The 461,373-nt window shown below is 51.3% G+C and carries 339 protein-coding genes, 10 tRNA genes, 2 other RNA genes, 4 pseudogenes, 2 riboswitches and 3 other annotated features (2 of these 360 running past the window's edge); of the genes and pseudogenes, 91 read left to right on the forward strand and 264 right to left on the reverse strand.

The annotated features are described in order from the left end of the window. The 4 genes from thiM to ssrA all read right to left on the reverse strand — a co-directional run. A protein-coding gene (gene thiM / locus ACFWUL_RS07405) for a hydroxyethylthiazole kinase (RefSeq protein ID WP_416176852.1) crosses the window boundary here: on the reverse strand, nucleotides 1-757 show its 5' portion. It extends 47 nt beyond the left edge of the window; the window shows 757 of its 804 coding nt (coding positions 1-757); its start codon is at nucleotides 755-757; the stop codon falls past the left edge of the window. A 243-nt stretch (nucleotides 758-1,000) separates the two neighbouring features. Then, nucleotides 1,001-2,539: a hypothetical protein gene (locus tag ACFWUL_RS07410; RefSeq protein WP_416176853.1), complete on the reverse strand. Its 1,539-nt coding sequence runs from the start codon at nucleotides 2,537-2,539 to the stop codon at nucleotides 1,001-1,003. A 144-nt stretch (nucleotides 2,540-2,683) separates the two neighbouring features. Continuing rightward, a complete protein-coding gene (locus ACFWUL_RS07415) occupies nucleotides 2,684-3,001 on the reverse strand; it encodes a thioredoxin family protein (RefSeq protein ID WP_416176854.1) in 318 nt (105 codons plus the stop codon). A 627-nt stretch (nucleotides 3,002-3,628) separates the two neighbouring features. After that, nucleotides 3,629-3,972, reverse strand: a transfer-messenger RNA (tmRNA) gene (gene ssrA, locus ACFWUL_RS07420). A 108-nt stretch (nucleotides 3,973-4,080) separates the two neighbouring features. On the opposite strand from ssrA, the gene ACFWUL_RS07425 reads away from it, so the two are divergent. After that, the gene (locus tag ACFWUL_RS07425; protein ID WP_416176844.1) at nucleotides 4,081-5,571 is read left to right on the forward strand and encodes an ISNCY family transposase; all 1,491 of its coding nucleotides are present in this window, start codon (nucleotides 4,081-4,083) and stop codon (nucleotides 5,569-5,571) included. Between the two features lie 320 nt (nucleotides 5,572-5,891). Here ACFWUL_RS07425 and ACFWUL_RS07430 read toward each other — a convergent pair whose 3' ends face one another. From ACFWUL_RS07430 to ACFWUL_RS07460, 7 genes are all read right to left on the reverse strand, one after another. Then, on the reverse strand, nucleotides 5,892-6,854 hold the full coding sequence (locus tag ACFWUL_RS07430) for a P1 family peptidase (protein WP_297023850.1): 963 nt from the start codon (nucleotides 6,852-6,854) through the stop codon (nucleotides 5,892-5,894). 290 nt (nucleotides 6,855-7,144) lie between these two features. Further along, nucleotides 7,145-8,068: an RluA family pseudouridine synthase gene (locus ACFWUL_RS07435; RefSeq protein ID WP_297023853.1), complete on the reverse strand. Its 924-nt coding sequence runs from the start codon at nucleotides 8,066-8,068 to the stop codon at nucleotides 7,145-7,147. Further along, nucleotides 8,065-8,499: a signal peptidase II gene (gene lspA / locus ACFWUL_RS07440; protein WP_416176855.1), complete on the reverse strand. Its 435-nt coding sequence runs from the start codon at nucleotides 8,497-8,499 to the stop codon at nucleotides 8,065-8,067. Before lspA ends, ACFWUL_RS07435 begins: the two co-directional genes overlap by 4 nt. Before the next feature lie 334 nt (nucleotides 8,500-8,833). Continuing rightward, nucleotides 8,834-9,808 (reverse strand): 3D domain-containing protein, encoded by a 975-nt coding sequence (locus tag ACFWUL_RS07445; protein ID WP_416176856.1) that lies wholly within the window; start codon nucleotides 9,806-9,808, stop codon nucleotides 8,834-8,836. A 603-nt stretch (nucleotides 9,809-10,411) separates the two neighbouring features. After that, nucleotides 10,412-12,580, reverse strand: a complete 2,169-nt coding sequence (ppk1, locus tag ACFWUL_RS07450; RefSeq protein ID WP_416176857.1) for a polyphosphate kinase 1 — start codon at nucleotides 12,578-12,580, stop codon at nucleotides 10,412-10,414. A gap of 2 nt (nucleotides 12,581-12,582) precedes the next feature. Then, the gene (locus tag ACFWUL_RS07455) at nucleotides 12,583-14,136 is read right to left on the reverse strand and encodes an exopolyphosphatase (protein ID WP_297023870.1); all 1,554 of its coding nucleotides are present in this window, start codon (nucleotides 14,134-14,136) and stop codon (nucleotides 12,583-12,585) included. 389 nt (nucleotides 14,137-14,525) lie between these two features. Then, nucleotides 14,526-16,025 carry a Na+/H+ antiporter NhaC family protein gene (locus tag ACFWUL_RS07460; RefSeq protein WP_297023874.1) on the reverse strand — a complete coding sequence of 500 codons (1,500 nt, stop codon included), beginning with the start codon at nucleotides 16,023-16,025 and terminating at the stop codon, nucleotides 14,526-14,528. A 154-nt stretch (nucleotides 16,026-16,179) separates the two neighbouring features. Here ACFWUL_RS07460 and ACFWUL_RS07465 point away from each other — a divergent pair, with 154 nt between their 5' ends. Further along, entirely contained in the window at nucleotides 16,180-17,670 is a 1,491-nt protein-coding gene (locus ACFWUL_RS07465) for an ISNCY family transposase (RefSeq protein ID WP_416176766.1), read from the forward strand. 465 nt (nucleotides 17,671-18,135) lie between these two features. After that, on the forward strand, nucleotides 18,136-19,323 hold the full coding sequence (locus ACFWUL_RS07470; protein ID WP_416176858.1) for an IS110 family transposase: 1,188 nt from the start codon (nucleotides 18,136-18,138) through the stop codon (nucleotides 19,321-19,323). Nucleotides 19,324-19,982: 659 nt separating this feature from the next. Here ACFWUL_RS07470 and ACFWUL_RS07475 read toward each other — a convergent pair. From ACFWUL_RS07475 to ACFWUL_RS07500, 6 genes are all read right to left on the reverse strand, one after another. Further along, on the reverse strand, nucleotides 19,983-21,170 hold the full coding sequence (locus tag ACFWUL_RS07475) for an IS110 family transposase (RefSeq protein ID WP_416176858.1): 1,188 nt from the start codon (nucleotides 21,168-21,170) through the stop codon (nucleotides 19,983-19,985). Between the two features lie 718 nt (nucleotides 21,171-21,888). Further along, a complete protein-coding gene (gene glyS, locus ACFWUL_RS07480) occupies nucleotides 21,889-23,940 on the reverse strand; it encodes a glycine--tRNA ligase subunit beta (protein ID WP_416176859.1) in 2,052 nt (683 codons plus the stop codon). Further along, complete coding sequence (gene glyQ, locus ACFWUL_RS07485; RefSeq protein WP_297023877.1) at nucleotides 23,937-24,818, reverse strand: glycine--tRNA ligase subunit alpha; 882 nt, start codon at nucleotides 24,816-24,818, stop codon at nucleotides 23,937-23,939. Before glyQ ends, glyS begins: the two co-directional genes overlap by 4 nt. A 738-nt stretch (nucleotides 24,819-25,556) precedes the next feature. Continuing rightward, entirely contained in the window at nucleotides 25,557-26,159 is a 603-nt protein-coding gene (locus tag ACFWUL_RS07490) for an HD domain-containing protein (RefSeq protein ID WP_297023880.1), read from the reverse strand. 309 nt (nucleotides 26,160-26,468) lie between these two features. Beyond that, a complete protein-coding gene (locus ACFWUL_RS07495) occupies nucleotides 26,469-27,164 on the reverse strand; it encodes a TVP38/TMEM64 family protein (RefSeq protein WP_416176860.1) in 696 nt (231 codons plus the stop codon). A 420-nt stretch (nucleotides 27,165-27,584) separates the two neighbouring features. Next, entirely contained in the window at nucleotides 27,585-29,396 is a 1,812-nt protein-coding gene (locus tag ACFWUL_RS07500; RefSeq protein WP_416176861.1) for a WG repeat-containing protein, read from the reverse strand. Between the two features lie 1,060 nt (nucleotides 29,397-30,456). Here ACFWUL_RS07500 and ACFWUL_RS07505 point away from each other — a divergent pair. Further along, nucleotides 30,457-30,846 (forward strand): hypothetical protein, encoded by a 390-nt coding sequence (locus ACFWUL_RS07505; protein WP_297023888.1) that lies wholly within the window; start codon nucleotides 30,457-30,459, stop codon nucleotides 30,844-30,846. A 123-nt stretch (nucleotides 30,847-30,969) separates the two neighbouring features. Here the strand turns inward: ACFWUL_RS07505 and ACFWUL_RS07510 are convergent, their stop codons facing one another. The 9 genes from ACFWUL_RS07510 to ACFWUL_RS07550 all read right to left on the reverse strand — a co-directional run bounded on the left by ACFWUL_RS07510 (nucleotide 30,970) and on the right by ACFWUL_RS07550 (nucleotide 40,978). Next, a complete protein-coding gene (locus tag ACFWUL_RS07510) occupies nucleotides 30,970-31,944 on the reverse strand; it encodes an ABC transporter substrate-binding protein (RefSeq protein WP_416176862.1) in 975 nt (324 codons plus the stop codon). Between the two features lie 682 nt (nucleotides 31,945-32,626). Beyond that, on the reverse strand, nucleotides 32,627-33,076 hold the full coding sequence (gene sufU, locus ACFWUL_RS07515; protein ID WP_297021875.1) for a Fe-S cluster assembly sulfur transfer protein SufU: 450 nt from the start codon (nucleotides 33,074-33,076) through the stop codon (nucleotides 32,627-32,629). Beyond that, nucleotides 33,076-34,308, reverse strand: a complete 1,233-nt coding sequence (locus ACFWUL_RS07520; RefSeq protein WP_416176863.1) for a SufS family cysteine desulfurase — start codon at nucleotides 34,306-34,308, stop codon at nucleotides 33,076-33,078. The genes sufU and ACFWUL_RS07520 overlap by 1 nt, the downstream gene beginning before the upstream one ends. 2 nt (nucleotides 34,309-34,310) lie before the next feature. Beyond that, nucleotides 34,311-35,357 carry a SufB/SufD family protein gene (locus ACFWUL_RS07525; protein WP_416176864.1) on the reverse strand — a complete coding sequence of 349 codons (1,047 nt, stop codon included), beginning with the start codon at nucleotides 35,355-35,357 and terminating at the stop codon, nucleotides 34,311-34,313. 9 nt (nucleotides 35,358-35,366) lie between these two features. Continuing rightward, nucleotides 35,367-36,779: a Fe-S cluster assembly protein SufB gene (gene sufB / locus ACFWUL_RS07530; RefSeq protein WP_416176865.1), complete on the reverse strand. Its 1,413-nt coding sequence runs from the start codon at nucleotides 36,777-36,779 to the stop codon at nucleotides 35,367-35,369. A gap of 2 nt (nucleotides 36,780-36,781) precedes the next feature. Beyond that, complete coding sequence (gene sufC / locus ACFWUL_RS07535; RefSeq protein WP_416176866.1) at nucleotides 36,782-37,525, reverse strand: Fe-S cluster assembly ATPase SufC; 744 nt, start codon at nucleotides 37,523-37,525, stop codon at nucleotides 36,782-36,784. Between the two features lie 583 nt (nucleotides 37,526-38,108). Beyond that, on the reverse strand, nucleotides 38,109-38,360 hold the full coding sequence (locus ACFWUL_RS07540) for a hypothetical protein (RefSeq protein WP_297041580.1): 252 nt from the start codon (nucleotides 38,358-38,360) through the stop codon (nucleotides 38,109-38,111). Between the two features lie 434 nt (nucleotides 38,361-38,794). Further along, the gene (locus ACFWUL_RS07545) at nucleotides 38,795-39,595 is read right to left on the reverse strand and encodes an ABC transporter substrate-binding protein (protein ID WP_297019479.1); all 801 of its coding nucleotides are present in this window, start codon (nucleotides 39,593-39,595) and stop codon (nucleotides 38,795-38,797) included. Between the two features lie 552 nt (nucleotides 39,596-40,147). Then, entirely contained in the window at nucleotides 40,148-40,978 is an 831-nt protein-coding gene (locus tag ACFWUL_RS07550; RefSeq protein ID WP_416176867.1) for a substrate-binding periplasmic protein, read from the reverse strand. 242 nt (nucleotides 40,979-41,220) lie between these two features. Here ACFWUL_RS07550 and ffs point away from each other — a divergent pair. From ffs to ACFWUL_RS07575, 5 genes are all read left to right on the forward strand, one after another. Next, nucleotides 41,221-41,320, forward strand: an RNA gene (gene ffs, locus ACFWUL_RS07555) — signal recognition particle sRNA small type. 187 nt (nucleotides 41,321-41,507) lie between these two features. Then, a complete protein-coding gene (dnaX, locus tag ACFWUL_RS07560; RefSeq protein WP_297041584.1) occupies nucleotides 41,508-43,442 on the forward strand; it encodes a DNA polymerase III subunit gamma/tau in 1,935 nt (644 codons plus the stop codon). Between the two features lie 53 nt (nucleotides 43,443-43,495). After that, on the forward strand, nucleotides 43,496-43,822 hold the full coding sequence (locus tag ACFWUL_RS07565) for a YbaB/EbfC family nucleoid-associated protein (protein WP_297041587.1): 327 nt from the start codon (nucleotides 43,496-43,498) through the stop codon (nucleotides 43,820-43,822). Next, nucleotides 43,822-44,412, forward strand: a complete 591-nt coding sequence (recR, locus tag ACFWUL_RS07570; protein WP_297041589.1) for a recombination mediator RecR — start codon at nucleotides 43,822-43,824, stop codon at nucleotides 44,410-44,412. The genes ACFWUL_RS07565 and recR overlap by 1 nt, the downstream gene beginning before the upstream one ends. 4 nt (nucleotides 44,413-44,416) lie before the next feature. Then, nucleotides 44,417-44,668, forward strand: coding sequence for an ABC transporter permease (locus ACFWUL_RS07575; RefSeq protein ID WP_297041591.1), 252 nt, complete (start codon nucleotides 44,417-44,419; stop codon nucleotides 44,666-44,668). Between the two features lie 93 nt (nucleotides 44,669-44,761). Here the strand turns inward: ACFWUL_RS07575 and ACFWUL_RS07580 are convergent, their stop codons facing one another. The 10 genes from ACFWUL_RS07580 to ACFWUL_RS07625 all read right to left on the reverse strand — a co-directional run bounded on the left by ACFWUL_RS07580 (nucleotide 44,762) and on the right by ACFWUL_RS07625 (nucleotide 56,975). Further along, the gene (locus tag ACFWUL_RS07580; protein WP_416176868.1) at nucleotides 44,762-46,648 is read right to left on the reverse strand and encodes an ABC-F family ATP-binding cassette domain-containing protein; all 1,887 of its coding nucleotides are present in this window, start codon (nucleotides 46,646-46,648) and stop codon (nucleotides 44,762-44,764) included. 127 nt (nucleotides 46,649-46,775) lie between these two features. Beyond that, entirely contained in the window at nucleotides 46,776-48,149 is a 1,374-nt protein-coding gene (locus ACFWUL_RS07585) for a secretin N-terminal domain-containing protein (protein ID WP_297041595.1), read from the reverse strand. A 50-nt stretch (nucleotides 48,150-48,199) separates the two neighbouring features. Then, nucleotides 48,200-48,754: a hypothetical protein gene (locus ACFWUL_RS07590; RefSeq protein WP_416176869.1), complete on the reverse strand. Its 555-nt coding sequence runs from the start codon at nucleotides 48,752-48,754 to the stop codon at nucleotides 48,200-48,202. A gap of 153 nt (nucleotides 48,755-48,907) precedes the next feature. Beyond that, nucleotides 48,908-50,494 carry a hypothetical protein gene (locus ACFWUL_RS07595; protein ID WP_416176870.1) on the reverse strand — a complete coding sequence of 529 codons (1,587 nt, stop codon included), beginning with the start codon at nucleotides 50,492-50,494 and terminating at the stop codon, nucleotides 48,908-48,910. Next, complete coding sequence (locus ACFWUL_RS07600; RefSeq protein WP_297041602.1) at nucleotides 50,495-51,727, reverse strand: hypothetical protein; 1,233 nt, start codon at nucleotides 51,725-51,727, stop codon at nucleotides 50,495-50,497. A gap of 15 nt (nucleotides 51,728-51,742) precedes the next feature. After that, nucleotides 51,743-52,189 carry a hypothetical protein gene (locus ACFWUL_RS07605; RefSeq protein ID WP_297041604.1) on the reverse strand — a complete coding sequence of 149 codons (447 nt, stop codon included), beginning with the start codon at nucleotides 52,187-52,189 and terminating at the stop codon, nucleotides 51,743-51,745. 509 nt (nucleotides 52,190-52,698) lie between these two features. Further along, the gene (gene scfB / locus ACFWUL_RS07610; protein ID WP_416176871.1) at nucleotides 52,699-54,129 is read right to left on the reverse strand and encodes a thioether cross-link-forming SCIFF peptide maturase; all 1,431 of its coding nucleotides are present in this window, start codon (nucleotides 54,127-54,129) and stop codon (nucleotides 52,699-52,701) included. 115 nt (nucleotides 54,130-54,244) lie between these two features. Next, nucleotides 54,245-54,415, reverse strand: coding sequence for a six-cysteine ranthipeptide SCIFF (gene scfA, locus ACFWUL_RS07615; protein WP_296100395.1), 171 nt, complete (start codon nucleotides 54,413-54,415; stop codon nucleotides 54,245-54,247). Between the two features lie 186 nt (nucleotides 54,416-54,601). Continuing rightward, the gene (locus ACFWUL_RS07620; RefSeq protein ID WP_297021339.1) at nucleotides 54,602-55,300 is read right to left on the reverse strand and encodes a hypothetical protein; all 699 of its coding nucleotides are present in this window, start codon (nucleotides 55,298-55,300) and stop codon (nucleotides 54,602-54,604) included. 340 nt (nucleotides 55,301-55,640) lie between these two features. Beyond that, entirely contained in the window at nucleotides 55,641-56,975 is a 1,335-nt protein-coding gene (locus ACFWUL_RS07625) for a hypothetical protein (RefSeq protein ID WP_416176872.1), read from the reverse strand. A 243-nt stretch (nucleotides 56,976-57,218) separates the two neighbouring features. On the opposite strand from ACFWUL_RS07625, the gene ACFWUL_RS07630 reads away from it, so the two are divergent. Next, nucleotides 57,219-58,439, forward strand: a complete 1,221-nt coding sequence (locus tag ACFWUL_RS07630; RefSeq protein ID WP_416176873.1) for an ISAzo13 family transposase — start codon at nucleotides 57,219-57,221, stop codon at nucleotides 58,437-58,439. 147 nt (nucleotides 58,440-58,586) lie between these two features. Here the strand turns inward: ACFWUL_RS07630 and ACFWUL_RS07635 are convergent, their stop codons facing one another. Together ACFWUL_RS07635 and ACFWUL_RS07640 are read right to left on the reverse strand one after the other, a co-directional pair. Next, nucleotides 58,587-59,747 carry an ISNCY family transposase gene (locus tag ACFWUL_RS07635; protein WP_416178122.1) on the reverse strand — a complete coding sequence of 387 codons (1,161 nt, stop codon included), beginning with the start codon at nucleotides 59,745-59,747 and terminating at the stop codon, nucleotides 58,587-58,589. Between the two features lie 103 nt (nucleotides 59,748-59,850). Next, nucleotides 59,851-60,279, reverse strand: a complete 429-nt coding sequence (locus tag ACFWUL_RS07640) for a hypothetical protein (protein WP_416176874.1) — start codon at nucleotides 60,277-60,279, stop codon at nucleotides 59,851-59,853. Between the two features lie 104 nt (nucleotides 60,280-60,383). Here ACFWUL_RS07640 and ACFWUL_RS07645 point away from each other — a divergent pair. The 4 genes from ACFWUL_RS07645 (at nucleotide 60,384) to ACFWUL_RS07660 (ending at nucleotide 61,813) form a co-directional block, all read left to right on the forward strand. Further along, a tRNA-Pro gene (locus tag ACFWUL_RS07645) sits at nucleotides 60,384-60,460 on the forward strand. A gap of 5 nt (nucleotides 60,461-60,465) precedes the next feature. Then, nucleotides 60,466-60,539, forward strand: a tRNA-Gly gene (locus ACFWUL_RS07650). A gap of 83 nt (nucleotides 60,540-60,622) precedes the next feature. After that, a tRNA-Thr gene (locus ACFWUL_RS07655) sits at nucleotides 60,623-60,698 on the forward strand. A 347-nt stretch (nucleotides 60,699-61,045) separates the two neighbouring features. Continuing rightward, a complete protein-coding gene (locus ACFWUL_RS07660; protein WP_416176875.1) occupies nucleotides 61,046-61,813 on the forward strand; it encodes an alpha/beta hydrolase in 768 nt (255 codons plus the stop codon). Nucleotides 61,814-61,868: 55 nt separating this feature from the next. Here ACFWUL_RS07660 and ACFWUL_RS07665 read toward each other — a convergent pair whose 3' ends face one another. From ACFWUL_RS07665 to ACFWUL_RS07730, 14 genes are all read right to left on the reverse strand, one after another. Next, nucleotides 61,869-63,179: an aminopeptidase C gene (locus tag ACFWUL_RS07665; RefSeq protein WP_297020801.1), complete on the reverse strand. Its 1,311-nt coding sequence runs from the start codon at nucleotides 63,177-63,179 to the stop codon at nucleotides 61,869-61,871. A gap of 285 nt (nucleotides 63,180-63,464) precedes the next feature. Further along, complete coding sequence (pepT, locus tag ACFWUL_RS07670) at nucleotides 63,465-64,715, reverse strand: peptidase T (protein WP_416176876.1); 1,251 nt, start codon at nucleotides 64,713-64,715, stop codon at nucleotides 63,465-63,467. 482 nt (nucleotides 64,716-65,197) lie between these two features. Then, nucleotides 65,198-67,093: a glutamine synthetase gene (locus ACFWUL_RS07675; protein ID WP_416176877.1), complete on the reverse strand. Its 1,896-nt coding sequence runs from the start codon at nucleotides 67,091-67,093 to the stop codon at nucleotides 65,198-65,200. A gap of 262 nt (nucleotides 67,094-67,355) precedes the next feature. Next, nucleotides 67,356-69,248, reverse strand: coding sequence for a glutamine synthetase (locus tag ACFWUL_RS07680; RefSeq protein ID WP_416176878.1), 1,893 nt, complete (start codon nucleotides 69,246-69,248; stop codon nucleotides 67,356-67,358). Between the two features lie 174 nt (nucleotides 69,249-69,422). After that, nucleotides 69,423-69,851 carry a GatB/YqeY domain-containing protein gene (locus tag ACFWUL_RS07685; RefSeq protein ID WP_297020790.1) on the reverse strand — a complete coding sequence of 143 codons (429 nt, stop codon included), beginning with the start codon at nucleotides 69,849-69,851 and terminating at the stop codon, nucleotides 69,423-69,425. A gap of 45 nt (nucleotides 69,852-69,896) precedes the next feature. Further along, nucleotides 69,897-70,073: a 30S ribosomal protein S21 gene (rpsU, locus tag ACFWUL_RS07690; protein WP_008858603.1), complete on the reverse strand. Its 177-nt coding sequence runs from the start codon at nucleotides 70,071-70,073 to the stop codon at nucleotides 69,897-69,899. A gap of 230 nt (nucleotides 70,074-70,303) precedes the next feature. Then, nucleotides 70,304-72,289 carry a TRAP transporter permease gene (locus ACFWUL_RS07695; RefSeq protein WP_416176879.1) on the reverse strand — a complete coding sequence of 662 codons (1,986 nt, stop codon included), beginning with the start codon at nucleotides 72,287-72,289 and terminating at the stop codon, nucleotides 70,304-70,306. Nucleotides 72,290-72,294: 5 nt separating this feature from the next. Beyond that, nucleotides 72,295-72,819 carry a DUF1850 domain-containing protein gene (locus tag ACFWUL_RS07700; protein ID WP_297022114.1) on the reverse strand — a complete coding sequence of 175 codons (525 nt, stop codon included), beginning with the start codon at nucleotides 72,817-72,819 and terminating at the stop codon, nucleotides 72,295-72,297. A 74-nt stretch (nucleotides 72,820-72,893) separates the two neighbouring features. After that, on the reverse strand, nucleotides 72,894-73,877 hold the full coding sequence (locus ACFWUL_RS07705; protein ID WP_297022116.1) for a TAXI family TRAP transporter solute-binding subunit: 984 nt from the start codon (nucleotides 73,875-73,877) through the stop codon (nucleotides 72,894-72,896). Between the two features lie 180 nt (nucleotides 73,878-74,057). Continuing rightward, the gene (gene dcd / locus ACFWUL_RS07710) at nucleotides 74,058-74,579 is read right to left on the reverse strand and encodes a dCTP deaminase (protein ID WP_297022121.1); all 522 of its coding nucleotides are present in this window, start codon (nucleotides 74,577-74,579) and stop codon (nucleotides 74,058-74,060) included. Next, complete coding sequence (locus tag ACFWUL_RS07715) at nucleotides 74,576-75,526, reverse strand: type II restriction endonuclease (RefSeq protein ID WP_416176880.1); 951 nt, start codon at nucleotides 75,524-75,526, stop codon at nucleotides 74,576-74,578. The genes dcd and ACFWUL_RS07715 overlap by 4 nt, the downstream gene beginning before the upstream one ends. Nucleotides 75,527-76,049: 523 nt before the next feature. Beyond that, nucleotides 76,050-77,657 carry a peptide chain release factor 3 gene (locus ACFWUL_RS07720; protein ID WP_416176881.1) on the reverse strand — a complete coding sequence of 536 codons (1,608 nt, stop codon included), beginning with the start codon at nucleotides 77,655-77,657 and terminating at the stop codon, nucleotides 76,050-76,052. Nucleotides 77,658-77,808: 151 nt separating this feature from the next. Then, entirely contained in the window at nucleotides 77,809-79,302 is a 1,494-nt protein-coding gene (locus ACFWUL_RS07725; RefSeq protein WP_416176748.1) for an ISLre2 family transposase, read from the reverse strand. A 444-nt stretch (nucleotides 79,303-79,746) separates the two neighbouring features. Beyond that, a complete protein-coding gene (locus ACFWUL_RS07730) occupies nucleotides 79,747-80,700 on the reverse strand; it encodes an L-lactate dehydrogenase (RefSeq protein ID WP_416176882.1) in 954 nt (317 codons plus the stop codon). A 785-nt stretch (nucleotides 80,701-81,485) separates the two neighbouring features. On the opposite strand from ACFWUL_RS07730, the gene serC reads away from it, so the two are divergent. The 3 genes from serC (at nucleotide 81,486) to ACFWUL_RS07745 (ending at nucleotide 85,168) form a co-directional block, all read left to right on the forward strand. Next, nucleotides 81,486-82,559, forward strand: coding sequence for a 3-phosphoserine/phosphohydroxythreonine transaminase (serC, locus tag ACFWUL_RS07735; protein ID WP_307743132.1), 1,074 nt, complete (start codon nucleotides 81,486-81,488; stop codon nucleotides 82,557-82,559). Between the two features lie 371 nt (nucleotides 82,560-82,930). Then, nucleotides 82,931-84,520, forward strand: coding sequence for a phosphoglycerate dehydrogenase (gene serA / locus ACFWUL_RS07740; protein WP_297019058.1), 1,590 nt, complete (start codon nucleotides 82,931-82,933; stop codon nucleotides 84,518-84,520). Between the two features lie 9 nt (nucleotides 84,521-84,529). Further along, nucleotides 84,530-85,168 (forward strand): histidine phosphatase family protein, encoded by a 639-nt coding sequence (locus tag ACFWUL_RS07745; protein ID WP_297019056.1) that lies wholly within the window; start codon nucleotides 84,530-84,532, stop codon nucleotides 85,166-85,168. A gap of 360 nt (nucleotides 85,169-85,528) precedes the next feature. Here the strand turns inward: ACFWUL_RS07745 and ACFWUL_RS07750 are convergent, their stop codons facing one another. Further along, a complete protein-coding gene (locus ACFWUL_RS07750; protein ID WP_416176883.1) occupies nucleotides 85,529-86,152 on the reverse strand; it encodes a hypothetical protein in 624 nt (207 codons plus the stop codon). Between the two features lie 549 nt (nucleotides 86,153-86,701). Between ACFWUL_RS07750 and ACFWUL_RS07755 the strand changes: the two genes are divergently transcribed. Together ACFWUL_RS07755 and ACFWUL_RS07760 are read left to right on the forward strand one after the other, a co-directional pair. Next, on the forward strand, nucleotides 86,702-87,922 hold the full coding sequence (locus tag ACFWUL_RS07755; RefSeq protein WP_416176758.1) for an ISAzo13 family transposase: 1,221 nt from the start codon (nucleotides 86,702-86,704) through the stop codon (nucleotides 87,920-87,922). 43 nt (nucleotides 87,923-87,965) lie between these two features. Continuing rightward, a complete protein-coding gene (locus ACFWUL_RS07760; RefSeq protein ID WP_297019124.1) occupies nucleotides 87,966-88,268 on the forward strand; it encodes a hypothetical protein in 303 nt (100 codons plus the stop codon). Nucleotides 88,269-88,329: 61 nt separating this feature from the next. Here ACFWUL_RS07760 and ACFWUL_RS07765 read toward each other — a convergent pair whose 3' ends face one another. From ACFWUL_RS07765 to ACFWUL_RS07785, 5 genes are all read right to left on the reverse strand, one after another. Then, on the reverse strand, nucleotides 88,330-89,196 hold the full coding sequence (locus ACFWUL_RS07765; RefSeq protein ID WP_297019126.1) for a LysR family transcriptional regulator: 867 nt from the start codon (nucleotides 89,194-89,196) through the stop codon (nucleotides 88,330-88,332). Nucleotides 89,197-89,421: 225 nt separating this feature from the next. Beyond that, nucleotides 89,422-90,117 (reverse strand): M48 family metallopeptidase, encoded by a 696-nt coding sequence (locus ACFWUL_RS07770; protein WP_416176884.1) that lies wholly within the window; start codon nucleotides 90,115-90,117, stop codon nucleotides 89,422-89,424. 384 nt (nucleotides 90,118-90,501) lie between these two features. Next, nucleotides 90,502-91,446: a signal recognition particle-docking protein FtsY gene (ftsY, locus tag ACFWUL_RS07775; protein WP_416176885.1), complete on the reverse strand. Its 945-nt coding sequence runs from the start codon at nucleotides 91,444-91,446 to the stop codon at nucleotides 90,502-90,504. A gap of 336 nt (nucleotides 91,447-91,782) precedes the next feature. Beyond that, entirely contained in the window at nucleotides 91,783-95,319 is a 3,537-nt protein-coding gene (gene smc, locus ACFWUL_RS07780) for a chromosome segregation protein SMC (protein ID WP_416176886.1), read from the reverse strand. Nucleotides 95,320-95,496: 177 nt separating this feature from the next. Next, nucleotides 95,497-97,260, reverse strand: a complete 1,764-nt coding sequence (locus ACFWUL_RS07785; RefSeq protein ID WP_416176887.1) for an autotransporter outer membrane beta-barrel domain-containing protein — start codon at nucleotides 97,258-97,260, stop codon at nucleotides 95,497-95,499. A gap of 27 nt (nucleotides 97,261-97,287) precedes the next feature. On the opposite strand from ACFWUL_RS07785, the gene ACFWUL_RS07790 reads away from it, so the two are divergent. The 4 genes from ACFWUL_RS07790 (at nucleotide 97,288) to ACFWUL_RS07805 (ending at nucleotide 101,432) form a co-directional block, all read left to right on the forward strand. After that, a complete protein-coding gene (locus ACFWUL_RS07790) occupies nucleotides 97,288-98,166 on the forward strand; it encodes a helix-turn-helix domain-containing protein (RefSeq protein ID WP_416176888.1) in 879 nt (292 codons plus the stop codon). 85 nt (nucleotides 98,167-98,251) lie between these two features. Continuing rightward, nucleotides 98,252-99,823 carry an IS21 family transposase gene (gene istA, locus ACFWUL_RS07795; RefSeq protein WP_416176889.1) on the forward strand — a complete coding sequence of 524 codons (1,572 nt, stop codon included), beginning with the start codon at nucleotides 98,252-98,254 and terminating at the stop codon, nucleotides 99,821-99,823. Beyond that, entirely contained in the window at nucleotides 99,813-100,589 is a 777-nt protein-coding gene (locus ACFWUL_RS07800; protein ID WP_322350056.1) for an ATP-binding protein, read from the forward strand. The genes istA and ACFWUL_RS07800 overlap by 11 nt, the downstream gene beginning before the upstream one ends. A gap of 144 nt (nucleotides 100,590-100,733) precedes the next feature. After that, a complete protein-coding gene (locus ACFWUL_RS07805; protein ID WP_416176890.1) occupies nucleotides 100,734-101,432 on the forward strand; it encodes a hypothetical protein in 699 nt (232 codons plus the stop codon). A 48-nt stretch (nucleotides 101,433-101,480) separates the two neighbouring features. Here the strand turns inward: ACFWUL_RS07805 and ACFWUL_RS07810 are convergent, their stop codons facing one another. Beyond that, nucleotides 101,481-102,485, reverse strand: a complete 1,005-nt coding sequence (locus ACFWUL_RS07810) for a hypothetical protein (RefSeq protein ID WP_416176891.1) — start codon at nucleotides 102,483-102,485, stop codon at nucleotides 101,481-101,483. 153 nt (nucleotides 102,486-102,638) lie between these two features. Between ACFWUL_RS07810 and ACFWUL_RS07815 the strand changes: the two genes are divergently transcribed. Continuing rightward, nucleotides 102,639-104,132 (forward strand): ISLre2 family transposase, encoded by a 1,494-nt coding sequence (locus ACFWUL_RS07815; protein ID WP_416176802.1) that lies wholly within the window; start codon nucleotides 102,639-102,641, stop codon nucleotides 104,130-104,132. Here the strand turns inward: ACFWUL_RS07815 and ACFWUL_RS07820 are convergent. The 6 genes from ACFWUL_RS07820 to ACFWUL_RS07845 form a co-directional block, all read right to left on the reverse strand. Beyond that, complete coding sequence (locus tag ACFWUL_RS07820; RefSeq protein WP_416176892.1) at nucleotides 104,126-104,728, reverse strand: hypothetical protein; 603 nt, start codon at nucleotides 104,726-104,728, stop codon at nucleotides 104,126-104,128. The genes ACFWUL_RS07815 and ACFWUL_RS07820 overlap by 7 nt on opposite strands. Before the next feature lie 205 nt (nucleotides 104,729-104,933). Continuing rightward, nucleotides 104,934-106,835, reverse strand: a complete 1,902-nt coding sequence (gene ftsH, locus ACFWUL_RS07825) for an ATP-dependent zinc metalloprotease FtsH (RefSeq protein WP_297015465.1) — start codon at nucleotides 106,833-106,835, stop codon at nucleotides 104,934-104,936. Between the two features lie 190 nt (nucleotides 106,836-107,025). Beyond that, the gene (hpt, locus tag ACFWUL_RS07830) at nucleotides 107,026-107,577 is read right to left on the reverse strand and encodes a hypoxanthine phosphoribosyltransferase (RefSeq protein WP_297022086.1); all 552 of its coding nucleotides are present in this window, start codon (nucleotides 107,575-107,577) and stop codon (nucleotides 107,026-107,028) included. Next, nucleotides 107,574-109,031: a tRNA lysidine(34) synthetase TilS gene (tilS, locus tag ACFWUL_RS07835; protein WP_416176893.1), complete on the reverse strand. Its 1,458-nt coding sequence runs from the start codon at nucleotides 109,029-109,031 to the stop codon at nucleotides 107,574-107,576. Before tilS ends, hpt begins: the two co-directional genes overlap by 4 nt. Next, a complete protein-coding gene (locus tag ACFWUL_RS07840; RefSeq protein ID WP_416176894.1) occupies nucleotides 109,028-109,942 on the reverse strand; it encodes a Ppx/GppA family phosphatase in 915 nt (304 codons plus the stop codon). The genes tilS and ACFWUL_RS07840 overlap by 4 nt, the downstream gene beginning before the upstream one ends. A gap of 280 nt (nucleotides 109,943-110,222) precedes the next feature. Continuing rightward, nucleotides 110,223-110,795, reverse strand: a complete 573-nt coding sequence (locus ACFWUL_RS07845) for a S1 RNA-binding domain-containing protein (RefSeq protein ID WP_416176895.1) — start codon at nucleotides 110,793-110,795, stop codon at nucleotides 110,223-110,225. 395 nt (nucleotides 110,796-111,190) lie between these two features. Here ACFWUL_RS07845 and ACFWUL_RS07850 point away from each other — a divergent pair, with 395 nt between their 5' ends. Next, nucleotides 111,191-112,264, forward strand: a complete 1,074-nt coding sequence (locus tag ACFWUL_RS07850; RefSeq protein WP_416176725.1) for an IS630 family transposase — start codon at nucleotides 111,191-111,193, stop codon at nucleotides 112,262-112,264. A gap of 177 nt (nucleotides 112,265-112,441) precedes the next feature. Here the strand turns inward: ACFWUL_RS07850 and ACFWUL_RS07855 are convergent, their stop codons facing one another. The 4 genes from ACFWUL_RS07855 to ACFWUL_RS07870 all read right to left on the reverse strand — a co-directional run bounded on the left by ACFWUL_RS07855 (nucleotide 112,442) and on the right by ACFWUL_RS07870 (nucleotide 115,651). Then, the gene (locus ACFWUL_RS07855) at nucleotides 112,442-112,957 is read right to left on the reverse strand and encodes a nitroreductase family protein (protein ID WP_416176896.1); all 516 of its coding nucleotides are present in this window, start codon (nucleotides 112,955-112,957) and stop codon (nucleotides 112,442-112,444) included. Between the two features lie 14 nt (nucleotides 112,958-112,971). Beyond that, nucleotides 112,972-113,505, reverse strand: coding sequence for a nitroreductase family protein (locus ACFWUL_RS07860; RefSeq protein WP_416176897.1), 534 nt, complete (start codon nucleotides 113,503-113,505; stop codon nucleotides 112,972-112,974). A gap of 326 nt (nucleotides 113,506-113,831) precedes the next feature. After that, nucleotides 113,832-114,587 carry a hypothetical protein gene (locus tag ACFWUL_RS07865; protein WP_416176898.1) on the reverse strand — a complete coding sequence of 252 codons (756 nt, stop codon included), beginning with the start codon at nucleotides 114,585-114,587 and terminating at the stop codon, nucleotides 113,832-113,834. 32 nt (nucleotides 114,588-114,619) lie between these two features. Continuing rightward, nucleotides 114,620-115,651, reverse strand: coding sequence for a hypothetical protein (locus ACFWUL_RS07870; protein WP_416176899.1), 1,032 nt, complete (start codon nucleotides 115,649-115,651; stop codon nucleotides 114,620-114,622). A gap of 132 nt (nucleotides 115,652-115,783) precedes the next feature. Between ACFWUL_RS07870 and ACFWUL_RS07875 the strand changes: the two genes are divergently transcribed. Beyond that, nucleotides 115,784-117,277, forward strand: coding sequence for an ISLre2 family transposase (locus ACFWUL_RS07875; RefSeq protein WP_416176748.1), 1,494 nt, complete (start codon nucleotides 115,784-115,786; stop codon nucleotides 117,275-117,277). 458 nt (nucleotides 117,278-117,735) lie between these two features. Further along, nucleotides 117,736-118,164: a universal stress protein gene (locus tag ACFWUL_RS07880; protein WP_297020869.1), complete on the forward strand. Its 429-nt coding sequence runs from the start codon at nucleotides 117,736-117,738 to the stop codon at nucleotides 118,162-118,164. Nucleotides 118,165-118,910: 746 nt separating this feature from the next. Here ACFWUL_RS07880 and ACFWUL_RS07885 read toward each other — a convergent pair. From ACFWUL_RS07885 to ACFWUL_RS07990, 22 genes are all read right to left on the reverse strand, one after another. Further along, nucleotides 118,911-120,098 (reverse strand): IS110 family transposase, encoded by a 1,188-nt coding sequence (locus tag ACFWUL_RS07885; RefSeq protein WP_416176858.1) that lies wholly within the window; start codon nucleotides 120,096-120,098, stop codon nucleotides 118,911-118,913. Nucleotides 120,099-120,467: 369 nt separating this feature from the next. Then, nucleotides 120,468-120,635 carry a hypothetical protein gene (locus tag ACFWUL_RS07890; protein WP_416176900.1) on the reverse strand — a complete coding sequence of 56 codons (168 nt, stop codon included), beginning with the start codon at nucleotides 120,633-120,635 and terminating at the stop codon, nucleotides 120,468-120,470. A gap of 472 nt (nucleotides 120,636-121,107) precedes the next feature. Further along, nucleotides 121,108-122,646, reverse strand: coding sequence for a glutamine-hydrolyzing GMP synthase (gene guaA, locus ACFWUL_RS07895; RefSeq protein ID WP_416176901.1), 1,539 nt, complete (start codon nucleotides 122,644-122,646; stop codon nucleotides 121,108-121,110). 362 nt (nucleotides 122,647-123,008) lie between these two features. After that, nucleotides 123,009-123,563, reverse strand: a complete 555-nt coding sequence (locus ACFWUL_RS07900) for a phosphoribosyltransferase family protein (protein WP_416176902.1) — start codon at nucleotides 123,561-123,563, stop codon at nucleotides 123,009-123,011. A 36-nt stretch (nucleotides 123,564-123,599) separates the two neighbouring features. Then, complete coding sequence (locus tag ACFWUL_RS07905; protein WP_297019372.1) at nucleotides 123,600-124,259, reverse strand: hypothetical protein; 660 nt, start codon at nucleotides 124,257-124,259, stop codon at nucleotides 123,600-123,602. Between the two features lie 428 nt (nucleotides 124,260-124,687). After that, nucleotides 124,688-125,506 carry a hypothetical protein gene (locus ACFWUL_RS07910; RefSeq protein WP_297019370.1) on the reverse strand — a complete coding sequence of 273 codons (819 nt, stop codon included), beginning with the start codon at nucleotides 125,504-125,506 and terminating at the stop codon, nucleotides 124,688-124,690. Nucleotides 125,507-125,596: 90 nt separating this feature from the next. Further along, nucleotides 125,597-126,415: a hypothetical protein gene (locus ACFWUL_RS07915; protein WP_416176903.1), complete on the reverse strand. Its 819-nt coding sequence runs from the start codon at nucleotides 126,413-126,415 to the stop codon at nucleotides 125,597-125,599. Nucleotides 126,416-126,902: 487 nt separating this feature from the next. Then, nucleotides 126,903-128,183 carry a DUF445 family protein gene (locus ACFWUL_RS07920; RefSeq protein ID WP_297019366.1) on the reverse strand — a complete coding sequence of 427 codons (1,281 nt, stop codon included), beginning with the start codon at nucleotides 128,181-128,183 and terminating at the stop codon, nucleotides 126,903-126,905. Then, nucleotides 128,180-129,406: a DUF445 domain-containing protein gene (locus ACFWUL_RS07925; protein ID WP_416176904.1), complete on the reverse strand. Its 1,227-nt coding sequence runs from the start codon at nucleotides 129,404-129,406 to the stop codon at nucleotides 128,180-128,182. The genes ACFWUL_RS07920 and ACFWUL_RS07925 overlap by 4 nt, the downstream gene beginning before the upstream one ends. Before the next feature lie 117 nt (nucleotides 129,407-129,523). After that, a tRNA-Ser gene (locus tag ACFWUL_RS07930) sits at nucleotides 129,524-129,613 on the reverse strand. A 342-nt stretch (nucleotides 129,614-129,955) separates the two neighbouring features. Beyond that, nucleotides 129,956-130,942: a diaminopimelate dehydrogenase gene (locus ACFWUL_RS07935; RefSeq protein ID WP_416176905.1), complete on the reverse strand. Its 987-nt coding sequence runs from the start codon at nucleotides 130,940-130,942 to the stop codon at nucleotides 129,956-129,958. 440 nt (nucleotides 130,943-131,382) lie between these two features. Further along, complete coding sequence (gene purD, locus ACFWUL_RS07940; protein ID WP_416176906.1) at nucleotides 131,383-132,660, reverse strand: phosphoribosylamine--glycine ligase; 1,278 nt, start codon at nucleotides 132,658-132,660, stop codon at nucleotides 131,383-131,385. 14 nt (nucleotides 132,661-132,674) lie between these two features. Next, complete coding sequence (purH, locus tag ACFWUL_RS07945; protein ID WP_416176907.1) at nucleotides 132,675-134,219, reverse strand: bifunctional phosphoribosylaminoimidazolecarboxamide formyltransferase/IMP cyclohydrolase; 1,545 nt, start codon at nucleotides 134,217-134,219, stop codon at nucleotides 132,675-132,677. A 40-nt stretch (nucleotides 134,220-134,259) separates the two neighbouring features. Then, nucleotides 134,260-134,880 (reverse strand): phosphoribosylglycinamide formyltransferase, encoded by a 621-nt coding sequence (gene purN / locus ACFWUL_RS07950; RefSeq protein ID WP_416176908.1) that lies wholly within the window; start codon nucleotides 134,878-134,880, stop codon nucleotides 134,260-134,262. Next, nucleotides 134,873-135,931 (reverse strand): phosphoribosylformylglycinamidine cyclo-ligase, encoded by a 1,059-nt coding sequence (gene purM / locus ACFWUL_RS07955; RefSeq protein WP_297019399.1) that lies wholly within the window; start codon nucleotides 135,929-135,931, stop codon nucleotides 134,873-134,875. Before purM ends, purN begins: the two co-directional genes overlap by 8 nt. A gap of 8 nt (nucleotides 135,932-135,939) precedes the next feature. Further along, nucleotides 135,940-137,361 (reverse strand): amidophosphoribosyltransferase, encoded by a 1,422-nt coding sequence (purF, locus tag ACFWUL_RS07960; RefSeq protein WP_297019400.1) that lies wholly within the window; start codon nucleotides 137,359-137,361, stop codon nucleotides 135,940-135,942. A 97-nt stretch (nucleotides 137,362-137,458) separates the two neighbouring features. Next, on the reverse strand, nucleotides 137,459-138,322 hold the full coding sequence (locus ACFWUL_RS07965; protein ID WP_296099407.1) for a phosphoribosylaminoimidazolesuccinocarboxamide synthase: 864 nt from the start codon (nucleotides 138,320-138,322) through the stop codon (nucleotides 137,459-137,461). Between the two features lie 68 nt (nucleotides 138,323-138,390). Continuing rightward, nucleotides 138,391-138,882, reverse strand: coding sequence for a 5-(carboxyamino)imidazole ribonucleotide mutase (gene purE / locus ACFWUL_RS07970; protein ID WP_297019402.1), 492 nt, complete (start codon nucleotides 138,880-138,882; stop codon nucleotides 138,391-138,393). Nucleotides 138,883-138,914: 32 nt separating this feature from the next. Further along, nucleotides 138,915-139,082: a hypothetical protein gene (locus tag ACFWUL_RS07975; protein WP_416176909.1), complete on the reverse strand. Its 168-nt coding sequence runs from the start codon at nucleotides 139,080-139,082 to the stop codon at nucleotides 138,915-138,917. 550 nt (nucleotides 139,083-139,632) lie between these two features. Further along, on the reverse strand, nucleotides 139,633-140,619 hold the full coding sequence (gene dusB / locus ACFWUL_RS07980) for a tRNA dihydrouridine synthase DusB (protein WP_416176910.1): 987 nt from the start codon (nucleotides 140,617-140,619) through the stop codon (nucleotides 139,633-139,635). 322 nt (nucleotides 140,620-140,941) lie between these two features. Beyond that, a complete protein-coding gene (locus ACFWUL_RS07985) occupies nucleotides 140,942-142,282 on the reverse strand; it encodes a M20/M25/M40 family metallo-hydrolase (protein ID WP_416176911.1) in 1,341 nt (446 codons plus the stop codon). Between the two features lie 522 nt (nucleotides 142,283-142,804). Further along, nucleotides 142,805-143,683: a transporter substrate-binding domain-containing protein gene (locus ACFWUL_RS07990; RefSeq protein ID WP_416176912.1), complete on the reverse strand. Its 879-nt coding sequence runs from the start codon at nucleotides 143,681-143,683 to the stop codon at nucleotides 142,805-142,807. A 1,208-nt stretch (nucleotides 143,684-144,891) separates the two neighbouring features. Between ACFWUL_RS07990 and ACFWUL_RS07995 the strand changes: the two genes are divergently transcribed. After that, on the forward strand, nucleotides 144,892-146,079 hold the full coding sequence (locus ACFWUL_RS07995) for an IS110 family transposase (protein ID WP_416176858.1): 1,188 nt from the start codon (nucleotides 144,892-144,894) through the stop codon (nucleotides 146,077-146,079). Nucleotides 146,080-146,669: 590 nt separating this feature from the next. Here the strand turns inward: ACFWUL_RS07995 and ACFWUL_RS08000 are convergent. The 8 genes from ACFWUL_RS08000 to ACFWUL_RS08035 all read right to left on the reverse strand — a co-directional run bounded on the left by ACFWUL_RS08000 (nucleotide 146,670) and on the right by ACFWUL_RS08035 (nucleotide 155,957). Continuing rightward, a complete protein-coding gene (locus ACFWUL_RS08000) occupies nucleotides 146,670-147,677 on the reverse strand; it encodes an alpha/beta hydrolase (protein ID WP_416176913.1) in 1,008 nt (335 codons plus the stop codon). A 383-nt stretch (nucleotides 147,678-148,060) separates the two neighbouring features. Continuing rightward, nucleotides 148,061-148,798: an SDR family NAD(P)-dependent oxidoreductase gene (locus tag ACFWUL_RS08005; RefSeq protein ID WP_416176914.1), complete on the reverse strand. Its 738-nt coding sequence runs from the start codon at nucleotides 148,796-148,798 to the stop codon at nucleotides 148,061-148,063. A gap of 13 nt (nucleotides 148,799-148,811) precedes the next feature. After that, the gene (locus tag ACFWUL_RS08010; protein WP_416176915.1) at nucleotides 148,812-149,627 is read right to left on the reverse strand and encodes an amino acid ABC transporter ATP-binding protein; all 816 of its coding nucleotides are present in this window, start codon (nucleotides 149,625-149,627) and stop codon (nucleotides 148,812-148,814) included. Nucleotides 149,628-149,629: 2 nt separating this feature from the next. Next, on the reverse strand, nucleotides 149,630-150,346 hold the full coding sequence (locus ACFWUL_RS08015) for an amino acid ABC transporter permease (RefSeq protein ID WP_416176916.1): 717 nt from the start codon (nucleotides 150,344-150,346) through the stop codon (nucleotides 149,630-149,632). 12 nt (nucleotides 150,347-150,358) lie between these two features. Next, nucleotides 150,359-151,063 (reverse strand): amino acid ABC transporter permease, encoded by a 705-nt coding sequence (locus ACFWUL_RS08020; protein WP_416176917.1) that lies wholly within the window; start codon nucleotides 151,061-151,063, stop codon nucleotides 150,359-150,361. 27 nt (nucleotides 151,064-151,090) lie between these two features. Beyond that, nucleotides 151,091-151,966 carry a transporter substrate-binding domain-containing protein gene (locus ACFWUL_RS08025; protein ID WP_416176918.1) on the reverse strand — a complete coding sequence of 292 codons (876 nt, stop codon included), beginning with the start codon at nucleotides 151,964-151,966 and terminating at the stop codon, nucleotides 151,091-151,093. 13 nt (nucleotides 151,967-151,979) lie between these two features. Continuing rightward, nucleotides 151,980-152,990, reverse strand: coding sequence for a uroporphyrinogen decarboxylase family protein (locus ACFWUL_RS08030; RefSeq protein ID WP_416176919.1), 1,011 nt, complete (start codon nucleotides 152,988-152,990; stop codon nucleotides 151,980-151,982). Nucleotides 152,991-154,763: 1,773 nt separating this feature from the next. Continuing rightward, on the reverse strand, nucleotides 154,764-155,957 hold the full coding sequence (locus ACFWUL_RS08035) for a hypothetical protein (protein ID WP_416176920.1): 1,194 nt from the start codon (nucleotides 155,955-155,957) through the stop codon (nucleotides 154,764-154,766). A gap of 841 nt (nucleotides 155,958-156,798) precedes the next feature. On the opposite strand from ACFWUL_RS08035, the gene speC (ACFWUL_RS08040) reads away from it, so the two are divergent. Further along, the gene (gene speC, locus ACFWUL_RS08040; RefSeq protein WP_416176921.1) at nucleotides 156,799-158,952 is read left to right on the forward strand and encodes an ornithine decarboxylase; all 2,154 of its coding nucleotides are present in this window, start codon (nucleotides 156,799-156,801) and stop codon (nucleotides 158,950-158,952) included. 464 nt (nucleotides 158,953-159,416) lie between these two features. Here the strand turns inward: speC (ACFWUL_RS08040) and ACFWUL_RS08045 are convergent, their stop codons facing one another. The 3 genes from ACFWUL_RS08045 to ACFWUL_RS08055 form a co-directional block, all read right to left on the reverse strand. Beyond that, nucleotides 159,417-160,007 carry a DNA-3-methyladenine glycosylase gene (locus tag ACFWUL_RS08045; protein WP_416176922.1) on the reverse strand — a complete coding sequence of 197 codons (591 nt, stop codon included), beginning with the start codon at nucleotides 160,005-160,007 and terminating at the stop codon, nucleotides 159,417-159,419. Continuing rightward, on the reverse strand, nucleotides 160,004-161,095 hold the full coding sequence (locus tag ACFWUL_RS08050) for an efflux RND transporter periplasmic adaptor subunit (protein WP_297019834.1): 1,092 nt from the start codon (nucleotides 161,093-161,095) through the stop codon (nucleotides 160,004-160,006). The genes ACFWUL_RS08045 and ACFWUL_RS08050 overlap by 4 nt, the downstream gene beginning before the upstream one ends. A gap of 657 nt (nucleotides 161,096-161,752) precedes the next feature. Further along, complete coding sequence (locus ACFWUL_RS08055) at nucleotides 161,753-162,964, reverse strand: FprA family A-type flavoprotein (protein WP_416176923.1); 1,212 nt, start codon at nucleotides 162,962-162,964, stop codon at nucleotides 161,753-161,755. A gap of 915 nt (nucleotides 162,965-163,879) precedes the next feature. On the opposite strand from ACFWUL_RS08055, the gene ACFWUL_RS08060 reads away from it, so the two are divergent. From ACFWUL_RS08060 to ACFWUL_RS08070, 3 genes are all read left to right on the forward strand, one after another. Further along, complete coding sequence (locus tag ACFWUL_RS08060; RefSeq protein ID WP_416176924.1) at nucleotides 163,880-164,449, forward strand: DUF1700 domain-containing protein; 570 nt, start codon at nucleotides 163,880-163,882, stop codon at nucleotides 164,447-164,449. 2 nt (nucleotides 164,450-164,451) lie between these two features. After that, nucleotides 164,452-164,721, forward strand: a complete 270-nt coding sequence (locus ACFWUL_RS08065; protein WP_416176925.1) for a hypothetical protein — start codon at nucleotides 164,452-164,454, stop codon at nucleotides 164,719-164,721. A 314-nt stretch (nucleotides 164,722-165,035) separates the two neighbouring features. Next, on the forward strand, nucleotides 165,036-165,578 hold the full coding sequence (locus ACFWUL_RS08070) for a phosphatase PAP2 family protein (protein ID WP_416176926.1): 543 nt from the start codon (nucleotides 165,036-165,038) through the stop codon (nucleotides 165,576-165,578). Nucleotides 165,579-166,190: 612 nt separating this feature from the next. Here ACFWUL_RS08070 and ACFWUL_RS08075 read toward each other — a convergent pair. From ACFWUL_RS08075 to ACFWUL_RS08085, 3 genes are all read right to left on the reverse strand, one after another. Beyond that, nucleotides 166,191-167,378: an IS110 family transposase gene (locus tag ACFWUL_RS08075; protein ID WP_416176927.1), complete on the reverse strand. Its 1,188-nt coding sequence runs from the start codon at nucleotides 167,376-167,378 to the stop codon at nucleotides 166,191-166,193. 1,002 nt (nucleotides 167,379-168,380) lie between these two features. Further along, nucleotides 168,381-169,031, reverse strand: a complete 651-nt coding sequence (locus ACFWUL_RS08080; protein ID WP_416176928.1) for an amino acid ABC transporter permease — start codon at nucleotides 169,029-169,031, stop codon at nucleotides 168,381-168,383. A gap of 515 nt (nucleotides 169,032-169,546) precedes the next feature. Beyond that, a complete protein-coding gene (locus ACFWUL_RS08085) occupies nucleotides 169,547-170,353 on the reverse strand; it encodes a basic amino acid ABC transporter substrate-binding protein (protein ID WP_416176929.1) in 807 nt (268 codons plus the stop codon). Between the two features lie 1,188 nt (nucleotides 170,354-171,541). Here ACFWUL_RS08085 and ACFWUL_RS08090 point away from each other — a divergent pair. Beyond that, nucleotides 171,542-172,948 (forward strand): ATP-binding protein, encoded by a 1,407-nt coding sequence (locus ACFWUL_RS08090; protein ID WP_416176930.1) that lies wholly within the window; start codon nucleotides 171,542-171,544, stop codon nucleotides 172,946-172,948. Between the two features lie 1,640 nt (nucleotides 172,949-174,588). On the opposite strand, the gene ACFWUL_RS08095 is transcribed toward ACFWUL_RS08090, so the two are convergent. The 11 genes from ACFWUL_RS08095 to ACFWUL_RS08145 form a co-directional block, all read right to left on the reverse strand. Then, a complete protein-coding gene (locus ACFWUL_RS08095; RefSeq protein WP_297020808.1) occupies nucleotides 174,589-176,166 on the reverse strand; it encodes an IS1182 family transposase in 1,578 nt (525 codons plus the stop codon). A gap of 654 nt (nucleotides 176,167-176,820) precedes the next feature. Continuing rightward, nucleotides 176,821-177,438, reverse strand: a complete 618-nt coding sequence (locus tag ACFWUL_RS08100; protein WP_416176931.1) for a hypothetical protein — start codon at nucleotides 177,436-177,438, stop codon at nucleotides 176,821-176,823. Between the two features lie 660 nt (nucleotides 177,439-178,098). Then, a complete protein-coding gene (locus ACFWUL_RS08105) occupies nucleotides 178,099-178,740 on the reverse strand; it encodes a hypothetical protein (RefSeq protein ID WP_416176932.1) in 642 nt (213 codons plus the stop codon). Nucleotides 178,741-178,798: 58 nt separating this feature from the next. Next, nucleotides 178,799-179,977 (reverse strand): SAP domain-containing protein, encoded by a 1,179-nt coding sequence (locus ACFWUL_RS08110; RefSeq protein WP_416176933.1) that lies wholly within the window; start codon nucleotides 179,975-179,977, stop codon nucleotides 178,799-178,801. Nucleotides 179,978-180,020: 43 nt separating this feature from the next. After that, on the reverse strand, nucleotides 180,021-180,443 hold the full coding sequence (locus tag ACFWUL_RS08115) for a hypothetical protein (protein ID WP_416176934.1): 423 nt from the start codon (nucleotides 180,441-180,443) through the stop codon (nucleotides 180,021-180,023). Between the two features lie 45 nt (nucleotides 180,444-180,488). Then, nucleotides 180,489-183,635 (reverse strand): DEAD/DEAH box helicase family protein, encoded by a 3,147-nt coding sequence (locus ACFWUL_RS08120; RefSeq protein WP_416176935.1) that lies wholly within the window; start codon nucleotides 183,633-183,635, stop codon nucleotides 180,489-180,491. A 268-nt stretch (nucleotides 183,636-183,903) separates the two neighbouring features. After that, entirely contained in the window at nucleotides 183,904-185,823 is a 1,920-nt protein-coding gene (locus ACFWUL_RS08125) for an Eco57I restriction-modification methylase domain-containing protein (RefSeq protein WP_416176936.1), read from the reverse strand. A gap of 76 nt (nucleotides 185,824-185,899) precedes the next feature. Beyond that, a complete protein-coding gene (locus ACFWUL_RS08130; protein WP_416176937.1) occupies nucleotides 185,900-186,121 on the reverse strand; it encodes a hypothetical protein in 222 nt (73 codons plus the stop codon). Nucleotides 186,122-186,588: 467 nt separating this feature from the next. After that, nucleotides 186,589-187,308: a hypothetical protein gene (locus tag ACFWUL_RS08135; RefSeq protein ID WP_416176938.1), complete on the reverse strand. Its 720-nt coding sequence runs from the start codon at nucleotides 187,306-187,308 to the stop codon at nucleotides 186,589-186,591. A 2,126-nt stretch (nucleotides 187,309-189,434) separates the two neighbouring features. Beyond that, nucleotides 189,435-191,069, reverse strand: a complete 1,635-nt coding sequence (locus ACFWUL_RS08140; RefSeq protein WP_416176939.1) for an MATE family efflux transporter — start codon at nucleotides 191,067-191,069, stop codon at nucleotides 189,435-189,437. Between the two features lie 152 nt (nucleotides 191,070-191,221). Then, the gene (locus ACFWUL_RS08145) at nucleotides 191,222-191,488 is read right to left on the reverse strand and encodes a hypothetical protein (protein ID WP_416176940.1); all 267 of its coding nucleotides are present in this window, start codon (nucleotides 191,486-191,488) and stop codon (nucleotides 191,222-191,224) included. An 817-nt stretch (nucleotides 191,489-192,305) separates the two neighbouring features. Between ACFWUL_RS08145 and speC (ACFWUL_RS08150) the strand changes: the two genes are divergently transcribed. Further along, nucleotides 192,306-194,480, forward strand: coding sequence for an ornithine decarboxylase (gene speC, locus ACFWUL_RS08150; protein WP_416176941.1), 2,175 nt, complete (start codon nucleotides 192,306-192,308; stop codon nucleotides 194,478-194,480). A gap of 358 nt (nucleotides 194,481-194,838) precedes the next feature. On the opposite strand, the gene ACFWUL_RS08155 is transcribed toward speC (ACFWUL_RS08150), so the two are convergent. From ACFWUL_RS08155 to ACFWUL_RS08185, 7 genes are all read right to left on the reverse strand, one after another. Beyond that, nucleotides 194,839-195,504, reverse strand: a complete 666-nt coding sequence (locus ACFWUL_RS08155) for a TetR/AcrR family transcriptional regulator (protein ID WP_416176942.1) — start codon at nucleotides 195,502-195,504, stop codon at nucleotides 194,839-194,841. Between the two features lie 539 nt (nucleotides 195,505-196,043). After that, nucleotides 196,044-197,159 (reverse strand): ABC transporter permease, encoded by a 1,116-nt coding sequence (locus ACFWUL_RS08160; RefSeq protein WP_416176943.1) that lies wholly within the window; start codon nucleotides 197,157-197,159, stop codon nucleotides 196,044-196,046. Beyond that, nucleotides 197,160-198,266, reverse strand: a complete 1,107-nt coding sequence (locus tag ACFWUL_RS08165) for an ABC transporter permease (RefSeq protein ID WP_297021189.1) — start codon at nucleotides 198,264-198,266, stop codon at nucleotides 197,160-197,162. Then, the gene (locus ACFWUL_RS08170; RefSeq protein ID WP_416176944.1) at nucleotides 198,266-200,017 is read right to left on the reverse strand and encodes an ATP-binding cassette domain-containing protein; all 1,752 of its coding nucleotides are present in this window, start codon (nucleotides 200,015-200,017) and stop codon (nucleotides 198,266-198,268) included. The genes ACFWUL_RS08165 and ACFWUL_RS08170 overlap by 1 nt, the downstream gene beginning before the upstream one ends. 674 nt (nucleotides 200,018-200,691) lie before the next feature. Next, the gene (locus ACFWUL_RS08175) at nucleotides 200,692-201,879 is read right to left on the reverse strand and encodes an IS110 family transposase (RefSeq protein ID WP_416176858.1); all 1,188 of its coding nucleotides are present in this window, start codon (nucleotides 201,877-201,879) and stop codon (nucleotides 200,692-200,694) included. An 850-nt stretch (nucleotides 201,880-202,729) separates the two neighbouring features. Then, nucleotides 202,730-203,746 carry an HlyD family efflux transporter periplasmic adaptor subunit gene (locus ACFWUL_RS08180; protein WP_416176945.1) on the reverse strand — a complete coding sequence of 339 codons (1,017 nt, stop codon included), beginning with the start codon at nucleotides 203,744-203,746 and terminating at the stop codon, nucleotides 202,730-202,732. A 119-nt stretch (nucleotides 203,747-203,865) separates the two neighbouring features. After that, nucleotides 203,866-205,359, reverse strand: a complete 1,494-nt coding sequence (locus tag ACFWUL_RS08185) for a TolC family protein (protein WP_416176946.1) — start codon at nucleotides 205,357-205,359, stop codon at nucleotides 203,866-203,868. Nucleotides 205,360-205,902: 543 nt separating this feature from the next. Here ACFWUL_RS08185 and sstT point away from each other — a divergent pair. After that, nucleotides 205,903-207,162 (forward strand): serine/threonine transporter SstT, encoded by a 1,260-nt coding sequence (gene sstT, locus ACFWUL_RS08190; RefSeq protein WP_416176947.1) that lies wholly within the window; start codon nucleotides 205,903-205,905, stop codon nucleotides 207,160-207,162. Between the two features lie 250 nt (nucleotides 207,163-207,412). On the opposite strand, the gene ACFWUL_RS08195 is transcribed toward sstT, so the two are convergent. Continuing rightward, nucleotides 207,413-207,928, reverse strand: a complete 516-nt coding sequence (locus ACFWUL_RS08195; protein ID WP_416176948.1) for a flavin reductase family protein — start codon at nucleotides 207,926-207,928, stop codon at nucleotides 207,413-207,415. Between the two features lie 392 nt (nucleotides 207,929-208,320). Here ACFWUL_RS08195 and ACFWUL_RS08200 point away from each other — a divergent pair, with 392 nt between their 5' ends. Beyond that, entirely contained in the window at nucleotides 208,321-209,187 is an 867-nt protein-coding gene (locus tag ACFWUL_RS08200) for a DMT family transporter (protein ID WP_416176949.1), read from the forward strand. A gap of 1,217 nt (nucleotides 209,188-210,404) precedes the next feature. Here the strand turns inward: ACFWUL_RS08200 and ACFWUL_RS08205 are convergent. Then, complete coding sequence (locus ACFWUL_RS08205) at nucleotides 210,405-211,565, reverse strand: alanyl-tRNA editing protein (RefSeq protein WP_416176950.1); 1,161 nt, start codon at nucleotides 211,563-211,565, stop codon at nucleotides 210,405-210,407. Nucleotides 211,566-212,047: 482 nt separating this feature from the next. Continuing rightward, nucleotides 212,048-213,211, reverse strand: coding sequence for an ABC transporter substrate-binding protein (locus ACFWUL_RS08210; protein ID WP_416176951.1), 1,164 nt, complete (start codon nucleotides 213,209-213,211; stop codon nucleotides 212,048-212,050). 192 nt (nucleotides 213,212-213,403) lie between these two features. Next, nucleotides 213,404-213,605: a binding site (T-box leader), on the reverse strand. A gap of 390 nt (nucleotides 213,606-213,995) precedes the next feature. Here ACFWUL_RS08210 and ACFWUL_RS08215 point away from each other — a divergent pair. Beyond that, nucleotides 213,996-214,979, forward strand: a complete 984-nt coding sequence (locus ACFWUL_RS08215) for a diacylglycerol/lipid kinase family protein (RefSeq protein WP_416176952.1) — start codon at nucleotides 213,996-213,998, stop codon at nucleotides 214,977-214,979. A gap of 85 nt (nucleotides 214,980-215,064) precedes the next feature. On the opposite strand, the gene ACFWUL_RS08220 is transcribed toward ACFWUL_RS08215, so the two are convergent. Beyond that, entirely contained in the window at nucleotides 215,065-217,230 is a 2,166-nt protein-coding gene (locus ACFWUL_RS08220) for a TonB-dependent receptor (protein ID WP_416176953.1), read from the reverse strand. A gap of 486 nt (nucleotides 217,231-217,716) precedes the next feature. Then, the gene (gene glmM, locus ACFWUL_RS08225; protein WP_416176954.1) at nucleotides 217,717-219,066 is read right to left on the reverse strand and encodes a phosphoglucosamine mutase; all 1,350 of its coding nucleotides are present in this window, start codon (nucleotides 219,064-219,066) and stop codon (nucleotides 217,717-217,719) included. Nucleotides 219,067-219,471: 405 nt separating this feature from the next. On the opposite strand from glmM, the gene ACFWUL_RS08230 reads away from it, so the two are divergent. After that, nucleotides 219,472-220,659, forward strand: a complete 1,188-nt coding sequence (locus ACFWUL_RS08230; RefSeq protein WP_416176955.1) for an IS110 family transposase — start codon at nucleotides 219,472-219,474, stop codon at nucleotides 220,657-220,659. A gap of 606 nt (nucleotides 220,660-221,265) precedes the next feature. On the opposite strand, the gene ACFWUL_RS08235 is transcribed toward ACFWUL_RS08230, so the two are convergent. Beyond that, nucleotides 221,266-222,186 (reverse strand): YbbR-like domain-containing protein, encoded by a 921-nt coding sequence (locus tag ACFWUL_RS08235; RefSeq protein WP_416176956.1) that lies wholly within the window; start codon nucleotides 222,184-222,186, stop codon nucleotides 221,266-221,268. Beyond that, complete coding sequence (cdaA, locus tag ACFWUL_RS08240; RefSeq protein WP_297019299.1) at nucleotides 222,183-223,007, reverse strand: diadenylate cyclase CdaA; 825 nt, start codon at nucleotides 223,005-223,007, stop codon at nucleotides 222,183-222,185. The genes ACFWUL_RS08235 and cdaA overlap by 4 nt, the downstream gene beginning before the upstream one ends. A 394-nt stretch (nucleotides 223,008-223,401) precedes the next feature. Here cdaA and ACFWUL_RS08245 point away from each other — a divergent pair, with 394 nt between their 5' ends. Both ACFWUL_RS08245 and ACFWUL_RS08250 read left to right on the forward strand, forming a co-directional pair. After that, complete coding sequence (locus tag ACFWUL_RS08245) at nucleotides 223,402-224,127, forward strand: hypothetical protein (RefSeq protein WP_416176957.1); 726 nt, start codon at nucleotides 223,402-223,404, stop codon at nucleotides 224,125-224,127. A gap of 833 nt (nucleotides 224,128-224,960) precedes the next feature. Then, nucleotides 224,961-225,347, forward strand: a complete 387-nt coding sequence (locus ACFWUL_RS08250; RefSeq protein WP_297019309.1) for a rhodanese-like domain-containing protein — start codon at nucleotides 224,961-224,963, stop codon at nucleotides 225,345-225,347. A 360-nt stretch (nucleotides 225,348-225,707) separates the two neighbouring features. Here ACFWUL_RS08250 and ACFWUL_RS08255 read toward each other — a convergent pair whose 3' ends face one another. From ACFWUL_RS08255 to ACFWUL_RS08275, 5 genes are all read right to left on the reverse strand, one after another. After that, nucleotides 225,708-228,743: a heavy metal translocating P-type ATPase gene (locus tag ACFWUL_RS08255; RefSeq protein WP_416176958.1), complete on the reverse strand. Its 3,036-nt coding sequence runs from the start codon at nucleotides 228,741-228,743 to the stop codon at nucleotides 225,708-225,710. Nucleotides 228,744-229,211: 468 nt separating this feature from the next. Continuing rightward, on the reverse strand, nucleotides 229,212-229,514 hold the full coding sequence (locus ACFWUL_RS08260; RefSeq protein ID WP_416176959.1) for a metal-sensing transcriptional repressor: 303 nt from the start codon (nucleotides 229,512-229,514) through the stop codon (nucleotides 229,212-229,214). Nucleotides 229,515-229,945: 431 nt separating this feature from the next. Then, nucleotides 229,946-230,719 carry a 5'/3'-nucleotidase SurE gene (gene surE / locus ACFWUL_RS08265; RefSeq protein WP_297021488.1) on the reverse strand — a complete coding sequence of 258 codons (774 nt, stop codon included), beginning with the start codon at nucleotides 230,717-230,719 and terminating at the stop codon, nucleotides 229,946-229,948. 426 nt (nucleotides 230,720-231,145) lie between these two features. Further along, nucleotides 231,146-234,256 carry an efflux RND transporter permease subunit gene (locus ACFWUL_RS08270; RefSeq protein WP_416176960.1) on the reverse strand — a complete coding sequence of 1,037 codons (3,111 nt, stop codon included), beginning with the start codon at nucleotides 234,254-234,256 and terminating at the stop codon, nucleotides 231,146-231,148. Further along, the gene (locus tag ACFWUL_RS08275) at nucleotides 234,253-235,488 is read right to left on the reverse strand and encodes an efflux RND transporter periplasmic adaptor subunit (protein ID WP_416176961.1); all 1,236 of its coding nucleotides are present in this window, start codon (nucleotides 235,486-235,488) and stop codon (nucleotides 234,253-234,255) included. Before ACFWUL_RS08275 ends, ACFWUL_RS08270 begins: the two co-directional genes overlap by 4 nt. A gap of 397 nt (nucleotides 235,489-235,885) precedes the next feature. Here ACFWUL_RS08275 and ACFWUL_RS08280 point away from each other — a divergent pair, with 397 nt between their 5' ends. Next, nucleotides 235,886-237,208: an IS4 family transposase gene (locus ACFWUL_RS08280; RefSeq protein WP_416176962.1), complete on the forward strand. Its 1,323-nt coding sequence runs from the start codon at nucleotides 235,886-235,888 to the stop codon at nucleotides 237,206-237,208. A 379-nt stretch (nucleotides 237,209-237,587) separates the two neighbouring features. Here the strand turns inward: ACFWUL_RS08280 and ACFWUL_RS08285 are convergent, their stop codons facing one another. The 9 genes from ACFWUL_RS08285 to recG form a co-directional block, all read right to left on the reverse strand. Next, nucleotides 237,588-241,631, reverse strand: a complete 4,044-nt coding sequence (locus tag ACFWUL_RS08285; RefSeq protein ID WP_416176963.1) for an autotransporter outer membrane beta-barrel domain-containing protein — start codon at nucleotides 241,629-241,631, stop codon at nucleotides 237,588-237,590. Between the two features lie 193 nt (nucleotides 241,632-241,824). Then, nucleotides 241,825-243,261 (reverse strand): IS5 family transposase, encoded by a 1,437-nt coding sequence (locus ACFWUL_RS08290; protein ID WP_416176801.1) that lies wholly within the window; start codon nucleotides 243,259-243,261, stop codon nucleotides 241,825-241,827. Between the two features lie 1,964 nt (nucleotides 243,262-245,225). Next, the gene (locus ACFWUL_RS08295; protein ID WP_416176725.1) at nucleotides 245,226-246,299 is read right to left on the reverse strand and encodes an IS630 family transposase; all 1,074 of its coding nucleotides are present in this window, start codon (nucleotides 246,297-246,299) and stop codon (nucleotides 245,226-245,228) included. A gap of 418 nt (nucleotides 246,300-246,717) precedes the next feature. Next, nucleotides 246,718-247,977: a glycosyltransferase family 2 protein gene (locus tag ACFWUL_RS08300; RefSeq protein WP_297019361.1), complete on the reverse strand. Its 1,260-nt coding sequence runs from the start codon at nucleotides 247,975-247,977 to the stop codon at nucleotides 246,718-246,720. Then, nucleotides 247,977-248,699, reverse strand: a complete 723-nt coding sequence (gene pssA / locus ACFWUL_RS08305; RefSeq protein WP_416176964.1) for a CDP-diacylglycerol--serine O-phosphatidyltransferase — start codon at nucleotides 248,697-248,699, stop codon at nucleotides 247,977-247,979. The genes ACFWUL_RS08300 and pssA overlap by 1 nt, the downstream gene beginning before the upstream one ends. After that, entirely contained in the window at nucleotides 248,700-249,347 is a 648-nt protein-coding gene (locus tag ACFWUL_RS08310) for a phosphatidylserine decarboxylase (protein WP_416176965.1), read from the reverse strand. After that, nucleotides 249,347-250,096, reverse strand: coding sequence for a WecB/TagA/CpsF family glycosyltransferase (locus ACFWUL_RS08315; RefSeq protein ID WP_416176966.1), 750 nt, complete (start codon nucleotides 250,094-250,096; stop codon nucleotides 249,347-249,349). Before ACFWUL_RS08315 ends, ACFWUL_RS08310 begins: the two co-directional genes overlap by 1 nt. Before the next feature lies 1 nt (nucleotide 250,097). Then, nucleotides 250,098-251,555, reverse strand: coding sequence for an IMP dehydrogenase (gene guaB, locus ACFWUL_RS08320; protein WP_297019360.1), 1,458 nt, complete (start codon nucleotides 251,553-251,555; stop codon nucleotides 250,098-250,100). 423 nt (nucleotides 251,556-251,978) lie between these two features. Beyond that, a complete protein-coding gene (gene recG, locus ACFWUL_RS08325) occupies nucleotides 251,979-254,018 on the reverse strand; it encodes an ATP-dependent DNA helicase RecG (protein ID WP_416176967.1) in 2,040 nt (679 codons plus the stop codon). Nucleotides 254,019-254,480: 462 nt separating this feature from the next. Here recG and rpmB point away from each other — a divergent pair, with 462 nt between their 5' ends. After that, on the forward strand, nucleotides 254,481-254,672 hold the full coding sequence (gene rpmB, locus ACFWUL_RS08330) for a 50S ribosomal protein L28 (RefSeq protein WP_296098709.1): 192 nt from the start codon (nucleotides 254,481-254,483) through the stop codon (nucleotides 254,670-254,672). A 901-nt stretch (nucleotides 254,673-255,573) separates the two neighbouring features. On the opposite strand, the gene ACFWUL_RS08335 is transcribed toward rpmB, so the two are convergent. The 5 genes from ACFWUL_RS08335 to ACFWUL_RS08355 all read right to left on the reverse strand — a co-directional run bounded on the left by ACFWUL_RS08335 (nucleotide 255,574) and on the right by ACFWUL_RS08355 (nucleotide 261,355). Beyond that, a complete protein-coding gene (locus ACFWUL_RS08335; protein ID WP_416176968.1) occupies nucleotides 255,574-255,774 on the reverse strand; it encodes a hypothetical protein in 201 nt (66 codons plus the stop codon). Further along, nucleotides 255,710-257,164, reverse strand: coding sequence for a hypothetical protein (locus ACFWUL_RS08340; RefSeq protein ID WP_416176969.1), 1,455 nt, complete (start codon nucleotides 257,162-257,164; stop codon nucleotides 255,710-255,712). Before ACFWUL_RS08340 ends, ACFWUL_RS08335 begins: the two co-directional genes overlap by 65 nt. A 110-nt stretch (nucleotides 257,165-257,274) precedes the next feature. Then, a complete protein-coding gene (locus tag ACFWUL_RS08345; protein ID WP_416176970.1) occupies nucleotides 257,275-258,000 on the reverse strand; it encodes an SDR family NAD(P)-dependent oxidoreductase in 726 nt (241 codons plus the stop codon). A 303-nt stretch (nucleotides 258,001-258,303) separates the two neighbouring features. Continuing rightward, a complete protein-coding gene (locus ACFWUL_RS08350; RefSeq protein WP_416176971.1) occupies nucleotides 258,304-259,701 on the reverse strand; it encodes a divergent polysaccharide deacetylase family protein in 1,398 nt (465 codons plus the stop codon). Nucleotides 259,702-259,861: 160 nt separating this feature from the next. After that, nucleotides 259,862-261,355: an ISLre2 family transposase gene (locus ACFWUL_RS08355; RefSeq protein ID WP_416176748.1), complete on the reverse strand. Its 1,494-nt coding sequence runs from the start codon at nucleotides 261,353-261,355 to the stop codon at nucleotides 259,862-259,864. A gap of 196 nt (nucleotides 261,356-261,551) precedes the next feature. On the opposite strand from ACFWUL_RS08355, the gene ACFWUL_RS08360 reads away from it, so the two are divergent. After that, complete coding sequence (locus tag ACFWUL_RS08360; protein ID WP_416176972.1) at nucleotides 261,552-262,496, forward strand: D-2-hydroxyacid dehydrogenase; 945 nt, start codon at nucleotides 261,552-261,554, stop codon at nucleotides 262,494-262,496. 320 nt (nucleotides 262,497-262,816) lie between these two features. Here ACFWUL_RS08360 and ACFWUL_RS08365 read toward each other — a convergent pair whose 3' ends face one another. From ACFWUL_RS08365 to ACFWUL_RS08390, 6 genes are all read right to left on the reverse strand, one after another. After that, the gene (locus tag ACFWUL_RS08365; protein WP_296098717.1) at nucleotides 262,817-263,467 is read right to left on the reverse strand and encodes a coenzyme F420-0:L-glutamate ligase; all 651 of its coding nucleotides are present in this window, start codon (nucleotides 263,465-263,467) and stop codon (nucleotides 262,817-262,819) included. After that, nucleotides 263,467-264,024 carry a hypothetical protein gene (locus tag ACFWUL_RS08370; RefSeq protein ID WP_297021436.1) on the reverse strand — a complete coding sequence of 186 codons (558 nt, stop codon included), beginning with the start codon at nucleotides 264,022-264,024 and terminating at the stop codon, nucleotides 263,467-263,469. Before ACFWUL_RS08370 ends, ACFWUL_RS08365 begins: the two co-directional genes overlap by 1 nt. Before the next feature lie 7 nt (nucleotides 264,025-264,031). Further along, nucleotides 264,032-264,805 carry a glutamate racemase gene (locus ACFWUL_RS08375; RefSeq protein WP_416176973.1) on the reverse strand — a complete coding sequence of 258 codons (774 nt, stop codon included), beginning with the start codon at nucleotides 264,803-264,805 and terminating at the stop codon, nucleotides 264,032-264,034. Further along, nucleotides 264,805-265,221, reverse strand: coding sequence for an acyl-CoA thioesterase (locus ACFWUL_RS08380; RefSeq protein ID WP_297021441.1), 417 nt, complete (start codon nucleotides 265,219-265,221; stop codon nucleotides 264,805-264,807). The genes ACFWUL_RS08375 and ACFWUL_RS08380 overlap by 1 nt, the downstream gene beginning before the upstream one ends. A gap of 403 nt (nucleotides 265,222-265,624) precedes the next feature. Further along, nucleotides 265,625-265,930, reverse strand: a complete 306-nt coding sequence (locus ACFWUL_RS08385; RefSeq protein WP_297021443.1) for a hypothetical protein — start codon at nucleotides 265,928-265,930, stop codon at nucleotides 265,625-265,627. Further along, nucleotides 265,927-266,853: a LysR family transcriptional regulator gene (locus ACFWUL_RS08390; RefSeq protein WP_297021445.1), complete on the reverse strand. Its 927-nt coding sequence runs from the start codon at nucleotides 266,851-266,853 to the stop codon at nucleotides 265,927-265,929. Before ACFWUL_RS08390 ends, ACFWUL_RS08385 begins: the two co-directional genes overlap by 4 nt. 427 nt (nucleotides 266,854-267,280) lie before the next feature. On the opposite strand from ACFWUL_RS08390, the gene nifJ reads away from it, so the two are divergent. Beyond that, entirely contained in the window at nucleotides 267,281-270,802 is a 3,522-nt protein-coding gene (nifJ, locus tag ACFWUL_RS08395) for a pyruvate:ferredoxin (flavodoxin) oxidoreductase (protein ID WP_416178123.1), read from the forward strand. A gap of 399 nt (nucleotides 270,803-271,201) precedes the next feature. Further along, nucleotides 271,202-271,657 carry a hypothetical protein gene (locus ACFWUL_RS08400; protein ID WP_416176974.1) on the forward strand — a complete coding sequence of 152 codons (456 nt, stop codon included), beginning with the start codon at nucleotides 271,202-271,204 and terminating at the stop codon, nucleotides 271,655-271,657. A gap of 204 nt (nucleotides 271,658-271,861) precedes the next feature. Here the strand turns inward: ACFWUL_RS08400 and ACFWUL_RS08405 are convergent, their stop codons facing one another. The 8 genes and pseudogenes from ACFWUL_RS08405 to ACFWUL_RS08440 form a co-directional block, all read right to left on the reverse strand. Further along, nucleotides 271,862-274,048: a YadA C-terminal domain-containing protein gene (locus ACFWUL_RS08405; protein ID WP_416176975.1), complete on the reverse strand. Its 2,187-nt coding sequence runs from the start codon at nucleotides 274,046-274,048 to the stop codon at nucleotides 271,862-271,864. A 1,279-nt stretch (nucleotides 274,049-275,327) separates the two neighbouring features. After that, nucleotides 275,328-276,269 (reverse strand): hypothetical protein, encoded by a 942-nt coding sequence (locus ACFWUL_RS08410; protein ID WP_416176976.1) that lies wholly within the window; start codon nucleotides 276,267-276,269, stop codon nucleotides 275,328-275,330. Between the two features lie 47 nt (nucleotides 276,270-276,316). Continuing rightward, a complete protein-coding gene (locus ACFWUL_RS08415; RefSeq protein ID WP_288781178.1) occupies nucleotides 276,317-276,682 on the reverse strand; it encodes a hypothetical protein in 366 nt (121 codons plus the stop codon). A gap of 137 nt (nucleotides 276,683-276,819) precedes the next feature. After that, a riboswitch (cobalamin riboswitch) is annotated at nucleotides 276,820-276,925 on the reverse strand. Nucleotides 276,926-277,071: 146 nt separating this feature from the next. Continuing rightward, nucleotides 277,072-278,535: pseudogene (locus ACFWUL_RS08420) on the reverse strand (ISLre2 family transposase). Between the two features lie 725 nt (nucleotides 278,536-279,260). Next, entirely contained in the window at nucleotides 279,261-280,526 is a 1,266-nt protein-coding gene (locus tag ACFWUL_RS08425; RefSeq protein ID WP_416176977.1) for a nitrogenase component 1, read from the reverse strand. Further along, a complete protein-coding gene (locus tag ACFWUL_RS08430; RefSeq protein ID WP_416176978.1) occupies nucleotides 280,516-281,814 on the reverse strand; it encodes a nitrogenase component 1 in 1,299 nt (432 codons plus the stop codon). The genes ACFWUL_RS08425 and ACFWUL_RS08430 overlap by 11 nt, the downstream gene beginning before the upstream one ends. After that, the gene (locus ACFWUL_RS08435) at nucleotides 281,808-282,578 is read right to left on the reverse strand and encodes a carbon-nitrogen hydrolase family protein (RefSeq protein ID WP_416176979.1); all 771 of its coding nucleotides are present in this window, start codon (nucleotides 282,576-282,578) and stop codon (nucleotides 281,808-281,810) included. The genes ACFWUL_RS08430 and ACFWUL_RS08435 overlap by 7 nt, the downstream gene beginning before the upstream one ends. Nucleotides 282,579-282,671: 93 nt before the next feature. Continuing rightward, the gene (locus ACFWUL_RS08440) at nucleotides 282,672-284,615 is read right to left on the reverse strand and encodes a TonB-dependent receptor plug domain-containing protein (protein ID WP_416176980.1); all 1,944 of its coding nucleotides are present in this window, start codon (nucleotides 284,613-284,615) and stop codon (nucleotides 282,672-282,674) included. A 444-nt stretch (nucleotides 284,616-285,059) separates the two neighbouring features. Between ACFWUL_RS08440 and ACFWUL_RS08445 the strand changes: the two genes are divergently transcribed. After that, on the forward strand, nucleotides 285,060-286,097 hold the full coding sequence (locus tag ACFWUL_RS08445) for a FecCD family ABC transporter permease (RefSeq protein WP_416176981.1): 1,038 nt from the start codon (nucleotides 285,060-285,062) through the stop codon (nucleotides 286,095-286,097). Beyond that, the gene (locus ACFWUL_RS08450; protein ID WP_416176982.1) at nucleotides 286,097-287,194 is read left to right on the forward strand and encodes an ABC transporter ATP-binding protein; all 1,098 of its coding nucleotides are present in this window, start codon (nucleotides 286,097-286,099) and stop codon (nucleotides 287,192-287,194) included. The genes ACFWUL_RS08445 and ACFWUL_RS08450 overlap by 1 nt, the downstream gene beginning before the upstream one ends. 326 nt (nucleotides 287,195-287,520) lie before the next feature. Here the strand turns inward: ACFWUL_RS08450 and ACFWUL_RS08455 are convergent, their stop codons facing one another. The 4 genes from ACFWUL_RS08455 to ACFWUL_RS08470 all read right to left on the reverse strand — a co-directional run bounded on the left by ACFWUL_RS08455 (nucleotide 287,521) and on the right by ACFWUL_RS08470 (nucleotide 290,779). Further along, complete coding sequence (locus ACFWUL_RS08455) at nucleotides 287,521-288,510, reverse strand: ABC transporter substrate-binding protein (RefSeq protein ID WP_416176983.1); 990 nt, start codon at nucleotides 288,508-288,510, stop codon at nucleotides 287,521-287,523. A gap of 2 nt (nucleotides 288,511-288,512) precedes the next feature. Next, nucleotides 288,513-289,463, reverse strand: coding sequence for an ABC transporter substrate-binding protein (locus tag ACFWUL_RS08460; RefSeq protein ID WP_416176984.1), 951 nt, complete (start codon nucleotides 289,461-289,463; stop codon nucleotides 288,513-288,515). Between the two features lie 251 nt (nucleotides 289,464-289,714). Next, nucleotides 289,715-290,281, reverse strand: a complete 567-nt coding sequence (locus tag ACFWUL_RS08465; protein ID WP_416178124.1) for an IS630 family transposase — start codon at nucleotides 290,279-290,281, stop codon at nucleotides 289,715-289,717. A gap of 6 nt (nucleotides 290,282-290,287) precedes the next feature. Then, nucleotides 290,288-290,779, reverse strand: a complete 492-nt coding sequence (locus ACFWUL_RS08470; protein WP_416176985.1) for a helix-turn-helix domain-containing protein — start codon at nucleotides 290,777-290,779, stop codon at nucleotides 290,288-290,290. A 291-nt stretch (nucleotides 290,780-291,070) separates the two neighbouring features. On the opposite strand from ACFWUL_RS08470, the gene ACFWUL_RS08475 reads away from it, so the two are divergent. Further along, nucleotides 291,071-291,397 carry a hypothetical protein gene (locus ACFWUL_RS08475; RefSeq protein ID WP_297020782.1) on the forward strand — a complete coding sequence of 109 codons (327 nt, stop codon included), beginning with the start codon at nucleotides 291,071-291,073 and terminating at the stop codon, nucleotides 291,395-291,397. A 282-nt stretch (nucleotides 291,398-291,679) separates the two neighbouring features. On the opposite strand, the gene ACFWUL_RS08480 is transcribed toward ACFWUL_RS08475, so the two are convergent. Then, nucleotides 291,680-292,519 carry a MerR family transcriptional regulator gene (locus ACFWUL_RS08480; protein WP_416176986.1) on the reverse strand — a complete coding sequence of 280 codons (840 nt, stop codon included), beginning with the start codon at nucleotides 292,517-292,519 and terminating at the stop codon, nucleotides 291,680-291,682. Between the two features lie 159 nt (nucleotides 292,520-292,678). Here ACFWUL_RS08480 and cobN point away from each other — a divergent pair, with 159 nt between their 5' ends. Together cobN and ACFWUL_RS08490 are read left to right on the forward strand one after the other, a co-directional pair. After that, nucleotides 292,679-296,392 carry a cobaltochelatase subunit CobN gene (gene cobN, locus ACFWUL_RS08485; RefSeq protein ID WP_416176987.1) on the forward strand — a complete coding sequence of 1,238 codons (3,714 nt, stop codon included), beginning with the start codon at nucleotides 292,679-292,681 and terminating at the stop codon, nucleotides 296,390-296,392. A gap of 11 nt (nucleotides 296,393-296,403) precedes the next feature. After that, nucleotides 296,404-297,510: an adenosylcobinamide amidohydrolase gene (locus tag ACFWUL_RS08490; RefSeq protein ID WP_416176988.1), complete on the forward strand. Its 1,107-nt coding sequence runs from the start codon at nucleotides 296,404-296,406 to the stop codon at nucleotides 297,508-297,510. 398 nt (nucleotides 297,511-297,908) lie between these two features. Here the strand turns inward: ACFWUL_RS08490 and ACFWUL_RS08495 are convergent, their stop codons facing one another. From ACFWUL_RS08495 to ACFWUL_RS08540, 10 genes are all read right to left on the reverse strand, one after another. Next, the gene (locus tag ACFWUL_RS08495) at nucleotides 297,909-298,913 is read right to left on the reverse strand and encodes an ABC transporter substrate-binding protein (protein WP_297019162.1); all 1,005 of its coding nucleotides are present in this window, start codon (nucleotides 298,911-298,913) and stop codon (nucleotides 297,909-297,911) included. Nucleotides 298,914-299,001: 88 nt separating this feature from the next. After that, nucleotides 299,002-299,754 carry an ABC transporter ATP-binding protein gene (locus tag ACFWUL_RS08500; RefSeq protein WP_416176989.1) on the reverse strand — a complete coding sequence of 251 codons (753 nt, stop codon included), beginning with the start codon at nucleotides 299,752-299,754 and terminating at the stop codon, nucleotides 299,002-299,004. Continuing rightward, the gene (locus ACFWUL_RS08505; protein ID WP_297019166.1) at nucleotides 299,755-300,783 is read right to left on the reverse strand and encodes a FecCD family ABC transporter permease; all 1,029 of its coding nucleotides are present in this window, start codon (nucleotides 300,781-300,783) and stop codon (nucleotides 299,755-299,757) included. It abuts the gene before it with no gap. Between the two features lie 486 nt (nucleotides 300,784-301,269). Further along, a complete protein-coding gene (locus ACFWUL_RS08510) occupies nucleotides 301,270-301,698 on the reverse strand; it encodes a universal stress protein (protein ID WP_297019168.1) in 429 nt (142 codons plus the stop codon). Nucleotides 301,699-302,217: 519 nt separating this feature from the next. Then, nucleotides 302,218-302,976, reverse strand: a complete 759-nt coding sequence (locus ACFWUL_RS08515) for a sulfite exporter TauE/SafE family protein (RefSeq protein ID WP_297019169.1) — start codon at nucleotides 302,974-302,976, stop codon at nucleotides 302,218-302,220. A 125-nt stretch (nucleotides 302,977-303,101) separates the two neighbouring features. Next, entirely contained in the window at nucleotides 303,102-303,977 is an 876-nt protein-coding gene (locus tag ACFWUL_RS08520) for a DMT family transporter (protein ID WP_416176990.1), read from the reverse strand. A gap of 362 nt (nucleotides 303,978-304,339) precedes the next feature. Next, on the reverse strand, nucleotides 304,340-305,281 hold the full coding sequence (locus tag ACFWUL_RS08525; protein ID WP_416176991.1) for an AEC family transporter: 942 nt from the start codon (nucleotides 305,279-305,281) through the stop codon (nucleotides 304,340-304,342). A gap of 362 nt (nucleotides 305,282-305,643) precedes the next feature. Next, nucleotides 305,644-307,674 (reverse strand): TonB-dependent receptor plug domain-containing protein, encoded by a 2,031-nt coding sequence (locus tag ACFWUL_RS08530; protein ID WP_416176992.1) that lies wholly within the window; start codon nucleotides 307,672-307,674, stop codon nucleotides 305,644-305,646. A gap of 277 nt (nucleotides 307,675-307,951) precedes the next feature. Then, complete coding sequence (gene feoB / locus ACFWUL_RS08535; RefSeq protein WP_416176993.1) at nucleotides 307,952-310,303, reverse strand: ferrous iron transport protein B; 2,352 nt, start codon at nucleotides 310,301-310,303, stop codon at nucleotides 307,952-307,954. Nucleotides 310,304-310,662: 359 nt separating this feature from the next. Next, the gene (locus ACFWUL_RS08540; protein WP_416176994.1) at nucleotides 310,663-311,589 is read right to left on the reverse strand and encodes a ketopantoate reductase family protein; all 927 of its coding nucleotides are present in this window, start codon (nucleotides 311,587-311,589) and stop codon (nucleotides 310,663-310,665) included. A gap of 384 nt (nucleotides 311,590-311,973) precedes the next feature. On the opposite strand from ACFWUL_RS08540, the gene ACFWUL_RS08545 reads away from it, so the two are divergent. After that, nucleotides 311,974-313,749 (forward strand): tetratricopeptide repeat protein, encoded by a 1,776-nt coding sequence (locus ACFWUL_RS08545; RefSeq protein ID WP_416176995.1) that lies wholly within the window; start codon nucleotides 311,974-311,976, stop codon nucleotides 313,747-313,749. A 169-nt stretch (nucleotides 313,750-313,918) separates the two neighbouring features. Here the strand turns inward: ACFWUL_RS08545 and xseB are convergent, their stop codons facing one another. The 26 genes from xseB to ACFWUL_RS08675 all read right to left on the reverse strand — a co-directional run bounded on the left by xseB (nucleotide 313,919) and on the right by ACFWUL_RS08675 (nucleotide 334,033). Then, the gene (gene xseB, locus ACFWUL_RS08550) at nucleotides 313,919-314,149 is read right to left on the reverse strand and encodes an exodeoxyribonuclease VII small subunit (RefSeq protein WP_416176996.1); all 231 of its coding nucleotides are present in this window, start codon (nucleotides 314,147-314,149) and stop codon (nucleotides 313,919-313,921) included. 2 nt (nucleotides 314,150-314,151) lie between these two features. Beyond that, on the reverse strand, nucleotides 314,152-315,294 hold the full coding sequence (gene xseA, locus ACFWUL_RS08555) for an exodeoxyribonuclease VII large subunit (protein WP_416176997.1): 1,143 nt from the start codon (nucleotides 315,292-315,294) through the stop codon (nucleotides 314,152-314,154). Nucleotides 315,295-315,567: 273 nt separating this feature from the next. Further along, nucleotides 315,568-316,449, reverse strand: coding sequence for a Fic family protein (locus ACFWUL_RS08560; RefSeq protein WP_416176998.1), 882 nt, complete (start codon nucleotides 316,447-316,449; stop codon nucleotides 315,568-315,570). A gap of 299 nt (nucleotides 316,450-316,748) precedes the next feature. Further along, complete coding sequence (gene rplL, locus ACFWUL_RS08565) at nucleotides 316,749-317,120, reverse strand: 50S ribosomal protein L7/L12 (RefSeq protein WP_008860358.1); 372 nt, start codon at nucleotides 317,118-317,120, stop codon at nucleotides 316,749-316,751. A 37-nt stretch (nucleotides 317,121-317,157) separates the two neighbouring features. Further along, nucleotides 317,158-317,706 (reverse strand): 50S ribosomal protein L10, encoded by a 549-nt coding sequence (gene rplJ, locus ACFWUL_RS08570; RefSeq protein ID WP_297019920.1) that lies wholly within the window; start codon nucleotides 317,704-317,706, stop codon nucleotides 317,158-317,160. 166 nt (nucleotides 317,707-317,872) lie between these two features. Beyond that, nucleotides 317,873-318,577, reverse strand: a complete 705-nt coding sequence (gene rplA / locus ACFWUL_RS08575) for a 50S ribosomal protein L1 (RefSeq protein WP_297019918.1) — start codon at nucleotides 318,575-318,577, stop codon at nucleotides 317,873-317,875. Between the two features lie 53 nt (nucleotides 318,578-318,630). Then, entirely contained in the window at nucleotides 318,631-319,056 is a 426-nt protein-coding gene (gene rplK, locus ACFWUL_RS08580; RefSeq protein ID WP_296098579.1) for a 50S ribosomal protein L11, read from the reverse strand. Between the two features lie 105 nt (nucleotides 319,057-319,161). Further along, complete coding sequence (gene nusG, locus ACFWUL_RS08585) at nucleotides 319,162-319,785, reverse strand: transcription termination/antitermination protein NusG (RefSeq protein ID WP_416176999.1); 624 nt, start codon at nucleotides 319,783-319,785, stop codon at nucleotides 319,162-319,164. 13 nt (nucleotides 319,786-319,798) lie between these two features. Then, entirely contained in the window at nucleotides 319,799-320,044 is a 246-nt protein-coding gene (gene secE / locus ACFWUL_RS08590; protein WP_296098603.1) for a preprotein translocase subunit SecE, read from the reverse strand. 28 nt (nucleotides 320,045-320,072) lie between these two features. After that, nucleotides 320,073-320,222: a 50S ribosomal protein L33 gene (gene rpmG / locus ACFWUL_RS08595; RefSeq protein ID WP_296098586.1), complete on the reverse strand. Its 150-nt coding sequence runs from the start codon at nucleotides 320,220-320,222 to the stop codon at nucleotides 320,073-320,075. A 241-nt stretch (nucleotides 320,223-320,463) separates the two neighbouring features. Next, complete coding sequence (locus tag ACFWUL_RS08600; RefSeq protein ID WP_416177000.1) at nucleotides 320,464-321,891, reverse strand: radical SAM protein; 1,428 nt, start codon at nucleotides 321,889-321,891, stop codon at nucleotides 320,464-320,466. Between the two features lie 723 nt (nucleotides 321,892-322,614). Then, nucleotides 322,615-322,917 (reverse strand): GNAT family N-acetyltransferase, encoded by a 303-nt coding sequence (locus ACFWUL_RS08605; RefSeq protein WP_416177001.1) that lies wholly within the window; start codon nucleotides 322,915-322,917, stop codon nucleotides 322,615-322,617. Between the two features lie 443 nt (nucleotides 322,918-323,360). Next, nucleotides 323,361-324,377 (reverse strand): hypothetical protein, encoded by a 1,017-nt coding sequence (locus ACFWUL_RS08610; protein WP_297019904.1) that lies wholly within the window; start codon nucleotides 324,375-324,377, stop codon nucleotides 323,361-323,363. 480 nt (nucleotides 324,378-324,857) lie between these two features. Next, nucleotides 324,858-326,045 (reverse strand): elongation factor Tu, encoded by a 1,188-nt coding sequence (tuf, locus tag ACFWUL_RS08615; RefSeq protein ID WP_297041400.1) that lies wholly within the window; start codon nucleotides 326,043-326,045, stop codon nucleotides 324,858-324,860. 229 nt (nucleotides 326,046-326,274) lie between these two features. Next, a tRNA-Met gene (locus tag ACFWUL_RS08620) sits at nucleotides 326,275-326,351 on the reverse strand. A gap of 1 nt (nucleotide 326,352) precedes the next feature. Next, nucleotides 326,353-326,428, reverse strand: a tRNA-Thr gene (locus ACFWUL_RS08625). Between the two features lie 27 nt (nucleotides 326,429-326,455). After that, nucleotides 326,456-326,531, reverse strand: a tRNA-Met gene (locus ACFWUL_RS08630). A gap of 5 nt (nucleotides 326,532-326,536) precedes the next feature. After that, nucleotides 326,537-326,621, reverse strand: a tRNA-Tyr gene (locus ACFWUL_RS08635). A 4-nt stretch (nucleotides 326,622-326,625) separates the two neighbouring features. Next, nucleotides 326,626-326,701, reverse strand: a tRNA-Thr gene (locus ACFWUL_RS08640). A 357-nt stretch (nucleotides 326,702-327,058) separates the two neighbouring features. Then, nucleotides 327,059-327,301: a DUF951 domain-containing protein gene (locus tag ACFWUL_RS08645; protein WP_297022179.1), complete on the reverse strand. Its 243-nt coding sequence runs from the start codon at nucleotides 327,299-327,301 to the stop codon at nucleotides 327,059-327,061. A 102-nt stretch (nucleotides 327,302-327,403) separates the two neighbouring features. Further along, complete coding sequence (locus ACFWUL_RS08650; RefSeq protein WP_416177002.1) at nucleotides 327,404-328,462, reverse strand: hypothetical protein; 1,059 nt, start codon at nucleotides 328,460-328,462, stop codon at nucleotides 327,404-327,406. Between the two features lie 100 nt (nucleotides 328,463-328,562). Continuing rightward, nucleotides 328,563-329,486 (reverse strand): DNA-binding protein WhiA, encoded by a 924-nt coding sequence (gene whiA, locus ACFWUL_RS08655; RefSeq protein WP_297022184.1) that lies wholly within the window; start codon nucleotides 329,484-329,486, stop codon nucleotides 328,563-328,565. Beyond that, a complete protein-coding gene (gene yvcK / locus ACFWUL_RS08660) occupies nucleotides 329,486-330,838 on the reverse strand; it encodes a uridine diphosphate-N-acetylglucosamine-binding protein YvcK (protein ID WP_297022186.1) in 1,353 nt (450 codons plus the stop codon). Before yvcK ends, whiA begins: the two co-directional genes overlap by 1 nt. A gap of 6 nt (nucleotides 330,839-330,844) precedes the next feature. Beyond that, nucleotides 330,845-331,753 (reverse strand): RNase adapter RapZ, encoded by a 909-nt coding sequence (gene rapZ / locus ACFWUL_RS08665; protein ID WP_297022190.1) that lies wholly within the window; start codon nucleotides 331,751-331,753, stop codon nucleotides 330,845-330,847. Nucleotides 331,754-331,756: 3 nt separating this feature from the next. Then, nucleotides 331,757-332,566: a Cof-type HAD-IIB family hydrolase gene (locus ACFWUL_RS08670; protein WP_416177003.1), complete on the reverse strand. Its 810-nt coding sequence runs from the start codon at nucleotides 332,564-332,566 to the stop codon at nucleotides 331,757-331,759. A gap of 441 nt (nucleotides 332,567-333,007) precedes the next feature. After that, nucleotides 333,008-334,033, reverse strand: a complete 1,026-nt coding sequence (locus ACFWUL_RS08675; RefSeq protein ID WP_297041403.1) for a threonine aldolase family protein — start codon at nucleotides 334,031-334,033, stop codon at nucleotides 333,008-333,010. Between the two features lie 144 nt (nucleotides 334,034-334,177). On the opposite strand from ACFWUL_RS08675, the gene ACFWUL_RS08680 reads away from it, so the two are divergent. Further along, on the forward strand, nucleotides 334,178-335,077 hold the full coding sequence (locus ACFWUL_RS08680) for a LysR family transcriptional regulator (protein WP_416177004.1): 900 nt from the start codon (nucleotides 334,178-334,180) through the stop codon (nucleotides 335,075-335,077). A 265-nt stretch (nucleotides 335,078-335,342) separates the two neighbouring features. Here ACFWUL_RS08680 and ACFWUL_RS08685 read toward each other — a convergent pair whose 3' ends face one another. Next, nucleotides 335,343-336,416 (reverse strand): IS630 family transposase, encoded by a 1,074-nt coding sequence (locus ACFWUL_RS08685; RefSeq protein ID WP_416176725.1) that lies wholly within the window; start codon nucleotides 336,414-336,416, stop codon nucleotides 335,343-335,345. Between the two features lie 659 nt (nucleotides 336,417-337,075). After that, entirely contained in the window at nucleotides 337,076-338,023 is a 948-nt protein-coding gene (locus tag ACFWUL_RS08690) for a LysR family transcriptional regulator (protein ID WP_416177005.1), read from the reverse strand. A 69-nt stretch (nucleotides 338,024-338,092) separates the two neighbouring features. Here ACFWUL_RS08690 and ACFWUL_RS08695 point away from each other — a divergent pair, with 69 nt between their 5' ends. Beyond that, a complete protein-coding gene (locus tag ACFWUL_RS08695; protein ID WP_416177006.1) occupies nucleotides 338,093-339,421 on the forward strand; it encodes an MATE family efflux transporter in 1,329 nt (442 codons plus the stop codon). A 344-nt stretch (nucleotides 339,422-339,765) separates the two neighbouring features. Here ACFWUL_RS08695 and ACFWUL_RS08700 read toward each other — a convergent pair whose 3' ends face one another. The 3 genes from ACFWUL_RS08700 to truA all read right to left on the reverse strand — a co-directional run bounded on the left by ACFWUL_RS08700 (nucleotide 339,766) and on the right by truA (nucleotide 342,238). Beyond that, nucleotides 339,766-340,959 (reverse strand): pyridoxal phosphate-dependent aminotransferase, encoded by a 1,194-nt coding sequence (locus ACFWUL_RS08700; RefSeq protein ID WP_416177007.1) that lies wholly within the window; start codon nucleotides 340,957-340,959, stop codon nucleotides 339,766-339,768. Nucleotides 340,960-341,233: 274 nt separating this feature from the next. Next, nucleotides 341,234-341,325 (reverse strand) — tRNA-Ser (locus ACFWUL_RS08705). Nucleotides 341,326-341,500: 175 nt separating this feature from the next. Continuing rightward, nucleotides 341,501-342,238, reverse strand: coding sequence for a tRNA pseudouridine(38-40) synthase TruA (gene truA / locus ACFWUL_RS08710; RefSeq protein ID WP_416177008.1), 738 nt, complete (start codon nucleotides 342,236-342,238; stop codon nucleotides 341,501-341,503). A 293-nt stretch (nucleotides 342,239-342,531) separates the two neighbouring features. Between truA and ACFWUL_RS08715 the strand changes: the two genes are divergently transcribed. The 3 genes from ACFWUL_RS08715 to ACFWUL_RS08725 all read left to right on the forward strand — a co-directional run bounded on the left by ACFWUL_RS08715 (nucleotide 342,532) and on the right by ACFWUL_RS08725 (nucleotide 345,083). After that, nucleotides 342,532-342,915 carry a hypothetical protein gene (locus ACFWUL_RS08715; protein WP_416177009.1) on the forward strand — a complete coding sequence of 128 codons (384 nt, stop codon included), beginning with the start codon at nucleotides 342,532-342,534 and terminating at the stop codon, nucleotides 342,913-342,915. Next, a complete protein-coding gene (locus tag ACFWUL_RS08720) occupies nucleotides 342,915-344,201 on the forward strand; it encodes a M18 family aminopeptidase (protein WP_416177010.1) in 1,287 nt (428 codons plus the stop codon). Before ACFWUL_RS08715 ends, ACFWUL_RS08720 begins: the two co-directional genes overlap by 1 nt. Before the next feature lie 87 nt (nucleotides 344,202-344,288). Then, nucleotides 344,289-345,083: a carbon-nitrogen family hydrolase gene (locus tag ACFWUL_RS08725; protein WP_416177011.1), complete on the forward strand. Its 795-nt coding sequence runs from the start codon at nucleotides 344,289-344,291 to the stop codon at nucleotides 345,081-345,083. Nucleotides 345,084-345,298: 215 nt separating this feature from the next. On the opposite strand, the gene ACFWUL_RS08730 is transcribed toward ACFWUL_RS08725, so the two are convergent. Both ACFWUL_RS08730 and typA read right to left on the reverse strand, forming a co-directional pair. Then, entirely contained in the window at nucleotides 345,299-345,808 is a 510-nt protein-coding gene (locus ACFWUL_RS08730) for a transporter (protein ID WP_416177012.1), read from the reverse strand. 396 nt (nucleotides 345,809-346,204) lie between these two features. Then, nucleotides 346,205-348,025 carry a translational GTPase TypA gene (typA, locus tag ACFWUL_RS08735; RefSeq protein WP_297023286.1) on the reverse strand — a complete coding sequence of 607 codons (1,821 nt, stop codon included), beginning with the start codon at nucleotides 348,023-348,025 and terminating at the stop codon, nucleotides 346,205-346,207. Nucleotides 348,026-348,221: 196 nt separating this feature from the next. On the opposite strand from typA, the gene ACFWUL_RS08740 reads away from it, so the two are divergent. From ACFWUL_RS08740 to ACFWUL_RS08780, 9 genes and pseudogenes are all read left to right on the forward strand, one after another. Next, nucleotides 348,222-349,127 carry a helix-turn-helix domain-containing protein gene (locus ACFWUL_RS08740; RefSeq protein ID WP_416177013.1) on the forward strand — a complete coding sequence of 302 codons (906 nt, stop codon included), beginning with the start codon at nucleotides 348,222-348,224 and terminating at the stop codon, nucleotides 349,125-349,127. A 171-nt stretch (nucleotides 349,128-349,298) separates the two neighbouring features. After that, nucleotides 349,299-349,712: a hypothetical protein gene (locus ACFWUL_RS08745; protein ID WP_416177014.1), complete on the forward strand. Its 414-nt coding sequence runs from the start codon at nucleotides 349,299-349,301 to the stop codon at nucleotides 349,710-349,712. A 350-nt stretch (nucleotides 349,713-350,062) separates the two neighbouring features. Continuing rightward, a complete protein-coding gene (locus ACFWUL_RS08750; RefSeq protein WP_416177015.1) occupies nucleotides 350,063-350,680 on the forward strand; it encodes a GTP pyrophosphokinase in 618 nt (205 codons plus the stop codon). Nucleotides 350,681-350,845: 165 nt separating this feature from the next. Continuing rightward, on the forward strand, nucleotides 350,846-351,520 hold the full coding sequence (locus ACFWUL_RS08755; RefSeq protein ID WP_416177016.1) for a response regulator transcription factor: 675 nt from the start codon (nucleotides 350,846-350,848) through the stop codon (nucleotides 351,518-351,520). 1 nt (nucleotide 351,521) lies between these two features. Beyond that, a complete protein-coding gene (locus tag ACFWUL_RS08760) occupies nucleotides 351,522-352,799 on the forward strand; it encodes a sensor histidine kinase (RefSeq protein ID WP_416177017.1) in 1,278 nt (425 codons plus the stop codon). A gap of 129 nt (nucleotides 352,800-352,928) precedes the next feature. Beyond that, nucleotides 352,929-354,423, forward strand: a pseudogene (locus ACFWUL_RS08765) (ISLre2 family transposase). Nucleotides 354,424-354,981: 558 nt separating this feature from the next. Further along, entirely contained in the window at nucleotides 354,982-355,836 is an 855-nt protein-coding gene (gene panC, locus ACFWUL_RS08770; RefSeq protein ID WP_297023272.1) for a pantoate--beta-alanine ligase, read from the forward strand. After that, on the forward strand, nucleotides 355,836-356,219 hold the full coding sequence (gene panD, locus ACFWUL_RS08775) for an aspartate 1-decarboxylase (protein WP_297023270.1): 384 nt from the start codon (nucleotides 355,836-355,838) through the stop codon (nucleotides 356,217-356,219). Before panC ends, panD begins: the two co-directional genes overlap by 1 nt. Nucleotides 356,220-356,309: 90 nt before the next feature. Continuing rightward, nucleotides 356,310-357,275, forward strand: coding sequence for a bile acid:sodium symporter family protein (locus tag ACFWUL_RS08780; protein WP_416177018.1), 966 nt, complete (start codon nucleotides 356,310-356,312; stop codon nucleotides 357,273-357,275). A gap of 165 nt (nucleotides 357,276-357,440) precedes the next feature. Here ACFWUL_RS08780 and ACFWUL_RS08785 read toward each other — a convergent pair whose 3' ends face one another. Beyond that, entirely contained in the window at nucleotides 357,441-358,301 is an 861-nt protein-coding gene (locus ACFWUL_RS08785) for a YihY/virulence factor BrkB family protein (RefSeq protein ID WP_297022032.1), read from the reverse strand. Nucleotides 358,302-358,761: 460 nt separating this feature from the next. Next, on the reverse strand, nucleotides 358,762-362,505 hold the full coding sequence (locus tag ACFWUL_RS08790) for a phosphoribosylformylglycinamidine synthase (RefSeq protein ID WP_416177019.1): 3,744 nt from the start codon (nucleotides 362,503-362,505) through the stop codon (nucleotides 358,762-358,764). 479 nt (nucleotides 362,506-362,984) lie between these two features. Between ACFWUL_RS08790 and ACFWUL_RS08795 the strand changes: the two genes are divergently transcribed. Then, on the forward strand, nucleotides 362,985-364,172 hold the full coding sequence (locus ACFWUL_RS08795) for an IS110 family transposase (RefSeq protein ID WP_416176858.1): 1,188 nt from the start codon (nucleotides 362,985-362,987) through the stop codon (nucleotides 364,170-364,172). A gap of 599 nt (nucleotides 364,173-364,771) precedes the next feature. Here the strand turns inward: ACFWUL_RS08795 and ACFWUL_RS08800 are convergent. The 11 genes and pseudogenes from ACFWUL_RS08800 to ACFWUL_RS08850 all read right to left on the reverse strand — a co-directional run bounded on the left by ACFWUL_RS08800 (nucleotide 364,772) and on the right by ACFWUL_RS08850 (nucleotide 383,199). Further along, a complete protein-coding gene (locus tag ACFWUL_RS08800) occupies nucleotides 364,772-365,506 on the reverse strand; it encodes a hypothetical protein (RefSeq protein WP_416177020.1) in 735 nt (244 codons plus the stop codon). Further along, entirely contained in the window at nucleotides 365,506-366,291 is a 786-nt protein-coding gene (locus ACFWUL_RS08805) for a hypothetical protein (RefSeq protein WP_416177021.1), read from the reverse strand. Before ACFWUL_RS08805 ends, ACFWUL_RS08800 begins: the two co-directional genes overlap by 1 nt. Nucleotides 366,292-367,567: 1,276 nt before the next feature. After that, on the reverse strand, nucleotides 367,568-371,734 hold the full coding sequence (gene rpoC / locus ACFWUL_RS08810; RefSeq protein WP_416177022.1) for a DNA-directed RNA polymerase subunit beta': 4,167 nt from the start codon (nucleotides 371,732-371,734) through the stop codon (nucleotides 367,568-367,570). Between the two features lie 23 nt (nucleotides 371,735-371,757). Continuing rightward, nucleotides 371,758-375,582, reverse strand: coding sequence for a DNA-directed RNA polymerase subunit beta (rpoB, locus tag ACFWUL_RS08815; protein ID WP_297021768.1), 3,825 nt, complete (start codon nucleotides 375,580-375,582; stop codon nucleotides 371,758-371,760). A gap of 401 nt (nucleotides 375,583-375,983) precedes the next feature. Next, nucleotides 375,984-376,652 (reverse strand): DNA repair protein RecO, encoded by a 669-nt coding sequence (gene recO, locus ACFWUL_RS08820; RefSeq protein ID WP_297021765.1) that lies wholly within the window; start codon nucleotides 376,650-376,652, stop codon nucleotides 375,984-375,986. Continuing rightward, a complete protein-coding gene (locus tag ACFWUL_RS08825; protein WP_416177023.1) occupies nucleotides 376,649-377,908 on the reverse strand; it encodes a hemolysin family protein in 1,260 nt (419 codons plus the stop codon). Before ACFWUL_RS08825 ends, recO begins: the two co-directional genes overlap by 4 nt. Before the next feature lie 1,086 nt (nucleotides 377,909-378,994). After that, nucleotides 378,995-379,900, reverse strand: a complete 906-nt coding sequence (gene era, locus ACFWUL_RS08830; RefSeq protein WP_416177024.1) for a GTPase Era — start codon at nucleotides 379,898-379,900, stop codon at nucleotides 378,995-378,997. A gap of 437 nt (nucleotides 379,901-380,337) precedes the next feature. Next, entirely contained in the window at nucleotides 380,338-380,742 is a 405-nt protein-coding gene (locus ACFWUL_RS08835) for a cytidine deaminase (RefSeq protein WP_416177025.1), read from the reverse strand. Continuing rightward, nucleotides 380,732-381,226, reverse strand: a complete 495-nt coding sequence (gene ybeY, locus ACFWUL_RS08840) for an rRNA maturation RNase YbeY (RefSeq protein WP_297021752.1) — start codon at nucleotides 381,224-381,226, stop codon at nucleotides 380,732-380,734. Before ybeY ends, ACFWUL_RS08835 begins: the two co-directional genes overlap by 11 nt. Beyond that, nucleotides 381,210-382,213 (reverse strand): annotated as a pseudogene (locus ACFWUL_RS08845) (PhoH family protein). The gene ybeY and the pseudogene ACFWUL_RS08845 overlap by 17 nt, the downstream one beginning before the upstream one ends. Before the next feature lie 28 nt (nucleotides 382,214-382,241). Then, nucleotides 382,242-383,199, reverse strand: a pseudogene (locus tag ACFWUL_RS08850) (TIGR01212 family radical SAM protein). Between the two features lie 411 nt (nucleotides 383,200-383,610). Between ACFWUL_RS08850 and nadE the strand changes: the two are divergent. Beyond that, nucleotides 383,611-385,491, forward strand: a complete 1,881-nt coding sequence (nadE, locus tag ACFWUL_RS08855) for an NAD(+) synthase (protein WP_416177026.1) — start codon at nucleotides 383,611-383,613, stop codon at nucleotides 385,489-385,491. Nucleotides 385,492-385,583: 92 nt separating this feature from the next. Here nadE and ACFWUL_RS08860 read toward each other — a convergent pair whose 3' ends face one another. The 4 genes from ACFWUL_RS08860 to ACFWUL_RS08875 form a co-directional block, all read right to left on the reverse strand. Further along, entirely contained in the window at nucleotides 385,584-386,306 is a 723-nt protein-coding gene (locus tag ACFWUL_RS08860; RefSeq protein ID WP_297021746.1) for a class I SAM-dependent methyltransferase, read from the reverse strand. Nucleotides 386,307-386,441: 135 nt separating this feature from the next. After that, the gene (locus ACFWUL_RS08865; RefSeq protein ID WP_297021744.1) at nucleotides 386,442-386,723 is read right to left on the reverse strand and encodes a glutaredoxin family protein; all 282 of its coding nucleotides are present in this window, start codon (nucleotides 386,721-386,723) and stop codon (nucleotides 386,442-386,444) included. A 389-nt stretch (nucleotides 386,724-387,112) separates the two neighbouring features. Beyond that, nucleotides 387,113-388,630 carry a DEAD/DEAH box helicase gene (locus ACFWUL_RS08870; protein ID WP_297021741.1) on the reverse strand — a complete coding sequence of 506 codons (1,518 nt, stop codon included), beginning with the start codon at nucleotides 388,628-388,630 and terminating at the stop codon, nucleotides 387,113-387,115. An 859-nt stretch (nucleotides 388,631-389,489) separates the two neighbouring features. Beyond that, nucleotides 389,490-390,677, reverse strand: a complete 1,188-nt coding sequence (locus ACFWUL_RS08875) for an IS110 family transposase (protein ID WP_416176858.1) — start codon at nucleotides 390,675-390,677, stop codon at nucleotides 389,490-389,492. A gap of 328 nt (nucleotides 390,678-391,005) precedes the next feature. Here ACFWUL_RS08875 and ACFWUL_RS08880 point away from each other — a divergent pair, with 328 nt between their 5' ends. Further along, a complete protein-coding gene (locus ACFWUL_RS08880; protein ID WP_416176725.1) occupies nucleotides 391,006-392,079 on the forward strand; it encodes an IS630 family transposase in 1,074 nt (357 codons plus the stop codon). 79 nt (nucleotides 392,080-392,158) lie between these two features. Here ACFWUL_RS08880 and ACFWUL_RS08885 read toward each other — a convergent pair whose 3' ends face one another. The 5 genes from ACFWUL_RS08885 to ACFWUL_RS08905 form a co-directional block, all read right to left on the reverse strand. Beyond that, a complete protein-coding gene (locus tag ACFWUL_RS08885; protein WP_416177027.1) occupies nucleotides 392,159-392,587 on the reverse strand; it encodes a universal stress protein in 429 nt (142 codons plus the stop codon). Between the two features lie 989 nt (nucleotides 392,588-393,576). Continuing rightward, nucleotides 393,577-393,735 (reverse strand): hypothetical protein, encoded by a 159-nt coding sequence (locus tag ACFWUL_RS08890; protein ID WP_416177028.1) that lies wholly within the window; start codon nucleotides 393,733-393,735, stop codon nucleotides 393,577-393,579. Then, entirely contained in the window at nucleotides 393,713-394,720 is a 1,008-nt protein-coding gene (locus ACFWUL_RS08895; RefSeq protein WP_416177029.1) for an ABC transporter permease, read from the reverse strand. Before ACFWUL_RS08895 ends, ACFWUL_RS08890 begins: the two co-directional genes overlap by 23 nt. Continuing rightward, complete coding sequence (locus ACFWUL_RS08900) at nucleotides 394,701-395,813, reverse strand: HlyD family secretion protein (RefSeq protein WP_297021022.1); 1,113 nt, start codon at nucleotides 395,811-395,813, stop codon at nucleotides 394,701-394,703. Before ACFWUL_RS08900 ends, ACFWUL_RS08895 begins: the two co-directional genes overlap by 20 nt. 287 nt (nucleotides 395,814-396,100) lie before the next feature. Continuing rightward, on the reverse strand, nucleotides 396,101-396,592 hold the full coding sequence (locus ACFWUL_RS08905) for a MarR family winged helix-turn-helix transcriptional regulator (protein ID WP_416177030.1): 492 nt from the start codon (nucleotides 396,590-396,592) through the stop codon (nucleotides 396,101-396,103). Between the two features lie 556 nt (nucleotides 396,593-397,148). Here ACFWUL_RS08905 and ACFWUL_RS08910 point away from each other — a divergent pair. The 8 genes from ACFWUL_RS08910 to ACFWUL_RS08945 all read left to right on the forward strand — a co-directional run bounded on the left by ACFWUL_RS08910 (nucleotide 397,149) and on the right by ACFWUL_RS08945 (nucleotide 407,198). After that, nucleotides 397,149-398,327 (forward strand): M20 metallopeptidase family protein, encoded by a 1,179-nt coding sequence (locus tag ACFWUL_RS08910; RefSeq protein ID WP_416177031.1) that lies wholly within the window; start codon nucleotides 397,149-397,151, stop codon nucleotides 398,325-398,327. 329 nt (nucleotides 398,328-398,656) lie between these two features. Beyond that, nucleotides 398,657-399,670, forward strand: coding sequence for an ornithine carbamoyltransferase (gene argF / locus ACFWUL_RS08915; RefSeq protein ID WP_416178125.1), 1,014 nt, complete (start codon nucleotides 398,657-398,659; stop codon nucleotides 399,668-399,670). A gap of 21 nt (nucleotides 399,671-399,691) precedes the next feature. Next, nucleotides 399,692-400,663: an N-acetyl-gamma-glutamyl-phosphate reductase gene (gene argC / locus ACFWUL_RS08920; protein WP_416177032.1), complete on the forward strand. Its 972-nt coding sequence runs from the start codon at nucleotides 399,692-399,694 to the stop codon at nucleotides 400,661-400,663. Nucleotides 400,664-400,817: 154 nt separating this feature from the next. Continuing rightward, on the forward strand, nucleotides 400,818-401,672 hold the full coding sequence (gene argB / locus ACFWUL_RS08925; RefSeq protein ID WP_416177033.1) for an acetylglutamate kinase: 855 nt from the start codon (nucleotides 400,818-400,820) through the stop codon (nucleotides 401,670-401,672). A 246-nt stretch (nucleotides 401,673-401,918) separates the two neighbouring features. Beyond that, complete coding sequence (locus ACFWUL_RS08930; protein ID WP_297021040.1) at nucleotides 401,919-403,085, forward strand: acetylornithine/succinylornithine family transaminase; 1,167 nt, start codon at nucleotides 401,919-401,921, stop codon at nucleotides 403,083-403,085. A gap of 328 nt (nucleotides 403,086-403,413) precedes the next feature. Then, nucleotides 403,414-403,658, forward strand: a binding site (T-box leader). Between the two features lie 43 nt (nucleotides 403,659-403,701). Beyond that, a complete protein-coding gene (locus ACFWUL_RS08935; RefSeq protein WP_416177034.1) occupies nucleotides 403,702-404,535 on the forward strand; it encodes a MetQ/NlpA family ABC transporter substrate-binding protein in 834 nt (277 codons plus the stop codon). A 220-nt stretch (nucleotides 404,536-404,755) separates the two neighbouring features. Next, nucleotides 404,756-405,316, forward strand: a complete 561-nt coding sequence (locus ACFWUL_RS08940) for a TetR/AcrR family transcriptional regulator (RefSeq protein ID WP_297020152.1) — start codon at nucleotides 404,756-404,758, stop codon at nucleotides 405,314-405,316. A 376-nt stretch (nucleotides 405,317-405,692) separates the two neighbouring features. After that, a complete protein-coding gene (locus tag ACFWUL_RS08945; protein ID WP_416177035.1) occupies nucleotides 405,693-407,198 on the forward strand; it encodes an IMP dehydrogenase in 1,506 nt (501 codons plus the stop codon). A 370-nt stretch (nucleotides 407,199-407,568) separates the two neighbouring features. Here ACFWUL_RS08945 and ACFWUL_RS08950 read toward each other — a convergent pair whose 3' ends face one another. Next, nucleotides 407,569-408,129 (reverse strand): folate family ECF transporter S component, encoded by a 561-nt coding sequence (locus ACFWUL_RS08950; protein WP_416177036.1) that lies wholly within the window; start codon nucleotides 408,127-408,129, stop codon nucleotides 407,569-407,571. Nucleotides 408,130-408,172: 43 nt separating this feature from the next. Next, a riboswitch (THF riboswitch) is annotated at nucleotides 408,173-408,275 on the reverse strand. Nucleotides 408,276-408,411: 136 nt separating this feature from the next. Here ACFWUL_RS08950 and ACFWUL_RS08955 point away from each other — a divergent pair. After that, entirely contained in the window at nucleotides 408,412-409,902 is a 1,491-nt protein-coding gene (locus ACFWUL_RS08955) for an ISNCY family transposase (protein WP_416176766.1), read from the forward strand. Nucleotides 409,903-410,326: 424 nt separating this feature from the next. Here ACFWUL_RS08955 and lysS read toward each other — a convergent pair whose 3' ends face one another. Together lysS and greA are read right to left on the reverse strand one after the other, a co-directional pair. Then, a complete protein-coding gene (gene lysS / locus ACFWUL_RS08960) occupies nucleotides 410,327-412,258 on the reverse strand; it encodes a lysine--tRNA ligase (RefSeq protein WP_307743126.1) in 1,932 nt (643 codons plus the stop codon). A gap of 27 nt (nucleotides 412,259-412,285) precedes the next feature. Beyond that, nucleotides 412,286-412,759, reverse strand: a complete 474-nt coding sequence (gene greA, locus ACFWUL_RS08965; protein ID WP_296095770.1) for a transcription elongation factor GreA — start codon at nucleotides 412,757-412,759, stop codon at nucleotides 412,286-412,288. Between the two features lie 767 nt (nucleotides 412,760-413,526). On the opposite strand from greA, the gene ACFWUL_RS08970 reads away from it, so the two are divergent. The 7 genes from ACFWUL_RS08970 (at nucleotide 413,527) to ACFWUL_RS09000 (ending at nucleotide 422,279) form a co-directional block, all read left to right on the forward strand. Continuing rightward, nucleotides 413,527-414,837 (forward strand): S-layer homology domain-containing protein, encoded by a 1,311-nt coding sequence (locus tag ACFWUL_RS08970; RefSeq protein WP_416177037.1) that lies wholly within the window; start codon nucleotides 413,527-413,529, stop codon nucleotides 414,835-414,837. 92 nt (nucleotides 414,838-414,929) lie between these two features. Then, a complete protein-coding gene (locus ACFWUL_RS08975; RefSeq protein ID WP_416177038.1) occupies nucleotides 414,930-415,886 on the forward strand; it encodes an ABC transporter ATP-binding protein in 957 nt (318 codons plus the stop codon). A gap of 10 nt (nucleotides 415,887-415,896) precedes the next feature. Beyond that, the gene (locus ACFWUL_RS08980) at nucleotides 415,897-416,916 is read left to right on the forward strand and encodes an ABC transporter substrate-binding protein (protein WP_416177039.1); all 1,020 of its coding nucleotides are present in this window, start codon (nucleotides 415,897-415,899) and stop codon (nucleotides 416,914-416,916) included. Between the two features lie 12 nt (nucleotides 416,917-416,928). After that, entirely contained in the window at nucleotides 416,929-417,909 is a 981-nt protein-coding gene (locus ACFWUL_RS08985) for an ABC transporter permease (RefSeq protein ID WP_416177040.1), read from the forward strand. A gap of 29 nt (nucleotides 417,910-417,938) precedes the next feature. Further along, a complete protein-coding gene (locus tag ACFWUL_RS08990; protein ID WP_416177041.1) occupies nucleotides 417,939-418,583 on the forward strand; it encodes an ABC transporter permease in 645 nt (214 codons plus the stop codon). A gap of 1,002 nt (nucleotides 418,584-419,585) precedes the next feature. Further along, nucleotides 419,586-420,929, forward strand: a complete 1,344-nt coding sequence (gene potE, locus ACFWUL_RS08995) for a putrescine-ornithine antiporter (RefSeq protein WP_416177042.1) — start codon at nucleotides 419,586-419,588, stop codon at nucleotides 420,927-420,929. A gap of 486 nt (nucleotides 420,930-421,415) precedes the next feature. Beyond that, nucleotides 421,416-422,279 carry an EamA family transporter gene (locus ACFWUL_RS09000; RefSeq protein ID WP_416177043.1) on the forward strand — a complete coding sequence of 288 codons (864 nt, stop codon included), beginning with the start codon at nucleotides 421,416-421,418 and terminating at the stop codon, nucleotides 422,277-422,279. A gap of 318 nt (nucleotides 422,280-422,597) precedes the next feature. Here ACFWUL_RS09000 and ACFWUL_RS09005 read toward each other — a convergent pair whose 3' ends face one another. The 3 genes from ACFWUL_RS09005 to fsa all read right to left on the reverse strand — a co-directional run bounded on the left by ACFWUL_RS09005 (nucleotide 422,598) and on the right by fsa (nucleotide 426,071). Beyond that, nucleotides 422,598-423,617: a uroporphyrinogen decarboxylase family protein gene (locus ACFWUL_RS09005; RefSeq protein WP_416177044.1), complete on the reverse strand. Its 1,020-nt coding sequence runs from the start codon at nucleotides 423,615-423,617 to the stop codon at nucleotides 422,598-422,600. 278 nt (nucleotides 423,618-423,895) lie between these two features. Continuing rightward, nucleotides 423,896-425,227: an MATE family efflux transporter gene (locus ACFWUL_RS09010; protein ID WP_416177045.1), complete on the reverse strand. Its 1,332-nt coding sequence runs from the start codon at nucleotides 425,225-425,227 to the stop codon at nucleotides 423,896-423,898. 196 nt (nucleotides 425,228-425,423) lie between these two features. Beyond that, nucleotides 425,424-426,071 carry a fructose-6-phosphate aldolase gene (gene fsa / locus ACFWUL_RS09015; RefSeq protein ID WP_296095793.1) on the reverse strand — a complete coding sequence of 216 codons (648 nt, stop codon included), beginning with the start codon at nucleotides 426,069-426,071 and terminating at the stop codon, nucleotides 425,424-425,426. Between the two features lie 417 nt (nucleotides 426,072-426,488). On the opposite strand from fsa, the gene ACFWUL_RS09020 reads away from it, so the two are divergent. Then, nucleotides 426,489-427,403 carry a LysR family transcriptional regulator gene (locus ACFWUL_RS09020; RefSeq protein ID WP_297021457.1) on the forward strand — a complete coding sequence of 305 codons (915 nt, stop codon included), beginning with the start codon at nucleotides 426,489-426,491 and terminating at the stop codon, nucleotides 427,401-427,403. 170 nt (nucleotides 427,404-427,573) lie between these two features. Beyond that, a complete protein-coding gene (locus ACFWUL_RS09025) occupies nucleotides 427,574-428,308 on the forward strand; it encodes a hypothetical protein (protein ID WP_416177046.1) in 735 nt (244 codons plus the stop codon). Between the two features lie 377 nt (nucleotides 428,309-428,685). On the opposite strand, the gene ACFWUL_RS09030 is transcribed toward ACFWUL_RS09025, so the two are convergent. The 4 genes from ACFWUL_RS09030 to madL all read right to left on the reverse strand — a co-directional run bounded on the left by ACFWUL_RS09030 (nucleotide 428,686) and on the right by madL (nucleotide 432,415). Further along, nucleotides 428,686-428,853, reverse strand: a complete 168-nt coding sequence (locus ACFWUL_RS09030; RefSeq protein WP_416177047.1) for a hypothetical protein — start codon at nucleotides 428,851-428,853, stop codon at nucleotides 428,686-428,688. Nucleotides 428,854-429,333: 480 nt separating this feature from the next. After that, on the reverse strand, nucleotides 429,334-431,007 hold the full coding sequence (mdcA, locus tag ACFWUL_RS09035; protein WP_297021462.1) for a malonate decarboxylase subunit alpha: 1,674 nt from the start codon (nucleotides 431,005-431,007) through the stop codon (nucleotides 429,334-429,336). A 232-nt stretch (nucleotides 431,008-431,239) separates the two neighbouring features. Beyond that, nucleotides 431,240-432,004 carry a malonate transporter subunit MadM gene (gene madM / locus ACFWUL_RS09040; protein ID WP_416177048.1) on the reverse strand — a complete coding sequence of 255 codons (765 nt, stop codon included), beginning with the start codon at nucleotides 432,002-432,004 and terminating at the stop codon, nucleotides 431,240-431,242. A 15-nt stretch (nucleotides 432,005-432,019) separates the two neighbouring features. Beyond that, on the reverse strand, nucleotides 432,020-432,415 hold the full coding sequence (madL, locus tag ACFWUL_RS09045) for a malonate transporter subunit MadL (RefSeq protein ID WP_297021469.1): 396 nt from the start codon (nucleotides 432,413-432,415) through the stop codon (nucleotides 432,020-432,022). 377 nt (nucleotides 432,416-432,792) lie between these two features. On the opposite strand from madL, the gene ACFWUL_RS09050 reads away from it, so the two are divergent. Continuing rightward, nucleotides 432,793-434,544, forward strand: a complete 1,752-nt coding sequence (locus tag ACFWUL_RS09050) for a histidine kinase (protein WP_416177049.1) — start codon at nucleotides 432,793-432,795, stop codon at nucleotides 434,542-434,544. A gap of 87 nt (nucleotides 434,545-434,631) precedes the next feature. Then, nucleotides 434,632-435,384, forward strand: coding sequence for a LytR/AlgR family response regulator transcription factor (locus ACFWUL_RS09055; protein WP_297021475.1), 753 nt, complete (start codon nucleotides 434,632-434,634; stop codon nucleotides 435,382-435,384). Between the two features lie 318 nt (nucleotides 435,385-435,702). On the opposite strand, the gene ACFWUL_RS09060 is transcribed toward ACFWUL_RS09055, so the two are convergent. Next, entirely contained in the window at nucleotides 435,703-436,881 is a 1,179-nt protein-coding gene (locus tag ACFWUL_RS09060) for a hypothetical protein (RefSeq protein ID WP_416177050.1), read from the reverse strand. Between the two features lie 53 nt (nucleotides 436,882-436,934). Further along, nucleotides 436,935-437,228: a binding site (T-box leader), on the reverse strand. 191 nt (nucleotides 437,229-437,419) lie between these two features. Between ACFWUL_RS09060 and ACFWUL_RS09065 the strand changes: the two genes are divergently transcribed. Next, entirely contained in the window at nucleotides 437,420-438,493 is a 1,074-nt protein-coding gene (locus ACFWUL_RS09065; RefSeq protein ID WP_416177051.1) for an IS630 family transposase, read from the forward strand. 276 nt (nucleotides 438,494-438,769) lie between these two features. Then, nucleotides 438,770-439,846 carry a hypothetical protein gene (locus ACFWUL_RS09070; protein ID WP_288781659.1) on the forward strand — a complete coding sequence of 359 codons (1,077 nt, stop codon included), beginning with the start codon at nucleotides 438,770-438,772 and terminating at the stop codon, nucleotides 439,844-439,846. A 200-nt stretch (nucleotides 439,847-440,046) separates the two neighbouring features. On the opposite strand, the gene bioA is transcribed toward ACFWUL_RS09070, so the two are convergent. The 3 genes from bioA to ACFWUL_RS09085 form a co-directional block, all read right to left on the reverse strand. Continuing rightward, nucleotides 440,047-441,399, reverse strand: a complete 1,353-nt coding sequence (gene bioA / locus ACFWUL_RS09075) for an adenosylmethionine--8-amino-7-oxononanoate transaminase (RefSeq protein WP_416177052.1) — start codon at nucleotides 441,397-441,399, stop codon at nucleotides 440,047-440,049. A 99-nt stretch (nucleotides 441,400-441,498) separates the two neighbouring features. Continuing rightward, a complete protein-coding gene (gene bioD, locus ACFWUL_RS09080; protein ID WP_297022624.1) occupies nucleotides 441,499-442,173 on the reverse strand; it encodes a dethiobiotin synthase in 675 nt (224 codons plus the stop codon). A gap of 74 nt (nucleotides 442,174-442,247) precedes the next feature. Beyond that, nucleotides 442,248-442,823 (reverse strand): biotin transporter BioY, encoded by a 576-nt coding sequence (locus tag ACFWUL_RS09085; RefSeq protein ID WP_297022622.1) that lies wholly within the window; start codon nucleotides 442,821-442,823, stop codon nucleotides 442,248-442,250. 570 nt (nucleotides 442,824-443,393) lie between these two features. On the opposite strand from ACFWUL_RS09085, the gene ACFWUL_RS09090 reads away from it, so the two are divergent. After that, nucleotides 443,394-444,734 carry an IS110 family transposase gene (locus tag ACFWUL_RS09090; RefSeq protein WP_416177053.1) on the forward strand — a complete coding sequence of 447 codons (1,341 nt, stop codon included), beginning with the start codon at nucleotides 443,394-443,396 and terminating at the stop codon, nucleotides 444,732-444,734. A gap of 295 nt (nucleotides 444,735-445,029) precedes the next feature. On the opposite strand, the gene yfbR is transcribed toward ACFWUL_RS09090, so the two are convergent. The 17 genes from yfbR to ACFWUL_RS09175 form a co-directional block, all read right to left on the reverse strand. Then, on the reverse strand, nucleotides 445,030-445,620 hold the full coding sequence (gene yfbR, locus ACFWUL_RS09095; RefSeq protein WP_416177054.1) for a 5'-deoxynucleotidase: 591 nt from the start codon (nucleotides 445,618-445,620) through the stop codon (nucleotides 445,030-445,032). Then, nucleotides 445,617-446,426, reverse strand: a complete 810-nt coding sequence (gene thiD / locus ACFWUL_RS09100) for a bifunctional hydroxymethylpyrimidine kinase/phosphomethylpyrimidine kinase (RefSeq protein ID WP_416177055.1) — start codon at nucleotides 446,424-446,426, stop codon at nucleotides 445,617-445,619. Before thiD ends, yfbR begins: the two co-directional genes overlap by 4 nt. A 1-nt stretch (nucleotide 446,427) precedes the next feature. Next, complete coding sequence (locus ACFWUL_RS09105) at nucleotides 446,428-446,901, reverse strand: SixA phosphatase family protein (protein ID WP_297022614.1); 474 nt, start codon at nucleotides 446,899-446,901, stop codon at nucleotides 446,428-446,430. Between the two features lie 74 nt (nucleotides 446,902-446,975). Further along, a complete protein-coding gene (locus ACFWUL_RS09110) occupies nucleotides 446,976-447,653 on the reverse strand; it encodes a hypothetical protein (protein WP_416177057.1) in 678 nt (225 codons plus the stop codon). Continuing rightward, entirely contained in the window at nucleotides 447,650-449,059 is a 1,410-nt protein-coding gene (locus tag ACFWUL_RS09115; RefSeq protein WP_416177058.1) for a DUF2157 domain-containing protein, read from the reverse strand. The genes ACFWUL_RS09110 and ACFWUL_RS09115 overlap by 4 nt, the downstream gene beginning before the upstream one ends. A gap of 451 nt (nucleotides 449,060-449,510) precedes the next feature. Continuing rightward, nucleotides 449,511-451,004, reverse strand: coding sequence for an ISLre2 family transposase (locus tag ACFWUL_RS09120; protein ID WP_416176748.1), 1,494 nt, complete (start codon nucleotides 451,002-451,004; stop codon nucleotides 449,511-449,513). Nucleotides 451,005-451,217: 213 nt separating this feature from the next. Next, nucleotides 451,218-452,285, reverse strand: coding sequence for a formamidase (locus ACFWUL_RS09125; protein ID WP_416177059.1), 1,068 nt, complete (start codon nucleotides 452,283-452,285; stop codon nucleotides 451,218-451,220). A gap of 147 nt (nucleotides 452,286-452,432) precedes the next feature. After that, nucleotides 452,433-452,882, reverse strand: coding sequence for a universal stress protein (locus tag ACFWUL_RS09130; RefSeq protein WP_297022607.1), 450 nt, complete (start codon nucleotides 452,880-452,882; stop codon nucleotides 452,433-452,435). Nucleotides 452,883-453,056: 174 nt separating this feature from the next. Next, the gene (locus ACFWUL_RS09135; protein WP_416177060.1) at nucleotides 453,057-454,130 is read right to left on the reverse strand and encodes an MBL fold metallo-hydrolase; all 1,074 of its coding nucleotides are present in this window, start codon (nucleotides 454,128-454,130) and stop codon (nucleotides 453,057-453,059) included. A gap of 171 nt (nucleotides 454,131-454,301) precedes the next feature. Beyond that, on the reverse strand, nucleotides 454,302-454,781 hold the full coding sequence (locus ACFWUL_RS09140; protein WP_416177061.1) for a hypothetical protein: 480 nt from the start codon (nucleotides 454,779-454,781) through the stop codon (nucleotides 454,302-454,304). A 211-nt stretch (nucleotides 454,782-454,992) separates the two neighbouring features. Beyond that, the gene (locus ACFWUL_RS09145; RefSeq protein WP_416176758.1) at nucleotides 454,993-456,213 is read right to left on the reverse strand and encodes an ISAzo13 family transposase; all 1,221 of its coding nucleotides are present in this window, start codon (nucleotides 456,211-456,213) and stop codon (nucleotides 454,993-454,995) included. 248 nt (nucleotides 456,214-456,461) lie between these two features. Then, a complete protein-coding gene (locus tag ACFWUL_RS09150) occupies nucleotides 456,462-457,109 on the reverse strand; it encodes a hypothetical protein (protein WP_416177062.1) in 648 nt (215 codons plus the stop codon). 475 nt (nucleotides 457,110-457,584) lie between these two features. Continuing rightward, the gene (locus ACFWUL_RS09155; RefSeq protein WP_416177063.1) at nucleotides 457,585-458,004 is read right to left on the reverse strand and encodes an Hsp20/alpha crystallin family protein; all 420 of its coding nucleotides are present in this window, start codon (nucleotides 458,002-458,004) and stop codon (nucleotides 457,585-457,587) included. A 356-nt stretch (nucleotides 458,005-458,360) separates the two neighbouring features. After that, nucleotides 458,361-458,987 (reverse strand): hypothetical protein, encoded by a 627-nt coding sequence (locus ACFWUL_RS09160; protein ID WP_416177064.1) that lies wholly within the window; start codon nucleotides 458,985-458,987, stop codon nucleotides 458,361-458,363. Between the two features lie 13 nt (nucleotides 458,988-459,000). Further along, the gene (locus ACFWUL_RS09165; RefSeq protein WP_416177065.1) at nucleotides 459,001-459,702 is read right to left on the reverse strand and encodes a ThiF family adenylyltransferase; all 702 of its coding nucleotides are present in this window, start codon (nucleotides 459,700-459,702) and stop codon (nucleotides 459,001-459,003) included. Beyond that, entirely contained in the window at nucleotides 459,702-460,073 is a 372-nt protein-coding gene (locus ACFWUL_RS09170) for a VOC family protein (protein WP_416177066.1), read from the reverse strand. The genes ACFWUL_RS09165 and ACFWUL_RS09170 overlap by 1 nt, the downstream gene beginning before the upstream one ends. A 157-nt stretch (nucleotides 460,074-460,230) precedes the next feature. Continuing rightward, nucleotides 460,231-461,373: the 3' portion of an ISLre2 family transposase gene (locus tag ACFWUL_RS09175; protein ID WP_416176748.1), read on the reverse strand. It continues 351 nt past the right edge of the window; 1,143 of the gene's 1,494 nt are visible here — the last part of the coding sequence; its start codon lies beyond the right edge, outside the window — the gene reads right to left on this strand; its stop codon occupies nucleotides 460,231-460,233.

The raw sequence follows: 461,373 nt of genomic DNA on the forward strand, positions 1-461,373 counted from the left end.
TTTTTCCCAGTTCGTCAATGAGGGCCATGTGGAAATGGCCGAGTCCCTCTTTGCCCCAGTGGCTCCAGGCCCTTTCTCCTGCCAGCCCCATGGCGGCCATGGCGGCTGCTGCACTTTCCAGGGGGTGATCCGGATTGGCACCGCAAAAGGCACCAATCACCGTGGTGCACATACATCCGGATCCGGTGATCAGTGACATTTCCGGGCAGCCATTATGGATGAGTACAGTTTTCTTTCCATCTGTAATGATATCCACAGGTCCGCTGATAACGACAACGGTATGCCACTTTTCTGCTAATTCTCTCGCCATGGGAACCACTGTAATGTCAGATGATTCTCCTGCGTCCACGCCTTTTGTAAATGCCTTCCTGCCCCCAAGGGATGCGATTTCCGACATATTTCCCCGAACTACGGCCATGGAAACATTATCCATGATTTCTGCGGCCATCCGGTTCCGGAAAGGTGTGGCTCCGCAGCCTACGGGATCAAAAATCACCGGTTTGTGTCCGGCATTGGCACTGCGGCCGGCCATCATCATGGATTCTACTTTACTTACATTCAATGTGCCTATATTCAAAACGAGAGCAGAAGAAATAGAGGCCATGCTCCCTGCTTCATCAATGGCATCAGCCATCACCGGCGAAGCGCCAATGGCAAGGCACGCATTGGCGCAGTCATTAACGGTAACATAATTCGTAATATGATGGACCAGCGGATTCTTCTGTCTTACGTTATTTAAATAGTCTGAAAACTGCATGGTATATACTCCTTTTACTATTAAGCCCGATGAATGGGGACCTGCGACCGGAACAGCAGATGGTATAAAAAATGAGGAATTAGGAATGAGGAATGAGGAATGGTGGTGCGGCGCACAAATTATATAGCGCCGCAATATATATTTCTTACCCTTAGTTCTGGCCAACGGCCCAAATCCATATTCCTCTTCCTTGAGCCCAGGCGGAAGCCTTAGCCCTGGCTTCAGCCACAGTCCTTTCTTTACTTACACCCTCACCTTATTTGCCCATATTTTTGCGAGGCGGGCGCTCTTCTTGGTTCCGTAGCCATCTCGATAATAGTCTGATAGGACCTTGTAGAAATCTGTGTATCCTTCTGCCGCCAGCTGACGGGCCAGGAGGAATGCCTGCTTCGGATTTTCCTGATGCATGATTTCCCCATCCGTTGGACCGGGGCCCGCATAGTAACGCCAAAGGAGCTTCCGGGTGTTCAGGAGCCCTGATGCATAACCATTTTTTGCAGCCCTGATAAAATCTTTATCCTTCACTTCCAGGGCATCGCCGATATACAGGTACATCCGGGCAAGAACTGCCCAGGAATCATCATCACCGGCCCGGGCTGCTTTCTTGTAGTACTCTGCCGCCTTTTTCACTTTGATCTGGGAATCATCAAATATTTTGCCCAGTTTGTCTTTATTGGTATCCAGTTTATCCGGAGCCACTTCTTCCCTTGTTTCCTTTAAAAGGGCCGCTGCCTTCCTGCAATAAAAGTCAATGAGATTTTTGCGGCACAGGTCGCTGCCTGCTTTCATCCCCTGCTTCAGGAGGGTCACAAATTTCTTTTCATTTCCCTCTTCCCTGCTGATTCCGGCCAGGTCATCATAGGCATCTGCATATCCCAAAGATGCTGCCTGGTTCAGGTATTTGAGGGCCCTTTCTTTCTCCTCTTTTCCGGCTCCCGGATAGAGCTGGCCAGCCCGGTAGGAAACGCGGCCCGCTTCATAGCGGCCTCTTTTATCTCCCCGTTCATAGCCCTTCAGATACCAGGCTATGGCAAGATCGATATTTTTATGAACCCCGTCTCCGTTGGCGTACAAATTTCCCAGGGATCGGCAGGCCGACACACTGTCGTCATGAAAGGCCTGGCCATACAGTTCCAGTCCTCTTTTCACATTTACTTCGGTTCCTATACCATGGATGAAGCAGTCCGCTGCAATTTCACGACACAGGTTGTCCCCATGGACAGCACCCCGGAGAAACCAGGACAGGGCGGTTCTATTATTTTTCACCGGGTATCCGGGCTGTTCCTTGGCGCCCCGGTCCAGGTAAAGCTTACCGATTTCCGCATAGCTCTTGTATATACCGCCGGCAATGGCTTCTTTAAACCAGCTGATAGCAATATCCCGCACCTCCTCGGAATGGAGAGCATCTCCCATCATGAGGCGTCCGGCATAATAGGCCCCCTCTGCCAGTCCCTGCTGGTAGGATGCCGCATAATGATCGAAAGCTTCCTGGACATTGGCCCTTTTCCCATAGCCATACTCATACATCCGTCCTAAGTACAGAGTACTTGGACCGTGTCCCATTCCTGACAGGATTTCAAAACAGTCAAAGGCCTGGGCATATTCTTTTACTTTATAGAAATGGCGTCCCAGTTCAAAAAGTTCTTTTGCTCCCCGACTGCTTCCCTGCAGTACAGCCTCCTTGAAATAATCCTTCGCTTTCTCATAATTCCGAATGTGCTTGTACTGCATTCCCAATTCCAGCAGTTCCGACTTTGTCATATGGTCTGCTTCCCGTGTCATATATCTCACTTCCTCCATGAATTATATGGATTTCATTCCTTTTTATTGTATCACGTTACCCCATCTACCGTGGGCTTTGAGAAAAAAAGTTCAAACAAAAACAGGGATACTGCATACGGTATCCCTGCCAAGGCTTATCATATATTACTTATGTTTTCGTTCTACAAATGCCTTCAATTCTTCAAATCCCACACCTGTGGAACCAACGATACGATCCACCGGTTTTCCATCATGGAAGTAAATGAGTGTCGGAGTGGCGGTTACTTCAAACCGATCGGCCACATCCTTATCCTCTTCCACATTCACCCCATAAATAGGTACCGGTAAGGAATCAGCAATCTTTGCCATCATGGGACGCATCTTGCGGCAGTAACCACAGGTAGGCGAAGAAAATCCCAGAATCGCATCACCCTCGGCTATGACCTTATTTACATTGTCCATACCTGAAATCGGACCCATCATAGAAATCACTCCTTTTGATATGCATATATTTAACTTACTCTATATTTATTATATACGTCTCATCGAATACAGTCAATATGCAAAAAAATGAAATTACTAATAGGGCTGTGGATGAGGCTTGGTCTTCGACCAAGGCCAGGGCTAAGTCTGCCGCCTGGGCTCAAGGGGGAGAATTATGGATTTGGGCCTCTGGCCAGAGTCCGGCTTACTGATTGCTCCATACAGCTGAATGGGGCTGAAGGTGGCAGGTGAGCATCGCATCGCTTGCTCACCGAGTTGTGGATGCTTCGCACCGGGGATATGAGATTGACCAGCCTGCGGCGCCCATCAGATTCCTACCGCTAACCTCAGCCCCATTCGCATAGACGGCGAACAGCTATCAGCTTACCGTGAGTCAGCCGCTCTGCGGCATCCATCCTGCGCCTTTGGCGCGGCCCTTCTCCAAGGGCCTGCATTCTTAGAGAATGTCTGACATTTCAATGATCACAATTACGATGCATATTGGCTGCAAAACGGGTAATGCCCTGTCAGCAGCAGCGGATAACAGTCAACTCCCGTTGGGTAGAACTCACCGATATTCTTACAAAGCGGCATAAAAAAAGACCACTTCCGTGGTCCTGTCATAGTTGGTGGAGATGAGGGGAGTCGAACCCCTGTCCAAAAAGCCTGTCCCATAAATTTCTCCGAGTGCAGTTACTGTTTGAGATTTAAGCAAAGTATCGTACAGGAACAAACTGCCTTTGCCGATTTCGGAATTGGTTTCCCTCGGAAGTCCCGAACATCCTTCTCCGGTATCCTATTGATTGATGTCAGCCTGGAGTCATAGGAAAACGCCAGGGGACATTAGCAGATCAGGCTGCTAAAGCAAAATCACGTTTTGCGTTTAAGTTTTTCCACCGTTTTACGGGGTAGATGGAATCCCGACTCGCTGTTTATGAACCAGAATCTCCTGTCGAAACCGGTACATCCCCTTATGGGTGTATTACATTATAAACGATAGATAGAAGAATGTCAAAGCGTATGTATGGAGCTGAGGGTGGTGGGTGAACTACAAGTGATATTGTCTCAAGTAACCACAAATGAAAATGTCCCAGTCATGGTACAATCTCATCACAATCTTAACGCAAGTGATGGGAGGAATTTTTATCAGAAAGGTTGAATTAACGATGGACGAGCAGTTCAAATATGAAACAATCAAATCTCTTGTTGCTCATCCAGATGGCAACAAGCTTGCAGCAGCAGTCCGGCTGGGGTGCACTGTCCGCACCGTGAACCGGTTAATCCTGCGCTATCGTCAGGAAGGTAAAGCAGCATTTGTCCACGGGAACAGGGGTAGACAACCCGTAACAACACTTCCAGCCTCACTCAGAGAAAAAATTGTGGCTCTTTACCAGAATGAGTACTATGGCGCCAATTTTACCCACTTTACCGAACTTCTGGACAGACATGAGAATATCCATGTCTCTGTTTCCTCTGTAGCCTCCATTCTTGAGGCAGCCTTTATTCTCTCTCCTAAGGCTACACGGGCCAAAAGAAAACGGATCAGGAGGAAATTGGAAGCAATGAAAAGCAACACGAAATCCAGAAAAAAGCAGATGGAAATACAAGTCAATCTTGTGGCTGCTGAAGATGCCCACAGCCGGCGTCCACGGCATGCTTACTTTGGGGAACAGCTGCAGGGTGATGCCACTCCATATGAATGGGTCCCCGGGAAGATCTGGCATCTCCACCTCTTCATTGATGATGCTACTGGCATCGTGACTGGCGGCTATTTTGACACCCAGGAGACCCTGAACGGCTATTACCATGTCCTCTGGCAGACTCTCAAAGATTACGGAATCCCTGTGGAAATCTTCACGGATAAACGCACTGTGTTCATTTACAAACAAAAAGGATCCCCGTCCATCGACGAGGATACCTATACGCAGTTCGGTTACGCTTGCAGGCAACTGGGGATACACCTTGAGTCAAGCAGCGTACCACAGGCCAAAGGCCGGGTTGAGCGGCTCAATGAGACGCTGCAGTCGCGCCTGCCGATTGAGCTGAGACAGGCAGGCATCACGACTATTGCAGACGCCAATGAATTCCTCAAGTCCTACCTAAAAGAATTCAATGCGAAGTTTGCACTTCCCCCCAATAGTACCAAATCAGCTTTTGTGACGCAACCGTCAGATGAGAGGATCAACCTGATACTGGCTGTACTTACAGGCCGTACGGTAGACAGAGGCCACTGCATCCGTTTCCAGCGTCAGTACTATCGTATGCTTGATTCAGAAGGCCATCAAGTGCATTATGCCAGCGGAACCAAAGTACTAGTCATACGGGCTTTCAACGGCGAACTCTACTGCAGTGTTAACGATACCAGTATCTACGCGCTGGAAGCCATCCCTTTGCGCCAGAAGAAATCTCCTGAGCTTGATGCTGACTATACCAAGCCAAAGCCTCAGAAACACTGGATTCCACCGATGAGTCACCCATGGAAGCAGGCATCTTTCCGTCATTACGTCCTTACAAGACCGCATCATTCCAGACAAGATCCAGAAGAACTTGCATCGCGTAACATATTTTAGTAACATACTAGCCTAACCACTCAAAATAGCCCCACTATTGCGGGGCTATTAAATGACAATTCTCGGGACATTTTCAAAAATGCTTGACAAGCGTATGTATGGAGCTGAGGGTGGTGGGTGAACATCGCTCCGCTCGTTCACCGGGTTGTGGGCGCTGCCGCGCCGGGGGCATAAGGTAGGATAGCCGCAGAAGGCGGCGATAGAACCTTATGCCCCCGCTTTGGGAAGGCGCCAGCCTGTCCAAAGCTACAACCCGGTTGGCTAGCGCAACGATGCCAACCCACAACCTTTAGCCCCATACATACGCTTGTGCTCAACACTCACTCATCAGTCCCCACAATATCCCTATACACCGGGCGGCCACCCAGGGGCTCTGCGGTGCGGATGGCATCCAGGATAGCGAGGCGGATGGCTTCTTCTGCCAGGTAGCCCACGGTGTCCACCGGTGCTTCCACTTCTCCGGAGGCCATGGTGAAAACGGTGTCTCCATCCATGGTGGTATGGACAGGACGGATGGCCCGGGCGTAGCCATCATGGGCCATGCCGGAAACAGCCCGGCACTCTGCTTTCGTCAGTTTTGCGTTCGTCATGACGCAGCCGATGGAGGTATTGGTTCCCATATTTCGCTTATATCCATGCATCATGAGATCATGGGATGAAATAATAGTCCTGTCATCCTTATCCAATGCCCCGGCCAGAACTTTTTCTCCGTCATAAATTTCTCCGCATGCGTTAACCGCCATATAGGCCCCCACATACAGACCGCCGGGCAGACTGAATTCTGCATAGCCTGCCCCGCTTTTCATGGCATGGGCAAAGCCCGTCAGCTTTCCTACGGTAGCCCCCGTGCCTGCCCCATAGCAGCCCACTGGAAATGTATCAGAAGCCTTCTTTGCGGCTTCATATCCCATTGACAGATCCGGGAAAGCATGGTGGCTTCCGATGGTCAAGTCAAAGAGCACAGCACCGCAGACAATGGGCACAAAAATCCCCGGTCCCGCCGGAAATCCGATTTTCTTTTCCGCAAGGTACCGCATGACTCCGGAATCCGATTCCAGACCGAAGGCAGAACCGCCGGAAAGAACGACGGCATGGATTTGCTGGACCGTTTTTTCCGGACTCAAGAGATCCGTTTCCCGGGTCCCCGGAGCGCAGCCTCGTACATCGACGCCGGCAGAAGCGCCCCCAACCGGTGCCAGGATCACCGTCACCCCGGTGAGTCCTTCCCTGTCTTCTGCCGTGCCTATCGTAAATCCCGGTACATGAATCGTTCTATATTCCAAGATGGCCTCCTATAATACAAAGGTGACTGAAGGGTAAGCCCTGCGGGCAAGTGGCTCAGGGGAAATGGCCTACGGCCAAGGGGAAGGTGCGGCGCACAATTCATAGAGCGCCGCAGGGTATATAGCTTGCGGCTTCGCCGCTAAATACATAATTCGTGCCGCTATATAATTCTGTCGCGGCACACCTTCCCCTCGGGCGAAGCCCGTTACCCTTCAGCCACCTGAGCCACTTTAGCCACCTTATAACAATTATTGAACGCAAAAACTATCGAATTACCTGTATTTAACCTTCATTCCCTTTTACGGGCCATGGCGAGGCAGAGCTTCATGTCCTCCGGCAAAGGAGCTTCGAAGTGCATGGGCTCGCCGGTGACGGGGTGCTTCAGGTCCAGGGTCCAGGAATGGAGGGCCTGTCCTTCAATGGGAAAATGGTCCTTCTTCCATCCATAGAGTGGATCATTCACCACGGGGTGGCCGATATGGGCCATGTGGACTCGAATCTGGTGAGTCCGTCCGGTCTCCAGTTTCAGTTCCAGATAGGAATAGGACGGCATGAATTCCAGCACCCGATAGTGGGTCACCGCCGGCTTTCCGGTCTTTGGTTCCACGTCCCATTTCATCCGGTCCTTTGTACTCCGTCCCAGGGGCAGCCGGATGACTCCTGTATTGCCTTCCATCTGTCCGTGAACCAGGGCCACATAATGGCGCTGGGCCTCATGGGATGCGATTTCTTCTTTCAGTACAGGGAAAGCGCGGGCAGATTTCGCCGCCACCATGACTCCGGAGGTATCCTTGTCCAGCCGATGGACGATGCCCGGACGGATGGGGTCCTCCGATGCCTGGAACAGGCTGTCTCCACAATGGTAAAGGAGGGCATTCACCAGGGTACCGTCAGGATTTCCGAATCCCGGATGTACCACCATGCCCCTTTCCTTATTAATGACAATCATATCATCGTCTTCATAGAGAATATGGAGGGGAAGATTCTGGGGTACCAGTACCAGTTCTCCCTTTTCTTCCCAGGAGAAGGTAATGGTTTCCCCCGATTTCACATGGTAATTGGCCCGTACCATGCGCCCCGGCTCCAGCACCGCCTTTCCTTCCTTAATCCATTTCTGTACTTCAGAACGGGTAAGGCCCGATGCCTCCTTCAGGACCTGGTCCAACCGAAGGCCCTCTTCTTTTTCTGTGATATGGCAGGTAATCCGATTCATGAGCTGTGTCTCCAAAAATAAAAAGCAATGAGCCCTACACCCAGGCAGATAAAAATATCCGCCACATTGAATATGGGCCAGATACGGAAATCAAAGAAATCAATAACTTCGCCAATCCGGACACGGTCGATGGCATTTCCCAGGGCGCCGCCAAGAAGAAGGCTAATGGCCAGGGGAAAATAGGCCGGTTTCTCCGGAATTTTCTTTCGCATAATAAAAAAGGCAGCGTACAGGACCACCACAATGGCCAGAAAGAACCAGTCTTTGTGGGGCAGCAGTCCAAAGGCAGCACCGGGGTTCAAGATGTAGGTCAGGTGAAATACATTCTTAATAATTGGAATGGTCTCGCCCAGTTCCATATGGGTCTGCACGATCCACTTCACCAGCTGGTCCAGCAGGGCCGCTGCTAATGCAATCAGTAATGTTTTCATAAATTCCTCCTGGCTTGTATTATAGCATATGGAAAGTGGGCGGTGGGAAAGGTGGATGAGTTCATTCCCCAACCGAATGAAATGGGGCTAAGGGTGGTAGGTGAACGTCGCTTCGCTTGTTCACCGGGTTGTAGCTGCCTGCCAAGGCTGACGCCTTGGCGCAGCAGGGACATAAGGTGCTATGGCTGCCAAAAGGCAGCGAATCCACCTTATGCCCCCGGCGCGCAGCGCCCACAACCTTTAGCCCCATTCATGGGATTGAGCAATACCTCCACATAGAATAAAAGCGGCGAAGGAATCCATTTTCCTTCACCGCTCTTACAATCATATGAAATCAGTAATTCACAAAGACCTCTACGTTCCGTCTTCCGAAATTGTAGCATTCCTCGAATGTTTCCATGCACAGGTCGATGCGGTCGCCAATGATGGCGCCGCCAGTATCTGCTGCCACCGCTTCACCGTATCCGGGGATGTATACGGAGGATCCCAGAGGAATGACCCTGGGGTCAACGGCTACAGTCCCATGACCGGCCCGGGTGCCAGTGGCCGTAATGCCGAATCCACCGCCATCGGTGGGATGGTAGGCCGTAGCGCTCATATTCCGGACATACCCCTTCGTTCCTTCCATGTCACCGGTCTTGGCAATTCCCGGCGTTCCTTGGCTGAGGATTTTGACATTGCCCGCTTCCGCCCGGATGACTTTTCCGTCGGAAATGTATTCTTCCATTTCCACTTCCCGTTTTCCCTGGGTTCCTTCCTGGACGATTTCCATCTGTCCCGGCGCCAGGGTGCTATCATACCAGCTGTTATACCGGACCGGAATTGATTCTACCCGGTTCACCACCCGGGAGGTATAGGGAACCACATGGATCTGCATACCCTGGGTGACTTTCATCATGCCGTCTTCAATGGGCATCATTTTCTTCCAGTCAAAGCCGGCCTCGTTCACCACGCCCTGCACGGTCTGCTTCGTAGTATATACAGTCTTTGCACGGTTTCCGGATACAATGGTCACGGGCTTTGCCCTTTCCACCACCACCACAGATCCATCCCGTACATCGTCTCCGCTGGTCCAGTATTTGTCATAAGCATTTAAAACCACGTCGGACTCATTCAGTACCTGTTTGAAGTTAGTTGCATTGGTGGTAATGACTTTTTTCTGACTGCCATCATACACGGTTACCGTCTTGTCCTCGCCGTTCATGCCAAACCCGAGGGCCAGAGACAGGTCCGCCTGGGCAGCCATGGAAAAGAGGAGCAGGGAGCAGGTAACCGCTTTCACTGCTTTCTCAAAGGTTCTATGTTTCATATGACTTCACTCCTATGGCAGTCATTCTACCATAGAGAGACTTTTTGTCAAATTTACGTTGGTTTACATTCTATACGTACTTTATATATTCCGTATTTATCGAGTTACTTGTGGATACCTCCTACGAATTATTGAAAAATACAATAGATACTTTCAATCATGAAATACTTATTATTTTCATATTCTATCGGATATAGGCAGATTCATTTATTGTCAATTCTGTCTTGTTCCAATGGACTTTAGAAAAGAATGAGTATATTCGATGATGGAAACAGTACGGTTTTCTCGAAAGTTTCACTTCTTCCCCTGTTTTTGCATCAGTTGATTGTCAACTGCATATTCCATAATATCATACTTGGAGATAGGCTCTTTTTGGCCCATGTTTTTACATTTTAAAACATACGTTTTCTTCAGATTCCGGTATGTGTGGGAGAAAATGATGCAAAACAGGGTCATTTAAATAAGCCAGTCCCAAAAGTGCATTCAATTACCGCTTAAAGTGGATAGCTATGCACTTCCCTCTTCGAGCGGAATTCCGGATTTCCGGAAATAAAAAAAGCTGTGAAGAACGCCCTGTTCTTCACAGCTTTTATAAATTATCAGTTACCGTTTACCAAAGACCGGTACATAGGGTTCCATTTTCTGGGCCAGTGTCATTTCGGCTTCTTTATCCCGTTCTTCCGCCAGCTCCTGGAAACGGGCCTGGGCAGCCACTTTGTGGTCCGGCGCAATGACCTTCTTCCAGGTACCGTCGGACTGCATGATGTGGGCCTTCTGGTTGTCCGCCAGTTCCAGGTTCACCATATCCTTCAGCCTCTGGCAGAGGTCCTTATCTTTCACCGGAATCATCAGTTCCACCCGGTCGTTCAGGTTTCTGGGCATCCAGTCAGCGCTGCCGATATAGAACTCTTCCCGTCCACCGTTCAGGAACCAGAATACCCGGCTGTGTTCCAGGAAACGGCCCACCAGGCTTCTGACTGTGATATTATCGCTGACACCGGGAATACCGGGGATAATGACGCAGATGCCGCGGACGATGAGTTCAATCTTCACGCCTGCCCGGGATGCTTCATAGAGTTTGGCAATAATTTCCTTATCGAGAAGGGAGTTCATCTTGGCCACAATACGGGCCGGTTCCCCCTGAAGAGCAAAATGGATTTCCCGATCAATGAGCTCCATGCACCGCTGCCGGAGATTAATGGGGGCTACGATAAAGGAGTCCCAGATTGGCGGGTCAGAATAGCCGGAAAGGAGGTTAAAGAAGGCGGTAGCATCGGTACCGAAACGGTCGTTGCAGGTAAAGATACCAAGGTCCGTATACAGTTTGGCGGTGGAGGCATTGTAGTTCCCTGTGGCCACATGGACATAGCGGCGGATACCGTCCTTTTCCCTGCGGATGACAAGGGTACACTTGGAATGGGTCTTCAGCCCCACCAGCCCATAAATGACGTGGGCCCCTGCCTTTTCGAGTCTCCGGGCCATGAGGATGTTATTGGCTTCATCAAAACGGGCCTTTACTTCCATGAGCACTGTGACCTGTTTCCCATTCTGGGCTGCCTTCTCCAGGGCCTGGATAATGGGACTCGAAGAGGATACGCGGTACAGGGTCTGCTTGATGGCCAGCACATTGGGATCAGAAGCGGCGGAAGCCACGAAATTCACGACGGAGTCATCGAAGGACTCATAGGGAAGATGGACGAGCAGGTCCTTTTCCCGGATCATATCGAAAATGTTGTGCTTGTTTTCCCGTTCCATCTGGATCATGGACCAGGGCTTATGGGGATGGGCTTCCGGATACCGCAGGTTATCGTACCCCTTGATACCGCAGAAGGGGAAAAATGCCGTCACATCCAAGGGGCCATCTATTTCATACATATCTTCGGGGCCAAGGTTCATTTCGGACGTCATGAAGCGGCGCATGAAACGGCTGGTGCCCCGTTCGAATTCCAGGCGCACCGCTTCCCCGCGCTGTCTCTTTTTCAGCTGTTTTTCCACTTCCACCACCAGGTCCTGGGCATCTTCTTCGTCCAGGTTCAGGTCCGCATCCCTGGTAATACGGAAAGGTCTTGCTTCAAGAAGGTCAAAGCCAATGAACAGGCGGGCCGCAAAATGGCAGAGCACCTCTTCCAGGAACACAAAATCATGGCGTCCCGGACGGTCTTCGCTGTCCGGCAGTCGAATGATCCGGGGGAGCACCGACGGTACCGGTACGATGGCTGTTTTTACATCGATATCATTTTCTTCATCCAGCGTCATGTCCCGTTCATTCCGTTCCAGAAGCATGGCAATATTCAGGCTTTTGGAAGCGAGGAATGGGAATGGATGGGAGGAGTCTACCGCCATCGGTGTGACTACCGGGAAAATTTCCCTTTCAAAATAATCATCCAGCCAACGCTGCTGCCTCGGTGTGGCATTCCCGGGGCGGATGAAATAGAGTCCCTCCGATTCCAGTTCCTTCAGAATCATCTTCAGGTACCGATACTGCCTTGCCACCAGGCGCTGGCAGGTATCGGAAATAGCCGCCAGCTGTTCCTCCGGCGTCATGTTGGCGATATCCCGGCGTTTCACACCATTTTCCTTCTGGTGCTTCAGGCCAGCCACGCGAATCATGAAAAATTCATCCAGGTTCGAGCTGGTGATGGCAAGAAATTTCAACTTTTCCAGGAGTGGATTGTTCGGATCCACCGCTTCCTGGAGAACCCTTCTGTTAAACTGGAGCCAGGACAGTTCCCTGTTCAGGTAAAACCGGTAATTCTTTACGTCCACGTCCATAGTTACCTCCGCTCAAGTCTGGCTTCCATGCCAAAAATATTTTCAAAGAATTCTTTTTCTTTATCAAACATCCACGTTTCCAAAGCCGTATTCTCATTGCTTTCATATTCGATGAGAAGGGCATCCTTCGTGATCCGGGCAGTCACATCTTTCAGCTTCTGCTTCCTTGACATGTCCATGGCCCGGACAAGCCGGAAAATGGCGATCAGCTTCAGCGCCGTCATCTTGGAATCATCCGGAAGAATCCGGAATGGCTCATCATCGTCATTGGGCATGCCTTTATGGTCGTAATAAACGATGCAGGCCACGATATCCTTTTCCTTATCGGAAATACCGAAAATATCGGTGCCCCGCACCATGCTCCAGGCATGGGCGGAAGAACCGAGAAGGTTCACATATTTCCCGATCTGATAAAGGATAATGGCCATGCGCAGCAGGAACTCATCCCGTTCATTGAGGCCATTATACTGGTCAAAGGCCCGAATAATATGGTAGCTGTAGAGCTCCATGGCCTTTGCGTGTTCCGGTTCATAGTAGTAAGACGCCGCAATGGACCGGGTCAGTTCCAGGTTCTGGGCTCTCATGTACAGCAGGGCCGGATCCTTCGTCTTCTGGGCACCATAAAAAATGCTGGCCGCCTCTGCAAAGGTCATACCCATCATGACTGCATTTTTTACAGGTACATTATTGAGGATTTCCTGGTAAATATGGATGGTCGGCGTTACGACGGACGCCAGGGACTCGTTGATGTGGTACTTCTGCATGGTCATGGACGTAGAAAGGGCTCCCGCCTCTTCATAGAACCGGGTAATCTTCTCCGGCTTCACTTCAATGACGCCGGCACCGATTTTAACGTTCATGAGCCGTCCCACAATGCGGGCCTCCCGGCCGGACAGGATGACCGTATCAATTTTATATTTCCGAACCGTCACCCACAGGGGCTCCATGATGGCATGGATATATTCACTCAGGGCTTCCGGGAAATTGATGGAGTCCCGCTGGTTCATCTTAAAGGTTTCCAAAAGGCGGAGTGTACCGATATGCACATTATGCTGGTAGCAGAGGGAGCCCCTTTCCCATACCGTCAGCCCCACGCAGCCTGAAGTGATGTCCACAAAGAGGAAATTATTCCCAAGCCGGCTTGCATTGGCCTTGTTGTACTGCTTGAACTGGTACTGGAGGCCAAAATGCTTGAAGTAGATTTCCTGGGGCATATCCACCACCTGCACGTTGAACCCCGTATTCACACGGATCAGGTCGATAATGGAGCGGCAGTTTTCCGCTTCCCGAAGAACCGCTGTCGCATAGACCGCATACACCTTGACCTGGTAGTCAAGGAGCAGCTGCTTTAATCCTTCCAGCATACCGCAGAGTTTCTTGATGGAAGGGAAAGACAGCTTTTTATGAATAAACACTTCTTCCCCGAATGACGTATCCTTGCGGACCGATTCAATCACCCGGATATCTTTCACATTGTTATACTGCACAATGCGCATGGAAAGATTGGATGATCCGATATGGATAATCCCGTAAATGAGTGGCTTTTGCTCCGACATGGCGAGCCCCCGTTTCTGTAAAAATTGGCCGAAAGCAGCAAATGATTCCGGCAACACTCCATTACTAACCTTACACCTTACAGGTAAAGCCTTTGTAAAGGCAAAACCGGCACGCTGATTAAATCAGCACTATAAATTCTCCAATCATCGTTTATACCTTTACATTATTGTATCATATTCGATATTCAATGGGTAAAAAAATCACCGGGCCGGCAACTATGAATTCGCAGTAGTTTATAGTGGATATCCGTCGTTATCGCTGAATAAATAGACACAGAGTTATGGGTTACATGGGAAACTCCCTGTCAAAGGCTTCTGCCCGGGCGAAGTCCCATACAAAAAAACGCAAGCCGGATTGCTCCGACCTGCAGTCTTTTCTTACGAACGACTCAGTTTTCACTGCTGTAAGATCTGAATTTCAGGAAATACCCCAAAATGATGAGCATGCACACCAGGCCTGCTGCATCGCCGAGAATACCATTTCCTGTGATTCCGTCTACCAGATAACCAACCACACAGCTTACAGCCACTACGATGACATAAGGGATCTGGGTGGAAACATGGTCTATATGATGGCATTGGGCACCCGCCGACGCCAGAATGGTGGTATCGGAAATTGGGGACACATGGTCGCCGCCTACAGAACCGGCGAGAACTGCCGCCACAGTCATAATCATGAGATGGGTATCATTAGATACAATAGCCAGAACGATAGGAATCAGGATCCCGAAGGTGCCCCAGGATGTACCGGTAGCAAAGGCAAGTCCAATAGCCACAAGGAAGAACAGCGCCGGCAGCAGAATGGCAATGGTTGCATTGTTGGAAACCACGCTTCCCACATAGCCGCCGATATTCAGATAATCCTTGCCCACGATGCCGGACAGTGTCCAGGCCAGGGAAAGAATCATGATGGCCGAGGTCATCTGTTTGAATCCCTCCACAAAGCAGCTGCAGAAAGTGCTGAAGTTCAGGACTTTTCTCGGAATATACAGGGCAAATGTAAATACCAGGGCAATGAAGGACCCGATAACAAGGCCCCTTGCGGATTCGCAGTTGGCAAATGCTTCGGCTACCCCCTTGCCTTCCAGAATACCACCGGTATAGAGCATTCCGAAGATACATCCGCCAATCAGGACAACCAGCGGGAGAATGAGGTCAATAATTTTCCCATTTCCTACGGGTACATTATTTTCATCATCCGCATATTCCGCCGGAATGACCAGTGTGCCGCCACTTTCCTTTTCAAACTTAGCCATCCGGGAGAAATCTTTGCCGGACCAGATCAGGATTGCCATGAAAATAATGGTCAGCCATGCGTAAAGATTCAGTGGAATCGTCTCAAGAAACAGGGCAAATCCATCGATGGAACTTCCTTCAGGCAGAGAGGAAGTCACTGCAGCTGCCCAGCTGGATACAGGCGCAATGATGCAGACCGGAGCTGCCGTAGCATCGATAATGTAAGCAAGCTTTGCACGGGTAATCTTGAACCGGTCCGTTACCGGTCTCATGACAGTACCCACGGTGAGGCAGTTAAAATAATCATCGATAAAAATAAGGATACCCAAAAGCATAGTAACAAAAAGGGCACTTCGTTTCCCCTTAATGGTCCTTGCCGCATAATCCCCATAGGCCTGGGAGGCGCCGGACTTCTGGATTGCCGCCACCATAATTCCCAGAAGGACAAGGAAAACAAGGATATATACATTGCTTCCCACCTTGTCCGACATGATTTTAAACATAGTATCAATAGCACCGAGTACACTGAACCCGGCAAACATGAAGGCACCGATAAAGATACCAATAGCCAGGGACATGTACACTTCCTTTGTCGCCAGTGCCAGGATAATGGTGACCACCGGCGGTACAAGGGACCATACCGTTTGAGACATATTACATCCACCCTCTCTACTTTCAGCAGCTTCCCATACTGCCAAAATCATTTTTTGTTTATTATAACCCGTTTGGTCCATCATGTCACTATGCAGATGCAAAATTGAAAACATTACTATGAACCACAAGTGATATTGTCTCAAGTAACCACAAATGAAAATGTCCCAGTCATGGTATAATCTCATCACAATCTTAACGCAAGTGATGGGAGGAATTTTTATCAGAAAGGTTGAATTAACGATGGACGAGCAGTTCAAATATGAAACAATCAAATCTCTTGTTAATCATCCAGATGGCAACAAGCTCGCAGCAGCAGTCCGGCTGGGGTGCACTGTCCGCACCGTAAACCGGTTAATCCTGCGCTATCGTCAGGAAGGTAAAGCAGCATTTGTCCACGGGAACAGGGGTAGACAGCCCGTAACAACACTTCCAGCCTCACTCAGAGAAAAAATTGTGGCCCTTTACCAGAATGAGTACTATGGCGCCAATTTTACCCACTTTACCGAACTTCTGGACAGACATGAGAATATCCATGTCTCCGTTTCCTCTGTAGCCTCCATTCTTGAGGCAGCCTTTATTCTCTCTCCTAAGGCTACACGGGCCAAAAGAAAACGGATCAGGAGGAAATTGGAAGCAATGAAAAGCAACACGAAATCCAAGAAAAAGCAGATGGAAATACAAGTCAATCTTGTGGCTGCTGAAGATGCCCACAGCCGGCGTCCACGGCATGCTTACTTTGGGGAACAGCTGCAGGGTGATGCCACTCCATATGAATGGGTTCCCGGGAAGATCTGGCATCTCCACCTCTTCATTGATGATGCTACTGGCATCGTGACTGGCGGCTATTTTGACACCCAGGAGACCCTGAACGGCTATTACCATGTCCTCTGGCAGACTCTCAAAGATTACGGAATCCCTGTGGAAATCTTCACGGATAAACGCACTGTGTTCATTTACAAACAAAAAGGATCCCCGTCCATCGACGAGGATACCTATACGCAGTTCGGTTACGCTTGCAGGCAACTGGGGATACACCTTGAGTCAAGCAGCGTACCACAGGCCAAAGGCCGGGTTGAGCGGCTCAATGAGACGCTGCAGTCGCGCCTGCCGATTGAGCTGAGACAGGCAGGCATCACGACTATTGCAGACGCCAATGAATTCCTCAAGTCCTACCTAAAAGAATTCAATGCAAAGTTTGCACTTCCCCCCAATAGTACCAAATCAGCTTTTGTGACGCAACCGTCAGATGAGAGGATCAACCTGATACTGGCTGTACTTACAGGCCGTACGGTAGACAGAGGCCACTGCATCCGTTTCCAGCGTCAGTACTATCGTATGCTTGATTCAGAAGGCCATCAGGTGCATTATGCCAGCGGAACCAAAGTACTAGTCATACGGGCTTTCAACGGCGAACTCTACTGCAGTGTTAACGATACCAGTATCTACGCGCTGGAAGCCATCCCTTTGCGCCAGAAGAAATCTCCTGAGCTTGATGCTGACTATACCAAACCAAAGCCTCAGAAACACTGGATTCCACCGATGAGTCACCCATGGAAGCAGGCATCTTTCCGTCATTACGTCCTTACAAGACCGCATCATTCCAGACAAGATCCAGAAGAACTTGCATCGCGTAACATATTTTAGTAACATACTGGCCTAACCACTCAAAATAGCCCCACTATTGCGGGGCTATTAAATGACAATTCTCGGGACATTTTCAAAAATGCTTGACATATGCAGATGCAAAATTGAAAACATTACTGATGGTTACCCCTGCTGTCAGAGTAATCAAAGTGGTCTAAGAAAATGGCTTATTTATCAAATTGCGGTTTATCGAGCTGTTGTATCATGCGCTGATAGGTAGCGTCATTCGCACGGAGCTTCTAGCTTCTAGCGGCTAGCTTCTAGGAAAGCTGGCCAGCCTACGGCACGAATGACTGAAGAAAAGAAAGCGCCGCAGGCGGATCATCCTTCCTAACAGCTAGCCGCTAGAAGATAATATGAAATGACCTCCCCAGTTTGATGTATATGCCCAAATTTCGGTAAAATATAGTTGCAAGGCCAATTTTACGAGAACAGGATCATATTTTCTCAACCAAGGAGGTCATCATGTCTTATTCTAGCACATTTACGTCCCCGATCCCATTCGTTTATGTTGGTATCGACACCCATACCGAAAACTATACGATGGCTGCTGTCGTTAATCAAATGTCTCCTGCCGGTGAAATTATTACGTTAGATCTTATTCCCCCTCGTAAACTTGGCCCTGCAGTAAAGAATGTGCTCCGGTTCATTGGTGATTGCAAAAAAGCCGTTAACAGAGAGTGCCATGTTATCTGTGGTTATGAAGCCGGGTTATTCGGTTATGGCCTTTACCGTAAGCTTATGGCAGCCAATGTAGATTGTATGGTAATAGCTCCTTCTTCTTTGAAGAAAAGCAGCAGAGATAAAAAATTCAAAAATGATTATATTGATTCAAGAGCGCTTGCCAATGCCATGGCGAAAAGTGAGTGTATTTCCATTTATGTCCCCGATGAGGAAGACGAATCCATTTTCCGCTATATCAGGATGCGTGACGACCATCAGGATATGGTTAAAGTCACTAAACAGCGGATAACTGCTTTTGTGCACCAGATGGGATTCCATTATAACCAGGGAGCTACCTGGACCCAAAAACATGTGAATTGGATTATGAGTCTCCCGCTGAGCGAATTGAATAAGGAAACATTGAGTGAGTATATGACAACTCTGCTTACCCTCCAGCAGAAGCTGGAAGATCTGGATGTCAGGATTAAGTCATTTGCAATGCAGAAAAAGTATGCAGCTAATGTCAATAAACTGCGCTGTTTCCTTGGAATAGAATATGGCTTTGCACTTCGTTTAATTGTAACTATTGGCGATTTCAAGCGCTTTCCTACAGCAGGCCATTTTGCGTCCTTTTTGGGACTTACCCCAACTGAACACTCCAGTAATGAAGATGGCAACTATGGCAGCATTTCAAAAGCCGGAAATATTGTTTTGAGGAAGAAGCTGATTGAAGCAGTCTGGTCCGGCTTTTCACGGGGGCGGCCCGGATACAAGAGCAGGGCTTTGAGAAAACGGCAGGAAGGATGCTGTGCATCAGATATTCATTATGCGGACAAAGCAAACAGAAGACTTCGCGTAAGGTTCAGAGACAAGATTATGAAAGGGAAAAACAGTAATGTTGCTGCTACTGCCGTTGCCCGGGAATTCAGTGGCTTTATTTGGGGAATGATGACTGGACACACTGCTGACGTTATTCGTAAAAAAGCTTGACATCGCACGCATAGTTCTCTGAGTTAGACAGCAAGCATAAAAATACAGTCGAAGGGAGATGATTAAAAGGTGAATAGCGGTTTGGACAATATTAAGGGAGAGCTTTGAGTTAAGAGAGGCTGGGTTATCCTAGTGCTAGCTCTTATGAAATGACCTTTGTCAAGACCCCAAGCATGCCAAATATTCTTGCCAATAAGACTAGTTGCAAGATGTAATGGAATTAAATCGGTTTGGGAAAATTTGAACTTTACATGGAGCGGCTCATGTGATAGCCTGCTTCCTCTATGGCCATATTTTTTCGGCCCCTTGGCTTGGAAATCACATGAGCAGGGGCTCCATGTCAAGTTCAAATTGGTATGCGGGTTCCAGGCAATAGCTGCCTGAACAACATGGAGGAAGAGCTTTGCAGATTATTCCGGGGCTTGATCAGTCTCTTATACGTGGATTAACAGGTCAATGATTTCGCCGCGGGTTCCTTCAATCTTTTATTTGGAATCATGCCTATGCATGTCCTGCAAAGCTAGCACTAGGATAACCCAGCCTCTCTTAACTCAAAGCTCTCCCTTAATATTGTCCAAACCGCTATTCACCTTTTAATCATCTCCCTTCGACTGTATTTTTATGCTTGCTGTCTAACTCAGAGAACTATGCGTGCGATGTCAAGCTTTTTTACGAATAACGTCAGCAGTGTGTCCAGTCATCATTCCCCAAATAAAGCCACTGAATTCCCGGGCAACGGCAGTAGCAGCAACATTACTGTTTTTCCCTTTCATAATCTTGTCTCTGAACCTTACGCGAAGTCTTCTGTTTGCTTTGTCCGCATAATGAATATCTGATGCACAGCATCCTTCCTGCCGTTTTCTCAAAGCCCTGCTCTTGTATCCGGGCCGCCCCCGTGAAAAGCCGGACCAGACTGCTTCAATCAGCTTCTTCCTCAAAACAATATTTCCGGCTTTTGAAATGCTGCCATAGTTGCCATCTTCATTACTGGAGTGTTCAGTTGGGGTAAGTCCCAAAAAGGACGCAAAATGGCCTGCTGTAGGAAAGCGCTTGAAATCGCCAATAGTTACAATTAAACGAAGTGCAAAGCCATATTCTATTCCAAGGAAACAGCGCAGTTTATTGACATTAGCTGCATACTTTTTCTGCATTGCAAATGACTTAATCCTGACATCCAGATCTTCCAGCTTCTGCTGGAGGGTAAGCAGAGTTGTCATATACTCACTCAATGTTTCCTTATTCAATTCGCTCAGCGGGAGACTCATAATCCAATTCACATGTTTTTGGGTCCAGGTAGCTCCCTGGTTATAATGGAATCCCATCTGGTGCACAAAAGCAGTTATCCGCTGTTTAGTGACTTTAACCATATCCTGATGGTCGTCACGCATCCTGATATAGCGGAAAATGGATTCGTCTTCCTCATCGGGGACATAAATGGAAATACACTCACTTTTCGCCATGGCATTGGCAAGCGCTCTTGAATCAATATAATCATTTTTGAATTTTTTATCTCTGCTGCTTTTCTTCAAAGAAGAAGGAGCTATTACCATACAATCTACATTGGCTGCCATAAGCTTACGGTAAAGGCCATAACCGAATAACCCGGCTTCATAACCACAGATAACATGGCACTCTCTGTTAACGGCTTTTTTGCAATCACCAATGAACCGGAGCACATTCTTTACTGCAGGGCCAAGTTTACGAGGGGGAATAAGATCTAACGTAATAATTTCACCGGCAGGAGACATTTGATTAACGACAGCAGCCATCGTATAGTTTTCGGTATGGGTGTCGATACCAACATAAACGAATGGGATCGGGGACGTAAATGTGCTAGAATAAGACATGATGACCTCCTTGGTTGAGAAAATATGATCCTGTTCTCGTAAAATTGGCCTTGCAACTATATTTTACCGAAATTTGGGCATATACATCAAACTGGGGAGGTCATTTCATATTATCTTTGCAGGACATGCATAGGCATGATTCCAAATAAAAGATTGAAGGAACCCGCGGCGAAATCATTGACCTGTTAATCCACGTATAAGAGACTGATCAAGCCCCGGAATAATCTGCAAAGCTCTTCCTCCATGTTGTTCAGGCAGCTATTGCCTGGAACCCGCATACCAATTTGAACTTGACATGGAGCCCCTGCTCATGTGATTTCCAAGCCAAGGGGCCGAAAAAATATGGCCATAGAGGAAGCAGGCTATCACATGAGCCGCTCCATGTAAAGTTCAAATTTTCCCAAACCGATTTAATTCCATTACATCTTGCAACTAGTCTTATTGGCAAGAATATTTGGCATGCTTGGGGTCTTGACAAAGGTCATTTCATAAGAGCTAGCTGCCCCGTGTGAGTGACTCTACACGCAAGCATACTAACCGCCAAACCCAACAGCTCGACAAACTGAAATTGGTATTACACACCCTCCCTGCCACCATCCCATTGGAGCCCCACCAGTTATACCACACCAAAAAGCCCTGCCAACGTCAGGTTTTTCTGGCGTTATGCAGGACTTTCACTTATATGGACAGGTCCCCCCTTACGGGACCCTATTAACTATTACACCAATTTGCTGAAGTCACCCCAGCCATCGAAGAAAGCCAGCGTTTTCTTCAACTGGGCGATGCGGTTGTTCTTTACTGCTTCGTCCTTCACCATGACCATGACGTTATCGAGATAGTCATTGATAGGCTGTGTCAGTTCTTTCAGGTATGGCAGGGCATCGGCATAGCGGTACTCTTTGTAGAGCGGTTCCACGGAGGCCATAGCCTTTTCCAGGGCAGCTTCCAGGTTCTTTTCCGCATCTTCTTCGAAGAGTTCCGGATTCACGTCTCCCCCTTCCTTGCCCTTTGTAATATTGGCAAGGCGGGTGACGGCCTGGCGGAGATCCGTTTCTTCCTTCAGATGGCTGTCTGCCATGGCTTTTGCCTTGAGGAAGATGGCGTAAATATCATCCACCGGTCCGGCGAGAACGGCATCAATGATATCGTATTCGATACCATCATCGAGAAGGATGGCACGAATGCGCTGACGGAAGAAATCTTCCACCTGGGAGAGGACTGTTTTCTTCGTATCCTCTTCGCCCGGCAGCAGTTCCAGGGCCTTAGCAATGCCTCTCCGGATATCCCAGTGGATCTTGCCATCTACCAGGATATTCACGGCGCCGATGGTCTGGCGGCGCAGGGCAAAGGGATCCTGGGAACCCGTAGGAATGAGGCCACGGAGGAATGTGGCTGCCAGGTTATCCAGCTTATCTGCCAGGGACAGGGCGCGGCCGATGGATTCTTTCGGAAGAATATCGCCGGCAAAGCGGGGCATGTACTGTTCGAAAATGGCCTGTGCCACATTCGGCTTTTCCCCATCCAGCAGGGCATATTCCTTGCCCATTTCTCCCTGGAGTTCCGTGAATTCGGTGACCATACCGGTGGCCAGGTCGGACTTGGACAGGTAGGCTGCCCGGTCGGCATCCTTCATTTCTTCTTCCGTGAAGTTCCAGTCTTTTCCGATGGAGGCGGTCAGTTTCTGCAGGCGGTCTGCCTTGTCCCGCATATCGCCCATGCCTTCCTGGTAATTGATGCGGGTCAGGTCATCCCTGTGGCCTTCCAGTGTCTTCTTCCGGTCGTTTTCAAAGAAGAACTTCGCATCATCCAGACGGGCCCGGAGTACCTTTTCATTGCCGTGCTGTACGTTTTCCAGCGCTTTTGTCCCGCCGTTCCTGACAGTCAGGAAATAGGGCATCAGCGAGCCATCTTCGTTTCTTACGGGATAGTATCTCTGATGGTCCCGCATGGGGGTAACCACAGCCGGTACCGGGAGCTTCAGGAATTCATCATCAATCCGGCCATAGAGGGGCGTCGGATATTCGACGAGGTAATTGATTTCTTCCAGAAGGTCTGCATTATGCCATACGTGGCCACCCAGTTTTTCTGCGGTTTCCAGAAGGCCTTTTTTTATCATATCCCGCCGTTCATCCTGGTCCACGATGACGAAGGCTTTCCGCATATCTTCTTTATAGTCTTCCGGCCGTTCGATGGTGACCGGTTCCTTGCAGAGGAAGCGATGGCCCCGGCTCACGCGGCCGCTCTTTACATGGGCAAATTCCACCGGAATCACCTGGTCATCGGCCAGTGCCACGATCCAGCGGACAGGACGGATGAAATGGGCTTCTTCATTGGCCCAGCGCATGGAACGGGTGAAGTTCAGACCGGTAATGAGGGACAGGAACAGGTCCGGAAGCACGTCTTCCACCTTTTTGCCCTCATTCACCACATGGGCCCAGGTATAGTCCCCTTCTTTTACAAGCTGGGACGGGTCGATATGCTGGCCCCGGGCAAATCCCTGGGCAGCGCGGGTGGGGTTGCCATCGGCATCAAAGGCTGCCTTGATGGAGGGGCCCCTCTTTTTCACTTCTTCATCGGGCTGGCGGTCTGCCGCATTCTTTACGAGCACTGCCAGTCTTCTCGGTGTAGCATAAACCGTAATTTTCTCGAAGGAAATACGGTTTTCTTTAAATTTTGCATCGGAGAGGGCCCGGAGCTGGTCCACTACGCCGGACATAATATTGGCCGGCATTTCTTCTGTTCCGATTTCCAAAAGAAGATTCTTACTCATTTTCCTTCACTTCCTTTCAGCATGGGGAATCCCAATTCTTTACGTTTCTTCAGCCATCCCTTGGCACACATTCTTGCCAGGTTTCTTACCCGGGAAATATATTCCGTTCTTTCAGAAAGGGAAATCGCCCCTGCCGCGTCGAGGAGGTTAAAGGAATGGGAGCATTTCAGCACATAATCATAAGCCGGAAGAACCATGCCTGCCTTCACCACACGCTTGGCTTCTTTTTCGTACATGTCAAACAGTTTGAACAGCATGTCATGGTCAGAAAGTTCATAGCTGTACACGGACTGTTCATATTCATTTTCATGCCAGATATCGCCGTAGGTAACACCGTCGGTCCATACGAGATCATAGACATTGTCCTTTTCCTGGATATACATGGCAATACGTTCCAGGCCATAGGTAATTTCTACGGCCACCGGATGTTCATCAATGCCGCCGACCTGCTGGAAATAGGTGAACTGGGTGATTTCCATACCATCCAGCCATACTTCCCAGCCAATGCCCCAGGCCCCCAGTGTCGGGGATTCCCAGTTATCTTCTACGAAGCGGATATCATGTTCCTCCGGGTCAATGCCCAGTTCCTTCAAAGATTCCAGGTAAATTTCCTGGATGTTGTTGGGAGACGGTTTCATGATGACCTGGAACTGGTGATGCTGGTACAGGCGGTTCGGGTTATCCCCGTACCGGCCGTCGTCCGGGCGGCGGGATGGTTCTACATAGGCCACATTCCATGGCTCCGGTCCTAAAACCCGAAGGAAAGTGGCAGGATTCATGGTGCCTGCCCCTTTTTCTGTGTCGTAAGCTTCGCCCAGTACGCAGCCCTGCTTCGACCAGAATTTCTGGAGTGCTAAAACAATCTGCTGAAATGTCATATTTCCTCCTAAAACAATATAAAAATCCCTGTAACACAATTGTTACAGGGACGAGTTACAGGGATACCTGACCCGCGGTTCCACCCTCATTGGCCTTGCGGCCCACCTTCATTCATGGCAGCCCTACTCCGTTCGGGCAGCAGCTCAGAAACGCCTTCCGCATCCTGCCGGACTCTCACCATCACCGGCTCGCTGAGTATGCGTACTCCTTTTCTTCATCACCGTAGTTATGGGACCATTTTAGCAAATTGGAAACAGAATGTAAAGGGGAATTATGGGGAGTGTATGAGCCTATGCGTATGAATGGGGCTAAAGGTGGCAGGTGAACGTCGCTTCGCTTGTTCACCGGGTTGTGGCTTCAACATCGCTTCGCTCGTTGAAGCGGGGGCACAAGGTGGATCAGCGGCTTCGCCGCTATTTATATCAGTCAGCCGCCGCAGGCGGCGTTACATAAGGTTCCCTTTCCTTTTAAACGCAGTGCCACCACCCGCTGGACGAGCAAAGCGATGTCCAGCCACAACCCGGTTGGCGAGCTCAGCGAAGCCAACCCACCACCTTTAGCCCCATCCAGCAGCATGGAGCAATCATCAAACCCGGCCCAGGCCCAAGGCCGCTGCCAAAGGCCGCCAGGCCTGAATCTAAATTTCTTCCTCGAGCCCAGGCGGCAGCCTTGCCCTGGCCGTCAGGCCACAGCCTTGCCGCAGGCAGAGCCCCAGCCACAGGCCGCAGCCTTTTCTCTCAGTCCTTCTTCACTTCTTTTCCCACATGGGGTTCCAGAAAATGGGTCCTTGCATATTCCCACAGTACTTCAGAGCCATCGGCGGTATGTTCATTCCGCTTCAGGATCTGGGACAGGTGTACCCCGTGTTCCTTCCATGATTTTCCACCGGTATAGTCGTTAAGCATCATGGGCTGGATATTATCCATGGTATGGGCAAAACGGGCTTCCGGTGTATCCGCCCGTTCGAACTCATCCCACAGGGCCCGGAGTTTCTTCCCCTCTTCTTCCGGAAGTCTTCCAAATAGACGGTCCGCACTTTTCGCTTCTTTATTGTGCTGGTCTTCCTTGCTCACGCCGCCATAAGCATAGGTATCACCGGCATAAATTTCCACCAGGTCATGGATAAGAAGAATGGATACGGTCTTCAGGACGTCGATTTTTTCATTGCTGTATCCCGAGAGGAGGATAGCCATCACCGCCATGTGCCAGGCATGTTCGGCATCGTCTTCCATGCGAATGGCATCGGTAATATAGGTCTGCCGGGTAATCAGTTTCTCCTTGTCGATTTCCCGGAAAAAATCAAAGAGTGCATCCAGTATCTGTTCTGTATGTTGTTCCATAGGTCTGTTATCCTTTCATGACATGTGATTGTATAACCAATGGTGGCAAGCAACCCAAACGAAGTGAATGGTTCATAAGGGTGGTGGGTGAACATCGCTTTGCTCGTTCACCGGGTTGTAGGTGCTTCGCACCGGGGGCGTAAGGCAGCAAAGCCGCCTTCGGCGGCAGATCCACCTTATGCCCCCGCTTTGGTAGGGCGATAGCCTTGCCAAAGCTACAACCCGGCCAGGCTGGCGAAGCGGCCGAGGCCCACAACCTTTAGCCCCATTCACCCGTTTAGACCGTACACCCCACACTCGAAAATCCCATTATTCTGCCGCCTTATGGTTTCTCCTGTCCCAGATGAAGAAAACTACATAGAGCAGGATGGAGATGGCAATGACCGCTCCCAGGCGATGGGGGTTCTGGGAAATGGTCACTGTATCGTGACCGATGAGTGCTTCGATGGCGGTGGCAGGAAACTTACCGATAAAAGAGGCCAGGAGATAATCCCGGAAACTCATTTTTGACAGGGCGCCGAAGGCATTCAGCGCAGCCGACGGGAAATACGGAATCACCCGGGCAACCAGCATCACCCGGAACCCATTGGTCCGGCTCTTTTCATCCCATTCAGAAAGTTTTTTATTTTTACCGATCAGTTCCTCTGCGGAAGACCGGAGAAAGGTTCTGAAGAAGATAAAACTGATGCCAGCTCCCACGGTCTCTGCTACCCAGGCAAGAAGAATTCCCGGGACCACCCCAAAGATTAACGTGCAGGCCGTAGAGAAAATCATGGCCGGCGGAAATCCCACCGCATTCATGACAGCAGTGAGCACAAAAGCAAAAAGTGCCGCTCCCTTGCCAAAGGAACGGATATAATCGGCAATACTGATAATTTCTCCCTGTTTTAAAAGGGCCCATATTTCCTGGAACGCCTTCGGATCTGCCAGATAGCACCCGCCAAACAGGATAATGACAAAAAGCACAAGTGCCAGTTTCACCAGGTCCTGGCTATGTTGTTTCATAGGTAGTACCTCCTGATGGGACCATTATAGAGTGGGGACGCATGTGAGTCAAGGACGTTGGGAAATATGGTATGGCCAAACCGGTACATGGGGCTAAGGGTGGTGGGTCGGAGTTGGACCAGCTCTCACCACACATGTATGAATGGGGCTAAAGGTGGTGGGTTGGCATCGCTGTGCTCGCCAACCGGGTTGTGGGCGCTTCGCGCCGGGGGCATAAGGTGGATTTGCTGCCTTTGGCCGCCATTGTACCTTATGCCCCCGCTTTGGTAAGGCGTAAGCCTTACCAAAGCCACAACCCGGTGAACGAGCGCAGCGATGTTCACCCACAACCCTTAGCCCCATCCAGCGGTATGGGCAATCAGGCAAACCAGGCTCCGTCCGCAGGACAGAGCCCCGGCCGAAGGCCGCTGCCCGCCCTACTTACAATATATCCAAATCGTCATAAACCGGGTTAGCCAGGAATTTTCCGGTGGTATCAATAATGCCCCATTTTCCCTTCATCTTGACCCCGGCACGGCCTTCATGGAACGGAGTCACATCGCTGGCTTCTTCTTTGAAGGTAATGCTCTCTTTTCCGTCAGCAGTTACATATTTCCAGCCATCCTTTGTCTTGACCGGAATCAATCCATCTCCTCCTTTGGAAAGGGCCAGGAAAATGGGCTCCGTTACTTTCTGTCCATCCCGTGCCATAAGTCCCCAGCGGCCTTTTTCTTTATATCCATAAAGTCCTTTTTCGACATAGTACAGTTCGTCATAGGCAAAGGGTACAAGGACAGTGCCATCAGTCATGGAGAGGATGCCCCACTTTTTGTCATCCTTCCGTGCGAGAAGCACAGCATCTTCACTGCCCGGAATGAGGCTTTCATATTCGATGTGGGCAATGAAAGTACCATCCCGGTTCACCCAGCCGTACTTTCCCTGGTTCCGGATGAGCACCCCCTGATCGTCCATCTGGAAAACCCGATCATTGGCGGGACTGGCAATGACCTTGCCCTCGGAATTGATATAGCCTCTTTTCACGCGGACCGTGGGCACGGTATCGTAATCATAGTACCAGGGATCCCACACAGGGAAGCCGATACCCCAGCCCCAGGGATGATGGTAATGGTGATGATGATGGAACCAGTCCCCCCATCCCCATCCGATGCCGATGGAAATGGGGAAGCGGCGAACCGCCGTGGTCTCTACGGTTTCTCCGGTGCGGACCTCGGCCATGCCATTTTCGAAGGGATAAAGCTTGTCATAATTGGCCATGAACGCCACGGTGCCATCGGGTTTGGCATACCCGTTGCCATCGATGGTCTTCACCCCCGCCAGGCCTTCAGAAAATCCGGTGAGCACTGCCTTGAACTGGGGCTTAGCCGTCACATTTCCCTTATTGTCCAAAAATCCCCACAGCTTATTTTCATCCTGCACCGCTGTATAACCTTCCGTAAAGAGGGGAATCACATTTTTATAGATAGGCTTCACCACTTCATTGCCCTTGCCATCAATAAATCCCCAGCGGTTATGATTATCCTCCACCGCCAGAAGGCCATCGGAGAAGGACGGACCCGACTCTTTATACGCCGGCGCAACTACCTGGTTTCCTTCCCTGTCTATCACACCCCAGCGGCCCTTGTCCCGTACCGGTGCCAGACCGCTGGCATCAAAATAACGGGCCTCCTGGTATACCGGCGTAATCTCTTTGCCGGAAAGGGAGAGGTACCCATATTTTCCATTCGACTTCACGATGGCCATGGAATTTTTAAAATCAGAAACCTGGTCGTAGGATTCATTCGAAACCAGGGAACCGTCTTCTTTATAGAAAATGATTTTCTTATCCGGCTTCTCTACTGCCAGGGCCCCTTCCTGCCAGATGGAGCGGTTCTCGTAGGAAGGTGGAATGACTTCCTGTCCCTTTCTCGTATAGAACCCCCGGAGCTTACCCTGCTGCACTTCCACCAGGTTTGCCCGATCCGGTTCACTGTCCATGTCATTATCCTTCACATCGGGGTCCGACAGGCTGAGACCGATCTTGTCAAAAGAAACAGGAATGACCACCTTTCCTGCTCCATCAATGGCTCCCCATTTTCCATTCTGCTTTACAGCAGCCGCAAAGGGAACCGGTTCCGCACCGCTTCCCCCATGGGACTGGGGATCGGCATAATCCGGACCTTCATTGGCATAGGAAGAAAAAGATACGCAAATCATAGTGGCCAGTAAAGCCGCCACCCACTTTTTATGGCTCATTAAAATCACCTCGTACGCGAATCATGACCTTACATCAATATATATATTTTAGCATAGAACTGTACCAGCCTATAGTCCAAAATAATGAAAGGTGGCTGAAGGGTAAGCCCTGTGGGCAAGTGGCTCAGGGGGAATGGCCTGTGGCCAAGGGGAAGGTGTAGCGCACAATTCATATAGCGCCGCCAGGTATATATTCCGATTTTGCATCTCTGCTGCCGGATACTAAAAATGTGCCGCCATATAACCCGTCGCGGCACACCTTCCCCGCGGGCAAAGCCCGTTATCCACCAGCCGCTTCACCGAAGACGCTGCCCCTCAGCCACATTTTATCAATTATAGTATTTATCTTGAATAATATATAAAAAATATTTTTAATATATATTTAAATCTGTTATTCCAATTTCTTATTCTTTCATGTATAATCAAAATGGATGAGGGCAGAAATCTATCCGGGGAGAGGCCTCGAAAAAATACCCGGACATGATGTAAGCCGTAAGCCATCCTGCAAAGATGAATCCATAAGAGCTCCGGAAATAAAAATCCGTTCGATGCATCGGTGAATCTCCTGATTCTAGGGATGGAGATCCGCCAAAACAAGCAGCTGGCATTACAACTGAATACACATGGCAGAAAGCCTGAAGGAGATCCAATTTCTGGAACAGGCTGTGGCTTTAATTGATATGTGTCACAGTCAGTCGACGTAACCCTTTGGGCTTTTTGTCGTGGCATGAGTCAGCCTGACTGCGGCCAAGGATGCCGAAAAGTGGTCAGATCGTGTGCGCCGTAATTTTAACATCACCATAAGCATGCAGGTCCTCTATCTCCAAGGGCCTGAAACGCAAAAGACATTTAGCCTGACTATAAAACCGCCTCCCTGTCAGACCAAACGGGCTACGCAAAACCTCCGGATGGATTAATGGGAAAGACGAGGAATGCCTGTTCCACAGAATTCGCTTTCGCCCCGTGGATTGCTTCTCTGTCCAAAAGATACAGCCCTGCTCCCCCCTTGTTCCTTTTTCCCTCATAGTCCATAATAGAAAGAAAAAGGAAGGGTGAAAAAATGGAACACAATTATCTGTTTGATGGGGTGGCCCTGCTCATCTGTCTCTGGTTCATTAAATCCTATTTTCTGGGAAAGGCTTCAACTGCAGAGGAAAAATTTATTTATAAGGAAGCTCCCCGGTGGCTTCTCTATATTACCAGCGGGCTGGTTTGCCTGACACTTCTCATGATGGTGGCCGTGGACTTTGGGTTGGCACCAGCTACTGCCACCCAGGAAAGCACATTCCGACTTACTGTCGTCTCCCTCTTGCTATGGCTGGCTCTGGTACTTTATACGAAATGGAACTGGGGTGTCCACATTACCGACCGGGATGTGCGTGGAAAGAACAATCGGTCGATGCTGATTATTCTCCTTCTCATGGCCTTTCTGGCCTCCTCTTTGCGGTGACAAAATCCTACTGATTTTCTCCGGTGGTTCCAGAATAATTGAAAAAGAAAAAGACAGCAGGAATCATTTGATTACCTGCTGCCTTTTTTATTGAAGAGCACCTCTCCAGTGCCCTGTATCGTCTTATTGAATCATTTCCGCCTTGTCCGCCAGTTCCTTTGGCACGGTGATGCCAAGGATTTCTGCGCTCTTCTTATTGATGACAAGGTCCATATCCTTCTGGTATTCGATAGGCATGTCTGCCGGCTTTGCCTTGCCGGAAAGGATTTTAGCCGCCATAGCCCCCGCCTGTTCTCCCAGACGGTAATAATTGATGGACACCCCGGCCAGGGCCCCGTTCTTTGCCATGTTGCTGTCGCCACCAATGACCGGGATTTTTGCTTCGTCTGTCACTTTAATGAGTGCCGGAAGGGCAGAGGAAATCACATTATCCGTTGGCACGTAAATGAAATCCACATTTCCCGCAAAAGCTTCCGCCACCTGCTGGAGGTCATTGATGGAGGTCACCGTTTTTTCCATGACTTCGATGTGGTTATCTTTGCAGTACTTCTTCATGCGGTCCGCCTGGATCTGGCTGTTGATCTCAGAGGAGCTGTAAATGAGACCCACCTTTTTCGCATTCGGAACGAGGGAAAGGCCAAGCTTCATCTGGGCTTCTACAGAAGACATATCCGATACGCCGGTCACATTGCGGCCCGGTTTTTCATTGGAGTCCACAAGCTTTGCCTGCTGGTAGTCGGTAATAGCAGTCCCTACGATGGGAATATCATGGATTTCATTGGCCAGGTTCTGTGCGGCAGGCGTGGAAATAGCACAGACCAGGTCCGGCTTCTTTTCCTTCAGCCTCGTCACGATGGAAGCCAGGTTTGACTGGTCCCCCTGGGCATTTTCCTGGATAAAGGAAACCTTACTGTCATCGAAACCATTTTCTTTGAGTCCATCCCTGAATCCCTGGTTTGCTTCGTCCAGTGCTTTATGTTCCATGAGCTGCACAAGGGCCACCTGTTTCTTTGCGCCCTCGCCATTGCCGCAGCCCGCTCCTGCCATGGCTGCCAATACCATGGCGCCGATTGCCGCGGTCTTTATCCACTGTTTCATAGCATCCTCCCTGTCACGAATATTGATTCCTGTTTCATTGTATCACGAATGGTGAAGGAGGGACAGTGGGGCCATCGCTCCAGTCCATGACCTGCAGTTCTGGGCTGGTGAAAGCAGCTAAGAGGGCAGCGTGCTTCGCTCGAGGGGCTCAACGAACCGGTGTGCCGGGAACGTCAGTAACTGACCATCCCGTGAGTCTCCTTCTCTTCTATAGATTGGTGGATATAGGTAGAAAGCCCCCTTCTCCAGATCCCGCCTCTTCGAGGCGGATCCATCCCCTGCCCTTTGGGCTGCCGCCGTTTGGCCTAAAAGGAAAGCGCTTTTATGGGCAGGCTAAGCGCCTTTTGGATTTCAGGCCAAGCTTGGAAGTCCTATGTGGGCATCCTGCAGAGGATGCCCAAGCCGGGCTCATTTGCGAGCATAGCCTGCACATTAAGCGAGCACCTTAGAGCCCGGCCGAAGCACTTCCATCTCCAAGGGGGCACGTGCTTACCGGTATCTCCAAAAGGTAGATAAGTCGTAAGCATTTAGTCACTTGGAGAAAGTGTACGCTTTTAGTGAATAGTGCAGGCAGTGTAAAATCTGCGGCACTATATGAATTGTGTATCGCACTTTCATCCCTGATTCCTCATTTTCCGCACAAAAAAGGCCGTACCGGAGTACAGCCTTTTTTTGTGAGATTTCACTGCTTCTGCAGCTGTTTTTCTACTTTTTCCAGTGCCATTTCCAGGGTGTGCCAGCCCAGGGTGGCGCATTTTACGCGGACCGGCATTTTAGAGATATCCTTCAGGGTAATGGCGGCTTCCAGTTCTTCCAGTTGGGAGTCATCGGTCACTTTGCCCCGGATCATGTCGAGGAAGAGCCGGCAGAGCCGGAGTCCCTCTTCCACGGTTCTCCCCTGCAGGAGTTCCGCCATCATGGCTGTGGAGGCCTGGCTGATGGCGCAGCCGGTGCCGGTGTAAGCCAGGTCTTTGATGATGCCGTTTTCAATTTTGGCTTCAATATCAATATCGTCCCCGCAGCTCGGGTTATGCCCGTGTTCATGGACCGTGGGATCCGTAATTTTGCGTTTATTGGTCTTATCCTTGTTATATTCCAGAATCAGATCGGTGTAGAGCTGTTTTAATTCCATCAGTCATCATACCCCATAACTTTCCGTACATCCTTCAGTTTATCCAGGAAATAGTCCACTTCGTCTTCCGTATTGTAGAAATAGAAAGATGCCCGGCAGGATGCATTGATTCCCAGGTAATAGTGGAGAGGTTCTGCGCAGTGATGGCCGGTGCGGATGCAGATGCCGTCGGCAGAAAGAATCTGGGCCACATCGTGGGGATGGACGCCTTCCACTTCAAAGGCCACGAGTCCCTCTTTTTCTTCCGGATTTTCCGGTCCGATGATATGGATGAAGGGGAGCTCCTTCATGCCTTCGATGCACCGGGTGACAAGCTTTCTTTCCTGGGCCCGGATTTCATCATAGCCGATGGCTTCCACGTACTTAATGGCTGCCACCAGGCTCACGGCGCCTTCCACGTACTGGGTACCCGCCTCAAATTTGGCAGGCAGTTCGGCAAAGGTGGTTTCCTGTTCGTGCACATCGTCGATCATGTCACCGCCCATCATGAACGGTTCCATATCATTCAGCAGTTCTTCCTTGCCATACAGCACACCGATACCCCCCATGGAGCACATCTTGTGACCGGAAAAAGCAAAGAAATCGCAGTCCAGGTCCTGTACGTCTACCCTCTTATGAGGCGTGGACTGGGCACCGTCCAGCACGACCACGGCGCCGTGGGCATGGGCCCTCTGAATGAGAGGCTTCGGATCAAAATCAATGCCAAGGACGTTGGATACCTGGGCGAAGGCGAAAATCTTGACCCTGGGGTCATCGATTTTCTTCAGTTCTTCTTCCGGGAAATGGCCGGTCTTCTTATCTACATAGATATAATCCAGTACGGCACCGGTCTTCTGGGCTACTCTCTGCCAGGTGACCAGGTTCGAATGGTGTTCTGCAATGGTAATGAGGATGTGGTCCCCCTTTTTCAGGTGGGTTTCCCCGTAGGAACGGGATACCAGATTCAGGGATTCCGTGGTGTTTCTTGTATAAATGATTTCTCTGGCGCTTTTGGCGTTAATAAATTTCCGTACCACTTCCTTCGAAGAATCATAGGCTTCGGATGCGGAAATGGCAAAGATATGGGCGCCCCTGTGGGGGTTGCCGTTATCGTGGGTCACATAGTCCAATACCGCATTCACCACGGGCAGCGGACGCTGGGTGGTGGCGGCGTTATCGAAATAAACGATCTGATGCCCGTTCACCTTGGTTTCAAGGATGGGGAAATCTCTTCTGATCAGTTCACTGTTCATAATTATGCATTCTCCTTGGAATCCAGTTTATTCCTGAGTTCTGTAATCACTTCATCCCTTACGGATGCATCCATACCATCGATAATGGGCCGGATGAGCGCTTCAATCACGATTCTTCTGGCTTCTTCCAGGGAGAACCCGCGGCTCATGAGGAAATAGATGGTATTGGCATCCAGCTGTCCTGCACTGGATGCATGGTTCCCCTGCACATCGTCTTCCGTGCAGAGCAGGAGGGGCAGGGAAATATTCTTCGTCTTCGGTGCGAGCTGGATGGCGTAGTCTCCTTCATCCCCCACGGAACCGCTGCAGCCTCTCTTGAAGTCCAGGGTCCCCCGGAAAATCTTTTTCGATTCGTCATCCAGGGCTCCCTTCACGTCGATTTCAGCATGGGTTTTCCTGCCCACATGGTCGATATGATAGAAAAAGTCCAGATGCTGTTTACCGGTTCCTGCGTAGACCGCTTTTTCGGTCATGGAAGCATGTTTCCCTTCCAGCAGGCCATAGCTGTGGACGTAAATATCTTTGCCTCCCAGTTCGGCAGCAGAGAAATCGGCTTTTGCCCCTTCCGCCAGTACGGAATGACGCTGGTCAAACACATCGGTGCCGGAAAGTCCGGTTTCCACGCGGGATACCTTGAGTCTTGCCTCTTTATCGAGACGGTAATAGGCGCCAAAAAGGCTTGTTCCCTTTTCGCTTCCGCCGGAAATCCGGTATACCAGATCCAGGCTGGCCCCTTCTTCCAGATGGAATGTAAAAGCACCGGCGGTATCCGGATGTTCTTCACTGCCGGTCAATGACACGGTAAGCTGTGCCTTTGTATGGGCCGGAATGGTAATGGTATAATGACTGCCTTTTGCAAGGGCCTTTACCGTTTCTTCCGAGGCGCCCCGGAATTCTTCCGGAAGGGTGCCCCCTTCTACTACGTAGGTGGTATCGGAAAAAGCGGGAAGATTCCCTTTTCCCGGTGCTTCAAACTGCACCGGCGTATCGTTGGTGTGAAGATAACGGTATGTGAGCAGAGGCAGCCGGTTGATTCTGATTTCTTCCATAATGCCTCCTTATCCTATGGCCCCTTCGAATTCCAGATCGATGAGGCGGTTCATTTCCACCGCATATTCCAGTGGCAGTGCCTTGGAAATCGGTTCTGCAAATCCCCGAACCAGCATGGCCTTTGCATCTTCTTCAGAAAGGCCGCGGCTCATGAGGTAATAGATGTCTTCGTCCGGGATGCGGCCGATTTTCGCTTCATGGCCCAGGTCGATATCATCGTTTTCAATAACAATGTCAGGAATCGTATCAGACCGGGACTGGTCATCCAGCATCAACGATTCGCAGCTGATGGAGCCCTTCGTCCCCTTTGCGTCAGGTCCGATATACACGACGCCACGGTAAATAGCAGTGCCGCCGCCTTTGGAAATGGATTTGGAGTTCACTGTCATAGAAACATCTTTACCCAAAGCTTCTACCTTGGACCCGGTGTCCAGGAACTGTCCCTTGCCGGCAAAGGTAATACCCGTAAATTCACAGGTGGACCGGTCTCCCTTGAGAACCGTATCGGGGTACAGGCAGGATGTATGGGATCCAAAGGAACCGGAAACCCAGATCATATGTCCATCCTCTTCCACCAGGGATTTCTTGGTGTTCAGGTTGTACATGTTCTTCGACCAGTTTTCAATGGTGGAATACCGGAGGGTAGCCCCCTTCTTGACAAAGAGTTCTACAGCCCCGGCGTGGAGGTTTGCCACGTTATACCGAGGTGCGGAGCAGCCTTCAATGAAATGGCAGGATGCCCCTTCTTCCACGATGATCAGGGTATGTTCAAACTGCCCTGCTCCCGGCGCGTTCAGGCGGAAATAACTCTGGAGAGGCATTTCCACGTGAACCCCTTTGGGTACGTACACAAAGGAACCGCCGGACCAGACCGCATAGTGGAGGGCTGCAAATTTATGGTAACTGGGAGTGATAAGCTTTCCGAAATAGGGCTTAATCAGTTCCGGGTACTTCTTGACTGCCGTCTCGAAATCCACGTAAATGACGCCCTGCTCTTCCAGTTCTTTCTGGATATTGTGGTACACCACTTCCGAATCATACTGGGCACCAACACCGGCCAGGGACTTTTTTTCTGCTTCCGGAATGCCGAGGCGGTCAAAGGTTTCCCTGATATTTTCAGGAAGATCTTCCCACCGGGCCTTCATGTCCGTCTTCGGGCGGACATAGGTATCGATATGCTCCATGTCGAGCTCTGAAATATCCGGAGCCCAGGGCGGAATATCCAGTTTATTATAAATTTTTAAAGCCTGGAGACGTTTCTCAAGCATCCATTCCGGTTCATCCTTTTCTTTGGAAATTTCCCGGATTACCTCTTCCGTAAGACCTGTATCGGCCTTGTAGGAGTATTCTACCTTATCTTTGATATCGTAAATACTGCGGTTAACGTCTTCTACCTGGCTTTTCTTCTTTTCTTCAGCCATGATTACACCTCTTTGCGGTATGCATCAAAGCCGTTGGTCTCGATTTCATCCACCAGTTCCGGGCCGCCTTCCTTGACGATGCGGCCGTCAATGAGCACATGCACGTATTCCGGCGTAATGAACTTCAGGATCTGGTTCAGGTGGGTAATGATGAGAAGGGAATTGTTCTCATTGTGGTATTCGGAAATATTTTTGGAAACAATGCGCACCGCATCCACATCGAGGCCGGAGTCCGTTTCATCGAGCATGGCCAGCTTCGGATCCAGGATACGCATCTGGAGAATTTCACTCTTCTTCCGTTCACCACCGGAGAAACCATCATTCAGGTACCGCTGGGAATAGGAAGGATCCATGGCCAGGTCTTCCATTCTCGCCTTCATGAGACGCTTGAAAGGAAAGAGCCGCTGCTGCTTGCCGGTAATGGTGGTCTTGGCAGTACGGATGAAATTTTCCATGGTAATACCGGCTACGGAAATGGGGTTCTGGAAGGAAAGGAAAATCCCCAGCTTTGCCCTTTTATCTACAGACAGGTTCGTAATATCCTGTCCCTCAAAATAAATATGGCCCTCAGTAACCTTGTAAACAGGATTTCCCATGATGGCATGAAGCAGTGTCGATTTACCTGCCCCGTTAACGCCCATAATAACATGGACTTCCCCCTTGTTCACGGTGAGGTTAATGCCGTGGAGGAGTTCTTTCCTGCCTACGGAGACGTGGAGATTTTCCACGCGAAGTAATTCACTCATTTGATCACCTCATATATATTGTAACCCGTATGCGCTTAGTTACGTATACAATTAAAATCTTATTCCATTTTATATTATTTCTTTCGATATGTCCATACGTATTCCCGCGGTAAGGTCCTAAATACGCCGATACAATCGGCGGAAGGGCCTAAATTATCGAATATTTTCTATATGTAATCTATACCGTATCGTTTTCGATAGATTGAATGAGAGAAAGAGATACGCATACTTTTTTGCCAATTCGTAATATTGCGGTTTGTCGAGCTGTTGAGGGAGCTGATGGATAGAGTCATTCGCGCGGGGGCTTCTAGCTACTAGCGGCTAGCAACTAGGAAAGCTCTACAGCCTACGGCACCAATGACTGGCGGAAATACCGGATGGGAAGCGCCGCAGGCTGGCCACCTTTCCTAGCAGCTAGAAGCTAAAAGCTAGCAGCCCCGTGTGAGTGACTCTACACGCAAGCATACTAACCGCCAACCCCAACAGCTCGACAAACTGAAATTGGCAATATCGTTATGTCCTTCATTCCTTCCGGAAAAGCAAAAAGCCGTAAGGATTTTATACCATCCTTACGGCTTTCCCCTTATCTTCTGTATCCCGGGCCGGGGCAGTAATAATTGCCATCATCACTGCTGTTCCTGCCGCCGCGCCATCCGCCGCAGCCATAGCCCCGTCCGTAATTACCGTTGTCAGACCGGGAATCGCTGCTGTAGTAAGCTCTTGGGCCATAGCAGTAGCCGTTCCAGCTGTCCTGGCTTTCCGCCAGCACGCTGTAACCGCCGAAAGCAATCAGTCCGGCTGCGGCCAGAGATATGAGTAAGGTTGATTTCTTCATAGGTATACCTCCTGTAAAAGGACAGGCCTTAGAGGCTCGTCCCTCATTTATAGATTTATTTCTATCCTCATTATATCATCTGCCGCAAGTGCTCTTGGCCAGGTAAAACGTCAAAGGGAATCTACCTGTATCAGAATATTGCGGTTTGACGAGCTGTTGGGGGGGGCGGATGGCATGCTTGCGGATAGAGTCACTCGCATGGAGCTCTTAGCTTCTAGCGGCTAGCTGTTAGGAAGGCTGATCCGCCTGCGGCGCTTCCACCCGTTATTCCCGTCAGTCATTCGTGCTGTAGGCTGGCCAGCTTTCCTGGAAGCTAGCAGCTAACAGCTAGAAGCTCCGCACGAATGACTCTCTCCACCAGCGTCGCCCCATTAGCTCGACAAACTGAAATATTCCTATACCATGTTACTTTAATGTCCAAGTGCCCTATTTCCTCACTGCTTCTGGGGATGATCAAAGAACCACTTACTTGCGATGGAATCATAGGTTCCGTCATTCATGATTTCCTGCAGGGCCGTGTTCACTTCTTCCCTCAGTTTGTTATTGTCTTTCGCCATGGCGATGGCAAAATTATCTTCCGTCGGAATGGTACCTACAATGGTAAGTTTATCGCTTCCACCATGCTCCAGATCATAGACAGCTGCCTGGTCTCCTGTGATACCGGCCTGTGCCTGTCCGGATTCCACGGCCCTGAACACATCAGCATAGTGGTCCATGGAAAGGATCTTCGATGGTTCATAATCCTTGAGCCTTGCTTCACTGGTGGATGCCCGCTTGGCCGCCACCACTTTTCCTTTCAGGTCCTTTTCGTTGCGGATGCTGGAATTCTCCTTTGGTACAACTACGGAATAGCCACTGAGCTTATAGTAGGGATCAGAGAATGCGACCTGTTTCTTTCTTTCATCGGTCACTGTAATGGCACTAATAGCCATATCCGCCTTTTTCTCTTCCACTGCCTTCAGAAGCTGGTCGAAAGGCAGGTCCGTGAATTCCACCTGTGCCCCCATTCTATCAGCCACCGCTTTAGCCAGGTCCACTTCAAATCCTACAATCCGTTTATCCTCATTTTTGTAACGGAATGGAGGATATGCCGCTTCCGTAGCCACCTTAAGCACCTTTCCCTGCTTCGATACAGCTGTCTGGCCGGAAGGCTCCTGTCCTCCGCAGCCGGCAGCCAGGACCAGGGTCCCTGCCATCATAACCAGTGCCATGCCATTTCTTAAACCTTTAACCATTTGGACCTCCTTTGCACCTTGGAAACCACAGATGTCCCTGGAAATCCTGTACAAACCAGTGAGACTGCGTTTTCCTGCGTCCGTCCGCTGAAATAAATTATAATCTCTGACATTAATATATACATTTTTTATATTTCAACTTTAAAAATTCAATAATTTTTAATCATTTCTGTAATGGAATAAAAGAAAGTTCACCACCCCATGTCTTTACACTGCCTGATCGGGAATATTGCGGTTTGTCGAGCTGTTGAGGGGACTGATGGATAGAGTCATTCGCGCGGGGGCTTCTAGCTACTAGCGGCTAGCAACTAGGAAAGCTCTACAGCCTACGGCACGAATGACTGACGGAAATATCGGGTGAGAAGCGCCGCAGGCGGAACAGCTTTCCTAGCAGCTAGAAGCTAACAGCTAGCAGCCCCGTGCCAGTGACTCTATCCAATAGCATGCCAAACCGCTCGCTCTAACAGCTCGACAAACTGAAATATTGTAACTACCATCCGGGCCAAATAAAAAGAGGCCGCCCTTTTAAGGGCAGCACTCTTTCTAAAAAACTTATTTCTTCATATCCGGTATCTTGCTGATGTTTTCATCGGAGAACCAGCGGTCATAGATCTTATCGTATTCCCCGTTTTTCATAAGCGTATCCAGGGCATCATTGACCTGGTCCCGGAGGCCTTCGTCCTTTTTGCTGATCATCATGACGAATCCACCGGAGCCGTTGATGATCCCCGCCTGTTTCAGTTTGTCCGAAGCCCCGTGGGACAGGTAGAACCGAGCCACCGGCTTATCGAGAATCAGCGCATCCGCCTCATTGTCTTCCACCGCTTTGATGAGCTGGTCATGGTAATCGTATTCTTTGACCTCTGCTCCATACTGTTTAGCGGTCTCCACGTAAACCGTTCCTTTTTCTACGGCCACTTTCTTTCCCTTCAGGTCCTCGGGGCCTTTGATTTTATTATCCTCTTTCCGGGAAAGGATAGACACGTTTTCCTTGCTGTAATAGATATTGCTGAAATCCACCTTGTCCGCCCTGTCCTGGGTCATATCAACAGCCGCCACGGCGATGTCCGCTTTGTTTGATACCAGGGCCGGCACCATTTCATTGAAAGGCATGCTCTCGTATACCACCGATGCTCCCAGTTCTTTGGCCACGGCCTTCGTGATATCCACATCAAAGCCGATAATCTTCCCTTCCGTATCCCTGTACACAAAGGGTGGATAAGTGGCAATGCAGGCCACCTTCAGTTCTTTTTTTGCTGAAGAAGCAGCTGCAGGGCTGGCGGAAGAAGCCGGTTTTGCTCCCCCCGTACTGCCACATCCTGCCGCAAGGCTCATCATTCCCAATACTGATACAATGGATACCGCTTTTACCCAATGATTCATAAGCAACGCCTCCCGAAAAACACTTTCCCTACAAGGCCCATTATTTTCTTCATTATACCAAATGCCGACGTCCCATAACAGTACAGCAGTTCATTGGACAGAGCAGAAAACAGGTCCAAATGTCTCACCGGATGCAATGAAAGAACTGGTTTAATAGTAACGGGCTTCCTGCTTTCTATTGCTTTTTTCCAGTAATGATGTATAATATAGGACATGGCTCTGCAGTACTGATTTATGGCAGTCTCCGGGCCCCGTGCAATGAAATCCCATGAACCCGGTCAGGTCCGAGAGGAAGCAGCCGTAAGTGGTCCTTTTCATGTGACACGGTGCATCCTGGAGGCTGTCATAAATGAGGACTGCAAAGCTTTTTTTATGGGATGAAATAATGGGGTATTGTATAATGTATATAAATAGAGAGGTGAAAGAGGGAATAAGATACCATTAATCCAGCTTTGTGTTAAGGGCCCTATTCCTATAGTTCCATTCTCCTTTTTCATTCTCCCCATCCCTATCTGTCAGGAGGTCATGTATGGCGTATCTCGCATTATATAGAAAATGGCGGCCCCGTACTTTTTCGGAGGTTGTCGGGCAGAAACATATTTCCATTCCTCTCCAGCGGGCCATTGAGCAGGACCGCCTGGCCCATGCCTATCTGTTTTCGGGCCCCCGGGGTACCGGTAAAACCAGTATGGCGAAAATTCTGGCCAAGGCAGTGAACTGTCTCCATCCCAATGGAGCCAATCCCTGCAATGAATGTCAGAGCTGCCGGGAAATCAATGAAGGTTCAAGTCTGGATGTTTATGAAATCGATGCCGCATCCAACCGGGGCATTGAAGAAATCCGTGCGCTGAAGGAATCGGTGCGTACCCTACCTGCCGTGAGCCGGAAGAAAGTCTACATCATCGATGAAGTTCACATGCTCACGAAGGAAGCATTCAATGCTCTCCTGAAGACGCTGGAAGAGCCGCCAGCCCATGTATTATTTATACTGGCCACCACGGAGCCCGAGAAAATCCCGCTCACAATCCTTTCCCGATGCCAGCGTTATGAATTTCACCGCATTTCAGTGGCCGACATTAAAGAACACCTTTTGTATATTGCTAAAGAAAGCGGGCTTCCACTGACGGAAGACGCCGCGGATCTTATTGCTGTCCGAGCCGATGGCGGCCTCCGCGATGCCCTTTCCCTGCTGGACCAGTGCTCTTCCGCTTCAGAATCCAAGGTACTGGACGCTCAAGCGGTATATGAACTTCTTGGCCTTACCGGAAAAGACCGGATTCTTGATTTGTCCCACCATATATTTAACGGAAAAAGTGGCGAAACCCTGTCCCTGTTTTACAGTATCCTGCAGGAAGGGAAAGAGCCGGCTGCTGTTCTTCGGGACCTGCTGGAGCATTTCCGGAATCTTATGATATGCAAAATCAATCCCAAAGCTCCGGAGCTGACCCAGTACGGAAAGCAGATAGAGACGCTCCGTTCCGACGCTTCCCGGCTTTCTGAGCCCTATCTGGATGCTCTTTTTGAAGAGCTCCATTCCGCTTTAAGCGAGGCCAAAAGGAGCTCATCCCCCCGGCTCAGTGCGGAAATGGGACTCCTCCACCTGTGCCGGATCAAAGGTTCCGCATCTCTGGATTCCCTGGCTGAACGGGTCACCCGGCTGGAGGCAGAAGTAGAACGGCTGAGAAAAGGGATTTCTTCTTCACCATCCGCCCAGACCTACACACCACCGGTTCCGCGGCCCATACAGTACGCAGTCCCTCCTGCCATGCCGCCGGCCCCTCCCGCCCCAATGCCTGAGACCCCTCCTAAGCAGGCCGCACCGTCTCCCATGACAAATCCTCCCGCAGGGCCGGAGATTCCAAAACCTGCGGCTGCCACCGTTTCCAGGCCCATGGTTTCCCGCTCTGCAGCAAAAACAAATCCACCGCCAGCGGTCCATCCAACAAATCATTCGAATACCCCTTCACTATCCCCTTCCCCTGCCGCTTCACCTTCCACTCTCATTAACCCCGCCTCTTACAGTGAGTTGTGGCAGAAAGTACTGGGGTATTTCATGTCCATCCGGCGGATCGATGTATTTACCTGCCTCAGGAAAAGCCAGCTCATCTACTGCACCAATACCCGGGCCATCGTATCGGCGCCCCAGCCTTTTCTGGTATCCGCCGGAAATAATCCGTCCTACCAGAAGGTGGCAGCCGAGGCCTTTAATAAGGTCACCGGCCATCCCATTGAGATGCATACGGTCCTTAAAGGCAGCGAAGAAGAGGCGTCGGCCTTTGCCCTTTTAAAGGCGCCAGCCCCTGCCCAGCCAGCTACAGCCCCGCCGGAAAGGCCGCAGGAAAAGCCGGATTACCGGCAGGTCACCAGGGATGAGATTCCCCCGTCCGACAGAAGTAATCCATCTCTCAATGAAGCCTTGAAAATCATGACAGACTGTGATATATATGAAAAGACTGAATCATAATTCAGGAAAACATGAATCCATGTTTCCCTGCGTATTCCCAAGGAGGAACCCATATGTTTGGAAATAAAGCACAGATGCAGAATATGCTGAAAAAAGCACGGAAAATGCAGGAAGAACTGCAGAAGAAGCAGGAAGCCCTGAAAAAGCAGACCATCGATGTATCCGTTGGAGGCGGTGCTGTAGCCCTTACTATGAACGGTGAAAAACAGATTGTAGCCCTGAAAATTGCCAAGGACGCCATTGATCCGGAGGATCCGGAAATGCTGGAAGACCTGATTACCACTGCTGTCAATGAAGCCGGAAAGAAAGCAGATGAAATGGTACAGAAGAGCATGAGTGAAGTCACCGGCGGCCTCGGCCTCCCCGGCGGAATGTTCTAATGAATAGAGAACTTGATGAGGTTGCAGAACAGTTCCGTAAACTGCCGGGTATCGGCGTCAAAAGCGCCCGGCGCCTGGCCTATTTTATGCTGGAGCGTCCCCAGGAAGAGGTAGATGCCTTTCTGGCTGCCATAAGGAATGCCCGCAGTAAAGTATGCTACTGTTCCATCTGCTGCAATCTTTCCACATCGGACCCCTGTGAAATCTGCAGCGATGATCGGCGGGACCATTCTGTCATCTGCGTAGTGGAACAGCCCCAGGACGTAACAGCCATGGAGCAGAGCCAGGAATACCATGGGCTCTACCATGTACTCCACGGTGCCCTTTCCCCGCTGGATGGCATTGGGCCGGAGCAGCTGAAAATCAAAGAACTGCTGAAGCGTCTGGAAACGGATACCGTAAAAGAAGTCATCATCGCTACAGACCCCGATACAGAGGGCGAAGCGACAGCCTATTATCTTTCCCGGCTCATAAAGCCTTCCGGCATTAAAGTCACCCGTATAGGACGGGGGATTCCTGCCGGAGGTGCCATCGGTTTTTCCGATGGCATGACCTTGGCCGGAGCCGTGGAGAACAGAAAGGAAATCTGAGTCTATGATTGAATCTTTAGGTGCACTGGGTGGCTATGGCATTACCAGTATCATCATCATCATTGTGGCTTTCTTCTTTTTCGCCCATTTCGTCAAGAAAATCATCGGCAATATTATCATGGGCGGCATTCTCTTCTGGCTGCTCAATACGGTCGGAATTACCCATATGACCCTGACCACCATGCACGGCATTGTGGTCGCTTTATTCGGTGTTCCCGGCACCATCGTTCTTGCTCTTCTCAACCTGATGGGGTAAAAGGAAATCAAAAAGACAGCACTGTTCCATGCAGTGCTGTCTTTTTGATTGGAATACCTTCGAGCAGGAGGAATCTTCCAGGCATTATCATTTTTATTCTGTCTTTTCCGCCAGTTCATCCCATTTCCGATAGAGGTCATCCAGTTTCTTTTTCGTTTCCTCATATTCCTGGGCCAGCTCAGAATAATTGTCCGGATTCATGCTCATCTGGACTGTGTACATCTTCATGGTGGCCTCCAGCCGTCCAATCTCCATTTCCACATGGTTCAATTTGGAAATATCCGCCTGCGACGGTTCCTCTTTCGGCTGGTGCTGCTTCTCCAGGGGCTTTTCTTCTTTCTTTTCCTCTTCCTCGGCTTCCGCTTCTCCGTTTCTGTCTTTTTCAAATTCTTCGAGATCCTTTTTCTTTTCCTTGTAATAGCTGTAGTTGCCAAGGTATTCCGTCAGCTTCCCCTGATCCAGCTCAAGAATACGACCTGCTACCTTGTCCAGGAAGTAGCGGTCATGGGAAACGACAAGGCAGGTCCCGCCAAATGCCTTTAGCGCCTCTTCCATGATTTCCCGGGTAGGAATGTCCAGGTGGTTTGTCGGTTCATCGAGAATCAGGAAATTCGGTTTTTCCAGGAAGAGACAAAGGAGTGACAGCCTGGCTTTTTCTCCCCCTGAAAGCATGCCCACCGTTTTAAATACATCATCTCCCCGGAACAGGAACATGCCCAGTACATTCCGGGCTTCTTTTTCTCCGAAGTTGAATGTATCCCTTACTTCATCAAGTACAGTGAGCTTTGGATGGAGCCGTTCCTGTTCCTGGGAATAATAGCCCATCTTCACGTTATTGCCAAGCTGCACAAAACCGGTGTCCGGTTTCTTTTCTCCCGTAATAATTTTAAGAAGGGTCGTCTTCCCTGCCCCGTTAGGTCCGATAAGGCCCACAGTCTCCCCTTTGCGGATATGCATGGTGAGGTCTTTAAAAAGGACCTGATGCCCATAAGAGCCTTCTACCCGAAGTACATCCAGTACCTTATCCGCACACTCCTGGGGTGGGTCGAAATGAAAACGGAGCGATGCCTGGTGCACCGGTTTTTCCAACCGCACAAGGCGGTCCAGCTGGGACTGCCGTCCCCTTGCCTGCTTCGCTTTGATACCTGCCTTATAACGGCGTATATACTCTTCCGTCTCTTTGATGTGCTCCTGCTGCTTGTCATAGGCCTTCTGGTACGCCCTGTCCTGGTTCTCCTTCGTTTCCATATACCGGGTATAGCCACCCCGGAAAGAGCGGATATGGTGATTTTCCAGATCCAAAATGCCCGTGGCTGCGGCATCCAAAAAATACCGGTCATGGGAAATCATAAGGATGCCGCCTTTATAGGAACGAAGGTAATCCTCCAGCCATTCCAGCATGTTCATATCCAGGTGGTTTGTGGGTTCATCGAGAAGAAGGAAATCGGGGTGCCGCACAAAGGCAGCGGCCAGGTTGATTCGTACCTTCTGTCCGCCGGAGAAAGAACGGATATCCCGGTCCCAGTCTTCTTTGGAAAATCCAAGGCCCGTCAGGATTTTTCTTGTGGTAGATTCGTACTCATATCCTCCCAGAAATTCAAACCGCTCCTCTGCTTTCCCGTATTCCCTGACCAGGGCTTCATCACCTTTATTTGTTTCCAGCTCCTTCGCCAGTCTTTCAATCTTATCTTTATAAAAAAGCACATCCTTCCAGGCTTCTTCCATTTCTTCCCGGATGGTATGGCTGGTATAGTTGAAATCCTGCCGGAGGTATCCAATAATAGCCCCGTCGCTGGCTTTCACGGATCCTTTATCATATTCCTCGGCTCCCATAATGCACTTCAGGAGCGTTGTCTTGCCGGCGCCATTAGCTCCTACAAGACCGATCCTTTCACCGCTTCTCACATCAAATGATACATTTTCAAATACCGTTTTTATTCCAAAGGATTTTGATAATCCACTGATTTTTAAAGTTGCCATAATTCTTCCTGTTTATAACCAATGTGTATATATAAATGTATTGCCCAATCGAATGAATGGGACTAAGAGTTGTGGTTTGGGCACCGCTTCGCTGGTGCAACCGGATTGTGACCACTCACTTCCCACATTACTTCACAATATCCGCCTTAATGATAATCACAATTTCAGACTCATCAGTTGTGGTACTGCGGCTCTGGAACAGCTTCCCAAGCAAGGGAATATCTCCGAGAATTGGTACCTTTCTCATTGTTTTTGCCTGCTCTCTATCTATGAGTCCGCCAATGGTGAGCATATCTCCCGATTTCAACCGCACCATAGTATTGGCTGAACGGGTAATGATGCGGTATGCTTTCATTTCCGGTACCAGGTAAGGCGTGGATACTTCGGCATGCACATCGGCGGTAATCTCATTTCTGTGACTGATAATAGGTGTATAGGTCAATTTGATCCCGGCGTCCTTGTATTCCGTAGCAGTCGTCTTGACGCCGTTTTCCATATGCTCTACGACTACCGGGATACGGCTGCCAATCAGGATTTCCGCTTTCCGTCCATTCATGGTCACCACATTGGGTCTTGCCAGGACCTTTGCTTTTCCCTGGGTCAGGAGGGCATTTAAGCGAGCCTGGAAGAAAAAAGTATAAGGATGCCCTGTCAGTGAACGGCCATAGGAAATGCCGGCATATCCATCGGGTACCGTCACATCCCATCCGTTTTTTTCAATGGACCGGACCTTAGGATTCCCATTCTTATCCGTCTTGATGTCCCCATTTTCATCCAGCACATAATGCTGCTCCGTCCAGCTGTCCCGATCATAGGACGCACTGCCTGTGAGGCTTTTAAAATCCCAGTCTATGCCGAGCTCTTTGGCATAGCTTTTATTGACAGCCACCACTTCTGCTTCCACTTTGACCTGTTTTTCCGGTACATCCAGTTCCTTCACAAGGCTTTCCGCCTGCATCAGTTCCTCTGGTGTACCGCTGACGACCACCGTATTGGCAGAAGGGCTGAATGTGACCTTCCCACCGGAGGTTACATTTTTTAATCCTTCCGCCACTTCCCTGGCTTCCGCATAGGAAAGGCGGAAAGCCCGGGCACTGATGCCCGCATTTTTTGACACTTTTCGATTGAAAACGATCATCGTATGGCCTTCAGTGCGAGCTGAGAGTCCGCAGGAAGCAAGGACAGAATGCAGCGCCTCCTCCGGCGTCACATGGTCGAGACTGGCTGTCACCGTTTCCCCCAGATCCCCGGAAAACACGAGGTTTCGTCCCGTCATTTCCGCCAGGGCCCGAAGGATTTCTTCTGCCGGCGCATCTTTGACATGAAGACTGAAATTTCTATCTTCCCTGCTTCCGTTCCCGTCCTGTGAAAATTCAGAAATTTCAGATGGCCGGGAAGATGGCTGCATTCCTCCTGCCACTTCTTCCTGCACTGTGTCATGGACAGAAGAATTCATATCCATTTGTCCCGTTTTTTCCGATGCAGCAAAAGACAGTCCCATAGGAATCCATGTAAAAAGGGCACAGCAAAAAGCTATGCCCCCCGTTACCATCAGTGTGTGACAAGGGAAAGAGTGCCGGACGCGGAGGAAAGTACTACTGTTTTTTCCTGAATCTCGGAAACTGTCCATACGCCTGCACGCTCCCCTTCTCTAACCACATTTGTACTGCCATGTACTTCCAGAATAGCCCGCCGGTCTCCTTTATAAGACAGGATTCCCTTCAAGATGGGCTGTGAAGATTCCTTGTCCACTGTCCCCCTGCGGGCCGCCACCCTTTCCTGCTTTCCTGACGGACCTGACGAGTGATTTCCGGTATTATCTGCAGATTGGGGAATGATTCTTTTCCCATCTGCCTCCTGGATAGCCTCCATATGAAAAGGATCCACCAGGGGACCGCTTCGGCGATGGAGCGCCGCATTGTATTTCTGCACTGCATCTCCGGAGCTTCCATCTTCAGGTATCTCGCTAACCGTTACAGCAGCAGGCGTCCTGTCTCTTTCAGGAAGATTCTTCCGGGCAGTACCCATTCCATAAACGCCCCATAATGTCAGTGCCAGCACGGCCAGGCCGGCTGCCGGTATCATCCATTTATGCAGAGGGGACATGGGGCGCCTCCTTTGAAGTGAACGGGGCCTTCGGCCCTTGGGCTGTGTCCTGAAGACATGGCTCTGCCTCCGGCATGGCTATGCGCAGCAGGGCTAAGGCTTCGCCCGGGCTCAGGGAAGAAATATGAATTCAAGGCCGCAGGCCTATTCTACTCAGAACTTGAAATCCTTCGGCATAATCATAAACCGGGTCTGTTTTTCAATATCGTCATACCGGATCCAGGCATAGAAGGAATGAAGATCCCTGTAATAGGTCCAGTACCGATGATTCAGGATACCATTCACCGTATCAATAGACCAGGCCAGGCTCACTGCATCCCGCGGCGTCACCTGCCACCGGAACCCCGCATCCACCGGTTTTTCACTGCTGTAGGTATCATAATTATAAGGCGTATATCCTTTGATATCACGGTCTGTATAATAAACCCAACCAGCAAGTGGACCATATCCACCAGATAATCCCAGCGAATAATAGCCATTCCGCCGGATATTATGACTATAGCCATAATAATCTTTTGCATATCCCGCTTTCCAGCTGAAATTCATAAATTTACCGATATGCCATGGGTCTCCTGAAATGTAGGCATCAAATCCCTTATATGATCCTTTAGTATTATTTTCAGACCAGTACCCAGCTTCACCAGAAGCTCCCACATAAAAGCGGGACTTCCCGATATAGAAATGGTTAGAATCAAACTCTAATGACGGCCGTTTCTTGACCCAGATACCGCCATCATCGTTGGTAGAACTTTCCTCTTCGGCATAATGGAAATTCAGGCTGCCCACAGGTGTACGGTACCGAAGTCCCATATCCGGCTTATATCCGGACTTGGTGTACCATTTATTTTTCATGTAAAACAGGAAATCCGGATTCTTATCAATAGGTATGGCGATTTCATTATGGAGTCCCATGCCGTTATCACTATCAAAGACAGGCCGCGGGATAAGGGACCACAGGCTGATTGCCCCGTCATCTTTCTTCAAGGACCCGGTATAAGTGGATAACGTAATCAGTGTGGTATTCTTCGCCATGAGTTTCACATTGTGAGCCGTATAGTGATCATTGGGGTAAATATCAATGGATTCGGCTTCGATCCGATAGTCCGGCACCTTAGCCACTGCATGTTTCGTGGTAAAATATCCCTTCTCTACCACCAGCTTATTGGCATTTCGGTCATAGACACCATTAGCCCCTTTGAAGTAGTAGGTATCTGCTTCCCAGCCATCCATTTTCTCAAAGCGGCCTATCGACTTCGTTGCATCGTAGTCTGCCCGCTCCGCTTTTAACCGGGTCGTCGGGTTCACCCAGTGTACCTCACCGGGAATCACATACTTTTGGGCAATCGTATTCCCATAGAGATATTCGGTCTGGTAGGTATCGAGCATATGCTTGATAACCACTTTCCCCATAGCATCCACATCACCGGTGGTATCGTTATACCGCATTCGGTCCGCCGTCACATACATGGGGTTCTGGGGTGATATACTGTTGTCCACCGGTTCCTTATCCTTATCGGATTTCTTTTTATCCGAAGTCCCGGATGACGGCTTATTCTCCGTTACCATCTCATAGGAAGCCATGGGACGGGCTACCCCTTTGGCATCAAAAACCAAAGGCGTCTCCTCGGTACCGCTTCCCGTTTTGACAGCAGCCGGAGCCACTTCTTCTGCCTCTGCCGGTATGGCAAGCAGGGCTGCCAGTACAAAGGGGATCAGGATTCTGATATCGTTTTTTTTCATTTAATTATTTCTCACAATCACCACAGAAGGCTCTTCATCGGTTTTCGTACTGCCGGCAGTAGAAGTTCCGGCGGCTTCCGTTGTCTTATCCCGGACAGACTCCAGTTCTTTCTTGGCTTTTTCATCCATGGAATCTGCTTTCCTTTCCGCAGCTGCAGCTGTTTTGGCTGTTTCTTTTCCTTCAGTCTCTACTGCATCCTCTTTAACAGATGCACCATCTACCGGAGCTGCTGCCTCAGTCTTATTATCTTCCACCGCCTGGTTGGCCGCGGCGGTCCGGGCAATATGTTTTCTCAAAACCGTATTGGGGGCGCCATTTGTGAGAACCAGGCCTTTTGTTGTAACTGCTTCCTGGGTTTCAATATACAGGGTACTCCCGGCAGGAAGGCTCACATCTTTACCTTTAACGAAGAAACCGCCAACCAGACCAATGGGCCCTAAAGCCAATGCACCAATGGTGGAAGCGCCGACTGCCGCTGCCTCCATCTTCAATTTTTCCTTGGCTTCCGGTCCGAGCACCGTAGGAATGACTTCGTCATCTACGGAGAAAACCTGGTCAAAAGAAACATCCAGTGCGCCGCTGCGGCCAAAGCTCTTCGGACGGCTGACCTTGGTCACAACACCGCTTCCCTGAGAGCCTTTGGGCAGTACCAGTACATCTCCCACACTTACATCTTCCTGTACCGTAAACGTCACCGGATCCCCTACCTGGTTTGTCTTGCTGCTTACATCATCATTCAGGGAAATCTTAAATACCGTATTGGCTGGAAGTTCCACACTCTTCATTTCAAAATGCTGGTCACCATATACCGATTTTTCCAGATTGGCCATGCGCTGGTCCAGGGCGCCTTTCTTTTCCGTACCGTAAACCTTTGTTTCCAGATCTCCCACCCTTGTCTTCAGGGCATCCGTTTTAATCTCATCGGTCAGGTAATATTCCATGGCATTCACCTGTGTTGCCATGGACGGGGTCGTATCATCATCATTTCTTACTACATCCGTATACAGGTTGGTAATCCGGTTATCTAATCCACTGGCAGAGGTATTTCCATTACCATAAATCAGGTTATCCGCATTATCGACCCGACTGATTAAAGAGCCTCCCTGGGCACTGCCGTAAATCACTTCATCTACCCGGTCAATGCGGTCAGACAAAGTTGCCGGTTCTTCCGCAAAAGCCGGTGCTGTCAATAAAAGTGCAATTCCTGCTGCCAGTAATGCTTTTTTCATCATAAAATCATCCCCCAATTATACTTTCACGTCAATGACCGCTGATACACCGACTCCCTGCACCCTGCTGAAGGATGAAGGATTTGTACTGTCCATAGGAATCAGGCCTTTAATCCGGAACAGCTTGTCATTCCAACTGATTTCCAACTGCCCCACGGCTTTCACTTTTTCTACCTGGTCCGCATCCCCAATGACCTGGGCTGCACCAATGTAACCATTATTCCCAATGCTGACAATGGGGACCACCTTCGTTGCATAATTGGTACCGGCCCCTTCTTTCATCATGACAGAGTTAATGGCACTGTTAATGGATTCTCCATATTTAGAAACAAGGAATCCAATGCCCCCGACTTTAACTACGCCGCCAAGGACACTTCCCAGACTAAATGCACTTACATTCATCATAGCCCCTGTCCCCAGCAGTGATGCTGCCAGGACGCAGACGGCCAGCCGTTTTAATTTCATCAGTGAATCCCCCTTAAGCGAAAATCCATCTTATGAATCTTTATTCCAGACAAGTCCGAATGAAACAAATGGGGAAGCCCCATTTTCACGCTTTCTGATTTTGCCTATAATTAACTTTATTATAAAGTAAAAGCCCCTGCGGTGCAAACAGAAAGGCCATAAAAGCTGAAACAGGGTTCTAAAAACGCCCCGCAGACAATTGCGGTTTGTCGAGCTGTTGTATCATGCGCTGATGGGTAGCGTCATTCGCACGGAGCTTCTAGCTGCTAGCTCCTGGCTTCCAGGAAAGCTGGCCAGCCTACGGCACGAATGACTGACGGAAATAACGGAAAGAAAGCGCCGCAGGCGGATCAGCCTTCCTAACAGCTAGCCGCTAGCAGCCTCGTGTGAGTGACTCTACACGCAAGCATACTAACCGCTAACCCCAACAGCTCGACGAACTGAAATATTTCCACCAATCTATCAGGCAAGCAAAAAGTGATGGCTGGAGCCATCACTTTTTATGAAACTTATTTATTCTTTGCTTCCCGAAGGGCTTCAAAACTTCCTGGCTGGGCCATAACCTTTGGCTTCTTCAGCTGGTTGTATGCCTGGATCATCATGGCACATTCCACCCGCTTTTTCTGGATTTCGCAGGTAATATGGTAAGGCTTATGGATATCGCCGGCGAAGGCTTCATTGTTGGCATGGCAGCCGCCGGAGCAGAAGAATTTTGCCCAGCAGTCCACACATTCCGGTTTTGTGAATACGTGGTTGGCCCGGAAATCATGCATCATCTTCATGTTTTTCAAACCTTCATACACATTGCCCAGTACATAGCCTTCCCGGCCCACAAACTGGTGGCAGGGGTAAATATCCCCATTCGGTACGACCGCCAGATATTCATGGCCGGCGCCGCAGCCCCGGAGCCGCTTTGGCAGGCAGGGACCTTTCCAGAGATCCATATTGAAATGGAAGAAGAAGAACGGTCTTCCCTCCTCTTCCCGTCTGATAAAGAGCTGGGCCAGGCGGTCATATTCTTCCTTTACCCTGGGCAGGTCTTCCTCTTTAATGGAGTATTCTGCCGTATCTTCACCTACCACCGGTTCCATAGAAACCGCTGGGAATCCGTGGTCAAGCATATCTTCCACGTCGGTCGTGAAATCCAGATTGTATTTCGTAAAGGTACCGCGTACATAGTATTCTTCCCCGTTTCTGTGGGCCACGCAGTACTGGAGATTTTTCACAATCTGGTCATAGGTTCCATTCCCATTCACATCAGGCCGCATGCGGTCATGCATTTCTTTCCGTCCATCCAGGGAAAGGATAAGACTGATGTGGTTATCAGTCAGATACTTTACTTTTTCTTTATCCAGCAGCATGCCATTGGTGGTGAGGGACATCTTGATTTTCTTATGATGTTTCTTTTCCTCTTTATGAACATAATCAATGGTCTGCTGCACCACATGCCAGTTCATCAGCGGTTCGCCGCCAAAGAAATCCAGTTCGCAGTGTTCCCTGGGACCGCTATGGGCAATAAGGAAATCTACCCCCCGTCTTGCCACATCAAAAGGCATGAGCATACGCCACTGGCCATATCCGCCCTGTCCTGCAAAGCAGTACTTGCAACGGAGGTTGCAGTCGTGGGCGATATTGAGGCAGAGGGCCTTGATAATCGGCCTGTCTTCAATGGCCATTTTATAATTCGGATCCATCGGAGCAAAGAGGACCTGTTTCTTAATGAGATCATCCAGATCATCCATGACCTCATTCAGTTCCTGTTCCTCATAATCCCCTTTCAGGTTAGCAAGCACCATATCCCGATTCTTGCCATTATAAAATTCCAGGACTTTATATGTTATATCATCTACCACATGAACGATGCCGCTGTTGACATCCATGACAATATTCATGCCATTCTGGCGGAAACGATGAATCATGGGCTTTACATTATAATCCATGAATACTCTCCTTTTTTAATACGAGCCCCCCGGAGCCGTTTGTGACTATCGATTACAAAACATCGAAAGAAATTTAAAAGCCCCCGGCCTTATGGCCAGGGGCTGGGCCGTCAACTCAGGCTCTCTTTGCTTCTTTCGCTTCTTCCTGTGTTGTGCAGATCAGGTTTCCGATGGTGCAGCTTGTCTTGCAGGCAGACTGGCAGGAAGTCTGGCATTCACTGCAGCCTTCAAATTTAATGGAATCCTGCAGGGAAGAATGGTTGATTGTAACGATATGTTTGGACATGATGTCACCTCCCAGAAACTGTTGTCTGAATTAATCATATCATAGGGGTAAGGGAAAATACAAGTAAAAACTGATTGATAAAAATCACAGATCCATAAATGATTTTGTCTGCCTATAGTGAAACCTCACTGACATATCGAAAAAGACTTATTCAAAATACAATAACCTGAAGTACCTACCGACAGATTAAAGCAGATAATACAAACCATACATGGCTCCCAGTGGGATTAAAGTCATTCCTACAAGAGCAGTAAGACACCCTGTTTTCTTTCCATGAATAGAGAACCAATCATCGGCAATGCGGTTCATTTCCTTGTATTCCCGTTCCAACCCCTGAATCAGACGCCACAGTTCCCGGCAGTCTGCTTCTGTAAGGGCTTCATCTTCATTTTCTTCTACTACCTGGTTTTCTTCCTTTTCTCGCTCTTCCTCTTCCCGTCGAGCTTTTTCTTCGGCCTCCTTCATCTGATCCTTAATATGGACCTTCCAATTGCCGGAGAAATCTTCTTCCTTGTCCTCTTCTTTCTTTTGTTCCTCTTCCTTCTTTTCTTCTTTCTTTTCTTCTGCAAAAGCCCCGGTCTCTTCCCCTTCATCCACGGCCTTCAGCAGTTCGTCCTTCAGTTTCTGGATATCCTCTGTATACTTATGGATTGCCGCATCCCAAAGGGTATAGTCCAGTTTTTTCTTCATATCATACATGGTTCCGGAAGTGGCCTGCTGGAACAGGAACTGGGTATTGTCCATGTCTGCAAAAATTTCACCCACCGCTCCCTTATGCTTGAATTTAGATTTGCCCACCTTCACATAGTACATAAAGGTACCGATGTGGGCTCTCAAATTACCAATGGGGCTTTCCTTGGCATGATTTCTATCAAAAAATCCCATGAATGTTCTCCTTGCCTGCTATATGAATAAATCAAATCTTTCTAACCATTATAAATGCAAAGTGCCTGGCGTGGCAAGATAATTCAAATTGCGGTTTGTAGAGCTGATGGGTTTTGCATGCTGACGGGTAGAGTCACTCGCATGGAGCTCCTAGCTTCTAGCTGTTAGCTGCTAGGGAAACTGGCCCGCCTGCGGCGCTTCCTACCTGTTTCCATCAGTCATTCGTGCCGTAGGCGGTTAATCTTTCCTGGAAGCCAGGAGCTAGCAGCTAGAAGCTCCGCACGAATGACTCTACCCATCAGCGCCAAACCCAACAGCTCGACAAACTGCAATATTTTAATTACCAAAGCGCCTCGTAGCCATTTTCCATGATGACGAGACCTACTCCCATTGCTTTCATGAGAGAAGACAGACAGGGCAAGTCACGGAGGAAAAGATCGGCCTGCCTGTTGTCCTTTTCCAGGAGGATTCGTCCCTCCACCTGGGTTTCTTCAGGAAGTTTTAACTCATCCATGAGCTTGGCCCCATCTATGACCGCCAGATGGGTAAACGTACGAAGTACCGCTGCAAGCAGGGAATCCCCGGACTCCGGTATTTCCAGGACCCGAAGGAGAGAATAGCCCTGCTCTCCCTTTTCTGCATCATACAGGAGCAGGGAAGGGCGTCCTGTCTGCTGGTAACGGCTTCCCAGGAAAAGAAGGTCATCAGAAAGCACCTTGCCAAATGGCGGAAGGACCTTCTGCTTACGAACATTTCGGAACATATCGTTTTTCATCAAAAATTCTGCCCGGCTTCCTTCAATGCGGCGATACAGTCCCCTGGGCAGAGTCATCCAGATTTCCCGATGATGTAAAAGCCATTCTGCCAATACTTTACTATAGGGCTCTCCAGTATCCGATGTGATCCCCATACAGTTTATATAAGATTTCTGGTACAGCGATTCAGGATGGCTGCTATCCTTCTCTAAAAGAGTAAGTAGTTCCCCCTTTGTATACCGTCCGGAAATAGAGAGTCCCAAATTAACAGGGGACAGATGGAATCCATGGAACAGGTAAAGTTCCGACACTCCCAGAAGAATCCCCAACCGTTTCATGGAAAGAGATACAATTTGTTTCTTTACAAGGCCATAACGTTCATTGGATGCACCTGTTACCAGACCTACCGCTTTCACTGAAAAGGGGCTATGCACAGAGAGGGCATCCTCCAGGAGGTGGGTATTCACAGATTCCTTCCACGACCAAAGCCGGAGCAGCCGACAAAGGGGCTGTTCTTTGTTTGATTCCGGCTGCATGGAGAAAAGTGTTAACACTTTACCGCTTTTATCCATAGTAGAGAAGTCAAAATGCCCCCATTCCAAAGTCCTGCTGTCTTTCAGAAATACTGCCATATCCACAGGGACAGACTGGGCAAAAGTTTCCTGTGAGAGAATCCCGGTCAGCAGCCGGCTCCCCCCTTTAGCTTCTTTAACCACTGTCCTGTACATGGACCAGTTGGTATCAGACTTTACCATATCTCCTGCATGATCCAGCAGGAAAGGCAGAATTACCTCTTCGTAGGATTTCCCTGTATCCTCGGTAATACCTGTCTGCCTGATATAATCCTTTGTAAACAATAAATCCGGATGTTGGAAATCTTTTTTCAACGTTTCCAGTAATTCCGATTCCCTATAGCCCATAACTGTCACCTCATTTATATCTTATATATTAACACACCTGAAAACAGGAAATTCGCTTTTTCATCCCCCCTATTGTCAGTCATACATCTACTTTTGGAATTCACCTCAATCCATCAATCTACACCATATGGGCAGAACTGGATAAATGGGTAAATAAGTAAGGAATTGTGCACAAACAATATTTACATTTTAATTGATTAAAAGTGTAAAAAATGCTATGCTGATGCCAAGGAGGAAATCAGCATGGTTAAAGAAGTCCCTGTAGATAAAATCAATAAGATGCTTCCACTGCTTAACGAGGCGCAGAAACGAGTATATCTGGCCTCTGAAGCCGAAGCACTCGGCCACGGTGGAATTACTGCTATCAGCAAAGCCACTGGCGTATCCCGGGTAACCATAACGAATGGCATAAAAGATCTGAATTCTGAACATCCCTATTTATCTCAAGATGCACCTTCCCCTCGTATCCGAAGGGAAGGCGGCGGTCGTAAGCCCATAGAGGTTACTCAGCCGGGAATTATAGAAGCACTTGAAAGCCTTATGGAAAATTCCACTTTTGGAGATCCCCAAGGACCTTTGCGTTGGACGACAAAGAGCCTGCGTAACCTCGAAGCGGAAATGAATGCCCGTGGTTATAAGATTAAATATCGTAAAATCGGATACCTCTTGAAAGATATGGGTTACAGCCTCCAAATCAATCAAAAAATGAACCAGGTTGGAAGCCAGCACCCAGACAGGGACGCACAGTTCCGGCACATCAACGAAACTGCTGAAGAATACATGGAAAACGGGTTTCCTGTTATTTCCATAGACTGTAAGAAAAAGGAAAACATTGGAAATTTCAAAAATAGCGGAGCCGAATATGCCAAAAAAGGAAATCCGGTAAACGTTCTTGACCATGACTTTCCTCTTCCTGACAAGGGAAAAGCTGCTCCTTACGGCGTTTACGATATTGCAGCCAATGAAGGGTTTGTGAATGTGGGAGTAAGCTCAGATACTGCGCAGTTCGCAGTGAATTCGATCCGCTCCTGGTGGGATGAGATGGGTAAACCACGATATCCTGAAGCAACCCGTCTGTTAATTACGGCAGATGGTGGTGGAAGCAATGGAAGCCATAGCCGGCTTTGGAAATTTGAGCTGCAAAAATTTGCTGATGAAAGTGGCCTTGAAATCGAAGTCTGCCACTTCCCGTCCGGAACATCCAAATGGAATAAAATAGAGCATCGACTATTCAGCCAAATTACAAAGAACTGGCGAGGCCGTCCTTTGGAAACGCTTGAAATTATCGTTAATCTGATCGCTTCAACAACTACCGATAATGGGCTTGTGGTTCGGTGTAAAGCGGATACCGCAGTCTACCCTAAAGGCACTAAAGTTTCTGACAAGGAATTTGCTGGCATTAATCTGTTAAGGAATGAATTTCATCCTGATTGGAATTATGTCATCAGGCCATCATATGAATAGCTTAATAATGCACAGATCCTAAATGGTAAGTAAGTGAAAAAACTTTGTAAAAAATCCATGTCAAGCATTTTTGAAAATGTCCCGAGAATTGTCATTTAATAGCCCCGCAATAGTGGGGCTATTTTGAGTGGTTAGGCCAGTATGTTACTAAAATATGTTACGCGATGCAAGTTCTTCTGGATCTTGTCTGGAATGATGCGGTCTTGTAAGGACGTAATGACGGAAAGATGCCTGCTTCCATGGGTGACTCATCGGTGGAATCCAGTGTTTCTGAGGCTTTGGTTTGGTATAGTCAGCATCAAGCTCAGGAGATTTCTTCTGGCGCAAAGGGATGGCTTCCAGCGCGTAGATACTGGTATCGTTAACACTGCAGTAGAGTTCGCCGTTGAAAGCCCGTATGACTAGTACTTTGGTTCCGCTGGCATAATGCACCTGATGGCCTTCTGAATCAAGCATACGATAGTACTGACGCTGGAAACGGATGCAGTGGCCTCTGTCTACCGTACGGCCTGTAAGTACAGCCAGTATCAGGTTGATCCTCTCATCTGACGGTTGCGTCACAAAAGCTGATTTGGTACTATTGGGGGGAAGTGCAAACTTTGCATTGAATTCTTTTAGGTAGGACTTGAGGAATTCATTGGCGTCTGCAATAGTCGTGATGCCTGCCTGTCTCAGCTCAATCGGCAGGCGCGACTGCAGCGTCTCATTGAGCCGCTCAACCCGGCCTTTGGCCTGTGGTACGCTGCTTGACTCAAGGTGTATCCCCAGTTGCCTGCAAGCGTAACCGAACTGCGTATAGGTATCCTCGTCGATGGACGGGGATCCTTTTTGTTTGTAAATGAACACAGTGCGTTTATCCGTGAAGATTTCCACAGGGATTCCGTAATCTTTGAGAGTCTGCCAGAGGACATGGTAATAGCCGTTCAGGGTCTCCTGGGTGTCAAAATAGCCGCCAGTCACGATGCCAGTAGCATCATCAATGAAGAGGTGGAGATGCCAGATCTTCCCGGGAACCCATTCATATGGAGTGGCATCACCCTGCAGCTGTTCCCCAAAGTAAGCATGCCGTGGACGCCGGCTGTGGGCATCTTCAGCAGCCACAAGATTGACTTGTATTTCCATCTGCTTTTTCTTGGATTTCGTGTTGCTTTTCATTGCTTCCAATTTCCTCCTGATCCGTTTTCTTTTGGCCCGTGTAGCCTTAGGAGAGAGAATAAAGGCTGCCTCAAGAATGGAGGCTACAGAGGAAACGGAGACATGGATATTCTCATGTCTGTCCAGAAGTTCGGTAAAGTGGGTAAAATTGATGCAGTAGCATCATCAATGAAGAGGTGGAGATAGATCTTACTCATTCTGTTCCCCAAAGTAAAGGGCCAAGATTGACTTGTAATCTTTTTTCTCGTGTTGCTTTTCAGTGAGGCTTGAGAGAGTGTTGAATGGAGGCTACAGAGGAAACGGAGACATGGATATTCTCATGTCTGTCCAGAAGTTCGGTAAAGTGGGTAAAATTGGCGCCATAGTACTCATTCTGGTAAAGGGCCACAATTTTTTCTCTGAGTGAGGCTGGAAGTGTTGTTACGGGCTGTCTACCCCTGTTCCCGTGGACAAATGCTTTACCTTCCTGACGATAGCGCAGGATTAACCGGTTTACGGTGCGGACAGTGCACCCCAGCCGGACTGCTGCTGCGAGCTTGTTGCCATCTGGATGATTAACAAGAGATTTGATTGTTTCATATTTGAACTGCTCGTCCATCGTTAATTCAACCTTTCTGATAAAAATTCCTCCCATCACTTGCGTTAAGATTGTGATGAGATTATACCATGACTGGGACATTTTCATTTGTGGTTACTTGAGACAATATCACTTGTGGTTCATAAGTGAAAAAACTTTGTAAAAAATCCATTGACAGATTTCGGAAGTGCTGGTATAATCAATTACGTTGTCGGGGCATAGCGCAGTTTGGTAGCGCACTTGGTTCGGGACCAAGGGGTCGCAGGTTCAAATCCTGCTGCTCCGACCATTTATGCGGGTGTAGCTCAATGGTAGAGCGCCAGCCTTCCAAGCTGGTTACGAGGGTTCGATTCCCTTCACCCGCTCCATTTTTTATCCGCCGGAGCGGATTTTTTACACGAGACTCAGATTTGACAAACCGAAGTTCCTCGAGTAATATATATATGTTCATGCCGGTATAGCTCAGCTGGTAGAGCGACGCATTCGTAATGCGTAGGTCGCAGGTTCAAATCCTGTTGCCGGCTCCAACGCAGGAAGGGCTGTGAAATGGATTTATCCTTTCACGGCCTTTTTCATTGAATGAAATTTCACCGATTTCAGTTTGTCGAGTTGTTAGAGCGAGCGGTTTGGCATGCTGTTGGACAGAGTCACTGGCACGGGGCTGCCAGCTTTTAGCTTCTAGCTGCTAGGAAAGCTGGCCAGCCTGCGGCGCTTCCCATCCGGTATTTCCGCCAGTCATTCGTGCCGTAGGCTGTAGAGCTTTCCTAGTTGCTAGCCGCTAGTAGCTAGAAGCCCCCGCGCGAATGACTCTATCCTTCAGCCCCCTCAACAGCTCTACAAACCGCAATTTGTATAACAACAGGACTACCATCACATGGAAAAACACTTTGATATCAACCGCGGCGGATTCAGTATCCGCAGTAAACTCATCATCAACAGCAACGATAAAAGTACCCGTTCTTTTGAGGATGTGGTCATCGTCACCCACGGATTCGGCAGCAATAAGGAAACCGCCGGCACCCTCCACTTTGGGGAACACCTGACATCCAAGTACAAAGGCTTCGCTGTCATCGCCTTCGACTGGCCCTGCCACGGCATGGATGCCAGGAAAAAGCTGACCTTGGAAGAATGCCTCACCTACCTCACCCTGGTGGTGGAATATGCCAAAGAAGAACTGGGCGCCAAGCGTGTGTATAATTACTCCTCCAGCTTTGGAGGCTACCTCACCCTCCGTTACCTCATTGAAGTAGGAAATCCTTTTACCAGAATCGCCCTCCGCTGCCCGGCAATCCACATGTACCAGTCCATGATGAGCTACCTCTCAGAAGAGGATAAAGTGAAGCTGCAGAAGGGCAAAGAGATTTCCGTAGGCTTTGAGCGGAAGATGAAAGTGGACCAGTCCTTCTTTGATTCCCTGAAAAACTTTGACGTCATGGATCATGAATACTTTGACTTTGCGGACGACATGCTCATCATCCACGGCACAAAGGATGAAATGATTCCCATTGAAGACTCCCGGGCCTTTGCGGAAAATAATGTAATCGAGTTCGTCCCCATCGAAGGCGCCAACCACCCCTTCCAGAATCCAAATCACATGGCCCTGGCCACCCACAAAATCATAGAATTCTTCCATGGAGAATAAAAAGGAAGCAGCCGAAAGACTGCTTCCTTTTATTTTGGATTTCCAACGGACCTGATCAGTAGTCCTCATCCCAGGCATTGATGTAGACCGGTTCTTTTTTCATCATTTCCTGCTGTTCCTGATTGAAATGTTTCTTCAGGATCACCGCTTCATAGACGAATTCCCGGAAATAATCTTCGGAACATACGAAGTATCCATTATCCCCTACGTCCTTGCCCCAGGAATTTTCTATTTTCCAGCGGTCCGGTTTTCCTTCTTCATCCAGGTGGACCCCGGTGAGAAGCATGGCATGGTTGGCGGAGCTGGCGCTGTATTCCAGACGCTTTCCTTTCTCCATGGCCGTGGAAAAACCGCCGAGCAGGTCTTCATACCGCACGGTCCTCGGGTCCCAGACCCCGTCTTTTCTTGCTCCCGCGGCACCGGCGTCGCAGGCGAACCAGATGGCCTCTCCCGCCTTCAGCTGGGCAATGCAGAGGTCTTCCATTTCCTTCTGGGTCAGGTTCAGACCCTTCATATCATGGCCTGTCATGTTTTCCACCGCATGGAAGGCAATCACTCTTCCCGTGGGTTTATCAAAGGTGGGCTCATTGATGACCGCCATGTAATCCCGAAGGGAAAGCCCAACATATTTCTTATAGAATTCCCGGGGCGTCAGATGACGGTCCTCATGGAACTCGTTGTCCTTATTCCGATAGGTAAAATCAAAGGTTCCCACAGGCCTGCCAAAGGCAATGCATTCTGCCTTGTACACTTCTCCCATCATTTCTTCTTTCCGGGGATAGGGATCTTTCCCTTCCGATATCAGCGTCCGAAGTTCCATGGCATCCTTGCGGAGCAGCCGGTTCAGGGTATCCGTAAAACGGTCCGTATGGCCGGACTGATAGGTTTCCGGCTGTACCTGCTTCGGCACGACGCCGTACTTTTCGATGAGGTCCACCGCTTCCGACCAGTAGCCTCCATCGGTCATGCCCCGCAGAACGTACTGCATGAGCTGCCCCTTGATGGGAGCTTTCGGATTTTCGATGACCATTTCCAGGAAATTATTGGCCTTTTCCAGTTTGTCATAGAAGGAAAGGTAATTCTGGGACAGCTCGAACTGTTCCAGGTGGCATTTCTCCGCCACCTTTTCCCGAAGGATATTGAGAGCTGCAAAGAGCCAGCACCGTCCGGACTGTTCCTGGGCCGTAATGCCCTTCGTCTTCACTTCAATAGTAAAGGGCCCCTTCAGCAGGGCTCCCTCCGACACATCATAGGCCAGGTCCATCATCGGCGTCTTCGCCAGGGCCGAATGAAGAACCTTCGCTTTTTCGTCAGATTCATAGGATTCACGGAACTTTCTAAGCAGTTCCTCTGTTATCTCTTTCATAAATGACCTTCTTTCCGGTATGTGACTATTGCAGTTTGTCGAGCTGTTGGAGCGGTGCTGGTGGATAGAGTCATTCGTGCGAGCTTCTAGCTTCTAGCCGCTAGCTTCCAGGAAGGCTCTACAGCCTACGGCACGAATGACTGACGGAAATATCGGGTGGGAAGCGCCGCAGGCTGGCCAGCTTTCCTAGCAGCTAGAGGCTAAAAGCTGGCAGCCCCGTGTGAGTGACTCTACGCGCAAGCATACTAACCGCCAACCCCAATAGCTCGCAATACTGAAATATCCTTACTTCTTCCCTATTTTCCATGCCCGGCGGGCGATTTCTATGACCGTCTCACAGGCCTTTTCCATGGAATCCAGGGGGAGATACTCAAAGCGGCTGTGGAAATTGGCACCGCCGGTGAAAAGATTCGGGCACGGAAGGCCCTTGAAGGAAAGCTGGGCTCCATCAGTCCCGCCGCGGATGGGAAGCTCCACCGGAGTGACTCCCGCTGCCTTCATGGCAACCCTTGCCAGTTCCACAATATCCATGTGCCCCTTCTCGATGATATCCATCATATTGAAGTACACATCGTTCAGTTCCACCATCACCGTACCTTCCCCGTATTTCTTATTGAGGAAATCCGCCATGGAGAGAAGGAAATATTTTCTCAACTGAAACTTTTGGGAGTCATGGTCCCGGACCAGCATGTCCAGGGTGCACTCTTCCACGGTGCCCCGGATTTTGTAGACATGGAAGAACCCCTCCCTGCCTTCCGTACATTCCGGCTTCTCCCCTTCCGGCAGCATGGTCTGCCACTCGGAAGCGATGGAAATGGCATTTACCATTTTCCCTTTCGCATCCCCCGTATGAACGCTGCGACCGCGGATGGTAACCACAGGATTGGCGGCATTGAAATTTTCATACTCCAGTCCTCCCAGTTCACCGCCATCCACGGTATAGGCGAAATCGGCGCCAAAGGCCTTCACATCGAATTTCAATGGGCTTCTTCCTGTCTCTTCATCCGGCGTAAAGGCGATGCGGATTTTCCCATGCTTCACTTCCGGATGATGCAGCAGATACTCCATGGCACTCACAATGGCCGTTATCCCCGCTTTATCATCGGATCCAAGAAGAGTGGTGCCGTCGGTGACCATAATATCCTGGCCTTCGTATTTTCTGATTTCCGGAAAATCCTTTACCGAAAGGACGATCTGCTTATCTTTGTTTAAAAGGATATCCTTCCCGTCATAATTTTTCACAATCCGGGCATGTATGGGGCCGCCAGGGGCATCGGGGCTCGTGTCCATATGGGAAATAAATCCCACCGTGCTGCCTTCCTCTCCATTGGCCGAAAGGGTAGCCATGACATAGCCATTGTCATCCACTGTCACATCCGAAAGCCCCAGTTCTTCCAGCTCTTCCTTCAGGTGTTTTGCCAGCACCATCTGTCCCGGCGTACTGGGGCAGACTTTGTCATTTTCTTCGTCGGACCGGGTATTACAGGAAATATAATCCATGAACCGACGAACCAGTCTATCTCTGTCTAATTCCAAAAAATCATCTTCTTTCCGGGGAATCTACTGATCAATAGATTCCCCCGCACTATGTGACCATCATATACCAAAACCCGGGTTCTTGCAAAAAGGGACTGTTCCGTGGCTGCTGGTATACGATTCGCAGTGACACGGATTGTAACTCTTACATCATTCAAATTGCGGTTTGTCGAGCTGTTGGAGCGATGCTGATGGATAGAGTCATTCGTGCGGGGGCTTCTAGCTTCTAGCCGCTAGCTTCCAGGAAGGCTCTACAGCCTACGGCACGAATGACTGACGGAAATACTGGGTGAGAAGCGCCGCAGGCAAACCAGCTTTCCTAGTAGCTAGAAGCTAAAAGCTAGCAGCCCCGTGCCAGTGACTCTATCCAACAGCATGCAAAACCGCTCACTCTAACAGCTCGACAAACTGAAATATCGCAGTGCCATATCCTTCCATCCCAATAAAAAAATCCCGCTTTCGCGGGATTTTTTTATTGTTCATCAGCCTACGATATTCAGAGCATATTCATTGTACTCTTTTTCAAGGGCTTCAGACTTCTTGGAGATTTCAATCTGCAGGTCAGAAGCGGTGTCATAGTCGTCCGCTTCCAGGGCTGCTTTCAGTTTGGAGCAGAGGCACTTGCCGCTCTTCGTATCTTTGATGAGTTCGAATTTCTTTTCGCGGATAATATCCCACCGTTCTTCGTCCAGGTCATCTTCGCTGTCCAGTTTCTTGAAGCCCTTTACCAGAGCTTCGGTGGCCGGAATGATGCGGTCGATGAGTTCATTCTTCCAGCGGTAAACGATGGAAGCAACGAAGGAATCAACGATGGTGGCATTGAGGCTGCCGCCAGCTTCGATGACGCCCACCTTGTCCGGATTTGCTTTCATGGTCTTCACGTTTTCCCAGACAGTTGCCGGCGGTTTACCGAAGGCAGCGTCCCGTTCTTCCTGGGTGAAGTCTTCGAATACGTTATCTTCGCAGCGGTATGCCCTGCCTTCTTCCAGGTAATCCGCCTTTTCTCCCGGTTTCTTGGACAGTTCAGCCAGGAGATCTGCCGGCGTCTTTCCGGAGGTTACGGCGTAGGTAATGCCGTCCAGGGAGGACAGGAACAGGCAGGATGCAGCAAGATAGGTATTGGTGAAGGGGTTCGGTGCCCGAAGTTCGAAACGGGTAGCCTTCGGGTTGTCGATATCCCTGACGAGGCCGATGAGGATGGTCCGGTTACGGGACGGAACAGCCGGGTTGTGGCCCAGGGAAGTTACGATGCAGACTGGTGCTTCGAAGCCCGGTTTCAGACGGTTGAAGGCATCGGTGGTGGAAGATACGAAGGGGTTCGTAGCTTCATAGTTTTTCAGGATGCCCATGATGAAGCCATAGCCGATGGTGGAGAGGAAGTCTGCCTTCATGTCAGTGGGGGCCAGGAGGTTGATAGTCTTGCCGCTCTTCAGGGTAGCGCAGATGCCTACATGGGTATGTTCGCCGCTGCCGGCTACACCGATAATCGGTTTTGCCTGGAAGGAAACATCGAGGCCATATTTGCGGAATACTTCACGGATGATAATGCGGGCTTCCAGTTCATTGTCGCAGGCCTGGAGCGGGTTCATGGAGAATCTCCAGTCCAGTTCCAGCTGTTCACAGACATCTACCGTATGGCCGGCATCGTCCACCTTCGGTTTGATGCCCCCTACTTCTTTATGGCCCATTTCCACACTCATGCCCCGGGCATCGAGCTCTTCGATGGCTTCTTCCATGGCGGTACGGACATTGCCACGCATTCTCTGCCAGTACTGTTCCTGGAGTCTCTGGGAAATGGAAAGATGCTGTACCGTTTCTGTTTCGCTCGGTGTCTTGACCCAGAATTCCAGTTCCGTACCGATGGTAAATCCGATATCTGCAATATCTTCAAAAGGCACATCTTCCATGCCTTTGACTTTCTTGCCGCCAGCCAGGAGACCCTTCAGCTTTCCGGCCACGTAAGCGCAGGAATCTTTGAGAATGGAACGGGAATCGATAAATTTTCCGTTGTGCAGCAGGAAACAGGGAATACGGAGTGTGCCTACGGGGCGGCCGTTATCATAAATGTTACCTTCGTTGTAGTCAATGTACCAGTTCACGCTGGGATCTGCCACCATATCCACCCGGGCATCATTCAGGGTAGCAATGTTCATGAGAACTACGGAGGAGCCATCGGTCTGGACTGCAGTGCCTGCAAAGAAGTCATCGTAGTTCTTCAGGAACAGTTCGATCGGCACCTTTTCATCGGTGTCGTTTCCGGCCAGGTCGATGCCTACCAGAGATACGAAACGGATTTCCGGATGGGTTTTCAGAAGGGAAAGTACCCCTTCTTTGCCGAATTCGCCGGTTGGAATGTAATACAGTAAGTCCTTGTTCATGTTGAATTCCTCCTAAAATAAAATATTTTTGACCATTTATAGATATCCGGGAAACTGTCCCCCTTTGGGAGAGCTTCGAAATCCGGTCTTTGCCGCTTTCTCAGCCCTGTCCTGCTTCCGGGAATCCCAGAATGGAATAGCGGTACTGTTCTTTCCATATGTCCATGACCCTGCCCCCTGTGCCTCTTTATAAAATAGAAAATGACCCATTCTTTAATAAGAATGGGTCATCATTGGCCTGATGTTCAATTATAGATCAATTTCAGTCCAGGATATTCAGTGCATATACATGATATTCCTGTTCCAGGGCCTGCGCCTTCTTTGCCATTTCCAGCTGCAGGTCCGACGCCGTATCATAGTCACCGGCTTCCAGCGCTTCTTTCAGGCGGGTGCAGATGCATTTTCCATCATCCGTATCCTTGGCCAGTTCAATGCGCTTCGCTTTGATGGCTTTCCACCGTCTTTCATCGATCTTATCATCGTTATCCAGTTTTTTATAGCCCCTCACGGCTGCTTCGGTGCCCGGAATGATCCGGTCAATCAGTTCATTCTTCCAGCGGTACACGATGGATGCCAGGAAGGAGTCCACAATCTGTTCAGAAAGGATGTCGCCTTTAGTAATGACTTTCACCTTATCCGGGTTCGCTTTCATGATCTTCACATTTTCCCAAACCGTTGCCGGCGGTTTACCGAAGGCCGCATCCCTTTCTTCATCGGTGAAGGCTTCAAATACATTTTCTTCACAGCGGTATGCCCTGCCCTTTTCCAGATAATCCGCATCTTCTCCGGGTTTCTTGGAGAGTTCTGCCAAAAGTTCTGCTGCAGATTTATTGGATTTCAGCGCATATTCGATGCCGTCCAGTGCCGTGAGATAGAGGCAGGAAACGGCGAGGTACGTATTGGTGAATGGATTCGGTGCGCGGAGTTCGAAGCGGGTAGCCTTCGGATTGCCGATATCCCGAATGAGGCCCATGAGAATGGAACGATTTCTGGAAGGAACTTCCGGCGTATGGCCCAGGGAAGTTACAATGCACACCGGCGCTTCAAAGCCCGGTTTCAGGCGATTGAAGGCATCGGTTGTGGAAGATACGAATGGATTCGTAGCTTCGTAATTGTTGAGAATCCCCATGATGAAACCGTAGCCAATGGTGGAAAGGAAATCGGCCTTCATGTCTTCCGGAGCCAGGAGATTGATGGTCTTGCCGTTTTTGAGGAGCGCCGCAATACCTACATGGGTGTGTTCACCGCTTCCGGCTACGCCGATAATCGGCTTTGCCCGGAAAGATACGTCCAGTCCATTCCTGCGGAACACTTCTCTTACAACGATTCTGGCTTCCAGTTCATTGTCTGCAGCCTGCAGAGGATTGGTGGAGAAAAGCCAATCCAGTTCCAGCTGTTCGCAGACGTCAAAGATATGGCCTTCATCGTCTACCTTCGGTTTAATGCCACCTACTTCTTTATGGCCCATTTCCACGTGGAGTCCGCGGGCGTCCAGTTCTTCAATGGTCTGTTCCATGGCGGTACGGACATTCCCCCGCATCCGCTGCCAGTACTGTTCCTGGAGGCGTTGGGAAATGGAAAGGTGCTGTACCGTTTCCTTTTCACTGGGCGTCTTCACCCAGAATTCCAGCTCCGTGCCGGTGGTAAATACGATATCCTGGATCTCGGAGAACGGGAAATTTTCCATATCCTTCACCTGGGCATCCAGAAGAAGTTTCTTCAGCTCCCCTGCCACATATTCGCAGGAGTTTTTCAGGATAGAACGGGAATCAATGAACTTCCCGTTGTGAATGAGGAAGCAGGGAATCCGGAGTGTTCCTACGGGCTTTCCATTATCCTCTATATTTTCATCGTTGTAGTCTACATACCAGTTGACAGAGCTGTCAGCCACCATATCCACCCGGGCATCATTCAGAGTAGCAATATTCATGAACACCACGGAAGAGCCATCGGTCTGTACCGCTTTACCGGCGAAGAAATCTTCATAGTCCTTCATGAAAATCTCGATGGGAATCTTTTCATCGGTGTCATTGCCTGCCAGGTCGATGCCTACCAGAGACACAAACCGAATTTCCGGATGCTGGGCGAGCAGGGAAAGTACCCCTTCTTTACCATACTGGCCGGCGGGAATGCAGTACAACAATTCTTTGTCCATTTGAGTCCTCCTATAGACTTACTTTGTTTTCACCATTTTTTCATATTTATAAATCCCTATCTGTTTCAAAAGAAAATGACCCATTCCCATAGGAATGAGTCATCTTTGACGCAGCATATGAACTTATGTAACAAGGATACACCACGCGTCTTGCTTTTGTCAAGCTTTTGAAGCTCAAGCAAGCAGTTTCCTGACGATCTGGTTGACCATCTTTCCGTCTGCCTTACCTTTAAGCTTCGCCATGACAGCTTTCATCACAGAACCCATATTTCTCTGCCCAGGATCCATAGCGTCGATAATGGCTTTCACAGCCTTCTCTACCTCGTCTGCAGACATTTCTGCCGGCAGGTACTTTTCCAGTACTTCGATTTCCGCTTTGGTCTGTTCAACCAGGTCTTCTCTTCCGGAATCCTTGATTTCAGCAAGGGTTTCTTTCCTCTGCTTCACTTCTTTCCGGAGAACGGCAAGAACCTGATCATCATTGAAGTCCGCGTGTCCGTCGTCGATTTCGGCCTGCCTGATATGAGCACGGGCCATGCGGATCGTGTTCAAAGCAAGCTTGCCTTCTTCTCTCGCCTTCATGGCTGTCTTCATGTCAGCCATAAGCTGTTCCTTAATTGACAAAACTAATCACCTTACAACCTGTCATTACTTATACTTACGTTTTCTTGCGGCTTCAGATTTCAGTTTACGTCTAACGCTGGGCTTTTCATAATGTTCACGTTTTCTTACTTCAGAAAGAACCCCGGCTTTTTGGCAGGAACGTTTAAATCTGCGAAGAGCACTATCAAGAGATTCGCCCTTTTGAACTTTGATCTCAGACATCTTTATCCCTCCCTCCCAATAAGACTGATGGGGTGCTATTGCACACTCTTAAATTATAAATTACAACTTCCTATCTGTCAATTCCATTTTATTCAATTGTAAAAACTTTTAGGATTACTGTTGCAGACAGAATGTACCAGAAAAAGGGCCGTCAACCGGATTTTTATATATTACTTTTATGTATCAGACATTACGAAAAAATCCCCGCTTCCGCAGGGATTTTAAATGGATCAGGCATTTTCCGGATTCTTATGTTTCTTGGTACGGAAATACTGAAGCGCAAAGACAGCAACCAGGATCGCAATGCCGATGATATCAGTCAGTGTCTGTGGATCGATGAGGCACAGGCCACCGGCCAGGAGGATAATTCGTTCAATAACATTGGCTTTGCAGTAGAACTGACCGATCATGGCCCCAGAAATACCGGTCATACCGATGATAGCTGTGATGGTCGTGAAGAGGACACTTCCAAAGGTAGCTCCGATACCCAGGAGCTGGGGCGACAGGACGAAGACATAGGGGATGATAAATGCTGCGATCCCCAGTTTCGACGCGTTCACGCCGGTCTTCAGCGGATCGCCACCGGAAATAGCGGAGCCTGCATAGGCAGCCAGAGCTACTGGAGGCGTAATATCGGCGATAATTCCGAAGTAGAATACAAACATGTGAGCCGCCAGGATCGGAACGCCCAGCTGGATCAGGGCCGGTGCAGCGATGGTGGAAGTAATGACGTAATTTGCTGTGGTCGGCACGCCCATGCCGAGGATCAGGGATGTGAGCATGGTGCAGAGGAGAAGGAGCATGAAGTTGCCCGATGCCACGGTGACCAGGGCCGAAGCCAGTTTCAGGCCCACACCGGTCTTAGTGACAATACCGATAATCATACCGGCAGAGGCGCAGGCGATGATGACGCCCAGGGCCCCTCTGGCGCCTTTCACAAGGCCATCCACAATGTCCCAGAAGCTCATGCGGGTATTGGCCCGGAGCATAGCGGTACCGATGGAAATAAAGATACCTGCCAGGGCAGCTTTCATAGGTGTGTAACCGGAAGCAAGGAGGCCGATGATGGCAATCAGCGGAATGGCCAGATGACCTTCTTCCTTCATGATCTTTGTCCATGCCGGAAGCTGGCTTCTGGGTGTTCCTTCCAGATGGTTCTTCTTGGCTTCAAAATGAACGCCCAGGAAAACGCCGAGGAAATAGAGGATAGCCGGAACAACGGCTGCCTTCACGACTTCCATGTAAGGGATGCCCACAAATTCAGCCATCAGGAATGCTGCAGCTCCCATGATAGGAGGCATGAGCTGGCCACCGGTAGAAGCCGCTGCTTCTACGGCGCCGGCGAAGTTTTTGTGATACCCCAGTTTTTTCATCATGGGGATGGTAAAAGAACCGGAACCCACGACGTTAGCTACGGAAGATCCGGAAATGGTTCCCTGGAGGGCGGAGGAAATGACGGCTACCTTAGCCGGTCCGCCGGAAGCCCATCCGGCAATGGCATTGGCGATATCGATGAAGAACTTGCCAAGGCCTGTCTTTTCCAGGTAAGCGCCGAAGAGGATAAACAGGAAAATAAAGGTCGAGGAAACGCCCAGCGGAATACCGAAGACGCCTTCTGTGGTGAAGAACAGGTGCCCCACCATCTGCTTGATGGTGAGTCCCCGATGTGCCAGGGGCCCCGGCATATAGGGTCCCAGGAACCCATAGGCCAGGAAGCAGAGCACCACGATGACAATGGGCAGACCCACGATACGGCGGGCCGCTTCCAGGGCCATGATAATTCCCACAAGACCAACCACCGCATCCACCGGCGTTACGGTCCCGGCACGGAGGATGAGCTGCTGGTAATTCACAAGAATGTAGATTGGCGGTATCATGGCCACCACAGCCAGAATCACATCAATCGGATGGAACCGGCCTTCCTTGACCCAGGATTTTTTCGTAGGGCAGAGGAGGAAAACGAGGCAGATGCCGAAGGACAGGTGGATACACCGCTGGATCATGGCATCCAGGGTACCGAAGAGGCCCGTGTAAATCTGGAACAGGGAGAAGCAGATACAGATAATAGCCACAATCTTCCCGCAGATGCCCTTGTACTCCACAGTATTGGATTCCTTATCCAGGGACTTCAGCTTTTCCTGCATTTCATTGCTTAACTGACCATCTGCGGCTGCAGGATTTCCGGCAGGTGTTCCCTTTTTCTCTAAATCGGCCAAAATAATCAACTCCTAATTTCTTTTTTCATGTACCACCCTTTGTACAGCGGTGCTACATACAGCTTTAATTCCTTTCCCAAAGGAACCATGGAGTCCAGATCATAGTCTGTATCCCCGATGGTCAGCGTTCCGTGGTTTGTCACTCCATTGCGGAGAGACAGTTCCGGGAAATTGCGGTTTATGTCGTCCAGAACGAACCAGCCATCTTCTTCCCGGAAGTGACCTTCGTCAGCAGAGAAAGGAAGGCCCACCCCCATAGATTGATATTTGGTGGATTTAAGAACAAAGCCATCTGTAATCTGATTGACTTCCAGATACTCATAAATCATTGTTTTCTGTACGGAATGATGGTAGGCCAGTGTTACCGGCGTACCGGCTTCCACTTTCTGCCGGAAAATGATGCCATCCGCTGTCTGCCCGAATACATAGGGCTGCCGGATGAGCCACCCGCCTACGGTGGTCACAAGGCCTACGATGATTCCGAAGATGATAATCACTGTTTCCAGTGTCCCATTTTTCTGTTTCTTCATGAAAGTGAGAACGGACCCCTTGAGGCCCGTTCTCCCTCCTTTCTATGGCAAGTCGGATCCTATCGGGATTCTCCTTATTTCGCCTTCAGGTACTTTTCAGCGCCTGCATTCATCTTGATGGACATGCCTTCCAGAGCCGTATCCTTGGTGATGTACTTGCCTACGGCATGGGCAGCTTTCATGCGGTCCAGATGTTCATAAATGGCTTTCACAATCTGTTCACCGAGGTCATCGGAGAGCTTGTCGGTGGTAACGATGACGCACTTGACAGCCACCGTATCCACATCTTCATCCTGTCCGGGGTAAGTGCCCTTTGGAATGACCATCTTGGTGTAGTACGGATATTTCTGCATGAGCTGGTCAACGATCTTCGGATCAATATTAACGATGGAAGCAGATTTGTTGGCAGCCAGATCCTGGATAGCTGCAGTCGGATAGCCGGCAACAACTACGCCTGCATCTACGTTGCCATCCTTCAGTGCATCTGCTGCTTCGCCGAAGGACAGGTACTGTACATCGATATCGTTATAAGTAATACCATAGGCTTCAAGAATCTGGCGGGCATTGGCTTCAGCACCGGAGCCGGAAGCACCGACGGCCACTTTCTTGCCCTTCAGGTCGGCAATGGTCTTAATGCCTTTGTCTTTGGTGGTAACGAACTGGATTGTTTCCGGATAGAGAGCGGCAATACCACGGAGGCTGTCCATTTTGTTGTCTTTGAACATTTCCTTGCCGTTGGCTGCGTAGTAGGCAATATCATTCTGGATGAAGGCAATATCTACGGATCCATCTTTCAGCATATTGACATTGGCAACGGAAGCGCCTGTGGACTGGGCCGATGCATTCATTCCTTTAATGTTCTGGTTCAGAAGTTCTGCCAGTGCACCGCCTAAGGGGTAATAGGTGCCTGCCGTGCCGCCGGTAGCAATATTCAGGAACTGCTTACCGCCGCCTGCAGAACCGGATCCGCCGCTTCCACCGCCGCATCCTGCGAGAAGAGCTGCACCTGCCATGCAGAGAGCACCTGCCACAATCAGTTTCTTCAATGTTTTCTTCATAATGCCGTCCTCCTTAACCCTCTAACGGAAAGTCCGATTCCTGTCTATGTTGAATCCCATCGGTATCTTTCCAAATTCCCCGCACAGAGTGAAATAAAAAAGCAGCCCGGCGCACAGGAAATCCCCATGCGTCTGCTGCAGCTTCTTCGCTCGTTGTGCTATAAAGTTATCATTATAATACTACTTTTCGAAATCTTTGTAAAGGAGGCTTGGCTGGATTCCTTTATTATTCTGGTATTTCCCGCTGTCATAGCTGTCAGCCTCTCCCAGGACCGTGTGGAAATAGATCTGGCAGATCTCCACGCCCGCATAAATCCGGATAGGCTGGACACAGAACATTTCCAGTGTCCAGTAGCCGGAAAAGCCGACATCACCGAACCCGGCGGTTACATGGATAAAGAGTCCCAGCCTCCCGATAGAAGAGCGGCCTTCCAGCATGGGAACGAAACATTTGGTTTTCGTATATTCCTGGGTCCTGCCAAGGTAGAGTTTATTGGGCTGGAGCACGATTCCCTCTTCCGGAATATGGATGAGTGTGCCTTCATTCCTTTTTTTCATATCCAGTTCATGGTTGTTATAGACCATGAGCTCATCGGAAAGGGTCAGGTTATAACTGTTTGGATTCACCTTTTTCGGATCAAAGGGATCAATTATGATTTCTTCGCCCATGTGGCGGACGATTTCCCTGCCGGACAGAATCATTTCAGCTTCCTCGCTTCCTGGTTAAAAATTTTACGATGAATGGCCATACGGCGATGTTTGAAGGGAGCCTTTGCCAACTCCCCCGGTTCCAAATGAAACAGTTCCCTCTCTTTTTCAGAAAGGGCTGGTGAAACGAGCAGTTCCCCCTTATTGGTAAATGAAATCAGATGGGCGGAAAACAGGGCGCCATGGGTAGGACAGAACAGGGGCCCCTTTGTCCTCGTATCTCCCTCTTCGTAGGGAAACGCTTTCAGGAGAGAAATACGGCGGGCGCCGCAGACAAGGCAGCACGGGTCTTCTACCATGGACTTTCGCTGGAAAGACTCTTCTTCTTCCAGTTCCCTGCGGATTCGACTGACCGTGACCGTTGCAGGATGGGCAAACAGGCTTCCTTCCGTACCGGCCGACGACTCATCTTCCTCCAAAATATGGCGGACTTCCAAGGAAAAGGTCCCTTTGGCGGTCCGGATTTCCCGGTACGCACTGGCCGCCTCCGGCTTGAGGATCCAGTAGTAAGCACCGTCTTCCCCTTCTGTGCCGTCAAAAACATATTCCCAGGGGGCACGGTCGTAGGTTTCAGGCTCTTCCAAAGCAGCGCCTGTCACCTTTTCCCCATCCAGGGTATAGGTCTCGTAGGACCCGGCATCCCACTTTTTCTTCCTGGTCCTTTTCTTTGCCGGCTTCTCCGGGTAAACCGGAATCCTGCCCTGTTCCACCAGTTCCCGGATTTTTCCGCCCGCCCAGCCTACGGCGGAATTCAAAGCGCGGTATTCCATATGAAGGGCGGCAGCTATGTTTTTCCCATTGTCCATATGGTCTACGGAGTGATAGAGTCTGTCAAAAATCTCCATCATGAGGCGGGTCATGACCGCCGGGTTTCCCATGAGAAGCAGCCATCCTTCCCGGGTGATTGCATCCCACTGTTTCAGTCCTTTTCGCCTTGCCATCCCTTCACCGCCTTTGAACGTAAGTCTTTTTGTTATTATAACATTTTGTCATAGAAATGGTGAATGGAAAAATAGAACTGTTTTCGCAGCCTCCCCATACTGGCGAAAAGGTCTCCGCCATTAACCAGAAGTCAGGTATGAGGAGTGGTGGTGCGGCGCACAATTCATAGAGCACCGCGAGTTTTGATGAATTTCCTTAGCTCATCAAATTGCGGTTTGTAGGGCTGTTGGAGCGGTGCTGATGGATAGAGTCATTCGTGCGGGCTTCTAGCTTCTAGCCGCTAGCTTCTAGGAAGGCTCTACAGCCTACGGCACGCATGACTGACGAAAATATCGGGTGGGAAGCGCCGCAGGCTGGCCAGCTTTCCTAGCAGCTAGAAGCTAAAAGCTAGCAGCCCCGTGTGAGTGACTCTACACGCAAGCATACTAACCGCCAAGCCCAACAGCTCGACAAACTGAAATTGGCAGTACTGTCGTTCTCTTCCAGTACAAAACCCCGCAGCATAACTGCGGGGTCATTTCATCAATTTCCTTCCAGTTCGGCCACGCCAAGGGGCGGGCTTTCCAGGAATTTGACCTTCGGGTTTCTCTGGGCCAGCCATCCTGCCTGCCAGGCGTTGGGCAGGAGGTAAACCGGCCGTTCACGGCGGTCATAAACCACCATGGCATTGTCGATACCCACCAGTTCATCCGGCGGTACATCGCCTTCGGTCCACCGGGCTGTGGTAAAACTCAAGGGTTCCAGATTGACAGATACGTTATATTCATTTTCCAGACGGTACTTCATGACTTCAAACTGCAGCTGGCCTACAGCGCCGATGATGAAGGATTCCATAATATAAGGCTGCTTATAAACCTGGATAGCCCCTTCCTGGGCCAGCTGGGTCACGCCGTTCAGGAACTGTTTCCTCTTCATGCTGCTTTCCGGCGAAAGCCGTGCAAAAAGTTCCGGTGGGAACACAGGAAAATCAATGAAAGTAACAGGGTGTTTCTTTTCACAGACCGTATCCCCCACCCCCAGCTCACCGGTATCAAAGACGCCGATAATGTCGCCGGGATAAGCCTTTTCTACGGTCTGACGTTCCGTAGCCAGGAACTGCTGGGGCTGGGAGAGGCGAATCATTTTGCCGCTCTGCCTATGCAGGACACTGACGCCCTTTTCAAAAACCCCGGAACAGATGCGCATGAATGCCACCCGATCGTGGTGCTTGGGGTCCATATTGGCCTGGATTTTGAACACAAAAGCGGAGAAGTTCGGATCCTCCGGAGAGACGATGCCTTCCAGCGTTTTCCGGGGTTCCGGCGGCGGCGCCAGTTCCAGGTATTTTTCCAGGAACGGCTGTACCCCAAAGTTCGTCATGGCAGAGCCGAAGAACATGGGCGTCAGTTCACCCTTTGCCACCTTGTCCGCATCAAAGGGGTCCCCTGCTTCGTCCAGAAGTTCCAGGTCATCCTTCAGTGACTGGATGACTTCAGGGCTCAAGTGAGACGTAATTTTCTCATCATCCATTTTCCCGGAAATCATGTCCAGTTTCTTTACACCATGGGCGTTATCCTTAATAAAGAGATGGCACATTTCCGTTTCTCTGTCGTAGATACCAGTGTAATCGCCGTTCACCCCGATAGGCCAGTTCATGGGGCAGGAACGGATGCCCAGTACGTCTTCAATATCCGCCATCAGGTCAAAGGGATTCTTGCCAAAATGGTCGATTTTATTGACGAAGGTAAAAATCGGAATTCCCCGGTCCGAGCAGACTTTGAAGAGCTTCTTCGTCTGCGCTTCCACGCCTTTGGCCACGTCGATGACCATGACCGCCGAGTCCACAGCCATAAGAGTACGGTACGTATCTTCCGAGAAATCCGCATGCCCCGGGGTATCCAGGATATTGATGCGGCAGCCATTGTAGTCAAACTGGAGTACGGAACTGGTTACGGAAATGCCACGCTGCTTTTCAATTTCCATCCAGTCCGAAACGGCATAGCGGGCTGTTTTTCTCGCTTTTACGGAGCCTGCCAGATGGATGGCACCACCGTAGAGCAGGAGTTTTTCGGTCAGCGTCGTCTTGCCGGCATCCGGGTGGGAGATGATGGCAAAGGTACGGCGTCTTTTTATTTCTTCCAAGTCAGTCATATTTCACCTCAAAAAATAATAACCATGTCGTTTTATTATACCGCACTTATGAGGGGAATGAAAAGGCAGGGAGAAAAGAAGGTATGTGTCAAGGTTTTCTCGGTACTTTATTTGACAGTCGATGTTATCAGGTTTCCCAGCCTCTGCTTTCTCAATAAATCTGTATCGCTTTAGCAAGCTGGCCCATCGGAGTTGAAGTCGCTCCGTATACGCCTATACGGCCTTCCAGGCACCCGGGACGGTAATTCCGTGCGTTCCTGTGCCATTTAGCGTCCCTGGCGGCTTTGCGGTTCGTTTTTACGGCTGCTACGACCGCCTTATGCATCTGCCGGTCCATCTTCTTGTAGGCTTTGCCTGCAGCACAGTAAATCAGGGCTTTTTCCAAAGTGTCATTCTGGGTAGCAGTAATCAGCGTGCCTATTGAATCCATACCTATCCTGCACCAGCTGCGCCCCTGCTTTTTCAGACGGTAGCTATAGCGTCGGTGGTCGCTTTCAGCTGCCCCCAGGTGGATATCGGTTCGGATTCCGCGCTCCCGGATGCCCGGGATATAGTCGGCGTTGCGGCTCAGATAGTCTGCCAGTCTCCGTACCTGCTCGGCCTGTTCTTCTGTTTCTGCGTAGCTGGCAGCCGTATCCAGATATGGCTTCATATCTGTGATGACATTTCTGCTCTTATTCAGTTCAAGCACGAATTTATCGATGAATCCACGTGGGCAGAAGCTGAGGCGGGTCCGCACTTTCTCATTCACATGGTATCTGTCCCGGAAATGGTAATGTGTCTTGCATCCCTCGACAATATTGTCGAAGTCATCGAAATTATATCCTGCTCCGCCATCCCCGTTGGAAAGTACTGTAATCTCGCTCAGATTGTACCGGCCATGCACCCACACCTTGACGAGTTCAAACAGCCTTTTCCTATCCGTTCCAGAGAAGCAGTGGTACCCTGTCAGTCTCGAACGTTTTCCATTCTTCTCGACGCCCTCATAGACCTGGATTCGGTGAAGTTCTATGTTCTGGCCGCCTTTGGTATCGGTGACGGGGTCCGCCTGCTGCTTCATTACAATCCCATCGCCCTCAATAGCCAGCAGCCCGTCCTCCGGTACTCTCTTCTCGGCCTGCTCCATGGCTGCATCTGCTGCTTCGTATTTTCTAACCATTTGGGCGGCAGTGCGGCTGAGATTTGAAACTGTCTGATGTGAAATATCCGTCTGGGTCAGAGTTTTCACGATATGGCTCACATTACGGAACTGGGTAACCTGGGCAGCCTGGGCAATGCGCAGAATCACTCCCATGCTATAGTGACGGGAAGGCAGAAATCCAAATTTCTTATCTAATGGGTAAAATCCCTGCTTTCCGGCCATCTCCAGCCGCCTCCGCTTGTAGGTGACAGGACCAAACAGGCAGTATATGGTTCTGGAATCCCGCCGGGAAATCCGCCACCCCTGAGGCTTGTAGACCCTCTCATACAGCTCCCCATCGATCATTTCGAAGGCCGTCGCCACAAGAAGGCCAAAGAGTTCCGTGAAGAGGTGCCAGAGAACCTGCTCCATGGCCAGTGAATCCTTGGAGTCCTTGATACTCTTGAGAATTTCCTCCTGAATAAAAGGTTTGAAAAGTTCGATATTCTCTGATAAAATGCTCATTGGGAAGAGTCCTTTCTTTTGATTTGTTGCAAGGAAATTATAACATTTCCATCAAAGGGGACTCTTCCCTTTTCTATCCAGCAGGGGAGAAATCCTCTACCGAGAAACATTTTACACTAAGGAAAAGAAGCGCCGCCAATTTCAGTATTGCGAGCTGTTGGGGTTGGCGGTTAGTATGCTTGCGTGTAGAGTCACTCACACGGGGCTGCTAGCTTCTAGCGGCTAGCTGTTAGGAAGGCTGATCCGCCTGCGGCGCTTCCTTTCCGTTATTTCCGTCAGTCATTCGTGCCGTAGGCTGGCCAGCTTTCCTAGAAGCCAGGAGCTAGAAGCTAGAAGCTCCATTCGGATGACTCTACCCACCAGCACCGAACACCAACATCTCGATAAACCTTAATAGTCCGTGATATACAAAAAGACGCCCGAAGGCGTCTTTTGATATACCGATTACAGTGTCAGTGCCCGTTCAAAATGTTCTTTCAGAATCCGGATGGAACGATGCAGTTCCTCATACTCTGCATCCGTCAGATGGAGTTCGATAATATCCTCCACCCCATCTTTACCGACTTTCACCGGCACAGACGCGAAGCTGTCATGGATACCATAGGGGCCATCCAGATATACGGAGCAGGGCAAGATCTTGTGCTCATCATGGTAAATGGCACGGACCAGTTCTGCCGTAGCAGAGGATACGCCAAACTCTGTGCACCCCTTCTTCGCATTCTCGATATTTCCTTCCTCATGGACCTTCCGGAGGATTTCTTCCTTCGAATCCATATGGTATAATTCCGGCTTTTCTTTCAGCAGTTCATCGATTGACTTACCGGCAACCTTTACATGGCTCCAGGGAATCATACTGGAATCCCCATGTTCCCCGAGAAGGTAAGCAGTCAAAGACCGGCGGTTCACCTTGAGCTGGGTGGACAGCTGCATCTGCAGACGGGCGGAATCCAGGGCCGTACCGGAGCCGATGATTTTCTTTTTAGGCCAGTCCAGCTTGTACTGCAGGTACTCTGCAATGATATCGCAGGGGTTGGAAATGGAAATAATGATGCCATCGAATCCGGATTTTTTGATGAGCGGCAGGAATTCCTTGCTCGTCGCAATGGCGCCGTCCATCATATCCAGCCGGTTCTGTCCCTGGAGCCGGGGTTTTCCGGAGGCATTAATCAGGATGTCCGCATCCTTCATATCATCCACGGTGCCCGCATAGGCTTCGAAATGATGGGGCTGGTAGCTCACCGCATCCAGCAGGTCCAAGGATTCCCCGATAGCCTTGTCGTTATTGGTATCATAAAATACCACCTCGTCCGCCAGTCCCTGTACAGCGAACTGGAGGGCCAGGTGGGATCCCACATTACCGGCACCGATGATTCCGATTTTTCTTGTTTTAATTGACATGCAAATCCACTCTCCTTTGAAATAATTTCTGAAATGTCCTTCTCTTCTTCCTCATGGATTGTATCTTGCGTCAAACACATACTATCATCACACATAAAGATAGTATGACTGTATTATACCACGGTACAGCGATTTGTGCAGAGCTGAAATATTTCAGTATTGCGAGCTGTTAGAGTAAGCGGTTTGGCATGCTGTTGGATAGAGTCATTGGCACGGGGCTGCTAGCTTTTAGCTTCTAGCTGCTAGGAAAGCTGATCCGCCTGCGGCGCTTCCCATCCGGTATTTCCGCCAGTCATTCGTGCCGTAGGCTGTAGAGCTTTCCTAGAAGCTAGCGGCTAGAAGCTAGAAGCCCGCACGAATGACTCTATCCATCAGCACCGCTCCAACAGCTCGACAAACCGCAATTGGCTGAAATCATTTTTATTTCCTTCTTGACAAAACGCAAATGAGGGCGCTATAATCCAGTCATACGAAACAGACGATGATGAAGAAGGGGTACTGGTACTTTTTCAGAGAGACAGCGGCCGGTGTGAGCTGTTACCGTTCCATTATCTTTCCACTTCGGAGACAGGGATGATGAATCCTTCGGGTATGCCCGTTACAGCAGACTAAAGATGGCCGTATGGCAATTTGGGTGGTATCGCGGGTGCTCTCGTCCCTTAGTGGATGAAGAGCGTTTTTTTATACCTGCTCTTCCTTTTGCAATGGCTAAATTGGGTGGCACCGCGAGAAAAGAGAAGCTCGTCCCATGGGACGTCTTCTCTTTTTGTGTTATCAGGAGGTTTATGATGAAACGAGTATTCAATTTCAATGCAGGTCCTTCCCCCATGCCCTTGGAAGTGCTGGAAGCCATGAAAGAAGACCTCACCAATTTTAAAAACACGGGAATGGGTATTACGGAAATCAGCCACCGGTCCAAGGAGTTCCAGGATATGCTGGATGAAACGAAGGCTCTCCTTCGTGAGCTTATGCACCTTACCGATGACTATGAAATCGTATTCATCCAGGGCGGCGGCACCATGCAGTTCCTTATGACCGGATACAATTTCCTCCACACCCGGGCTGCCTACGCGGACACCGGTGTCTGGGCACACAAGGCCAGAAACTCTGCAGCCTTCTTCGGTGAAGTGTATGATGCCAATTCCGCCAAAGACAGGAACTACTCCTACATTCCCGATACTTATGATATAAAGCCGGGCACTGACTACCTCTATATCTGCGCCAATAACACCATTTACGGCACGGAATACTGGAAGTTCCCGGAAGTCAATGTACCGGTAATCTGCGATATGTCCTCCGATATTCTTTCCCGGGACATTGATTTCAACCGGTTCGACATGATCTGGGCCGGCATCCAGAAGAACCTTGGCGCCGCCGGAGTGGCCCTGGCCATCATAAAGAAAGATCTCCTGGCCAAGGCGCGGACGGACATTCCGGAATTTCTCCAGTACAATACATTCGTCAAGAAAGACTCCACCTATAATACACCGCCGGTTTTCTGCATCTACACCCTGAACCGCATGCTCCACTGGATCAAGAACATGGGTGGTCTCAAAGCCATTGAAGAAAGGAATAAAGTAAAGGCTGCCATGGTATATGACGTCATTGATGGGAGCGATGGATTCTACAAAGGCCACGCAGCAAAGGAAGCCCGGAGCCGCATGAATGTGACATTCAATATGGAAAATGAAGCCATGGAAAAGGATTTTGTAGAAAAAGCCAAAGCTAATGATTTCATCGGCGTCAAGGGCCACCGTCTCGTAGGAGGCCTCCGGGTGTCCCTCTACAATGCCGTCACCCCGGAAGCCGCAGAAGCCCTGGCAGATTTCATGAAGGAATACGAACGGGTTCACGGATAAAGCAATCTGCCAATTGCAGTTTATCAAGCTGTTGGAGTTTGGCGGTTGGCACGCTTGCGGATAGAGTCACTCGCATGGAGCTCCTAGCTTCTAGCGGCTAGCTGTTAGGAAGGCTGATCCGCCTGCGGCGCTTCTACCCGGTATTCCCGTCAGTCATTCATGCTGTAGGCTGGCCAGCTTTCCTGGAAGCTAGCAGCTAGAAGCTAGAAGCCCCCGCCCGAATGACTCTACCCACCAGTGTCGAACTCAACAGCTCGACAAACTGAAATTGGCAGTGCTCCCATTTTCACTTCCGTCAAATTGCAGAAAGAATTACAGACTTTCAATTGTTTATCCCAAATATCTATTCACCTGACAAGGAGGAAACCAATATGTTCAGAATCTTTATTACCGCCGATGTAGCCAAAGAAGCCAAGGAAATACTGGAAAAGGAATTTATTGTAGACATCCAGCCGAATATGAATGAAGAGGAACTTTGCAAAGTCATTGGAGACTACGATGCCATCATCACCAGAAGCCAGACGAAGGTCACCACCAAGGTCATCGATGCGGCGAAAAACCTGAAAGTCATCGGCCGCGCCGGTGTTGGCATCGACGGTATCGACGTAGCAGAAGCTACAAAGAAAGGAATTACCGTGGTCAATACGCCGGAGTCCAATACCATTGCCGCCTGCGAACACACCATTGCCCTCATGCTGTCCATGACCCGCCACATTCCCCAGGCCCACCAGTCCATCATGGAAGGCCGCTGGGACCGGAAAAGCTTCACCGGCATCCAGCTTCTGAACAAGACCGTCGGTATTATCGGTGTTGGCCGGGTAGGTTCGAACGTGGCCAAACGGCTTCAGGCATTCAACATGAGAACCATCGGATATGACCCCTATATTCCTCTGGAACGGGGCAAACAGCTGGGTGTGGAACTGGTGGACCTGGATACGCTCCTCAAAGAATCGGACTACATCACCCTCCATACGCCCCTCACCGATGAAACCCGGGGCATGATCGGCAAGAAAGAAATCGAAAAAATGAAAGACGGCGTCCGCATCGTCAATGCATCCCGTGGTGCGGTCATCGATATTTATGCCCTGGCAGAAGCCCTGAAGAGCGGCAAGGTTGCCGGAGCCGGCATCGATGTATGGCCCCATGAACCGCTGAAGCCGGAAGAAAATCCATTCCTCGGTATGACAAACGTGGCCCTCACACCTCATCTTGGCGCTTCCACAAAGGAAGCCCAGGCCGGCGTAGCTACGGATGTGGCCATTGGCGTTATGCAGGCCCTCCACGGCGAACCGGTGGCTACGGCCGTCAATGCTTCGCCCATTACAAAAGCGACCCTCCATGTCATCCAGCCCTATTTCAATCTCTGTGAACGGATGGGAAATATTGCCATTGACCTTGCCGGCGGACGCATTAACCGGGTAAACGTGGAATACACCGGCGAGCTGGCAGATACCGAAACGGCACCCCTCACCACAGCGGTACTGAAGGGCCTGCTGGCTCCCGTACTCCAGCAGACAGTCAATTTCGTCAATGCCCGGGGCATTGCGGAAAACCGCCACATGGATGTAAGAGAAGTGAAAGCCAAAAAGGGCCATTATTTTACCAATACCATTTCCCTTACCGTAGATACGGATAAGGGAAGCCATCGTATCACCGGCTCCCTCTTCGACCGGAAAGAAGCAAAAATCGTTTCCATCGACCATTTCCGGGTAGACTTCGAACCAAAAGGCTGCATCATCATTGCGCCCCACGAAGATAAGCCCGGCATGATTGGACAGGTCGCTTCGGTTCTGGGCAAGGAGCATATCAACATCAACGGTATGCAGGTAGGTGCCGGCAAAGAAGAGGGAACCAACGTTATGGCAGTAGCTGTGGATAAGGACATCCCCTCCGCCGTCATTCCTGCCCTCATGAATATCGATGGCATTCACGATGTAAAAGTCATTCACTGCGAACACTAAGGAGCCCCTATGATACGGATCATCCTTCTCCGGCACGGAGAAACCACCTGGAATATCGAAGGCCGCTACCAGGGACAGGAAGACACGCCCCTGTCCCCCAAGGGCCTTGAGCAGGGACGGAAAGCGGCGCTGGCCCTGAAAGACATTCCCATTGACCGGGCCATTTCCTCCCCCCTGTCCCGTTCTTTTGAAACCTGCCGCATGGCAGCGGACTACCATCACCTCACTGTCATGAAAGATCCCCGGCTTATCGAGATTTCCCATGGCCTCTGGGAAGGCATCCATGCCGATGAAATCGAAGCCCGGTATCCAAAGGAATTCCACCTCTGGCATACCCATCCGGAGCAGGTACAGATGCCGGAGGGGGAAAATCTGGAAGATGTGAGGAAAAGGGCCCGAGAAGCTTTCGATGAATATGCCCGAAAATACGATGGAGAAACGGTGCTTGTGGCTGCCCACGATGCGGTGAATAAGGCCATCATCTGCGATCTCCTGGGCCTTTCCATGGGCCATTTCTGGCAGATCAAGCAGGACAATGCCTGTATCAACGTACTGGAATGCGACCAGGGCACCTGGCGCCTGGTCACATTAAACAGCACGGCCCATCTGGGATACCTGGTCAGTGGCATCGAACAGAAAGGGCTGTAAACTAACCCAAAAGAGCGCCGGAAAAATGATTTCTCATTTTTCCGGCGCTCTTTTTGAGGGTACTGCCAATTTCAGTATTGCGAGCTGTTAGAGTAAGCGGTTTGGCATGCTGTTGGATAGAGTCATTGGCACGGGGCTGCTAGCTTTTAGCTTCTAGCTGCTAGGAAAGCTGATCCGCCTGCGGCGCTTCCCATCCGGTATTTCCGCCAGTCATTCGTGCCGTAGGCTGTAGAGCTTTCCTAGAAGCTAGCGGCTAGAAGCTAGAAGCCCGCACGAATGACTCTATCCATCAGCACCGCTCCAACAGCTCGACAAACCGCAATTTGATGAATTATCTGCTTCCCTCCATTCCCGGGCGCCTCAGTTCTTCATGCCTGTCTTTGGCGTATTATCCGTAGTATCATCGGTAAGAGAACGGGATACATCTGTTGGAACACGACGATAAGGGAAAGTCTTATAAATCTTCTTCATCATATCATCCAGGATATACACATTCCGGGTTGTACTTTCATCTTCCGTATTGAAGTAGCTGCTCCGATCATCCCGCACCGTACCGTCTGTCTTCTTATAGCTGTAAATATCGATGACTGCCCTGGTCTGGAGGATGGGGTCATCGTCATCGAAGATAAAGCGGTGGAACACCATCTGGTACCATTCCGTAATCACAGGCATCACTACGATGTCTGCTCCCGTTTTATCTGCTATGTCACCAAGCTCTGAAGGAGAAACGGCTGCGTTATCGTAGTCCGTCCCATCCAGTGTCCGATAATAGGGATAACGGAAAATCTGCTTCATATCCCGGTTCACATAGGCTGCAGCCTCGCTGCCCTGTCCCCTCCAGCGGGCGGGAAGAAGCAGTACCGTCCGGGTATTGTCAAAATAGCCAAGCTTCCTGTTCGTCTCCTGCTCATCTGACGCCTCTGCCATGGTTACAACACAAAGGGCTGCCAGAAAAGCAATGAGCACTGTCCAAAGTTTTCTCATAGAGCACCTCCAATGACCAAAACGCTGAATACTCATAGAAAGAATCATCATTGTTTCCCTGTCTCCATTCTTCCCATTGTATCACTTCTTCTCTTTTTATAGCGTTATAGACGGAGATTACTATCACAAAATATTTTTTCTATATCCATGTAAATTCAGCGGTATGGGACTTTTTTCTGTCCTTTTCCCTATTTTAGAAGAAACGAAGAAAATCTCCGTTCCTTTCCTTGGGGGTCCTTTCCGGTCCTCTTCGGTCATACAAAGTGCATAGGACTGAAGAAAAATTTCGCTCCCCGCCCCCTTTTGAGAAGCAGGAAAAGCCTGAAACTTCATGTTATAATCAGATAGACTTATGAAATTAACAGATAAACTGGTTCAGGGGTGTGAATATGGTCATTCTGTTTTTTTGGTGTCTCTGCTTATGCTGTATCAATGGATACCTCGTTTTCGCCTACAATACGGACTTAGGAATTGTGCACAAACAATATTTACATTTTAATTGATTAAAAGTGTAAAAAATGCTATGCTGATGCCAAGGAGGAAATCAGCATGGTTAAAGAAGTCCCTGTAGATAAAATCAATAAGATGCTTCCACTGCTTAACGAGGCGCAGAAACGAGTATATCTGGCCTCTGAAGCCGAAGCACTCGGCCACGGTGGAATTACTGCTATCAGCAAAGCCACTGGCGTATCCCGGGTAACCATAACGAATGGCATAAAAGATCTGAATTCTGAACATCCCTATTTATCTCAAGATGCACCTTCCCCTCGTATCCGAAGGGAAGGCGGCGGTCGTAAGCCCATAGAGGTTACTCAGCCGGGAATTATAGAAGCACTTGAAAGCCTTATGGAAAATTCCACTTTTGGAGATCCCCAAGGACCTTTGCGTTGGACGACAAAGAGCCTGCGTAACCTCGAAGCGGAAATGAATGCCCGTGGTTATAAGATTAAATATCGTAAAATCGGATACCTCTTGAAAGATATGGGTTACAGCCTCCAAATCAATCAAAAAATGAACCAGGTTGGAAGTCAGCACCCAGACAGGGACGCACAGTTCCGGCACATCAACGAAACTGCTGAAGAATACATGGAAAACGGGTTTCCTGTTATTTCCATAGACTGTAAGAAAAAGGAAAACATTGGAAATTTCAAAAATAGCGGAGCCGAATATGCCAAAAAAGGAAATCCGGTAAACGTTCTTGACCATGACTTTCCTCTTCCTGACAAGGGAAAAGCTGCTCCTTACGGCGTTTACGATATTGCAGCCAATGAAGGGTTTGTGAATGTGGGAGTAGGCTCAGATACTGCGCAGTTCGCAGTGAATTCGATCCGCTCCTGGTGGGATGAGATGGGTAAACCACGATATCCTGAAGCAACCCGTCTGTTAATTACGGCAGATGGTGGTGGAAGCAATGGAAGCCATAGCCGGCTTTGGAAATTTGAGCTGCAAAAATTTGCTGATGAAAGTGGCCTTGAAATCGAAGTCTGCCACTTCCCGCCCGGAACATCCAAATGGAATAAAATAGAGCATCGACTATTCAGCCAAATTACAAAGAACTGGCGAGGCCGTCCTTTGGAAACGCTTGAAATTATCGTTAATCTGATCGCTTCAACAACTACCGATAATGGGCTTGTGGTTCGGTGTAAAGCGGATACCGCAGTCTACCCTAAAGGCACTAAAGTTTCTGACAAGGAATTTGCTGGCATTAATCTGCTAAGAAATGAATTTCATCCTGATTGGAATTATGTCATCAGGCCATCATATGAATAGCTTAATAATGCACAGATCCTTAGAAGAAGCATTCCGACAAAAAATGATTTATTTTCTTGGTGGTTTTATAGCCTTTGTATATAATCTCTGCTTTCCCTGGTTGGCCTGGTTCATGAATGCAGAACTGCGGCCAGCGCTGATCTGCATCTACCTTCTTTTAAATTACTGTACCCTGCTCCGTATGATAAGTGTGGACCATGCGGGATTTGTGAAAGCCATCTGGGGCTGCCATTGGAAAAAGAAGGATTTCGAAGTCCGATTGAAACTGGAAAAACTGTCAGCTGCCCTGTTTCTCGCCATATCCACCTGGCTGTTTGGAATGCTGGGTTTTCTGGTCCGCCTGTAATGGACACTTCCCAATAGGACAGACAAAAACCTCCTGGCTCTAAAGAACCGGGAGGTTTTTATTATACCTTGAAATATTCTCTCACAAAATCTACAAACATCCGGACCGGCGTGGACTGGAGCATGGCCTGTTTATAAATAAGGTGGCTGGGACGAAGGACAGGCCGTTTCTGTTTATCATAAATCATTTCCCGATTGACCTGGGGTTCACACTTCGGCAGGAGATCCGCGGGGATAAGGGAATGGCCAAGGCCCTGGTTCACGATTTCCACACAGGTCAGGCAATCGGAAACGGTAAGCATGAAATGGGGAGATTCGGTGAAATTCTGCCGCCACCACCGTGTACGGATTTCATCCAGTGTAGGATCACTGCGATAGCGGATAGATGGTTCGTCCGGCAGGGTGCGGTAGTCAATTTTCTTGGCGGAAATAAGGTACAGCGGCGCATCTTCCAAAAGGATGTCCGCATCCGGCCACTCCTGGTTGCCCCGGACAATGGCCAGGTGAATATCTTCCTTTTTTACCAGTTTCACCAGCTGGTCACTGGTATCGGTGGTGAGAGATACTTCAATATCATTATACTTATCAATGAATCCCTTCAGTATGGAAGGCATGTGGGACTGGGCAAAGGACTGGCTGGCACCAATGCGGAGAACTCCGGAAATGGAATTAGGCTCATGGGTGACATAGTTTTTCATGTCCTGGTACTGCTGCAGCTCTTTTTCCGCAAAGGAAAAGAGGCGGTTGCCGGCATCCGTGAAGTGGACCCCCTTGTTTGTACGGATAAACAGGGGACAGCCGATTTCCTTTTCCATCTGGCTCAACCGATATGTCAAAGAAGGCTGCGTCATAAAAAGGCGTTTGGCCACTTTGTTTATGCTCCGTTCTTCACGAAGATATATGAGGATTTTCCAGTCCGTATTGTTCATCGAATAACCCCTCACAGCAAAAAAAGATAAATTCTGACAGGACAGCCCGCTATAGGCTCCCTTTACGCTTGGTATAAAATTATTTTATTAGATTATACCATATTTCTTTGAAGATAAATAGTAGGCTTCCTAAAAGTGCCCCTTATACGGATACAGAGGCTTTGCAGTTTACCGGGTCTGGAAAGGGCTGATGAATATGGCAGGTCAGATCTTCCCGGTGCTGCTTTATATAAACTCCCTGGGCCAGGCGGTCAGAATCTTTGTCCTTTCCTTGTAGTCCGGAAGCCAGTGAACCATAAGGGCATGGAACCGGGGTGTATGGCCCGTCTCCAGCAGATGGTTCAGCTCGTGGACCACCACCGATTCTATGCAGTCCTCCGGCTTTGTTACCAGGTCCAGGGCAAAGCAGAGGTCCCCTGTCTTCACATTGCAGCTTCCCCACCGACTTTTCATGACCTTCACCGTCACCGAAGCGGGTGTGACCTTCATCCGCGGTGCCCACAGGCGAATATAGGAGATCAGTACTTTCTTCAGTTCTTCCTTCATGAGTTTTCTGTAGAGGAGCGCCCGATTTTTCGTACGGGCGGTCATATCCATTTCCAGCTGCCCGTTCCGCAGGGCAATACCACTGGAGGGAGCCTGAAAGAAATGGAGGGGATACCGGTTCCCCAGAAAATAGTGCATTTCTCCGGTAAAATATTCATAATGAACAGGATCCGCCATGCGGGAAAGGTTCCTCCGTATCCAGGCATCCTTGGAATCAATGAACCGGATTATTTCTTCCACCGGCATGGATAGGGGTGCTGTCACCTTCACCGTTTTATCCCTGGTCAGCCGAATATACATGCCCCGAAGACCGGACTTCGTAATAATGCTTACAGGATAAGGATAGGTTTTATTCAATGGCTGTTTCTTATACAATGGATTTTCCTTTCTTCTATGGAACAGGAATATCAGTAATGGCTGCACTGCCAATTTCAGTTTGACGAGCTGTTGGGGTTTGGCGGTTGGCATGCTTGCGGATAGAGTCATGCGCATGGAGCTCCTAGCTTCTAGCGGCTAGCAGCTAGGAAGGATGATCCGCCTGCGGCGCTTCTACCCGGTATTTCCGTCAGTCATTCGTGCCGTAGGCTGTTGATCTTTCCTAGAAGCTAGGAGCTAGAAGCCTCCGCACGAATGACTCTATCCATAAGCGCCAAACCCAACAGCTCGACAAACCGCAATTGGATCAGACCATCCCAAAAATTGCAAAAGAAAGCCGGGTTCCCACCCTAAGCGGGAACCTGGCTCCATAAAATTTCGTGATTACACTTTCGTGCTTTCCTGCAGCACGTGGTCATCAGTTTCAAAGAGAGCTTTGGCAAAATCATCGGGATTGAACCGCTCCAGGTCATCTTCCCGTTCACCAAGGCCGATCCACTTGACCGGTACATGGAGTTCTTCATGGACCGAGAGAACCACACCACCCTTGGCGGTACCATCCAGCTTTGTGAGAACCACACCGGTGAGCGGTACAATTTCTCCGAAATTCTTTGCCTGGCTGATAGCATTCTGGCCGGTAGTGGCATCCAGGACCAGCAGTGTCTGGTGCGGCGCATCGGGAATCACCTTCTTGACCACCCTGCTGATTTTCCCCAGTTCTTCCATGAGGTTCACCTTCGTCTGCAGACGGCCTGCCGTATCTATGAGTACCACGTCCGCTCCCCGGGCTTTGGCTGCCGAAACCGCATCGAAAGCCACCGCCGCCGGATCAGCCCCTTCCGCATGCTTCACGATGTCTGCACCGGTCCGTTCTGCCCAGATAGTCAGCTGCTCCGAAGCGGCTGCCCGGAATGTATCAGCCGCTGCCAGCAGTACTTTCTTTCCTTCCTTGTGGAACCGGCCGGACAGCTTGCCGATAGTGGTGGTCTTGCCCACCCCATTGACGCCGACCACCAGGATTACCTCCGGATGGTGGGTATTTTCCTGGTCAATAGTATCATCCCTCAGGAGATCCTTTACCGTCTTCTCCATAAACGGCATGACCTCATGGGTATTGTGAATCACGCCTTCCGTGACGCCTCTCCGGATCTGGCGCATGAGGTAATCGGTGGTACGCACACCGATATCCCCGGACAGCAGTACCATTTCCAGGTCATCCAGGAAATCGTCATCAATCTGGGCATAGCCGATAACTACGCTTTCGATGTTCTTGATGAGGCTCTGTTTTGTCTTCGTCAGGCCTTTTTTAATTTTGTCAAAAAATCCCATATCTATTCCTCCGACATAAATTCTATGTCTCTATTGTATCATGACCGAAAGAAAAATAGGAGCCGACTTCCAGACTATTGCGGTTTGTCGAGCTGTTGGAGCGAACGGTTTGGCACGCTTGCGGATAGAGTCACTCGCATGGAGCTCCTAGCTTCTAGCGGCTAGCTGTTAGGAAGGCTAATCCGCCTGCGGCGCTTCTACCCGGTATTTCCGTCAGTCATTCGTGCCGTAGGCTGGACAGCTTTCCTGAAAGCTAGCAGCTAGCAGCTAGAAGCCTCCGCACGAATGACTCTACCCATCAGCGTCGCCCCAACAGCTCGACAAACTGAAATATCGCTATTCCACGTAATCCTTCATTTTTACCGTAATCAGGGAGGAAACGCCCTTTTCCGCCATAGTCACGCCCTGGAGGGTATCCGCAAATTCCATGGTCTTCTTTCTGTGAGAAATGACGATGAACTGGGTACGGTTCTTATAGTCCGCGATCATGCGGCTGTACCGCTCCACATTGGCATCGTCCAGGGCTGCATCGATTTCATCGACGAAGCAGAACGGCGCTGGCCGGCAGGCCATAAAAGAAATGAGGAGGGCAATCACAGTAAGTGCCCTTTCCCCGCCGGACATGAGGGTCAAGGGCTGCCGCTTCTTACCGGGAAGCTGGAGATACATCTCCACGCCCCCTTCCAGCGGATGGGCATCGTCTGTAAGTTCCAGCCGGGCCTTGCCGCCCTGGAACATGAGCTGCATAATGCGGCCGAACTCTTTATTGATTTCCCCAAAGGCCTTTGTGAACTGCTCCGTCATGGTCCGGTCAATATCCTGGATCACCGTTTCCAGACCGGACCTTGCTTTTTTCAGGTCCTCAATCTGTTCTTCATAGAATTTCCGCTTTTCCAGCTGCCGGTTGTATTCTTCTTCCCCATTGGGGTTTACGCTGCCAAGGGCGCCGATTTTTTCAGCGATACTCTCCGATTTCTTTTTCATGTCCTGCATGGAGCCGGGAAGCCGGGCGGCCTCCGCTTCTTCCCGGGTCATGTGATTTTCTTCCAGCCGCCTCAGTTCTTCCTCCTCCTGGGCCTTGAAGTTATCAATCCGTCCTTTCAGTTCTGCCATATCTCTCTTAATGGAGGATGATTTCTCCTGTGTAGTCCTCCAGGAGGACTCCAGTTCCTTCTGTTTCATGGCAAAGCTGTCCAAATCATCCTGCATACGGGACTGGGTTTTCTTTTTCTGCTGCCATTCGTTTTCAGCAGTTTTGAAATCGGCGGACAGTTTTTCCATTTCCCTTTGGAGATTTACGAGGAGCGTCTCATTTTCCTTCTTCTCCTGCTCCAGCTTTTTCCGGTCTTCCGCCTGTTCCCGGAGTGCCCGGTCCCGGTCTTCCTTCATGCGGCGGCCAAAGGAAAGGGCTTCCTCCGCCTTCGTCAGGGACACATGGATGGAAAGAATCTCTTCTCCCTTCCTGTCCAGTGCAGCTTTACAAGCAAGGCTTTCCCGGTCTTCCCCTACTTCCGGAATATCCGCCAGGCTTTCCAGTTCCCGCTGTATCTGTTCTTTTTTCTCTCCTGCTTCCTGCAGGTTTCTATCCCTGAGTTGTATCTGCTTTTCTGCTTCCTCCGCCAGGGCCTTCCTGTCGGACCAGGTCTTATGAAGTCCTTCCTTCTGGGCAGACAGGGAAGCCAGATTCACTTTGGCCGCCTGCCAGGATTCCCTTTCCTCCATGACCCGATGGGCCAGTTCATCACAGGTCCTGCCCTTGGCTGCCAGGTCCTCCGCCAAGGCAGACAGTTTTTCTGCCGCCTCTTTTTCCCGGGCTGTGAGGGATTTGATTTCCTTCTTCCTTCCAAAAAAGGTATTTTCTTTCTTTCTCATGGAGCCGCCGGTCATGGACCCGCCGGCATTCACAACCTGGCCATCTAATGTCACGATGCGGAACCGGTAGCCATATTTTTTTGCCACCCGCCTTGCATCGTCCAGTGTCTCCGCTATGAGGGTCTTCCCCAGAAGCGAGGCCATAAGGTCCCGGTACGGGGCATCACAGGTAAAGAGATCCGATGCGATTCCACAGATCCCCGGCTCTTCCGCAGCTTTCCGTTCCTGCCCTGTATAGCCCGAGGGATGCATGGATTCCAACGGGAAAAATGTGGCGCGGCCTAACCGTTTTTCCTTGAGCCAACCGATAATCTTTCCTGCCGATGCGGTGGTGTCTGTGACGATGCAGGAGATACGGCTTCCCAGGGCCACTTCCGCCGCTTCCGTATATTTTTCCGGTACTCTCACCAGATCCCCCAAGGCTCCATGGATGGCATTTCCAAAGAGGCTTCGGTTCGTCATCACCGTTCTGGCGGCCATGGAAAAGCTGGTATATTCCTTTTCCGCATGCTCCAGGTATTCCCTTCGGGACCGGAGAGACGCCAGGGCAGATTCTTCCCTGCTCTTTTCATTCATGAGAGAAAAGCGCTGATTTTCTGCTTCTTTCAGGGACAGGCTGTCCTTTTTTCCCTTTTCTTCCAGCCCCTTCAGCTTTTGGGACAATTCCCTTTCTTTCTTCTCCATTTCGTCCATGGCTTTCTTAAGCTGGTCGAGGGACTCCCTCTTTTCTATGAGGGAGGATTCGAATGCCCTTTTTTCCCTGCCAAGGCGGTTGATTTCATCATCCAGATGGCGGCTTTCCTGTTCCAGCCGCTCTTTGTCCGCCACTTTTTTTCGGTTCACCGCCAGCTTGGCAGCAAAGGCCTCTTCAGAAGCGGACAGCTTCTCTTCCAGTTCTTTTTTCTCTGCTTCTGCCTTCTTTTTCTTATCCTCCCATTCCTGGAAGGCCAAAAGGGACTTATGGTATTCTTCCCTGGCGCTTTCGATTTCCTCAGCCAGTTCCTTTTCTGCCTCTGCCTGGTCTTCTTCCTCCGCCGCCAGTTCCCTCTTCTTTTCTTCTGCATGGTGGAACGCTTCTTCCCGGACTCGATAGTCACCGCGGAGTTCTTCCATCTTCTGCTGGGCTTCCGCCGTCTTTTGGCCCAGGTCCCGGAGTCCTTCCTGATAATCCAGTGCCTGCTTTTCCAGCTTCTCCCGCTCCGCCGTAAAGGAAGCCAGTTTCGTTTCCCACGAGAGATCCTCTTCCTCCAGGTTTCTGTACTCCGTCTCATACCGGGACAGCATGCGGCCAATGGATGTGAGTTTCAGCACAGCCATGGAAGCGGTGACTGCCCTTTTCTCTTTCAGCAGTTCTTTATAGGCCTTTGCCTTTTCTGCTCCCTCCTTCAAAGGAATGAGCTGTTCATCCAGAAGGGCGGTCATATCCTTTACCCGTTCCATGTTTTCCGCCGTTTTTTCCAGCTTCCGGAGGCCCTCATTCTTACGCATGCGGTACAGGCTGATGCCTGCCACGTCTTCAAATATGAGACGCCGCTCCTCCGGCCGGGCAGACAGGACCTGGTCTACCCGGTTCTGCCCGATAATGGCCAGGGAACCCTTGCCAAGGCCCGTATTGGCCAGGAGCTCCTGGATATCCTTCAGCCGGCAGCTTCTCTTATTGATTTTGAAATCGCTGTCCCCGTTCCGAAGGAGCCTTCTTGTGATGGAAACCTCCGTCGTATCCAGTGGAAGTTCATGGGCTGAATTATCCAGTACCAGCGTCACTTCCGCCCCATTTTTAGCGGGTCTTGATTCGGAGCCGGAAAAAATAATATCCTCTGCCTTCTGGCCCCGGAGATTTCGCACATTCTGCTCACCCAGCACCCACCGCACGGCATCGGAAATATTGCTCTTCCCACAGCCGTTGGGTCCTACGATGACCGTCATGCCATCCGCAAATTCCACTGTAGTTTTATCGGCAAAGGATTTGAATCCCTGCATCGTGAGACGAAGTAATTTCATCGTTTCTCCTTCAATTTCATATCTTCCCGTAAAGGGCTGTCCTGTTTCTTACTTATTATACAGGAATTGGAAGCTGTCTGCAGACCCTGTAAAGACAGCTGAGACCAAAAGAAAAGTCTCTCCATGATGAGAGACTTTTCAAAACATGCATGATTCCCAGAAATTCTGTCTTCAATTTCAGAAGAACCGGTACGCAATATCCAGATTGCCGCCCAGCCCTTTGTGTTTTCCGGCATAACCGTGGCCGCCAAAGTCAAAGACCCAGGGACCTTTTGTATATTTGGCACCAACTTCAAACCGCACACTGCTACCCTGGATAGCTGCATTCCGGATAGGTGCGCCGTCTGCAAGGCCTGCCGCCTTTCCGTCGAATTCATATTCATAGGCAATGCCGGCGTAGTACTGTACCAATGGCCCCCTGTGATTCCACCGTCCACCGATACGGAGCAGGCTGCTGTCTGCACTGTCCAGATGGTAGTGCCCTCCAGAATCGTAATCATCCCCATTGATATGGGTATAGAAATAACGGCTGTACAATTCCACCGTGTTGCTGCTGCCCCTGTCATAGATTCTGCCAAGGCCCACATGGAATGCGCTGTACCGGCTGTTCGTATCATAGTCATAGCCCTTGCCATTTCCATCGTACAGTACATGGCGGGCTTCATTATCCAGGCGGCCCGTGTGGAATGAGCCCTCCACAAAGGTCCTGTTTCCCATGCGGTAACGGCCAAATACGCCGGCACCTTTGTAATTGATTTTACCGTGCCCCCGTCTTCCTGCATCATAGGTACGGTAATTTCCATCACCATAATCATAGAAAAGGGCATATTCCGCAACACTCCCGTCGGACCGGGGACTCTTCCAACCTACACCGGCGTGGCCGTTCCACATGTTGGTTCTGAGGTAACTGCCTGTGTCATACCGGTTCTCGCCACCCATGACGGAAGCAAAACCAAAGAATTTCTCTTCATTTTCCTTGATGGTAGAAAGGTCACGGATCACAAGGTCACTGCCATCCACCAGGGCCGTGAGTCCTGCCTCCTGACCCATGACCGTCATATGGGTCTGTGGCTGGGCATGAGGTTTCGTTTTATCGGTCAGACTGATAGAATACTGCAGGTTTTCATTATCCAGATAAGCCTTCCCATCACCTTCCAGCGTAGTACCGACTCTATAGGGAAGTGTCTCACCGGAAAGCCTGCTGTTCGTCAGATTTATTACCCTGCCATTATGGGTATTCATGAGAGTCATTGTATTGGTACCTTCCCTAAGGGACGCAATACTATTGAAAATAATACCGGCCGTATTGATTTTGGCATTGGAAAAATCATAGGTCACGCCGGAATCCAGTGTAAGTGGCGTCTTTCCCCATTCCACCTGGTTGAAATCGACGGTATCCACATTTACATTCCCCGTCTTGAGGACAATATTCCCGTTGTCTGTGGTCCCCTTACCGATAAAGGATCCGGACAGAAGAGCACTGGCGCTATTCCCCAAAGAATAGGCAAGGGAAATGCCATTCCCACCGTTTCCATCATAAATTTGGGTATTGGAATTATCATAGGATATTCCCTCATCATCGATAAGCACGGTCTCACTGTTCGGTTTTGCGGGCGCCCCGTTTTCAAAGGAAAGGTGGCTGATGTCCACTTTGGTATGACTGAGATCCATATTGTCTGCCACATGAAGCATGGTCTTTCCCCAGGTTCCCTGGTGAAGCTCAATGGTGTCAAAATTGGAAACGCTCTTCACCTTATTATCGGACGGATTGTTCCATACGGCATCCTGACTGCCGTCATAACCGATGCGGAGCATATTGCCGCTGCCCTTTCCTCCCAGATAACCATAAAGGTCTGCATTTTCCAGATCCGCCTGTCCTGTAATATTGACTGCGTTATTGTCAATACTGCCATTACCTGTACTGTATCCTGTATGAACCACAAGTGATATTGTCTCAAGTAACCACAAATGAAAATGTCCCAGTCATGGTACAATCTCATCACAATCTTAATGCAAGTGATGGGAGGAATTTTTATCAGAAAGGTTGAATTAACGATGGACGAGCAGTTCAAATATGAAACAATCAAATCTCTTGTTAATCATCCAGATGGCAACAAGCTCGCAGCAGCAGTCCGGCTGGGGTGCACTGTCCGCACCGTGAACCGGTTAATTCTGCGCTATCGTCAGGAAGGTAAAGCAGCATTTGTCCACGGGAACAGGGGTAGACAGCCCGTAACAACACTTCCAGCCTCACTCAGACAAAAAATTGTGGCTCTTTACCAGAATGAGTACTATGGCGCCAATTTTACCCACTTTACCGAACTTCTGGACAGACATGAGAATATCCATGTCTCCGTTTCCTCTGTAGCCTCCATTCTTGAGGCAGCCTTTATTCTCTCTCCTAAGGCTACACGGTCCAAAAGAAAACGGATCAGGAGGAAATTGGAAGCAATGAAAAGCAACACGAAATCCAAGAAAAAGCAGATGGAAATACAAGTCAATCTTGTGGCTGCTGAAGATGCCCACAGCCGGCGTCCACGGCATGCTTACTTTGGGGAACAGCTGCAGGGTGATGCCACTCCATATGAATGGGTTCCCGGGAAGATCTGGCATCTCCACCTCTTCATTGATGATGCTACCGGCATCGTGACTGGCGGCTATTTTGACACCCAGGAGACCCTGAACGGCTATTACCATGTCCTCTGGCAGACTCTCAAAGATTACGGAATCCCTGTGGAAATCTTCACGGATAAACGCACTGTGAATAATACGCACCAAGTGAGCCACCCAATACGCTCCTCAGAGCCACCCAATACGCAGGTGAGAGCCACCTGCTTTTTTGTTTGAATACGCGCTAGAGAGCCACCAATTGTCCTTGTACAATGGACTTGTGGAGATATTCCCACTTGTTCTACGAAAGGATGTGGTTTCAATGGCTAATGAAAAAGAGATTTTAGTTCACTTTCTCCACGGTGAAAGCCAGCGCTCCATTTCCAGAACGCTCCAAGTATCCCGCAATACAGTTTCCAAAGTTGTTACGGCATACCAGGTACAGGGGTTGGATCCTGGCAAATTGCCGGAGCTGCCTGACGATGTGCTTCACCAGAAGTTATTCCCGGATGATGTAGCTGCATCTCTCCAAACACCTCCGGATTATGCCTTTGTGCATAAAGAACTTTTGAAAGACGGTGTTACGCTCAAACAGCTTTGGGAAGAGTATGTGATGGATTGTCGTGAAACGGGAAAGCTTTATTTCCGCTATACACAGTTCTGTAAGAAGTACCGGGATTACGTGAGTTCCAACCGCCTGACCATGCATATCCACCACAAACCTGGTGAGAGACTGATGGTGGATTGGGCCGGTACTACAATTCCTTTGTACAACCCTGTTACAGGAGCGATATCTAAGACATATATGTTTGTATGTACACTGCCTTTCAGTATGTACTGCTATGCCGAAGTATTTCCGGATATGAAAGAGGAATCATGGATTCAGGCACATATCCACGCATTGGCATTTTTCGGTGGCTCCACGCGGCTTCTTGTACCGGATAATCTTAAGACCGGAATCGTTTCTAACAGGAAATACGAAGACCCTGTGGTCAACAAGGCATACCAGGAATTGGCAGATCACTATGGCATGACGATTCTGCCAGCCCGTGTGTTAACGCCAAAGGATAAAGCTGCCGTTGAAGGAAGTGTTGGTCAGCTCACCACTCACATCATCGGAAAGCTACGCAACCATCATTTTTTCAGCCTGTATGAGATTAATTCAGCTGTGGACGGGCTGCTTAAGAAATTCAACAAAGCGCCTTTCCAAAAGAAGGATGGAAGCCGGTATTCCGTATTTCTTACCGAAGAGCTTCCTTTTCTCCAGCCGCTGCCCCGTTTCCCTTATGAGTATGCAGAATGGCGGAAAGCCACGGTGCAGCTTAATTACCATATAACCGTAGATCACCAGAATTATTCCGTATCTTTCCGCTATGTTCACAAAAGAGTCGATGTCCGGCTCACCAGCAAAGTAGTAGAAATTTACTATGAAGGGACCCGGATTGCCAGCCACAGACGTCTTACCGGTCGCTGGGGACAGTATGATACGATTACAGAGCACATGCCTCCCAATCATCAGCTGTACAGCCAGTGGGATGGAAACCGTTTCCGCCGTTGGGCTAAGAAATGCGGTCCATCTGCAGAAATAGTGGTAAACAGACTCTTAAGCAGCTACCGTGTAGAAGAACAGGCTTACAAAGGATGCATTGGGCTTTTGAAGCTCAGTGAAAAATACGGAACCGACCGTTTGGATAAGGCTTGCCGCCTTGCATTGGAGAAAATGCCGGTTCCCCGCTACAAGCTGGTCAAAGGCATTTTAGATGAAAAACTGGATATTGGACTTACACCGGAAGAATCCGAATGCCAGACGGCCCCGCAAAGTAATGCTGACGACAATTCCCATGCTTTCGTAAGAGGTGCCGCTTACTATGGAGGTGATCACCATGAAGAATGACACTATTCGTAAATTGCAGGAAATGAAATTGTCCGTCATGGCCAAAGCCTATATGGATCAGATTGAGAACCCCGAACAATATGCTGACATGACTTTTGATGAGCGCCTTACACTCATTGTCGACAAAGAATCCGATGCACGCCTCAACAATAAGCTGAAGCGGCTCATCAAGAATGCCCATTTTTCCGACAGCCAGGCTGATCTTTCCGGGATTCAGTATCTTCCTGACCGTCACCTGGATCGGAATCTCATCAACTATCTGAAAACCAATGCCTATATCGACAAACAGCGTAATGTAATCCTTTGCGGTGCCACCGGTTGCGGAAAGACGTTCATCGCCAATGCATTGGGCCTCAATGCCTGCCGTGCCGGATACAAAGTTCTGTATCTTCGGCTGCCGGATTTCTTCATGGATTATTCTTTGGCAGAATCCAAGAATAAGCAGAAAGACTATCTGAAGAAGCTTCAGAATGTTCGGCTCCTTATTCTTGATGATTTCTTGCTATTTCCCGTTAAAGCGAACGGAAGCGACAGCCTTCTGGAACTTCTGGAATACAGACTTGGAAAGGTATCTACGATTTTCTGCTCCCAGTTGTCCTATTCCGGATGGCATCAGCAGCTTGGTGGCGGAGCCGTGGCAGATGCCATTCTTGACCGGATTATCCCAGGCTCCTATAAACTCGAGATTCAAGGGCAAGTTTCCATGCGCCAACGGCTTGCTGAAGAAGAAATGAAGGGTTCAAAAGTAAAAGTTGCCGCTGACTAACAAATATAGATAATGCAGGAGAGCCGTCCACTGTCCACCGACTGCGGACGGCTCTCATCTGCGTATTTGCTTTTTTTACCAAGGCCACCAAGGTGGCTCTCAACCGCGTATTGGGTGGCTCTCAAACGGCGTAATATTCACACTGTGTTCATTTACAAACAAAAAGGATCCCCGTCCATCGACGAGGATACCTATACGCAGTTCGGTTACGCTTGCAGGCAACTGGGGATACACCTTGAGTCAAGCAGCGTACCGCAGGCCAAAGGCCGGGTTGAGCGGCTCAATGAGACGCTGCAGTCGCGCCTGCCGATTGAGCTGAGAAAGGCAGGCATCACGACTATTGCAGACGCCAATGAATTCCTCAAGTCCTACCTAAAAGAATTCAATGCGAAGTTTGCACTTCCTCCCAATAGTACCAAATCAGCTTTTGTGACGCAACCGTCAGATGAGAGGATCAACCTGATACTGGCTGTACTTACAGGCCGTACGGTAGACAGAGGCCACTGCATCCGTTTCCAGCGTCAGTACTATCGTATGCTTGATTCAGAAGGCCATCAGGTGCATTATGCCAGCGGAACCAAAGTACTAGTCATACGGGCTTTCAACGGCGAACTCTACTGCAGTGTTAACGATACCAGTATCTACGCACTGGAAGCCATCCCTTTGCGCCAGAAGAAATCTCCTGAGCTTGATGCTGACTATACCAAGCCAAAGCCTCAGAAACACTGGATTCCACCGATGAGTCACCCATGGAAGCAGGCATCTTTCCGTCATTACGTCCTTACAAGACCGCATCATTCCAGACAAGATCCAGAAGAACTTGCATCGCGTAACATATTTTAGTAACATACTAGCCTAACCACTCAAAATAGCCCCACCATTACGGGGCTATTAAATGACAATTCTCGGGACATTTTCAAAAATGCTTGACATACTGCCATTACCTGTACTGTATCCTGCAATGACGACTGAATGACCTTTTAAGGAGATAGCATCTTTAGAACTGTAAGGCAGGAATGATTCATCCGTATGAGCTGATTCATAGTCTACTTTTGTGTTTCCACCAATAGTAACAGAGTTGTTTGTAATATTTCCTTCACCATCAACTGCAGCTCCTGCCACTACACCCACAGTACTGTCATTCACACTGACTTTATTACGATCGGCATTCCCCGCACCATGGACCGCCATAGCAACGCCAACGGTACTGCCATCACTGATAGAGACCGTATTAGCGGTAGAAGAAATATCTGAATCCGCCTTATCAACGACTTCCACTCCTTTAGCACAGGGTGCAACGCTCTTTCCTGAAATGAGAAGTGTATTGCCAGAAGCTTTCATCGTGGCTTTGGGACCATAAAGATTAACCAGCATAACCGATGTAATACCGCCATCCGCTTTGCTCCCTTCCATCAAAGATGTGCTGTTACCCTCAGCCTCCAAATGGGTAACTGATTCAGTTCCATAAAGATATTCCCCATCAATTTCATTTTCTACATAGCTTCCATTGGTGAGAATTAACCTATTATTTTTAATAGTTTCATCATCACCATAGATAAAATCCTGCATTACCATACCTGTAATGGTGCTTTTGGAAAAAGTCATAGTATTGTCGGAAGACTGTGCCGTATGGGTCCGACCTATGGCACCTCCAAACCCATAAGTGCTATTTCCAAAAGCATTCCCATTAATAGTTGAGTTTTCAAAGTTGGATGAATTTCTTTCCATATCAAGCTTATTAGAAACTCCATAGGTCTGGTAAAAATTAAAGTATGCACCTTCAATTTTTGCATCCTTTATCATAGCCTTATTGTCAGTAATGATATTTTCACTTTTTTCATTCGGTTGATTTAGAATAATATGATAAACTTCTCCATTAACGGTACTGTCATTCAAGGTAAAGCTGTTATTTTTTGCATGCAATGAAGCTTAGTGTAAAATGTTTCTCGGTAGAGGATTTCTCCCCTGCTGGATAGAAAAGGGAAGAGTCCCCTTTGATGGAAATGTTATAATTTCCTTGCAACAAATCAAAAGAAAGGACTCTTCCCAATGAGCATTTTATCAGAGAATATCGAACTTTTCAAACCTTTTATTCAGGAGGAAATTCTCAAGAGTATCAAGGATTCCAAGGATTCACTGGCCATGGAGCAGGTTCTCTGGCACCTCTTCACGGAACTCTTTGGCCTTCTTGTGGCGACGGCCTTCGAAATGATCGATGGCGAGCTGTACGATAGGGTCTACAAGCCTCAGGGGTGGCGGATTTCCCGGCGGGATTCCAGAACCATATACTGCCTGTTTGGTCCTGTCACCTACAAGCGGAGGCGGCTGGAGATGGCCGGAAAGCAGGGATTTTACCCGTTAGATAAGAAATTTGGATTTCTGCCTTCCCGTCACTATAGCATGGGAGTGATTCTGCGCATTGCGCAGGCTACCCAGGTTACCCAGTTCCGTAATGTGAGCCATATCGTGAAAATTCTGACCCAGACGGATATTTCACATCAGACAGTTTCAAATCTCAGCCGCGCTGCCGCCCAAATGGTCAGAAAATACGAAGCAGCAGATGCAGCTATGGAGCAGGCCGAGAAGAGAGTACCGGAGGACGGGCTGCTGGCTATTGAGGGCGATGGGATTGTAATGAAGCAGCAGGCGGACCCCGACACCGATACCAAAGGCGGCCAGAACATAGAACTTCACCGAATCCAGGTCTATGAGGGCGTCGAGAAGAATGGGAAACGTTCGAGACTGACAGGGTACCACTGCTTCTCTGGAACGGATAGGAAAAGGCTGGTTGAACTCGTCAAGGTGTGGGTGCATGGCCGGTACAATCTGAGCGAGATTACAGTACTTTCCAACGGGGATGGCGGAGCAGGATATAATTTCGGTGACTTCGACGATATAGTCGAGGGATGCAAGACACATTACCATTTCCGGGACAGATACCATGTGAATGAGAAAGTGCGGACCCGCCTCAGCTTCTGCCCACGTGGATTCATCGATAAATTCGTGCTTGAACTGAATAAGAGCAGAAATGTCATCACAGATATGAAGCCATATCTGGATGCGGCTGCCAGCTACGCAGAAACAGAAGAACAGGCCGAGCAGGTACGGAGACTGGCAGACTATCTGAGTCGCAACGCCGACTATATCCCGGGCATCCGGGAGCGCGGAATCCGAACCGATATCCACCTGGGGGCAGCTGAAAGCAACCACCGACGCTATAGCTACCGTCTGAAAAAGCAGGGGCGCAGCTGGTGCAGGATAGGTATGGATTCAATAGGCACGCTGATTACTGCTACCCAGAATGACACTTTGGAAAAAGCCCTGATTTACTGTGCTGCAGGCAAAGCCTACAAGAAGATGGACCGGCAGATGCATAAGGCGGTCGTAGCAGCCGTAAAAACGAACCGCAAAGCCGCCAGGGACGCTAAATGGCACAGGAACGCACGGAATTACCGTCCCGGGTGCCTGGAAGGCCGTATAGGCGTATATGGAGCGACTTCAACTCCGATGGGCCAGCTTGCTAAAGCGATACAGATTTATTGAGAAAGCAGAGGCTGGGAAACCTGATAACGTCGACTGTCAAATAAAGTACCGAGAAAACCTTGACACATACGCAATGAAGACCCATCATTTGTATTACTGTTGGTATCATCAATACCGGTAATTGGGCCAAACACATCACTATTCTCAATGGTGAGTGCATTATTTTTAACATCAATAATACCATTTTCAGGCTGTCCATCAGCTGTTTGAAAATAGGGAAGGAGATGTATGCCATAAACAGAAGATATTTGATTACGTTCTTTACTTTCTTTATTTGTAATCGTTACAGAATTATCATGTATAGAGGCAGTCTCGCCATTTTGATAACGCAAAGTCGCATTAATTCCCCAAATCTGGGGCTTGCTGGTTTGGTCATACACAAACAACCGGTTATTTGCTGATTCGCTGCCGGCATCCTTGGATAAAGTAATATCAAACCGGTTATAGGAATCATCTTTTGTCACAATCTGAGTGTTATTGCTGAGTCCTTCTGCCCCTACCGGCATGATGCCGCACAAGCCGATTATCCCTGCAGTCATCAGGGCAGGGATGACTTTTATTGCCAGTCGATTCTTACGATTTGAATATAATGCCATGGCAGATTCCTCCCTTTTTAATGATTTTCTGCATTCATTATGAAAAGATATAAACAGGATTTACTGATTATCTATAAAAATTATATCATAAAACATCCTTAAAATTAAAAAGCAAGAAATCAAAGGAGCCCGAGACGCGCTGATGGGACAATAAAGAACGGCACAAGACCTGAATTGGTCTTGTGCCGTTCTTTGATTGTTCCTTTTATTCACCAAATACTGGTGGCAGCGGGCTGCTGCTGTCAGAAGGCATTGGGGGCAGCGGGGAATCGCTGCTTTCTTCTTCCTTCTTCGGTTCTTCACCCGGAGCATAAATGGAGTGGTACTTGAAGAGGTTTTCTACCTGCTTATGGTCGATGGTTTCAACTTCCATCAGGGCCTTAGCCATGGCATGAAGCACGGGCAGGTTATCTGTCAGTGTCTGCATGGTATCATTGTAGGCCTCATCCAGGTACTTATGCATTTCTTCGTCGATAATGGTAGCTACGGTTTCCCCGTAGTTTCTTTCGGACCCCAGCTGTTTGCCGAGGAAAATCTGTTCCTGGTGTTCCCCGAAAATCATGGGTCCCAGGCGGTCACTCATGCCCCATTCCATAATCATCTTACGGAGAATGGAGGTTACCTGCTGCAGGTCGCCGGAAGCGCCGCTGGAGATTTCATTGAAAATGATCTTTTCAGCGCACCGTCCGCCAAGAGCTACACGAATCTGGGCCAGAAGATGGGACTTCGTGATGAAAGACCGTTCTTCATGGGGCAGCATCATGGTATAGCCGCCAGCCTGTCCGCGGGGGATAATGGTCACTTTATGGACCGGATCCGCATCTTTCAGGAGGGTCGCCATGATGGCATGGCCCGATTCATGGTAAGCGGTCAGTTTTCTTTCTTCATCGCTTACTCTATGGCTCTTCCGTTCCGGACCGTAGGAAACCTTTTCAGAAGCTTCTTCCAGATCCGCCATGGAAATGGTCTTTCGGTTATCCCGGGCCGCCAGGAGAGCAGCTTCATTCAGCATATTGGCAAGGTCAGCCCCCGTAAATCCGGGAACCTTCTTTGCAATGGTAGCAAGGTCCACATCCGGTTCCAGCGGCTTATTTCTCGCATGAACCCGGAGAATAGCAATACGGCCACGGAGATCCGGACGGCCTACCACTACACGCCGGTCAAAACGGCCAGGACGGAGCAGTGCGGGGTCCAGGATATCGGGACGGTTCGTAGCTGCCAGGGTAATAATACCCTCATTGGATCCAAACCCATCCATTTCTACGAGGAGCTGGTTCAGGGTCTGTTCTCTTTCATCATGGCCGCCGCCGAGGCCGCTTCCGCGCTGCCGGCCAACGGCATCGATTTCATCGATGAAAACAATGCAGGGCGCATTTTTCTTTGCCTGGGCAAACAGGTCACGGACACGGGATGCGCCGACGCCGACAAACATTTCTACGAAATCGGATCCGGAAATGGAGAAGAAAGGAACCTTTGCTTCCCCGGCTACTGCCTTGGCAAGGAGTGTCTTGCCGGTGCCAGGAGGTCCTACGAGGAGAACGCCCTTCGGGATTTTAGCACCGATAGCGGTATAGCGGCCCGGATTCTTCAGGAAATCTACAACTTCCGACAGTTCTTCCTTCGCTTCATCTTCACCGGCCACATCGTTGAAGTTCACATGGACCTGTCCTTCACCGGTCATCTTGGCACGGGACTTGCCGAAGCTCATGACCCGGCCGCCGCCTCCCTGGGTCTGGTTCATCATCCAGAACCATACGCCGATGAGGATGACGATAGGCAGCAGGTTGGAGAGCAGGCTCATCCACCAGGACGGCTGTTCCGGCGGTTTGGCGGTGATGGTCACATTACCGTCATTCAGCTTGTTCAGGAGCTGGGTGTCATTATCAGGAATATAGGTGGCAAATTCAGTACCATCCTTCATCTTCCCGGTGACCGCATTGTTGGTCATGACTACAGAAGATACATTCTTCTTTTCCACCTGGGAGATGAAATCGCTGTATGTAATTTCCGTATTCTTTTCCTGGGGATGAACGAAAGTATTGAATATGGACACTGCAATGATGATAAGAAGCACATAGAGCGCCACATTCTTGATAAATTTATTCAATATTTTCCTCCTTCTCAATAAGATGGTTTACTGGCCCATTTATGCGGGATTACACCCCAACTGACTAAATAGATACTTTTAAATCAGTAATTAATTCTACCATTTTTTTCAATATTAAGCAACAGAATTTCCAAATATTTCATCCAACGGCAGGACCAGCCACAGTTTATTCCGAAAAGTAGGGATTTTCTTATGCCTTCGTATATACTTTGCTGTCCAGGACACATACGTCCGGAAGATTTCTGTATTTTTCCGCATAGTCACATCCGTAGCCCACGATGAATTCATCAGGAATGTCAAAGCCGATATATTTCACATCCACATCCTTTTCACGACGTTCCTTTTTATTAAGACAGATAGCCAGTTCTACAGAAGCGGCGCCTCTTTCTTTAAGGAGAGGTACCAGGGCATTCATGGTGATGCCTGTATCGATAATGTCTTCCACCACAATCACGTTTTTACCGCGGATATCCCGGTCCAAATCCTTCTTGATATTGACCCGGCCGCTGGATACGGTACCATTGCCGTAGCTGGAAACGCACATGGTATCCAGAGTCACAGGAAGGTCAATTTCTCTCATCAGATCGCAGAGGAACGGCATGGCCCCTTTCAGGATGCCCACGAGAACTACATCTTTACCGGCATAGTCTCTGGTGATTTCCTGGCCCAGCTCTTTAACTCTCTTCTGAATCTGCTCTTTGGTAATCAGTACGGTTTTAATATCTTTTCCCAGATTTTTCATGGTTGTCTCTCATTCTCCTTGTCTTTCCATGTCAACGTAAGAAGTACATATGACTTTGTATGTTCATTTACCCTGGCCAGCCGGCTTCCTCGAAGGAGGCCCACCCAGTATACATGGTTCTCATCGGCTGCCACCGGCCATTCACTTCTCAGGAGCGGAGGAATCCCCTTCTCCTGGAGAATAGAAAATACCGATTTCTGCCCATCCATGCCCAGGGGTTCCAGTATGTCCGATTTCTCCGCTTTCCGGAGCTTCAGACACCCCACCGCATCCCCATCCAGGAGGTACTGGTTTTTGGCCGGAGCCACGGGAGCGTCCCGTTTTTCCATGGTCATCTGCCAACCGTCCATTGTTTGGATGTCTGAGGAAATTTTATCTATTATACCAGTTTTATCATCTTTTGGAAGGTCTTTACCGGCCCAATGATGATAAAAAAGGGCCATTTCATCCTGCTTATTTTGTATATTTCCCTTACGAGTGCTTCCTTTATAGAGATGAAGAAAAGCCCGGGTCTTCTCCATCATCACTCCGGAGAGCGACGTTCTTACGCCAGTCCTGCCTTCCAGTGCCAGGCGGCGCATCCGTTCAATGCCTTCGAAATCAGCCATTCCCCCATCCATCTGTTTCACTGCAGACAGGAGGATTCTCCTCTGCATAGCTGGATGGACCTCTACAAATCGGTCAAGGGGATACAGTAGGGACTCACCCTTTCGTACCCACCATTTTTCCTCTTTCCCGGCCGCTCTTTCCAGATAGTCCTCATCTCCCGAGAGGCTCTCTGCCATATGGCAGAGGGAACGAACAAGGTTCGGATTGAATTCCCGTAGTTTCGGCATCAGGGAAAGGCGGATACGATTTCTGGAAACGTCCGGAATATCATTGGTTTCATCGTGGCAGGCCTCCACGTGGAAGGATGCCAGAAATTCATGGATTTCCTTTTTCGTCACTCCAAGAAACGGGCGGATAACCTGTCCCCGCATCGGTTGGATACCGGTAAGCCCTTTCAGTCCGCTGCCCCGGAGTAGATGGAAAAGGATGGTCTCTGCCTGGTCATCCTCATGATGGGCAGTAGCAAGCTTTGTGAAGCGTCCCTCCTCCATGACTCCATGAAGAGCCTCATAGCGAAGGCAACGGGCCACAGTTTCCACGGACCCCTTTTGCCTTGTCCGCACGTCATTCACATACACGTCCCGTCGGTAAAAGGGGATATTTCTTTGCCTGCAGAGAGATGACACATAAACCGTTTCCTTTTCTGCTGCTTTCCTCAAATGGTGATTTACGCAGCAGCAGCCGATATGGATGCCTTCCCGTTTTTCTATTTCCTTCAGAAAATAGAGAAGCCCCAATGAATCAGGACCACCTGATACTGCCGCCAGGATGCAGTCCCCCTTCTCCCATAAATGATGGTCATGGGCAAAAGCAAGAACCTGGTCTATAAACTGCTCCCTGTTCATCTGCTTTCATTCGGATGGAGCACATCCGCATCCAGAAGGCCTTCCGAGAGATCCCGGTCACTGACCATAATTTCCGGCAGGGCAAAGTATTCCATGAGGCTGTCTAAAATGGCGACACCGGCTACAATGATATCCGCCCTTTCCGGCATAAGTCCCGTTAAATGGCATTTTTCATCATAAGACAGGGAAGAAAGATGCTTCAGCATGCGATTCACATCCTCCTGGTGGATTACATAATCCTGGACTTTGGAAGAATCATAAACTTCCAGTTCCTGCAGCATGGCTGCCAGCGATGTCACCGTACCACCTACACCGATCCACCGCTTTACATTTTTCATGGATTCCATGAGGTCCGTATCCCGAAAGAGAGCAAAGCAGTGTTTTTTCAATTCCGCCAATCCCCGGGGCGTCGTCGTGTCGAACTGCTTCGAGCAGCGAACGCATCCCAGACGGAAGCTGTGGCGAATGCCGATATCCGTACCAAATCCCATACACATTTCCGTGGAACCGCCACCGATATCCACCACCGACGTGACCACGCTGGGTGTACCGGCAGCACCGATATAACTGTAGTACGCCTCCTCTTTTCCGGAAAGGATGCGGACCGGGATGCCCGTAGCCGCAGTGACTTCATCAGAAAACTCCGCCCCATTGGCCGCATCCCTCATAATAGACGTACCGTAGGCGAAAATTTCCGAAGCCCCTTCGAGACGGGCAGCGGCAGTAAACTCTTCAATAGCCTTCAGTGTCCGTTCCCGGGGACCTTTCCCTATAAACGCTTTATCTGTCATACCTTCACCGAGCCGGGTACTGCGAAGATCTTTCTTCAGGACCTTCCATTCTTCCTTGTCATCTTTCTCCGCAATGAGAAGACGTACAGAATTTGTACCGATATCGATAATAGCACGCATGATTTTCCTCCTGCCAAAATGAAAGGACCGTGAAATAAAGAGCAAATGGAAAGGAAAAATAATAAATGAAAGCGTCCCCTGCCGGAACATCGCAGGCATAAATCTGCTGCCATCATTTACCATTCTAAGGAAGCACCGATTAAGCGGCACTCCTTCACCGGCACATGGTGCCATAAAGAATCAGACAACCAGGAAAACACGACAGTCCGTGCTTTCCTGGAAGCACCGCAATCAGCGCTTCCTTAATTACCATTTACAATTTTCCACAGTCCTCAGAGAATCAGTCAGAACGACGGGCTCCCCGTCCGCCTCGTTTGGATTCCACATTCCGCTTCAGGTCCAGCAGCCGTTCATCACTGTCCTTCAGGAAACGGCTGAGCTTATCTTCGAAAGAAGCCGGTGCTTCCCGTTTTGGCTGGCGGAATCCGCCGGAGAAGGAATGGGTAAATTCACGATTGGGACGATCCCCTTCTGCTCTTTCTTCCCTGTGTTCAAAGGAGCGGTGATTTTCATGGCCATGGAAATCATTCCGGTCATGGAAGTCACGGCGTTCCCGATGTTCCTGATGGTCGTGGGACCGATGGAACCGGTCCTGCCGTTTTTCTTCCCCTGCCGGTGCCGGCTGGGCCTGTTTGATGGACAATGCAATTTTGCCGCGGTCATCAATGGTAATGACCTTGACTTTGACCTTATCCTTTACCTTAAGATAATCATTAACATCATCCACAAATTCATTTGCCACTTCTGAAATGTGAACAAGTCCCACTTTTTTATCCGGCAGTTCAACAAATGCACCGAACTTTGCGATACCCGTAATGGTACCTTCCACGATATTTCCGACTTCTAAAGCCATGAGAAAAAAATACATCCTCCCTGTAAAACATAATTACAAATATAACTTGATTATACGAGATTTTATAGGGAATAGCAATATGGGAAATCGGTTATAAAGGGAGATCGCATACTGCCAATTTCAGTTTGTCGAGCTATTAGGGCTTGGCGATTAGTATGCTTGCGTGTAGAGTCACTCACACGGGGCTGCTAGCTTCTAGCGGTTAGCTGTTAGGAAGGCTGATCCGCCTGCGGCGCTTCCTACCCGTTATTTCCGTCAGTCATTCGTGCCGTAGGCTGGCCAGCTTTCCTAGAAGCTAGTGTCTAATTTCATAAATAATAGATTGTATTGCCGGACACAGCAAATAATGGTATACTTATTCCAGATAAATGCAAATTGCAGGGGGGGATAACGTTATGCCAAAAGTTGCTAAGCAAATACGCTGCTCCGAAAGCGAACGCATAGAACTGCATAAAATCGTAAACTCTCAAAAAACAGAGCATCGCATTGTAAGACGTGCAAAAATGGTTCTTCTATGTCTTGATGGAATGCAAATCAAGGATATCGCGGCTAAGTTGGGGGAACGCCCCAATACCGTTAGCCTTTGGCGGAATCGTTTCGCTGAACAGGGCATCCCTGGACTACAGGATAAGAAAAGGCGGGGCCGTACTGCTCAATATGGACCGGAATTCCGCGAAATGGTGTTAAATAAGCTGAAGGAAGCGCCTCCAGACGGGCTAGCACACTGGGATGGTCCTACACTGGCAAGAGTTCTGAATGTCTCAAAGGCTGCCATTTGGCGACTTATGAGAAAGGAAGGAATACAGCTGGCAAGGCAGCGTTCCTGGTGTGTCAGTACTGATCCGGAGTTTACTAAAAAGTCTGCTGATATCGTGGGACTTTACTTGAACCCGCCAGAGAATGCTGTCGTAATCAGCGTTGATGAGAAACCATCGATACAGGCCTTAAGTAGAGCCCAAGGATATGTACTTACTCATAACAAGAAAATTGTGCGCGGGTTGAAAAGCACATATCGGAGGAATGGAACAATAAATTTATTCGGTGCACTGGAGGTAGCTACCGGACAAATTTATGGAAAGACAACAAAGAGAAAAACCAGAGAGGACTTTGAAGAATTTTTAGATGACTTATTGAAAAGTGAGCCGGGTGGAGACAAAGTGCAATATCATATTATTGTCGATAATTACTGCACGCACAAGCGCTTAAACGACTGGCTGGAAAAGCATCCTAATGTCCATTTTCATTACACACCAACGTCAGCAAGCTGGCTGAATGAAGTGGAAATATGGTTTAACATTATGTCGCGAAAAGTGCTCCGAGGGGCAAGTTTTGACTCTGTTTCGGATCTTGTGTCAGCGATTAAAAAGTTTATTGCTGCCTACAATGAGCATGCAGAACCGTTCCGCTGGAAAAAACGTGAGGTCAAGGGTTCGCAACTTAGGGATACAATCGGAAACTTACGAAATTAGACACTAGCAGCTAGCAGCTAGAAGCTCCGTGCGAATGACGCTACCCATCAGCGCACGATACAACAGCTCGACAAACCGCAATTTGATGAGCTGCCATATTCCAATCCCAATGAACCCTCTTTACTCCACATAAAAAGCCATACACCATGATTTCCATGACATATGGCTTTACGTTGGTTATCTCTCAATCACCTGGAAATGGCGGTCCTCTTTTCTGGGCTTGTCCGCCAAAGGCGTGTGCCCAACGGCCACTGCAAGGATGGGTGTAATTCCTTCCGGCAGGTTCAGGGCCTTCAGGTATTCCGCATCCTTTCCGAGGAGCCGGATGAAACCGAATAGAATGATGGATCCAAGACCCAGGTCGCTAGCCTTCAGGTGGATGTGCTCAGCAATGATGCCCGCATCAAAGCCCTCGAGATTTTCCATGACATCTTTTGTGCGGCAGATGAGGATGAGGAGAGGTGCCTCATAAATCATATGTGGTTTTCCTACCTTTTCCCCGCCTTCGGTGCTGATGAGATGGAGCACTTTGGGGTCCGTCACAGTGACAAGGGCGTAGCCCTTATCGTTGTGGTGGCCCACGGAGGACGTAAGGGCCGCGTGAATGAGAGCCTTCCGATCTTCTTCGGACACCGGCTCTTCTGTATAAGAACGAATAGATTTGCGAAGCTGCAATACCTTATCAAATTCCATAAGAATGCCTCCTTTTATTGATTGCCAATCCGATAGACTTTGAAACGGGCCATGAACCGTCTTTCCCGTTGGGGAATGGGGGTGTGGCCCACGGCTACTGCCATGGCCGGTTTCAGTCCTTCCGGCAGGTGGAGGGCCTGGAAATATTTGCCATACCCCTCCTGTTTGTTAAGGGTGCGAATGAAACTGTAAATGCAGATGGACCCGAGCCCCAGGTCCACGGCCTTCAGGTGCATATTTTCCGCCATAATGCCCGCATTCAGTTTGATGGAGTCCTCCCGGGCTTCCGGGGTACTCATGATGAGCAGAAGGAGAGGCGCCCCGTAAATGGGATCTCCCCGGCCGGAGAGGGCCTGGTTTTCTTCGGCCAGGAGCTTTAGGACTTTCCTATCTGTTACCGCCGCAATGGCGTAGTTCTTGTAATCAAAATGGCCCACCGGCGACCGTTCTGCGGCGGCCAGGATTTTTTCAATATCCTCTTCCGCAACCGGTTCCTCCGTATAGCGGCGGACCGAGCTTCTTACAGCCAGTACATGATCAAATTCCATAGTTACCTCCGGGCCGGAGCCCAATCAATGTTTGTAAAGAAATACTGCCAATTTCAGTTTGTCGAGCTGTTGAGTTCGATACTGGTGGGTAGAGTCATTTGGGCGGGGGCTTCTAGCTGCTAGCTCCTAGCTTTCAGGAAAGCTGGCCAGCCTACGGCACGAATGACTGACGGGAATACCGGGTGGAAGCGCCGCAGGCGGATCAGCCTTCCTAACAGCTAGCCGCTAGAAGCTAGAAGCTCCATGCGAGTGACTCTATCCGCAAGCATGCCAAACCGCTCGCTCTAACAGCTCCACAAACCGCAATAGTCTGAATGCCGTCCTTCTCACCGATTCATCAGGTTCGACAGGATAGCGCCAGCCATTTCGTAATCGTCAAGCGTCACGCACCAGGGATCCTCTTTCCCCTTTTCGTACACCCGGAGAGGACCGGCCCCCAGTTCTACGGAGTCCAGGTCCTCCAGGTCCGTCTCCACCTGTTCATTCCGGCTGCGGAAACCGATGCGCTCGGAGGTGATCCAGAAGGCTCCTTTATCCCCCTCTTTCCAGAGGGATTTGTCTTCCTGATTTTCCCAGTTTCCCACTCTGAACGTTTTACCCCGGGCAATGACGATGCCGCTGCCCTTAGTGAGCGGTTTCTGGGGCGTCACCAGACGGCCGGCAGATGTATAGTGGAGCTTTTCCCCTTCCCGGTATTTCACATTTGTGTATTCCCTTTTCATGGTGGGCATGAGCCCCTCTTCCTGAATCTTGTAGAGCGCATTACAGCGGCTGGCAATGGTGGTGTACTTATATTTCTGGTCTTCCTTCATCATGTAGCAGAGCTTCAGCATGTCCGAATACATACCGTATTCATCGTCATCCATGTAGCCGTTGTGATAAAGCTGTTCGAAGGCCTTATCGCAGGCAAGGCCCTGGGCCTTCGCCAGCTGCTTATTGCCGAGGTCATGCTTTTTGGCAAAGTCGATGAGGCTTTCCAGCATGTCTGCATCCAACTCATCATTCACTGCGGCTTTTGCCATTTTGTCCGCATATTCCTCTATGTATTTCTGCTTGTCTCCGCCAAATAGATTAAAAAACAAAGTAACGCCTCCACTGTAAATGATTCATCCCATCAGAGGGAAATAGATGATACGGACTGGCGGATCACTTTCTCCGCATAGTCCCTTTCTTTCATGTTATAAATGTAGTCAAAGGAAATATACTTTCCATCCTTTACGAAGATATAACTTCTCGAATGGTCTCCCTGGTCATCGAAATCGAGGACCAGACCATCCCTGCCATTCACCGGCATGAAACGGAATGTCACATTCTTCACGTATTTTCCCGTGCTTTCACTGTCCAGTTTCTTCCTGAAATGGTCTGTGATATCCTGCTTTTGGGCATCCGTTAAGGAAGAAAGGCTGTCCGGAAGGAAGCTGAAATCTTTATTTTCTTTGATAGGAAGTGCCAGGACGCCGGTCATGAGATTCCGGTCCCCCGCCACCAGCACATGGTCCGGCGCAATGGGAGGATCATAGTCCACCCGCATGTCTGCCGGGATATCGTAGGTGCAGGTGGTCCCTTTCACGGAGACCTTCTGCATGACCGTGAAGAAACGGACTGTATCCATCATGGACTTCACCAGGGGCTGATTTTCCTTCAGGTCCTCCTTCTTCATGGTCCAGGATACCATATAGGTCCCGCCCTGAAGAGGAAAGACATACCGGAGAACGCTGAAATTTCCCTCTTTCCCGGAGCCTTCGGTCTCCGCCAGTAGTCCCGCTTCCCCACCGGCTTTTTCCTGCTTCAGGGAAACCTGCTTTTCTCCGAAATTCCGGATGCTCTCTGCCAGGAACTGTTTCGCCTTTTCCTGCTCCTTCTTCACTGCTGCTGAAGGCAGGGGCTGGCTGTTTGCGTGGGACAGGATGGTCAGGGACATACCGCTGTCCGGCAGGTAGGCACGGTACAAAAAGTCGTTGGAACTTTTATCTTCCACCCGATTTTCCGGAAGAGTTAAAGAAATACCGGTCTTTTCATTGGTATATACAAAGGATGAAGAAGGCGCCGGGTTGACCGCTGCCGCCCCCGCTTCTTCCGCCATGGCCGACCCCAGGGGTGTTGTGACAGCCGCCGCCAGGGCCAGGGCTAACATGATCTTTTTCATAGGTTCTCCCCCTTAGTGTAAAATGTTTCTCGGTAGAGGATTTCTCCCCTGCTGGATAGAAAAGGGAAGAGTCCCCTTTGATGGAAATGTTATAATTTCCTTGCAACAAATCAAAAGAAAGGACTCTTCCCAATGAGCATTTTATCAGAGAATATCGAACTTTTCAAACCTTTTATTCAGGAGGAAATTCTCAAGAGTATCAAGGACTCCAAGGATTCACTGGCCATGGAGCAGGTTCTCTGGCACCTCTTCACGGAACTCTTTGGCCTTCTTGTGGCGACGGCCTTCGAAATGATCGATGGGGAGCTGTATGAGAGGGTCTACAAGCCTCAGGGGTGGCGGATTTCCCGGCGGGATTCCAGAACCATATACTGCCTGTTTGGTCCTGTCACCTACAAGCGGAGGCGGCTGGAGATGGCCGGAAAGCAGGGATTTTACCCATTAGATAAGAAATTTGGATTTCTGCCTTCCCGTCACTATAGCATGGGAGTGATTCTGCGCATTGCCCAGGCTGCCCAGGTTACCCAGTTCCGTAATGTGAGCCATATCGTGAAAACTCTGACCCAGACGGATATTTCACATCAGACAGTTTCAAATCTCAGCCGCACTGCCGCCCAAATGGTTAGAAAATACGAAGCAGCAGATGCAGCCATGGAGCAGGCCGAGAAGAGAGTACCGGAGGACGGGCTGCTGGCTATTGAGGGCGATGGGATTGTAATGAAGCAGCAGGCGGACCCCGTCACCGATACCAAAGGCGGCCAGAACATAGAACTTCACCGAATCCAGGTCTATGAGGGCGTCGAGAAGAATGGAAAACGTTCGAGACTGACAGGGTACCACTGCTTCTCTGGAACGGATAGGAAAAGGCTGTTTGAACTCGTCAAGGTGTGGGTGCATGGCCGGTACAATCTGAGCGAGATTACAGTACTTTCCAACGGGGATGGCGGAGCAGGATATAATTTCGATGACTTCGACAATATTGTCGAGGGATGCAAGACACATTACCATTTCCGGGACAGATACCATGTGAATGAGAAAGTGCGGACCCGCCTCAGCTTCTGCCCACGTGGATTCATCGATAAATTCGTGCTTGAACTGAATAAGAGCAGAAATGTCATCACAGATATGAAGCCATATCTGGATACGGCTGCCAGCTACGCAGAAACAGAAGAACAGGCCGAGCAGGTACGGAGACTGGCAGACTATCTGAGCCGCAACGCCGACTATATCCCGGGCATCCGGGAGCGCGGAATCCGAACCGATATCCACCTGGGGGCAGCTGAAAGCGACCACCGACGCTATAGCTACCGTCTGAAAAAGCAGGGGCGCAGCTGGTGCAGGATAGGTATGGATTCAATAGGCACGCTGATTACTGCTACCCAGAATGACACTTTGGAAAAAGCCCTGATTTACTGTGCTGCAGGCAAAGCCTACAAGAAGATGGACCGGCAGATGCATAAGGCGGTCGTAGCAGCCGTAAAAACGAACCGCAAAGCCGCCAGGGACGCTAAATGGCACAGGAACGCACGGAATTACCGTCCCGGGTGCCTGGAAGGCCGTATAGGCGTATACGGAGCGACTTCAACTCCGATGGGCCAGCTTGCTAAAGCGATACAGATTTATTGAGAAAGCAGAGGCTGGGAAACCTGATAACATCGACTGTCAAATAAAGTACCGAGAAAACCTTGACACATACGTTCTCCCCTATCTTATTTCATGGTAAATCAAAGGGCATGATATAATTATATTATAGCATGGTTTCTGTATGAGTTTACAGAGTTGGATTCGGTGCTGACGGATGGTGTTGGCACGGAGCAGCACCAATTTCAGTTTGCCCCGCTGTTGGGTTTGGCGCTGATGGATAGAGTCATTCGTGCGAAGCTTCTAGCTGTTAGCTGCTAGCTTCTAGGAAAGCTGGCCAGCCTACGGCACGAATGACTGACGGGAATACCGGGTGGAAGCGCCGCAGGCGGATCATCCTTCCTAGCTGCTAGCCGCTAGAAGCTAGGAGCTCCATGCGAGTGACTCTATCCATCAGCGCCAAACCCCAACAGCTCGACAAACCGCAAAAGGAGGTCTTACCTATGGAATTCAAAAAAATTCTCGTTCCCCTTGATGGGTCCGGTACCGCGGACAATGCCTTCCACTATGGAGTGGAAATGGCGAAAACCTATCACGCCGAACTCTACGTCCTTGTGGTAGCAGATGTAGGAGAAGCGGCCTATCCCCTGATGCAGGTAAACCTGGACAGGAACGGCTTCGCCTCGGTAAAGGAAAAGGCAGAGGCCGTCATGGAACGGGCGAAGAAGCAGATTCCCGAAGATATCCATTTCACCCCCATTATCCGTGTCGGCGTCCCAGGCAATGTGATTACAGAACTGGTGGAGGAAGAAAAGATTGACCTTGTCATTATGGGCAATAGCGGCAAAGGCTCCATTTCCTCCTTCATCATGGGCAGTGTGAGCCAGTACGTCATTCACCATGTGAAAGTGCCGGTGCTGATTATTAAATAGGATGCACCTTTCATTGAAACCAAAGCCACATTCAGGAAAGAAAACCTGTCCAATCCACATGGATTGGACAGGTTTTATGATGCTATCGGTTTTTATAATTTTCTCTGCTTATCCACAGATGTAAACAGGCTTCAAGGAAGTCAGACTATTGCGGTTTGTCGAGCTGTTGTATCGTGCGCTGATGGGTAGCGTCATTCGCACGGAGCTTCTAGCTACTAGCTGCTAGCTCTTATGAAATGACCTTTGTCAAGACCCCAAGCATGCCAAATATTCTTGCCAATAAGACTAGTTGCAAGATGTAATGGAATTAAATCGGTTTGGGAAAATTTGAACTTTACATGGAGCGGCTCATGTGATAGCCTGCTTCCTCTATGGCCATATTTTTTCGGCCCCTTGGCTTGGAAATCACATGAGCAGGGGCTCCATGTCAAGTTCAAATTGGTATGCGGGTTCCAGGCAATAGCTGCCTGAACAACATGGAGGAAGAGCTTTGCAGATTATTCCGGGGCTTGATCAGTCTCTTATACGTGGATTAACAGGTCAATGATTTCGCCGCGGGTTCCTTCAATCTTTTATTTGGAATCATGCCTATGCATGTCCTGCAAAGCTAGCACTAGGATAACCCAGCCTCTCTTAACTCAAAGCTCTCCCTTAATATTGTCCAAACCGCTATTCACCTTTTAATCATCTCCCTTCGACTGTATTTTTATGCTTGCTGTCTAACTCAGAGAACTATGCGTGCGATGTCAAGCTTTTTTACGAATAACGTCAGCAGTGTGTCCAGTCATCATTCCCCAAATAAAGCCACTGAATTCCCGGGCAACGGCAGTAGCAGCAACATTACTGTTTTTCCCTTTCATAATCTTGTCTCTGAACCTTACGCGAAGTCTTCTGTTTGCTTTGTCCGCATAATGAATATCTGATGCACAGCATCCTTCCTGCCGTTTTCTCAAAGCCCTGCTCTTGTATCCGGGCCGCCCCCGTGAAAAGCCGGACCAGACTGCTTCAATCAGCTTCTTCCTCAAAACAATATTTCCGGCTTTTGAAATGCTGCCATAGTTGCCATCTTCATTACTGGAGTGTTCAGTTGGGGTAAGTCCCAAAAAGGACGCAAAATGGCCTGCTGTAGGAAAGCGCTTGAAATCGCCAATAGTTACAATTAAACGAAGTGCAAAGCCATATTCTATTCCAAGGAAACAGCGCAGTTTATTGACATTAGCTGCATACTTTTTCTGCATTGCAAATGACTTAATCCTGACATCCAGATCTTCCAGCTTCTGCTGGAGGGTAAGCAGAGTTGTCATATACTCACTCAATGTTTCCTTATTCAATTCGCTCAGCGGGAGACTCATAATCCAATTCACATGTTTTTGGGTCCAGGTAGCTCCCTGGTTATAATGGAATCCCATCTGGTGCACAAAAGCAGTTATCCGCTGTTTAGTGACTTTAACCATATCCTGATGGTCGTCACGCATCCTGATATAGCGGAAAATGGATTCGTCTTCCTCATCGGGGACATAAATGGAAATACACTCACTTTTCGCCATGGCATTGGCAAGCGCTCTTGAATCAATATAATCATTTTTGAATTTTTTATCTCTGCTGCTTTTCTTCAAAGAAGAAGGAGCTATTACCATACAATCTACATTGGCTGCCATAAGCTTACGGTAAAGGCCATAACCGAATAACCCGGCTTCATAACCACAGATAACATGGCACTCTCTGTTAACGGCTTTTTTGCAATCACCAATGAACCGGAGCACATTCTTTACTGCAGGGCCAAGTTTACGAGGGGGAATAAGATCTAACGTAATAATTTCACCGGCAGGAGACATTTGATTAACGACAGCAGCCATCGTATAGTTTTCGGTATGGGTGTCGATACCAACATAAACGAATGGGATCGGGGACGTAAATGTGCTAGAATAAGACATGATGACCTCCTTGGTTGAGAAAATATGATCCTGTTCTCGTAAAATTGGCCTTGCAACTATATTTTACCGAAATTTGGGCATATACATCAAACTGGGGAGGTCATTTCATATTATCTTCTAGGAAAGCTGGCCAGCCTACGGCACGAATGACTGACGGAAATAACGGGCAGGAAGCGCCGCAGGCGGATCAGCCTTCCTAACAGCTAACCGCTAGAAGCTAGCAGCCCCGTGTGAGTGACTCTATACGCAAGCATACTAACCGCCAAGCCCAATAGGTCGACAAACTGAAATATCGATCGAGTAGGAGGCGGGCATCGGCCCGCCGACCTCTCACACCACCGTACGTACCGTTCGGTATACGGCGGTTCCTTAGTTTTCGCATTCCTGCTTATGCAAGTCTGCGATGATGTTGTTGTTTTCATCAATCCTCACATGGATGGGCACTCCGGCATATCCTTGCTGTTCCGCAGCTACTTTCTGCCAGTAGTCTTCTTTCTGAAGTTGTCTGCCTTTAAGCCCATGGTTGGTTACTTTCATTGACTAACATCTCCTAAAGTTCGGCCCTTCCCAGATGCCCATGAGCCATCTGGTACTATGGCCTCTGCTGACTTCTCACGGCAAATCTTATTTCAACCACAACACAGCACAGTAAATACAGCCTTATTCTGCTGTGTCCGTGAGACCTCCCCAGGTAAGAACGTATTCTTTCTCTCCATCTATCCGCCACATCTACTCTACAGGATTCCGTACAGCTATGGGACTTCAGTTTGTGTGGCAACCTTATCCACCCTGTATTAGCCTTATGTGGTTCTTGTACATCGGACCGGAGATTTGCCTGCACCTTCCTTCAGATTCCACCTCACGATGGACACCCTTGGTGTTCAGCTATGACCTTCCCGCTGTCGGGTAGTCTTGGGACTCTCACCCTTGAGAATACGCCCATGCTGGGCGCACCAAAATACCCCTGCTGACTGTGCTGATAGTCAACAGGGGTATTCTTATTCCTTTATTATTCCCATTCAATGGTGCTCGGCGGCTTGGAGGTGATATCGTAGACTACGCGGTTCACTCCGGCCACTTCGTTACAGATGCGGCGGCTCATTTCATCCAGTACTTCCCAGGGGAAGCGGAAGTAATCAGCCGTCATTCCATCGGAAGAGGTGACAGCACGGATGCCTACGGTGTAATCGTAGGTCCGTTCATCTCCCTGGACCCCTACGGAACGGATAGCCGCAGGAAGGATGGCAAAGGACTGCCAGATATCGTTGTAAAGGCCGTGCTGTTTGATCACGTCCCGTACGATGAAATCGGCGCGGCGGAGGATATCCAGCCGTTCCGGTGTGATTTCACCGATGATGCGGATCGCCAGGCCCGGTCCCGGGAATGGCTGGCGGTTCACCACTTCTTCCGGAAGGCCCAGCTGCCGGCCCAGTTCGCGGACTTCATCCTTGAAGAGTTCGCGGAGCGGTTCGATGAGCTGGAACTTCATGTCCTTCGGAAGGCCTCCCACGTTGTGGTGGGATTTGATGGTGGAGGCGGTGGCGGTACCGGATTCTACCACATCCGGATACAGGGTGCCCTGGACGAGGAACTTTACATCCTGCAGCTTATTTGCTTCTTCCTGGAAGGTATGGATAAATTCAGCACCAATGGTCTTTCTCTTCTTTTCCGGTTCCGTAACCCCTTTGAGGAGAGACATAAAATGCTTGGACGCATCAATGTGGACCAGTTTCATGTTGAATTTATTTTTGAACGTATCCACCACCTGTTCCGCTTCGCCGAGGCGGAGGAAACCGTGGTCTACAAAGACACATGTCAGCTGGTCACCAATGGCTTTATGGACCAGGACAGCAGCTACGGAAGAGTCAACGCCGCCGGACAGGGCGCAGATGACATTATGTTTTCCTACTTTTTCACGGATATTTTCTACGGCAATGTCGATGTAGTTGCCCATGGACCATCCGCCTTTGCATTCGCAGATCTTGAAGAGGAAATTCTTCAGCATGGTGGTGCCTTCCGGAGTGTGAACCACTTCCGGATGGAACTGGACCCCAAAGAAGCGGCGGGCTTCATCGGCCATGGCTGCAGTAGGAGTCAGGTCCGTGTGGCCGGTGAGGCCAAAGCCGGCGGGCATATCAGTCACCGCATCGCCGTGGCTCATCCATACAGCGGTCTTTTCAGAAACTCCTTCAAAGAGTGCGGAGCTTCCATCCCGATAAAATTCGGTGTGGCCATATTCATGCTTCTCCGGTTTCGATACTTCGCCGCCCAGTTCTTTTGCCATAAGCTGCATGCCATAGCAGATTCCGAGAATCGGAATGCCGGCTTTGAATACCCCCGGATCTACCTGGGGCGCATTTTCCGCATTCACGCTGGAAGGTCCACCGGAGAAAATAATGCCCTTCGGGTTCTGGGCAAGGATTTCCTTCGCCGTCTTGTTGTATGGCAGGATTTCGCAGTAAACGCCGCATTCACGCACGCGCCGTGCGATGAGCTGGGCATACTGTCCGCCAAAGTCAACAATCATAACAATTTCCTGATGTTTCATCTGTTTCCTCCTGTAGGAACATAATCAGTTGAGTCTACATGTATTTCTTATTATATCATATCTGGGAAATGGCTATCGACCCGTTCAGCCAGTTGCGGTTTGTAGAGCTGTTGAAGCGAACGGTTTGGCATGTGGTTGGACAGAGTCACTGGCACGGGGCTGCTAGCTTCTAGCTGTTAGCTGCTAGGAAAGCTGGCCCGCCTGCGGCGCTTCCTACCTGTTTCCATCAGTCATTCGTGCCGTAGGCTGTTGATCTTTCCTGGAAGCCAGGAGCTAGCAGCTAGAAGCTCCGCACGAATGACTCTACCCATCAGCGTTGCCCTAACAACTCGACAAACTGAAATATCGCAGTCCTTTTCCCTTTACTTTTCCGCGTCAAACAGGGGCAGCGGTGCCAGATAGATAATATCCTTCCGCTTGGCGGCATCTCCTTCTGCAAGAATGGCAGCTTCACCAATCACATGGGCTCCCGCCTTTTCCGCCAGCTGCTTCATGGCCTTCATGGAACCGCCGGTACTGATGACGTCATCCACCAGAAGTACATTCTTCCCCTTCATAAGCTCGATGTCCGCATCCTGCAGGTACAGCCGCTGTTTACCGGCGGTGGTGATAGACTCATTTTCCACCCAGATAGGGTTCTCCATATAGGCCTTTACGGATTTCCGGGCCACCACATACCGCTTCATATGGAGGATTCTCGCCATTTCCGCTGCCAGGGGAATCCCCTTCGTTTCAGCAGTCATGATGACGTCCGTATCCTTTGGGATTTTTTCCGCCAACTCCCTGGAGCAGTTGACCACGATATCCGTATCCCCCAGGATAACGAATCCCGCAATCGCCAGGGTATCGGAAATATTCAGCACCGGAAGCTGCCGTGTGCAGCCTGCTACATGAAGCTCATAAAATCTTTTTGCCATAATGCACCTCTGGAATCAATGATTTGCCATAAAAAATTATGTAATATCTACCTGCACCGGCGGGTTGCTGGTGATTTCCACCTGCGGCGCTTCTGTAATCGTCACAGTCACCGGTTCGGAATTATCCTTTTCCTTATCAGCCTTCTGCACGGCCCCCTTCTTTTTCACATCCTGCTGCGGAGCCTGCACATCGATGAGAGGAATCGCATCATCGGGAGTCACTTTTCCGGGATTATCCTGCTTCTTATCCATAATGGCGGAAATCTCACCGGAAAGGATGTCCCTCCGTTCGCTCGCGCCCATTTCCTGGCGGATGAAAGAAACCACCAGGGATGCGGGATCATCGGTGTTCGATGGGATTTCCCGCCACCGGCTGTCTTTGCCCAGGGCCCAGGCTTTGCCATCCACACTGTATCTCACATGGATCCAGTCTTCCGTACAGGTATTGGCGGACTCCACATTCACCAGTTTCACCTTGGCCTGGAGGCCATCTTCAAAAACATCTTCCACCTCTATGGTGGACAGGTCCATGTATATGCCTGTGGCCCCGTCTCCATAAGTACCACCGGTATTCTGTATCATAGGAAGGGTTTTATCCCCATTCAGGTAGTAGGGTTCATTGGCATAGCTGGTAAAGCCTGCCGACAGGGCCAAAGAGACCCCCATGAGGATGACCCATTTTTGAAATCTCTTCACCTGTATCATCTCCTGATTCTATATAAACAACCCTTTTCTATTTTACAATAAATCGAATAGGTTGAGTACTGGAAAAAGGAGAAAGCAGGGATGAATTGGGAATATTTCAGTTTGTCGAGCTAATGGGGCGATGCTGATGGGTAGAGTCAAACGCGTGAGAGCTTCTAGCTGTTAGCTGCTAGCTACTAGGAAATCTGGCCAGCCTACGGCACGAATGACTGACGGGAATACCGGGTGGAAGCGCCGCAGGCGGATCATCCTTCCTAGCTGCTAGCCGCTAGAAGCTAGGAGCTCCATGCGAATGACTCTATCCGCAAGCATGCCAACCGCCAACCCCCAACAGCTCGTCAAACCGCAATAGTTTTATATCTATAAAAAGAGCTGTGGAACAGGCCTGCCATTCCACAGCTTAAATCATCCCTATGAAATTACGCTCCCAATTCATCGAGCAGTTCGTCTGCAGCATCCACGGATTCCTGGATTTCCGGACGAAGAGTAGCATCATCATTCAGGAAACGGACTTCCGAAAGAGCACGAATGAGACGGGCAATCTGGGCGGTCCGGCCAATGAGGATTTTCTGGGCCGGGGTGTACTTTGTCCAGTCATTCCCCTCTTCATTCATGATAGCACGGATATCATCAATACCATCTTCAAAGTAATCGGACAGGTCAAGAAGGGCATCTTCTGTTTTGCGAGCTTCATGACGGACAGCCTGCATGCGAATGCACATCTGCTTGACTTCTTTCTGGAATTCCTGCAGCCGTTCACCCATATCCTTCAGCGCTTTCACATCATGGGTATCAGCGGCGCTGGCATCGAGGCCTTTGATATCCGGCACCTTGGCATACTGGTCAAGCACACCGGCGCCAAATCCTACAGCATCCACAGCCCCGGCCAGGGTCACCACGCTCATGGCCTTGGCAGACAGCTTTTCCATTTCCCGCCAGTTCTTACGCTCCTTATTGAAGTGTTCCAGACCGGTCAACGTATCGCAATCATGGAAATCTACATTCTTCATCTGGGCAAAGAGGCTGGTAAACTTTTTCATATCCCCTGACATGAGGGTAATCCTCACCCGGTCCAGTTCCCCCAGTTCATCCTGGGCCCGGACTTTGGCCCGGTTGATCCGTTTCGTAGCCCGCCTTTTGGCCCGCTCTACTTCACCATTGATGTTTTCCGGCCTTGCGGATCCGGAATTTCCACTCACTGCGCCGGCAATCATCCGCAGAATAAATGAAATGGACATAGCACGCTCTCCCTTCTATCCGATGAAACATATGGCTATCTTGTTATTATTGTATTATAGATTTACAGATCAGTCTTCTGCCACGGAACTTCAGGCATCCCGGAAAGACAGGGCCCGTTTTGCCTTTTCAATGGCTTTCTCACTTTCTTCGCTCACTTCTCCCTTGTCATTCAGGAGATGGGGGAAGAGGATCGTAATGAGCTGTGCTACCTGGATAGCCCGGGCAATCTGCATCTTTTCACACTGGGAATAGCGATTCCAGTCTTCGCCCTTTTCTTCCAGGATTGCTTTCAAATCATTGATGCCATCGACGAAATAGTCGTGGAGATCATTGAGGCAGTCCGCCTCTTCCCTTGCTTTTTTACCGATTTCATCAAGAGCTGCAGTCAGCTTTCTCACCTGTGCCTGGTAATTTTCCAGGTCATCAATGAGGGTATTGATATAAGCCAGATCCATACTGTGGAATCTCTTATTGTCCACATTCACCTTCGGAAGGATGGCAAATCCATCGAGAATACCAAAACCCAGTGCCATAGGAGAATAAGCAACGGAACTCACTGTCTCCATGCTGGCAATCTTATCGGCCCGGTCAATCATATCATCCACTTTGAATCCTTCCTTCAGGAAGCTTTCAATGCCCGGAAGACCTTCGCAGTCCTCCATGTTGAAATTACGGATGAGGGAGCAGTACTTCGTAAATTCTTCCATATGTCCGGAAGTAGCAGATACTTTCGCCCGGTCCATTTCACCGATTTCATACTGGGCACGGCTGCGCAGACAGAGCACTCTTCTTCTTACCCGGCGGAATGCTTTATGGAGCTCCCCTTCCAGATCTTTGATGTACGTACCATCCTGAATTTTCCCATCTTCCATTGCATGCAGAACCTGAAGAACATAAGTTATGGTCATATCCATTCCTCCTTTGGATAGTCAGAACTGCAATCCATAAACCGCGAAAATTGTACTGTCTGCAGAGTTCATACAGAAAGCCATGGGACCTTCATAAAAATGAGTTTCCCACCCTCTGCAGTTTCTTCTACCATATTTTTAATTATACACCATTTCTTGAAATATAATTTGAACAGGTTCCTGCTTATCTTAATGAATTTATCTATAAGCATCGGCAAGAAAAGTTTAAATCCCTTGAAGAAGAACTTTAATTCCAAGCAGTGCTGATGGATAGAGTCAAACGCGTGAGGGCTTCTAGCTTCTAGCCACTAGCTTCCAGGAAGGCTGATCCGCCTGCGGCGCTTCCTACCTGTTTCCATCAGTCATTCGTGCCGTAGGCTGGCCAGCTTTTCTGGAAGCCAGGAGCTAGCAGCTAGAAGCTCCGCACGAATGACTCTCTCCACCAGCGTCACCCCATTAGCTCGACACACTGAAATTGGCTTACTGCTCAGAAAAAGCCTCTCACCAGCGGGATCCAGAGGAACGTGAGGAAGAGGTAGAAAAGGCATCCCCCCAGGAGACCCACGATGGCGCCGTTGATGCGGATGCCCTCCAGCTCGTGGTGCACCTTGGACTCCACGAATTCATTCAGTTCCTCATCGCTGAAGCCCTTCAGCACATCCAGGATGGCCGTGGAGAAGAAGCCATGTTCGTAGGAAATGAGCTCCGTCAGCAGACCCCGGGCAAACGCATCCACCCGTTCTTTCAGTGCGCCGTTTCCTTCCATGGAAAGGACGCCCCGATGGATGGCCAGGGCCAGTTTGGGGACCAGTTTATTCCGGAAACTGCCACCTCGGCCCCACTCGGTGCAGAAGGTCTCCGCCGCTTCCCCGATTTTCTCTTCCACCGGGAACGCATCAAACAGGGCCGTTCCGAAGGCGGCCAGTGCCTTTTCCGTAGTTTCCTCCTCCAGGAAGGCTCGGACCATGCTGTCCCACCGGGCAAGAAGCTGCCGGCGGAAGGGGTTGTCCCGGTCCTCCCAGGTTTTCATTTCTTCCAGCAGCGCCTCCACTGCCGCATCGGTGAGGGCCTCATAGTCGATGGCCCCCGTTTTCCTGCCCAGCCAGTAGCCGATGGTCCCCAGGAATCCTTTTTTCTCACTGTCCCCCTTTTCTTTCATATAGGCGGCGATCTGTCTTTTCGTTTCTGCCCGGGACAGGCGGTCCTCCGCCGCAAGGAGCAGCCGGTCCAGCCATTCCTCCCGGTGCATTTCCGTAAGGAGCCGGCCTTTGGCGTAGGAACAGAAGGCGGAAATCCGCTTTTCTGCCTCTTTCCTCACCCAAGCCCCCGCTTCTTCCCGGTTGTTTTCTACGAAATCCACCAATGCCCGGGCCGCCTTTTCCGCCAGTTTCCTTTCCATTTCTTCCTGCCGCCCTTCCTGTCCAAAGAGCCAGCGATGGGCCATATCCGTAACGGAAAGGGTTTCTACCTTTCTCAGCAGGTTTTCCCGGGAAAGGAGGGTATTGTTCACATCTTTCATTTTCCCGATAATCCGCTCCCGGTTGGCAGGAATAATAGGCCGATAAGGCAGGTGGAACCGCCGCCGGAACAGGGCTTCCACGGCAATGAAATCAGCCACGCAGCCGATGAAGCAGGACTGGGCCAGGAAATATAGAATGGAAAACCACTTTTCTTCCCGGAAGGAACCCGCAAAGGAAAGGGCCAGTACGCAGAGGAAGAGAAGTAAGGACACCGCCAGGATGCGGTTGGCCGTTCTGTATCGTTTCATAGGGTACCTCCCACCGCTGTGGCTGCATAGAAGAGAAGTCCCAGCACGGCACCGAAGAGGGAACCGTTGATGCGGATCATAGCCACATCTTCCCCGGCCCCCTCTTCCGCCAGTTTCGCCATGGCCGGTCCATCGTAGCGGTCCAGCCTTTTTTCGACCACCTTTCCCACCATGTCATGGATTTCTCCCACATGGGGCAGGATGCGGTGGAGCAGGAAGGCATCGAAGGTCCGCCGTTTTTTCTCGTCCCGAAGCATTTCGTCTGCCAGGGACAGCACCGTATCTGCCATATAGGAAGCCAGCTCTTCCTGCTTCCCGTCCCAGAGGCGGTCAAATATTTCTTTTCCCTTACCGGAAAGGCCTCTTTGGATCTGTCCGACCACGAAGTGATTCAGCCGCCGTTTCCATGTTCCATCGGATGCCAGTTTTTCTGCGATTTCATCGTACTTTTCTCCGATGGCCCGGCTGGTATCGCTTTCCGGGTCCGTCAGCGTATCGGCAAGGGAAATGATTTTGCTTCGCACCAGGGCCACCATTTCCTCTTCCCTGTCTTTCATCACATTTCTGAAAATCCGATGGAAATTGAACCATCCCGTTTCCTCATACCTTTCCCAGGCGGAAAGGTAGATTTTCCGTACCTCCTCCAGGGTGAACTCATCCTGCAGGAAAGACCGGACCTCCCCGGCCAGGACGGAAAGGAGTTCATCCCGGCCTTCGTAACTGCGGAAGGATTGCATGACAGAAGAAAGATAGCCCGCCCAGTCCAGGGACTCCGAGAGACGGGCCAGGTTTCCGCCGCTCACCTGCCAGAGCCAGTCCTTGTCTACCACCGACAGGATGACCATGGCCGCATCATAAAGAATTTTTCTTACGCCGCCGCGGTTCTTTTCAATCCATCCCTCCACCACCGAAGAAGCGGTGTGCTCCACGAGGAGCGCCTTCATCCGCCGCTCTGTGAGGAGTTCCTCCATCACCATGTCCCGGGCCATAGCCACGATCTTGTCCCGGCTCCGGGAAATGAGGTCCGTCCGCCAGGAGATGCCAAAGGGCCTGCGGAAAAGGGAAGTCACCCCGAACCAGTCTGCAAAACCTGCCACCGTGGCGGCGAAGGACACGTGAAAAATCCCTCCCCACAGAGGGCTCACATCCATCAGAGGCGCCGATACCAGCGCCGCTGCTGCCGAAGCGGCCAGGATGCCATCGGCCAGTGTCTTTTTTTTCATGGTCCCCCACCTTCCTTATATTCCTTATATTGTCTTCCTGTTTATTATACCTTATATGCCGGAATCCATGGCATGGGGGCAAAATAAAAAAGCGCCGAACAATTCGACGCTTTCATGTGGCGGAGCGAGGGAGATTCGAACTCCCGCACCGGAAACCGGTCTAACGATTTAGCAAACCGTCCTCTTCAGCCACTTGAGTATCGCTCCACATAGCTGACTTAGATTAGTTTACACTATAGGACGGCCGGTTGTCAAGGGGATGGATAGAGGCATTTTGCGATATTTCAGTTTGTCGAGCTATTAGGGCTTGGCGATTAGTATGCTTGCGTGTAGAGTCACTCACACGGGGCTGCTAGCTTCTAGCGGTTAGCTGTTAGGAAGGCTGATCCGCCTGCGGCGCTTCCTACCCGTTATTTCCGTCAGTCATTCGTGCCGTAGGCTGGCCAGCTTTCCTAGAAGCTAGCAGCTAGCAGCTAGAAGCTCCGTGCGAATGACGCTACCCATCAGCGCACGATACAACAGCTCGACAAACCGCAATAGTCCTTTCTCTTACAGTACATGAGCCCGGAGATCTTCTCCGGAAAGGGGCGAGAGATATGCCGGCGGTACATCGAATACCGTGAAGCAGCCCTTTTTACCTTCCTCTGCAAAACGGTAGAGAGCCCTTGCATAGGCCAGAACTACGTGGGTGGTGAATTCCGGATTCGAATCCAGCTTCAGCCGATATTCCATGACATGGGAATGTTCTTTATCTGCCCCCGTCTTTCCGGTGCGGAATACGAAGCCTCCATGGGCCAGGCCCTGGTGGTTTTTATTGAATTCCTCTTCCGAGATGAAATGGACCGTGGTGTCGTAGTCGGCGAAATAGTTCGGCATGGTTTTGATGGCCCTTTCAATGGCTGCCTTGTCGGCCCCTTCTTCTGCCACCACATAGCATTCTCTTGTATGCATTTCCCGGGTGGTGAGATCCGGATTTTTACCGCTCCTCACTGCGTCCAGCGCTTTTTCCACGGGACAGGTATACTGCTTGCCGTTTTTCACGCCCGGAATGCGTCGGATGGCATCAGAATGGCCCTGGGACACTCCGCGGCCCCAGAAGGTATAGTCCTTCCCTTCCGGCAGAATCACGTGGCCGAAAAGACGGGCCAGGGAGAAGAGGCCCGGATCCCAGCCTACGGAAATCATGGCTGCGTTGCCACCGGCCTTTGCCGCTTCATCTACCGCAGCAAAGTGCTGGGGAATGTGGGCGTGGGTATCGAAAGTGTCGATGACGTTGAAAACCTTCGCATACTCCGGTGTCTGGCGGGGCAGGTCCGTAGCAGAACCGCCGGCCAGTACCAGCACATCCACCTTATCTTTCCATTGTTCCGCATCCGCTGCAGACACCACCGGCACGCCGGCGGTCCGGATCTTCACGGTGGAAGGATCCCTTCTTGTAAAGACCACTGCCAGTTCCATATCCTTATTGTCGGCCAGTGCATTTTCAATGCCCCTGCCGATATTGCCATATCCCATAATTCCAATTCTGATAGCCATAATGGTTCTCCTTTATCAAATCTACATATCTACTAATAAAGATATGTAGATTATACAACAGGCTTTGGAAAAAGGAAATAGCTGAAAGTGACTTGGCCAACTGTTTGTGATTACCAATTTCAGTTTGACGAGCTGTTGGGGTTTGGCGGTTGGCATGCTTGCGGATAGAGTCATGCGCATGGAGCTCCTAGCTTCTAGCGGCTAGCAGCTAGGAAGGATGATCCGCCTGCGGCGCTTCTACCCGGTATTTCCGTCAGTCATTCGTGCCGTAGGCTGTTGATCTTTCCTAGAAGCTAGGAACTAGAAGCTAGAAGCCTCCGCACGAATGACTCTATCCATAAGCGCCAAACCCAACAGCTCGATAAACCGCAATTTGGTCAACTCCCATCAGAAAAGCCGCTGGAAACTCATCTCGCTTCCAGCGGCTTATTCAGCTGTCCTTATTTTTCTTTCAAATGTTTCAGACCTTTATCAGCGATATCATGGCGGTACTGCATGCCCTGCCAGTGGATATGGGAGACGCCCTCGTAGGCTTTGGCTTTTGCCTCGGCCAGGGTTGGTGCCAGGGCTACCACGTTCAGCACGCGGCCGCCGTTGACTACGTATTCTCCATTTTTCCGGGTCGTCCCGGCATGGAATACAAGGCATCCTGCCTTTTTCGCTTCTTCCAGTCCCGAAATCACTTCTCCCGAAGAATGGGAAAACGGATATCCTTCGGAAGCCAGGACCACATCTACGGCGCAGCCCTTCTTCCATTTCACTTCTTCCTTCTTCAGTGTGCCATGGACGCAGTCCAGCATGACCTGTGCCAGGTCGCCGTCGAAGAGGGGAAGCACCGCTTCCGTTTCCGGATCGCCGAAGCGGCAGTTGAATTCTACTACCTTCGGACCCTCATCGGTAATCATAAGTCCCGCATAGAGGCATCCCTTGAAGGGGTATCCCTCTTTCTTCATGGCTGCCACGATGGGACGAAGGATTTTGACCTTCACTTCGTCCATCATGTCGTCCGTCATCACCGGAGCCGGTGCATAAGCGCCCATGCCGCCGGTATTGGGACCCTTATCGCCATCAAAAATCCGTTTATGGTCCTGGGAGGAAACCATGGGCACCACGGTGGTGCCGTCACAGAAGCAGAGGACCGAAGCCTCTTCCCCTTCCATGAATTCCTCAATCACCACGGACCGGCCGGCGCCGCCGAAGGAATGGCCTTCCAGCATGTCCTTCACCGTACTCACTGCTTCGTCTTCGGTCTGGGCGATGATGACGCCCTTGCCTGCTGCCAGGCCGTCAGCCTTGATAACGATGGGGTACTTCTTATTGGCCTTCAGGTAGGCCACCGCTTTGTCTTCATCCGTAAAAACTTCATAAGCCGCCGTGGGGATCCCGTATTTCTTCATCAGATCCTTGGCAAATCCCTTGGACCCTTCGATGCGGGCTGCCGCTTTGGAGGGTCCAAAGAAAGGAAGCCCTGCCGCTGCAAATTCGTCCGCCAGCCCATCGGCCAGTACCGTTTCCGGTCCTGCCACGGTGAGGTCCACCTTCATGAGCCTTGCGAAATCCAGGATATCTTCATGTCCCTTGACCGGAATCAAATGGGCCACATCGGTCATGCCGTCATTGCCCGGGATAGCATAGACTTCCGTTACTGACGGACTCTGTGCCAGTCTCCAGAGCAGGGCATGTTCCCTGCCGCCGCTGCCAATTACTAATACCTTCATTTAGAAAACCCCTCTTAACTGTGACGGAAATGACGATGTCCTGTGAAGACCATGGCAATGCCGTACTTATTTGCCATATCAATAGATTCCTGATCCCTGATGGAGCCGCCTGGCTGGATGACAGCCGTTACGCCCGCTTTGCCTGCTGCTTCGATGGTATCGCCGAAGGGGAAGAAAGCATCGGAGCTCATGACGGAACCTTTTGCTTTTTCACCGGCTTCCGCAATGGCGATATCCGCAGAACCGACACGGTTCATCTGACCTGCGCCGACGCCGTAAGTCACATCTTTGCCCGTAAGAACGATGGCATTGGACTTTACATGCTTAACGATTTTCCATGCAAATTCCATGGCCTGCCATTCTTCTTCCGTGGGCGCCCTGTTGGTGACCACTTTGCAGTCTTTTCTCGTTTCAGCGCTGTTATCGGGAGTCTGTACGAGGAGGCCGCCAGACACTTTATGGAGCTGCAGTTCATCCTTGAAGGCTGCCGGTACTTCAATGAGGCGGATATTCTTCTTTGTTTCCAGTACATCCAGTGCTTCCTGGGTGAACTTCGGAGCCATGACGACTTCAAAGAAAATCGGTTTCATTGCTTCTGCCGTAGCCTTGTCGCAGATCTGGTTCATGGCTACAATGCCGCCGAAAGCGGACTTGCTGTCTGCATTGAAGGCACGGGTGAAGGCATCCAGGGCATCCTTGCCCAAGGCTGCGCCGCAGGGGTTCGTATGTTTAATGACAACGCAGGCGGGCTGGTCCTTATCCCATTCATTGACCAGGTCCCAGGCTGCTTCCATGTCCACAATGTTGTTGTAGGACAGTTCCTTGCCGTGGAGCTGCTTGGCCGATGCGATGCCGCCCTTCGCTTCAGGATCCTTGTAGAAAGCTGCTTTCTGGTGCGGGTTTTCACCGTACCGGAGATCCTGGATTTTTACGAAGGCTTTGCTGTATACGTCGGGGAGCACATCCTTCCTGCCGTCCACTTCCTGTGTCAGGTAATTGGCGATGGCGCAGTCATAGAGGCCTGTATGGAGGAATGCTTTCCGGGAAAGTTTCAGGCGGAAATCTTCATCCAGGGTATCGTTCTTAATCCGTTCCAGGATTTCACCGTACTGGGAAGGATCCACCACGATGGTCACGTATTTATAGTTCTTTGCCGCCGCACGGACCATGGAGGGGCCGCCGATATCGATATTTTCGATGGCTTCTGCCCGGGTAACACCGGGTTTTGCAATGGTTTCGCGGAAGGGATACAGGTTCACCGCCACCAGGTCGATGCCTTTGATGCCGTGTTCCTTCATGGCCTTCACGTGTTCCGGATTATCACGGATAGCCAGGATGCCGCCATGAATCATAGGATGCAGTGTCTTCACACGGCCGTCCATCATTTCCGGGAATCCCGTCACTTCGGACACGGACTTCACCGGGATGCCTGCTGCGGCAATGGCCTTCATGGTACCGCCGGTGGAAATGATTTCCACGCCCAGGTCATGAAGTCCCTTTGCAAATTCTACGACCCCCGTCTTATCGGAGACGCTGATCAGGGCTCTTTTAATTGCCATATTGACTCCCCCTTTAGTTGAAATAATAGAAAGAAATTTTTTATTTTCTGCCATGCATGCCGCTTACATGATGGCCGTCGATTTTGAGCTTATCTGCGCAGAACGCGGTGACCGCCCTGACGTAGGCCGGATGTTCCTGCTGGAGAATGCGGTCAGAAAGGGTTTCTTCCGTATCGTCATCATAAACAGGCACAGCCACCTGGGTAATGATGGGACCGTCATCGAGGCCGGTGCCCACGAAATGGACCGTGCATCCCGCCACTTTCACTCCCGCTTCCACCGCCTGCCGCTGGGCATGGAGCCCGCGGAAACTGGGCAGGAGAGCCGGATGGATATTGATGATCCGGTTTGGGAACGCATGGATCAGGTTTTCCCCGCAGATCCTCATATATCCGGCAAGGCAGATGAGGTCCGGCTTGTAGGACAGTGCGGCCTCCAGGATGGCATCATTGAAGGCTGCCTTGTTTTCAAAAGATTTCAGTTCCAGCACCGTTGTGGGAACGCCCCAGCGCTCTGCCCGCTTCAGGACCTGGGCATCGGCGTGGTCGCAGATGACCCCTACCACAATGCCATTGACTGTGCCATTGACGGTGGCTTCATGGATGGCTTCCGCATTGGATCCGCGGCCGGAAGCAAAGATCAGGATTCGTTTCTTACTCATTGAAAAGACCACCTGTCACAACTACGTCCTGGTTTCCTTCCGTGATTTCACCGACTTCATAGACCGGTTCATCCATGGACTTCAGGATTTCCTTTGCCTTTTCCGCATTTTCCCGGGAAAGGATGAGCAGCATGCCGAGGCCGCAGTTATAGGTACGGTACATTTCATGGGGATCCACGCCGCCCTGTTTCATGAGGAACGGGAAAATCGGGAGGAGCGGCCATTTTTCCGCATCCAGCACAGCCCTGGTGCCCTTTGGGAGGACCCGGGGAATGTTGTCATAGAAACCGCCGCCGGTGATATGGACAAGGCCCTTCACCGTGGTGCCATGAATGACAGGGAGTACGGGCTTTGGATACAGCCGGGTCGGCGTGAGGAGTACTTCGCCCAGTGGCTTATCCAGTCCTTCATAGACCTTGTCCAGGGAAAGGCCGTTATCACTGATGATGCGGCGTACCAGGGAATAGCCATTGGAATGGACGCCGGTGGATGGCAGGCCGAGAATCACATCGCCGGGAGCAATCGTTTCCCCGGTGATCAGGTCTTTCCGGTCCACAATGCCCACGGAGAAGCCCGCCACATCGTAGTCTCCCTTGCCATAGAAGCCCGCCATTTCAGCGGTCTCGCCGCCCAGGAGGGCACAGCCCGATTCAATGCAGGCATTGGCCACGCCTTTGACGATTTCCGCCATCAGCTCCGGTTCCAGCTTGCCTGTGGCGATGTAATCCAGGAAAAACAGGGGCTTGGCGCCCTGTACGAGGACATCGTTCACGCACATGGCCACGCAGTCCTGTCCGATGGTATCGTGGATTCCCATTTCAATGGCCAGGCGGAGCTTCGTGCCAACGCCATCGGTACCGGAAACCAGGATGGGATCCTCTCCCATATGGTCCTTCAGGCGGAACAGGCCGCCAAAGCCGCCGATGTCGCCCATGACGCCGGGAATGTAGGTCGCCTGGACTGACTTTTTAATCAGTTCTACTTCCCTTTCCCCTGCATCGATATCAACGCCCGCTTCCGCATAGGTGAGGCCTTTTTTCTTTTCGCTCATGGTTCCTCCTACTCTTCATCTTCCATGCTGCCCAGACCATTGTGGGGAACCGGTTCAGGATATACCCCATCAAAGCAGGCAAAGCACATGTCCGATGCCTTAATTTCAGAAATGGATTCTGCCAGTCCCTCCTGGGACAGGTAATGAAGGGCGTCGGCGCCAATCATTTTGCAGATTTCTTCTGTAGAATATTTCGCAGCAATCAGCTGTTTCCGTTCCGCCGTATCGATACCGAAGAAGCAGGGATACCGGACAGGCGGAGAACTGATGCACAGTTTAATCGATTTTGCACCCGCATTTTTGAGAAGGTTGATAATGATGCCGCTGGTGGTACCACGGACAATAGAATCGTCCACCAGGATAATGTCCTTTCCCTCCACGTTCATGCGGATGGGGTTCAGCTTCATCCGGACAGCCCGCTCTCTCTTTTTCTGTCCAGGCTGGATAAAAGTCCGGCCCATGTATTTATTTTTGAGGAGCCCTTCCACGAAGGGAATGCCGGAGGCCTGGGAGTAGCCAAGGGCCGCCACATTGCCGGAATCCGGCACGCTCATCACCACATCCCCTTCATAATGGGTTTCTTCCCAGAGCTTCCGTCCCATGTTCAGCCGGGCCCGGTAAATATCCTGGCCGTTCATGATGGAATCGGGGCGGGCAAAATAAATATATTCAAAGGAGCAGATGCCATGGCGATGGCTGTCCACGGGGCAGTACATGGTGGAACGGACACCGTTGTCATCGATGGTCACGATTTCCCCGGGCAGTACATCCCGTACGAATTTCGCATCAATGGCATCGAGTGCCGGCGTTTCAGAAGCCAGCACCCAGCCGTGTTCCGTTTTGCCAAGCACCAGGGGCCGGTAGCCGAAGGGATCCCGGCAGCCGTAGATGGCATCGTTCGTACAGGCCACAATGGCATAGGCACCATGGATTTCTGCCATCAGTTCCTTGAACTTCTCTTCCTCCGTAGACCGGCGGCTTCTGGCCAGCAGCTTGATGATGACTTCCGTATCCATGGTGGTGGAGAAAGTGGAGCCATCCATAAGGAGCCGTCTCCGGAGATTCTTCGTGTTCACCAGGTTCCCATTATGGGCCAGTGCCATAGGACCGTCAATGCTGTCAGCCTGCAGGGGCTGCACATTCACAGGGATAGAGGAACCGGTGGTGGAATACCGCACATGGCCGATACCGATATGCCCTTCTTTTTCCGGCAGGTTATGGAAAACTTCCGTCACCAGTCCCATGCCCCGGAAGGTTTCCATGGTCTTCCCGTCAGAGACGGTAATCCCCGCACTTTCCTGGCCCCTGTGCTGCAGGGCAAAGATACCATAGTAGGTCTCATGGACCGCAGACAGTTCCCGGTCAAAAATACCAAACACCCCGCACTCTTCATGCGGTTTGTCATCATAAACATCCATGCTTTTATACATTACGGAATTCTCCTGACTTTATAAAACATTTGGGGCTTTTCCGCATGGGAAGGACCATGCCACCCCATGTAAGGCATGGCGCCTTCCTCTCTCTTGATCAGAATTTTTCACCGGTCAGCAGTTCATAGGCTTCCTTGTAAATGCCGATGGTCTTGTCGATGATATCCTGGGGAACCGTATCTCCCGGATGAGCCTTCAGGTAGTCACGGACGAACTGCTTATCGTAAGAAGGCTGGCCATGGCCTGCTTCATAGCCCTTTGCCGGCCAGAAACGGGAGTTATCAGGGGTCAGCATTTCATCGCCCAGCACGATATTGCCCTTTTCATCGAGGCCGAATTCAAACTTTGTATCCGCAATGATGATGCCTCTTTCCAGGGCATAGTCAGCGCACTTATTATAGAGGGCCAGTGTCAGTTCAGACAGCTTTTCCATGTATTCTTTGCCTTTTCCCGGGAAGAATTTATTGACCCAGGCTTCCCCTTCTTCCATGGAAATATTCTGGTCATGTTCACCGACCGGAGCTTTGGTGGATGGAGTGAAAATCGGATGGGGCAGCTTCTGGCATTCCTTCAGTCCTTCCGGCAGCTGGATGCCGCAGACCTTGCCGTCCTTCTGGTAGCCTTCCCAGCCGGAACCGGTGATGTAGCCACGGACGATGCATTCTACGGGAATCATGTTCAGCTTCATGGTCTTCATGGAGCGGCCTTCGAATTCCGGAGTCTGGAAGAATTCAGGCATATCTTTCGTGTCGATGGAAATCATGTGGTTCGGCACAATATCCTTTGTGAAGTCGAACCAGAACTTGGACATCCGGTTCAGCACCACGCCCTTTTCCGGAATCGGGCATTTCAGGATGTTATCAAAAGCGGAAATACGGTCTGTGCAGACCATGACGAGGCTGTCGCCCAGATCATAGAGTTCGCGGACTTTACCGGATTTAAAAGGTTTGTATTCTTTCATTTGAAATCTCCTTATTTTACAGATAAAAATATGATGTAAACAAATTCTCTGGAAAAGCAGGGCTGTCCTTATTTTTTCAGTTCTGCCTGCAGCTTTTCATCTTTTGCATAAATTTCTTTAGCCGCTTTTTCACGGTATGCCCTGTACTTTTCGAGGAGGGCAGGGTCGGAAACTGCACCGATTTCTACAGCCAGGAATGCTGCATTCTTTGTGCCATCAATGGCCACCGTGGCTACGGGGATGCCGGAAGGCATCTGCACAATGGAAAACAGGGCATCCATGCCATCCAGTTTCGCTCCGGAAAGGGGAACCCCGATGACCGGCTTCAGTGTCAGGCTTGCCACCACGCCGGGAAGGGCTGCTGCCATGCCGGCGCCGGCGATGAAAGCGCCGACTCCCTTCTTTTCTTCCGCTGCCACAAAGTCCGCCAGTTTCTTCGGTGTCCTGTGGGCCGATGCAATGGTGACGTCATAGGTGACCCCGAATTCATCCAGAATGCCGAAGGCTTTCTTCATGACCGGTAAATCGGAATCACTGCCCATAACAATACCAACATGCATTATGATTTCCTCCTTCTCCTGAGAACTTCGTCTCAATAAAAAGCTCCCTCCGCAGGGCGGCCCGAGGCCGCAGAAAATCCCGCAGAAGGAGTATCATTTCCATCCGGATACAGCACACAAATAGAAAGAGATTTATTCCAACAGAAAAGTCCATGCGTCTTCCTTATGTCTTCGGAAATAACCATCATTTCAGCAGACATTGCGACTCCTCTCCCCGTTGAGATAAAAAAGCCTGCGCCCCATATGCACAAGCCTCATAACAAACAGCACTCTCTATTGCTTACGTTCCTTAACCATTCTAATATTTCTATTTTCTCTTGTCAATAAATTTTAATACCCGAAGTCCTCGAGGATACGGGCTTTTTACAATTATAATGACCGGTTTATAAGAAATTTAATTTCAAATATACTTATCTCATGATGGTCAAATGGACTGGAAGAAGGAAAGTGCGAGAGCACTGCCAATTTCAGTTTGTCGAGCTGTTTGGTTTGGCGCTGATGGGTAGAGTCATTCGTGCGGAGCTTCTAGCTGCTAGCTGCCAGCTTCTAGGAAAGCTGGCCAGCCTACGGCACGAATGACTGACGGAAATACCGGGTAGAAGCGCCGCAGGCGGATCAGCTTTCCTAACAGCTAGCCGCTAGAAGCTAGAAGCTCCATGCGAGTGACTCTATCCGCAAGCATGCCAAACCGTTCGCTCCAACAGCTCTACAAACCGCAATTTGGCAGCATTCTCCCGCCCAGATTGCAGATCACTCCACCAGCCCTTTCGTTGCTTCGTAGGTATCCAGGGTCCGGTTGAATTCCTCCTCCGTGAGGGCCTTCATGATTTCCCGCCGAAGGGCGGCGGCCTCCGGAAGGCCGTGGAAATAACGGCTGGCATGGGCCCGCATCTCCCGGACCGCCACGTGCTCTCCCTTTTCCAGCACCAGCCCGTGGAGGTGCTTCCTGGCCATGGCAAGCCGCATCTCCCAGCTCGGCGGCGGTACGACTTCCCCAGTCTCCAGATACCGGTTCACAGCCTCAAAAACCCAGGGATTTCCCCAGGCCGCCCTTCCAATGGCCACGCCGGCGCATCCCGTTTCATCCATGAGCGCCTTTGCCGAAGGACCGTCCACCACGTCCCCGTTTCCAAAGACCGGAATGGAGACCGCCCTGACCACCTCGCCTATTTTCTTCCAGTCCGCATGGCCGGTGTAGAAATCTTCCCGAGTCCTGCCGTGGACCGTAATAGCCGAAGCCCCCGCTTCTTCCACCGCCTCTGCCAGTTCCACGCAGTTCTCCGTGTCCCGGGACCAGCCGAGCCGCATCTTCACCGTCACCGGCACATGGACAGCGCCTGCCATGGCTTTCACGATAGCCGCTGCCAGGGGCACATTCTTCATGAGAGCGGAACCGTCGCCATTTTTCACCACCTTCTGCATGGGACATCCCATGTTGATATCGATGATATCGGCTCCGGCCTTTTCCATTTCCATGGCCCCTGCTGCCATGATATCCGGGTCGCTCCCAAAAATCTGGAGCGCCACCGGATGCTCGGTGGGATCAATTTCCAGCATGTCCCGGGTCTTTTCATTTTTATAGTACAGTCCCTTGGCACTCACCATTTCCGCCGTGGTCATGGCAGCCCCCATGTGCCGGGCAATGACCCGGTACGCCAGGTCGCTCACTCCCGCCATGGGAGCCAGCACCGCCCAGCCGTCAAGGGTAATGTTTCCAATTGTCGGTTTTTCCAGCATTTCTTCCTCCTGTCAGTAACAGGATAATTGTATCATACAAGGCAAGGCGGGATAAAATGGAATATTTCAGTGTATCGAGCTGTTGGGGCGACGCTGATGGGTAGAGTCATTCGTGCGGAGCTTCTAGCTACTAGCTGCTAGCTTCCAGGAAAGCTGGCCAGCCTACGGCACGAATGACTGACGGAAATACCGGGTGGAAGCGCCGCAGGCGGATCAGCCTTCCTAACAGCTAGCCGCTAGAAGCTAGAAGCTCCATGTGAGTGACTCTATCCACAAGCAAGCAAACCAACCGCCCCCAACAGCTCGTCAAACCGCAATGGTCTCACTGATTCCGGTAATTCTCCAAAAAGGTCTTGATGAACTTCACCGGCCGGTCCAGGCGGTCTATGGGCATCCGTTCATCCACCTGGTGGGCTTCGCCCCATGCCGGTGTCCTCACCCGGCCGGTGAAGCGGAAAATATTGTCGCAGACTTCCGAATAATTCCGGGAATCCGTGGCTCCCAGCATGAGGTTCGGCGCCACCACCGTATCCTTCCCATACACATCGTGGATTGTATCAGAAAGGAGGGTAAAGAAAGGGCTGTCCACGCTGCCGGCGGGGTGGGGATTTTCTGCATAGGACGCCTTTACCTTCACCCCGTCCGGCATGATGGATTCCAGATAGTCCTTCACCGATTCCACCGTATCTCCCTGGAGGATCCGCACGCTCAGAGTAGCCTCCGCATGGGATGGCAGCACATTGGCCTGGCTGCTTCCCTCCGCCATGGTAACGGCAAAGGTGGTATGGAGAAGAGCATCGGTGATGAGGTCCTTCTTTGCCAGCTTCACCAGCTGTTTCCAGTTCTTCTTCGGATGGCTTACTACGTCTCTCCGCTCTTTATCCTGCAGCGGCGCCACCGCTTTCAAGTGGGCTTTCACCAGGGGAGTCAGCCGATAGGGCATGGGATGGGCTTCCACCGCCGCCATGGCCCTGGCCACGTCCCCCAGTACCGTTCCCCTGCCGGGCTTGCTGGCATGGCCGCCGGCACCGTCTTTATAGAGCACGAATTCATTGGGCGCCTTTTCCGCCATCCCCACCAGGGCCAGCGGTGGATTGCCCTCTTCTCCCAGTTCCACATTGCCCCCTTCATCGAAAAGGCAGGCCAGATGGACCTCCTGTTCCTTCAGGTACTTTGCTGTAAGTACGGAGCCCTTCCTGTCCGGCGTGCATTGCACTTCCTCATTGTGGCCGAAGGACAGGTAAATATCAAAGTCCGGCTGGAAGCCTTCTTCCAGCAGTTCTTCCACCGCATCCATTTCCGCCGTGAGAACGGACTTGCAATCCTCCGCGCCCCGTCCCCAGAGACAGCCTTTATCAATGTCGCCGCCAAAAGGCGGATGGCTCCACTGTTCTTCATGGAGCGCCGGCACCACGTCCTGGTGGGCCATGAAGAGCACCGGCTCTTTCTTCGGATTTTCTACCTTCCAATGGAAGAGCAGGCTCGCCTTACCGATGGCAGTCATTTCCATTTTTTCAAAAATCAAAGGCCATGTTTCCTGCATAAACTGGTGGAGCCGGTCAAACTGGGACCAGTCCGTGTGCTCATCGTTCACTGAAGAAACGGTGGGAATACGGACAACCCCCTGGAGATGGGAAATATATTTTTCAAGCTTCGAATCCATAGGAACCTCCTTGGTATGAATGAGTGAACTCCCCATTTTGTCATATAAAATTAATGCCGTCAGTGAGGAGTGAGGAATGAGGAGTCAGGAGTGAAGGTGCGGCGCACAATTCATATGGCGCCGCAGATTTTGAATATTCATCCAATTGCCAAACGGCACGCGCCAAAGGCGCAGGATGGATTGCCATAACCGTTAGAAGCTGGATGTAAGATAAACATGCCTTCTGAAGCAGCTGCTTCGCAGATTCCGCCTCTGCGAGGCGGATCCATCCCCTGCCCTTTGGGCTGCCCCCTTCTCCAAGGGGGCACGTGCTTTTCATTATCATTAAATAGAATTGAAACGTACAAGCCCACAACCGGTGAGCGAGCGCAGCGATATTCACCCACCACCTTAGTCCCATTCCTGCGTAAAGAGAAAATCATCCCAAACACAATACAACAGCCAAAGGGCTGCAGAAATGGGTTCTCATTCCTGCAGCCCCTTATATTATATCAATATATATAGCTTAGCGTCAGCCTGCCTTTACTTACCTGCTTCCGCCTGTGCCTCTTTCAGCTGGTCGAAGAGATTCCGGTGATACCACTTTTCGGAAATCTTCTGCAGCGTACCATCCTTGGAGAGCTTCTCCAGGGCTGCTTCGATTTCATCGGCCAGCTCCTGCTCATTTTTGTTTACAATGACCACTGTTTCGTTAACCTTGATGGGCTTGTCCAGCGCCACGATATCAAAGTTCATGGCCTTCGCAATATCTTCCACCCCCAGGTTGTTCGGATACACAAGGGCATCGTACTGGCCATTCTTCAGTGACGTCAGCCGTTCTGCTGGCGTGAGGCCATCCTGGATGGGCACTTCCTTCATGATATTGTCATGGGCCTTGTTCCAGTCTGTCAATACCTTATAAATACCGCCATTCGGCGTGTTCGGCACCAGCTTGCCGCCGCCCCTGATTACGTCTTCCAGGCTGTGGTACTTCTGGGCATTTTCCTTGGACATGTACACCATGACAGAAGAAACGCCGATCGGTGTCTTAGGAACGATATAGTCCTGTTCCCTTCTGGGAGTCCGGTAGTAGCCGCCGGATGCCACCTTGGCGTCCCCCGATTCCATCATTACATCCTGGGTTTCCGGTGGAACTGCCTGGATATCCAGGTGGTAGTCCTTCAGGTTCTTATTTACTTCCTGCCAGATATCATATTCGTAGCCCTGAAGCTTGCCGTTTTCATCGGCCCAGGACAGGGGCCGTTCCGTACTGGACAGCACCAGTTTTACGCTGGTCTTGCCGTCAGCCGCGGCAGCGGTCTTGGAAGAAGCAGCTTTCTGGTCGCCGCCGCAGCCTGCAAAGAGTCCAGCTGCCAGAAGAGAAGCCAAAGCAATGGATGCAATTTTTAAAGATTTTTTCATAGGTATTCCTCCTTGTAAAAGATGCTGTAAAACAAAAAGGCCCCCGTCCTTTTCAGGACGGGAGACCCGCGATTCCACCTAAATTCGTATATCCGTCACCGGATATGCCTTTGAGAGTTCTAACAAACCCCTGCCCTGTATCGGGAGCTCCCGGGAAGGCCTACTTCTTTTCAGCCCGCCATGCTCGGAAATGCACTTCATCAGCCTATCCGTATCCGCTTCCACTCTCCGGATTCGCTAAGCCGTCATCCGCTGACTACTCTTTTCTTCATTGCATTTTTTCTATGTGAATAGAGTATCATGGATAGTTGGGGATGTCAATAGGAAACTGATAACATGGTGCCAATTGCGGTTTGTAGGGCTGTTAAAGCGACGCTGATGGGTAGAGTCAAACGCGTGAGGGCTTCTAGCTACTAGCTTCTAGCTGCTAGGAAAGCTCTACAGCCTACGGCACGAATAACTGACGGAAATAACGGGTGGGAAGCGCCGCAGGCTGGCCAGCTTTCCTGGCAGCTAGAAGCTAAAAGAAGCCAAAGCAATGGATGCAATTTTTAAAGATTTTTTCATAGGTATTCCTCCTTGTAAAAGATGCTGTAAAACAAAAAGGCCCCCGTCCTTTTCAGGACGGGAGACCCGCGATTCCACCTAAATTCGTATATCCGTCACCGGATATGCCTTTGAGAGTTCTAACAAACCCCTGCCCTGTATCGGGAGCTCCCGGGAAGGCCTACTTCTTTTCAGCCCGCCATGCTCGGAAATGCACTTCATCAGCCTATCCGTATCCGCTTCCACTCTCCGGATTCGCTAAGCCGTCATCCGCTGACTACTCTTTTCTTCATTGCATTTTTTCTATGTGAATAGAGTATCATGGATAGTTGGGGATGTCAATAGGAAACTGATAACATGGTGCCAATTGCGGTTTGTAGGGCTGTTAAAGCGACGCTGATGGGTAGAGTCAAACGCGTGAGGGCTTCTAGCTACTAGCTTCTAGCTGCTAGGAAAGCTCTACAGCCTACGGCACGAATAACTGACGGAAATAACGGGTGGGAAGCGCCGCAGGCTGGCCAGCTTTCCTGGCAGCTAGAAGCTAAAAGATAATATGAAATGACCTCCCCAGTTTGATGTATATGCCCAAATTTCGGTAAAATATAGTTGCAAGGCCAATTTTACGAGAACAGGATCATATTTTCTCAACCAAGGAGGTCATCATGTCTTATTCTAGCACATTTACGTCCCCGATCCCATTCGTTTATGTTGGTATCGACACCCATACCGAAAACTATACGATGGCTGCTGTCGTTAATCAAATGTCTCCTGCCGGTGAAATTATTACGTTAGATCTTATTCCCCCTCGTAAACTTGGCCCTGCAGTAAAGAATGTGCTCCGGTTCATTGGTGATTGCAAAAAAGCCGTTAACAGAGAGTGCCATGTTATCTGTGGTTATGAAGCCGGGTTATTCGGTTATGGCCTTTACCGTAAGCTTATGGCAGCCAATGTAGATTGTATGGTAATAGCTCCTTCTTCTTTGAAGAAAAGCAGCAGAGATAAAAAATTCAAAAATGATTATATTGATTCAAGAGCGCTTGCCAATGCCATGGCGAAAAGTGAGTGTATTTCCATTTATGTCCCCGATGAGGAAGACGAATCCATTTTCCGCTATATCAGGATGCGTGACGACCATCAGGATATGGTTAAAGTCACTAAACAGCGGATAACTGCTTTTGTGCACCAGATGGGATTCCATTATAACCAGGGAGCTACCTGGACCCAAAAACATGTGAATTGGATTATGAGTCTCCCGCTGAGCGAATTGAATAAGGAAACATTGAGTGAGTATATGACAACTCTGCTTACCCTCCAGCAGAAGCTGGAAGATCTGGATGTCAGGATTAAGTCATTTGCAATGCAGAAAAAGTATGCAGCTAATGTCAATAAACTGCGCTGTTTCCTTGGAATAGAATATGGCTTTGCACTTCGTTTAATTGTAACTATTGGCGATTTCAAGCGCTTTCCTACAGCAGGCCATTTTGCGTCCTTTTTGGGACTTACCCCAACTGAACACTCCAGTAATGAAGATGGCAACTATGGCAGCATTTCAAAAGCCGGAAATATTGTTTTGAGGAAGAAGCTGATTGAAGCAGTCTGGTCCGGCTTTTCACGGGGGCGGCCCGGATACAAGAGCAGGGCTTTGAGAAAACGGCAGGAAGGATGCTGTGCATCAGATATTCATTATGCGGACAAAGCAAACAGAAGACTTCGCGTAAGGTTCAGAGACAAGATTATGAAAGGGAAAAACAGTAATGTTGCTGCTACTGCCGTTGCCCGGGAATTCAGTGGCTTTATTTGGGGAATGATGACTGGACACACTGCTGACGTTATTCGTAAAAAAGCTTGACATCGCACGCATAGTTCTCTGAGTTAGACAGCAAGCATAAAAATACAGCCGAAGGGAGATGATTAAAAGGTGAATAGCGGTTTGGACAATATTAAGGGAGAGCTTTGAGTTAAGAGAGGCTGGGTTATCCTAGTGCTAGCTTTGCAGGACATGCATAGGCATGATTCCAAATAAAAGATTGAAGGAACCCGCGGCGAAATCATTGACCTGTTAATCCACGTATAAGAGACTGATCAAGCCCCGGAATAATCTGCAAAGCTCTTCCTCCATGTTGTTCAGGCAGCTATTGCCTGGAACCCGCATACCAATTTGAACTTGACATGGAGCCCCTGCTCATGTGATTTCCAAGCCAAGGGGCCGAAAAAATATGGCCATAGAGGAAGCAGGCTATCACATGAGCCGCTCCATGTAAAGTTCAAATTTTCCCAAACCGATTTAATTCCATTACATCTTGCAACTAGTCTTATTGGCAAGAATATTTGGCATGCTTGGGGTCTTGACAAAGGTCATTTCATAAGAGCTAGCAGCCCCGTGTAAGTGACTCTACACGCAAGCATACTAACCGCCAAACCCAACAGCTCACTGAAATATCACAATACCTTTTCCAGCCACTTTCCCATGATATCCGCAATCTGTTCATTATTCCTGTCCTCAAAGAGGAAATGGGTATTACCGTAAATTCCTATGTCCGGCAGGTGGAGCACCTCCGCCTGGCCACCATAGCGGTTGATGGTTTCTGCCATGAGCCGGGCTTCTTCCAGGCGCACCCGCCAGTTGTCCTGCCCTCCGTGGGGGCTGGGCTTTTCCGGAATGTTATCGCCGAAAATCATGAGAATCGGGATTTCAGTGAGTTTCAGGAATGCCTCTTTATCCACAGGATAAGGGGCCAGAGGGCCGAAGGGGCTGGATGAGGAAAGGGGCGCCGGCGCTTCTTCTTTTGGAAATACAAATCCCACTCCCGGCTCCAAAGCGATGATGGCTTTTACCTTTTTATTTTCCATGGCTGCCAGCCACCCCGGCAGGCCGCCCTGGGAATGGGTTACCAGTACCGACGGTCCTGCCCGGTCCACTGCCGCTGACAGGGCATGGGCAGAAAGCTTCGGGTCAAAGGCCCCGGTATTGGGAGTTCCCTTCTGCCAGAACTGCTCCTCCGCCTCTTTGCTGTGGGGGATCTGCACATGGTCAAAATACTTCGGATAATGGCCGAAACGGAATATATCAAACCACAATGCTTCGTCCGTTGCCGGTTTCACTTCCCCCGCCACGCCGGACGCACCGGCCCGGCCTCTCCTCGGCTGGTCTAGAAGGTACACCGGATACCCCTTCCGGAGGAAAATGGTCTGGAATCCCTCCCGCCCATCAGGGGTCGTCTCGAAGCAAGCGCCGCTCTGGCCGGCACCATGGAGGAAGACAAGACTCACCTTCTTCGCATTCACCGGTACCTGGTAAAAGACGTACCCATTGTCCACATGCTTCTCCTGCCCCGCGCCAGACAGGGCATGGGATTCATCGTAGGTTCCCGGTTCTCTGATGACCTCGCCGCCAACGGTGAAGCTCCCCTGTTCTTCGATGATAAGAGGTTTCTTTAATCTTCCCATAGTCCCATTTCCTTTCAAGCCAAAACAGGAACCACCAGTGTTCTGTCTCAATCATAGTAATGCAAATCTCCCATGTAACATTTTTGGAGTAGAGTCAATATTTGTCCTATACCCGTTATATTCACCGTAAAGATAAAAGTGCAAGGTGAATATCTCACCACCATGCAGGCCCTTGGAGAAGGGCCGCGCCAAAGGCGCAGGATGGATTAATGGGTCCAAAATCTACAGGTTTGACACATTCCGCCTCTACGAGGCGGATCCATCCCCTACCCTTTGGGCACCCCCTTCTCCAAGGGGGCACGTTTTTACGGATATAGGCAATACATGTCATTTGCACAAATGTGGTTGAGGCAAACCGCCAGGTTCCTGTTTACAATCATTCATCAGTTCATATAAAGCCCGCCATTCACATCCAGTGTGGTGCCGGTAATAAGCCGGGCATCGTCGGATGCCAGGAAAGCAGCGGCCCCTGCAATGTCCTCCGGTTCCGCCACTTTTCGTAAGGGAATAGAAGACAGGTTAATGTTCATTTTCTCTGTCATCTGGGTTTTTACAAACCCCGGCGCAATGGCATTCACATTGATACCGGATGGCCCCAGTTCCCGGGCCAGGGATTTCGTGGTCCCCTGAAGCGCTGCCTTGCTGGCCACATAGTCTGCCGCCGTCGCAATACCTCCCACTTCTCCGGCCAGGGAAGCGATGGTGATAATTTTCCCACCCCTTTCTTTCAGGAATGGAATCACTGCCCTGGTAGTATGGATAACACCGTAGAGGTTGACAGAAAGCATTTCTTCCCAATTCCGGTCCTCCAGTTCTTCAAAGCTCTTGGACAGGCGGCAGATGCCTGCATTATTGACGAGAATATCAATCTGTCCAAAATCTTCTTTCACCTGCTTCACGGCTTTCTTCACTTCTTCGTCCGAAGACACATCGACCCTGTATGCCCGGATTCTGCCCTTTTCCAGCTTATTTCCTTTCTCTATAACCTTCCGGTTATCTTCTTCTTTTCTTCCAAAAATGGCTACCTCTGCTCCCTCTTCCAGAAAGCGGAGGGCAATGGCTTCTCCAATACCCCTGTTGCCCCCGGTGATGAGGGCTATTTTCCCTTTCAGTCGTTTCATATACTTCATCTCCTCAGGCCAGATCCGCCAACGCCTTGGGAACTGGCGTCTCAAATGGAATAGGTGCCCTGGCCGGTGATTCGTCGGAACCATCCTTATCCAAAATACGGCGCAGGAACTGACGGGTTCTCGCTTCCTTCGGATGGGTAAAGATTTCCTCCGGACTTCCTTCTTCTACAATCACACCACCATCCATGAAAATCACCTTTGTCGCTGCTTCCCGGGCAAATTTCATTTCATGGGTCACCACCACCATGGTGACGCCATCCCTCGCCAGCTTTTTCATGACAGAAAGGACGCCGCCCACCAGCTCCGGATCCAGGGCTGACGTAGGTTCATCAAAGAAAATCACATCCGGTTTCACTGCCATGGCCCGGGCGATTCCCACCCGCTGCTGCTGGCCGCCGGAAAGCTGGGAAGGATAATAATCTGCCCGGTCTGCCAGGCCCACTTCTTCCAGTGCCCGGCGGGCAATGGCTTCCGCCTCTGCTTTCGGCATGCCCCTTCCCACGGTAAGACCGAGCATCACATTCTGGAGAGCCGTCTTATTGGCGAAGAGGTTGTAATTCTGGAATACGAAAGCCGTATGTTTGCGGACCCAGGCAATATCCTTCGACTTAGCGCTGTGAAGATCCAGCTTCCTGTCTCCCAGTATCATTTCCCCTCCGTCCGCTCTTTCCAGAAAAGTCAAACTCCGAAGGAACGTAGTTTTCCCGGAACCCGAGGGGCCCAGGATGACGATGACGTCTCCTTTATTGACATTCAGATTTACATCCTTCAGCACTTCCTGGCTGCCAAAGTGTTTCTTTACATGAGATATTTCCAGCATAATTACCCCTCCTCACCGGCAGTCCTGTAAAAGCCGACGTGTTTTTCAAAAATATGGTATGCCACCTGGACTACAGTGCATACGATAATGTAGAGAATGAAAACTTCCAGATATGCTTCGATATAGTTATACCCATAGGCCGCCTGAATTTTAGCAGCTGCCATGATATCCTTGATGCCCATAAAGAAGGCCAGTGATGTACCTTTGATGAGGTTCACCGTGAGGTTGCAGATATTCGGCAGTGCTGAAGTCAGAGCCTGGGGAATAATGACCTGCACATTGGTCTGGAATTTCGTGAGGCCAATGGTAAGTCCCGCTTCCATCTGTCCCTTGGATACACTCTGGATAGCAGAACGGAAAACTTCAGACAGGAGGGCAATCGTATTTAATGTGAATACGATAACCGCATACCACAGGGGATTGACTCCCTGGAATACATCAAACTGAATCCCCACTGATTTCACGAATGCATTGAGAAGGCTGGGAAGCAATGTGTACATGAGAAGAATCTGCAGTACCAGCGGTGTCCCCCGAATGAAAGAAACATAGAGGGTAATCATCTTTTCCAAAGGTCCTTTAGCATCGATTCGTTTTTCCGCCATAAGAAAGGCGGGCACCAGGGAAAGAAGAAGAACCACAGCCGTGAGGAAGATGGTCACCGGAAGCGCCTTCAGCAGAAATGGCAGGGCATGCTGCATGAATGAAAAATCAAGTTCCATAGGGTTCCCTCCTTACGCTCCGGCTTCCCGGTGGGACAGGCGGGCTTCCATCTGCAGGAAGGCCCGCTCGATTAAAATACTGAGTCCCCAGTAAATGAGGAGGCAGGAAATATAGAGTTCAACGCCGTAGGCTCCGTAATTCTGGGCCAGAATGAGATTCGTCTTTCCCAGGAGATCAATGAGTCCAATGGTATAGGCCAGAGCACTTTCTTTCATCAGATTGATTACGGAGTTTCCGAAATTCGGAAGGGCAATGACCGCCGCCTGGGGCAGGAGCACGTGGAAGAACGCCTGCGCCGGGGAAAGGCCGATGGTCACAGCCGCTTCGTACTGTCCTCTTTCCACTGTCTCATAGGCCGAGCGGAATACTTCAGAGACATAGGCTCCAAAGAGAAGGGTAAAGGTGATGATGACAAACACCGCCCGGGACAGGTCGTCCATGTCGATTCCGAACTCCTCCTCCGCCAGTTTGGGAAGACCGTAGAAAACGATGAAAAGAAGAACGATAGAAGGAGTGCAGCGGATAATGTAGGTATATCCATCGGCCAAGGCCCGGATAATACGGTTTCCGGACAACTTGGCCCAGGCCAGGAGCATTCCCAAAAGAGACCCGGTCAGAATACTTGTCACACCCACCACCAATGTCACTGCCAGATAGGGCAGGAGTGTCGGGATGGATGTCACAATCACCTCGGGGCTGAATGGCCTTGTATCCATAGTAAGCACCTCCTTCCAAAAATTGACTTACTGGTTATCGATCAGCTTGCTCACTTCTTCACCGAAATATTTATTTTCCAGCTCTGCAATCTTGCCTTCCTGCTTCAGCTCGCCGAGAGCCTTGTCCACATCTTCTGCCAGCTGTTTATCCTTCTTGTTGATCACCGGATATGTCGGAATGGCTTTATACCGGAAATAGCTGAGCTTGTCCTTGAACTGCTTATAGGGGGCATCATCGGCTTCCACATTCTTCTTGTAAGCCAGTTCGATGGCGAAATACCCGTCATACCGTCCTTCCAGCACCCAGGTATAGGCATCGGCGACCTGGAAGTTTTCCGAAGCCTCCAGGTTCACCGGATGGTCCGGATGGGCTGCGTTATAGTCCTCGATGACCTGGTACTGGGCATTCTGCGGGGCGATAGGCACCAGCTTCTTGCCAGCCTTGGCAAAATCATCGAGATTCTTGATGGTATCCGCATCTTCCTTTCGGATGGTAACACCGATAACACTGGCAGCGATATTATTCTTTGTGAAAAGATATTTCTTTTCGCGGGCCGGTGTCTTCCAGGCTCCTTTGGTACCAATGTCGTACTTACCCGATTCTACACCGATAAGGAGATCGTCATCGGAGGTGGGGACGAACTGAAATTCATACTGCGGCAGCTTCTTGGCCACTTCCTTCATTACTGCTACTTCCATGCCGTCAGACTTATTGTTATCATCTACGAAGTCGTAGGGGAAATAATGGGGCGTATGGGCTACCTTTACAATTTTCTTATCCCCATTTCCGGAAGCTCCTGCTTTAGCGGAGTTTCCCTTACTACCACCGCATCCTGCAGCGGTGATTGCAATTCCCAGGGTACCGACGATGAGTGCTGCCTTGATCAGACTTTTAATTTTCATAATGGTTCTCCTTTTATTTCACAAATTCTTCTGCTGCCCTTCTGATCCATTCCAGATGGCGGATATCCGTATCCCTTGGAATGGTGCAGTCCGCTCCGAGAACCACGCCGGTGGTACCGGTATCTGTCAGAATCCGTTCTGTTTCTTTTCTGATTTCTTCTTCATTGCCCCTGTAAATGAGGTCCTGCTCCGTCTGTCCAAAACCTCCGATCACCGCCTTGTCATGGAAGAGCTTCTTCCCTTCCTTCAGGGAAATGCCTTCCACATGGGCTGCCCAGTTCACTGCCAGGAACGGGTAGTCCCTGTACCAGTCCAGATGGTTTCGGAAACCATGGTACCCGCAGATATGAAGAATATTATTATCCTTTGCTGTATTGGCTGCTTCCAGGATTTTCAGTTCATAGGGGGCTACATATTTTGCGTAATCCCCTTCGCTCACCCTGTCATAGCTGATATTGTTCACGGAAAGATATATGCCATCCACCCCGCCTTCCTGGATGAGGGCTTTTGCAAGGATAGCGTAATCTTCAGAAATCACATCGAACACATGGGCCATTTCTTCCGGATTTTCTTTAATCCAGGCTGCCAAGTCCACCGGATGTCCGATGGTGTCCTGCATGAACTCAATGGTTCTTGGCACGGCGAAGAGATTGTAGAAAAGCTGTACATCCTTGCCGTATATGGATACCAGCTTTTTCGCGTAGCTGATCTGGAAGCGGAACCAGTCCGAATCCCGACCCAGAGAGGTAAGACCTGCCAGGTCCCTTGGCCCTGTAAGCGGTTTCTTTAATGATTCCACGGGATAGCTGAAGTAGCCATCTGTCATGATCTTGATGAGGTCCGGCTGGAAAGCATTATAGAAATCCGCCTGCCCGGCAAGAACCTTGTCTGTCAATTCCGGATGAGCGAAGGCATCAGACCCCGTTTCATCTTTCAGAAAATGGTGCCAGAATCCCAGAGGAACCCGGTCTGCTTTTTCATTATGAAAAACTGCATCAATCAAATCTCTTCTGTTTTGTGTCATAGAACTGTCTCCTTTATTTTTTATTTCATCTTCGTCTGCCCAGCTTTCGTCTACATCGTATATCCATGATTGTCTCCTTCTGTATATAAAAAAAGACCTCATCCAAAGGGAGGAGGTCTCGTGATTCCACCCAATTTCACCAAGCAGTCATCTGCTGTAGTCTCAAGAGGTACTTCATCGGAAAATTCTCCTGTACCCCTGCGCTGTAACGGGCGTCTCCCGGTATGGCTTACTTTAGATTCAGCTCATCGGCTCCAAAAGGCACTTCCCTTTCCTATCCGTATCCGCTTCCATCATCCGGACTCGCTTTTCCGTTTTCGAAAAGGTACTCTCTTTCTTCCCTGCCTGTGTAGATGAATTTGTAAAAATATGTCCCCCGGCCGGATGTCCGGCCGGGAACATGGGGATGCAGGCGTCTGTCCTGCTCCATATACGGGCTGCTCGAAGTCCTCCGGTTCCAGCGGCTCAGGGCTTTTGGAAGTCCCCTGCCTGCCTTGAAGGTGTCCCCATTGGATCCCCGTCAGCGAAATGACTTATTTCTTATAGAACTGGCGGTATGCCGGAGCCGAAATTCCGAGGAACAGGAGGCAGCCGGCCAGGCCCCATTTCAGTTCATTCAGTTCCTTTGCAATCAGCTTGCCCATGTTTCTCATCCTTTCTTCTGTAAATCAAAAAGCTCCCGTCCCATAAGGGACGAGAGCCATAGCTTCGTGTTTCCACCCAATTTCATATACCCGTCACCGGATATACCTTAAGAGGTTCTATCAAACCCTGGCCCTGTATCGGGAGCTCCCGGGAAGACCTACTGTTGTTTCAACCTTCCAAACTCAGAAATGCACTTCAGCTCCCTATCCGTGTCCGCTTGCACTCTCCGGACTCGCTTTGCCGTCTTCAGGACGCTTACTCTTTTCTTCATCGTTTTGTTGTAAGTAACTTTAGCACGGATATTTTCGTCTGTCAAGAGGGAAAAATAAAGATTTGAGATTTGAGATTTGAGATTTGAGGTCCAGCGGCTGACGCCGCAGACCCAGTAGAATCCCTCTGTCTGCTTGCGCAGACATCTCCCTTTGTAAAAGGGAGACTGTTAACAGCGGCTTTGCCACAGATGGAATCCTAAAGACTCTGAACATCAAATATGCAAATGTCTCTGCCGTAGGCTTCCTTCGCTGAAGGGAGCGCCCGGTGGGAAGGGTTAGTCGATGGGAATTGGTGAAAATGACCCGAAGGACCTGTCCACCTGGATACCAGATCCAGCTACCAGCCACTGATAGGCTTACTTGAAAATCCGGTGCAGCGCCGGAGAGGCGATGCCGAAGAACAGCAGGACGCCCGCCAGGCTCCATCTCAGTTCATCCAGTTTCCTGTGAACCTGTCTTTCCATGTTACTCTTCCTTTCGTGAAAAATCAGATATGCAAGGGCTATACCCCTATTCCGTTTCAGATTAATGTACCATCCGGCGGAACCGTTGTCAAGGAAAAAGTAACATCAGCCAATTGCGGTTTGACGAGCTGTTGGAGCGAACGGTTTGGCATGCTTGCGGATAGAGTCACTCGCATGGAGCTTCTAGCTTCTAGCGGCTAGCTGTTAGGAAGGCTGATCCGCCTGCGGCGCTTCCTACCTGTTTCCATCAGTCATTCGTGCCGTAGGCTGTTGATCTTTCCTAGAAGCCAGGAGCTAGCAGCTAGAAGCCCCCGCACGAATGACTCTATCCATCAGCGCCAACCCCAACAGCTCGACAAGCTGAAATATCGCAGTTAAACTACTGCCTCCATTCATGCGGAATGAGCATCCAGCGTGACTCCTTCCTTCACTTCCACCGTTTCCTTTCTGTGGACTTCCCGTTCTTTTTTTACAATTTTATAGAGACCCACCGTCATGAGCGGTACCAGGAGAAGCACAATGATGGCATAGGATAGGGCATTGTATCCCTGGGCAATGAGGGCGATGATGCCGAACTTTGCCAGCACCGCAGAGGCGGCCAGAATGATCACCGTGAATACAGCCTTCCTGGACCGGGGCAGGGACGCCCGTCCGCTGTCGGCAAGGCCCTTATCGATGCGGCCCAGCATAGCATGGATCATGCCTGTCGCCGTCTCAATGAGGGTCCATCCCATGACGAGGCCAAAGAAGAAGAGCAGCCAGGACGGCGCATTGTCGGTGGTCATCATCATGAGCCAGGGCACCGGTGCCGCCAGCACCGCTTCATTGGGATAGAAAGCCATAATAGAGAAATAGGTCATGAACCAGGGAATAATCATGAGGAGTCCTGCAATGAGGCCACTGATGACAGACTGTTTTGTATTCGTCTGGCTCCGGATAGTAAAGAAGGACGCCGGGAACACCACCAGGTTATACCCCACATAGAGGATGCCCGTCCACAGGGCTGTGAGCACCGTCACGTCCGGTGTAAAGGATGTATCTCCCGTGGTCATGACCTGGGAAATATTATCTCCCCCGTGGGTAATGACCAATGCTGAAAAGCCGATATACCCGATATAGAGGAGAATGGTCCCCACAGACTCGAAGCAGGCGATGAGCTTTTCCCCGTAGAAATTGAGAATTCCCACCACCACCGTAATCACCGATACGCCGACCCAGTAATTGAGCCCCGTCATCTGCTCCACAATAGCCCCTGTAGCCGAAGACATGACCGCAATGATGATGAGCATCAGCATGACATAGGCAATATCAAAGAGCCGGTAAAATGGCCCAATCAGCGATTTCAAAAGGGATTTGAAATCGTAGAGCTTGAAGAGCCGGATCATTTCAAAGGAAAGGATGGCCATCACCGAAAAACCGATAAACGAAGCCAGCCCCGACATCCAGCCCATGGAGCCGAACTTGGCCCCGTACTCCACAATTTCCCGACCCGTGGCGTACCCGCCGCCGATGAGCACGGACTGGAGAATAATGCCCGGCAGCAGGTACCGGGCCATGAAATTGCCCATAGCTTTTTTCTTTTCCATACTTCAATTCCCCCTTATCGGAAGGCCCCTCTGATTGGCCTCTTCCGAAACAATGCAGGAAGATTGTCCCCCCGCTTCAACTATCGCTGCATTCTCATTTCTTTTTTCTATGGCACTCCCTTTCTGCCAAACCTTTTGGAGAGACAAAAAATCCCTGTCCTTTACAGGACAGGGACGAAATCATCTCCGCAGTGCCACCCCGCGATTGCCCGCGGGCCCCATAACGCCGGTCAGCGCCCGGAAATACCGGGTACGGTTTCCCGTATCAAATTGTGCATTCATTCTATATCCATTTCCGGGGACTGTCTAGACAGGACTATGGCATATCCGGTTATAGCCGGAGGTTATAGCTCCAACGATTGCGGTTTGTCGAGCTGTTGGAGCGATGCTGATGGATAGAGTCATTCGTGCGGGGGCTTCTAGCTTCTAGCCGCTAGCTTCCAGGAAGGCTCTACAGCCCACGGCACGAATGACTGACGGAAATACTGGGTGAGAAGCGCCGCAGGCTGGCCAGCTTTCCTAGTAGCTAGAAGCTAAAAGCTAGCAGCCCCGTGCCAGTGACTCTATCCAACAGCATGCAAAACCGCTCACTCTAACAGCTCGATAAACTGAAATTGGCCGTTCTCCCTCATTTCACCTCCTCTTACTCTATTTCATCCATATATCCCGCATATACTCATTTTAACAGTCAAATACTCACAATAATCCGAATATATTCAGTATCCGCTCCCCACCTGACTGGTGGTCCTCATTTTTCCTTTGATTTCCTCCATTTTCCATATTGACATGAGGGATATCAGGTTTCTATAATAATGCCAAAAAAGATGGGGAGGTCTGATCCATGAAACAGCTCAAAATCGCATTGACCGACAGGGCGAAGGCCCTGGGCATCCTTTCGGAAAACTGGAAAACCATTTCTTTATCCGCCGCTGATTTGACCGATGTATCGGCGGTGGTGATCACATCCCAGGACGAGGTCCCCTCTTCCTACGACACCATCCATGCCTTCGGCATTCCCCTTTTCATACTGGACACCGGCATCGCCGCCGGACGGAATATGACCGCCATCGCCGCCACCGTGCTCACGGCAAAGGAAAAATGCGGCTGGAAGAAGAAAATCACCAGGGCCGCCATGGACTATGAAAAGAACCTGCTGCCTCCCTTTTTCGGTTCCCTCACCCGCTACACCGCCCGCCATAATGACGAATACGCCTCTCCCGGCCACCAGAGCGGCGCTTTTTTTCGGAAACATCCCTCCGGCCGCATTTTCTACGATTACTACGGCCCCAACGTATTCCGGGGAGACCTCTCCAGCTCCGATGTGGACCTCGGTGATTTCCTCATCCACGAAGGGCCCGCCCTGGACGCCCAGAAGCATGCGGCCCGGGTATTCCATGCGGACAAGACCTACTTCGTCCTGAACGGCACCTCCACGTCCAACAAAATCGTCATGAATGCCGTCCTTGCGCCGGGGGACATCGTGCTCTATGACCGGAACAACCACAAGTCCATCGACCTGGGCCTGGAACTTTCCGGCGCCATTCCGGTGTACCTGGAAACGGCACGGAACGGCTGCGGTTCCATCGGCGGCATCCCGAAGCACTGCTTCGACGAAGATTACATCCGCAGCCTCATTGCCGAAAAGTCGCCGGAAAAAGCAAAGGAAGAGCGGCCCATCCGTCTCGCGGTGATCGAACTGGGCACCTATGACGGCTGCCTGTACAACGCCCGGCAGGTGGTGGATGAAATCGGGTATCTCTGCGATTATATTTTCTTTGACTCCGCCTGGGTGGGATACGAACAGTTCATTCCCATGATGAAAGACGCCTCTCCCCTCCTTTTGGACCTGGGGCCCGAGGACCCGGGCATCTTTGTCACCCAGTCTGTCCACAAACAGCAGGCGGGGTTCTCCATGACCTCCCAGATTCACAAGAAAGACGCCCACATCCGGGGCCAGGACCGTTACGTGCCCCACAAGCGCATGAACAACGCCTACATGATGCACGCCTCCACCTCCCCCTTCTACCAGCTCTTCGCGGCGCTGGATATGAACGCCCGCATCCACGAAGGGGAAGGGGGCATCAAGCTCTGGCGGGACGCCCTCATCCTTGGTATAGAAACCAGAAAAGAAATCCTCTCCCGCTGCCACTACATCCGCCCCTTCCTGCCGGAGACCGTGGGAAATAAAAAATGGGAGGACGGCCCCACGGAGCAGATTGCGGCGGACCGGAAATACTGGACCTTCAAGCCCGGCGCCCCCTGGCACGGATTCAAGGGCTACGGGGAAAGTCAGTACTTCCTGGACCCCATGAAACTCATGCTCATTACCCCGGGTATGGATATTGCCACCGGCGCCTACGAGGACTTCGGCATTCCCGGCACCATTGTGGCCAATTTCCTCAGGGAAAACAAAATCATCCCGGAAAAGTGCGACCTGAACGACATTCTCTTCCTTCTCACCCCGGCGGAATCGAAGGAGAAGCTCCGCCGCCTCGTGGATGGCCTCGTCCGGTTTGAATCACTCCTTGACGAAGACACCCCCATGGAGAAGGTGCTCCCCGCCATCTACGACGCCTACGAAGCCCACTACGAAGGCACCTCCATCCGCCAGCTCTGCCGGGAAATGCACGATTTCTACAAAGAAAGAAATGTGTCTTCCCTCCAGGTGAAACTCTTCCAGGAAGACCACCTCCCGCCCTACGCCATGAGCCCCCGAGACGCGGTGGGTGAATACTTCAGGGGGAACGGGGAACTGATAGAGCTGAAAAACGCCGAAGGCCGGGTGGCCCTGGAAGGAGCCCTCCCCTATCCCCCGGGCATCCTCTGCATCCACCCCGGCGAACGGTGGACAAAAACCGCCATCGATTACTTCATGGACCTCATAGACAGCATCAACGCCTTCCCCGGCTTCGCCCCGGAAGTTCAGGGAGTCTACGTGGAAGACGGAGAAGACGGGAAGAAACATGCCTATGGGTATGTATTAAAGGAAAGTTAGAAGTTAGGAGTGAGGAGTGAGGAGTGAGGAGTGGTGGTGCGGCGCATAAATCATATAGCGCCGCCTTACGATACCTGATTGCAGCTTCGCCGCAGTTCTATCAGAATCCCTCTGTCACTGCGTGACATCCCCCTTTGAGAAAGGGGGACTGACCATTCGCGGCTGGCGCCGCATAAAATCAGCCTGCGGCGCTTCCATCAGCTAACCTCCGTCGCCTTCGGCGCCACCTCCTTCCCAAGGAAGGAGGCTAACGGCCAACGGCTTCACCGCAGGCGAATCCGCCCGCAGGGCCTGATCAGCTCAAGGCTCAAGGCTGAAGGCTCAAAGCCTCCATCCATTCGCATACCGTCCAGCCACAAGACCTCCGCGGCAAAGCCGCTGGACCTCAACTCTCAAATCTTTCTTTTTTCCCCTTCAGCCACCTGAAAAGACTGCAAAAATGGTTTCCCATTTTTGCAGTCTTTTCATTTAGACACATAGACGCTTCCCTTCAGGAGGAACCGCCAGGGGAAGTCTTTTCCGTATGTGGCATAGTCTATATTTTTCCGTTTCGTCACTTCCACAGGAAATGGTCCATCTTCCCGGCTTTCTACCCAGCAGGTATCGCCGGTAAGGTCCATGCCGTAGAAGGATTTGTCGATACCCATGGCCTGGGTGAGGCGGCCGGGGCCGGAGGTGAGGAGTTTCATCTTTTCCTGGTGCCTCCTCTTTTTCATGAGGTCTATCCCCTCCAACGGCTCCAGGGCCCGGATGAGGACGGATCCCGACTCTCCCTCGTGGCCGCAGACGAAGTTGAGGCAGGTGTACATGCCGTAGATAAGGTACACGTAAATGTGTCCCCCTTCTCCGAATATGACCTTTGTCCTGGGCGTGAGTCCTTTGAATACGTGGGCTCCGTCGTCCCGATGGCCTTCGTACATTTCACCGTAGGCTTCGCATTCCACGATGCGGCCGGCGGTCCGTCCTTCCGGGGCATCATGGACAAAGACGGCGCCGATGAGCTTCCTGGCCGTGGTCACGGCGTCACCGGTGAAGTCTTCCCGGCACCACTTCATTTCACATCCACCTGCATGCCCATGTCCAGGCCCTTCGGCGGATCCGTGATCACCCGGTCACCATCAGCCAGACCATCCATGATGAGCACGTAGCCTCCGGTTTCACTGGCTATGGATACGGTCTTCATGTCCACCAGGTTACTGTCATTCACCACGGCCACCGTGTCTTCGCCGATAATGGCGGACTTTGGAATCATGTAGCAGGAAACGTCCTGTCCGCTTTCGATGCGGATGCTGTATTCGTTGCCGATGGTAATATCATCGTTGGAATTGTCTACCTGCACCTTGTAGGTGGTAAGCTTGTCCCCGTTTTCATTGGGCTGCTGCTTCAGTTCCCCGTACCAGATGTTGCTGCCGTCGCTCATGGTGACGGTCAGGGTCTTGTCGTCCTTCGCCTTTTCCATGACACTGTCCAGCTTCGACGGGATTTCCACCGGCGCCGTTACCGGCGAATCCTGCCGAATCACAAGGGCCGGCTTTCCGGCCAGGGCCAGGTGGGTATCGCCGATGTAGACCTGGGAAACCACGCCACTGATGGGCGCCCGAACCGTGCAGTTGGCAATGGTCTTTTCCACGGTCTGGAGAGACGCCACCAGCTGGGACGGCGGCTGGGAAGCTTCTGCCGGTGCTGCCTGCTGCACCACCTGTCCGCCGCCTTTCCTGCCCTTGATCCGGTCGTATTCGGCCCGGGTAATGATGCCCTGCTTCAGGAGGGACGCTTCGAGGCTGTCATCCACGGCGGGAGCGCTGTAGGTGTAGGTAGGCGCAGACGCCTGGGAGGCCGCGGCGATCTGATTCCGGAGGGACGCCGCCTGGGACTCGTACTGGGACGAGTCGATCTGGAACAGCACATCCCCCGCTTCCACCACCGTCCCCACGTCGGGAGGATTGGAAATAAGATTTCCCGATACCTGGGGAATCACCGGCGCCGTATGGAGGGCCTCGGGCACCGCCTTCGTCTCCAGGGTGAACGGTTCTTTACTGGGTTCTGCATTCATTACATGTACCGTGGGCTTGTTCCCGCAGCCTGACAGCAGGAGAACCGCTGACAGGCACAGGGCCGCCGCACAGGACATCCATTTTTTCATATCGTTTTGCCTTCTTTATCTAATTTACGTTTGTATTCGTTTGGTATGCTGACGGACAGAGTCACGAGCCTTGAGCCTTTAGCATTGAGCTGCATAGCCGCTTCGCAGCGGATTTGTATGCTGATGGATAGAGTCACTGGCATGGGGCGGCTAGCTTCTAGCTCCTAGCTTCTAGGAAAACTGGTATGCCTGCGGCGCTTCCAACGGAATCCCTCACCCCCGTGGGGAGCATTCCGGCCGGGCCCTGAAAGGAAGGCGCTTTAATGTGCAGAAAAAGCGCCTTCCTCTTGTCGACTGGCCGAGATTGGGGGACCGCGCAAGCGGTGGCAAGGGAACTGGAGTCACAGCAGCGAACACAATTTGAAGGAGCGAAGCGACGCGCAAATTGTCGTGAGTCGCTGATAGCCGTGCTGTAGGGAGCCGCAGGCGACTGAGAATCCAGTGACACGCTTCCCCTCGGGTGGAGGGGTGCTGTTGGAAGCGCCGCATGCTGGCCAGCTTTCCTGGAAGCTAGCCGCTAGAAGCTAAAAGCCCCCACCCGATCAACACGGCACCCAGCCATCCGTCACCCGGCCCACAGGGCCTGGTCAGCTCAAGGCTCAAGGCTCACTGCTAAAGGCTCGTGCCTCCAACCGTAAGCACACCAATCTGCCGCTCTTACTCGCCCTTCAAATCCGCCGCGATAACTTCAGCCAGCGCATCCAGGCTGCCGTCGTCGGCGGGGGCGGAGGAAATGTGGAGGGGTTCTCCCAGGATCCTGCACTTCTTCCAGGTGGATGCCTTTTCCTTCATCACCTTACCTGCCACGTTGGGGGCCCAGCTGCTGTTGCCCATGATGGCGACAGCCCGGTTCTGCACGTCCATTTCCTTACAGAGGTCCATGAAGGCATTCATCACGGGGTTCAGGCCCATATTCATAGTCACCGCCGCCAACACCATATGGCTCCGGCGCAGGACTTCCGGGAACGCCTCCGTAATGGAACGGCTGCAGAGGTCCACCAGTTTCATATGCTTCACGCCGAGGGATGCCAGCTTTCCCGCCAGCACCTGGGCCGCCAGGGCCGTATTGCCATAGGGGGAAGCGAAGAAGAGGGTCACCGACTTTTCCTCCGGTTCCCAGGACGCCCATTTCTTGTAGAGCGCCACCATCTTTGCGATATCCTCGGGCCGACGGAACACCGGGCCGTGGAGGGAGCATACATATTTTACGTCCAGGGCCGCCACCTTCTTCAGGGCCATCAGCACCTGCATGCCGTACCGGGCCACGATATTGGCATAGTACTTCCGGCAGTCCGGAAGGTACATTTCATCGTAGTGGCAGTCATCGGCGAAAATGGAACCGTGAAGGGTACCGAAGGTACCGAAGGCATCGGCGCTGAAGAGGACCTTTTCCGTTTCTTCATAGGTAAAGGTCACCTCCGGCCAGTGCACCATGGGGGCCTTCAGGAAACGGAGCTTGTGGGCACCCAGGGAAATTTCCAGCTTCTCGTCGGACGTGATGAACCGGTCCGAGAGGGACACGTGGAAATACTGGCCCGCCATCTTCTGGGCCTGGGGGGTGGCGATGATCTTCGCCATGGGGTACGCCTCGGCGAGAGCAAGAAGGGACCCGCTGTGGTCCGGCTCCATGTGGTTGATGACGATGTAGTCCAGGGGCCGCCCATGGAGCAGGTGGCCCACATTTTCCATGAAAAGATCCCGGATCACGGAATCCACGGAATCAATGACCGCCGTCTTCTCGTCGTCAATGAAATAGCTGTTGTAAGAGACCCCCTGGGAAATGGGGATCAGGTCTTCGAACCGGGAGGAAATGAAATCATTTCCCCCTACCCAGTAAATGTTTTCCGTTACTTTCTGTTCATTATGCATAATCATTAAATCCCTTCATTAAACACAGGATTTCTCCGATACTGTCGCTTTTTAAGTATACCACGAACGGGGAGGAAAGGGATAGCCGCAAGGCGGTTTGTTTTCACTTGCATGATTTGTGGTCACAGACAACAGCCTTGAGCTGGCGAGGCCCTCCGGGCCCGGTGACGGATGGATGAGTGCCGTGTGAACAGGTAGGGGCTTCTAGCTGCTAGCAGCTGGCTTTTAGGAAAACTGGTCAGCCTGCGGCGCTTCCAACACTTTCCATCAGCTAACCCCACCCCGTTGGGGTGGCAAGGGAACGGGAGTCACAGCAGCGAACACAATTTGGAGGAGCGAAGCGACGCTCAAATTGTTGTGAGTCGCTGATAGCCGTGCTGTAGGGAGCCGCAGGCAACCGAGAATCCAGTAACACGCTTCCCCTGGGGTGGAGGAGTGCCATCGGAAGCGCCACAGGCTGTTGAGCTTTCCTGATAGCTAGCCGCTAGCAGCTAGAAGCCCCCGCTCGTATGCACGCCCACTCATCCATCCGTCACCGGGCCCGCAGGGCCTGACCGCCTGGCCACTAGATCTAGCCACTAGCCACCAATTCGCCGCAGCCGAATCTGCCCGCAGGGCCTGGCCAGCTCAATGCTCAAGGCTGAAGGCTCAAAGCCCCCACACGTTCGCACGTCCCTCAGCCACCAACTCCCGCGGCGGAGCCGCTGAACCTCAACTCTCTTCACTCAACTCTCAAATCTCAGCCGCGAAGCGGCTTTCCCCCTTTATCTTTCCTTTAACAATCCTTCAATTATTGTTTACTGCATAGTACCTTGTACTGCAAGATACTAAGTGATATAGTACAGACAGGATGAAAAACAAAATCATCTTCTACAAGGGAAGCACTTCCCGGATTCACAAAAAGGAGTGATTTCTATGACAAAGAATGAATTTATGAGACAGCTTCGTACCTACCTGATTTATGAACAGGCCTCCGTGAGAAACGAGATCCTGGAGGACTATGAAGAATACTTCGCCATGGCAAAAGCCGCCGGAAGGAGCGAAGAAGAGACCGCCGCCTCCCTGGGCCGGCCTTCCGAAATTGCCGCCCTCATTTACGGGGTGGACGAAAAGAAACTGAAAAGGGAATCCTACGCCCATGACCTTGTGGGCAGCGCCGGAAACGCCCTTATTTCCATGAAGGAATCCGCAAGGAAGCACCTCCCCTCCTTCTTTTCCAAAGGAGCCAGTGTCCTGTCCTTCCTCTTCACCGGAGCCGGCACCCTGGCGGCAGCGCTGACAGTGATCGCTCTGGCCATTGCCCTGTACCTCTCCACCGGGGGACTGGTGATTCTCCCCACAGTCCCCGCCCTGCCGGCCATGAGCCCCCTGAGCCTGTCGGCCCTCGCGGTGTCCGGCCTTTCCTTTGCCGCCTTTTTCTACTACGCCGGCCGGGAACTTTCCCAGGCTGCCACTGAAGTATCTCATACCCTGAAGGAGGAATAACCATGAAAAAAGTATTCGTCACCCTCATCCTCGGCGCCGCCAGCGCCGCCCTCTTCGCCGCATCCTTCCTCACCACCGATGCCGCCAGCTACATGGACTGGGCCAAAGAATCCGCCCCCGCCATCCACCAGGAAATGAAAGCCATGAAGTCCACCCTCCCCTTCCACGAGGAAAAGGAGAAGAGCCATCACAAGGTAAAACGGGACTCTCACAAGGACAGGCAGGTGGAAGACACCGATTTTCACAGTGACCGACAGAGAGAACAGCCTTGAGCGGATCAGCCGCTCCGGTCTGATGTCCTGTGACCGAGCGACGTGTGAACGGATGGGGCTTCTAGCTGCTAGCTGCTAGCGGCTAGAAGCCCCCACATGATCGCACGCAAGCTTACCCATCCGACCCCCAGCCCAAAGGGCCGACCCCATCTATCATCTATCATCTATCATCTATCATCTATCTTCTATCTTCTATCGTCTAACAGCTGCACCGTCTGCCCCCCGCGGCGAAGCCGCCGGACCTCAACTCTCAAATCTCAAATCTCAACTCTTAGCCGCGCAAGCGGCTTGTTCCCCCCCAAGGAGGCTTACCCATGGACACCCTTATGAACATGCAGGCCCTGATACTCCTCTTTCTCCAGGACACCATCCGATCGCCCCTGCTTACAAGAATTCTTGAATTTACCACGGACCTGGGAAATATGGGCTTTATCTGGGTAGTGCCGGCACTGCTCCTGCTCTTCAAAAAGAAGACAAGACCCCTGGCGGTTGCCGTACTGACAGCCCTGGTGCTGAGCCTTATCATCACGAACGGCCTCCTGAAGAACCTCATCAAAGAAGCCCGGCCCTTCGTGACGTACCCGGAAATCATTCCCTTAGTCACCCACGTGTCCGCCTCCTCCTACGCCTTCCCCTCAGGCCACGCCTCCGCCTCCTTCGCCGCGGCGCCCCTCTTTTACCATTACATGCCAAAGAAATTCGGAATTCCCGCCCTCATCCTGGCCTTCCTCGTTTCCTTCTCCCGCCTCTATCTGGGTGTCCACTACCCCCTGGACGTTCTGGCGGGACTCGTCATAGGGCTGGGATGTGCATGGCTGGCAGTGAAGATGGTGAGCAGAGTGCTGCAGGAGATCTAGATCCAGGTCCAGGTGATCAGCGGCTCCGCCGCGGCGGTTGTATGGCTGAACGCCGTGCGAACAGATGGGGGCCTCTAGCTACTAGCGGCTAGCTCTTATGAAATGACCTTTGTCAAGACCCCAAGCATGCCAAATATTCTTGCCAATAAGACTAGTTGCAAGATGTAATGGAATTAAATCGGTTTGGGAAAATTTGAACTTTACATGGAGCGGCTCATGTGATAGCCTGCTTCCTCTATGGCCATATTTTTTCGGCCCCTTGGCTTGGAAATCACATGAGCAGGGGCTCCATGTCAAGTTCAAATTGGTATGCGGGTTCCAGGCAATAGCTGCCTGAACAACATGGAGGAAGAGCTTTGCAGATTATTCCGGGGCTTGATCAGTCTCTTATACGTGGATTAACAGGTCAATGATTTCGCCGCGGGTTCCTTCAATCTTTTATTTGGAATCATGCCTATGCATGTCCTGCAAAGCTAGCACTAGGATAACCCAGCCTCTCTTAACTCAAAGCTCTCCCTTAATATTGTCCAAACCGCTATTCACCTTTTAATCATCTCCCTTCGACTGTATTTTTATGCTTGCTGTCTAACTCAGAGAACTATGCGTGCGATGTCAAGCTTTTTTACGAATAACGTCAGCAGTGTGTCCAGTCATCATTCCCCAAATAAAGCCACTGAATTCCCGGGCAACGGCAGTAGCAGCAACATTACTGTTTTTCCCTTTCATAATCTTGTCTCTGAACCTTACGCGAAGTCTTCTGTTTGCTTTGTCCGCATAATGAATATCTGATGCACAGCATCCTTCCTGCCGTTTTCTCAAAGCCCTGCTCTTGTATCCGGGCCGCCCCCGTGAAAAGCCGGACCAGACTGCTTCAATCAGCTTCTTCCTCAAAACAATATTTCCGGCTTTTGAAATGCTGCCATAGTTGCCATCTTCATTACTGGAGTGTTCAGTTGGGGTAAGTCCCAAAAAGGACGCAAAATGGCCTGCTGTAGGAAAGCGCTTGAAATCGCCAATAGTTACAATTAAACGAAGTGCAAAGCCATATTCTATTCCAAGGAAACAGCGCAGTTTATTGACATTAGCTGCATACTTTTTCTGCATTGCAAATGACTTAATCCTGACATCCAGATCTTCCAGCTTCTGCTGGAGGGTAAGCAGAGTTGTCATATACTCACTCAATGTTTCCTTATTCAATTCGCTCAGCGGGAGACTCATAATCCAATTCACATGTTTTTGGGTCCAGGTAGCTCCCTGGTTATAATGGAATCCCATCTGGTGCACAAAAGCAGTTATCCGCTGTTTAGTGACTTTAACCATATCCTGATGGTCGTCACGCATCCTGATATAGCGGAAAATGGATTCGTCTTCCTCATCGGGGACATAAATGGAAATACACTCACTTTTCGCCATGGCATTGGCAAGCGCTCTTGAATCAATATAATCATTTTTGAATTTTTTATCTCTGCTGCTTTTCTTCAAAGAAGAAGGAGCTATTACCATACAATCTACATTGGCTGCCATAAGCTTACGGTAAAGGCCATAACCGAATAACCCGGCTTCATAACCACAGATAACATGGCACTCTCTGTTAACGGCTTTTTTGCAATCACCAATGAACCGGAGCACATTCTTTACTGCAGGGCCAAGTTTACGAGGGGGAATAAGATCTAACGTAATAATTTCACCGGCAGGAGACATTTGATTAACGACAGCAGCCATCGTATAGTTTTCGGTATGGGTGTCGATACCAACATAAACGAATGGGATCGGGGACGTAAATGTGCTAGAATAAAACATGATGACCTCCTTGGTTGAGAAAATATGATCCTGTTCTCGTAAAATTGGCCTTGCAACTATATTTTACCGAAATTTGGGCATATACATCAAACTGGGGAGGTCATTTCATATTATCTTTTAGGAAAGCCGGACAGCCTGCGGCGCTTCCATCAGCTAACCTCCGTCTGCTTCGCAGCCACCTCCTTCCCAAGGAAGGAGGCTCTCCACCAGCAGTTTCACTGCACTATCTATCTCTAACCTTAACTCGTCATTTCGAGCGGTGGCAACATGCCAAGTGACTCTACATGTAAAAATCGCTACAGCTACGATGAGTCGAGAAATCTCCCGGGTAAATGACTATGACGGGGTTTTCAAAAAGAATTGAGATTTGAGGAAAGAGAATTGAGGCCTGGCCTGCGGCGCTTTCATCAGCTAACCTCCATCTCCCTCGCAGCCATCAACGGCCGGGCCTCAAAAGGAAGGTGCTTTTATGTGCAGTATAAGCACCAACTTGGAAGGAGGCTAACGAATAGCGGCGAAGCCGCCATTGGAACCCTAATGTCTCTACACGAATAACGTGCAAGTGACACTACAGCAGGCCCCTTCCATGGGAAGGGGCTCCCGCCAGGGTGGGGTTAGCTGATGGGAACTGATGGGCTCGCCCCACAGGGCCCGATCACCTAGATCTAGACCTAGCCACTAGATCTATTTTCCCCAACGGGGTGGGGTTAGCTGATGGAAACCGATGGAAGCGCCGCAGGTCGATAACTTGGCTCCCCCACCGGGGGAGCTGCCGAAGGCTGAGGGGGTGCATTTACCGCAAAGCGGCTGGCCATCCTTCTTAGCTGCTAGCAGCTAACAGCTAGAAGCCCCCGCACGTTCACACGGCGCTCAGCCATCCGTCACCCGGCCCAAAGGGCCTGACCAGCTCAAGGCTCAAGGCTCAAGGCCCAAGGCTCAATGCCCACACCCGTTCACACTCCTCTCAGTCACATAAAAAATCCCCGAAAATCGGGGATTTTTTCAGTGGCTCTTTTCCAGCTTTCCGAGGATCCGGCTGGTGACTACCGTGAGGAAGAGGTAAATAAGGGCGGTGGTGATAAAGGTCTCCCACACCCGGTAATACTGGGCGTTCGCTGCGTTGGCCCAGTACATGAGCTCCGGCGTAGCGATGACGGAAGCCAGGGAAGAATCCTTGATAAGGCTCACGAAGGAATTTCCCAGGGCAGGAATAACAGAATGGATGGCCTGGGGCAGGATCACATACCGCATGCTCTGCCACCGGGTAAGGCCCAGGGCGCTGGCTGCCTCCATCTGTCCGGGATCCGTAGCCAGGATGCCGCCCCGGATGGTCTCGGCGATATAGGCGCCTGCGTTGATGGACAGCGCCAGCACCGCTGCCAGTACGCCGTCAGGTTTTCTCATGATGAGAGGCACCACGCCGAAATAAGTGATGAGGATCTGCAGCAGAAGCGGCGTCCCCCGGATGCTCTCGATAAAGCAGGCCGCCGGAAGGGACAGCCACTTCCGGTGGGAAACCCGGGCCAGCGCCAGGAAAAGGCCCAGAAAGAATCCCGCCACAATGGCCACCACCGACAGCTTGATGGTGAGCAGGGTGCCGGACACAAAGAACGGCGCATATTCTTCCAGTATGGATAGCTTAAGGTCAAACATTGTATTTCTTGCCTTTCTAAAAATCAGAGTTGAGGAAAGAGAGTTGAGGTCCCGCGGCAGAGCCGCTGGCGTTTTCGGCGCGAGCGATTCGATTCACCTCGGCAGGGCTTCCAGCTGCCAGCTATTAGCTTTCAGGAAAGCTGGTCTGCCTGCGGCGCTTCCTACGGGCACCCCTCCACCGCAAGCGGTCCCCCTCCCCTCTAAAGAGGGGAGGCAGGGTGCATCTGGCGGCAATGCCGCTGTTGGAATTCTAAAGACTCTTCACAAATAACGTGCAAATGCCTCTGCAGCAGGCTCCCTTTTTCAAAGGGAGCTCCCCACCGGGGTGAGGGATTCTGCCGGAAGCGCCGCAGGCTATTGAGCTTTCCTAGTCGCCAGAAGCTAAAAGCTGGAAGCCCCCACCCGTTCGCACGGCGCTCAGCCATCCGTCACCCGGCCCACAGGGCCTGACCAGCTCAAGGCTCAAGGCTGAAGGCTCAATGCTCATATACGTTCGCACGCTGCTCAGGCATCCGTCACTTCAACTTCTCCAGCATTTTCTCGTCCGGCTGCACATGGAACCACTTTTCATAGAGCTTTCCGTAGGTCCCATCGTTTACCATATCCGCCAGGGCCTTATCGATTTTCTGCTGCAGCTCTCCGCCCCGGTCCTTGGGGTAGATGATGCCGAAATACTCCGGCGTGAAGGCAGCATCGTCGTAGACGATCTTCAGGTGCTGCTCCGGATACTGGGCCACGATGGACTTCACCGACGTCTCATCCCCTACCAGGGCGTCCACCTGGCCGCCGATGAGCATTTGGATGGACATGGGGGTCTTCCTGATGGCGGGATTATTCTTCCCCATGAGCTTCTCCAGGGCCTCCTGTCCCGTGGAACCGTTCTGCACGGCCACGGTCTTTCCGTTCATCAGGTCCCTGGCGCTGGAAATGGATTCATCCTCCCTGATGAGGATGGCCTGCCTGGAAACGAAGTAGGGCTTCGAGAAAAGGTAGGTGGCCTTCCGGTCATCGGTAATGGTGATACCGGAAATGGCGGCATCCGCCTGACCCGTCCGGATCTGCTCAAAAATCGCTTCCCAGCCGGCATCGGATACGTCCACCGTAAGTCCTGCCTTCTTTGCCGCTTCGGTGATCAGGTCCACATCGAATCCCGTAATCTTCCCGTCCTTCATGTACTCGAAGGGATTCCAGTTCGCATGGGTCACCACATGCACATGGCCATCAGCCCCGGAAGCGGCCTTCGGCTCTTCCTTTCCACAGCCCGTAAGGACCAGGCACCCTGCCAATACCAGTGCCGCCCCTGCTGCCATCCATTTCTTCATCGCTCTTACCTGCTTTCCTGTAAATTCATGATTTCACTTTTTCATTTCACAAGTATTATACAACGGAAATAGATATGATACAAGTTGTTCGCTAAAAGAATATTTGTCAGATGAAGAATTCATTGTATCGTATCTATGTACGTGCGAACGGACGGAGCATTGAGCCTTCAGCCTTGAGCCTTGAACGGATCAGGCCCTCCGGGCCGAGTGTCATGTGGCTGAGTGACGTGCGGCCATGTGGGGGCTTCTAGCTGCTAGCTGTTAGCAATCAGGAAAGCTGATTCGCCTGCGGCGCTTCCGACACTTACCCCATCCGCGGCTAACGCCGCAGTTGGAATCCCGATGACTCTGCCCCCATATCGTGTAGTTGACTCTGCGGCAGGCTCTCTTCCCAGAAGAGCGCTGTCCACCGGACTGAGAGATGGTGATGGGTTCGGCCCAAAGGGCCTGTCCGCATCTATCTTCTTCCCTCTATCTTCTATCGTCTGACAGCCAGACTGCCCGTCATATGGATGGCTAACTTGATCGATAAAACCCATCAGAATCCCTCTGTCACTGCGTGACATCATTCCGGCCGGGCCCCAAAAGGAAGGTGCTTTTATGTGCAGTTTAAGCACCAACTTGGGCCCGGCTCGAAGGTCCTCTGCAGGACCTTCGCCTTTGGAAAAGGGGGACTAATCATTGGCGGCTGGCGCCGCGGAAAATCAGCCTGCGGCGCCACCTCCTTCCCAAGGAAGGAGGCTAACGGCCAGCGGCTTCGCCGCACTATAGACTGCCACCCCACCCCGTCATCTCGAGCAGTGGTAAGCGCCGGTATGACTGTACCTTCAAGAACCGCTACAGCTACGATGAGTCGAGAGATCTCTCAGATATATGACTATGACGGGACTTTCAAGAAGAATTGAGATTTGAGGAAAGAGAATTGAGGTCCCGCGGCTTCGCCGCCGTTGGAACCCTGATGACTCTACCCCCAAAGTATGAAAATGACTCTACAGTAGGACAGAAACTGATAGGCTCGGCCCGCAGGGCCTGAACACCTGAACCTGGACCTATCCCTGCCCCAGAGCGTGATCTCCTAGATCTATCCTCACCTTGCTTTCCTTCCTGATCAGCTATATTATATAGGAAAGACTATTATAGTCATGCCTATACTAATTATGATTAGTATTATCGAGGACGGTGAATCCTATGTTTATCGGAAGAGAAAATGAACTTTCCGCACTGGAAGAGCGGTATAAAAGGAAGGGATTTGAATTTCCCGTAATCTATGGCCGCCGGCGGGTCGGCAAGACGCGGCTGATCCAGGAATTCATCAAACACAAGCGAGCCATTTATTTCATGGCTACGGAGCAGGGGCTGCATGAACAGCTGGTCAATCTCACATCGGCCATCAAAGAGCAGTTCCCCGATAGACGGACAGAAATGGTCTCCCAGTTCTCCGATTTCGACCATATTTTCTCTTATCTGGCGGACATTGCAAAGAAGGAGAGGCTTATTTTCATCATTGACGAATATCCCTATCTGGCAAAAGCAGCGCCTGAGGTATCATCAATCCTCCAGAAATATATAGACCATGAATGGAAGGACACCCAGCTCTACCTCATTCTCTGCGGTTCTTCCATGAGTTTCATGGAAAGGCAGGTACTGGGATATGAAAGTCCCCTCTATGGACGGCGGACATCCCAGTTTCTGCTCCACCCCCTGCCTTACTATGAAGCCATCCGCTTTTTCCCGGACTGGTCCGATGAAGACAAACTGCTGGCCTACGGTATCGTCGGCGGCATCCCACTCTACCTGCAATACCTTTCCGGATACAGCACCCTGGCCGAGGCAGTACAGGAAGAATTCCTCACAACCTCCGGCCATTTGGGCGAAGAGCCGGCCAACCTCATGCTTCAGGAACTCCGGGAACCGGCCATCTATAACTCCATTCTGGCCGCCATTGCCCATGGTGCCAGCCGCCCCAATGAGATTGCCCAGGCATCGGGGCGGGCAGCCTCCCAGATTACTTTTTACCTGAAAAATCTCATGGACCTGGAAATCGTAACCAAAGTCCAGCCCCTGGAAACAAAGAACACACGAAAAGGGATCTACCGCATCACAGATAACCTCTATCGCTTCTGGTATCGGTTCATCCCGGAATGCGCCTCCCTCATCGCCATGGGGTTGGGCAAACGGGCATGGGATGCCCGGATCCAGCCATTCCTGTCCGACTATTTCGGCCATATTTTTGAAGACATTGCCCTGCAGTATGTAAAAGTCCAGGTGGCTAATGGGGCCATTCCGCAGCTCTATTTCAACTACGGCAGCTGGTGGGGCACCAACCCGGATAAACACAGGGAAGAAGAAATCGACCTCGTCTGTACTAACGATACGGATATTCTATGTGGTGAATGTAAATGGAAAAATGAACCGGTCAATGAATCGGTGCTGAAACTCCTCCATGAAAGAGCAGGACTCATCACAAAAGGAAGAAATCCCCATTACGCCCTCTTTTCTAAATCCGGATTCACGAAAAGCCTTGTGGAAACAGCAGAAAATAATGGCACCCTTCTCGTAGATCTCCCCAAAATCCTGCACCCCGACAGACCCTGAGCAGATCAGGCCCTCCGGGCCGAGTGTCATATGGCTGAGCGGTAAGGGGTGACTGAGGTGGCTGAAGTGACTGAGGTGGCTGAGGGATAACGCCTGGCGGCGAAATGACTCAGGGGGAACGCCTTCGGCGAGGGGGTGGTGGCGGCGCACAAATCATATAGCGCCGCCTTACGATACCTGATTGCAGCTTCGCCGCATTCCCATCAGAATCCCTCTGTCACTCCGTGACATCATTCGGCCGGGCCCTCGCCTTCCCGAGGAAGGAGGCTAACGGCCAGCGGATTCACAGCAACATAGAACACTAACCCCCACTCGTCATCTCGAGCGGGGGCAGCATGCTATATGACTCTGAAGCTCAAAATCGCTACAGCTACGATGAGTCGAGAGATCTCCCTGCTAAATGACTATGACGGGGTTTCAAAGACAGAGTTAGGATTTGAGAGTTGAGGTCCAGCCTGCGGCGCCTGTATGGCTGGCCAGAGTGCGAGCAGATGGGGCTTTGAGCCTTCAGCCTTGAGCCTTGAGCGAATCAGGCCCTCCGGGCCGAGTGTCATGTGACTGAGCGCCGTGTGACCATGTGGGGGCTTCCAGCTGCCAGCTCCTGGCTTTCAGGAAAGCCGGACAGCCTGCGGCGCTTCCGACACTTACCCCATCCGCGGCTAACGCCGCAGTTGGGATCCTGATGACTCTGCCCCATACCGTGTAATTGACTCTGCTCGAGGCTCTCTTCCCAGAAGAGAGCTGTCCACCGGACTGAGAGATGGTGATGGGCTCGGCCCACAGGGCCTGTTCACCTAGACACCAGATCCAGCTGCCAGCCACTGATTCGCCGCAGGCGAATCCGCCCACAGGGCCTGACCGCCTGGCAACCAGATCCAGCTGCCAGCTACTGATCCGCCACAGGCGAATCAGACCTCATCCAACCTGTCCCACTAACTCACCACCCCACCAATTCACCAGCTCACCATTAATCTCTCATGAAAAATTCAATTTCAAGTTGTGAAACAGGGGGTCTCCCGCAATTTTAATATATGGAGGGGCAAATCAGGAGCCCTCTGAAGAGCAGGATATTTTCACAAAAGTATGACCTCTTTCCCAAATCCCGGGTAAGGAAAGGGGCAGAAAAGAAACCATCCTGTTTGCGCAAAGGCTTCTCCTTTCCCCACCCCCTCCCGTCCGGAAGGGAGCGGTAAGCAGGATCCTGCACAGCAAGGCAAAGATTCACACACACGAAAGCACGGAATATCGCCACTACATGTCTCTACACGGAACGGCAGGCTTTGACGACCAATCCTAGAGCAGCGGGGAGCAGAGAGGGAAAGTTTACTTTATCCCACCAATCTTCTCCTTTGCTAATGCGCTGATGCCTGATTCATGGCGGCCTTCGATGCATGAGAGATTCCCGGCAAAAGGTTCCGTGTTTTTGTGGTGTCCGGAACTGTGAAAGAGTTAAGATTTGAGGCCCGGCCTACGTCGCTTCCATCAGCTAATCTCCGTCTGCTTCGCAGCCAGGGGCTGTGAAAAAATGAGAAATCATTTTTATTCACAGCCTCCTTTTTTGTATTCCAGTTAAATATCCATTTATTTTGCTGAAATTGAGTATACTTCCCCCTTTCCCCAGTCATCCCAATTATTTTATTTTATGCTGCTCTTCGCATTCTCATGCGTTTATGGTAATGTTTATTCAGATTTTGGCCTATCGCCATGAGGTAAATCTCTACTTTTACAGGATTCGTACCTCTTCTGACGATTCTCTTGTATCCGTGGTCGTTTTTTATGATTCCAAAAGTACCTTCCGACTGGATGGAACGGTTCATTCTGAGCAGGGCTCCCTGAATACTTTCCAGGTTGGCGATGACTTCTTTATGCATGGAAGTCAGTTCCTGATTAATCTGAACTGTCCGGTTTCTTGGTGTCCTTTTACATTTCTCGGCATAGGGGCATCCGCTACAGTCTTCACACTGGTAAATCTCTTCCTGGCGCCCGTAGTGGTTACCTGGAATCGACTTTCTGTATTGGAGCCTGAATGCCCTGCCGAAGGGGCAGCGCATGATTCCGTTGGCATCAATTGTAAAATTCTCCGCCCGGAATGGGTTATCCCTGTACTTGGCATCGCTTGTCTGTTTCTTAAACATGGGGAATTTCATGAATTTTTTCATGCCATGCTGTTCGCAGTAGATATAGTTGTTAAATGAGCCATATCCCGCATCTGCTACCGGGTATTTCGGATAAAAATGATAGGTCTTATGGAACTTTTCTATCAGGGGAATGAAGCAGTCCATATCTGACCGGCACTGGCTGACATCCAAAACGGCAATATATTCGTCGGCGATGCCAAACTGCACGTTGTATGCAGGAAGAAGCTGGTCATTACCTACATAATCCTTCTTTACCCGCATAAATGTAGCTGAAGGATCAGTTTTCGAGTAGCTGTTTCGATTAGGGCCGCAGATCCTTATCTTTTCTCCATATTCCCTGAGTTTATCCGTATATTGCTTTAGCTTTTCACACATACGCTGGTGTGGAGTCTTGCGATGTCCCGGACCATGGACAAATTCCTTTTCATCCAGATTCCAGAAGCGTTCAAGAGCTTCCAGCTTTTCCTCCAGATAATCCGGAACGTATTCGGTGCTCGTTTCTATTGTTGCTCCTTCTGTTGCCAGCTCGCAGTTAATTTCATTCAGCAGTGACGTAATCTTCTCATACAGGTGATACCGGGATTTTATAGTTGTTTTTTTCCACACCCAGCTGTATTTATTGGCGTTGGCCTCCATTTTGGTGCCATCAATATAAAGATGGTTGAGATCGACGTGGTCTTCCTTGAAGATTTCTGCATTAACCGCATTGAAAATGTCCTCAATACAATTGGCTAGAACTTTGTTGATAAAGTTTGCAAAAGTGCGGTAACTGGGAGCCTGACCGTCTGAGAGGTAAATAAATCGCAGATCTGTACGGCAGGCCTTCTCCAGGCTGCGTAAAGAACAATACCCCAGCATAAATCCGAAAAGCACGAGTTTAAGTAAAATGACCGGATTGTATCCGATGCGGCCTGCAGAGCAGTGGGACTGTACCGGAAGATATTTTCTTAATCCTATAGCCTCCATTAAATGGTCAAATTCAAAAACAGGGTCATCAATTGGCAGATAAGATGCAATAGACAGTGGCAAAAAGCCCTGCCGTGGGGTACAATGATAACTGGTATTTTTGCATTTCATCATAACACTATAATACCACTGAAAAAGGTGTCCGGCTCGCTTGAGTCAGACACCTTTTTTGGCGACTGTTTTAATTCAATTATTTCACAGCCCCCTCCCCTTCCACGGCTTTGTATAATCATTGACTTCCAACCCCAACTCGTCATTTCGAGCGGTGGTAAGCGCCGTGATTACACCACACGCAAGAGCCGCTACAACTTCGAGGAGTCGAGAAATCTTTCTTGCATTCGAGAATACCGGGCTTTTTACGCCCTACCACTAGACATCAGATGGTCGCGCCACTATCAGCTAACCCCCGTCAAATGAGACCGAGATCGAGGTTGGGATACATGACCCACGGTCCCGCCGCCATTGGAACTCTGATGACTCTACCCCCAAGCACGAAATTGACTATGCAGAAGGCCCCTTCCTTGAGAAGGGGCTGCCCATGGGGCTGGGGTTAGCTAATGGAAACAGATGGGCTCGGCCCAAAAGGGCCTGACCGCCTAGCTACTAGATCTAGCTGCCAGCTATTGATTCGCCGCAGGCGAATCAGCCCAAAGGGCCTGTCCCATCTATCGTCTAACAGCCACATCAAAAGCCCACAAACCCCACCGGATTTCCGGCCACGGGCTGTGGGCTTTTTTCTATTTCTTCCTGCTGCATGCAGGTCCCCCATTACCAGTAAGGCGACTCCGCCACGTGTTCGAAGTACTCATAGCTGAACCACTTCGCCTCCGGAGACCAGTCCAGCTTATAGGCAGGCTTCGTCTTCCAGTTGCCGCCATATTCACCGACTCCAAGGAAAAGGCTTCCCTTTCTCACATAGGTACCAGGTGCTGAGTACTGGGGCTTTTCCATGGTATCGCTGTCGATGTAGGTAATCATGGATTTCTTCTTCTCATCGAATCCAAGGAGAAAGGCCCTCCGCCCCTCCTCTTTGTAGCGGATATCATTCACCCCGTAGAAGTACTTTCCCGTATCCACATCCCGGTACTGTTCGATGATATAGTCCGGCGCCGCCTTTGGGGAAGAGGCCTTCACCGAATAGGTCCAGTAGGTATCAAAATTCAGAAGCCAGTTCGGCTTGCTGATAGCCTTCAGGGTATAGTCATTGGCCCCCTCAGAGACGCTCATGAACCGCACCGTCTTCTTTCCTTCCTTGAAGTCCGCAGAATCGACACCGGCATAGGCTCCCTGCACGATAGACTTCTGCACCATCTCAAACCGGCTGGCATCCACCGTCCCAAAGGACAGGGCCGCCAGGACGGCTGCCAAAAGAAGAGCTTTTTTCATAGTCTGCCTCCTATAGATGTTAAGACACAACGTATGGGAAAATGGTATGTCCAAAATATCAGAAAAGATTTGAAAGTTGAGAGTTGAGGTCCAGCGGCTTCGCCGCCGTTGGGACCCTGATGACTCTGCCCCCATATCGTGTAATTGACTCTGCTCGAGGCTCTCTTCCCAGAAGAGAGCTGTCCACCGGACTGAGAGATGGTTATGGGTTTTAAGGCCGCTCTGATGGCTGAGTGTAAGCCATGAATTGTGAAAAGTGGCTGAGGGGTAACGCCTGGCGGCGAAGTGACTCAGGGGAAACGGGCTTCGCCCGAGGGGGTGGTAGCGGCGCACAAATTGTATAGCGCCGCCAATTATATATATTCCTAAGCATGCAGGCCCTTAGAGAAGGGCGCAGGATGGATACGGCGAAGACGCCATTGGAACCCTAATGACTCTACACAAATAACAAGGAAGTGCCTCTACAGTAGGCTCCTTCCTCGGGAAGGAGCTGCCCACGGGGCTGAGGTTAGCTGATGGAAACTGATAGAAATGGCCCAGAGGGCCTGTCCATCTAGACCTAGATCTAGACCTAGCCACTAGATCCAGCTACTAGCCACTGATCCGCCGCAGGCGAATCTGCCCGCAGGGCCTGGCCAGCCACTAGCCACCAGCTCCCCCTCACGCCTTAAACGTCTTTTCCTCCTCGATCATCAGGGCAATCTGTTCCTTCGTCACTTCAAAGTTCACCGGGTCCCCTTCCGTATTGATGTACCGCACCTCATAGGGCGCATCCAGGACCACTTCCTTCGGGAAGCCGAAGTACGTAGCGTCCCGGCTGGTGGGCATCACCTCCACCAGGTCCTTCGGCAGCACGTAGGAGGGGAATATCTTCTTACCATCCTTGATGATGGCCAGGTGCCGCACATTGCCTGCACTCCCGCCGGGGCCGGAGGTATCCCATGTGGTTACCACCCAGAGGATGTCCTGGCTCCCAAGGATTGTATTTTCCAGAGTCGGTGGGATCTGCAGGAGCCTGAGGTCCTCGGTGGAAGAAATGTAGACCGTAGCCGTGTAGGGCGTCACCACCACCACCTGGTTCGCCCCGGAAGAGTCCGGCCGAAGCTCCAGCCCATAATGCCGGGGCGACTCCGGAGCCCCATGCTTCTCGATGGTCTTCCCGAAGTTCCACGCCTCCTGGTAAGTCTCCGGAGTCAGCGTCTTAAACGTCGGCGCCGGCCTGTTCAGCAGATCCAGGGCACCCGCCGACAGCGGCAGAGACAGGGCCACAGCAAGTCCCAAAGCAGTGAGTAACTTTTTCATGATACGTACCTCCTTTACTGAGTTTAGATGTATAACATTTGCTTATTCATTCTGCTGTTTATGTATCCGGCAATTCCTCATATTTCTTTTTCAAACGATCATAAGCCTTGCGATACATTGCCTCTAATGAAGCTATATCATCATTCACTTCATATACCGCTATATCTGCACATTCTTCATTAGTAAAAATCCGATAGTATAGAGTAAACTTTTCAAAATTATCGAGTAAATTCCGTTTAAGCTCGTGATCTGACCAGTTCTCCATTTCCATATAATCTTTCAATGCATCAATGATTCCCGATACTAAAGTTAATAGCCCATTTTCTTTATAGGGAAAGTCATTTTCCAAAATCAACCCCAGTCTGAATTTCTCAGACATATCACCGAAATTATTACCTAATCCATTCAAGTCATAAAGGATGGTCTCGCATAAGTAAGGAAATCCATTCTGCCACTGGTCTTCCTCGCATAAATAGTTACACATATTGAACCGTACGCAGCGATATAAGCCAAAATCTTTTTGCTTATAGTATCGTATTGATTGCTTCTTAAAGAACTTCCATAGAGTGGATTTGAAATTCCGGCCATCGGCACCGTCATCATGAAGCCGTTTATTCATCTCCCAGACTGTTATTCCCCACCTCCCATGGGTGTGGATATAGTCCACATAAGGATTATCGTTCAGCTCCTTTTGACCTTTATCTGTCACCTTGTAATAGCGCACCGGAAACAGGTCTTCCAGTTCAGCAGAAGGCACATTTTCCATAAGGCGACTCATAAGCTCTGCTTTTCTTCCGGAAACCTTTAGTTTTTTCTGTCGAAGAATGTTTTTGATATCCACAACCGTGGTATGTTCGATGGATGACCGCAGGTCCCCAAATGCAAGGAATCCCCTCTCCAGCAAAGAGGAAAGTACGTCTTCCGGCTTGGACACAGAGTACTCGTAGTACCAGAAATGCTGAAACTCATCATGCTTAGTCCGGTTCGAATAGGTATGGGCATAGGAAAGCATCAGTATTTCATGGGGATAAAGCCCTCCTGCTGATGGATAGGACTGGGCAATACGTTTCTCTAAAGGGATAATAGATACACTCCCGCCTTTCTCCATAGTAACCGTAATTTTAAATGAGATTGGTTCCGGTACCGAGGTATTGACCTTTTCGCCAAAATCAGGATCCACTCGTATTACGGTCTTAGGAGGTTGAAATATGTTCTTCAACTTTTGGAACAGCCCCATAAACAGCCCACCTTATTACACAGATTCCTCACCCTGCTGTTTGCTAAATATCCCTGTTTTCCTGCATTAGTTCCCTGTTGACCTGCTCCACAAAATCATATTCTTCCTTTGTATACTCTGTCCTTCGAAAGGCGGAGTATTTTTTAGAAATAATGGTTTCTGCAGCATTGCCAAATCCAATAACCAGCCAGTATATGTCACCATTGACAGGGATTTCCCAGCAGGAATTCACAAACTTTCCTTTATCTATGCGGACTTCAGCCGCCACCAGCTTCCATTTTCGAGCATCAAAGTTTTGGCACCGGTCAATAATATTTTGCGGAATATGACGGTCATGCTGCCGATCCAGGAAATGCCCGGTAAACCGGATTTCTTTGACCGGATCCATGATGTAATGAACCCGTTCAAAGAGAGAGGCAGGGCCTTTATCAGCATAGAACCGACGTTTATCAAACCTTGTTCCCACGAATAACCTCCAGCTGCAGATCAGCCATACCAGTATAGGCTAGCGTCATTTCAGTTCCGGGAAAAGTTCCTTCAGCTTCATTTCTAAGGTTCCCTTTTCTGCATAAGCCAGGGAATTACAGAGACGGATATTATTTTTCTTAATGCGGATCTTATCGCTGAAGCCGAGGATGTAATTCAGACAGATATGATAGATGATTTCCGTTGGAGCCAGTCCATAGACCTGCTTGGCGAAGATGTGGTTCAGTCTTTCTCCGTCATCGGGATAGAGTTTCTTCATACGGGGACTGTTGAAAAGCCGCTTCACTATTTCCGTAATGTACATGCCGGACTTCATGTACAGATCGGCAAAAGTCTTCTTATCATCATCAAAACAGCCGGGGTTCTCCTTTTCAAGGAGGTCTACCATCTTCACCACCACCTTCTTTGGTGTGAAGATCTGATTCGTTTCCTGTGGCGGGATATAGTTGAAAATATCTTCTTTATGGCTTTCATCGAAGTAATTCGCCAAGGCTCTCCGTTTATTCATGAATTCTTTGACTGAATCATTGAATACCACTTCATCGAAGAGATGTCCGTCGAAGTGCTTTTTATGAGCCTCATCTCTGATTTCCCTGCCCTTTTCATCCCGTTCATAATAGTCGCCACCGTCCCGGAGGAAGCGGAATTCATCCAAGGAAATACACTTACCGGTCTGAGCGTTTCTGGTGACTTCTTCAAACACATTGGATGGTACCATATGGTCGAAGTTGGCAAGGGTGGTTTTGTCACTGCCGTAGGCCATGAGGAAAGCCGGGATAGTACGGGCAAATCCTCTCAGATGGTCTCGTACAGAGCTTTCGATATCATTCTTTTCCTTCACCCGTTTATCAGTCTCTACCCGATCCACCACCGTTTCACCGGCCGCATGGATTTCCCGGGTCAGAGTATCCTTCACTTCTTTCTGGAAATCATTCTGGATATCCTGTACCTTCTTCTGATATTCTTCCCGGACTTCCTGCTCCTCTTTCTTGGACTCCACGGTTTTCAGCTTTTCCTTGAGGTCATTCTTTGCCCGGCCAGTCTCGATACGCAGGTTGTCTGCCGCCCGATTAATAGCAGTATCCACTCGATTATTGATAGATTTCTCCAGCTGCTGCCGAGTACGGTTAGACAGGTCGGACTGGTAGGTTTCTTTAGCAGTATCCAAAAGCTGCTTCGATTTTTCATGGAAAGCATCTTTCAGCCTGTCGATTTGCTCCTGCACAGCCTTGGATTTCGGATCCTCCTCATGGGCTATCCGCGCGGTATCAAGGGAATCTACCACATCCTGTATATCGGACTCAGCGTCCTTATAAATCTTATCGCCGAACATGTCATTTGAGGTCCCAATGATATTTTCCTGAGGAATGGATACGTTCCCATCATCATCGATATCGAGACGATCCCCTGTATTTTCGTCCAGATTATCCACCGGTTTTTGCTCTTTGAAAGGCTCCAGTTTATTGATGATATCAATGACCTCTTTAGGAGCTCCGAAGATGTTGCTGATATTCCGGAAAAGGAAATTGGACATGAAGCCCCGCCGTACGACTTCCTGGGATTTGATTCTCCTGGGGATAGAAAGCACCTTGGCTGCATCCAGTTCAATCATTTCCCCATTTTCATCTTCACCGATAACAGGGAAGAAATTCAAGAGTTCCTTTACCCGTTTTTTCCTGGTCTCCGTATCGCCACTGCCACCGGATGTATCCCGGTACAGATCATTGGCAAATTTTTCAAAGGCAATCAGCGTGCGGGCCGGATCGAAGTCGAAGATGTAGGCATTCTGTTTACGGAGGAATTCAGTACCTTCATGGAAACGGCACGGATTCTGGGCACGGAAAGCCGCCTGCATATAGAGGGCCTCACTTTGAATACTGGACAGCATAAGCACAGCCGACCACTCAGGCACAGTAACCCCTGTCGTTAATTGTCCTACAGAGAGAGTAATGGTTTTATCATGAGTTTTGATTGCCTCTTTTACTCGCTGCAGAGCGCTTTCTGTTACTTGGTCATCGTCCTCTCCCCTGCCATCACCGGCAGCAAGAATGATCTCATAATTTCCATTTCCAAAAACCGGGTGTTTTTTCAGCTTTCTTTCCAGCGCTTTCGCAGAAGCTACCCGGTTCAAGAGCCACAAAGTATGTTTCAGTTCCCCACGCAGCTCAGGCGTAGAGAAAGGATATTTCTTTCCTGTAACCAGAGAATCAAGAAATTTATCCACCGCCTCATTATGGATGAAGTATCCCCGATCATCGGTGGCAAAGAATTCATTCAAGTCAAAAGCATATTCTTCCGTCTTGCCATCAATTTCAATGCCCTGATCGATAAGATCGCTCACCATGTCAGACATGCGGTAGGTATACATATTCAGTTTCGGCAGGTTGGCATAGGGATTCTCACTGCCATCCTCCGACTTCCATTCGGCCTTTGCCTTCTGTTCATCGGCATAAGTCCAGTTATAAATGGCATCTTCAGAGAAATCACCGTTGGCAATGGCTTTGAATGGAGTGCCGGAGAGATGAAGTGTATATTTACGAGAAATATGGTCAAAGGCTACATCCGTTTTATAGGTAGCCACCCCTTCATGGGCTTCATCGATGACAAGGATATCCCAATGGAGCCGGGCTACTTCAGTCAATTTATCAAAAGCACCACCAAAGGCCTTTGCTCCCTTCAGGTCCTGCAGCGATACGAACTCTATACACTTCAGAGCATCTCCGGCGTCCAGCATTGCTTTCGTAAAATCATCACGGCTGTACACACCGGGCTTTCCTTTGAGCCCTGCTACCTCAGATACGAAAAGGTAGCCAGACTCCCGCCCCAGGAATTTGCAGTAATCCTCAAACCAGGAATTAGCAATGGCAGGTCTGTTCGTCACTACCAGCACCTTTTCCAGATTCATGGTTTTGCAGAGGTCATAGACTGTAAGAGTCTTCCCAAAGCGAGGTTTGCAGTTGAAAAGGAATTTTCCCCTTTCGTGGGAAAGAAAATAATCTTTCGCTTTGTCCACCGCTTCCTGCTGTTCTTTTCGGAGGGTATAGGGAATCACATGCTGCAGGGATTTACTGAGTCCCCGGTTTTCCCTGAAATCATCAAGCATCCGCTTTGCAGTCTCCGGGTCGATATGGAACCATTCCGGCTTCCTTGTATCCCCTGGCTGCGGTTTCATTCTCGCAATCCCCTGCTCCATAAGGTAGTTATGAAAATCGGTATCTCGAAAAGCATCACCTGAGCCATCGTCATAAATGGCATTCTTCGTCCACTCTAGATTCCAATGGATATTGGCTGTTTGTGTCTGCTGCTTTATTCTCTTTCCAGACTCCTGCTCTGAGCCACCAATTTTGCACCATCCCTCATGATATGTTACTCCAGGCGTCGTGTAGCAATATATAATGGGAATAACCTTTCTGCTGGTATTAATTTGGGGAGATTTCATATCAATGCATCTCCTTTATTGTCTTTTCGATAAACCCAATTTCTGAATCGTTCAGACCATATTTCTTGTAGAGTTCCTCATCCGTCCATGATTTTTGGAAATTCTGAACTGGAACAGCCTTAAAGCTAGACCGACTCAACTGCTGAGTTAGCGCTATTTGTTGAACAAGGAATCGTACAAACTTTGATTTGAGATAATTCATATAGTTAATTGCTTCTAATTCGGTATTAAAAGAGCCTGCAACCATATATGTTTCAGTGCAAATCTCTTTTGGTTTTAACATTTCCATTGTAGATAGGACCCTGAACTGTCCTTGCCTATCAGGTTGGCCTGCATGCTCCGCAGTTAAACGCGATATTATTATTTTCCACTGATCAATCATAGATTGTCCCGCAGTAACATCTTCCCGCTTAAAAGGTCCTCTTCCGCCACTAAAGCGTAAAATTAAATCTCCCTGTTTTTCAGGTTTTACATATGTTCTCAACCCAAACGGTTTTTGAGAACATACTACATTATCCAAAGTCGATTCTTTAAATGAGCTAACTTTTTTTATTATATCTGCAGCTATAGGGTATCTTATAAATGTTTCATTCTCATTTAAGTCACGTAAAGCTCTAGTCGTAGCCCCATTAAAATGATTGGTATAGTTACATTTACCAGTATATTTAGTGTTCCGTACAAAAATACAAACTCCACCTGCAATGTCTACCCCTGTGAAAAGGTCAGCAGAATTTGTATAATCTTCTAAAATAGATATATGCGGATCAGACAACATATCTTTACGGAATTTATCTAGCCCTCTACCCCCCCCCGAGTACCATTTAGCCGGTATAACAAAGCACATGATTTCCGGGTTGATTTTTTTCACTTCTTCCAAAAACTTGTTATATACCGGTATAGCACTGACTCCAGCGCCGCCATCAGATTGTTGGTAGGGTGGATTTCCAATGGCTACATCAAAAAGTGATTTTTTATTCATAAGATGTCTCCCCTTTAGCTCATGAAATTGTTTAGGCCTATCGTCTCTCCAGTCCTGCATTTTACAGGCAGGGGCAATTTTTTCCACTTTTTTATCATATACTACTTCATCTTCAAATAGATTCGGTTCATACACCGCCTTCGGCGGCATCCCAACTGGCACGGTATCCTCGAATCCATCCATCTGCCACAGGTTCCAGGCAATCTTATTGGCTATCTTTTTCAGTAGCGGGAATTCCGGATCCTTCTGCCACCGTTCTCGGTAATAATCAATAAAGGTGAGGAACATATTGATTCGTGCGATAAGCAGGCTGTCTCCCTGGTATTCATAACCATAGACCGATTCAAAGGCACGGATGGTCCACTTCAACCATTCTTCAAAGGTATCTGTGTACTCATTCACCACCCGCAGCTTCCGGTCCAGGATGCCGATCCTCCGGAATGTGGGATTGATCAGTCCTCCGGTGGCCGCATTGTACCGGGATACAAGGAATGGTGCTTCGCCACAGGTGATTTCCAGACGCCGGGAATCGACATAGTGCTTCCAGTTTTTTGACCGTTTCTCCGGAAAGGCGATAGGGTCATCTACCACGTCCCACTGGTGGTCATCGCATTCTATATTGAATACAGTCTTCCGCCCAAACCACTCTTCGTCACAGAAATTATTCATTTCATTGCAAAGCCAGGCAGGCGTAAAGACCTCTGCCTTTTTTTTCGTCCGAGTCTGTTGATCCTGCAGGGATTTCAGTATTCGCGGCTTAATAAGGTCCGGCGCATTGAGCAGCCTAGGAACCGTGATTTCCTGTTTATCAAAAAATCCTTCCCCATAATCCGCATAGGTATCGGTGGCCCAGATGATATTCCGTTTTGTCGTCTTGTCCTGAAGCAGTATGGGCAGCACCGCCCGCACCAAAGGATCCGTCACATCAATGAGTTTATCCACTGTATACTCCTGAAAATAAAAATTTTGAAATAATCTATAAAAATTATACTACCAGCCAATCCTAAAAACTATTGGCCTATTCGATTTCGTTAGCCAATTGCATCAGCTTCACCTTAAATTCACCATCACTGTCCTCAGCCTCCAGTTTCAGCCGGTCAGCCAGCTTCTTTTCATTGGAAAGGACTACATACACCGACCGGTCCTTCCAGGAGAAGCAGTACTGCCGACGGAGATCATCGAAGTCGGAGATGGTGACTTCAATGCCAAGGGAGACGGCTTTGTTTATCAGATTATTCATCTACCATTCCTCAATCTATTATAGTTATTAAAAAGTCATTTTTTGTCATTGACTTTCATAAGAGTTGTAATGCTGCAACTATCGATAACAGCTGTCATTACTTTCATTATACCCTACGGAAAGACCGCTTGACTTCGTATGCCGGATTAGCATACAAAAACAAAAAAGGATTACCTGAATTAGATAATCCTTTACTTATGTGAATTTTGGACCTTGAGCTGGACAGGCCATTTCACATCACCATACCTCAGTCCGGTGGACAGCTCTCTTCCGGGAAGAGAGCCTGCTGTGGAGTCATTTGCACGTTTTGGAATCAGAGTCATTAGGACTCCATCTGCGGCCCTGCCACCATTCCACCAACGGCCCCCGTTGCGTCAGAACCCATAACCCAACGGCACCATTCACACGCCCCTGAGCCACATAAGCGCCGCAGGCGGACCACCTAGATCTAGACCTAGATCTAGGTCTCAATCTTTCTTGTAATACCATGTCTGATAACCGTCTGCGCGAAGCACCAGTCCCGGCATCCATTCCGGCATCTCCGACATGGTCTCTGTAATCTCATAGACTGGCGTTTCTTCTGTGCACTCAATAATCAGTTCATCGTGCACGTGGCCACAGATGTACCGTTCCTGCAAATTCTTCATAGCATGGCAGAGGATGTCCCGGGAAACGGCCTGGATGATGTTTTCTACGAACTTGGGGCCGTAGGACTCGATAGGTTCCCATTTCTTTGTGGCTCCTACGCCCATGTAGGTGATCACTTTATAGCCTTTCTCTCCCATCTTCATGGCGGCCCCCACGTAGGCGAGTCTCCTGCCCGAGGGAAGTTCGATGAAGAGGACGCCCTTCTGCATAAAGGTGGTGAGGGTCCCTACTCTCATGATCCGGTGGTTCTCGATAGCCTCTTTCACTGCCCAGTCCACTTTCCACCAGAAATCCACGATGTGGGGGTTTGTTGTTCGCCAGGATGTGACCAATGGCTTTAGTTCTTCCTGTGTGAGCCCCATGTCCAGGGCCCCCATGGCTTTCAGGGCTCCTTCTCCGCCGCCGTAGCCCAGGGCGAGCTCTGCGATTTTCCCTTTCTGTCGGAGATCCCCGTGGATACCGTGCTTCACGACGAGCACATGGAACATGGCAGAGGCACTGGCGGCGTAGATGTCACCGTCTTTCGCGGAAACTTCCATCCGCTAACGCTTAATGTAACTATAAAAGGGCGCACTCGAAAGCAAATAGAAACAGTCTGCCTTTCCACCCACGCAAAAAACAGAAAAGCATCCGGAAGGGCACCAGGTAAATGCAACCGGTGAATCGGCGTCCGCGCCTTGGCAGTCTGCACCGGATTTGTGGTCTCGATAAAACTGGTATCGGTCATCACCCATACCCGTTCGGACCTCTCCGCTCAGTGTTGCTCGGAACCCTCGTCAAGGGAGGCAAGTCCTGTGACTGCGCTTCCATACTGCTTTTCTGTTTTTGTTTTTCCTGTTTTTTCTTTCCTTCATTCCCGTCCGGACGGATTCTTTGGGAAAGGAGGGGATCCTGAAAGGGAAATTTCCGGGTCCCTTAGGCATCCCCGCTTCCTTCTGTACCATGGATGGAAGGAAACATTTGGAAAACCTTCGGACCTCTCATGAGATCTTTCATTCACTCCTCTGCTACTAATATCGTAAAAAGCTGTCTTCAGTCACCCCTTCTTTTCTCATAATATTGTTGGAGTAACTGGCCAATGGCTGGTAACAGATCGAGACCGAGGGGATTCGCCTGCAGCGAATCAGTAGCTAGTGGCTAGATCTAGTAGCTAGGTGGACAGGCCCTGTGGGCCATTTCCATCAGTTTCCATCAGCTAACCTCAGCCCCGTGGACAGCGTCAATTGATAAAAGGAAGGCGCTTTAATGTGCAGTAAAAGCGCCAACTTACAATTGACTCGGAGGTTCTCTGCAGAACCTCCACCTTCCGAGGAAGGGGCCTCGTGCTGAGACATTTGTATGTTTTGGGGTCAGAGTCTTTAGGAGCCCAACTGCGGCAAAGCTGCTATTCGTTAGCCTCCTTCCTTGGGAAGGAGGTGGCGCCGCCAGGCGACGGAGGTTAGCTGATGGATGCGCCGCAGGCTAATTTTATGCGGCGCCAGCCGCGAATGGTTAGTCCCCCTTTTCCAAAGGGGGATGTCACGAAGTGACAGAGGGATTCTGACGGGCCCTGCGGGCCGGATCCATCACCATCTCTCAGCCCGGTGGGCAGCTCTCTTCTGGGAAGAGAGCCTACTGCAGTGTCAATTGCACGTTATTTGTGTAGAGTCTTCAGGATCCCAACAGCGGCTTTGCCGCAAATCGTTAGCCTCCTTCCTTGGGAAGGAGGTGGCTGCGAAGCAGACGGAGGTTAGCTGATGGATGCGCCGCAGGCTGATTCTCCGCGGCGCCAGCCGCCAATGATTAGTCCCCCTTTTCCAAAGGGGGATGTCACGCAGTGACAGAGGGATTCTGATGGGCCCTGCGGGCCGAATCCATCACCATCTCTCAGCCTCGTGTATTGTCAACTTCGCGTCACATGGTCAGAGTCTTTAGGTTTCGCCTGCGGCGCTTTCCATCGGAATCCCTCACCCCGTTGGGGAGCTCCCTTTGGGAAAGGGAGCCTACTGTAGTGTCACTTGCACGTTATTTGTACAGAGTCTTTAGGACTCCAACTGCGGCTTCGCCGCGAATCGTGAGCCTCCTTCCTCGGAAGGCGAGGCTCCTGCAGAGGATCCTCGAGCCGGGCCCAAGTTGGTACTTATACTGCACATAAAAGTACCTTCCTTTCGGGGCCCGGCCGTCGGTGGCTGCGAAGCAGACGGAGGTTAGCTGAGGGATGCGCCGCAGGCTATGGGTTAGTCCCCCTTTTCCAAAGGGGGATGTCACGCAGTGACAGAGGGATTCTGATGGATCTGCGGCGAAGCCGCTGGACCTCAAATCTCAACTCTTCTACAAAGCCGTCATAGTCGTATATCTGAGAGATCTCTCGACTCATCGAAGCTGTAGCGATTTTTAACGGTGCAGACACAACGGCGCTTACCACCGCTCGAGATGACGAGTTATGGTTAATGGGATACAGTCAAAACCACGATATTGAGATTTCCATATGCGGCGAAGCCGCAGTCAGGCATCACAAGGCGGCGCTATACAATTCGTGCGCCTCCACCTTTGCGGCGGAGCCGCGGAACGGTCTGGCTCAAGGCTCAAGGCTGAAGGCTCAATGCTTCATCCGTTCGCACGCCGCCCAATCGCATAATAAAAAACCGTGAACATTCGAGTTCACGGTTTTTTTCTCACATCCACGCTATGGGACGTAGGCCCGGATGGCGTGGCCTATGATGGAGAGGTGCATGTCTGTCAGGAGGGACAGACGGATGGGGAGGACTCTTCTTGTTTCTGCGAAGATGTCCACTTCCCCTTCTTTCCTGTCCTGGATCAGGGCGGAGAGCTTTTCTTCGGTCTCCGTGAGGAGGGCCAGCAGTTCTTCGGCCTGTTTTATATTTCTATGGAGGGCAGCGGAGTAGGTGGATACAGCCACCGCCGGTACGGCAGCCGGTTCTCTTCCGGTGAAGAAAGAGAGGATGGATGCCAGGGTGATGACCGGCTTTCCTGCCAGTTCCCGTTCCACGTAGAGGAGGCGGAGCACCATGAGGAAAGCAGAGCAGCCTACGCCGAAGTCAAGGCCCAACCAGTAGGAGTCGGCGCCCAGGGCGGTGTGGCTGTCCAGGAAGAGGCTCATGGGGAAGCAGCCGCCCCAGTAGGCAATGACCATGAGGATGAAGGAAATCCTTGTGTCCTTCAGTCCCCGAAGGATGCCCTGGATGGGGGTGGAAATGGCATCAAAGAGCTGCCATCCTGCGCTGTAGATGAGGAACTGGCCGGCAATCATGGCCACTGCCGCGTCGTCGGTGTAGACGGAGCCGATGTGGCTCCGGAACAGTACGGTGAAAGAGGCGGTGATAGCAGCTCCTGTGAGGGCTACCAGGAATCCCGCTTTCTTATACCGTTTCGCCATGTCCATATCCCCGGCGCCAACGGCGGTGGCAATGAGGATGGTGAGGGCCATGGAGCAGGATACCGGCAGCATGTACACGAGGCTGGCAAAGTTGTCGGCAATCTGGTAAGCCGCCAGGGCATCGGTGCCATAGCGGGACAGGAATACGATGATGAGACTGAAAAGGCTCATTTCCATGAAAATGGAAAGGCCGCTGGGAATGCCTACGACAAGGTATTCCTTCAGGTCCGCCGGACGGATGGTGAGGCGGGTGAAGATTTCATGGCCCTTCAGTTCCTTCGTCTTCAGGACCACCAGAAGGAAGAGACCCAGAAGAACGCCGTAGGTCATCATGGTGGCAAGGCCTGCGCCGATACCGCCGAGGGCCGGCATGCCGCCGTGACCGTATATGAAGAGGTAGTTCAGCACCCCATTCACCGGAGGCGCCATGAGAAAGAGCTTCATGGAAATGGAGGTGGATCCCGCGGTGTCCGTGAGGCAGCGGAGCGGGATAATGAGGCCCAGGAAGAAGACCACGCCAATCATGGTCATCAGATAGTACCGGGCGATGTAAGATACCGACGGCTCCAGTGCCAGAGAGGTGAGGAGGTCATCGATGAAGAGGAAATAGGCCGCTCCGAAGAGGAGGGAAATGAAAAGGCCGATGGCTCCTCCGCATCTCACGATGAAGGGAAGGGCGTCCCTGTCTTTTTTCCCGATAAGCTGGGCCATGAGGGGGGTGCCGGCCATGAGAAGGCCGATGATGGAGGCCAGGAGCGGATAAAAGAGGCCCGCTCCCACCGATACGCCGGCCAGGTCGTCGGCGCCGGCGTGTCCCGCCATGGTGGTATTAATAAAAGTCACTCCCGCCGTGGATACCTGGGCCACCAGGATCGGTATCATGACGGACAATAACTTATGGATATCTTTTTTCACGAAAAACATACAATTCACTCTCCAAAGAAATCAAAAAAAGACGCCTCGCGGCGTCCCATTCCTATGAGATAATGAATTTTACCCGTTTCCGGAGCCACTTCAAAAAAGCTCCGGGAAAAAGAGTCTTCACATGCTTGCCGCGCGGGGTTTCCCCCACGCTTTCAGGCCATGGAGGAAACCTGGTATCCCGTGACAGATACCCCGTCATTCAGTTCTGCTGCATTCAAAAAGCCAGATGCAACCCATCCTCCTGCCCCGATGAAGCCTTTGAAGAAAGAAGCAAAGGGAGAAAGAATGCGCTTGAAATTGAAGTTCACCCGAGAGGGCACGAGAAGATTGGCGCCTTCCACGTAGAAAGCAGCCATGGCAAAGAGCAGGTACATGCTCCCGTACATCTCCAGGTCCATCAGTTCTTCGATAACCATCATTCTTCCTCCTTTCTTCTGTATAATTTCAGTAGGAATTTCGGATTCCTATGATATAATTTGAATAAACAAACCGCTAATCATACTGATTTCGCAATTTGAATTTTTTTGCTAATGGTATTTTTAATACCTACATATAGTATACTCCTATACCAAGAAAAAAGCAAATGTGTCGATATGAATGTGGGCGGCTGTAAGACACAAAGAGCCGATTGACTCTTCGACCAATAGGTAGGAGTGAGGAGTGAGGAGTGAGGAGTGAGGAGTGAGGAGTGAGGAGTGGTGGTGCGGCGCACAATTCATATAGCGCCGCGAATTTATAGATTTTCCACTTTTATTTGCATGATTACGATCATAGTCACCAGCCTTGAGCCTTGAGCCTTTAGCCTTGGGCCTTGAGCTGGACAGCCGCTTCGCGGCAAATACACCCCCTTGCCCGCTACGCGGGACTTCCCACACGGGGAAGCGTGTCACTGGATTCTCAGTCGCCTACGGCTTCCTGCGAATCCAGTTCCCTTGCCACCCCGGAGGGGGCAGCAAGTCTTGGCTCCCCCACCGGGGTGGCAGCGAACATGATTTGAAGGAGCGAAGCGACGCTCAAATCATCGTGAGTCGCTTTCCCGTAGGGTGAGCTGCCGAAGGCTGAGGGGGTGCATTTGCGTCGAAGACGCTGACCGGCTCAATGCTCAATGCTCAAGGCTCAAAGCTAAAGGCTATGACTCTAAACATCAGCATGCCAAACCACCTGTCTCAACAGCTCGACAAACTGAAATATCGCTACATCCCCATTTCCTTTCTACACTCACAGGAGGTCCCTTTTATGAAGCACTTGAAAATCGCCTATTCCGACAGGGCTCTTGAAATTTTCGGACAAATCACCGGCCGCGAGGCAGCAGGTGTCAATCATACGGACTTCACTGACGTGGGAGCCGTGGTCATCACCGATACGGACACCGATGTACTGGGCAAGGATATGATTTTTGCTTTCAAAATCCCGGTACTCCTTATCCGCACAAAGGAAGGCCCCGTGGCGGACGAATTTCTTCATAAGGTCTATCGGGTCATGGACCTGAACGGCACGGACCACGATTTCTACGTCCGCCAGATCGAAAGCGCCGCAGCCCATTACGAAGAGGCCCTGCTGCCGCCCTTCTTCAGGGACCTGGAAAAATACGTGGAGAACGGATACTCCCAGTTTGACTGCCCAGGCCACCAGGGCGGCGCCTTCTTCCGCAAGCACCCGGCAGGCCGCGCTTTCTACGATTTCTTCGGTGAAAATACATTCCGCGCCGACCTCTGCAACGCCGATGTGGCCATGGGGGATCTCCTCATCCATGAAGGTCCGGCTCTCGCAGCCCAGAAGCATGCAGCCCGGGTATACAACGCCGACAAGACCTACTTCGTACTGAACGGCACCTCCACTTCCAATAAGGTGGTCCTGAACGCCGTCCTCACTCCCGGCGACATCGTACTCTTCGACCGGAACAACCATAAATCCATCGACCACGGCGCCCTGGTACTGGCCGGTGCCACCCCGGTGTATCTGGAAACCGAACGGAATGCCTTCGGCTCCATCGGCGGTATCCCGGAACAGTGCTTCCATGAAGAATACATCCGCAAGCTGATAGCAGAAAAGGATCCGGAAAAGGCAAAGGCAAAACGGCCGGTCCGCCTCGCTGTCATCCAGCTGGGTACCTATGACGGCACAATCTGCAATGCCCGCCAGGTGGTGGACAAGATCGGCCATCTCTGCGATTACATTTTCTTCGACTCCGCATGGGTAGGCTATGAACAGTTCATCCCCATGATGAAAGACTGCAGCCCCCTGCTTCTCGATCTGGGACCTGAAGATCCCGGCATCTTCGTGACCCAGTCCGTCCATAAACAGCAGGCAGGCTTCTCCATGACCTCCCAGATCCATAAGAAAGACTCCCACATCAAGGGACAGGACCGCTACGTACCTCACAAGAGAGTCAATAACGCCTTCATGATGCACGCCTCCACATCCCCCCTGTACCAGCTTTTCGCAGCGCTGGACGTGAATGCAAAGATCCATGAAGGAGCGGCAGGCCGTAAATTGTGGATGGATGCAGTGAAACTGGTCATTGAAACGAGGAAACAGGTCCTCAAAAGCTGCCACTACATCCGTCCTCTCGTACCGCCCACGGTATACGGCAAGAAGTGGGAAGAGGGGGACACGGAAAAAATGGCCAACGATATTAACTACTGGGCCTTCGAACCGGGTGCCAAATGGCATGGCTTCGACGGCTACGGCAAAGGCCAGTACTTCATCGATCCCATGAAGCTGCAGTTCGTCACCGCCGGCATTGATGTAGAAAACGGTGGCTACGAAGACTTCGGTATCCCCGGAAACATCCTGGCAGGCTTTCTCCGTGAAAACGGCATTATCCCGGAAAAGAACGACCTGAACGACATTCTCTTCCTCATGACCCCCGCAGAAAGCGAAACAAAGATGAACGATCTGGTGGCAAAACTCATCCGCTTCGAACAGCTCATCGATGAAGATGCTCCCATGGCAGAAGTACTCCCCACCATTTACAAAGCCTACGAAGATAAGTACAGAGGATATACCATCCGCCAGCTCTGCCAGGAAATGCACGATTTCTACAAGGACCGCAAGGTATCTACCCTCCAGAAGCAGCTCTTCCTGAAGGATTACTTCTCGAAATACGCCATGAATCCCCAGGATGCGCAGTACGAATTCATGCGGGGCCACGGCGAACTGGTGGACCTGGCTGACGCCGAAGGCCGCATAGCTCTCGAAGGGGCCCTCCCCTATCCGCCGGGCGTCCTCTGCGTGCACCCCGGTGAAAAATGGTCTCACACCGCAGTGACCTACTTTTTGGACCTGGTAGAAGGCATCAACCAGCTCCCCGGTTTCGCTCCGGAAATCCAGGGCGTCTATGTACAGGACGGGAACGACAGCAAGAAACATGCCTACGGCTATGTACTGAAGAAGGAATTTGAGAAGTAAAGAGTATTGCCAATTTCAGTTTGTCGAGCTGTTGGGGTTGGCGCTGATGGGTAGAGTCATTCGTGCGGAGCTTCTAGCTGCTAGCTCCTAGCTTCTAGGAAAGATCAACAGCCTACGGCACGAATGACTGACGGGAATACCGAGTGGAAGCGCCGCAGGCGGATCATCTTTCCTGGCTGCTAGCCGCTAGAAGCTAGGAGCTCCATGCGAGTGACTCTATCCGCAAGCATGCCAACCGCCAACCCCCATCAGCTCGTCAAACCGCAATTTATCGAGCTCCGGACCGTCTATAAAAAAATGCGGCGCTCTATGAATTGTGCGCCGCCACATTCACTCCTCACTCCTAACTCCTAACTCCTCACTCCTTCTTCCACTCCTCCACCATCCGGTCTACGCCGGCCATGACGAAGGTTTCTATCATATCCGTTTCTTCCCGCAGTTTCTTTTCTTCCTTTCCCGAAATGCCGTAGAAGAGATGGCCCAGCTGGTGATGGCTGGATAGGAGGAAAATGAGGAACGGGGAAATGGCGGCCAGGAAGCACTGGGATACCCGGCGGTCTTCGGCGGGAAGGCCCATGTATTCTGCCAGCACCGACAGTACGGGAGTCAGCTTTTCCCGGATCGTATGGTCCGCGTATTCCATGAAAATGGTAGAGGGATTCACCATTTCCCGGATGGATACCTGTATCTGCCAGCTGTCGGAGAAGAAGGCCTCTTCCACGTACATATCCATGAACTTCAGGAGCTTTTCCCTGGCCGTAATGGGCGCCTTCACCACACCAAGGATGGTGGGCAGGGGCATAATGTGTTCGCACACGTTTTCCAGTACCGCCCGGTACAGCCCTTCCCGGCTGCCGAAGTGGTAGTTCACGGAGGCCAGGTTCACCCCCGCCAGCCGGCAGATTTCCTTGCTGGTGGTCCGGTCATAGCCCTGGGCAGCAATAAGGCGTCCGGCACATTCTATTAATTTTTCTTTCGTCTCTTCCCCATCTTCCCGGGAAGATTTTTTTATGCTGTAAGCCATGGAAAGCCTCCTTGAAACGGATGTGAGAAAAGTAAAAAGCAAGATGTGGCCTGAGGAAATAAGTGAGAAGTGAGGAGTGAGGAGTGGCGGTGCGCCGCTTCAAGATTATAGGGCGGCGCTATTTTATATGGGACGATTTCGCCGCGATATTTCAGTTTATCGAGCTAATGGGGCGACGCTGGTGGGTAGAGTCATTCGGGCGGGGGCTTCTAGCTGCTAGCTCCTAGCTTCTAGGAAAGCTGGCCAGCCTACAGCACGAATGACTGACGGGAATACCGGGCGGAAGCGCCGCAGGCGGATCAGCCTTCCTAACAGCTAGCCGCTAGAAGCTAGAAGCTCCATGCGAGTGACTCTATCCGCAACCATGCCAAACCGTTCGTTCCAACAGCTCTACAAACCGCAATTGGCAGGGGCGGCGAAAATTTATAAAACTCGCGGCGCTATATAATTTGCGCGCCGCCACATTCACTCCTCACTCCTAACTCCTCACTCCTCACTAATAGCCCTACTGCTGCCAGACGGTGTGGCTCACCATTTTCTCAGCTCATATGGTGCCTGAACAGATACGCCGCCACGGTGAGGGTGACCAGGGATATGAGAGCCAGGGGAATGAAATTCATAGCCAGCTGGCTGAAGGTGAGACCTTCGAGATAAATGCGGCGGATGAGCTCCAGGGCGAAACGGAGGGGATCCGCGTAGGTGATGGTCTGCAGGAAGGCCGGCATATTTCTCACCGGCGTAATGATGCCGGACAGGAGGGCCATAGGAATCATGAGGACGATGACGTACACCAGCACCTGCTGCATGTTTTTGGAAATAGAGGATACGATGAGTCCGCAGCCCGTGGAGCTCAGAAGGTAGAAGAAGAGAGCCAGGTAAAAGGTAGCCAGGGACCCGGCGAAGGGAACCTGGAACCAGAAGTAGCTGATGCAGAGAAGGATGGTGCACTGCACGAATCCCACCAGCATCGGCGGCACTGCCTTGCCGATGAGGATCACCGCCGGAGACACCGGAGCCACCAGGAGCTGCTCAAATGTCCCCTCTTCCCGTTCCCGGGCCACCGAAAGGCCGGCCAGGAGGAAGACCTGGGCAAAAGACAGGAGGCCGATGATACCGGGGAGGAAGAACCACCGGGTAATCTGGTTTGGATTGAACCAGGTCCTTGTCTCCAGGGTTACCGGACTTTCCCGGCCTGCCAGGTCCAGGTTGTACCGGCTCACGATGTGGCTGGCGTAACTGGCGGCAAGACCGGCGATCATGGTATTTCTTCCGTCCGTAATAATCTGTACCGGCGCCGTGTCTCCCTGATCCAGACGTTTCTGGAAATCCTGGGGAATGGTGATGGCCATCACCGCATCTCCCCGGGTAATGTAGGTCCCGATTTCATCGGGCGACGACAGGTGGGCCACCGGATGGAAGAGGCCGGTGCCGTCGAACCGGGAAAGGAGTTCGCTGGAGGCTTTACTGTGGCTCAAGTCCACCGCCACGTAAGGCGCGTCTTCCAGGTTGTAGTTGGCAGCGTAGCCGAAGAGGAAGCCCAGCACGATGGCGGGAATGACAACGATGCGGCGGGTGGCGGGGTCCTTCCAGATGTTAAAGATTTCCTTCCGGCAGATTACGATGAGCTGCTGGAGGAAGAGTTCAAATTCTCCCATTCATTCCACCTTCTTTCTGGTCATGCCAAAGGCGGAGCCCACGAAGAAGAGGGCGTAAAGCATGAGGATGCCTCCCTGCTCCAGGAGCATGCCCATATCCGTGCCCGACAGGAAGAGGGACCGGATGCAGACGAGGTAATGGCTGAAGGGAAGCACCTGGCCCACCCCCTGCACGAAGAGGGGCGTAGAGCGAAGGTCAAAGATGAACCCCGACAGCACGAGGCAGGGCAGGAAACTGATGAGGAGGGACAGCTGGCAGGCAAGGAACTGTTTCTTCGTAATGGCGGAAATGACGAGGCCCATGCCCAATGCCACCAAGAGGTACACCATGGAAATGAGAATCACCGCGATGAGGGACCCTTCTATGGGCACTTCGAAGAGGAACCGGGACAGCACGAGGCAGATGCCCATGCCCAGGAGGGCCACGCAGAAGTAAGGCACCATCTTCGCCAGCACCAGTTCCATGGGCTTCACCGGCGTCACGAACAGGGACTCAAAGGTGCCCCGCTCCCATTCCCGGGCCATGACCACGGAGGTCAGCATAACGCCTACAATGGTCATGATGAGCATGATGAGGCCGGGGATGAAGAACCAGGTACTGGAATTGGCATCGTTGAACCACATGCGGGAAGCCACGGTGATGCCCCCGTTTCCGGCGAGCCCCTTCTTCATGAGCCAGGTGGAAATGGAACTTTCCACGTAGGATTTCGTACTCATGGCGGTGGCCGTTTCCACACCGTCCAGGATGACCTGCACCTTCGCCCGCCCTTCATAGAGGGACGTGGAGAAGTCAGGAGGAATATCGATAATGACGTTCACCTTCCGGTCGATGAGCATTTGCTCCGCCTCGGACTGGCTGGTGACATAGGTGGGAGAGAAATAATCGGAGCCATTGAGAAAGCTCACGGCGTCCTGGGCAAGGGGTGACGTATCTTCCAGCACCACCGCCGACGGCACGTTCTTCACGTCCAGGGAAATGCCGTAGCCGATGATGAGGATGAGGATAATGGGCAGCACGATACCGAGAAGCAGGGAACTGGAGTCCCGGAAGAGCTGGAGAAATTCTTTATGGATCAGCGCTTTCATGCGCCGCAGGAATCCTTCCATCACGCACCTTCTCCTTTCTGCCTTGCCCTTTCTACAATGGCAATAAATATATCATCCATATCGGCCTTCGGCTTTCCCAGTTCCTTCCGGATGTCCGAAGGACTGCCGATGGCCAGGAGGTGGCCATTATCCTGGATCATGAAGCGGTCGCAGTACTCTGCCTCTTCCATGAAGTGGGTGGTAATGATGATGGTGGTGCCGAGGGCCGCCAGCGTCGTAATCTGACGCCAGAAATTCCGCCGGGCCAGGGGATCGATGCCGGAAGTCGGTTCATCGAGGAAGAGAATCTTCGGTTCATGGAGGAGGGCGCAGGCCATGGAAAGCCGCTGCTTGTAGCCGCCGGGCAAGTCCCCCGCCTTCTGGTCCATGCGGTCGGTGAGGTAAAATTCTTCCGACAGTTCGTGGATCCGCTCCTTCAGCCGCTTTGGGGGAAGGCCGTAAATGCCGCCGTAGAACTCCATATTTTCAATGACCGTCATATTGCTGTAAAGAGAAAATTTCTGGGCCACGTAGCCGATATTCGCCCGGGCCCGGGTCCTCGCCTTCCGGAGGTCCACTCCCGCCACCGACAGGAATCCGCTTGTCTCCGGCAGGAGGCCGCAGAGCATTTTGAAGGTGGTGGTCTTTCCGGCGCCGTTCGGCCCCAGGAGGCCAAAGATTTCTCCCTTGTGCACTTCGAAGGACGTATTGGCCACCGCCGTGAAATCGCCGAATTTCTTCACCAGGTTCTTCACCTGGATATTGACTTCCGTCGACGGCTTGCTGCCCTTGTCCAGGGCTTTTTTGCTTTCTTCCGTAGGCGGCAGGATGCCCTTTTCCGCCTTCCGGAGAAGGATCATGAAACCGTCTTCCAGCTGCGGCGGCGCCGGGCGCACTTCCATATGGTGGGCAGTAAGGTAGGGCACCGGGTCTTTTCCTTTCGTAATAAAGTGGACTTCCCCGCCCCGGGGCACCGCATCCACCACGTGGTCCATGTCGTCCAGGAGGTGGGCCTGGAGAATCCTCGTGGGCACCCCCTCTTCCGGAGATACCGTGAAACAGCGGTCCGCCGCGATGCGGCGCAGATCCTCCGGACTCCCGTCGGCCAGCACATGGCCCTCGTGGAGCACGTAAACTTCGGATGCCATTTCCGCTTCGTTCATGTAGGCTGTACTAACAAAGACCGTCAGGTCCTCATCCTTCACGAACTGCCTGATGATTTCCCAGAGCTCCCGCCGGGACAGGGGATCCACCCCCACCGTCGGTTCATCGAGGAGCAGGAGGTCCGGCGAACGGACGAGGGTGCAGGCGAGGCCCAGCTTCTGCTTCATGCCGCCGGAAAGCTTGCCGGCAAAGCGGCCGGTGAACCGTTCGAGGCCCATCATTTCCAGAAGCTTCTTGTACCGGGCAGGCCTTGTCTCCTTCGGTACCCCGTGGAGGTCGGCGTAGAGGTCCATATTTTCCTGGACCGTGAGATCTTCATAGAGGCCGAACTTCTGGGGCATGTAGGAAATGCGGCTCTGGATTTCTTCAGCGTCCTTCACGCTGTCTTTGCCCAGCACCGTGAGGCTGCCATCTGTAGGATCCATGAGCCCCGCAATGAGGCGCATGAGGGTGGTCTTTCCAGCGCCATCGGGGCCGATGACTGCCGTGAGCTGTCCCCTCTTCACAGAAAGGTCGATATGGTCCAGGGCGGTAATGGTACGGCCTCCGCCCAAATGGAAGGATTTATGCAGTTTTTCCGCTCGAATCACTTCGTCCAATGTTGTCATCCTTTCTGAAAATATGCATGATAACGGTTCGAGTCACCAGAGCAGGGCATTGAGCCTTTAGCCTTGGGCCTTGAGCTGGCCAGCCGCTATGCGGCAAGTGCCATATGGCTAAGCGGCGTGCGACCATGCGGGGCTTTTAGCTGTTAGCTTCTAGCTCTTATGAAATGACCTTTGTCAAGACCCCAAGCATGCCAAATATTCTTGCCAATAAGACTAGTTGCAAGATGTAATGGAATTAAATCGGTTTGGGAAAATTTGAACTTTACATGGAGCGGCTCATGTGATAGCCTGCTTCCTCTATGGCCATATTTTTTCGGCCCCTTGGCTTGGAAATCACATGAGCAGGGGCTCCATGTCAAGTTCAAATTGGTATGCGGGTTCCAGGCAATAGCTGCCTGAACAACATGGAGGAAGAGCTTTGCAGATTATTCCGGGGCTTGATCAGTCTCTTATACGTGGATTAACAGGTCAATGATTTCGCCGCGGGTTCCTTCAATCTTTTATTTGGAATCATGCCTATGCATGTCCTGCAAAGCTAGCACTAGGATAACCCAGCCTCTCTTAACTCAAAGCTCTCCCTTAATATTGTCCAAACCGCTATTCACCTTTTAATCATCTCCCTTCGGCTGTATTTTTATGCTTGCTGTCTAACTCAGAGAACTATGCGTGCGATGTCAAGCTTTTTTACGAATAACGTCAGCAGTGTGTCCAGTCATCATTCCCCAAATAAAGCCACTGAATTCCCGGGCAACGGCAGTAGCAGCAACATTACTGTTTTTCCCTTTCATAATCTTGTCTCTGAACCTTACGCGAAGTCTTCTGTTTGCTTTGTCCGCATAATGAATATCTGATGCACAGCATCCTTCCTGCCGTTTTCTCAAAGCCCTGCTCTTGTATCCGGGCCGCCCCCGTGAAAAGCCGGACCAGACTGCTTCAATCAGCTTCTTCCTCAAAACAATATTTCCGGCTTTTGAAATGCTGCCATAGTTGCCATCTTCATTACTGGAGTGTTCAGTTGGGGTAAGTCCCAAAAAGGACGCAAAATGGCCTGCTGTAGGAAAGCGCTTGAAATCGCCAATAGTTACAATTAAACGAAGTGCAAAGCCATATTCTATTCCAAGGAAACAGCGCAGTTTATTGACATTAGCTGCATACTTTTTCTGCATTGCAAATGACTTAATCCTGACATCCAGATCTTCCAGCTTCTGCTGGAGGGTAAGCAGAGTTGTCATATACTCACTCAATGTTTCCTTATTCAATTCGCTCAGCGGGAGACTCATAATCCAATTCACATGTTTTTGGGTCCAGGTAGCTCCCTGGTTATAATGGAATCCCATCTGGTGCACAAAAGCAGTTATCCGCTGTTTAGTGACTTTAACCATATCCTGATGGTCGTCACGCATCCTGATATAGCGGAAAATGGATTCGTCTTCCTCATCGGGGACATAAATGGAAATACACTCACTTTTCGCCATGGCATTGGCAAGCGCTCTTGAATCAATATAATCATTTTTGAATTTTTTATCTCTGCTGCTTTTCTTCAAAGAAGAAGGAGCTATTACCATACAATCTACATTGGCTGCCATAAGCTTACGGTAAAGGCCATAACCGAATAACCCGGCTTCATAACCACAGATAACATGGCACTCTCTGTTAACGGCTTTTTTGCAATCACCAATGAACCGGAGCACATTCTTTACTGCAGGGCCAAGTTTACGAGGGGGAATAAGATCTAACGTAATAATTTCACCGGCAGGAGACATTTGATTAACGACAGCAGCCATCGTATAGTTTTCGGTATGGGTGTCGATACCAACATAAACGAATGGGATCGGGGACGTAAATGTGCTAGAATAAGACATGATGACCTCCTTGGTTGAGAAAATATGATCCTGTTCTCGTAAAATTGGCCTTGCAACTATATTTTACCGAAATTTGGGCATATACATCAAACTGGGGAGGTCATTTCATATTATCTTTTAGGAAAACTGACCTGCCTGCGGCGCTTTCATCAGTTTTCATCAGCTAACCCCAGCCCCGTGGGCAGCCCCTTCCCGAGGAGAGGCCGCTGAAAAAGTCAAAAGTGCTGAATAATTATGCCCCACCATACATTCAGCTTCGCATAAAAGCTGATCAGGTGGCTCCGCCATACAATGCACACCGACTGCGCTGGATGGCGTCTCACTGGATGCTCAGTCGCTATCGCTCCCTGCGCTCCAGTTCGCTTGCTCACCCCTTGCCCGCTTCGCGGGACTTCCCACACAGGGAAGCGTGTCACTGGATTCTCAGTCGCCTACGGCTCCCTGCGAATCCAGTTCCCTTGCCACCCCGGAGGGGGCAGCAAGTCTCGGCTCCCCCTCCGGGGTGGCAGCGAACATGAGTTGCACCAGCGAACACAATTTGAAGGAGCTAAGCGACGCGCAAATTGTCGTGAGTCGGTGACAGCCGTAGCGGAGGAGCGAAGCGACGCTCAAATCATCGTGAGTCGCTTTCCCGCAGGGTGAGCTGGCGCCGTAGGCGACGGAGGTTAGCTGTTGGAAGCGCCGCAGGCTAACCAGCCTTCCTAACAGCTAGAAGCTAGAAGCTAAAAGCCCCCGCTTCTGTGCTGCTGAACGCCAACACGAAGAACCGCCGCGCAGCGGCTGGCCAGCTCAAGGCACAAGGCTCAAAGCTCAAGGCCCTGCCCCAGATGACGCCAGCCACAAGCACCCCTTACAGTTTCACTTTCACCGTTGCCGGCATGCCCATGCGGAGCTTATTGGCCCCGTCGTCCACGTACACCCGGACTTCGTAGAGGAGCGCGGTGCGGAGCTCGCTGGTTTCCACGTTCTTCGGCGTGAACTCGGCTGTGGAGGAAATGTAGCCGATCTGTCCCTTCACCGGTTCCTTATCGCTGTCGATGTAGATTTCCGCCTTGCTTCCCTCATGGATCTTGCCCAGGTCCCCTTCCTTCACGTAGACCCGGACCCATTTCTTCGTGTCCAGGGAAATCCGGAATACCGGCTTCTGGGGAGACGCCATGTCCCCCACTTCCATGAGACGGGACCGGATGACCCCGTCCTGGGGCGCAATGAGTTCCGACTGGGACAGAGTGTATTCTTCCCGGGAAAGGGTATCCTGCAGGCTCTGCAGCTGGGCTTCCGCCGCTGCCACGTCTTCACTCCGGGGACCGGCCACGGCCAGGTCGTTCGCCGCCTGGGCCTCTTTTACTTTTGCATCGGCGGTGGCGAGCTTTGTTCTCGCATCGTCAAGCACCTGCCGGCTCACGGATTTGCCGCCGGAGGCGTTGAAGGCATCCTGTTTCCTCGTGAAATCGGAGGCCAGAAAATCCCGTTCCGCCACGGCCTCATTCACCTTGGCCTGTGCCTGGGCCAGGTCTTCGGGTCGGGTGCCGTTGTGAAGCTTATCCACCTGTGCCTGCTGGGCGGCGATCTGGGATTTCGTCACCGCCATCTGGTGCTCCAGGTCTTCGGTATCCAGCTTTGCCAGGACCTGTCCTTTCTTCACCGTGTCCCCTTCTTCTACGTAGATATCGGAAATCCGGTCACTGTTCCGGAAGGCCAGGGACACTTCCCGAAGGTCCACATTTCCCTTCAGCACCAGCTCCGTCGCCGCTTCCTCTGCCGCTTTCCGGCTCCGGTATTCATAGAATCCAAATCCCAGTACCAGCACAAGAAGGATAACGATGACCGCCACCGTTTTCTTGTGTTCCCTGATTTTTTCCATCATGCCTGTCACCTCAATGTTAGTAATAGCCCTAAAGTGCTGCGGAATATTTGCGGCGAAGCCGCTTTTGGTCTAGGTCTAAATCTAGGTCTAGGCCTACAGAGCCTACGGCTCAAATGCTCTCACTCCTGCCCGTCGGCCAAAGGCTTCCATCCGCCACCGAGGGCTTTGAAAAGGGCCACCATATCCGTCAGTTCCTGTCCTTTGGCCAGGGTATAGTTCTGGTCCAGAGAGAGGTAGTGCCGTTCAGCGTCCAGCACATTCATATAGTCCGAAAGGCCGTAGCTGAACTGGTTCTTCGAAAGGTCCAGGGCCTCCTTCGCATGGGTCCTGCCCTGTGCCAGGGAATCCTTTCTCACCCTGTCCTGGCTCACCGCCGCCATGGCGCTTCGGACCTCGCCGGCCGCCTTGAGCACCGTATTTTCATAGTCCGCCTGCCGTTCTTTTTCCTTTTCCGACGAAATCTTCACCTGGCTCTTCAGGGCGCCCCCATTGAACAGGGGGTACGTCACCTGGGGCATAATGCCCAGGGCGTGGCTGCCGGCGGAGAAAAGGCCGCCTCCCAGGGCCGCCAGCCCCAGGACGCCGAGGATGGAAAACTTCGGCTTCAGCTCTGCCTTTGCTTCCTTCGTCTTTTCTACCTGCGCCGCCCAGGCCATTTCCGCCGCATGGATATCCGGCCGCTGCCGGAGGGTTTCCGCCGGAATGGCATTGTACATTTCCGGATCCACGTCAGGAAGAGGCGCCGGGGTCATGAGCTTTTCATTGAGAGCCCCCGGCACGGTGCCGGTCAAAATGGAAATCCGATTCAACGTATCGGAAATTCCTTTCTTCAGTTCCGGAATCTTCGCTTCCGATTCATTCAATGTATAGGAGGCCTGGTCCGAAGGGAGGGAAGAAAGGAGTCCCGCATTTTCATTCACCTTCAGGAGATCCAGATTTTCCTTCTGGTTGGCAATGTGGGCTTCCGTCACCGCCAGTTCTTCCTGCAGGGTGCGGAGGGTAATGTAATTCATGGCTACCTCCGCGGAAATAGATACCCAGGTGCCGTAGAGCATGGCATGCTGGGCTTCCAGGGTATTTTCGGAGGATTTCACCTTCGCCCGGTTCTTGCCGAATACGTCGAGTTCCCAGGACGCATCCACGCCGGCGTAGGTCATATTCTGCCCCGTATCGATGCCGGCGCCGGGCATCTTCTTCAGGAGATCCGGCGTCACGCCGTCCACCACGTCATCCGGTGCCTTTACCCGCACCCAGCCGGCGCCTGCATTCATCCAGGGAAGCCGGGCCGCCTTACTGACGCCCAGGGCCGCCCGGGCCTCACCAAGCCGGGCCCGAGCTGCTGCCAGGTCCTTATTATTGGTAAGGGCAGTCTCGATGAGTTCATCCAAAGTATCATCGTGGAAAACCCTCCACCACTCCGACAGCACCTCCGGCGAAAGGGCTGCCCCATCCTTTTCCTGGTAATAGGGATTCTCATACTGCCCGGCCAGGGCCGTCCAGGACGGAGCTGCCGAAGCCTTTTCCTCCGCCCCCTGCACAGTAAGAGGAGCATTACAAAAGGCAGCCGCTGCCAGAACCATCGCCAGAACCGCTGCCTTCCTTCTTCTATTCATACCATCCACCTCCTGAAAACCACTCAGTCAGGGAAGCACATTTATCTAATTGCTATTATATCAAATTCAAATTTGAATTTCAATTTAGTCCGGATGACGTTTAGTGAATCAGCATACTTACGGATAGAGGCACGAGCCTTGAGCAGTGAGCCTTCAGCCTTAAGCTGGACAGCCGCTTCTCAATGGGCGTTATATGGCTAAGTGACGTGCACCCGAGTGGGGGCTTCTAGCTGCTAGCGGCTAGCTCTTAGGAGAACAGGCCAGCCTGCAGTGCTTCCCACCCGATATTTCCGTCAGTTATTCGTGCCGTAGGCTGTAGAGCCTTCCGGGAAGCCAGCAGCTAGTAGTTGGAAGCCCTCACGTGTTTGACTTTACCCGTAAGCGCCGCATCTCCCCCTCAGCCACTTTGACACCAACGGATCCCCGCGAGATACCCAATACCACCTTTCCCCCCTTCTCCTTGCGTTCTCTTTCTCATAAGCGTATAATGTAAAGCCGTAATGACTTTTTCCAATATTAAATAGTATATATAAGGAGGCCCCCTTGGTTTCAACCATTCGTCATTTTCTTTCCCATATCAAACTCATTCACCAGATTGCCATGGGACTGGTGCTGGGTATTATCCTGGCCATCGGTGTGCCGGAGTCGGTGCCTCTTATCCGGGTCTTCGGAGACCTCTTCGTGAAGGCATTGAAGAGCGTGGCACCGGTGCTGGTCTTCTTCCTCGTCATCAATGCCATTGCCCAGAAGAAGCCAAGTCAGGGGGGCAATATGAAGCCCGTCATCACCCTTTACATGACGAGCACCTTCTTTGCTTCCATCGTAGGTGTCACCTTTTCCTTCCTCTTCCCCACGTCCCTGGCCCTGGATACGGCATCCGCCGCTTCCAATGCAGCCGCCCCCAGCGGTATCGGTGAAGTGCTGTACAATCTCGTCATGAGCACCATTGACAATCCCATTTCCGCCATCCTGAAGGCAAACTACATCAGTATCCTGGTATGGGCCATTATCTTTGGCATTGCTCTGAAATCCATGGGCGGGGTCCAGACGAAACAGTTCCTCGATGATACGGCGAAGGCGGTCACAAAAATCGTGGGCTGGGTCATCCATCTGGCGCCCCTGGGCATCATGGGCCTCGTAGCCAATTCCGTAGGCAGTGAAGGGCTCTCCGCCCTCCTGGGATACATGAAACTCCTGGCAGTCCTCATCAGCGCCTACGCCACGGTAGCCCTCGTCATTAACCCCCTCCTCGTATTCACCCGGGTCCATAAGAATCCCTATCCCCTGGTGTTCACCACCCTGAAGGAAAGCGGCATCTATGCCTTCTTCACCCGAAGCAGCGCCGCCAATATCCCGGTGAACCTTTCCCTTTGCCGCCGGCTGGGACTGGATCCGGACATGTACACCATTTCCATTCCTTTAGGCGCCGCCGTCAATACCGCCGGTGCTTCCGTCACTATTTCCGTCCTCTCCCTGGCCGCTGCCTATACCCTTGGCATCCACGTGGATATCCCGACGGCCCTGCTCCTCTGCCTCGTTGCCACCATCGGCGCCTGCGGGTCCTCCGGTGTGGCGGGAGGCTCCCTCCTCCTCATCCCCGTGGCCTGTGCCTCCTTCGGTATTAACAACGACATCGCCATGCAGGTGGTGGGTGTGGGTTTCATCATTTCCGTCCTGGAAGATGCCTGTGAAACAGCACTGAACAGCAGCAGCGACGTTCTTTTCACCGCCACCGCAGAATTTGAAAAGCGGCGGAAAGAGGGGAACTTGAAATCAGGAGACATGGTGCTGCGGAGAGGATAAGCGATCAGCATGCTGGCGTATAGGGGACATTCATGCGGGAGCTTCTAGCTGTTAGCTGCTAGCACCTAGGAAAGCTCGACAGCCTACGGCGCTAATACTGCCGGAATATTGGGTAGAAAGCGCCGTAGGCGAATCAGCTTTCCTAGAAGCTAGAAGCTAAAAGCTAGAGGCCCTAACGCGTTTGACTCTACCCTTCAGCACGCTAAAAAAGCCGGGAATCATCAAGTGATTCTCGGCTTTTCGTATATGATTATTCCTTCTTCAGTACCTTCACGATTTCGCCCATGTAGATGCTGTGATTGTTATTGGCCTGTCTTCCGGAATTCCACCGTTCATAGGTTTCCTTGTCCGTATAGAATTCAGGCTTCATTTCGTGGGTATAGATCTTCCGGCATACAAGGATGAGATCCGCCTCTTCCAGACCCACCGCCTCGTCGCCGATGGCATAAGGATGGAGGCCGCTGCCTTCGAATTTATCGCCGTCCCGTCCGGAATGGGAACCCATGTAGGTTTCCTTTTGCTTGTATTCCACCGGCGGGAAGGACAGGGTGAAGTAGTCCTGGCTGTCCAGGATGGTCTTTGTGAACCGGCTCTGGCGGATGTAGATGGAAACCACCGGCTTTCTCCACATGACGCCGAACCCGCCCCAGGTCACCAGCATGGGGTTGCACTTTTCCTTATTTCCTGCCGTGACGATGCAGTATTTGCCAAGGTCCGTAAAGGGGTTCAGCCCGCATTCTTCTACCGGTATTTCTTTAAAAGACATAATGAAGTCTCCTCTCTTTATGAATTTAATAAATTCTATATGAATTATACCACATATCTCATGGGATTCTAAAGGACTTTATGATAAAATGAGGAGAAATTTGTGGTTTGTAGAGCTGACGGGTTTTGCATGCTATTGGATAGAGTCACTCGCATGGAGCTTCTGGCTTCTAGCGGCTAGCTGTCAGGAAGGCTGATCCGCCTGCGGCGCTTCCACCCGGTATTCCCGTCAGTCATTCGTGCTGTAGGCTGGCCAGCTTTCCTAGAAGCCAGAAGCTAGCAGCTAGAAGCCCCCGCCCGAATGACTCTACCCACCAGTGTCGAACTCAACAGCTCACTGAAATATCGCGGGGAAACAGCCGAACCTCCTATATTCTAACCAGGAGTCCTTTCATGTCACAAAATAAAGCTGACCTTCTTTTACTTTCTGCTGCCTTTGTCTGGGGCAGTTCCTACGGATTTATGAAAATCGGAGCGGAAACCATGCCGCCCATCTGCATTGCCGCCCTCCGTTGTCTCTTTGCCTTTATCATCCTCTGCCCCCTGTTCCTGGGGCGCATGTTGAAGAAGACGAACAGGGAAATCCTCCTGTACAGCGCTGTCACGGGATTCCTCATTGCCGGCGTCTTTATCGGCGTCATTTACGGGGTCATCGGCACCTCCGCCTCGGCGGCGGGATTTCTCATCTCCACCTCCGTCATCATGGTGCCCATCCTCCACAGCCTGTGGATCCGGAAATGGCCTTCCCTTCCTGTCATAGTGGGCACCGTCATCGTCACGGCGGGGCTCATCCTCCTGAACGGGGTGACTTCCATTTCCATTGATAAGGGATTCGTCCTCTGCCTGCTGGCGGCCTTTCTCTATGCTTTGGATATCCTCTTCACCAATACCTTCGTTTCCCGCATCGACAGCCTTCTTCTAGGCATCTGGCAGATGGGATTTGCAGGCCTCTTTGCGGGCATCATGAGCTGCCTGCTGGAAACGCCGGTGCTCCCTTCCACGATGCCCGAGTGGACTGCCGTCCTGGGGCTTGCCATCTTTTCCTCCGCCTATGGCTTCACGGTGCAGGCCATGGCCCAGGAGTATACCACCCCGGAACGGGCAGGATTCATCTTTTCCCTGGAGCCCGTGTTCTCCGCCCTCTTTGCCTTCGCCTTTCTTGGGGAGAACCTGGGAATCACAGGCCTTGTGGGGGCCTTCCTCATCCTCCTCGGCGTGTGGGCAGCGGGAGGGACGTTCCGGCTGCGGGCGAGGGGCTGAAGTTTTTGTATGCAGACGGATAGAGGCACGAGCCCTGGGCAGTGAGCCTTGGGCCTTGAGCTGATTGGGCCCTGCGGGCCGGATGATGTGTGGCTGGGTTCGCGTGTGAACACATGGAGCATTGAGCCTTCAGCCTTCAGCCTTCAGCCTTGAGCCTTGAGCTGGTCAGGCCCTGCGGGCCGAGTCCATCAGTTTCCTACAGCTATACCCAGACCCGTGGCCAGCGTCGGGCTGTTAAAAGGAAGGCGCCTTAGAGTGCAGTAAAGGTGTACAGGTCCTGCAGAGGACTCTCGAGCCGGGCCCATTTGCAAGTATAACCTGCACACTGAGCGAGCACCTTAGAGCCCGGCCGTCGGTGGCGCCGAAGGCGGCGAAAGTTAGCTGTTGGAAATGCCGCAGGCGGTAGAGTTCCCCGGGAAGTCAGCTGCCAGCAGCTAAAACCTCCTGCCGGAATCGCTCTTTCTATAAATACACAAAACCCAGTGGGACATTTCCTGTGATTCCCCAACTATACAGTCAGAGAGGAAACAGGAACTCCCTTCCCATCAATCCTGCCGGGCCCATTCCATGGGGCAGGAGGAGGAAGGAATCTCTAAATATCCTCTCCCCGGTGCACCGGATACAAAACAATACCAGCGGGAATCGCGAAGGAACCAGCGCTATTCCATATTCCTTGGGGAATCCTTTCGAACCCGCTGAAAAAACGCACGAAACCTGCCTGACACCATTGCCAGGCAGGTTTTTGTGCGTTTTTATGTATGGGATCACACCAATTGCGATGAGCTGTTGGAACGGCGATTACGGGTAGAGTCATTCGTGCGGAGCAGCCAGCTGCCAGCTCCTGGCTTCCTGGAAAGCTGGCCAGACTACGGCGAAAAAGAAAGAGTTGAGTTTTGAGAGTTGAGGTACCGCGGCTTCGCCGCAGGTGGAATTCTGACCCCATAACGTGCAATTGACTCTGCAGCAGGTCCCTTCCTCAAGAACGGGTGCCCGGCAGAAAGGGTTCACGGGGTGGGGTTAGCTGATGAAAACGGATGGACTCGGCCACAGGGCCTGACCGTTCAGCCACCAGCAGCTGGCAGCCCCCGCGCATTTGACTCTATCCAACAGCATACAGACCCACCGCGCAGCGGCCGTCCGGCTCAAGGCTAAAGGCTCACTGCTCAAGGCTCGTGACTCTGACCGTATTCATGAAAGCAGGAATACCCAATGCCCCATCACCCGTTCAGTTCATCCACCAGTTTCTCCACTTCCGCCAGGGAGCACTTGAAGGAGCCCTGCATGATATCCCTTCCGCCGCCGCGGCCGTTCAGGCGGCTGTTCCATTCCTTGAGGTGGGATTTCAGGCCGCTTCCTGTACTGCCGATGGCGTAATTCAGGGATTCTTCATCCTTTTTGGACAGGACGAAGCAGAATTCCGCTACCTTCTGTTCTGTCAGGTATTCGCAGAATTTCCGGATTTCCATGGGCGCCATGGCTTCTTCATAGAGGAGCACCGCCTTCTTTCCGGCAGGAATGGATTCTTTCCGCATGGCGAAGTAGCGGCGGTTCATTTCGTTGATTTTCTGACGGAGCTCTTCCACTTCCTTCTCCATCTTTTCCACGGCCTTCACGGTCTCATAGGGCTTCACGGAGAACCGGACCGCAATGTCCCGGTTCAGGTCGTGGATCCGGTCGTAGTCCTCCATGGCCCACCGGCCGCAGGCCAGCTCGATGCGGACGCCGCCCTTGTGGTTCACAAGGGACAGTACCTTGATGAGCCCGATTTCCCCGGTCCGTGCGACATGGGTGCCGCAGCAGGCGCAGATGTCACCGCCCGGAAATTCCACAATCCGCACCTTGCCGGTGAGTTCGATTTTGCTGCGGTAAGGAATGGTCTTCAGTTCTTCCGGTGTGGGGAAGGAAATCTTCGTTTCCACATTCCGGTAAATGAGGTCATTCGCTTCTTTTTCGATGGCCAATGCATCATCCATGGTCATGGGGCCGTTGAAATCCACGGTGACCACCTTGTCCATGTGGAATCCTACGTTGTCATAGCCGAATTTCTTGTGCACCAGGCCTGAGTAGATATGCTCGCCCGAATGGTTCTGCATGAAGTCGAACCGCCGCTGCCAGTCTATGGTGCCATGGACAGCGGTGCCTACGGTAAGGGGCTTGTCAGTGTAGTGCACCACGAGGCCCTCTTTCCGGTGTACGTCCAGTACCTTCGCCTCTCCCAGGGTGCCATGGTCCCCGGGCTGTCCGCCGCCTTCCGGATAAAAAGCGGTGTCCTCCAGCACCACTTCGTACCCCTTCTTCCCCTTCGAGCAGCTCACGACTTTGCTGTCGAATTCCTTCCGATAGGCATCTTTATAAAAAAGTTCATTCATTTCATCCATAGGTTTCTCCTCCTTTATAGGCTATAGGCCTATGATGACACATTTTGTGGCAGTCTGCAAATTGTGGTTTGTAGAGCTGTTGGAGCGAACGGTTTGGCATGCTTGCGGATAGAGTCACTCGCATGGAGCTCCTAGCTTCTAGCGGCTAGCAGCTAGAAAGGATGATCCGCCTGCGGCGCTTCTACCCGGTATTCCCGTCAGTCATTCGTGCCGTAGGCTGGCCAGCTTTCCTAGAAGCTAGCAGCTAGAAGCTAGAAGCTCCCGCTCGAATGACTCTATCCATCAGCATCGCCCCAACAGCTCGATAAACTGAAATATCGCTTTCCTTCCCAGCCTCAATCTCCCCATCCCATTGCAAAGGGCGGAGATTGCTCTCCGCCCCTGTCCTGCCATTCTTCTTTTTCCTATCCTTCCATGCTCCTCTATTTCCTGTATTTCCTATCCTGCCATGCTGCCCTTTCCTGCTATCCTGCCTTTATCGATTAAGCGAAAGGAACCCATTTTCCATCCTGAACCTGGAGAACGTCCAGGTCCATCTTCGGATCCCTGTTTTCATCAAATTCAAACTTACCCGTAGCCCCTTCGAAGTTCTTGATCTGGGCCAGGGCATCACGGAATTTCTTGCGGTCCGTGGTGCTGCCGGATTTCTCGGCGGCTTCATGCATAATGTAGAAAGCATCGTAGGTCTGGGCTGCAAACTGATCCGGTTCGTGGCCATACTTGGCTACGAAGGCTTTCCGGAAGTTCTGTGCCTTTTCGCTGTTCCGGTCCGGGTTCCAGGGGGTAGCTACCAGAGTGCCGTTGGCTGCGTCCCCGGCCTGCTTGATATACTGGGGGCTGTTGAAACCGTTGTTGCCGATGATGGGCTGGTTCATACCCATCTCCCTTGCCTTCTTGGCAATGAGGGCGCCTTCCTGGTAGAAGCCGGCGATGCAGATGACATCGGGGTTAGCGGCCTGGATCTTTGTGAGCTGGGCAGAGAAGTCCGTATCCTTGTCGGCAAAGGTTTCCGTGGCTACCACATCGATGCCCATATTCTTGAATGTTTCCTGGTATATGGAGTTTTCGCCCACCATCTGGTCATTATTGTTGGAATACATGATGGCTACCTTTGTGAAGCCCAGCTTATCATGGGCCTTCTTTACAGTTGCCGGAATGGCCAGTTTGCCGGGGATGGCGTTTCTGAAAATGTAATCGCCGATGTCCGTAATCTTCGGTGCCGTGGTGCTGGTGCCGAAGGCTACGATCTTGGCCTGCTGGGCCATGGGGCCGGCAGCAAACATTTCACCGGAGGTCATGGGTCCCTGGATGGCCAGTACCTTATCCTGTTCGATGAGGCGCTTGAAGGCATTGATGGCTTCCGCCTTGCTCAGCTTGCTGTCGTAGGTGATGAGGTCGATTTTCATCTTCGTCTTCGGGTCTTTGTTGATTTCCTCTACCGCCAGTTCAGCCCCTTCCTTTTCTGCCTGGCCATAAGCGGCGCCTGGGCCGGTGTAGGCGGTGACGAAGCCGAATTTCACGGTCTGTCCTGCAGCCGCTGCGGAAGCGGAAGAGGCAGCTTTCTTCTCTCCGCCGCATCCTGCAAATGCCCCACACACTGCTGCTGCTGCCATTGCTGCTGCCATTGCTTTCATCCAAGTTTTCATAATGATTTCCTCCCTGTGACTGATATTTTTCCCAAAAATGATTTTGATATGCCAACCAAAAAGCCCCCCGCCGCAGTCATCCTGCAGCGAGGGGCGCATATACGCGGTACCACCCTGGTTTATCACTCAGTGGAACACCCATATAATAATTCGTACCCAATAAAAAAGCTCCTGCTCTTCAGTCTTTCTGAAGATAGGGGCGAATGATTTCGCGGTACCACCCTACATTATACTCTGGTGTTCCTGTTCGTAACGTGAATGGACGTTCCAACTTACTTTGTTCAGCTGGAATGCTCACGGGTGAGAGTTGATACTGACCTTTTTACCGATTTGCACCACCCATCGGCTCTCTGTAAATAAAGGAAACTATCTTTTTCCCGATCCTTGCATCTCTTTGCTTTCGGTTATGCATAGAGTATAGTTCCGCCCATTCCATTTGTCAAGAGGAAAAAGATAGAATTGAAATTTGAGGGTTGAATTGAGGTCCAGCGGTATGGTTTGCTTATGGATAGGAGTCATTCGTGCGGGAGCTTCTAGCTCCTAGCGGCTAGCTGTCAGGAAAGCTCTACAGCCTACGGCATGAATGACTGACAGGTATGTCCATCGGAAAGCGCCGCAGGCGGACCAGCTTTCCCAGGAGCTAGCAACCCCGTGCTAATGACTCTATCCGTAAGCATGCAAACCGGCAACTCCCATTACTCCCCAAATGTCTTCCCGTTTGGTATAATAATCATAATGTAAATCCGAGGTAAAGAAACCTCTATATTCACGGAGTGTGAGCAGTATGAAACCTGAAGGACATTGTACAGTCATAGTGAATCCGACATCCGGCCACGAACGGGCGCCGCGGTATATCCCCCTATTGCACTCTGTGCTTTCGAAACGGTTTGACGATATCATCATCCGGCTGACGGAAAAGCCCCTGGATGCCACGAACTTTGCCAGGGAAGCCGCCGAGCAGGGGCGGGACGTGATCTGCATGGGCGGCGACGGCACCATCAACGAAGTGATCAACGGCATGGTGCCCGTGGACAGTAATTCCACCTTCGGTTTTGTCCCCTTCGGCACGGTGAACGACCTCGCCCGGGCCCTCCATATTCCCCGGTCCCCCCAGGGAACCATCCATATGCTGGAGACCGCAGTGAAGACGAACATCGACGTGGGCAAGGTGAATGACCGGTACTTCATTAACGTGGTAGGAGCCGGCAGCATTTCTGAAGCCGTAGGAAAAGTAACCATCAAGGAAAAGACCCTCTTCGGTTCCCTTGCCTATTACATGAAGGGTATGCAGGTGGTATCGAAGCAGAAATCCTACCATTTCCGCATCGAAGAAGACAATGGCACGGTGATTGAAGTGTCTTCCCCCCTTATCGCCGCCATGCTCACGGACTCCGCCGGAAGTTTCCACAATCTCATCCCGCCGGAAGAGCGGAATAAAGGGGTCATCAAACTCTGCCTTTTCCATGATTTCGAATGGCTCCTGGCATTGAAATCGGCGCCGAAGCTTCTGGCCGGCGTGCAGATGGGACCGGATTTTCTCACCGTAGTGAGCTTCAAGAAAGCCCACCTTTCGATCCGGGAAAACGAGCCCCTCGTGACAAATGTGGACGGGGACCTGGGACCCACATTCCCCCTGGACCTGGAAATCCTGCCCTCCCGGCTTCCCGTATTCGTACCGAACCATCCCAGGGAAGACCAGGGCATTCTCCCCCGTTTCCTGAAGCCCCATATCCACCTGCCCTGGAGCGAAGAAGGAACGAAGATCTAAAGCAGGGAAGAGTAAAGAGACCATAAGAATCAAAAGACTCGGAGAATTAAGTTCTCCGAGTCTTTTGATTTGCCCTTTTACGGAATCAGAAGGAATACCGGGCAGTGAGGTAGTAGGTCCTGCCGTCTCCGATATAGTAATGATTATTGCTGATATCCTCATCATAGTAATGGCGGTCAAACATGTTGTTGATGCCGAACTGGAGGCCGAAGCTCTTGTTGAACTGGTAGTTCGTAGAAAGGTTCATGAGGAAATAAGCATCCCGTGCCTTGAAATGGCCGCTTTCCTGTCCTGCTTCTGTCCTGTCAGAAATAAACATGCCGTCCAGATTAATGGTCCAGGGTGCCTTATTATAGGTTGTCCCCAAATGGAGCAGGTGGTGCGGAATGTCATAGTTCTTAGAGCCCTCAAGCTTGCCTACCTGCCAGGTGTAGTTGATGTAGGAAGTCCATGCATCGCTGTGGTACTGGTTCAGGGAGATTTCAAAGCCATGGGTCTTAGCTTCTCCGGCATTTTCATAAAATTCATGTTTATTATTGGCTTTATTCAGCCGGATATAATCTTCTGTCTTAGCGTAGAATACATCGGCATGAATATCTGTCTTATTATGAATTTTCTGTTTTAATCCAAATTCCCAGGTATCCGTTGTTTCCGGCTTCAGTCCCATATTCGGATAGATATTGTTTCCCATGAAGGAAGAGTACCGGAAAAGCTGGTAAAGAATAGGCGTATTGAAGGAACGTCCATAGGACAAATAGAAGTTGGTATTGTCATTGGCAGCATAATCTAATGACAGTTTGGGAGAGAACTTCTGATAAGATTTACCGGAATGCAGGTCTCCTTTCCCTGTATAGTTTTTGCTGTCATAGCCATCATATTTCTTGTAATGGTCATATCGCCCGCCAATATAGGCTGTCCATTTAGGTGTAAAGGCCCATTTATCCTGGACATATAAAGCCCAGTACTTATCTTTTCCGCCTGCTTTTTGTGTTACACTTCCCTTACTGCCCCAGGATTTCCAGTCATTAATGTCGCTGATGGTTTCATCGAATTTATCCAAACCATAAGAAACACCAGCTAAAAGATTGTGCTGCGAGAATGTCCAGCGCTTATTTAAATCCATATCCCAGGACTTGGAAGGATAGGAAGTTTTAGTTCCTTTACCATTGAAAGAATCTGCCGGATTTACACTGGAGGAGGGCGAGGTATACCCATCTTTCAGATAGTCAGTCATACCGATGTGGGCATGAATTTTATTTTTCTGGTCATTATAGGTCAAAGAATGGATATTATAGGCTCTCCATCCTTTTGTTCCGAGAAAACTGGAAGGATAAAATGAACTGCTTGTACCATTTTCATTATGCAAAAAGCCTTTCCATACCGGTTTTCCCTTAGACATTACATAGGTCTGGGGATCCTTGTAAACCCAATCGTAATTAGAACGGGTAAATTTATAAGTCAGCTTCTGGTCATCATTAAAGTCATATCCAAAATTGAATCCATAGCTTTCAGACATAACGTACTTCCTGCCGCGGTTACCAATAATCGGATTTCCGGACGAATCAGTATCGTACCCCGCAATAGATCCATAATTATCCTTCTTGTCTTTCTTCAGCGAAGCGGTAGCTGAATAGTCTCTCCAACCATTGGTAATATGGCTGTCGTAGAAAGCACCTACGGTAACTTTATCTTTCCGGAATCCCAGATTGTATCCCTGATTGACAGTGGCATGGCTGCCATAGGTTACATAGGCAGAACCGTGGAGGCCATCCTGTTTCTGGGTCTTCGTCATGATATTGATGACGCCGCCTACGGCACGGCCGCCGTAGAGAGCAGACTGGCCACCGGATACCACTTCGATCTTACGGATATTGTTGACAGGAATCATGTTCCAGTCCACGTCCCCATTCCAGGCACTGTTGACAGGCTGTCCATCCACCAGGACCAGCACGTTCTTGGAGCTGTAGCCGCGAAGGTTGACTGTACCTTCCACGGACTGGGATGCGGATACGCCGGTCACCATGGACACGGCCTGGGCCGTATTCTGGATATTGCGGCTCTGGATTTCCTTCGCCGTCACCACCTGTACGTTAGCCGGTACATCCTGCAGCCGTTCTGCCTGCCGGTTCGCAGTGACCGTAATCCCCTTCAATGCATACACCGGCGTAGAAGAGTCGGCAGAAGCCATACCTGCGCCGCCCATGGCAAGAATAGCCATGAGGGCAGCGATTTTCTTTCCTGATAATTTCATCCAAATTACCCCCTGAATTTTCATTGTGCAAATATAACGATAGCATATTTGACAGGATTTGTTAATATATTAAAAAAATATACTAATCGCCTCTCTGTATTCTATTATACGCTACCCGTACAGAAGGGAGGGAAAGTTAATGGACTTATGAGAAACTGCCAATTTCAGTTTGTCAAGCTAATGGGGCGACGCTGGTGGGTAGAGTCATTCGGGCGGGGGCTTCTAGCTGCCAGCTCCTGGCTTCCAGGAAAGCTGGCCAGCCTACAGCACGAATGACTGACGGGAATACCGGGCGGAAGCGCCGCAGGCGGATCAGCCTTCCTAACAGCTAGCCGCTAGAAGCTAGAAGCTCCATGCGAGTGACTCTATCCGCAAGCATGCCAAACCGTTCGCTCCAACAGCTCTACAAACCGCAATAGGCTGATTTCCCCACTATAAAACCCGTGAAAATGAATGGTCATTTTCACGGGTTCCGATTATTTTCTATCAGCCGTTATTGACGCCCAGTTCGTGTTCCACCACCGAGGCGATGTCGTCCACGATCCGTTCCAGCTGGTTCAGTTCCTTTCCTTCACCCATGACACGGATGAGAGGTTCCGTACCGGAAGCGCGGACAAGGATACGGCCATCGGCGCCCAGCTCTTCTTCCCCTGCTTTGATGGAGTCCTGGATCAGTTCATTGTCTTCCCAGCCATTCTTGCTGTAGACTTCCACGTTCTTCAGGATCTGGGGATACGTGGTCATGAGGCCGTTCAGGTCAGACAGCTTCTTGCCGCTGTCCCGAAGGACCATAAGTGTCTGCACGGCGGTAATGAGGCCGTCGCCGGTGGTATTGAATTCCGGGAAAATAATGTGTCCCGACTGTTCGCCGCCGATGGAGTAGTTGTGCTTCAGCATTTCTTCCAGCACATACCGGTCCCCTACTTTTGTGGAAACAGTCTGGCAGCCGTATTTTTTGAGGGCCTTGCCAAAGCCCAGGTTGCTCATGACGGTGCCTACCACCATGTTATCGTTCAGGCGGCCCTCTTTTTTCATCTGCAGCGCATTGATGACCATGAGGTGGTCTCCGTCAAGGACCTGGCCCTTTTCATCGACGAACAGGCAGCGGTCCGCATCGCCGTCGTTGGCGATACCGCAGTCTGCGCCTTCTGCCACCACCTTTTTCTGGAGGGATTCGATGTGGGTGGAACCGCAGCCGTTGTTAATATTCACGCCGTTAGGTTCATGGAAAATCGGAACCACTTCCGCTCCCAGTTCAGAAAGGATACCCGGGAGGAAATGGCTGGCAGCCCCATTGGCGGAGTCCGTTACGATTTTCATGCCTTTGAAATCGCCATGAACCGTAGATTTCACGTAGTTCCTGTATTTTTCCGCCAGTTCCGGATGGTCTTCGATGACGCCGATACCGTCGCCGGTAGGTCTTACGATATCTTCATCGTGGCGGAGGATGTTTTCGATTTCTTCCTCCGTTTTATCCGGTAGCTTGTAGCCGTTGCGGTCAAAGAATTTGATTCCGTTATCGGGGAAGGGGTTGTGGGACGCAGAAATCACGACACCCGCATCGTATCCTTCCGTCTTGGTCAGGTACGCAATGCCAGGAGTCGGGATGACGCCTACGATATCCACATTCACGCCGGATGCGCAGAGGCCCGCCGAAAGAGCTGCGGTAAGCATGGAGCCGGAAATACGGGTATCCATGCCAATCAGGAAACGGTGGTCCCCTTTTGTCTTACAGAAATAAGCACCGGCCGCCCTGCCCAGCTGGTAAGCCAGCTCCGGCATAAGTGTGGAATTCACCAGTCCACGGACGCCATCGGTACCAAATAATGTAACCATTCTAGTTCCTCCCAAAAAATTTCTTGAAATAACTTTCAAATCATACATCGAAAGGGATTTTAAGTCAAGTAAGAGCTGTAGCTGTTTGGCAAGTAGTCCCAAAGGACAAATTGCGGTTTGACGAGCTGTTAGAGCGATGCTGATGGATAGAGTCAAACGCGTGAGGGCTTCTAGCTTCTAGCCGCTAGCTTCCAGGAAGGCTCTGCAGCCTACGGCACGAATGACTGACGGAAATATCGGGTGGGAAGCGCCGCAGGCTGGCCAGCTTTCCTAGCAGCTAGAAGCTAAAAGATAATATGAAATGACCTCCCCAGTTTGATGTATATGCCCAAATTTCGGTAAAATATAGTTGCAAGGCCAATTTTACGAGAACAGGATCATATTTTCTCAACCAAGGAGGTCATCATGTTTTATTCTAGCACATTTACGTCCCCGATCCCATTCGTTTATGTTGGTATCGACACCCATACCGAAAACTATACGATGGCTGCTGTCGTTAATCAAATGTCTCCTGCCGGTGAAATTATTACGTTAGATCTTATTCCCCCTCGTAAACTTGGCCCTGCAGTAAAGAATGTGCTCCGGTTCATTGGTGATTGCAAAAAAGCCGTTAACAGAGAGTGCCATGTTATCTGTGGTTATGAAGCCGGGTTATTCGGTTATGGCCTTTACCGTAAGCTTATGGCAGCCAATGTAGATTGTATGGTAATAGCTCCTTCTTCTTTGAAGAAAAGCAGCAGAGATAAAAAATTCAAAAATGATTATATTGATTCAAGAGCGCTTGCCAATGCCATGGCGAAAAGTGAGTGTATTTCCATTTATGTCCCCGATGAGGAAGACGAATCCATTTTCCGCTATATCAGGATGCGTGACGACCATCAGGATATGGTTAAAGTCACTAAACAGCGGATAACTGCTTTTGTGCACCAGATGGGATTCCATTATAACCAGGGAGCTACCTGGACCCAAAAACATATGAATTGGATTATGAGTCTCCCGCTGAGCGAATTGAATAAAGAAACATTGAGTGAGTATATGACAACTCTGCTTACCCTCCAGCAGAAGCTGGAAGATCTGGATGTCAGGATTAAGTCATTTGCAATGCAGAAAAAGTATGCAGCTAATGTCAATAAACTGCGCTGTTTCCTTGGAATAGAATATGGCTTTGCACTTCGTTTAATTGTAACTATTGGCGATTTCAAGCGCTTTCCTACAGCAGGCCATTTTGCGTCCTTTTTGGGACTTACCCCAACTGAACATTCCAGTAATGAAGATGGCAACTATGGCAGCATTTCAAAAGCCGGAAATATTGTTTTGAGGAAGAAGCTGATTGAAGCAGTCTGGTCCGGCTTTTCACGGGGGCGGCCCGGATACAAGAGCAGGGCTTTGAGAAAACGGCAGGAAGGATGCTGTGCATCAGATATTCATTATGCGGACAAAGCAAACAGAAGACTTCGCGTAAGGTTCAGAGACAAGATTATGAAAGGGAAAAACAGTAATGTTGCTGCTACTGCCGTTGCCCGGGAATTCAGTGGCTTTATTTGGGGAATGATGACTGGACACACTGCTGACGTTATTCGTAAAAAAGCTTGACATCGCACGCATAGTTCTCTGAGTTAGGCAACAAGCATAAAAATACAGCCGAAGGGAGATGATTAAAAGGTGAATAGCGGTTTGGACAATATTAAGGGAGAGCTTTGAGTTAAGAGAGGCTGGGTTATCCTAGTGCTAGCTTTGCAGGACATGCATAGGCATGATTCCAAATAAAAGATTGAAGGAACCCGCGGCGAAATCATTGACCTGTTAATCCACGTATAAGAGACTGATCAAGCCCCGGAATAATCTGCAAAGCTCTTCCTCCATGTTGTCCAGGCAGCTATTGCCTGGAACCCGCATACCAATTTGAACTTGACATGGAGCCCCTGCTCATGTGATTTCCAAGCCAAGGGGCCGAAAAAATATGGCCATAGAGGAAGCAGGCTATCACATGAGCCGCTCCATGTAAAGTTCAAATTTTCCCAAACCGATTTAATTCCATTACATCTTGCAACTAGTCTTATTGGCAAGAATATTTGGCATGCTTGGGGTCTTGACAAAGGTCATTTCATAAGAGCTAGAAGCTCCGTGTGAGTGACTCTACACGCAAGCATACTAACCGCCAGGCCTCAATTTTCTTCACTCAATTCTCAAATCTTCCCCTCAGGTCTCGTCGATTTCTATGTGCACCGTCACCTTCGGCACCGCCACGCTTCCGCCGGTGGGGACCGGCACATTCAGCAGGGTCTGGATATCCTTACTGGCACCGGTGACGTCGATGGGATCCAGGTCCAGGGTCCGGTGATTTTCGAAGTAGGAAATGGGAGCCGTCAGAGTAGCCACCGGCGGAGTCACCGTAATCTTGCCCACCTTGTATCCCTTGGCCGGTTCCCCTTTGGTATCTATCTTGATAGGAAGATTTCCGAGTTTCGTCTCCTCTTTCATCTTCACTGCCACCTTCACCTGGCTCGGCATGATATCCAGGCCTGTCACCGTATTGCCGTCGGCATCCAGGATATTAACGCTGTCGAATTCAGCAAAGCTCTTGTTCTTGCCGGAAATATTGACGGACACCACCGCCCGGTCTGCCTTCGCGATCTTGGAAGAACTGCCGGCAATGGTAATGGTATCGGGTGTGACTTTATTGCTTTCTACGGAGAAGTTGGCCTCCGGCGTACCGAAGATCTGCACGTTGGCTGGCAGGGTCTTCACGGCGTAGGTATCCACCACCAGGTCAAAGGTCTTCGGCGTCACGGAAACTACGGTCTCATCGCCGGGGACGGAAACGTGAATCACCGTATTCGGATAGTCCCCGTCCGTAATGCCCGCCAGGTCCACATAGGCCTTGATGTTATCGGCCCGCATATAAATCATGTCGCTCCGGGACATGCGGACCTTAACTTTTACCGTGGACGGTACGTTCGTAGCCACCAGGGACCGGTCCAAGTTCCTCGTTTCCACCGGTACGGTATACATATTTTCCACCATGGGGTTCTGCTCATTCATCACGTACACCCAGAGGGCGCAGGCCGCGATGAGGCAGAGCAGTTTCGGAAGCCACCATTCATATCTGGTATATTTCATTTCAAAGGCCTCCATTTCTGCAGCATGTCGGAGACGCCCTTCGGCTTGCTCTGGACGAGGTAATTCCGAAGGATATTCTTCAGGCTCTCCGCATCCTGGCCGCGGTAAATATGGCCGCCGTAGGTATAGGACACGATGCCCGTTTCCTCACTGACCACCACGATGACACAGTCCGCCTGCTCGGACATGCCTATGGCCGCCCGGTGCCGGGTGCCCAGTTCTGTGGACAGGTTATGGTCCCGGGTGAGGGGCAGGAGGCAGCCTGCCGCCATGATCCGGTTTTCCCGGATAATGACAGCTCCATCGTGGAGCGGCGTATTGACGATGAAAATATTGCCCAGCAGTTCCTTGGAAACCAGGCCTTCGATACGGATGCCCGTATCGATACGGTCGTCCAGGCCCACGCTCCGTTCAAAAACGATGAGGGCACCGATTTTATTGGCGGACATGGTCATGGTAGCCGCCACCACATCATCGATGACGTGATCCCATTCCACCTCATTCATGACCCGGGAAGACACGTAGAACTTTCCCCGGCCGATCTGCTCCAGGGCCCGACGGAGTTCCGGCTGGAACACCACCGGCAGTGCCACGATGAGCACAGTCATGAGCTTATCGAGAATCCAGCTGACCACGTGGAGCTGCAGCCACCCTGCCAGCACCGTAAGGATACCGAGGAATACCAGCCCTTTCAGGAGCGCAGTGGCCCGGGTATCCCGGATCAGTATGTATATGCGATATAAGAAAAAGGCAACCACCAGGATATCGAGAATATCCCACAGCCGCATGGTCATGAAAAGGCCCTGTATCTGACTGAACATAGTTCGGAAGTTCTCCTTTATATATAAGTAAAATCAATAGCTATATACAATATGGTTTTATTTTAGCATGAAACCGGAGATATGTGAAATGAAGGGAAACAAACGGCGGGTTTGCATTCTTACGGTTAGACTCACGCCCCTGGGGCTTTTAGCTTCTAGCTGTTAGCTGTTAGCTGTTAGCTGTTAGGAAAGCTTTACAGCCTGCGGCGCTTATTGACTATTAATTGCCGAATATCTATCTCCATGCCGTAGGCCGGCCAGCTTTCCTGGAAGCTAAAAGCTAAAAGCTAGAAGCTCCAAAGAAGTGACTCTAACCGTAAGAATGCAAAACCGTTCCTTCCCCTTTACCATCCCATCTTCGTCCATTATACTTACATAAGAGGAGGTCTTTCTTATGGCATTTACGCTCATCTGCCACGCCTGCGGGCAGAAACTGACTTTATTTGATTTAGACGTGAAAAAACGAAAAGGCACCATCCGCTGCACCCGCTGCGGCGCACGGATTTCCTATGACCTTGATAAAAGAAACATCCAGCAATCCGGCTTCTGGGCCACCGAAGAACCGGCCTTTGACCCCCGGGCCCGGAACCGGCTCATGAACCAGCTGAAGCGGGAAGAGGCTCGGAAAGCGGCGGCGGAAGGCAAAGAGCCGCCGGTGATCCGGATGGAGACGAACCCCGCCCGGGCCCATGATTTCGATGACAATCCCTTCAGCGCCAAGCCGGGATTTGCCAAATTCGACATGAAAACGGGGCAGATCATCCCCGACGGTCCACAGAAACCAACGCCCCCAAAAGCGGCGGCACCAAAGGCCCCTGCCGCCAGCCCACGGAGCCGGGACAAGGAAGAAATCACATTCAAAGTGGTGGACCGGAGCCACCAGAAGCGGACCATCCACGCCGCCCATCGGGCCCTGCCGTCCATGAGGACCGGGAGTGCCGGCAAGAGCGAAAAGACATTCACCCCGCCGCCCCGCATCGTGACCCGCACGGCCCACCGGAACATGCAGCTCGTCCGCCAGGCCGCCCATCGCCAGGCAGCTCCGAAGGCCGTAAAGATTTCAAGAATCCAGTCCTTCTGGCAGAAGGTGAAGAGCTTCTTCTCCTTCCACCACTCCTGAAGGCCCCTGCTGCGCTGTTCTGCATGCTTACGATTAGAGTCATTTGGCACGGGGCTGCTAGCCTCTAGCTGCTAGTGTCTTGTCTCAATCACATTTGTGCTAATGATTGCTTAATTATATGATAACTTAGTGATAGATTTGCAAGTGGAAACTCCCCCAATAACGTCATTTCGAGCGGTGGCAACATGCTAGATGACAATGCAGTTTAGAATCGCTACAGCTACGATGAGTCGAGAAATCTTTCTTGCTTTCGGGAATACAGGGATTCTCAACCGTTGTCGGCGTTGTAAGACCGTCAAAGGCAATTTCCTGAGAGATCTCTCGACTCTCTCTCACATTCGATTTTTATATTTTGCGTCATTACGGTGCTTACCACCGCTCGAGATGACGAGTTAGGGATGGAGTCAAGTGTATTTAAGGACGGGAAGAAACTGTAATAATGCACTCAAGTCAGCGTTAATCATTATCCCAAATGTGATTGAGACGCATCACTAGCTGCCAGGAAAGCTGGCCAGCCTGCGGCGCTTACCATCCGGTATTTCCGCCAGTCATTCGTGCCGTAGGCTGTAGAGCTTTCCTGGTTGCTAGCCGCTAGTAGCTAGGGAAGCGCTGATTAATTCGCAGAGTCAGATTTCATAAGAATTTTTATGCACTGCTTCGTCATAGCTCTCCTTAAATAGCTCGCTATTCGCGTCGAGCTATTCCTCGCATTGCATAAAAATCCAAGAATGAAATCTGACAACGATTTAATCAGTGCTTCCCTAGAAGCCCCCGCACGAATGTCTCTATCTGCCAGCGCAAACTTGACCTTATTATCAAAAGGAGGTATTCCCATGCACCATCTGTTTTTCCTCTGTTTTGCCCTGCTCATTCCTATCGTCTTCTTAGGCGGCTGCGGTTCCGCTGCTTCCGATGCCTACCACAAGATCACACCGGAAGCGGGCCATGAAATGATCCTGAAAGACCACATCACCGTCATCGATGTCCGTGAGCCTTCGGAATACAGCGAAGGCCATGTACCTACGGCAAAGCTCATTCCCCTTGGCACCATCAATGAATCGGTCGTGGAAAAGCTGCCGGATAAGAAAGCACCGGTCATCGTATACTGCCGTTCCGGTGTCCGCAGCAAAAAAGCAGCCAATAAGCTGGTAGAACTGGGCTACACCGACGTCCGCGACATGGGCGGCATCCTGGACTGGCCCTATGAGATTGAGAAGTAGGAATAAAAGATAGAATTGCGGTTTGACGAGCTGTTGGGGTTTGGCGGTTGGCATGCTTACGGATAGAGTCATTCGTGCGGAGCTTCTAGCTGTTAGCGGCTAGCTTCTAGGAAAGCTGGCCAGCCTACGGCACGAATGACTGACGGGAATACCGGTTGGAAGTGCCGCAGGCGGATCATCCTTCCTAGCAGCTAGCCGCTAGAAGCTAGAAGCTCTCACGCGTTTGACTCTACCCATCAGCGTCGCCCCAACAGCCCGCAATACTGAAATATCGCTATTTCTCTTGTCCCATTTTTCACATTTTCCCCACCAAAAAGAGCTGCATCGGATACACATCCGGTGCAGCTCTTTTCGTATGTCTTATTTTTCAATGCCCACGAACTTATAATCCTTGGCTTCGATGGCTTTCCGGATATCTCCGTCAGCTACGGCCTTGTCCAGTGTGAGGACAGCGGTGCCCTTTTCATGGGATACGTCAGCCTTTTCTACGCCGTCCAGCGCTTCCAGGGCTTTCTTTACGGTCATTTCGCAGTGATTGCACATCATACCTTCAATTTTAACGGTTTCTTTCATCTTTGTTTCCTCCTTTGGAAATATGATTTTTTTATATTCATAATCCGCCTTGGCAATCACATCTTTCATGGCTGCCTCGTCGGGTTGTGAGCTATAGGTAATATCCACGGTTCCCTTCGTATGGTCCGCATGGGCGGAAGTAATAAAGGGCAGGGATTCCAGCGCCTTCTGCACGTGGTGCTCGCAGTTTTCGCACATCATGCCGTCCACCAGCACCGTGGCATGGCTGCCTTCGGCCTGTTTTTCGGGGAGTATCCCCTTATATATGTAATCCGCATCCTCTATAGACTTCTTCATGGCTTCTTCATCCAGAGGTCCGTCAGCGGTTATTTTTACCTTTCCCGTAGTGAAATCGGCGGAGGCGGAATCGATGAATGGGAGAGACTCCAAGGCTTCCTTCACATGGCGTTCGCAGTTGTGGCAGGTCATGCCATCCACCAGTACCGTGGCCTCCTTTGCGGGAGATGCAGTCTGGAGCGCAGGAGCTGCTTTCGGAAGTTCCTCTTTTTTCGGCGCTTCCACATCCGGCAGGTCCACCATCTTTCTCTTCCTGTCGTGTTTCCTGTTATGCAGGTTGAAGAGATTGAGACGGAGGGCATTCATGCAGACCGTGAAACTGGACAGGGACATGGCCGCAGCACCCCACATGGGGTTCATCCGGATTCCCGGGTACAGGCCGGCAGCCAGGGGGATAAGGATGATGTTGTACGCAAAGGCCCAGAACAGGTTCTCATGGATATTCCGAAGGGTCTCCCGGGACAGGCGGATGGCCGCAGATACGTCGGTGAGCTTCGAATTCATGAGCACCACGTCCGCCGAATCGATGGCCACGTCCGTGCCGGCACCGATAGCGATACCCAGGTCCGCCCGGGCCAGGGCCGGCGCATCGTTGATGCCGTCGCCCACCATGGCCACTTTACCCTGTTTCTGGAAGGCTTCGATGACCGCTTCCTTCCCATCCGGCAGCACGCCGGCAATGACCTTGTCCACTCCTGCCTTTTGGGCAATGGCTCTCGCGGTCTTTTCATTGTCCCCGGTGAGCATGACCACCCGGATTCCCATGTCATGGAGTTCCTCCACCGCCTGGGCAGAGTCTTTCTTGATCACGTCCGCCGCAGCGATGAGGCCCAGAAGTTTTCCGCCCTTTTCAAAGAAGAGGGGCGTCTTGCCTTCATCAGCCAAAGCTTCCGCCTTGTCTTTCATGGAATCCGTGGAAACCAGTGTGGAAATATAGTCCATGGATCCTCCGTGAATTTCTTTTCCATTCACCGTTCCCATGAGCCCATGGCCTGAAAGATTGCGGAAGGAATCGAGGGCCAGGGCTTTGACCCCCTTTTCTTCCCCATAGGCCACCACAGCCTTTGCCAGGGGATGTTCCGATTTTACTTCCAGGGAATACGCTGCTTCCAGGAGATCCTTTTCACTGACTCCCTCCGCGGGAATGATATCGGTAACCGCCGGTTTCCCTTCAGTAATGGTACCGGTCTTATCCATGACCACAATGGCCATTTTCCCTGCATTTTCCAGGGATTCACTGGTCTTGAAGAGGATGCCGTTCTTCGCACCCATGCCGTTGCCCACCATAATGGCCACCGGCGTTGCCAGGCCCAGGGCGCAGGGGCAGGAAATGACGAGGACGCAGATGGCGTATTCCAGGGCCACCGATACCGGTGCTCCCAGGTACAGCCATACCAGGAATACCACCAGGGCGATGGCCATGACCGCCGGTACAAAGACGGCGGACACCTTATCCGCAATCCGGGCAATGGGGGCCTTTGTGGCTGCCGCATCGCTCACGAGCCGGATGATCTGGGCAAAGGTGGTATCCTTCCCCACCCGGAGAGCCCGGGCCCGGATGTAGCCATTCGTATTCATGGAAGCGGCACTCACCGTATCTCCCGGCTTCTTGTCCACCGGAATGGACTCGCCAGTCAATGCAGACTCGTCCACCGCCGTTTCCCCTTCCAGGATTTCTCCATCCACCGGGATAGATTCTCCGGGCTTCACGATGAAAACATCGCCGATAGACACCCGTTCTACAGGCACGGTCTCGGGATTTCCATTCCGCTCCACCACCGCCGTCTTCGGCGCCATCTTCATAAGGCTCTTCAGGGCGTCCGTGGTGCGGCCTTTGGAAATGGATTCCAGCAGTTTCCCCACCGTAATGATGGCAGGAATCATGGCGGCGGACTCGAAGTACAGCTGGTCGTGGTAAATGGGCATGATGTCCATATTCGATGCCCCTTCAGTGATGAGCACCGTCATCTTGTAAAAGACGTAAAGGGACCAGCCGAAGGAAACGGAGGAACCCATGGCCACCAGGGCATCCATGTTCGGCGCCCCCTGGAAAAGGGACCGGAAACCGGAGGTAAAGAAAGCCCGGTTAATGGCCATGACGATAAAGGAAAGAATCATTTCCGTCAGCGCCAGGCCCAGATGGTTGTGGTCCAGAAATGCAGGAACCGGCAGGTTCAGCATGTTGTGTCCCATGGTGATATACATGAGGAACACAAGGAAAATAATAGAGAGAATGAGCCGCCGCTTCAGTTTCGGCGTCTCGTGGTCCTTCAGGGCTTCCTCCTCTGCCGCCAGGGCAGAGGTCTCTTCGACGGAACCATTCATGGGTTTCGCCCCATACCCCGCCTTTTCCACGGCAGAAACCACGTCCTTCGCAGAAGCGTCTCCTTCTACGGCCATGGAATTTGTGAGCAGGGACACCGTCACCTGCTTCACTCCCGGCACCTTGGACACCGCCTTCTCCACATGGGCCTGGCAGGCGGCGCAGGTCATACCGGAAACCATATACTGGCATTTTTCAGCCATAAAATCACCAACTTTCTGGATAAATACAAATGTGAAAAACGGCGCTGACGGATAGAGTCTTGCGTGCGGAGGCTTCTAGCTGCTAGCGGCTAGCCGTTAGGAAAACTGATCAGCCTGCGGCGATTTCCATTCGATACTTCCGGCAGTTACACGTGCCGTAGGCTATAGAGCTTTCCTAGAAGCTAGAAGCTGGCAGCTAGAAGCCCCCATCTGGACGCAACACGCTCGGCCACAAGACCACCGCCGCACAGCGGCTGGCCAGCTCAAGGCCCAAGGCTTGCTGTATCTGCAAGCATGATAAATTCATCTCTTACCTGCCGTAGTGGAACAGCATGGGCTAAATTCTTAAAACTCGCGGCGCTATATGAATTGTGCGCCGCACCGCCACTCCTCATTCCTCATTCCTCACTCCTAACTAATAGCCGGACCTCAATCAATCCGACCTGGGAACAGCTCTATCAGCCTCTCTCACTTCATCAGCTTCTGCAGCATGGTACAGAGCTCGTCCACCTTGCCTTCCTTCCCTTCCCGGATATCCTCGGTCACACAGCCTCGGATATGGGCGGCCAGGAGAAGCTTGTTGAAACTGTTCAGTGCGTTCGTCACCGCCGACACCTGCATGACGATATCGGGACAGTAGGCATCATTTTCTACCATCTTCTCAATGCCCCGGATCTGCCCTTCCACCGTCTTCAGGCGGGTCAGAAGCTTTTTCCGTTCTTCCTCCGTCCTCTGGGTATGGCGGCATTCACAGGATTCTACATCTGCCATGGTTATATCTCCTTATATCGAAAATCTTTTATCTCTTACGGTCCTAATACTACACCCCCCTGGGGTCCCCTGTCAAGAGGGAGAAAGATAGAGTTGAGATTTGAGAGTTGAGATTTGAGGTCCAGCGGCTCCGCCGCGATATTGCAATCGAACTAATGGGGCGACGCTGATGGGTAGAGTCATTCGCATGGAGCTTCTAGCTACTAGCGGCTAGCTGCTAGGATGGATGATCCGCCTGCGGCGCTTCCACCCGGTATTCCCGTCAGTCATTCGTGCCGTAGGCTGGCCAGCTTTCCTAGAAGCTAGCAGCTAACAGCTAGAAGCTCCGCACAAGTGACTCTATCCGCAAGCACGCCAACCGCCAAACCCCAACAGCTCGATAAACCGCAATTTTGCCATATAAAAAGCAGCAGCTTTTCGCTGCTGCTTTCTTATTCTCCCGCCATCTGCCGGGCCACAGATTTCACGGCATCCAGGTTATCCCGGTCCGTCATGTTCCATGTGAGGGCTGTCAATGTGGGGTAGCCCCGGTGGATCCAGAAGACATCCGTATCCGGTGCCGCATCGGGAAGCATTTTCCCGGAAAGCCAGAATCCCAGGTGCCCTGAGGGGTCCTTCATTTCCCGGATGGCATTCTCATACCGCTGGACGCCGAGCTTTGTGACCTTCAGGTTTCCCCAGGTGAGGTCCTCTTTATCCTTCGGCATGTTCAGGCTCAGGGTGCCTTTGTACTTCATGTCCACGAAATATTTCCTGATGACTTCAAAGGCAAAGGACGATGCCTTTTCCAGAAAATCCTTATCCTTGATGGTATCTGCCGACAGGGCAATGGAAGGAATACCGAACACCGCCCCTTCCAGGGCTCCCGCCACGGTGCCGCTGTAGAGACAGTCGGTGCCATTATTGAAACCGTTATTAATACCGGATACCACCAGGTCCGGCATGTCATTCCGAAGCCAGTGCTCCAGTGCCAGCTTGCAGCAGTCCGCGGTGGTGCCATTGCAGGAAAGGACGGAAATGTTTTCTCCATAACTTTCCTTATGCCACATGCGGAGATAGGTCTGGAGAGACAGGGAGGAAGAACAGGAGCTCCGTCCCCGGTTCGGTGCAATCACCGTCACCCGACCCAGGCGGGCCAGTTTCTTCGCCATCTCAATGAGTCCCGGCGACTCGAATCCATCATCGTTGGTCATAAAAATATGCATAGATTCACCTGATTTCTAAATCATTTACATAGTTTTATTTTACCATAAAGATAGAAGTGCTTCTATATGGATTTGATAGAAAACAGGTAAAGGGAATATAAAGAGAAGAGTTGAGATTTGAGAGTTGAGAGTTGAAAGTTGAGGTCCAGCGGCTCCGCCGCGATATTTCAGTATTGCGAGCTGTTGGGTTTGGCGGTTAGTATGCTTGCGTGTAGAGTCACTCACACGGGGCTGCTAGCTTTTAGCTTCTAGCTGCTAGGAAAGCTGGCCAGCCTGCGGCGCTTCCCATCCGGTATTTTCGCCAGTCATTCGTGCCGTAGGCTGTAGAGCTTTCCTAGTTGCTAGCCGCTAGTAGCTAGAAGCCCCCGCACGAATGACTCTATCCATCAGCCCCCTCAACAGCTCGTCAAACCGCAATAGTCCGTTTCACGCTCCCACTTTCTTCCGTATCCACCGTACCATGGAGTGGTCTTCGAAGAAGAGGAAAATCATGGGGAGTACGAGGAGCGTGAAAACCGTGGACGTGAGAAGGCCGCCGATGATGACCCAGGCCATGGAGCTTCTGGTTTCCGAGCCCGCCGTCACGGCCAGGGCCGTGGGGATCATGCCTACGATCATGGTGAATGTGGTCATGAGGATCGGCCGGAGCCTCGTCTTTCCTGCTTCGATGACCGCTTCCTTCGGCTTCATGCCATCCCGATGCATGAGGGTGAGGGTGTAGTCCAGAAGGAGGGTGCCGTTCTTGGCCACCACGCCGTCCATGACGATGATGCCGATCATGGAATAAATATTGAGGCTGTCGTTCATGAGGAACAGGAAAAACAGGGAGCCGATGAGGCCAAAGGGCAGGGAGAACATGCGGATGAAGGATGTCTTCACGGACTCGTAGAGTACGGAAAGGATCATGTACACCAGCACCATGCCCATGAGGAGGGCCGCCAGGAGTTCCGTGAAACTTTCATTCATGCTGTCCGCCTGGCCGGAGAACCGGAAGCTTACGGACTTTGGGAGGCCTGCATTGTTCAGGTCATTGGTCACTTCCGTGATGACCTGGTTCAGGGGCCGGCTTCCGGGGTTGCCGCCGATGATGATGGACCGCTGCTTATCGGTGCGGTTGATGGTGATGGGCCCCACGTCATCTTTGACGGTGGCCACGTCGGAAATATGGACAATGCCGTTTTTTGTTTCAATGGGCACCGCTGCCAGGTCCGATTTCTTATAGTATTCGCCGCCCCGGAAATAGACATTGATATCCGTATCGTTGCCGTTGTTTTTGACATCATTGGGGAGGACGCCGGCGCTGCTGCCGCTGATGGCGGAAGACAGGGTATCGTAGAGGCTTCCTACGGTGACGCCGTAGAATTTCATCTTTTCCCGGTCCGGGATGATGGACAGTTCCGGCAGCCCTTCCTGATAGGTGGAGCTGATATCGGTGACCCCGTAATTCCCGTTTTTGATGAGGTCCTGGGCCATTTCAGAGGCAGTGATCAGGTCCTGCATATTGTTACCCCGGAGCTCGAGGCGGAAGGCGCCGCCCCCCTGGCCAAGACCGCCGCCGGACGTACCGGATACGGAGGCCTGGTCTTCCTTGATGCGGACATCGCCGTCTTTGATATTCTGCGCAATCCAGGCTCTCATTTCATCGGTAATATCCCAGATGGAACGGCTCCGGTCCTGCCTGTTTTGAAGGGACACCCGGATACGACCGGAATTCACGCCGCTGCCGCCGCCCACCATGGCCATGTAATTCGTCACTTCCGGCACATTGGAAAGGTATCCTTCCAGCTGTGTGGTCACCTTGTCGGTGCGCTCCACGCTGGCGTCGGTGGGCAGCTTGATCTGCACGTTGAAACCGCTTTCATCGGTTCTCGGCATGTATTCCCGGCCAATGATGCCAAGGGGCACCATGGCGATAAAGACTGCCAGGGACAAAGCTACGCCGCCGAAAAGTTTCTTCTTGTTTTCAAAACTCCAGTGAAGGGCTCTTCCATAAAGCCGCTGCGTCCCTTCTTCCACCCGGTCCATGGCCGCAAAGAGGCGGCTGTGGCTCTGGGGCAGGCCGTTCCTGAAGAACCGGGATGCCAGCATAGGTGTCAAAGTAAAGGAAATAAACAGGGAGAACAGGGAGGCAAAGACGATGGTGAGACCGAACTGCCGGAAGAACTGGCCGGTCATGCTGGTCATGAAGGCGATAGGCAGGTACACCACCACATCGCAGAGGGTGATGGCAATGGCTGCCATGCCGATTTCCATCCGCCCGTTCACCGCCGCCTCCATGGGATTTTCCCCCATAGCCAGGTGGCGGTGGATATTTTCCAGTACCACGATGGAGTCATCCACCAGGATGCCGATACAGAGGGTCATACCCATGAGGGACATCATGTTGAAGGTGAAGCCTGCCATGTACATGGCAAAGAAGGAAGCAATGAGGGACGTAGGAATGGCAATCATCACAGCCGCTGCGGACCGCCAGCCCCGAAGGAAGAGGAACAGCACCAGTCCCGTGGTGAAGAGGCCTTCGATAAGGGTGCCCAGGGTATTGTGGAGGGCCGTCCGCACGTAGTCCGCAGAGTCGTTGACCACGATGAACTGGTAATCCGGATACTCCTTCCGGAGCTGGTCCAGTACCTGCATCACGTTATCCGCCGTGGACACCAGGTTGGCATTGGAATTTTTGTAAATGGAAATACCGATGCCGTCCTGTCCATTGATGCGGGCATACCGGGATACTTTCTTATCCTCCCGCACCACGTCTCCCAGGGCCGTAATGGGGATAGACTCCCCATTGGATGCGGTGAGATGGATCTGCTTGATATCCGCCACCGTAGCATACTGGCCGTCCAGGCGGATCTGGGTCTGCCTGCGGTCGGTGTAGGAAGAGCCGGAGGGGGCCAGCTTGTTTTCCCGCTTCAGGGAGGAAATGATGTCATTCATGGAAATGCCGTAGTAGGCGAGCCGGTCCCGGTCCACCTTCACCGCGATTTCCTTATCCCGGCCGCCGGAAAGTTCCACATCCGACACGCCGTCGGCCTTGGTGAAATCGTTGATGAGGGAATCATTGGCCAGGGAATACATTTCATCCAGCGGATGGGAAGAAACAAGGGCGATATCCATGATCGGCGACGCATCCATATCCCGCTTTTCCACCACCGGGTCATCCGCATCGTCGGGCAGGCTCTTTCGGATGGCATTCACCTTCTGGGAGGCATCCACCGCCGCCGCATCCACGTCGGCATCGAAGTTCAGCTCCAGCGTCACCTGGGACCGGCCGGTCTTTGATTTCGACGTGACATGCTTCACATTGGACACGGAAGACAGGGCATCTTCCACGGGCTTTGTGATCTGCTGCTCCACGGACTCCGCGTCGGCGCCGCTGTAGGAGACACTCACCACCACGTAGGGCGTGTTGATCTTCGGATAGAGCTCCACGCCGATCCGGTAATAGCTGTAAAGCCCCAGAGTCACGAAGAAGAGGACAATCATCACGATGCCGATGGGATGTGTGACGGCGTAGCGGGTCATATTGAACCGGTTCATACACTGCCTCCCTCGATATCCACGGTCATACCGTCTTTCAGCTTCGAAACATTGGTCACCGCCACCTGGTCGCCGGCGGAAATGCCTTTCAGGATTTCGATGGAATCATCGTTGTAGAGGCCCGTGGTGACCTCCACCTTCTTCACCTTATGGTTTCCATCCACCAGGAAGGCGTATTTCTTGCCATTATTTTCAAGGACCCCTTCCTTAGGAAGGAAAAGGGCATTCTTCCTTTCCACCGCCGTCACTTCGCTCCGGCCGAACATGCCGCCCCGAAGGCCCGCGATATCCGGTGCCAGGACGATACGGACCTTGTAGGAATGGGATGCTGCATCCAGGGACGGGCTGATGTAGGAAATGGTACCTGCTGCCTCTTCCCCTAAAGAATCGATGGACACCGATACCACCATGCCTTCCTGGAGCACCCCGATATCCTGCTCCGCCACGGCGCAGTCCATGTAAAGGGAACTGTTATCTACCACGGTCAAAAGCTTCTGCCCGGCGCTGGCCCATTCCCCGGCTTCCGCATCCCGGTAACCGATGGTGCCGGAAATGGGAGAAACAATGGTCATATCCTCTTTCTGGGCTGCCAGGGAGTCTGCCGTATACCTTGCTTTTTCCGCAGCCGCCTCCTTACTGGCAATCATAGCCGGAACGCCGCCCACATCCTGGCCTGTAAGAGTTTCCAATGCCGCCTTTGCCTCCATCATGGCCCGGTACTTGTCATCCCGTTCCTGCCGGGATACCGCTCCTTCGCCGAAGAGTGTCTCGTACCGCTCATAGGTAGTGAGGGCATTGTCATAGTCGCTCTGGGCCTTCAGGGTGCCTGCATCGTAGGAAGACCGGCTTTCCACCGCGTCCGCCACCGCCTGCGCGCTCCCTGCCCGGCTTGCGCTGAGGGACAGGGAAATATCCTTCGTATCCTGGGAAAGGAGCACGTCCCCCGCTTCCACATGGTCACCGAGATCCACATTGATGGACGCAATGCGGCCTGCATACTTGGGCGAAATATCCACGGAAGCCTTCGGCACCGTCTCACCGGACAGCACCACCCGCTTCATCATGTCCTTACGCTCCATGGTCTCCACCGTCACCCCGGGCCGGGAATTGTACTTCTTGCCCGCCGTAGAATCCCGATGGGTATAAAAATAAATCCCCGCAAAAAGGAGAATAAGTATGACAATCCAAAGTATGGTTTTCCACTTCGTAGAATGAAGATGCTCTTTCACCATAGGACCCTCCGCATGTAAAAGGATGTTAAATTACGCTTTTATCCTTAATTTCTATTATACACTGCACCCATGGTAAAGCAGGAGCCATAAGAAAAGATTTCCCACTGTTTAAGGAAAGATAAAGAAAGATTTGAGAGTTGATGTTTCGCAGCTTCGCCGCAGAAATACACCCCCTTGCCCGCTTCGCGGGACTTCCCCCGAAGGGGCAATGCTATTAAGTTAAGCGTTTTACACAAGCATACGTTATAACGACGTGTGCTTTTTTTGTGTCTAAAAAAAGCTTAGGTTTACAAAAAAATATAAAAACATCAAAAAAAGGCTTGACAAATCCTCAAAAATTTGAGGCTCCGCCTGTTAGTAAGGGAACCACCCCAATTGTTAACAAGGAGGATTCGTTATGATCAATTTTGAAAAGCAAGTCAGAAAAATTTTTAGGAGCCACGTTCAACATGTTATTGACAATCCCAAGTTGTATGGGATTAACCCCAGATTTTTTACCCGGGTACGGAAATGGCCTATTGCACGTATTCTTTTAGTTATGTATAAGATGCAGACCGGCACCTTGCCAGATATCCTTTTCAAGAATTTCATTGAGATGGATGAATTTGGTGACTCAACTCCTTCTGCGTTCATTCAGCAGCGGCAGAAACTCACGACGGAAGTTTTTACCACCATTTTCAGGAATGTCCTCAAGGACCTGCACCGGTTACTTGAGCTTAAGAGATACCATGGCAAATTCCTTATCGCCTGCGATGGCTCAGATTCGCCCATGCCTACTCCAGTGTTACCTGTTCCAGATGACTGCAGTCCATTTGGGAGGCCACAGTACCATATGGATCATGTAAATGCTTTTTATGACGTTCTAAACCATCTCTATCTGGCAATTACGACTAAACCAAAGCTGTCATGCAATGAGCAGCGCGAACTTCTGGAGCTGGCCCAAATACTGTCCCAAGAGCATCCTATCTATAAACCCGAGGATACGGTCATCATCAGTGACCGTGGTTATGAAGGCTATCAGGTCCTGTGTCTGCTTACTCAAATGGGTTTTGGATACGTCATCCGGGCAAAAGGTCCGAGTGCAGGCATTCTTTCAGCCAAAGGGCTTAATCTCCCGGATGGCATCACCAACAAAGAAATAACAATCACTGTCCATGTAAGGCGCAGTGCCAAAGGAATCTATCATAAGGAATCCAGTGAAAAGTTCCGGCCTGAGACAGATATGATGCTGAGAATCCGCATCGTGTCCTCGGTTTCGCCAAGTGGGGATGTCCAGTATTACCTTACCAACCTGGATATCCGGTCATTTTCTGCCTCGGAGATTGGATGTATTTACAGAAAGCGCTGGCAGGTTGAAACAGCTTTCCGCCATTTGAAATATGGAGTAGGAGCCATCGTATTTCACTCCAAGTTCCTGCTCTATCAGGAAATGGAACTGTATGCGGCACTTACGTTGTATAACTGTGTTGCAGCCATCATAAACCATATTCCTATTCAGGAAATTGATGCACACCACAAGTACCGGTACAAGGTTAATTTCAAAGCAGGAGTCCTGCCCTGCCTGCACTATTTATTCTGTACGGAAGAGCAGGCGAATTCTTTCAATTTGACTAAGCGACTCGAGGCCTACAAAGTAGCTATCATTCACAACAGGCATTACGACCGTGGAAGAATTGAAAAGAAGGTCCATGCCTTCGAGGGAAAACCTACCGGATTCTAAGGAATATTGTCAACTAAGATACCCAAGCTATTATCACGGATAAATCCGAAAAAAATCCGCAATTTTCGGTTCTTTTCGTATGCAAAAATCTAACTTGTAAAAATAACTGATGTAAAAATGGTTGTTTAGGCAAAGCAAAAATGGAGAATTTATGGCAAGTTCACAATAATATTGCATCCCTAAAAGACATATTTTGCTCGTTTTTCTCTTAACTTAATAGCATTGCTTCTCTAAGGGGGCACGCATTTAGCAGCTCTATTCATTTGGTATCTAACACACTCATCAACTCCTGTACCAATTGTGGCAGGAGTCGTTATCCAAAATGTGCTTGAGTTGAAACACCAGCCACTATTATGCGCGAGGCCTCAACTCTATCCTTTTAGAACATCCACCGGATACCCACGTTCCAGCCCCATTTCTTGTGGTAAGTGCCGGTGTTGCTCTTCTCGGCGTCTGCGTAGAACTGGCCGGCGCCGGAGAGGGGGATGGTGAAGCCCACGCCGTATTCGAACCAGCTGTCGCTGTAGTCTTCGTGTAGCGTAAGGCTTCCTTCGTCGTCGGAGAGGTGGAGGATGCTGTTTCCTCCGAATTCATGGAACCAGTTGGCCTTGGCGAAGAGTTCGCCCCGTTCTCCTTCGTAGCCTGCCCGGAAGCCCATGCGGCCTACGGCACTGCGGATGCTGTTTTCTTCATACCGGACGCCATTGGAGAGGGTCACTTCCGCCCCGTCCAGCCAGCCGGCTGTGAACTGGGCCTGGGGTTCCAGGAACCAGCCGCTCCTGAAGGATCTCTTGTACCCATATTCCACGCCGGCGGTGAAGCCGTTGTTATCCACGTGGGTCCCGTCATAGATGCCCCGAAGTTTATCTTCCAAATGGGTTCCTTTCACTACGAAATCCCAGTACTGGCCATCGGTCTTTACCCGGGTATCGTAGAGACCTACGCTCATGCCTGTCACATCGGATTTGCTGCGGGCATAGTAACCGGTGCCCTTCGTGTAGGCCAGGCCGATGCCCTGGTAATGGCGGCCGCCTTCATTTTTTCCCCGCAGGAAATCATAGCCCACCTGGTATTCGTGGAACCGGGTGCTGTAGGAGAATTCTCCGTCATGCCTTTCATCCTCGGTTCCCTTTACCCGGGCCCAGAGTCCCTCGGCATGGGGGCCGTCATTGCTGTGAAGGTCGCCCAGCCGCTGGAAGAGGGTATCGTTTTCGTCCCGCCAGATCTGGTAATTGATGCCCCGGATGCCCACAAGGTCCTGGACCACATGGGTGTGGTGCCCATCGTCATCGGTCTCAGACTTACTGAATCCTTTCAGGTACCAGTCCGTATTGTACCGGGGTGTCACAGTATCTCCCCTGCTTGTTTCATAGGTGCCAAGGGAAGTCTTGTGGAAGAAGAGCCGGTCTTCACGGTCCGGCACATAGAAGCTGCCCTTTTCGTCTCCGACGCTGGCCAGAATAGTGCCCAGGGCCCCGTCGGTCCATTGGCCATTGTTTACAGAATGGAGCTCAAGCGCCGTCCGGCCCGTATGGCTGCCAATGACGTAAAGCCGGTCGTTGTTGTGGCTGTTGCCGGTGCTGTTGATGACCACCGTTCCACCGTCACCGTTAAAGAGATGAGTCGTCAGCTTCTGATTCGTCGATGCCGGATCAAAACGGATACTGCCATTCACCGCATTAAGGGTATTCACCGTCGGATTGCCGTCAAACTGCCACTGCGCACCGTTTTTCAGATTCAGGACTACGCCGCCCATTTCTCCGCCTTCCGGATGTTCGAGAGCCCAATCTTCAATATTGCCATCCATTACAGAATCCGCACTATTCAGGAAAATCTTCATGCTGCCGTAATTTTCCAAATCACCCTTGATCATCCCGTGGGTACCGTCATGGCCAATCGTCATGGACCCGCCATTGACTTCCGCCGCATATTTCGACTGTGTACCGTCAATGGCAATCATGTCACCATCCACATCCAGCTGGCCGCCGGTGGTATAGAGCAGGGCTTCGTCCTCGCCTTTGCCCGTGATGACGACATTCTTGCCCTGCAGGGAAATCGGTGCAGCACCGCTATGTGAGAAAACCTCGCCATTGACGCCGAGATAATTTGTCGCTTCGCCGCCAACCGCAACTTTCTGGCTCAGGCTCATCAAAGCATTGTGGCCGTCTGCCGCATCTATGACGATATTCTTGCCTTTAAGGGCACTGCCGTTTTCACCTTTCGCATACCCCTGGGCACAGAAACCTCCGTCTAATTCCAGATTTTCCGTGGTATCATCGCCAAGATTGATACGGTTCGTATGAGTCAGGACTACGTACTGGTTTTTGTTTGTCCCTTCAAAAATATGGATATTCCTGCCGTTCACATCGATATCACCGGACAGGCTCAATACACGACCGTCGATGCTGACATTCGAATCTTCATCGCCGATGGTAAAGGGATGGTCCCCGCCATTCAAAGCAATAAAGGCATCATGAGAATCAGTCACATCTCTTTCAATATCCATAGTATCGTTATCCTGCTCCGGTGCTCCGTCGGATAAGACGATATGTTTGCCATGAATGCCAAAATGGCCATCCTTCGTCAGTCCGCTGACCTTCACTGTACCCTTAAGCACTGTATTTTCGCTCGTATTGCCTGCAAAGTCACTGCCAATGCGGACATCCTTACTGTTACCGGCATACATGACATCATAGCCAGCATTATCAAGAATTACATTCTGCCCCGCGATAGCAATTTCATTTCCCTGAACGTTTTTATAGTCATTCTCCGGCATGAAATCAAGATAACCGACGATGTTCGTCTGCTGCGTACCAGCCTGACCGATGCTCATCTGCACCGGTTGATCCGTCTTAATCGCAGCTGGATGGGACCATTCCTCTTTGCCGCGCAAACCATGGATCGTGATTTCATTGCCGTAAATGACTGCTTTATTACCGCTAAATTCAAGATTGCCATTGATTACGGTGCTGCTTGTACCATCATTACCAATGGTCAAGTCTGTGTTCTGGTCATAGATTGCCAGGGACTGATTTCGATCACTTCCATTTTGGAATTTATCCGGTGTAATTGTCGCATTAATGGTAATTTTATCACCATCAATCGTCGCAGAGGATTCTTTTCCATATTCAGCAATCATGGAAACAGAACCATTTAACGTGGTTTCCGCCTCTTTGCCGCCCACATAGAGCTTCCCGCCTGTCATGTTGAGTGATCGTTTATTCCAATCTGAAGACGTCCCAATGATGACTTTCTTTTCCGCCTTCAGATTCATTTCTCCGCCACCCTGGAAAGCAACGCCCTTATTCATAGTAATAGTATTGCTGTCGATAGAAACCGTAGAGCCATTGGTTGAGCTAATGGAATAATCAGGCTTCCACTCTGCTTTACTTTCACTGTCATCAATAGTGACAGTATCTCCCTTGACAGTCATGTTGCCCTGGTTGTCAACATCCAGTCCCTGGACATTGACATTGCCTCTTTTACCATTGCTGTCTTCCGCAGCCAGGGAAACCTGTGGTGCTTTTTCATTATCATAGTGGCTGCCCGTTGCTTGGATGCGACAATCAATATCGATACCAGCCCCCTGCATTGTGACAGCGCTATTGCCATTCACAGCGGTAACATCACCGGCCGCACTGATTTTACCTCCTGCCATGATAGCAACCGTAGAGCTATTGGCAGACACAGAGTACGGCTTATTGTTCCAATTAAGGTTGCTGCCAATCTGTACGTCACCCCTGTTATTTTCTGTACCGAGCTGGAGTTTGCTGTTCGAAGTGGCAGAAATAGCTTTATTGACAGTGATTCCCTGCGTGCCGTCAATAATCACATCGGCACCATACACCTTTTGATCATCATCGTGATAGTTTCCCCACATGCCGATAGAATCTACAGTCACTTTGCCCGTATTGGCCCCACCAGCATGAATTATCGTTTGTCCGGCGTTAATATTTCCTAAATGGAGAGACTCACTCCCGCCGTTGATGGTTATCCGGGCGCCTTTTTGACCACCCAGATTCGTCAGGGAAATGTTCTTTGTATCATCATCACCAATAGTGATTGTACCTGTATCTACCCAAAATCCACCAATCTGTTTATCACCGTATTCCCCACCAAAGGAAATATTCTGGCCATGCACTTCCGTCGTACTGCCTTCACCGGCAGTATAATTATGAACTGTCACATTTTCCGTGTTTTGGGTGCCGACGGTCAGATGAACAGGACCCGCTTCTCCTCCCCAGCCATTGAGTTCATTCACCGTAATGGGATCCCCTTCTGTGGCTTCCGTCGCACCCCATCGGCTAATGCCGTCATAGATTTTTTCTGCTGCCTCCACAGGTCCGGAAAAAACTCCGGACAATGAAAAGAGGACTGCCGCTGCCAGTCCTGCCCGTACCATCATTTTCTTTGAATGCTTCATAGAATCTGCCCCCGTAAGCAAAATCCCACCAGAGCCGGCGTACTCCACTCGCCAGGTCCTGTGATTAAAAAGTATCTGTTTCTATTATACTATTATATAGTGGCTGTTTATTAACCTACTTTTTTCAAAATAGCATTTGCACCACCACCGGAGCAAAAATCCGGTCACCTTGCCAGTTTAGCCCCTTCGCAGCCTAGTCAATAAGCTCCATGTAGTGTTGGGAGCCAGCTTCCGGACCGCAATCTGCGAAATAGAGTAAAAAAAACGACCCAACTGGGACACTGAACAGGTTCCCAACGAAAACAGACATGCTAATGGAAGACAGCGTCGTCTCCGAGAGCTTAGTCATGATGAGCCCGGCTCCATAGCAGTGCTTGTCAAGGCTAAACACCCGCTCAACTTCGATCCTATCGACATTATCTTTGTATTCGGCCTTGGTTGTTTTAGGCTTGTTTTTTGGCGGTCTGCCAAGCTTTGGGCCTGACAGACGTATTCCGTGTTCTTCGCAGTACTTCCTGTTGGATCTGGTTCGGTAAATCTGGTCAGCAAGCACCCTCTCAGGATACCTGCCTGTGCGAGCCTTGTACCGCTCGATAGCATCAATAAGGAACCCGCCTTCGTTATACGGATCAAAGGATATCTTTTCCATGCGGGCATGGCCTTTCTCATCGATGCTGATGTCATATTTGGCCCCAAATTCAACAGGAGCCTTTGTTTTACCACGCACAATGGGACGGAGATAAGGCTGACTCAGACTCACAATACGATGATCGACGCGGTGCACCTTGTTGTCATACATGTACTTCTGCTGTTCATAAAGCTCTTTGATGGTCTCGTACATGGTCAGGTACTTCTCTGGCATTTCAAAGCCAGCGTCGAGATAAGCCTGAATGTATCGAAGATCCCGTTCAATGTTTCCCAGCTCGCGCCGTATTTGCATTCGCATTGCTTTAGCTGGACGCCTCTTCGCCTTGGCTATCCGGAGATAGTCTTTACGAGCTATTCTACGGTATGTTCTGGGCTTCTGCCAAGGATGATAGGTCTCATGGAAATAGTCAATCATCTCTTCAAGTTTTTCCCTCGCTTCGTTCAGGAGTGAAAAATCCTGTGGATACCGTATGTTTGAGGGGGAACAGGTCGCATCAGCAATCAATGTCCCGAAGTTAATGGAAGCATCTGCATTGGGGCCCGGTACAGTCTGGTCATTCTTGTGTTGAGCGGTGGGAGCTGCGCTTTCCAGAAACATCTCGTTGATCTTCATGATAAATTCTGCAGTGAAGCGCTTGCGGAAAGAGACCAGAGCTGGGAAACTGAAGGGACACTTATGCTGAAACTCCTCAAGTCCCAGAAAGTACTGATAATATGGGTTTTCAGTAATCAGCTGGCAGACCTTGCGATCCGATGCTCCCGTGTACTTCTGGATGATGTAGGCGCCAAATGCAATGCGAAATGGAATGCCTGGGCGGCCTGTGTGGGATGGAAATAAAGCGGCATACAGTTTTTCATACCGTTTCCAATCCAGGCTATCCGCCAGTTTGACCCACTGGTTTTCAGGATCAAGCTGAATGCCGGAGGCCTGATAGAATCCGAAAAGGGAAGTTTCACGAATTGCAGGTGTTATTTTATACATAATTGTGCTCCCAAATGCAAAGATAATTGCCTAGTGTGTCAAATACCTATGCACTTATTATAACATTATCATGTATAATAATCAGCATTCATTGTAGGAAATAGGCTATTTTAGTTTTTTAACACCCACTATATAAACATTTTTTATTATATGGAATAATCATTATATACAATATATAAGCTAATTGCCTCATAGGAGACCTATAAGGCGGCCTGCAGGTGGGGCTAAGGAGCGTTTGGACGTATGGGAGCATTGATTCCTTAGCCGTGGGCAGATCAGCCGCTTCGCAGCGGCGGCATGTGGCTGAATGACATGTAATCATGCGGGGGCTTCCAGCTGCTAACAGGTAGTCTCCCTTTTTCAAAGGCCCAGGTTCCCTGCAGGACCTGCGCTCACGTGGGCAGCTCTCTTCCGGAAAGAGAGCCTCCTGCTGTGTCATTTTCACGTTTCAGGGACAGAGTCGCCAGAACCCCTGCTGCAGCTTTGCTGCATCCATCCTGCGCCTTTGGCGCGGCCCTTCTCTAAGGGCCTGCGTTCTTAGGGATATATAAAATTGACGGCGCCATACAATGTGTGCGCCGCCACCTTCCGGACCCAAGTTGGTGCTTATACTGCACATAAAAGCACCTTCCTTTTGGGGCCCGGCGGTGGCGCCGTAGGCGACGGAGGTTAGCTGATAGATGCGCCGCAGGCTAAGGGGTAGTCCCCCTTTTCCAAAGGGGGATGTCTGCGCTAGCAGACAGAGGGATTCTGATGGATTGTCTCATTATTGATTTAAACGGTTTGTGCGCAGATCCCATCGCCATCTCTCAGTCCGGTGGACAGCTCTCTTCTGGGAAGAGAGCCTCATGCTGTGTCATTTTCTCGTTATCTGTGCAGAGTCATCGGGGCCCCTGCTGCGGCTTCGCCGCATCCATCCTGCGCCTTTGGCGCGGCCCTTCTCTAAGGGCCTGCATTCTTAGGGATATATACAATTGGCGGCGCTATACAATTTGTGCGCCGTCACCTTTGCAGTAAAGCCGCGGAACGGTTCAGCTCAAGGCTCAAGGCCCCAGCCGTTCACACGCATGGCCAGCCATAAGAACAAAAACACACCAAGAAGGCCCAGGGTCCGTAGATTGCAAGAATTCGTCCAATGAATCAGACGCCAGCGTGAAGGGACTGGACTGAGCCATCCCCAAACTGAACTTGTCGTCAGAGGAGCAAAAGCATGAGCTAATCTAAAGTCTTAAGCCTTATGGTGTGTTGTGTGTGATTCGCATGGTGCGAACATGGTGACATATCCGGATGGTGTCAAAGTAGCTGGTGGCTGGTGGCTGGTAGCCAGGTCTATCGCCGCCGTCGCGGCTGTTGGTCTGGCTGCCAGATGCCAGCTTCCCATTTCCCTTTCGGCCGAATGGGCGAGGAACTGATAAAGGCGGTACCCTGTGTCCGGTAAATTTCCAGGGATCTTTCCCTAGCGCGCACTCAGGAAAATAAGAAAATCACCTTTCAACCCGCGGGCCTTTTTCATCCCTCTACTCTATACATAACGGAAATCGCCTGGATGTCTAAAAAAGAAATAAAAAGATTTGAGAATGGAGTGAAACATTGAGGTCCAGCAGTTGTGCTGCGAAAATTCCGTCTAAAGCGCAGCCGCTGGCCAACTCAATCTCATCTTCCCAATGGCCATCGAGCGGAGGAACTGAAAGCGAATCCAACTGGATGACGTATCTTCATAAAACCTTCCCGCTGCCGGCTGTTTGGGAAATATGAGGAAGGTCTGTCCAATCTCCGGAACTTTTTTGTCCCTCTACTATATACATAACGGGAACTTCAATTTTGTGAACATGGAATGTTAAATTTTTTCAAAAATGCTGGAGTGACTGGCCAGCTGCGGGCATTGAGCCTTGATTGGGACACGCCCTTCGGGCCGGGTGACGGATGGATGAGTAAGCGTTCGACCGTACGAGGGCTTCTAGTGTCTAATTTCGTAAGTTTCCGATTGTATCCCTAAGTTGCGAACCCTTGACCTCACGTTTTTTCCAGCGGAACGGTTCTGCATGCTCATTGTAGGCAGCAATAAACTTTTTAATCGCTGACACAAGATCCGAAACAGAGTCAAAACTTGCCCCTCGGAGCACTTTTCGCGACATAATGTTAAACCATATTTCCACTTCATTCAGCCAGCTTGCTGACGTTGGTGTGTAATGAAAATGGACATTAGGATGCTTTTCCAGCCAGTCGTTTAAGCGCTTGTGCGTGCAGTAATTATCGACAATAATATGATATTGCACTTTGTCTCCACCCGGCTCACTTTTCAATAAGTCATCTAAAAATTCTTCAAAGTCCTCTCTGGTTTTTCTCTTTGTTGTCTTTCCATAAATTTGTCCGGTAGCTACCTCCAGTGCACCGAATAAATTTATTGTTCCATTCCTCCGATATGTGCTTTTCAACCCGCGCACAATTTTCTTGTTATGAGTAAGTACATATCCTTGGGCTCTACTTAAGGCCTGTATCGATGGTTTCTCATCAACGCTGATTACGACAGCATTCTCTGGCGGGTTCAAGTAAAGTCCCACGATATCAGCAGACTTTTTAGTAAACTCCGGATCAGTACTGACACACCAGGAACGCTGCCTTGCCAGCTGTATTCCTTCCTTTCTCATAAGTCGCCAAATGGCAGCCTTTGAGACATTCAGAACTCTTGCCAGTGTAGGACCATCCCAGTGTGCTAGCCCGTCTGGAGGCGCTTCCTTCAGCTTATTTAACACCATTTCGCGGAATTCCGGTCCATATTGAGCAGTACGGCCCCGCCTTTTCTTATCCTGTAGTCCAGGGATGCCCTGTTCAGCGAAACGATTCCGCCAAAGGCTAACGGTATTGGGGCGTTCCCCCAACTTAGCCGCGATATCCTTGATTTGCATTCCATCAAGACATAGAAGAACCATTTTTGCACGTCTTACAATGCGATGCTCTGTTTTTTGAGAGTTTACGATTTTATGCAGTTCTATGCGTTCGCTTTCGGAGCAGCGTATTTGCTTAGCAACTTTTGGCATAACGTTATCCCCCCCTGCAATTTGCATTTATCTGGAATAAGTATACCATTATTTGCTGTGTCCGGCAATACAATCTATTATTTATGAAATTAGACACTAGCTGCTAGCTTTTAGCTGTTAGGAAAGATGGTCAGCCTGTGGCGCTTCGGTCAGTTCCCCGTCAGCTAACCCCAGCCCGGTGGGCAGCCCATTCCCAAGGAAGGGGCCTACTGTAGAGGCACTTCCACGTTATTTGTGTAGAGTCATTAGGGTTCCAATGGCGGCTTCGCCGCGAATCGTTAGCCTCCTTCCCCGGGAAGGAGGTGGCTGCGCAGCAGACGGAGGTTAGCTGATAGGCCGGCGGCGCAGCCGCTGGGCTTCAATTCTCTCGCCTCAAATCTCAATTCTAAAAAACCGGCAGCCGCAGCTGCCGGTTTCATTACGGGTCGATTTCTTTTTTTCTTGTCAGTTTTGCCTGCTGGAAGTGCATGCTTCTCGTATGGATGGTATGGACCCAGCCCTTCTTGTGCCGGTCTTTCCATCCAAGGATGGTCACCGGAATCCAGGAGTACATGAATATGGGGTATACCAGCCAGTAGAGGTAAATCTTCAAAGGCACTTCGATCTGCAGCAGTACGATAAGGGGCACCACGGACTGGATGAAGCCGATGACCGCCCAGAACTGCCGGGGCACCAGTACATCGTTATAGAGGATCACCGTGAAGCAGGGGTAGAACATATTGATGTAGGTCATGACCAGGTAGAACGTGGAGAGCAGGAGGAAGTAGTTCTGCAGGAGCTGCATGATGCCGTCAAGGATAACGATACTGTGGCGCCTGATGCCTTCCTTAAAGAGGATCGGGATATAGCGCTCGGAGCAGTCGAACTGGCCCTGGGCCCACCGTTTTCTCTGGCGGCAGGAAGCCATGAAGCCCAAAGGCTTTTCGTCGTAAATGATGGCGTCATGGACCCAGCAGGTCCGGATGCCGTGGGACAGGCATTTCATGGAGAATTCCATGTCCTCCGTCAGGCAGTCGCAGCCCCAGCCGTATTTCTTCACGATGTCCGCAGCGATGCACATGCCCGTACCGCCGAGGCAGGAGGAGAGGCCCAGGTTGTACTTGCCCAGGTGCCACAGGTGGTTAATAGTCCAGAAGGCGATGGCAAAGGTACCGGATACCCAGGTATCCGTGGGGTTCTTGGCGGACAGGTATCCCTGGAGGACTTTCTGTCCCTTCAGGAGACGGTTGTTCATGACCGCCAGGAAATCCAGGTGCACCAGGTTATCGGAGTCGAAAACGCAGAAAGCGTCGTAACCCTTATTCAGGGCAAAGATTTTCGGAAATACCCAGTCCATGGCATAGCCCTTCCCCACCAGTTCCTTGTTCGTCCGTTCGAAGACGTAGGCGCCGTGGGCCCGGGCGAGGTCCGCCGTGTGGTCGGTGCAGTTATCCGCTATGACGTAGACGTCATAAAGTTCTTTCGGGTATTTCAGAAGTTTCAGGTTGTCCAGGAGGTCCCCCAGCACCATCTCTTCATTATGGGCCGGGATGACCACGGCGAAGCGGCTCTTTGGGGGAGCCAGGTTCTTTTCTTTTCGATGCCACATGCCGCATACAGCGATCACTGTGTAGTAAATCGTGAAGAACGCCACAATGAGCTGTATAGGAATCATGATTATATCGAGTATGTGAGTCATCATTCAGTCTTTCCGCAATCTCCTCTGTTCACTTTTCTGTGGGCTTTCCGCTTTGCCTTGCGGCGGTTCAGGAATGTATTCATCATGCCGAAGATGATGAAGGCCGCAGACAGGGCTGCTGCCCAGATGGGCCAGTAAAAGAATGTGCAGATAATGAAGAATGCCAGGCAGATAATGATGGCCGGCAGGTGCAGCTGGTCCGCACTGGCGCCCTTGTTATCGGGATAGTGAATTTCGCTGACCATGAGGAAGGCCAGGATGAGCACGCAGATCACAGCCAGCCAGTTCCAGATCTTGGCGCCGGAAAGGACGTAGGATGCCACAATAATACCGGTCATTGGGCAGGGAAGTCCTTCGAAGTAGCCGTGGACGCTTGTGACCTTCACATTGAACCGGGCCAGCCGGAAAGCACAGAATGTACCCAGCAGGGCGCAGGGAATAAAACCGATGGGTCCCAGTTCATGGAGCTGGTAGGCGTACATGAGGGCCCCCGCAGCGATGCCGAAGGAAATATCATCGGACAGGGAGTCCAGTTCCACTCCCATGGGTCCTGCGGTATGCAATGCCCGGGCCACACGGCCGTCCAGGGCGTCCGCCACCATGGCAATCAGGATGAACACCGCGGCGGTTTTAAAATTTCCGGATATGGACATCATAATAGACAGCCCGCCGAAGAACGCATTCGCCGCGGTCACTGTATTTGCTACCCATGATTTATTCACTTACTTCAGCCTCCCTACCACCGTGAGTCCGCCTTTCACCTTGTCCCCTTTTTTGACAAGGATGTCGCAGTCTCCGGGAATATAGAGCTCCGTGCAGGAGCCAAATTTAATCATACCGTAGAGTTCCCCTTTTGTCAGATGGTCTCCCAGATTCTTCCAGGATACCACCCGTCTCGCCAGGATGCCGGCAATGAGGATGACCAGGATGGACCGTTTCTTGCCGGTAATACCGATGGCCCCCTGTTCATTGACGAAGCCTACCCCCTCTTTATAGGCAGGCAGGAACCGGCCCTGGGTGTAGGACTGGTACCTGATGTCCCCTTCCATAGGTGCCCGGTTGCAGTGGACATCGAAGATCGAAAGGAAAATGGTGATCTTATGGCATTTTCCCCCGAGGAACATGTCTTCTTCCACATCATGGGATACATCCACCACCGTGCCATCCGCCGGAGAGACGAGGACATCGTCGCCACCGGGAATTCTGTTATTTCTCGGCGGGCAGCGGAAGAAATAGGTGAAGTAGATGCACAGGATGAATGGGATCACGGCGATGTAATACCATTTCACATAGCACAGGGCCAGGCCCAGAAGAAACGTAACGAGAATGAAGGGATATCCTTCCGGTAATATAATCGGTTTTTTCAGCATCACTTACTCCCACGTTCTTTTTTCCATTTTTTGACGGCTCCCATGAATTTGGGAAGTGCCATCATCCGTCCGATGCGGCTGGGCTGGAGGTACAGCCGGTATGCCCACTCCAGACGGTGCTTCTGCATCCACAGGGGCGCCCGCTTCAGGTTGCCGCTCATGACATCGAAGACCCCGCCGATACCCATGGCAAGAACGCCCAATTCGTCTTTATGGGCGTAGAGCCATTTCTCCTGCTTCGGCACGCCAAGGCCGGCAAAGAGGAGTTTGGCGCCGCTCTTTTTGATGTCTTCGATGATTTTCTTTTCTTCTTCTTCATTGAAGTAGCCATCGTGGCATCCTACGAGGGTGAAACTGCCATGGTCTTCCATGAATTTTTTGGCCGCCTTCGCAGCGACTCCGGGATTTCCACCGAGGAAATAGACGGGCCAGTGCATGGAAGAAGCCATCTTCAGCAGTTCCACCGTCAGGTCAGCTCCTGTCACACGTTCCGGGAAGGGTGTGCCCAGCTGCTCGCCGGCCCAGAGGACACCGGCACCGTCGGGGACTACCAGGTCCGCATGGTTCAGGATCTTCCCCAGCTCCTTATCCTTCTGGGCTATCATAATCATTTCCGCATTGGCCGTGGCAATCATGGAAGGCTTCCCTTCCTCAATTTTTTCCTTTGCCCAGGCCACTGCTTCTTTCATGGTCACCGCATGGATGCGGATATCCATAACAACATGGGATGTAATCGAATGATCTGTCATTTTACTTTACGCTGTAATTCGGTGCTTCCTTCGTGATGCTCACATCATGGGGATGGCTTTCGCGGAGCCCGGCACCGGTAATTTCTATAAACTGGGTCTCTTCATTCATGGCTTTGATATTCGGTGTGCCGCAGTAACCCATGGCCGCCCGAAGGCCCCCAATGAGCTGGAAGAGAACGTCGGAAACATGACCTCTGTAAGGAATACGGCCTTCAATGCCTTCCGGTACCAGTTTCTTTGCATTCTGCTGGAAGTACCGGTCCTTACTGCCTGCCTGCATGGCGCCCAGAGAGCCCATGCCCCGGTAGGATTTATAATTCTTGCCCTGGTAAATAATAGTTTCTCCCGGGCTTTCTTCCGTGCCTGCCAGGAGGTTGCCCAGCATGACGGAGGACGCACCGGCACCGAGGGCCTTGGCGATGTCGCCGGAATACTGGATACCGCCGTCGGCAATAATGGGGATACCTGTTCCTTCGGCTGCCCTTGCGCAGTCATAGACTGCCGTAATCTGGGGCACGCCGATGCCGGCAATGACACGGGTGGTGCAGATAGACCCCGGTCCGATGCCTACCTTCACCGCATCTACGCCGGCTTCAATAAGGGCCTTCGTGGCATCATAGGTAGCCACGTTGCCTGCAATGAGTTCCAGATGGGGGAAATCTTTCCGAAGTTTCCGGATGGTCTGGAGCACTCCTTCGCTGTGGCCATGGGCCGTATCGATGACGAGGACATCCGCCTTCGCCGCCAGGAGGGCTTCCACCCGTTCTTCCACATCCGGAGTGACGCCGATGGCAGCGGCTGCCAGGAGCCGGCCGTCTTCATCTTTTACGGCGTTCGGATATTTCTTCATTTTTTCAATATCCCGGATGGTGATGAGGCCCTTCAGGTATCCCTTCTCATCCACCAGGGGCAGCTTTTCGATGCGATGGGCCTTCAGGATTTCCTTGGCTTCTTCCATGGTGGTATGTTCCGGTGCCGTCACCAGGCCTTCGGATGTCATGATATCGCTGATGGGGCGGCTGAGGTCGGTCTCAAACCGCATATCCCGGTTCGTAATGATGCCCACCAGTTTCCCTTCGTCCGTAATGGGAACGCCGGAAATATGGTACTTATTCATCAGTTCGTCGGCGTCGGCCAGGGTATTGTCCGGTGCCAGGTAAATGGGATCCACAATGACCCCATGTTCCGACCGTTTCACGAGCTTCACTTCCCGGGACTGTTCATCGATGCTCATGTTCTTGTGAATGACACCGATGCCCCCTTCCCGGGCCATGGCAATGGCCATTTCCGCTTCTGTCACCGTATCCATGCCGGCACTCATGATCGGGATATTCAGCCGGATATGCCGGGTGAGCCGGGTGCTCACATCCACATCCCGGGGCAGTACCTCGGAGTGGGCAGGAATCAGGAGTACATCATCAAAGGTAAGACCTTTCTTGCCAAATTTATCTGCTCTCATCATAGCCTCCATTTCAAGAAACAGGGTTTCATTCTAAATAACAGGTATATGACTTTGATTCCATCACTAATTTAATCATTATAGCATAAATAGGGTGCAAGGAAAAAGGAAGAGTTGCGAATTGATTGGAAATAAAGGGGATATCGAGACCGGTAGAGGAGTTGAATGCCTGCCAATTTCAGTGAGCTGTTTGGTTTGGCGCTGATGGGTAGAGTCATTCGTGTGGAGCTTCTAGCTGCTAGCTCCTAGCTTCTAGGAAAGATCAACAGCCTACGGCACGAATGACTGATGGAAACGGTAGGAAGCGCCGCAGGCGGATCAGCCTTCCTAACAGCTAGCCGCTAGTAGCTAGAAGCCCCCGCGCGAATGACTCTATCCATCAGCCCCCTCAACAGCTCGTCAAACCGCAATAATCTGAGCAGCTCACTGCTCATACAGTTTCTTAAAGAACGCCCCTCCAAAGCGGTGGGAGAGCTCCTCTTTGAAATCCATGCCCCGGTCCACAGCCTTTCCCGCTTCCCTCCTGGCGTCTTCCAGAAGGGGCAGGTCCTTTACGATGTCCGCCGCCTTCAGGTCCGGCATGCCGTGCTGATGGTAGCCGAAGAATTCGCCGCTGCCCCGGAGAAGGAGATCCTTCTCCGAAAGGAGGAAGCCATCCTGGATCTCGCACATGAGCTTCATCCGGAGCTGGGTCACCTCATTTTGGTTATCGGTGTACAGGATGCAGTAGGACTGGGCACTGCCGCGGCCTACCCGGCCCCGGAGCTGGTGAAGCTGGGACAGGCCGAACCGGTCCGCTCCGTAGACGAACATGATGGTGGCATTCGGCACATTCACCCCCACTTCGATGACTGAAGTGGCCACGAGGAGATTCAGTTTTCCATCGTGGAAATCCTGCATGACCTGTTCCTTTTCCTCATTTTTCATACGGCCATGGACAAGACCTACATGGAACATGGGAAATACCTGGGTCTTCAGCTGCTCGTACACCGACACCGCCGATGCCATGTCCTGCTTTTCGCTCTGTTCCACCAGGGGGCAAACCACGTAGACCTGGTGGCCCGCCATCATTTCCCGGCCCATGAAATTGAAGACCCGCCGGAGCAGGGGACTCCCGATGGCATAGGTCTTCACCGGGTGCCTTCCCGGCGGCATGCCCCGGATGGAGGACACGTCCAGGTCCCCATAAATGGAAAGGGCCATGGTCCTTGGGATCGGGGTGGCGGTCATGACGAGGATATGGGGATAGCCCCCCTTCGTTTCCAGTGCCTTTCTCTGCTTTACGCCAAACCGGTGCTGCTCATCGGTGATGACGAGACCCAGGTGGGCAAAGACCACGTCCTCCTCTATGAGGGCATGGGTACCGATGAGTACGTCAATGGAACCCTCTTTCAGTCCTTTGAGGATTTCATTTCTTTCCTTCGTCTTCGTCTGCCCCGAAAGGTAGGCCACATGGATGGGAAGGTCCCTGTAAAATTCCTGGAATGTCTGGTAATGCTGGCCCGCCAGTACTTCCGTCGGCGCCATGAGAGCCCCCTGGTAGCCATTCTCCACCACCTTCGCCAGGGCCAGGGCCGCCACGGCGGTCTTACCGCTGCCCACGTCCCCCTGGATGAGGCGCTGCATAGGAATGAGCCCTTCCATGTCGTTTTCAATGTCCGTAAATGCCTGCTTCTGTCCCTCGGTGAGGGTAAAGGGGAACTGATGGAGGACAGACTTCACCAGCTGCCCCGACGGTGCGCATTTGATGCCCATGACATGGCTCTGCCGCTTCTTTCGAAGGAGCAGGATACCGGCCTGCATGAAAAAGAGCTCTTCAAAGGCTGTCCGGCGGCGCGCTTCTTTCTGCTCCTCCCAGCTCACGGGATTGTGCATGGCCTTTGCCGCCTCCAGCCGCCCCATGAGGTGCTGGGATGCCAAAGTCTCTGCCGGCAGGTTTTCTTCCAGGTCTTCCACATTGTCCAAAGCAAAGGAAATCATATTTCTCATCTGCTGGATCCGGATGCCCTCGGTCAAAGGATAAATGGGCACCAGTTTTTTGAATGTCAGCAGTTCTTCCGGCGACACGAACTCAATTTCCGGATTGGAAATCTGGAGTTTTCCGTAGTTATATTCGATTTTCCCGTAGGCCAGGACGTGCATGCCCCGGCGGAACTGATCTTCCTTCCAGGGCTGGTTGAAATACACAAGGGTTACCGCTGAAGTACCGTCTGTCAGAAGGACATTCAGGATGGTCATGCTGCGGCGGGGCATGATTTTCCGCATATCCGCTACTTCGCCGTAAATCACTGCCTCCTCATCAGGCCGGAGGTCTTCCATCTTCGTGATCTTCGTCCAGTCCTGGTACCGCCTGGGATAAAAAGAAATCAGGTCCTCCACCGTATGGATTCCCAGGCGCCCCAGTTTCTCTTTCATTTTCGGGCCCACGCCTTTGACATATTGAACGGAATCTGATAACTTCATAGGACAATCCTTTCATATATATAGGTAAGATGGATGCGGGACTATTTCAGTGAGCTGTCAGGGCTTGGCGGTTAGTATGCTTGCGTGTAGAGTCACTCACACGGGGCTGCTAGCTTCTAGCGGCTAGCTGTTAGGAAGGCTGATCCGCCTGCGGCGAAGCCGCCAATGCACCCCAACCTCCCCTCTTTAGAGGGGAGGGGGACCGCTTGCGGTGGAGGGGTGCCGTTGGAAGTGCCGTAGGCTGTAGAGCTTTCCTAGTTGCTAGCCGCTAGTAGCTAGAAGCCCCCGCACGAATGACTCTATCCATCAGCACCGCTCCAACAGCTCTACAAACCGCAATTTTCTATTTTCATTATAATTCCATAATTCATGAAATTCCATGGCGCAAAATACTTGCTTAAAAAAAGCAAGTGTGATATATTATGAATGTTGCAATTGCGGAAGTGCAAGGAGGTGTAGCACATGGCTAATTATTGTGAAATCTGCGGAAAGAAAACCGCTACGGGATTCAACGTATCCCATTCCCATCTGAAAACAAAGAGAACCTGGAAGCCGAACATCCAGAGAGTTCGCGTATTAGTAGACGGACAGGTCAAGAGAATGAATGTCTGCACTCGTTGCCTTCGTTCTCATAGAGTAAACAGAGACATCTGATTTATCTGCATTTTCGGCCGGCAATCGCCGGCTTTTTTGCATGGTTGGATCTGGCGTATGCTGACAGGTAGAGTCATTCGTGTGGGGGCTTCTAGCTGCCAGTGTCTTCTCTCAACCACATTTGTGTTAATGATAGTTTAATTATATGACGACTTGGTAGGTAATAGATTCGCAAGTAGAAACCATCCCCATAATGTCATTTCGAGCGGTGGCAGCATGCAAAGTGATTGTGCAGGTAAAAATCGCTACAGCTGCGATGAGTCGAGAAATCTTTCTTGCGTTCGGGAATACAGGTCTTTTAACAGTGCTTAGCGTTGTAAGACCTCTAGAGGCATCTATCTGGGAGATCTCTCGACTCTATCTCACATTCTATTTTTATGTATTACATCATTTCGGCGCTTACCACCGCTCGAGATGACGAGTTAGATTCAGAGTCTGCAGTATTTAAAACCGGTACGTAACAGTAGTGATTTTTCTTCTGCCAACATTAATCATTATCCCAAATGTAATTGAGACGCATCACTAGCTCTTAGCTTCCAGAAAAGATGATTCGCCTGCGGCGCTTTTGGTCAGCATTCTGATGGATAGAAACACCAGCACGGAGCCGCAAGCTGTTAGCTATCAGGAAAACTGATTAACCTGAGATGCTTTTCACTCGATATTTCCGTCAGTCATTCGTGCCGTAGGCTATAGAGTTTTCCTGGATGCCAGAAGCTGGCAGCTAGAAGCCCCCGCCGAAAATGACTCTGCCCGTAAACAGCCAAAACCGCCGCATTGCGGCTATCCAGCTCAAGGCACAAGGCTGAAAGCTTAAGGCCCCGCCCAATGTGGCCGATTACTTTTACACACATAAGTATGAAAAAACCGCCCGCAAGATGATTCGTCTTGCGGGCGGTTTCTTTCATCTTCCCTTCACCCAGGGGTGGTTGGACCGTCTATGATGGATCCGCCGCCGTCCCCAGGGGGAGATTCTTCTTCTTTCCACCGGGCCCTGCTGTTCTTTATCCAGCTCCGACAGGTCCGGTGCCTTTTCTTTTTTATTCGCTTTTAGTTTTGTCGTCAGCGGGAGAAGGAGCTTCTTCAGTTTTTCCAGGATCTGCATCGGTTTTTCCTTCTTTCCCGGCCTTTTCAGCTTCCGCTCTTTTCTGGGCCGCCCGTTCTTCGATTTTCGCCCGGTATTCTTCGGCCGTGGTCTGGATGGTGACCTTTGCCTGTCCCGCAGCCTCCACAGCGGCCTCTTTATAGCGATTCGTTGTTTCTTTCATGGTGTCCGACAGTTTCTGGGCCTTTGCCTGGGCGGTTTCAGCCTGCTGCCGGGCCTGGACCTGCAGCTTCGCTGCCTGGATCTTCGCTTCCTGCATCTGCACCCTTGCCTGGGCTTTCAGCTTCTCCGATTTCAGCTTCATCTGCTGGGACTGTACTTCAGACTGCCGTTTCATTTCTTCCGACTTTTTCTGGAGTTCATCCATCTGCGCCTTAGCCTGGCTTCTCAGTTCGTCCGCCTTTTTGGAAGCATCCTTCCGGAACTCCCGGGATTTGATACGGGCAATGGCCTGCAGGTCCCGGGCTGTCTTTTCTGCCGTTTCCTGGGCTACTTCCGAAGCGCCCATGGCTGTATACTTTGCCTTGTCGATCTGCTCATCGGTGACGCCCGCCTTTTTCAGGGCTTCCACCAGTTTCCCGCCAAGAATGCCAGCGGATTCTGTCAGCTGCTGGGCCAGGTGGTCCACGGCGGCATGGGCTTTTTCCGGATACACATCGTCCCAGCTCTTCTTCAACTCTTTGGTGAAATCTTTCTTTTCATCGCCAAGAGGCTCATCTTTCTTCGGATTGTCTTCCAGTTCCTTTTCTTCCTTTTCCCCTTCCGCCTTTTCTTCTTCAAACACAGCGCGGTAAGGTTTCGTATCATCCGGCATGCCGTCCTTGATCCACTTCTGGGCCGCCTTGCCGATGCCGTAGGTCACAGATACACCAATGGGAATCTGCATGAAACTGATGGGAATAAGGGTAGCCAATGTGGAACCTACCACCGTGGCCCCCAGGGAGCCGATGAAGGAGAGCACTGCCTTCTGGTTCAGTTCTACGCCATAGACAGAGCCGATTTTGGAAATCATGTAGACTTCGTTTGCCACGAGGGCTGCGGTGCCAAGGAGTGGAGCTGCCACGATGACCCCTGCCCGGGCAGAAGCCCAGCGAATCAAGCTTTCCGCTTCCTTGTCCCTGTCATCGATGATATTCACTTCCAGGTCCGCCTCCGGCGTATCCAGGGATTCTTCTTCTCCATCTTCCGGCTGTTCTGCCGGGAGCCCGGCCTCTTCTTTTTCCGCAGGGAGACCGGCTTCCGTCTTTTCTGCCGGTACCTTCGCTTCCTCTTTTTCCGCCGGCGGCATGGCTTCTGCTTTTTCCATCGGTGGTTTTGCCTCTACCTTGACATCCGGAGCCGACTCCGGACGAACTGCCGGTGTTGTTTTCATTTCTTTATCTTCGCTCATAGAAACCTCCTTGCCCGGTCTGGCGGGGCTATCAACCATAAGTCAATTATATATTTCTATTATACCGAAAATGAATCAAATTCACCATATTTTCTGTAATTTTAGCATCATTACCAGTCCGTCAGACCCCCGTCTACGGGGATGGCGGCACCGGTAATAAAGGATGCTTTCTCTGACAGGAGGAACGCAATGACCTCCCCCACTTCCTCAGGTTTTGCAATACGCATGAGGGGATACCATTCTCCCATTTCCTTGCGGCTGCCGCCGTAGTCATGGATCTGTTTCTCCAGAAGCGGCGTATCCACGTCCCCCGGGCATACCACATTGGCCCGGATATCCTCCACCGCCAGTTCCAGGGCCAGGGAGCGGATAAAGGAAATGAGAGCCCCCTTCGTAGCACCGTAAAGGCTGCACTGCACATTTCCCTGGAGCCCGGCATCCGAAGACACGGCCACAATGCTTCCCCTGGCTCCCCGCATGAAGGGGATCGCCGCCCTCGTGAGCTTCATGGCGCCAAACACATTGACGTCGAAGAAATGGGCAATTTCTTCATCCGTCGTATTTTCCAGCAATTTTTCTTCATAAATGCCTGCCGACAGTACAAGGCCCTGCAGTTTCCCCAGTTCAGCGGCCGCTTTCACTGCCCTTTCGCAGTCTTCTGACAACGTGGTATCACCGGGCACATAGACACTCCCCGGCACGGATTCCGCCGCTTTCTTTCCCCGTTCTTCGTTCCGCCCGAAAAGGACAGGGCGGATGCCATCCTTCGCGAGAATCTTCGCCGCAGCCAGGCCGATGCCCGATGTGCCGCCGGAAATAAGGACTGTCTTGATCATAAATACGCTCCTTTAGGAATGTTTTCAATACTGCCAATTGCGGTTTGACGAGCTGTTGAGGGAGCTGATGGATAGAGTCATTCGCGCGGGGGCTTCTAGCTACTAGCAACTAGCAACTAGGAAAGCTCTACAGCTTACGGCACGAATGACTGGCGGAAATACCGGACGGGAAGCGCCGCAGGCTGGCCAGCTTTCCTAGCAACTAGAAGCTAAAAGCTAGCAGCCCCGTGCCAGTGACTCTATCCAACAGCATGCCAAACCGCTTACTCTAACAGCTCGCAATACTGAAATATCGCAATCCCATCACTTTGCCAGGGACGATACATAGACGAACTGGATACCTTCTGCCTTCAGCTTCGGTACCATCTGACGGAATGCTTCCGCCGTCTTCGGGCGGCAGTGTCCGATCATGACATAGGTGCCGTATTTTTCTGCCCGGTTGGCCGCTTCCCGGATCATAGCGGAAATGGCAGCCACATCGGCTTCGTTATCTACAAAAAGATCATTTCTTACATAAGGTACGCCGTAGGCAGCCGCTGCCCCATCGGCGGCGGTGGTGGAATTCGTACGGCTGTCGAAGAAGAAGAGATGACGGTGATGAAGCTCATTCATCACCACGTCCATGGTGCGCCTGTCAATGGTGGCCTTGGAGCCCTGGTGGTTATTGATACCCACCGCCTCCGGCACCTGGGACAGGGAATCCTTCAGCATGGACCGGATGGCCTCATCGGACATGGAAGTAAGAATGACCTTCTGTTCCATACCGATGCCGGATACGGACTCCATGGGCTGGTGCAGGATCACCGGCAGCCCATGGGCATGCCAGGAGAGGGCAGCATCCCTGGTGTGGACCTGGTTCGGCATGACCGCCAGGGTCAGTGGGATGCCCATGGATTCGTAGACGTGCTGGGATGCCATATCCCGGCCTGCGTCGTCGATGACCACCGCCAGCCGGCCTTTCACGGTGGCCGGGGTATTCGGCTTCGGCGCCGCTGCCGGTGCAGACGCTTTCACTGCTGCCGGAGTCCCATTTCCTTTAGAGCCTTTGGAAACAACCGATGAACCGGTACTGCTTCCCTTCGCAGTAGAAGCGGAAGCAGAAGCGGTTCCCCTGCTGCCGGCAGAAGAAAGGGCTTTGGAACTATTACCGGGGGCACCTGCGGAGGAAGACGTGGAGGCCGTCTCCTTTCCTGCAGGAGCCGTGCCGTTAGACCGGGATGCCACCACAGTCTTTGTTTCGCTGCCGATTTCCGCCTTTTCCGTAGAAGAGGGCTCGCTTTTCCCTGTGATTTTAGATACGATGGCAGGGAGGCTGAAGGAAGCGGTTTTCTCCTTTGCCGGAGCCGCCCCGTTTTCTGTCTTGTCCGCCGTCTTTGCGGTATTGGAAGAAGCAGCGGGCACCTCATCGTCCGCCTTTACATTGACAGTGACCACCTTATCCATGGCAGCCTTGATTTTTTCCTTTACGCTTTCCGGGGTGCCCTGGTCTTCCTTCGGCACGAGGCCCTGCATTTCCTTATCGTTGAAAAGATGGCCGATGGTTGTCACATTCTGGGCCACCTGGGAGTCCGGGGCGTTCGTCATGCGGTCGGTCATATAGGCAGCTCCCATAATGAGGGCCAGGAAGAAGAAAAGCACCATAAACGGGTGGCCTCCCTTTCTCCGAAGGGTCCGGGACTTTGTATTTTTCCTGCGTGTCATAGTTTTTCCTCATTTCATGGAATGAATGGCGAATTTATTTTCTATATTATATCATACCCCTTGTCATTCCATAGACAGCTGCCTCACATGGTATGTGTCAAGGTTTTCTCGGTACTTTATTTGACAGTCGATGTTATCAGGTTTCCCAGCCTCTGCTTTCTCAATAAATCTGTATCGCTTTAGCAAGCTGGCCCATCGGAGTTGAAGTCGCTCCGTATACGCCTATACGGCCTTCCAGGCACCCGGGACGGTAATTCCGTGCGTTCCTGTGCCATTTAGCGTCCCTGGCGGCTTTGCGGTTCGTTTTTACGGCTGCTACGACCGCCTTATGCATCTGCCGGTCCATCTTCTTGTAGGCTTTGCCTGCAGCACAGTAAATCAGGGCTTTTTCCAAAGTGTCATTCTGGGTAGCAGTAATCAGCGTGCCTATTGAATCCATACCTATCCTGCACCAGCTGCGCCCCTGCTTTTTCAGACGGTAGCTATAGCGTCGGTGGTCGCTTTCAGCTGCCCCCAGGTGGATATCGGTTCGGATTCCGCGCTCCCGGATGCCCGGGATATAGTCGGCGTTGCGGCTCAGATAGTCTGCCAGTCTCCGTACCTGCTCGGCCTGTTCTTCTGTTTCTGCGTAGCTGGCAGCCGTATCCAGATATGGCTTCATATCTGTGATGACATTTCTGCTCTTATTCAGTTCAAGCACGAATTTATCGATGAATCCACGTGGGCAGAAGCTGAGGCGGGTCCGCACTTTCTCATTCACATGGTATCTGTCCCGGAAATGGTAATGTGTCTTGCATCCCTCGACAATATTGTCGAAGTCATCGAAATTATATCCTGCTCCGCCATCCCCGTTGGAAAGTACTGTAATCTCGCTCAGATTGTACCGGCCATGCACCCACACCTTGACGAGTTCAAACAGCCTTTTCCTATCCGTTCCAGAGAAGCAGTGGTACCCTGTCAGTCTCGAACGTTTTCCATTCTTCTCGACGCCCTCATAGACCTGGATTCGGTGAAGTTCTATGTTCTGGCCGCCTTTGGTATCGGTGACGGGGTCCGCCTGCTGCTTCATTACAATCCCATCGCCCTCAATAGCCAGCAGCCCGTCCTCCGGTACTCTCTTCTCGGCCTGCTCCATGGCTGCATCTGCTGCTTCGTATTTTCTAACCATTTGGGCGGCAGTGCGGCTGAGATTTGAAACTGTCTGATGTGAAATATCCGTCTGGGTCAGAGTTTTCACGATATGGCTCACATTACGGAACTGGGTAACCTGGGCAGCCTGGGCAATGCGCAGAATCACTCCCATGCTATAGTGACGGGAAGGCAGAAATCCAAATTTCTTATCTAATGGGTAAAATCCCTGCTTTCCGGCCATCTCCAGCCGCCTCCGCTTGTAGGTGACAGGACCAAACAGGCAGTATATGGTTCTGGAATCCCGCCGGGAAATCCGCCACCCCTGAGGCTTGTAGACCCTCTCATACAGCTCGCCATCGATCATTTCGAAGGCCGTCGCCACAAGAAGGCCAAAGAGTTCCGTGAAGAGGTGCCAGAGAACCTGCTCCATGGCCAGTGAATCCTTGGAGTCCTTGATACTCTTGAGAATTTCCTCCTGAATAAAAGGTTTGAAAAGTTCGATATTCTCTGATAAAATGCTCATTGGGAAGAGTCCTTTCTTTTGATTTGTTGCAAGGAAATTATAACATTTCCATCAAAGGGGACTCTTCCCTTTTCTATCCAGCAGGGGAGAAATCCTCTACCGAGAAACATTTTACACTAAGCCTCACATGCCTCTTCCTTTCCACCATGATATAATAGAGGAAATTGGAAGCAATAAGGAAGAGAGGCTGATTGTAATGAAACTGGTCGTAGTAAATAAACTGTCCGATGAAAAGATCAAAGCCCTTCAGGAAGCGGTGCCGGGATCCATCGTGGAAGCCTACAAATCGCCGAAGGAAGCGCTTCCCCACGTGGCCGATGCCGATGCCATCGCCCTCTGGGGTTTCCAGAATGTGGAGCCCCTGCTGCAGGCGGCGCCGAACGTGCGCTGGGTCCATTCCCTGTCCGACGGCGTCGAAAAACTGCTGACTCCCAGCATGATGAGCCGTCCCATTATCCTCACCAACTCCCATGGTGTCCATGACCGGGCAGTATCGGAACACACCATGGCCCTGCTCCTGTCCTGGTTCCGCCGCATTCCCGATGCGGTCCGCAGCCAGGCTGCCCATGAATGGGTGAGGCCCCATGGGGAGTCCCTCTTCGGAAAGACCATCCTCATCGTAGGATTCGGCGGTATCGGCCGTGCCATTGCCCAGAGAGCCAAGGTCTTCGAGACCCATATCCTGGCAGTGAAAAAGCACCTGACCCGGGAACTTTTCGCAGACCACGTGTATACCCAGGAAGAAATCATGGAAGTCCTGCCGAAGGCGGATATTGTCATTGCCGCCCTTCCTTCCACACCGGAAACAGAGAATTTCTTCGATGCGGAAAAATTCAAAGCTATGAAGCCCTCTGCTCTCTTCATCAACATTGCCCGGGCTTCGGTGGTAGATGAACCGGCCCTCATCGATGCCCTCCGGAATAAAACCATCGCCGGCGCCTGCATGGATGTATTCTCTAAGGAGCCCCTGCCGCCGGACCATCCCTTCTGGGATATGAAGAATGTCATCATGACCCCCCACATCGCCTCCATGGTGCCGGATTTCTGGAATAAGCTTACCTATCTTCTGGAAACGAACTTCATCGCCTTCAGCCATGGTGAGAAAATGCTGAATGAGATTGATAAGCAGAAGGGGTATTGAAATTAAGATTTGAGATTTGAGAGTTGAGAGTTGAGGTCCCGCGGCTTCGCCGCAATAAGATATCAGACAAAATCAACAGACCCGTTGCAAAAGCACCCCAACCTCCCCTCTTTAGAGGGGAGGGGGACCGCTTGCGGTGGAGGGGTGCAGTCAGGAACTGATGAAATGGCCCACATGGCTTGTTCGTTTAGCCATCAGCCACCAGTTGCCAGCTACTGATTTGCAATAGGCAAATCAGCTCAATGCCCCGCCCCTGTTGACACGAAACGAAACATCCCAATAAAAAAATCCCCGGAAGAATCCGGGGATTTTTTGGTGGTTTATTTTCCCATGGCGTCAGTGAAATTCTTGATGATGACAATCGGGGTTTTCTGGTTATCGTTGCCGAAGGGGTTATCGATGAGGATCTTTGCAATCTGCTTCGGGTCCAGGCCCTTGCTCTTGCCGAGGACTGCGGCCCGCTTCAAATCATTGACATCAGCGATAACGGCACCATAGGCGCCGGTGGCTGCCTTGATTTTTTCGCATACATTATCCGTATCTGCCGGTCCGTAAACGAGGCATTTATCGAAGGGCGGCATGGTGCCGGTGACATCATCGATGAGGGATGCCTGGCGGCAGCGGGCATAGAAGACGCCGTTCTTGCCGAAAATCTTGGCTACCGCACCAAGGATGAAGGAGAAGAGCATATTCCACTTGCCCTCTTCATCCATGGCGGCCTGCATGCCGTAAATGCTGGCCATGGAGCCGGCGGACGGTACAAAGCGGTTCATGAGCCGTGCCTGCCAGCATACATTCAGTTCTTCCGGCCGCACGTAGCGGTTCTGGGTGATGGCTACCACCGATTCAGCGGAGCACACGATGTCGTGGTCCGTGATCTGGTCGCCGGCGTATTCCTTGATGGCTTCCACGATATTGTCGTGGTGGGTGAGAATTCGGGTATGAATCGGTACGAGTTCAAGTTCTGCCATTATTTTCTCACCTCCGTTGTGTATTCATAGAGAGCATTCTGCAGCTCTTCCCTGGTAATTACGATTCTTGTCTTCGCATAGTAGTAGTCGCTTCTGGCTACGACCTGGTAAATGATATCCATGCCGAATTCCGGGAACGTTTCCAGGTCGGAAAGAATGCTTTCGCCCTTTCCTTCAATGTCCAGGGTAATGAGGAATTTCTTTTCCTTACCGGGATCCAGGATGAAGGCCTGCCAGTAATCATCGTCCCTGGGGGTATCAAAATCCGTCAGGTGGCCGGTGACCCGGGCCTTGTCGTACTGTTCAAAGGGGATGTAAATACGGACGAAGGCATCCATAATGGTGCCCAGCTGCTTGCCCACATTCTTGATGGGGATGGTAAAAGACAGGGTCACATGGCGCATGCCCATGGACTCCACCTTCAGCGGGGTCCGCCTGGATTTCAGCATCCGGAGCACGCAGTCCCCTTTAATTACAGCCACTGCCCAGTAGGCAATAAAGCCGAGGCAGATGAGGAGGACAATGACTGCCACAATTTTCAGCACTAACAACAACATTCTTCACTCACACTCCTAAAAGATTTGTTTTTTTTACGGTTACCGGCCCGAAAAGCCGCCGCACCAGTGGCGCCGCATGGGTCAGCTCATCGGTGAAATAGAAATGGCTTGTCCCCTTTTCCCCGGCCAGGGCATCGGAGGCCTCCAGGATTTCCATTCCCTTCTCCACCGTAGGAAGGGCGGGGTCAATGAATGGGACTCCCGGCAGGGCTTTCCGGAATGCTTCCGGCGCCAGGGGGTAGTGGGTGCAGGCCCAGTAACCGGCATCTATACCTAATGCATGATACTCCTTTGCGGCCTCCAGTACAAGGGAAGAAATGAAATTTTCCTCTTTTCCCTGCTCAATGGCTGCCGCCACCCCGTCGCAGGGAACCTCTACCAGGTCAAGGCCCGGGAATTTTTTCTCCAGATACTTCTTATGGGCATGGGTCCGGATGGAAGCGGGGGTTGCAAAGATGCCCAGCTTTTTCGTTCCCGCCGGCAGGGTGATGTCGAGGCTCATCTTCACCACCGGCACATTCCCCTCCGTGAAGGAGGGAGGCACGTTGAAGGAAATGGTATTGCAGGCGATGATAATCATCTTTACGTTCTTTGAAAGGAGGAAATCCTTGATTTCTCCGGCGAACCGGCCAATTTCCTCCCGGCTCCGTTCCCCGTAGGGATTCCGTTTGCTGTCACCCAGAAACAGGATGCCCTCATCGGGATATCTTTCATGGAGCACCTTCGCCACCGTAAGGCCTCCTACGCCGGAATCCATGACGCCAATCGGTCTGTTGTCCATTACGCTCTATCCCCTTTGGAAATATCAATGAGCTTTGTCAGCTTTTCCTTCGGAAGCCGCACGATCCGGCCGGTCTTCATGTCGGTGTACGTATTCACCGTATGGCCGGTGGTGAGAAGGGCTCCCGTCTTCTCTGAAACCACTTCATAGTCGAAATCCATCCGTGCCCGGTCCACTCGCCTGAGGTAGGTCTTAATGAGAAGCACCTCGTCGTAATGGGCGCTCTGGTGGTACTTCACGTTCACTTCCACAATGGGAAATACAATGCCCTTTTCCATGAGCTCCGTAAGGTCCACATCCCCTTCCCGGAGATACTCCACCCGGGCCTCCTCGAAGTAGCGGAGGTAATTGGCATGATGCACCACCTGCATGCCATCGGTTTCGTAGAATTTGACTCTGCGTTTATATATATACATAATTATTGACCTCCATATGTGTTTTATTTTACCACAGAATGGGGATATTGGGGGGGTGAAGGGTTTCCTGCACTTAAGGTAACATATAAATGCCCCGCGATATTTCAGTGAGCTGTTGAGTTCGACACTGGTGGGTAGAGTCATTCGAGCGGGGGCTTCTAGCTGCTAGCTCCTGGCTTCTAGGAAAGATCAACAGCCTACGGCACGAATGACTGCTGGAAACAGGTAGGAAGCGCCGCAGGCCGGCCAGCTTTCCTAGTAGCTAACAGCTAGAAGCTAGCAGCCCCGTGCCAGTGACTCTGCCCAACAGCATGCCAAACCGTTCGCTCCAACAGCTCGTCAAACCACAATTTGTGGCCTTCTCGCCAAAATAGAAAGCCCCGGACCGGAGTCCGGAGCTCTTTTATTTTCCGTAAGTATCCCATTCCATTTCCATAAGCCGCCAGCTGTGGTCGGCGCTGTGCTTCTGGAGCTGGAGGATATCCTTTTCCTGCTCTGTATTCTGTGAAAGAGCTGTCTCCGCTTCCCAGCGGATATCATTGAGCTGGTCATCGTACTGGGATGATTCCACATTCATCATCCGTTCCTGGAGGTCCGTAATGAGGAATTGCTGGTACACCACCACCGCAGCCAGCACGGCCAGGGCGACATAAAAGGGCCTGTTCCTCTGCCAATCCAGCTTTTCTTTCCAATGGTCCAGGGAAATCATGATTTCTTCATTTCATCATCCAGTTTTTTATTTTCATTCAGCAGCGCCAGATGGTCCTTCGTGAATTCGATCCACAGCCGGGCTGCCCGGGAGAGGAAGCGTCCCTTCTTCCAGATAGCATAGAGATGGTGGGTCATCCGGGGTTCCGTCATCACCCGGGTCACCACTTTGCTGTCCTCGCTGTTTCTCGGGCAAAGCCGGGACGGCAGGATGGCCACGCCCAGGCCACTGGCCACGGTCTGCAGCATGAGTTCCCGCTGGCTGGTCTCGAAGACCACCTTCGGCGAGAAACCGATTTTCTTGCAGTTCGTCAGGATATCATCATGGAGGTTAAAATCATCCCGGTACAGCACCAGTGGATAATCGGCCAGGAGCTTCATGGGTACTTCCTTGTTTTCTTCCAGGGGGTATCCCTTCGGCATGACCACGCACATCTCATCTTCCGACAGGAAGAAAGATTCGAAATCCTTATTCGGGATGGTGCAGATGATACCTACATCAATGATGCCTTCCTGTACGGAGGATTCGATGACCTTGGAGCCGTGTTCGTAGAGCTTGATGGCAATCTGGGGATAGGTTCTCTTGAATTCCCCCAGCAGTTTTGCAAAGACATGGGCATCGGTAATGGGCGGAAGGCCGATTTCGATGGTGTCCTGCTTCAGTTTGAATTCATTTTCAAAATCCGATTTCAGGTGTTCGAAGACGAAGAGGCACCGCTTGGCATAGTTGTAGAAAATGGTGCCGGGTGCCGTGATTTCTACGGTCTTTGCATTGCGGATGAACAGGGTGACTCCCAGTTCTTCTTCCAGAGACTTGATCATACGGCTGATGGCGGACTGGGAAATATGGAGGTTTCTGGCTGCTTTGCTGAAACTCTTCTGCTGGGCCACTTCCATGAAGTATTTGAGATGACGGTAATCCATAGGGCGTTCCTCCTGTCCTTCCGGATATAAACAGGCAGATCCGGATACCATGCGGTTTCTGCCGTGAATCCTTGTGCAAAGGTCCTCTTTATTCTATAATGAAGGTGCCTGGCAGGACTTAGCCCAAATGTCAGTTCATCATGATTTGTATAGAAGAAAGTTGGACTATCTATGCATATTTATCATAGAACTATTGTACATAATTTCCGGCTATCTTGCAAGGGAAGGTTCATGAAAAGGAGCGAGAAAGCGGGGAGTTTCCGCTTTTTGCCATTTTTCAGAAGGATTTTCATTCATTCATTTCCTCGGAGGAAAAGGGAATTTCTGCAGGGTTTCTGTGTACCCTCATTTCTTTTACCGATCCGCAGGGAAGAGTGGCATTTCATTTTTACAAAGGAGTGTTGATTCTGTGAGAAAAGTAAAAACAATGGACGGCAATACAGCAGCCGCCTATATTTCCTACGCCTTTACAGAAGTAGCTGCGATTTACCCCATTACCCCTTCCTCCCCCATGGCGGAATCGGTGGATGAATGGGCTGCCCATGGCAAGAAGAACCTCTTCGGTGATACGGTGCATGTGGTAGAAATGCAGGCTGAAGGCGGCGCTGCCGGTGCTTTCCACGGCTCCCTCCAGGGTGGGGCACTCACCACCACCTACACCGCATCCCAGGGGATGCTCCTCATGATTCCGAACATGTACAAGGTAGCCGGCGAACTGCTGCCGGGCGTATTCCACATCGCCGCCCGTGCCCTTGCCAACCACGCCCTGTCCATTTTCGGCGACCACCAGGACGTCATGAGCGCCCGGGCCACGGGCTGCGCCATGCTGGCAGAAGCGAACGTCCAGGAAATCATGGACCTCGCCGGCATTGCCCACCTGGCTGCCATCAAAGGCCGGGTCCCCTTCATCAACTTCTTCGATGGCTTCCGTACGAGCCATGAAATCCAGAAGGTAGAAGTCCTTGACTACGATGAACTGGCTCCCCTCATCGACCGGAAGGCACTCGCAGAATTCCGTGCCCGCGCCCTGAACCCGGACCATCCGGTCATCCGCGGCACCGCAGAAAATCCGGATGTCTACTTCCAGCACTGCGAAGCGGCGAACCCCTTCTACAACGCCCTGCCTGATATCGTCCAGGACTACATGGACAAGATTTCCAAAATCACAGGAAGAAGCTACCACCTCTTCGACTACTACGGCGCACCGGACGCTGACCGTATCGTCATCGCCATCGGTTCCGTCACCGATATCTGCAAGGACGTCACCGATGCCCTCAATGCCCATGGCGAAAAGGTGGGTGTCCTGAACGTCCATCTCTACCGTCCATTCTCCGTGAAGCACTTCCTGGAACAGATCCCCTCCACCGTGAAGAAAATCGCTGTCCTCGACCGCACCCGTGAACCGGGCGCCATCGGCGAACCGCTGTACCTGGATGTGGTATCTGCCATCGCCTCCTCCGGCCGCTCCATCAAAGTCTGCGGCGGACGTTACGGTCTGGGCTCCAAAGATGTGATCCCGGAAGATATCATGGCAGTCTATGAACATCTGAAAGATGAAAATCCGCGTCACAACTTCACCCTGTCCATCAACGATGATGTGACCGGCCTGTCCCTGGCTCCCGTACCGGTTCCGGAAATGCCGGCAAAACTGGTATCCTGCAAGTTCTGGGGCTTCGGTTCCGACGGTACCGTAGGTGCCAACAAGAGCGCCATCAAGATCATCGGCGACCACACAAACCTCTACGCCCAGGGCTATTTCGCCTATGACTCCAAGAAATCCGGCGGTGTCACCATTTCCCATCTCCGCTTCGGCGAAGACCCCATCCGGAAACCTTACCTCATCCGGAAGGCTGACTACATTGCCTGCCACCGTCCGTCCTACATTTATAAGTACGACCTCCTCCGGGGCTTCAAACCCGGCGGCATTTTCCTCCTGAACTCCCCCTGGAGAAAGGAAGACCTGGACCGGGTACTGCCGGCAGCCATGAAACGGAAACTTGCCGCCCTTCATGCGAAGTTCTACATCATCGATGCCTTTGAAATCGCCAAGAAGATCGGTCTCGGCGGCCGCATCAACATGATCATGCAGTCTGCCTTCTTCCACCTCACCCACATCATCCCCGATGAAGATGCGGTGAAGTACCTGAAGGAATCCAATGAAAAATCTTACGGCCGCAAGGGCCAGAACGTGGTAGACATGAACAATGCCGCTGTAGATGCCGGCATGACCGGCATCGAAGAGGTGGAAGTCCCGGCATCCTGGGAACATGCCACCACCGGCGGCTCTATTGCCCGGGTAGCCCGTCCTGACTTCGTGAAGAACGTGTGCGACGTCATGAACCGGCAGGAAGGGGACGACCTCCCTGTATCCACCTGGAAGGGCCTGGAAGATGGCACATTCCCCTCCGGCACCTCTAAGTACGAACGGCCGGCAGCTGCCATCAATATTCCTGAATGGATTCCGGAAAACTGTATCGAATGCAACCAGTGCTCCGTGGTATGCCCCCATGCCACCATCCGCCCTGTCCTCGTAACGGAAGAAGAAGCGGAAAAAGCACCGGAAGGATTCATTGTGAAGGAATTCCGGGGCCCCGTGAAGGGACTGAAATTCCGTATTATCATTGATCCCGAAGACTGCTACGGCTGCGGCATCTGCGCCAACACCTGCCCCGCTCCGAAGAAGGCTCTCGTCATGAAGCCGGCAGAAACCCAGCTGCCAAAGCAGAACCTCTGGGACTACGCCATGAGCCTGCCGGCCCGGAAGAACCCCCTGGGCAAGGGCAACCTCAGAAGCGCCATGTTCGAACCGACATACTTCGAATTCTCCGGTGCCTGCGCCGGCTGCGGCGAAACGCCGTACATCAATATGGTGACCCGCCTCTTCGGCGACCGCATGATGATTGCCAATGCCACCGGCTGTTCCTCCATTTACGGAGCCAGCTCCCCCTCCATGCCTTACACAAAGAATGCAAAGGGTGAAGGACCGGCATGGGCAAACTCCCTCTTCGAAGATAACGCAGAATACGGTCTCGGCATGCACCTGGGCGAAGGCAAGCTCCGTGACCGGCTTACCAATAAGCTGAAAGCCGTTCTCCCTGCTGCAGATGACACCGTAAAGGGCGCCATCGAAGAATGGCTGGACAAGAAGGATGTAGGAAACGGCACCAGAGACCGGGCTGACAAGCTCGAAGCCGCCCTCACTGCTGAAGTGGCTGCCCATCCGGAATACAAGGAACTGCTGGACCTGAAGGACCACTTCGTGAAGAAATCCCAGTGGATCTTCGGCGGCGACGGCTGGGCCTACGATATCGGCTTCGGCGGCCTGGACCAGGTCCTCGCTTCCGGGGAAGATGTGAATGTCCTCGTCCTGGATACCGAAGTGTACTCCAATACCGGCGGACAGTCCAGTAAATCCACACCGGCCGCTGCCATTGCCAAGTTCGCAGCTTCCGGCAAGAAGACAAAGAAGAAGGACCTCGGCATGATCGCCGTCACCTACGGATACATCTACGTAGCCCAGATCGCTTTGGGTGCTGACATGAACCAGGCCTTCAAAGCCATCAGCGAAGCTGAAGCTTACCCGGGACCGTCCCTCATCATCGCCTACGCTCCCTGCATCAACCATGGCCTGAAAGCGGGCATGGGCAAATCTTCGGAAGAAGAAAAGAGAGCCGTGGAATGCGGCTACTGGTGCAACTGGCGCTACAACCCCCAGCTCCTGGAACAGGGCAAGAACCCCTTCCATCTGGACAGCCGTGAACCGAAGGGCAACTTCCGTGAATACCTCATGGGCGAAGTCCGTTTCGCTTCCCTGGCAAAACTCTTCCCTGACAAGGCAGAAGAACTCTTCGAAAAGACCGAGAGAGATGCCCGCCAGCGCAGGGAAAACTATGTCCGCATCCAGAAATCCTACGATATGGAACTGGCTGCGAAGGCAGAACAGAAATAATCGCTGCTTAGCGGTATAAGAAAAGGACTGTGAGAAATCACAGTCCTTTTTCTTTGCGGAGGGAAGGATGCCCTGCCAATTTCAGTGAGCTGTTAGAGCGAGCGGTTTGGCATGCTGTTGGACAGAGTCACTGGCACGGGGCTGCTAGCTTTTAGCTTCTAGCTGCTAGGAAAGCCGGCCAGCCTGCGGCGCTTCCACCCGGTATTCCCGTCAGTCATTCGTGCCGTAGGCTGGCCAGCTTTCCTAGAAGCTAGCCGCTAACAGCAAGAAGCTCCGCACGAATGACTCTACCCATCAGCGCCAAACCCAACAGCTCGACAAACCGCAATAGTCACATACCTCAATCTATGGTATAATCTATATAGATAATCATCAATTTTATTACAAAGGAGGATTCCCATGGATACCACAGTGAAAAAAGGCCTGCTCTATGAAATGAAGAACGGATTTCCCATCACCCTGACAGAAGAAGAATACAAAGACAGGGAAAAAGAAGTCCGCTCCATCGCTTCCGATCTCTACGTCAATATGGACGTGCTGGACCTGGTAGAAAAGGACTACAAGCTGAAACTGCTGGTCCTCTCCATGGCCTCCTACTTCGGCTTCGACCGGGTGACAGGAGAACAGCTGCTGGATGCGGCCCACCTCACCTGCCCGCCGGAACTGAACCCCATGAAATACTTCTTCATGAAAGCCGGCTGGACCCCCTACTACCTGGAATACACCTTCAAGGAAGACCTGGGTACCCACTTCCATGAAGTCATGGACACCTTCTACACGGACGTAGAATTCTACATGGACATGTCGGAGCACCTGAAATACGTGCGCCTCCCCAACGCTTTGAGAATTATCTGAGGATTATTGATACTTTTAGCAACAGCAAATTTCTTGGCTACCCCTCTGGGGGAGCTGCCAAAGGCTGAAGGGGGTGTATCTGCTCTAAGCTGCTAAACCTCAACTTTACCATCCCCCCAATTACCAAATAAAGAACTCCCATCACAGTCACTTGCTGTGATGGGAGTTCTTTCAGTTCAGCTTTATTTCCAAATCATGGACCCATTATTTCTGGAGTGCAGCCAGCTGTTTCTTCAGATTGTCATTTTCTTCTTCCAAAGCAGCCTGCTTATCTTTCAGAGCCTGGATATCCTTCATGATATCGGAAACAGTGCCGGCGCTCGGATTGACCACGCGGCCACCATGACCGATTCTCCGGGTGTAGCCGATATTGGCACCCATACGGTGTTCATCAGCGCCCAGGTCCGTAGCCACACCTACAGAAAGGAGAGCGTCATGGTTGAAGTGGTAGAATCCACCCAGAGCCAGAGCTTCCGTACCATCATAGGTACCAACTGCAGCAGACAGCTGGAAGCGGGCATCTCCCTCATCATAGGACAGCGGATGGAGTCCGCTCATAGCCATGGACAGGGCACCTACGGTGTCCACTTCCTTGGATACATCGTGGATCCGGTTCTGAAGGCGGGTTACTGCATCCTCACGGGTTGCAATTTCCTTATTGAGGCCAGTCTGCAGTGCGTTATCGGCAGCAGTCCGTTCATTGGCTTCCTTCGTATCTGCAGCGGTGCGGGCAGCTTCTTCAGCTGTTACGGCAGCTGCACGATCATTGGCTTCCTTATCGATGTTGTTCTGCAGTGTCTTATCAGCGGCAGTGCGGGCATTGGTCTCGGTGGTATCTGCATCAGCACGGGCTTTAGCTTCCTTATCAATGTTGTCCTGCAGTGTCTTATCAGCGGCAGTGCGGGCATTGGTCTCGGTGGTATCTGCATCAGCACGGGCTTTAGCTTCCTTATCAATGTTGTCCTGCAGTGTCTTATCAGCGGCAGTGCGGGCATTGGTCTCGGTGGTATCTGCATTAGCACGGGCTTTAGCTTCCTTATCAATGTTGTCCTGCAGTGTCTTATCAGCGGCAGTGCGGGCTGCGATTTCCTTATGAAGGGCCGTATCCACATTCGTAAGATTCTGGCCAATGGACTGGTCTTTCTTAATCAGGTCGCTTTCGGAAGTAATATCCTGGTTACCGGAAATTACGTCCATCCGGTCTTTCATGCTATCAGCTATCTGACTAGCTTTAGCTGCAGCCTCATTAGCTGCTTTTGTTGCATCCGCAGAAGCCACGGCGCCGGAGCTGTTTAACGTATCCTGGACGCTCTTATTGATTGCGGCCTGGTCGTTTACAGCTTTATCAATGTTGCCCTGCAGTTTCTGATCTGCTGCTTCACGGGCAGCTGCTTCGTTAGCATCCTGCTGGTTCAGCTGGGTCGTAATGGTGCCGATGTTCTTATTGAGGGTGTCAAAGCCATTGGCCATGTTGGTGTTAATGGTGCTGATGGCCTTATCCTGGGCTTTATCGGCACCGATACGGGCAGCTGTTTCCTTTGCCAGTCCTGCATCCAGGTTGGTTACGTTATTACCAATCGTATCTTTTGCTTTTACAATAGCCCCATCCTTGACAGCAGCATCAGCCTTCGTCACATAGGTGTCAGCTGCATCTTTCTGGAGGTATTCCTTCACATTGGTGATCCGGTCATTCAGGGCGTTATCCCCGCTTTCACGAGCTGCTGCTTCTGTTTTATCTGCAGCTTCACGAGCAGCTGCTTCATTGGCATCCTGCTGGTTCAGCTGGGTTGTAATGGTGCCGATGTTCTTATTGATGTTATCAAAACCGGTAGCCACATTCTGGTTCACCTGTTCGATGACCTTGTCCTGAGCCTTATCGGCACCGATGCGGGCTGCCGTTTCCTTTGCCAGTCCTGCATCCAGGTTGGTTACGTTATTACCAATCGTATCTTTTGCTTTTACAATAGCTCCATCCTGGACAGCAGCAGCATCCTTTGTTACATAGGTGTCAGCTGCATCTTTCTGGAGATATTCCTTCACATTGGTGATCCGGTCATTCAGGGATGTTTCCCCATTTTCACGGGCAGTTTTTTCAGCTGCAATGGCCGATTTATTGGAAGCAATTGCTGTCGTGTTATCACCAATTGCTTTTTTATTGGCAGCGATTCCGTCTGTATTGGCGGCAATATCTTTCGAATAGTCCTTAGATGCAGCCTGTGCATTTTCCAGCTGTGTAATTCTCTGCCTGTTGGAATTGACGCCCTGCTGCAGTTCATTAATCTGGTGGGCTGTGTCATCAGCCGCCCCTGCCGGCTGGACTCCAAAGACGGTGCCTCCCGCAAGAATCATGGATGCTAATACGAGACCAGATAATTTTTTACTCTTAATCATATGGTATCCCTCCAAAAATAAATTGTTTTTCCATCTGCGTCAGGAACAGGAAACGCATCTTTCCTATAGGACATTCTCCCTGAAATTTTCTCCTACCTGCGGTGGAAAAACTAGGCTTAGTTCCAGAGTACTACCCCCCCGGTTTTAGTCAATGCTAAAGATATTTCTTAACTTTTATTTATGTGTTAAAGTCATTACTGTCACTATTTCTAATGATTTAATGTAATTTAAATAGGGATAATTCAGCAGTGTCTATCGAAAACTATTCATGTGAATTCTCCTATCGTTTTCAGATAATCAGTATTTAATTAAACATAGATTTACGTACGTTTTGTATTTTATGTCAACTGCCTGTTTTATTGATAATGCAGAATGGAAGCAGGAAATCAGTCTCCACAAGTATATACTTGAAATCGAATTTACAATAAATTTCCTGTCATTGAATTCCACCTTTTTAACCAATGTGCGAAAAATTTCCGGCCCTTCCATATATCAGTATATAAAGCTGATGGAACGGACGGTTTTGCAAGCTGACGATTGGAGGCATGGCTTTGAGCATTGAACTGAATAGCCGCCGCGCGGCAGTTTTGCGTGCTAAAGTATAGCGTTCATTAGGGGTGGGGCTGCTAGTGTGTCATCTCAATCATATTTGGGATGATGAATAATGTTGGCAAAAGAAGGATCACTACTGTTGCGTACCGTTTTTAAATACTGCAGACTCTGAATCTAACTCGTCATCTCGAGCGGTGGTAAGCGCCGAAATGATGTAATACGCAAAAATAGAATGTGAGATAGAGTCGAGAGATCTCCCAGATAGATGCCTCTGGCGGTCTTACAACGCTAAGTACGGTTAAAAAGCCCTGTATTCCCGAACGCAAGAAAGATTTCTCGACTCATCGTAGCTGTAGCGATTTTTGCCTGTACAATCACTTTGCATGCTACCACCGCTCGAAATGACGTTATAGGGGTAGTTTCTACTTGCGAATCTATTACCAAGTTATCATATAATTAGACTATCATTATCACAAATGTGATTGAGACAAGACTCCAGCAGCTAGCAGCCCCGCCCCTGATGACACCACCCTTCAGCATGCAATCCCGCCGCATAGCGGCTATCCAGCTCAAGGCTGAAGGCTCACTGCTCAAGGCTCGTGACTCTACACGTCAGCATGCCAAAAGCAAAAAAACAACAGCTCATACCAATTGCCCATTCAGCGGAATTTCAGGCAATGAAAAAGCGCCTCACTGCAAGGCGCTTTCTGTTTCGCATTTCTGTCCGTTACCCTTCTTTCTCCATCCGGCCGCTGCCGATGCCCAACGCTGCGTTCCGCTGCATGGTGACCTTATCCACCGGTATGGAAAAGTCCGGCCCGAAGAGTTCATGGGTCAGGAATTCCGGCTCCACCGTATCTACGATCCGCTTCGCCGCATCCGTCGTAAAGGGCCGGTGCTGGTCGATGCTGATGATGTGGTGGCCAATGATTTCCGGTGTAATCTTTGCCGGCGGTGGGCCCACATGGGTCCGCTGGTAGTCAGCGGAAATAGAACAGGACAGGTGAATGCCCCTGATAAGGCTTTTCATACTGCCCAGCCGGTTCACCACACGGCAGACGTAGTCCGCTCCATCCGATTCGGTCCGGATATTCCAGTTCGTGTTCATGAGATGGCCAGTATCCAGCATGATCCCCACATTCTTCCCCGGAAGCCGGTTGAAGAAGTAGTCCACATCATCGGGCTTCAGGGTATAGAGGCCCGGCCAGAAGATATTTTCAAAGAGTACAAGCACCGATAAAGGGACTTCATCGGCCACGGCGCTGTACACCTCTGCCGCTGCCTTCAGCACTTCCTTGCTGCTGTGGCGAAACTGTCGGGTCCAGATTTCTTCCACGCTGCAGTCTGCCACATGCCACACAAGGTACGCCGGCTTTTCTGCCAGCGCCGCCCGGATATTATTCCGGATCCGCCGCTCCCAGGCTTCCACCGTGGTACCTCCAAAATAGTCGATGAGGGACTTCTCTGTAGGGAAGTCCTTCTTATATAAATCGCTCCGCCCCAGATAAAAATTCATCCAGTCCGGCCAGTAGGCCAGATGGCATCCAACGGTGAGCGAGGGTACCGGATGTTTTGCCGGCTCCTCCCCGTACACCAGATTTTCAATGCCGTCAAGATGGAGGTCTGTTATTATTTTTCTTATATCCTCTTCCCTGTCATACGGCATCATATAATGACTCACTGACTGCTTCAATATGCATCCCCTCCGCCGGTCATTTATTTTTTCTCCTCCTTCGGAATGCTTGCATTGTACACATCCACCACATGCTGCGCTTTCTGTACCGCCTCATTTCTCTTGTTGATGATGTCATTGGCATCATTGGTGGCTCCATCGATATACTTCTGTGCCGCTTTGATGTACTCATTCACCGCATCCGCATATTTTTTGAAATTCTCGTAATCCTTCACCCCGCCTGCCGGAGGCTGGGGCTCTGCCGGAAGCACTCCATCCACCGTGGGATAGGGCGTAGAAACATTGGTAGCCGCCGGATCCGCCTGCGGCGCCGCTGCGTCCTCCGCCCAAGCGGGAGAAGCCCCCATCACCAGGGCTGCCACCAGAAGGGATATACATAATTTTTTCATAGAACCACTCCTTTCCTGTTACACTAAGAGCGCCTGTAACCACATAAAAAGCACGGAAAAAGGATATAAAAAGCCATTAGCCTAAATCATCCAATCCGTGCCATGCGAATGTACTGATTCTTTTCCGGAAACATCCCGGCACCCTGACTCGGTTCCCCGCCTCCCGATGCCCTTGTGAAGGGACTGCCATCGAAAAACTCCCCATACAGCTGCAGCACAGCTCCGGCTTCCCACCGGATTCCCCGAAATGTTTCCTATTTTTACTTTTATAATTATAAACCATATGATGGTCATGTGGTCAAGTAAGGAATACAAAAAGGTAAGTGTCAAGTTTTCCTCGGTAATTCATTTGACTGTCGATAATTACTATCTCCGTGGCTTCGGTTTTATCAGTATTTCTGTATAGCTCTAGCCAGTCTTCCCATTGGTGAAGAAGAAGCTCCATAAACGCCTATACGCCCCTCCAGGCATCCTGGCCTATAGTTTCTCATTTTGCGCTTCTGCGCCTCACTCCGGACATTCTAGGCGATTTTACGCTCTGCCTGCACCGCAGCCTTGTGCATGGCTCTATCCATCTTTTTGTAGCTTTTTCCATTAGCATGGTACAGGAGAGCTGCTGTAAGTGTTTTATTCTTCCGGGCGGTCAATACCCAAACCATACACTCCATTCCCTCGCTGGACCAGCTCCGTCCCTGCCGCTTCATGCGATAGCTATAAAACCGGTGATTTGTTTCTGCAGTCCCCAGGTAAATCTCTGTATGGATGCCGCGCTGACTCAGGCTGGGGATATAGGGAGCATTTCTCTCCAGATAGCTCTGCAGCTTGTCTACCGCCTCCAAATCCGCCTCTGTTCGAGCGCAGCTCCGGGCAGTATCCATCCATACGGGAATCTGTTTCATAATATCGTCGCTCTGGTGAAGTTCTCGGATAATACGGTCTATCAGTTTCCTGTTGCAGAAGCTGAGCCGGGTCCGGATCTTTTCATGCACATGATAACAGTCGCGGAAGTGCTGGTGATCCAGGCAGCCTTCTACCATTCGCTCAAAGTCCTGAAACTGGTATCCGGACCCTCCATCCCCATTCGACAGCACTGTGGTCTTAGACAGGTCATAGTGCCCATGCAGATAGCTTGCTACCAATGCAAAAAGTTCTTTTCTGCTGGTAGATGCAAAGCAGCGAAGTCCTACCAGTTCTGTCCTGTTGCCATTTTTCCTGACTCCCTCATATACCTGGAGGCGGTGCACTTCCGAAACGCCGCCTTTCTCCTTGTTCTTGAGTACAATTCCATCTCCTTCAATCGCTATAATTTCCGGCTGTGTCAGTTTTTCAACCTTTTCCTCTTCTGCCAATGTTTTTTCGTAAGCCTTTGCCTTCTTACCGGCATAATTCTTGAGTGAGATAACGGACTGATGGGAGATGGTAATCCCTGCCAGGCTTTGCAGGAGTTCGCTGGCACTGCGAGATGTGGTAATTGCGACAGATTCGACAATCCGCTCAATCATTCCCAGGCTGTAGTGCTTTCTGGGTTCAAAGCCCATTTTGCGGTCCAGGGGATAGAAGCTCTTCCCATCTTTCTGCAGAAGTCTTCGGGCATAGGTCAGCTCTCCATAGCGACAGTAAATCGTCCTAGAGTCCCGGCGCGCCACACGCCACCCCTGTGCCTTGTAAATCTGATACAGCTCGGCATCAATACGCTCCAGGGCCATAGCTATAAGCTGACAGTTCATTTCAGTGAGCCAATGAGTTAGCTTCCTTTCAGCCTCGATAGAGTCATCAGATTTCTTAATGAGAGAAATGACTGCACCAATTGCATTTTCACTCCAAATTTCTCCAGTTTTTGTTATAATATCCATGAGGAAAGCCCTTTCTTTGTTTTATTTGTGCACGGAAATTATAACATTTCCACTCAAGGGGAGGCTTTCCTCTTTTATTGTTTCTGGAAAAATTCCCCTACCGAGTAAAATTTTACACTAAGGAAATGAAGCTGAGGTCGAGGTCGAGATTGAGATCGAGGGCAAGATCTCAAATCCAGGTCTGGTGATTCATCTCAAGTATATTTGTGGTAATTCCACATCATAACTTTTGTATAGAACCCTATGTGAGGCCGCCCCCAATAACGTCATTTCGAGCGGTGGCAAGGGAACTGGATTCGTAAGGAGCTACAGGCGACTGAGAATCCAGTGACACGCTTCCCCTCGGGTGGCAGCATGCTAAGTGGCAATGCATCTTTAGAATCGCTAAAGCTATGATGAGCCCCGAAATCTTTCTTGCGTTCGGGGATACCGGACTTTTTAAACGGGCTTAGCGTTATAAGACCGCCAGAAGCACCTATCTGGGAGATTTCTCGACTCTATCTCACATTCTATTTTTATGTATTACATCATTACGGCGCTTACCACCGCTCGAGATGACGAGTTGGGGATAGAGTCAACATGTGCCATTATCACAAATGTGATTGAGACGCATCACCAGCTCAACAACCGCTCTGAGGTTGACACCGACTCATGATGATTTGTGCAACCCGTATTCGCGACCACTCCAGCGGGGTGGCCGAGGTCTCGCTGCTATCTATGGGTTCTCATTCCTTCCTGTTCATATAGGCCAATGTATAGAAGTCGGCGATGATGTCGGAGAGAAAGTACTGCCAGCCTTTGATACCCACATAGCATTTTTCCGGGACCGACAGGTTTACCCGGGGCATGAGGAAGTTTCGGTAGATGCATCGGCTGTAGTTTGCTGCTTCGTTCCTGATGTTGCTGTTTCCCAGGACCAGGGCCAGTTCCCCCTTTGCCACGTTTACCGGTTCGAAGGGCTCCCAGGGAATGGTGCCTTCTATATTTCCTTCTCCCGGGCCTTCGATGCGGAGGTGGATGTCTCCGGGGTCCGGGAATTCTTCCTGCAGTGCCGGGATGAGGCCTTCCGCCATGCCCTCGGTGAGGCAGGCGTATATATCGCCGAAACGGAGTATGCGGTTATTCCATTTGAGACGAATCACGGCCAGGTCGATCTGTTCCTGCCTTCTTCCTGTTTCCCTGTCTATTTCTGAAAAGTCCGGGGCCATCCCCAGAAGGGCGGCTGCTTTGGCCAGCCATTTCCGGGTTTCCCCAAGGCCATAGGGGACTGGGAGGATGGCATAGTCCATGTTTTCATTTTCTTTGAGCCATTGAGCAGCCTTTTCCCCCAGTTCCGAATAGAGTACAAGATTCAGGGATGCCTTTTTCAGTTCCGCCGCTTTTTCCAGGGTCAGTCCATCTTCTCCCAATACCACATTCACCCGGATGCCCACCAGGGAAAGGAGGCGCCGGATTTCCCGGAGGTTTCCTTCCCACAGGGGATAGGCCGTGGACCAGCCGATAATGTTGACTGTCCTTTCTTCCTTTTCTTCTTCCTTCAGCGGCAGGGTTTCTAGGAATCGGACCAGTCCCCTTTCATAGCCCGTCATGAACTGTCCCCGAAGGCCGCCGCTGTCTAAACTAACCACGGGCGCCGTAATCCCGGCGGCCCGGCAGATACCCTCCATATCATCACCGATGAGACTCATGGCGCAGCTGGTGAGGAGTGCGATGAGGGCAGGGTGCTGTTCATCTGCTATTTCATGGAGTGCTTCCGTCAGTTCATCGGCCGCTCCGAAGACCAGGTTCTGCTGTCTCACTTCGCTGCAGTAGAACTGCTTTTCATATTTCTTTTCAATCCCTGCCATTTCAGCTGCCGCAATGGAGGAGCACCACCGGGGTCCATGGACCAGGACCGCGCAGCGGGAAAGGCTCAGAAAGAAATTGGCGCTGCCTGCCATTTCACAGTATCCCTGGCAGGGAAGCCAGCGACTCATGGTTTCAGAACTCATAGATAACTCTCCTTCCGCCACCGGTCATGGCGGCCTTTGCTTTTTCCAAGAGGTTTTCCACGCCTCCCATTCCCACCTGCTGCACCGAAATGCCCAGCTGGTGCGGAATGCCCGCCATAGGTGTAGTAGTAAGGACCATGTCCACGGACTTCGCATAGTCCCTGACCTTATCCTCTCCATCCACAATGGGAATTCCCGCCAGTTCTTCAAATTCCCGGATATGGTGAACCTGCTCTTCCTTTTCTTTGGAAGTCAGATCATTATGGAGGATGATAACCGATGGAATCATGCCCGCCTTCATGAGTGTGAGCAGGTGGTTCTCGATACGGCAGAAGCGGAGAGGAAATCCCAGGACCAGGGCCAGCTTCTTTCCTGCCAATGCTTTTCCTGTAGTCTTCGCTACTTCTTTAAACCGCCTTTCTTCTCCGTCTATGATGGCCTCTGCCTCGTTCTCCATGCCCAGCAGTGCCCCCAGGCCTCTCACAAACTGGCGGGTACCGGCCTCTCCTATGGGATAATTTCCGAGATAGCATGGCGCACCGTACCGATTGGCCATGGATTTTGTATAGTCCTGCATCGCATTAAAATGGTCCATGGAAAAGCCTACAGCCATAAACAGGGAAGCCTTAGGGATTTCCCTGAAATCTTCGACGGTCATGCAGTTCGGCGGAAACAGGACTCTGTTAAATCCAAAAAGGGACAGGAGCCTTGTGATTTCGGCAATGTTATTTTCGTTGGCAGTGCCCCGGTTCTCGCCAAAGAGAACCGCCAGGTGTTCTTTTTTCTCTCGGATTCTTTCCTTTCCTGAAAACCGGTCTATCAGAAGTGTCAGAAGGTCCACCTGGGTTTCCACATGGTGCCTGCTCATAAACCCGGCCCCCGGTACCAGAAGTACGGGGATTCCCGTTTCCTCCTCCACTTCCCGGCACACAGACGATACATCATCCCCTATGACCCCGGCCGTACAACCGGATACCACCACCATGTACCGCACCCAGGGGAGGCGGGATACATCCATGAGGCACTGGCGCAGAATCTTTTCTCCTCCAAATATAGCCTCCCTGTCGGTAATGCCGGTCACGAAAAGACGGTTTCCATCAGGAATCACCAGCGAAGGCTCTCGAAGGTAAGCCCGGCGCCGAATCATCCAGTGCCCTTCAAAGGCCAGATGGGAGCAGGCTTTCGGTGTATGCATAATCACCGCTGCCCCAGGATTGCAGGACACTGAATAATAGGCGGTGCCCAGGTTGCAGAACATGGTCGTTTTCCGCTCAGATTGTCTCAGCATGGTATCACCTCAAAATGATGGAAGTCGATTCTATGGTCCTTCCGATCGCAGTCAAACAGAATCATAGACGGATTTCCATGATAAGAAAATACGCATTTCCCTTCCGAAAGGATGGCACTATCCCCAATGGTCATATCCATCTTTTCATATTTTCCCGTCTGGTTGCAGACAATAACCGGGCAGCCGCAGCGAATGGATGCGTTCCTCCATACCGCCACCGGATCCGGGCAGCAGGACGCCGGCGGCCAGGCGGCCGAGACGAAAACCAAATCTGCCCCTGCCTCTTTCATGGCGATGCAGGGTTTTTCATAGTACACATCGGCACATACCAGGAGCCCTGCCTTAATAGCACCGACCGGAAACAGGTGAATCCGGTCTCCCAAAGTGATCCATTCCTCGGCACCAATCTGAGGGGAATACATCTTCCGATGCACCCCTCTTTCTTCTCCATGGGGAGAAAGGAAAAAGCAGGAATTGTAGGCCCTGCCATCCGGCATTTTTTCCACAGCTGAGAGGAAAATAGAGATCCCCATCTCCTTTGCCAGTCTGAGAAAAGGAAGAAATTCCTCGGAATCATGGACCGGTACTTTTCCCAGGGCATTTTTATTTCTTTCATAAAAATAGTACCCCTCCAGTGCCGTTTCCGGCGTCACAACGACAGTGGCCCCTTCTTTTGCAGCCCCTTCTACAGCCTCCAGCAAAAGTTTTTCGTTTTTCTCCCGAGGTCCTGCTGCAAGATTCAGATGAAGTAATGCGATTCTCATAGAACACCTGCCTTTTCTGCCTATAAAATTGAGGCACATACAAGATGCGCCCCAGTTTTATATTTACTGTATTTGAATCTCAGACATGCATGATCAGAACCGGCGTTCATAGGTAAATACGTAATTGGCTGGCGTACAATAATACTCATACGTATTCAAAACATCATGCCTGTCAAAAATGTTGTACCCTGCCAGGCGGAATGTGTCCACATCATTTGGCTTATAAGACAAAGACAAAGTGGCATCCATGGAGTCTTTCAAATGATGATCTGCCGGAGTTTTAGCACTTGTATATTTCTTTGCTCTTGTGTAATACGCATTTTCACGTTTCATGTAAGAGAAAATATGGAAATCAGCCATGAATTTCCCCCGATGATAGTTAACGCCTGTGTTCAGAATATACTTTGCTGTATCCTGTACCCATTCACTATCAGAGTCAGCCTTGGATTTCGGGTCCTGGATTGTAAAGCCGAGATTGTAATCAAAGTTCTGATTCAGTTTCTGGGTATAGTTAATTTCCACCCCATCATTCTTGTACTTGGCTCTATTCACAAGTAAATCTGTCACTCCATCACTGGCTTTTGTCCATGCCCATTTATTCTTTACATCCATATGGAAAACATCGGCTGTTACTGTGCGGATATCATCAACATATTTATAACCAAATTCATAGGACCAGCTGGACTGCGGTTTCAGGTCCGGATTTGGTCCCTCAAAATGGGTCTTGTAGAAACCGACATCCAAAGACGGCATTTCAAAAGATTTACCAACATTGAAGTAGAGAGATGACTTCCGATTCAGTTTATACAATCCCTGTAACTGCGGCAAAAGCTGGAAATCACTATCCTGATAATCAGACTTACTCATCCAGTATTCGCGAAGCCCAAAAATCATACTGTATCTATCTGTAAACTGATGGTCATAGGATTCATAGAGGGAGTAATTGTTTCGTGTATTGACTTTATCTACCTTATATCCGGCGTTGACAACATTCCAGTTTTCATGGTTAATGGTTGTCCCCAGAACCAGAGAATCTTTGTCATCACGGAATTTAAATTTTTTCTGTAAATCAAAATTGAAATTATATCCTTTATAATCTGCATCCCCATACTGTTTGGGATAGGATTTATCATAGCGGCTGACAACATGAAGATTATTGTATCCAATAACGCCGCGCCAGCCGTTTTCCTCATCATTATAAGTAAGGCCTACTGTATTTCTCTTAGTGTCTACTTTGCCCAGGTAGTACATATGGGGAATGTATTTAACAAAAGAGCCTGTTTCCCAATGTGTTTTGTTTTCCGTATGACTGTAGGTGGCACTCCATTTATCGGTTATTCTGGCAGCCGCATAAAACTGCAGCGCATTCCGGTCTTTCAGGTTGATTGCTGTGCCGGTACCGGTTGTCCCAGCATGGGCTACATTATTTAAATCTCCAGTCCATGATTTTTTGATGCCAAAGTTGAAGCGGTCTGTATTTACATTCGTTCCGATTGCCTTATAGCGGTTTCCGATGCTGCCATATACATTACCGGTAGTCGGATCTCCTGCTTTCGGTTTTCTGGTAATAATATTAATGACACCACCCATGGCCTGCGGTCCATAAAGGACAGAGTTCGATCCTTTTACCACTTCCACCTTCTCAATCTGGTCAACAGGAACATTGGCCAATGACGAAGAATTCACAGAATTTACCGGGTTGCCATCTACCATTACCAATGTGCCATTGTCAATCCCACGCAAGCGGATACGGGAAAGCATGCCGCCATAATCCCCACCATCTTCCTGATACGTGTGGGCATTTGCCTGCGACATATCTCGTACTGCCTCAAATGCATTGGTATATCCCTTTTCAACAATCTGCTCATGGTTAATAACATCTGTATTTGCTGGCGTATCAAGTTTTGTTTTTTCTGTTCTTGTCGCCGTTACGACCACAGGATTCAGTTCATAGACCGAACCTTCTGCAAACCCTGTGTAGCCCCCCAGTAAAAGGGCCGCCAGCACGGACGCCGTTACTACTGCTGTTTTTTTCATACACACTCTCTCCTTCGGAACGTTTCTGTATCGGAAACGATTCCGCTAAACAAAAATACAGAAATGAAATATATGATAAGCGCTGCGGGAAAGTTTCATCCGTGTGTCCATGTTTCCACGATGTTTTCTCCTTTGCGGTTTATCCCATTTCCCATATCTCCATGGAAATTCACCGATTAATTTGCAGAATTTTGATTTAATCAGCGCTTCCTTTGCGGAGATTCCCCTTTCTAATACGGCCTGCTGCCTGTTTTTATTAGTCTTAAGAGAGTCCTCTTGTCAGAAGGAAAGAAGCCTTTCCGGCAGTAGTCTTTACAAATCGCATAAATAAAATTAATATAGAATCATAAATTATGAATAATGAATATGCGCATAATTAGATTCTAGTGTGTATAGGTAGTATATTGTCAAACATAAAATTCATTATTTCTGGAGGTCCTGTACATGATTCACACCACGCGAGGGCGATTTCTTTTTACCTTTTTTATCTGTATCCTGCTGGTATTGACAGCCCTGTTTCCTCTTCATGCAGGACAGATTCCGGTGCCTCCGTCTTCGGTGATTCACGATTTTGCTTCTTCCCTTGGCATTTCCGTTGCAGGGGATTCCCTGACGCCAGAGCAGGCTGCGGTATTCTGGTATATCCGGATGCCCCGGATCCTGGTTGCCATCCTGTCAGGTGCTGCCCTGGCAGCGGCAGGGGCAGTGATGCAGGGCGTATTTTCCAATCCCCTGGCGGACCCCGGCATCATCGGCGTTTCATCCGGTTCCTCTTTTGGCGCTGTCATCTGTATTTTCCTTGGTCTCACTTCCGTTTCCATGTACTACATGCCGGCCTTCGCATTGGGCGGTGCTGTTTTTGCCATGGCCTGTGCCGTGTGCCTGACGCTCCATGATGGAAAAATCCCGCCCATGAGCCTTCTTCTGGCCGGCGTAGCAGTCAGTATCTTTTTGGGTGCCATGACAAACGGACTTCTCACTTTTATGAATGAGTATCGCTTGAAAGAATTTCTCTTCTGGATGGTCGGTGGCCTGGACTATCGCCGCTGGGAGCATGTGGAACTGGCGGTGGGTCCCATCCTGTCAGGCATCATCATTCTATCCCTTCTAGGCCGCCATTTGAACGTATTATCTTTAGGGGAAGATGAAGCCCGGTCCATGGGAATGAATATACTCCTGTACCGCCTGATATTTCTTCTGGGAGCCTCGCTCATCACGGCATCAGCGGTCTGTGTTTCCGGCATGATCGGCTTCGTCGGTCTCGTGGTACCCCATATTAGCCGTCTCACCATCGGTCCGGACCACCGTCTCCTTATCCCGGTATCCGCCCTGGTGGGGGCATTCTTCCTCCTCTTCTGCGATACTTTGGGCCGCATTATTGCGCCGCCCCTGGAAATCCGGGTAGGTATCATGACCGCCATCATCGGCGCTCCCTATTTCCTGTTCCTGATTCGAAAAATGAGAAAAGGAGGCAGTATCTGATGGGTGAATATATACTGGACGCAGAGGACATTTCCGTGTCCATAGGGAGTAAAACAATATTAGACCACTGTACTCTGAAGGCAGAAAAAGGTGAATTCATTGGCATCATCGGTCCCAACGGCGCCGGGAAAAGTACATTTCTGAAAGCCCTGCGGGGACTCATTCCCCGATCCTCAGGCTCTGTTTCCTTTGATGGCCGGAGGGAAAAGGACCTGTCAGAAAAGGATATTGCCCGCATCATTGCCTTCATGCAGCAGGATTTCCGCATCAGCTTCGGCTATACCTGCCGGGAAATTGTGCTTTCTGCCCGTTATCCCTACCTGAAATGGTGGCAGAAGGAAGGCTCTCATGACCGGGAAGTGGCGGATAAGTGGATGAATTACACCGGTGTCTCTCATCTGGCGGATAAACCGATCCAGACCATCTCGGGTGGCGAGAAACAGCGGGTTATTCTGGCAAAGGTATTGGCCCAGGAAACGCCCCTCCTTTTTCTGGATGAACCCACGGCGGCCCTGGACCTGCTGTACCAGGAGCAGATTTTCCGGCTCTGCCGCCATCTTTCGGGCCACGGAAAAACCATTATCATGATCTGTCATGACCTCATGATGGCCGCCCAGTGGTGCAGCCGTCTCTTGCTCCTTTCTCATTCCCATTTCATCGCCGACGGGAAACCGGATGATGTGCTGACAGAAGACCATATCCGCGAAGCTTTCCAGCTGGATGCCCTGGTTTACAGGGATACCATCACAGACCGTCTCTCCCTGTACACTTACCAGCGAAAGCCGGAACGAAAGAAAACAATCCTGCTTCTGGGTTCGTCTATTTTCTCCATCACTCTCATGCGGCACCTCTTCCTTTCGGGCTACGAAATCCAGTGGGGACCCCTTCAGAAAGAAAGCCTGGCTGCCGAAGCGGCCCGGGATTTCCATATTCCCAGCTTTTCGACTTTTTCCGAAAAGCCGGCTGCAGCCTTCGATGCCGTCCTGGCCTGCGGTAAAACTGCATTTCCTCCATTGCCGAAAACAATACCGGTTTATTGGGAAAAAGACATGAACCGGGAATCCCTCCTCCAAAAAATTGATGAGGGAAAGCTGTAATCAGCCAATTGCGGTTTGACGAGCTGTTGGTGTTCGGTGCTGGTGGGTAGAGTCATCCGAATGGAGCTTCTAGCTTCTAGCGGCTAGCTGTTAGGAAGGCTGATTCGCCTGCGGCGCTTCCATCCGGTATTTCCGTCAGTCATTCGTGCCGTAGGCTGGCCAGCTTTCCTAGAAGCCAGGAGCTAGCAGCTGGAAGCCCCCGCCCGAATGACTCTATCCATCAGCGTCGTCCCAACGACTCGACAAACTAAAATATCGCGATACTCTTACAGGCAAAAGACACCGTGTCATCCATTTTCCGGATTCACGGTGCCCTTTATTTTTTATCAGTACCCACGGATCAGCTTTTCCTGGGACATATCGAAGACAGGCCCATAGGCTGCATTGGCTATGGCCCTGATGGCGTCGGGGATATTCTGGGAGGCACAGTAAATATACCGGTTTGGAAGCGCAATGATATGATGGATGCCTTTCATGTGCTGCATGGAAGGATCATGGAACCACTCTTTCTGAAATCTGGAAGGGCTCCCATCCCTGGTAGCAGACACAAGGAAGAAGTCAGGATCTGCCTTCAAGACTCCCTCCTTTGTCAGTTCCTGTCCGTTCACCAGTCCCGCTTCGGCAATGCCATTCTTCACCCTGGCCCTTCGGGCCAGCTCATCATAAATAGAACCCGGCCCACCCCAGGAGGTCATCTGGGATACAAGGAGTCCCACGGGCTCCCTATCCGTCCGCTTCGACAGGGTCTCATCGATTTCCGCCAACTGCCTGTCCATTTCTTTGACCACTTTCCGGCCCCGCTCTGTCTCTCCCAGCACTTCGGCTATCCGGAGGATATCATGACGGACATCCTCCACAGAAGATGGTCCTTTCAGTACCACCACCGCATAGCCAAGGCTCCGGAACATATCGATATCATTTTTGCTGTTCCAATCCGGCAGAATAAGTACATCCGGCTTCGCTTTGACCACGGTCTCCAGAGAAATTCCTGTCAGACTCCTGGAAGTCAGTTTCACCGATTTCACATCTTCTGAAATGAAGGAGGCCAGAGGATCTCGGTCCAGTATATTCACCGCCACCAGGTGGTCCGGCGTGGTGATGCCCAGTATCATGGTATCGAAAGCCAGGTTCCCCGCCAGAATCCGCCTGGGTTTACCCGGAATATGGACCCTCGTTCCCTGGTCGTCCACCACATCATAGCCGCTGCCATCATCCACTCCTCCCAGATTGGCTTCCGGCAGGCTGCAGCCTGCTGCCAGACAGACAATGGCCAGGCAAAAAATCCCTGCCAGCCAATGAAAAATTTTCCTTCCCATATTTATTTCTCCCATGCATCAGCATTCTCCGGTATTTGATAGCCATAGGCATCTTTTGCCATATCTTCCATGGCATTCACCATGAACTGGGAATAGCTCATAATCCATTTCGCATCGACCACGTAGATTCGATGGTTTTTCACTGCGGGAATATCTGCCAGGGCCGGATCCTCCAAAAAACTGCTTGCTTCAGGTGCTTTGTAATCCTTTGGCGTATAGTCATTGGAGGGAACAAAGATGATATCCGGTGCAATACTGACAAGGGCTTCCCTGCTGCCGCCGGCACTGGCCACAATACCCCAGTCCGCTGCGCCGTCCACCAGTCCCGCCCATTGGCAGAGTGTCTCAAAGGTACTCCCCTTTCCGCCGGACAAACCATTCAAGCCATAAAAGACGGCTTTATATTTTTTGGAAAGCCCGGCCGTGAATGTTTGCAGCGTTTCCAGCCTTTTTTCCGTATCCCCTGCAAATTGGTCCGCCCGATTCTTTTCATTGACCACATCTCCCAGCGTATGGATAAGGCCAATCATGCCTTCTGCATCTTTCGGTGTACGATAGACATAAACCGGAATGCCTACAGCTCGGATTTCTTCTATGTAATCCTTTGAATTCCAGTCTGCTACCACCACAAGGTCCGGATGAAAGGAAATCACAGACTCTGTGGAGCTCGATATGCGTCCGGGAATCCTGGCAGCCTCACTTTTCAGGTTCGGTGGCAGGTAAGAGATGGCCGCAATCCGATCCGGCCCCACCAGGGGAATCAGTATATCATCGGTACTGACACCGATGGAAACGATATGTTTCGGATGAATGGGAATCAGCACTTTCGTTCCCTGTCCATCTGTCACCTGATGCATTTCTTCCTGCTGCACAGCTGCCATATTCGGAAGGCGGCAGCCCGATAAAGGAAACATCATACAGGCCACCGCCAGTAAAAGTAAGATTCGTTTCATTGACAGATCCTTCCCGTGTATTTTTGTAGTTCTATATTGTGATGACTATTGCGGTTTGACGAGCTGATGAGGGGGCTGATGGATAGAGTCATTCGCACGAGGGCTTCTAGCTGCTAGCGGCTAGCAACTAGGAAAGCTCTACAGCCTACGGCAAGAATGACTGGCGGAAATACCGGATGGGAAGCGCCGCAGGCGGAACAGCTTTCCTAGCAGCTAGAAGCTAAAAGCTATAGTGAACGACAAAAATAACTTTATTTAAAGCTGCACAGGGTTCGAAGCTGATTATTTGGTTTTTTCCAAGCCTCGAATGCTTTTTCAACTGTTTCCATAAGTTCCATTAAGGTTGCAAAGAAACGATTGTGTGTATATTCTCTGCGGGTTTTTCGCCAAACCTGTTCGATTGGATTCAGATCAGGTGAATAGGGAGGAAGCATCAAAATTGTAATTTTATCTGATATATCCGCATATTCTGGCCGCTTTTCTACAGCAATTAGTCGATAGGCCTTTTTGTGCCAAGGGGCATTGTCCATTACCAGAACATAATGCTTGCCTTCCGGCAGCGGTTTTGCAACCAAGAACTCACGAATAGAGGCTATTGTGGTCTCATAGTTGAATTTCTCCGGCTTTGTCGTAAATAACTCTCCGGTCTCTGGGATAACAAACCCACTATAAGGAGACTTGAAACGTGCCGGGAATGATTTCACCTTAGGTGCACTGCCTTTTTCATACCATCCACGTGTAATTGTAATCTGAATTTGGAAATGCACTTCGTCCTGAAATGTCAGAATTGCGGTACTGTCTGCTTTTACTTCGTCGATTTTTTTTTAAAGGCAATTCGTGCATCCGTATCTTCGTATCCCTTGGATGGATATAGTTGGGGGGCGGATAAGGGAAAAGCCCAGACTGTGAAATAGACGTTGGCATTGTCTAACGCTTAACGTAATGTTGTATTTACTACTGATATAGTCAGACAAGCTCGGTCCATCCCAGACATTGTAGCCGTATTGTTTTGGCTCGGAAGTAAGGATCTGTTTGATTTCTTTTAACTGCCCGTCGGTAAGCTTTGAGGGCCGGCCTTTGTGCCCTTTTAATTTAAGTGCATCAAAGCCCTTTTCATCAGCAATTTTTACCCAGGATGAAACTGTCATCTTGCTTACACCAGCTAATTTACTGATTTGGGAAGCAGGCAAACCGGATAGAACCATGTTTACGGAGAATACTCTGAAATGGAACCTGGCGTCATCAGTAGACGACATAATCTCCTTACCTTGTCTCAAAAGTTCTTCCGGATCAGTGTGATACTTTCGATTGTTCATATGTACTGTACCTCCAACTGAAGTATAGCACATAGATGCATTGATTTAAAGTAAAGTAATCAATGTCGTTTACTATAGCAGCCCCGTGCCAGTGACTCTGTCCAACAGCATGCCAAACCGCTCACTCTAACAGCTCGCAATACTGAAATATCGCATATATCAGCTCAATTTATTTTAATAATTTATTTATCATATTGCAAATTATATTTATTTTCTTCCCATCTCTTGACTGTCTAACTGATACATGGTCTATAGTATTAATAGTATGTAATTGGAAAGGAGCAAACAATCATGTGCAAAAACCATCCTGAATTCAAAATTCCCACGGATCCCCATGGAAAAGCCCGTTATGAAAGTGCCATGAGACATGTGGAGGCTGCGAAGAAGGCGGGAAAATCGTCTGAAGAGATTCATGAAATCTTCAGGAAAATTATGAATTTTGATCCGAAGGATATCGATTCTATTCCCAATGATGCGGCCCATGCCAAATACAAAAGTGCCCTGATTCATGCCAATAAGGCCATAGAAGAAGGTAAATCTTCGGCAGAGGTACATGCTATTTTTGAACGGGTCCTCCACAGCACAGGGGAAGGCAAATGCGGTCACAAGAAAGACTGAGTATTTTAAAAAAGGCAGGAGTTTCCAAAAGAAGCTCCTGCCTTTTTTTGCACCAGGATGGGGCATAAGTATATACCTGCTATATGGTTGATAATTTCCTTTCAGGAATATGGCATGACAGTGGACAGAGTCATAAACCCTGGGCTTTCAGCTACAGGTCGGACAATCATTCCGCAGCAATGACCTTCGGTCTGTTTCAGCGGTCTCTCTTCCAATGGGGGAAGCCAGGAGCCCTGCTGCCCTTTCGGGATAAATCCCAGGGCCCGGCGCCGTTTCATTCTGCTATTCCTTGTCCGGTACCACGGGGAAAAAGATTTCCGTTACGTAGTCATGCCAGTCCCTGGTGTACCAGTGATTCTTGATGGGCAGCACATAGACCTGTTCCCGCGGTTTCATGCGGCATCGTTCCAGAAAGGTAAGGATTCTATCTCTCATAACCGCCCCTTCCGTATAAAAAGTTCCCTGCAGGATGACACGGCAGCAGAGGCCGGCAGGGATCTTATGGTTGACTGCCTCTTCATATTTTTCCTCTTTCGGATACAGTACAAAAAAGGCTTCCGACTCAATAACGTTTCCTTTCCGGAGATAGGAATCGGCATCCATCACCCAGCCCAGCCTTTTTTCCAGGATTATATGCTGTTCCAGCAATTCACGGGACGCTTTGGCATATCGGACAATCCGTTTCTTCCCACACATTCCTTTATCCAGGGCATCACAATGCATATAAAGTTCCGGCTGCCAGCTGATGGAAATATCGGAAGGGCCATTTTTTTCTCTCCAGTCCATGGCCTGTTTCACATGGCCTATGGACTGCTCCAGGGCCCGGCTTTTCCGAATGATTTCCTCGCAGCACCGGTATTTCTTATCCAGCAGTTTTTCCAGAGGTTCCCTGCCCCTGTGAGACAGATACTGCCTGATATCGGGAATAGCCACATCCAGCTGCCTGAGATTGACGATGATTTCCAGTTCCAGGTACTGGCGGATGGAATAATAGCGGTATCCATTATCCGCTACGAAACCGGGCTTTAGCAGATCAATGCGGTCGTAGTACAGGAGGGTCTGCTTGGAAACGCCGAAGATGGATGCCAGTTCCCCGGCTGTAAAATAATCATCATTGTGCATGGCCAATCCTCATTTGACAGTATAATCACTATACAGTATAAATTAGAATTAATTGAATATATTATTTATAGAAATACCTGTATCATTATGTTTTCATAAATGTACATATTTCTTCCATTATATCACTATGGAAGGAAATTTATAAAAGAGAGGTTTTCCATGGGACATCTGCTTTTCCTATCCAATATATCCGGTAAGTTCAATATCATGAAGAATGAAATGGCGTCGCTTATGAAATGCGGCAGCCTTAAGAAGGATTCCAAATCCCTTTTCATTGACAGCAGTACTGTATGGAGCAAAAAATGGGAATCTCTTCTGACCGAAACGGAACTTCTCGTTGTACGGTGGATGGGGACAGGCCTCGATACGGCCTTCCTGAAGCGGCTGAAGGATACCACCGACCGTCTGGGGATTCCCTATTTCTTTGACGCCGGCTCCCAGGACTGTCTCTACCTTTCCGGCCTGCCGGATACTGTTTCCACCCGGATCATGAAGTATTTTCAGTATGGCGGGCGAAAAAATTACAGGAACCTTCTCCTGTACCTTGACACCTGCCTTTCCGGAAATCCACCGAAGGTAGAAGAACCGGAGCCCCTTCCTTGGTGCGGCATCTATTACCCCGACAGCCAATCTCCCTACCTTACCCTTTCGGACTACAAGAAGGCCCATCTCCGTCCGAGCCGCCCCACCATAGGCCTACTCTTCTACCGGGATGAATGGCTATGGCAGGACCTGGCCTACCAGGATGCCCTGATTCATGAAATCGAAAAGGAAGGAATGAATGTAATCCCTGTCTTCAGCAACGGCCTTCCCATCACGGAGATGGGCATGCCGCCGCTTACCGAGGTTTATACCCGTTACTTTACGGATTGCGGCCTTCCCTGTGTGGATGTCATCATTAATCTTATGAAGTTTTCCCTTTCCACCAGCGGTTCTCTTCCTGTTTCTTTCCTGAAGAACCAGGGGGTTCCCATTCTTCTTGGCTATTCGCTCATGACGGAGTACAAAGACTGGGCTTCCTCCTACGAAGGCATGACGCCGGTGGATATTTCCATTTCCATCTCCCTGCCTGAATTTGATGGCGATATCCATGGCGTTCCGGTAGCCTGTAAAAAGATCCTGCCGAATGGAGAAATCCGATATACCCCCATCATGGAACGGCTCGTCCACATGGTTCATAAGGCGGGAAAATGGGCACGGCTCCGCCGGAAAGAAAATAAAGATAAGAAAGTGGCCATCATTTTCCACAATTATCCCCCAAAGAATTCCAATATCGGCAACGCCCTGGGCATGGACTCCATCGAAAGCGTACGGATACTCCTCAAGGAAATGGAGAGTCGGGGATACCGGGTAGATTTCATACCGGAGAATTCAGAGCATTTCATCAAAATTCTCACATCCCATGCCACAAATGACAAGGCTCTCCTCACGGAGAGGCAGCTGGCGGAAGCAAAGAAACTGCCTGCCGAGACCTATCAGTCCTACTTTGACACCATGCCGGAAAGGACAAAGGCAGACCTTGTCAAAAGCTGGGGAAATCCTCCGGGCACCGTCATGAACATCGATGATGCCCTTCTGGTACCAGGTACCATGGACGGCCATGTATTCATCACCGTCCAGCCTCCCCGGGGGTTTGGAGAAGACCCGGACAAGGTGTACCATTCTCCCACTGCTTCCCCCACCCACCATTATCTGGCATTTTACCAGTGGCTCCGGGATGTATGGAAAGCGGATGCCGTAATCCATGTAGGCACCCATGGAAGCCTCGAATGGCTGCCGGGGAAAAATGCCTGCCTCTCTGATGCCTGCTATCCGGACCTGGCCCTCCGGGACCTGCCCAATGTGTACCCCTACAATATGACTATAACCGGCGAAGGTATCCAGGCGAAGCGGCGCAGCAGTGCCGTCCTCATTTCCCACCTGCCGGCGCCCCAGACCCAGGCCGGTACCTACGATGAGCTGGAAGAACTGGAAAAGGCCATGGATGAATACATCCATTTCCAGCGGCAAGGAGATACGGACCTCACCCATCTGGAGGAGCTGATTCTGAAGAAAGTGAAAGAGGCAAACCTGGAAGATGAAGTGGTCCGGCAAAAGGATGAGCTATTCCCATCCTATCTGTCCCGGCTCCATAATTATATTTCAGACCTGAAAAATATGTCTGTCCATAACGGTCTCCACATCATGGGAAGGCCGCCAGAAGAAGAAGGGCTGACGGAATACATCCGCATCCTCACCCAGCTGCCCAATGGAAAAATTCAGAGCTTGAACCAGGGCATAGCTAATTTCTATGATGTCAACTATGGGGACCTCCTGGAAAACAGCGCAGACATCTATGAGCCCCTTGGCATCACCAACAACGCTCTCGTAGACCGTATCATCGACAATGCAAGAGAAGCCATAGATATTCTCCGGAAATCAGACTTCCAGGATGATTCTATACCTTCGGTTTTTTCCCTTTCCTGGGCAAAAGGTGGCACGAAGGAAGCCAAGAAAGTTCTGTCTTCCATCTGCACATATATCTGTCACACCATTGCCCCCCACCTGGCCGAAACATCCAATGAAATCACCCACACCCTGGATGCCCTGGAAGGAATTTACATCGAGCCTTCTCCTTCCGGGGCCCCCAGTTCCGGAGGTGCAGACCTGCTTCCTACGGGGCGCAACTTTTACGGCACCGATCCCAGAACACTTCCCACGGAAGCGGCCTGGGCCATTGGGAAAGATCTGGCGAACCAGGTCATAGAACGTTTTATTGCCGAAGAAGGCCATTACCCGGAAAATATAGGCATCGTCCTCTGGGCTGGCGCTAACATGAGAAGCCACGGCCAGTGCATCGCGGAAGTTCTTTATCTTCTTGGCATCCGTCCTCTCTGGCAAAGCGGCAGCGGACGGGTCCGGGCTATCGAGCCCATTCCACTTTCCGAACTGAAGCGTCCCCGCATCGACGTAACCAGCCGCATTTCCGGACTCTTCCGGGATGCCATGCCGGGGGCCGCTGAATTTCTGGACAAAGCGGTCCTCATGGCCGCTTCCCTGGACGAAGGGGCAGAAGACAATTACGTAAGGAAACATGTACTGGAAGACAGCGGGGCCATGGAAAAGGAAGGCATGCCCCATGAAGAAGCATGGCGGCAGGCGTCGTATCGTATATTTGGCGATCCCCCCGGAGGCTACGGTGCTGGCATTCCTAATGTACTGGAGTCGAAGAATTGGACCACGGTAGATGACCTGGCCAATGTGTACATCCGCTGGGGCGGCCACGCCTACGGCGGAAAAACAAGGGGTGCCTATGTACCGGAGCTCTTCCGCAAGCGTATGGGCACTCTGGATGTAACCATCAAAAATGAAGACAACCACGAGCTGAACCTTTTCTCCAGCGATGATTACAATGCCTACCATGGCGGTATGATTGCCGCGGTCCGCAGCGTCCGGGGCAAAGCACCGAAATCCTACTGCGGTGACAGTACGGACCGGAGCCATGTGGTGCTCCACAGCCTGCAGGAAGAGGCAAAGCGGGTATTCCGGAGTGAGTCCATTAATCCCAAGTACATCGAAGGCATGATGAAGCATGGGTACAAAGGTGCCTCGGACCTGTCCAACATGGTCTCCCACAGTTTCCAGTGGGACGCCACCAGCGGGGTCATGGAAGATTGGATGTACGAGAAATACGCAGAAAAATATGCCCTCGACGAGAAGGTGCAGAAATGGATGACCCGAGTCAATCCCTGGGCCCTTCAACGGCTTACGGAAACCCTGCTGGAAGCCAGCAGGCGAGGCATGTGGCATGCCAAAGAGGAAACCCTCAGCCGACTGGAAGAGCTGTATCTGTCCGTCGAAGGGGAAATCGAAGAAAGCGGGGATGATGAATGAAAGAAGCTGCCATGAAACTGTATACCATTTCCACCGGCGATCAGGCCTATCGTTACGATAAAAGCATTGTGGTCTTTTTCAAAGGCCCCCGGAAAGTTCTCTCCACCTCCGTCTTTAACGGTGGCTATCACGAGAATTACACCGCCATTTTCAACCATGACGGAAAAGTGGGCGCCGGTATGCCCTGTGAAATGCTGGCCCCCACGTACGCGGAACATATGAGACTCCTCTGCCGCCGCATAGGCCTGCCGCCGGACACAGTAACCGGCATGGGGACGGCAGCGGATATGGAAAACTGTGCCATAGAAAGCCTTTCCTATAAAGAACTCACAGTCACTGCCATCGTCACCGGCGGTATCGAGACCAATGGCGGCCGGGTGGGTGACCCGGCCACCTGGTACAAGCCTCTGGAAAAGCCAAACCGTCCCGGCACCATCAATATCATGCTGTTCCTGGACTCCGACATGCCTGCAGGCACCCTGGTCCGGGCCCTGGTCACCTGTACCGAAGCCAAGACAGCCGCCATCCAGGAACTTATGGAAGGCAGCCATTACTCCACCGGGCTCGCCACGGGTTCCGGCACAGACCAGACGATTGTGGTGGCTAACGCGGAAAGCCCCCTGTACCTGGAAGGAGCCGGAAAGCACAGTAAAATGGGAGAACTCATCGGCCGGGTGGTGAAAAAGGCAGTGAAAGAAGCACTGGCAAAACAGAGCGGCCTCACTCCGGAACACCAGCACCATGTCCTCCGCCGGCTAAGACGATTCGGTATCACCGCCGACACTCTCTGGCAGGAATACCTGAAAAATAATGGCCATCCCCTGCTGAAGCCCCTCTTTCTGGAAAAGGTGGATGTCCTGGGCAAAGATGACGTCATGGTGACCTGGACGGTGCTCATGATTCACAGTCTGGATGAATACCTGTGGCACCTGCTCTCCGAAGAGGAAGTGCGGAAAAGCGCAGAAAAAATTCTGTCCTTCCTCGCCGCCTGCTATGGCTGTGAGAAGAAAGAGCGGCCATTGAAGAAGTCTTCGACCCTGGATGATATTCTCTCCGCCTGGTCCGCCCTGTTCCTGGAAATTATAGGGAACGGGGAAAAGAAACCGGGGAATCCATGAACAGGGCCCATTAAAAAACTGTGAAAGAGGAAAATTCCCTTTCACAGTTTTTTGATGGCGGCATATGATACACCCGCCGTTTTAATGAATTTTGAGTACCGCCAATTTCAGTTTGTCGAGCTGATGGGGCGACGCTGGTGGAGAGAGTCAAACGCGTGAGAGCTTCTAGCTGTTAGCTGCTAGCTTCTAGGAAAGCTGGCAAGCCTACGGCACGAATGACTGACGGGAATACCGAGTGGAAGCGCCGCGGGCGGATCAGCCTTCCTAACAGCTAGCCGCTAGAAGCTAGGAGCTCCATGCGAGTGACTCTATCCGCAAGCATGCCAACCGCCAAACCCCAACAGCTCGTCAAACCGCAATTTTTTTAACCGGAATAGCCCAGAGCCAGCTCCGGTTCCTTATTTCTGGTGCATTTCAGCAGCCAGCCGCTCCAGGGCATCTACCGTACGGATACCAGGAGTGATTTCAGACAGCCGGACCTTCAGAAAATGATTTTCCTTTACCGCCCGCATACTCTGAAGCTGGGGATTCTCTTTCAGCTTTTCTACCCGTTCCTCGAAGGAATCCTGGTTCCTGTCGCTTGTGCTGTAATCCACCACCAGAATATAGTCCGGATCTGCCTGTACCAGACTTTCCCAGCTCGTCTTCGCCCATGTCTTGTCTACCCCCTGGCCGGCCATGACATTATCGGCACCGATAAGCTTAAGCACATTGGTGGTGTATCCTTCAAAGGCAGTAAAGGGCTGCCCATCATCGGAATCATAAACGAAGACCTTCACATGTGGCAGGTCTTTGATCTTATTCTGGGCGGCTTCCAGTTTCTTCTTTTCACCGTCTACCCATCTCTTTGCATTATCTTCCTTGCCAAAAATTTTACCATATTCCAGCATATCACTGAAAAGGGTGTCCAGGTTGGCATTGGTGTCCTGCATGGAATCCGGCACAAAAATCGGAATGCCTGCAGAAATAATCTTATCCGCCGGAATACCTCTCTTTGTAAAGGGAACTTCCCATCCCGTCACAAAGTCCGGTTTTACGGACATGAGTTTCTCATAGGATGGCCATTTTTCAGCCAGTACCGGTACCTTGGCATAAGCATCGGCAATGGAAGGATAAATATCGTCTTCCTTAAAAGCCGTACCTGCCATCTGGTCCTGGAGCCCCAGGGCCAACATCATTTCCGTGGTGGCGAATGACATGGAAACGGCATGCTTCGGCGGGGCCGTGACTTTCATATCCACCTCTTTTCCATCCAGTTTTTCCTTCCAGGTCACCGGAGCGGCGGCCGAGGACGCCGCGGGTTTGGCAGTAGATGCAGGCTGGCTGCTGCAGCCAGCCATTACGGTTCCCATGGACAGGACAATCATGACAGCGGCAGCTGCTTTTTTCCATTTTGCATTCATATGTTTTTCCTCCTTTAGGAATTTTATAAAAAGGGAATCTCCTGATAGAGGAAAAATTCCCGATGTCTGACTGAAGATATATGGAAGTTCAACAATAAAGAAACCGTTTTCCCCCATGGGAAGCCGTATAAAAGGGAACTTCGAAAACCGACTCCAGACAGTCCGCCGTAAGAACTTCGTCTGTTTTTCCCATTTCCAGAATCTTCCCCTCTTTCATGATGATGGCATGGTCACAGTACCGTGCCGCCAGAGACAGGTCATGGAGCACAATGAGTACCGTTCCCCGGGCCTGGAACTTTTTCAGCGTTTCCATCAGGGCAATTTTATACTTCACATCCAGATGGTTCGTGGGTTCATCCATCAAAAGCAGCTGGGGTTCCTGGGCGAAAGCCTTGGCAATGAGGACCCGCTGCTTTTCACCGCCGGACATGTGCTTCATTTCCCTGCCCCAGAGAGACAGGGATCCGGTTTCTTCCATTACGGTGCGAACGATTTCATGGTCTCTGGTGGAATAATCGCTGAACCGGCTTTTGAACGGATACCGGCCCATAAGGACCACGTCCTCCGATTTCAGCTCCCCCGTGAGTTCCATGGACTGCTGCACCATCACTGCCACTTCCCGGGCATAGGATTTACGGTCTATAGTCTCTATCGCCCGATTTTTATAGAAAATAGACTCTTTACTGGGAAGCTTTCTGGAAATATGGGATAGCAGCGTCGATTTTCCACAGCCATTCGGTCCTACGATACAGGTCATGGAGCCTTTTTCCAACTGAAAGGAAATATGCCGGAGAATTTCTTTCGTGCCAATGGCATAAGATAAATCCTTGACTTCCAGCATTTAATCTGCCTCCCCGTACCGGTGTGTCACAATCCATATAAATACAGGAGCTCCCACGCAGGCAGTCAGTACACCGATGGGCAGCTCCTCCGGTGCAAAGAGGGTCCGGGATAAAACATCGGACCACACCATGACCAATGCACCGATAACCGGCGAAAAGAAGATAAGCCTCCCATGGGAAGGTCCCGCCAATGCTCGGGCCATGTGAGGCGTAATAAGTCCTACAAATCCAATAATACCGGCCTTGGATACCAGAAGAGCCACCATGGCAGAAGTCAGGAGGATAATGAAAAGCTGGAAGTGCTTCAGGTGCAATCCCAGGAACTCCGCTTCCCCAGCCCCCAGAAGGAGGAGATCCAGGTCATTTCTCACCAGGTATACAAGAACCATCAGGATAAGTACACCGAAGGATGTCATGGCCAGGTCCTGCCACTGCATGCCTGACAGGCTTCCCACCAGCCAGAACATGGCGCTCCGCACCTGCGCCTCATGGCGGGCACCATAAATAATCATCATGGTAAGGGCAGAGAAGAAGGCAGACACCCCCATGCCCACCAGAATGAGGCGGATGGGATTATTGCTCTTCCCGCTGGCCATAATGACAATGGCCGTAGATGCAGCGGCTCCGATAAAGGCCCCGGCCGCAGTAGATGCGCCACCGGCGAAAGCAAACCAGCCCCAGATAATAGCTGCCACAGCTCCTGTAGAAGCGCCGGATGAAACACCTAGCACATAGGGATCTGCCAGGTCATTTCTCGTGATGGTCTGGAGCAGCAGCCCCGAAAGGGCAAGGCCCATACCGCAGAGCGCAGAAAACAGAGTCCGGGGAATCCGTATCTGCCAAAGGATCATGGCAGAAGATGTATCCGCCATGTGCCCTGTAATTACCATGGTCCCCACTTCCTGGAGTATCTCTCCCACCGGTACATACACAGAGCCAAATCCTACGGAAAGTACAAGGCTCACTGCCAGCAGGAACAGCAGTATAAAGAGTTTTGCAAAGCACGATAGATTTCCCGTATATTTCACAAACCACTTTCTCCTTTTGTTTTTATTTATTTTATATAATTTTGTAATTTAAATCAATATGAAACCATCTTTTTTCTAATTTTATTCATTTCCACATCCGCTGATACATTTTACCAACCGGATCCCTTAAAAGGGCATATGCATGGCAGATTGAAAATGATATTTCAGTTTGTCGAGCTGTTGGGTTTGGTGCTGATGGGTAGAGTCATTCGGGCGGGGTCTTCTAGCTTCTAGCTGTTAGCTGCCAGGAAAGCTGGCCAGCCTACAGCATGAATGACTGACGAGAATACCGGATGGAAGCACCGCAGGCGGATCAGCCTTCCTGGCAGCCAGCCGCCAGAATCCGGAAGCTCCATGCGAGTGACTCTATCCACGAGCATACTAACCGCCAAACCCTTCAGCTCACCGCAATAGTCCGCCGCAATCAAAAAGCGGAGAAAGGAATACTCCTTTCTCCGTCTTCTATCCTGCAGTCCCGTGAGTGCCCTATTTCACAATGACCACAGGCCCCTTGCAATGATGTACGGCATACTGGCTCACACTGCCCATGATGAAGGAGGACAGGGATCCTTTGCCGCTGTTCCCCATAACCACGACGGTTCCTTCCTCTTTATTGGCAAGGCCCGCAATCATCGGTCCCGGTACGCCGATGAGCACCATTTCTTTGTGAGCCAATGTTTTTGGGATTTCGGGCACCAGCGATGCCAGCAGTTCTTCGCCCTTTTCTTTAATGGCTTTCCGATATTCGTCGGAAATCATCATTTTATTGATAGGATCAATCATCTCGGTGGCATCCACCACATTCAGGAGAAGAATTTCGGCACCATACTTTTCTGCCAGTTCAATGCCCCCATGGAATGCATTTACAGAAGCCTCGGAGCCATCAACGGGGATAATTACTTTTTTAATTGCCATGATAACCCACCATCCTTTGCCACAAACAGGAGATGTATGCTCCTGATGAATTGCTCTGCAGCGGGAAGTCCTTTTCTTCCCATCTTTATTTTAGCTTATGCTAATCATTTCTGTGAAACTGTTATTATTTGTACTATACACAGTGTTTTCCCTGTGAAATAAATATTGAAGTTCTGCAGTTATAGTGCAATATTTCAATTTGTCGAGCTGTTGGGTTTGGCGGTTAGTATGCTTGCGTGTAGAGTCACTCACACGGGGCTGCTAGCTTCTAGCTTCTAGCTGCTAGGAAAGCTGGCCAGCCTGCGGCGCTTCCCATCCGGTATTCCCGTCAGTCATTCGTGCCGTAGGCTGTAGAGCTTTCCTGGTTGCTAGCCGCTAGCAGCTAGAAGCCCCCGCACGAATGACTCTATCCATCAGCACCGCTCCAATAGCTCTACAAACCGCAATAGTCCGAATGCACACGAAAGCCGGTTTCCTCGTATCAGGAAACCGGCTAACTTGCCATGTAATACTATAGGGTCAGTGAAACAGCAGCATCACCGCTCCGCCTACGGTGGGGAGGGCCACGATGGAGAACTTCAGTACCGGCAGCGGCGCCAGATGGGTGAACTTGGCGCCGATCCAGGCCCCCACGGTGAGGCCCACGAGAGTCTGCAGGAAGATCCACAGGTCCAGATGGCCGCTGACAAGATAGCCAAGCCCACCGGAAGCGGAAATAGGAAGGATGATCATCATGCAGGTGCCGATGGACTGGAGCAGAGGCACTCCAAAAATCACCATGAGAGCTATCTGGATGTACGCTGCTGCGCCGATACCGAAAGCCCCTGCCAGGAAGCCGGACACAATGCCCGTAGGAATACCGTAGAGATAGAGTTTCCGGCCGGTGAGGATGGTCTTCCGGATATGGAGATGATGATTCAGCCAATCCGCCTGATACAACTTCACATAAAGAATGACTGCACTGGAGAGAACCATGAGCCCCGTCATGAAACTCAGGTCATTGGAGGGCATCCTGTTGGAAACAGCCGCTCCCATAAGGGCCCCCACAATGCCGCCGGCACCGATGACCGCCCCGACTTTCACCACCACTTCATGTTCCCGGAAATGGCTGACTGCTCCGGAAATCATGGTAAAGGTCATGGACGCCAGAGCCACGGCAAGGGCTGTATGGATGGGTACGCCAAAGCCCACGGTGAGGAGGGTAATGGTGACCCCCGCCCCGCCGGCTCCTACAAAGCCGATAACGGCACCTAAGAGAATCATGGAAATGAGTAACATGGGTTATGCTCTTTCTAAAAAATGCAGATTTAAGAGTTGAGATTTGAAAGTTGAGGTTCCGCGGTTCCACCGCATTGTCCCGTCAATCTGTCCGATTGGCCTGCCGCAGGAGCCCCGGTCGGCTTTCACTTCTCCTTTACCAGAGAGCTCACGATGGTGGAGCCCAGAATGAGTACGGCACCGGTTATATTGGCGGGCCCCATGGGTTCCCTCAGCCACAGGGCGGAAAGGATGATAGCCACGATGGGGTCGATATAACTGAAGAGGGCTGCCGTCTGGGCATGAAGGTAATGCATACTGCCGAAATAAAGGGTATAGGTAATACCGGTATGAACGATGCCTACGGTAAGAAGGAGCACCACCGTCAAAGGCGCCCACTCTATGGTACTGAAATTCTCCATGATAAGCGTATAGGGCAGGAGCACCAGAGACGCCATGGACAGCTGGAGGATGGTCATGTCATAGGCGGAAATGTCCTTCAGAAACTGGTTCAGCAGCATCACCGCCGCATAGAAGGCGGCCGCCCCGAGGCCAAAGAAAATGCCCCGGAAGCTGACGCCCTCTCCTCCGTCGGTGAGGACACCGGAAATGAGGACCATGCCGCCAAAAGCGGCGAGGACGCAGAGAAATTTCAAAGGTGTCAGTTTTTCCTTCACCACAAAGGGGGAAGCCAGAATGACGAAGACCGGTGCCATGTAGTAAGACAGGGTGGCCGTGGACACCGTGGTATACCGGTAGGCTTCAAAAAGGAGGATCCAGTTGATACCGATGGCAGCACCGGAAAAGAAAAGGACCTTCAGGTTCTTCTTCACTGCTTCCCAGGATATGGAGGAATGGCGGAGATATACCACGAGAAGGAGGAAGAGGGTGGCCGTAATCCCCCGGGCTTCCGCAATCACCGTGGAAGGAAGGGGAATATAGCGGATAAATATTCCTAACGTGCCAAATATCATCATGGCAAAGATAAACTGCATCTTCGCCTGCATGGTTTCTTCTTTCATGATTTCCTCCTGTGCTGCCATACTCCTGAAATAATGTATGTTTTCTATTATACACGAATGGATCAGAGGTATGCCAATTTCAGTTTGTCGAGCTGTTGGGGTTTGGCGGTTGGCATGCTTGCGGATAGAGTCATGCGCATGGAGCTCCTAGCTTCTAGCGGCTAGCAGCTAGGAAGGATGATCCGCCTGCGGCGCTTCTACCCGGTATTTCCGTCAGTCATTCGTGCCGTAGGCTGTTGATCTTTCCTAGAAGCTAGGAGCTAGAAGCTAGAAGCCTCCGCACGAATGACTCTATCCATTAGCGCCAAACCCAACAGCTCGATAAACCGCAATTTGACGAGCTGTATTCTCTCCATCCCTTTTTACTTCACCCACCAGTACACCAGGGGATAGAGGACAAAAAGGAAAGCCAATGTGGTGGTAACGAAAGAGGATTCTGCCAGGTCCACATTCAGACCGTAGAGCTGGGCGGAGGCTACGGCAAAGATGGCAGTAGGTGCGCCGGCGGCAAGAACCACGCAGGTCACCATGGCAGGATCCGATACAAAGAGGATGGTAAGTCCATAGAGCACCGCTGGCAGAAGGAGAAATTTCACCGGGAAAATGGGCCACAGTTTTCTGGCGTACTTTCCTACGCAGTCCAGATGGAGGTCATACCCCACAGGCACCATGCCCATCCAGGCGCTGAAATGAATAAGAATGGTAAAGAGCACGCCCACGGCCTGCGGCCGCTCTAAGTGGCAGCCGGCAAGGAGAAGTCCCACCGCCACTCCCACCGCCGGAAGCTGGTTCGGTGTCAGGAGGAGTCTGAGGATACTCGTCTTCTGTCCTCCCAGCCGGTCTTCGGGATGGGCGGATTCATAAAACCGCTGGGCCATGGGGAAGCAATACAGCACGATAACCAGGATCTGGGGCACAGCGATGAGCTGCACATAGGCAAAGCCCCGCTCCCCATAGAGCACGTAGGCGCAAAGCCCTGCCAGGGTACCTATATTTCCGAGCATCATGGAAATCATGTAGCTTCCCTGGTCCAAAGGGGACGTGAACCGGCTCTTCTCAAAGAGATAAAACACGAGAACCGGAAGGAAGCAGATAGGAATAATGGAGACAGGAAGCCACAAAAGTTCCCGGGTCACATGGACAGACCAGAAGGAAACCACGGAAAGGAAGGTGGCCACCACCACCACGTTCGCCTTGATTACAAGGCGCAGGATTTCCCGGGAAAGCCCCCATTTCCGAAGCCCCATACCCAGGGCCAGGGGCAGGAGAATGTCCGCAAATACAATGAGAAACCGGGAACTCATGGGTTCACTTCCTTCCATTCGAATAAAAAAAGCAAGGACTTTGGTCAAAGTCCTTGCTGATATTATAGCACCGGAAGCACATCGGAGACTATTGCGGTTTGTAGAGCTATTGGAGCGGTGCTGATGGCTAGAGTCATTCGTGCGGGGGCTTCTAGCTACTAGCGGCTAGCAACTAGGAAAGCTCTACAGCCTACGGCACGAATGACTGGCGAAAATACCGGATGGGAAGCGCCGCAGGCTGGCCAGCTTTCCTAGCAGCTAGAAGCTAAAAGCTAACAGCCCCGTGTGAGTGACTCTACACGCAAGCATACTAACCACCAAACCCAACAGCTCGACAAACTGAAATATCGCAGATTCCTCCTTTACCAGTGGTACTCCAGCCCCGTGAACCATTCCCGGCCCGGGACGTAGAGCGCATCGATTCTCCGATTTGCCAGATTATAGAGGCCCAGGGTGAGAGTATAGGCCTTCCCCCAGTGTTTCTGCAGGGAAAGGTTCAGCTCATTCCAGGTATAATCCTTTTCATCAAATCGGAAATCCTTTTTGAATGTGGACCAAATGCTGCCGGTTACCCCATAGGAGCTGCCGCTGTCATAGGAAAGTCCTGCTTTCAGGGTATGGCGGCTCCGATTGGAGAGGCGGCTGTCACCGGAAATGTCCCGGCCATCGAGATAGGTATAGGAGCCTTCTATGGTCCATTTCTCAGAAAGGGCATGGCGGATATTTCCTTCCACTCCTTTAAGTTCTGCCCGTTTCCGGTTCACATACTGATAACGGGTCCGGTCAAAAGAGCTTTCCTCATAGTCGATGAGGTCCTTCACCTTCTGGTCAAACCAGTACAGGCTCCCGCTGTTTCTCCCATCCTGCCATTCCAGTCCTGCATCCAGATTCCGGGAGGTTTCTGGATTTAAATCCGGATTTCCATCGACCCGTACGCCCATATGGGTGAGATGGATATACATTTCGCTGATAGAGGGTGCCCGGAATCCTTTACCGTAGTTCACTTTCACCTGTAAGTGGGGATTGACAGCCAAAGCAAGTCCTGCGGAAGGGATGAAGGTCAATCCATAGGTATCTCCCTTTTCCAGCCGCAGGGAAGGAGCAAAGGTGAGACGGGAATTCAATTTCCATGTATCCGCCCCATACAGGGCCCCGTTCTTTCTCTCATGGCCGGCCTCCCTCTTCTCATCGTCTTCCGCAAGGGAAAGCCGGGTGCCCCTGTAGATGTCTTTATTCCATTCCCCCCAAAAGGTCAGTTCATGGTCCCGGAAAGTCATGGTGTCCTTTACATCCATGCCCCACCGTTCATAAAAAGCGCTGTCATAGTCGTAGGTCTTAAAAAGAGAAGAAAGCTGGCTGGCTATCAGGGCAAGAGGGATGGGCCGGGGCAGGGAAATTCCTGCCATCTGATTTCCTATATCCGGCCTTCCGTTCCAGGTCTCCCCATATTTCTTAAGGCGGCTGTAATAGACCTGGCCACTGTATTCATTTCGATTCGTCCCACCTTCATAGGTGAGAGAAGTGTCCCAGAGCTTTCGGGACGTCCGGGACCGTTCTCCCTTCTGCAGTACCAGCTGCCGGCCAAGGAAATTCATGGACCCATCGGAAAACCGCATGGACTGGTCTTCTTCATAGTAATGGGCCTGCCAGCGAAGGGAGCCATGAACAGCGTTTTGGAAATCATAGAGGCCATCCAGCCCTGCATACCGGCGGATGCCGTAAGAAGGAACTTCTTTCCCCTCATAGTGAATTCCCCGGGACATACTGTCCCGGTCAAAGGTGCGGGCCCTTTCTTTTGTTACCCTGCCATCGATGGCCAGATGGAACCGTCCCTCTTTCATGGGATTCATGCGAAAATAGGCGGTATTCTCACCGCTGCCGAGGCGGAAGCCGGCAAGGCTGTCCCCGCTGCCTGGCTTTCGGGTACGGATACGGATAACTCCGCCCATGGCATCAGAGCCATAACGGGCTCCCGCCGGTCCCCGGATGACCTCGATGTCTTCCACATCCGACAAACTGAGCCGGTCAAGAAGGGTCATATTCTGGGAGGACGCCGTATCTTCATCCGCCAGCCGGTGCCCGTCCACCAGCACCAGGGTCTGGTTCGTATTCATGCCCCGGATCATGAGCTGCCGGCTGCCCATGACGGTCTGGCTGTCCTGGCTGCCGGAGGCCATGTCCAGGCCCTCCGCCATGGCCAGGGCTTCTGTGACGTTGGACGCCCCCATCTGTTCCATATCCCTTCGGGTAATGACCTGATGGGCCTGGAAAGTTTCTTCTTCCTTCTGTGATACCTTGTCCGCCATGACTGTGACGGCAGGAAGGGTGTACACCTGGGCCGAGGCAGGCAGGGGAAACAGGGATAGAATGGATGCGATCATGAGTCTTTTCATAGGTATTCCTGTAGTAAATTGCGGTTTGTCGAGCTGTTGGGGTTTGGTGGTTAGCATGCTTGCGGATAGAGTCACTCGCATGGAGCTCCTAGCTTCTAGCGGCTAGCTGTTAGGAAGGCTGATCCGCCTGCGGCGCTTCCACCCGGTATTCCCATCAGTCATTCGTGCCGTAGGCTGGCCAGCTTTCCTAGAAGCTAGCAGCTAACAGCTAGAAGCTCCGCACAAATGACTCTACCCACCAGTGTCGAACTCAACAGCGCGACAAACTGAAATATTCTCACCCAAAGATTAAGAGTCCCACATTTCTTACGATGAAGGCGATAATCCACGCCACCACGCACTGGAAGACAACCATTTCCAGAGCCCAGCGGCCGCCGTTTTCCCGTTTCACAGAAGCAATAGTGGCAATGCAGGGTGTATAGAGAAGGCAGAAGACAAGGAAAGAAATGGCGGAAATCGTGGTCATAGCACCGGCCAGGGACGCTGCGCTGCCGTAGAGAACCGACAGGGTGGCCACTACACTTTCCTTGGCCATGAAGCCGCAGATGAGGGCAGTGGACATTTTCCATTCCCCGAATCCCAGTGGCGAGAAGATGGGAGCAATCCACCCACCCAGAAGGGCCAGGATACTATCCTTGCTGTCATCCACCATGTTCAGGGTCAAGTCGAAGCTCTGCAGGAACCAGACAATAATGGTCCCCACAAAGATGATGGTAAAGGCACGCTGGAGGAAATCCTTTCCCTTATCCCATACCAGGCGTCCCACATTTTTGGCTCCCGGCATGCGGTAGTTCGGCAGTTCCATGACGAATGGCACCGCTTCCCCCTTGAAAAATGTATTTTTCGAAAGAAGAGCTACGATGATGGCCATGGCCACGCCAGTCAGATAAAGACCGGTCATCACAAGGCCCCCGGAATGGGGGAAGAAAGCAGCCGTGAAAAAGGCGTAAATCGGCACCTTGGCAGAGCAGCTCATGAAGGGAATGAGCATGATGGTCATCCGCCGGTCCCGGAGGGACGGCAGGGTACGGGTAGACATGACCGCCGGTACGGAGCAGCCAAAGCCGATGAGCATGGGGACAATGCTTCGTCCGGAAAGCCCGATTTTCCGAAGGAGCTTATCCATGACGAAGGCCACGCGGGCCATGTATCCCCCATCTTCCAGAATAGACAGGAAGAAGAAGAGCACCATGATAATAGGTATGAAGCTCACCACACTGCCCACGCCGGTCATGACGCCGTCCACAAGGAGGGACTTCACTGCTCCGTTCACACCGGCCGTCGTGAGGCCCGCATCCACTTCTTCCGTCAGCATATCAATGCCGCTGGCCAGGAGGTCCTGGAAAAAGGCGCCAATCACATTGAAAGTAAGATAAAAGACAAGGCCCATGATGAGGATAAAAATGGGAATGGCCGTGTATTTTCCCGTCAGGATTTTATCCATCTTCCGGCTTCTGGCATGTTCTTTGCTTTCGCCGGGCTTCACTACGGTCCTGTCACAGAGGCGGCGGATAAAGAGAAAACGCATATCCGCGATGGCAGCAGACCGATCGAGCCCCCGTTCCTCTTCCATCTGCCTGATAATGTGGCGGATCATTTCCTTTTCGTTTTCTTCCAGATGAAGGGCCCCTTCTACCAGATGGTCCCCTTCGATCAGCTTGCTGGCCGCAAAGCGGATAGGGATGTGGGCCGCTGCCGCATGGTCTTCGATAAGGTGCATAATGCCATGGAGGGCGCGGTGCACAGCGCCATGATGGTCCTCGGGGCTGCAGAAATCCTTGATTCCCGGTTTTTCCTGGTACCGGGCCACATGGACCGCATGGCGCACCAGTTCCTGGACCCCCTGGTTCTTCGCTGCAGAAATAGGGATGACCGGGATCTGGAGGATTTTTTCCATTTCATTTATCAGAATGGATCCACCGTTTTTCTCTACCTCGTCCATCATATTGAGAGCCAGCACCATGGGAATATCGAGTTCCATGAGCTGCATGGTGAGGTACAGGTTCCGTTCCAGGTTCGTGGCGTCCACGATATTGATGATGGCACTGGGCTTTTCTTCGAGAATGAATTTCCGGGACACGATTTCCTCACTGGTATAGGGGGAAAGAGAATAAATACCCGGCAGGTCCACTACCTCGCAGTCCGGATGGCCCTTGATGGTACCGCTTTTCCGGTCCACCGTAACACCGGGAAAATTGCCTACATGCTGGTTGGATCCTGTGAGCTGGTTGAAAAGGGTGGTTTTCCCGCAGTTCTGGTTCCCTGCCAGGGCAAATGTGAGCTTTCCCTCTATAGGTTTAGCATCATGATAGGAAGAAAGCTCGTGGAACTTCCCCGGTTCCCCGATGCCCGGATGGTCCAGAGATACCGGCAGGGGCCCTGTCTTCTTCTCCACTTTCCGTTCCCGGACGTCAGTAATTTCTATCTTCTTCGCATCTTCCACCCGGAGGGTCAGTTCATAGCCCTGGACCATGAGTTCCATGGGATCTCCCAAAGGTGCGAATTTAATAAATGTCACTTCCGCCCCGGGAATGAGGCCCATGTCCAGGAAATGCTGGCGCAGTTCCCCTTCCCCACCTATGACTGTCAGTGTGGCTGACTTCCCCTGGGGCAGTTCATCTAATGTCATTATGTTTATCTCTCCTGACTTTCTTGTATGTTTTTGTTGGACTTACTATATGTATACTAACACTTTGGAGAGAGGAGAAAAAGGATAAACCTATGTACTGCCAATTTCAGTTTGTCGAGCTGATGGGGCGACGCTGGTGGGTAGAGTCATTCGTGCGGAGCTCCTAGCTGTTAGCTGCTAGCTTCTAGGAAAGCTGGCAAGCCTACGGCACGAATGACTGGCGGGAATACCGGGTGGAAGCGCCGCAGGCGGATCAGCCTTCCTAACAGCTAGCCGCTAGAAGCTAGGAGCTCCATGCGAGTGACTCTATCCGCAAGCATGCCAACCGTCAAACAACTCTACAAACCGCAATATTCCTTTCAATCCCTATTCTGCTCCATGGCCCATTGAAAGGCCCTGCGGAAGACAGGCACTTCCACCCCCGTTTCCTTTCCCATTTCCACCATGCGTCCAAGAATCATGGATGTTTCCGTATCCTCCGCCCTCTTACCGCCGGAAAGGTCCCTGTACAGAGAGGTAACCGTATCCTCTGGGAAGGAGAGGAATTTCTGCACATACTCCTCTTCATAGGTCTCCGGGAAAGTGACGCCTTTGGCACTGGCCACGGCCATCACTTCCCGCACCGCTTCATGGAGAACGGCCATATAATCCTTCTGCCCCTTCACCTTACCGGCAGGACCGTCGAAATAGCAGAAGACAGCGCTGTTGCTCCCCATGAGAGCATATTTTTCCCAACTGTCCAGGCGAATATCATCGGTCACCTCCGCTGGAATGCCCGCTTTTTGGAGAAGAGAAGCTGCCTCATAGAGGGCCGACAGGTTCTTTCCATCCTTCATTCCCATGACGATTTTTCCGCTGCCCGCAGTCTGTACCACGTGCCCCGGTCCTTCCCGATGGCTGAATACCCGGATGGTACCATCTGCCACATGGCAGGGCGGAAGAAGAGGCTCCATGACCTCCGACAACAACACCCCGTTCAGCAGCGGCACCACCACCGTGTCTTTCGTCACCACAGGCGCCAGCTCACGGCAGGCTTCCTCGAGACTATTGCCTTTGCAGGAAAGGAAAACCAGGTCCATAGGGCCCAGCTCTTCCGCCTCATGGCTCACTTTTGCCGGATGGGATATAAATGATCCTAACAGCGCAGAATCCACGGTCATCCCCTTTTCCCGGATGGTCTTCCCGTTTTCACCGCGGCTGTAGAAGTAAATACTGTCAGATACCCTGGCCAGGGCGCCTCCCACAAAGCCACCAATACCGCCGATGCCAAATATAAGAATTTTCATAATAAGCTCCTCCTTCCGCCATGGGATTTGGTTATATAGTATCATGCCATGATTTTCCTGCCAATTTCAGTTTGTCGAGTTGTTGGGACGACGCTGATGGATAGAGTCATTCGTGCGGGGGCTTCTAGCTGCTAGCTCCTAGCTTCTAGGAAAGATCAACAGCCTACGGCACGAATGACTGACGGGAATACCGGGTGGAAGCGCCGCAGGCGGATCAGCTTTCCTAACAGCTAGCCGCTAGCCGCTAGAAGCTCCATTCGGATGACTCTCCCCACCAGCACCAAACACCAACAGCTCGATAGACCGCAATTTGCTCAATGATCTATGCCTGCCATGATACAATGAAAACAGGATCATATTTTCATTTCTGCAGCGGAGGGCACTATGGACAGGATAAAGCTCGTCACACTGACTATGGCAATGACCGCATGGCTCGGGACGGCAGCTGAAGGAACAGACAAAACTATGCCTGCCGGTGCTGTGCCTTCGTTATCGCAAAATGCAGCTGCCATAAGTAATCTATCTGATGGGAGCCCTGTTTTTAACGAACTGGTAAAAAAGGGAAAAGACTGCTCTGATCGGAAAGAATATGAAAAGGCTCTTTCCATTTACCGGTCTGCCCTCTCCCTGGCTCCGGCAGGGACAAAGGGAGACCTCTATTGTCAGATCGGTTTTGTACAGAAAAAAATGCATCGATACGAAGAAGCTCGGATGGCCCTGGATGAAGGGCTTCGCCTGTCTCCGAAGAGCTGGAAAATCCTGTATGCCCTTGGAAACCTTTACAGCAATCCCTATTTCAACAGGCAGGATATAGCAGAAAAATACTACACAATGGCTCTGGAAACTTCGGATAATAAATCGAAGGTCCTTGTTTCCTGGGGAGCCATGTATCTTACCAATGGGAACGAGGAGAAGGCCATCGAGAAGCTGTCCGAATCCATTTCCCTGGACCCTTCCTATGGCAAGGCCTACGTTCTCCGAGGCTCAGCCTATGGGCGTTTAAAGAAATATAAAGAAGCCTTTGCCGACTATGATGCTTTCCTTGCAGGCTCTCCTGCGAAAAAGGATCTTTTCCTTCTTTACGGAGTTCGTGGCACCACCTTGTTTTCTATGGGGAAATATGAGCAGGCAGCAGACGATTTTCTTCGTCTCCAAAAAGAGGAACCGGACCAGTTCTACCCCAATTCCATGGCCGGCCAATCCCTGTACAAATGTAAACAGTATGAGAAATCCATACCTTACCTGAAAAAGGCTGCAGGAATCAAACCAAATGATCCCATCATCTGGGATACATTGGGCATGGCCTACGATGGCATGAAGCAGCCCCGCAGGGCACAGGAAACATTGGAAAAGGCTGTCTCCCTGGGATCCGACAGTCCACTCACCTATCTCCAGTTGTCCCATTTCTACAGGAAAAGGAAAGACTATCCTGCCCTCGCCAGACTGGATACTGCATTTATTGAGAAGAATCCAAAGAGTTTTCTTTTCTACCAGGACCGTGCCTACGCCCTGGAAACCATGGGAAAATACGAGGAAGCAATTTCCGATTTCAATACAGCCATCGATCTGGGTCTGGATATACCTGACATCCATCTGGAACGGGGCCTATGCTACCTGAAAATTGGAGACCCTGAGAAAGGGCTGGCGGATTTCAACGCGGCCAAAACGCAGGAGCCCCAGGACCAGACGGCGCTTCTTCTCTCATCCATTGCCCTGGGCCGTATGCAAGAATACGACAGGGCCCTTTCCCTGCTGGCTCCGGCAAGCCTCCTCCCCAATAGCCGCCCCAAAAATCAGATACTGAATACCATGGGCTCCCTATATGCTCTCAAGGGGGACTATGAAAGGGCCATCACGATTCTTACTGATGGCATCCGGCAGTACCCCGCATATCCGGAAACTTACAGAAGTCGGGCCTGTGTCTATGAAAAGATGGGTCATATGGATCTGGCCATATCTGATATGGATGAATTTCTGAAGCGGCAGCCCCAGAGCATCAGGGGGCTCCAATACAGGGCAAAGCTTCTGGAAGAGACAGGAAAGCATGATCTCGCTGAAAAGGACCGCCGGAAAGTGGAAGATATGGAAAAGAAAAATGTCCCCCAGAAGGATGACAAAGAAACGATGGACCTCTTGTATACAGCGGACCGGGAAAGATAAAAAAGCGATGAACCATGAGCTATACAATGGTTCATCGCTTTTTATTCTGCATCTTACCGACTGGGATGGAAAAACTTACCTGTTTATGGATAGAATCATTCCTGTCGAACCTCCATCCGCTCCAACGGCGTGACTCCTGCCGCAGGAATGTAAACTGGCAGCTCTATTCTCAGGCTTCAAAGTTTTCCAGTTTGTACCCTTTCCCATCTTCGTCGGCCACGATTTTCTTGACCTCCGCCTGGGCCATGTCCAGTTTCTTATTGCAGATACGGCTGATCTCCATGGCGCGGCTGTAGATTTTCAGTGCTTCATCCAGCGGGAGATTTCCCTTTTCCAGAAGATCTACCTGCTTCTGGAGCTCTGCCAGGGCCTGTTCAAATGAAATATTTTCTGTATCCATGGTTACACTTCCTTCTTTTGAATATTCGATACAACGGACTCCATGACCCCATCAGAAAGGATGGTAGAAATCCGGTCTCCTTCATGAGCATCACCGATTTTCATGAGTGGCGTTCCATCGCCCTTTGATGTGATGGTATAGCCCCTGGCGATGACGGAAAGGGGATTCAATGCTTCCAGTTTCTGGGCGGCAAGCATGAAAAGATGCTTCTTTTCATCCACCATGGTTTCCATGGCATGGCTCGATTCCTGGACGAGACTGTCCAGGGTCTGCATGTTTTCAGAAATCCGATTCGTAAGAATAGTTTCCGCCTTATCCATCCAGGAAGCAATCCCCTGTTTGTAGGCTTCCACATCGATCACTGCAATTTCTGCCGCCTGGGACGGAGTCGCTGCCCGCCGGTCTGCTGCAAAATCGCAGAGAGTCACATCTGTCTCATGGCCCACGGCACTGATGATGGGAATATGGGACGCCGCCACCGCACGGACCACAGGTTCCTCATTAAAGGCCCACAGGTCTTCTATGGACCCACCGCCGCGGCCTATGATGAGAAGGTCCGCCAGGTTCGTTTTATTAAAGAAGGTAATGGCCTTCACAATTTCCGGAGCTGCTTCAGTTCCCTGCACCTGCACAGGATAGAGGAGAATCCGGACTCCCGGATTCCGCCGCCGCGACACGGTGATAATGTCATGCACCGCTGCTCCGGAGGAAGAAGTCACCACGCCAATGGTCTTTGGAAGCAGGGGAAGTGGCTTCTTCCGGCTGTTGTCGAAGAGGCCCTCCTTTTCCAGCTTTTCCTTCAGCTCCGCATAGGCCTGCATAAGGCTTCCGATACCCTGGGGACGAAGGCTCCAGACCTGGAGCTGGTAGGCCCCATCCCTCTCATAAACAGCAATAGATCCAAAGGCAGCCACCTTCTGCCCATCCTTCGGCAGGAAGGACAGATGGGACGCATAGCCCCGGAACATGACACAGCGAATGGCCGATTTCTCATCTTTCAGTGTGAAATAGCAGTGACCGGACCGATACCGCTTGAAATTAGAAATTTCACCAAGGATCTGTATACGCTGCAGCTCCTGCCTCGTTTCCAGCAGGCCCTTGATATAATCATTCACCTCAGTGACTGAATAAGCACCATTCTCCATAAAATCCCCCTTTCCCGGAGAAACAAAAGGATTACACTTCTCTGTAGTATAACACAATAGGTTTAGAATTGAGCTCCCGCGCCTACGGCAGCCAGGAAGACGTCAGACGGTCAGACATCAGACTTCGGACAAGATCGGCGTTTACGTCCTAGGCTAATATTTGACTCTACCACTGGGGAATATGCCGAAGGCAGGGAGAGTGTATTTTGCCGCAAAGCGGCTGACCAGCTCCATGCTCAAGGCTTACATCCGATCCCATGCCCGCCATGCGCCTTAAAGCAAGTTCCTCTCTATTTCATCCTCCGCCATATGGGCAGCATTCAAGATACATTCGATGAAGTACCGCACCCACACTTCATAGGCTCCTGTATTCTCGACGGCCAGAAGGTAGGCAAAATAATAATAGCTTCGGTTCAGGAGCTGCACCGAAAGAGGCAGGATGGGCGATGGGAGAATGCCCGCTTCTTTCAGGCAGAGGAGGGTCAGGATTCTTCCCACCCTCCCATTTCCATCCAGGAAGGGATGGATCATCTCGAACTGGTAGTGCACCAGCGCCGCCTTCACCAGGGGCTCCGTTCCCTCCTCTTCGTTCATATAGTGCTCCAGGGCAGAAAAGGCGGGTCCCATATCCTCCGGCGCCGGCGGTACGAAGGAAGCACCCTTCGCCAGCGTGGCTCCTTCTTTCCCCAGCCACACAGGAGACCGACGGAATTCACCGGGGTTCTGCTGGTAATGGGACCGGTCATGAAGAACCATATCATGGATTTCCTCCATCAGCCGCCGGGAAAGGGGCAGTTTCTCCAGTTCATCGAAGCCATAGGGCAGGGCCTGCTCCAGCCAGTAAGCATCCGCTTTACTGTCCTCCGCCCCTGCCAGTTTCAGGGACGCTGCCGCTTCCGCCTGTACCATAAGTTTTACGAATTCCTCCTGTTTTTCTTCCGAAAGAAGCGCATAACGGGTGGAAAGAGCCGAAAGCACAGCCCGGGCATTCCCGATAAGCGCCGCCAGTTCCGCTGTATAAGACAAGTTCAAGTCCTGCAGGTTCACAGGTTGGAATGCCATATAGGGATAGGGGCCGGGAATGGTTCTCCAGTGACCCGCCCGCTTCGGGTCTGCCGGTGGCATACCGCCGGGAGCAAATGTGAGATCAAACATGGTAAAATCCTTTCAAAGATAAAAGCATGGGTTTCCCTGTATCGGAGAAATGGTGATAGACGTTTCTCCATAGAAAAGCCGATGAATGCACAGAGTTCAAATTTACATGTATCCTGAGACACTACGGTATTATATCCCCTTAAATTGTAACTGATTTAACCGGATTTGTTCACTGTTTATCCGACTTGTTCCAACAGCCGACATCTTCAATGAAAAGCATTTTTTAGGGATTTTTTAGGGAAAAAAAATCGGACCCCTTACGGAGTCCGATTTTATCGTGCTTTTTAGAAGAGCCGCAATTATTTCAGTTCTACAGTTGCGCCAGCGTCTTCCAGTTTCTTCTTCATTTCTTCAGCTTCAGCTTTAGCTACGCCGGTTTTAACTTCTTTCGGAGCGCCATCAACGAGAGCTTTAGCGTCTTTCAGGCCAAGGCCGGTGATTTCACGAACGGCTTTGATAACCTGGATCTTCTTTTCGCCGATTTCTTTCAGAACTACGTCGAATTCGGTCTTTTCTTCAGCTGCTGCAGCTGCGCCAGCTGCCGGAGCTGCTGCTACTGCTACAGGAGCTGCAGCGGAAACGCCGAATTTATCTTCGATGGCTTTAACCAGTTCGGAGAGTTCGAGAACGGACATATTGCTAATGGCTTCAAGGATTTCTTCGTTTGTCATTTGTTTTTCCTCCATGGAATAATTTTATGCGTATTGATTACGCAGTTTCTTTCTGTTTACGCACTGCTTCGAGGGCATATGCGAGTTTGGTAATGTTGCCGTTGAGGGCACGTGCAAGTCCGGAAATCGGAGCCTGCAGGGTTGCAGCGACCATACCGAGAAGCTGTTCTCTGGATGGCAGGTCTGCCAGTGCTTTGACTTCGTCTTTGCCGATGACTTTGCCGTCGAGGACGCCGCACTTTACGGTAACGGCTTCACTCTTGGTTTCCTTCAGGAATTCCTTCAGTGCTGCTGCCGGTGCTACGGGATCGTCTTTGCAGGTTGCAAGACCATTCGGACCCTGGAGCAGGTCATCGAGACCGGAAAGACCGAGTTCATCAGCTGCGATGCGGGTCAGTGTATTCTTAATGACCTTGTATTCAACGCCGTGAGCCAGGAATTTACGACGCAGCAGTGTTGCGTCCTTTACTGTCAGTTTGTTGAATGTTACAAGGACAATACCCTGGGAGGACAGTCTGTCTTTCATTTCTGCTACGACAGCTTCCTTTTCGGGACGAATCCTTACTTCATACTTTTCTTTGCTCATAAGTACACCTCCTCTGCTATGGATTTTATATTTATCACGTTAGCTAAAACGACCCCGCAGAACCTGCGAGGTCGTGTACTGGCTTTCCAGTACTCAGCCTCGGGAGGCGGGCTTCTGCCCTTTAAAAATCATTACCGCCGGTCTTCAGCTAAGTGTAAATAGTAAATTAGGCTTTCGGTGCTGCTACCTTTGTGGTGTCCAGGTGGATGCCGGGGCCCATGGTAGAGCTGATGGTGAGGCTCTTCATGTAAACACCTTTTACGGAAGCCGGACGGGCTCTCAGAATGGTGTTATAGATAGCCAGGAGGTTCTGTTTCAGTTTGTCTTCGTCAAAGGATGCTTTGCCGATGATTACCTGTACATTGCCTGCTTTATCGGTACGGTACTGAACCTTGCCGCCTTTGATTTCGTTGACAGCCTTGGTAACGTCCATGGTTACGGTGCCAACCTTTGGGTTCGGCATGAGGCCTTTCGGTCCGAGGATACGGCCAAGACGACCAACTACGGCCATCATGTCCGGTGTTGCTACGACGACGTCAAAGTCCATCCAGCCCTGCATAATCTTGTCGGCCAGTTCTTTGCCGCCTACGTAATCAGCGCCTGCTGCTTTTGCTTCGTCTTCTTTATGGTCCTTGGCGAAAACGAGGACTTTCTTCGTTTTGCCGGTGCCTGCCGGAAGAACGGTAGCGCCGCGGAGCTGCTGGTCAGCGTATTTCGGGTTGATGTTCAGATTGAACGCAACTTCGATGGTTTCATCGAACTTTGCGGATGCTGCTTCTTTTACCAGCTTTACAGCTTCGTCGATGTCATAGAGCTTATGACTGTCAACGATGGCTGCAGCTGCCTTCTGTTTCTTTGTCAGTTTTGCCATTGTTTCCTCCTATGTGGTCATTGGGGATTTACCCTGCCACGAACGGGTCAGTCTTAGTCTACAACTTCGATGCCCATAGAACGGGCTGTGCCTTCAACGAGACGCATTGCTGCTTCTACGTCGTTAGCGTTCAGGTCAGGCATCTTTGTTTCAGCGATTTCCTTGACCTGTGCTTTGGTGACTTTGCCAGCTTTTTTCTTGTTGGGTTCACCGGAAGCTTTTTCGATGCCTGCTGCCTTCTTCAGAAGAACGGCTGCCGGCGGAGTCTTACAAATGAATGTAAAGCTTCTATCTTCGAAAACGGTAATTTCTACAGGGATAATCAGGCCTGCCTGCTTTGCAGTGCGATCGTTGAAGTCTTTAACGAAGGCCATGATGTTTACGCCTGCCTGGCCGAGGGCCGGGCCTACTGGCGGTGCCGGGGTAGCTTTGCCTGCCGGAACCTGCAGTTTTACGATTTTAGAAATTTTCTTTGCCATGTTGTTACACCTCCTATCCGTATTGGGAATGTGGTTGTTTCGGGCTGTAACGGGCCCTCCCACGGTGGGACGAGTCTAGTTCAAGGCAGTCCCACAAGAGTCTATTTAAGGAAGAGGTTCAAAGGAACCGGCTTCCAGCTCTATCGTTGTTGTTGTACCGAAGTTACTGATGTCTGCCTTTATCTTGGTCTTGTCATCGGAAACTTCAAGGACCACAGCAGTGCGGTCTTCAAAGACGCCCTTGGTGATCCGGATGCGGTCGCCCGGTTTTACATCGGTTTCCGCTTTGGCTGTCTTTATACCGCCATTAATAATTCTCTCTGCTTCTTCATCAGAAAGGGGAATCGGCTTTGTGGTGGTCCCTACAAAGCCCGTGACCCCCGGTGTGTTTCTTACAACATACCAGCTTCTGTCATTGACTTCCATCTTAATGAGAAGGTACCCGGGGAAAATTTTACGGGAGACAAGTTTTACCTTCCCGTCTTTTTCTTCTTCCGCTTCTTCCAGTGGGAGCAGAATTTCACGGATGGTATCATCCATTCCCATGGAATGGACTTTTCTTGTCAGCGTATCTTTGACCTTGTTTTCATATCCGGAATAGGTATGGATTACGTACCAGCGGATATCTTTCTTGGCGCCTTCGGTAGGTTCACCAATTTCGGTCGGAGCACTGACTTCACCCTGATTTTCTGCTTCTGCTTTCTTGTTTTCGACTTCTTTATCGGACATGGCTCTTCTCCTTTCAGCCCACGACGTGTACTAATAAATTAGAGAGGCCGCCGAATATGAAGTCAACTGCAACGATCAGGAATGAAACCACAATCACGGACACAATGACGGCAATGGTGTACTGAATCATCTGGTGTTTGTCCGGCCAGATGACTTTCTTCATTTCCATCTTGGTTTCTTTGAAAAACCTGGTCCATGAGGCATTAGCTTCCTGTGCTTTCGCTACCTGTGTCTTAGTCTTACGCTTCGCCTTGGCCATGCTCACACCCCAGTTTCAATCACTCAAATTATTTTGTTTCTTTGTGCAGAGTGTGTTTGTGGCACCATTTGCAGTATTTCATCATTTCAAGACGTTCGGACGTATTCTTCTTGTTCTTGTTTGTACGATAATTGCGGCGCTTGCATTCTGTGCATGCAAGAGTAATTCCTTCACGCATTCTTTACACCTCACTCAATCTTTCTCGGCCCGCGGCCAATTAACATGCTTAACCAGTATATCATAAGCATCATGCACAAGTCAACTGATTTGTCGAAACTTTGCATTTAAAAAAGCCGGGCCATCCCAGCGTGACTATTGTAGCACAGGATGACCGGCTTTGTAAATGGTTTTGTTAAATTATTTTATCTGGCTCCATTCAGCCGTTGCGGATGTATGGGCTGGGCGTCACAACCCCGCCATCAGGCGCCTTTCGAGATATCCGTCTTTACCGATTCCGGCGCCTTATGGTCTTCCATGACCTTCCGGTTCTTTATGGATTTCCATACTTTGTCAGCCATAGGAGCCCACTGCCTTGCATAGGGCATGCACTTGTCGCAGAGTTCATCTGCCGACTCCGGTGCCAGGAGATCCGTGGACTTCGCTCCGCAACGTTTCACCATGGCTGCCAGTTTAGGCGGATTTTCCAGCATGGGGCAGGGACGGAGATGGTTCTTATTGAAGGGCTGTCCCTTTGCGTATTCCTTGAACAGGGGCTGGGACAGGCAGGTGAGGAGATCATCCTTATTGATGTTAGCACTGGAGTAATGAATGAATACGCAGGGTTCCACATCGCCATTCGGGTTAATGTGGCAGTAGTTTCGGCCGCCGGCTATGCAGCCGCCGATGTACTGGCCATCGTTCTGGAAGTCCAGGGCCATGAAGGGTTTCCCTGTTTCCAGTTCCCGGATTTCACGAACCCGGTGAACCATGTAAGCCCGCTGCTCCCGGGTGGGCAGGAGATCCAGGGATGCTCCCTTGCCTACAGGCATGTAATGGAAGTACCAGGTGTACCAGGCGCCCTTGCCGATGAGCATATCGATGAAATCATCGGATGTGACGGTTTCAATATTCTTACGGGTGTAGCAGATGGATGTGCCGTAGACGATACCGTATTTATGGAGCAGGTCCATGGCATGCATGACTTTGTCGAAATGGCCTTTGCCCCGACGACTGTCGTTTACTTCTCTCCACCCTTCAATGGAGATGGAGAAGGACAGGTTTCCTACTTCGCAGACCTTCTTGCAGAAATCGCCATCGATGAGGGTGCCGTTGGTGAATGCATGGAATTCGCAGTCCGGATGGGCTTTGCAGAGCTTCAGGATATCCGCTTTCCGTACCAGCGGTTCCCCGCCGGTCATCATATAGAAATGGATGCCCAGCGCTTTGCCCTGGGTGACAATCTTATTCATCACATCATAGGACAGGTTCAGGGTGTGTCCATATTCCGCGGCCCAGCAGCCAATGCAGTGGCAGTTGCAGGCGCTAGTAGGATCGAACAGGATGACCCAGGGAATATTGATCCCGTACTTTTCCTTGTTTTCCCAACGTTTCTTATTGCCATAGAAGGCGGCTTCGAAGCCCAGGTCCATGACGGCGGTCTTGATGATATGGGGATTCAGGGTGTCCAGAGCCCGGTTCAGGTATTTCCACCATTTATGGTTGTGCATAAGGAGTTCCCTTACCGTATCAAAGGTGGAGGACTCAAACATGTTCCCATAGACCTTCTGAATCATGTAGGAAAGACGAATCAGGGATTTTCTTCTTTCATCCTCATCCTTGATTGAAATAATATGATCTACCAGCTTACTGACAGCCGCTTTCTGTACTGCGTGTGTTAATTCCATCATAAAGACCTCCTTTACGGAAGCATCGGTCCAAATATGTGAAATGTCATGGATGAATCGATACTTTCCCAACTCGCAGCGGACTTTTGCGCTGCATCTGTGTCGGAGGAAAAGCTTCATTCCTCGATTCCGGGGGAAATCGGTACTTCCCTTATAAGATCACAGATACTCCTTTCATGTACTGATTGTCAGTATCCCAATCTCTCAGAAAAACATGCGCCTCCTTCTACAGGAGCGGGACCGGTTTTCAACCCTGAACCGATCCTTTCTCCTTTTAGCACTCGCACTCCCTTTCTGCTAATAATTATATCTCTCTTCAGCCCGTAATGAAACCGTAATACATTTCTAACACTCCGTTTTGTTTTTTCCTCCTCTTCCCCGCTATTTCTACCTGCTATTCTCAATACCGGTGGCTGACTCCTCTCATTTTCTCAATTCAGCTGTTTTATTATGAGTCAAACGGTGTTTATTAATCTCATTTGCTCATTATACACTCATTATAAAATTTTAAAATAGGGGGTAATAGAAAAAATAAAGAGAACCCATGGTTGGAATGGAGCGGAGGATAGAAAATCTATGAATCCCCTCCGCAGATTTTCCTCTCCGAAAAATGACAAAAGCAGGATCACCGCAGGAGAGTTTTCTCCGGTGGTAATCCTGCTTTTCAAAATGTTTCAAGCCCCGGCAGGACAGACCCGGTTCATGCAAGAAGCCGTGAGCCGTCTGTTACAGGTTCCGTTCAAACATCTTATACTCCGTCCATCCCGTATCAGGATAGTACATCTTCCGGGCCGCTACGAAGGAAAAGCCTGCGGACCGATACAGGGCTTCCGCCTGGCCGTTTGTGCCCAGAATATCCAAACAGATAGCTTTCTTTTCTTTTTTTCTTGCCTCCTCCATCACATGGCCCATGAGCTGCCTGCCGATGCCCCGGTTCTGCATTTCCGGGCTGGCCGCCAGTGCATGGGGGTACCAGGATATCTCGGGCGTCCAATTTTCCGGACCAGGGGAGTCCTTTATATCCTTCATTAGAAGCGCTGTTCAAAATGACTGCGCCAAGGATATGCCCCTCCTCCCTGAGACTGTAGAGCTCCCCTTTCTCCAGGCTTTCCCTCAGGAAATTATCACTGGGGTAGACTCCCTTTTTCCAGCCGATCCGGTCATTCACCGCTGCCATGTCATCAATGAGCTGCCAGTAAAAATCCCGGACCTCCCGGAACGATTCTACCGGTTCCACCTGCCATATCATGGATATTGCTCCTTTCCACCTGTACGAAACATAATTCTCGGATAGAAAAATTGTATCATTGCCAATGTAACTTTAGGAAAAATCCGGAAATTGACTGAGTAAAATTGAAGTCCCACAGCTGCGCCGCAGCCCGCCTTCATAAAATGGCGCCTGCCAATTTATGTTCCACCAACGTTCCAGCAGCGGCTTTCACTCTCCCACGGTATCTGACGTTGAAAATTTCTCAAAACTCTTCGATCTCCTCAATAAGCGAAGTGCGCCTTGGATATTTTTCCCTGTATTTTTCAGCGAGCTGTGCCGCTGTTTCCAGTCCGCCCGGATAGGCCAGCATCTTTTTCAGGACTCTTTTCACCTTCCTGTAGCCTCTTCTATCACGAGCTTCCTCCATGGCAGCATCCGCATGATAGCCATAGATGGCCAGGCAGCGATTCGGATATAGTTTCTTCAGTACTTTTTCATATCCTCCAAAATAATGGACCCTTTCCGCAGCTTCCATGAGATAGTCATACTGCTGCTCCCAGGCAAAGAAAGGCATGGCACTCGAATTTCCACGCAGGCATTTCAAGACCCTTTCCAGTTCCGCTGCCCATTCTTCCTCTGTAAACCGGCTACGGTATTCCTTATAAATTTCTTCCCGCCCCGGATGCTCATAAAACATGGTTTTCAGCAAATCAGAGTATTTTTCTGTCATGCCTTTGCTGAGATAAATCTCCTTGAGCCGCTTTTCATAGGCCAAATTATTTCTATCCCAATCGGACATGTGGGAAAGGGCCTCCTCCAGAAGCTTCATTTCCCGATCCATCTCTCCCCGTTCCCTGTAAATTTTCAGCAGCATGCGGGTATGGTCATCCCCATAGCTTGCGGCATACTTTTCAACTTCTTCTATGGGCGCCCCTTCATCGGCAAGAATCTGCAGCAGGTAGTTCTTATGTCGATTTACATCAAATATTTTATAATCGTCTTTCTGGGCCGCTTCTTCCAGCTGCGGCAGTTTCGCTTCTATAAATTTCCGTTTCTTTGCCAGCATGGATGGTTTCTTGAAATGGCCAATGACAAAATCATATACATCATCTTCCATGTAATCGATAATTCGGCCATCCAGACGTTTAAGTATAAAATCAAGCATCCTGGTTTCATCCTTTTCACTGGGAATGGATTTGCAGATATCTTCCCATATGCCCAGTGTCTGATACACAAACCCATGGTCTGCCCACTTTCCTGCATGTTTGTCTTCGACCATCGGATATACGTGGCAAAGGTAAAGTTAAAGAGGTCACGCCATTCATCGGGGAGAGGAAAATCCTGTAACGCGTGATCCATCAGTTCATCTATATCATGGACCAGATACCCCATGTGCCGCCAATCCACAAAATTATAGTGAGCTGCCCGCGAAAAAGCAGCCCCCATCTGTTTCTTATATTCCCGAAGTTTTTCAGAATCCGCCATAAAGATGACCTCCTTCCATTTTAGATTTATTTTACGAAAAGAAAGGATGCAAAGCAATGGAAATCAAATTCCGGCAGTACACCATGCCCTTTGGGAAGTATCCTCGTCCATAATTGCTTTTATGTTTAATGGAGAAAGTAACCGTAAAGGAGGCTGCGGCGGATTGGCTTAAAGCACAATCTGCTAATTCATCTCCCAATTCTCTGTTTTACCGAAATAAAAAAGACTCCCCCATGGGAGTCTTTTTTATTTCAGTAAACCGGTTCAGGACCGATTATTTTACGATCTTAGCAACAACGCCTGCGCCTACGGTACGGCCGCCTTCACGGATAGCGAAACGCTGGCCTTCTTCCATAGCGATCGGGGTAATGAGTTTAACGCTCATTTCTACGTTATCGCCAGGCATGCACATTTCAGTGCCTTCCGGCAGGGTGATGTCGCCGGTTACATCGGTGGTTCTGAAGAAGAACTGCGGACGATAGCCGTTGAAGAACGGGGTATGACGGCCGCCTTCATCTTTGGTCAGTACGTAAACCTGGGCAGTGAATTCGGTGTGCGGATGTACGGTGCCCGGTTTAGCAAGAACCTGGCCGCGAACGATGTCTTTACGATCAATGCCGCGGAGCAGTGTGCCGATGTTATCACCAGCCAGTGCCTGGTCCAGTGTCTTTCTGAACATTTCAACGCCGGTAACGACGGTTTCGGTCGGTTTATCCTGGAGGCCGACGATTTCAGCCGGATCGCCTACTTTGACGGTACCACGTTCAACTCTGCCGGTAGCAACGGTGCCACGGCCGGTAATGGTGAATACGTCTTCGACAGGCATCAGGAACGGTTTATCGGTATCACGAACAGGAGTCGGGATGTAGTCATCAACAGCCTTCATGAGGTCGCGGATCTTCTGTTCATCTTCTTTGTTACCATTGAGAGCGCCAAGAGCGGAGCCAACGATAATCGGCACTTCATCTCCCGGATAACCATATTCGGTGAGGAGGTCTCTGATTTCCATTTCAACGAGGTCGATCAGTTCGGGATCATCGACCTGGTCAGCTTTGTTCAGGAATACGACGATTGCCGGAACACCGACCTGTTTAGCAAGGAGGATATGTTCACGGGTCTGGGGCATCGGGCCATCAGCTGCAGATACTACGAGGATAGCGCCATCCATCTGAGCTGCACCGGTAATCATGTTCTTTACATAGTCGGCATGCCCTGGGCAGTCAACATGTGCATAGTGACGTTTTTCGGTTTCATATTCAACGGTGGAGGTGTTGATTGTGATACCACGGGCTCTTTCTTCCGGAGCTTTATCAATGGAAGCATAGTCCAAGAAGTTTGCCTTGCCTTCTTCGGACAGCACTTTGGTGATAGCAGCGGTCAGGGTTGTTTTACCATGATCGACATGACCGATGGTGCCAATGTTAACATGCGGTTTTGTTCTTTCGTAATGAGCTTTTGCCATTTCTTTTCTCTCCTTATACAAAAAAGAATTTGCAAAAATAGATTTGCGCTTTACTTATTATACATTGAAAGTCAATGGTATACAAGAAATGAAGCACAATTCTATCTGCATTTTCATAAAAACGGAATGATAACCTGTTCTCCTTCCGCCGGATAGCTATTTCCGCCCCTCCCAGCGTATGGATAACAGTAAAAAGAGCTCTCCTGGGAGAACTCTTTTCTACGGTGTTTGGTGGCGGCTCAGAGATTTGAACTCCGGACACAGCGGGTATGAACCGCTTGCTCTAGCCAACTGAGCTAAGCCGCCATGGAGCTGATAACCAGGATTGAACTGGTGACCTTATCCTTACCAAGGATACGCTCTACCAACTGAGCTATATCAGCACATCTATATAAAGGAAATGATTATTATGGTAGCGGGGGCAGGACTTGAACCTGCGACCTTCGGGTTATGAGCCCGACGAGCTGCCAACTGCTCCACCCCGCGATATTTGGTGGGCGGAATAGGATTCGAACCTATGAAGGCAAAGCCGGCAGATTTACAGTCTGCTCCCTTTAACCACTCGGGAATCCGCCCATACTGGAGCTGGCAATAGGACTTGAACCTACGACCTGCTGATTACAAATCAGCTGCTCTACCAACTGAGCTACGCCAGCACGCAAGTGACGAGATATATTATACATAACTTCGTCTCGCTTGTCAAGCACTTTTTGCTCACTCGGAGGTACGTCCTCATCACGTTTATAGATTATAGCATTAACAGCCCTGTCTGTCTACCCCTTTTTTACAATTTTTTGAAATGAATTTACAGAAATACAGATTTGAGAGTTGAGGTCCAGCGGCTCTGCCGCAAAGGTATTTCTCCTCTCGAGAAGGGAAAAGGGCCCCTGTGATGGAGGGCCCTGTGGGAATTGACAGCTTCCCGCAGGCCTGAGCCCCAGCCACCGGATTCAGTCACCGATCACTGGCAACCGCAGACGAGTCATCTCGAACTCGATCCCAGCCCCAATCTCTCACCCTTCTGTGGATTCCTCTGTTCTTTTGGCCAGCGGGACGTCTTTTGTCACATCCCGGTTCAGGACTTTCTTTGCTCCCTTCAGGAAACGGGGACGGGGAATCAGGGCGATATGGCCGCAGCCCCGGCATTTTACACGCATATCGCTTCCCAGCTGCAGGACTTCCCATTCCTGGCTGCCGCAGGGATGTTTTTTCTTCATCTGCACAATATCACCGACGCGAAACTGAATATATTGCATAGGACATCTCCTTTGATTACTACAGCCACAGGCTTCATACCTGTGAGGCCACCATTCTCCCCAGGGAGAACCTTTTTATCCATTATACATGAGTTTCATGATTTATCCATTGTCCTTTTCCGGGACCATAAGGAACCGGATGGGCAGGTAGGTGGCACCGGCAGGGATAAAGCGGATGTACAGGTCCCTGCCCATGTCCCAGGTACCACAGAAAATCGTATCATCTTCGGTGCCATTGCCGAACCAGCGGCCCCCCAGTTTTCCATCGGTCCGGTACGTACGGAGAAGCTTCTCGTCAGGACCGATCTGGAAGGTTCCGAGATACACGCCGCCCTGGGCATTGATATACAGGTTGTACCGACCCTTTCCCCAATTGTGGAAAGTGATATGGTACGTCACGCCATAGTCCCCCGTATTTTCTCTTTCCACATGGGAAATTTCGTCCATCCCTTTCTGGAAGGGAATGGAATTTCCTATGGACAGGGCTGCGGGCCCTTTTGCAAAATCCCAGGTGCTGTTTTCCAGATAAATATCCCGGGCAAAGGTCCCCCTCATTTCATGGGAATCCGGAGGCAGGGGCAGGGCCGTGTCCAGTGCCTTCTGCACGTCTGCATCGCTTCCATCGGGCACAATGGCCACACCCATGGTGACAGGGGCCTTTGTTTCCACTTCCACCATGCCGCTTACCAGGTCCTCTTCCCTGATTCCTTCTTTATCATCATCGTAGAGGATGACCTTATTCTTATTTTTCAATGTCAGGGTCTCCGGTTTTCCGGCTGGTTCCACGGCTTCCCGGAAGGAAAGGGTCGACCCGGTGGGTACGTAGCTGCTGCTGGCGTCGCCTTTGACTCTTCTAAGAACGGTAAGAGGCTGCTTCCTGGCAGACTTCGCATACACCAGCACCCGGGCCGGGCCGCCGATTTCGTTCACGTGGTAGTAATAGACCCGCCCTTTCCCCGGCTTTACGGTACCCTCATAGAGGATACCTGTCTTATCCGCATATTCCGGACAGTCCGAAAAGATAAGGGTCCCTTCCGTTTTCGTTTCCTTCAAAGGCAGGGTGGTATAGTTCTCATCGAGAGGCGAAGCCGCCGATGCGCCGGCACCGCCTAACAGTACAAGACCGGATAATAACAGTGCTTTAATCGTATTTTTTAACATAACAGAATGGATCATTGACCTCACAATTTTATGAATAATATAAAAGTACAGTGGTTTGCCATGTACGCTGGCAGGGTTCCTCGCCCAGGGATTTCCGGTTCTACAGCTGCGGATTCCTCTCTTCCGCCATGGCCTCTATTTTCTTGAACCGGTGGGCGAGGCCGGACTTGGTGATGCCGCAGAGGGCAGCCAGTTCCGACAGGCTGGCATTGGGATTCGCCAGGCGCAGGTCGCAGGCTTCCCGGATTTTAGGGGAGAGGGAAGAACGGGGCACCCGGTCCAGCAGTTTCTGGACCATGTGGGTCTGGTGAACAGCAGCATCTACGGTTTTCTGGAGATTGGCGGTCTCGCAGTTGACCTGCCGGTTCACCCGGTTTCTCATGTCCTTCACCACCCGTACACTTTCAAAATCCAGGTAGCTCTGGCTGGCTCCCAGGATCTGGAGCAGCTCGGATACTTCATCCCCGTCTTTTATATACACAATATAATCATTTTTTCGGTCCGTCATCCGGGCATTCAGCTTGAATGCAGCCATAGTTTTCACGATTTCCTCGGCAAAATGGGATGACTGAGTCACCATTTCCAGATGGTAATCACTCTGGGGCCGGCTCACGGAGCCGCCGCCCAGAAAGGCACCGGCCAGGTAGGCCCGCTTTTCTTCCATGGTCTTAAGAAAAGCTTCATCGTCCACGGCGGCCATAGGGGAAAGGCCCATGGTATCCAGAAAAGCCAATCCCTGCTCTGAAGGTTGGACCACCAGGGTATACACATTTTTCTTCCGAAGTCTCCTCCCCTGCCGCACCATGGCACTGGGCATGAAGCCGAAGTCCTTTTTGAGATACACCAGGACCCGGCGGGCTACGGCGCTGTTGCCTGTAGAGAACTCCAGCCCCCACCGGCCGCCGGATCCAGTGATAAAAGAGCCGCTCATGCGGAGAAGAGCCAGAAGTTCCGCAGTGCGGCAGGATTTATCGTCCCGCCGAATACGGGCCAGCTCATTTTTGACCTGTTCTGTAAACGACATTAATGACTCCTTTTCAGATACTCGTCCAGAGCTTCCGGTGGAATCTTGGCCTGCAGCAGGTTATGGATCTGCATGAGTTCCTCTGCCAGCACATTTGTATCCTGCACCGCTTCCCGGGCAGGTCCCAGGAGATCCGCTTCAATGAGGGATGCCCCCAGGGATTCCACTTTTTTCCGGTCAATGGACACGGGATAGGCGTGGGCCTTTTCATATTTTTTCAGCACATCGGAAGCGGGAGTACCGGTATTGGCCAGCACGAAATCAACGACACCGCCGCCGATATGGTCTACAAGGGCCTTCAGGTGGTCCCCTACCGTATATCCTGACGTTTCACCGGGCTGGGTCATCACATTGCATATATAGATGACCGGCGCCCCGCTTTCGCGGATGGTCTGCAGGATTTCCGGCACCAGCAGGTTTGGGAGTACCGATGTATAAAGGCTCCCCGGACCCAGGGTAATGAGGTCCGCATCCCGCAAAGCCTTCAGGGCATCTCCCACAGCCATAGGGGCTTTAGGCACCGTGGACATATGGACAATGCGGATGTCCCGACCTTTCTTCTCCGGATAGGCGGATATTTCCGATTCCCCTTCCACGATTTCCCCGTCTGACATGCGGGCCCGAAGGCGCACGGTCTGGGATGTGGCCGGCATGACCTGGCCACGGATGTTCAGGACTTTACTGGCTGCTTCCAGGGCATTCTGGACGCTGCCGAACTGTTTGATCAGGGCTGCCAGGAAAAGGTTTCCCAGGCTGTGGCCAGCCAGTTCTCCTTCCCCACCGAAACGGTACTGGAAGATTTCTTCCAGGATCGTTTCTTTATCTGCCAGGGCCACAAGGCAGTTCCGAAGGTCCCCGGGGGCAATGATGCCCATTTCTTCCCGGAGCCTGCCGGAAGACCCGCCATCATCGGCCACCGTTACGATGGCGGTGATATTGGAGGTTTTGTTTTTCAGTCCCCGGAGAAGCATGGACAGTCCATGGCCGCCACCGATGGCAACCACCTTCGGTCCCCGGGACAGTTCCATCTTGGACAGGAGCTGCTTTGATACTTCTTTCTGGTCCGGTGCCAGGAGTTCCACGAACCGTTTCATAAGTTTCCGCACGGCGGTCACCATGATCCAAAGGCCCAGAATCACGAGAATCGTGCCGCAGATGGCAAGGAACGTATAGCTGTAGCTTCCGGTCATCTGGAAAGCAAAGAGAAGCATCTTTTCTTCCAGTATTCCGAAGATCTGGTAATTGAGGATCAGGGTGGCCCCGAAAACGAGAATCAGGATACCTATGGAAAACAGGAGCATCCACCGTTTAATGGAAAGCCCAGGCCGGAGCCATTGCATGAAATGTTTCATTACTGCTCATCCTTCCGAAGAATCCGTCACATCATGTTCCACATGGTTCCTGTGAAGGTCCCGGTGTTCGATATTCACATGTCCATGTTTTTCTTTCAGGTGGCTTCCCAATTTTTCCGTTACAAAGACAGACCGGTGCATGCCGCCGGTGCATCCGATGGCAATGGTGAACTGGGTTTTCCCGGATTTTTTGAACTGATCCACCACAAAATCCATGAAATCATAGAGTTTTTCCAGAAACTCCCGGGTCACCGGAGATTTATTGATATAATCGGCCACTTCCTTCACCCGGCCGGTGGAATACTTATATTCCGGCACATAGAAAGGATTCGGCAGGAACCGGACGTCGATGACCATGTCCGCATCGATGGGAATACCGTACTTGAAGCCAAAGGAAAATACGGTGATCTGCATATCCCCCTTCCTGCTGTCACCGCCGAACCGGCTGGACAGGTATTCTCTCAAGTCGCTGGTCTTCATGGCCGTGGTATCCACGATCACATCGGCCTGGGCCCGGACACCGGCCAGAATTTTCCGTTCCGCCGCTATGCCTTCCTGGATGCGCATATTCTTCGCAAGGGGGTGCTGCCGCCGGGTTTCCATGTACCGGCGGACCAGGGCCTCGTCGGAGGCCTCCAGAAAAACCACTTCATGGGGAATTCCCCGTTTCTTCAGCTCATCCAGAGCCTGGGGCAGGGCATCAAAGAAGGAGCCGCCCCGGATATCGGTAACCACCGCCACATGCCGGGTATTGGATGTACTCTTCCAGCAGAGATCGGCAAACCGGGTAATGAGCACGGGAGGCAGGTTGTCCACGCAGTAGTATCCCATGTCTTCCAGCTTCTGCATGAAATTCGTCTTGCCGGCACCGCTCATGCCGGTAATGATGACAAAGCGGAAATCATCATCCTTCATGGTTCATCCCTCCAGTACGTATTTTTCTACAGCCCTGGCCACGCCATCCTCATTGTTGGACAGCGTCTCGTGGGCTGCGGCCTCTTTGGCGGAAGCCGTGGCATTGGCTACCGCAAAGGACCAGGGTGTCAGGGATAGCATGGATACATCATTGTTCCCATTGCCGAAGGTCATCACCTGGTCCAGGGGAATATTATATTCCCCTGCCAGGGCGGATACTGCAGCCCCCTTGGAACAGTCCCGGTTATTCATTTCAAAGAAATAGGGCTTCGATTTCACCTGGTTCACCAGGGATCCGTACCGGGGACGGAGGAAATCTTCAATTTCTTTCATTTTCTTTTCATCGTGTTCGCAGACGAGAATCTTCGTGGGCGCCTCTTTGGGCTGCCAGAAATCATCTCCCGCCACATGGGCCTTCACGCCGCACTGTTTTTCATATTCATCGGTCCGCCAATCCCGGAAGGGTACATAGAGTTCGTCATCAATATAGGTATGGCCATACCAGCCATGGTCTTTGATGTCCCCCAGGATTTTCAGGGCCAGCTCTTTGTCGATACGGACATCCCGGATGATTTTTCCGCTTTCGCAGAGTCCCGTCATGGAACCGGTATAGCAGATGACCGGCACATTTCCCAGGCCAATGGCCTGGCCCCAGGGCCGGGCGGCCTGGAACATGCGGCCTGTAGCGATGACGATCTTAACGCCCTTTTCCAGGGCTTTCCGGAGGACATTTTTCGTATAATCGGAAACGGATATATCATCCCGGAGAAGGGTATCATCCAGGTCGATGGCAATCATTTGAATAGAAGACATAGCTATGCTCCTTATCTGCAAAAAGAAATCATAATAAAAGGTTTTTATTTATTATATCATAGAGTGAAACGCCCGAAGACGTGGGGAAGAGAAAAAGGATGGATGGATTTGCATACAACGTCAAATTTCAGTTTGTCGAGCTGTTGGGTTTAGCGGTTAGTATGCTTGCGTGTCGAGTCACTCACACGGGGCAGCTAGCTTCTAGCGGCTAGCTGCTAGGAAGGCTGATCCGCCTGCGGCGCTTTCTTTCCGTTATTTCCGTCAGTCATTCGTGCCGTAGGCTGGCCAGCTTTCCTGGACGCCAGGAGCTAGTAGCTAGAAGCTCCGTGCGCATGACGCTACTCATCAGCGCATGATACAACAGCTCGTCAAACCGCAATTGGCACAACAACCATATCCACGAAAAAAAGCCCCCATCAGGGAGCTTTCTTCGTACATCCATTACAACAGGCTGACCAGCCCATCCACCTCTTCCTCCGTGGTGGCCCAGGAGGTGGCGATACGCATGACCACGTGATTTTCATCTTTATTTTCCCAGAACCCGAGCTCCACCTTATGGGAAAGCTCTTCCGCCTTCTCTTTCGTGAGAATGAGAAAAATCTGGTTTGTCCGGTTCCGGATATCCTGGACATAGCCCTTTTCATCCAGCACTCTGCGGATCCGGTCCGCCTTTTCATCGGCATTCTTCCCCAGCCGTTCATAGAGGCCATCGGTGAAAAGAGTGTCGAACTGGATGCCCGCAGCCCAGCCCTTGGCCAGCAGGGCGCCGTGCTGTTTCACCATGGTGAAGAAATGGGGAACCGTTCCCTTCTTTGGGAAAACCACCGCCTCCCCCAGAAGACCGCCGCACTTGGTACCGCCGATATAGAAAGCATCAGCCAGCCGGGAGAGGTCTTTCAAGGTCACATCATTACCTTCCGCCATGAGGCCATAGGCCAGGCGGGCCCCGTCCACATAGAGGGGAATATGGTGTTCATGGCAGGCACGGCTCAGGTCTTCCAGTTCCTTACGGGTATAGAGACTGCCGTATTCGGTGGGCTGTGAAATATAAACCAGCCCCGGCATCACCATGTGCTCATGGTTGCCATCGGCCCAGTAGGCATCCACGAAGTCCGCCACCTCCCGGGCTGTGATTTTACCTTCCTTCGAGGGAAGTTCCAGTACCTTATGGCCGCCGTATTCAATGGCCCCTGCTTCATGGACAGAGACATGGCCGGTCCTGGCAGCGATGACCCCTTCATAGGGACGGAGCATGGTATCAATGACGGTGGCATTGGTCTGGGTACCGCCAACCAGGAAGTAGACCTCTCCCTCCGGCGCCCCGCAGGCTTCCCGGATTTTATTCCGCGCCGATTCGGAAATCCGGTCGAAGCCGTAGCCCGCCAGCTTTTCCTTTCCCAGTGCCCCCAGGCGCTCCAGAATTTCCGGTGCGCAGGTTTCCATATAGTCCGATGCAAAAGATAACATGGTATATTCCTCCATTTTCATACTAAAGTTTGGGCAAGTTCCCTTGTTTTTCTGATGTTGTCATTGTACGATAGGTCATGATAAAACACAAATTTCAATCTTTTATATAGGTCATAACATATTGTTTTATATATGGAGGAATCAATGGACGAAATCAAATGCGAGGCCCTGGTGACAGCGGCGGAGCAGGGCAGTCTTTCGAAAGCCGCTAAACTTTTGGGATACACCCAGCCCGGCATCAGCCGTATGATCCATTCCCTGGAGAGGGAACTGGGATTCCCCCTGCTGGTCCGCACCAAAAGAGGGGTAGCCCTGACGCCCAATGGTGAGGCCGTCTTCCCCTACCTGAAGGATACCCTGCGGGCCGCCCGGCTGGCCCATGAGACAGGGGAAAGCATACGGGGCCTTCTCTCCGGTACCCTCATCATCGGCTGTTACTACAGTGTATCTTCCATGATCCTGCCACCAGTGCTGAAACGGTTCGGCACGGACTATCCCCAGGTCCGGATCGTCCTGAAAGAAGGAACCAATGCGGACCTGGCAAAGGCCCTGGAGGACAGGACCATCGACCTGTCCCTGGCCGCTCCGCCTCCCCCTGCCGTGGAATGTGACCATATTCCCATCCTGAAAGATGAGCTGGTGGCCTGGCTGCCGCCAAATCATCCACTGGCCAAAGCCCCTTCGTTCCCCATACAGGAGCTGGGCTCCTTCCCCTTCATCATCACCGAACCCGGGCAGGACACGGACATTGACCGGCTCCTTTCCAGGTACCATATCCATCCGGACATTCACTTCGCCACCAAAGATGCTTACTCCACTTACCGCATGGTGGAAGCGGGTCTCGGCATCAGTTTCAACCAGTCCCTCTTCGCCAGAGGCTGGAAAGGAAAGGTAGCCACCGTCCCCTTTGATCCGCCCCAGTATATCCATTTGGGCATTTCTATTCCCTCCCTGAAAGAAGCCTCCCCGGCAGCCAAGAAATTTATCCAGTACGTGGCGGAAGAATATGGGGTTGGTAATGTAAATATCCCAATCCGGCGTTAGTAAGGAGGAGTAGCGGGGCACGCACAATATCATGAAGCACTGCGAAATTTTATGATTTACGCAGACAGCTCGCCAAATTGCGGTTTGACGAGCTGTTGTATCATGCGCTGATGAGTAGCGTCATGCGCACGGAGCTTCTAGCTACTAGCTCCTGGCGTCCAGGAAAGCTGGCCAGCCTACGGCACGAATGACTGACGGAAATAACGGAAAGAAAGCGCCGCAGGCGGATCAGCCTTCCTAGCAGCTAGCCGCTAGAAGCTAGTGTCTAATTTCGTAAGTTTCCGATTGTATCCCTAAGTTGCGAACCCTTGACCTCACGTTTTTTCCAGCGGAACGGTTCTGCATGCTCATTGTAGGCAGCAATAAACTTTTTAATCGCTGACACAAGATCCGAAACAGAGTCAAAACTTGCCCCTCGGAGCACTTTTCGCGACATAATGTTAAACCATATTTCCACTTCATTCAGCCAGCTTGCTGACGTTGGTGTGTAATGAAAATGGACATTAGGATGCTTTTCCAGCCAGTCGTTTAAGCGCTTGTGCGTGCAGTAATTATCGACAATAATATGATATTGCACTTTGTCTCCACCCGGCTCACTTTTCAATAAGTCATCTAAAAATTCTTCAAAGTCCTCTCTGGTTTTTCTCTTTGTTGTCTTTCCATAAATTTGTCCGGTAGCTACCTCCAGTGCACCGAATAAATTTATTGTTCCATTCCTCCGATATGTGCTTTTCAACCCGCGCACAATTTTCTTGTTATGAGTAAGTACATATCCTTGGGCTCTACTTAAGGCCTGTATCGATGGTTTCTCATCAACGCTGATTACGACAGCATTCTCTGGCGGGTTCAAGTAAAGTCCCACGATATCAGCAGACTTTTTAGTAAACTCCGGATCAGTACTGACACACCAGGAACGCTGCCTTGCCAGCTGTATTCCTTCCTTTCTCATAAGTCGCCAAATGGCAGCCTTTGAGACATTCAGAACTCTTGCCAGTGTAGGACCATCCCAGTGTGCTAGCCCGTCTGGAGGCGCTTCCTTCAGCTTATTTAACACCATTTCGCGGAATTCCGGTCCATATTGAGCAGTACGGCCCCGCCTTTTCTTATCCTGTAGTCCAGGGATGCCCTGTTCAGCGAAACGATTCCGCCAAAGGCTAACGGTATTGGGGCGTTCCCCCAACTTAGCCGCGATATCCTTGATTTGCATTCCATCAAGACATAGAAGAACCATTTTTGCACGTCTTACAATGCGATGCTCTGTTTTTTGAGAGTTTACGATTTTATGCAGTTCTATGCGTTCGCTTTCGGAGCAGCGTATTTGCTTAGCAACTTTTGGCATAACGTTATCCCCCCCTGCAATTTGCATTTATCTGGAATAAGTATACCATTATTTGCTGTGTCCGGCAATACAATCTATTATTTATGAAATTAGACACTAGCTGCCCCGTGTGAGTGACTCGACACGCAAGCATACTAACCGCTAAACCCAACAGCTCGACAAACTGAAATATCGCCCCCTTAATCTATTCCATGCACCACAACAAGCCCGAGAGGAATGGGCGGAAGACAGGAGGCCATACATGACCTGTTTTCCGAGCATTTCCTTCGGGCTTGCTGATTGCCTGATTCATTTTAACTGACGACATGACAGTTTTCTTCGATTTCCCGGGAATACCGGTCAATCTGAGAATGCATCGAACGGGATTTTACCCCCGGAGCTCTTATGGATTCATCTTTGCAGGATGGCTTGCGGCATTGGCCGGATCCGAGTATTTTTTCGAGGCCTCTCCCCGGATAGGCTTTCGTCCTCATCCATAACCATTATACATGATTAAATGAATAGTCAGAATAGTTTTCTTTGCAGTTCGTTATAGTTTATTTTTATATGTATCTCATATTTCATATGAAAAATCTATAACAGTCCCTGGGCAGCATATTTTTCGGAAAAGTCATCTGTAGAAAGCTTACATCTGCCAATAATCCCCCCCCATAAACATGCTATCCGGCATTGTCACTCTCTTCTTCCGGCAGGTGGGATACAAAATCGGTGAGACAGTCCATGAACCGCCGGGCGGCGGCGGAGGCAGTCTTTTTGTCTTTCACGAGAAGGCTGATATTCCGATACGCCTTTTCCTCCAGGGATCGGATGGCAATATGGTAGGCCTGCCGCTTCAGGACAAGCCGCGGTTCCATGCTGATACCCAGACCCTTTTCTACCATGGCCATCATGGTGGCATCGTCCCAGGTGGTGACCCGCACCTTGGGATGGATATGGCAGGCTTCCAGGATATCCGGCACTTCCCCTCGTCCTCCTTTTTCCAGAAGAAGGAATGGTTCATCCGAGAGATACTTCACGGGGATGGAGGAAAGGCGGCAAAGCCTGTGCCCCTCCGGAAGAATGACCACCAGCTCATCCCTGGCAAGGAATAGGGTTTCCAGTTTCTTTTCCGGTGCCATGCAGGTAAGCCCGCAGTCCACCCGACCGCTGTAAACCCAGTCTTCAATTTCCCCATAATCCCCCAGGAGGATTTCGTAATCGATACCGGGATAATCCTTCTGGAAGGACTGGATCACCGTGGGCAGCCAGTTAGAAGCTACACTGGAAAACGCAGCAATCCGCACGATGCCCGTTTCCAGTCCCTTCACTTCACTTACCTGCTGCTCCAGGTCAAAGGACGCGCGGCAGAGGTTTTCCGCATACGGCAAGAGCCGAAGGCCATCAGAGGTGAGGCGGACGCCGGTCCTGTCCCTTTCCAGCAATGTCAGGCCCCATTCTTTTTCCAGATCGTGAATCATGCGGCTGATGCCGGACTGGGAATAGTCCAGGGCCTCGGCGGCCCTGGAAAAGCTGCCCAGTTCCACGGTTTTCACGAAGGCCATGTATTTCTGCAGGTTTCCATCAATCATGGCAGTCTCTTTTCTATCCGTAATCCTCATACTATCCATGATAAACATTCGTTTTTCAGATGGTTCAGTTCTATGGTATCATATTCCCCAGACAGGAGGAAACACCCTATGAAAGCCGTACGAATGACCGAAGGGCCACTCACCCGAAATATCATCGCCTTTGCGATTCCCATCGCCCTTTCCGGCATGATCCAGCAGCTCTTCAATGCCGCTGATACAGCCGTCGTGGGCCGGTTTACCGATGCCGATGCCCTGGCGGCCGTAGGCATCAACGGGGAACTCATAGCCCTTTTCATCTGCCTTTCCGGGGGCCTGGCCATCGGCAGCAACGTACTCATTGCCCACAACATCGGGAAAGGGGAGACCCGGGACATTTCCCGTTCCGTCCATACATCCCTGCTGCTCTCCCTTATCATCGGCATTCTGGGAATGGCCGCAGGGCTTCTTATCGCAGACCCGCTGCTCCGGCTTATCGATACGCCATCCTCCATTTTTCATCTGGCATCCCTTTACCTGAAACTCTATCTGCTGGGATATCCTTTCCTGCTGATTTACGATTTCGGTTCTGCCATTCTCCGAAGCCATGGGGACAGCCGCAGCCCCTTTCTCATCCTGTTCTTCTCAGGCCTTTTGAATGTGGTATTGAATCTGGTCTTCGTGATTCTCTTTCATATGGATGTAGCCGGCGTCGCCATTGCCACGGATATAGCCACGGCAGTGTCTGCGGTATTCGTAATTTACCGGCTTGCCTCGGAAGAAGGGCCCTTCCGTTTTTCGCCCCGGCTTCTTGCTTTTGATATCCCTTCGGCTGCCGTAATTTTAAAAATTGGCATTCCTGCTGCCCTCCAGGGAGCCGTCTTCTGTTTTGCCAACATTTTCGTACAGGCCGTGGTCAACACATTCGGCACCACCCTGGTGGCAGGAAATACGATTGCCCTGAAAGTGGAGTACTTTACTTACTACGTCATCACCGCCTTCGGACAGACCGCCACCACCTTTGTGAGCCAGAACCAGGGTGCCGGAAACAGGACCCGCTGTATTCGGACCGGGAAAATCTGCCTTGCCCTCGCCCTCCTTTCCGGTTTTGCCATCAACATACCGGCTTCCCTCTTCTATCCGGTAACGGCGGGCCTGTTCTCCACGGATGCCGCCATCATTGAAGCGGCGGGGATCCGTTTCCTCATCATCGTCCTCTGGGAGCCCCTGTGCAGTTTCTATGAAATTCCCGCCGGTTTCCTCCGGGGCATGGGCCATTCTACGGTGCCTGCCATCTGGACGATCCTAGGGACCTGCGTCCTCCGTATCCTGTGGATCCTCACCGTTTTCCCCAGGTTCCATACCATCCAGTCTCTCTATATCGTCTTCCCTATCTCCTGGATCCTCATCAGTCTTCTCATGAACGGAAGCTGCTGGAGGGTACTGAGGAGGGGAGCGTAAAAAGCGGTTCTCGCCTATTGCGGTTTGACGAGCTGTTGGAGTTTGGCGGTTGGCATGCTTGCGGATAGAGTCACTCGCATGGAGCTTCTAGCTTCTAGCTTCTAGCGGCTAGCTGTTAGGAAGGCTGATCCGCCTGCGGCGCTTCCTACCTGTTTCCATCAGTCATTCGTGCCGTAGGCTGTTGATCTTTCCTAGAAGCTAGGAGCTAGCAGCTAGCAGCTAGAAGCCCCCGCTCGAATGACTCCACCCTCCAGTATCGAACCCAACAGCTCACTGAAATATTCCAACATCCAATAAAAAGACAGTGGAATGAATGTCTTCATTCCACTGTCTTTTTATTTTGCTCAGATTTTTCTTCCCGGATAAGCCTTAAGGCCATGAGCCAGCAGTTCGATAGCCCTTTCCAGGTCCCTGCAGTTCAGCACATAGGCCAGGCGGGCTTCATCGATGCCCTTGCCCGGTTCTGCATAGAACCCGTTGCCTGGGGCAATCATGACGGTTTCCCCGTCTTCTTCGAAGTCCTTCAACATCCAGATGGCGAACTTTTCCGCATCATCCACCGGGAGCTTCACCATCACGTAGAAAGCGCCCTTGGGGTCGGAAGAAATGACGCCCGGGATTTTGGCAAGGCCTGCGGCAATGGTGTCCCGCCGTTTCTTGTATTCCTGGTTTACCGCTTCCAGATAGGATTTCGGTGTATCGTAGAGAGCAGCCGCTCCCACCTGTTCCACCGTAGGCACGCAGAGCCGGGCCTGGCAGAACTTGTTGATCTGGGTGGTAAAATCTTCATTCTTGCTGATGAGGCAACCGATGCGGGCACCGCAGGCGCTGTACCGTTTCGATACGGAGTCCACGATGATGAGGTTGTCTGCCAGGTCATCGTAGGTGCCAAAGCTTGTATAGGCGCCATCATAAACGAATTCCCGGTATACTTCATCCGCAATGAGGGCGAGGCCATGTTTCTTCACCACCGAAGCAATCATGTCCATTTCCGCTTTCGTATAGACTACACCGGTGGGGTTGCCGGGGTTCGTGAGAAGAATGGCCCTTGTCTTATCGGTGACATACTTTTCTATCGTATCCTGGTCCGGCAGGCGGTACCCGTTTTCAGCGCTGGTGGGAACGGCTCTGACGTGGGCTCCTGCGATCTTGGCAAAGGAATTGTAGTTGGCATAGAACGGTTCAAATACAAGGATTTCATCCCCCGGATCGCAGAGGGTAAGGGCTGCCAGTTCCAGTGCCTCACTGCCGCCGGCGGTGATGTAAATATTCTTTTCGCTGTATTCCATGCCCCATTCTTTATAGTACTTCTGGATCTGGTGAATGAGGTGGATATCCCCCTGGGACTGTCCGTAAGCTACGGTTTTCTTATCAAACTTCCGGATAGCTTCCATGAACTGGGGCGGCGTCTCGATATCGGGCTGTCCGATATTCAGGTGGTACACTTTCTTCCCCGCCTTCTGGGCTTCCTGGGCATAGGGTCCCAGCTTACGAATCGGTGATGTGGTCAGGCTTAATGCTCTCCGCGAAATCTTCATGTTGACACCTTCCTGTGACTTAACTATGAGTTAAATATAAGAGTTAACTGCATATCTACATTATATAACGATTTTCGGTTTCTGCCACGGGGAAAAGAATAGATTTGAGATTTGAGAGTTGAGAGTTGAGGCCCGGCGGCTTTGCCGCAGATAATGGCAGATCGCGGTCAAGGTTAAAATCAAAGGCCGAGGATACCGCTGGTTTGCATTCGTTTCTTTTCCGAAAAACGGCAAAGCAAAAGGGCTCTGTCATTTCTGACAGAGCCCACATTTGTGGCGGAGAGAGGGGGATTCGAACCCCCGTGCCGGTATTCGCCGGCAACATGATTTCCAATCATGCACCTTAAACCGCTCGGACACCTCTCCATGCTGCTTATCCCTGACCTCTCGGTCAGCGCCTTATTGATTTGTATCAGTGGTTGACTGACTTATGTAGTATACCAAGTGGAGCTATGGATGTCAAGGGTTTTGTAAAAAAAATTATCAGTCATTTGTGATGCAGGAAACAGCAGGATAAGCTGGCGGCTGGCCTCCTCTCCCATCAATAGATCACTTCCACCAGAGTGAGGCCCTGGGGCGGGGCGGTGAAACCGGCCTTTGCCCGGTCTTTGGCTTCAAAGACCGCCGGAATGGTTTCCGCCCTTCTCTTCCCCTCCCCGATTTCCACAAGGGTTCCCACCATGATGCGGATCATATTCTGGAGAAAACCATCGCCATAGAAGTCCATGTGAAGCTCTCCCTTTTCTTCGGAAAGGAGTATATCCTCCACCGTCCGGACTGCCGACTTTTTCATATGCCTGTTCCCACAGAAGGAGGTAAAGTCATGGGTGCCGCAGAGAAGGGCGGCTCCTTTTTTCATACTTTCCACATCCAGCGGTTCTCCCAGCTGCCATACATAACGCCTTGCAAACACATCTTTTTCAGGGGACAGGCGGATGCGATAGCGGTAATGCTTTGTCCTTGCGGAAAAACGGCTATGGAAGCGGTCCTCCTTTTCTTCCAGGTGATGGATGGAAATATCATCGGGCAATGCCCGGTTCCAGGCATCTTCCAGCTTATCCGCCGGATACGTTCCTTCCAGATGCACATTGGCATACTGCCCCAGGGCATGGACCCCGGCATCGGTCCTTCCTGCACCAATGACCTGGGCCTTTTCTCCGGTAATTTTCTCCAGGGTCTCTTCCAGTTTTCCCTGGATGGTCTCCTTCGTCCTCACCTGCCGCTGCCATCCCTCATATCGGCTGCCGTCGTAGGAAACGATAAATCCATAATTTCTCATAATCCTGAATCTCCTTCCCCGATTCTATTTCATTTTCGTACATCGATTATAGGAATTATACCAACTTGATAGAGAAAAAGACAATCATCCCATTTCCAGCGTATGTACGGATATATTACAATCATAGAAATAAGTCACCGGTCCCCATCTCCATTCCTGTTTTCCGGCGGACCGGCAGAAGGAATTTATCATTTTATAAATTAAGCCACAAAGGGAATATGTTATAATAAGAATAATTCCATCTGTCTATTTTATCGGAAAAGCTGTCCTTTTCCGGGAAAGAGAGTGTTTGTATGAAAAAGATTCTTTTCGCTTTTGGTATGGCAGCCGCTATTGCAGCAGGCTCCCTGTCTGTCTCCGCTGCTAATTTATGGAAATATAATGATACCGTATCCATTGACATGGATGAAGCCAGTGTGAAGCATACCACCAATGGCCATGAAATCCTGAATTTCGTAGCCGTAGAAGCCATTGAAGGGGGCACCTGCACCTATACCTACGCCTATGACCGCACTGCCGGCACCATCCAAGTGGTAGAAATGGAAAAGGAAACTAATAAGCTTCACTACACCAGCAATTTCACTCCTACCTCTATCAATTCCACAAACCCCGTCATCCGTGCCCGTGCCCAGATGGCAGAAGCCGTTTACCAGAGAAAGGTGAACCATAAGAAATAATGGAACTGGAAAAACCGGAAACGCCACAGGAAATCAGTGAGAACCTCATCCACTTCATCGCCCGTTCTCCCTCCGTGTTCCATGGGATCCGCGGAATCAAGGCGGCCCTTCTTTATTCCGGGTTCACGGAAATCCGGGAGGAAGATCCCTGGCACATCGAAAAGGGCGGAAAATATGTGGTTACCCGGAACGGCAGCGCCCTCATGGCCTTCACTGTGCCCGAAGAAGGAGCCCGTTCTTTCCATATCATTGCTTCCCACTGCGATTCCCCCACCTTCAAAATCAAAGAAAACCCGGAAATGAAAAAGGGCCCCTATGTGACCCTCAATGTGGAAGGCTACGGCGGCATGATCATGTCCACCTGGCTGGACCGGCCCCTGTCTGTGGCAGGCCGCCTGATTACTAAAGAAAAGGGACATCTGGCGGAAAAACTGGTGGCCGTGGACGGCACCATGCTCGTCATTCCTTCCGTGGCCATTCATATGGACCGGAACGTAAACCATAAAAAGGACTGGAATATCCAGACCGACCTTGCCCCACTTTACGGCATGGCCGATGGAAAGGCATCCTTCATGGATGTGGTGGCCGCCTCTGCCGGTGTCAGGAAAGAAGACATCCTGGCCCATGACCTGTACCTGTACAGCCGGGTTCCCGGCACCCTCTGGGGGGAAGACAAAGAATTCATTTCTTCCCCGAAGCTGGATGACCTGCAGTGTGCCTTTGCTGCTTTCCGTGGATTCGTGGCAGGAAAGAAAGAAAAAGCCATTTCCCTCTATGCTCTCTTTGATAATGAAGAAGTGGGAAGCGGCACGGCCATCGGCGCCGGTTCCACCTTCCTGTCCAATGTGCTCATGCGTCTATCCCTGTCCCTGGGATATTCCTACGATGAGACCATGGCCATGATTGCAGGAAGCTTCATGATTTCCGCCGATAACGCCCACAGCCTGCACCCGAACCATGAGGAATATGCGGACCCCGTTAACCGGCCGGTCATCAACAAAGGCATCGTCATCAAGTACAATGCCCAGCAGCGCTACGCTACGGATGCCCTGTCCGCTGCTTATTTCAAGAACCTCTGTGAGGAAATCCACATCCCCACCCAGACCTTTACGAACCGCAGCGATAACCCCGGCGGATCCACCCTTGGAAATATTTCCAACACGAAAGTGGCCATGCCGACGGTAGATATCGGCCTGCCCCAGCTGGCCATGCATTCGTCCTATGAGACTGCAGGCACCCTGGATACGGCGTACCTGGCCGCTGCAGCGGCGAAGTTCTTTGACTGACTCCAAACCTCCTTCGGGAGGTTTTTTTCATCCCAGATAGAATGATATAATGGAAATAAAGATCGGTTCTTTTCAAAGGAGGACGCCATGAAATTACGAATCGCACTGATCCAGATGCAGGTAGAAATGGGAAATCCGGGCAGGAATTTCGCCCACGCAAAAGAGATGATGGAAGAAGCTATGGAACGGAAACCGGATATCCTGGTTCTTCCGGAAACATGGGATGTGGGATTCTTCCCGAAAGAAAACCTGGCTGACCTGGCTGACAGGGACGGGGAGAGGACGGCCCGCCTCCTTTCGGAAACCGCTTCCCGCTTCGGCGTAAACATTGTGGGTGGTTCCACAGCTGTACGGGAAGGAAATGATATTTTCAACCGGTCCATGGTCTTCGACCGCAAGGGGGACCTTGTTTCCAGCTATGATAAAATGCACGGATTCTCCCTCTCCGGGGAACCGGGCTATTTCCGGATGGGAAACCATCTTTCCCACTTTACACTGGACGGCATAGACTGCTCCATGGCTATCTGCTACGACATCCGGTTTCCGGAGCTCATCCGCCGGGAAGCACTGGCAGGGGTAGACCTGTTCTTCGTTCCCGCAGCATGGCCAAAGATCCGGAACACCCACTGGGTACGGCTCTGCCAGGCAAGGGCCATAGAAAACCAGTTCTACCTGGCCGCCGTGAACCAGTCCGGCCACTCCGGGGATACGGACTATGCCGGTGAATCCCTGCTCCTCGACCCCTGGGGGGAAGATATCTGCCATCTGGAGGATACGGAAGAAATAGCCTATGGCCGCATCGATACGGATGTCATCAAAGAAGTACGGACCCAGATCAACGTATTCCGGGACCGCCGGCCGGAATGGGACCGGGTAGAATGAGCCATTTGAGCCTTCGGCTAAGGCTGGAACTGCTGCCGGGGCCAGGGGAAGAATATGGACTTTGGCCTTTGAACAGGCCCCTTCACCCCACACCCGCTCACGCGGGCTCCCTCTAAAGAGGAAAGGTATAATATTCGCGGCGCTCCACATTCCCAAAAGAAAGAGCGGTGAACTTTTCGTTCACCGCTCTTTTTTACTGCATGCATACAGTATCATCAGAAATGATAATTCAGCCCGATTCCTACGCCGCCTTCGTTGTCCACGTCATCCCGGTCGTAGTAGGTGTAATTCAGGTCCACGTCAAAGGAAGTAGGCACCAGGTCCAGCTGGAGGCCTGCTTTGTACTGCCTTTCTTCGCTCGATACGAGGAGCCCCGCATAGGCATCCAGGGGACCTATGATATTGGCTTTCCCTTCCAGGAGGCCGAATACCTTTGCATCCCGGTCATAGTAGTTCCGGTTGCCGGCGCCGATATAGAGATGGCCGATTTTGTATTTCGCATACACATCGGTCTCATTGCCCCGATGGTTCCAGTGACGCACCTCCGCGCCTACGGCCACTTTCGGAATCGGCTTCACTTCAATGTGGGCGTTGTGAATGCCATCGGCAGCTCCGTTATACCCATAGCTCACTTCCGTATCCATAATGCCGCCCATGGCACTGGCCGATCCGGCACCAGCCGCTGCAAGTGCCACCATGGCTGCGAGACATACAAGTTTCTTCATATGGGGTCCCCCTTTCTGAAATATTGACTCTTTGTATTTATTATATACCAGATGGTACAGGAAATTAAGAGAAAATTGTAAGTGAAGTATGTGATGGCAAGGAGACGTCCATACATGTGGATGGAGCTAAGGGCAGGTGCTTTGCCGGGGCTATGCGCAGCATGGGTAGGTGTGCATAGGTGTGCATGCGAACAGGCGGGGGCTTCTAGCTTCTAGCTTTTAGCAATTAGGAAAGATCTATAGCCTACGGCATAAATGGCTGGCGAAAAGCGTCGCAGGCCGGTCATCTTTCCTGGAGGCTAAAAGCCAGCAGCTGGAAGCCCCCGCCCGTTCAGCGGCACACTTACCTACAAAAAAAGGCGGGCCGGAAATCGGTCCACCTTTCTTACCAGCCAATTACTGTTGGCTCTTCTTTACGTTAGCGTTCTTATAGCGAGCCTGACGGGAAAGAACCATCTTTCTCATGCGGATGCTCTTTGGTGTCACTTCTACCAGTTCATCATCGTTAATCCATTCCAGTGCGGATTCCAGTGTGAACTTGCGGCAGGGCGGCAGCTTGATGGCTTCGTCGGAACCGGAAGCACGGGTGTTGGTGAGGTGCTTCTTCTTGCAGGGGTTCACGTCCATATCCTGGTCGCGGGAGTTTTCACCGACAATCATGCCTTCATAAACTTCTACGCCCGGTTCCAGGAACAGTTCGCCCCTGTCCAGGATGGAGTTCAGGCCATAGGCAGTGGTGACGCCGGCTTCGAAGGCCACCAGGGAGCCTCTCGTTCTTTCAGGGATATCACCTTTGTAGGGAGCATAGCCCTGGAATACGTGGTACATGATGCCGGTACCACGGGTGGTGGTGAGGAGTTCATTACGGAAGCCGATGAGGCCGCGGGCGGGGATGGAGAATTCCATCTTCATGTAGCCTGCCAGTTCTTCCATGGAAATCATTTCCGCTCTTCTCGGTCCAAGACCTTCCATGACGGCGCCCATGAATTCCTGGGGTACTTCGATGGTGAGCCGTTCCAGCGGTTCACATTTCTTGCCATTGATTTCCTTGTAAATAACCTGGGGTTTGGAAACTTCCAGTTCAAATCCTTCACGCCGCATGGTTTCAATAAGTACGGACAGGTGGAGTTCACCACGGCCGGAAACTTTGAATGCATCGGAGGTATCCGTATCTTCTACCCGAAGGGCCACGTTCGTTTCGATTTCTTTGTACAGACGGGCACGGATATGGCGGGATGTTACGAAGTCCCCTTCCTTGCCGGCAAAGGGGCTCTTGTTGACATGGAATACCATGGACAGGGTCGGTTCATCGATGTGGATGGACGGAAGGGCTTCCGGATTGGTAGCGTCCGCTACGGTTTCGCCGATGTTAATATCCTTGAAACCGGCCATAGCGATGATATCGCCGGCTTTGACTTCCTGCACCGGAGTCCGCTTCATTCCCTGCCAGGTGAAGAGGGAGCCGATATGGTCGCTCCGGATCTTGGTGCCGTCCGTAATGGCTACGGGCATGCCCTGCTTTGCAGTGCCCCGGGTAATACGGCCAATGGCCACCTTACCAAGGTAATCGTCCGCTTCCAGCGTGGTCACCATGACCTGCAGTCCGCCGTCAGGATCCACGTCGGGACAGGGGCAGTATTTCAGGATCGCATCAAAGAGGGGTCCCAGGTCCTTGCCTTCATCGTTCATGTGGAGTTTGGCAATGCCGTTTCTTGCAGAGCAGTAAATGAGCGGGAAATCGAGCTGTTCATCGTCTGCTTCCAGTTCGATGAAGAGGTCCAGGATTTCGCCTTCCACGTCGGAAATGCGCTGGTCCGGACGGTCAATTTTATTGATGACAACGATCGGTTTCAGCTTATGTTCCAGTGCCTTGCGGAGCACATACTTCGTCTGGGGCATCGGTCCTTCATGGGCATCCACCAGGAGGAGAACGCCGTCTACCATGTTGAGGATACGTTCCACTTCGCCGCCGAAATCTGCATGCCCTGGGGTATCAACGATATTGATTTTCACGCCGTTGTGCATGACAGAGGTATTCTTTGCCAGAATGGTAATGCCCCTTTCCCGTTCGATCGGGTTGGAGTCCATGACACGTTCTGCCACTTTCTGGTTATCTCTGAAAACATGGCTCTGTTTCAGCATGGCATCCACAAGAGTCGTCTTGCCATGGTCGACATGGGCGATAATGGCAATGTTACGGATATCTTCTCTTTTCATTTCTTTTTCTTTCCCCCTCGGGTATACAGCTAAAAACAATGTATCTCCGTTATTATAGCACAGAGAAAAGGGATTGTTTATAGTATCGGTAAATACGATTTATTATAACATACTGAGAGGCAGCAGGTAAAGAGAAATATGAATGAGAGACCCCGATTGTATGAACCACAAGTGATATTGTCTCAAGTAACCACAAATGAAAATGTCCCAGTCATGGTATAATCTCATCACAATCTTAACGCAAGTGATGGGAGGAATTTTTATCAGAAAGGTTGAATTAACGATGGACGAGCAGTTCAAATATGAAACAATCAAATCTCTTGTTAATCATCCAGATGGCAACAAGCTCGCAGCAGCTGTCCGGCTGGGGTGCACTGTCCGCACCGTGAACCGGTTAATCCTGCGCTATCGTCAGGAAGGTAAAGCAGCATTTGTCCACGGGAACAGGGGTAGACAGCCCGTAACAACACTTCCAGCCTCACTCAGAGAAAAAATTGTGGCCCTTTACCAGAATGAGTACTATGGCGCCAATTTTACCCACTTTACCGAACTTCTGGACAGACATGAGAATATCCATGTCTCCGTTTCCTCTGTAGCCTCCATTCTTGAGGCAGCCTTTATTCTCTCTCCTAAGGCTACACGGGCCAAAAGAAAACGGATCAGGAGAAAATTGGAAGCAATGAAAAGCAACACGAAATCCAAGAAAAAGCAGATGGAAATACAAGTCAATCTTGTGGCTGCTGAAGATGCCCACAGCCGGCGTCCACGGCATGCTTACTTTGGGGAACAGCTGCAGGGTGATGCCACTCCATATGAATGGGTTCCCGGGAAGATCTGGCATCTCCACCTCTTCATTGATGATGCCACTGGCATCGTGACTGGCGGCTATTTTGACACCCAGGAGACCCTGAACGGCTATTACCATGTCCTCTGGCAGACTCTCAAAGATTACGGAATCCCTGTGGAAATCTTCACGGATAAACGCACTGTGTTCATTTACAAACAAAAAGGATCCCCGTCCATCGACGAGGATACCTATACGCAGTTCGGTTACGCTTGCAGGCAACTGGGGATACACCTTGAGTCAAGCAGCGTACCGTAGGCCAAAGGCCGGGTTGAGCGGCTCAATGAGACGCTGCAGTCGCGCCTGCCGATTGAGCTGAGACAGGCAGGCATCACGACTATTGCAGACGCCAATGAATTCCTCAAGTCCTACCTAAAAGAATTCAATGCGAAGTTTGCACTTCCTCCCAATAGTACCAAATCAGCTTTTGTGACGCAACCGTCAGATGAGAGGATCAACCTGATACTGGCTGTACTTACAGGCCGTACGGTAGACAGAGGCCACTGCATCCGTTTCCAGCGTCAGTACTATCGTATGCTTGATTCAGAAGGCCATCAGGTGCATTATGCCAGCGGAACCAAAGTACTAGTCATACGGGCTTTCAACGGCGAACTCTACTGCAGTGTTAACGATACCAGTATCTACGCGCTGGAAGCCATCCCTTTGCGCCAGAAGAAATCTCCTGAGCTTGATGCTGACTATACCAAACCAAAGCCTCAGAAACACTGGATTCCACCGATGAGTCACCCATGGAAGCAGGCATCTTTCCGTCATTACGTCCTTACAAGACCGCATCATTCCAGACAAGATCCAGAAGAACTTGCATCGCGTAACATATTTTAGTAACATACTGGCCTAACCACTCAAAATAGCCCCACTATTGCGGGGCTATTAAATGACAATTCTCGGGACATTTTCAAAAATGCTTGACAGAGAAATATGAATGAGAGACCCCGATTGAAGTCGAAATCGAAGGCACCAGCCTGCGGCGCTATTGGTCCGCGGCTTTGCTGCAGATGGAATATTCCGGCCCGGAGGGCCTGATCAGCCTTCCCGGTTGCCAGAGGCCAGCAGCCAGAAGCCCTCACGCGTTTGACTCTGGTTATTCCCCACTGAAAACCGCTGCCTTTTCTCTCTTCCATTCATGCTATAATAGGGTGAAAAGTTATGTAAAGAAAGTGAATGGACAAAGAATGACTGAATCAATCTACGGCGCCTGGAAAGAGGTGCTCCCCAAAATCATGGATTCCCTGGTTTCCAGAATCCAGGAATTTAACCGTTCCCACCAGGAAGAATACGGCGAAGGAGCCTACGAACACCTGATTTACCGCATCAAGTCGGAAGACAGCATGGTGGAAAAATGCCACCGCAAGGACCTGCCTCCTACGCCGGTATCTGCACTCTACCATATCCACGATGCCATCGGCCTGCGCATTGTCTGCTGCTTCCTGAATGACATCTATGACAATATCCGTTTCATTTCCTCCCTTTCCGGGGTAACGGTGGTGAAGGGCAAGGATTATATCAAAAACGCCAAGCCCAACGGTTACCGGAGCTACCACATGATCATCGACCTTGCGGCTCCCTTCGAAGATGTAAAGGGAAGAAATCCCGGCCATTTCTTCGTAGAAATCCAGCTTCGCACCATTGCCATGGATTCCTGGGCCAGCCTGGAGCACCAGATGAAGTACAAGAAGGATATCAAAAATCCGGAAATGATTACCAGGGAACTGAAGCGCTGTGCCGATGAGCTGGCATCCTGCGACCTGTCCATGCAGACCATACGGAACCTGATCAGGCAGGAGCACTGAGAATGGGCTTCGCCTGGGCTTAAGGATAGAAAATATGTAATCCGCGGCGCTTCTAAACTATGTGCGCCGCGCATTCATTCCTGATTTCTCTGTGCCGCACCTCCAGCCCTGGCCGAAGGCCGATGCCTGCACAGCTGCCACATAACATAAAGGAGGCATACTCATATGCGTTTACTTCTTGCGGAAGATGAAAAAGACATGGCCGACGTGCTGCTGGCCATATTCAAGCACCAGGGCTTTGAAATGGACTGGGCAGAAAACGGGGCCATGGCAGAAGACCTGGCCCGGAAGAACAATTACGACTGCATGATTTTTGATATCATGATGCCCGTAAAGGACGGTATTACGGCGCTGAAGGAGCTCCGGGAAGCGGGGGATGTGACGCCGGTCATCATGCTCACCGCCAAGTCCGAAGTGGACGACCGCATCACGGGCCTCGATTCCGGTGCCGACGATTATCTCACAAAGCCCTTTGCCATCGGGGAGCTCCTCGCCCGGGTCCGTTCTCTCACCCGCCGGAATAAGGATTTCACTCCCACCACTCTGTCCGCCGGATCCACGAGCCTGGACACGGAGGAACAGGAACTGTCTGCCCACAATTCTATCCGCCTCTCCGGCAAGGAGACAAAGCTCATGAAGCTTTTCATGCTCAATGAAAACAAGGAGCTTTCCACATCCTACCTGTTCCAGAAAATCTGGAGCGGCGAAGAAGGGGTGGATGAAAGCGTGGTATGGATCTATATTTCCTACCTCCGGGAAAAACTTTCCGCCATTAATTCGGACCTTGCCATTTACGGGGAAGAAGGCCATTCCTTCCGCCTCGGCCTGAAGGAGGAATAGTATGAATATCATCAGGCGCCTCAGGCGGCAGTTCATCCTCCTCGCCACCCTGGCCATCGTCATCATCGTGGTGGGCGCCCTGGGCCTTATTAACCTCATGGGGTACTACGGCATGCGGGCCCATTGCCTCGACACCATGACCTACATCACCCAGAACGGCGGCAGCCTTCCCTCCCGTATCCGGGGTGGGGACAACTCCTTCTGGAACAGCCAGTTTGGCACTACCTGGCCCGAAGACACGCCGGAGTCCCCCTACCTGATCCGCTATTTCTCCATCCGTCTGGACAGTGAGAACCGGATTACCGGGGCCAATGTCAAAAACATTGTGGCCTTCTCCGAAGAGCAGGCCGTGGAATTTGCAAGGACTGCCCTGAACGCTTCTTCCGATGTGGGATTCCTCCAGAAAAACAAGGCCCGCTATGGGTATATGAGAACCGCCACCGCCGACGGCGGCACGCTCATCGTCATTCTGGACTGTACGAGGGAATTCTCCGATGTCCATGCCTTTATGTCCTACTCCATGTGGTTCGGACTCATCTGCATCCTTCTCTACGTACTGATCTTTGCAATCCTGTCGAACCGGGCCATTGCGCCCTTTGTGCGGAACCTGGAAAACCAGAAGCGGTTCATCACGAACGCCAGCCATGAGCTGAAAACGCCGCTGGCCATTATTTCCGTCAATGCGGAAGCCATGGAGATGATGAACGGAAAAAACCAGTGGACCGAAGGCATCCTGAAACAGGTCCGCCGTATGTCCGGCCTCATCAGTCATCTCATCCTCCTTTCCAAGGCCGGTGAAACCACGAAGGCCCAGCTGAACAAGGTGCCCTTCGACCTGGCAAAGCTCCTCGCCCAGAGCCGGGAGGACTTCGAACTCCTGGCAGAGGGTCAGCACAAGAAGCTCACCATTACCTGCCCTCCCGATGCCATTGTGAAGACGGACGAGAAATTCCTGACAGAAATCATCCATATCCTTTTGGACAATGCAGTGAAATACTGCGATGACGACGGCACCATTTCCATTCATGTGGAGAAAGGAAAGAAAAAGGACAGCCTCCTCGTTTCCGTATCCAATGATTACAAGGACGGCGCCCATGTGGACTATTCCCGGTTCTTCGAGCGGTTCTACCGGAATGACGAGTCCCATAACAGTAAGAAAGCGGGCTACGGCATCGGTCTTTCCATTGCGAAAGAGCTGTCCGGCCTCCTTTCCATTCCCCTGTCTGTCACCTACAGGGATGGTCGAATTTCTTTCAACCTGCTGCTGAAAACAAAATAAAATCAAACTTAGTGTAAAATGTTTCTCGGTAGAGGATTTCTCCCCTGCTGGATAGAAAAGGGAAGAGTCCCCTTTGATGGAAATGTTATAATTTCCTTGCGACAAAATCAAAAGAAAGGACTCTTCCCAATGAGCATTTTATCAGAGAATATCGAACTTTTCAAACCTTTTATTCAGGAGGAAATTCTCAAGAGTATCAAGGATTCCAAGGATTCACTGGCCATGGAGCAGGTTCTCTGGCACCTCTTCACGGAACTCTTTGGCCTTCTTGTGGCGACGGCCTTCGAAATGATCGATGGCGAGCTGTACGATAGGGTCTACAAGCCTCAGGGGTGGCGGATTTCCCGGCGGGATTCCAGAACCATATACTGCCTGTTTGGTCCTGTCACCTACAAGCGGAGGCGGCTGGAGATGGCCGGAAAGCAGGGATTTTACCCGTTAGATAAGAAATTTGGATTTCTGCCTTCCCGTCACTATAGCATGGGAGTGATTCTGCGCATTGCGCAGGCTACCCAGGTTACCCAGTTCCGTAATGTGAGCCATATCGTGAAAATTCTGACCCAGACGGATATTTCACATCAGACAGTTTCAAATCTCAGCCGCGCTGCCGCCCAAATGGTCAGAAAATACGAAGCAGCAGATGCAGCTATGGAGCAGGCCGAGAAGAGAGTACCGGAGAACGGGCTGCTGGCTATTGAGGGCGATGGGATTGTAATGAAGCAGCAGGCGGACCCGGACACCGATACCAAAGGCGGCCAGAACATAGAACTTCACCGAATCCAGGTCTATGAGGGCGTCGAGAAGAATGGGAAACGTTCGAGACTGACAGGGTACCACTGCTTCTCTGGAACGGATAGGAAAAGGCTGGTTGAACTCGTCAAGGTGTGGGTGCATGGCCGGTACAATCTGAGCGAGATTACAGTACTTTCCAACGGGGATGGCGGAGCAGGATATAATTTCGGTGACTTCGACGATATAGTCGAGGGATGCAAGACACATTACCATTTCCGGGACAGATACCATGTGAATGAGAAAGTGCGGACCCGCCTCAGCTTCTGCCCACGTGGATTCATCGATAAATTCGTGCTTGAACTGAATAAGAGCAGAAATGTCATCACAGATATGAAGCCATATCTGGATACGGCTGCCAGCTACGCAGAAACAGAAGAACAGGCCGAGCAGGTACGGAGACTGGCAGACTATCTGAGTCGCAACGCCGACTATATCCCGGGCATCCGGGAGCGCGGAATCCGAACCGATATCCACCTGGGGGCAGCTGAAAGCAACCACCGACGCTATAGCTACCGTCTGAAAAAGCAGGGGCGCAGCTGGTGCAGGATAGGTATGGATTCAATAGGCACGCTGATTACTGCTACCCAGAATGACACTTTGGAAAAAAGCCCTGATTTACTGTGCTGCAGGCAAAGCCTACAAGAAGATGGACCGGCAGATGCATAAGGCGGTCGTAGCAGCCGTAAAAACGAACCGCAAAGCCGCCAGGGACGCTAAATGGCACAGGAACGCACGGAATTACCGTCCCGGGTGCCTGGAAGGCCGTATAGGCGTATATGGAGCGACTTCAACTCCGATGGGCCAGCTTGCTAAAGCGATACAGATTTATTGAGAAAGCAGAGGCTGGGAAACCTGATAACGTCGACTGTCAAATAAAGTACCGAGAAAACCTTGACACATACAAAATCAAATTTCTGTCTTGACAGAAATTATGTCCTGTTTTATCCTTGTCTTCGGAAGGTATGTCCCGGACTGACCTGTATGGGCATCTCCAGGGGAGAGCCTGAAACGGGAATGCCGGAAACCACAGAAATGGGAATTTTCCTTTTTCCCCGCGCAGTATCAGCTGAGCTGCAGCGGAAAGGAAATGGAAAAGGCCCTGGTGAATACCGTTCCGAAAAAATTCATATCGCTTGGATTGTAATGACCGAGACGAATGCAGAGATTTCAATAACAGCCGCATCCTTTTTCGGGTGCGGCTTTTTTACATTCTTATTCCGGAAAATTCCCGACTGCCATAGCCCCTGGGGCTGCTTCCTGCTGTGTAAAAAGCGGACAGGCTGCGGGATTTGAGGAAAGCGCATTCCCTTTGGAGTGCGCCTTTTTTATTGAAATCCTGTCCCGTTGTTGCAGAAAAGCAGTGGGAAAATTTCCCGGAAAGGACGACAAAATGATTGTCTGCCACAAAATCAGTGAACTGAAGGATTTCGTACACCAGTGCAAAAAGGAAGGGAAAACCATCGGCCTTGTGACCACCATGGGAGCCCTCCACGAGGGCCATGCTTCCCTTATTAAAGCAGCCCACAAGGAAAATGACGTGACCATTACCACGGTCTTCGTGAACCCCACCCAGTTCGGCCCCAACGAGGACTACGCCAAATACCCGAGAACTCTGGACCATGACTGCAAAGTCGCGGAAGAAGCGGGAGCGGACCTGCTCTTTGCGCCGACGCCGGAAGAAATGTATCCTCACAAGGATCCCACCTGGGTGGAAGTGACCGGCCCCATTACGAAAGTTCTCTGCGGCCGCACAAGACCCATCCATTTCCGGGGCGTGGCCACGGTGTGCACGAAATTCTTCAACCTCACCGAATGTGACCGGGCTTACTACGGCCTGAAGGATGCCCAGCAGACCCAGGTACTGGAACGGATGGTGGAAGACCTGTTCATGAATGTCACCCTCCGTATCATGCCTATCGTCAGGGAAGCTGATGGCCTGGCCAAGAGTTCCCGGAATGTGTACCTGTCGCCGGAAGAGCACAAGGCAGCCCTCGTCCTTTCCCGGAGCCTGAAGCACGCAAAGGAAGCCTTTGAAAAGGGAGAGCGGAGCAAAGCGAAACTGATTGCCCAGGTCACCGAAGAAATCAAGGCAGAACCTATGAGCGATATTGACTACGTAGAAATGTACGGCATGCCGGGACTCACAGAAGTATCGGACACCATCACCGGGAAAGTTCTCCTGGCGGTGGCCGTGAAGTTCGGAAAGACAAGACTCATTGATAACGTGGTACTGGAGGCAGAATAATGACCTATACAATGATGCACGGAAAAATTCATCGGGCCACGGTGACAGAAGCAAACCTGGAATACATGGGAAGCATTACCATTGACCAGGACCTCATGGACGCCGCCGGCATTCTTCCCGGGGAGCGGGTACAGATCTGCAACAACAATAACGGCGCCCGCCTGGAAACCTACACGATTCCCGGAAAACGGGGAAGCGGCGTGATCTGCCTGAACGGAGCCGCTGCCCGGTGCACCGCCATCGGCGATATCGTAATCATCATCGCCTATGCCCAGATGGATGAAAAAGAAGCCCGCACCTTCGTACCGAAGGTGGTCATGGTGGATGAACACAACCGTCCCCTGAAAACAAGGGGCGCTGAAAAAGAACGGGAAATCGGCTGACGAAATCGGTACTGGTGGTTAAATCCATCAGCCCCCAAAACCAACAGCCCAATCGTCTTCATTCCATTATCGTCCTCAAAGGAGCCTGTCATGCTTTCCAAAATCATACGTATCTGCACCCGCTACATGGCGGTGGGAGTCATACTGGCCGGTATATTCGGCATATTCTTCCCTTCCGTCATGAAGCCCCTGGCGCCTTATATTCCTATTATGCTGGGAGTCATCATGTTTGGCATGGGCATGAGCCTTACGCCGAAGGACTTCCGAAACGTCTTCAAACAGCCAAAGAACGTGGCCCTGGGATCTCTCCTGCAGTTTGTCATCATGCCATCCCTGGCCTTCGTGCTCATTAAAATTTTCGCCCTGCCCCCGGCCATCGCCATCGGCGTGGTTCTCGTGGGCTGCTGCCCCGGCGGCACCGCTTCCAATGTAATTTCCTACATTGCCCATGCGGATGTGGCCCTGTCTGTATCCATGACCATGGTGAATACCATCCTCGCCCCCTTTGTGACCCCCTTCCTCATCTGGCTCATCGCCGGCGCCTGGGTGGACATCAGCTTCACGGCCATGATGGTTTCCATCATCAAAATGGTACTCCTGCCCCTGCTTTTGGGAGTCGGCATCAACTACTTCTTCCCGAAGACCGTGGCGAAGGTGACGGGAGTCATGCCCATGCTTTCCGCCCTGGTCATCATTCTCACCGTGGGCTGCGTGGTTTCCCTCTCGGGACGGACCATCCTGGATAATGGTCTCCTGATCCTGGCGGTAGTCATGCTCCACAACCTGGGCGGCATGGCTCTGGGCTATTTCTGTGCGAAAAAGTTCGGCATGAACAAAGCCCAGATCCGGGCCATGTCCATCGAAGTGGGCATGCAGAATTCCGGCCTCGCCTCTACCCTGGCCCTCATGTACTTCACCGCCGCCGGCGGTATTGCAGGAGCCATCTTCTCCGTATGGCACAATGTGTCAGGCTCCCTCTTCGCTTCCTGGTGCGTCGGCCGGGACGAAGAGACGGCGCAGGAGAAAACGGCTGCTGCCGAAGTGCAGGCCAGATAAGAAATCTGTGCACCTGAAAAGCCCCGGAGACTGTGTCTCCGAGGCTTTTTGAATACAAACAGGCGTTAGCGGATCAGCATGCCGGTGGTCAGAGTCACCTGCACGGGGCTGCTAGCTGCCCCCACACGAATGACTCTATCCGCCAGCACGCTGACCGATGGGAATTTACTCTTCCCTCTCCAATTTCCTCCTCACCGTCTCATCCCACACCGCGATGAATTCGCCGCCGGAAATGATGACGATGGCGGCCAGGTGGAACCAGATGAAGAGGACAACCAGGCCGATCAGGGAACCATAGGTGAGGCCCATGGAAGAAACATGGAGGATATAAAATCCGTAAGCCGCGGTGAGGGCAATCCAGATGGAGGTCACCAGGAACGCCGCCGTAATGACCCGCTTCCACTCCGACCGCTGCTTTGCGGGGGCGTATTCATAGAAGGCGGCCAGGGAAAAGGCAATGATGGCGAAGGGGATGCTGAATTTCACCAGGGTCCAGAGCTTCAGGAAGATCTCGGGCACATGGAAATAGTAGGCAATGGCATAAACCACAGCGTTGCCAAAGACGATGAGCCCCAGGGAAAGGATCATGGCAAAGGAAATGAACAGGGTAAAGACGATGGACTTGGCATTGACTTTCACATAGGACTGCTTGTTCCTGTCGCCGAAGAAGGAAATATCCATGGACCGGATCAGCGTATCCACCCCCTGGGATGACGTCCACAGGGCACCCGCAAGACCGACGAAGAGCCATATGGAGCTTCTTGCCCGGATGATACGGAGGATATTGGCCTCCATGGCCACCGCCACGTCGTCGGGGAGGTAGGACAGAAGGTTCAGGATAATATGAATCTGGGGAGCCGCAAAGAAGAGCATGCCGTTCACCAGGAAGATGAGGAAAGGAATGAGCCCCAGGATGAAGTAGTACGTCGTTTCCGCCGCCAGGGCTGTCACGTTGTCATCATTAAACCGCTGCACCAGCCGTTTGATGAAGAAAATTCCGCTGCTGTCTGTAGGTTTCGGGTCCAAGGGGCACCTCCTTTCCTGGTGAATTAAAACTACCTTATTATACCGCGGACAGGCCGAATCGGTCTATGGGATTATTGGGCTTCGCCGGGCTGCGGCTCCCCAGGTGGATGGGCGTAAGGTCTGTGGGCGCTTCGCGCCGGAGGCATAAGGTAAACCAGCCTGCGGCGCTTCCTAAAGCTAACCTCCGTCGCCTTCGGCGCCACCGCTGGGCCTCTGCAGGACACCGCGCCTTCCAAGGAAGGAGGCTATCCGATAGCGGCGAAGCCGCTGTTCCACCAACAGCCTCCGCTTCAACGAACGTAGCGACGTTGAAGCCACAACCCGGTGAACAAGCGAAGCGAAGTTCACCCACAACCCTTATGAACCATACACCCCGTTTGGGCCCTCGCCCATTTCTTCGGCACCAATCATCAAATCAAAAAAACGTGCAGACTAAGGCTGCACGTTTTTTCTACTCATTTTAACCCTGGAAATACTTTACCCCTGCTTCGAAGAGAGGCTGGTACTTATTTCCGGAAATGTTCTTGGCGATATTATCACCCCGCCGTTCGGTGTGGCCCATCTTGCCCAGGACCCTGCCGTCGGGGCTCGTGATGCCTTCCACTGCCCAGGAGGAGCCGTTCGGATTGAACCGGCTGTCGTAGGTGGGGTTGCCATCGAAGTCCGTGTACTGGGTAGCGATCTGGCCGTTCGCCGCCAGGGCTTTTACCTGTTCATCGGACGCAATGAACCGACCTTCGCCGTGGCTGATGGCGATGCTGTAGAGGTCGCCGGGCTTGCACAGGGAGAGCCAGGGGGACTTGGTGGATACCACTTTCGTGGTCACAAACCGGGACAGGTGGCGGCCGATGGTATTGAATGTCAGTGTCGGCGCGTCGCTGGTAAGGGGCTTGAATTCACCGTAGGGCACAAGACCCAGTTTGATGAGGGCCTGGAAGCCGTTGCAGATGCCCAGGGCCAGGCCGTCCCGTTCATGGAGCAGCTTGTCCATGGCTTCCTTCAGCTTTTCATTCCGGAATACGGCAGCAATGAACTTGCCGCTGCCGTCCGGTTCATCGCCGGCAGAGAAGCCGCCGGGGAACATGACGATCTGGGCATGGCGGATGCGCTCTGCCATTTCTTCTACGGAGTTCTTCAGTTCTTCGGAATCCCGGTTCCGGAAGATGAAGATATCCGCCACGGCGCCGGCCCGTTCAAAGGCCCTGGCGCTGTCCACTTCGCAGTTGTTGCCGGGCATGGTGGGGATGAATACCCGGGGTCTTGTAATATTGGTATGCACATAGAACTGGGGCACCGGATTCGATTCCGGGAGCACCGGGTTTTCTTTTTCGATGCTCTTTGCCCGCCGCGGGAAAATGGAATCCAGCGGTTTTTCATAGGCCGAAAGGAGGTCGGAGAGGGCCACCTTTTCCCCGTAAGCTTCCATGGTATCTCCGCCTACGGTGCCCAGAAGCTTCGTGTGGGGCTGCTTTGTAAATTCAGCAGCCAGTTCCGGCGTGGTTTCTACGATGATAGCGCCGTAGAAATTGCTGAAGAATTTTTTAAGCGGCAGGTTATCTGTGAAATGGATGCCCAGGCCATTGCCGAAGGCCATCTTCGCTGCGGTCACCGCAACGCCGCCATGGCCTACGGCCTTCATGGCAGCAATGTGGCCTGCCTTCACTTCGTTATAGAGGAAGTCTGCATGGGCCTTGAATACGTCGATATTCGGCATGCCCTCTTTGTCCTTCGGCATTCCGAAGAGCACCAGCGCATCCCCTGCTTTTTTCAGTTCCTGGCTCACCGCCTCCGAAGCCTTGCCGGGAGCAATGGCGAAGGACACCAGCGTCGGCGGCACATGGATGTCATTGAAAGTACCGCTCATGGAATCCTTGCCGCCGATGGCACCAAGGCCCAGGGCTTCCTGCATGTGGAAAGCGCCGAGAAGGGCAGCCGCCGGCTTGCCCCAGCTCGTTTTGTCTGTCAGTTTTTCGAAATATTCCTGCAGCGTGAGGTATGCCTTTCTCCAGTCTGCCCCCATGGAAACGAGGCGGGTCACAGAGAGGAGCACCGCATACACCGCACCGTGGAAAGGACTCCAGGTGGCAAGGTCCGGATCAAAGCCATGGGCCATGAAGCTGACGCTGTCGGTTTCCCCTTTCCGTACGGGGAACTTTGCCACCATGCCGTCGGTTGGTGTCTTCTGGTACTTGCCGCCAAAGGGCATGAGTACCGTACCGGCGCCGACGGTGGAGTCAAACCGTTCCGAAAGCCCCTGCTGGGAGCAGTTATTGAGGTCTCCCATGGCAGAAAGCCAGGTATCCCGGATAGAAGAAGGCTCGGTGGGATGGAAGTATCCCTTTTCGTCAGGCTTTGCGATGTGGGCGCTCTTCACCTGCTGGGCGCCGTTCGTATCGAGGAAGGCCCGGGAAATATCCACAATGGGGGTGCCTCTCCATTTCATGACGAGCCGTTTCGTGTCCGTCACGTCCGCGATCACCGTGGCTTCCAGGTTTTCTTCTGCCGCGTACTTAATGAACTGGTCCGCATCTTCTCTCTTGACCACGACTGCCATCCGTTCCTGGGATTCGGAGATCGCCAGTTCCGTGCCGTCAAGGCCTTCATATTTCTTCGGTACCTTATCCAGGTTAATATCCAGTCCGTCCGTCAGTTCTCCCACTGCCACGGAAACGCCGCCGGCGCCGAAATCGTTGCACCGTTTGATGAGGCGGGTCACTTCGCCCCGCCGGAAGAGGCACTGGATCTTTCTTTCCGTCAGCGGATTGCCCTTCTGCACTTCTGCGCCGCAGGTCTCGATGGATTCCGTATTCAGTTCCTTCGAGGATCCCGTAGCACCGCCCATGCCGTCACGGCCGGTACGGCCGCCGACGAGGATCACCACATCCCCGGGCTGGGGGGTAAGGCGGATGACATGGTCCTCCGGAGCCGCTGCCACCACGGCGCCGATTTCCATACGTTTCGCGATAAAACCGGGATGGTAATATTCCTTTACCTCACCAGTGGCCAAACCAATCTGGTTTCCGTAGGAACTGTACCCTTTGGCCGCTTCCACGGTGATCTTCCGCTGGGGCAGTTTCCCCGGAAGGGTCTCGGAAAGCGGCGTACGGGGATCACCGCTGCCGGTGACCCGCATGGCCTGGTATACATAGGAACGGCCGGACAGGGGATCCCGGATGCAGCCGCCCAGGCAGGTGGCTGCCCCGCCGAACGGTTCGATTTCCGTCGGATGGTTGTGGGTTTCATTCTTGAAGAGCAGGAGCCAGTCTTCCGTGCCATTGATTGTATCGATCTTCACTTTAATGGTGCAGGCATTCACTTCTTCCGAAGCATCCAGGTTGGAAAGCTTTCCTTCCTTCCGGAGCGCCTTCACCGCCGCCGTGGCCATATCCATGAGGGTCACCGGACGGGTGGTGTCTTTTCCGTAAATATGGATACGGGCGTCTTCATATTCCTTGAGGGCTTTGGAAATAGGAGCGCTGTAGGTGCCGTCTTCCACATCGATATCCGTGAGTTTCGTGGAGAATGTGGTATGCCGGCAGTGGTCGGACCAGTAGGTATCGAGGACCCGGATTTCCGTTTCCGTGGGGTCCCGTTTTTCTTCATCCCGGAAGTAGTCCCGGATCATGGCCAGGTCTTCATGGCTCATGGCCAGGCCCATGGATGCGATGAGGCCATCAATGCCAGCATCGTCCAGGTCCCGGAGTCCCTTGATTACCGGAACCGGCTTCGGTTCATCGATAGGAAGGTCCAGTGTTTCCGCCGGAAGGAGGCTGGCTTCCCTGGATTCCACGGGGTTCACCAGGAACTTCAGGATCTTCTCCCGGTCCCCTTCTACGAAGTGCCCGTTGAATACGTACACCAGGGCGCACCGTACCCGGGCGCCGTCTTTGCCGGTCACGATAGCCAGGCACTGTTCTGCAGAGTCCGCCCTCTGGTCATACTGGCCGGGAAGGAATTCCACTCCCATCACCAGGTCCCCCTTCGGGAGTTCTGTCTGGGTATCATCTACCGGTGGTTCCGAGAAGACCGTGGCCACTGCCTTTTCGTAGTCCCCATCGGTGATCCCGTCCACATCGTAGCGGTGGTAAATGGCGGAATCGGAAATCCTGTCCCCCAGGATTTCTTTCAGCTGGGCCGTAAGGCTTTCCTCTCCCTGGCGGAACCCTTCTTTCTTTCTTACATATAAGCGTCTGATATCAGACAAGTTCAACACTCCTTCCCCTCGCTGCGGGAAATCTCCTGCAGCACATATACCGTTAAAACCCGATAACACACACTTATCTTACCACAAAACGGAGGGGGACTCCACAGGAAGAGCGGCAAGACGGAACGGTTTATCCCGGCTCTGCATGCTTGCGGACAGAGTCACGAGCCTTGAGCCGAATGGCCGATTCGCGGCGGGATTTGCAGGCTTACGGATAGAGTCACCAGCATGGGGCTTCTAGCTGCTAGCTGCTAGCTGCTAGCAACTAGGAAAGCTCTACAGCCTACGGCACGAATGACTGGCGGAAATACCGGATGGGAAGCGCCGCAGGCGGACCAGTTTTTCTAGCAGCTAGAAGCTAAAAGATAATATGAAATGACCTCCCCAGTTTGATGTATATGCCCAAATTTCGGTAAAATATAGTTGCAAGGCCAATTTTACGAGAACAGGATCATATTTTCTCAACCAAGGAGGTCATCATGTCTTATTCTAGCACATTTACGTCCCCGATCCCATTCGTTTATGTTGGTATCGACACCCATACCGAAAACTATACGATGGCTGCTGTCGTTAATCAAATGTCTCCTGCCGGTGAAATTATTACGTTAGATCTTATTCCCCCTCGTAAACTTGGCCCTGCAGTAAAGAATGTGCTCCGGTTCATTGGTGATTGCAAAAAAGCCGTTAACAGAGAGTGCCATGTTATCTGTGGTTATGAAGCCGGGTTATTCGGTTATGGCCTTTACCGTAAGCTTATGGCAGCCAATGTAGATTGTATGGTAATAGCTCCTTCTTCTTTGAAGAAAAGCAGCAGAGATAAAAAATTCAAAAATGATTATATTGATTCAAGAGCGCTTGCCAATGCCATGGCGAAAAGTGAGTGTATTTCCATTTATGTCCCCGATGAGGAAGACGAATCCATTTTCCGCTATATCAGGATGCGTGACGACCATCAGGATATGGTTAAAGTCACTAAACAGCGGATAACTGCTTTTGTGCACCAGATGGGATTCCATTATAACCAGGGAGCTACCTGGACCCAAAAACATGTGAATTGGATTATGAGTCTCCCGCTGAGCGAATTGAATAAGGAAACATTGAGTGAGTATATGACAACTCTGCTTACCCTCCAGCAGAAGCTGGAAGATCTGGATGTCAGGATTAAGTCATTTGCAATGCAGAAAAAGTATGCAGCTAATGTCAATAAACTGCGCTGTTTCCTTGGAATAGAATATGGCTTTGCACTTCGTTTAATTGTAACTATTGGCGATTTCAAGCGCTTTCCTACAGCAGGCCATTTTGCGTCCTTTTTGGGACTTACCCCAACTGAACACTCCAGTAATGAAGATGGCAACTATGGCAGCATTTCAAAAGCCGGAAATATTGTTTTGAGGAAGAAGCTGATTGAAGCAGTCTGGTCCGGCTTTTCACGGGGGCGGCCCGGATACAAGAGCAGGGCTTTGAGAAAACGGCAGGAAGGATGCTGTGCATCAGATATTCATTATGCGGACAAAGCAAACAGAAGACTTCGCGTAAGGTTCAGAGACAAGATTATGAAAGGGAAAAACAGTAATGTTGCTGCTACTGCCGTTGCCCGGGAATTCAGTGGCTTTATTTGGGGAATGATGACTGGACACACTGCTGACGTTATTCGTAAAAAAGCTTGACATCGCACGCATAGTTCTCTGAGTTAGACAGCAAGCATAAAAATACAGCCGAAGGGAGATGATTAAAAGGTGAATAGCGGTTTGGACAATATTAAGGGAGAGCTTTGAGTTAAGAGAGGCTGGGTTATCCTAGTGCTAGCTTTGCAGGACATGCATAGGCATGATTCCAAATAAAAGATTGAAGGAACCCGCGGCGAAATCATTGACCTGTTAATCCACGTATAAGAGACTGATCAAGCCCCGGAATAATCTGCAAAGCTCTTCCTCCATGTTGTTCAGGCAGCTATTGCCTGGAACCCGCATACCAATTTGAACTTGACATGGAGCCCCTGCTCATGTGATTTCCAAGCCAAGGGGCCGAAAAAATATGGCCATAGAGGAAGCAGGCTATCACATGAGCCGCTCCATGTAAAGTTCAAATTTTCCCAAACCGATTTAATTCCATTACATCTTGCAACTAGTCTTATTGGCAAGAATATTTGGCATGCTTGGGGTCTTGACAAAGGTCATTTCATAAGAGCTAGCAGCCCCGTGCCAGTGACTCTATCCGTCAGCAGGCAATTCAAAAGAGGCATCCTCTATGGATGCCTCTTTCTCAATCATTCTTTTTGGGCCAAAAGCTCGCCCAGGTCCTTATAACCCGCGGATCCCAGGAGTTCTGACTTCGCCGCCTCCTTGGCCAGGTCGTCGATGGCGTAGACCAGGGGCCCCTTTCCTTCATCCGGGGTAAAGAGCATGAGTACGTCCAGGTTCTTCCCCCCACTGCTGGGGAAGAAATAGGCCCGGCTGTACATAGGGAGGATCAGGCCCTGGGCGTTGAAGGTAATATGGGCGCCCGCCGTAAAGACATAGGCCTCATCTGCCGACAGCCGGCGGAAAGGTTCGAGCCCCGAAATTTCTACGGTCACATTCTTTTCCGCCAGGGGGCCCATGGCGTTCACCGCCAGGCTCATCATGGTCTTCTGCATATCCTTTCTCATGAAAGAGTCCGGGTCCATGAAGATCCGGTTCAGCTTGATCAGCTTCTCCCACTGTTCTTCCCCCGGATTCAGACGGAAAAACGGTTTCATCGCTTCCGCCGCGCTTTGGGGCAGCTGGGCTTCGATGATATAGCCGGAGGAAAATTTCTTCACCCGGGGCATGAGTTTCGTCAGCTGCCCCATTTTGTAAGAAATGGTGCCTCCTGCAAAGCTCAAGGTTTCCGTGCCGGGAATGGCCTGGTAAGAATAGGTTTTGGACAGCGATTTTTCCGTCAGCGCTGCCAGGTCATAGGCAGATGCGCTGCCTCCCATAAGGAATACGGCAGCAGCCAGGAGGGCTGTTATTTTTTTCATCACTTTGCCTTCCTTTCCAGGCGATAGAGCCCATAGACCAGGGAATTTTCCAGTTCATCCGCCGCATCATGGCTTCCATTCACTTCGATGAGGTAGTACCGGTCTCCCTCCTTATAAAGGGATGTATAAATCCACATAGGGAAGGACAGTCCCTTTTCATTGGTAATAATGACCTTCGCTTCCTGGGACCAGTGATAGGTTCCATCTTCATTTTTGAAGGCGTGCCAAGGGACAAATGTCAGCATGGTAACGGACCGGGAATCGCCGCCCCGTTCTTCCAGTATTTCGTCGATGATCTTCTGGAATTCTTCTGTCCCTATCTTGGGCATGCCGAAGAGAGACGTAGGACGGCCGGCATCTTCCCGGAATGCGTCCTGCCAGAAAGAAGCGGCCCTTTTATTTCCTTCATGGAAGAAATCTTCCGAAGTGCCAGAGAATACGAATACCGCCGCCGTATAGATACCTTTCACATTTTCCAGCTTCAGCTGGTACAGGTGCATGGAATCATAGGGGTACGGCCCCTTTTCCGGATACATTTCCATACCCGGCGGGACGGTAAGCATGGACCACATGGCAGCCCGCGCCGTTTTCCCGTAGTTCTTCCGGTGGGACGCGGCCACAAAGGCCTTGCCGATTTCATTGTCCTTCCCATCGGTGACGTGGATCTGATTTCCCAGGGGAATGGTCCCCAGTCCCTGGACCACGAGGTTATCCGCCTGGGCGAGGCCGGCTCCCCCGCAGGCCAGAAGCAGGAAGAGGGCCACAGACTTCAGTGTGCGCAGCATAATTTCTCCTTTAAAAATTCCTTCGTTGTTTTCTATTATTGTAGAGGGAACATGGAAATTTCTCAAGTGAAAGCTTTAGGGAAGCGCTGATTAATTCGCAGAGTCAGATTTCATAAGGATTTTTATGCACTGCTTCGTCATAACTCTCCTTAAATAGCTCGCTATTTGCGTCGAGTTATTCCTCGCATTGCATAAAAATCCAAGAATGAAATCTGACAACGATTTAATCAGTGCTTCCCTAGGAATGTGTGATCGGCTTCGCCGGGCTGCGACCTGGCGGCCGAGGCTAAGGTTCCGCTAGGGCTTAAGGAAGAAGATGGATTTTGGCCGGGGATCCCTACAGCACGGCTATCAGCGACTCACGAATGATTTGCGCGTTGCTGCGTTTCTTCGCCACGGCTGTCACTGACTCACAACAATTTGAGCGTTGCTTTGCTCCTCCAAATTGTGTTCGCTAGTGCAACTCATGTTCGCTGCTGTGACTCCAGTTCGTCTGCTTTTCCCTCTAAAGAGGTAGAGTTTGGTGGCCAATCTAACCTCCCCCATCTATGGAGGCTGCTGACGAATGGGGAAATACTGAATAATTATTTCTCGTTATGCATTTCAATTTCGCCGTAAAGGATGATCAGGTGGCTTTGCCACCCAATACACCCCCTTGCCCGCTTCGCGGGACTTCCCACACAGGGAAGCGTGTCACTGGATTCTCAGTCGCCTACGGCTCCCTGCGAATCCAGTTCCCTTGCCACCCCGGAGGGGGCAGCAAGTTTCTTGGCTCCCCCTCCGGGGTGGCAGCGAACACGATTTGAAGGAGCGTAGCGACGCACAAATCGTCGTGAGTCGCTTTCCCGTAGGGTGAGCTGGCGCCGTAGGCGACTGAGGGGGTGCATTTCTAAATGTATGCATTTGTATAGTTATACGGCAGAGATGGTATTTGTCAGCAGCCCCATCTATGGGGGAGGTGGCGCCGCAGCGGGCGGTGCAGAGCTCCCGCTAAAGTCGCTCCTGCATGTTTTCCACGAATAACCCGCTCCTTACGCGGCGAACCCACCCACCGCTGGCGCGGTCCCCCCTCCCTTGCGAGCAAGGGAGGGTTATTCCTTTTTGTGGCTTCACCGCTAATCACCACAGTCACCTTAGATCCTCGCCGCAGGCTGACCGGCTTTCCTAACTGCTAGCAGCTAGAAGCTAGAAGCCCCATGCTGGTGACTCCAACCGCCTGCCTCGAAATCCCCACGTAAAAACAGCCCCCAATGGGAGCTGTTTTTATATGCTGCGATTATTCCGCTTTTTCTACAGGAGCCGGTGTTTCCGCTTCCGGAGCTGCCGGCGGTTCTGCGCTGTGAACCACTTTCAGCCTGCGGTAACGGGACATGCCGGTGCCGGCCGGAATGAGTTTGCCGATGATGACATTTTCCTTCAGGCCCAGCAGCGGATCTTCCTTGCCCTTGATGGCTGCTTCCGTGAGGGCCCTTGTGGTTTCCTGGAAGGATGCAGCGGAGAGGAAGGAGTCCGTAGCGAGGGCTGCCTTCGTGGTGCCGAGGAGCAGGTTTTCGCCAACCGCTTTCTTCCTGCCTTCGTCGTCGAGACGTTCATTGGTGCCGCGGTAAGCAACGATATCCACCGTTTCTCCCGGGAGCCAGCCGGAGTCGCCGGGATCGATGATCTTGATCTTGCGGAGCATCTGGTGAACGATGATTTCAATGTGTTTATCATTGATTTCAACGCCCTGGCTGCGGTATACCTTCTGGACTTCCTTGACGATGTAGTTCTGGGTAGCCTGTACGCCGAGAACTGCCAGGATGTCGTGGGGGTTGATGTTACCTTCGAAAAGACGGGTGCCCGCTTCGATGTGCTGTCCGTCTACAACGGAAATCTTCTTGGCCACCGGAATCTTTTCGCTTTCCGTCTCATTGTCATTGGTAATGGTAATGACCTTGACGTTCGGGTTGTCTTCTGCCGTGGTAATGGCTACGGTGCCGGCAATCCGGGAAATGATGGCATTGCCCTTCGGTTTGCGGGCTTCGAACAATTCTTCGACACGGGGAAGACCCTGTGTAATATCTTCGGCCGATGCAACGCCGCCGGTATGGAATGTACGCATGGTGAGCTGGGTGCCCGGTTCGCCGATGGACTGGGCTGCAATGATACCTACGGCTTCACCGATTTCTACGTGACGGCCGGTGGCCAGGTTACGGCCATAGCACTTGGCGCATACGCCGTGGGCGGAGCGGCAGGTGAGGATGGAACGGACCTTCAGCTTGTCATAGTACTTTTCAATTTCTGCGGCCTGGTCATCGCTGATTTCTTCATTCTTCTTCGCAATGACTTCGCCGGTCTTCGGGTTCACCACATCTTCCAGCGGGCAGCGGCCGGCAATGCGGTCTGCCAGGGATTCGATGGGCTGTCCGTTTTCTTCGATCTTGCTGACTTCTACCCCTTCCATCTCGTCCATGCGGACTTTGATGACCGGGATATCGTGGGCGAGGATAGTCTCCGTGGTTTCCGCGTTGATTTCCGTGCCTGCCGGGAGGATGAGATTGCCCTTGCGGTCATACACATCTTCTTCCAGTTTCTTGCCGGCGAAGTGGACAGTGAGATGGTGTCTCATGGCCCGGTTGTATTCCTTCACCGCATCGGCAGTGCCCAGGTTGAAAGTCTTCTGCTGTTCTGCTTCTTCCCCTTCTGCGGAAGGAATGATGACCTTCACTTCTTCCACCAGGTGGTGGTTCAGGAGGGTAATATCGTCGGCGTTCAGGGTCTTGCCCTTCACCAGGAGAATATCCCCGTTCCGACGGTCAAGTACATCTTCATCCAGCACAGCACCGAGGAGTGTCTTCTTCAGGCCCATGATCCGGTTCTTTACTTCCGGCTGGGAAGCGATGATGCTCTGTTCCCTGTCGAAATTCAGGACCTGTACGTCGCAGTCTTCTTCGCGGACGATGACGTCCTGGGAAACGTCGACCAGACGGCGGGTCAGGTAGCCGGAGTCTGCCGTACGGAGAGCCGTATCGGCCAGGCCTTTACGGGCGCCGTGGGAGGAGGTGAAGTAATCGAGGACCGTCAAGCCTTCGCGGAAGTTTGCCTTAACCGGCAGTTCTACGGTCTTACCGGATGTATCGGCGATGAGGCCGCGCATGCCGGCCAGCTGGCGGATCTGGTTATCATTACCACGGGCGCCGGACTGGGCCATCATGGTCAGCGGGTTGAACTTCACCATGGAACTCTTCATGGCAGCGCCCACTTCATCGGTCTTCTTACTCCATACATCGACGACCCTTCTGTACCGTTCATCGTCGGTCATGAGGCCGCGGCGGAAGAACCGTTTGATCTGTTCTACCTTAGCGTCCCCGTCGGCCAGGATCTTATCCTTTTCCGGCGGTACGGCTACATCGTAAATGCCGATGGAAATACCGGAAACCAGGGCGTAATGGAAGCCCAGGGCCTTCACGGAGTCCAGGAGGTCCCCGGTAGCTTTGAAGCCCAGCTTCTTGAAGCAGTCGTTTACGAGCTTGCCCATCTGCTTCTTGCCGATGGTGATGCCGAGGCCGTTGTTTACGACTTCGTAGGTCTTGCCATCTTCGCCCACTCTCTTTTCGTGGCGCTTGTAGAAGAACCGCAGTTCCCGCGGAATGGCGTAGTTGAAAATCAAACGGCCCGGGGTGGTGATAACAAGGTCCTTGTCGTCATCGTTAAATCCATCGGGACGGTCTTCCTTCGGAATCCGTACTTTGATGAAATCATGAATCCGCACTTCATGGAGCGCGTAGGCCAGCATCACTTCATCGTAGCCGGTGTAGGCATGGAGATGGGATGTATCCATTTCATCTTCCGCCTTTTTCCATTCCTTCATGGGGTCGAACTTCGCATTGGGGTTAGCCGCTTTTTCTTCCGGTGTGAAATCGACTTTCGCATCGTTGGCGGTATTCACAATGGTGAGGTAGTAGGATCCGAGGATCATATCCTGGGAAGGAATAGCTACCGGTTTCCCATCCTTTGTGGAAAGGATGTTGTTAATGGAAAGCATGAGGGTTCTTGCTTCTGCCTGTGCTTCCACGGACAGCGGCAGGTGGCAGGCCATCTGGTCCCCATCGAAGTCGGCGTTGTAGCCCGGGCATACGAGAGGATGCAGCTTGATGGCACGGCCTTCCCAGAGGATCGGTTCGAAGGCCTGGATGCCGAGGCGGTGCAGCGTAGGCGCACGGTTCAAGAGTACCGGATGTTCCTTGATCACGTCTCCCAGTACATCCCACACTTCCGGAGCCAGCTTGTCCACTTTCTTACGAGCAGCTTTGAGGTTGTTGGCTACGCCTCTCTTGATGAGCTCATGCATAATGAAGGGCTTGAACAGTTCGATAGCCATTTCCTTCGGCAGGCCGCACTGGTACATTTTCAGTTCAGGACCTACGACGATTACGGAACGGCCGGAATAGTCGACACGTTTACCGAGGAGGTTCTGGCGGAAACGGCCCTGCTTGCCTTTCAGCATGTCGGACAGGGATTTCAGGGGACGGTTGCCGGGGCCGGACACAGCCCTGCCGCGGCGGCCGTTATCGATGAGCGCATCCACCGCTTCCTGGAGCATACGCTTTTCGTTGCGGATAATGATTTCCGGAGCCCCCAGTTCCATCAGTCTCTTCAGACGGTTATTTCTGTTGATGACCCTTCTGTACAGGTCGTTCAGGTCGGAGGTGGCGAAACGGCCGCCATCCAGCTGCACCATAGGACGGAGATCCGGCGGGATAACCGGAAGAACGGTGAGGATCATCCATTCCGGCTTGTTTCCGGAATGAAGGAATGCTTCCACCTCTTCCAGCCGGCGGATGCAGCGGACCTTACGCTGGCCGCTGCCTTCGGCGATTTCCTTCTTCAGGGCTGCTTCCAGCTTCGGCAGGTCCAGTTCCTTCAGCAGTTTCTGGATAGCCTCTGCCCCCATCTGGGCCTTGAAGGAGCCCTTGCCGTACTTGGCAACGGCTTCCTGGTATTCCTGCTCGCTCATGACCTGTTTTTTCAGGAGGTCCGTGGAGCCCGGATCCAGGACGATGTAGGCTGCGAAATAGAGGACCCGTTCCAGCTGGCGGGGAGAAATTTCAAGAATCAGGCCGATACGGGACGGGGTGCCCTTGAAATACCAGATATGGGATACCGGGCAGGCCAGGGCAATATGGCCCATCCGTTCACGGCGTACCTTGGAGCTGGTAACTTCGACGCCGCACTTGTCGCAGATGGTGCCTCTGTACCGCATCTTCTTGTACTTGCCGCATTTGCATTCCCAGTCTTTTGTCGGTCCGAAAATCTTTTCGCAGAAAAGGCCATCGGTTTCCGCCTTCAGTGTCCTGTAGTTGATGGTTTCCGGCTTCGTCACTTCACCGTGAGACCATTCCAGGATCTTTTCCGGAGAGGCGATGCCGATTTTCATGGAATCAAATTCGTTTACATCTAACAATTGAGCAGTTCTCCTTTCCGGACTTATTCATCCTGGCCATTGCTGTCGTCAGTATGGCCCATTTCATCGTTCATATTCGCTTCGTTGAAGCCGGCTTCCTCATTTTCGGGAGCATTGGCTTCCGCTTCCAGGGTATCGTTGAAGGAGGCTACATCGTTGCCTGCGGCCGTTTCACCGCCGTTCATGGATGTTTCCATGGCATTTCTGGAGTCCGTCACTGCGGAGTCCCCTTCCATGGCTTCCTTCACTTCCCGATGCCAGTGATCTCCGCCGTAGCCCTGTTCCAGGTCGCTTTCATCCAGTTCCTTCAGGACCACTTCATCCCCGTTTTCATTGAGGATACGGACATCGAGGCCGATGGACTGCAGTTCCTTCATGAGGACCTTGAAGGATTCCGGAACGCCGGGGCTCGGAATGTTTTCGCCTTTGACGATCTTTTCGTAAGCCTTCACACGGCCGATGACATCATCGGACTTCACGGTCAGGATTTCCTGCAGGGTGTAAGCGGCACCGTAAGCTTCCAGTGCCCAGACTTCCATTTCGCCGAAACGCTGGCCGCCGAACTGTGCCTTGCCGCCCAGAGGCTGCTGGGTAACGAGGGAGTATGGGCCGGTGGAGCGGGCATGGATCTTATCATCAACCAGATGATGGAGTTTCAGCATGTATTTCCAGCCGATGGTGACCTGGTTGTCCAGCTTTTCGCCGGTACGGCCATCATAGAGGTCGGTCTTTGCATTAGCCGGGAGCCCTGCTGCCTTCAGTGTTGCAGCCAGGTCTTCATCCCGGCAGCCGTCGAATACGGGGGTGGCGATGTGGATGCCGGACTCCGTAGGTTCAGGCATGCCGTACCGGTCGAAATCGTAGCCGCATTCTTTGAGCCGATCTCTCATATCTTTATATTCCTTGGAATCTTCGCCCTTAGCCATGGCATCCCGGATTTCTTCACCCAGCATGTGGCAGGCCCAGGACAGATGGATTTCCAGGATCTGGCCGATATTCATTCGGGACGGTACGCCCAGGGGGTTCAGTACCAGGTCCACCGGACGGCCATCGGGGGTAAAGGGCATATCTTCTACCGGGAGAATCCGGGAGCATACGCACTTGTTGCCGTGACGGCCGGCCATCTTATCCCCTTCACGGATCTTACGTTTCTGGGCAATGTAGACACGGACCAGCTTATTCACGCCCGGTGCCAGTTCGTCCCCGTTTTCACGGGTAAATACTTTGACATCTACTACCTTGCCGAATTCACCATGGGGCACCCGGAGGGATGTATCTCTTACTTCCCGTTCCTTGTCGCCGAAGATAGCGCGGAGGAGCCGTTCTTCCGGTGTCAGTTCGGTTTCACCCTTCGGGGTTACCTTGCCGACGAGAATATCTCCCGGACGGACGTCGGCGCCTACCATGATGATGCCGTTTTCGTCCAGGTATTTCACAGCGTCTTCGGAAACCGAAGAGAGCTGTCTTGTAATTTCTTCTTCACCCAGTTTTGTATCCCGGGCATCGCATTCGTATTCTTCAATGTGGATGGAAGTGTACAGGTCATCCTTGCAGAGCCGTTCAGAAATGAGGACGGCGTCTTCGTGGTTGTACCCTTCCCAGGATACGAAGGCAACGAGCACGTTGTGACCGAGGGCCAGTTCGCCCTGGTCCGTAGCCATGCCGTCAGCCAGGGTATCACCCTTTTCTACCCGTTCCCCTTTGAATACGGTGGGGCGCTGGTTGATACAGGTGGACTGGTTGGAACGCATGAACTTAATGAGGTCATAGGTATCCAATTCCCCATTGTCCGCGCGGACAATGATCTGCCGGCCGGTGACCCGCTCTACGGTGCCGCCCCTCTTGGCAAGGATGCAGACGCCGGAGTCCTGGCCCGCTACCCATTCCATGCCGGTGCCTACGAGAGGCGCTTCCGGACGGAGCAGCGGCACAGCCTGGCGCTGCATGTTGGCGCCCATGAGGGCACGATTCGTATCATCGTGTTCCAGGAATGGAATAAGGGATGTACCGATGGACACCACCTGCTTCGGCGATACGTCCATGAGGTCCACTTCTTCCGGTTCCGCTTCCAGCACATCCGGGCCCCGGCGGCTGGCTACGTTCTTATGGATGAAATGGCCATCGTCATCCAGCGGTTCCGAAGCCTGGGCAATGATCTTGTCTTCTTCGATATCCGCGGTGACGTACTTCGTTTCGTTGGTTACGTGGTATTCTTTGGTGCCGTCAGGATTGACGCTCTTCTCAATCAGCCGGTACGGGGTCTCGATGAGGCCGTACTTGTTGATGATACCGTAGTTGGAAAGGGAGGAAATCAGGCCGATGTTCGGACCTTCAGGGGTTTCTACCGGGCACATGCGGCCGTAGTGGGAATAATGAACATCCCGGACTTCGAACCCTGCCCGTTCACGGGACAGGCCTCCGGGGCCCAGGGCGGACAGACGGCGCTTATGGGTCAGTTCAGCCAGCGGGTTTGTCTGGTCCATGAACTGGGACAGCTGGGAAGATCCGAAGAATTCCTTGATTGCTGCCACCACCGGGCGGATATTAACGAGAGCCTGCGGGGTCATCTTGTCCTGGTCCTGGGTGGTCATCCGTTCACGGACAACCCTTTCCATACGGGTGAGACCGATGCGGAACTGGTTCTGCAGCAGTTCCCCAACACAGCGGACGCGGCGGTTGCCCAGATGGTCGATATCATCGCTCCTGCCGTAGCCCTGCATCATGTTCAGCAGGTAATCGATGCAGGCGATAATGTCGCACCGTTCCAGGATGCGGTAATTGTCTTCCCGGTTGCCGGAAGAGCAGATTACCTTGACCGGTGTACCGTCGTCCTTCTGGGTCATCACTTCCACCTGGTCGAAGGAGGAGAATACGCCGCTTTCTTCGATCTTGGCAATGGCTTCATCGTCGATGATGCTGTTCGCTTCGATCACCACTTCGCCGGTTTCCTTATTGACAATCGGTTCTTCGGTCCTGTGGCCCCGGAGACGGTTCTTCCAGGCCAGCTTCTTGTTGATCTTGTACCGGCCTACCTTAGCCAGGTCATAGCGCCGGGGATCGTAGAAGAAATTATTCAGGAGCGTGGTACCGGACTCTTCCGTTGCCGGTTCGCCAGGACGCAGCTTGTGGTAAATTTCGATGAGCGCAGATTTGCGGTCTGTGGTGTTATCCTTTTCCAGGGTCTTTTCAATGTGGATATCGTGGTCGAAAAGTTCCAGGATATCGTCATTGGAAGAGTACCCCAGGGCACGGACGAGGACGGTCACCGGCATCTTGCGGTTCCGGTCGATACGGACGGAAATGGAGCCTGTGGGATCCGATTCCAGTTCGATCCAGGCGCCCCGGTTCGGAATGAGCTGGGCACTGTAGATTTCCTTATCGAATGCGTCCCGTTCTTTCTTGTAGTACACGCCGGGAGAACGGACCAGCTGGGATACGATGACACGTTCAGCGCCGTTGATGATAAACGTGCCGGTGTCCGTCATAATCGGGAAATCTCCCATGAACAGGTCATGTTCCTTCAGTTCCCCGGTTTCCTTGTTTTCCAGCCGTGTCTTCACGTAGAGAGGTGCAGAATAGTTGACATCCTTCGCCTTGCACTGCTCAATGTTGTACTTGCCCTTGCCGAAATAATAGTCCCCGAAGTGCAGCGCCCACTTGTGCGCACTGTCCTCAATAGGGGAAATATCTGCAAATACATCCTTCAGCCCTTCGTCGCAGAACCACTTGTAGGAGCGGGTCTGCAAGTCGAGCAAATGCGGCATTTTCAGGACTTCCTGTGACCTGGCGTAAGTATATCTCTTCTTCTTACCGACCTGCACGGGCCTGAACATCTTGCTTTTGGGCATTCCTCGCCTCACCCTTTCATTCAAAACCACAAGACCTTCCCGAAAAAAGGAAGCAAGGATCATATACCCTTGCTCTTCTCTTTTCTTTCAAGTCTTTATCAATACCTATATAAATATAAATAAAAAAGGAACGGTTGCAAAAATAAATTTTACTACAAATCGATTATGATTGCAACTGAATTCCTTTCCTTACCATGAAGAATTATTCAATACCAGCATCAATAAATTTTCTCTTATAAAATTTTTATTCGAACATATAGAAGTATTCTTGCGTCAAAAATTTCTCTTGATTTTTTACCTCTTTTTGTTCCAGCACATTTTATCACCGACCTGGTGAAAAAGCAAGGAAGATATCAGTAAAACCGGCAACATAAAAAAGGATGCCCCATTACGGCATCCTTTTAGGTTTCCCCTGTTTCCAGGGCCCTTGTAAATGTACCTTTTGTATTCATCCTGATATCGCAGACGTCCTGGAGGAACCTGTCCAGGTAACCTGCGGCTTCCAGAAAGTTTCTTTTTCCTATGGTCCCTTGAAAAGGACCCCGCCAGCGATAGTCCCGAAAGGCAGTGAGGAGTTTTGCGGTGTCTCCGGTGATATGGTACTGTTCCACTGCCTCCGGAGCGGCGGCGTCGAAGCCGGAGAGGGCCAGCACCTGGACCGAGGCGATGAAGGTGACGGCTATGCTGTTTCTCGTGCGGCCTGCCTTCCCCACTTCCAGGAGGGTATCGTAGACCCCGTCGTCCTTGACGCCCGGAGGAAAGAGCTTTTCCGTGAGCTCTATGAGGTAGAACCAGTAGGCCATGTCTTCATAGGATAGCTTCATCATGTCGAAGAGGAGCTCCCCTTCGTACTGCCGTATCACTGCGTATTCCGGAAAGAGGGCTGCGGTGTAGCGGATATGGGCGAAGGGGGCGGTGAGGCCGGTGCCGGAGCCGGCCAGGGCGGCCCTTGGGATGAAGGCCTTAAGGAGGCCCCTGGAGGCGGTGAAGAGGGTAAGGGCCTTCCCCCCTTCCTTCCCTTTGGTGCTGTGGAGCACGATGGCCTCGCCGGTCCGAAGCTGCCCATTCATTTTTCCGTCTCCTTTTCAGGGGCTTTGGCGGAAGGTGTCATGCGCTCCGCCTTCACCCGCATAATGCGGAATCCGTCCATCCGGAGCACCGAGAACCGCCACCCCGAGAAATCTACGTGGTCCCCGACCTTGGGGATCCGTTCCAGATGGGAGAATACGAAGCCTCCAATGGTGGCATTGCCGTCTTCCCCGTCCAGGTCGATTTCCAGACGGTCTGATACGTCGTCCAGGATGACGGTGCCGTCGAATTCATAGGTGCCGTCTTTGCGGCGGACGATTTCATAGGGCGTGGTATCCACGGCCTGGGGGATTTCACCGATGAGTTCTTCTACGAGGTCCTCCAGGGTGACGAGGCCCGATGTGCCGCCGTATTCATCCACCACCACGGCCAGGTAAATGCGGCGGTTTCTCATGAGCTGCAGGAGGGATGGTGCCGGCATGACTTCCGGCACCGTCAGGATTTCCCGGATAATCTTTTTCACGTTGCTTTCTCCGTGGAGGAGGCTTTCCATGAAGTCCTTCACGTGGATAAAGCCCAGGATCTGGTCCTTGTCATCGATGCAGACGGGGTAGCAGGTGTGGTGGGCTTTGGAAATGGTGCGGCGCATGGTGTCTATGTCGTCGTTGAAGTCGAGGACCACCATGTTATTCCGGGGAATCATGACGTCCCGCACCATGAGGTCGAAGAAGTCGAAGGAATTCTTGATCAGCGTATTTTCCAGGGCATTCAGCCGGCCGCTGCGGCTGCTTTCTTCCACGATGCACCGGATCTCATCTTCGGTGTAGGTGAAGTTCACTTCGTTCCGGAAGGGGATCTTCTTCAGCCGGAAAATGCGGCGCACCAGGAAGAGGCCCACCTGCACCAGGGGACGGAAGAGGTGGCGGTTCCAGTGAACCACCCATCGGTGGGACGCCAGTACCGGGAGAGGCTCCACCAGGGCATGGGTGCCGGGATAGAGAATGGTCACCACCCAATAGGCGCCGACCAGGATAATGGCCGCCACCGCCAGCACCAGGTCCAATACCCAGTCCCAGTCTGCCCCCACCAGGGGAGAGAGGATGTGGTGGGCCGAAAGGATCATGGTGAGAAGGCTGATGGCAAAGATGCCGCAGTAAATGACAAAGGCCACCTGGGTGCCTCCCAGGATCTGGCTGGTTCTCTGGTAAAAGGGAGCCACCTTTTTAATCAGCTCCGGATCCTGTTCATCGTTGTCTTCGATGTACTTCTTCCGCATCCGGGCGAAAGAAAAGTTCACCAGGGTATTCTTATAGTTAAAAAACGAAGCAGCCAGGGCAGCCACAATGGACAGGGCCAGCCACTGTATATCGGTACTGATAAGTCATTCCTCCTTGTGTGCTATGGGACACATGTGTAATGGGTATGCCGGACCGGGCCGGTAAGATGGAAATGGAGATGGAGATTGAGATCGAGATTGAGATGGAGGTTGAGGTCGAGGGGATTCGCCTGCGGCACATCCGTCCCGCCTATACCTATCAATCCATTCTGTTGTTTGCCGCGGACCTTCTCTTTAGAGTCTGCGCAAATTCTGTATTTAACAGCAGGCCCTGCCGCCTTCGGCGGCCACCCCTCCACCGCTTCGCGGTCCCCCTCCCCTCTAAAGAGGGGAGGTTAACAGCCGGATCGGACGAGATCGAGACCGAGGTCGAGGGAATTTGCCTGTGGCACATCCGTCCCGCCTATACCCATAAATCTATTCTGGTGTTTGCGGCGGACCTTCTCTTTAGAGTCTGCGCAAATTCTGTATTTAACAGCAGGCCCTGCCGCCTTCGGCGGCCACCCCTCCACCGCTTCGCGGTCCCCCTCCCCTCTAAAGAGGGGAGGTTAACAGCCGGATCGGACGAGATCGAGACCGAGGTCGAGGGAATTTGCCTGCGGCACATCCGTCCCGCCCATACCTATCAATCCATTCTGGTGTTTGCGGCGGACCTTCTCTTTAGAGTCTGCGCAAATTCTGTATTTAACAGCAGGGCCTGCCGCCTTCGGCGGCCACCCCTCCACCGCTTCGCGGTCCCCCTCCTCTCTAAAGAGGGGAGGTTAACAGCCGGATCGGACGAGATCGAGACCGAGGTCGAGGGAATTTGCCTGCGGCACATCCGTCCCGCCTATACCCATCGATCTATTCTGTGGTTTGCCGCGGACCTTCTCTTTAGAAGCAGTGCAAATTTTGTATTTAACAGCAGGGCCTGCCGCCTTCGGCGGCCACCCCTCCACCGCTTCGCGGTCCCCCTCCCCTCTAAAGAGGGGAGGAACAGCTGCGGCGGCGCCGGGGAATCTCAATTCTTCCTTTTTCGCCGCAAGCTGGTCACGGCGAGATGGGGACTCACTTATGTTCCTTATATCCCAGTTCTCTCAGGATGTAGTCGTTGTTTTTCCAGTCCTTCGCCACTTTGACCCAGAGGTCCAGGAACACCGGGGCGCCGATGAGGTTCTGGATTTCTTCCCTGGCCTCCTGGCCCGCCGCTTTCAGGACGCTTCCTTTTTTGCCGATGATGATGCGCTTCTGGGATTCCCGTTCCACGTAAATGGTGCAGCGGATGCAGACTTTCCCGTTTTCCCGTTCCGAGAATTCTTCGGTGTACACGCCGATGGCATGGGGCACTTCGTCCCGGGTACGGATGAGGAGCTTTTCCCTCACGATTTCCTGGACAATATTCCGTTCCGGCTGGTCCGTCACCATGTCGTCGGGAAAATATTTCGGCCCCTCCGGCAGATACTTCACGATGCACTTCATGAGCTCATCCAGGTTTTCCCCGGTCTTTGCGGAGAGGGGGATGATTTCTGCGAAGTTGTAGATCTTGCTGTACTGGATAATCTTCTTCAGCACCTGGTCCTTCGGAATCAGGTCGGTCTTCGACAGGGCCAGGATTACCGGCACTTTCCGGTCCTTCAGGAGGGAAAGGATGTACCGGTCTCCCGCCCCAAGGGGATCATCGCAGGCGCAGAGGAAAACGATGAGGTCCACCTCGTCCAGTGCGTCTATGGTGCTCTGTCGGATGGCTTCTCCCAGTTTGCTCTGGGGCTTGTGCATGCCCGGAGTATCGAGGAACACCACCTGGGAATTGTCTCCGTTCCACACGCCGGTGATCTTGTTTCTCGTGGTCTGGGCGTGGGAGGAAACGATGGAAATCTTTTCCCCCAGGAGGGCGTTCATGAGGGTCGATTTTCCTACATTCGGCCGGCCCACCAGGGCGGCAAAGCCGGAATAAAATTTCTTGTCTTCTGTCATAGGGACTCCTGTATGTATAAATCAAAGATGTATCTCAAGCATATTTGGGAATCGTGAAGGGCCATATAACTGTAGTTCAAAAATAGATTTGAGAATTGAGTGAAGAGAGTTGAGGTTCCGCCGCTTCGCTGCAAAGACTGGTCAAGTGGCGCGGTTTTCATAAGCCATTCTACGTCCCTTCTAAAAGGGACGATTGGCACATTGATTCTACCTCCCCCATCTATGGGGGAAAAGCAAGCGAACGGGGCTCGCAGGGAGCCGAAGGCGACTGAGAGCCCCGTGAGACGCTTTCCCAGCGAAGTCGGGTGTGGGCGCCGAAGGCGACGGAGGGGGCTCTCGCTAAAGTGGCTCTGACCGTTCCCTGCTGCTATCCCAGCCGCTGGTTGGTCTGATGTCTGAAGTCTGGCTGTCTGATATCTCCCTCCCGGTGGGACCAATTACTTTTTCTTTAGTTCATTCGCCGTGAAGGCCGCCGGAAAGATTTCTTCCAGTGTATAGGTGCGGTAATCGTCTTCCGATTTTCCGCAGATAATGAGGGGCACGTGAAATTCCGCCAGCACCTGGCGGCATATACCGCAGGGCATGGTGTAGTCTTCGGGGCTTCCGACGATGGCGATGGCCCGGAATTTCCGCTTCCCATCGGCAATGGCGCTGCCCAGGGCATTCCGCTCTGCGCAGAGGGAGGCAGGGTAGGATACATTTTCCATGTTGCACCCGGTGTAAATGCTGCCATCCTCTGCCAGCAGGGCCGCTCCTACGGGGTATAAAGAGTAGGGGGAGTAGCTGTTTTTCCTTACCTCCAGGGCTTTTACGAGAAGCGGGCGGATGTCTTTACTGTCCATTTTCTTCGGCTTCCAGTTTCCCTTCCGTCACAATCCGGGAAAGGCCGCAGGCGCCGAGGATATCTTCTTCCGCCTTCCGCATGGCCTTCTTTTCTTCCGGGTCATAGTGGTCGTATCCCAGGATATGGAGAAATCCGTGAACCGAGAGGTAGGCCATTTCCCTTTCCTTGCTGTGGCCGAATTCCTTTGCCTGTTCCACGGCCCGGTCCAGGTTGATCACGATGTCTCCCAGTGCCTTTTCTTCTTCCGGCACATCGTCTTCCCCTTCGTTCAGGGCAAAGGAGAGGACATCCGTGGGAGCATCCACGTTCCGGTAATCCCGGTTCAGTTCATGGATGGTATCGGCATCGCAGATGAGCACGCTGATTTCCGCATCCTCCGGCACCTTTTGGAGCTCTGCTCCCTTGGAAAGGACCATATGGATCAGTTTTTCCAGGTCTTCGCTGTAAAATTTCATGTCGCTGTAATTAATTGTGATTTCCATGGTCACTGCCTCCGTTTTTTACATGTTTTTTGCATCCTCTTCATAGGCATGGATGATGGCGGCCACCAGGTCGTGCCGCACCACATCGTCTTCGCTGAAATGGACATGGCCGATGTCCTTTACGTTCTTCAATACCCGCTCCGCATCGATGAGCCCGCTTTTCACGTGAGGCGGCAGGTCGATCTGGGTGACGTCGCCGTTCACCACCATTTTGGACCGGAACCCGAGGCGGGTCAGAAACATTTTGATCTGCTCCACCGTGGTGTTCTGGGCTTCATCGAGGATGACGAAGGATTTCTCCAATGTCCGTCCCCGCATGTAGGCCAGGGGAGCCACTTCGATCTGTCCCTTCTGCTGGAGCCGGAGGAATTCTTCGGGCCCGAACATGGCCAGGAGTCCGTCAAAGAGGGGGCGCAGGTAGGGATTCACCTTTTCCTGCATGTCCCCGGGGAGGAACCCCAGTTTTTCCCCGGCCTCCACTGCCGGACGGACCAGGATAATCCGCTGGACATCGTGGTTTTTCAGGGCAAACGCCGCCAGCGCCACGGCCAGGTAGGTCTTCCCCGTACCGGCAGGGCCGATGCCGAAGGTAATGGAGTTTCGGCGGATGGTGTCTACATAGAGTTTCTGGCCCAGGGTCCTGGGGCGGATGGGGGCGCCGTTCTTCGTGAAGTTGATAATATCCCCTTCCAGGTCCTCCAGCACCTGGTCTTTCCCTTCATCCAGAAGGGTCATGACCAGCTGCACCTGCCGCTGGGACAGGCGGATCTGCTCGTGTACCATGTGGCGAAGGTGCTCCACCACCCGCACCGCTTTTTTGACCGCTTCCTCTTCCCCTTTGATGCGGATCAGGTTGCCCCGTCCGGAAACATCGATGCCGTACCTTTCTCCAATGACCGAAAGATAGGAACTGTCCCTTTCAAAAAGATGGGCCGCTTCCTGCTGGTCCCTGATGACGATTTCTTCTATCCGTTCCGTAGTCGTTATCCTTTCTGTAATTCATCCATGAAACCATTCATGGCTCTTCTATCAAATGACGGACTGCCTTTCCATCGAGGTAATCGCAGAGGCAGCCCTGGGTCACATTTCTTTCTTCCATGAGCCGGTCTATCCGGTCCTTCACTTCCCACCAGGGGGAACCGCCGTTCACGGAGAGCGTATTTGTGCCGGATGCCCGGCCTACGATCCGCTGCACCACAATGTCTTTACGAAGGTAGGCGAGAAAAAGGATGGCCCGCTCCATGTATTCTTCCATGGACAGGAGCTTCACCTCTCCCTTTTCATACATATCGGCCAGGGCCGTTCCCTTCACGATGTACAGGGAATGGAGCTTCACCTCCGTCACCGGAAGGACGGAAATGATTTTTGCCGTTTCCACCACGTCCATCCGGTCATCCCAGGGCAGGTCCGCTATCACATGGGTGCACTGGCCGAATCCGTACCGGCCAATGCGGAGTGCGCCGTCGATGTACTCCGCCAGCGTGTGGCACCGGTTCAGGACGGACAGGGTATGGACATTGCTGCTCTGGAGACCCAGCTCCAGGGTCACATCCTTCCCGTACCGGGAAGCGCAGTCCTTTAGTATGTCCAGGTACCTTTCATGGATGCAGTCAGGCCGGGTGGATACGTCCACCCCCCACCACGGCGGGATGGGCCATGGCTTCTTCCACCCACCTCCGGAAATCGGCGGGCCTGGCATAGGTATTGGTAAAATTCAGGAAATAGGCGATAAACTTCTTCGCCTTGTACTTCGGTCCCACGTGGGCCATACTCCGATTGAGCTGGCTGGTAATGTCCATGCCCACGGCCTTCGTTTCATAGTCGGCGCCAATGGAGCCGCAGAAGATGCAGGCCTTTGACGACAGGGTGCCATCCCGGTTCGGACAGGTCACGGGAAGGGAAACGGGGATCTTGTACACCTTTTCCCCGTATTTCTTTTTCAGGTAGTCAGAATAATTCCGATAACGTTCCATAGTTCTCCTATTGCATGCAGTGAACAGTTATTCAATTTAATTATATACCATGAAATCCATTCATAAAAGGAAAAACTACGCCCATGGACCGGCGGCCGGCATGCTTAAGGGGACAGCCGCTTCGCGGCGGATTGACATGCTGACGGATAGGGTCACCGGCACGGGGCTTCCAGCTTTTAGCTGCCAGCTTCCAGGAAAGATTTACGCCTGCGGCGCCCCCCTGACGTTTCCATCACGTCATTCGTGCCGCAGGCGTAACGCTTTTCCAGCAACCAGGAGAACCGCAGGAATGACTCTCCCCGCAAACGCCGTATTCCACCAGCTCACTGAAACCGGGCAAGAACATAATCGCTTTACACTTTTCCCCGCTCCCATTACAATGGAGAAAATGACAGGAAAAGAGGAATTGCCATGATACGAATAGCCACTGCCCAATTGGATGTGATTCCCGGCAACATCCGGGAGAACTGGAACCGCATAGACCGGGAAATCGCCTGGGCCCGGTCCCAGGGGGCGGATATGCTGGTGCTCCCGGAAATGTGCCTCACCGGGTATCTCATCGGAGACCTGTGGGACCAGAATGCTTTTCTCCGGGAATGTGAATCCTATAACCGGAAAATAGCGGCTGCCGCCAGGGATCTCATCATTGTATGGGGCAGCTGCGCCGTGGACTGGTCGAAGACCAATGACGACGGCAGGCCCCGGAAATACAATGCCGCCTTTGCTGCCGCCCATGGCCATTTCCTCTGCCCCGAAAACAGCAGCCGTCCTTTTGCCATAAAGACGCTCCTTCCGAACTACCGCTGCTTCGATGACCGCCGGTACTTCACGTCCCTTCTCCAGGTGGCCCTGGAAGAAGGGAAAAATCCAAAAGACCTGCTGTCCCCCTTCCTCCTTCCCCTGAAAGAGGGCACTCTCCGGACCGGCATCGTCCTCTGCGAAGACAGCTGGGATGAGAATTACCATTTTTCTCCCATGGAAATACTGGCAGCCAAAGGGGTGTCCCTGTTCCTCAACCTGTCCGCTTCCCCCTTTACCCTCGGGAAAAATGATAAACGGCACCGCATGCTCCACGAATCCCTGTCCCGGCTCCATGTGCCCATGATTTACGTGAACCGGAGGGGCCTGGAGAATAACGGGAAAACCTGCTATACCTATGACGGCATGACCGCTTCCTACGGCAGGGACGGAAACCTTCTCGCCGAAGCCCGGCCCTACGAAGATCCCCATTCCCTTTTCTCCTTTTCCTCTGAATCCGGCCGTCCGGAAAGCGTTTCCCCCATGGTTCCCTGCAAAGAAGACATGCTCCTTCCCGCCCTCCGCTACGGAGTCCGGAAATTTCTGGAAAGCATCGGCCAGAGCCGTGTAGTCATCGGTATTTCCGGGGGTATCGATTCCGCCGTGAACGCCGCCCTGTACCGCTCCATCCTCCCGCCGGAAAACGTACTCCTTGTGAATACGCCGACCCGGTTCAATTCCGAACTGACCCGGGACCTGGCGGGAAAGCTGGCGGAAAACCTGGGGTGCGCCTACCACGTCATTCCCATCGGCCATTTCATCGATGAGACCGCAGAATCCCTGGAAGCCCTCCCCCTCATGGATGGCGACATCCATCTGACAGGATTCATGAAAGAAAATATGCAGGCCCGGGACCGGAGCAGCCGGATCCTGGCAGCTCTGTCCGCTGGCTTCGGCGGTATTTTCACCTGTAACGCCAATAAAACGGAAATGACCATCGGCTACGGCACCCTCTACGGGGACCTGGCCGGCGCCCTGGCGGCGACGGCGGACCTGTGGAAATACCAGGTCTACCGGCTGGGAAGGGACCTGAACAAATGGTATGGGAAAGAAATCATTCCGGAAGGCATCTTCACCGTAAAGCCCAGCGCCGAGCTCTCCGAGAACCAGGACGTCACAAAGGGTCTTGGGGATCCCCTCATCTATGAATACCACGACTACCTCCTGAAAAGTTTCGTGGAACCCTGGCAGCGGAATACGCCGGAAGAAATTCTCTCCTGGTACATGGACGGAACCCTGGAAGACCATATCGGCTGCCAGGTAAAGGTGAAGTCCCTCTTCCCCAGTCCCTCCGATTTCATCAGGGACCTGGAAAAATGGTGGCACCTTTTTGCGGGCTTCGCCGTGGCCAAGCGCATCCAGACGCCGCCGCTCATCGCCATCAGCCGCCGCCCCTTCGGCTACGACCTCAGGGAATCCCAGGTAGCCCCCTACTATACGGACCGGTATCTGGAAATGAAGGAATGTCTCCTCCATGGAGCCAAAACCAATTAAAATACCAGATAACAGCAGCCATATCATTCAATAAATGGCAAAAGCACCGATGAATTCGCAAGTCCCATTTCATCAGTGCTTTTTTCTATCCTTTATCTTTTCACTCCCCGAAGGCAGAACAGGGGCACCGGATCATACTGCCACTCTGTAGACCGATGGACTGCCTGCCTGATATCCTCTTCCACCGTACACCGGCAGAATCCAATCTTCTGCAGCATGCCCAGGTCCCAAAGGGGTCTCCGGTGGGTGCTGATGCGGATAGAATCTTTCAGCTCTTCACAGGTTGCAATGAGAGACGCATCCACGCCATGATGGGCATTTTTCGCCATGGCCGCAGCATCCCTGAAATCCAGGGGACCGTAGTCGGAGTCAAAATTAAGGAGAACCCCTCCCTTTTTAAGCACCCTGTACCAGGACCGGTAGGCTTTGGGAACATCGGGAAGATTCCAGGTCACATTTCTGGAAATGACGGCATCAAAGCTTTCCGCTTCAAAGGGAAGGTCCATCACATCGCCCCGGATGAAATGGATCGCCACATCCGCCCTTTGGGCATTTTTTTGCGCTTCTTCCAGCATGGAAGAGGAAAAATCCAGCGCCGTCACATCTGCCCCTGCCCCGGCCAGGACGATGGCCAGAAAGGCCGGGCCTGTGCCGGCGTCCAGTACTGTAAGATGATCCCCCTTCGGAAGCCTGTCCAACAGAAATTTCCGCCAGCACAATGCGTCACCACTCTCCAGCTCTTTCTGCCTGAGGGCACTGTAGGCCCGGCTCCGACGGTCCCAGTAATTCCTGTTCTTCTTTTCGAAATCCTCCATAGGTCTCCCTTCTTTTGTCTGCCATTTCTAATCCCTGATTTCAGATTAAATTTCCATGCAGTCACAGGCAGCAGGTCTATGCAAAAAAGACTCTGAAAAAGCTCATCTGCCTTTTCAGGGTCCTTTTATCTGTTTTTATTTCAATGCTTCATCAAAGGCCTTTACCACTGCCGCCTTAATGGTATCATAGTCCATGCCCGGCTTTGCTTCAAACTGCTTTTTCCCGTCAATGAAAAGGCTGGGTACATAGTAATAGTCTTTTCCATAGGGTTTTGCCAGTTCCGGCTGGGTGGTTTCATCGATTTCTTCTACGGGAACGGATTTATATTTTTCTTCTCCATGCAGTTCTTCGATTGCCTTTCTGGCCTTGGCGCAGTAGGGGCATCCGGGGATCTTTATCATAATAATCTTTTTCATAGGATTTCCTCCTTTAATTAATATATTTATATCTCTAGATGTATTGTACTATTTATGATGGATTTTAGCAAGACGATCTGCCAATTTCAGTAAGATGTTGGGTTTGGCGGTTAGTATGCTTGCGTGTAGAATCACTCACACGGGGCTGCTAGCTTCTAGCGGCTAGCTGTTAGAAAGGCTGATCCGCCTGCGGCGCTTTCTTTCCGTTATTTCCGCCAGTCATTCGTGCCGTAGGCTGTAGAGCTTTCCTGGTTGCTAGCCGCTAGTAGCTAGAAGCCCCCGCGCGAATGACTCTATCCATCGGCCCCCTCAACAGCTCTACAAACCGCAATTTGACAAGCTATGCATCCATTATAAAAGTGCAGGAACTCATTCCTGCACTTTTTCAATCAGTCTTCCTTGAAGTAGGGCTTGAAATTGGATTCATGAATATTCTTATCCCCATTACCTCTCGGTTTCCGGTTTCTGTTGTCAAAACGACGGGACCGTTTGCCATCGAAATGGCGGCCCCCTTCGTCCTTATTGAACCGGCGTCTTGGCCGGTCCCCGTCGAAGTGGCGGCGCTGGCCGTTCCTGCGGCGCTTGAAGTTCGGCAGTTCTTCCGTAATCTTTACCGGTGTCACGTCGGGCTGCTTGGTCAGAAGCTTAATGGCCGCTGCTACCAGGGAGACGGAGTCCACATCGTTCAGGAGATCCTCCGCGCTTTCCCTGTAATCTTCGAGGCCTCCGCCCTGGGCGGTATCGGAAAGGCTTTCAATGGCTGCCTTCTGGTTTCCTTCGATGACTTCGGACAGGGTCGGTACAGCCCGCCTCTTGATACGGCGGCGGATGACCCGTTCAATATCCCGGAGCTGTCCCATTTCCCGGGAAATGACGAAGGTGGTGGCAAGGCCCGTCTTCCCTGCACGGCCGGTACGGCCTACCCGGTGTACATAGATTTCCGGGTCCTGGGGCATATCGAAGTTGTATACATGGGTGACGCCAGAAATATCGAGGCCCCTGGCTGCCACGTCCGTAGCCACCAGGATATCAATGGTCCCTTCTTTGAACTGGCGCACCACGGTATCTCTCTTCGGCTGGGACAGGTCGCCATGAAGTCCTTCCGCCATGTATCCTCTCTTCTTCAGGGCCTCCGTCACTTCGTCGCAGCGCCGTTTCGTGCGGACGAAAACGATGGCCAGTTCCGGGTCCTGCATATCCAGGAGACGGCAGAGGGCGTCAAACTTCTGCCGGTCCGGCAGTTCGATATATTCCTGCTCAATGAGGTCGATGGTCACGGTGGCCGCTTTGATCTTCACCAGTTCCGGATCCTTCAGGAACGTTTCCGCCAGTTCCCGGATAGGTTCGGGCATGGTGGCGGAGAAGAACATGGTCTGCCGTTCTTCCGGAATGGCCGCCAGGATGGTGCGGATATCATCGATGAATCCCATATCCACCATTTCATCCCCTTCATCGAGGACGAGAATCTGCACATGGGACAGGTCAATGGTGCCCCGCTTCATGTGGTCCATGAGCCGGCCCGGTGTGGCTACGATGATGTTCGGATGTTTCCGGAGTGCCTTGAACTGGCGCTCAATGTCCTGGCCCCCGTAAATGGGCAGTGCATGGACCGGAAGGTACTGGGCCAGATGGTTGATTTCTTCGGCAGACTGGATGGCCAGTTCCCGGGTCGGGGAAAGAACCACTGCCTGGGGTCCCGGCTTGGATGTATCAATCCGTTCCAGGATGGGAATACCAAAGGCTGCGGTCTTCCCGGTCCCCGTCTGGGCCTGGCCGATGAGGTCCTTCCCGGCCATTGCTACCGGAATCGATGCCTTCTGGATGGGCGTGGGTTCTTCGAATCCCATATCCTCCACGGCCTTCAGTATTTCCGGCACAACTCCCAGTTCGTTAAAAGTTTCGTACATGTTTCCTCCTGTATGCGTTCATGGGTACGCGGGGCTTTCCCCCTCTGAAAAGCAGGCATAATAATAAAATTCCTATGCACCACGTGCATCTTCCCGGTACTCGCCGGGGCATTAAAAAAGAGAACGCCACAAGCGCCTCTCCCATGATTCAAGATCTATGATTGTCCGTTCTCGCTGGATGCCTGCATATTGTTTTTATTATACCATACCCGGATAGAAAATTGGAAATATATGAATAAGAAAATAAATTCAGCGAATCGGACTATTGCGGTTTGTAGAGCTGATGGAACGGGCGGTTTAGCATGCTTATGGGCAGAGTCACTGGCACGGGGCTGCTAGCTCTTATGAAATGACCTTTGTCAAGACCCCAAGCATGCCAAATATTCTTGCCAATAAGACTAGTTGCAAGATGTAATGGAATTAAATCGGTTTGGGAAAATTTGAACTTTACATGGAGCGGCTCATGTGATAGCCTGCTTCCTCTATGGCCATATTTTTTCGGCCCCTTGGCTTGGAAATCACATGAGCAGGGGCTCCATGTCAAGTTCAAATTGGTATGCGGGTTCCAGGCAATAGCTGCCTGAACAACATGGAGGAAGAGCTTTGCAGATTATTCCGGGGCTTGATCAGTCTCTTATACGTGGATTAACAGGTCAATGATTTCGCCGCGGGTTCCTTCAATCTTTTATTTGGAATCATGCCTATGCATGTCCTGCAAAGCTAGCACTAGGATAACCCAGCCTCTCTTAACTCAAAGCTCTCCCTTAATATTGTCCAAACCGCTATTCACCTTTTAATCATCTCCCTTCGACTGTATTTTTATGCTTGCTGTCTAACTCAGAGAACTATGCGTGCGATGTCAAGCTTTTTTACGAATAACGTCAGCAGTGTGTCCAGTCATCATTCCCCAAATAAAGCCACTGAATTCCCGGGCAACGGCAGTAGCAGCAACATTACTGTTTTTCCCTTTCATAATCTTGTCTCTGAACCTTACGCGAAGTCTTCTGTTTGCTTTGTCCGCATAATGAATATCTGATGCACAGCATCCTTCCTGCCGTTTTCTCAAAGCCCTGCTCTTGTATCCGGGCCGCCCCCGTGAAAAGCCGGACCAGACTGCTTCAATCAGCTTCTTCCTCAAAACAATATTTCCGGCTTTTGAAATGCTGCCATAGTTGCCATCTTCATTACTGGAGTGTTCAGTTGGGGTAAGTCCCAAAAAGGACGCAAAATGGCCTGCTGTAGGAAAGCGCTTGAAATCGCCAATAGTTACAATTAAACGAAGTGCAAAGCCATATTCTATTCCAAGGAAACAGCGCAGTTTATTGACATTAGCTGCATACTTTTTCTGCATTGCAAATGACTTAATCCTGACATCCAGATCTTCCAGCTTCTGCTGGAGGGTAAGCAGAGTTGTCATATACTCACTCAATGTTTCCTTATTCAATTCGCTCAGCGGGAGACTCATAATCCAATTCACATGTTTTTGGGTCCAGGTAGCTCCCTGGTTATAATGGAATCCCATCTGGTGCACAAAAGCAGTTATCCGCTGTTTAGTGACTTTAACCATATCCTGATGGTCGTCACGCATCCTGATATAGCGGAAAATGGATTCGTCTTCCTCATCGGGGACATAAATGGAAATACACTCACTTTTCGCCATGGCATTGGCAAGCGCTCTTGAATCAATATAATCATTTTTGAATTTTTTATCTCTGCTGCTTTTCTTCAAAGAAGAAGGAGCTATTACCATACAATCTACATTGGCTGCCATAAGCTTACGGTAAAGGCCATAACCGAATAACCCGGCTTCATAACCACAGATAACATGGCACTCTCTGTTAACGGCTTTTTTGCAATCACCAATGAACCGGAGCACATTCTTTACTGCAGGGCCAAGTTTACGAGGGGGAATAAGATCTAACGTAATAATTTCACCGGCAGGAGACATTTGATTAACGACAGCAGCCATCGTATAGTTTTCGGTATGGGTGTCGATACCAACATAAACGAATGGGATCGGGGACGTAAATGTGCTAGAATAAGACATGATGACCTCCTTGGTTGAGAAAATATGATCCTGTTCTCGTAAAATTGGCCTTGCAACTATATTTTACCGAAATTTGGGCATATACATCAAACTGGGGAGGTCATTTCATATTATCTTTTAGCTTCTAGCTACTAGGAAGGCTGGTCCGCCTGCGGCGCCTCCTATCCTTATCCGTCAGCCATTCGCGCCGTAGGCTGTAGAGCTTTCCTAGAAGCTCGGAGCTAGCAGCTAGTGTCTAATTTCATAAATAATAGATTGTATTGCCGGACACAGCAAATAATGGTATACTTATTCCAGATAAATGCAAATTGCAGGGGGGGATAACGTTATGCCAAAAGTTGCTAAGCAAATACGCTGCTCCGAAAGCGAACGCATAGAACTGCATAAAATCGTAAACTCTCAAAAAACAGAGCATCGCATTGTAAGACGTGCAAAAATGGTTCTTCTATGTCTTGATGGAATGCAAATCAAGGATATCGCGGCTAAGTTGGGGGAACGCCCCAATACCGTTAGCCTTTGGCGGAATCGTTTCGCTGAACAGGGCATCCCTGGACTACAGGATAAGAAAAGGCGGGGCCGTACTGCTCAATATGGACCGGAATTCCGCGAAATGGTGTTAAATAAGCTGAAGGAAGCGCCTCCAGACGGGCTAGCACACTGGGATGGTCCTACACTGGCAAGAGTTCTGAATGTCTCAAAGGCTGCCATTTGGCGACTTATGAGAAAGGAAGGAATACAGCTGGCAAGGCAGCGTTCCTGGTGTGTCAGTACTGATCCGGAGTTTACTAAAAAGTCTGCTGATATCGTGGGACTTTACTTGAACCCGCCAGAGAATGCTGTCGTAATCAGCGTTGATGAGAAACCATCGATACAGGCCTTAAGTAGAGCCCAAGGATATGTACTTACTCATAACAAGAAAATTGTGCGCGGGTTGAAAAGCACATATCGGAGGAATGGAACAATAAATTTATTCGGTGCACTGGAGGTAGCTACCGGACAAATTTATGGAAAGACAACAAAGAGAAAAACCAGAGAGGACTTTGAAGAATTTTTAGATGACTTATTGAAAAGTGAGCCGGGTGGAGACAAAGTGCAATATCATATTATTGTCGATAATTACTGCACGCACAAGCGCTTAAACGACTGGCTGGAAAAGCATCCTAATGTCCATTTTCATTACACACCAACGTCAGCAAGCTGGCTGAATGAAGTGGAAATATGGTTTAACATTATGTCGCGAAAAGTGCTCCGAGGGGCAAGTTTTGACTCTGTTTCGGATCTTGTGTCAGCGATTAAAAAGTTTATTGCTGCCTACAATGAGCATGCAGAACCGTTCCGCTGGAAAAAACGTGAGGTCAAGGGTTCGCAACTTAGGGATACAATCGGAAACTTACGAAATTAGACACTAGAAGCCCTTGCGCGAATGACTCTATCCATCAGCGCCCCCAACAGCTCGACAAACTGAAATTGGCCTGGCTCCATTACCTCACAATCGTTACGGCTGCCGTCACGTGGTGGAGGATGTACTGGCTCACACTGCCCATGACGAGGCTTTCCACGGCCCCCCTGCCGCGGCTGCCCATGACGATGAGGTCCGCCTTTTTTCCCTGCCATACCGAAAAGAGGGTCTGCGGCGGAGCACCGATACGGACCAGAGTTTCCAGCGGGATGGATGGCGGCACCTGCCTTGTATAATGTCCCAGAAGCTTGTACCCCTCTTCCATGAGCTCCGCCGGTACGTAGCCGCTCATGGTGACCTGGTCCAGGGCGCTCATTTTCTCATTCATGTCCACCACATGGACAAGAAGGAGTGTGGATTTGTATTTCCCCGCCATGTCCAGGGCAAAGGCAAAGGCCTTATCCGATTCTGCAGAACCGTCCAGGGGTACCATGATCTTTCTGATTTCCATAACAATTCCTCCTATTCCAAAGGTGACTGAGACAGCAGACGCCAGACGGTCAGACGGTCAGACGGTCAGACGGTCAGACATCAGACGAAATCAGCGGCTGCGCCGCATGATTCCTCCAATCCATCCTGCGGCTTTGCCGCGGCCCTTCTCTAAGGGCCTGCATGCTTTGGGATAGATTTGAGAGTTGAGAGTTGAGATTTGAGATTTGAGTTCCAGTAGCTCCGCCGCAAATCATTGACCTCCTCCATCTATGGGGGAGGTGGCGCCGCAGGTGCCGGAGGGGGCTCTCGCTGAAGTGGCTCCCACCATCTTCTCCCTGCCATCAGCCACCTTGCGGCAATCCATCCTGCGGCTTTACCGCGGTCCTTCTCCAAGGGGCTGCATCGTTGGGAAAAGAGTTGAGAGTTGAGGTCCAGCGGCTTCGCCACTAAATACATGTTCCCTTCCTTGAGCCTCAGCGGAGCTGCTGCCATGCCGAAGGACAGAGCCCCGGCCAGCGGCCGCTGCCCATTCCCGTCAATCCATCCTGCGGCTTTGCCGCGGCCCGTTTGGCCCATAAGGAAGGCGCTTTTATGGGCAGGTTAAGCGCCTTTTGTATTCAGGCCAAACTTGGAGGTCCTCTGCAGGGCCTCCATCTCCAAGGGCCTGCATGATTGGGAAAAGAGTTGAGAGTTGAGATTTGAGATTTGAGGTCCAGCGGCTCCGCCGCAAATCATTGACCTCCCCCATCTATGGGGGAGGTGGCGCCGCAGGCGCCGGAGGGGGCTCTCGCTGAAGTGGCTCCCACCATCTTCTCCCTGCCATCAGCCACCTTGCGGCAATCCATCCTGCAGCTTTACCGCAGTCCTTCTCCAAAGGGCTGCATGCCTGGGGTTTATCTAACACCGGGACTCTTATTCTTCTGTGAGACAACCGGCTGTGCCGCAAATACTCTATTCAATCTGCTTCACGGACAGCTCATCCTCCGAAAACCGGTCTCACCTTTCCCGTCAATGGGATTCTTCCAGATGCGCTTCGGATGCTTCCCGAGCCTGGTATTTTTTCCTTACGCTTTCAAAGCGGAGGCAGAAGACGATGGCAATGGCCGCCAGATACAGGAAGAAGGCACCGATTTCCTGCATAATGTCACTGAACCCGGCTCCCCTCATGATGATGTCCCGGACGAAATGAAATTCCCAGGTGAGCGGGAAGAAATGGGACAGGATTTTCACCCATTCCGGAATGAAAATTAACGGTCCCGCCTGGCCGCCGAGGATGAAACCGCCGGGGATGAAAAGAATCATCCGACTCGAGGCAACTCCGGGGTTCACTGCAGTCCAGCCAAAGAGGATGCTCATCATGCCTACCCCCCCAGATATAAAAGAACTGGAGCCCCATGAAGAGGAGCATGTTTCCCGAGATCACCATGTCTCCCCATACCCGGAGGATGGCCATACCGAGAAGGAGTGCCGTGAACAGGCATCCCATGTATGGCAGGATGCGGACCATGAGGTCAAAGGGAGAGCCCCTTTCCATGAGGTCCTCCCACTTATGCTCCAGTTTCAGTCGGGGTACCATGCCGATGGTGGCGAAGGTAAAAAACATACTGGAAAAGAAGAAAAGGAACCCTTCGGTCTCCGCATTGCTCGTACTGCCGCTGGGGTTGAAAAGGAGCCTTGTGCTCACGGAAATGCCGCCGGACTGTCCTTTCTCTTCCGCCGCTTCTGCATTGATGGTGCCGGCCAGTTCATTCATGGCGGTCTGGATATCCGCCGTCAGAGCCACATTGGTATAGTCGCAGTACAGTCCGATATTGACTGACTGCTCGGAATATACATCCCGCTCCAGGTCCTTCGGCAGGCAAATGACGGCATAGGCCTTGTCTTCATAGAAAAATTTCTGGGGATCCGAGGGTGTATAAATGACGGAGCTCACCTTCATGTGACGGGAAGAATTGATGGCCTCCACCATTTCCTGGCTGTACCGGGAATGGTCCAGGTCCACCACCACCACATTCACATCCCGGGCATAGTTGTAGCCAAGGAAGACGGTGAAAAATACGGTAATCACCGAGGCCACCATGAGAGCCACTTTTTCATAGGGCATACCCCTGCCGGAAAAGAGGAAATGGATTTCATCGACCAGCGAATTCATGGCGGTCCACCTCGATTGTCATGCCCGGAATGACACCGGGTACCCGGTCTATATAGGTCCGGATCTGGAATGCCGTAAGGTCGGCGGAGCTTTTCTCCCGGGACATTTTGAAATCCGCAAATCCTGATGCCCGGGCAGCCAGCCGCACCGTACCGGGAACTTTGATATTGCCTGCCACCGTGTGCCCTGTGAGCCGGTCCCCTTCCTTCAGGTTTCCCTTTTCCTGCTCATTGATATAAATATCGTAATAGTACCGGTCACTTTCCAGAAGGATCACCGGTGTATTGGCGGACACCATTTCCCCTTCCTTCGCAATGACCTTCAGGATCTTGCCCCCTTCCGGCGCCCGTAAGATGAGACGGCCCCGGTTCACTTTCTGCTGGGCCAGCTGCACTTCCAGCTGCTTTTTCTGCTGTTTCAGGGATTCCAGGTCATTGGCTTTGTTATCGGCGCTCTGCCGTTCCTGGCTGATGGAGGGAAGTGCAATGTCTTCGGTACTGTCCTGGTCCTGTGCCCCGCCCAGGAGTTTATTCAGGAGTTCTTTCTGGGACCGTACGTCCGCTTCCGCCACCCGGAGCTGGGCGGTGACGTTATCCATTTCCATTTTAGAAATGGCGCCGGCATCCATGAGCTGTGCCATACGGTTGTAGTCGGACAGCTTATTTTCATAGGAAGCCTGGGAGGACGCAATGACCGCCTTCTGCTGGTCAATCTGCCGATGGGTTTCCACTTCGTCGGTGTCCGCCTTCTGGTACGCCACATCAATGGTGCCGGAGAGGGAATCGATTTCCGCATCCATCTGGGCGATCTGGGCTTCCAGCCGCTGGATGGCAAGGTCCGTATCGGTGCTGTCCATGACCATGAGGATATCCCCTTTGTTCACGTGGTCCCCTTCCTTCACGTTTTCCTTGAGAAGCCGGCCATTGACGGAATCAAAGGACACCCGGACCTGTTCCGCCGTCACAATGCCGTCCCTCTTTTCCTTGGCCATGGCCACTGCGTCGTGGCCTTTATACAGAAGGGCCAATCCGCATACAATGATGAGTCCCAGAAACAACAGGCCGATTTTCACCGGTTTACTATGAATATCCATGAATTCCTCCAGATAATAAGTCGACTAACTATATAGGTATACCCATACGGGATGCCTCCAATGAGGTGAATAGAGGCAGTAAGCAGGAAAGGGCACTGACCTTCGGCCATGGCTCTGCCTGCAGCATGGCTGCGGCCTGGCTAAGGCTTCCTCCTGGACACAAGGAAGGAAAATATATAATTCGCAGTGCTTCTAAATTATGTGCGCCGCACATCCATTCCTGATTTCCCATTCCTGATTTCTCATTTTTTCGCACCGCCGCTTCAGCCTCCGCCGAAGGCCGCTGCTCACTCCGGTGCCACCAGCTTCTGCAGCAGCCGGACCAGTTCTTTTTTCTCCGAATCATCCAGTTTTCCGATGACCAGGGAAATCCGCCGGTAATGGGCCGGCAGGATCCGGTCCATCTCTTTCCTGCCCTTTTCGGTGAGGAAAATCTTCCGGCTTCTCCCGTCTTCCTCATCCACCGCCTTTTCCACCTGCCCGTCCCGTTCCATCCGGGCCAGCATGACGGAAATGGTGGCTTTCGTCACTCCCGCCGACTTTGCCAGGTCCGACGGCGTCATGCCCTCTTTGTGCTGGTGAAGGATAATCATGACACAGAGCTTTCCCTGGGACATGTGGTATTTCCGCTCCAGGATACCGTCGGTGCGGTCCCGGATTTCCTCAGCCGCCTGCATGACGGTGAGCATGGTAATCACATCATCCGCCCGGATTTCCGGAATCATGCGGGCATGGCTTTCCAGTTCTTCTTTTGTGGGGAATATAAAGTTTTTATACATATGATGACCCCCCATTGCAGATATTAATTAGCAAGCTAACCAAATGGTAACCGTTCCTCCCCCTTTTAGTCAAAGCCGAAAATGAAGGAATAGGACTATTGCGGTTTATCGAGCTGATGGGGTGTACTGATGGATAGAGTCAAACCCGTGAGGGCTTCCAGCTGGCAGCCAGGAAAGCTCTACAGCCTGCGGCACGAATGACTGGCGGAAATATCGGATAGGAACCGCCGCAGGCGGGCCAGCTTTCCTGGCAGCTAACAGCTGGAAGCCAGCAGCCCCGTGCTGGTGACTCTGCCCATAAGCATGCTAAACGCCAGCCCCATGAGCTCACTGAAATTGGCTGCTCCCCACAGGAGCATGAAAACAATTTACAAATATTTTGCAAAATGCCTATTGCATATATATTCGTAAAGTTGTATTATTATTTCAACAAATTTCATACCTGCTTTTTTATTACCCAATTTTATAGGGAATTATGCATATTTCAAGTTTACATGATGCATATTTATTCAATCTTATGAGCAGGAATATCCATGAAGGAAAAGAGGTCGTCCCAATGATGTATGAAAATCAGATTAAAGAAAAGGTCACACACATTCTGCCGAAGGTGGTGGCCTGGAGGCGACATTTCCATGAATATCCTGAGCTCTCGGGACAGGAAGTAAAGACTTCCGAATATATACAGCAGGTTTTCCAAGAACTGGGAATCCCCTACGAGACCGGATTTTTCCAGAATGCCGTGCTCGGCACCATCAAAGGAAAGTATCCCGGAAAGACGGTAGCCCTCCGGGCAGATATGGATGCCCTGCCGGTGACGGAACTCACCGGTCTCCCCTTTGCTTCTAAAAATAAAGGCGTCATGCACGCCTGCGGCCACGATGGCCACATGTCCATTCTTCTGGGCGCTGCAACGGTATTGAATGAATTGAAGGACCAGCTCCATGGCACCGTCAAAATCGTTTTCCAGCCGGCAGAAGAGGAGGCAGCCATCGGCGGCGGCCGTCACATTGCGGCCAGCGGGAAACTGGATGATGTGTCTGAAATCTACGGGCTCCATGTATGGCCGGAGCTCCCCACCGGCATGGTGGGACTGAAACCCGGCGCCCTCATGGCTGCTTCTGACCGCTTCTATGTCCACATCAAAGGAAAATCCACCCATGCCGCCCAGCCCCATAACGGCACCGATGCCCTGGTGGCGGCGGCCCACTTCATCATCGATGTGCAGTCCCTGATTTCCCGGGAAATGAACCCCATGGATAATGTGGTCTGCACCATCGGTCTTATGAATGCCGGCACCCGGTATAACGTGGGCGTAGAAGATGCGTACCTGGAGGGGACCTGCCGTACCTACCGGCCAAAGCTCCGGGACAAAATGGAAAAAAGACTGGGCGAAATCCTGCAGGGACTGGATGTCATGTTCCATACCCACTCCAAACTGAACTACGTCAGAGGCCATAGCGCTACCATCAATACACCGGAGAAAATTGCATTTCTCCAGGACGTAGGCAAGGCCTACCTGGGCAGTGAACATATCTGCCAGCCTGAATTCCCGTCCATGTGTGCAGAAGATTTTTCCTCATACCTGGAGAAATTCCCCGGCGCCTTTCTGTGGCTGGGTACGGGAGACGGAAATACGCCGGCCCTTCACAATGCATCCTTCGCTATCAACGAATCCATTCTTCCCCTGGGGGTAACCATGGAAGCTGCCGCTGCCATGGAGGCCCTGGCGCGATGAAGTGATTCGGCGCTGATGGATAGAGCCATTTGAGCGAGAGCTTCTAGCTTCTAGCGGCTAGCTTTCAGGAAAGCTCTACAGCCTACGGCGCGAATGACTACGGAAACATCAGGTGGGAAGCGCCGCAGGCGGGTCAGTTTTTCTGGCTGCTAACAGCTAGAAGCTAGAAGCCCCGTGCGAGTGACTCCGCACGCAACCATGCTGACCACCAAGCTCCCGCATAAATGACTCTATCCACCAGCGCCGTTCCCACAGCGCAACGCAATAATCCGAATCCGGCTTCCCGCCTTCCGGGCGGGAATTCCCATAGAATAACCATCACGAGGTATATCATGAAAAGCTTACTGAACCATTCCTTTCTGACCATGACCGACTATACACCGGAAGAATTTGCCTATTATCTGGATCTTGCCGAAAAGCTGAAACAGGACAAGAAATCCGGAAAAGAAATCAAGACCCTGACCGGCAAAAACTTTGCCCTCATCTTTGAAAAGGACTCCACCCGTACCCGCTGCGCCTTCGAAGTGGCTGCCCGGGACCAGGGCGCCTTTACCACCTATCTGGGACCTACGGGGAGCCAGATCGGCAAGAAAGAATCCATCGCCGATACCGCAAGGGTCCTGGGGTCCATGTTCGATGCCATCGAATTCCGGGGATTCGCCCAAAGCGCCGTGGAAGAGCTCTCCGCCAAGGCCGGCGTGCCCGTATGGAACGGTCTCACCGATTATGACCATCCTACCCAGACTTTGGCCAACTTCCTCACACTGAAGGAACATTTCAAAAAGCCTTTGAACCAGCTGTCTTTTGCTTATGTAGGCCATGGCCAGTCCAATATGGCCCACGCCCTCATGGCCGGCGCCGCCCTGTCCGGCATGGATTTCCGGATTATCGGACCGAAGCAGTTCTTCCCGGAAGATGATTTCACCGCCAAATGCAAGAAGATTGCGGAAAAGACGGGAGCCACCTTCACCTTCACCGATGACCCGGTGGAAGGGGTGAAGGGGCTCGATGTCATTTACACCGGTGTCTGGGTCACCATGGGAGATCCCTACGAATTATGGGGCGAACGGATCAAGCTTTTCCTGCCCTACCGCATCACCATGGATATGATTAAAAATACGGGAAATCCGGACACCGTATTCTGCCACTGCCTCCCTTCTTTCCATAACACGGAAACGAAAGTGGGGAAAGATATTTACGAACGGTTTGGCCTTGATGGCATCGAAGTGACGGATGATGTATTTGAAGCCCCCTGCTCCCTGGCCTTCCAGGAAGCAGCGAACCGGCTTCCCACCATCAAAGCGGTCATGGTAGCCACCTTCGGTGACTATCCCTTAGATTGAAAATGGAAGGAGAGACCTCATATGTCTACAGCACTGCCGAAAGTTTTCATTGTTGGTGAATCCGGTACCACCGGCCTTCGTCTCCATGACCGTCTTTCCTCCCGCAAAGATATAGAACTCCTTTCCCTTCCCGAAGAGAAGAGAAAAGATATCCCCACCATCAAAGCATTTGCAGAAAAGGCGGATCTCATGTTCCTCTGCCTTCCCGATGCGGCGTCCAAAGAAATCGTGGAGGCCGTGAAGGATACGGACATCCGGATTCTCGATACCTCCACCGCCCACCGCACCGCCGACGACTGGGTTTACGGATTTCCTGAACTTTCTGAAACCCAGAAGAAAGCCATCGCCTCCGCAAAGAAAGTAGCGGTCCCCGGCTGCCATGCCAGCGGCGTCATTTCCATCCTTTATCCCCTGGTCCACGCAGGGATTCTCCCCATCAACTACCCCCTCCACTGCTTCTCCCTCACCGGTTACAGCGGCGGCGGCAAGAAGATGATCAGCCAATATGAAAAGGGCGGAGACAGCGCCCTCCTCGCTCCCCGGCAGTATGGCCTTTCCCAAAACCACAAGCACCTGCCGGAAATCATGAAGGTCTGCAAGCTCTGCGAGACTCCCCTCTTTTCCCCCATTGTAGATAACTACTACGAAGGCATGGAAGTCACCATCGGCTTCCACACCCACTTCCTCCAGCTCCCCTGCGGGCTCCCCGGCGATATCGATACCGATGATTTCCACATGATCTATGAAAAGCACTATAAAGGGTCCAAGCTCATCCAGGTGAGCCCCCTGTCCCTTACGGAAACGAACGGCCTCTTCCTTGCGGCTAATGAAAATGCAGGAAAAGACAGCATGACCCTCTATATCGCAGGAAACGATGAACGGGTACTGGTGATTTCTTCCTTCGACAACCTGGGCAAAGGCGCGTCCGGCGCCGCCATCCAGTGCATGAACCTTATGCTGGGCCTGCCGGAAGAAACGGGATTGGTACTGTAATGGGCTTCGCCTGGGCTTAGGGAAGGAAAATATATAATTCGCGGCGCTTTAATTCTTTGCGCACCGCACCTCCAGCCTTGCCATCAGGCAGAGCCATGCCACGCATAGCCCCGGCCAAAGGCCGCTGCCCTTTCCCCATACAAGGAGGTAACTTATGAACGCATCCAATGCGGTACGGGCCGAGATACTGACACAGGCCGTACCTTACATCAAAGAATATACAGGTAAATACGTAGTCGCCAAGTACGGCGGAAATGCCATGACCGATCCGGCCCTGAAAAAGTCGGTAATGCAGGATATCCTCCTGCTCTCCCTGGTGGGGGTGAAGGTCATCCTCGTCCATGGCGGGGGACCGGAAATCAGCGCCATGCTGAAACGGCTCTCCATAGAATCCCATTTTGAAAACGGTCTCCGTGTCACCGATGATGCCACCATGGAAGTGGTGCAGATGGTACTGGCAGGCAAGGTCAATAAAAGCCTGGCCGCCGACCTCACCGCTCTGGGCGGCAAGGCCGTAGGCCTCTGCGGTATCGACGGCGGCCTCATCAAAGTCCATAAAAAAGACGAAAAACTGGGGCAGGTCGGAGAAATCGACAGCATCAACAAAAAAATTCTGGATGACCTCCTGGACGGCGGTTTTATCCCCGTCATTTCCTCCATCGGCATTGATGAGGAAGGGAATGCCTATAATATCAATGCCGACACAGCGGCCGCCAAAATTGCCGCAGCCATCCATGCGGAATCCATGGTGGTCATGAGCAATATCAACGGGGTCCTCAAGAATAAGGAAGATCCGGATTCTCTCATCAAAAAAATCACCCTCCCCGATGCGGAGGCCCTGAAACAGGATGGCACCATCGCCGGCGGCATGATCCCCAAAGTGGACTGCTGCACCAATGCCGTGAAAGAGGGAGTCAAAAAGGTTTTCATTATTAACGGAGAAATTCCCCACGCCATCCTCATCGAGCTTCTCACCGACGAAGGCCTGGGAACCATGTTTACGAAGTAATGCAGCCGATTGCAGGTGACTGTTGATTTTCGACGCGAAGGGATAGAGACACTGGCATGGGGCTTCCCGCTGTTAGCAACCAGGAACGCCGGTCCGCCTGCGGCGCTGCCCATCTGATACTCCCGCCAGTCATTCATGCCGCAGGCTGTAGTGCTTTCCTGGAAGTCAGGAGACAGAAGCCCTCACGCGTTTGACTCTACCCACCAGCCCAACGCAATCGTCCGATTTTCTCAAAGGAGCCAATCTATGAATACAGAAGAAAAAGATGCAGCCTATATTGCCCATACCTATTCCAGATACCCCGTGTGCTTTGTCAAAGGGAAAGGATCCCACCTGACCGATGAAAAGGGGAAAGATTACATCGATATGGGAAGCGGTATCGGCGTCGATATTTTCGGTATTGCCGATGAACAGTGGATGGATGCCGTCACGAAGCAGCTCCATACCCTGAACCATGTTTCCAACCTGTTCTACACAAAGCCCATGGCGGACCTGGCCGAAATGATCTGCCAGAAAACGGGGATGGAAAAGGTCTTCTTCTCCAACTCCGGCGCCGAGGCCAATGAATGTGCCATCAAGGGAGCCCGGAAATATTCCATCAACAAATACAATAAGGACAGAAATGTCATTGTCACCCTGATCAACGGATTCCATGGCCGTACCATTACTACCCTCGCCGCCACGGGGCAGGATATTTTTCACAAGGATTTCTATCCCTTCACCGAAGGATTCCTTTACACCCCGGCCAATGACCTTCCGGCATTCATTAAGCTCTGCGAGGAAAATCCGAATATCTGCGCCGTCATGGTAGAGCCCATCCAGGGGGAAGGCGGCGTGCATCCCCTGACGAAGGAATTTTTCGAAGGCATCGGCCAATATGCCAAAGACCATGATATCCTCCTCATTGTGGATGAAGTACAGACAGGAAACGGCCGTACCGGCAAGCTCTACGGCTACATGAATTACGATGTGGAGCCGGATATCGTTTCCACGGCCAAGGGAATCGGCGGCGGTCTTCCCCTGGGCGCCACTTTCTTTAACCATAAAACTGCCGGCGTCTATACCCCCGGTACCCACGGCTCCACCTTCGGCGGCAACCCCATTGCCTGCGCCGGCGCCCTGTCCATTCTTTCCCGCATCGATGATGATCTTCTCCAGGATGTGAAAGAAAAGGGAGCGTATATTAAAAAGGAACTGGCCGGTGCCAAAGGGGTAAAATCGGTGGCCGGCATGGGTCTCATGTGGGGCATTGAACCGGAAAAGGATGTAAATACCATTGTCCCCAAGCTTCTGGAAAAGGGAGTGGTGGTGCTGACGGCCAAAGAAAAAATCCGTCTCCTCCCTGCCCTGAACATTCCCTGGGAAGACCTGGAAAAAGCGGTATCCATCATGAAAGAGGTACTGGCGGAATAACAAAGCCAATTGCGGTTTGACGAGATGTTGGGGCGACGCTGGTGGATAGAGTCATTCGTGCGGAGCTTCTAGCTGTTAGCTGCTAGCTTCTAGGAAAGCTGGCCAGCCTACGGCACGAATGACTGACGGGAATACCGGGTGGAAGCGCCGCAGGCGGATCATCCTTCCTAGCTGCTAGCCGCTAACAGCTAGGAGCTCCATGCGAGTGACTCTATCCGCAAGCATGCCAACCGCCAAGCCCCAGCAGCTCGACAAGCTGAAATATTCCACACTCCTGAAAAACCATCTTGACGACACCCCCTTTCCGGTGATATAGTATTTCCAACTTCATAAGGCAGTGAAGAGAAGAGTAGGCGGGAAAGAAAGTCAAAGAGAGCCCCGGGTGGTGAAAAGGGGTACCGGACGTCCTTCTGAAGATGGCCTCTGAGCCTTTCTGCTGAATAGTCAGGCAGGACGGGAATTCCCGTTACAGAAGAGAAGTATCAAGGCATGGCCGGCGTACTTCATAAGGCTTTTCCGGTGACGGAAAGGCGAACCTGGGTGGTACCGCGAAATCAATCCTTCGTCCCAAATGGGATGGAGGATTTTTTATTGATTAAAACACAGGAGGAGTATTATGAATTACAAGAAGACACTGATCGCATCCATCGCAGCTCTCGCTGCCGTTTCCTTTATCGCCGGCTGTGGAGACCAGAAAGCAGCAGCTCCGGCCAAGTCCGCTTCTTCCGATAAAGCGGTTACCATTAAAGTAGGCGTTTCCCCCGTTCCCCATGGTGAAATCCTGAATTCCGTCAAAGACCAGCTGGCCAAGGAAGGGGTCAATGTGGAAATCGTGGAATTCACGGACTATGTACAGCCAAACCTGGCCCTGAACGACAAGAGCCTGGATGCCAACTACTTCCAGCATAAGCCCTACCTCGATGAATTCTGCAAATCCCGGGGTCTCAACCTGAAATCCATTGGTACTGTTCATCTGGAACCGATGGGCGTATACTCCTCCAAGATTAAAGATATCAAAGACCTTCCTGACGGCGCCCATGTAGCCATCCCGAATGACCCCACCAACGGCGGCCGGGCCCTTCTGGTTCTCCAGTCCGCAGGACTCATCAAACTCCGTGACGGTGCCCCCATTACCGCTACTCCCCAGGACATTGCTGAAAACCCGAAGAACCTGCAGTTCTCCGAACTGGAAGCGCCCCAGCTGCCCCGGTCCCTGGAAGATGCGGATATCGCTGTGATCAACATGAACTTCGCCCTGGAAGCGAAACTGGATCCGAAGAGCGCCATTTACACAGAAAGCTCCGACTCCCCCTATGCCAATATCGTAGCCGTACGGGCGGGGGATGAAAACCGTCCGGAACTGCAGAAGCTCATGAAAGCCCTGAACAGCCAGGAAGCCAAAGATTTCATTAACAAGAAATACAACGGCGCCATCAAAGCTACATTCTGATAACCGGTGCCCGAAAAAGAGAGGAATCCTTTCGAGGATTCTTCTCTTTTTATATTAAATAAATATTTCTTCTATTAATATAATGGTTCCATGAGCTGGAGAATATTTTTGAATTAAATATTATAATAAATATTCCCTATCCCCTTGCATTTTTCCACCAATTTATATTACACTATGGATAATATTGAACAATTCGTACTGTAAGTGAATGGAGACTGCTATGGACCGTCGTCAGCAAAAGACAAGGGCTGCCATTTTTGATGCATTCAGCGCACTGCTGTCAGAAAAGCCCTATTCGAAAATTACCATCCAGGATATTATCGACCGCGCCAATATCGGAAGAAGCACATTCTACGCCCATTTCAAGGCCAAGGACAGCCTGTTGGAAGAGATGTGCGGAGAACTTTTTGACCACATCATCGAAGGGGTCATGAATGACAACATGCCCGATGATGGACATACGGCGCCGGGGGTACCGGATCCCGTTTTTGCCCACCTCCTGCAGCATATCGCCGCCAACACCAATCACATCCGGGATCTCCTGACTTCAGAAAGCAGCGATATTTTCCTCCGCTTTTTCAAGTCGAGCCTGAACCGCCTCATCGCTTCTTGTGTGCTGAAAGGGAGGACTCCTTCCTGCCGGGTGCCGGAGGAATTCCTGCTGAACCACATTTCCGGCAGTTTCGTGGAAATGGTGCAGTGGTGGGTACAGAGAAAAATGAAGGAAACCCCGGAAGAGCTGGACGCCTATTTCCGGGCCGTCATTGAGCCTTTATTATAAGGTATAAAAGAGTCATGGCCGGGGGCCATGGCTCTTTTATTTACGGTATGCTGATGGATAGAGTCACTTGCACAGGGCTTTCAGCTTCCAACGAGATATCCCCTACCAGTCATTCATGCCGCAGGCGGTAGAGCATTCCTGGCAGCTGGCAGCTAGAGCCTAGAGGCTAGAAGCCCTCACGCACTTGACTCTACCCGCAAGCGCCGAAAACCAACAGACCAAATCCCTAAACTCCCCTCTTTATTGTGTTCCTGATTTACGATATAATGATACAAATATATCAGATAGAGAGGAAACCACTTGACCCGCTCCGTGGAAAGAGGTATAGTTATCCTTAATTATCTGTTATGGAATTTTTTTACTCAAGGAGGAAATAATGGCAACCTATATTAATGAACCGGCACATACCTTTAACGAATATCTGCTCATTCCCGGATATTCCGATACGAACTGCATTCCTGCAAACGTATCCCTGAAAACACCACTGGTGAGATTCAAAAAGGGTGAAAAACCGGCTATTACATTAAATATCCCCATGGTTTCTGCTATCATGCAGGCCGTATCCGGTGAAAGACTGGCTGTAGAGCTGGCCCGGAACGGTGGTATTTCTTTCATCTACGGTTCCCAGACACCGGAAGAAGAAGCAGCTATGGTTGCCAGAGTCAAAGCACAGAAAGCAGGATTTGTTCCCAGCGATTCCAACCTTTCCCCAGAAAATACACTGGCCGACGTTCTCGCACTGAAAGCAAAAACCGGCCATTCCACCGTTGCCATTACCGATGACGGCACTGCCTCCGGCCGGCTGGTTGGTATCGTATCCAGCCGTGACTACCGCGTAAGCCGCATGGACAAATCGGAAAAAGTTAAAAATTTCATGACTCCCCTCGAAAAACTGGTAACCGCTAAATTCGGCATTACCCTGTCCGAAGCCAACGACATCATCTGGGACAACAAGATCAACTCCCTCCCTGTGCTCTATGAAGACGGCAAGCTCTATGGCTTCGTATTCCGCAAGGACTATGATTCCCACCAGGAAAACCCGAACGAAATGCTGGATGCCCAGAAGCGGTTCATCGTAGGTGCCGGCATTAACTCCCGGGACTACGAAGAACGGGTACCGAAGCTGGTAGATGCCGGAGCTGACGTACTCTGCATCGATTCCTCCGAAGGCTTCTCCGAATGGCAGAAAATCACCCTGGACTGGATCCATAAGAAATACAATGGCAAAGTCCGTGTAGGTGCCGGCAATGTAGTCGACAAAGACGGCTTTCTCTTCCTCGCCAAGGCAGGTGCTGACTTCGTAAAGGTCGGCATCGGCGGCGGTTCCATCTGCATCACCCGTGAAACAAAGGGTATCGGCCGCGGCCAGGCTACTGCCCTCATCGAAGTATGCCAGGCAAGAGATGAATATTACAAGGAAACCGGCATTTATGTACCGGTATGCTCCGATGGCGGTATCGTTTACGACCACCACATCACCCTGGCCCTGGCCATGGGCGCTGACTTCGTCATGCTGGGCCGTTACTTTGCCCGGTTCGATGAATCCCCGACACAGAAGAGAACTGTCGGCGGCACTGTGGTAAAGGAATACTGGGGTGAAGGTTCCAACCGTGCCCGGAACTGGGGCCGCTACGACCTGGACGGTTCCAAGAAACTGGCCTTCGAAGAAGGTGTTGACTCCTACGTTCCTTACGCCGGTCCACTGAAAGAAAACGTGGAAAAAACCTGCGCCAAGATCAAAGCCACCATGTGTAACTGCGGCGCCATCACCATTCCGGAACTGCAGAAGAAAGCCAAGCTGACCCTCGTATCCGCTACCTCCATCGTAGAAGGCGGCGCCCACGACGTCATCCGGAAAGAAAAAGACGGCTCCGACCGTTAATTGACCGACTGGTCCCATACAAAGGGGCCCGGAAAAATGAGAAATCATTTTTCCGGGCCCCTTTTGTGTGCCACTTCGTGGGTGGGCATGGACTATTTCAGTATATCGAGCTGTTGGGTTTGGCGCTGATGGATAGAGTCATTCGTGCGGAGACTTCTAGCTGTTAGCTCCTAGCTTCTAGGAAAGATCAACAGCCTACGGCACGAATGACTGACGGAAATACCGGGTGGAAGCGCCGCAGGCGGATCAGCCTTCCTAACAGCTAGCCGCTAGAAGCTAGAAGCTCCATGCGAGTGACTCTATCCGCAAGCATGCCAACCGCCAAACCCTAACAGCTCGATAAACCGCAATAGTCCATTCTTTTTGCGTCCTACTTTCCACTCTCCATTTTCAGGGAACTCCGATTATCGACAGGTCCCCTCTTTTCCGGTCGGAGCAGCAAGAACCGGGCCACCTGGCGGTAGAGGACAAGGAACAGCGCAATTTCCATGGGATAGCAGATGATATTCTTGATGAGCCTCCCCATGAAAATAGCGGACGCCGCCTTATCATAGTACAGGGTGAGCCACAGGGTGTTCAGTCCCAGGTGGATAAAAACCATGACGAGGAAAAAGGGTATGCACACATAAGGGAATGCCACCCTATGGCGGTAAAAGAACTTCCCGTAAATAAAGCCCGTAAGAAATCCGGAGAGAAGGAATCCCGGGAAAAATATACTGGTCCCCAGGCAGGCGGTACCGATGAAGTCCGACATAGCCGCCACCAGTCCTCCCTTCCAGGGCCCATAGAGGGCGCCGGCCAGGGCGATGGGAAGAAATCCGAATGTTACCCGGATAAAGGGCGTCTGTATAGCAAACACATAGGACAAAAGCACCGCCAGTCCCGTAAGGACACCAAGAACCACCATCTGTTTTCCGTTTATTTTCTGCATTCAAAAAGACCTCCTTTGCGTTGCCGCATGGGAAGTCCCATGCAGCAGCGGGATGCAGTACCGGCACCGCAAGCCTTTAGAGGCTTTTCGTCCGAATGGCAGCTCCCCGTCCACCCGGCACTTCACGCGCAGGTACTTACTCTGCTGGAATATGATTCGCCGCTTTACCGCGGCTCTTAATGTGACATAGTATAGCACGGTTGGAGAAAAAATACAACCGGTACCCGGCCAATTTCAGTATATCGTATGAACCACAAGTGATATTGTCTCAAGTAACCACAAATGAAAATGTCCCAGTCATGGTATAATCTCATCACAATCTTAACGCAAGTGATGGGAGGAATTTTTATCAGAAAGGTTGAATTAACGATGGACGAGCAGTTCAAATATGAAACAATCAAATCTCTTGTTAATCATCCAGATGGCAACAAGCTCGCAGCAGCTGTCCGGCTGGGGTGCACTGTCCGCACCGTGAACCGGTTAATCCTGCGCTATCGTCAGGAAGGTAAAGCAGCATTTGTCCACGGGAACAGGGGTAGACAGCCCGTAACAACACTTCCAGCCTCACTCAGAGAAAAAATTGTGGCCCTTTACCAGAATGAGTACTATGGCGCCAATTTTACCCACTTTACCGAACTTCTGGACAGACATGAGAATATCCATGTCTCCGTTTCCTCTGTAGCCTCCATTCTTGAGGCAGCCTTTATTCTCTCTCCTAAGGCTACACGGGCCAAAAGAAAACGGATCAGGAGAAAATTGGAAGCAATGAAAAGCAACACGAAATCCAAGAAAAAGCAGATGGAAATACAAGTCAATCTTGTGGCTGCTGAAGATGCCCACAGCCGGCGTCCACGGCATGCTTACTTTGGGGAACAGCTGCAGGGTGATGCCACTCCATATGAATGGGTTCCCGGGAAGATCTGGCATCTCCACCTCTTCATTGATGATGCCACTGGCATCGTGACTGGCGGCTATTTTGACACCCAGGAGACCCTGAACGGCTATTACCATGTCCTCTGGCAGACTCTCAAAGATTACGGAATCCCTGTGGAAATCTTCACGGATAAACGCACTGTGTTCATTTACAAACAAAAAGGATCCCCGTCCATCGACGAGGATACCTATACGCAGTTCGGTTACGCTTGCAGGCAACTGGGGATACACCTTGAGTCAAGCAGCGTACCACAGGCCAAAGGCCGGGTTGAGCGGCTCAATGAGACGCTGCAGTCGCGCCTGCCGATTGAGCTGAGACAGGCAGGCATCACGACTATTGCAGACGCCAATGAATTCCTCAAGTCCTACCTAAAAGAATTCAATGCGAAGTTTGCACTTCCTCCCAATAGTACCAAATCAGCTTTTGTGACGCAACCGTCAGATGAGAGGATCAACCTGATACTGGCTGTACTTACAGGCCGTACGGTAGACAGAGGCCACTGCATCCGTTTCCAGCGTCAGTACTATCGTATGCTTGATTCAGAAGGCCATCAGGTGCATTATGCCAGCGGAACCAAAGTACTAGTCATACGGGCTTTCAACGGCGAACTCTACTGCAGTGTTAACGATACCAGTATCTACGCGCTGGAAGCCATCCCTTTGCGCCAGAAGAAATCTCCTGAGCTTGATGCTGACTATACCAAACCAAAGCCTCAGAAACACTGGATTCCACCGATGAGTCACCCATGGAAGCAGGCATCTTTCCGTCATTACGTCCTTACAAGACCGCATCATTCCAGACAAGATCCAGAAGAACTTGCATCGCGTAACATATTTTAGTAACATACTGGCCTAACCACTCAAAATAGCCCCACTATTGCGGGGCTATTAAATGACAATTCTCGGGACATTTTCAAAAATGCTTGACACCGGTACCCGGCCAATTTCAGTATATCGAGCTGTTGGGTTTGGCGCTGATGGATAGAGTCATTCGTGCGGAGGCTTCTAGCTGTTAGCTCCTAGCTTCTAGGAAAGATCAACAGCCTACGGCACGAATGACTGACGGAAATACCGGGTGGAAGCGCCGCAGGCGGATCAGCCTTCCTAACAGCTAGCCGCTAGAAGCTAGAAGCTCCATGCGAGTGACTCTATCCGCAAGCATGCCAACCGCCAAACCCCAACAGCTCGATAAACCGCAATTTGACAGGCTGCCCCATTTTCCCCACTAAAAAATCCCCGGACGGGGATTTTTTTAGTGATTCTATCAGTACAGCTTTGCGCCGGCCGGGATGTGGCGGTCTACCATGAGGAGGTGAAGCTTTTCTTCTCCCTCTTCGTGATGGACGGCGGAGAGCAGCATGCCGCAGGAGTCGATGCCCATCATCTTTCTTGGCGGAAGGTTTACGATGGCAATCAGCGTCTTGCCCACCAGTTCTTCCGGTTCATAGTACGCATGGATGCCGGAAAGGATGATGCGGTCTGTACCGGTACCATCGTCCAGGACGAACTTCAGGAGCTTCTTGCTCTTCGGAACGGCGGTGCATTCCTTCACTTTCACTGCGCGGAAGTCGGACTTGCTGAATGTATCGAAGTCCACATAGTCCTTGAACATCGGTTCAATTTCCACCTTGGAGAAATCGATGGGTTCGTTGTCCGCTTCTTTTGCCATTTCTTCTGCTTCCCGGGCGGTCTTCTTCTCCAGGGCCGTTTCCGGTTTCATGGCCGGGAACAGGAGTACGTCGCGGATGGAGGCAGAATTGGTCATGAGCATGAAGAGACGGTCAAGACCGATACCGAGGCCGCCTGTAGGAGGCATGCCGTATTCCAGGGCGGTCAGGAAGTCCTCGTCAATGGGATGGGCTTCATCGTCCCCGTGTTTTCTTTCTTCCACCTGCAGTTCAAACCGTTTTCTCTGGTCAATGGGGTCGTTCAATTCGGAGAACCCATTTGCCAGTTCACGGCCGTAAATGTAGGATTCGAAGCGGATGGTGTATCTGGGATCCTTCGGGTCCAGCTTGGACAGCGGGGATACTTCAATCGGGTGTTTTGTGATGTGAACCGGCTGGATAAGGTGTTCTTCCACGTACGCATCGAAGCAGGCAGAGAGAATCTTTCCGAATCCGTCGAATTCACCGTATTCCACATGGAGCTTGTCGGCGATGGCCCTTGCTTCTTCGATGGTCTTGCAGGCATCAAAGTCTTCGCCGGTATACTTCTTCACCGCTTCTGCCATGGTGAGCCGCGGCCAGGGCGGAGTCACATCGATTTCCGTATCTTCGTAGGTGAATTTCATGGAGCCGTAGGAAGCCATGGCGCAGGCAGCCACGATCTGTTCTGTCTGGTCGATGACGTCTTCGATATCCCCATAGGCCTGGTATGTTTCGATGGCCGTGAACTCCGGATTATGCCGGGTATCCATGCCTTCATTCCGGAAGTTCCGGGTGATTTCGAAAATCCGTTCATAGCCGCCCACCAGGAGCCGTTTCAGGTACAGTTCCGGTGCAATACGGAGGTACATGGTCATGTCCAGAGCATTGAAATGGGTGGTAAAGGGCTTTGCATTGGCACCGCCGTAGAGGGGCTGGAGCACCGGTGTTTCCACTTCCAGGAAGTTGTGGTCTGTATACCATTTCCGGATGGCTGCCATCATGGCTGCTCTCTTCACGAAGGTTTCCCGAACTTCCGGATTCATAATGAGATCCAGGTACCGCTGGCGGTAACGCTGTTCCTTATCCGTAAGGCCATGCCATTTTTCCGGCAGCGGCCGGAGGGACTTGGACAGCATGGTGAAATGGAGCACCCGTACCGTCAGTTCGCCGGTGTGAGTAGTGAATACGGTACCTTCGATACCGAGGATATCGCCGATATCTACCAGTTTGAACAGGGCCCATTCCTTTTCCGGGAGTTCATCCCGTTTGAAATAGACCTGGATATCGCCGCTCTGGTCACGGAGCACACAGAAAGCGGTTTTGCCCTGGCCCCGGCGGATCATGATGCGGCCGGCAATGCGGACGTGGGTTTCATTCTTTTCCAGTTCTTCTGCATCCCTGCGGATATCAGCCGCATGGTGGTCCCAGTTGAACTTCTGCCCATAGGGTTCTACACCCAGGGCACGGATTTTATCCAATTTCTGACGACGAACGAGCATCTGGTCATTCAGTTTCGGACCGTTCTGCTGTTTCTTATTTTCTGCCATTCATTAACCTCATTTCTTCCGATGCAATCAGTCTTCAATGCTGATGACTTTATACTTCAGCACACCATTCGGTGCTTCTGCTTCCACGATATCTCCTGCCTTGGCTCCCATGAGAGCACGGCCCACCGGAGATTCATTGGAAATCCGGCCTTCGAAGGGGTTGGATTCCGTGGAGCCCACGATGGTTACCTTTTCCTGCAGGTGTTCTTCCATATCTTCGATAAGAACGGTGGAACCTACATCCACGCGGCCCTTGGCTGCCTTTTCAATGACCTGGGCAGTGCGGATCTGCTGTTCCAGCTGGAGGATGCGGCCTTCCAGGAAGGCCTGGGCATTCTTTGCTTCATCGTATTCGGAGTTTTCGGAAAGGTCGCCCATTGCGATGGCGGCTTTCAGACGCTGGGCAATTTCTGCACGTTTTGTGGAACGGAGTTCATCCAGTTCCTTTTTCATTTTTTCCAGGCCCTCTTTGGTGACCAGGGTACGCTGCACTTCTGCCATGACAATCTTCCTCTTTTCTTTAAATATACTTCTTATATTACCTTATATAGCGATTTCCTAAACAGGGCATATTTCATAGTATATAGCAAATGCGCGGCTCCAGTCAAACGGAATTGGGAAAAGAAGCATGGTGGCTATTGCGGTTTGTCGAGCTGATGAGGGGGCTGATGGATAGAGTCATTCGTGCGGGGGCTTCTAGCTTCTAGCCGCTAGCTTCCAGGAAGGCTCTACAGCCTACGGCACGAATGACTGGCGGAAATACCGGATGGGAAGCGCCGCAGGCTGGCCAGCTTTCCTAGCAGCTAGAAGCTAAAAGCTAGCAGCCCCGTGCCCAGTGACTCCGTCCGTTAGCATGCTTACCGCCAAATCTCAACAGCTCGCAATACTGAAATTGGCAGTGCTCCATTTCTTATTATAAGGAAAATATAATAGGCCGTTATTAATTTATTCTATATCATCATTTAAGCTTTACCTGTTTTTGACATAATCTGCCGGTTTTCTGATATGGCGAACCCCTATCGCCACCGGTTTCAACAAAACATTCATGATGTTTGGATATTTTACAATCCGGTGACAGAAGAGCCGGGTTATTTTTACAATGTTGTTACCTTGATTTTACTCGATAAAATCTGACAAAATTGCCTGTTCCGATGGGACGATGCTATAGTAAAGACAATGTTTTTCAGATTGAAAATTTTTATAAAATTTCCGTCTGTCCTCTATTGGTTCCCGGCCTTCGGGCCCCTGTTCTTTCAAAGGAGAAACTCATGAAAAAGCTGACTGTACTTTCTGCTGCCCTTCTGATTGCCTGCGACGCATCCGCCATGGCTGCCAACCCGTTTTCTGACGTAAGCCCCGATGACTGGGCTTACCTGGCTGTATCTGACCTGTCTTCCCAGGGTGTGGTGGAAGGCTACCCCGATGGCACCTTCAAAGGGGAGCGGAACATGACCCGCTACGAACTGGCCCAGATCATTGCCCGGCTCATGGCCAAAGAAGACCAGCTGAATGCAGACCAGAAGGCCACCTTGGACAAACTGGCCGGTGAATACGCCGATGAGCTTGCCAATCTCGGAGTCCGGGTATCCAACCTGGAAAAGAAGGTGGGGAATACTTACTGGTCCGGCGATGCCCGTATGCGGTACCTGAGCGATGCCACCATGGATTCGAAGACCGGTGTCAAAAAAGGAGATGTCTGGGATGGCCGTATCCGCCTCAACGTAAAGGGGAAAGTCAATAAAGATACCTACGTAAAGGGCCGTTTCCTGACCAACATGTACTTCAAAAATGGCAAATCCGACGATGGAGAGACCTCCATGGACCAGTTATTTGTGAATCATAAATTCGGCGATTTCCAGGTCCGCCTGGGCCGCCAGCCCATTGTTATCGGCAACCAGAAAGGCTGGCTCTACGGAAAGGCCATCGGCTATGACGGTGCCCAGCTTTCCTACGGTAAAAATGACTGGGACGCTGCAGTAAAATACGGCCAGTTCAACGGCGGCTGGAATAAAGTCAAAGGCAAATCGCCCATAGAAGGGGCTGACTTCTTTGCAGCCGCTGCAGGCTACCATTCTAAATCCTTCAAGGCCAATGTGGAATACCTGAAATTCCAGAGTAAGACAGACGGCATTGATAATCCTTCCATCATTGGCGGTGGCATCGATATCCCCTTTGCTGAAAAATGGAACCTCTTCGGCGATTACTATAAGAATACCAATGCAAAAACCGACTATGACACCGGATGGAATGCAGGTCTTTCCTACGGGAAACTGAACAAGAAGCATCCGGGCTCCTTCGACCTGTCCCTCGCTTACTTCGATGTAGACCGGGAAGTATACTTCGGCGGCACCATTCTCCAGACGAACTACCTGAATAACCTGGCCGATTCCTTTGGCAGCAAAGCGGAGAAAAAGGGCAGCCGGTACCAGACTGACAACCTCCGGTTCTGGAACCTGGAAGGGGACGTGGCTCTTCTGAAGAACGTATACCTCCACGGGGAATATGCCTTTGCCGGTAAAGCAAAACACGGTGAGGATCCCGATGATGGCTGGACCCTTTCCCTGAACTATAACTTCTAAGGAGAACTGAAAAAGCAGCAAAAGCACCGCAGCCGCCGAAAACTTGTGAAGACTTCCCCGCTGCGGCACTGCTGTTTTTTTGAAACTATTCTATGCAGATTACCTTACAGAATATCAGCAAACAATTCAATGGAAAACCGGTGATCCACAATATATCCATGGTCATCAGGGACCACAGCTTTACCACCCTTCTGGGGCCTTCAGGATGTGGGAAAACCACGCTGCTCCGTATGATTTCCGGTCTGGAAACGCCGGACCAGGGTGAAATTACCCTTGGAAATACCTGCGTTTTCTCAGATAAGCACCATATTTCCGTGCCGCCGGAAAAGCGGGGGCTTTCCTACGTATTCCAGGATTTCGCCCTGTGGCCCCACATGACGGTACAGGAGAATGTATCCTTCGGACTGAAAGCCACCGGGAAAACGGACCACCTGGAGGACGATACGGCGGAGGCTCTCCGGGCCGTGAAGCTGGAGGGTCTGGAAAACCGCTATCCCCACGAGCTCTCCGGAGGCCAGCAGCAGCGGGTAGCCCTGGCCAGGACCATTGCGCCCCATCCGGACTGCATCCTCTTCGATGAGCCCCTCTCTGCCCTGGATGCGCTGCTCCGTATCCGCATGAGGAGTGAAATACGAAATCTCGTAACCCGCCTCGGCATTACCGCCGTCTTCGTCACCCATGACCAGGAAGAAGCCATGAGCATGAGTGATGAAATCGCCGTGATCCATGAAGGACGGATAGAGCAGCAGGGCGTGCCGGAATGCCTCTATTTCCATCCGGCCACTTCCTTTATTGCCCATTTCATCGGCTCTTCCAACTGGATCGACCCAAAGCACCTGTTCCGCCCGGAAAAGGCCCACACCACGCCCCGGGATGGATGCCGGCCATTTACAGCCCGGGTGGATGCCGTCCGGTTCCTCGGCCACTCCTATGAACTGTTTCTTACCCACGGAAACGAGAAATGGATTTACTGGTCCCCCCGCCCGATTCCCAAAGACACCCTCATGAGCCTTTACGTCCTTGACAAGGACATCATTACTATTAAATAAGGAGAAAATCATGACAAAAATGAAGAAACTTGCTATTCTTGCTGCTGCCTGCTGCCTTGCCCTCAGCATTTCCGCCTGTGGGACAAAGACCGGCGGCGCTTCCAAAGCCGCTTCCAGCGCTGCGGCGGGAGGCGATAAGAAAGTAACCGTCTACATGCCTTCCCCTGCCGGCCTCTCCCAGAAGCTGGCAAAGGGATTTGAGAAAAAGACCGGCATAAAAGTAGAAGTCTTCCAGGGTACCACCGGTGAGATTCTGGCCCGTCTGGAAGCGGAGAAAAACAACCAGGCCGCCGATGTGGTTGTACTGGCTTCCTGGTCCGACGGCCTGTCCCTGAAAGGAAAGAACGTACTGGTTCCCTATAAACCGAAGGGTGCCGATAAGATGGTCAAGGACTTCGTGGATAAGGACAACGAACTCTGGGGATACAGCGCTTCGGCGGTCGGCGTCATTTACAACAAAAATGTATATCCGGAACTCCACGCAGACTGGAACGAACTCGCAGACCCCGCCTATAAAGACAACCTGGCCATTCCGGATCCCCAGAAATCGGGGGCCTGCAAAGATTTCCTGGCAGGATATGTCAATAAATACGGCTGGGATGCCCTGGAAGGCATGGCTAAGAACGGCATGACCGTGCCCGGCGCCAATAAAGCGGCAGTAGAAGCGGTAACCACCGGAGAAAAGGGAATTCTCGTGGCCGGCGTGGACTACAATGCTTACACCGCCATCAAGAAAGGGGAACCTCTGGCTATTTACTATCCGAAGAGCGGTACCATCGTGAACCCACGGCCTGCCATGATCATGAAGAATGCGCCCCATGAAGAAAACGCCAAACAGTTCATGGACTACCTCCTGTCCGATGAGGCCCAGCAGCTGGTGGCCGACGCCTACCTGATTCCGGGACGGAGTGACGTCGAAGCCAAGGGTACCCCACTCTCCAAGATCCCACAGATTAAACCGGAATGGGACAAAATGATGGCTATTGCTTCCGACACTGCCGCCAAACTGAATGCTCTCTGCGGAAAATAAAGAGGTCCTTCCATGAACGGACGGAAACACATTTCCCTTCCCCTTCTGCTCCTTGGCGCCTGTCTTGTGTTCCTGGTCATCGCTCCCCTGGCCACGGTGTTTGTCAAAGCCCTCATCATTAATGACCACCTGGATTTCTCCTTTGCCGCCGCTGCCCTGTCGGAGCCCCAGAATGCCAGGATGATCCGAAATTCCCTTCTTCTGGGGCTGGCAGTGGTCATCCTGTCATCCCTCATTTCCATCCCCCTGGCCTATCTCTTTTCCCGGACCCGGCTGGGGCGGCACAAGATTTTTGACCTTCTCTTTCTGGTACCCTTCATGACACCCCCCTACATCGCGTCCATGGGGTGGATTCTCTTCATGCAGAAACGGGGGCTCTTCTCCCAGCTTGTCCCTGCTTTTCCAAACGGCATCCCCCTGTTTTTCACCTTCGGGGGACTGGTACTGGTCATGAGTCTCCATATTTTTCCCTTCATGATGGTGCTCATGAAGAATGCCATGCTCCACATCCCTTCCTCCCTGGAAGAGGCCGCTGCCATTTCCGGTGCCGGCTACGGCCGGCGGCTCCGGAAAATCTTCTTTCCCCTCCTCACAGGAAACTACGTCATCGGTGCCCTTCTGGTCTTCGTGAAAACCCTGTCGGAATACGGTACTCCTTACACCCTGGGGCGTCGCATCGGCTTTGACGTCTTCACCACGGATATCCACCGCTATGCCGCCGTGGCACCCATTGACTTCGGAAAAGCGGCGGTGCTGGCGTCGGTGCTCGTCACCATCTGTATGGTACTGTGGCTGGTGCAGAACTACATCACCATTCACCACAGCTATGATCTCATCAGCGGCAAGGGCAGCCGTATGAAGATTCACCAGCTCTCCCTTCCCGGTGAAGTGCTGGCCACTCTCTATATCGGCCTCGTACTGGTGTTTCTATCGGGATCCCTTATTTTTCCGTCATTTCCACCTCCCTTATCCGGCTCCGGGGCTTTGGGCTAGCGGCAGGAAACTTTACCTTCCACCATTACGTGGAACTTTTCACGGACAGTGAAACTGCCCTCCCCGCCATAGGAAACAGTTTTCTCCTGGGCCTTCTGTCCGCCACCATCTGCGCCCTGCTGGGAACAATCATCGTCCTTACCATCCGTTCCAACCGGTCCCGGTCCGGAAAAGTGCTGGAAGCCATGAGCCTGCTGCCGGAAATGCTTCCGGGCATCGTACTGGTCATCGGCCTCATGCTCTTCTGGAATGACATCTATGATATCCTGCCCCTGTACAACACCATGGGCATCATGGTTATCACCTACACAGCCCTCTTTCTCCCCTATACGGTACAGTATGTGACCTCCGCCTCCACCCAGCTCAGCGAAAGCCTGCTGGAAGCAGGACGGGTATTTGGCGGATCCCGGTACTACATTTTCCGCCACATCACCTGTCCCCTCATTGCCCGGGGCATGGCGGCGGGCTGGATGATGACATTCATCATTGCCATCCGGGAACTGGTGGCCCCAAGTCTCATTGCCCCACCGGATACTCTTGTTATCTCTACATATATAATGAGAGAATTCGAACAGGGCAGTGTATCCCTGGGCATGTCCATGGCGGTGCTCTGCATCCTCCTCACTACCCTCTCCCTGACGGCGGTCAAACTGCTGACGAGAAAGCTGAAGTGAAAAAGAGCGGACTATTGCGTTTTGACGAGCTATTGGGATTTGGCGGTTGGCATGCTTGCGGATAGAGTCATTCGTGCGGAGCTTCTAGCTGTTAGCTGCTAGCTTCTAGGAAAGCTGGCCAGCCTACGGCACGAATGACTGACGGGAATACCGAGTGGAAGCGCCGCAGGCGGATCAGCCTTCCTAGTTGCTAGCCGCTAGAAGCCAGAAGCTCCATGCGAGTGACTCTATCCACCAGCGTCGCCCCATTAGCTCGACAAACTGAAATTGGCCTGTATTCACCCCGCTGGTGCCTGCCAGGGACTTATAAAATTATTCTCTAAGAACCACAAGAAAATATATTATTCTCATTTATTCTTTCATTTTCTCATTTCTCTAAAGAAATTTTGCCATTTGGGGGAATCTGGGACTTTTTCAGACCATTTTGGGTGGTACGGGGGCAAACCGTTTTTACCGGGTTTTTACATTTTTGCATATTTTTACTGCATATCTGTTTATTTATACATCTTATTCATATCCGAAATTCAGGGGCAGACCCCGGAAGCGCCATGGTATGGGCATTCCGGGGTTTTGCTATTTCTTCCCATAAATTATCACAATACATTTTGATTTATCATTCCAATCCATACCAATCCATGATGGCTCCCATTTTTTACATTTTTCCTCCATTTTCCTTCAAAGTTCTCAAAAGTCCATGGTACTTCAGCGAAAAAAATTTACAATTTTCTTTTGGAAAAAGTCTTGTCATCTGTTTTCATTTATGGTATATTGCAGTAAATAAAAATTCATCGCGCCCTGCCCCGTGTGCAGTTGAGCAGCGAACCGTTATAGAATAACGGATGGTTTTCTTTATGCCCTGTTTCTTTCACCTTTATTGAAAGCAAATGGGGTTCATGCATGCCTTGAAGCAATTCAGGACCTGCCTATCCGGTCAAACCGGGACAATATTTTTCCCCCGTCGCAGCACGTATGCGAATTGGATCGAGAAAGAAGGGAACAACCTTGTCTAAAAGCAAAAAAATGGGAGTGGTACAGCTCACAACAGTCACCGCCATCAACATGATGGGTTCCGGCATTATTCTTCTTCCGGCCACACTGGCGGAAATCGGAACAATTTCAATTTTGGCGTGGATTCTTGCCTCCATCGGTGCCACCATCCTGGCCTATGCCTTTGCCCGCTGCGGCATGCATACCAGCAAGGTAGGCGGCATGGGCGGCTACGCAGAGTACCGTTTCGGACGGGCCGGCAATTTCCTGTCCAACTTCTGCTACACCATTTCGCTGATCATTGCGAACGCAGCCATTGCCAGCGGTGTAGTCAGCTACGCAACCTATGTTTTCGGCCTCACCCTTTCCCCGGTGGAAGTCTGCATGGCAACCATTTCCGTTCTTCTTGTGGCAGCCACCATCAGCCTCGTGGGCCCGAAGAAATTCGGAAAATTCAGTTCCCTCGGCGTGTTCTGCGTCGTGGCTCCTGTGGTGGGCCTTCTCCTCTGCGGTTTCTTCTTCTTCGATACCAATATTTACCGGGAAGCATGGAACCCCGGAAATCTGCCCTTCTATGAAACCATGAAGGACTCCATTGCCGTCATCATCTGGGCTTTCCTTGGACTGGAAACGGCCTGCGCCAACTCCGATACCGTTGAAAACCCGGAAAGAAATGTGCCCATTGCCGTCCTGGCCGGTACACTCCTGGCCGGTGCCTGCTACACCACATCCACTGCCATTATCGGCGGCCTCGTTCCTTACCAGGAACTCATGAACTCCGGTGCCCCCTTCGGACTCGCCTATGCTACCATGTTCGGCGACAAAGCAGGATACATCGTTTCCTGCATGCTCGTATGCTCCTGCTTCGTATCTCTTACCGCATGGCAGTTCACAGTTTCCGAAGTAGCCCGCGAAGCCTCTTCCATCGGCCTCTTCCCGAAGTTCCTGTCCAAGGTAAACCGTTTCCGTTCTCCCTATGTAGCCATCGGTACCCTGGTAGCTATCCAGATCGTCATGACCCTTTCCACCATGAGCCCCACCCTGCTGAAGCAGTTCAATGTACTCATTAACCTGGCCGTCATGATCAACCTCATTCCTTACCTCCTGGCCATGGCTGCGGTGGCGGACCTGCAGAAAGCGGAAGGCATTCCCCATGACAAAGCACGGCTTGCTAACATGGCTGCCATTGTGGGCGGTGTATACAGCTGCTACGCCGTATACGGCTGTGGCTGGACGGTGATCATGGAAGGCGCTTTCGTAGCTGCCATGGGACTGGTGATTTACGCCATCGTCTCCTCGAAGCTCCGTTATGCCCCCTCTCCCCGGGTTTCTACTTACCCGCCGATTGATAAGAAATAATAATCAAAAACTCCCCGAGGAAAACCTTGGGGAGTTTTATTATGGGACAATGAACCAGACCCAATGACTATTTCAGTTTGTCGAGCTAATGGGGCGATGCTGATGGGTAGAGTCATTCGTGCGGAGCTTCTAGCTACTAGCCGCTAGCTTCTAGGAAAGCTGGCCAGCCTACGCACGAATGACTGACGGAAATACTGGGTGGAAGCGCCGCAGGCGAATCAGTCTTCCTAGCTGCTAGCCGCTAGAAGCTAGGAGCTTCATGCGAATGACTCTATCCGCAAGCATGCTAACCGCCAAACCCCAACAGCTCGTCAAACCGCAATTGGCAGGGCACCCATTTCCACCACTGCCACTTCTTGCAGCCCTTTCCCTTTTATGGTACAGTAAATCATATAAAACCGTTTCGGTTGTGGATTTTTTCAGAACTATCTGTTTTCGCCGCACAGTACAAGGGGTACTGTGCTTTTTCTTTTGGGAGGATTCATATTGTCAAAAGGAATCTATGCTTTCATTGTTTTTGCGGCGGGCGCCTGTTATGGGATTCTGTCCACCTTTGTAAAAATCGCCTATGCCTCGGGGCTGGATCTCACTGATGTGACCGGGGTGCAGTGCTTTTTCGGTATGATATTCCTTTGGGCCGGCGTATTGTTTTCCAAAAAGAAACGGCCCACCCCCTTCCACGTACTGTCTCTCCTGGCTGTTGGAATTCCGATGGCATTGACCACCATCTTTTATTACCGTTCCCTGGAGACCCTTTCTGCCTCCCTGGCGGTGGTCTTCCTGTTCCAGTCCATATGGATGGGGACTGTGGTGGAGGCAGTCCTTGCCCGCCATTTCCCCAGTCCCCTGAAATGCCTGTCCATTATCCTCTGCCTCGCCGGTACATTCCTGTCGGCCGGTTTTCTTGAAGGAGGCCAGCCCCTTTCCCTGTCCTCCGGCATGATATGGGGTCTCCTGGCCGCCCTTTCTTACACCGCCGTCATTACCGCCAGTTCCCTTTTGGGAGAAGGAATTCCTCCAGTCCTGAAGGGTGCCCTTATGGCTACCGGGGACACGGTTTTTACTTTTCTCATCCTGCCTCCTGTATTTATACTTACCCCCGCCCTGTGGCCCACGCTCCTTCCCTATGGTCTCCTTTTAGGACTCTTCGGCGTCGCCCTGCCGCCGTTCCTCCTTTCCTGGGGCATGCCCCACGTAGGTCCGGGACTGGGCAGTATCCTCGTGGCCTCCGAACTCCCTGTGGCCCTTGTGATGGCTCTCCTTGTGCTCGGAGAATCGGTGGCTCCCCTGCAGTGGGCCGGTATCGCCTGCATCCTCGGCGGAATCGTACTGGGAAACTGGTCGAAGTGAAAAGAAACCGTATGACAAATTGCGGTTTGACGAGCTGTTGGAGCGGTGCTGATGGATAGAGTCATTCGCGCGGGGGCTTCTAGCTACTAGCTTCTAGCAACTAGGAAAGCTCTACAGCCTACGGCACGAATGACTGGCGGAAATACCGGATGGGAAGCGCCGCAGGCTGGCCAGCTTTCCTGGCAGCTAGAAGCTAAAAGCTAGCAGCCCCGTGCCAGTGACTCTGTCCAACAGCATGCCAAACCGCTCGCTCTAACAGCTCACTGAAATTGGCACATCAGCTTAAAAAAAGCGGCAGTTCAAAACCTGCCGCTTTTTCTATGCTCCAAACATTTTCCGCTCGATTTCTTCCTTTGCCTTTCTCACGAAAGACAGCATTTCCTCATCCAAAGGATATCGGATGACGCAGCCCGGGGAAAGGATGACCTTCCGGCCCCCCGTTTTCTTCAGGGTCTCATAAATCTGGTATTCGATCTCATTTTTATGGTGCTCCGTAATATCCATCCGCTCCAGTCCTGCCATGATGCACTTTCCCGTCATGAGCTGGGCCTCTGCAATGTCCGGGAGCGACTCCCAGGCATGCCAGTTGAAAATCTGGACCGGATATTTCCGAAGGAGGGGAAACATAATATTTTTCCCGTGGCCGTGGAGCACATTACACCAGCCCGACGAAGCCGCCAGCACCGCCAGGTCATAGGGCATGCCGTACTCCCGGTAGAAGGACTCCTCCGTCAGGTTGTAGGAGGAAAGCTGGGTGGCAAAGAATATGCCGTCTGCCCCCAGTTCGATGACCCGCTGCACGAGTCCGCAGGTGGTTTCGGTGATGGCCTTCAAGGCCTGCTTCACTTTGTCCCCATGGCCCTGCCGGATGTGGTCCATCATGGAGGGGCACAGTTTATTGGCCGTGGTGAGCGGGGAAAAGACAGTAAAAATCACAGGGACCTCTCCCTTCGTCTTATCCAAGAGAAGCTTCAGGTATCTCTGCTCCCGGGCCAGGGCGCCCTCATTCACCGACACTGGCTCGATTTTCAGCCAGTCCTCCGGTTCCTTCACCGGCGTGTCCGTAATCTTTGCCACGCCGCCTTTGGGAATATCGGAGAAGTCGGTTTTAGCCCCAAAGTCTTCCACGCTGTACATACCGTTATTCATGGTTTTTAAAATATCTACGTCATATTTTTTATAGAAATCATAGGTATGTTCCGCATTTTTAACCGGATCCAGGTCAATCATGGGCAGGTGGGACCAGAGAGAATAGGGCACCCGGTCCACGGGGTCCCCCGCGATGGCCGCCTGTATCCGTTCTCTTTTTGTCATCTGCTGCGGTGCTTTTTTCTTCATGCTTACCTCCTTGGGATGATGGTTCATCAAATTGCGGTTTGTCGAGCTGATGGGTTTTGCATGCTGACGGGTAGAGTCACTCGCATGGAGCTCCTAGCTTCTAGCTGTTAGCTGCTAGGGAAGCCGGTCCGCCTGCGGCGCTTCTACCCGGTATTCCCGTCAGTCATTCATGCTGTAGGCTGGCCAGCTTTCCTAGGAGCTAGCAGCTAGAAGCTCCGCACAAATGACTCTACCCATCAGCGCCAAACCCAACAGCTCACTGAAATTGGCCGTATTCATCACTGTTCCATCAGTTTCCTGTACCCCTTCATAATACCATAGATATCGGCCAACGCCCAGCCGATAGGGATGGATAGCCAGATGCCTGTGACGCCGAAGAAGGGAATCGCCGACAGCACATAGGCCAGCACCACCCGGGTGCCCAGGGAGAGGATAGTAAGAATGACGCTCATCCCTGCCCGTTTGATGGCACGATAATAGCCGTAGAGCATGAAAAGGATACCGATCCCTATATAGCAGCTGCCCTCGATACGGAGGTAATGGCTGCCGATGGCAATGACCTCTTTTGCCGTATCCGGTACGAAGAATCCCATGAGCACCGGCGCCAGGATGGAAACGATGAGACTGGCGGCGATGGAAAAGGCAAGTACCATTTTCCCCGCCGTTATGACACCATCCCGGATCCGCTTTCTGTTTCCTGCCCCATAATTCTGGGCCACATAGGTGGAAAAGCCGTTGCCGAAATCCTGGAGCGGCGAATAGGCGATGGTATCGATTTTTACTCCTGCCGCAAAGGCTGCCATGACGGCGGTGCCGAAGCTGTTCACCAGCCCCTGTACCAAAAGAATTCCGAAGTTCATGATGGACTGCTGGAGACTCGTCAGGAGGGAGAGCTCTGACATATCCCGGAATATCTGCCTATCCCAGACCATTTCTTCAAGGGACAGACGGAAATCCTTCTTCACCAGAAAACAGTATCCGAAGATACCGAGACCTGAAGCGTACTGGGAAATCACGGTGGCCTGGGCTGCCCCTGCCACGCCCCAGCCAAAGTAAACCACAAAGAGAATATCCAATACCACGTTCATGAGAGAGGACAGAATCAGGAAGGCCAGCGGTGTCACGGAGTCCCCCACGGCCCGCAGGAGGGCGGCGCCGAAGTTATAGAGGAACACCGCCACAATCCCCGTAAAAATCCACCATACGTATTCCCTGAAGTAGGGAACCACATCTGCCGGAGTCTGCATGAAGGACACAATGGGATCCAGGAGCACATAGACCGCCCCATTCATGACCACCGTCAGAAGGCCGATGGACACGAAGGAGATAAATACGGACTGCCGCATCCTGGAGAAATTCTTCTTGCCAAAACACAGGGAAAAATACACACTGCTTCCCATGGAAAGGCCGATGAGAATGGATGTGAGGAATATCATAAGGGTATAGGCACTGCCCACAGCCGCCAGGGGCGCTTCTCCCAAGTACCGTCCCACAACGAGGGTATCCACGATGTTGTAAAGCTGCTGGAACACATTCCCCACCATCAGGGGCAGTGAAAAAATAAGAATCTTCCGAAAAATCGGCCCCGATGTAAAATCTATATCTCTCATGATTTCTCCCATTTTCTTCGTCCGGTGCGGACTGCAAGCTGCTTTTAGTATACACCATCCGCCGGTCCGCTTCTTCTCCCCTTTTCCAAGAGGGAACAATCCGGAGATAAGAGGAATTGCCGCTGTTTCCCATGAATTTCTGCAATAAAAAATCCGCCGGAATCATACGTTCCGACGGATTGAACTTATTAATGGATTATTTCATATTGGCTGCAGCCCAGTCAGCCTTGAAACGGGCAATACCGTTATCGGTGAGAGGATGTTTCATGGCATCCATGAGTACCTGGAACGGAACGGTAGCAATATCCGCACCGGCCAGGGCACACTGGGTAATGTGCTGGGGCTTACGGATAGATGCGGCGATGATCTTTGTTTCAATGCCGTGAAGTTCAAAGATTTCAGAAATGGTCTGAATCAGTTCGATGCCATCCCAGCCGATATCATCGATGCGTCCTACGAAGGGGCTCACGAAGGAAGCGCCGGCACGGGCAGCCAGGAGCGCCTGGTTCGCAGAGAATACGAGGGTCACATTGGTACGGATACCCAGTTTTTTGAGACCTTTAACGGCTTTCATACCTTCCGGAGTCATGGGGATCTTCACAACCACATGGGGGTCCAGGCCTGCCAGGACCTTCCCTTCTTCAATCATCCCTTCCGCATCATCAGCCAGCACTTCGGCGGAAATAGGGCCATCCACAATGGAAGCGATTTCCTTAATGGTGGAATGGAAATCCTTGCCTTCCTTTGCAATGAGGGATGGATTGGTAGTCACACCGGAAATAAATCCCATATCGTTGGCTTTACGAATGGCTTCTACATCAGCGGTATCAATAAATAATTCCATTTTCTTTTCTCCTTTACCTATTCGATATGTAATACATTTTCACACTAACCGCCGCTCCTGTCAATTGGAAAAGCGTAAAAAGGGGGTAAAAGAAATGTCCCGTCCCATGGCTGCGGGATGATCTGCCTGTTTCATGGGTTTCCCTGCAGGCCGGAGTATTTCTTCCCCAGTTTTTCCCTATGGCTATTAATAAAATTGTTCTATATATCGGGATAATGATTATGGGATTCTCATTTTCCCATTCACTTCCTCGATACTATCTATCAGTTCATAATTCCTTAAGGTCGTGAATTAATTCTATATATTTCTAAATTATAATGCATGAAATCTGTATTTTATTGATTATTAATAGACTAGAGTGTATAATTGAATAAAAGAATCTATCATTTCCATTGTATTGCAATCCAGGGGGATATCATGAAATTAACGCTCCTCGCTTTGAGCTATTTCCAGAAAACAGCTGAGCTCCAGCACCTGACCCGTGCTGCGGAAGCCCTTCATATTTCCCAGCCATCTCTTTCCCACACCATCAAAGTTCTGGAAACAGAACTGGGGGTCCCGCTTTTTTCCAGAAGCGGACGAAACATTGTACTCACCAGATATGGCGAAATCCTGCTCCGCCATACGAACCGCATCATGCAGGAACTTCATGGCGCCCAGAAAGAATTGGAAGATACGAAAGAAGCCCAGAAACTGACCGTCACCATTTCCCTTTTTGCCGCTTCCATGATTATCCCCGCCTTCCTCACCCGGTTCCGCCAGGAACATCCGGATATCCGCTTTGAAATCCTCCAGCAGCACAATAAACCGGGACAGCAGAACCAGAGCCACGTGGACCTCTTCCTGTCCTCCTCTATTAACCCCATAGAAAACGACCACTCCGTCACCCTGTTGAAAGAGGATATTATGCTGGCCATGCCGGATACGGACCCCCATGCCCGCAAATCTTCCGTGAACCTGGACGAATTTGAAAAGGCGGGATTCATTTCCCTGGAAGCCGGATCCAGCCTTCGGACTATCACCGACTTTTACTGCCGTATGGCAGGATTTGTCCCCCATGTGGTACTGGAAAGCGACAGTCCCATGACGGTTCGTGAATTTATCAGGGCAGGGCTCGGTGTATCCTTTGCTCCTAGGATTACCTGGCACGGCGTGGGCGGTGACCATGTGGCCCTCGTCCCCATCGCATCGCCAAACTGCCAGCGCTATATCAGCCTGTCCTGGAAAAAGGGAGAAAAGCTCTCACCTCCGGCAGAAATGCTGAAGAAATATATCATCGACAACTTCTCCGACTACGCCAGGGAATACGCCGGACTCCCACCGGAAAGATAATAAAGCCGCCCAAAGGGGAACCATGGATTCATGGTTCCCCTTTTTCATGCAGGCAACCCGGATATAGGCATTTGAAATCGTAAAATCCGGTTGCCCCAGGGGCCGCTATAGTTTATAGTAGTCCTGTAGAACATAAATTCAGTATGATACATACTCCAAAGGAGTCAACCATGCCAAGAAAATCGAAATTCGAAGAAGAAGACCTGTTTTCCACCTCCTCCCCTTCTCCCGACCTGAATAAGAAAGATTCCAAAAAGAATTTACCCCACGCCCCAGAAAAAAGCACCGCCCCCCTCCGGCCGGCGGAAGAAGCAGCTGCCCATGCATGGAAAGAAAAGATCTGGGAATTTGACCTGACCATGCCTTCCCAGGCCATGAAGGATGCCATGAAAGCATCCATGCTGCAGGAGGGATTCGGAAAAAGGGAAGCCAATAAGGTATTCAAAGGCCTGTTCTTTAAAGAAAAAGTGTGCAATACCAGGACCCAGGCCCTGGAGTACTTAGAGACCATCCCCACCTCCTATGGGGTGAAGTACAAAATCGGCATTGCCCCGTCTCCCCGCATGGTGTCCCTGGAAAAGCGGCTTCAGGAAAAAGAAGACCGGCTGAAATCATTCAGGAAAGAACAGAAGGAAAAGGATAAAAAGAAATTCAGCCTTCCCTTCATTACATGCCCCCACTGCCACTCCCGGGTGAACCGGGACTATATCCACCTGCCCCTCTGCCCGGTCTGCGGAAAGGACCTCCATCCCGATACCACCTTAAAGACCCTGGCCTCCCTGGAGGAAGCGGTAAAAGAGCTGAAGAAGCGGTACGAAGACACAGCCCGGAAATATAACAGCAAATTCACAGGCGGCGAGAAATGGATCATCCGCCTCGTCAATCCGCTGTATGAAGAAGATTGAGGGTATTGCCAATTTCAGTTTATCGAGCTGTTGGGTATGGCGATGATGGATAGCGTCATTCGTGCGGAGGCTTCTGGCTGCTAGCTCCTAGCTTCCAGGAAAGATTAACAGCCTACGGCATGAATGACTGACGGAAACAGATAGGAAGCGCCGCAGGCAGGTCAGCTTTCCTGGCAGCTAACAGCTAGAAGCTAGCAGCCCCGTGCCAGTGACTCTGTCCAACAGCATGCCAAACCACTCACTCTAACAGCTCGATAAACCACAATTGGATGAAGCGCCTTTTCTCAACGTCTATCAGTGGCGATCGAGTAGGAGGCGGGCATCGGCCCGCCGACCTCTCACACCACCGTACGTACCGTTCGGTATACGGCGGTTCCTTAGTTTTCGCATTCCTGCTTATGCAAGTCTGCGATGATGTTGTTGTTTTCAGCAATCCTCACATGGATGGGCACTCCGGCATATCCTTGCTGTTCCGCAGCTACTTTCTGCCAGTAGTCTTCTTTCTGAAGTTGTCTGCCTTTAAGCCCATGGTTGGTTACTTTCATTGACTAACATCTCCTAAAGTTCGGCCCTTCCCAGATGCCCATGAGCCATCTGGTACTATGGCCTCTGCTGACTTCTCACGGCAAATCTTATTTCAACCACAGCACAGCCCAGTAAATACAGCCTTATTCTGCTGTGTCCGTGAGACCTCCCCAGGTAAGAACGTATTCTTTCTCTCCATCTATCCGCCACATCTACTCTACAGGATTCCGTACAGCTATGGGACTTCAGTTTGTTTGGCAACCTTATCCACCCTGTATTAGCCTTATGTGGTTCTTGTACATCGGACCGGAGATTTGCCTGCACCTTCCTTCAGATTCCACCTCACGATGGACACCCTTGGTGTTCAGCTATGACCTTCCCGCTGTCGGGTAGTCTTGGGACTTTCACCCTTGAGAATACGCCCATGCTGGGCGCACCAAAAAAACTCCCGTTCCGAAACCATCGGAATGGGAGTTTTTTATTGCTTATTCAGGCCTCGATTACCAGTTTCTGAATTTAGCCGGCGGATCATAGAGGCCGCCGGACCAGTCTACGAGGTCCTTCATATTCTTGGCAGCCAGGAGGTCCCTTGTGGCTGCTGCGGGGTTGATGCCCAGGTCTTCCGGAAGCTTCACGATGCCTTCCTTCCGGAGTCTCTTTGTGACTTCCGGATCTTCCTGTTTGCCCACATCCGTCTTACCTGCAACGGCACGGATAGCATCCATTCTTTCTTCCATGTTGTGGCACTTATGGAGGTAGGCGATACCCACTTCAGATACGATATGGGTGAGGTCATCGGAGTAAATCATAATCGGTTCCAGGTCCAGGTTGGCGTTCTTCTTCAGGGCCACTGCATCCAGCTGGTCCACGAAGCCCGGGAAGCCTTTGGCAGAAACGGTGGTAATCATCTGGACCACCAGCTTCTTGCCGCGGTTCCGGTCGCCCATGAGTTCATAGCGGTTGGCTACTTCTTCGCCGCACTTCTTCCATGCTTCCGTTACATGGCGGCGGCCCTTGGCATCGCAGCCCATGTTCGGAGCACCGCCGAATCCGGCCACATTGTTCTTTGTGGCGGTAGAGGAGTTGCCGAACCGGTCGATCTGCATGGTGGAGCCGATGAACATGTCTGCCGCATAATGGCCGGCAGCCTGGCAGAAGGCACGGTTGGAACGCATGGTGCCATCAGGTCCGATAGCAAAGATATCCGGACGGGCTTTGATGTATTCTTCCATGCCCACTTCGGAGCCGAAGGAATAGACCGCCTGTACCCAGCCTGTTTCAATGGCAGGAATCAGGGTAGGATGGGGATTCAGTACCCAGTGGGTGCAGATCTTGCCCTTGAGACCCAGGGATTCACCGAAGGTCGGAAGAAGCAGTTCTACCGCTGCCGTATCATAGCCTACGCCATGGTTCAGGACTTTAACGCCATATTCTGCATAAATGCCTTTGATGGCCATCATGGCCTTCATGATGCGGTCGTCCGTAATCTTGGCAGGGTCACGGGTGAAGAGGGGATTCAGGAGGTACGGAGTCGGTGCTTCAATGACGAAGTCCACCCAGTCCGCCGGGATATCCACTCTCGGTACCTTGTCTACAATCTTGTTGACCTGGAAAATGACGATGCCCTGGTTGAATTTCGTAGCTTCTACGATGGCCGGTGTATCTTCCGTGGAGAAACCGGTGTAAATGTTGCCATCCTTATCGGCTGCATCAGCGCAGACCAGGGAAACTCTCGGTACCAGGTCGATGAAGTAGCGGGAATACATTTCCAGGTACGTATGGATAGCACCCAGTTCGATGCCCCCATTCTGTACCATCTGGGCCAGCCGCTTGCCCTGGCTTCCGGCATAGGCGAAGTCCAGTTTCCGGGCAATCCCTTTATCAAAGACATCCAGGTGTTCCGGAATGGAAAGGGTGGACTGAATCATATGGAGATCATGGACTTTGGAAGGATCAACCTTGCACAGTTCCTTTGCCAGGAAATCAGCCTGTTTCTGGTTATCCCCTTCAATGTTTACTTTATCACCGGGACGAAGAACTGCTTCCAGCAGTTTTACCGTATTATCGGCATCTACGATCTTTCCATCTGCATACACCCGGGCAGCAGCCAGTCTGGCAGCGGTATCGTCGCCTCTGGTATGCCAGTTCTTATTGGACGGTTTGATTTCTAACATAGCATGAAGTCCTTTCTTTTATAACAAGAGAAATGAAAGTGTCAGCAGCTCAGGCTGCTTTGTATACAGGTCTCATATTTTTATTATAGCCCCTTCTGAAATTGGTTTTCAGGTCCGGGGTACCCACCGCGGGCACCCCGTCCCCGAAAAGGAAGGGAATCATTCCGGCTCGGCTCCCTGTGAGAGGCGGGAATGTAAATTCCCAGGACCGCCTCCCCGGAATGGGAAGTCCTCAGAAAAACAGGGTAGTGAGGAAGTAGAACACCGATGGGAAGAGCAGGCATCCCAGACCGGTATAGAAGGTAGCCGTCATGGCTGCGTAGGGCACAAGCCTCGGGTTCACGGCTGCCATACCGGCTGCAGTGCCGGAGGTGGTTCCCATGATGCCGCCGAAAGCCATGGCAGACTGGGGGTTATCAATGGACAGCGGTTTTGCCACGAAAGGCGTTACCACCATGACCAGTACCGATTTCACAACGCCGGCAGCGATAGAAATCGCAATGACTTCAGAGGAAGCGCCCAGGGCGGCCCCGGTAACCGGTCCTACCACGAAGGTGGCCACGCCGGCGCCGATGGTGACAAGGTCCACGGCACTGGTGTATCCCAGGGGATAAGCCACTGCAATGCCTGCTACGAGGCAGACAAATTCACCGAAGAACAGGGAAGCCACGCCGCGCCATCCGATTTTCTTGATTTCCCGAAGGTCTGCACCGAAGGCAGTGGAGACGATGGCGAAATCCCGGAACATGGCGCCGCCCACAAGACCCATACCTGCAAAGAGAGGTATGTCGGCAATCCCTTTATGTCCACCGGTAGTGACACCGCCGATATAGGCCAGGACCAGGCCCAGGAAAATGGCAATGGCGCTGCCATGGATGCGGCCCTTGGTAAGGCCCGCCAGTTTATAGGAAATATACATGACAATGCCCAGCAGTGCAAAGGCAAAAACCATGCCGTTTTTTACGAAAAGTTTTGTAATGATTGCTGCAAGATCCATGATTTTCTGCCTCCTTTACTTCTGGTCTTTAACCACTTCATCATCCCTGGCCCAGGCTTCCCCATGGCCCTTGGAGAAGAATGGAATGGCCAGATAGCCGATGACTACAGCCAGTACAGCGCCTCCGAGAGCGACGATGCCGCCGGAAAGAGCAGCTGCCACGTTCTGGATGGAACTCATGGCTACAACGATGGGAATGTACATGGCACTCCAGAATTTGATGCCCTGTTCTTCCGGGGCTTTCATATATCCCTTCTGGATGGCCCAGGTGGAAGCCAGGATCAGGAACAGCATGGCGAAACCTACGCCGCCGATGTTTGCATTAATTCCCAAAAGGGCCCCCAGTACATCGCCCACGAAGTTTCCGGCCAGATAGCAGCAGGCAAGCAGTGCAACACCATAAACAACCATAATAACACCCTTCCTTTCCTTCGAAAAACGGCTCCTTCTTTCCCTGATTGCCCTCCGGGAAAGGTCTTGTCCGCTTTTCAAAAATTTGGACCTGACAGGCTTCCTATTTGTTATAATAAAATCAAATAGGCCTTATCAAAAATCCTTTTGTTTTCTTCGGCTTTAGTATACCCGCTTTTCTTTAAAGATTAAAATAAAATTAGCCAAGATGCGGAAAACAGGGGGTAAGATGCGATAGAAATGCATGAATTCCCCAATTCATAATTTTAGGCGGAAATTCATAGAAATTATTGATAATTTCTATGATATATCATAATTTATATATTATGTATTGTGACTGATCGGATTTTTCTGTAATTTCAGAAAGGATGATTTCTATGAATGCCTCCTGGGTCGTAGGTGTCCAGCATGTCTGGTTCGGCATTTCCATCTTCCTGCTGCTGCTCCTCCTCATCTGCCGGACCACATTTTTCAGGGAAGCCATTTCCGCCAAGCACTTCAGCCGGAAGCACACCATCCTCTTTATCATCCTCTTCTCCATCATGTCCATCTGCGGCACCTACTGGAACGTCAGTGCCGGCGGCGGCATCATCAATTTCCGGGCCGTCGGCATCATTCTGGGGGGCTTCGTGGGCGGCCCCATCGTAGGGACCGTGACCGGCCTCATCACCGGCTTCCACCGGGCCTTCTTCATCCACACCGATGCCGCCTTTATTCACGGAGGCCTTTCTATTCTCCAGGGCATTGCGGCCGGATTTCTTTCCAAGCGGCTGAAGAGCCACCACCAGCAGCTCTGGCTTTGGGCTTTCATCGATGCCCTGGTATTGGAGCTCCTGTTCTGGATGTTTTTCGCCTTTCTCACATTCCCCCAGTCCCTGGAACACCCCTATGGCTTTTTCAGTCTCTCCCTGCCGATTATTGTAACCAATACCATTGCAGTAAGCCTGTTCTACATGGTCATTGAATTCTTCATTCACCAGCGGGATTCTGAAAAGACACAGACCACCCGGACCACCTTCGACGCGGTGGCCGGCCTCTTTGCCACCCTCCATGACGGATTCAACAACACGAACATTTCCAGCATTGCGGAGCTCGTGACTTCCTCCCTGCCCAACCTCACATGGACTGCTATTTCCTACAAGGACCAGCTCTATATCCATACCAATTACCAAAATGAGGCAGATAAAAACCAGGGGGACGCGGAAATTGCCATACTGAAACTGCAGAAAAAGCTGCCCGACATGCCCCACCTCATGACCCTGCCTGTGACATACCGCCATGAACCGGTGGGCTACATCATCGCCGCCAAGAGCAAAGGGGATACATTCACGAAGATGGGCATCGAATTTCTCCACGGCATCTGCCATGTCATGGAAGCCATCTATGAATACGACAAAATGAAGGAAGAGGAAAACCTGCTGGCGGAAGCGGAAATCCGGGCTCTCCAGGCCCAGATCAACCCCCATTTTCTCTATAATACCCTGAATACCATCAGCTACTATGTGCGGAGCGACCCCGATACGGCCAGGAAGCTCATCCAGTACCTGTCCGACTATTTCCGGCACAGCCTGAATAACCCCTCCAAACTGATTCCCCTGTCCGAGGAACTACACGTCATTGAAAGTTATACGGAACTGGAGCGGGCCCGTTTTGGGGACCGCCTGAAAATCACCTACGATTTTCCGAAGGATAAGCTGGACACCATCCAGGTACCGCCGCTGCTGCTGCAGCCTCTTGTGGAAAATGCGGTAATTCACGGCATCTTCAAGCGGCCGGAAGGCGGGAAAATCAAAGTAGGCCTCATTGAGCATCCCAAATATTATAAAATCTACGTCCTCGATACAGGGGTCGGCATGTCGCCCAGAAAGAGGAAAAAGCTCCTCATCGACCACAAGCGGCGAGACCAGATCGGCCTTATCAATGTGCACCAGCGGCTTCTCTCCCTCTTTGGGAAATCCTGCGGTCTCCATATCGTAAGCAAAGAAAACAAAGGCACCCTGGTTTTCGCCAATATTCCCAAGATTGAGGTGCCAAAGAAACGGGCAGCAGATAAAAGGGAGGAGCCCCTCCAGAAGCCCATCGTCCTCCATCCCTTAGTAAAGGAAGAGTCCGGTACTGCTAACGGATAGAGACATTCATGCGGTGACTCTGCCCATAAGCATGCTAACCCCTTAGACACAAAATCCTGTAAATACATTTTATAAGAAAGGAACACCATGGAAGAAATCAATGCACTGGTAGCGGATGATGAACTCCCGGCCCGGGGAGAACTGAAGTATGAACTGGCCTCCATTCCCGGCGTCAGAATCGCAGGGGAATGTGCCAATGGAAAAGAGGTCCTGGCATTCCTCAAAGTTCACCCCAATGTGGACATCCTTTTCCTCGACATCGAAATGCCCATGATGAACGGACTGGAATGCGCCGAGAAAATCCTGGCCATGGACCTGCCCCTGAAAATCGTGTTTGCCACAGGATACAGCCAGTTTGCCCTTCAGGCCTTCGAACTGGAAGCTTTCGACTACATCCTGAAACCCTATTCGGAGCAGCGGATCCGCCGTATCATAGAGCGTCTGGAAGACAGCCTCACTCTCCGCCGCCAGCATATGGTGCCGGGAGAAGTAACCGCCAACTCCCAGAAAATCGCTATCCAGACAAGGGATAAGACTCTCATGATTTCTCCGGCCCAGGAAATCGTACTCATTTCTACAGAAAAATCAGACCGTTCCCTCTTCTATACCACCAATGGCATCGTGGAATCCCGGATGACCCTCCGGGACATCGAAAGCCTCCTCACGCCTCTGGGATTTTTCCGTACCCATAAGGGATTTATCGTAAATCTCTCCATGATTCATGAAATCGAGCCCCAGGACAACGGTACCCTCCTTCTCACCATGACCCGCTACGAAAAGCAGAAGATTCCGGTGTCCCGGCACTATATCAAGGCGTTTAAAGACATACTGCACATATAGCCAATTGCGGTTTGACGAGCTGTTGGAGGGTTGGCGGTTGGCATGCTTGCGGATAGAGTCACTCGCATGGAGCTCTTAGCTTCTAGCGGCTAGCTGTTAGAAAGGCTGATCCGCCTGCGGCGCTTCCACCCGGTATTTTCGTCGGTCATTCGTGCCGTAGGCTGGCCAGCTTTCCTGAAAGCTAGCAGCTAACAGCTAGAAGCTCCGCACGAATGACTCTATCCATCAGCGTCGCCCCAACAGCTCGACAAACTGAAATATTCCCACGCAAAAGGACCGGGAAAATGAATTCTCATTTTCCCGGTCCCCTTTATATGCTCAGGCGCGGACCGCTTCGGTCTGCTCCTCTTCTTCCGTTGTATTCACAGATTCTTCCTTTTTGAAGATCTTGTACACACCCACCGTCAGGAGAGGCAGGAGGAAGAGTGCCATAAAAGCATAGGCCAGTGCCATGTAACCCTTGGCGATGAGATCGATGATTCCCACCTGGGCCAGGGCGATGGACGCAGCCATGATGACCACCGTGGTCAGTCCCTTGTTCCTGCGGGACAGGGCAGGCCGTCCTTTTTCAGCAAGTCCCTTGTCTACCCGAGCCAGGAGGGCATGAATCATACCGGTAGCCGTTTCGATAAGGGTCCATCCCATGATGAAGCTGAAAGCCACCATGAGCCAGGAAGGAGCGCCGCTTTCCTGCATCATCACCATCCAGGGCACCTGGGCACCCAGCACTTCTTTAGACGGATAAAATCCCATGACAGAGAAATAGGTGAGGAACCAGGGAATGGTTGCCAGAAGGCCGGCCACGATGCCGCTTACCACAGATTCTTTCCGTTTCGTCTGTTTCTTCACAGTAAAGAAAGATGCCGGGAATACGACGAGATTGCAGGCCATGTAGAGAAGGCCGGTCCACAGGGCGTGTCCCATGGTGGCATCCGGTACATAGGAATGGTCAGAAGAAGCCATGACTGCGGCAATGTTTCCGGTATGTCCGGAAATGACGAGGACCGAGAATGTAAGGTAACCCACATAGAGGGCCACGGTGCCGAAGGTCTCAAAGAAGGAAATCACCTTTTCCCCGTAGAAATTGAGGAGCCCTGCCACCACCATGATACCTACCACGCCAAACCAGTGGGAAACGCCGAACATCTGCTGCACCACAGCACCGGTGGCGGAAGACATGACCGCCAGGATGATGACCATGAATACCGCATAAACCAGGTCGAAGACCCGGTAAAGGGGGCCTGCAATGGCTTCAATAAAAGACTTGTAATCGTATACATGGTACAGGCGGATCAGCTCATAGCAGAGAACCGCCACCAATGCAAATCCCAGCATAATGCCCAGACCCGCATACCAGCCATAGGCGCCGAATTTCGCACCGTACTCCACGATTTCCCGGCCCGTGGCATAACCACCGCCAATCATGACGGACTGCAGCACAATACCTGGAAGAAGATATTTCCCCAGGTTCCCATCAAACATCGAAGATACTTTCATAATAACCCTCCTTCAATATTCGGCAGGGCAATCAAAAAGCCCCTGCCACAATAGACAGAGGCGGATGTTCCGCGGTACCACTCTGATTTATCACTCAGACACAAAGCATAAAGACGATGGAAAAAGAAAAACCCCTGTCCGAATGATCGGACAGGGGCGAAATCGCGGTACCACCCTGCATTATACTCATATGTCATAGTCCTGTAACGGGCACTCCCGCTTTCCTTACTGCTGCTTCAGGAAAGATGCTCCCAAGTGATTGTCCATGACCCGTGTGTACCGGCTTTCACCATACGCCGGCTCTCTGGGACATCGTCAGCCATGTCCATCTTGCTCATCGCTCTTTATGGGCTATTATAGCACCATGAGACCCATTGTCAAGGAAAAACTGATTTTCGGTGCCGAGGAACAGAGTCACCGGCATGGGGCTGCCAGCTCCTAGTGTCTAATTTCATAAATAATAGATTGTATTGCCGGACACAGCAAATAATGGTATACTTATTCCAGATAAATGCAAATTGCAGGGGGGGATAACGTTATGCCAAAAGTTGCTAAGCAAATACGCTGCTCCGAAAGCAAACGCATAGAACTGCATAAAATCGTAAACTCTCAAAAAACAGAGCATCGCATTGTAAGACGTGCAAAAATGGTTCTTCTATGTCTTGATGGAATGCAAATCAAGGATATCGCGGCTAAGTTGGGGGAACGCCCCAATACCGTTAGTCTTTGGCGGAATCGTTTCGCTGAACAGGGCATCCCTGGGCTACAGGATAAGAAAAGGCGGGGCCGTACTGCTCAATATGGACCGGAATTCCGCGAAATGGTGTTAAATAAGCTGAAGGAAGCGCCTCCAGACGGGTTAGCACACTGGGATGGTCCTACACTGGCAAGAGTTCTGAATGTCTCAAAGGCTGCCATTTGGCGACTTATGAGAAAGGAAGGAATACAGCTGGCAAGGCAGCGTTCCTGGTGTGTCAGTACTGATCCGGAGTTTACTAAAAAGTCTGCTGATATCGTGGGGCTTTACTTGGACCCGCCAGAGAATGCTGTCGTAATCAGCGTTGATGAGAAACCATCGATACAGGCCTTAAGTAGAGCCCAAGGATATGTACTTACTCATAACAAGAAAATTGTGCGCGGGTTGAAAAGCACATACCGGAGGAATGGAACAATAAATTTATTCGGTGCACTGGAGGTAGCTACCGGACAAATTTATGGAAAGGCAACAAAGAGAAAAACCAGAGAGGACTTTGAAGAATTTTTAAATGACTTATTGAAAAGTGAGCCGGGTGGAGACAAAGTGCAATATCATGTTATTGTCGATAATTACTGCACGCACAAGCGCTTAAACGACTGGCTGGAAAAGCATCCTAATGTCCATTTTCATTACACACCAACGTCAGCGAGCTGGCTGAATGAAGTGGAAATATGGTTTAACATTATGTCGCGAAAAGTGCTCCGAGGGGCAAGTTTTGACTCTGTTTCGGATCTCGTGTCAGCGATTAAAAAGTTTATTGCTGCCTACAATGAGCATGCAGAACCGTTCCGCTGGAAAAAACGTGAGGTCAAGGGTTCGCAACTTAGGGATACAATCGGAAACTTACGAAATTAGACACTAGCTGTTAGCTGTTAGCTTTCAGGAAAGCTGGCCAACCTACGGCATGAATTCTATTCTGGAACATGGGACGGAAAGCGCCGCAGGCGGATCAGTTTTCCTGGCAGCTAGAAGCTAAAAGCCAGCAGCCCCGTGCTAATGACTCTATCCATAAACACCCCAGACCGCCTTCTGTTATAATACATATAAAACTCTGTATTCCAAGGATGTGATTTCTTGCAATCCCAAAGCAGCATAAAGGCCTCATCCACCATCCGTCCCCATTGGGTGCTTATGATGGTTACCTTTCTGTACATACTCATTAATATTACCCACCCGGAACTGAAGGGAGAAGCCATTGCCTGCTCCATGGGCCTCTTCATCTTTTACACCTGGCGCCGAATCCTGCTGATTCTCATCACCGCCGCCATAGCCTTTGCCCTGGTGTTCTTCTTCCCTTTCCTGGCGCCTGTGGCCTTTATTCTCATGGTTATCATCTTCATAGCCCGGCTCAGCTATATCCTGAAAAACTGGCGGGCCGTGCTGGCAGGATTCTACATGTATGCCCTGGCCTTCGGGTTTGCTTTCTATGGTTCTGTATTTGGAGGATTGATCTGGGGCTTTTCTTTCTATCATTACCGGTTGAATGGTATAGAGCCCTTTTTGGGGTACCAGGGCCTGGAATATACCCTGGCCGCGGTGGCAGCCCTCTTTTTCACGGTCATTTTCCATTTTATCATGCGCTGGCTCTATCGCCACCATTATACCCTGCAGCAGGCCCTGCCCATTATGGGAGTGGCGCCGCTTCTTATCCTCCTTCTCTTCCTCCCCTTCATCAAAGCCTTCGACAGCTTTGAAACGGGAGTGGATACAGTGGATGCCGGCGGCCATTCCTTCGATGGCATAGATGGAAGCGGGCATACCGTGGATACAGTGGATTTCGGCCATACCAATATGGACGATTTCAGCCATCCCGACATCATCCATCATGACTCCATAGATGCCGGCAGCCACGATGTCTCCGACGCTCCCGGCGTCCACCACACCCATGATTACTTCCGTACCGGTCCCGATGGGGAAGTGCAGCATGTCCACGGCTATGAAGCCACGAATCCCGATGGCATTCCGGAAAATAACTATTCCTACCACGGGGATTCCTATGCAGACAGCACCGATGGCTCCATCCCCTCTGATGCCATAGATGCAGCTCCCATCCATGGCACTGAAGGTCCTCTTGCAGAATCCCCGGCAGATACAGCCCTTCTGGCAGGCACAGAAGGGGCCATGGAGAAGGAACGCAAAGAGCAGAAAGAAAAAGAATTGTCCCTGGACGATGCCATCCGGCATAACAGGAATGACAGTCAGGGATAGTATGAAGAGCCTCTCTCCATGCTTGTTGTGACCCCCCCGGCGAATGTATGCTGATGGGTAGAGCCACTGGCACGGAGCTGCGAGCTGGCAGCCCCCGCACATGTGACTCTGTCCATCAGCATAAAAACCGTCTTCCCCAATAGTCATGCAATCAAAAAAGAGAGAAAGCCTGAATGGCTTTCTCTCTTTTTTATGACCGGTTATTCTCCCAGCACCGCATGAACCGCTTCGGTGCAGAGTTTCACTGCCTTATCCATATCTTTTCTTTCTATGGTAAGGGGCGGATTGAAGTAGATAATATCTCCCATGGGACGAAGCACCAGTCCCAGGTCCATGGCTTTCCGGAATACGTGCCAGCCGATTCTCTTTGCGGGGTCGAAGGCCTTCTTCGTCTTCGGATCCTCCACCAGCTCTATGGCATTGATGAGGCCGATGTGCCGGATTTCTCCCACATTCTTGTGGTGCCCCAGGGCCTTCATCAGCTCTTCGTGGAGATACTTTCCATCTTCATTCACCTTTTCCAGGATGTGGTCCCGCTTCATGATTTTCAGCACTGTCAGTGCAATGGCGCAGCCCATGGGGTTCCCTGCGTAGGTATGGCTGTGGACGAAAGCCTTGTGGGTACCGTAATCATCGTAGAAAGCGTCGTATACCTTGTCGGTGGTGATGGTCATGGACATGGGCATGTACCCTGCGGTAAGTCCCTTACTGGTGCAGAGAATATCCGGGGAAACGCCGGCATGTTCGATGGCAAAAAGGGTACCGGTGCGGCCAAAGCCTGCTGCAATTTCATCATCAATGAGGAGGACACCGTACTCATCGCACAGTTTCCGCAGCTTCCGGAGATACTCCGCCGGATAGATCCGCATGCCTGCGGCGCCTTGGAGAATCGGTTCCACGATGCAGGCCACCGTTTCCTTCCCGAACTTCTTGAAGGCCTCTTCGGCATTTTCAAAGCATTCCACATTACAGGTTTCCCTGGTCTTTCCATAGGGGCAGCGGTAGCAGTCAAGTCCTTTGAAATGGATATTGTTCATGAGCATGGGATGGAAAATCTTCGCATAGAGATCCATGGAGCCTACGGACAGGGCGCCGATGGTTTCGCCGTGATAGGATTCCGGCAGGCACATGAACCGTGTCCTTTCAGGATGTCCCGTCTGGTACTGGTACTGGAAGGCCATCTTCAGGGCCGCTTCCACAGAGGAAGAGCCGTTGTCGTGGAACGTAAATTTCGTGAGTCCCTTCGGCAGGAGGGGTTCCAGTTCCCGGCAGAGCTCAATGGCCGGTTTATGGGTAAAGTTCGTGAAAATCACGTGTTCCAGCTGGTCCACCTGTTTCTTCAGGGCTTCATTGATTTCCGGATTGCAGTGGCCCAGAAGGTTGCACCACCAGGATGAAATGATATCCAGATACGCCTTTCCATGGGTATCGTACAGATAGACTCCCTTACCATGGTCCACCACCACCGGTGGAAATACTTCATTATCCTTCATCTGCATGGCCGGATGCCAGATATATTTTTTATCTTCCGCTTCCCAATCAATTGTAGACATGCTTTTCTCCTTTGATTACACGATTCATACACATGGAATGATTCCGTTTTCTAATGGCTCCCTCTCACCAGGATGCCATACCAAACGATGTCGGAGCTCTTATACTTCTGCGTAGCAGGCTTCCAGAACCTTCGGGTCGCAATGGAGGAGGGTATCTCCCTTCTTTACCCGGTCAATGACCTTCACTCCCGTGATTTCTTCGATCATGGCCACATTGTCTTCTTCCATGACTCCGCCTTTCCAGTTGTTCAGGATAATGCCTTTGATTGGAATATGGCGGTTCTTTATGTATTCGCAGGTGGTCACCACATGGTTGATAGTCCCGAGTCCCGCATCAGCCACCACCAGCACCGGCAGCTTCAGCCAGCCGATGATATCTGTGAGGTAGTAATGGGCCTTCTCATCATGCCGGATGGGGCAGACAATGCCGCCGCTGCCTTCCATGGTGACATAGGGATACTTTTCAGTCACCCGTTTCCAGGCCTTCAGGATGACCTCTTTCTCCAGGGGATGCCCCTCCAGGCGGGCTGCCAGATGAGGAGATACCGCATGCTGGTACAGATAGGAAAGAATCATATCCTCCGGTTCGTGAATATCTGCAAACTTATTGACAAATCCCGCATCCGATGCGGCCACCGTAGGCGCACCGCTGATGGCTGCCTTGTAGTAGCCCGCATCATAGCCGGCCTGTCTCATGGTTTTCACAATGAGAGCGGTCACATAGGTTTTACCGATATCCGTATCGGTGCCGGTAATAAATAATCCTTTACTCATCACAAATTCCCCCTTGCACAAATAGTGAAACACATAAAAAGGGATGGAAAGGAATTTCCTTTCCATCGTTCCCTTTACTCATGAATGCCAAGAGCCTTCACAAGGCGCTTGGACAGGAAAGCGGCCAGGATGCAGAGGCAGATATCCCCCGGCACAGCCAGGAGGAAGCAGTACAGAATGACTGCCCAGACACCGATGGTCTTTCCGATATAGAAATTATTGATGAAATACACGTACACCATGCCGAAGAGATAAACCACGGCCAGACCGGCCAGGTTGGCAAAAAGGACCTTGCCGAAGGACCAGGAGCCGCTCATTTCCCGGAGTTTACCCGTGAGCCAGGCACCGGCAATGAATCCAACCAGGTACCCGAAGGTGGGCTGGAAAATATAGGAAGGGCCGCCGCCTTCTGTAAAGACTGGAACCCCTACGAGGCCCAGAAGCACGTAGAGTGTCACGGAAAGGGCGCCCCGCCGGCTGCCAAGGATCAGGCCTGCCAGCGTGGTGAAAAGGAGCTGCAGCGTAAATGGACACACCGGCACGGGGATCCGGATAAAGGCCCCGATGGCAATGAGTGCCGTAAACAGCCCAAACAGCACAATTTCTTTTGACTTTCCCTGTTCCCGTTCCAATGCATTTTCTCTAACCATGTCTCTCGCCTCATTGTAAACAATTTGTTACTATATCTCTGCATACATAGTTTACATATGAATATAATATAACAACTGTATCGAGTTTTCAACGTTTACAATTAGAATGAATGCATTGGATTTAAAAAAGAGAGTTGGGGTCCTGCGGCTTCGCCGCATTAATTCAGCCTGCGGCGCATCCGTCAGCAAATCCATCGTCTGGCAGCACAGCCGGTCCCTTGGAAGGATGCCAGATGACCGCGGCGAAGCCGCTTAGACTCAACTCTCTTCACTCAATTAGAGATTGGGCGCGGTGCGCCACTGAATATCAAAGAAACGGGAGTTGTCTAACATCACTTTCTATTGGTTTTATCCCCTATTTGGGTACATACTTATGGTGGATGGGCGGATATACTACATAAACCCGTGGAGCTGAGTGGTGGAGCTGTGGCAGCGACTACCCCGTTCAATTAAATATGGAGATCATTCTTTGGAATTGAAAATTGGTGCCGCCGGGTTTTGGCCCGGCAATAGAGCCCGTAAGCTTATATCTTTGTACAATCGTCTCGATTGATTCAGAATGATCAGTCAATGTCCGCTACATTCACCTTTACTTCTTTATTTATCCTTATTGTAGAAAGGAGGAAAGATGCAATGCATGAACGCATGGAAATTGGTGACAGAAATGAATATATTCATCCCATATGCTGTGGGCTCGATGTCCATAAGAAATCAGTATTTGCAGCCGTCTTTATCTATGACAATAGTGACAGTCCGGTTAAATATTATACCGCCCAGTTTACTACGTATCCCAAAGACCTGAAGAAAATGACTGATTGGATCATTTCCAAAAACTGTCATGATGTATGTATGGAGTCTACCGGACAATACTGGCATCCAATATATGATGCAGCGGAAGAAGCCGGATTACATCCCCTTGTGTCTCATCCCAAGTACACCAAACCATTAAAAGGTAAAAAGAGTGATCCCGCTGATGCAAAATGGATTGCAAAATCCTATGCCAGTGGACGTGTGGTTGCAAGTTTTATTCCATCAAAAGAATTCAGAATCATGAGGTCAACAATCCGGTACTGCCAGAAAATTCATAATGCAATGACTGGAGAGAAAAACCGCATACTGAATTGCTTAACCGGGGAAGGCATCAAGCTTGATGTTGTTTTTTCAGATGTATTTGGGAAGACATCAAGATCAATCATTGACTATATGCTTAATCATCCTGGTGAGAAATTTAATGTGGCCCCATTCATTGGAAAACGATGCAAGACGCCAATCCCTGTTATCCAAGAGGCAGTAGCAAAGGCATCATCTGTAGATATATCTTCTTTGTCCAAACTCAAAGTGGCCTTCAGCAGGTTAGACAGAACTGTGAAAGATGAAGCAGTGCTCAAGCAGGACGTTGCAGAGAGAATGAAACCCTATGCTCATCAGCTGGAGCTGATCAGGACGGTCCCAGGATTTGACAGGGACCCATTTACCGCTATGCGGGTGCTGGCAGAAATTGGTCCGGACATGAGTGTATTTCCTTCGGCCAGACATCTTTGTTCATGGGCAGGTGTATGTCCGAGCCACGATTCAAGTGCCCACAAGGTAAAAGGCAGAAAAATATCCCGGGCAGGGAAATATTTGAAACCGCTGCTGGTTAATATTGCCAGATCAGTTGTACGTTCAAAAGACCACCCGGAAATTACAAGTCGCTTTAACCGTATAAAAAGCAGACGTGGTTACATGAAAGCCATCATCGCAATCTGTAAGATGTTCCTGACTGCCATCTGGCACATCTTAAGTAAGGACGAGCCTTACAAAACTGACGGCTACATGACTGCGAAGAAGCCTAAAAAGGCTAAAAGGGTAATGACGAGGACTCAACTCGCTGAATACCTTGCTTCGCAGGGGATAACTGTTGTTGATTGACAGCAGCAATCCGTTAACCACGTCCGGTTCATAAAGAACCTAAAGTTATTATACAACAGCTTTAGGAGGGAATAACCCCGAAAAAAATTAGATTTTCCAGGGGCTTTATAAAGTTACCCCAAAAGTAAGCTTGTTGTCGGGAGCTTATGTTTCAAGCTTCTCAACTCTTTCTTTTCTCCCGGAGAGCCTATCCGGCTCAACGTTCAAGTCTGAAGACTCATGCCCCACCGGTTTACACATCCCCCCATTCTCACAAATCCCACGCAAAAAGCTTCGGGAATCATTCCCGAAGCTCCTATTTTACATTGCTGTTCAGTTCATCCAGGGTCTGCCGGAAGCTTTTTGCGAAGTGGTCCATGAACCAGTCCACTTCCTCCAGGTGCAGGGCCCGAAGCTTTTCTTCCGTAGACTTGAAGGCCTCCTTGAATTCACTGTTTCCATCCCTGATTTCTTCCATGCACTTCAGGTAGGCACTCATGGTATCCGCCGCCTTGGCCAGAGGCCAGAGGGGATCCTTTTCCATATCCACCACGAATGGCCTGTAAGACGGCTGCAGCTCATGGGGCAGTGTACGGAGAAGCTTCTCCCGGGCCTGGTCCTCGATTTTCTGGTACTGGTCCCGAAGGTCCTTCGTGAAATATTTCACCGGCGTCGGCATGTCTCCGGTAAAGACTTCACTGGCATCATGGTACAGCGCCAGGAGTGCCGCCCGCTCCGGGTCCAGGTCTTTATGGAAAATTTCCCGGCCTATGACCGCCAGTGCATGGGCAATCATTACGGTCTGCAGTGTATGTTCCGCATCATTCTCTGGGATGGAATTTCTCATGAGACCCCACCGGGAAATATACTTCAGCCGGGCCATGAAGGCAAAAAACGGATAATTCATTTGATTTTCCCCCACCGGTCACCGTAAAACCAGAAATGGTGCACCGGCCCGTGGCCGTGGCCCACAGAATCAGAAGCAGCCCGTCTGATGGCTCCGGTCATATAGACTTTGGCCGTTCCCACCGCTTCCGCAAGGGAGAGTCCCTTCGCCAGTCCTGCCGCAATGGCGCTGGACAGGGTGCAGCCGGTGCCATGGGTATTTTCCGTTTCTATCCGCTCTCCTTTGAAAAGCGTGAAATCCCTGCCGTCGTAGAGCACATCCTCCGCCTCTTCCACCAGATGGCCCCCTTTGACAAGTACCGCCTTTGGTCCCAGGCCCATCAGTTTTCCGGCCGCTTCTTTCATGTCCTCCAGGTTCCTGATGGCCATGGACGTAAGGACTTCCACCTCCGGGATATTGGGCGTAATCACCGTGGAAAGGGGAATAAGCTTTTTCTTATACACTTCGATGGCATCCTTTTCCAGGAGCACTGCGCCGCTGGTGGCCACCATGACCGGGTCCACCACCAGGGGAACCGGTCCATGGGCAGCGAGGAAATCAGACACCGCCTCCACTATGGGAGCGGAGGAAAGCATGCCCGTTTTTACCGCCTTTGGCGGGATGTCATCGTAAATGGCATCCAGCTGGGCCTTCACCATGTCCACCGGCGTATTGACCACCATGGTAACGCCCTTCGTATTCTGGGCCGTGAGAGCGCAGATACAGCTCATGCCATAGGTGCCAAGGGCGGAAAAAGTCTTGAGGTCCGCCTGGATACCGGCGCCGCCGGAAGAATCGGACCCTGCTATGGTTAATACGGGAATCATACTATTTCTCCTTCTTCAGCTGTTTCAGGGCTGACGTGAAATAGCCGATAAGATGGCCCTGGTTCCAGGACAGGTCATAATCAATGACCGCAATGCCGGCCAGGTCAAATTTAATGGCAGCGCTGCAGGTGGAAAGCAGGTAAGACTGCAGGAAGGGATGGTGGCTTACAAGGGCAATGGGAGATCCATCCTGGATGAGGTGGTTTCTCACCATCTGCCAGTTACTCTGGAGCAGCTCATCGGCCGTATGGATTTCTTCAGCGAAGCATTCCTCCGCCAGGATACCCGCAGTCTGCCGGGTCCTGAGATAGGGGGATGTATAAATACGGATCGGATTTTCCCTGAGGAACCGGCCCAGTATCCGGGAAGCCCGGCGGGCCTGCCGCATGCCCTTTGGCGTGAGTGACCTTTCTTTATTGGGAATTTCATCGGTCTGGGGAACTGCCTCCCCGTGGCGCATTAGAATGATATACATCAGATCACCTTCCATTCGGATTTATTGCATATACGAAGCAGGAATAACGGGTGCACCGCCGGCGGGCAGCATTTCTATTGTCCCCGGCTGGTTTCTATCGTTCTTCCTACGGAATAAATATCTTTATCTTTAGGTCCTTTGGCATATTTCACGTTCAGGTTCTTTCCGATGGTGGTAAATGTCTGCTCAATGGGAGACCCATTAGCCAGCACCTTCGACACAGCCACCCGGCCGTCTTTGATATGGATTACTGCGGTCAGGTCATTTTTCATACGGGTTTCCGTCTTCTTTTCCTTTTCATCCTTCACCTGGACCCGTTCCGAGAGTTCTACCACCGACAGTTTTTTCAGCTGGTCCGGCGACATATACAACCGGTCAGCGGGAAAGCGGAAACGAACCATGCCCTCTGTAAAAGAGGATACCCGGGTAATGATGTACATGCCTCCAGGCTTCACATTGGAGGCTCCTGTGATTTCCAGGAGGCCTTCGCTGTTCTTGTCAAAGGAAAGATAGATTTCCTCCCCCTTTTCCGGAGTCACAGACCCCTTCCAGGGGGCCTCAGTGAGAGGAATGTAGAGAGGCAGGTAATTCCTGCCATAGAAATTACCTCTGAAATCAATGGCCGCCGGCACCTGGTATTCCGCTCCATCCAGCATGACAGACCGGTAATCGCTCCGTATCCATAACAGGGCCGCCGCTTCTATGACAAAGACCAGGGCCAGGAGAATGAGGGCAAACTTTTTACGTATCATTTGTCTTCCTCCTCTCCCGTCTTTTCAGACCTGTGAGCTTTCTTCTTTCTCGTCCGGTGGAGGGGCAGGTACATGACGTAGCAGATAAAGGCCGCCACCACACCTACAGCCAGGAAGAAGATGCCCCGTTCCGTCAGGGTGAGGGCCGAGTCCATGACCCGGATCGCCCCATCCCCGGCGAGGAGAAATACACCTGCCCAGCTCTGGAGAGGCCGGTCCGTCTGGAATCCCCGGGCAATCACCCCTGCCGCCAGTACGCCGGCGTATACAGAGACCACCATGGCAGGGAAGGCGCCGGTGGTTTCAAAAATAGAAATCATGGCGGAAAGACCCATGACAAAGGGCGTGAGCCCCGCCAATACGGACAGCCACTCTTTTTTCAGGGCCATGCGGAACAGGAGCACCCCATCCACCACAAGGAAAAGGAGAAACAGGAACCAGAGAGCATAACTTCCCACAATGCCCTCCCATACGGCCCCATAGGACCCTTCCAGCAGTACCGCAAACACTGCGATGCCGCCGAAGAACCGGAGAGCCTGGGCACCAAGACCGTAGTCCCGGAAAAGGCCTCCTGCCATCCAGGTCATGGCCGCCGCCAGGGAGAAGAACAGGGTCTGCCAGAGCATATTGCCGGCGGACCAGAAAATGAGGAGCAGAATCCCTACGGCCCATACCCAGGAGAAGCAGACCACCGCCCGGTCCCTGTGGCTTTTCAGCATGTACCCCAGGAACGGGAGGGCAAGAATCATATAAATCCAGGAAACCACCTCCGGCCAGCCCCGGACCGGCGCCGTATAGAAGACCCCCACGGACACCGCCATATAGAGGATGCCCATACCGGCGGACCCGGTGACTGCCGTCATAATGAGCAGGAGAAAACCGCAGAGTGCCAGGCCCGTATAGGTGTCGGAGGTGAGGTAAAAGGAATCTCCCACCATCCAGAAAGCGCCCAGGAGGCAGAGTCCATGAAGCACAGCTGCTGCTTCCCGGATAAACAGGGGCACCCGGTGGCGGTAAAGTACTTCTTTCTTCTGTATTTTGGGAGGAGAATCAGGATTTTCTTCTCCTTCCTCCAGCTCCTCTTCCAGCGGGGACGGCTCTTTGGATACAACCGGTACCTTTTTGTCAAGAAATATCACCGCCGCCACCAGTAAGAACGACAGGAAAAGAGGTACAATGGCCATGAGGAACCGCTGGTCCTGGGTAAGCCCATTCCACAGGTTGGCGCAGAGAAAGAACAGGCCTCCCACCAGGCACACCACAGCCAGGATAAAGAAGGCCTCCTTATAGGAAGAAAGATCCTCCTTTTTATAGCGGGAAAGGATTTTTTTCCCCGTTTCTTCTGAAATCACATCATCCGACACCCATTCGGACACTTCCTGCTTCAACCAGCGCCGGTTTGCCATGGAATCACATCCTTATATACGATAAATTATAGAGTTGAAATTTGAGATTTGAGAGTTGAGGTCCCGCGGCTTCGCCGCTAAATTTCTATCCTCCCCTCTTCAGAGGGGAGGGGGACCACGTCGGCGGTGGTGGGGTGGAACCGAGAGTCTTCCGGGTGGCTCAATCTGTTTATACAAAATTCCGGTATTCTCGCTTTGCATGCTTTCTTGAACAGGCAGCCACTCTAACCAGACTTTCGCCATTCCCGGTGCAGCAGTCCCCTGCAGGACCGTCGCCTCAAGGGGAAGGCTCTGTCTGCGGCTTCCCCGCCATTCTCACAAACAGGTTCATTACTATTCTATAACAACGGCGCAGAAAAAATCTATTTCCTTTTGGTAAAAGTATGTGTCAAGGTTTTCTCGGTACTTTATTTGACAGTCGATGTTATCAGGTTTCCCAGCCTCTGCTTTCTCAATAAATCTGTATCGCTTTAGCAAGCTGGCCCATCGGAGTTGAAGTCGCTCCGTATACGCCTATACGGCCTTCCAGGCACCCGGGACGGTAATTCCGTGCGTTCCTGTGCCATTTAGCGTCCCTGGCGGCTTTGCGGTTCGTTTTTACGGCTGCTACGACCGCCTTATGCATCTGCCGGTCCATCTTCTTGTAGGCTTTGCCTGCAGCACAGTAAATCAGGGCTTTTTCCAAAGTGTCATTCTGGGTAGCAGTAATCAGCGTGCCTATTGAATCCATACCTATCCTGCACCAGCTGCGCCCCTGCTTTTTCAGACGGTAGCTATAGCGTCGGTGGTCGCTTTCAGCTGCCCCCAGGTGGATATCGGTTCGGATTCCGCGCTCCCGGATGCCCGGGATATAGTCGGCGTTGCGGCTCAGATAGTCTGCCAGTCTCCGTACCTGCTCGGCCTGTTCTTCTGTTTCTGCGTAGCTGGCAGCCGTATCCAGATATGGCTTCATATCTGTGATGACATTTCTGCTCTTATTCAGTTCAAGCACGAATTTATCGATGAATCCACGTGGGCAGAAGCTGAGGCGGGTCCGCACTTTCTCATTCACATGGTATCTGTCCCGGAAATGGTAATGTGTCTTGCATCCCTCGACAATATTGTCGAAGTCATCGAAATTATATCCTGCTCCGCCATCCCCGTTGGAAAGTACTGTAATCTCGCTCAGATTGTACCGGCCATGCACCCACACCTTGACGAGTTCAAACAGCCTTTTCCTATCCGTTCCAGAGAAGCAGTGGTACCCTGTCAGTCTCGAACGTTTTCCATTCTTCTCGACGCCCTCATAGACCTGGATTCGGTGAAGTTCTATGTTCTGGCCGCCTTTGGTATCGGTGACGGGGTCCGCCTGCTGCTTCATTACAATCCCATCGCCCTCAATAGCCAGCAGCCCGTCCTCCGGTACTCTCTTCTCGGCCTGCTCCATGGCTGCATCTGCTGCTTCGTATTTTCTAACCATTTGGGCGGCAGTGCGGCTGAGATTTGAAACTGTCTGATGTGAAATATCCGTCTGGGTCAGAGTTTTCACGATATGGCTCACATTACGGAACTGGGTAACCTGGGCAGCCTGGGCAATGCGCAGAATCACTCCCATGCTATAGTGACGGGAAGGCAGAAATCCAAATTTCTTATCTAATGGGTAAAATCCCTGCTTTCCGGCCATCTCCAGCCGCCTCCGCTTGTAGGTGACAGGACCAAACAGGCAGTATATGGTTCTGGAATCCCGCCGGGAAATCCGCCACCCCTGAGGCTTGTAGACCCTCTCATACAGCTCCCCATCGATCATTTCGAAGGCCGTCGCCACAAGAAGGCCAAAGAGTTCCGTGAAGAGGTGCCAGAGAACCTGCTCCATGGCCAGTGAATCCTTGGAGTCCTTGATACTCTTGAGAATTTCCTCCTGAATAAAAGGTTTGAAAAGTTCGATATTCTCTGATAAAATGCTCATTGGGAAGAGTCCTTTCTTTTGATTTGTTGCAAGGAAATTATAACATTTCCATCAAAGGGGACTCTTCCCTTTTCTATCCAGCAGGGGAGAAATCCTCTACCGAGAAACATTTTACACTAAGTTGGTAAAATGCAGGATTCCTGAAATATTTTCCACCATAAAAGCTGCCGGCCATGAAGCCCGCAGCTTTCAGGGTACACTATTTATGTTCTTTTATTTCTTTCCGTGGTAGTCCAGCCCCTTATAGTCATGGATGCCATAGGGGTCTGCCCCGGCTTCGGTGCCGAAGCGGCCACCCTTGGTGGGATATCCATAGATAGAGCCGTCTTTGATTTCCATTTCATCTTCCCAGGGGAGCTTGTACTTGCCGGCGGCCAGGTCCTTGATATAGGTGAGGCCGCAGTCCGGTTCGCCGCCGGGTTTTGCCACATAGCCCCGGTGGCCCAGGTTGTAGATGTTATTTTCAAGGCCCCATTCCCTCCGGGCTCGGTCCGCATCTTCCGGATAAATTTCGCCGGTTACGATTTCATAGGGATTCCGCTGGCCCTGGACAAGGGTAGTGCCGTCGTAGTTGCAGATCTGCCCTTCCCCGAAGTAATAGAAGACCCCATCATAGCCAGCCAGGTTGACGGATACGGTGTACATGAGATTCTGCCATGCGTTGGACCGGTTCGTCAGGATCCACTGGTCATTGACCTGGGTACTGTAGCCGGAAATTCGGATATACACGTTGCATCCCTTATAAGCAGCCTCCCTGGCCAGTTCCGGAATCATGCCGTCATGGCAGATGCAGACAGCCAGCTTCGATCCGCCAGGGCCTTCGCAGACCGGCATGCCCAAGTCTCCGGGATACCAGGGTTCGATGGGGTTCCAGGGGAAGAGCTTACGATACTTCAGGCAGATTTCCCCTTTCGGATTGATGATAATGGCGGTGTTATAGGGATTCTTGTCGGGGTCCGGGTTCCGTTCCATAATGGAAAATACACCGTACACTCCTTCTTCTTTGCAGGCTTTGGCAAAGGCATCAGTCTCTTTCCCCGGAATATCACAGAGGAATTCATCGGTGAGCCACTTCGATGTATTCAGGCCCTGGGTGCTGTATTCCGGGAAAATAATGAGTTCCGCTCCCGGATACCCGGCCTTCGTGGCATGGAGGGTCCGTACGATTTCATGGACCTGTCTGTCAATGTCCGCCCGGCTGTTGATGATGGGCACAGGCATCTGGATGGCTGCGACGAGAAAACCATGGCTTGGCTTATTGATACTTCCGATACTGCTCATAAATACCTCCCCCGGGAAGAAATTCCTTCCCAAACAAAATAAAAAATCCGGGAAATAGAAAAAAGGCGCTCGTATTTTTCAAATACAAGCGCCTTTGCTTTGTGTCTTATGTATTCATTCTATGGCGGAAACTTCAGTCTTTCAATTCTATTTCACAATAAGAACGGGACATTTGGAGCGGCTCACCATGTAGCTGGAAACGGAACCCATGAAGATACCTTTCAGTGGTCCCAGGCCCCGGCTGCCCATGACGATAAGGTCGCAGCCATGCTCTTCTGCCATATTGAGAAGCACCGGTCCCGGAGAACCGACTTCGTAGAGTTCTTCGTGGGCAATGCCCGCCGGAACCATGGCAGCCGCCTCTTTCAGGTCATTCTTGCACTGCTCTTCCAGATCCTCTGAGAGCTTCGTGGTCAGGCAGCCTTCCGCAATGGATACCTGGTCGAAATTGCTCATGGCCGATACCATATTGCATACAGAAGCAATATAGAGCTTTGTGCCGTCACCGGCAGAAGCAATATCTACGGCCTGCTGCATCGCTTTTTTTGCATGGTCTGAGCCATCATAGGGCACCAGAATTTTCTTATATTTCAACATATAAACCCCACCTTTCCTATTGAATGAAACGGGGAATTGCCTTGTTTTCTATATTATACCATAAGTAGGAAAGGAGGGCAGATACCCGACTTAGCCTGCTGACGGGCAGTGTCACCAGCATGGAACTGCCAGCTGCCTCACAGGAATGACTCTACTCCTCTTTGCCTCGTCCTCTCAAAACACGAAGCTGTCGCTTTCCGGTTTTACCTTTTTATTATGAAACGGCACCACCAGGGGCATGTCATTGGCCGCCCGGAGGTCTTCCATTTCCTGCCAGGTCAGGTGGTTCGGCCACAGGGAAAAGACGGCGCGGCCGGATCTGTAAAAGCACTGGGCTTTCCCGTAGCCATGGATACTGCCGGTAAGGAGCACTCCCATATCCGGATGGGCCTCGATCAGTTCCCGGCTCGATGCCCGGGACAGCTGGGCATCGGTGAGGAAATAAATATGCCCCGGTTCCAGGGTCTTTTCATCCCATCGCTGGAAAATGGAAAAAGGAAGCTCCGTCACCTCGTCGTGGACAAAGTACTTCCGATGGCCCAGACGAAGCCATTCATCATAGAGCTTTGGCGACATATGAACCGGATGCTTTTCCCCGAAGACCTTATGGAACAGGATGCCCATGGAAAGGCCCCTTCCGTAATGGTGTACCGGCATGAGGAGCGGATGGCCACCGTCCATAAGGGATTCCGCCCTTTCCACCACTGCCCGTCGGAGATCATCGCCCCGTTCTTTCCGGCTGTAGGCTGCATCGATGACTGCCATATCCGCATGGAGGCCCCGGACAGCATCACAGCGGTAGAACGTATCATTTTCCCGGTAATCGCCAGAATAAAAGACATGGCGTCCCTCTACGGAAATATCAAACCACACCGCCCCGGCGCAGTGGCCCGTCCGGCCCCAGTGCACCGTAAAATCGGGCTCCAGCTCCAGGTCCGGCGCTGTGGAGTCCAGAATCATGGTATTCTGCGGTTTGTAATGAAGCTGGCGGTACGTCTGGTTCGACATGAGTACGGGCCCTGTGAACCCCTTCTTCACCAGGTATTCGATGGCCCCCGTATGATCCCGGTGGGAATGGGATATAAAAAGGTACTCCGCCTGGTGAATCTGTTCCGTCGAAATATCGGGCACCCTGTCGAAGCCATCGGTGGACGTGCCGGCATCCAGGATAAAGGCATGACGGTCCCCTTCCACATAGAAACAGTTTCGCCCTTCATCTCCGCACCCGCCGGCTATATATAACTGCATAGTCACATCTCCATTATCCTGAAATACATTCCCATTTTTAAAAATACATAAAAAAAGCCGTCCCACAACCGGCACGGCTTCTTTGCTCGTAAGTATTCTGTTCTGTCTATTATATAATTTCTGAAATTCTTTGTAAAGTGAAAAGAACGGGCAATGGCCCGCCCCTTTCCATTAATAGGACGTCTTTGATACCCGATAGAGGGACATATAGATTTCCTCTGCCGCATTGGCATCTTCCTTCACAGTTCCGTTATAGGGAGCTGCCTTTCCGTCAGGAGTGAAAGCCCCTTCCAGCTTGTTCAGGATCTTGTATTTAATGACGCTGCCATACTGGTCCGCTCCCACAGCCGTATCGTACTGGAGGATGTAGTCCACCATCTTATAATTGCCATAGTCCGGCCAGGTCAGGGGACTCTTATAAATTTCCGCATACAGGGTAGCCCGGATTACCGGCATTTCCCCGGCAGAAACGGGATCCCGTTCAATGGTATCAGCATCCGCATAAATCCGTTCCGTAGGGCTCGTGTAGACCACCATGTATTTATTGTAATCATTCACCATCTTATCCGATGTAGGCGGCTTTTCTGAAGCCATGGCCACAGCCGGCACAAGGGCGCAGGCCAGCGCCAGGGCTGCCAGTTTTTTGTTCATAGATTTTCCTCCTTTTGAATCGCAGTCAATTTCATTTATTATATCCCAAAGAAAGGCAATCTGCCAATTGGTGTTAATACCGCTGCCAGGGAAAGCAGTTTTTGCATGTTTGCGGGCAGAGTCAACTTGCCTGAGGCTTCTAGCTGTCAGCTTTCAGGAAAGCTGGCCCGCCTGCGGCGCTTTTTGAGCTAAGGATCTGTGCATTATTAAGCTATTCATATGATGGCCTGATGACATAATTCCAATCAGGATGAAATTCATTTCTTAGCAGATTAATGCCAGCAAATTCCTTGTCAGAAACTTTAGTGCCTTTAGGGTAGACTGCGGTATCCGCTTTACACCGAACCACAAGCCCATTATCGGTAGTTGTTGAAGCGATCAGATTAACGATAATTTCAAGCGTTTCCAAAGGACGGCCTCGCCAGTTCTTTGTAATTTGGCTGAATAGTCGATGCTCTATTTTATTCCATTTGGATGTTCCGGGCGGGAAGTGGCAGACTTCGATTTCAAGGCCACTTTCATCAGCAAATTTTTGCAGCTCAAATTTCCAAAGCCGGCTATGGCTTCCATTGCTTCCACCACCATCTGCCGTAATTAACAGACGGGTTGCTTCAGGATATCGTGGTTTACCCATCTCATCCCACCAGGAGCGGATCGAATTCACTGCGAACTGCGCAGTATCTGAGCCTACTCCCACATTCACAAACCCTTCATTGGCTGCAATATCGTAAACGCCGTAAGGAGCAGCTTTTCCCTTGTCAGGAAGAGGAAAGTCATGGTCAAGAACGTTTACCGGATTTCCTTTTTTGGCATATTCGGCTCCGCTATTTTTGAAATTTCCAATGTTTTCCTTTTTCTTACAGTCTATGGAAATAACAGGAAACCCGTTTTCCATGTATTCTTCAGCAGTTTCGTTGATGTGCCGGAACTGTGCGTCCCTGTCTGGGTGCTGACTTCCAACCTGGTTCATTTTTTGATTGATTTGGAGGCTGTAACCCATATCTTTCAAGAGGTATCCGATTTTACGATATTTAATCTTATAACCACGGGCATTCATTTCCGCTTCGAGGTTACGCAGGCTCTTTGTCGTCCAACGCAAAGGTCCTTGGGGATCTCCAAAAGTGGAATTTTCCATAAGGCTTTCAAGTGCTTCTATAATTCCCGGCTGAGTAACCTCTATGGGCTTACGACCGCCGCCTTCCCTTCGGATACGAGGGGAAGGTGCATCTTGAGATAAATAGGGATGTTCAGAATTCAGATCTTTTATGCCATTCGTTATGGTTACCCGGGATACGCCAGTGGCTTTGCTGATAGCAGTAATTCCACCGTGGCCGAGTGCTTCGGCTTCAGAGGCCAGATATACTCGTTTCTGCGCCTCGTTAAGCAGTGGAAGCATCTTATTGATTTTATCTACAGGGACTTCTTTAACCATGCTGATTTCCTCCTTGGCATCAGCATAGCATTTTTTACACTTTTAATCAATTAAAATGTAAATATTGTTTGTGCACAATTCCTAAGATACGGGCAAAATCGCCAGGCAAAAATGGCTGCCAGGAAAAACCAACGCCTGCCACCCCCCTGAAATTTCAGCCGATAATCTATCATGCCGCGGGCTATGGAACTTTTCTAACTGCTAGAAGCCCACACAGGAACGCCCCTATCTCTAAGCATGCCAACCCATCAACCGTTCTGCTCGGCTTTTTCCTTTTCCTCTTCCTTCACCCGGTCTGCATAGTGGAAGACCTGGGTCTTCATCTTATACTCGATGCTGTTCTTCCCGTAGGTCCTGCCGTAATTCATGCTTGTTACATCGGTATAGGCTTCCGGTGCTGTCCGTTCCACCAGTTTCTTTCCCTTTTTATCGTAGTAAGTCACATGGCTGGCCACGAAACAGGAATTTTCCCCAAAGTCCACCAGAAACAGGGAGTACGCCACATCATCCTCATCCAGGAGTCCGTCGCTGCTGTCCGCCACGGCCCTGGCACCGGCCTCGGTAAATTCATTTTTCACCGTAGCCAGCACATGGCGCTGGCCATTCCGGGTTTCATCCTTCAGCGTGTCCTGATCGAAATAAATATTCCCGCCGGAACTCTTTGCCACACCGACCCACTGCAGGTTTTCCAGGGCTCCCATGGCATTCTTGTATCGGTTCGTCCGGCTCGATGATTTCGTGGTGGTCTTCGTGGTACCTGTAGTCCGCGGGGAATGGAAAATCCCGCTGGCCAGCACCCGGCCCAGGATCCCGATACCATTGGAAGCTTCCGCCATGCCCCCCAGGGGCACGCAGAATGCCAGCGCCATCACTGCCGCTGCCAGTTTTTTCTTCATACAAATCGCCTCACAGTCCCAATTATCCTGTACCCATTATACAACGGAAATACATACGAAAGGTAATGAATTTAGATGAGTGCCCCCCCAAATACGATGGGTAAGTGTCCGGCTGATAGTCAGGAATGAGGAGTCAGGAATGGCGGTGCGGCGCAAAATGTATAGAGCGTCGCGGATTTTTATATTTATGGATAGGATCCCTCACGCAGGGCTTTACAAATGTAGGCCCTCCTGAAAGCAGCCATAAACGCAAGTGCATATACGAAAAAGGGCCGGGAAACAGGATTTCTGTTTCCCGGCCCTTTTCTCAGGGAAGGAAAATTATGAATCTATATGGGGGCTGTCCATCCTCAGCAGCAGATGGACTGCGCTCCTTTGGGAAATAATTGGTAAGGGGAGGGGGCGGTATCGGGGAATACCGCCCTTGAGAGAGAGTATTCAATCAAGGGACATTGTCCCACACAACATTTCAGTTTCAGCCGATTTCAATGCGATGGCCCGACTTCGGCAGGCTCATATCTTTCTTCGGCAGTTCAATCTTCAGCACCCCATCATTGAGGCTTGCGGAAATCTTGCTTTCCTCGATATCCTTCACAGCGAACTGGCGCTGGAACGTAGTGCTGGTCCGCTCTTTGCGGATATAATTGTGCTCCTTGCCGTCTTCGGAAGTTTCTTTCTTTGCAGCAATAGAAAGCACACCATTTTCATAGGTCACATGGATTTCATCCTTTGCGAAGCCCGGCATGTCGCAGGTCACTTCATAGTGATCCTTGCAGTCTTCAATATCCACTTTCGGAAGGGATTTATATTCTGCATAGGAAACCGGAGTGTTATCAAAGAAATCATCCAGTACAGTATCACCAAATAATCCATCAAATGGAATCAGTCCACGCATATATAAAACCTCTTTTCTTTATCTTCTTTTATGATCAGGATTTTCTCTTATGTCCTCCTGACAATTATCATTATATCACTATTAGCACTCATGTCAATAGAGTGCTAATAGAAATTTGAATTTTCTTCGGTCTGGTTTGTATGCTTACCGGATAGAACCATAGGTGTGAGGCTGTTAGCTGCCAGCTTCCAGCTTTCAGGAAAGCTCTATAGCCTAAGGCGTAAATAACTGACGAAGACATCCAGATAGAAGCGCCGCAGGCTGGCCAGCTTTCCTGATTGCTAACAGCCACCGCACGTATGACTATACCCGGTAAACATCCCAATAAAAAACAGCGTCCACAGGACGCTGCTTCCTTATGTTTCCGGTTCCGAATCAATGATCCGTACGAAGCCGCCGCCAAATTTTGTGTGCTTCAGCCAGTTGCCCAGGTTGAACACATGGCTGGCCCCTTCATCCCAGAGGGTGCAGTAAATGCCATCTTCCTTTTCCTCTATCTTTACCAGGGGCATCCAGTGCCAGTGATAGGGAATGGGCTCCCCGCCGCTGTGAAGATTCAGGAATCCGATGGGGCAGTCCGCTTCCAGCCCCTCTTTGATGAAAGAAGCCACCTTAGGCAGTTTCGGCGCCAGAAGGCGAATGGAGGGGATGGGAAGGGCTTCTGCCTTTCCCTTCAGTCCCCGTTCCTTCATGTAGGCATCAAGTCCCTCCTTCAGCCACCGGGTCTTATAGAGACCATGCATCCGGGGGGTAGCGTATTTCCACATGTCCAGCATCACCGAAAGGGCCTCTTCCCTGGTGGTCACCTTTTTTCCCCACTGTTTCCGCTCGATGTAGGCCGCCATCATGGCTCCCGCCGTGGGACCGCAGCCCGCCAGCTTCTGCCATTTTTCCGGATACCATTCCTGGTTATACCCGTGGACGGGCCTGCCGTTTTCCTCTATTGTAATCCAGTCCGGATGAAGGATTTCTGCCATATCCATGAATTCCTTTCTCTCAGGTAATATCAGCTTCCTTGAGGAGGCTGCGAATCACGTACCCCGCCATCATCATACCCGATACCGGCGGCACGAAGGACGTGGAGCCCGGAGCGTGGCCCTCACCGATAGGCTTATGGGGCAGCTCCTTGGAATACACCACCGTCAAGTGGCGGACCCGCCGTTCCTTCAGTTCCTTTCTCATCTTCCGCGCCAGATGGCAGACGGAGGTTTTATTGATATCTGCAATCTGCAGCATTTCCGGGCGGAGCCGGTTGCCGGTGCCCATGGAAGAAATTTCAGGTATCTTCAGGCGATAGCAGATTTCCGCAATGGAAACCTTCGCCGGCACATCATCGATGGCATCGATAATATAATCGGCATGGAGATTTTTGATGAAATCCTCATTCCCTGGCCGGTAATAGATTGCCATGGCTGTGGCATCACAAGCCGGATTGACCCGGTGCGCCCGCTCCACCATGACTTCCGCCTTGTTCCTGCCGATGGTAGTCCGGTCCGCCACCAGCTGCCGATTCAGATTTGATTCATCCACCGCATCCTTATCGATGAAGATGAGATGGCCCACACCGGCCCGCACCAGGGCCTCCGCCGCATAGGAACCTACGCCGCCGATGCCAAAGACCGCCACCCGTTTCGTGGAAAGGAAATCCACTCCCTTTTCCCCGATAATCCGGGCTGTCCGTACAAAAATAGGATCCATTACTTGCCTCCTGGGATGATTTCAATCCAGTATCCGTCGGGGTCATTGATGAAATAAATGCCCATGGCCGGATTTTCATAGCAGATGCAGCCCATCTTCTTATGCTTTTCATGGGCTGCTTCCATATCGTCCGTATCAAAGGCCAGATGGAATTCATTGTCCCCCAGGTTGTATGGTTCCTTCCGGTCCCGGAGCCAGGTCAGTTCCAACCGGTGCTTCATCTCCCCATCTCCCAGGTAAGCCAGGATAAAGGAGCCGTCCGGAGCTTTGTACTGTCCCACCATCTGGAGACCCAGAGCTTCTTCATAAAAGGCGATACTTTTCTTCAGGTCAAGTACGTTGAAATTGTTGTGATTAAACGCAAATTTCATGTCTTCTCTCCTTGTCAAACATAGAAATAACTGTATGTACCAGTATAGCATATGTATATATATAAATAAAGAAGGACCCACCGCGAAGTATGTGTCAAGGTTTTCTCGGTACTTTATTTGACAGTCGATGTTATCAGGTTTCCCAGCCTCTGCTTTCTCAATAAATCTGTATCGCTTTAGCAAGCTGGCCCATCGGAGTTGAAGTCGCTCCGTATACGCCTATACGGCCTTCCAGGCACCCGGGACGGTAATTCCGTGCGTTCCTGTGCCATTTAGCGTCCCTGGCGGCTTTGCGGTTCGTTTTTACGGCTGCTACGACCGCCTTATGCATCTGCCGGTCCATCTTCTTGTAGGCTTTGCCTGCAGCACAGTAAATCAGGGCTTTTTCCAAAGTGTCATTCTGGGTAGCAGTAATCAGCGTGCCTATTGAATCCATACCTATCCTGCACCAGCTGCGCCCCTGCTTTTTCAGACGGTAGCTATAGCGTCGGTGGTCGCTTTCAGCTGCCCCCAGGTGGATATCGGTTCGGATTCCGCGCTCCCGGATGCCCGGGATATAGTCGGCGTTGCGGCTCAGATAGTCTGCCAGTCTCCGTACCTGCTCGGCCTGTTCTTCTGTTTCTGCGTAGCTGGCAGCCGTATCCAGATATGGCTTCATATCTGTGATGACATTTCTGCTCTTATTCAGTTCAAGCACGAATTTATCGATGAATCCACGTGGGCAGAAGCTGAGGCGGGTCCGCACTTTCTCATTCACATGGTATCTGTCCCGGAAATGGTAATGTGTCTTGCATCCCTCGACAATATTGTCGAAGTCATCGAAATTATATCCTGCTCCGCCATCCCCGTTGGAAAGTACTGTAATCTCGCTCAGATTGTACCGGCCATGCACCCACACCTTGACGAGTTCAAACAGCCTTTTCCTATCCGTTCCAGAGAAGCAGTGGTACCCTGTCAGTCTCGAACGTTTTCCATTCTTCTCGACGCCCTCATAGACCTGGATTCGGTGAAGTTCTATGTTCTGGCCGCCTTTGGTATCGGTGACGGGGTCCGCCTGCTGCTTCATTACAATCCCATCGCCCTCAATAGCCAGCAGCCCGTCCTCCGGTACTCTCTTCTCGGCCTGCTCCATGGCTGCATCTGCTGCTTCGTATTTTCTAACCATTTGGGCGGCAGTGCGGCTGAGATTTGAAACTGTCTGATGTGAAATATCCGTCTGGGTCAGAGTTTTCACGATATGGCTCACATTACGGAACTGGGTAACCTGGGCAGCCTGGGCAATGCGCAGAATCACTCCCAT

This window comes from Dialister sp., assembly GCF_047832375.1.
Lineage (GTDB): Bacteria > Bacillota > Negativicutes > Veillonellales > Dialisteraceae > Dialister.

Coding starts and splice junctions, on each gene's coding strand:
- ACFWUL_RS09050 (WP_416177049.1), top strand. CDS start 432,793: ATGAATGCCTCCTGGGTCGTAGGTGTCCAGCATGTCTGGTTCGGCATT.
- rpmB (WP_296098709.1), top strand. CDS start 254,481: ATGGCTAATTATTGTGAAATCTGCGGAAAGAAAACCGCTACGGGATTC.
- ACFWUL_RS09150 (WP_416177062.1), bottom strand. CDS start 457,109: ATGAAGAAAAAACTGGCAGCGGCAGTGATGGCGCTGGCATTCTGCGTG.
- ACFWUL_RS08495 (WP_297019162.1), bottom strand. CDS start 298,913: ATGAATGCAAAATGGAAAAAAGCAGCTGCCGCTGTCATGATTGTCCTG.
- ACFWUL_RS08100 (WP_416176931.1), bottom strand. CDS start 177,438: ATGAAAAAAGCTCTTCTTTTGGCAGCCGTCCTGGCGGCCCTGTCCTTT.
- ACFWUL_RS08515 (WP_297019169.1), bottom strand. CDS start 302,976: ATGTTACTCATTTCCATGATTCTCTTAGGTGCCGTTATCGGCTTTGTA.
- ACFWUL_RS07495 (WP_416176860.1), bottom strand. CDS start 27,164: ATGAAACAACATAGCCAGGACCTGGTGAAACTGGCACTTGTGCTTTTT.
- ACFWUL_RS08365 (WP_296098717.1), bottom strand. CDS start 263,467: ATGGCAGAACTTGAACTCGTACCGATTCATACCCGAATTCTCACCCAC.
- ACFWUL_RS08300 (WP_297019361.1), bottom strand. CDS start 247,977: ATGACTCACATACTCGATATAATCATGATTCCTATACAGCTCATTGTG.
- ACFWUL_RS08015 (WP_416176916.1), bottom strand. CDS start 150,346: ATGGAACTTGATTTTTCATTCATGCAGCATGCCCTGCCATTTCTGCTG.
- ACFWUL_RS08675 (WP_297041403.1), bottom strand. CDS start 334,033: ATGTTATCTTTTGCATCGGACTATATGGAAACCTGCGCACCGGAAATT.
- ACFWUL_RS08260 (WP_416176959.1), bottom strand. CDS start 229,514: ATGGCAGATGTAGAATCCTGTGAATGCCGCCATACCCAGAGGACGGAG.
- argC (WP_416177032.1), top strand. CDS start 399,692: ATGTCTACAGCACTGCCGAAAGTTTTCATTGTTGGTGAATCCGGTACC.
- ACFWUL_RS08700 (WP_416177007.1), bottom strand. CDS start 340,959: ATGAAGATTTCGCGGAGAGCATTAAGCCTGACCACATCACCGATTCGT.
- ACFWUL_RS07520 (WP_416176863.1), bottom strand. CDS start 34,308: ATGAACAGTGAACTGATCAGAAGAGATTTCCCCATCCTTGAAACCAAG.
- ACFWUL_RS09055 (WP_297021475.1), top strand. CDS start 434,632: ATGGAAGAAATCAATGCACTGGTAGCGGATGATGAACTCCCGGCCCGG.
- purF (WP_297019400.1), bottom strand. CDS start 137,361: ATGTATAAAAGCATGGATGTTTATGATGACAAACCGCATGAAGAGTGC.
- ACFWUL_RS08295 (WP_416176725.1), bottom strand. CDS start 246,299: ATGCCAAAAGTTGCTAAGCAAATACGCTGCTCCGAAAGCGAACGCATA.
- lysS (WP_307743126.1), bottom strand. CDS start 412,258: ATGGCAGAAAATAAGAAACAGCAGAACGGTCCGAAACTGAATGACCAG.
- ACFWUL_RS08900 (WP_297021022.1), bottom strand. CDS start 395,813: ATGGATATTCATAGTAAACCGGTGAAAATCGGCCTGTTGTTTCTGGGA.
- ACFWUL_RS08475 (WP_297020782.1), top strand. CDS start 291,071: ATGTGCAAAAACCATCCTGAATTCAAAATTCCCACGGATCCCCATGGA.
- ACFWUL_RS08935 (WP_416177034.1), top strand. CDS start 403,702: ATGAATTACAAGAAGACACTGATCGCATCCATCGCAGCTCTCGCTGCC.
- ACFWUL_RS07625 (WP_416176872.1), bottom strand. CDS start 56,975: ATGGGCTATAGGGAATCGGAATTACTGGAAACGTTGAAAAAAGATTTC.
- ACFWUL_RS08945 (WP_416177035.1), top strand. CDS start 405,693: ATGGCAACCTATATTAATGAACCGGCACATACCTTTAACGAATATCTG.
- ACFWUL_RS08035 (WP_416176920.1), bottom strand. CDS start 155,957: ATGGAAAAGAAAAAAGCTATGGGCAATTTCATGGCCCGGTACCTGCTG.
- ACFWUL_RS08875 (WP_416176858.1), bottom strand. CDS start 390,677: ATGTCTTATTCTAGCACATTTACGTCCCCGATCCCATTCGTTTATGTT.
- ACFWUL_RS08500 (WP_416176989.1), bottom strand. CDS start 299,754: ATGCTGGAAGTCAAGGATTTATCTTATGCCATTGGCACGAAAGAAATT.
- ACFWUL_RS09090 (WP_416177053.1), top strand. CDS start 443,394: ATGTCCGCTACATTCACCTTTACTTCTTTATTTATCCTTATTGTAGAA.
- recO (WP_297021765.1), bottom strand. CDS start 376,652: ATGAATGGGCAGCTTCGGACCGGCGAGGCCATCGTGCTCCACAGCACC.
- ACFWUL_RS08440 (WP_416176980.1), bottom strand. CDS start 284,615: ATGAAAAAAACAGCAGTAGTAACGGCGTCCGTGCTGGCGGCCCTTTTA.
- ACFWUL_RS07590 (WP_416176869.1), bottom strand. CDS start 48,754: ATGTCCCCTCTGCATAAATGGATGATACCGGCAGCCGGCCTGGCCGTG.
- ACFWUL_RS07545 (WP_297019479.1), bottom strand. CDS start 39,595: ATGGTTAAAGGTTTAAGAAATGGCATGGCACTGGTTATGATGGCAGGG.
- ACFWUL_RS08490 (WP_416176988.1), top strand. CDS start 296,404: ATGAAACTGTATACCATTTCCACCGGCGATCAGGCCTATCGTTACGAT.
- ACFWUL_RS07925 (WP_416176904.1), bottom strand. CDS start 129,406: ATGAAAAAAAAGACACTGGCCGATGGCATCCTGGCCGCTTCGGCAGCA.
- ACFWUL_RS09030 (WP_416177047.1), bottom strand. CDS start 428,853: ATGAAAGTAACCAACCATGGGCTTAAAGGCAGACAACTTCAGAAAGAA.
- purN (WP_416176908.1), bottom strand. CDS start 134,880: ATGAGTAAGAAACGAATCCTGATCTTTGCTTCCGGCCGCGGATCCAAT.
- ACFWUL_RS07910 (WP_297019370.1), bottom strand. CDS start 125,506: ATGTCCATTTCATTTATTCTGCGGATGATTGCCGGCGCAGTGAGTGGA.
- ACFWUL_RS08145 (WP_416176940.1), bottom strand. CDS start 191,488: ATGATGGTTATCGAAGAACTGATGGACCTGGAGATGTACGGGAGCATG.
- ACFWUL_RS08055 (WP_416176923.1), bottom strand. CDS start 162,964: ATGCATAATGAACAGAAAGTAACGGAAAACATTTACTGGGTAGGGGGA.
- ACFWUL_RS09005 (WP_416177044.1), bottom strand. CDS start 423,617: ATGAAGAAAAAAGCACCGCAGCAGATGACAAAAAGAGAACGGATACAG.
- ACFWUL_RS08540 (WP_416176994.1), bottom strand. CDS start 311,589: ATGAAAATTCTTATATTTGGCATCGGCGGTATTGGTGGCTTTGTGGGA.
- ACFWUL_RS07730 (WP_416176882.1), bottom strand. CDS start 80,700: ATGTCAATTAAAACAAGAAAAATCGGAATCATCGGTGCCGGTAATGTG.
- ACFWUL_RS07765 (WP_297019126.1), bottom strand. CDS start 89,196: ATGAACAATACGGACTGGAAAATCCTCATATATCTTCGTGAAGAACGG.
- ACFWUL_RS08460 (WP_416176984.1), bottom strand. CDS start 289,463: ATGAAACGAATCTTACTTTTACTGGCGGTGGCCTGTATGATGTTTCCT.
- ACFWUL_RS07455 (WP_297023870.1), bottom strand. CDS start 14,136: ATGTCGGAGCAAAAGCCACTCATTTACGGGATTATCCATATCGGATCA.
- ACFWUL_RS08020 (WP_416176917.1), bottom strand. CDS start 151,063: ATGGATACAAGGCCATTCAGCCCCGAGGTGATTGTGACATCCATCCCG.
- ACFWUL_RS08860 (WP_297021746.1), bottom strand. CDS start 386,306: ATGGAGGATTTCGAAAAGAAGAACAGGAATTACTGGGACCGTCGGAGC.
- ACFWUL_RS07500 (WP_416176861.1), bottom strand. CDS start 29,396: ATGAGCCATAAAAAGTGGGTGGCGGCTTTACTGGCCACTATGATTTGC.
- ACFWUL_RS07505 (WP_297023888.1), top strand. CDS start 30,457: ATGGAACACAATTATCTGTTTGATGGGGTGGCCCTGCTCATCTGTCTC.
- ACFWUL_RS07845 (WP_416176895.1), bottom strand. CDS start 110,795: ATGGCTTTAGAAGTCGGAAATATCGTGGAAGGTACCATTACGGGTATC.
- ACFWUL_RS07920 (WP_297019366.1), bottom strand. CDS start 128,183: ATGAAACGATACAGAACGGCCAACCGCATCCTGGCGGTGTCCTTACTT.
- ACFWUL_RS07660 (WP_416176875.1), top strand. CDS start 61,046: ATGGAAAAACACTTTGATATCAACCGCGGCGGATTCAGTATCCGCAGT.
- ACFWUL_RS07990 (WP_416176912.1), bottom strand. CDS start 143,683: ATGAAAAAATCTTTAAAAATTGCATCCATTGCTTTGGCTTCTCTTCTG.
- ACFWUL_RS08025 (WP_416176918.1), bottom strand. CDS start 151,966: ATGAAAATTAAAAGTCTGATCAAGGCAGCACTCATCGTCGGTACCCTG.
- ACFWUL_RS08450 (WP_416176982.1), top strand. CDS start 286,097: ATGGGTGAATATATACTGGACGCAGAGGACATTTCCGTGTCCATAGGG.
- dnaX (WP_297041584.1), top strand. CDS start 41,508: ATGGCGTATCTCGCATTATATAGAAAATGGCGGCCCCGTACTTTTTCG.
- thiD (WP_416177055.1), bottom strand. CDS start 446,426: ATGATTCCCGTATTAACCATAGCAGGGTCCGATTCTTCCGGCGGCGCC.
- ACFWUL_RS08955 (WP_416176766.1), top strand. CDS start 408,412: ATGAAAATGTCCCAGTCATGGTATAATCTCATCACAATCTTAACGCAA.
- ACFWUL_RS07700 (WP_297022114.1), bottom strand. CDS start 72,819: ATGAAGAAACAGAAAAATGGGACACTGGAAACAGTGATTATCATCTTC.
- ACFWUL_RS08670 (WP_416177003.1), bottom strand. CDS start 332,566: ATGTCTTCTATTCAAATGATTGCCATCGACCTGGATGATACCCTTCTC.
- glyS (WP_416176859.1), bottom strand. CDS start 23,940: ATGAGTAAGAATCTTCTTTTGGAAATCGGAACAGAAGAAATGCCGGCC.
- ACFWUL_RS08080 (WP_416176928.1), bottom strand. CDS start 169,031: ATGTTTGACCTTAAGCTATCCATACTGGAAGAATATGCGCCGTTCTTT.
- ACFWUL_RS08970 (WP_416177037.1), top strand. CDS start 413,527: ATGAAAAAGCTGACTGTACTTTCTGCTGCCCTTCTGATTGCCTGCGAC.
- ACFWUL_RS08255 (WP_416176958.1), bottom strand. CDS start 228,743: ATGGCTGAAAAATGCCAGTATATGGTTTCCGGTATGACCTGCGCCGCC.
- hpt (WP_297022086.1), bottom strand. CDS start 107,577: ATGAAAAATCTGGGAAAAGATATTAAAACCGTACTGATTACCAAAGAG.
- ACFWUL_RS07815 (WP_416176802.1), top strand. CDS start 102,639: ATGAGCATTTTATCAGAGAATATCGAACTTTTCAAACCTTTTATTCAG.
- ACFWUL_RS07850 (WP_416176725.1), top strand. CDS start 111,191: ATGCCAAAAGTTGCTAAGCAAATACGCTGCTCCGAAAGCGAACGCATA.
- ACFWUL_RS08520 (WP_416176990.1), bottom strand. CDS start 303,977: ATGAAAGAAGAAACCATGCAGGCGAAGATGCAGTTTATCTTTGCCATG.
- ACFWUL_RS08400 (WP_416176974.1), top strand. CDS start 271,202: ATGGATACCACAGTGAAAAAAGGCCTGCTCTATGAAATGAAGAACGGA.
- truA (WP_416177008.1), bottom strand. CDS start 342,238: ATGAGAAATTATGGATTTATCGTTTCCTACGACGGCAGCCGATATGAG.
- madM (WP_416177048.1), bottom strand. CDS start 432,004: ATGGATCTTGCAGCAATCATTACAAAACTTTTCGTAAAAAACGGCATG.
- ACFWUL_RS08345 (WP_416176970.1), bottom strand. CDS start 258,000: ATGATCAAGACAGTCCTTATTTCCGGCGGCACATCGGGCATCGGCCTG.
- ACFWUL_RS08755 (WP_416177016.1), top strand. CDS start 350,846: ATGCGTTTACTTCTTGCGGAAGATGAAAAAGACATGGCCGACGTGCTG.
- ACFWUL_RS08720 (WP_416177010.1), top strand. CDS start 342,915: ATGGAACTGGAAAAACCGGAAACGCCACAGGAAATCAGTGAGAACCTC.
- ACFWUL_RS09085 (WP_297022622.1), bottom strand. CDS start 442,823: ATGGTTAGAGAAAATGCATTGGAACGGGAACAGGGAAAGTCAAAAGAA.
- ACFWUL_RS08280 (WP_416176962.1), top strand. CDS start 235,886: ATGATCAATTTTGAAAAGCAAGTCAGAAAAATTTTTAGGAGCCACGTT.
- ACFWUL_RS08090 (WP_416176930.1), top strand. CDS start 171,542: ATGTTTATCGGAAGAGAAAATGAACTTTCCGCACTGGAAGAGCGGTAT.
- ACFWUL_RS07460 (WP_297023874.1), bottom strand. CDS start 16,025: ATGTCTCAAACGGTATGGTCCCTTGTACCGCCGGTGGTCACCATTATC.
- ACFWUL_RS08740 (WP_416177013.1), top strand. CDS start 348,222: ATGAAAATGTCCCAGTCATGGTATAATCTCATCACAATCTTAACGCAA.
- yvcK (WP_297022186.1), bottom strand. CDS start 330,838: ATGAAACATTTCATGCAATGGCTCCGGCCTGGGCTTTCCATTAAACGG.
- sufC (WP_416176866.1), bottom strand. CDS start 37,525: ATGAGTGAATTACTTCGCGTGGAAAATCTCCACGTCTCCGTAGGCAGG.
- surE (WP_297021488.1), bottom strand. CDS start 230,719: ATGCATATTTTTATGACCAACGATGATGGATTCGAGTCGCCGGGACTC.
- ACFWUL_RS08360 (WP_416176972.1), top strand. CDS start 261,552: ATGAAACTGGTCGTAGTAAATAAACTGTCCGATGAAAAGATCAAAGCC.
- ACFWUL_RS08045 (WP_416176922.1), bottom strand. CDS start 160,007: ATGAAGTGGTGCCGGGAAGACTTCACCGGTGACGCCGTGACCACGGCC.
- ACFWUL_RS08905 (WP_416177030.1), bottom strand. CDS start 396,592: ATGTATAAAAACTTTATATTCCCCACAAAAGAAGAACTGGAAAGCCAT.
- ACFWUL_RS07900 (WP_416176902.1), bottom strand. CDS start 123,563: ATGGCAAAAAGATTTTATGAGCTTCATGTAGCAGGCTGCACACGGCAG.
- ACFWUL_RS09160 (WP_416177064.1), bottom strand. CDS start 458,987: ATGGATATGGCAGAAATCCTTCATCCGGACTGGATTACAATAGAGGAA.
- ACFWUL_RS08715 (WP_416177009.1), top strand. CDS start 342,532: ATGAAAAAGATTCTTTTCGCTTTTGGTATGGCAGCCGCTATTGCAGCA.
- ACFWUL_RS07745 (WP_297019056.1), top strand. CDS start 84,530: ATGATACGGATCATCCTTCTCCGGCACGGAGAAACCACCTGGAATATC.
- ACFWUL_RS07415 (WP_416176854.1), bottom strand. CDS start 3,001: ATGATGGGTCCGATTTCAGGTATGGACAATGTAAATAAGGTCATAGCC.
- scfA (WP_296100395.1), bottom strand. CDS start 54,415: ATGTCCAAACATATCGTTACAATCAACCATTCTTCCCTGCAGGATTCC.
- ACFWUL_RS07750 (WP_416176883.1), bottom strand. CDS start 86,152: ATGAGAAAACTTTGGACAGTGCTCATTGCTTTTCTGGCAGCCCTTTGT.
- ACFWUL_RS07525 (WP_416176864.1), bottom strand. CDS start 35,357: ATGGAAGAAATCAGAATCAACCGGCTGCCTCTGCTCACATACCGTTAT.
- ACFWUL_RS08105 (WP_416176932.1), bottom strand. CDS start 178,740: ATGAAAAAGTTACTCACTGCTTTGGGACTTGCTGTGGCCCTGTCTCTG.
- ACFWUL_RS08510 (WP_297019168.1), bottom strand. CDS start 301,698: ATGGCAATTAAAAAAGTAATTATCCCCGTTGATGGCTCCGAGGCTTCT.
- panD (WP_297023270.1), top strand. CDS start 355,836: ATGACCTATACAATGATGCACGGAAAAATTCATCGGGCCACGGTGACA.
- recG (WP_416176967.1), bottom strand. CDS start 254,018: ATGAAGTTATCAGATTCCGTTCAATATGTCAAAGGCGTGGGCCCGAAA.
- ACFWUL_RS08910 (WP_416177031.1), top strand. CDS start 397,149: ATGATGTATGAAAATCAGATTAAAGAAAAGGTCACACACATTCTGCCG.
- ACFWUL_RS07490 (WP_297023880.1), bottom strand. CDS start 26,159: ATGGAACAACATACAGAACAGATACTGGATGCACTCTTTGATTTTTTC.
- ACFWUL_RS08455 (WP_416176983.1), bottom strand. CDS start 288,510: ATGGGAAGGAAAATTTTTCATTGGCTGGCAGGGATTTTTTGCCTGGCC.
- ACFWUL_RS08835 (WP_416177025.1), bottom strand. CDS start 380,742: ATGGACAGTAAAGACATCCGCCCGCTTCTCGTAAAAGCCCTGGAGGTA.
- ACFWUL_RS07600 (WP_297041602.1), bottom strand. CDS start 51,727: ATGATGAAAAAAGCATTACTGGCAGCAGGAATTGCACTTTTATTGACA.
- ACFWUL_RS08685 (WP_416176725.1), bottom strand. CDS start 336,416: ATGCCAAAAGTTGCTAAGCAAATACGCTGCTCCGAAAGCGAACGCATA.
- ACFWUL_RS08135 (WP_416176938.1), bottom strand. CDS start 187,308: ATGGAAGTTTCCGCGAAAGACGGTGACATCTACGCCGCCAGTGCCTCT.
- ACFWUL_RS08430 (WP_416176978.1), bottom strand. CDS start 281,814: ATGCTGAGACAATCTGAGCGGAAAACGACCATGTTCTGCAACCTGGGC.
- sufU (WP_297021875.1), bottom strand. CDS start 33,076: ATGGAATTAAAACAGCTCTACACCGATCTGATTCTGGAATATAACAAG.
- ACFWUL_RS08200 (WP_416176949.1), top strand. CDS start 208,321: ATGTCACAAAATAAAGCTGACCTTCTTTTACTTTCTGCTGCCTTTGTC.
- nusG (WP_416176999.1), bottom strand. CDS start 319,785: ATGTCCGATAAAGAAGTCGAAAACAAGAAAGCAGAAGCAGAAAATCAG.
- ACFWUL_RS08075 (WP_416176927.1), bottom strand. CDS start 167,378: ATGTTTTATTCTAGCACATTTACGTCCCCGATCCCATTCGTTTATGTT.
- ACFWUL_RS07985 (WP_416176911.1), bottom strand. CDS start 142,282: ATGGATTCGAAGCTTGAAAAATATATTTCCCATCTCCAGGGGGTTGTC.
- ACFWUL_RS08355 (WP_416176748.1), bottom strand. CDS start 261,355: ATGAGCATTTTATCAGAGAATATCGAACTTTTCAAACCTTTTATTCAG.
- ACFWUL_RS09155 (WP_416177063.1), bottom strand. CDS start 458,004: ATGCGTGGACTGATTCCATTTGATGGATTATTTGGTGATACTGTACTG.
- ACFWUL_RS08230 (WP_416176955.1), top strand. CDS start 219,472: ATGTTTTATTCTAGCACATTTACGTCCCCGATCCCATTCGTTTATGTT.
- ACFWUL_RS07445 (WP_416176856.1), bottom strand. CDS start 9,808: ATGAAACATAGAACCTTTGAGAAAGCAGTGAAAGCGGTTACCTGCTCC.
- cdaA (WP_297019299.1), bottom strand. CDS start 223,007: ATGTTCAGTCAGATACAGGGCCTTTTCATGACCATGCGGCTGTGGGAT.
- rplK (WP_296098579.1), bottom strand. CDS start 319,056: ATGGCAAAGAAAATTTCTAAAATCGTAAAACTGCAGGTTCCGGCAGGC.
- recR (WP_297041589.1), top strand. CDS start 43,822: ATGAATAGAGAACTTGATGAGGTTGCAGAACAGTTCCGTAAACTGCCG.
- ACFWUL_RS08000 (WP_416176913.1), bottom strand. CDS start 147,677: ATGGGAAGATTAAAGAAACCTCTTATCATCGAAGAACAGGGGAGCTTC.
- ppk1 (WP_416176857.1), bottom strand. CDS start 12,580: ATGGACGTGGACGTAAAGAATTACCGGTTTTACCTGAACAGGGAACTG.
- glmM (WP_416176954.1), bottom strand. CDS start 219,066: ATGGTTACATTATTTGGTACCGATGGCGTCCGTGGACTGGTGAATTCC.
- purH (WP_416176907.1), bottom strand. CDS start 134,219: ATGGCAATTAAAAGAGCCCTGATCAGCGTCTCCGATAAGACGGGGGTC.
- ACFWUL_RS08380 (WP_297021441.1), bottom strand. CDS start 265,221: ATGTATATATATAAACGCAGAGTCAAATTCTACGAAACCGATGGCATG.
- ACFWUL_RS08870 (WP_297021741.1), bottom strand. CDS start 388,630: ATGTACGAAACTTTTAACGAACTGGGAGTTGTGCCGGAAATACTGAAG.
- ACFWUL_RS08030 (WP_416176919.1), bottom strand. CDS start 152,990: ATGACACAAAACAGAAGAGATTTGATTGATGCAGTTTTTCATAATGAA.
- guaA (WP_416176901.1), bottom strand. CDS start 122,646: ATGAAACATCAGGAAATTGTTATGATTGTTGACTTTGGCGGACAGTAT.
- ACFWUL_RS08895 (WP_416177029.1), bottom strand. CDS start 394,720: ATGAATTCGCTGGTCGATGAAATCCATTTCCTCTTTTCCGGCAGGGGT.
- rplL (WP_008860358.1), bottom strand. CDS start 317,120: ATGACAAACGAAGAAATCCTTGAAGCCATTAGCAATATGTCCGTTCTC.
- ACFWUL_RS08645 (WP_297022179.1), bottom strand. CDS start 327,301: ATGCAATATATTCAGTTTCGCGTCGGTGATATTGTGCAGATGAAGAAA.
- ACFWUL_RS07685 (WP_297020790.1), bottom strand. CDS start 69,851: ATGGCTGACATGAAGACAGCCATGAAGGCGAGAGAAGAAGGCAAGCTT.
- ACFWUL_RS07665 (WP_297020801.1), bottom strand. CDS start 63,179: ATGAAAGAGATAACAGAGGAACTGCTTAGAAAGTTCCGTGAATCCTAT.
- xseA (WP_416176997.1), bottom strand. CDS start 315,294: ATGGAGAATGGTGCTTATTCAGTCACTGAGGTGAATGATTATATCAAG.
- dusB (WP_416176910.1), bottom strand. CDS start 140,619: ATGCTGGAAAAACCGACAATTGGAAACATTACCCTTGACGGCTGGGCG.
- serC (WP_307743132.1), top strand. CDS start 81,486: ATGATGAAACGAGTATTCAATTTCAATGCAGGTCCTTCCCCCATGCCC.
- ACFWUL_RS07575 (WP_297041591.1), top strand. CDS start 44,417: ATGATTGAATCTTTAGGTGCACTGGGTGGCTATGGCATTACCAGTATC.
- mdcA (WP_297021462.1), bottom strand. CDS start 431,007: ATGTTAGAAATCAAACCGTCCAATAAGAACTGGCATACCAGAGGCGAC.
- ACFWUL_RS09145 (WP_416176758.1), bottom strand. CDS start 456,213: ATGGTTAAAGAAGTCCCTGTAGATAAAATCAATAAGATGCTTCCACTG.
- ACFWUL_RS07790 (WP_416176888.1), top strand. CDS start 97,288: ATGAAAATGTCCCAGTCATGGTACAATCTCATCACAATCTTAATGCAA.
- bioA (WP_416177052.1), bottom strand. CDS start 441,399: ATGTCTACAATTGATTGGGAAGCGGAAGATAAAAAATATATCTGGCAT.
- ACFWUL_RS08155 (WP_416176942.1), bottom strand. CDS start 195,504: ATGGCTTACAGCATAAAAAAATCTTCCCGGGAAGATGGGGAAGAGACG.
- ACFWUL_RS08730 (WP_416177012.1), bottom strand. CDS start 345,808: ATGAAGAAACTTGTATGTCTCGCAGCCATGGTGGCACTTGCAGCGGCT.
- ACFWUL_RS07605 (WP_297041604.1), bottom strand. CDS start 52,189: ATGAAATTAAAACGGCTGGCCGTCTGCGTCCTGGCAGCATCACTGCTG.
- ACFWUL_RS07465 (WP_416176766.1), top strand. CDS start 16,180: ATGAAAATGTCCCAGTCATGGTATAATCTCATCACAATCTTAACGCAA.
- ACFWUL_RS07630 (WP_416176873.1), top strand. CDS start 57,219: ATGGTTAAAGAAGTCCCTGTAGATAAAATCAATAAGATGCTTCCACTG.
- ACFWUL_RS08975 (WP_416177038.1), top strand. CDS start 414,930: ATGCAGATTACCTTACAGAATATCAGCAAACAATTCAATGGAAAACCG.
- ACFWUL_RS07620 (WP_297021339.1), bottom strand. CDS start 55,300: ATGGGATTTTTTGATAGAAATCATGCCAAGGAAAGCCCCATTGGTAAT.
- ACFWUL_RS08170 (WP_416176944.1), bottom strand. CDS start 200,017: ATGACAACATTGGACGAAGTGATTCGAGCGGAAAAACTGCATAAATCC.
- tilS (WP_416176893.1), bottom strand. CDS start 109,031: ATGAACAGGGAGCAGTTTATAGACCAGGTTCTTGCTTTTGCCCATGAC.
- ACFWUL_RS07640 (WP_416176874.1), bottom strand. CDS start 60,279: ATGAAAATGTCCCAGTCATGGTATAATCTCATCACAATCTTAACGCAA.
- ACFWUL_RS08610 (WP_297019904.1), bottom strand. CDS start 324,377: ATGGTCGAAGACAAACATGCAGGAAAGTGGGCAGACCATGGGTTTGTG.
- ACFWUL_RS08445 (WP_416176981.1), top strand. CDS start 285,060: ATGATTCACACCACGCGAGGGCGATTTCTTTTTACCTTTTTTATCTGT.
- feoB (WP_416176993.1), bottom strand. CDS start 310,303: ATGACATTAGATGAACTGCCCCAGGGGAAGTCAGCCACACTGACAGTC.
- ACFWUL_RS08385 (WP_297021443.1), bottom strand. CDS start 265,930: ATGATTTCCCTGGACCATTGGAAAGAAAAGCTGGATTGGCAGAGGAAC.
- ACFWUL_RS08405 (WP_416176975.1), bottom strand. CDS start 274,048: ATGATTAAGAGTAAAAAATTATCTGGTCTCGTATTAGCATCCATGATT.
- ACFWUL_RS08285 (WP_416176963.1), bottom strand. CDS start 241,631: ATGAAGCATTCAAAGAAAATGATGGTACGGGCAGGACTGGCAGCGGCA.
- dcd (WP_297022121.1), bottom strand. CDS start 74,579: ATGATTCTGTCCGGCAGGGAAATCGTCCGCCACATGGGCGAAGAAATC.
- ACFWUL_RS09025 (WP_416177046.1), top strand. CDS start 427,574: ATGCCAAGAAAATCGAAATTCGAAGAAGAAGACCTGTTTTCCACCTCC.
- ACFWUL_RS08010 (WP_416176915.1), bottom strand. CDS start 149,627: ATGCTGGAAATATCTCATGTAAAGAAACACTTTGGCAGCCAGGAAGTG.
- yfbR (WP_416177054.1), bottom strand. CDS start 445,620: ATGAATTATCCGTTTTTTGCCTTCATGGCCCGGCTGAAGTATATTTCC.
- guaB (WP_297019360.1), bottom strand. CDS start 251,555: ATGAGAGCAGATAAATTTGGCAAGAAAGGTCTTACCTTTGATGATGTA.
- ACFWUL_RS07800 (WP_322350056.1), top strand. CDS start 99,813: ATGAAGAATGACACTATTCGTAAATTGCAGGAAATGAAATTGTCCGTC.
- rpsU (WP_008858603.1), bottom strand. CDS start 70,073: ATGTCTGAGATCAAAGTTCAAAAGGGCGAATCTCTTGATAGTGCTCTT.
- ACFWUL_RS08290 (WP_416176801.1), bottom strand. CDS start 243,261: ATGTATAAAATAACACCTGCAATTCGTGAAACTTCCCTTTTCGGATTC.
- ACFWUL_RS08695 (WP_416177006.1), top strand. CDS start 338,093: ATGAAAGCCGTACGAATGACCGAAGGGCCACTCACCCGAAATATCATC.
- ACFWUL_RS08095 (WP_297020808.1), bottom strand. CDS start 176,166: ATGATGAAATGCAAAAATACCAGTTATCATTGTACCCCACGGCAGGGC.
- ACFWUL_RS07855 (WP_416176896.1), bottom strand. CDS start 112,957: ATGGAATTTGATAAGGTATTGCAGCTTCGCAAATCTATTCGTTCTTAT.
- rpmG (WP_296098586.1), bottom strand. CDS start 320,222: ATGCGTGAAGGAATTACTCTTGCATGCACAGAATGCAAGCGCCGCAAT.
- ACFWUL_RS08195 (WP_416176948.1), bottom strand. CDS start 207,928: ATGTCTTTTAAAGAAATACCGGTAGAAGAATGCGGGCTGAACCCCTTT.
- ACFWUL_RS08250 (WP_297019309.1), top strand. CDS start 224,961: ATGCACCATCTGTTTTTCCTCTGTTTTGCCCTGCTCATTCCTATCGTC.
- ACFWUL_RS07725 (WP_416176748.1), bottom strand. CDS start 79,302: ATGAGCATTTTATCAGAGAATATCGAACTTTTCAAACCTTTTATTCAG.
- ACFWUL_RS07410 (WP_416176853.1), bottom strand. CDS start 2,539: ATGACACGGGAAGCAGACCATATGACAAAGTCGGAACTGCTGGAATTG.
- ACFWUL_RS08275 (WP_416176961.1), bottom strand. CDS start 235,488: ATGGTGAAAGAGCATCTTCATTCTACGAAGTGGAAAACCATACTTTGG.
- ACFWUL_RS08750 (WP_416177015.1), top strand. CDS start 350,063: ATGACTGAATCAATCTACGGCGCCTGGAAAGAGGTGCTCCCCAAAATC.
- fsa (WP_296095793.1), bottom strand. CDS start 426,071: ATGGAATTATTTATTGATACCGCTGATGTAGAAGCCATTCGTAAAGCC.
- ACFWUL_RS07860 (WP_416176897.1), bottom strand. CDS start 113,505: ATGGAATTTGATCATGTACTGGCTGTAAGAAGCTCGGTCCGCCGCTAT.
- ACFWUL_RS07820 (WP_416176892.1), bottom strand. CDS start 104,728: ATGGCATTATATTCAAATCGTAAGAATCGACTGGCAATAAAAGTCATC.
- ACFWUL_RS08795 (WP_416176858.1), top strand. CDS start 362,985: ATGTCTTATTCTAGCACATTTACGTCCCCGATCCCATTCGTTTATGTT.
- rplJ (WP_297019920.1), bottom strand. CDS start 317,706: ATGAGCAAAGAAAAGTATGAAGTAAGGATTCGTCCCGAAAAGGAAGCT.
- ACFWUL_RS08370 (WP_297021436.1), bottom strand. CDS start 264,024: ATGTTGTTGTTAGTGCTGAAAATTGTGGCAGTCATTGTCCTCCTCATC.
- whiA (WP_297022184.1), bottom strand. CDS start 329,486: ATGTCGTTTACAGAACAGGTCAAAAATGAGCTGGCCCGTATTCGGCGG.
- panC (WP_297023272.1), top strand. CDS start 354,982: ATGATTGTCTGCCACAAAATCAGTGAACTGAAGGATTTCGTACACCAG.
- ACFWUL_RS08650 (WP_416177002.1), bottom strand. CDS start 328,462: ATGTTAAAAAATACGATTAAAGCACTGTTATTATCCGGTCTTGTACTG.
- ACFWUL_RS08065 (WP_416176925.1), top strand. CDS start 164,452: ATGAAAAAAGTATTCGTCACCCTCATCCTCGGCGCCGCCAGCGCCGCC.
- ACFWUL_RS07890 (WP_416176900.1), bottom strand. CDS start 120,635: ATGAAAGTAACCAACCATGGGCTTAAAGGCAGACAACTTCAGAAAGAA.
- ACFWUL_RS08880 (WP_416176725.1), top strand. CDS start 391,006: ATGCCAAAAGTTGCTAAGCAAATACGCTGCTCCGAAAGCGAACGCATA.
- ACFWUL_RS08005 (WP_416176914.1), bottom strand. CDS start 148,798: ATGAAACGACTGAAAGGGAAAATAGCCCTCATCACCGGGGGCAACAGG.
- ACFWUL_RS09060 (WP_416177050.1), bottom strand. CDS start 436,881: ATGAAAGTATCTTCGATGTTTGATGGGAACCTGGGGAAATATCTTCTT.
- ACFWUL_RS07875 (WP_416176748.1), top strand. CDS start 115,784: ATGAGCATTTTATCAGAGAATATCGAACTTTTCAAACCTTTTATTCAG.
- ACFWUL_RS08390 (WP_297021445.1), bottom strand. CDS start 266,853: ATGGATTACCGTCATCTCAAATACTTCATGGAAGTGGCCCAGCAGAAG.
- ACFWUL_RS09170 (WP_416177066.1), bottom strand. CDS start 460,073: ATGAAATTTGCGTTTAATCACAACAATTTCAACGTACTTGACCTGAAG.
- tuf (WP_297041400.1), bottom strand. CDS start 326,045: ATGGCAAAAGCTCATTACGAAAGAACAAAACCGCATGTTAACATTGGC.
- ACFWUL_RS08340 (WP_416176969.1), bottom strand. CDS start 257,164: ATGAGCGAAGATAAAGAAATGAAAACAACACCGGCAGTTCGTCCGGAG.
- ACFWUL_RS08470 (WP_416176985.1), bottom strand. CDS start 290,779: ATGAACAATCGAAAGTATCACACTGATCCGGAAGAACTTTTGAGACAA.
- secE (WP_296098603.1), bottom strand. CDS start 320,044: ATGGCCAAGGCGAAGCGTAAGACTAAGACACAGGTAGCGAAAGCACAG.
- ACFWUL_RS08760 (WP_416177017.1), top strand. CDS start 351,522: ATGAATATCATCAGGCGCCTCAGGCGGCAGTTCATCCTCCTCGCCACC.
- ACFWUL_RS09105 (WP_297022614.1), bottom strand. CDS start 446,901: ATGTATATCATTCTAATGCGCCACGGGGAGGCAGTTCCCCAGACCGAT.
- ACFWUL_RS09010 (WP_416177045.1), bottom strand. CDS start 425,227: ATGAGAGATATAGATTTTACATCGGGGCCGATTTTTCGGAAGATTCTT.
- ACFWUL_RS08120 (WP_416176935.1), bottom strand. CDS start 183,635: ATGAAACCGCAGCCAGGGGATACAAGGAAGCCGGAATGGTTCCATATC.
- scfB (WP_416176871.1), bottom strand. CDS start 54,129: ATGGATTATAATGTAAAGCCCATGATTCATCGTTTCCGCCAGAATGGC.
- ACFWUL_RS09070 (WP_288781659.1), top strand. CDS start 438,770: ATGATGGTTACCTTTCTGTACATACTCATTAATATTACCCACCCGGAA.
- nifJ (WP_416178123.1), top strand. CDS start 267,281: ATGGACGGCAATACAGCAGCCGCCTATATTTCCTACGCCTTTACAGAA.
- ACFWUL_RS08375 (WP_416176973.1), bottom strand. CDS start 264,805: ATGGACAACAGACCGATTGGCGTCATGGATTCCGGCGTAGGAGGCCTT.
- ACFWUL_RS09065 (WP_416177051.1), top strand. CDS start 437,420: ATGCCAAAAGTTGCTAAGCAAATACGCTGCTCCGAAAGCAAACGCATA.
- ACFWUL_RS08940 (WP_297020152.1), top strand. CDS start 404,756: ATGGACCGTCGTCAGCAAAAGACAAGGGCTGCCATTTTTGATGCATTC.
- istA (WP_416176889.1), top strand. CDS start 98,252: ATGGCTAATGAAAAAGAGATTTTAGTTCACTTTCTCCACGGTGAAAGC.
- ACFWUL_RS08725 (WP_416177011.1), top strand. CDS start 344,289: ATGAAATTACGAATCGCACTGATCCAGATGCAGGTAGAAATGGGAAAT.
- ACFWUL_RS07435 (WP_297023853.1), bottom strand. CDS start 8,068: ATGAATCGGATTACCTGCCATATCACAGAAAAAGAAGAGGGCCTTCGG.
- ACFWUL_RS08110 (WP_416176933.1), bottom strand. CDS start 179,977: ATGGGGCTGTTCCAAAAGTTGAAGAACATATTTCAACCTCCTAAGACC.
- ACFWUL_RS08980 (WP_416177039.1), top strand. CDS start 415,897: ATGACAAAAATGAAGAAACTTGCTATTCTTGCTGCTGCCTGCTGCCTT.
- ACFWUL_RS08210 (WP_416176951.1), bottom strand. CDS start 213,211: ATGAAAACTTGGATGAAAGCAATGGCAGCAGCAATGGCAGCAGCAGCA.
- ACFWUL_RS07870 (WP_416176899.1), bottom strand. CDS start 115,651: ATGAAAAAGATCATGTTAGCCCTGGCCCTGGCGGCGGCTGTCACAACA.
- greA (WP_296095770.1), bottom strand. CDS start 412,759: ATGGCAGAAGTGCAGCGTACCCTGGTCACCAAAGAGGGCCTGGAAAAA.
- ftsY (WP_416176885.1), bottom strand. CDS start 91,446: ATGGGATTTTTTGACAAAATTAAAAAAGGCCTGACGAAGACAAAACAG.
- ACFWUL_RS09135 (WP_416177060.1), bottom strand. CDS start 454,130: ATGCAGTTATATATAGCCGGCGGGTGCGGAGATGAAGGGCGAAACTGT.
- ACFWUL_RS09125 (WP_416177059.1), bottom strand. CDS start 452,285: ATGAGCAGTATCGGAAGTATCAATAAGCCAAGCCATGGTTTTCTCGTC.
- ACFWUL_RS08310 (WP_416176965.1), bottom strand. CDS start 249,347: ATGCTGAAAAAACCGATTATATTACCGGAAGGATATCCCTTCATTCTC.
- ACFWUL_RS07935 (WP_416176905.1), bottom strand. CDS start 130,942: ATGGCTATCAGAATTGGAATTATGGGATATGGCAATATCGGCAGGGGC.
- ACFWUL_RS08600 (WP_416177000.1), bottom strand. CDS start 321,891: ATGATGGAATTAACACACGCAGTACAGAAAGCGGCTGTCAGTAAGCTG.
- serA (WP_297019058.1), top strand. CDS start 82,931: ATGTTCAGAATCTTTATTACCGCCGATGTAGCCAAAGAAGCCAAGGAA.
- ACFWUL_RS07550 (WP_416176867.1), bottom strand. CDS start 40,978: ATGAATCATTGGGTAAAAGCGGTATCCATTGTATCAGTATTGGGAATG.
- ACFWUL_RS07425 (WP_416176844.1), top strand. CDS start 4,081: ATGAAAATGTCCCAGTCATGGTACAATCTCATCACAATCTTAACGCAA.
- smc (WP_416176886.1), bottom strand. CDS start 95,319: ATGAAATTACTTCGTCTCACGATGCAGGGATTCAAATCCTTTGCCGAT.
- ACFWUL_RS08165 (WP_297021189.1), bottom strand. CDS start 198,266: ATGGAAGGATTCCTGCGGCGCATGAAAGCGCTGATCCATAAAGAATTT.
- ACFWUL_RS09115 (WP_416177058.1), bottom strand. CDS start 449,059: ATGGCAAACCGGCGCTGGTTGAAGCAGGAAGTGTCCGAATGGGTGTCG.
- ACFWUL_RS07760 (WP_297019124.1), top strand. CDS start 87,966: ATGATTTATTTTCTTGGTGGTTTTATAGCCTTTGTATATAATCTCTGC.
- ACFWUL_RS08270 (WP_416176960.1), bottom strand. CDS start 234,256: ATGAACCGGTTCAATATGACCCGCTACGCCGTCACACATCCCATCGGC.
- ACFWUL_RS08085 (WP_416176929.1), bottom strand. CDS start 170,353: ATGAAGAAATGGATGGCAGCAGGGGCGGCACTGGTATTGGCAGGGTGC.
- ACFWUL_RS09110 (WP_416177057.1), bottom strand. CDS start 447,653: ATGATACGTAAAAAGTTTGCCCTCATTCTCCTGGCCCTGGTCTTTGTC.
- ACFWUL_RS07715 (WP_416176880.1), bottom strand. CDS start 75,526: ATGGCAAGGCGAAAAGGACTGAAACAGTGGGATGCAATCACCCGGGAA.
- ACFWUL_RS08130 (WP_416176937.1), bottom strand. CDS start 186,121: ATGAATAATCTGATAAACAAAGCCGTCTCCCTTGGCATTGAAGTCACC.
- ACFWUL_RS07470 (WP_416176858.1), top strand. CDS start 18,136: ATGTCTTATTCTAGCACATTTACGTCCCCGATCCCATTCGTTTATGTT.
- ACFWUL_RS07510 (WP_416176862.1), bottom strand. CDS start 31,944: ATGAAACAGTGGATAAAGACCGCGGCAATCGGCGCCATGGTATTGGCA.
- rplA (WP_297019918.1), bottom strand. CDS start 318,577: ATGGCAAAACTGACAAAGAAACAGAAGGCAGCTGCAGCCATCGTTGAC.
- speC (WP_416176941.1), top strand. CDS start 192,306: ATGAAGCACTTGAAAATCGCCTATTCCGACAGGGCTCTTGAAATTTTC.
- ACFWUL_RS08545 (WP_416176995.1), top strand. CDS start 311,974: ATGGACAGGATAAAGCTCGTCACACTGACTATGGCAATGACCGCATGG.
- ACFWUL_RS09020 (WP_297021457.1), top strand. CDS start 426,489: ATGAAATTAACGCTCCTCGCTTTGAGCTATTTCCAGAAAACAGCTGAG.
- ACFWUL_RS08350 (WP_416176971.1), bottom strand. CDS start 259,701: ATGACACGCAGGAAAAATACAAAGTCCCGGACCCTTCGGAGAAAGGGA.
- ACFWUL_RS07915 (WP_416176903.1), bottom strand. CDS start 126,415: ATGACCATAACTTATGTTCTTCAGGTTCTGCATGCAATGGAAGATGGG.
- ACFWUL_RS08235 (WP_416176956.1), bottom strand. CDS start 222,186: ATGAAATATACCAGATATGAATGGTGGCTTCCGAAACTGCTCTGCCTC.
- madL (WP_297021469.1), bottom strand. CDS start 432,415: ATGGTTGTTTATGGTGTTGCACTGCTTGCCTGCTGCTATCTGGCCGGA.
- ACFWUL_RS08480 (WP_416176986.1), bottom strand. CDS start 292,519: ATGCACAATGATGATTATTTTACAGCCGGGGAACTGGCATCCATCTTC.
- ybeY (WP_297021752.1), bottom strand. CDS start 381,226: ATGGAAATCACAATTAATTACAGCGACATGAAATTTTACAGCGAAGAC.
- ACFWUL_RS08780 (WP_416177018.1), top strand. CDS start 356,310: ATGCTTTCCAAAATCATACGTATCTGCACCCGCTACATGGCGGTGGGA.
- glyQ (WP_297023877.1), bottom strand. CDS start 24,818: ATGACATTTCAGCAGATTGTTTTAGCACTCCAGAAATTCTGGTCGAAG.
- ACFWUL_RS08205 (WP_416176950.1), bottom strand. CDS start 211,565: ATGGATGAAATGAATGAACTTTTTTATAAAGATGCCTATCGGAAGGAA.
- ACFWUL_RS07885 (WP_416176858.1), bottom strand. CDS start 120,098: ATGTCTTATTCTAGCACATTTACGTCCCCGATCCCATTCGTTTATGTT.
- ACFWUL_RS08160 (WP_416176943.1), bottom strand. CDS start 197,159: ATGGGAGAATTTGAACTCTTCCTCCAGCAGCTCATCGTAATCTGCCGG.
- ACFWUL_RS08185 (WP_416176946.1), bottom strand. CDS start 205,359: ATGAATAGAAGAAGGAAGGCAGCGGTTCTGGCGATGGTTCTGGCAGCG.
- ACFWUL_RS07565 (WP_297041587.1), top strand. CDS start 43,496: ATGTTTGGAAATAAAGCACAGATGCAGAATATGCTGAAAAAAGCACGG.
- cobN (WP_416176987.1), top strand. CDS start 292,679: ATGGGACATCTGCTTTTCCTATCCAATATATCCGGTAAGTTCAATATC.
- argB (WP_416177033.1), top strand. CDS start 400,818: ATGAACGCATCCAATGCGGTACGGGCCGAGATACTGACACAGGCCGTA.
- era (WP_416177024.1), bottom strand. CDS start 379,900: ATGACAGAAGACAAGAAATTTTATTCCGGCTTTGCCGCCCTGGTGGGC.
- ACFWUL_RS08245 (WP_416176957.1), top strand. CDS start 223,402: ATGGCATTTACGCTCATCTGCCACGCCTGCGGGCAGAAACTGACTTTA.
- ACFWUL_RS08140 (WP_416176939.1), bottom strand. CDS start 191,069: ATGTTTTTCGTGAAAAAAGATATCCATAAGTTATTGTCCGTCATGATA.
- ACFWUL_RS08435 (WP_416176979.1), bottom strand. CDS start 282,578: ATGAGAATCGCATTACTTCATCTGAATCTTGCAGCAGGACCTCGGGAG.
- ACFWUL_RS08175 (WP_416176858.1), bottom strand. CDS start 201,879: ATGTCTTATTCTAGCACATTTACGTCCCCGATCCCATTCGTTTATGTT.
- nadE (WP_416177026.1), top strand. CDS start 383,611: ATGATACGAATAGCCACTGCCCAATTGGATGTGATTCCCGGCAACATC.
- ACFWUL_RS08180 (WP_416176945.1), bottom strand. CDS start 203,746: ATGATGGAAAAAATCAGGGAACACAAGAAAACGGTGGCGGTCATCGTT.
- ACFWUL_RS08070 (WP_416176926.1), top strand. CDS start 165,036: ATGGACACCCTTATGAACATGCAGGCCCTGATACTCCTCTTTCTCCAG.
- ACFWUL_RS08220 (WP_416176953.1), bottom strand. CDS start 217,230: ATGAAATTATCAGGAAAGAAAATCGCTGCCCTCATGGCTATTCTTGCC.
- ACFWUL_RS07755 (WP_416176758.1), top strand. CDS start 86,702: ATGGTTAAAGAAGTCCCTGTAGATAAAATCAATAAGATGCTTCCACTG.
- speC (WP_416176921.1), top strand. CDS start 156,799: ATGAAACAGCTCAAAATCGCATTGACCGACAGGGCGAAGGCCCTGGGC.
- xseB (WP_416176996.1), bottom strand. CDS start 314,149: ATGGATACAGAAAATATTTCATTTGAACAGGCCCTGGCAGAGCTCCAG.
- ACFWUL_RS07580 (WP_416176868.1), bottom strand. CDS start 46,648: ATGGCAACTTTAAAAATCAGTGGATTATCAAAATCCTTTGGAATAAAA.
- rpoB (WP_297021768.1), bottom strand. CDS start 375,582: ATGCCCAAAAGCAAGATGTTCAGGCCCGTGCAGGTCGGTAAGAAGAAG.
- ACFWUL_RS08890 (WP_416177028.1), bottom strand. CDS start 393,735: ATGAGGGGAGCCGGGTTCAGTGACATTATGCAGGAAATCGGTGCCTTC.
- ACFWUL_RS07540 (WP_297041580.1), bottom strand. CDS start 38,360: ATGAAGAAATCAACCTTACTCATATCTCTGGCCGCAGCCGGACTGATT.
- ACFWUL_RS07675 (WP_416176877.1), bottom strand. CDS start 67,093: ATGAACAAGGACTTACTGTATTACATTCCAACCGGCGAATTCGGCAAA.
- ACFWUL_RS09140 (WP_416177061.1), bottom strand. CDS start 454,781: ATGAACAAAAAACTGGCAGCCCTGGCGCTGGCCTGCGCCCTTGTGCCG.
- ACFWUL_RS07995 (WP_416176858.1), top strand. CDS start 144,892: ATGTCTTATTCTAGCACATTTACGTCCCCGATCCCATTCGTTTATGTT.
- ACFWUL_RS08060 (WP_416176924.1), top strand. CDS start 163,880: ATGACAAAGAATGAATTTATGAGACAGCTTCGTACCTACCTGATTTAT.
- ACFWUL_RS07680 (WP_416176878.1), bottom strand. CDS start 69,248: ATGGACAAAGAATTGTTGTACTGCATTCCCGCCGGCCAGTATGGTAAA.
- bioD (WP_297022624.1), bottom strand. CDS start 442,173: ATGAGTAAAGGATTATTTATTACCGGCACCGATACGGATATCGGTAAA.
- ACFWUL_RS07880 (WP_297020869.1), top strand. CDS start 117,736: ATGGAATTCAAAAAAATTCTCGTTCCCCTTGATGGGTCCGGTACCGCG.
- lspA (WP_416176855.1), bottom strand. CDS start 8,499: ATGAAAACATTACTGATTGCATTAGCAGCGGCCCTGCTGGACCAGCTG.
- ACFWUL_RS08605 (WP_416177001.1), bottom strand. CDS start 322,917: ATGAAGGATATAAAGGACTCCCCTGGTCCGGAAAATTGGACGCCCGAG.
- ACFWUL_RS08525 (WP_416176991.1), bottom strand. CDS start 305,281: ATGAGTTCCCGGTTTCTCATTGTATTTGCGGACATTCTCCTGCCCCTG.
- ACFWUL_RS08930 (WP_297021040.1), top strand. CDS start 401,919: ATGAATACAGAAGAAAAAGATGCAGCCTATATTGCCCATACCTATTCC.
- ACFWUL_RS07840 (WP_416176894.1), bottom strand. CDS start 109,942: ATGCGTGCTATTATCGATATCGGTACAAATTCTGTACGTCTTCTCATT.
- ACFWUL_RS07585 (WP_297041595.1), bottom strand. CDS start 48,149: ATGGGACTGTCTTTTGCTGCATCGGAAAAAACGGGACAAATGGATATG.
- ACFWUL_RS07975 (WP_416176909.1), bottom strand. CDS start 139,082: ATGTCTGCTGAAATGATGGTTATTTCCGAAGACATAAGGAAGACGCAT.
- ACFWUL_RS08985 (WP_416177040.1), top strand. CDS start 416,929: ATGAACGGACGGAAACACATTTCCCTTCCCCTTCTGCTCCTTGGCGCC.
- ACFWUL_RS08805 (WP_416177021.1), bottom strand. CDS start 366,291: ATGCTGCGCACACTGAAGTCTGTGGCCCTCTTCCTGCTTCTGGCCTGC.
- ACFWUL_RS08680 (WP_416177004.1), top strand. CDS start 334,178: ATGGACGAAATCAAATGCGAGGCCCTGGTGACAGCGGCGGAGCAGGGC.
- ACFWUL_RS07705 (WP_297022116.1), bottom strand. CDS start 73,877: ATGAAGAAAACATTGAAGAAACTGATTGTGGCAGGTGCTCTCTGCATG.
- ACFWUL_RS08800 (WP_416177020.1), bottom strand. CDS start 365,506: ATGAAAAAAATAACAGCCCTCCTGGCTGCTGCCGTATTCCTTATGGGA.
- ACFWUL_RS08865 (WP_297021744.1), bottom strand. CDS start 386,723: ATGAAAAAGATTATTATGATAAAGATCCCCGGATGCCCCTACTGCGCC.
- ACFWUL_RS08050 (WP_297019834.1), bottom strand. CDS start 161,095: ATGAAAAAATGGATGTCCTGTGCGGCGGCCCTGTGCCTGTCAGCGGTT.
- ACFWUL_RS07720 (WP_416176881.1), bottom strand. CDS start 77,657: ATGACTGACTTGGAAGAAATAAAAAGACGCCGTACCTTTGCCATCATC.
- ACFWUL_RS08335 (WP_416176968.1), bottom strand. CDS start 255,774: ATGCAGATCCTGGAAAAACTGAAGAAGCTCCTTCTCCCGCTGACGACA.
- purE (WP_297019402.1), bottom strand. CDS start 138,882: ATGCATGTTGGTATTGTTATGGGCAGTGATTCCGATTTACCGGTCATG.
- sufB (WP_416176865.1), bottom strand. CDS start 36,779: ATGGCTGAAGAAAAGAAGAAAAGCCAGGTAGAAGACGTTAACCGCAGT.
- ACFWUL_RS08425 (WP_416176977.1), bottom strand. CDS start 280,526: ATGAGTTCTGAAACCATGAGTCGCTGGCTTCCCTGCCAGGGATACTGT.
- ACFWUL_RS07965 (WP_296099407.1), bottom strand. CDS start 138,322: ATGAAAGAATACAAACCTTTTAAATCCGGTAAAGTCCGCGAACTCTAT.
- purD (WP_416176906.1), bottom strand. CDS start 132,660: ATGAAGGTATTAGTAATTGGCAGCGGCGGCAGGGAACATGCCCTGCTC.
- ACFWUL_RS07595 (WP_416176870.1), bottom strand. CDS start 50,494: ATGAAAAAAAACGATATCAGAATCCTGATCCCCTTTGTACTGGCAGCC.
- ACFWUL_RS08950 (WP_416177036.1), bottom strand. CDS start 408,129: ATGCAGAAAATAAACGGAAAACAGATGGTGGTTCTTGGTGTCCTTACG.
- ACFWUL_RS08315 (WP_416176966.1), bottom strand. CDS start 250,096: ATGACAGATCATTCGATTACATCCCATGTTGTTATGGATATCCGCATC.
- ACFWUL_RS08215 (WP_416176952.1), top strand. CDS start 213,996: ATGAAACCTGAAGGACATTGTACAGTCATAGTGAATCCGACATCCGGC.
- purM (WP_297019399.1), bottom strand. CDS start 135,931: ATGAGCGAAAAGAAAAAAGGCCTCACCTATGCGGAAGCGGGCGTTGAT.
- ACFWUL_RS09165 (WP_416177065.1), bottom strand. CDS start 459,702: ATGGATCCTATTTTTGTACGGACAGCCCGGATTATCGGGGAAAAGGGA.
- ACFWUL_RS08415 (WP_288781178.1), bottom strand. CDS start 276,682: ATGAAAAAATTATGTATATCCCTTCTGGTGGCAGCCCTGGTGATGGGG.
- rapZ (WP_297022190.1), bottom strand. CDS start 331,753: ATGAAGGATGATGATTTCCGCTTTGTCATCATTACCGGCATGAGCGGT.
- typA (WP_297023286.1), bottom strand. CDS start 348,025: ATGAAAAGAGAAGATATCCGTAACATTGCCATTATCGCCCATGTCGAC.
- ACFWUL_RS08690 (WP_416177005.1), bottom strand. CDS start 338,023: ATGGATAGTATGAGGATTACGGATAGAAAAGAGACTGCCATGATTGAT.
- ACFWUL_RS09120 (WP_416176748.1), bottom strand. CDS start 451,004: ATGAGCATTTTATCAGAGAATATCGAACTTTTCAAACCTTTTATTCAG.
- ACFWUL_RS09130 (WP_297022607.1), bottom strand. CDS start 452,882: ATGTTGAAATATAAGAAAATTCTGGTGCCCTATGATGGCTCAGACCAT.
- ACFWUL_RS08885 (WP_416177027.1), bottom strand. CDS start 392,587: ATGGAAATCAGAAAGATCATGGTACCCCTGGACGGTTCTGCAGAATCG.
- ACFWUL_RS08560 (WP_416176998.1), bottom strand. CDS start 316,449: ATGTTTGATCTCACATTTGCTCCCGGCGGTATGCCACCGGCAGACCCG.
- ACFWUL_RS07475 (WP_416176858.1), bottom strand. CDS start 21,170: ATGTCTTATTCTAGCACATTTACGTCCCCGATCCCATTCGTTTATGTT.
- ACFWUL_RS08410 (WP_416176976.1), bottom strand. CDS start 276,269: ATGATGCCGTATGACAGGGAAGAGGATATAAGAAAAATAATAACAGAC.
- ACFWUL_RS08530 (WP_416176992.1), bottom strand. CDS start 307,674: ATGAAAAGACTCATGATCGCATCCATTCTATCCCTGTTTCCCCTGCCT.